The organism is Novosphingobium oxfordense, from assembly GCF_044029435.1.
GTDB lineage: Bacteria > Pseudomonadota > Alphaproteobacteria > Sphingomonadales > Sphingomonadaceae > Novosphingobium.
Window position 1 is genome coordinate 1 of the sequence record NZ_CP147007.1, and the last position, 461,373, is coordinate 461,373.

At 60.5% G+C, this 461,373-nt stretch carries 396 protein-coding genes, 13 pseudogenes and 2 riboswitches (1 of these 411 only partly in view); of the genes and pseudogenes, 172 read left to right on the forward strand and 237 right to left on the reverse strand.

Going from position 1 to position 461,373, the window contains the following annotated elements; all coding sequences use genetic code 11:
* The first annotated feature begins 35 nt into the window (after positions 1–35).
* Positions 36–1,226 carry a Gfo/Idh/MocA family protein gene (locus tag WBP07_RS20030; protein WP_395396185.1) on the forward strand — a complete coding sequence of 397 codons (1,191 nt, stop codon included), beginning with the start codon at positions 36–38 and terminating at the stop codon, positions 1,224–1,226.
* Complete coding sequence (locus WBP07_RS20035; protein ID WP_395396186.1) at positions 1,226–2,068, forward strand: sugar phosphate isomerase/epimerase family protein; 843 nt, start codon at positions 1,226–1,228, stop codon at positions 2,066–2,068. Before WBP07_RS20030 ends, WBP07_RS20035 begins: the two co-directional genes overlap by 1 nt.
* 159 nt (positions 2,069–2,227) lie before the next feature.
* On the opposite strand, the gene WBP07_RS20040 is transcribed toward WBP07_RS20035, so the two are convergent.
* Positions 2,228–2,977, reverse strand: a complete 750-nt coding sequence (locus WBP07_RS20040) for a sulfite exporter TauE/SafE family protein (protein ID WP_395396187.1) — start codon at positions 2,975–2,977, stop codon at positions 2,228–2,230.
* A 97-nt stretch (positions 2,978–3,074) separates the two neighbouring features.
* On the opposite strand from WBP07_RS20040, the gene WBP07_RS20045 reads away from it, so the two are divergent.
* The 5 genes from WBP07_RS20045 (at position 3,075) to WBP07_RS20065 (ending at position 10,086) form a co-directional block, all read left to right on the forward strand.
* Positions 3,075–3,962, forward strand: coding sequence for a LysR family transcriptional regulator (locus WBP07_RS20045; protein ID WP_395396188.1), 888 nt, complete (start codon positions 3,075–3,077; stop codon positions 3,960–3,962).
* A 337-nt stretch (positions 3,963–4,299) separates the two neighbouring features.
* Positions 4,300–5,538: an LLM class flavin-dependent oxidoreductase gene (locus WBP07_RS20050; RefSeq protein ID WP_395396189.1), complete on the forward strand. Its 1,239-nt coding sequence runs from the start codon at positions 4,300–4,302 to the stop codon at positions 5,536–5,538.
* Between the two features lie 3 nt (positions 5,539–5,541).
* Entirely contained in the window at positions 5,542–6,135 is a 594-nt protein-coding gene (locus tag WBP07_RS20055) for an NADPH-dependent FMN reductase (RefSeq protein WP_395396190.1), read from the forward strand.
* A gap of 55 nt (positions 6,136–6,190) precedes the next feature.
* The gene (locus WBP07_RS20060; RefSeq protein WP_395396191.1) at positions 6,191–8,734 is read left to right on the forward strand and encodes a TonB-dependent receptor; all 2,544 of its coding nucleotides are present in this window, start codon (positions 6,191–6,193) and stop codon (positions 8,732–8,734) included.
* Positions 8,735–8,778: 44 nt separating this feature from the next.
* Positions 8,779–10,086: a spinster family MFS transporter gene (locus tag WBP07_RS20065; RefSeq protein WP_395396192.1), complete on the forward strand. Its 1,308-nt coding sequence runs from the start codon at positions 8,779–8,781 to the stop codon at positions 10,084–10,086.
* 16 nt (positions 10,087–10,102) lie between these two features.
* Here the strand turns inward: WBP07_RS20065 and WBP07_RS20070 are convergent, their stop codons facing one another.
* The gene (locus WBP07_RS20070; RefSeq protein ID WP_395396193.1) at positions 10,103–11,023 is read right to left on the reverse strand and encodes a LysR family transcriptional regulator; all 921 of its coding nucleotides are present in this window, start codon (positions 11,021–11,023) and stop codon (positions 10,103–10,105) included.
* 205 nt (positions 11,024–11,228) lie between these two features.
* Between WBP07_RS20070 and WBP07_RS20075 the strand changes: the two genes are divergently transcribed.
* The gene (locus WBP07_RS20075; RefSeq protein ID WP_395396194.1) at positions 11,229–12,218 is read left to right on the forward strand and encodes an amidohydrolase family protein; all 990 of its coding nucleotides are present in this window, start codon (positions 11,229–11,231) and stop codon (positions 12,216–12,218) included.
* Between the two features lie 274 nt (positions 12,219–12,492).
* Here the strand turns inward: WBP07_RS20075 and WBP07_RS20080 are convergent, their stop codons facing one another.
* From WBP07_RS20080 to WBP07_RS20130, 11 genes are all read right to left on the reverse strand, one after another.
* Complete coding sequence (locus tag WBP07_RS20080) at positions 12,493–14,127, reverse strand: family 43 glycosylhydrolase (protein ID WP_395396195.1); 1,635 nt, start codon at positions 14,125–14,127, stop codon at positions 12,493–12,495.
* Between the two features lie 191 nt (positions 14,128–14,318).
* Entirely contained in the window at positions 14,319–14,573 is a 255-nt protein-coding gene (locus tag WBP07_RS20085) for a hypothetical protein (protein WP_395396196.1), read from the reverse strand.
* Positions 14,574–15,219: 646 nt separating this feature from the next.
* On the reverse strand, positions 15,220–15,993 hold the full coding sequence (locus tag WBP07_RS20090; RefSeq protein ID WP_395396197.1) for an energy transducer TonB: 774 nt from the start codon (positions 15,991–15,993) through the stop codon (positions 15,220–15,222).
* Positions 15,994–16,234: 241 nt separating this feature from the next.
* Positions 16,235–18,742, reverse strand: a complete 2,508-nt coding sequence (locus tag WBP07_RS20095; RefSeq protein WP_395396478.1) for a TonB-dependent siderophore receptor — start codon at positions 18,740–18,742, stop codon at positions 16,235–16,237.
* 110 nt (positions 18,743–18,852) lie between these two features.
* On the reverse strand, positions 18,853–19,803 hold the full coding sequence (locus tag WBP07_RS20100) for a FecR family protein (protein ID WP_395396198.1): 951 nt from the start codon (positions 19,801–19,803) through the stop codon (positions 18,853–18,855).
* Between the two features lie 72 nt (positions 19,804–19,875).
* Positions 19,876–20,403, reverse strand: coding sequence for an RNA polymerase sigma factor (locus tag WBP07_RS20105; RefSeq protein ID WP_395396199.1), 528 nt, complete (start codon positions 20,401–20,403; stop codon positions 19,876–19,878).
* A gap of 206 nt (positions 20,404–20,609) precedes the next feature.
* On the reverse strand, positions 20,610–21,311 hold the full coding sequence (locus WBP07_RS20110) for an energy transducer TonB (RefSeq protein WP_395396200.1): 702 nt from the start codon (positions 21,309–21,311) through the stop codon (positions 20,610–20,612).
* Between the two features lie 122 nt (positions 21,312–21,433).
* Positions 21,434–23,737, reverse strand: a complete 2,304-nt coding sequence (locus WBP07_RS20115; RefSeq protein ID WP_395396201.1) for a TonB-dependent siderophore receptor — start codon at positions 23,735–23,737, stop codon at positions 21,434–21,436.
* 391 nt (positions 23,738–24,128) lie between these two features.
* On the reverse strand, positions 24,129–25,328 hold the full coding sequence (locus WBP07_RS20120) for a FecR family protein (RefSeq protein WP_395396202.1): 1,200 nt from the start codon (positions 25,326–25,328) through the stop codon (positions 24,129–24,131).
* Positions 25,273–25,776 carry a sigma-70 family RNA polymerase sigma factor gene (locus tag WBP07_RS20125; protein WP_395396203.1) on the reverse strand — a complete coding sequence of 168 codons (504 nt, stop codon included), beginning with the start codon at positions 25,774–25,776 and terminating at the stop codon, positions 25,273–25,275. Before WBP07_RS20125 ends, WBP07_RS20120 begins: the two co-directional genes overlap by 56 nt.
* Before the next feature lie 278 nt (positions 25,777–26,054).
* Positions 26,055–26,834, reverse strand: a complete 780-nt coding sequence (locus WBP07_RS20130) for a class I SAM-dependent methyltransferase (RefSeq protein WP_395396204.1) — start codon at positions 26,832–26,834, stop codon at positions 26,055–26,057.
* An 87-nt stretch (positions 26,835–26,921) separates the two neighbouring features.
* On the opposite strand from WBP07_RS20130, the gene WBP07_RS20135 reads away from it, so the two are divergent.
* Entirely contained in the window at positions 26,922–27,365 is a 444-nt protein-coding gene (locus tag WBP07_RS20135) for an Rrf2 family transcriptional regulator (RefSeq protein WP_395396205.1), read from the forward strand.
* A 247-nt stretch (positions 27,366–27,612) separates the two neighbouring features.
* Here WBP07_RS20135 and WBP07_RS20140 read toward each other — a convergent pair whose 3' ends face one another.
* Entirely contained in the window at positions 27,613–29,013 is a 1,401-nt protein-coding gene (locus tag WBP07_RS20140; RefSeq protein ID WP_395396206.1) for a DUF1254 domain-containing protein, read from the reverse strand.
* A 759-nt stretch (positions 29,014–29,772) separates the two neighbouring features.
* Here WBP07_RS20140 and WBP07_RS20145 point away from each other — a divergent pair.
* The 3 genes from WBP07_RS20145 to WBP07_RS20155 all read left to right on the forward strand — a co-directional run bounded on the left by WBP07_RS20145 (position 29,773) and on the right by WBP07_RS20155 (position 32,629).
* Positions 29,773–29,994, forward strand: coding sequence for a hypothetical protein (locus WBP07_RS20145; protein ID WP_395396207.1), 222 nt, complete (start codon positions 29,773–29,775; stop codon positions 29,992–29,994).
* A gap of 687 nt (positions 29,995–30,681) precedes the next feature.
* Complete coding sequence (locus WBP07_RS20150; RefSeq protein ID WP_395396208.1) at positions 30,682–31,065, forward strand: hypothetical protein; 384 nt, start codon at positions 30,682–30,684, stop codon at positions 31,063–31,065.
* Between the two features lie 169 nt (positions 31,066–31,234).
* Complete coding sequence (locus tag WBP07_RS20155; protein WP_395396209.1) at positions 31,235–32,629, forward strand: RNB domain-containing ribonuclease; 1,395 nt, start codon at positions 31,235–31,237, stop codon at positions 32,627–32,629.
* 178 nt (positions 32,630–32,807) lie between these two features.
* Here the strand turns inward: WBP07_RS20155 and WBP07_RS20160 are convergent.
* The 4 genes and pseudogenes from WBP07_RS20160 to WBP07_RS20175 all read right to left on the reverse strand — a co-directional run.
* Positions 32,808–33,608: pseudogene (locus WBP07_RS20160) on the reverse strand (hypothetical protein); the annotation flags it as partial.
* A gap of 63 nt (positions 33,609–33,671) precedes the next feature.
* Entirely contained in the window at positions 33,672–35,552 is a 1,881-nt protein-coding gene (htpG, locus tag WBP07_RS20165; protein ID WP_395396210.1) for a molecular chaperone HtpG, read from the reverse strand.
* An 832-nt stretch (positions 35,553–36,384) separates the two neighbouring features.
* A complete protein-coding gene (locus WBP07_RS20170; RefSeq protein WP_395396211.1) occupies positions 36,385–37,227 on the reverse strand; it encodes a hypothetical protein in 843 nt (280 codons plus the stop codon).
* A 461-nt stretch (positions 37,228–37,688) separates the two neighbouring features.
* Positions 37,689–37,907, reverse strand: a complete 219-nt coding sequence (locus tag WBP07_RS20175) for a hypothetical protein (RefSeq protein WP_395396212.1) — start codon at positions 37,905–37,907, stop codon at positions 37,689–37,691.
* 809 nt (positions 37,908–38,716) lie between these two features.
* On the opposite strand from WBP07_RS20175, the gene WBP07_RS20180 reads away from it, so the two are divergent.
* Positions 38,717–38,878 (forward strand): hypothetical protein, encoded by a 162-nt coding sequence (locus WBP07_RS20180; protein WP_395396213.1) that lies wholly within the window; start codon positions 38,717–38,719, stop codon positions 38,876–38,878.
* Between the two features lie 279 nt (positions 38,879–39,157).
* Here WBP07_RS20180 and WBP07_RS20185 read toward each other — a convergent pair whose 3' ends face one another.
* The 3 genes from WBP07_RS20185 to WBP07_RS20195 all read right to left on the reverse strand — a co-directional run bounded on the left by WBP07_RS20185 (position 39,158) and on the right by WBP07_RS20195 (position 42,303).
* Positions 39,158–40,018 carry a YiiG family protein gene (locus WBP07_RS20185; protein ID WP_395396214.1) on the reverse strand — a complete coding sequence of 287 codons (861 nt, stop codon included), beginning with the start codon at positions 40,016–40,018 and terminating at the stop codon, positions 39,158–39,160.
* A 780-nt stretch (positions 40,019–40,798) separates the two neighbouring features.
* On the reverse strand, positions 40,799–42,055 hold the full coding sequence (locus tag WBP07_RS20190; protein ID WP_395396215.1) for a tyrosine-type recombinase/integrase: 1,257 nt from the start codon (positions 42,053–42,055) through the stop codon (positions 40,799–40,801).
* Between the two features lie 71 nt (positions 42,056–42,126).
* A complete protein-coding gene (locus tag WBP07_RS20195) occupies positions 42,127–42,303 on the reverse strand; it encodes a hypothetical protein (protein WP_395396217.1) in 177 nt (58 codons plus the stop codon).
* Positions 42,304–42,346: 43 nt separating this feature from the next.
* Here WBP07_RS20195 and WBP07_RS20200 point away from each other — a divergent pair, with 43 nt between their 5' ends.
* Positions 42,347–43,234, forward strand: a complete 888-nt coding sequence (locus WBP07_RS20200; protein WP_395396218.1) for an NYN domain-containing protein — start codon at positions 42,347–42,349, stop codon at positions 43,232–43,234.
* A 301-nt stretch (positions 43,235–43,535) separates the two neighbouring features.
* On the opposite strand, the gene WBP07_RS20205 is transcribed toward WBP07_RS20200, so the two are convergent.
* The 4 genes from WBP07_RS20205 to WBP07_RS20220 form a co-directional block, all read right to left on the reverse strand.
* Positions 43,536–44,498, reverse strand: coding sequence for a quinone oxidoreductase family protein (locus tag WBP07_RS20205; RefSeq protein ID WP_395396219.1), 963 nt, complete (start codon positions 44,496–44,498; stop codon positions 43,536–43,538).
* Positions 44,499–44,613: 115 nt separating this feature from the next.
* On the reverse strand, positions 44,614–44,757 hold the full coding sequence (locus WBP07_RS20210) for an SDR family oxidoreductase (protein WP_395396479.1): 144 nt from the start codon (positions 44,755–44,757) through the stop codon (positions 44,614–44,616).
* An 88-nt stretch (positions 44,758–44,845) separates the two neighbouring features.
* Complete coding sequence (locus WBP07_RS20215) at positions 44,846–45,316, reverse strand: SDR family NAD(P)-dependent oxidoreductase (RefSeq protein WP_395396220.1); 471 nt, start codon at positions 45,314–45,316, stop codon at positions 44,846–44,848.
* 96 nt (positions 45,317–45,412) lie between these two features.
* Positions 45,413–45,997: a TetR/AcrR family transcriptional regulator gene (locus WBP07_RS20220; RefSeq protein WP_395396221.1), complete on the reverse strand. Its 585-nt coding sequence runs from the start codon at positions 45,995–45,997 to the stop codon at positions 45,413–45,415.
* Positions 45,998–46,269: 272 nt separating this feature from the next.
* Here WBP07_RS20220 and WBP07_RS20225 point away from each other — a divergent pair, with 272 nt between their 5' ends.
* From WBP07_RS20225 to WBP07_RS20250, 6 genes are all read left to right on the forward strand, one after another.
* Positions 46,270–46,890, forward strand: a complete 621-nt coding sequence (locus WBP07_RS20225) for a hypothetical protein (RefSeq protein WP_395396222.1) — start codon at positions 46,270–46,272, stop codon at positions 46,888–46,890.
* Between the two features lie 203 nt (positions 46,891–47,093).
* Entirely contained in the window at positions 47,094–47,273 is a 180-nt protein-coding gene (locus WBP07_RS20230) for a hypothetical protein (RefSeq protein WP_395396223.1), read from the forward strand.
* Between the two features lie 325 nt (positions 47,274–47,598).
* Entirely contained in the window at positions 47,599–49,869 is a 2,271-nt protein-coding gene (locus WBP07_RS20235) for an acyl-CoA dehydrogenase (RefSeq protein ID WP_395396224.1), read from the forward strand.
* Entirely contained in the window at positions 49,866–51,152 is a 1,287-nt protein-coding gene (locus WBP07_RS20240) for an acetyl-CoA C-acetyltransferase (RefSeq protein ID WP_395396225.1), read from the forward strand. Before WBP07_RS20235 ends, WBP07_RS20240 begins: the two co-directional genes overlap by 4 nt.
* 11 nt (positions 51,153–51,163) lie before the next feature.
* Complete coding sequence (locus tag WBP07_RS20245) at positions 51,164–53,266, forward strand: 3-hydroxyacyl-CoA dehydrogenase NAD-binding domain-containing protein (RefSeq protein WP_395396480.1); 2,103 nt, start codon at positions 51,164–51,166, stop codon at positions 53,264–53,266.
* Positions 53,263–55,113, forward strand: coding sequence for an acetyl-CoA hydrolase/transferase C-terminal domain-containing protein (locus tag WBP07_RS20250; protein ID WP_395396226.1), 1,851 nt, complete (start codon positions 53,263–53,265; stop codon positions 55,111–55,113). Before WBP07_RS20245 ends, WBP07_RS20250 begins: the two co-directional genes overlap by 4 nt.
* Before the next feature lie 233 nt (positions 55,114–55,346).
* Here the strand turns inward: WBP07_RS20250 and WBP07_RS20255 are convergent, their stop codons facing one another.
* The 5 genes from WBP07_RS20255 to WBP07_RS20275 form a co-directional block, all read right to left on the reverse strand.
* A complete protein-coding gene (locus WBP07_RS20255) occupies positions 55,347–57,986 on the reverse strand; it encodes an AAA family ATPase (RefSeq protein WP_395396227.1) in 2,640 nt (879 codons plus the stop codon).
* Positions 57,983–59,098, reverse strand: a complete 1,116-nt coding sequence (locus WBP07_RS20260) for an exonuclease SbcCD subunit D (RefSeq protein ID WP_395396228.1) — start codon at positions 59,096–59,098, stop codon at positions 57,983–57,985. The genes WBP07_RS20255 and WBP07_RS20260 overlap by 4 nt, the downstream gene beginning before the upstream one ends.
* A 200-nt stretch (positions 59,099–59,298) precedes the next feature.
* Positions 59,299–59,955, reverse strand: a complete 657-nt coding sequence (locus WBP07_RS20265; RefSeq protein WP_395396229.1) for a trimeric intracellular cation channel family protein — start codon at positions 59,953–59,955, stop codon at positions 59,299–59,301.
* A gap of 14 nt (positions 59,956–59,969) precedes the next feature.
* Positions 59,970–61,256 (reverse strand): amidohydrolase, encoded by a 1,287-nt coding sequence (locus tag WBP07_RS20270; RefSeq protein ID WP_395396481.1) that lies wholly within the window; start codon positions 61,254–61,256, stop codon positions 59,970–59,972.
* An 11-nt stretch (positions 61,257–61,267) separates the two neighbouring features.
* Complete coding sequence (locus tag WBP07_RS20275) at positions 61,268–61,552, reverse strand: hypothetical protein (protein ID WP_395396230.1); 285 nt, start codon at positions 61,550–61,552, stop codon at positions 61,268–61,270.
* A gap of 670 nt (positions 61,553–62,222) precedes the next feature.
* Between WBP07_RS20275 and WBP07_RS20280 the strand changes: the two genes are divergently transcribed.
* Both WBP07_RS20280 and WBP07_RS20285 read left to right on the forward strand, forming a co-directional pair.
* Complete coding sequence (locus tag WBP07_RS20280; protein WP_395396482.1) at positions 62,223–63,560, forward strand: anti-phage deoxyguanosine triphosphatase; 1,338 nt, start codon at positions 62,223–62,225, stop codon at positions 63,558–63,560.
* A gap of 530 nt (positions 63,561–64,090) precedes the next feature.
* Positions 64,091–64,258, forward strand: coding sequence for a DUF1328 domain-containing protein (locus WBP07_RS20285; RefSeq protein WP_207080913.1), 168 nt, complete (start codon positions 64,091–64,093; stop codon positions 64,256–64,258).
* Between the two features lie 110 nt (positions 64,259–64,368).
* On the opposite strand, the gene WBP07_RS20290 is transcribed toward WBP07_RS20285, so the two are convergent.
* The 8 genes from WBP07_RS20290 to WBP07_RS20325 all read right to left on the reverse strand — a co-directional run bounded on the left by WBP07_RS20290 (position 64,369) and on the right by WBP07_RS20325 (position 72,028).
* Positions 64,369–65,253 carry a UTP--glucose-1-phosphate uridylyltransferase gene (locus WBP07_RS20290; protein WP_395396231.1) on the reverse strand — a complete coding sequence of 295 codons (885 nt, stop codon included), beginning with the start codon at positions 65,251–65,253 and terminating at the stop codon, positions 64,369–64,371.
* A 348-nt stretch (positions 65,254–65,601) separates the two neighbouring features.
* Positions 65,602–66,492, reverse strand: coding sequence for a nitroreductase family protein (locus tag WBP07_RS20295; RefSeq protein WP_395396232.1), 891 nt, complete (start codon positions 66,490–66,492; stop codon positions 65,602–65,604).
* A 403-nt stretch (positions 66,493–66,895) separates the two neighbouring features.
* A complete protein-coding gene (locus WBP07_RS20300; RefSeq protein WP_395396233.1) occupies positions 66,896–67,612 on the reverse strand; it encodes a heparin lyase I family protein in 717 nt (238 codons plus the stop codon).
* Between the two features lie 66 nt (positions 67,613–67,678).
* Positions 67,679–68,815 carry a polysaccharide pyruvyl transferase family protein gene (locus WBP07_RS20305; RefSeq protein ID WP_395396234.1) on the reverse strand — a complete coding sequence of 379 codons (1,137 nt, stop codon included), beginning with the start codon at positions 68,813–68,815 and terminating at the stop codon, positions 67,679–67,681.
* Positions 68,812–70,287, reverse strand: coding sequence for an oligosaccharide flippase family protein (locus tag WBP07_RS20310; protein ID WP_395396235.1), 1,476 nt, complete (start codon positions 70,285–70,287; stop codon positions 68,812–68,814). Before WBP07_RS20310 ends, WBP07_RS20305 begins: the two co-directional genes overlap by 4 nt.
* Positions 70,284–70,583 carry a hypothetical protein gene (locus tag WBP07_RS20315; protein ID WP_395396236.1) on the reverse strand — a complete coding sequence of 100 codons (300 nt, stop codon included), beginning with the start codon at positions 70,581–70,583 and terminating at the stop codon, positions 70,284–70,286. The genes WBP07_RS20310 and WBP07_RS20315 overlap by 4 nt, the downstream gene beginning before the upstream one ends.
* A 12-nt stretch (positions 70,584–70,595) precedes the next feature.
* Positions 70,596–71,516 carry a glycosyltransferase family 2 protein gene (locus tag WBP07_RS20320; protein WP_395396237.1) on the reverse strand — a complete coding sequence of 307 codons (921 nt, stop codon included), beginning with the start codon at positions 71,514–71,516 and terminating at the stop codon, positions 70,596–70,598.
* Between the two features lie 284 nt (positions 71,517–71,800).
* Complete coding sequence (locus WBP07_RS20325; protein WP_395396238.1) at positions 71,801–72,028, reverse strand: hypothetical protein; 228 nt, start codon at positions 72,026–72,028, stop codon at positions 71,801–71,803.
* Positions 72,029–72,072: 44 nt separating this feature from the next.
* Between WBP07_RS20325 and WBP07_RS20330 the strand changes: the two genes are divergently transcribed.
* Entirely contained in the window at positions 72,073–72,819 is a 747-nt protein-coding gene (locus tag WBP07_RS20330; RefSeq protein WP_395396239.1) for an HAD-IIB family hydrolase, read from the forward strand.
* 101 nt (positions 72,820–72,920) lie between these two features.
* On the opposite strand, the gene WBP07_RS20335 is transcribed toward WBP07_RS20330, so the two are convergent.
* From WBP07_RS20335 to WBP07_RS20410, 16 genes are all read right to left on the reverse strand, one after another.
* Positions 72,921–73,511: a response regulator transcription factor gene (locus WBP07_RS20335; protein WP_395396240.1), complete on the reverse strand. Its 591-nt coding sequence runs from the start codon at positions 73,509–73,511 to the stop codon at positions 72,921–72,923.
* Positions 73,504–74,607, reverse strand: coding sequence for a UDP-glucose 4-epimerase GalE (gene galE / locus WBP07_RS20340; RefSeq protein WP_395396241.1), 1,104 nt, complete (start codon positions 74,605–74,607; stop codon positions 73,504–73,506). Before galE ends, WBP07_RS20335 begins: the two co-directional genes overlap by 8 nt.
* Before the next feature lie 68 nt (positions 74,608–74,675).
* Positions 74,676–75,188, reverse strand: coding sequence for a hypothetical protein (locus WBP07_RS20345; RefSeq protein ID WP_395396242.1), 513 nt, complete (start codon positions 75,186–75,188; stop codon positions 74,676–74,678).
* Positions 75,185–76,246, reverse strand: coding sequence for a mannose-1-phosphate guanylyltransferase (locus WBP07_RS20350; RefSeq protein WP_395396243.1), 1,062 nt, complete (start codon positions 76,244–76,246; stop codon positions 75,185–75,187). The genes WBP07_RS20345 and WBP07_RS20350 overlap by 4 nt, the downstream gene beginning before the upstream one ends.
* A 205-nt stretch (positions 76,247–76,451) precedes the next feature.
* Complete coding sequence (locus tag WBP07_RS20355) at positions 76,452–78,104, reverse strand: heparinase II/III family protein (RefSeq protein WP_395396244.1); 1,653 nt, start codon at positions 78,102–78,104, stop codon at positions 76,452–76,454.
* A gap of 119 nt (positions 78,105–78,223) precedes the next feature.
* Entirely contained in the window at positions 78,224–79,636 is a 1,413-nt protein-coding gene (locus WBP07_RS20360) for an O-antigen ligase family protein (RefSeq protein ID WP_395396245.1), read from the reverse strand.
* Positions 79,633–80,799, reverse strand: coding sequence for a hypothetical protein (locus WBP07_RS20365; protein WP_395396246.1), 1,167 nt, complete (start codon positions 80,797–80,799; stop codon positions 79,633–79,635). The genes WBP07_RS20360 and WBP07_RS20365 overlap by 4 nt, the downstream gene beginning before the upstream one ends.
* Positions 80,796–83,006, reverse strand: a complete 2,211-nt coding sequence (locus tag WBP07_RS20370; protein ID WP_395396248.1) for a GumC family protein — start codon at positions 83,004–83,006, stop codon at positions 80,796–80,798. Before WBP07_RS20370 ends, WBP07_RS20365 begins: the two co-directional genes overlap by 4 nt.
* A 43-nt stretch (positions 83,007–83,049) precedes the next feature.
* Positions 83,050–83,646 (reverse strand): polysaccharide biosynthesis/export family protein, encoded by a 597-nt coding sequence (locus WBP07_RS20375; RefSeq protein ID WP_395396249.1) that lies wholly within the window; start codon positions 83,644–83,646, stop codon positions 83,050–83,052.
* 116 nt (positions 83,647–83,762) lie between these two features.
* Complete coding sequence (locus WBP07_RS20380; protein WP_395396250.1) at positions 83,763–84,929, reverse strand: acyltransferase family protein; 1,167 nt, start codon at positions 84,927–84,929, stop codon at positions 83,763–83,765.
* Positions 84,926–86,254 (reverse strand): hypothetical protein, encoded by a 1,329-nt coding sequence (locus WBP07_RS20385; protein WP_395396251.1) that lies wholly within the window; start codon positions 86,252–86,254, stop codon positions 84,926–84,928. The genes WBP07_RS20380 and WBP07_RS20385 overlap by 4 nt, the downstream gene beginning before the upstream one ends.
* 70 nt (positions 86,255–86,324) lie before the next feature.
* Entirely contained in the window at positions 86,325–87,683 is a 1,359-nt protein-coding gene (locus WBP07_RS20390) for a glycosyltransferase family 4 protein (protein ID WP_395396252.1), read from the reverse strand.
* A gap of 2 nt (positions 87,684–87,685) precedes the next feature.
* Positions 87,686–88,975: a nucleotide sugar dehydrogenase gene (locus WBP07_RS20395; protein WP_395396253.1), complete on the reverse strand. Its 1,290-nt coding sequence runs from the start codon at positions 88,973–88,975 to the stop codon at positions 87,686–87,688.
* Positions 88,976–89,019: 44 nt separating this feature from the next.
* Complete coding sequence (locus WBP07_RS20400; RefSeq protein WP_395396254.1) at positions 89,020–90,459, reverse strand: exopolysaccharide biosynthesis polyprenyl glycosylphosphotransferase; 1,440 nt, start codon at positions 90,457–90,459, stop codon at positions 89,020–89,022.
* 91 nt (positions 90,460–90,550) lie between these two features.
* Positions 90,551–90,862, reverse strand: coding sequence for a hypothetical protein (locus WBP07_RS20405; protein WP_395396255.1), 312 nt, complete (start codon positions 90,860–90,862; stop codon positions 90,551–90,553).
* Between the two features lie 337 nt (positions 90,863–91,199).
* Positions 91,200–92,426 (reverse strand): EAL domain-containing protein, encoded by a 1,227-nt coding sequence (locus tag WBP07_RS20410; RefSeq protein ID WP_395396256.1) that lies wholly within the window; start codon positions 92,424–92,426, stop codon positions 91,200–91,202.
* 228 nt (positions 92,427–92,654) lie between these two features.
* Here WBP07_RS20410 and WBP07_RS20415 point away from each other — a divergent pair, with 228 nt between their 5' ends.
* Together WBP07_RS20415 and WBP07_RS20420 are read left to right on the forward strand one after the other, a co-directional pair.
* On the forward strand, positions 92,655–93,731 hold the full coding sequence (locus tag WBP07_RS20415; protein WP_395396257.1) for a tyrosine-type recombinase/integrase: 1,077 nt from the start codon (positions 92,655–92,657) through the stop codon (positions 93,729–93,731).
* A 287-nt stretch (positions 93,732–94,018) separates the two neighbouring features.
* Positions 94,019–94,243, forward strand: a complete 225-nt coding sequence (locus tag WBP07_RS20420; protein ID WP_395396258.1) for a hypothetical protein — start codon at positions 94,019–94,021, stop codon at positions 94,241–94,243.
* Positions 94,244–94,547: 304 nt separating this feature from the next.
* On the opposite strand, the pseudogene WBP07_RS20425 reads toward WBP07_RS20420, so the two are convergent.
* A pseudogene (locus WBP07_RS20425) lies at positions 94,548–95,332 on the reverse strand (IS110 family transposase).
* A 24-nt stretch (positions 95,333–95,356) separates the two neighbouring features.
* Positions 95,357–95,488, reverse strand: a complete 132-nt coding sequence (locus tag WBP07_RS20430; protein ID WP_395396259.1) for a hypothetical protein — start codon at positions 95,486–95,488, stop codon at positions 95,357–95,359.
* 477 nt (positions 95,489–95,965) lie between these two features.
* Here WBP07_RS20430 and WBP07_RS20435 point away from each other — a divergent pair, with 477 nt between their 5' ends.
* Positions 95,966–96,178, forward strand: a complete 213-nt coding sequence (locus tag WBP07_RS20435; protein WP_395396260.1) for a hypothetical protein — start codon at positions 95,966–95,968, stop codon at positions 96,176–96,178.
* 262 nt (positions 96,179–96,440) lie between these two features.
* On the opposite strand, the gene WBP07_RS20440 is transcribed toward WBP07_RS20435, so the two are convergent.
* The 3 genes from WBP07_RS20440 to WBP07_RS20450 all read right to left on the reverse strand — a co-directional run bounded on the left by WBP07_RS20440 (position 96,441) and on the right by WBP07_RS20450 (position 99,296).
* Complete coding sequence (locus WBP07_RS20440) at positions 96,441–96,992, reverse strand: MucR family transcriptional regulator (RefSeq protein WP_395396261.1); 552 nt, start codon at positions 96,990–96,992, stop codon at positions 96,441–96,443.
* An 814-nt stretch (positions 96,993–97,806) separates the two neighbouring features.
* Entirely contained in the window at positions 97,807–98,862 is a 1,056-nt protein-coding gene (locus tag WBP07_RS20445) for a sensor histidine kinase (RefSeq protein ID WP_395396262.1), read from the reverse strand.
* 62 nt (positions 98,863–98,924) lie between these two features.
* Complete coding sequence (locus WBP07_RS20450; RefSeq protein WP_395396263.1) at positions 98,925–99,296, reverse strand: response regulator; 372 nt, start codon at positions 99,294–99,296, stop codon at positions 98,925–98,927.
* Between the two features lie 430 nt (positions 99,297–99,726).
* Between WBP07_RS20450 and WBP07_RS20455 the strand changes: the two genes are divergently transcribed.
* Both WBP07_RS20455 and WBP07_RS20460 read left to right on the forward strand, forming a co-directional pair.
* On the forward strand, positions 99,727–100,473 hold the full coding sequence (locus WBP07_RS20455; protein ID WP_395396483.1) for a Crp/Fnr family transcriptional regulator: 747 nt from the start codon (positions 99,727–99,729) through the stop codon (positions 100,471–100,473).
* Positions 100,474–100,501: 28 nt separating this feature from the next.
* Positions 100,502–101,599 carry a sensor histidine kinase gene (locus WBP07_RS20460; protein ID WP_395396264.1) on the forward strand — a complete coding sequence of 366 codons (1,098 nt, stop codon included), beginning with the start codon at positions 100,502–100,504 and terminating at the stop codon, positions 101,597–101,599.
* Between the two features lie 4 nt (positions 101,600–101,603).
* Here the strand turns inward: WBP07_RS20460 and WBP07_RS20465 are convergent, their stop codons facing one another.
* Together WBP07_RS20465 and WBP07_RS20470 are read right to left on the reverse strand one after the other, a co-directional pair.
* On the reverse strand, positions 101,604–102,341 hold the full coding sequence (locus tag WBP07_RS20465; protein WP_395396265.1) for a metallophosphoesterase: 738 nt from the start codon (positions 102,339–102,341) through the stop codon (positions 101,604–101,606).
* Complete coding sequence (locus WBP07_RS20470) at positions 102,325–103,125, reverse strand: hypothetical protein (protein ID WP_395396266.1); 801 nt, start codon at positions 103,123–103,125, stop codon at positions 102,325–102,327. Before WBP07_RS20470 ends, WBP07_RS20465 begins: the two co-directional genes overlap by 17 nt.
* A 678-nt stretch (positions 103,126–103,803) precedes the next feature.
* Between WBP07_RS20470 and WBP07_RS20475 the strand changes: the two genes are divergently transcribed.
* From WBP07_RS20475 to WBP07_RS20490, 4 genes are all read left to right on the forward strand, one after another.
* Positions 103,804–104,022 carry a cold-shock protein gene (locus WBP07_RS20475; protein ID WP_395396484.1) on the forward strand — a complete coding sequence of 73 codons (219 nt, stop codon included), beginning with the start codon at positions 103,804–103,806 and terminating at the stop codon, positions 104,020–104,022.
* A 344-nt stretch (positions 104,023–104,366) separates the two neighbouring features.
* Positions 104,367–104,888, forward strand: a complete 522-nt coding sequence (locus tag WBP07_RS20480; protein WP_395396267.1) for a 2Fe-2S iron-sulfur cluster-binding protein — start codon at positions 104,367–104,369, stop codon at positions 104,886–104,888.
* Positions 104,885–105,871 carry an FAD binding domain-containing protein gene (locus WBP07_RS20485; RefSeq protein ID WP_395396268.1) on the forward strand — a complete coding sequence of 329 codons (987 nt, stop codon included), beginning with the start codon at positions 104,885–104,887 and terminating at the stop codon, positions 105,869–105,871. The genes WBP07_RS20480 and WBP07_RS20485 overlap by 4 nt, the downstream gene beginning before the upstream one ends.
* Positions 105,868–108,201 carry a xanthine dehydrogenase family protein molybdopterin-binding subunit gene (locus WBP07_RS20490; RefSeq protein WP_395396269.1) on the forward strand — a complete coding sequence of 778 codons (2,334 nt, stop codon included), beginning with the start codon at positions 105,868–105,870 and terminating at the stop codon, positions 108,199–108,201. The genes WBP07_RS20485 and WBP07_RS20490 overlap by 4 nt, the downstream gene beginning before the upstream one ends.
* A gap of 606 nt (positions 108,202–108,807) precedes the next feature.
* Here the strand turns inward: WBP07_RS20490 and WBP07_RS20495 are convergent.
* Positions 108,808–109,566, reverse strand: a complete 759-nt coding sequence (locus WBP07_RS20495; protein ID WP_395396270.1) for an SDR family oxidoreductase — start codon at positions 109,564–109,566, stop codon at positions 108,808–108,810.
* Positions 109,567–109,782: 216 nt separating this feature from the next.
* Between WBP07_RS20495 and WBP07_RS20500 the strand changes: the two genes are divergently transcribed.
* From WBP07_RS20500 to WBP07_RS20515, 4 genes are all read left to right on the forward strand, one after another.
* Positions 109,783–110,274: a DUF421 domain-containing protein gene (locus tag WBP07_RS20500; RefSeq protein ID WP_395396271.1), complete on the forward strand. Its 492-nt coding sequence runs from the start codon at positions 109,783–109,785 to the stop codon at positions 110,272–110,274.
* A gap of 28 nt (positions 110,275–110,302) precedes the next feature.
* The gene (locus tag WBP07_RS20505) at positions 110,303–110,563 is read left to right on the forward strand and encodes a hypothetical protein (protein WP_395396272.1); all 261 of its coding nucleotides are present in this window, start codon (positions 110,303–110,305) and stop codon (positions 110,561–110,563) included.
* 81 nt (positions 110,564–110,644) lie between these two features.
* Positions 110,645–110,833, forward strand: a complete 189-nt coding sequence (locus WBP07_RS20510; RefSeq protein ID WP_395396273.1) for a hypothetical protein — start codon at positions 110,645–110,647, stop codon at positions 110,831–110,833.
* Complete coding sequence (locus WBP07_RS20515; protein WP_395396274.1) at positions 110,833–111,444, forward strand: UdgX family uracil-DNA binding protein; 612 nt, start codon at positions 110,833–110,835, stop codon at positions 111,442–111,444. Before WBP07_RS20510 ends, WBP07_RS20515 begins: the two co-directional genes overlap by 1 nt.
* 116 nt (positions 111,445–111,560) lie before the next feature.
* On the opposite strand, the gene WBP07_RS20520 is transcribed toward WBP07_RS20515, so the two are convergent.
* Together WBP07_RS20520 and WBP07_RS20525 are read right to left on the reverse strand one after the other, a co-directional pair.
* Positions 111,561–112,502: a TIGR03557 family F420-dependent LLM class oxidoreductase gene (locus WBP07_RS20520; RefSeq protein WP_395396275.1), complete on the reverse strand. Its 942-nt coding sequence runs from the start codon at positions 112,500–112,502 to the stop codon at positions 111,561–111,563.
* A 99-nt stretch (positions 112,503–112,601) separates the two neighbouring features.
* Positions 112,602–112,745 (reverse strand): DUF2945 domain-containing protein, encoded by a 144-nt coding sequence (locus tag WBP07_RS20525; RefSeq protein WP_395396276.1) that lies wholly within the window; start codon positions 112,743–112,745, stop codon positions 112,602–112,604.
* A gap of 200 nt (positions 112,746–112,945) precedes the next feature.
* Here WBP07_RS20525 and WBP07_RS20530 point away from each other — a divergent pair, with 200 nt between their 5' ends.
* Complete coding sequence (locus tag WBP07_RS20530; RefSeq protein WP_395396277.1) at positions 112,946–113,401, forward strand: pyridoxamine 5'-phosphate oxidase family protein; 456 nt, start codon at positions 112,946–112,948, stop codon at positions 113,399–113,401.
* Positions 113,402–113,601: 200 nt separating this feature from the next.
* Here the strand turns inward: WBP07_RS20530 and WBP07_RS20535 are convergent, their stop codons facing one another.
* The 4 genes from WBP07_RS20535 to WBP07_RS20550 all read right to left on the reverse strand — a co-directional run bounded on the left by WBP07_RS20535 (position 113,602) and on the right by WBP07_RS20550 (position 115,679).
* A complete protein-coding gene (locus tag WBP07_RS20535) occupies positions 113,602–113,805 on the reverse strand; it encodes a hypothetical protein (protein WP_395396278.1) in 204 nt (67 codons plus the stop codon).
* Positions 113,806–113,871: 66 nt separating this feature from the next.
* Positions 113,872–114,177 carry a DUF1488 family protein gene (locus WBP07_RS20540; RefSeq protein ID WP_395396279.1) on the reverse strand — a complete coding sequence of 102 codons (306 nt, stop codon included), beginning with the start codon at positions 114,175–114,177 and terminating at the stop codon, positions 113,872–113,874.
* A 61-nt stretch (positions 114,178–114,238) separates the two neighbouring features.
* On the reverse strand, positions 114,239–115,429 hold the full coding sequence (locus WBP07_RS20545) for a mechanosensitive ion channel family protein (RefSeq protein ID WP_395396280.1): 1,191 nt from the start codon (positions 115,427–115,429) through the stop codon (positions 114,239–114,241).
* 61 nt (positions 115,430–115,490) lie between these two features.
* Positions 115,491–115,679, reverse strand: a complete 189-nt coding sequence (locus WBP07_RS20550) for a helix-hairpin-helix domain-containing protein (protein ID WP_395396485.1) — start codon at positions 115,677–115,679, stop codon at positions 115,491–115,493.
* Between the two features lie 519 nt (positions 115,680–116,198).
* On the opposite strand from WBP07_RS20550, the gene WBP07_RS20555 reads away from it, so the two are divergent.
* The 4 genes from WBP07_RS20555 to treY are packed head-to-tail and all read left to right on the forward strand — an operon-like array spanning position 116,199 to position 123,516.
* Entirely contained in the window at positions 116,199–117,392 is a 1,194-nt protein-coding gene (locus WBP07_RS20555) for a glucose-1-phosphate adenylyltransferase family protein (protein WP_395396281.1), read from the forward strand.
* Positions 117,393–117,396: 4 nt separating this feature from the next.
* Positions 117,397–119,508, forward strand: a complete 2,112-nt coding sequence (gene glgX, locus WBP07_RS20560; RefSeq protein ID WP_395396282.1) for a glycogen debranching protein GlgX — start codon at positions 117,397–117,399, stop codon at positions 119,506–119,508.
* The gene (gene treZ, locus WBP07_RS20565; protein WP_395396283.1) at positions 119,505–121,307 is read left to right on the forward strand and encodes a malto-oligosyltrehalose trehalohydrolase; all 1,803 of its coding nucleotides are present in this window, start codon (positions 119,505–119,507) and stop codon (positions 121,305–121,307) included. The genes glgX and treZ overlap by 4 nt, the downstream gene beginning before the upstream one ends.
* A 4-nt stretch (positions 121,308–121,311) precedes the next feature.
* Positions 121,312–123,516 (forward strand): malto-oligosyltrehalose synthase, encoded by a 2,205-nt coding sequence (gene treY / locus WBP07_RS20570; protein ID WP_395396284.1) that lies wholly within the window; start codon positions 121,312–121,314, stop codon positions 123,514–123,516.
* 130 nt (positions 123,517–123,646) lie between these two features.
* On the opposite strand, the gene WBP07_RS20575 is transcribed toward treY, so the two are convergent.
* Positions 123,647–124,264 (reverse strand): general stress protein, encoded by a 618-nt coding sequence (locus WBP07_RS20575; RefSeq protein ID WP_395396286.1) that lies wholly within the window; start codon positions 124,262–124,264, stop codon positions 123,647–123,649.
* 23 nt (positions 124,265–124,287) lie between these two features.
* Complete coding sequence (locus tag WBP07_RS20580) at positions 124,288–124,581, reverse strand: hypothetical protein (protein WP_395396287.1); 294 nt, start codon at positions 124,579–124,581, stop codon at positions 124,288–124,290.
* A 568-nt stretch (positions 124,582–125,149) separates the two neighbouring features.
* Here WBP07_RS20580 and WBP07_RS20585 point away from each other — a divergent pair.
* On the forward strand, positions 125,150–125,449 hold the full coding sequence (locus WBP07_RS20585; RefSeq protein WP_395396288.1) for a hypothetical protein: 300 nt from the start codon (positions 125,150–125,152) through the stop codon (positions 125,447–125,449).
* 290 nt (positions 125,450–125,739) lie between these two features.
* On the opposite strand, the gene WBP07_RS20590 is transcribed toward WBP07_RS20585, so the two are convergent.
* Together WBP07_RS20590 and WBP07_RS20595 are read right to left on the reverse strand one after the other, a co-directional pair.
* The gene (locus WBP07_RS20590; RefSeq protein WP_395396289.1) at positions 125,740–126,480 is read right to left on the reverse strand and encodes an alpha/beta hydrolase family protein; all 741 of its coding nucleotides are present in this window, start codon (positions 126,478–126,480) and stop codon (positions 125,740–125,742) included.
* On the reverse strand, positions 126,477–127,577 hold the full coding sequence (locus WBP07_RS20595) for a DUF3182 family protein (protein WP_395396290.1): 1,101 nt from the start codon (positions 127,575–127,577) through the stop codon (positions 126,477–126,479). Before WBP07_RS20595 ends, WBP07_RS20590 begins: the two co-directional genes overlap by 4 nt.
* Before the next feature lie 427 nt (positions 127,578–128,004).
* Here WBP07_RS20595 and WBP07_RS20600 point away from each other — a divergent pair, with 427 nt between their 5' ends.
* From WBP07_RS20600 to WBP07_RS20665, 14 genes are all read left to right on the forward strand, one after another.
* A complete protein-coding gene (locus WBP07_RS20600) occupies positions 128,005–128,787 on the forward strand; it encodes a cytochrome c3 family protein (RefSeq protein ID WP_395396291.1) in 783 nt (260 codons plus the stop codon).
* The gene (locus WBP07_RS20605; RefSeq protein ID WP_395396292.1) at positions 128,784–131,627 is read left to right on the forward strand and encodes a Fe-S-cluster-containing hydrogenase; all 2,844 of its coding nucleotides are present in this window, start codon (positions 128,784–128,786) and stop codon (positions 131,625–131,627) included. The genes WBP07_RS20600 and WBP07_RS20605 overlap by 4 nt, the downstream gene beginning before the upstream one ends.
* A complete protein-coding gene (gene nrfD / locus WBP07_RS20610) occupies positions 131,624–132,940 on the forward strand; it encodes an NrfD/PsrC family molybdoenzyme membrane anchor subunit (protein WP_395396293.1) in 1,317 nt (438 codons plus the stop codon). The genes WBP07_RS20605 and nrfD overlap by 4 nt, the downstream gene beginning before the upstream one ends.
* On the forward strand, positions 132,933–133,478 hold the full coding sequence (locus WBP07_RS20615) for a DUF3341 domain-containing protein (RefSeq protein ID WP_395396294.1): 546 nt from the start codon (positions 132,933–132,935) through the stop codon (positions 133,476–133,478). Before nrfD ends, WBP07_RS20615 begins: the two co-directional genes overlap by 8 nt.
* Positions 133,475–133,984: a c-type cytochrome gene (locus WBP07_RS20620; RefSeq protein ID WP_395396295.1), complete on the forward strand. Its 510-nt coding sequence runs from the start codon at positions 133,475–133,477 to the stop codon at positions 133,982–133,984. Before WBP07_RS20615 ends, WBP07_RS20620 begins: the two co-directional genes overlap by 4 nt.
* Positions 133,971–135,038 (forward strand): hypothetical protein, encoded by a 1,068-nt coding sequence (locus WBP07_RS20625; RefSeq protein ID WP_395396296.1) that lies wholly within the window; start codon positions 133,971–133,973, stop codon positions 135,036–135,038. Before WBP07_RS20620 ends, WBP07_RS20625 begins: the two co-directional genes overlap by 14 nt.
* A 6-nt stretch (positions 135,039–135,044) precedes the next feature.
* A complete protein-coding gene (locus WBP07_RS20630; RefSeq protein ID WP_395396297.1) occupies positions 135,045–135,449 on the forward strand; it encodes a hypothetical protein in 405 nt (134 codons plus the stop codon).
* A 152-nt stretch (positions 135,450–135,601) separates the two neighbouring features.
* Positions 135,602–136,249 carry an SCO family protein gene (locus WBP07_RS20635; RefSeq protein WP_395396298.1) on the forward strand — a complete coding sequence of 216 codons (648 nt, stop codon included), beginning with the start codon at positions 135,602–135,604 and terminating at the stop codon, positions 136,247–136,249.
* Entirely contained in the window at positions 136,246–137,199 is a 954-nt protein-coding gene (gene coxB / locus WBP07_RS20640) for a cytochrome c oxidase subunit II (RefSeq protein WP_395396299.1), read from the forward strand. The genes WBP07_RS20635 and coxB overlap by 4 nt, the downstream gene beginning before the upstream one ends.
* Positions 137,196–138,881, forward strand: a complete 1,686-nt coding sequence (locus tag WBP07_RS20645) for a cbb3-type cytochrome c oxidase subunit I (protein WP_395396300.1) — start codon at positions 137,196–137,198, stop codon at positions 138,879–138,881. Before coxB ends, WBP07_RS20645 begins: the two co-directional genes overlap by 4 nt.
* Complete coding sequence (locus tag WBP07_RS20650) at positions 138,874–139,509, forward strand: heme-copper oxidase subunit III (RefSeq protein ID WP_395396301.1); 636 nt, start codon at positions 138,874–138,876, stop codon at positions 139,507–139,509. The genes WBP07_RS20645 and WBP07_RS20650 overlap by 8 nt, the downstream gene beginning before the upstream one ends.
* Before the next feature lie 2 nt (positions 139,510–139,511).
* Positions 139,512–139,775 (forward strand): cytochrome C oxidase subunit IV family protein, encoded by a 264-nt coding sequence (locus WBP07_RS20655; protein WP_395396302.1) that lies wholly within the window; start codon positions 139,512–139,514, stop codon positions 139,773–139,775.
* Between the two features lie 617 nt (positions 139,776–140,392).
* The gene (locus tag WBP07_RS20660; RefSeq protein ID WP_395396303.1) at positions 140,393–140,728 is read left to right on the forward strand and encodes a hypothetical protein; all 336 of its coding nucleotides are present in this window, start codon (positions 140,393–140,395) and stop codon (positions 140,726–140,728) included.
* A gap of 10 nt (positions 140,729–140,738) precedes the next feature.
* A complete protein-coding gene (locus WBP07_RS20665; RefSeq protein WP_395396304.1) occupies positions 140,739–141,329 on the forward strand; it encodes a glutathione binding-like protein in 591 nt (196 codons plus the stop codon).
* A gap of 138 nt (positions 141,330–141,467) precedes the next feature.
* Here the strand turns inward: WBP07_RS20665 and WBP07_RS20670 are convergent, their stop codons facing one another.
* The 4 genes from WBP07_RS20670 to WBP07_RS20685 form a co-directional block, all read right to left on the reverse strand.
* Positions 141,468–141,791 carry a hypothetical protein gene (locus tag WBP07_RS20670; protein WP_395396305.1) on the reverse strand — a complete coding sequence of 108 codons (324 nt, stop codon included), beginning with the start codon at positions 141,789–141,791 and terminating at the stop codon, positions 141,468–141,470.
* A 231-nt stretch (positions 141,792–142,022) separates the two neighbouring features.
* Positions 142,023–143,717: a thiamine pyrophosphate-binding protein gene (locus WBP07_RS20675; RefSeq protein WP_395396306.1), complete on the reverse strand. Its 1,695-nt coding sequence runs from the start codon at positions 143,715–143,717 to the stop codon at positions 142,023–142,025.
* Between the two features lie 335 nt (positions 143,718–144,052).
* Positions 144,053–144,241: a hypothetical protein gene (locus WBP07_RS20680; protein WP_395396307.1), complete on the reverse strand. Its 189-nt coding sequence runs from the start codon at positions 144,239–144,241 to the stop codon at positions 144,053–144,055.
* A 468-nt stretch (positions 144,242–144,709) separates the two neighbouring features.
* On the reverse strand, positions 144,710–145,273 hold the full coding sequence (locus tag WBP07_RS20685; protein WP_395396308.1) for a DUF4142 domain-containing protein: 564 nt from the start codon (positions 145,271–145,273) through the stop codon (positions 144,710–144,712).
* Between the two features lie 136 nt (positions 145,274–145,409).
* Here WBP07_RS20685 and WBP07_RS20690 point away from each other — a divergent pair, with 136 nt between their 5' ends.
* On the forward strand, positions 145,410–145,829 hold the full coding sequence (locus WBP07_RS20690; protein ID WP_395396309.1) for a DUF3597 domain-containing protein: 420 nt from the start codon (positions 145,410–145,412) through the stop codon (positions 145,827–145,829).
* A 569-nt stretch (positions 145,830–146,398) separates the two neighbouring features.
* On the opposite strand, the gene WBP07_RS20695 is transcribed toward WBP07_RS20690, so the two are convergent.
* A complete protein-coding gene (locus WBP07_RS20695) occupies positions 146,399–147,295 on the reverse strand; it encodes an iron-containing redox enzyme family protein (RefSeq protein ID WP_395396310.1) in 897 nt (298 codons plus the stop codon).
* 175 nt (positions 147,296–147,470) lie between these two features.
* Positions 147,471–147,617: a hypothetical protein gene (locus WBP07_RS20700; protein ID WP_395396311.1), complete on the reverse strand. Its 147-nt coding sequence runs from the start codon at positions 147,615–147,617 to the stop codon at positions 147,471–147,473.
* A gap of 128 nt (positions 147,618–147,745) precedes the next feature.
* Between WBP07_RS20700 and WBP07_RS20705 the strand changes: the two genes are divergently transcribed.
* A complete protein-coding gene (locus WBP07_RS20705; protein WP_395396312.1) occupies positions 147,746–148,120 on the forward strand; it encodes a hypothetical protein in 375 nt (124 codons plus the stop codon).
* A 165-nt stretch (positions 148,121–148,285) separates the two neighbouring features.
* On the opposite strand, the gene WBP07_RS20710 is transcribed toward WBP07_RS20705, so the two are convergent.
* On the reverse strand, positions 148,286–149,146 hold the full coding sequence (locus WBP07_RS20710) for a hypothetical protein (RefSeq protein ID WP_395396313.1): 861 nt from the start codon (positions 149,144–149,146) through the stop codon (positions 148,286–148,288).
* A gap of 2,004 nt (positions 149,147–151,150) precedes the next feature.
* Here WBP07_RS20710 and WBP07_RS20715 point away from each other — a divergent pair.
* From WBP07_RS20715 to WBP07_RS20725, 3 genes are all read left to right on the forward strand, one after another.
* On the forward strand, positions 151,151–152,353 hold the full coding sequence (locus WBP07_RS20715) for an ROK family protein (RefSeq protein WP_395396315.1): 1,203 nt from the start codon (positions 151,151–151,153) through the stop codon (positions 152,351–152,353).
* 339 nt (positions 152,354–152,692) lie between these two features.
* Complete coding sequence (locus WBP07_RS20720; RefSeq protein ID WP_395396316.1) at positions 152,693–155,068, forward strand: TonB-dependent receptor; 2,376 nt, start codon at positions 152,693–152,695, stop codon at positions 155,066–155,068.
* A 10-nt stretch (positions 155,069–155,078) separates the two neighbouring features.
* Positions 155,079–156,989 (forward strand): sulfatase-like hydrolase/transferase, encoded by a 1,911-nt coding sequence (locus WBP07_RS20725; RefSeq protein WP_395396317.1) that lies wholly within the window; start codon positions 155,079–155,081, stop codon positions 156,987–156,989.
* A 422-nt stretch (positions 156,990–157,411) separates the two neighbouring features.
* Here the strand turns inward: WBP07_RS20725 and WBP07_RS20730 are convergent, their stop codons facing one another.
* From WBP07_RS20730 to WBP07_RS20745, 4 genes are all read right to left on the reverse strand, one after another.
* Positions 157,412–158,665, reverse strand: a complete 1,254-nt coding sequence (locus WBP07_RS20730; RefSeq protein WP_395396318.1) for an MFS transporter — start codon at positions 158,663–158,665, stop codon at positions 157,412–157,414.
* Positions 158,662–159,240 (reverse strand): MarR family winged helix-turn-helix transcriptional regulator, encoded by a 579-nt coding sequence (locus WBP07_RS20735; RefSeq protein WP_395396319.1) that lies wholly within the window; start codon positions 159,238–159,240, stop codon positions 158,662–158,664. Before WBP07_RS20735 ends, WBP07_RS20730 begins: the two co-directional genes overlap by 4 nt.
* Positions 159,241–159,380: 140 nt before the next feature.
* Positions 159,381–160,340, reverse strand: a complete 960-nt coding sequence (locus tag WBP07_RS20740) for a Dyp-type peroxidase (RefSeq protein WP_395396486.1) — start codon at positions 160,338–160,340, stop codon at positions 159,381–159,383.
* Between the two features lie 515 nt (positions 160,341–160,855).
* Positions 160,856–161,119: a hypothetical protein gene (locus WBP07_RS20745; RefSeq protein WP_395396320.1), complete on the reverse strand. Its 264-nt coding sequence runs from the start codon at positions 161,117–161,119 to the stop codon at positions 160,856–160,858.
* A gap of 456 nt (positions 161,120–161,575) precedes the next feature.
* Here WBP07_RS20745 and WBP07_RS20750 point away from each other — a divergent pair, with 456 nt between their 5' ends.
* The 8 genes from WBP07_RS20750 (at position 161,576) to WBP07_RS20785 (ending at position 170,198) form a co-directional block, all read left to right on the forward strand.
* The gene (locus WBP07_RS20750) at positions 161,576–161,866 is read left to right on the forward strand and encodes a plasmid stabilization protein (RefSeq protein ID WP_395396321.1); all 291 of its coding nucleotides are present in this window, start codon (positions 161,576–161,578) and stop codon (positions 161,864–161,866) included.
* A gap of 899 nt (positions 161,867–162,765) precedes the next feature.
* Positions 162,766–163,659, forward strand: a complete 894-nt coding sequence (locus WBP07_RS20755; RefSeq protein ID WP_395396322.1) for an SDR family oxidoreductase — start codon at positions 162,766–162,768, stop codon at positions 163,657–163,659.
* A 262-nt stretch (positions 163,660–163,921) separates the two neighbouring features.
* Positions 163,922–164,275 (forward strand): hypothetical protein, encoded by a 354-nt coding sequence (locus WBP07_RS20760; RefSeq protein ID WP_395396323.1) that lies wholly within the window; start codon positions 163,922–163,924, stop codon positions 164,273–164,275.
* Positions 164,276–164,293: 18 nt separating this feature from the next.
* On the forward strand, positions 164,294–165,661 hold the full coding sequence (locus WBP07_RS20765; RefSeq protein WP_395396324.1) for an ATP-dependent DNA ligase: 1,368 nt from the start codon (positions 164,294–164,296) through the stop codon (positions 165,659–165,661).
* Between the two features lie 5 nt (positions 165,662–165,666).
* A complete protein-coding gene (locus tag WBP07_RS20770) occupies positions 165,667–166,059 on the forward strand; it encodes a GFA family protein (RefSeq protein WP_395396325.1) in 393 nt (130 codons plus the stop codon).
* A 757-nt stretch (positions 166,060–166,816) separates the two neighbouring features.
* Positions 166,817–166,878, forward strand: a riboswitch (Fluoride riboswitch).
* 58 nt (positions 166,879–166,936) lie between these two features.
* Complete coding sequence (locus WBP07_RS20775) at positions 166,937–167,758, forward strand: universal stress protein (RefSeq protein WP_395396326.1); 822 nt, start codon at positions 166,937–166,939, stop codon at positions 167,756–167,758.
* A 140-nt stretch (positions 167,759–167,898) separates the two neighbouring features.
* A riboswitch (Fluoride riboswitch) is annotated at positions 167,899–167,958 on the forward strand.
* Positions 167,959–168,310: 352 nt separating this feature from the next.
* Positions 168,311–169,597, forward strand: coding sequence for a phosphopyruvate hydratase (gene eno, locus WBP07_RS20780; RefSeq protein WP_395396327.1), 1,287 nt, complete (start codon positions 168,311–168,313; stop codon positions 169,595–169,597).
* A gap of 382 nt (positions 169,598–169,979) precedes the next feature.
* Complete coding sequence (locus WBP07_RS20785; RefSeq protein ID WP_395396328.1) at positions 169,980–170,198, forward strand: hypothetical protein; 219 nt, start codon at positions 169,980–169,982, stop codon at positions 170,196–170,198.
* 333 nt (positions 170,199–170,531) lie between these two features.
* Here WBP07_RS20785 and WBP07_RS20790 read toward each other — a convergent pair whose 3' ends face one another.
* A complete protein-coding gene (locus WBP07_RS20790) occupies positions 170,532–171,842 on the reverse strand; it encodes an alpha/beta hydrolase family protein (protein ID WP_395396329.1) in 1,311 nt (436 codons plus the stop codon).
* A 60-nt stretch (positions 171,843–171,902) separates the two neighbouring features.
* On the opposite strand from WBP07_RS20790, the gene WBP07_RS20795 reads away from it, so the two are divergent.
* On the forward strand, positions 171,903–172,415 hold the full coding sequence (locus WBP07_RS20795) for a MarR family winged helix-turn-helix transcriptional regulator (protein WP_395396330.1): 513 nt from the start codon (positions 171,903–171,905) through the stop codon (positions 172,413–172,415).
* Between the two features lie 383 nt (positions 172,416–172,798).
* Here the strand turns inward: WBP07_RS20795 and WBP07_RS20800 are convergent, their stop codons facing one another.
* Together WBP07_RS20800 and WBP07_RS20805 are read right to left on the reverse strand one after the other, a co-directional pair.
* A complete protein-coding gene (locus WBP07_RS20800; RefSeq protein ID WP_395396331.1) occupies positions 172,799–174,097 on the reverse strand; it encodes an O-acetylhomoserine aminocarboxypropyltransferase/cysteine synthase family protein in 1,299 nt (432 codons plus the stop codon).
* 188 nt (positions 174,098–174,285) lie between these two features.
* Positions 174,286–174,486, reverse strand: a complete 201-nt coding sequence (locus tag WBP07_RS20805; protein WP_395396332.1) for a hypothetical protein — start codon at positions 174,484–174,486, stop codon at positions 174,286–174,288.
* A 1,103-nt stretch (positions 174,487–175,589) separates the two neighbouring features.
* On the opposite strand from WBP07_RS20805, the gene WBP07_RS20810 reads away from it, so the two are divergent.
* Positions 175,590–175,988, forward strand: a complete 399-nt coding sequence (locus WBP07_RS20810; RefSeq protein WP_395396333.1) for a DUF6869 domain-containing protein — start codon at positions 175,590–175,592, stop codon at positions 175,986–175,988.
* Positions 175,989–176,137: 149 nt separating this feature from the next.
* Here WBP07_RS20810 and WBP07_RS20815 read toward each other — a convergent pair whose 3' ends face one another.
* The 7 genes from WBP07_RS20815 to WBP07_RS20845 all read right to left on the reverse strand — a co-directional run bounded on the left by WBP07_RS20815 (position 176,138) and on the right by WBP07_RS20845 (position 181,893).
* Positions 176,138–176,359, reverse strand: coding sequence for a hypothetical protein (locus tag WBP07_RS20815; RefSeq protein ID WP_395396334.1), 222 nt, complete (start codon positions 176,357–176,359; stop codon positions 176,138–176,140).
* Positions 176,360–176,469: 110 nt separating this feature from the next.
* Positions 176,470–176,673, reverse strand: coding sequence for a hypothetical protein (locus WBP07_RS20820; protein WP_395396335.1), 204 nt, complete (start codon positions 176,671–176,673; stop codon positions 176,470–176,472).
* A gap of 494 nt (positions 176,674–177,167) precedes the next feature.
* Positions 177,168–177,737 (reverse strand): type 1 glutamine amidotransferase domain-containing protein, encoded by a 570-nt coding sequence (locus tag WBP07_RS20825; RefSeq protein WP_395396336.1) that lies wholly within the window; start codon positions 177,735–177,737, stop codon positions 177,168–177,170.
* Positions 177,738–178,481: 744 nt separating this feature from the next.
* The gene (locus WBP07_RS20830) at positions 178,482–178,655 is read right to left on the reverse strand and encodes a hypothetical protein (RefSeq protein ID WP_395396337.1); all 174 of its coding nucleotides are present in this window, start codon (positions 178,653–178,655) and stop codon (positions 178,482–178,484) included.
* 33 nt (positions 178,656–178,688) lie between these two features.
* Positions 178,689–179,252: an ankyrin repeat domain-containing protein gene (locus WBP07_RS20835; RefSeq protein WP_395396338.1), complete on the reverse strand. Its 564-nt coding sequence runs from the start codon at positions 179,250–179,252 to the stop codon at positions 178,689–178,691.
* On the reverse strand, positions 179,242–181,401 hold the full coding sequence (locus WBP07_RS20840; protein WP_395396487.1) for a catalase: 2,160 nt from the start codon (positions 181,399–181,401) through the stop codon (positions 179,242–179,244). The genes WBP07_RS20835 and WBP07_RS20840 overlap by 11 nt, the downstream gene beginning before the upstream one ends.
* 288 nt (positions 181,402–181,689) lie before the next feature.
* Entirely contained in the window at positions 181,690–181,893 is a 204-nt protein-coding gene (locus WBP07_RS20845; RefSeq protein ID WP_395396339.1) for a hypothetical protein, read from the reverse strand.
* Between the two features lie 187 nt (positions 181,894–182,080).
* Between WBP07_RS20845 and WBP07_RS20850 the strand changes: the two genes are divergently transcribed.
* Together WBP07_RS20850 and WBP07_RS20855 are read left to right on the forward strand one after the other, a co-directional pair.
* Complete coding sequence (locus tag WBP07_RS20850; protein WP_395396340.1) at positions 182,081–182,557, forward strand: hypothetical protein; 477 nt, start codon at positions 182,081–182,083, stop codon at positions 182,555–182,557.
* A gap of 565 nt (positions 182,558–183,122) precedes the next feature.
* Positions 183,123–184,214 (forward strand): DNA topoisomerase IB, encoded by a 1,092-nt coding sequence (locus WBP07_RS20855; RefSeq protein WP_395396488.1) that lies wholly within the window; start codon positions 183,123–183,125, stop codon positions 184,212–184,214.
* A gap of 375 nt (positions 184,215–184,589) precedes the next feature.
* Here the strand turns inward: WBP07_RS20855 and WBP07_RS20860 are convergent, their stop codons facing one another.
* The 4 genes from WBP07_RS20860 to WBP07_RS20875 form a co-directional block, all read right to left on the reverse strand.
* Positions 184,590–185,507: an NAD(P)H-hydrate dehydratase gene (locus tag WBP07_RS20860; protein WP_395396341.1), complete on the reverse strand. Its 918-nt coding sequence runs from the start codon at positions 185,505–185,507 to the stop codon at positions 184,590–184,592.
* Positions 185,500–186,270 carry a histidine phosphatase family protein gene (locus tag WBP07_RS20865; RefSeq protein WP_395396342.1) on the reverse strand — a complete coding sequence of 257 codons (771 nt, stop codon included), beginning with the start codon at positions 186,268–186,270 and terminating at the stop codon, positions 185,500–185,502. Before WBP07_RS20865 ends, WBP07_RS20860 begins: the two co-directional genes overlap by 8 nt.
* Positions 186,271–186,389: 119 nt before the next feature.
* Positions 186,390–186,530 (reverse strand): hypothetical protein, encoded by a 141-nt coding sequence (locus WBP07_RS20870; RefSeq protein ID WP_395396343.1) that lies wholly within the window; start codon positions 186,528–186,530, stop codon positions 186,390–186,392.
* A 115-nt stretch (positions 186,531–186,645) separates the two neighbouring features.
* On the reverse strand, positions 186,646–188,100 hold the full coding sequence (locus WBP07_RS20875; protein WP_395396344.1) for an HWE histidine kinase domain-containing protein: 1,455 nt from the start codon (positions 188,098–188,100) through the stop codon (positions 186,646–186,648).
* On the opposite strand from WBP07_RS20875, the gene WBP07_RS20880 reads away from it, so the two are divergent.
* Both WBP07_RS20880 and WBP07_RS20885 read left to right on the forward strand, forming a co-directional pair.
* Positions 187,999–188,322: a DUF6968 family protein gene (locus tag WBP07_RS20880; protein ID WP_395391182.1), complete on the forward strand. Its 324-nt coding sequence runs from the start codon at positions 187,999–188,001 to the stop codon at positions 188,320–188,322. The genes WBP07_RS20875 and WBP07_RS20880 overlap by 102 nt on opposite strands.
* A gap of 38 nt (positions 188,323–188,360) precedes the next feature.
* A pseudogene (locus WBP07_RS20885) lies at positions 188,361–189,127 on the forward strand (IS5 family transposase).
* Here the strand turns inward: WBP07_RS20885 and WBP07_RS20890 are convergent.
* The 3 genes from WBP07_RS20890 to WBP07_RS20900 all read right to left on the reverse strand — a co-directional run bounded on the left by WBP07_RS20890 (position 189,086) and on the right by WBP07_RS20900 (position 192,811).
* The gene (locus WBP07_RS20890; RefSeq protein WP_395396345.1) at positions 189,086–190,486 is read right to left on the reverse strand and encodes a PAS domain-containing protein; all 1,401 of its coding nucleotides are present in this window, start codon (positions 190,484–190,486) and stop codon (positions 189,086–189,088) included. The pseudogene WBP07_RS20885 and the gene WBP07_RS20890 sit on opposite strands and share 42 nt — an antisense overlap.
* 672 nt (positions 190,487–191,158) lie before the next feature.
* Complete coding sequence (locus tag WBP07_RS20895) at positions 191,159–191,539, reverse strand: response regulator (protein ID WP_395396346.1); 381 nt, start codon at positions 191,537–191,539, stop codon at positions 191,159–191,161.
* 183 nt (positions 191,540–191,722) lie between these two features.
* On the reverse strand, positions 191,723–192,811 hold the full coding sequence (locus WBP07_RS20900; protein WP_395396347.1) for an HWE histidine kinase domain-containing protein: 1,089 nt from the start codon (positions 192,809–192,811) through the stop codon (positions 191,723–191,725).
* Between the two features lie 303 nt (positions 192,812–193,114).
* On the opposite strand from WBP07_RS20900, the pseudogene WBP07_RS20905 reads away from it, so the two are divergent.
* Positions 193,115–194,072 (forward strand): annotated as a pseudogene (locus tag WBP07_RS20905) (IS30 family transposase).
* 149 nt (positions 194,073–194,221) lie between these two features.
* Entirely contained in the window at positions 194,222–194,845 is a 624-nt protein-coding gene (locus WBP07_RS20910) for a helix-turn-helix domain-containing protein (RefSeq protein WP_395396348.1), read from the forward strand.
* Here WBP07_RS20910 and WBP07_RS20915 read toward each other — a convergent pair.
* Positions 194,825–195,361, reverse strand: coding sequence for a hypothetical protein (locus WBP07_RS20915; RefSeq protein WP_395396349.1), 537 nt, complete (start codon positions 195,359–195,361; stop codon positions 194,825–194,827). The genes WBP07_RS20910 and WBP07_RS20915 overlap by 21 nt on opposite strands.
* Before the next feature lie 406 nt (positions 195,362–195,767).
* Here WBP07_RS20915 and WBP07_RS20920 point away from each other — a divergent pair, with 406 nt between their 5' ends.
* The gene (locus WBP07_RS20920) at positions 195,768–196,319 is read left to right on the forward strand and encodes a TetR/AcrR family transcriptional regulator (RefSeq protein ID WP_395396350.1); all 552 of its coding nucleotides are present in this window, start codon (positions 195,768–195,770) and stop codon (positions 196,317–196,319) included.
* Positions 196,320–196,565: 246 nt separating this feature from the next.
* Positions 196,566–197,153 carry a hypothetical protein gene (locus WBP07_RS20925; protein WP_395396351.1) on the forward strand — a complete coding sequence of 196 codons (588 nt, stop codon included), beginning with the start codon at positions 196,566–196,568 and terminating at the stop codon, positions 197,151–197,153.
* A 162-nt stretch (positions 197,154–197,315) separates the two neighbouring features.
* On the opposite strand, the gene WBP07_RS20930 is transcribed toward WBP07_RS20925, so the two are convergent.
* Positions 197,316–197,843 carry a hypothetical protein gene (locus WBP07_RS20930; RefSeq protein WP_395396353.1) on the reverse strand — a complete coding sequence of 176 codons (528 nt, stop codon included), beginning with the start codon at positions 197,841–197,843 and terminating at the stop codon, positions 197,316–197,318.
* Between the two features lie 481 nt (positions 197,844–198,324).
* The gene (locus tag WBP07_RS20935) at positions 198,325–199,710 is read right to left on the reverse strand and encodes an amidohydrolase family protein (RefSeq protein WP_395396489.1); all 1,386 of its coding nucleotides are present in this window, start codon (positions 199,708–199,710) and stop codon (positions 198,325–198,327) included.
* A 308-nt stretch (positions 199,711–200,018) separates the two neighbouring features.
* Between WBP07_RS20935 and WBP07_RS20940 the strand changes: the two are divergent.
* A pseudogene (locus WBP07_RS20940) lies at positions 200,019–201,145 on the forward strand (IS5 family transposase).
* 219 nt (positions 201,146–201,364) lie between these two features.
* Here the strand turns inward: WBP07_RS20940 and WBP07_RS20945 are convergent.
* Complete coding sequence (locus WBP07_RS20945; protein ID WP_395396354.1) at positions 201,365–202,483, reverse strand: FAD-dependent oxidoreductase; 1,119 nt, start codon at positions 202,481–202,483, stop codon at positions 201,365–201,367.
* Positions 202,484–202,565: 82 nt separating this feature from the next.
* On the opposite strand from WBP07_RS20945, the gene WBP07_RS20950 reads away from it, so the two are divergent.
* Entirely contained in the window at positions 202,566–203,258 is a 693-nt protein-coding gene (locus tag WBP07_RS20950; RefSeq protein WP_395396355.1) for a TetR/AcrR family transcriptional regulator, read from the forward strand.
* 102 nt (positions 203,259–203,360) lie between these two features.
* Here WBP07_RS20950 and WBP07_RS20955 read toward each other — a convergent pair whose 3' ends face one another.
* A complete protein-coding gene (locus WBP07_RS20955) occupies positions 203,361–206,078 on the reverse strand; it encodes a TonB-dependent receptor (RefSeq protein ID WP_395396356.1) in 2,718 nt (905 codons plus the stop codon).
* Positions 206,079–206,276: 198 nt separating this feature from the next.
* Between WBP07_RS20955 and WBP07_RS20960 the strand changes: the two genes are divergently transcribed.
* From WBP07_RS20960 to WBP07_RS20980, 5 genes are read left to right on the forward strand one after another with little or no spacing between them, the layout of a single operon-like run.
* On the forward strand, positions 206,277–208,088 hold the full coding sequence (locus WBP07_RS20960) for an IlvD/Edd family dehydratase (protein WP_395396490.1): 1,812 nt from the start codon (positions 206,277–206,279) through the stop codon (positions 208,086–208,088).
* Complete coding sequence (locus tag WBP07_RS20965) at positions 208,088–208,966, forward strand: SMP-30/gluconolactonase/LRE family protein (protein WP_395396357.1); 879 nt, start codon at positions 208,088–208,090, stop codon at positions 208,964–208,966. Before WBP07_RS20960 ends, WBP07_RS20965 begins: the two co-directional genes overlap by 1 nt.
* Before the next feature lie 19 nt (positions 208,967–208,985).
* Entirely contained in the window at positions 208,986–210,134 is a 1,149-nt protein-coding gene (locus WBP07_RS20970) for an aldose epimerase family protein (protein ID WP_395396358.1), read from the forward strand.
* Positions 210,135–210,149: 15 nt separating this feature from the next.
* Positions 210,150–211,298 (forward strand): cellulase family glycosylhydrolase, encoded by a 1,149-nt coding sequence (locus WBP07_RS20975; RefSeq protein ID WP_395396359.1) that lies wholly within the window; start codon positions 210,150–210,152, stop codon positions 211,296–211,298.
* Between the two features lie 40 nt (positions 211,299–211,338).
* A complete protein-coding gene (locus tag WBP07_RS20980; protein WP_395396360.1) occupies positions 211,339–212,520 on the forward strand; it encodes an SGNH/GDSL hydrolase family protein in 1,182 nt (393 codons plus the stop codon).
* A gap of 46 nt (positions 212,521–212,566) precedes the next feature.
* On the opposite strand, the gene WBP07_RS20985 is transcribed toward WBP07_RS20980, so the two are convergent.
* From WBP07_RS20985 to WBP07_RS21000, 4 genes are read right to left on the reverse strand one after another with little or no spacing between them, the layout of a single operon-like run.
* Complete coding sequence (locus WBP07_RS20985; protein WP_395396361.1) at positions 212,567–213,607, reverse strand: family 43 glycosylhydrolase; 1,041 nt, start codon at positions 213,605–213,607, stop codon at positions 212,567–212,569.
* Positions 213,607–214,239: a 2-dehydro-3-deoxy-6-phosphogalactonate aldolase gene (locus tag WBP07_RS20990; RefSeq protein ID WP_395396362.1), complete on the reverse strand. Its 633-nt coding sequence runs from the start codon at positions 214,237–214,239 to the stop codon at positions 213,607–213,609. The genes WBP07_RS20985 and WBP07_RS20990 overlap by 1 nt, the downstream gene beginning before the upstream one ends.
* Complete coding sequence (locus WBP07_RS20995) at positions 214,236–215,105, reverse strand: 2-dehydro-3-deoxygalactonokinase (RefSeq protein ID WP_395396363.1); 870 nt, start codon at positions 215,103–215,105, stop codon at positions 214,236–214,238. The genes WBP07_RS20990 and WBP07_RS20995 overlap by 4 nt, the downstream gene beginning before the upstream one ends.
* On the reverse strand, positions 215,102–216,682 hold the full coding sequence (locus WBP07_RS21000; RefSeq protein WP_395396364.1) for a sodium/sugar symporter: 1,581 nt from the start codon (positions 216,680–216,682) through the stop codon (positions 215,102–215,104). The genes WBP07_RS20995 and WBP07_RS21000 overlap by 4 nt, the downstream gene beginning before the upstream one ends.
* A 254-nt stretch (positions 216,683–216,936) precedes the next feature.
* On the opposite strand from WBP07_RS21000, the gene WBP07_RS21005 reads away from it, so the two are divergent.
* From WBP07_RS21005 to WBP07_RS21015, 3 genes are all read left to right on the forward strand, one after another.
* Positions 216,937–217,950, forward strand: a complete 1,014-nt coding sequence (locus tag WBP07_RS21005) for a glycosyl hydrolase family 43 (RefSeq protein ID WP_395396491.1) — start codon at positions 216,937–216,939, stop codon at positions 217,948–217,950.
* 206 nt (positions 217,951–218,156) lie between these two features.
* Positions 218,157–218,888, forward strand: a complete 732-nt coding sequence (locus WBP07_RS21010; protein WP_395396365.1) for a FadR/GntR family transcriptional regulator — start codon at positions 218,157–218,159, stop codon at positions 218,886–218,888.
* 54 nt (positions 218,889–218,942) lie between these two features.
* A complete protein-coding gene (locus WBP07_RS21015; protein ID WP_395396366.1) occupies positions 218,943–219,863 on the forward strand; it encodes a Gfo/Idh/MocA family protein in 921 nt (306 codons plus the stop codon).
* Positions 219,864–220,001: 138 nt separating this feature from the next.
* On the opposite strand, the gene WBP07_RS21020 is transcribed toward WBP07_RS21015, so the two are convergent.
* The 3 genes from WBP07_RS21020 to WBP07_RS21030 are packed head-to-tail and all read right to left on the reverse strand — an operon-like array spanning position 220,002 to position 223,271.
* Complete coding sequence (locus tag WBP07_RS21020; RefSeq protein WP_395396367.1) at positions 220,002–220,688, reverse strand: TetR/AcrR family transcriptional regulator; 687 nt, start codon at positions 220,686–220,688, stop codon at positions 220,002–220,004.
* 43 nt (positions 220,689–220,731) lie between these two features.
* Positions 220,732–222,348, reverse strand: a complete 1,617-nt coding sequence (locus WBP07_RS21025; protein WP_395396368.1) for a bifunctional 3-(3-hydroxy-phenyl)propionate/3-hydroxycinnamic acid hydroxylase — start codon at positions 222,346–222,348, stop codon at positions 220,732–220,734.
* 2 nt (positions 222,349–222,350) lie between these two features.
* The gene (locus tag WBP07_RS21030) at positions 222,351–223,271 is read right to left on the reverse strand and encodes a VOC family protein (protein WP_395396369.1); all 921 of its coding nucleotides are present in this window, start codon (positions 223,269–223,271) and stop codon (positions 222,351–222,353) included.
* 214 nt (positions 223,272–223,485) lie between these two features.
* Between WBP07_RS21030 and WBP07_RS21035 the strand changes: the two genes are divergently transcribed.
* Positions 223,486–224,337 carry a fumarylacetoacetate hydrolase family protein gene (locus WBP07_RS21035; protein WP_395396370.1) on the forward strand — a complete coding sequence of 284 codons (852 nt, stop codon included), beginning with the start codon at positions 223,486–223,488 and terminating at the stop codon, positions 224,335–224,337.
* Between the two features lie 816 nt (positions 224,338–225,153).
* Here WBP07_RS21035 and WBP07_RS21040 read toward each other — a convergent pair.
* The 5 genes from WBP07_RS21040 to WBP07_RS21060 all read right to left on the reverse strand — a co-directional run bounded on the left by WBP07_RS21040 (position 225,154) and on the right by WBP07_RS21060 (position 231,011).
* The gene (locus WBP07_RS21040; RefSeq protein WP_395396371.1) at positions 225,154–227,301 is read right to left on the reverse strand and encodes a methyl-accepting chemotaxis protein; all 2,148 of its coding nucleotides are present in this window, start codon (positions 227,299–227,301) and stop codon (positions 225,154–225,156) included.
* A gap of 667 nt (positions 227,302–227,968) precedes the next feature.
* Entirely contained in the window at positions 227,969–228,622 is a 654-nt protein-coding gene (locus tag WBP07_RS21045; protein ID WP_395396373.1) for a response regulator, read from the reverse strand.
* 297 nt (positions 228,623–228,919) lie between these two features.
* On the reverse strand, positions 228,920–229,093 hold the full coding sequence (locus tag WBP07_RS21050; protein WP_395396374.1) for a hypothetical protein: 174 nt from the start codon (positions 229,091–229,093) through the stop codon (positions 228,920–228,922).
* Positions 229,094–229,217: 124 nt separating this feature from the next.
* Positions 229,218–230,297, reverse strand: a complete 1,080-nt coding sequence (locus WBP07_RS21055) for a putative zinc-binding metallopeptidase (RefSeq protein ID WP_395396375.1) — start codon at positions 230,295–230,297, stop codon at positions 229,218–229,220.
* Positions 230,298–230,396: 99 nt separating this feature from the next.
* Positions 230,397–231,011, reverse strand: coding sequence for a class I SAM-dependent methyltransferase (locus tag WBP07_RS21060; protein WP_395396376.1), 615 nt, complete (start codon positions 231,009–231,011; stop codon positions 230,397–230,399).
* Between the two features lie 632 nt (positions 231,012–231,643).
* On the opposite strand from WBP07_RS21060, the gene WBP07_RS21065 reads away from it, so the two are divergent.
* From WBP07_RS21065 to WBP07_RS21085, 5 genes are all read left to right on the forward strand, one after another.
* Entirely contained in the window at positions 231,644–231,880 is a 237-nt protein-coding gene (locus WBP07_RS21065; protein ID WP_395396377.1) for a hypothetical protein, read from the forward strand.
* Between the two features lie 436 nt (positions 231,881–232,316).
* On the forward strand, positions 232,317–232,571 hold the full coding sequence (locus WBP07_RS21070; RefSeq protein ID WP_395396378.1) for a hypothetical protein: 255 nt from the start codon (positions 232,317–232,319) through the stop codon (positions 232,569–232,571).
* 501 nt (positions 232,572–233,072) lie between these two features.
* Positions 233,073–236,204: a DEAD/DEAH box helicase gene (locus tag WBP07_RS21075; protein ID WP_395396379.1), complete on the forward strand. Its 3,132-nt coding sequence runs from the start codon at positions 233,073–233,075 to the stop codon at positions 236,202–236,204.
* Positions 236,205–236,382: 178 nt separating this feature from the next.
* Entirely contained in the window at positions 236,383–236,613 is a 231-nt protein-coding gene (locus WBP07_RS21080; protein WP_395396523.1) for a hypothetical protein, read from the forward strand.
* A 293-nt stretch (positions 236,614–236,906) separates the two neighbouring features.
* A complete protein-coding gene (locus WBP07_RS21085) occupies positions 236,907–237,908 on the forward strand; it encodes a glycosyltransferase (RefSeq protein WP_395396380.1) in 1,002 nt (333 codons plus the stop codon).
* Here the strand turns inward: WBP07_RS21085 and WBP07_RS21090 are convergent.
* The 5 genes from WBP07_RS21090 to WBP07_RS21110 form a co-directional block, all read right to left on the reverse strand.
* Positions 237,822–238,403, reverse strand: a complete 582-nt coding sequence (locus WBP07_RS21090; RefSeq protein WP_395396381.1) for a class I SAM-dependent DNA methyltransferase — start codon at positions 238,401–238,403, stop codon at positions 237,822–237,824. The genes WBP07_RS21085 and WBP07_RS21090 overlap by 87 nt on opposite strands.
* Positions 238,393–239,136: a PIG-L deacetylase family protein gene (locus WBP07_RS21095; RefSeq protein ID WP_395396492.1), complete on the reverse strand. Its 744-nt coding sequence runs from the start codon at positions 239,134–239,136 to the stop codon at positions 238,393–238,395. Before WBP07_RS21095 ends, WBP07_RS21090 begins: the two co-directional genes overlap by 11 nt.
* A complete protein-coding gene (locus WBP07_RS21100) occupies positions 239,136–240,224 on the reverse strand; it encodes an acyl-CoA dehydrogenase family protein (protein ID WP_395396382.1) in 1,089 nt (362 codons plus the stop codon). Before WBP07_RS21100 ends, WBP07_RS21095 begins: the two co-directional genes overlap by 1 nt.
* A gap of 533 nt (positions 240,225–240,757) precedes the next feature.
* Positions 240,758–240,967, reverse strand: a complete 210-nt coding sequence (locus WBP07_RS21105) for a hypothetical protein (RefSeq protein ID WP_395396383.1) — start codon at positions 240,965–240,967, stop codon at positions 240,758–240,760.
* 497 nt (positions 240,968–241,464) lie between these two features.
* On the reverse strand, positions 241,465–242,388 hold the full coding sequence (locus WBP07_RS21110; protein ID WP_395396384.1) for a YihY/virulence factor BrkB family protein: 924 nt from the start codon (positions 242,386–242,388) through the stop codon (positions 241,465–241,467).
* A 1,256-nt stretch (positions 242,389–243,644) separates the two neighbouring features.
* Here WBP07_RS21110 and WBP07_RS21115 point away from each other — a divergent pair.
* From WBP07_RS21115 to WBP07_RS21125, 3 genes are all read left to right on the forward strand, one after another.
* The gene (locus tag WBP07_RS21115) at positions 243,645–244,154 is read left to right on the forward strand and encodes a hemerythrin domain-containing protein (protein WP_395396493.1); all 510 of its coding nucleotides are present in this window, start codon (positions 243,645–243,647) and stop codon (positions 244,152–244,154) included.
* Positions 244,155–244,164: 10 nt separating this feature from the next.
* Positions 244,165–244,353, forward strand: coding sequence for a hypothetical protein (locus WBP07_RS21120; protein ID WP_395396385.1), 189 nt, complete (start codon positions 244,165–244,167; stop codon positions 244,351–244,353).
* A gap of 97 nt (positions 244,354–244,450) precedes the next feature.
* The gene (locus tag WBP07_RS21125) at positions 244,451–245,071 is read left to right on the forward strand and encodes a cysteine hydrolase family protein (RefSeq protein WP_395396386.1); all 621 of its coding nucleotides are present in this window, start codon (positions 244,451–244,453) and stop codon (positions 245,069–245,071) included.
* A gap of 548 nt (positions 245,072–245,619) precedes the next feature.
* Here the strand turns inward: WBP07_RS21125 and WBP07_RS21130 are convergent.
* Positions 245,620–246,417: a hypothetical protein gene (locus WBP07_RS21130; RefSeq protein ID WP_395396387.1), complete on the reverse strand. Its 798-nt coding sequence runs from the start codon at positions 246,415–246,417 to the stop codon at positions 245,620–245,622.
* Between the two features lie 77 nt (positions 246,418–246,494).
* Here WBP07_RS21130 and WBP07_RS21135 point away from each other — a divergent pair, with 77 nt between their 5' ends.
* Entirely contained in the window at positions 246,495–246,737 is a 243-nt protein-coding gene (locus WBP07_RS21135) for a KTSC domain-containing protein (RefSeq protein WP_395396388.1), read from the forward strand.
* Positions 246,738–246,741: 4 nt separating this feature from the next.
* Here the strand turns inward: WBP07_RS21135 and WBP07_RS21140 are convergent, their stop codons facing one another.
* The 10 genes from WBP07_RS21140 to WBP07_RS21185 form a co-directional block, all read right to left on the reverse strand.
* Positions 246,742–247,011 carry a hypothetical protein gene (locus tag WBP07_RS21140; RefSeq protein ID WP_395396390.1) on the reverse strand — a complete coding sequence of 90 codons (270 nt, stop codon included), beginning with the start codon at positions 247,009–247,011 and terminating at the stop codon, positions 246,742–246,744.
* Complete coding sequence (locus tag WBP07_RS21145; RefSeq protein WP_395396391.1) at positions 247,008–247,946, reverse strand: Ku protein; 939 nt, start codon at positions 247,944–247,946, stop codon at positions 247,008–247,010. The genes WBP07_RS21140 and WBP07_RS21145 overlap by 4 nt, the downstream gene beginning before the upstream one ends.
* Before the next feature lie 619 nt (positions 247,947–248,565).
* A complete protein-coding gene (locus WBP07_RS21150; protein WP_395396392.1) occupies positions 248,566–248,829 on the reverse strand; it encodes a DksA/TraR family C4-type zinc finger protein in 264 nt (87 codons plus the stop codon).
* A gap of 181 nt (positions 248,830–249,010) precedes the next feature.
* The gene (locus WBP07_RS21155; protein WP_395396393.1) at positions 249,011–249,901 is read right to left on the reverse strand and encodes an alpha/beta fold hydrolase; all 891 of its coding nucleotides are present in this window, start codon (positions 249,899–249,901) and stop codon (positions 249,011–249,013) included.
* Positions 249,902–250,154: 253 nt separating this feature from the next.
* Positions 250,155–250,922 carry an SDR family oxidoreductase gene (locus tag WBP07_RS21160; RefSeq protein ID WP_395396394.1) on the reverse strand — a complete coding sequence of 256 codons (768 nt, stop codon included), beginning with the start codon at positions 250,920–250,922 and terminating at the stop codon, positions 250,155–250,157.
* Complete coding sequence (locus WBP07_RS21165; RefSeq protein ID WP_395396395.1) at positions 250,919–252,010, reverse strand: catalase family protein; 1,092 nt, start codon at positions 252,008–252,010, stop codon at positions 250,919–250,921. The genes WBP07_RS21160 and WBP07_RS21165 overlap by 4 nt, the downstream gene beginning before the upstream one ends.
* Positions 252,011–252,040: 30 nt before the next feature.
* Positions 252,041–252,643, reverse strand: coding sequence for a flavodoxin family protein (locus tag WBP07_RS21170; protein WP_395396396.1), 603 nt, complete (start codon positions 252,641–252,643; stop codon positions 252,041–252,043).
* Positions 252,640–253,425: an SDR family NAD(P)-dependent oxidoreductase gene (locus WBP07_RS21175; protein ID WP_395396397.1), complete on the reverse strand. Its 786-nt coding sequence runs from the start codon at positions 253,423–253,425 to the stop codon at positions 252,640–252,642. The genes WBP07_RS21170 and WBP07_RS21175 overlap by 4 nt, the downstream gene beginning before the upstream one ends.
* Positions 253,426–253,434: 9 nt before the next feature.
* The gene (locus WBP07_RS21180) at positions 253,435–254,640 is read right to left on the reverse strand and encodes a zinc-dependent alcohol dehydrogenase (RefSeq protein WP_395396398.1); all 1,206 of its coding nucleotides are present in this window, start codon (positions 254,638–254,640) and stop codon (positions 253,435–253,437) included.
* Positions 254,640–255,233, reverse strand: coding sequence for an SRPBCC family protein (locus WBP07_RS21185; RefSeq protein ID WP_395396399.1), 594 nt, complete (start codon positions 255,231–255,233; stop codon positions 254,640–254,642). The genes WBP07_RS21180 and WBP07_RS21185 overlap by 1 nt, the downstream gene beginning before the upstream one ends.
* 376 nt (positions 255,234–255,609) lie before the next feature.
* On the opposite strand from WBP07_RS21185, the gene WBP07_RS21190 reads away from it, so the two are divergent.
* Complete coding sequence (locus WBP07_RS21190) at positions 255,610–256,842, forward strand: Nramp family divalent metal transporter (protein ID WP_395396400.1); 1,233 nt, start codon at positions 255,610–255,612, stop codon at positions 256,840–256,842.
* Between the two features lie 23 nt (positions 256,843–256,865).
* Complete coding sequence (locus WBP07_RS21195) at positions 256,866–257,168, forward strand: hypothetical protein (RefSeq protein ID WP_395396401.1); 303 nt, start codon at positions 256,866–256,868, stop codon at positions 257,166–257,168.
* Between the two features lie 529 nt (positions 257,169–257,697).
* On the opposite strand, the gene WBP07_RS21200 is transcribed toward WBP07_RS21195, so the two are convergent.
* Entirely contained in the window at positions 257,698–257,880 is a 183-nt protein-coding gene (locus tag WBP07_RS21200) for a DUF3606 domain-containing protein (RefSeq protein ID WP_395396402.1), read from the reverse strand.
* Positions 257,881–258,014: 134 nt separating this feature from the next.
* Here WBP07_RS21200 and ligD point away from each other — a divergent pair, with 134 nt between their 5' ends.
* The 4 genes from ligD to WBP07_RS21220 are packed head-to-tail and all read left to right on the forward strand — an operon-like array spanning position 258,015 to position 262,175.
* On the forward strand, positions 258,015–259,898 hold the full coding sequence (gene ligD / locus WBP07_RS21205) for a DNA ligase D (protein ID WP_395396403.1): 1,884 nt from the start codon (positions 258,015–258,017) through the stop codon (positions 259,896–259,898).
* Positions 259,895–260,710, forward strand: coding sequence for an exodeoxyribonuclease III (gene xth / locus WBP07_RS21210; protein ID WP_395396404.1), 816 nt, complete (start codon positions 259,895–259,897; stop codon positions 260,708–260,710). The genes ligD and xth overlap by 4 nt, the downstream gene beginning before the upstream one ends.
* On the forward strand, positions 260,707–261,207 hold the full coding sequence (locus WBP07_RS21215; RefSeq protein ID WP_395396405.1) for a cupin: 501 nt from the start codon (positions 260,707–260,709) through the stop codon (positions 261,205–261,207). The genes xth and WBP07_RS21215 overlap by 4 nt, the downstream gene beginning before the upstream one ends.
* Before the next feature lie 29 nt (positions 261,208–261,236).
* Entirely contained in the window at positions 261,237–262,175 is a 939-nt protein-coding gene (locus WBP07_RS21220; protein WP_395396494.1) for an NAD(P)/FAD-dependent oxidoreductase, read from the forward strand.
* Positions 262,176–262,899: 724 nt separating this feature from the next.
* Here WBP07_RS21220 and WBP07_RS21225 read toward each other — a convergent pair.
* Positions 262,900–263,631, reverse strand: a complete 732-nt coding sequence (locus WBP07_RS21225; protein ID WP_395396406.1) for a Crp/Fnr family transcriptional regulator — start codon at positions 263,629–263,631, stop codon at positions 262,900–262,902.
* A gap of 296 nt (positions 263,632–263,927) precedes the next feature.
* Here WBP07_RS21225 and WBP07_RS21230 point away from each other — a divergent pair, with 296 nt between their 5' ends.
* The 3 genes from WBP07_RS21230 to WBP07_RS21240 all read left to right on the forward strand — a co-directional run bounded on the left by WBP07_RS21230 (position 263,928) and on the right by WBP07_RS21240 (position 269,196).
* Positions 263,928–266,522: an HWE histidine kinase domain-containing protein gene (locus tag WBP07_RS21230; RefSeq protein ID WP_395396407.1), complete on the forward strand. Its 2,595-nt coding sequence runs from the start codon at positions 263,928–263,930 to the stop codon at positions 266,520–266,522.
* A 756-nt stretch (positions 266,523–267,278) separates the two neighbouring features.
* Positions 267,279–268,487, forward strand: a complete 1,209-nt coding sequence (locus WBP07_RS21235) for a MucR family transcriptional regulator (protein WP_395396408.1) — start codon at positions 267,279–267,281, stop codon at positions 268,485–268,487.
* Positions 268,488–268,977: 490 nt separating this feature from the next.
* Positions 268,978–269,196, forward strand: a complete 219-nt coding sequence (locus WBP07_RS21240) for a hypothetical protein (RefSeq protein ID WP_395396409.1) — start codon at positions 268,978–268,980, stop codon at positions 269,194–269,196.
* A gap of 233 nt (positions 269,197–269,429) precedes the next feature.
* On the opposite strand, the gene WBP07_RS21245 is transcribed toward WBP07_RS21240, so the two are convergent.
* Both WBP07_RS21245 and WBP07_RS21250 read right to left on the reverse strand, forming a co-directional pair.
* On the reverse strand, positions 269,430–269,654 hold the full coding sequence (locus WBP07_RS21245; protein WP_395396411.1) for a hypothetical protein: 225 nt from the start codon (positions 269,652–269,654) through the stop codon (positions 269,430–269,432).
* Between the two features lie 299 nt (positions 269,655–269,953).
* On the reverse strand, positions 269,954–270,205 hold the full coding sequence (locus WBP07_RS21250; protein ID WP_395396412.1) for a hypothetical protein: 252 nt from the start codon (positions 270,203–270,205) through the stop codon (positions 269,954–269,956).
* Positions 270,206–270,768: 563 nt separating this feature from the next.
* On the opposite strand from WBP07_RS21250, the gene WBP07_RS21255 reads away from it, so the two are divergent.
* Positions 270,769–271,248: a MucR family transcriptional regulator gene (locus WBP07_RS21255; protein WP_395396413.1), complete on the forward strand. Its 480-nt coding sequence runs from the start codon at positions 270,769–270,771 to the stop codon at positions 271,246–271,248.
* Between the two features lie 1,012 nt (positions 271,249–272,260).
* Positions 272,261–272,821 carry an opacity protein gene (locus WBP07_RS21260; protein ID WP_395396495.1) on the forward strand — a complete coding sequence of 187 codons (561 nt, stop codon included), beginning with the start codon at positions 272,261–272,263 and terminating at the stop codon, positions 272,819–272,821.
* 696 nt (positions 272,822–273,517) lie between these two features.
* Here the strand turns inward: WBP07_RS21260 and WBP07_RS21265 are convergent.
* The 3 genes from WBP07_RS21265 to WBP07_RS21275 form a co-directional block, all read right to left on the reverse strand.
* The gene (locus tag WBP07_RS21265) at positions 273,518–273,922 is read right to left on the reverse strand and encodes a DUF6491 family protein (protein WP_395396414.1); all 405 of its coding nucleotides are present in this window, start codon (positions 273,920–273,922) and stop codon (positions 273,518–273,520) included.
* Positions 273,923–274,415: 493 nt separating this feature from the next.
* Positions 274,416–274,778 carry a hypothetical protein gene (locus WBP07_RS21270; protein ID WP_395396415.1) on the reverse strand — a complete coding sequence of 121 codons (363 nt, stop codon included), beginning with the start codon at positions 274,776–274,778 and terminating at the stop codon, positions 274,416–274,418.
* A 1,625-nt stretch (positions 274,779–276,403) separates the two neighbouring features.
* Positions 276,404–276,643: a BA14K family protein gene (locus tag WBP07_RS21275; RefSeq protein WP_395396416.1), complete on the reverse strand. Its 240-nt coding sequence runs from the start codon at positions 276,641–276,643 to the stop codon at positions 276,404–276,406.
* Positions 276,644–277,750: 1,107 nt separating this feature from the next.
* Between WBP07_RS21275 and WBP07_RS21280 the strand changes: the two genes are divergently transcribed.
* The 3 genes from WBP07_RS21280 to WBP07_RS21290 all read left to right on the forward strand — a co-directional run bounded on the left by WBP07_RS21280 (position 277,751) and on the right by WBP07_RS21290 (position 280,013).
* Positions 277,751–278,098: a DUF2231 domain-containing protein gene (locus WBP07_RS21280; RefSeq protein WP_395396417.1), complete on the forward strand. Its 348-nt coding sequence runs from the start codon at positions 277,751–277,753 to the stop codon at positions 278,096–278,098.
* Positions 278,095–279,393 (forward strand): PQQ-dependent sugar dehydrogenase, encoded by a 1,299-nt coding sequence (locus tag WBP07_RS21285; protein WP_395396418.1) that lies wholly within the window; start codon positions 278,095–278,097, stop codon positions 279,391–279,393. Before WBP07_RS21280 ends, WBP07_RS21285 begins: the two co-directional genes overlap by 4 nt.
* A gap of 314 nt (positions 279,394–279,707) precedes the next feature.
* Positions 279,708–280,013, forward strand: coding sequence for a hypothetical protein (locus tag WBP07_RS21290; protein WP_395396419.1), 306 nt, complete (start codon positions 279,708–279,710; stop codon positions 280,011–280,013).
* Between the two features lie 9 nt (positions 280,014–280,022).
* Here the strand turns inward: WBP07_RS21290 and WBP07_RS21295 are convergent, their stop codons facing one another.
* From WBP07_RS21295 to WBP07_RS21310, 4 genes are all read right to left on the reverse strand, one after another.
* Positions 280,023–280,364 carry a hypothetical protein gene (locus WBP07_RS21295; RefSeq protein ID WP_395396420.1) on the reverse strand — a complete coding sequence of 114 codons (342 nt, stop codon included), beginning with the start codon at positions 280,362–280,364 and terminating at the stop codon, positions 280,023–280,025.
* Between the two features lie 362 nt (positions 280,365–280,726).
* Positions 280,727–281,029, reverse strand: coding sequence for a DUF3325 domain-containing protein (locus tag WBP07_RS21300; RefSeq protein WP_395396421.1), 303 nt, complete (start codon positions 281,027–281,029; stop codon positions 280,727–280,729).
* On the reverse strand, positions 281,026–282,576 hold the full coding sequence (locus tag WBP07_RS21305) for a PepSY-associated TM helix domain-containing protein (protein ID WP_395396422.1): 1,551 nt from the start codon (positions 282,574–282,576) through the stop codon (positions 281,026–281,028). Before WBP07_RS21305 ends, WBP07_RS21300 begins: the two co-directional genes overlap by 4 nt.
* Complete coding sequence (locus WBP07_RS21310) at positions 282,576–284,816, reverse strand: TonB-dependent siderophore receptor (RefSeq protein ID WP_395396423.1); 2,241 nt, start codon at positions 284,814–284,816, stop codon at positions 282,576–282,578. The genes WBP07_RS21305 and WBP07_RS21310 overlap by 1 nt, the downstream gene beginning before the upstream one ends.
* A gap of 165 nt (positions 284,817–284,981) precedes the next feature.
* Here WBP07_RS21310 and WBP07_RS21315 point away from each other — a divergent pair, with 165 nt between their 5' ends.
* The 6 genes from WBP07_RS21315 (at position 284,982) to WBP07_RS21340 (ending at position 291,956) form a co-directional block, all read left to right on the forward strand.
* Complete coding sequence (locus WBP07_RS21315) at positions 284,982–285,260, forward strand: hypothetical protein (RefSeq protein WP_395396424.1); 279 nt, start codon at positions 284,982–284,984, stop codon at positions 285,258–285,260.
* Positions 285,261–285,302: 42 nt separating this feature from the next.
* Entirely contained in the window at positions 285,303–287,417 is a 2,115-nt protein-coding gene (locus WBP07_RS21320) for a TonB-dependent siderophore receptor (RefSeq protein ID WP_395396425.1), read from the forward strand.
* Between the two features lie 253 nt (positions 287,418–287,670).
* Entirely contained in the window at positions 287,671–288,468 is a 798-nt protein-coding gene (locus WBP07_RS21325; protein WP_395396426.1) for a hypothetical protein, read from the forward strand.
* 542 nt (positions 288,469–289,010) lie between these two features.
* Positions 289,011–290,021, forward strand: a complete 1,011-nt coding sequence (locus tag WBP07_RS21330; RefSeq protein WP_395396427.1) for a helix-turn-helix domain-containing protein — start codon at positions 289,011–289,013, stop codon at positions 290,019–290,021.
* Between the two features lie 227 nt (positions 290,022–290,248).
* On the forward strand, positions 290,249–291,256 hold the full coding sequence (locus WBP07_RS21335; RefSeq protein WP_395396428.1) for a sensor histidine kinase: 1,008 nt from the start codon (positions 290,249–290,251) through the stop codon (positions 291,254–291,256).
* Positions 291,257–291,329: 73 nt separating this feature from the next.
* A complete protein-coding gene (locus tag WBP07_RS21340; protein WP_395396429.1) occupies positions 291,330–291,956 on the forward strand; it encodes a response regulator in 627 nt (208 codons plus the stop codon).
* Between the two features lie 144 nt (positions 291,957–292,100).
* Here the strand turns inward: WBP07_RS21340 and WBP07_RS21345 are convergent, their stop codons facing one another.
* Entirely contained in the window at positions 292,101–293,669 is a 1,569-nt protein-coding gene (locus tag WBP07_RS21345; RefSeq protein WP_395396430.1) for an arylsulfatase, read from the reverse strand.
* A 1,829-nt stretch (positions 293,670–295,498) separates the two neighbouring features.
* On the opposite strand from WBP07_RS21345, the gene WBP07_RS21350 reads away from it, so the two are divergent.
* Entirely contained in the window at positions 295,499–295,774 is a 276-nt protein-coding gene (locus WBP07_RS21350; RefSeq protein WP_395396431.1) for an HU family DNA-binding protein, read from the forward strand.
* Between the two features lie 201 nt (positions 295,775–295,975).
* Here WBP07_RS21350 and WBP07_RS21355 read toward each other — a convergent pair whose 3' ends face one another.
* The 4 genes and pseudogenes from WBP07_RS21355 to WBP07_RS21370 all read right to left on the reverse strand — a co-directional run bounded on the left by WBP07_RS21355 (position 295,976) and on the right by WBP07_RS21370 (position 300,646).
* On the reverse strand, positions 295,976–297,484 hold the full coding sequence (locus WBP07_RS21355) for a coniferyl aldehyde dehydrogenase (protein WP_395396432.1): 1,509 nt from the start codon (positions 297,482–297,484) through the stop codon (positions 295,976–295,978).
* A 79-nt stretch (positions 297,485–297,563) separates the two neighbouring features.
* Positions 297,564–298,400 (reverse strand): alpha/beta fold hydrolase, encoded by an 837-nt coding sequence (locus tag WBP07_RS21360; protein ID WP_395396433.1) that lies wholly within the window; start codon positions 298,398–298,400, stop codon positions 297,564–297,566.
* A gap of 63 nt (positions 298,401–298,463) precedes the next feature.
* Positions 298,464–299,380: pseudogene (locus tag WBP07_RS21365) on the reverse strand (acetoacetate decarboxylase).
* Between the two features lie 33 nt (positions 299,381–299,413).
* Positions 299,414–300,646 carry an NADH:flavin oxidoreductase/NADH oxidase family protein gene (locus WBP07_RS21370; protein WP_395396434.1) on the reverse strand — a complete coding sequence of 411 codons (1,233 nt, stop codon included), beginning with the start codon at positions 300,644–300,646 and terminating at the stop codon, positions 299,414–299,416.
* A gap of 79 nt (positions 300,647–300,725) precedes the next feature.
* On the opposite strand from WBP07_RS21370, the gene WBP07_RS21375 reads away from it, so the two are divergent.
* On the forward strand, positions 300,726–301,151 hold the full coding sequence (locus WBP07_RS21375) for a MerR family transcriptional regulator (RefSeq protein ID WP_395396435.1): 426 nt from the start codon (positions 300,726–300,728) through the stop codon (positions 301,149–301,151).
* A gap of 107 nt (positions 301,152–301,258) precedes the next feature.
* On the opposite strand, the gene WBP07_RS21380 is transcribed toward WBP07_RS21375, so the two are convergent.
* The 3 genes and pseudogenes from WBP07_RS21380 to WBP07_RS21390 all read right to left on the reverse strand — a co-directional run bounded on the left by WBP07_RS21380 (position 301,259) and on the right by WBP07_RS21390 (position 303,498).
* Positions 301,259–301,450 carry a hypothetical protein gene (locus tag WBP07_RS21380; protein ID WP_395396436.1) on the reverse strand — a complete coding sequence of 64 codons (192 nt, stop codon included), beginning with the start codon at positions 301,448–301,450 and terminating at the stop codon, positions 301,259–301,261.
* Between the two features lie 76 nt (positions 301,451–301,526).
* A pseudogene (gene groL, locus WBP07_RS21385) lies at positions 301,527–303,145 on the reverse strand (chaperonin GroEL).
* A 55-nt stretch (positions 303,146–303,200) separates the two neighbouring features.
* Positions 303,201–303,498, reverse strand: a pseudogene (locus WBP07_RS21390) (co-chaperone GroES).
* A gap of 258 nt (positions 303,499–303,756) precedes the next feature.
* Here WBP07_RS21390 and WBP07_RS21395 point away from each other — a divergent pair.
* The gene (locus WBP07_RS21395; protein ID WP_395396437.1) at positions 303,757–303,993 is read left to right on the forward strand and encodes a hypothetical protein; all 237 of its coding nucleotides are present in this window, start codon (positions 303,757–303,759) and stop codon (positions 303,991–303,993) included.
* Between the two features lie 447 nt (positions 303,994–304,440).
* On the forward strand, positions 304,441–304,911 hold the full coding sequence (locus WBP07_RS21400) for an Hsp20 family protein (RefSeq protein WP_395396438.1): 471 nt from the start codon (positions 304,441–304,443) through the stop codon (positions 304,909–304,911).
* Positions 304,912–305,374: 463 nt separating this feature from the next.
* On the opposite strand, the gene WBP07_RS21405 is transcribed toward WBP07_RS21400, so the two are convergent.
* Entirely contained in the window at positions 305,375–306,094 is a 720-nt protein-coding gene (locus WBP07_RS21405; RefSeq protein ID WP_395396439.1) for a hypothetical protein, read from the reverse strand.
* A 379-nt stretch (positions 306,095–306,473) separates the two neighbouring features.
* Between WBP07_RS21405 and WBP07_RS21410 the strand changes: the two genes are divergently transcribed.
* The gene (locus WBP07_RS21410; protein ID WP_395396440.1) at positions 306,474–306,608 is read left to right on the forward strand and encodes a hypothetical protein; all 135 of its coding nucleotides are present in this window, start codon (positions 306,474–306,476) and stop codon (positions 306,606–306,608) included.
* A gap of 91 nt (positions 306,609–306,699) precedes the next feature.
* Here WBP07_RS21410 and WBP07_RS21415 read toward each other — a convergent pair whose 3' ends face one another.
* The 10 genes from WBP07_RS21415 to WBP07_RS21460 all read right to left on the reverse strand — a co-directional run bounded on the left by WBP07_RS21415 (position 306,700) and on the right by WBP07_RS21460 (position 315,994).
* Entirely contained in the window at positions 306,700–306,939 is a 240-nt protein-coding gene (locus tag WBP07_RS21415; protein ID WP_395396441.1) for a hypothetical protein, read from the reverse strand.
* A gap of 65 nt (positions 306,940–307,004) precedes the next feature.
* Positions 307,005–307,160 (reverse strand): hypothetical protein, encoded by a 156-nt coding sequence (locus WBP07_RS21420; protein WP_395396442.1) that lies wholly within the window; start codon positions 307,158–307,160, stop codon positions 307,005–307,007.
* 427 nt (positions 307,161–307,587) lie between these two features.
* Positions 307,588–307,950 carry a hypothetical protein gene (locus WBP07_RS21425; RefSeq protein WP_395396443.1) on the reverse strand — a complete coding sequence of 121 codons (363 nt, stop codon included), beginning with the start codon at positions 307,948–307,950 and terminating at the stop codon, positions 307,588–307,590.
* Between the two features lie 318 nt (positions 307,951–308,268).
* The gene (locus WBP07_RS21430; RefSeq protein ID WP_395396444.1) at positions 308,269–309,522 is read right to left on the reverse strand and encodes a DUF2252 domain-containing protein; all 1,254 of its coding nucleotides are present in this window, start codon (positions 309,520–309,522) and stop codon (positions 308,269–308,271) included.
* 15 nt (positions 309,523–309,537) lie between these two features.
* On the reverse strand, positions 309,538–309,750 hold the full coding sequence (locus tag WBP07_RS21435) for a hypothetical protein (RefSeq protein ID WP_395396445.1): 213 nt from the start codon (positions 309,748–309,750) through the stop codon (positions 309,538–309,540).
* 194 nt (positions 309,751–309,944) lie between these two features.
* The gene (locus tag WBP07_RS21440; RefSeq protein WP_395396446.1) at positions 309,945–311,075 is read right to left on the reverse strand and encodes a linear amide C-N hydrolase; all 1,131 of its coding nucleotides are present in this window, start codon (positions 311,073–311,075) and stop codon (positions 309,945–309,947) included.
* A 28-nt stretch (positions 311,076–311,103) separates the two neighbouring features.
* Positions 311,104–312,141, reverse strand: a complete 1,038-nt coding sequence (locus WBP07_RS21445) for a DUF1254 domain-containing protein (protein WP_395396447.1) — start codon at positions 312,139–312,141, stop codon at positions 311,104–311,106.
* A gap of 32 nt (positions 312,142–312,173) precedes the next feature.
* A complete protein-coding gene (locus WBP07_RS21450; RefSeq protein ID WP_395396448.1) occupies positions 312,174–313,643 on the reverse strand; it encodes a DUF1254 domain-containing protein in 1,470 nt (489 codons plus the stop codon).
* Positions 313,644–313,657: 14 nt separating this feature from the next.
* A complete protein-coding gene (locus WBP07_RS21455; protein WP_395396496.1) occupies positions 313,658–315,001 on the reverse strand; it encodes a DUF1254 domain-containing protein in 1,344 nt (447 codons plus the stop codon).
* 189 nt (positions 315,002–315,190) lie between these two features.
* The gene (locus WBP07_RS21460) at positions 315,191–315,994 is read right to left on the reverse strand and encodes a hypothetical protein (protein ID WP_395396497.1); all 804 of its coding nucleotides are present in this window, start codon (positions 315,992–315,994) and stop codon (positions 315,191–315,193) included.
* 303 nt (positions 315,995–316,297) lie between these two features.
* Between WBP07_RS21460 and WBP07_RS21465 the strand changes: the two genes are divergently transcribed.
* The gene (locus WBP07_RS21465; RefSeq protein ID WP_395396449.1) at positions 316,298–317,050 is read left to right on the forward strand and encodes a Crp/Fnr family transcriptional regulator; all 753 of its coding nucleotides are present in this window, start codon (positions 316,298–316,300) and stop codon (positions 317,048–317,050) included.
* Positions 317,047–317,758: pseudogene (locus tag WBP07_RS21470) on the forward strand (IS3 family transposase); the annotation flags it as partial. The gene WBP07_RS21465 and the pseudogene WBP07_RS21470, both read left to right, overlap by 4 nt.
* A 1,550-nt stretch (positions 317,759–319,308) precedes the next feature.
* On the opposite strand, the gene WBP07_RS21475 reads toward WBP07_RS21470, so the two are convergent.
* Both WBP07_RS21475 and WBP07_RS21480 read right to left on the reverse strand, forming a co-directional pair.
* Positions 319,309–320,016, reverse strand: coding sequence for a VC0807 family protein (locus tag WBP07_RS21475; RefSeq protein ID WP_395396450.1), 708 nt, complete (start codon positions 320,014–320,016; stop codon positions 319,309–319,311).
* 38 nt (positions 320,017–320,054) lie between these two features.
* Positions 320,055–321,500 carry a carotenoid oxygenase family protein gene (locus WBP07_RS21480; protein WP_395396451.1) on the reverse strand — a complete coding sequence of 482 codons (1,446 nt, stop codon included), beginning with the start codon at positions 321,498–321,500 and terminating at the stop codon, positions 320,055–320,057.
* Between WBP07_RS21480 and WBP07_RS21485 the strand changes: the two genes are divergently transcribed.
* Positions 321,499–322,101, forward strand: a complete 603-nt coding sequence (locus tag WBP07_RS21485; RefSeq protein ID WP_395396452.1) for a TetR/AcrR family transcriptional regulator — start codon at positions 321,499–321,501, stop codon at positions 322,099–322,101. The genes WBP07_RS21480 and WBP07_RS21485 overlap by 2 nt on opposite strands.
* A 267-nt stretch (positions 322,102–322,368) precedes the next feature.
* On the opposite strand, the gene WBP07_RS21490 is transcribed toward WBP07_RS21485, so the two are convergent.
* From WBP07_RS21490 to WBP07_RS21520, 7 genes and pseudogenes are all read right to left on the reverse strand, one after another.
* Positions 322,369–322,995: a histidine phosphatase family protein gene (locus WBP07_RS21490; RefSeq protein ID WP_395396453.1), complete on the reverse strand. Its 627-nt coding sequence runs from the start codon at positions 322,993–322,995 to the stop codon at positions 322,369–322,371.
* 41 nt (positions 322,996–323,036) lie between these two features.
* On the reverse strand, positions 323,037–324,335 hold the full coding sequence (eno, locus tag WBP07_RS21495; protein WP_395396454.1) for a phosphopyruvate hydratase: 1,299 nt from the start codon (positions 324,333–324,335) through the stop codon (positions 323,037–323,039).
* A gap of 13 nt (positions 324,336–324,348) precedes the next feature.
* Positions 324,349–325,044: pseudogene (locus WBP07_RS21500) on the reverse strand (2,3-bisphosphoglycerate-dependent phosphoglycerate mutase).
* Entirely contained in the window at positions 324,975–325,832 is an 858-nt protein-coding gene (locus WBP07_RS21505) for a universal stress protein (protein WP_395396455.1), read from the reverse strand. The pseudogene WBP07_RS21500 and the gene WBP07_RS21505 overlap by 70 nt, the downstream one beginning before the upstream one ends.
* Positions 325,804–326,199: a fluoride efflux transporter CrcB gene (crcB, locus tag WBP07_RS21510; protein ID WP_395396498.1), complete on the reverse strand. Its 396-nt coding sequence runs from the start codon at positions 326,197–326,199 to the stop codon at positions 325,804–325,806. The genes WBP07_RS21505 and crcB overlap by 29 nt, the downstream gene beginning before the upstream one ends.
* The gene (locus WBP07_RS21515) at positions 326,196–326,963 is read right to left on the reverse strand and encodes a class I SAM-dependent methyltransferase (RefSeq protein ID WP_395396499.1); all 768 of its coding nucleotides are present in this window, start codon (positions 326,961–326,963) and stop codon (positions 326,196–326,198) included. The genes crcB and WBP07_RS21515 overlap by 4 nt, the downstream gene beginning before the upstream one ends.
* On the reverse strand, positions 326,851–327,555 hold the full coding sequence (locus WBP07_RS21520) for a class I SAM-dependent methyltransferase (RefSeq protein WP_395396456.1): 705 nt from the start codon (positions 327,553–327,555) through the stop codon (positions 326,851–326,853). Before WBP07_RS21520 ends, WBP07_RS21515 begins: the two co-directional genes overlap by 113 nt.
* Between WBP07_RS21520 and WBP07_RS21525 the strand changes: the two genes are divergently transcribed.
* Both WBP07_RS21525 and WBP07_RS21530 read left to right on the forward strand, forming a co-directional pair.
* Entirely contained in the window at positions 327,491–327,820 is a 330-nt protein-coding gene (locus WBP07_RS21525; protein WP_395396457.1) for a heavy metal-binding domain-containing protein, read from the forward strand. The two genes, WBP07_RS21520 and WBP07_RS21525, sit on opposite strands and share 65 nt — an antisense overlap.
* A 371-nt stretch (positions 327,821–328,191) precedes the next feature.
* Entirely contained in the window at positions 328,192–328,710 is a 519-nt protein-coding gene (locus WBP07_RS21530; RefSeq protein ID WP_395396458.1) for a lipocalin family protein, read from the forward strand.
* Between the two features lie 101 nt (positions 328,711–328,811).
* Here WBP07_RS21530 and WBP07_RS21535 read toward each other — a convergent pair whose 3' ends face one another.
* A complete protein-coding gene (locus tag WBP07_RS21535; RefSeq protein WP_395396459.1) occupies positions 328,812–329,306 on the reverse strand; it encodes a hypothetical protein in 495 nt (164 codons plus the stop codon).
* A gap of 317 nt (positions 329,307–329,623) precedes the next feature.
* Entirely contained in the window at positions 329,624–330,700 is a 1,077-nt protein-coding gene (locus WBP07_RS21540) for an IS5 family transposase (protein ID WP_395396460.1), read from the reverse strand.
* Positions 330,701–331,101: 401 nt separating this feature from the next.
* Here WBP07_RS21540 and WBP07_RS21545 point away from each other — a divergent pair, with 401 nt between their 5' ends.
* Positions 331,102–331,593 carry a MucR family transcriptional regulator gene (locus WBP07_RS21545; RefSeq protein ID WP_395396461.1) on the forward strand — a complete coding sequence of 164 codons (492 nt, stop codon included), beginning with the start codon at positions 331,102–331,104 and terminating at the stop codon, positions 331,591–331,593.
* Positions 331,594–331,636: 43 nt separating this feature from the next.
* Here the strand turns inward: WBP07_RS21545 and WBP07_RS21550 are convergent, their stop codons facing one another.
* Together WBP07_RS21550 and WBP07_RS21555 are read right to left on the reverse strand one after the other, a co-directional pair.
* Positions 331,637–332,077 (reverse strand): DNA -binding domain-containing protein, encoded by a 441-nt coding sequence (locus tag WBP07_RS21550; RefSeq protein WP_395396462.1) that lies wholly within the window; start codon positions 332,075–332,077, stop codon positions 331,637–331,639.
* A 115-nt stretch (positions 332,078–332,192) separates the two neighbouring features.
* Positions 332,193–332,426, reverse strand: coding sequence for a transcriptional regulator domain-containing protein (locus WBP07_RS21555; RefSeq protein ID WP_395396463.1), 234 nt, complete (start codon positions 332,424–332,426; stop codon positions 332,193–332,195).
* Positions 332,427–332,632: 206 nt separating this feature from the next.
* On the opposite strand from WBP07_RS21555, the gene WBP07_RS21560 reads away from it, so the two are divergent.
* The 6 genes from WBP07_RS21560 to WBP07_RS21585 all read left to right on the forward strand — a co-directional run bounded on the left by WBP07_RS21560 (position 332,633) and on the right by WBP07_RS21585 (position 337,416).
* On the forward strand, positions 332,633–333,406 hold the full coding sequence (locus WBP07_RS21560) for an autoinducer binding domain-containing protein (RefSeq protein WP_395396465.1): 774 nt from the start codon (positions 332,633–332,635) through the stop codon (positions 333,404–333,406).
* A gap of 54 nt (positions 333,407–333,460) precedes the next feature.
* Positions 333,461–334,087 carry an acyl-homoserine-lactone synthase gene (locus tag WBP07_RS21565; protein ID WP_395396466.1) on the forward strand — a complete coding sequence of 209 codons (627 nt, stop codon included), beginning with the start codon at positions 333,461–333,463 and terminating at the stop codon, positions 334,085–334,087.
* 36 nt (positions 334,088–334,123) lie between these two features.
* Positions 334,124–334,723 carry a GntR family transcriptional regulator gene (locus tag WBP07_RS21570; RefSeq protein WP_395396467.1) on the forward strand — a complete coding sequence of 200 codons (600 nt, stop codon included), beginning with the start codon at positions 334,124–334,126 and terminating at the stop codon, positions 334,721–334,723.
* Positions 334,724–334,821: 98 nt separating this feature from the next.
* On the forward strand, positions 334,822–334,941 hold the full coding sequence (locus tag WBP07_RS21575) for a benenodin family lasso peptide (protein ID WP_395396468.1): 120 nt from the start codon (positions 334,822–334,824) through the stop codon (positions 334,939–334,941).
* Positions 334,942–335,008: 67 nt separating this feature from the next.
* Positions 335,009–335,674: a lasso peptide biosynthesis B2 protein gene (locus WBP07_RS21580; RefSeq protein WP_395396469.1), complete on the forward strand. Its 666-nt coding sequence runs from the start codon at positions 335,009–335,011 to the stop codon at positions 335,672–335,674.
* The gene (locus WBP07_RS21585; RefSeq protein ID WP_395396470.1) at positions 335,671–337,416 is read left to right on the forward strand and encodes an asparagine synthase-related protein; all 1,746 of its coding nucleotides are present in this window, start codon (positions 335,671–335,673) and stop codon (positions 337,414–337,416) included. The genes WBP07_RS21580 and WBP07_RS21585 overlap by 4 nt, the downstream gene beginning before the upstream one ends.
* On the opposite strand, the gene WBP07_RS21590 is transcribed toward WBP07_RS21585, so the two are convergent.
* The 7 genes from WBP07_RS21590 to WBP07_RS21620 all read right to left on the reverse strand — a co-directional run bounded on the left by WBP07_RS21590 (position 337,403) and on the right by WBP07_RS21620 (position 348,367).
* Positions 337,403–339,529: an Atxe2 family lasso peptide isopeptidase gene (locus WBP07_RS21590; protein ID WP_395396471.1), complete on the reverse strand. Its 2,127-nt coding sequence runs from the start codon at positions 339,527–339,529 to the stop codon at positions 337,403–337,405. The two genes, WBP07_RS21585 and WBP07_RS21590, sit on opposite strands and share 14 nt — an antisense overlap.
* A 5-nt stretch (positions 339,530–339,534) precedes the next feature.
* Complete coding sequence (locus WBP07_RS21595) at positions 339,535–342,069, reverse strand: TonB-dependent receptor domain-containing protein (RefSeq protein WP_395396472.1); 2,535 nt, start codon at positions 342,067–342,069, stop codon at positions 339,535–339,537.
* Between the two features lie 184 nt (positions 342,070–342,253).
* Positions 342,254–343,162 (reverse strand): HEPN domain-containing protein, encoded by a 909-nt coding sequence (locus WBP07_RS21600; RefSeq protein ID WP_395396473.1) that lies wholly within the window; start codon positions 343,160–343,162, stop codon positions 342,254–342,256.
* A 131-nt stretch (positions 343,163–343,293) separates the two neighbouring features.
* Positions 343,294–344,262 carry a FecR family protein gene (locus WBP07_RS21605; RefSeq protein WP_395396474.1) on the reverse strand — a complete coding sequence of 323 codons (969 nt, stop codon included), beginning with the start codon at positions 344,260–344,262 and terminating at the stop codon, positions 343,294–343,296.
* Positions 344,263–344,281: 19 nt separating this feature from the next.
* Positions 344,282–344,872, reverse strand: a complete 591-nt coding sequence (locus tag WBP07_RS21610; RefSeq protein WP_395396475.1) for an RNA polymerase sigma factor — start codon at positions 344,870–344,872, stop codon at positions 344,282–344,284.
* 1,116 nt (positions 344,873–345,988) lie between these two features.
* A complete protein-coding gene (locus WBP07_RS21615) occupies positions 345,989–347,671 on the reverse strand; it encodes an FAD-dependent oxidoreductase (RefSeq protein WP_395396477.1) in 1,683 nt (560 codons plus the stop codon).
* Positions 347,672–347,755: 84 nt separating this feature from the next.
* On the reverse strand, positions 347,756–348,367 hold the full coding sequence (locus WBP07_RS21620) for a MarR family winged helix-turn-helix transcriptional regulator (protein ID WP_395395929.1): 612 nt from the start codon (positions 348,365–348,367) through the stop codon (positions 347,756–347,758).
* Between WBP07_RS21620 and WBP07_RS21625 the strand changes: the two genes are divergently transcribed.
* On the forward strand, positions 348,366–349,322 hold the full coding sequence (locus WBP07_RS21625; RefSeq protein WP_395395930.1) for an alpha/beta fold hydrolase: 957 nt from the start codon (positions 348,366–348,368) through the stop codon (positions 349,320–349,322). The genes WBP07_RS21620 and WBP07_RS21625 overlap by 2 nt on opposite strands.
* A gap of 78 nt (positions 349,323–349,400) precedes the next feature.
* On the opposite strand, the gene WBP07_RS21630 is transcribed toward WBP07_RS21625, so the two are convergent.
* Positions 349,401–350,360: an LLM class flavin-dependent oxidoreductase gene (locus tag WBP07_RS21630; RefSeq protein WP_395395931.1), complete on the reverse strand. Its 960-nt coding sequence runs from the start codon at positions 350,358–350,360 to the stop codon at positions 349,401–349,403.
* A 234-nt stretch (positions 350,361–350,594) separates the two neighbouring features.
* Between WBP07_RS21630 and WBP07_RS21635 the strand changes: the two genes are divergently transcribed.
* A complete protein-coding gene (locus tag WBP07_RS21635) occupies positions 350,595–351,053 on the forward strand; it encodes a helix-turn-helix domain-containing protein (protein ID WP_395395932.1) in 459 nt (152 codons plus the stop codon).
* On the opposite strand, the gene WBP07_RS21640 is transcribed toward WBP07_RS21635, so the two are convergent.
* From WBP07_RS21640 to WBP07_RS21665, 6 genes are all read right to left on the reverse strand, one after another.
* On the reverse strand, positions 350,987–351,217 hold the full coding sequence (locus tag WBP07_RS21640) for a hypothetical protein (protein WP_395396518.1): 231 nt from the start codon (positions 351,215–351,217) through the stop codon (positions 350,987–350,989). The two genes, WBP07_RS21635 and WBP07_RS21640, sit on opposite strands and share 67 nt — an antisense overlap.
* A gap of 131 nt (positions 351,218–351,348) precedes the next feature.
* Positions 351,349–351,711, reverse strand: coding sequence for a hypothetical protein (locus tag WBP07_RS21645; protein ID WP_395395933.1), 363 nt, complete (start codon positions 351,709–351,711; stop codon positions 351,349–351,351).
* 184 nt (positions 351,712–351,895) lie between these two features.
* A complete protein-coding gene (locus WBP07_RS21650) occupies positions 351,896–353,101 on the reverse strand; it encodes a HupE/UreJ family protein (protein WP_395395934.1) in 1,206 nt (401 codons plus the stop codon).
* On the reverse strand, positions 353,079–354,257 hold the full coding sequence (locus WBP07_RS21655) for a DUF3500 domain-containing protein (RefSeq protein ID WP_395395935.1): 1,179 nt from the start codon (positions 354,255–354,257) through the stop codon (positions 353,079–353,081). Before WBP07_RS21655 ends, WBP07_RS21650 begins: the two co-directional genes overlap by 23 nt.
* A gap of 437 nt (positions 354,258–354,694) precedes the next feature.
* The gene (locus WBP07_RS21660) at positions 354,695–355,099 is read right to left on the reverse strand and encodes a hypothetical protein (protein WP_395395936.1); all 405 of its coding nucleotides are present in this window, start codon (positions 355,097–355,099) and stop codon (positions 354,695–354,697) included.
* 313 nt (positions 355,100–355,412) lie between these two features.
* Positions 355,413–356,057: a TetR/AcrR family transcriptional regulator gene (locus WBP07_RS21665; protein ID WP_395395937.1), complete on the reverse strand. Its 645-nt coding sequence runs from the start codon at positions 356,055–356,057 to the stop codon at positions 355,413–355,415.
* A gap of 360 nt (positions 356,058–356,417) precedes the next feature.
* Between WBP07_RS21665 and WBP07_RS21670 the strand changes: the two genes are divergently transcribed.
* Positions 356,418–357,086 (forward strand): TetR/AcrR family transcriptional regulator, encoded by a 669-nt coding sequence (locus tag WBP07_RS21670; protein ID WP_395395938.1) that lies wholly within the window; start codon positions 356,418–356,420, stop codon positions 357,084–357,086.
* Between the two features lie 144 nt (positions 357,087–357,230).
* Here WBP07_RS21670 and WBP07_RS21675 read toward each other — a convergent pair whose 3' ends face one another.
* The 8 genes from WBP07_RS21675 to WBP07_RS21710 all read right to left on the reverse strand — a co-directional run bounded on the left by WBP07_RS21675 (position 357,231) and on the right by WBP07_RS21710 (position 370,647).
* Entirely contained in the window at positions 357,231–359,498 is a 2,268-nt protein-coding gene (locus tag WBP07_RS21675) for a glycoside hydrolase family 3 N-terminal domain-containing protein (protein WP_395395939.1), read from the reverse strand.
* A 20-nt stretch (positions 359,499–359,518) separates the two neighbouring features.
* Complete coding sequence (locus WBP07_RS21680) at positions 359,519–361,816, reverse strand: glycoside hydrolase family 3 N-terminal domain-containing protein (RefSeq protein WP_395395940.1); 2,298 nt, start codon at positions 361,814–361,816, stop codon at positions 359,519–359,521.
* Between the two features lie 163 nt (positions 361,817–361,979).
* Positions 361,980–364,787: a TonB-dependent receptor domain-containing protein gene (locus WBP07_RS21685; protein ID WP_395395941.1), complete on the reverse strand. Its 2,808-nt coding sequence runs from the start codon at positions 364,785–364,787 to the stop codon at positions 361,980–361,982.
* A gap of 97 nt (positions 364,788–364,884) precedes the next feature.
* On the reverse strand, positions 364,885–365,784 hold the full coding sequence (locus WBP07_RS21690) for an alpha/beta hydrolase (protein WP_395395942.1): 900 nt from the start codon (positions 365,782–365,784) through the stop codon (positions 364,885–364,887).
* A gap of 85 nt (positions 365,785–365,869) precedes the next feature.
* The gene (locus tag WBP07_RS21695) at positions 365,870–366,472 is read right to left on the reverse strand and encodes a TetR/AcrR family transcriptional regulator (protein WP_395395943.1); all 603 of its coding nucleotides are present in this window, start codon (positions 366,470–366,472) and stop codon (positions 365,870–365,872) included.
* Positions 366,473–366,651: 179 nt separating this feature from the next.
* A complete protein-coding gene (locus WBP07_RS21700) occupies positions 366,652–367,677 on the reverse strand; it encodes a family 43 glycosylhydrolase (RefSeq protein WP_395396500.1) in 1,026 nt (341 codons plus the stop codon).
* Positions 367,678–367,873: 196 nt separating this feature from the next.
* Positions 367,874–370,363 carry a sugar-binding domain-containing protein gene (locus WBP07_RS21705; protein ID WP_395395944.1) on the reverse strand — a complete coding sequence of 830 codons (2,490 nt, stop codon included), beginning with the start codon at positions 370,361–370,363 and terminating at the stop codon, positions 367,874–367,876.
* Positions 370,360–370,647, reverse strand: coding sequence for a hypothetical protein (locus tag WBP07_RS21710; RefSeq protein ID WP_395395945.1), 288 nt, complete (start codon positions 370,645–370,647; stop codon positions 370,360–370,362). The genes WBP07_RS21705 and WBP07_RS21710 overlap by 4 nt, the downstream gene beginning before the upstream one ends.
* Before the next feature lie 692 nt (positions 370,648–371,339).
* Between WBP07_RS21710 and WBP07_RS21715 the strand changes: the two genes are divergently transcribed.
* The 3 genes from WBP07_RS21715 to WBP07_RS21725 all read left to right on the forward strand — a co-directional run bounded on the left by WBP07_RS21715 (position 371,340) and on the right by WBP07_RS21725 (position 379,695).
* Positions 371,340–373,799, forward strand: a complete 2,460-nt coding sequence (locus WBP07_RS21715) for a TonB-dependent receptor (protein ID WP_395395946.1) — start codon at positions 371,340–371,342, stop codon at positions 373,797–373,799.
* Positions 373,800–373,966: 167 nt separating this feature from the next.
* A complete protein-coding gene (locus WBP07_RS21720; protein WP_395395947.1) occupies positions 373,967–376,273 on the forward strand; it encodes a glycoside hydrolase family 3 N-terminal domain-containing protein in 2,307 nt (768 codons plus the stop codon).
* A 125-nt stretch (positions 376,274–376,398) separates the two neighbouring features.
* Entirely contained in the window at positions 376,399–379,695 is a 3,297-nt protein-coding gene (locus WBP07_RS21725; protein ID WP_395395948.1) for a glycosyl hydrolase, read from the forward strand.
* A gap of 157 nt (positions 379,696–379,852) precedes the next feature.
* Here the strand turns inward: WBP07_RS21725 and WBP07_RS21730 are convergent, their stop codons facing one another.
* Positions 379,853–380,206, reverse strand: a complete 354-nt coding sequence (locus WBP07_RS21730; protein ID WP_395395949.1) for a hypothetical protein — start codon at positions 380,204–380,206, stop codon at positions 379,853–379,855.
* Positions 380,207–380,377: 171 nt separating this feature from the next.
* Positions 380,378–381,103 carry a TetR/AcrR family transcriptional regulator gene (locus WBP07_RS21735; RefSeq protein ID WP_395395950.1) on the reverse strand — a complete coding sequence of 242 codons (726 nt, stop codon included), beginning with the start codon at positions 381,101–381,103 and terminating at the stop codon, positions 380,378–380,380.
* Positions 381,104–381,156: 53 nt separating this feature from the next.
* On the opposite strand from WBP07_RS21735, the gene WBP07_RS21740 reads away from it, so the two are divergent.
* Genes WBP07_RS21740 through WBP07_RS21750 form a run of 3 tightly spaced genes read left to right on the forward strand, consistent with a single transcriptional unit; the run spans position 381,157 to position 383,742 of the window.
* Entirely contained in the window at positions 381,157–381,408 is a 252-nt protein-coding gene (locus WBP07_RS21740) for a hypothetical protein (protein ID WP_395395951.1), read from the forward strand.
* Positions 381,405–382,631 (forward strand): phytanoyl-CoA dioxygenase family protein, encoded by a 1,227-nt coding sequence (locus WBP07_RS21745; protein ID WP_395395952.1) that lies wholly within the window; start codon positions 381,405–381,407, stop codon positions 382,629–382,631. Before WBP07_RS21740 ends, WBP07_RS21745 begins: the two co-directional genes overlap by 4 nt.
* A 25-nt stretch (positions 382,632–382,656) precedes the next feature.
* Positions 382,657–383,742, forward strand: coding sequence for an alpha/beta hydrolase (locus tag WBP07_RS21750; RefSeq protein ID WP_395395953.1), 1,086 nt, complete (start codon positions 382,657–382,659; stop codon positions 383,740–383,742).
* A 50-nt stretch (positions 383,743–383,792) separates the two neighbouring features.
* On the opposite strand, the gene WBP07_RS21755 is transcribed toward WBP07_RS21750, so the two are convergent.
* From WBP07_RS21755 to WBP07_RS21775, 5 genes are all read right to left on the reverse strand, one after another.
* The gene (locus tag WBP07_RS21755) at positions 383,793–384,548 is read right to left on the reverse strand and encodes a FadR/GntR family transcriptional regulator (RefSeq protein WP_395395954.1); all 756 of its coding nucleotides are present in this window, start codon (positions 384,546–384,548) and stop codon (positions 383,793–383,795) included.
* A 214-nt stretch (positions 384,549–384,762) separates the two neighbouring features.
* Complete coding sequence (locus tag WBP07_RS21760) at positions 384,763–387,540, reverse strand: GH116 family glycosyl-hydrolase (RefSeq protein ID WP_395395955.1); 2,778 nt, start codon at positions 387,538–387,540, stop codon at positions 384,763–384,765.
* An 88-nt stretch (positions 387,541–387,628) separates the two neighbouring features.
* On the reverse strand, positions 387,629–388,423 hold the full coding sequence (locus WBP07_RS21765; RefSeq protein WP_395395956.1) for a sterol desaturase family protein: 795 nt from the start codon (positions 388,421–388,423) through the stop codon (positions 387,629–387,631).
* Positions 388,424–388,826: 403 nt separating this feature from the next.
* Complete coding sequence (locus tag WBP07_RS21770) at positions 388,827–389,597, reverse strand: SDR family NAD(P)-dependent oxidoreductase (protein ID WP_395396501.1); 771 nt, start codon at positions 389,595–389,597, stop codon at positions 388,827–388,829.
* Between the two features lie 14 nt (positions 389,598–389,611).
* A complete protein-coding gene (locus WBP07_RS21775) occupies positions 389,612–390,712 on the reverse strand; it encodes a phosphotriesterase (RefSeq protein ID WP_395395957.1) in 1,101 nt (366 codons plus the stop codon).
* On the opposite strand from WBP07_RS21775, the gene WBP07_RS21780 reads away from it, so the two are divergent.
* Positions 390,711–391,751: a LysR family transcriptional regulator gene (locus tag WBP07_RS21780; RefSeq protein ID WP_395395958.1), complete on the forward strand. Its 1,041-nt coding sequence runs from the start codon at positions 390,711–390,713 to the stop codon at positions 391,749–391,751. The genes WBP07_RS21775 and WBP07_RS21780 overlap by 2 nt on opposite strands.
* A gap of 60 nt (positions 391,752–391,811) precedes the next feature.
* On the opposite strand, the gene WBP07_RS21785 is transcribed toward WBP07_RS21780, so the two are convergent.
* Positions 391,812–392,405 (reverse strand): TetR/AcrR family transcriptional regulator, encoded by a 594-nt coding sequence (locus WBP07_RS21785; RefSeq protein ID WP_395395959.1) that lies wholly within the window; start codon positions 392,403–392,405, stop codon positions 391,812–391,814.
* Between the two features lie 232 nt (positions 392,406–392,637).
* Here WBP07_RS21785 and WBP07_RS21790 point away from each other — a divergent pair, with 232 nt between their 5' ends.
* Positions 392,638–395,070, forward strand: coding sequence for a TonB-dependent receptor (locus WBP07_RS21790; RefSeq protein ID WP_395395960.1), 2,433 nt, complete (start codon positions 392,638–392,640; stop codon positions 395,068–395,070).
* Positions 395,071–395,092: 22 nt separating this feature from the next.
* Positions 395,093–396,505: an SRPBCC family protein gene (locus WBP07_RS21795; protein ID WP_395395961.1), complete on the forward strand. Its 1,413-nt coding sequence runs from the start codon at positions 395,093–395,095 to the stop codon at positions 396,503–396,505.
* A 41-nt stretch (positions 396,506–396,546) separates the two neighbouring features.
* On the opposite strand, the gene WBP07_RS21800 is transcribed toward WBP07_RS21795, so the two are convergent.
* Complete coding sequence (locus WBP07_RS21800) at positions 396,547–396,750, reverse strand: hypothetical protein (protein WP_395395962.1); 204 nt, start codon at positions 396,748–396,750, stop codon at positions 396,547–396,549.
* A 358-nt stretch (positions 396,751–397,108) separates the two neighbouring features.
* Here WBP07_RS21800 and WBP07_RS21805 point away from each other — a divergent pair, with 358 nt between their 5' ends.
* A complete protein-coding gene (locus WBP07_RS21805; RefSeq protein WP_395395963.1) occupies positions 397,109–397,528 on the forward strand; it encodes a heme-binding protein in 420 nt (139 codons plus the stop codon).
* A gap of 121 nt (positions 397,529–397,649) precedes the next feature.
* Here WBP07_RS21805 and WBP07_RS21810 read toward each other — a convergent pair whose 3' ends face one another.
* The 4 genes from WBP07_RS21810 to WBP07_RS21825 all read right to left on the reverse strand — a co-directional run bounded on the left by WBP07_RS21810 (position 397,650) and on the right by WBP07_RS21825 (position 399,438).
* Positions 397,650–398,042 (reverse strand): type II toxin-antitoxin system HicB family antitoxin, encoded by a 393-nt coding sequence (locus tag WBP07_RS21810; protein WP_395396502.1) that lies wholly within the window; start codon positions 398,040–398,042, stop codon positions 397,650–397,652.
* Between the two features lie 330 nt (positions 398,043–398,372).
* Positions 398,373–398,768: a hypothetical protein gene (locus WBP07_RS21815; protein WP_395395964.1), complete on the reverse strand. Its 396-nt coding sequence runs from the start codon at positions 398,766–398,768 to the stop codon at positions 398,373–398,375.
* A gap of 11 nt (positions 398,769–398,779) precedes the next feature.
* Positions 398,780–399,103 (reverse strand): hypothetical protein, encoded by a 324-nt coding sequence (locus WBP07_RS21820; protein ID WP_395395965.1) that lies wholly within the window; start codon positions 399,101–399,103, stop codon positions 398,780–398,782.
* A gap of 23 nt (positions 399,104–399,126) precedes the next feature.
* Entirely contained in the window at positions 399,127–399,438 is a 312-nt protein-coding gene (locus tag WBP07_RS21825) for a hypothetical protein (RefSeq protein ID WP_395395966.1), read from the reverse strand.
* Between the two features lie 350 nt (positions 399,439–399,788).
* On the opposite strand from WBP07_RS21825, the gene WBP07_RS21830 reads away from it, so the two are divergent.
* A complete protein-coding gene (locus WBP07_RS21830) occupies positions 399,789–400,457 on the forward strand; it encodes an SOS response-associated peptidase (protein ID WP_395395967.1) in 669 nt (222 codons plus the stop codon).
* Between the two features lie 89 nt (positions 400,458–400,546).
* On the opposite strand, the gene WBP07_RS21835 is transcribed toward WBP07_RS21830, so the two are convergent.
* From WBP07_RS21835 to WBP07_RS21865, 7 genes are all read right to left on the reverse strand, one after another.
* The gene (locus WBP07_RS21835) at positions 400,547–403,111 is read right to left on the reverse strand and encodes a TonB-dependent receptor (protein WP_395395968.1); all 2,565 of its coding nucleotides are present in this window, start codon (positions 403,109–403,111) and stop codon (positions 400,547–400,549) included.
* 177 nt (positions 403,112–403,288) lie between these two features.
* Positions 403,289–404,035, reverse strand: coding sequence for a glutathione S-transferase family protein (locus WBP07_RS21840; protein ID WP_395395969.1), 747 nt, complete (start codon positions 404,033–404,035; stop codon positions 403,289–403,291).
* A gap of 4 nt (positions 404,036–404,039) precedes the next feature.
* The gene (locus WBP07_RS21845; protein ID WP_395395970.1) at positions 404,040–404,927 is read right to left on the reverse strand and encodes an SDR family NAD(P)-dependent oxidoreductase; all 888 of its coding nucleotides are present in this window, start codon (positions 404,925–404,927) and stop codon (positions 404,040–404,042) included.
* Between the two features lie 106 nt (positions 404,928–405,033).
* Positions 405,034–406,746 (reverse strand): class I adenylate-forming enzyme family protein, encoded by a 1,713-nt coding sequence (locus WBP07_RS21850; protein ID WP_395395971.1) that lies wholly within the window; start codon positions 406,744–406,746, stop codon positions 405,034–405,036.
* A gap of 54 nt (positions 406,747–406,800) precedes the next feature.
* On the reverse strand, positions 406,801–407,955 hold the full coding sequence (locus WBP07_RS21855) for a 12-oxophytodienoate reductase (protein WP_395395972.1): 1,155 nt from the start codon (positions 407,953–407,955) through the stop codon (positions 406,801–406,803).
* 189 nt (positions 407,956–408,144) lie between these two features.
* Positions 408,145–408,729 carry a TetR/AcrR family transcriptional regulator gene (locus WBP07_RS21860; protein WP_395395973.1) on the reverse strand — a complete coding sequence of 195 codons (585 nt, stop codon included), beginning with the start codon at positions 408,727–408,729 and terminating at the stop codon, positions 408,145–408,147.
* Positions 408,730–409,317: 588 nt separating this feature from the next.
* Positions 409,318–409,959, reverse strand: coding sequence for a TetR/AcrR family transcriptional regulator (locus tag WBP07_RS21865; protein ID WP_395395974.1), 642 nt, complete (start codon positions 409,957–409,959; stop codon positions 409,318–409,320).
* A gap of 71 nt (positions 409,960–410,030) precedes the next feature.
* Between WBP07_RS21865 and WBP07_RS21870 the strand changes: the two genes are divergently transcribed.
* The 5 genes and pseudogenes from WBP07_RS21870 (at position 410,031) to WBP07_RS21890 (ending at position 414,908) form a co-directional block, all read left to right on the forward strand.
* Positions 410,031–410,786: an SDR family oxidoreductase gene (locus WBP07_RS21870; protein WP_395395975.1), complete on the forward strand. Its 756-nt coding sequence runs from the start codon at positions 410,031–410,033 to the stop codon at positions 410,784–410,786.
* 20 nt (positions 410,787–410,806) lie between these two features.
* Positions 410,807–411,794 (forward strand): annotated as a pseudogene (locus WBP07_RS21875) (MBL fold metallo-hydrolase).
* Between the two features lie 316 nt (positions 411,795–412,110).
* Positions 412,111–413,115, forward strand: coding sequence for a nucleoid-associated protein (locus WBP07_RS21880; protein ID WP_395395976.1), 1,005 nt, complete (start codon positions 412,111–412,113; stop codon positions 413,113–413,115).
* On the forward strand, positions 413,108–414,289 hold the full coding sequence (locus WBP07_RS21885) for a hypothetical protein (protein ID WP_395395977.1): 1,182 nt from the start codon (positions 413,108–413,110) through the stop codon (positions 414,287–414,289). Before WBP07_RS21880 ends, WBP07_RS21885 begins: the two co-directional genes overlap by 8 nt.
* Positions 414,290–414,356: 67 nt before the next feature.
* Positions 414,357–414,908: a hypothetical protein gene (locus WBP07_RS21890; RefSeq protein WP_395395978.1), complete on the forward strand. Its 552-nt coding sequence runs from the start codon at positions 414,357–414,359 to the stop codon at positions 414,906–414,908.
* Between the two features lie 316 nt (positions 414,909–415,224).
* Here WBP07_RS21890 and WBP07_RS21895 read toward each other — a convergent pair whose 3' ends face one another.
* Positions 415,225–417,732 carry an ATP-dependent nuclease gene (locus tag WBP07_RS21895; protein ID WP_395395979.1) on the reverse strand — a complete coding sequence of 836 codons (2,508 nt, stop codon included), beginning with the start codon at positions 417,730–417,732 and terminating at the stop codon, positions 415,225–415,227.
* Between the two features lie 448 nt (positions 417,733–418,180).
* Here WBP07_RS21895 and WBP07_RS21900 point away from each other — a divergent pair, with 448 nt between their 5' ends.
* From WBP07_RS21900 to WBP07_RS21915, 4 genes are all read left to right on the forward strand, one after another.
* Positions 418,181–420,010, forward strand: a complete 1,830-nt coding sequence (locus WBP07_RS21900; protein WP_395395980.1) for an AAA family ATPase — start codon at positions 418,181–418,183, stop codon at positions 420,008–420,010.
* Positions 420,007–420,651: a 4Fe-4S cluster-binding domain-containing protein gene (locus WBP07_RS21905; protein WP_395395981.1), complete on the forward strand. Its 645-nt coding sequence runs from the start codon at positions 420,007–420,009 to the stop codon at positions 420,649–420,651. Before WBP07_RS21900 ends, WBP07_RS21905 begins: the two co-directional genes overlap by 4 nt.
* Positions 420,652–420,851: 200 nt before the next feature.
* Positions 420,852–426,902, forward strand: coding sequence for an AAA domain-containing protein (locus tag WBP07_RS21910; RefSeq protein WP_395395982.1), 6,051 nt, complete (start codon positions 420,852–420,854; stop codon positions 426,900–426,902).
* Positions 426,899–428,206: a hypothetical protein gene (locus WBP07_RS21915; RefSeq protein WP_395395983.1), complete on the forward strand. Its 1,308-nt coding sequence runs from the start codon at positions 426,899–426,901 to the stop codon at positions 428,204–428,206. Before WBP07_RS21910 ends, WBP07_RS21915 begins: the two co-directional genes overlap by 4 nt.
* 10 nt (positions 428,207–428,216) lie before the next feature.
* On the opposite strand, the gene WBP07_RS21920 is transcribed toward WBP07_RS21915, so the two are convergent.
* Complete coding sequence (locus tag WBP07_RS21920; RefSeq protein ID WP_395395984.1) at positions 428,217–428,807, reverse strand: thermonuclease family protein; 591 nt, start codon at positions 428,805–428,807, stop codon at positions 428,217–428,219.
* Between the two features lie 106 nt (positions 428,808–428,913).
* Here WBP07_RS21920 and istA point away from each other — a divergent pair, with 106 nt between their 5' ends.
* Positions 428,914–430,440, forward strand: a complete 1,527-nt coding sequence (gene istA, locus WBP07_RS21925) for an IS21 family transposase (protein WP_395395985.1) — start codon at positions 428,914–428,916, stop codon at positions 430,438–430,440.
* A gap of 10 nt (positions 430,441–430,450) precedes the next feature.
* The gene (gene istB / locus WBP07_RS21930) at positions 430,451–431,191 is read left to right on the forward strand and encodes an IS21-like element helper ATPase IstB (RefSeq protein WP_395395986.1); all 741 of its coding nucleotides are present in this window, start codon (positions 430,451–430,453) and stop codon (positions 431,189–431,191) included.
* Between the two features lie 57 nt (positions 431,192–431,248).
* Here istB and WBP07_RS21935 read toward each other — a convergent pair whose 3' ends face one another.
* The 4 genes from WBP07_RS21935 to WBP07_RS21950 form a co-directional block, all read right to left on the reverse strand.
* Positions 431,249–431,812 carry an SH3 domain-containing protein gene (locus tag WBP07_RS21935; protein WP_395395987.1) on the reverse strand — a complete coding sequence of 188 codons (564 nt, stop codon included), beginning with the start codon at positions 431,810–431,812 and terminating at the stop codon, positions 431,249–431,251.
* Between the two features lie 15 nt (positions 431,813–431,827).
* On the reverse strand, positions 431,828–432,235 hold the full coding sequence (locus tag WBP07_RS21940; RefSeq protein WP_395395988.1) for a hypothetical protein: 408 nt from the start codon (positions 432,233–432,235) through the stop codon (positions 431,828–431,830).
* A 253-nt stretch (positions 432,236–432,488) separates the two neighbouring features.
* Positions 432,489–432,764, reverse strand: coding sequence for an HU family DNA-binding protein (locus WBP07_RS21945; RefSeq protein ID WP_395395989.1), 276 nt, complete (start codon positions 432,762–432,764; stop codon positions 432,489–432,491).
* Positions 432,765–432,926: 162 nt separating this feature from the next.
* Positions 432,927–434,195, reverse strand: coding sequence for a tyrosine-type recombinase/integrase (locus tag WBP07_RS21950; RefSeq protein WP_395395990.1), 1,269 nt, complete (start codon positions 434,193–434,195; stop codon positions 432,927–432,929).
* Between the two features lie 1,046 nt (positions 434,196–435,241).
* Here WBP07_RS21950 and WBP07_RS21955 point away from each other — a divergent pair.
* Positions 435,242–436,894: pseudogene (locus WBP07_RS21955) on the forward strand (recombinase family protein); the annotation flags it as partial.
* The gene (locus tag WBP07_RS21960; RefSeq protein WP_395396503.1) at positions 436,795–437,139 is read left to right on the forward strand and encodes an IS30 family transposase; all 345 of its coding nucleotides are present in this window, start codon (positions 436,795–436,797) and stop codon (positions 437,137–437,139) included. The pseudogene WBP07_RS21955 and the gene WBP07_RS21960, both read left to right, overlap by 100 nt.
* Positions 437,140–437,290: 151 nt before the next feature.
* Here WBP07_RS21960 and WBP07_RS21965 read toward each other — a convergent pair whose 3' ends face one another.
* The 3 genes from WBP07_RS21965 to dinB form a co-directional block, all read right to left on the reverse strand.
* Positions 437,291–437,692 (reverse strand): hypothetical protein, encoded by a 402-nt coding sequence (locus WBP07_RS21965; protein ID WP_395395991.1) that lies wholly within the window; start codon positions 437,690–437,692, stop codon positions 437,291–437,293.
* Between the two features lie 237 nt (positions 437,693–437,929).
* A complete protein-coding gene (locus tag WBP07_RS21970) occupies positions 437,930–441,193 on the reverse strand; it encodes an error-prone DNA polymerase (protein WP_395395992.1) in 3,264 nt (1,087 codons plus the stop codon).
* Between the two features lie 16 nt (positions 441,194–441,209).
* Positions 441,210–442,289, reverse strand: a complete 1,080-nt coding sequence (gene dinB, locus WBP07_RS21975) for a DNA polymerase IV (protein ID WP_395395993.1) — start codon at positions 442,287–442,289, stop codon at positions 441,210–441,212.
* A 587-nt stretch (positions 442,290–442,876) separates the two neighbouring features.
* Between dinB and WBP07_RS21980 the strand changes: the two genes are divergently transcribed.
* The 4 genes from WBP07_RS21980 to WBP07_RS21995 all read left to right on the forward strand — a co-directional run bounded on the left by WBP07_RS21980 (position 442,877) and on the right by WBP07_RS21995 (position 445,773).
* Entirely contained in the window at positions 442,877–443,008 is a 132-nt protein-coding gene (locus WBP07_RS21980) for a YlcI/YnfO family protein (RefSeq protein WP_395395994.1), read from the forward strand.
* A 266-nt stretch (positions 443,009–443,274) separates the two neighbouring features.
* The gene (locus tag WBP07_RS21985) at positions 443,275–443,439 is read left to right on the forward strand and encodes a hypothetical protein (protein WP_395395995.1); all 165 of its coding nucleotides are present in this window, start codon (positions 443,275–443,277) and stop codon (positions 443,437–443,439) included.
* Positions 443,440–443,584: 145 nt separating this feature from the next.
* Positions 443,585–444,277, forward strand: coding sequence for a transposase (locus tag WBP07_RS21990; RefSeq protein ID WP_395395996.1), 693 nt, complete (start codon positions 443,585–443,587; stop codon positions 444,275–444,277).
* A 377-nt stretch (positions 444,278–444,654) separates the two neighbouring features.
* Positions 444,655–445,773 carry a glycosidase gene (locus WBP07_RS21995; RefSeq protein ID WP_395396504.1) on the forward strand — a complete coding sequence of 373 codons (1,119 nt, stop codon included), beginning with the start codon at positions 444,655–444,657 and terminating at the stop codon, positions 445,771–445,773.
* 392 nt (positions 445,774–446,165) lie between these two features.
* On the opposite strand, the gene WBP07_RS22000 is transcribed toward WBP07_RS21995, so the two are convergent.
* Both WBP07_RS22000 and WBP07_RS22005 read right to left on the reverse strand, forming a co-directional pair.
* Positions 446,166–447,686, reverse strand: a complete 1,521-nt coding sequence (locus tag WBP07_RS22000) for a Y-family DNA polymerase (protein WP_395395997.1) — start codon at positions 447,684–447,686, stop codon at positions 446,166–446,168.
* Positions 447,601–448,362, reverse strand: a complete 762-nt coding sequence (locus WBP07_RS22005) for an ImuA family protein (protein ID WP_395395998.1) — start codon at positions 448,360–448,362, stop codon at positions 447,601–447,603. Before WBP07_RS22005 ends, WBP07_RS22000 begins: the two co-directional genes overlap by 86 nt.
* Before the next feature lie 558 nt (positions 448,363–448,920).
* Here WBP07_RS22005 and WBP07_RS22010 point away from each other — a divergent pair.
* From WBP07_RS22010 to WBP07_RS22025, 4 genes and pseudogenes are all read left to right on the forward strand, one after another.
* Positions 448,921–449,565, forward strand: coding sequence for an SOS response-associated peptidase (locus WBP07_RS22010; RefSeq protein WP_395396505.1), 645 nt, complete (start codon positions 448,921–448,923; stop codon positions 449,563–449,565).
* 92 nt (positions 449,566–449,657) lie between these two features.
* Positions 449,658–450,387 (forward strand): annotated as a pseudogene (locus tag WBP07_RS22015) (DNA polymerase ligase N-terminal domain-containing protein); the annotation flags it as partial.
* Positions 450,388–451,116: 729 nt separating this feature from the next.
* Positions 451,117–451,782, forward strand: coding sequence for a murein L,D-transpeptidase catalytic domain family protein (locus tag WBP07_RS22020; protein ID WP_395396506.1), 666 nt, complete (start codon positions 451,117–451,119; stop codon positions 451,780–451,782).
* Positions 451,783–451,842: 60 nt separating this feature from the next.
* Positions 451,843–453,294, forward strand: coding sequence for a L,D-transpeptidase family protein (locus WBP07_RS22025; RefSeq protein ID WP_395395999.1), 1,452 nt, complete (start codon positions 451,843–451,845; stop codon positions 453,292–453,294).
* 109 nt (positions 453,295–453,403) lie between these two features.
* On the opposite strand, the gene WBP07_RS22030 is transcribed toward WBP07_RS22025, so the two are convergent.
* The 8 genes from WBP07_RS22030 to WBP07_RS22065 all read right to left on the reverse strand — a co-directional run bounded on the left by WBP07_RS22030 (position 453,404) and on the right by WBP07_RS22065 (position 460,204).
* Positions 453,404–453,670: a PA2169 family four-helix-bundle protein gene (locus WBP07_RS22030; protein WP_395396000.1), complete on the reverse strand. Its 267-nt coding sequence runs from the start codon at positions 453,668–453,670 to the stop codon at positions 453,404–453,406.
* Positions 453,604–453,933 carry a hypothetical protein gene (locus WBP07_RS22035; protein ID WP_395396519.1) on the reverse strand — a complete coding sequence of 110 codons (330 nt, stop codon included), beginning with the start codon at positions 453,931–453,933 and terminating at the stop codon, positions 453,604–453,606. The genes WBP07_RS22030 and WBP07_RS22035 overlap by 67 nt, the downstream gene beginning before the upstream one ends.
* Positions 453,934–454,076: 143 nt before the next feature.
* Positions 454,077–454,946, reverse strand: coding sequence for a LytTR family DNA-binding domain-containing protein (locus tag WBP07_RS22040; protein ID WP_395396001.1), 870 nt, complete (start codon positions 454,944–454,946; stop codon positions 454,077–454,079).
* Positions 454,939–455,649 (reverse strand): hypothetical protein, encoded by a 711-nt coding sequence (locus WBP07_RS22045; RefSeq protein WP_395396002.1) that lies wholly within the window; start codon positions 455,647–455,649, stop codon positions 454,939–454,941. Before WBP07_RS22045 ends, WBP07_RS22040 begins: the two co-directional genes overlap by 8 nt.
* Before the next feature lie 67 nt (positions 455,650–455,716).
* Positions 455,717–456,454, reverse strand: a complete 738-nt coding sequence (locus tag WBP07_RS22050; RefSeq protein WP_395396003.1) for a glycoside hydrolase 43 family protein — start codon at positions 456,452–456,454, stop codon at positions 455,717–455,719.
* 164 nt (positions 456,455–456,618) lie between these two features.
* On the reverse strand, positions 456,619–457,374 hold the full coding sequence (locus tag WBP07_RS22055; RefSeq protein WP_395396004.1) for a FadR/GntR family transcriptional regulator: 756 nt from the start codon (positions 457,372–457,374) through the stop codon (positions 456,619–456,621).
* A 53-nt stretch (positions 457,375–457,427) separates the two neighbouring features.
* Positions 457,428–459,860 carry a glycoside hydrolase family 2 TIM barrel-domain containing protein gene (locus WBP07_RS22060; RefSeq protein ID WP_395396006.1) on the reverse strand — a complete coding sequence of 811 codons (2,433 nt, stop codon included), beginning with the start codon at positions 459,858–459,860 and terminating at the stop codon, positions 457,428–457,430.
* A gap of 56 nt (positions 459,861–459,916) precedes the next feature.
* Positions 459,917–460,204, reverse strand: coding sequence for a hypothetical protein (locus WBP07_RS22065; protein ID WP_395396007.1), 288 nt, complete (start codon positions 460,202–460,204; stop codon positions 459,917–459,919).
* A 528-nt stretch (positions 460,205–460,732) separates the two neighbouring features.
* Here WBP07_RS22065 and WBP07_RS22070 point away from each other — a divergent pair.
* On the forward strand, positions 460,733–461,373 hold the beginning of the coding sequence (locus WBP07_RS22070; RefSeq protein ID WP_395396009.1) for a TonB-dependent receptor. The gene runs 1,792 nt beyond the window's last position; 641 of the gene's 2,433 nt are visible here — the first part of the coding sequence; the start codon lies at positions 460,733–460,735; its stop codon lies off the right edge, out of view.

Below are 461,373 nucleotides of genomic sequence, written 5' to 3' on the forward strand. Positions count from 1 at the left end.
GTTTCAGCCATTCGGCGCCAAAGTATGAATGACTGATGGCGGAAATAGCGGTCATTGGTCCCGGCCGCTTGCAGCACGAAATGCCGTCCATTCCCTCGTCAAATGCCATTGATAGTACGTGCTATCAATGGCGGTCTACCGTTAAACGGGAGAGCGAATTGGAAAAGATAAAGGCTGTCGTCGTCGGCACGGGATTTGGTTGTCGTGTCCACGTACCTGCGCTTCGCGCAGCGGGTTTCGAAGTCGCAGCGCTGGTAGGCAGAAATGAGGAGCGCGTTCAACGCAAAGCGGCAGAAAATGCCGTGCCGACATCCTTCACGGATCTGGACGAAGCGATCAGCGCAACAGGTGCTGCGCTAGTTACGATCGCGACCACGCCGAACACGCACGCTACGCTTGCGCATGAGGCTATTGCACTTGGATGTCACGTTTTGTGTGAAAAGCCCTTCGCCTTCAATGCCGATGAGGGCGAGGCACTGCTCCAGGCCGCCGAGCAGGCGGGGGTGATCCATATGGTCTCCCACGAATTCCGCTGGCTGCCGGAGCGCGCGTTGTTTGGACAGGCGATCCGAGAAGGTTTGATCGGTGAGCCGCGTTTCCTGATCGTCGACCAGTTCTTGCCGTTCTGTGCCGACCCCAATGCCAGGTTGCCGCGCTGGTGGTTCGACAAGGAGGCCGGGGGCGGCTGGCTCGGGGCGAGCGGATCGCATCTAATCGACCAGATCCGGGCATGGCTGGGAGATTTCCATTCGCTCAGCGCCAATCTCTTGACCGTTTCGGACCGCGTTGACGTTGCGGAAGACAGCTACTCGATGCGCTTCGTCACGAAGGGCGGCGTGGAGGGTTCCATGCAGCAATCGGCCGGGGCTTGGGGAGAACCTGCGACCCTGTGCCGGTGCGCCGGTTCCAAGGGCACGGTATGGATAGAGGCGGGCAAAGTACTGGTCGCAAATGCCAACGGCACGCGGCAGCTTTCCGTTCCGCCCGAGCTTGAGTTGCCCGCACCGCCGCCGGCCGCAGACCCCAGTTCGGCCAATCGCCTTTCGCATTTCGAGATCGGTCCGTTTACCCGACTGGCTGAAGCGCTGCGGCATGCAATCCTCGGCTCGGCTGGCCGATCGGCGGTCGCCCCGCCGACGTTCCGCGACGGATTGAAGTGCATGCAGATCATGGACGCCATGCACGCATCTGCAGCCGGAGGTGGCTCACTTCAGGTGCTGTCCTGATGGGCGGAAAACTGCGCGGTGGCATCGGGCTGGAATATCTCAGTGTGTTCGGAATGCCGTTGCCGCAATATGTAGCGCTGGCTGCGCGTCTGAAGTGTGATTTCGTATCGGTAAATTATCGCGGGGCCGCGAACAGCTTGGTTGGTCCTGCCGAAGAACCGCTGAAGGATAGCAAATCGACAAGGCGCCAATTGGCGACCGCCTTGGCCGACCACGGTATGCGGCTGGAACTGGTTGAGGGGTTTGCCATCGAGGCCGGCACAGCGGTTGAGGACTATGACTCCGATCTCGATGTCGTTGCGCAACTTGGCGCGCGTTCCCTATGCGTCGTGAGTCTCGACAAGGACAGGGCGCGAACGCATGCGCAATTTGCTCGGCTGGCGGAACTGGCAGCAGAGCGGAGATTGATTGTCACCACGGAAGTCGGTGCCGGTGTGCTCAGGACTATCCAGCAAGCCGAGGCATCGTGGTTGGCCGTGGGGCATCCTAATTTCAAGTTGCTCATCGATACCATGCACTACTTCCGTCGTGGGGGCATGGTGAACGATCTCGAGAGTCTTCCGCCCGAGGCAATCGGCCATGTGCAGATTTGCGATGTTCCGATGCCGGCCAAGATCGAGAGCTATATGGATGAGGCGCTGTTCGAGCGACAATGTCCCGGCGATGGCGACCTGCCGCTCGCAGACTTCCTCAGAAGGATACCAACAGACACAGCCATCGGAATCGAGGCGCCGATCCGATCTGCCTACAATGAACTGGAGTCATCTCTACTCAAATGTCTGATGCGGACCCGTCAATTGGTGGGTCCGTACTTACTCGATCAGGGCCATAGCCTGCGGTGAACGATCGGCTCCAACATGCGCAACTCTCGACCAGATAGACATATTTGGACGTGCTGACACAACCGTCAGTATTAGACAGAAGCGGTCGCATGATGATGACGATAGCTGCCGGTAAACGCACGAGAGCAAGACAGATCAGGGCGATGGAAGGTGGTCGTATCAACGCAGACCACGAAAGGCCATTTCAAAGCCCAACAATAGCAGGAAGATTAGAAAAAGCCGGCGGAATAGCAGCGGACTGATCCGTGTCCGGATCAATCGTCCAGTTGCCATGCCAACGAGCGCGGGAACGACCCCAAGCGTCGAGGTCAGCAGATTCCCGAGCGGGGATGCACCATGCCAGAACAGCCCAATCGCAAGCGCGATCGTCGACACCGTGAACGAAAGACCCAGCGCCTGCACTAGATCATCACGCTGGAGGTCAAGTGACTGGATGTACGGCACGGCAGGTATCACGAACACACCCGTCGCACCCGTGACCAGTCCAGTAACCAGCCCGACCACCGGGGACAGCCACGGCTCCCATCGGGGAGAAACGTTGAGAGGCTTGGCCAGCAGCGTGTACGCCGCATAGATGATCAGGACGATGCCAAGACACACGGTCGTCAATGCGGTAGTCCCTCCTGTCAGCATCATAGAGCCGATCACCGTCCCGATGATGATGGTCAGCATCATCGACCAAAGGCGATGGATGAGCACTCCGAACTTCGGGCCTGCCAAAAGCTGCCAGACGTTGGTGAGGAACGATGGCACCAGCAGCAGCGCGGCGGCGGCTAACGGCGATAGCAGCGATCCCAGCACTCCCATGGCAACTGTGGGCAACCCCATGCCGGTCACTCCCTTGACGATGCCGGCGGCAAAGAACGTCGTGATGATCGCGGCGATTAACAGGAGTGAATGATCAGGCATGCGCCGGAGGTAGCGACCGCTCTGGGAGCCACAATGCGGAAGGGCCGAGTTGTGGCTTCGGCTGGAGCGAAGGCAGGAAACCCATTAAAAGGCCGCCATGCGCTTCGACCTTACTGACCTTCGCCTGTTTCTCGCGGTGGTGGATGCCGGGAGTATCACCCATGGTGCCGCGGAAGTGGGCTTGTCACTGCCAGCGGCTAGTGAACGGCTGCGAGATATGGAGACGGTGGGGGAAGTGACTCTGCTAAATCGCGGCCGCCGCGGCATAGCGCCAACTGAAGCCGGAGAAATGTTGGCGCACCATGCCCGCACGATCCTGCACCAGATGGCGCAGATGCGGGGCGATATCGGCCAATTTGCGAAAGGCCTGCGCGCTTCGGTACGCGTCTTTGCAAACACAGCCGCCATTACGGAATTTTTACCCAAGCGGCTTGCACCCTGGATGGCTGCCCACCCTCAGATCGACATCGACCTGAAGGAGCGCCAAAGCACAGAAATTGCCAGAAGCATCGGCGCAGGCTTCGCCGAAATCGGCGTGCTGTCGAGCGCCGTTGAGATAGGCGATTTGACGTTGCGGCCTTTCGCGATTGACCGCCTTGTTGTCGTTGCGCCCAAGGAACATTCGCTGGCAGAACATGCGCGGGTGCGGTTCGGCGACCTTTTCGGCCATCATTTCATCGGCCTGGCGCGCGGGGCGTTGCGGGACCACATCGACGGGCAGGCATCCCGCGTCGGTGCAAAGTTGAAGATGCGAGCACGACTCCACAGCTTCGATGGCATCTGTCAGATGGCGGGAGCCGGGGTGGGTATCGGGATCGTTCCTGAAGCCGCCGCGCGACGTTGCCGGCGATCGGCGGATATTGCGATCATCCGCCTGAGTGACGACTGGGCCACTCGCCATCTGTCACTGTGTGTACGTGACGAAAGCGACCTCACACCGCCCGCCAAGGCACTGTTCGATCATTTATCACGAGAGAGCGAATAGCTTTCGGCAGCAGGCGACCAACTCAAGCCGTTCAGTGACGGCGGCGTGAATAGCATTTCGGTCATTCGCGAAATCACCCGCCCAAGTTCCAACAGCAACGTCCGGATGCCATTTTTGATCGTGAAGGGCCTTGGTCGGTCCGCAGAGCCGTGGCGGCATGTCCCTTGTGTCGCGATAGTGCCGATCCAGTTTCCACCTTCGGATGATTGGAGCGCGAAATAAACGCGGTCGCGCCACCGGCTTTCAGATGAGTCTGGACGTCGTGGGGTGTAAGCGTGTGCGCCGACCTGCCATTGATGCTCGTTATGACGTGATAATTCTTTGAGATTTCACTCTCTTGATCGCGGCTTTTACGCTTGCCTCAATCTCAGGGAGTGATGCCATGTATATTGCCGTTTTCATGGGGCCTTTTGCTCGCGGACCCCGCGATGACCGGCCGCTTATCAACTATTGTCTCGAAGGAGCGGTGCGCGCTGCGGCGGATGGCTTCAGCCTCGTGACATTCGGCGAGCAGCACTTCAACAATTACGAGCCTTATTGCAACCCGTTGATGATGGGCGCGCGTCTCTCGCCGTTCCTTGGCGAGACCTACTTCGGCACGTCGATGTGCCCGCTGCCGTATCATAACCCGATCATGATGGCTGAGAACATCAACGTTCTCGACCAGCTGCTCGAAGGCAGGCTGATCGTCGGACTTTCGGCGGGCCGGGTCGGTTTCTCGCCCGACTTCGAGAACTTCGGCCTCGATCCGGCGCATCAGCGCGCAATCTACGCGGAAAAGTACGATGCGTTGATGCGGTTGTGGGGCCACCGACCTGACGATGGTCCGCTTCGCTTCGACGGCAAATGGGTAAAGGGTGGCATGCACGGCCGGCTGATGCCGTCCTCCTACCGCGCCCCGCATCCTCATATCATGATCGGAACGAACACCGACGAAACGTGCAGGCGCGCAGGCGTTGAAGGCAACATCCTCTCGTTGGGCCCCTGCACGCTGGAGGACGCGGCGAACAAGTTCAGACTGTTCCGCGATGGCCTCGACGAGGCCGGTTATGAAGACGCGTTCAAGTCGGAGCGGCTGGTCAAATCAATGGTCCATCACCAGGTCGTCGTGGCTTCCAGCGACGATCAGGCCTGGGCGGATGCCGAGACCATGGGCGGCAGGAATCCGATGCTTCGCCGCGATCAGGACGGTCGGTCAATGCGGCAGATGTTCGAGGACGGGGTCGCAGGACGCACCGACTTGAACCCGATGGAAGCGGCGAACAGTCGTTTCGTCCAAGCCTGGTTCATCGTCGGCAGTCCGGATAGCGTCACCGAACAACTTCTGGCCCACAAACGCGCTGGCATCGCGCAGGTGCTGACCCGATTCACCGTGGGCGTCTACAACCCGCCGATGTGGGATGCCTCCTATGGCCTGTTCGTCGAGCAGTGCATGCCCAACCTTGCTCCGGAGCGCTTCAATCCGCCGAGCGAAGTTCGAGCGGCAGTGGCAGCAGGACCATTGCCCATCGGGCCGAGCGGGTCATTCGGCGCGCCGGGTACCGGAATGCCCAATCTTCAGCCGGCACGGAGCTAACCGATGCGCCATGACCGCCCACTTGTCGTCGGAATTGGCGGAACCCTCGCGCACGATAGTTCTACGGCGCGTTTGCTTCGGCATGCCCTCAGCCAGTGCGAAGAGGCTGGTGCAGAAGTGCGGCTGTTCACATCGCACGCACTGGAAATTCCCTTCTACGCCCCGGGTCGCAATCTGGAAAATGCCGCGGCGAGCGAACTCGTCGCGGCCATGCGTGAAGCGGACGCCGTCGTGCTCTCATCGCCAGGTTATCACGGCTCGATCTCCGGTTTGATCAAGAATGCCCTCGACTACACCGAAGAGCTGGCAGGGGATCGCCGTCCTTATTTCGACGGAATACCTGTCGGTCTGATTGCGGCGGGGGCCGGATGGCAGGGCGCCAATGCGACGATCGCCACGCTGAGATCGATCGTGCATGCGCTCAGAGGCTGGCCGACGCCGCTCGGCATCGCAGTCAACTCGCGGCAGCCGCTTTTCGACGCCGACGGCCGTCTGATCGCAACCCAGGTCGACGAGCAACTTGGCGCGATGACCCGGCAGCTCATGGACTTCGTGGCACGGAGCCGAATGCCGAGGTGCGCGCCCATCGACCAGTAAATTCCAGGCGAAGCCGCTCCATCCAAGAGGGCGGCCGTTAAGGGGGAGAATGAACATGAATACTGCGAAGAAGACGTGGGCCGGTGCCTCACCGTTCATCCTGGCGGCAGTGCTGGCCGGGTCTCCGGGCCTTGCAAGAGCGCAAGCGGGCGAAGCAACGCAGCCATCTGGACAGGGCCAAGGTGCAGGCGCTGCGGCGAGTTCCGGCCAGGGGCTTGCCGAGATCATCGTCACGGCGAGCAAGATTTCGACGGACGTGCAGAAGCTTCCTGTGGCCGTTTCGACGGTGGCTGGGGATAGCCTGATGGAGCGCGGGGTCAGCCAGGCACAGGACCTGGTGAAGCTGGTGCCCGGTCTCCAGATCGAAACGAACACCGGCGGTGCCGCGTCAATCTACATCCGCGGCGTCGGTTCCCGCGTGCTGACTGCCAATGCCGATCCGGCCGTGGCCTTCAGCCTCGACGGGGTTTACTTTTCGCGTACCGCCGGCCTCAGCGCCGGACTCTTCGACGTGGCCCGCATCGAGGTCGTGAAGGGCCCCCAAGGCACGCTCTATGGCCGCAATGCCACGGGCGGAGCCGTCAACGTCATCTCCAACCGACCGGTGATCGGCGAGCGGAGCATGGATGCCAATCTCGAATTCGCAAACTATGACAGTGTCCGGGTGGCCGGTGCTGTCAATCTGCCAGCCGGTGATACGCTGGCACTGCGACTTGCCGGGCAGATCGTCCACCGCGACGGCTATCTCAGTGACGGTTACAATGATGATGTCAGCCAGGGCGCTCGTGCGAGCCTGCTTTGGGAGCCTTCAAACACACTCAAGGTCTTTCTCTCGGCCGATTATTCGCATCAGGGCGGGCAGGGCAGCGCATTCACGCCCACGGGCCCCAACAACGCAAGCGGGCTCGACACACGCTTCGTCGATCCTTCCAACCCTTGGCTCGGACCCAGCGATCCGGCGATCAACGCCGCCTTGCAAAAGGCGGGGCCGCCCACAGCCCTCAATTTGCCCTTACCGGGGACTTACTGCGTTGGCCTGCCCTATCCGGTGGGACAAGCGGGTCCCACCGCAGGCACGCCTGCCATTCTGACCTGCTCCTATCCCTACGGTGCCCAGACCGTGGAATCGGACGGCTACCTCAACAATCAGTTCGGCGGCGCCAACCTCACAGTCGATGCAGACCTTGGGTTCGGCTCGCTCACGGCGATTGGTGGATATCGCAAGACCAAGATCGATGCGATCAGTTACGCGACGCTCTCGCGGCAGGAGCAGGACCAGGACGTCGATCAGTACACGGCCGAAGTGCGCCTGGCCTCGCACGCCGACAGCCGGCTGCGCTGGATCGTCGGGGGCTACTATTCCTACGAAAAGCAATTCTCGGCGCTTCGGGTGTTCAACGGGAATCTGGCGCTCTCCAACCCGATCCCGGCGGCCGGCTCGCCCTTGCCGCCAACCGTCTGCAGCGGACCTCTCGATCCAGATGGTCCCGGGCCGCTGCCGGCGGTGCCGGGTGTCTGCCTCGCGCAGGCGTCGATCATCCAGAACTCGATCCTGATCAGCCAACCCGATCTGGTTGACGAAAACTATGCCGCATTCGGTCAGGCGACCTACGAAATCCTGAATGGTCTGCGCGTTACCGGAGGGATCCGCTTTACCCACGAGCGCAAGCAATCGAGTGACGGAACGATCGAATCCTACTATACGGCGCCGGCGGGGCTGGTCACGAGCGCGCCGACGCAGGGCAAGGTGTCATTCAATAACACGAGCTACCGCGCGGGCCTCGAATACGACATCGCGCCTCGGATCATGGTCTATGCGCAGTTCGCGACGGGCTTTCATGCCGGCGGATTCAATCTTGGTGTCGCGGATGGGCCGAACGTCTATCCCTATCAGCCCGAGACGGTGAACAGCTATACTCTCGGCTTCAAGTCGCGGCTTTTCGACAACCGCCTGCAGGTCAACGTCGAGGCGTTCTGGCTCGACTACAACGACTACCAGACCCAGCGCCTGGGGCGCATCAACGACGGATCGGTGGCTTGCAGTCAGCTTGGCATCCTGCCTTCCTGTCCGCTCACGGTCAGGACCGAGAATGCCGCATCGGCCCGCAGCCGGGGAGTCGAGGTAGACATTGCCCTCAAGGTCGGCGACAACGGCCAGTTCGATGCCAACATCCTCTACAACGATGCCTATTTTCGTAGCTTCCTTCTGGCCGATACCTTCACCGGCGCGCTGACCGATTACAGCGGGATCAGCCTTCCAGGCGCGTCGCGATGGACGATTTCGGCGGGATACCGGCAGCGTTTCCCGCTGGCCAATGGCGGGGCGGTGGTCGCCGATGCGCGCACGCAGTTCAAGAATGACACCTGGATGTGGTATATCCACCAGGCTGGGAACTTCCAGAAAGCCTATACGCGCACCGACCTTACGCTGGGCTACGAAGCGCCGGAAGGACGTTGGACGATCAACGCATTCGTGCGCAATGTCGAAGACAAGGCCACTCTCCAGCAGGGAAGCCCGCCTGACGCTACGACCGGGCTCACCCTCAACAGCATCAACCCTCCACGTACCTATGGTGTCACCATGGGCTTCAGGTTCTGATCAAGGCGATGACGATGACCAGTCCGGTATCCTCGGAAACGACCATGCCCCCCCCAACAGCCTGGAGCCCGAAGGGCACCGTGGGTCACCAATTCTATGCCTGGTACGTCCTTGCCGTGCTGGTCCTCGTTCACAGTTTCAATGCGGTCGATCGCGCCCTGATCAGCATTCTGGTCGAGCCGATACGTCTTGAGTTCGGTTTTTCCGACGGTGAGGTTGGCCTGCTATCGGGCGTGGGGTTTGCGATCTTCTACGCCTTGTTCGGCATACCCGTCGCACGCCTCGCCGACCGTTCCAATCGGCGCAACATCCTCGCGGCCGGTCTGGCACTATGGTCCGGAATGACCGCGCTTACCGGCTATGCCACGGGCTTTGCCTCCATGCTTGCAGCGCGGATCGGGGTCGGGGTGGGGGAGGCGACCTGCTATCCCACCGCTTATCCCTTGATCGGCGACTATTTCGCGCCGGTGCGACGGCCCAAGGCTTTTGCCCTGTTCCAGGCCGGGGCCTTCATTGGCATCGTTCTGGGAGCGGTCATTGCAGGCAAGGTGGCTGAAGCGCATGGCTGGCGGGCAGCGTTCCATGTGATCGGTGCGCCCGGCGTGGTGCTGGCATTGCTGGTTCTCTTCACCGTGCGGGAACCGCTGCGGGGGATATCTGAGGGCACGCACGGATTCAGTGCTGGCCTGGGCCTCTGGCCTGCGTTTCAAAGGCTCCTTACAGATCGCGCGTTCCTGCTCGTCGTGCTTGCCGTGACCGCGCTTTCCTCGACCCAGGCAATCGCGGCAAACTGGGGCTCCGCCTTGCTGATGCGCCTCTATCATGTGAGCCAGGGCGACGTCGGGCTGGTCGCCGGACCTGTGGTAGGCCTCGGCGGTGTCGTTGGGACGATTGCAGGCGGCTTCGCGGCCAGCACGCTGACGCGCAAGCGTGGTCTGCTTCGCGCCGGCTTGCTCGTTCCGCTCGCCACGATCGCGCTGGCTCCGCTAGCCCTGGTACTGTTCTGCTTTGGCCCCACGCTCCCGCTGGTGCTGATAGGAGGGGGAATGGGTGCGTTTCTGATCGGCACGCACACCGGGCCCGCGATTGCCGTCGGCATTGGTCTGGTCGCGCCCGAGAACCGCGGCGTTGCCTCCTCGCTGCTGGTCCTAGGGCAAAGCCTGGTGGGCTTCGGTTTCGGGCCGACGCTGGTCGGGTTCCTAAGCGATGCGCTGCAGCCGCATTTCGGGATTGATTCCCTGCGTTACGCGATGTTGGCCGCGCCGGTCTGCGTTGTCCTCGGCTGGATCAGCCTTCTCCTCGCTTATCGGGCGATCGGCCAATTGCCCGCCCTCAAGCCGGCAAGCGACTAAAGCGTTAGCCCGCGCATCACATGCAATGCGCGGGGAGAGGCTCGCGAGCTGCCGGGGGGGCAAGCTCGCGAGCCTTTCGTTTCATGACCTCGACAAGCCAGACGATCAGCGGCTCGCTGTCCCGGTAGGTTTGCCACTGCGCCACGAAGCTGAGCCGCGGAGTGTCGACGGGGCAAGGAACAACCCGAAGCGGCATGGTCTTCGCGCACATTTCGGCGAACCGCCCGAGGGTCGTGATGATGAGGTCGCCGCCCACGATAAGGCGCGGGAGCGTGGAATAGGCAGCTGTCCTAACCGCGATGTCCTGCCGGCCATGGAGATGGTGCAGCGCGGCCCCGATCGGATGGCTGAGCGAGCTGTGCGTATGCTCGATGGCGGCATGGCGCATCGAGAAATACTGGCTTTCCGTCATTGTCTCGCCGATCCGTGAGTTTCCTTCCCAGACCAGGCAGCACAGTTCGTCGCTGAACAGTTCGGCGCTGGGATATTCGGGAAGCGCGAAGGCTTCCGAGACAATCGCCACGTCCAGCGGCTCACGGAACAGCTGGTCTACCGGCTGATAGGAAAAAGGCCGAGACACGAACGAGATCTTCGGTGCCTCGCGCTGTATCGCGCCGAAGACTTCGTTCAGGAAGACGTATTCAACGATGTCGGGTGCGGTGACCGTGACCGTCCGGCGATCCGTCATCGGATCGAAATCGAGTGAGAGGCCCAGCGCATCGCGCGCGGATTGGAGCGTGGCCCGAATGCGTGGGCGCAACGCGATCGCAAGTTCTGTGTAGCGGGTCTCAGTGGTCGAATAGACCACCAGCTCATCCTCGAAATAGGCGCGCAGCTTTTTCAGCGACACGCTCATGGCTGGCTGCGTGACATGCAGCTCGTTTGCAGCCTCGGTGAGCGTTCGGGAGTGGAGAATCGCATCGAGAGCGAAGAACAAATTGAAGTTGAACCGTTTCATGCTGTCCGCCTCTCCGCCCTGCCGGTCTTGCCTGTACCGGCCGCCGTTTCGTTTTCGGCGCGAGCTTACGGGATAATGCGGTTTCCGTCGGATAAATAAATGAAATGCCTCGATAGCCCTTAGTCATTGGCCTCGAAGACCGTGCGATCATAAGCCCGATCCAGATAATTCAAGGAGAGGCTTCGTGCGGATCGACGTTCACGCTCACTACTATCCGGAGCGCTACACAGAGAGGCTGGCGGCGCTCGGGCTGCGGCAGGCCAAGGGTGCCGGGCAGTCGTCCGATCTGTCCAGTCGCCTCCGGGCGATGGACCAGACCCATACGGAAATTCAGATTCTGTCATCGGCGGCCCTCGATACGCAGGTTCGCAATCTGGATGGCGCGGTGGAAGCCGCTCGCCTGATCAATGACCTCTATGCGCAGACCAGCGCCGATACCAATGGCCGGTTCCGGGCTTTCGGCTGGGTCCCTCTTCCCTATGTGGATGAAGCCATCGCTGAGATGCAGCGCTGCCTGGACCAGCTCGGCTTTGCCGGCATCTGCTTTCCAACACTGTTCCAGGAACGGCCACTCGATGATGAGGCATTCGCGCCGTTCTGGGCCGAAATGAACAGGCGCAAGGCAAAGGCGTATATCCATCCGGTAGGGGCACACAGCATGTGCCATCACGGCATGGCGGACTTCGGGCTCCACACCGCAATCGGTTCGATGGCCCAGGTCCAGATGGCGGCGCAGCGCATCGTCTATTCGGGATTGAGCGCCCGCTATCCCGATATCGAGTTCATCTTCGCAGTTTGCGGTGGCTATCTCCCCTATGTCTGGGAGCGGATCAGGAAAAATCTTGAACGCGCCTTGACGATGAGCGCGAAGGGCGCGGTCGGCGGCGGCTTCTTCGGATGGATCAAGCAGACACCGATCACGATCGACGATCCGATGAAACCGTTCCGCCAGTTCTGGTACGACACGAGCGTTCAGGACATTCCCGAAGCGATGAAATGCGTGAAGAGTGCCTATGGCGCCGAGCGGTTGCTACTCGGCTCGGACGAGATTTTCGCGAGCCTCATTGAGGCCGTCCAATATATCGAAACCAACCGTTACCTCACGGCGGAGGAGAAGCGGATGGTGCTCGACGAGAATGCTCAGAGCTTGTTTCATTTCGATTGTCGGCATTGATTCAAATAAGGAGCGTCAGCGCTAATGTTCTTCGGATGGCTGTTTATTAGCCGATAGCAGCCATCCGCGACGCGCGCCGGGAGCGACTGCAAAATCTCACGGGCTTTCGGCGGTTCCCGACCTAAAGCCAAGCCTTAGTTAAGACATCAGCGAACGTCGGGTTCGAGCGAAACCGGTCGATCGCGCTGGCGGGAAGCGGACGATCGGCAAAGCACCCAGTTCGTCCGTCTGCGGCGCAACGCCATCCCATTCCGTTTGGCGCTGAGGTGACCGTCTACCCAAGTGCACGATACTTGAACGCGCGAAAGTTCACTTTGCCCTGACCTGCCGCGAAAAGTGCGGGTCTCAAGCTGAGCAAATTATCGACGGTGTTGGCATTGTATCCCGAGACGAAGCTGCGCACGCCATGGCGGGACCACGTCTTGCCGTCGAGGCTGTAGTGGAAGGTAACGACCTGATCCTGGTTAGTGATCCGCATGTGCATATGCCGGGCGGCGGGCGCGGGTTCGGACCAGTAGGACGCCTTGCCACCGCGATAGGTCGTCATCCGCTTGCCATCGATGCCCATGCCGAGGAACAGGCGGTCGTCGAAGAACAGCAGAAGACCTCCTTGCGCCTCGCCGATGAGTTCAAGTTCAATCTCGATCTCGTAGGCGCGGTCGCCGACCTGCTGCGTAAGCGGCGAACTGTCAGCGGGGCCCGTGCCCTTGCCAGCGAGTGTCAATTGGGCGTTTGTCACGCTGACCCGCTCCGCTTCGTCGGGTGCGCTGGCATAGAGGCTCCACAGGCGACCAAGCGCCGCCTCCTCGAACTGGTCCGAGTGCGCCATGCCATGCGGTTGCTCTGGTCCGGCAGGCTTCGGTAGCGGTTTTGAGAGGTCGCCCCCGGTTGCTTGGAACCAACCGTCCCGCGTCCATCCGATCGGCTCGAGGAGCGTCTGGCGCCCGAGCGTGTGGTATCCGTTCTCGTAGCCGTGATAGACCATGAACCAGCGCCCACCGGGCCCTTCAACGCACGTGGCGTGGCCGCGCGACCACCAGGGTTCGTCCTCGGACCTCGTGCGCACAATAGGGTTGTGCGGGCAATGCTCCCAAGGACCATGGATCGAGCGCGAGCGGGCGACCACGATCATGTGTCCCGTGGCAGGGCCGCTGGTTCCGCCCACTGCGTTGACGAGGTAGAACCAATCGCCACGCCGGAACAGCTTGGGTCCTTCGGGCGACCAGGCCTCGGTGATCCAGTCGTCGGGATAGTGCCAGGCCTCGTAGACCGTCTCAACGGGGCCTGCCGTCGCAAGACCATCGGGAGTAAGACGGACGCGTTTTCCTTCGTTGAAGAAAAGGTATCGGTGCCCGTCCTCGCCGACGACGTGCCCCGGATCGATCAACCCTCCGATGCCCAGATCGATGGGCTCACTCCAGGGGCCTTCCATCGAGCTTGCATGGATGACGTAGATGTTCGCGAAGCTGGCAAGCGTTGGCGACCAGCTTGCCTTCATGAAGGGGATGTAAATGAAGTAGCGATCGCCGTGCTTGGCGATGTCCACTGCGAAGACGGTGCCGATGGGGCGAGCGAGCGCGGGACCCAGTGGACGCCAGTTCACCAGGTCGCGTGAATGCCATATCAGCAGGCCCGGTGCCGCGTCGAAGGACGAGTGCGTCATGTAGTAGTCGTCGCCGTCCTTGAGGACCGACGGGTCGGGATAGTCGCCTGCGAGCACAGGGTTGAGGTATCTGCCATCCCCGAGGTCCGCCTTGCGCTGACCTTCGATACCGGGCTCCCACCGCAGAGCGGGGGACTTGCAGGGCTGGCTTGCGGGCATAGGCGCTGCGGCTCTTGTGCTGCTTGCGCTTGACGCGAGGACGGTGCCTACAAGTGCCAGCTTGATCGCATCGCGACGGGATTCCATGCACCCACTCCGGTTATTAGAATTTATCTTCCAATAACCGGAGTGGGTGCAGACGCAAGTGGTTCGTTGGGATTCCGTTGATCTGCGTTCGATGTCTGAAATCGCATCGGCACATTCCGCCGGCAACTACGACATTCGTAGGAATTGGAGCGAACGTCCGGACTTGCCTGAAGCGGGCGAGCGCAGGGCTCTTATCGTTTACTGCGCATTTCCTCGATCTGCGGTTCGCTCATGGACTGTTGGCGACGGACGAAGAAGGTATCGCCCCACTGGATGCGATGCAGGTTCCAAGTCGGCGGAGGGATGAACGACGCTGCTTGCTCATCCCGGCCGTTTAGCCGGACTTCAACTATCTCGGTGTCAGCCACCTCATCGGGATGATAAAAGATCCACAGGAGCGATGAGCGATCGTTGACCGAAGCGATCGAGCTTTCCAGCTTACTCACCGCGTTGGTCCTTGCAGACAAACTTGATGCCATCGGTTCCGCTTCCATAGTGGATCAAGCCTGCCTCTACGGTGTCGACCATCACACCCGACGACAATGCGCCACCGCCCGAAGTTTCGATGTGGGTAGGTCCCACTGTTCATATCCTTTGGCGAACCTGCGATTGTCGAATCGCAGACGATAACGCCGTCCATCCCATCGGCAACCACGTCATCTCCAACAGCCATTTCTTCGCCCGTCGAGTATCGCAACGACCTATCCTGCGCATCTTCTGCCGTCATGCAGCTTGGTTTGCTTATACGCACAATCCTAAAGCGGGGCTACAACCGGGCGGGTCCGGAACGTCTCATCCCGTGCCGCTTGGCGGCTCTCTTGCCACTCGAGACAGCTATGGGAACGACGGCTTCTGAAGCCGAAGCTCCAGTTGGCGACTCTGCGCTTGAACGGCCGCAATTTCTCCACGGCACGTCGTTCAGGTTCAGCCGCAGTTCGGTGAACCGACGGCAGCTGCCAGGGAACTGGGATTGCGGGCTCGGTCCGCTTATTCGGCGGTCTGAATCGAGGTAGGACGTTACCGGCTGGCCGCAACCAAAATCTGTCGAGCGAATCGTCGACCCTGGGCCGCATGAACGTCGCAAAGTTGGCGTCAGCGCATGAAAAATTCGACAGGCACCACGAGCTCGATGGTCGCGCCTTTCATGTCATCTGGCGGTTTGGGTAGCGGCTGAGCTCGTTTCGGAAGCGAGATCGCTTCATCGTCCAGGGCACGAAATCCGGAAGATCGTTCGATATGGGATGACAGGACTTTGCCATCGCGGTCCATGACGAAGCGAATATAGGGGACACCTTGCTGGCGAAAAACGGCAGCCTGCCGCGGATAGCGCTTTACCTTGTTGAGGGCGCTCTGAACGAGCCCTTGCCAGGTGGGCTTGGCAGTGCTTGGCTGTTCTGCCGGTGCTTCAGTTTTGGCCTCGGGCGCTGTGGCGTCTTCGACGGTCGGTCCAGGATCGACCACGGGGTGAACGACCGGCACCGGTGACGGACTGGCGGTCGGAAGCTGAATTTCGACGGGCGGAAGCTTGGGGCGATCGGGCGCCGGCTCAAGCCGTTCTTTTTTGATTTGTTCCAGCCCCGGCGGTTGTCCGCTCGCGGGTTCAGGCAGCGCAGCAGGCGGCGCCACGTTGAACACGCTGAGGCGGGCAGGTTCTGTGGGGGCGTGGAACACTGTCCAGCTGAACAGAGCGACTCCGGCGATTGCCATGACGATCAAGGCGACTCCGGCCAATCCGAACAGTCGCGTACCCGTCGACAGGGGTTGGTCGGAATAGCGCGTTGCGGGCTGACGGCTCGCAGGAGTTTTCAGAGCGTACATCGGACTGTCCTGCGGCAGTTCACGGAGGAGGGGCATCGAAAGGGTCATGCGTTTGAGTCTCGCCGAAATGCTGCAACGAGTGAGAATGGCACTGCCCCCGAGGCGATTCCGAGCAAGCCGGGCATGAGCGGCTTTGAAGGTACTGATGGCAGAAGGGCAGCGAGCATGATGCTCGCTGCCGATCCCGCGTTATCGTCCAGGTGGACTTCTGTGGGCGGGTGGCACCGGCCCCGGTCAATTGGCGCCATGTTGTCTACAACCTTAAGTTGTTCCGCCTTCATTGGCAGGTTCAGTACCTCGCCCGCAGCGTTACCATGACGTTGCGCGGTTCGCCGTAGTAGCTGCCATATGTGGTGTAGCCGATCGTCTGGTAATACCGCTTGTCGAACAGGTTGTTCACATTGACGGCGACGTTCCAGTTCTCGGTGAGGTCATATCCGACCCTTGTATTCCAGACGGTATATCCAGCTTGCGTGATTTTCGTGCCGCGGTTCAGCGTGTAGATCTTGGACTGCGCGGTTACGCCACCGCCGATGCTGAATTTTTCGTGGGTGTAGTTGGCCCACAGCCGCAGCAAATGGCGCGGAGTTTGGCCGTTGAAGACCGTTCCTTCGTTATCGCTGCTGAGATCCCGGGTAATCTTCGTCTTCGTGAAGGTATATCCAGCCTGCAGTTCCAGGCCAGGCGCTATCTGGCCGTTCAATTCAGCCTCGAAGCCTTCAGCGCGCACATCGCCGGCATTCACGTAGCAATAGCCGTCCGAAGAGCCCGGGCAAGAAGAGGCATAATCGGTCTGCGCGAGGTCGTGACGATCGGTACGGTAGAGATTGATCGCGCCGCCGAGGCGATTGTCGAGCCAGGCACCTTTCACACCCAGTTCGTAGCTGGTTCCCGTCACCGGGCGCAGCGGATTGCCCGATTCCGTCTCATAGTCGCTCTGCGGCGTGAAAATCTCTGCATAGCTGGCGTAGAGCGAGACATTGGTCGTTACGTCGTAGATTGCCGCTGCGAATGGCGTGAACTTGGCGTTGTCCTTCACGTGCCGGTAGGAGTAGACGCCCCAGAAGGCCGCATTCTCGCGCTCATAATCGTACCAGCTAAGCCGGCCGCCCAGCACAATCGTAACCGGGTCGGCAACCTTCAGGCGCAGATTGGCGTACATGCCGAGGTTCTTGCTGGTGCTCACATCCGGCACCGATCCGCCGCGATAGGCATTGGGGGCGTAATAGCTGTCGTCCGGTTCGGCTACATTGTCGATCGGATTGAACGCATCTTGTGTCTCTGTCATGCGGATCAGCGCCCAGCGGTCGTCGTGCTTGGAATGGCTGGCATTCACGCCGACGATCAACTGATGTTCCTGACCGAATGCGCGAAACTTGCCGTCGATGAAAGCGTCGATGCCGTAGTCCTGGTGGTCGTAATCAAACAAGCCCGAATAGAGCGACAGTGGCGCCGTCGTGCTGCCAATTGGAATCGATCCTTCCGCAAAGGCGTATTTGATATCCTGATCGTTCTGGCTGAAAACGGCCGACGCATTGAACGTCCAGTCGTCGCTCAATTTGTGGGTGACATCCGCGAACAGGGTGGTGCGTTCGCTCTTCCAACGGTTCCATTTCATGCCGAGGCACGTGGATCGGTCCAGATGCGCATCGCTGCCGTCCCTGTAACGGGGCAATCCATGGAAGCAGGGCGTGGCGTCCAGTTTCTCATAGGAAATGCCTGCGCCCAGCGTGGTGTCGGGCGACACGTCATAGTCCAGCGCTGCATAGGCAATCCGATCGCCGCGCTGGCCCACATCGTAGAAATAGTCCCGCTCCTGCATCGCGACGAGACCGCGCGCCCGCAGCGTACCCGATGCGTTGAGGGGACCGCTGGCATCCAGTTGCGCGCGGTAATTGTTCCACGATCCGGCTTGGATCGTGCCGGTGAAGGACGGCTCGTAGGCGCCGCGCTTGCGCACGAAGTTCACCGCTCCCGCCGGGTTACCCACGCCCCTGAGCATGCCGGACGTGCCGCGTAGTACCTCAACACGATCGTAGAGCGCCATGTCGGCGTTGAAGCTGTTGGCCTGGACATAATTGCCACCAATATCGAGCGGAACGCCGTCATAGAGATATTGACCGGCCTGTCCGCTCATCTGGAAGCCGCGTGAATAGAAATAGCGACCGCCCATAGGCGATTCCCCGACGGTGATACCGGGCGTCTTTTCCAGAACCTGCTCGATGGTATTGAGGTTGAGGTCGTCCAGAAACTGCCGGGTAACCACCGTTACCGACTGCGGCGTTTCCTTGAGCGTCTGCTCGCCCTTGAACATGCTGGCACCGCGCGCGGCGTAGGATTGCGTGCCCTCCGTGGCGATAGGATCAACGGTAAGGCTGGCGATACCACCAGTTCCGGCTCCTTCGACCCGCACGGGTCCAAGCTGCACCGCATCGGTCGATGCCTGCGGTGCCGGCTCCAGCGCAACAGCCTTCGCGTTCGTGAACCTGAAGGTCAGGCCGCTACCGGCCAAGATGTGGGACAGGGCCTCTGCCGAAGACATGGTCCCGCTTGCCCCCTCGGACCGCACTTCCGGCAAGGTGCCTCCGTAGGCTAGAGTGATTCCCGTCTTTTGCGTGAAGGCCGCTAGCGCTTCGCCGAGAGATTGCGGGGCAATTTCGAACCGGGTGGCATCGGCAGTCTGCGCCATTGCCGCGGGCGTGCCCAACGGGATCACAGCCACCGTCATTGCCGAAATCGCACGTCGCAGCGCTGCCTTGCGCAGGGCTTTCCCCGTGCGACGTTCTTTCAAAATCATCATCGTCGAATCCCCTTGTTTCCTATCGGACCCGTCAGCGCCTTGCGGCGCCCACAAGAAGGAAGACGGGCGGACTCGCCGATTGTCAGATACGCTAATGATAATTATTTTCAGAACGCGGGTCGGACGATCGTGAGCAGGGGCGTCAACTGAGTGATGCGCATGGGCAGGCTGCTTCCCAGCCGGAACAGCGCTTCGTCGACTTCATGCGTGCCGATCATCAGCGTGACGGGCTGCGAGGCCAGTTTCTCATCCATGATCCAGGTCTTGCCCGAACGCCAGCGGTCCAACTCTGCCACCACCTCGCCAAACGGACGGGAGATGAACACGAGTCGTCCCTGTCGCCAAGCCAGAGAGGACGGGTTCGAACGCATTGGCCCGGTTGGTCCTCGCGATCCATAACGACAGCATTGTCCTTCCGGGACATCGACTGCACGTCCCGATGCAGTTACGCGAACGGCATGCTCGGTGACGGTAACCAGAGCACCGTCCTCATCTTTGGCCACGGCGAACGCAGTTCCCAGCGCCGTCGTACTTCCGCCGGCGCTCTCGACGATGAAAGGCTTGGCGGGATCCGCGGCAACTTTGAACCATGCCTCACCATCGTGTAGCTGGACCCGCCGTTCGCGATTGGTGAAGGAAACCGAAATCGCCGAACCGGTCGAAAGCTCGACGGAAGATCCGTCGCCAAGCGCTATCGTACGCCGCTCTCCCACATTGGTTGCGTAATCGGCAAACGGATGTGCGCCGAAAACCAAGCGCCCGGCGACTGCCAACGTCAGGCCCGTCAGGGCAACTCCGCCTGCGCTGCGTAGAACGGTGCGGCGGTTATGTACCGCTTCAGGCCGGGCAAGGCTGGGCAAATGGCCGGAAGCGCCCCAGAGCCGTTGAAGGCGATCATATGCTGCCGCATTCGCAGGATGAGCGCCGCGCCAGGCTTCGAAGGCCGCACGCTGGCTGTCGTCTGATGGGTCCTCGTGGAGCGCGACGAACCAGCGGGTGGCTTCTCTGGTGACCGGATCAAGCCGTTCGAACGGATCGGATCGAAGAGTTCGGTTCACGCATGCACTTCCTGTGGCTCCGTGCGCCATTGCACTGCGCCGTATTCTCTAGACGTTTGAAGATGCCGATTGTCAGGCAGGGCCGTCAAAATCTGAATCTGCCGCGAGTTGGATAGCGATGAGCGCCTTGGTCATATGATCGTGGACCGTTTGACGTGAAATGCCGAGGCGGCGGCCGATTTCGGCGAAGGACAGGCCTTCAAACCGCGACAGGCGGAATACCTGCCGTGGCCGGGCCGGCATGGCCTGAATGATCGCATCCATGCGCCTCAACTCGTCGCGAGTTATGAGCTGATGTTCCGCGCTGGGCTGTGGATCGGCGATCCGTGCGACCGCATCTTCTGGCGCCCACGTTTCGATTCCAAGCGCTTCCCTGCGGCGATGATCGATCATCAAGTTGCGTGCGACCTTTAGAAGGTAACCGCGCAGGTTGGCTATCGTCCCCCCACTAGCGATACCGCTTAATACCTTTGCCCAGCTCTCCTGGGCAATATCTTCAGCCTCAGGTGCCCCCCGCATCATTTTGCGGGTGTGATCAGCGAGCGTGCCATGGAACTCGCGGGCAAACGCGCTTAGATCCTTGGCACTCCGATCGGGCATGGGACTCCGGCCTTCCAAACCTCTGGCGATGTTGCCGATTGAGGAGGCCCGTAACCTAGTTGCGATCCATTCGCAAGAACTGCCCTGTCTCAATGCTCGAACGGCTAAGATTTGGCTGGTCGGTGGGCACTTCCTCCAATAGTTCTTGCTTGTTGGCATGTGCCAGACCGACCGCCGTATCCCACGTCAGGCCCATGTGAATTCCCTCAGCGCATGAAGAACTCGACCGGCACGACGAGTTCGATGTTTTCGCCCTTCACGTCCTCGGGCGGTTTCGGCAGCGGCTGCGCGCGCTTCGGCAGAGCCAGCGCCTCCTGATCGAGCGAGCGAATGCCGGAGGACCGCTCCAGCGAGACGGACAGCACTTTGCCCTGCCGGTCCATCGTGAAGCAGATGTAGGGCACGCCCTGCTGCCGCGCGAAATGCGCATCGCGCGGGTAACGCTTCACTTTGTCCAGCGCGGCGAGCACCATGCCCTGCCAGGTAGGTTTACCGCTCGACATCTGCGGGGCCGGCGGCGCGGGCTTGCTGACGGGCGCGGTGGTCTCCTTGATTGGCGGGCCCGGATCGGGCGGAGTGGGAAGGGCAGGCGGCGCTGCGGCCACGATGTTGGTGCTGGGCAGGACGATCTTCGGCGTTTCGATCGCGGGTTGATCCGGTTGTGGGACAGGCTTGTCCTTCTTGACCTGTTCGGGACCCGGCGGGACCTCCCGAACCGGCTCCGGCGGGGCTGCGGGCGGCGCGACGTTGACGGCCGTGAGCGTCGCCGGCGGCGGCGGGGCGGTGTAGGTCTGCCACGTCAGGAACAGGCCGGCGAGGATTGCAAGGACAATCGCGACCGTGCCGCCCAAGCCGACCAGTCTCGTGCCTATTGGCGTGGACTGATCGGCATAACGCGGGGAGGACACAGCCGCTTCGCATGCCGTAGGTTCAGTGTCTGGGACAACTCCTGCGGAAGGTGAAGCGGGCATCAGGGCTGAGCTCGTTTGAGCAGCACCATAGTTACGACGATCCTCGCAAACGTGCGCCATCAGAACCGATAGCGCGCCGTAAGCATTGCGTTGCGAGGATCGCCGTACACGCTGGTAGGGTAGGCCAGACCCGACTGTCCCGTAAGCGAGCGGTAGTATTTCTTGTCGAACAGATTGTTGACGTTGAGACGGAGATCCAGGTTCGTCGTTGCCTGATAGCTGGCGTTCAGACCGACCAGTGCGTAGGCCTTTTGCTCCTCGTGATAGGCAATGCCCGACGTCGTTCCATTGTTATAGATCGTGCTTTGCCAATAGAACGATCCGCCGATCCGGATCTTGTCCAGGTCTCCCGGAAGACGATAGTTCGTGAGGATCTTGACCAGATGGCGAGGCACGTCGGTATCGAACAGGGTGCCGATTTTCGTTGCATCCGCGTCCTCGCGGTATTTGGCGAGGGTATGAGAGTAGCCAGCGGTAATCTGCCAATCAGGCGTGATGGCCCCGTCGACCTCGAAATCGATGCCTTCCGCCCGCACCAGTCCTGCGGCTTCATAGCAGGTTGCGGTGGGATAGGTGCTGCATTGGGTCTGGTCGCTGATCCGGGCAGCCCGGTTGGCCTGATCCATCCGGAAAAGGGCGAGTGAAAGGTTCAAGGTGTCGCCGAAGTAGGACCCCTTGATGCCGATCTCATAGTTCTTGCCGAGAACCGGTGCGAGCAGTTTATGATCGACATCGTAATAGTTTTGCGGCTTGAAGATGTCGGTATAGCTGACGTAGGCGGAATGATGGCGGTCCAGATCGTAGATGAGGCCGGCATATTTCGTCAGATGATGATGCACTTCGTAGTGGTTCGATGTGTTCCAGCGCGGCTGTGCATCCGAATAATCGTACCAGTCCAGGCGCCCACCGGCGATGAGCTTCAACCCATCGGCCAGATTGAGGCGCGTCGTTGCATAGATATTGGCCTCCTTGATGTCGCTATCGAGCCACGGAAGGATGGTGAGGTCAGGCTTGGCGATTGCGGACGGGTCAAAGTTGTAGAGGTCGATGTTGCTCGCCATCAGCCCACCCTGGTTGGTATTGCCGTCGAATTGCACCCGGCGATATCCGCCGCCCAGAACCAGTTCATGCTCCCTTCCGAGCAATTTGAACGGGCCACTGGCATACAGCCCGTAGCTGCTCTGGTTTTCCTCATGTTCGTTGAGGGCATTCAAAAGGTCATAGGTCCCGCTGGTGACGTTGGAGCGGATATAATGGCCCAGCATGTTGAGCTTCGCCCATACCTTGTAGGCTGAGAGGTTGACCTTCCACCCGTTGTCGAACCGGTGCTCCAGCGACGCGAACAGGGAGGTGCTATCCTTGTCCCAATATTCCCAGTCGCTCGCATACGAAGTCGAACGCGGAAGATCGAGATGGCTGCCGTCCGCTGCGACAGGCATGCCGGTGAATCCATTGCCGTCGAGATCGTCTTCCTGACGTGTGGCGGAGACGCTTAGCGTGGTGCGCGATCCGAAGTCCTTCTCGACGATGCCGTAGATCATATTCCGCTTGCTGTGTTCGCGGTCGCGGAAGCTGTTCTCGTCATTGTAGGTGCCGACGACGCGAGCCCTGAGCGTGCCGTTCTTGTCGAGTGGTCCGGAAAGATCAGCCTCGGCGCCGTAGCGGTTCCAGTTGCCGACATTGCCGGCGATCGAGAATTGCGGTTCCAAGGTCGGACGTTTGCGGACGAGGTTGATCGCCGCCGCAGGATTGCCGGAGCCGATCGTCAGACCCGCCGCTCCGCGCACGATTTCCACGCGATCGTAGATGGCTATGTTCGGATCGACGAGGTCCTGTGAAAGCTGCGAACTGGAAAGTGTGACGGGCAACCCGTCGAACAGGAGGTTGTCGACGCTCAGGCCCCGCGCGTAGAACCGCTGGCGCTGCGGCCCACTCGTCCAGTAGAACAAGCCCGGCACGTTCTGGATGACATCCTTGAGAGCCAGCGCACCCTGATCTTCAATGGCCTGCCGTGTGACCACTGTGACAGATTGCGGGGTTTCGCGGATCGACAATGGCAGCTTCGTCGCGGTCGCCATGCTGGCGGTGGTGTAGGAGTGAGTCCCTTCGGTCGCGGCCGGGTCGCTTGTCACGCTGGTGAAAGCACCAGTGCCGCCGCCTTCTCCCTCAACCCGTACAGGCCCCAACTCGATGGCGCCTTGAGCAGAAGGGGCCGCCGCCAGCGTGACGATCTTCCCTTCGATGCGATAGCTGAGGCCGGTTCCGGCTAGAAGGCGGCTCAGGGCCTCCGGCGCGGCCATGCTTCCCGATACCGCGCTGGAAGTACGGCCGTCCGGCAGGGAAGCCGGTACGCTGATCTGCATGCCGGATTGACGACCGAAAATGGCGAGAGCCGTTGGCAGCGATTGCGCGGGAATGTCAAAACTGCGGGTTCCCGCTGAAGGAGCCTGCGCATGAACTGGCTGGCTCAATGCCACTGCCAAAGTGGAGCCTGCGAGAAGGGCAGCTATCCACAATTTCCGCCCATCGCTCGCCCGTGCTTTACCCCCAATCGTCATTTTCGAGAACGCCCTTCAATCAAGTTACAACCCGAGGGCGGCATCCCAGCATTTTGAAAATGCGAGGCAAATGCATTATACCCTCGCTTTGTATCGACTGCCGAGCACATGAATTTTTCGGAAAAAAATCAAAAATCTTGATTTTCGGCGAAAAGGGCAGGTTTTAGAGCGGCTTGGATTTTGAGCGGTTCGGGCCTCAGCCCTGCGAAAGAACCATGAGCCAGGGTGTTATTTGAGTGACACGACCACCATAGGCCTTCGTGAGAGCGCGCATGGCATCGGCCGGGTGGCGAAGATCGTAGATGCCCGTGACGTGGCGTTGTGCAAAGCGATCGGATCGAATGATGATAAGGCCTTTGTACCAAGGGCGCAGGGCTTCAACGACGTCGCTCATAGGCTGGTCCTGGACGGCGAGTTGCCCATCGCGCCAAGCCCCCATCAGCTCTGGTGACGAGGCATGTTTCGTAATGGTGGAGCCGATCGAGATCGTCTGCCCTGCAGTCAGGCGTTCTGAAACACGCTTGTTCGGCACATCGCCCTCGACCTTCACGATGCCTTCCTCCACGGCAACATGGACCTGATCCTGGACCATTCGGACCTCGAAGGCAGTACCGATGTCGGTCGTGGTCACATCTCCTGCCACCACCTGAAACGGGCGGTCGGCCCCGTGCTTCACATCAAACCACGCTGTGCCACGCAGCAGAGTTATACGGCGGGCCTGCGACGAATAGGCGACCTTGATGGCGGACTTGGGCGCAAGATAAGCGCGAGTGCCATCTTCAAGCGTGAGCGCCCTGACTTCGCCCGTCTCTGCCAATGCATCTGCTTGCCAACGCAAGTTCATTTCCGGCGCAATTACGACCCCCAGAACTGCGGCGGCAGCTGCCGAAAGTGCGATTGCCATGACTGGATGCCGGCGAAGGTGCCTATGGCCTGCGATCGAATGTCGACGGGATGGTCGCCCGGAAGTAATCGAGGAACCATCGCGGTCTCTCAGATGCGACCAGCGCTCGCTATGTCTCGGTTCGGTTTCGCCGATGCCGGTGTAAACCTGTGCCGTTTCCTCCCACGCGGCGGCGTTTAGGCTACTGAAACAGCGCCAGGCTTCAAACTGTGCTCGCAATACGTCATCATCAGGTGCTTCCTGCAATGCGACGATCCAGTCGAGGGCTTCTGTATCCGACTGCTGCGCCATGGCATCATGATCTTCCGTCATCGACGCTGCTCCGACTGGTAGGCCATGGCTTGGTGCCAAGCCGATGGGCGGCGAGCAAGCGCCACAGAATAATGACTGTCTGGCATAGATCTTTTTCGGTTTTTTCTTGAAGGCGGCATCGTCGTTATCGCAGCCGGGAGCGACAATGCGCCACGCCTTCAGTGACGAGTTGGTGGGCAAGCGTGACTGAAATGCCAAGTTCATCGGCAATTTCCCTGAGTTTGGCGCCGCCGAAGCGATGCATTTCCACCGCAATCCGCATCCGCTCCGGTAGCTCAGCCAGGGCCGCGGTCAGACGATCAACCTCAACTCTTGCGAGAGCGGCCTGTTCGGGCGAGGGGGCGTCGGCTGCCACACCTAGTAGCACGGCCTCACCATCTGCTTCATGGGTGTCTATATGCTGGCGCGCACGTCGGATCCAATCCAAGGCGAGATTGCGTACGATGCGGGTGAGATAGCCGCCCGGGCGGTCCAACACTTGTCTCGATGCCATTTCACCAAGGCGGAGATAGGCTTCCTGGACGACATCCTCGGCGTCGGCTTGGTCGCGTGTGATCTTCCGAGCATAGCGGATCAAGTTCCGTCGCTGATGGATGATCTCTTCATAGTCGAGCTTGGAAATCGCCACTTGCATCGCCTTGATTCATGGCGCGAAACGGCACTTCCAGTTCCACTTCTTGCGAGCCAGTCGCAACAATAGCGGGAAGCAAGCGACTTTGCAAATGATCGGCGAGGGTGATTTGGGCATGAATGTAGGTTCGCCATGACGGCGGAACAGGGCGCGTGTATTTCGGCAGGTCGCGACAAACTCGAGCCGTTCCCTGACTGCGCCAGGACGGCTGCTTTTGCCGAAACTCGCCATTCCCGCTTCGAGGCAGGAGATTGCCGCTAGGCAAATGGTCTGGTTCACCGCCGGGCTACCGCGATAAGCGCGGTAGAAGGAATAGGAAGGATCGCGCGATCGCCGGCCATAACCTGCACTTCGGCGACGACCGCGACTTTCTCCGCATCACTCAAACTGGTCCAGTCAGGCGACATACCGAACAGGGTATCGGGTTCGACAAGCAGGGTCATATCCAGCGGATAATCGTAGGTGACCTCTTCAATCCGTGGATCGCTATATCCGGCAAGGACGAGCTCGTGCGCGAAATCAGCCGGATCGCTCAACGCCCCGACTGCCTCCGGCATAGTCATGCCCTCACGATCGGGAAACAGCTTGCGACGGATCTGGCCGAGCAGCAGGAAGGTCGCGGCGCCCCGGTCCTGCCAGGTCGCGATAACGCCCGTCCCGCCGATGCGTGTCACCCTTGCCATCTCGGCAAGGCCCTTGCGCCAGTCCGGAAACATGATGACGCCGAAGATCGAGAACACCGCATCGAAACTGCCATCGTCCAGGGCCAGTGCCTGTCCATCCATCACCCGCGTTTCGACATTGGGCATGTTGGCCGCTGCAATACGCGCCACCATGCCAGGCGAAAAGTCCGTCGCGAGTACCTGCGCTCCGCTTCGTGCCGCCGTGAGCGCCAAGGCGCCAGTACCGGCCGCGACGTCAAGGACGCGGCTGTCCGGTGTCAGCGGAACGCGTGCCAGCGCCGCTTTGGCATAGAGGATGGTGAAAGGGTGCGCCGTCTTCTCATAATGCTGGGCGGCTGTGTCCCAATGGTCGGGGTTCTCGAATTCCGGCATGGCGAACGCTCCACGAATCATGTAACATTAAAAGTATCGTGAAGAGACGCGCTTGCCAATCCCCTCCGGTCCGGGAAAGATCATACCGTGCGTAATGACAGCCGCCTTTCAAGAATGCTCCATGTTCTGCTCCACATGGCACGCCATGATGGCCCGATGACGTCCGAGACCATCGCGCGGATGCTCGGGACGAACGCTGTTGTCGTCCGTCGCACGATGGCGGGCCTGCGCGATGCTGGCTATGTCAGGTCCGAGAAGGGGCATGGCGGCGGCTGGGCGATCGCCGCAGATCTTGAGATGGTTTCGCTACTGGATGTCCACCGGGCGGTAGGTGGTCCCCGCATATTCGCAATCGGCAGCGAGCATAGCAATCCGCACTGCGCAGTCGAAAAAGTTGTCAACGCTGCGGTAGAGGATGCGCTGCGAGACGCCAAAGCGCTACTGGTCGCCCGGCTGGGTGCTGTCAGTCTCGCCGAACTGGCGCGAGGGTTCGAAGTGCGTTGCAGTCAGGCTGATGAGCGTCGCGCCTAGATAATGGCTGACCCTTTGGCTACATAGTGCGGACAGCAGACGACCCAAAATGCGTCGCTCGCGGTAAGACTTTGAACGTCAGCCCCTGCCAGGACCTGCCGTTCGCTCGGCGCGAAGCCGCTTGACAGCAACGCGCAACATTCTGGACCTTCGCGGTCACGCTAGGCATCCTAAAAGCTGCTGTCTGCGAGCCCTGCAGCCCTTCGTAGAAAGCGGACATTTGAGGAAAGCGCGTCCGGTCATCGTATCACGCCTTCATTACGTCCGGGAGTTTCCAGGTCTTGTCGAAAAACGGCTCGAGCGGGCTGTAGAAGCGGAAGATGGGAAACCAGCCGCGATCGGGCAGGGTCTCGATCCAGTTCCTCTCTTGCCCCTCCGGGCAGCGCGGTCCGAACCACACGTCGATCGTGCCATTGTCATTGACCTGCGGCGCGGAATACTTGCTGATCGAGGGGAACGCTTGGCTGGTTTGGAGTTGCGAACGACTCAAAGAGTCGTAAACCAGCACCGACCAGAAATTGGCGATCGGCACGTCCGCCGGTACGCGCAGCCGGTAGTTCTTCGCACCGTCGAGGAAGTCGCCGTCAGCGTCGCGATAGGCCCACAGATATTGCGAGCCCTGGCCGACGTGCTTGTCCATCATCGCCGGGTCGTTGCCCAGGCCCATATAGTAGCAGAAGGCGCGCGAATCGACCTGCAACACCCCATCCTTGAGGAATGTATACGGCACGCCCGCAGGCAACTGCTGCCACTGCCCGCCAGGGTAGTAGAAAGTGGTCAGATCGTGCGAGGCGAAGCAATTGCTTCGCGCGAACGCCGCTGCGGCATGCGCTGCTTCCGCCAACAGCGCACGGTCAGGCGCGAACGGCTTGCCCTTCTCGATCCCGATCGACTGCATATGGAAGCGCTCGAGCGGCGTAAAAATCTCCGCCGGCTCCTCCTGGACGATCTGGTCGAGCGCCTCGAAGAAGGTAATTGTGTCCGAGTGGATCGTGTCGATCGGCTGGCCGGAGCCGTTGAAGAACGCCAGCTCGGGCGGATTGTCCGCCTGCACCAACGGATAGATTCTGAGCCGCTTCATCAGCGCGACGGCCTGGTCAGTCTTATTGTCCACCTTGAAACCGCGAAGGCCGTAGATCACGCTGAAGGTCGGGGAACGCACGGTGAAATAGCCCGGACGATCCTCGGTAGTGTCGCCTGGGGGCAGGAACAGATATTTGCCACCTTCACCCTTGTCCGGCCCGAGCGGCCCGAAATCGACAAGGAAGCGTTGTACCGCATCCATCGCATTGCCGAGCATGCTGGGCGGCGCCTCGAACACCATTGGCCCGTCGTGCAGATTAAGGAATCCGAGGCAATAGACCGTCTCGGTGTTCGCCGTAAGCAGCAGCGTTTTGGCGTCCATCAGAGTTTCCCAGACGATCGTCTGGTCTGATCCTTTCACGCCGAACCGCTCGAACCCGCGCCGCGTCTCCATGACCGCGACTGCGGGGATTTGCGTCAGATACACCTCGATCGCGCGGTTGAATTTGAGCTGGTCGTACAGCGCGTCCGTCGCTGCCTGTGTTGGGTAACCACCCCGGAACTCGAAGTCGCCGAACCGGGTCTTTACCGTCTCGCTGTTGATCCAGCCATGGGACTCAGCCATGCGCGATCTCCTTCGGGTTGTAGCACTATAAGCCGCCAGGAGATCAGAGATATCGGGGTTTTCACCGGGTGAGGGCGCGATGACCCCTTAGTGACGCCGACCATGTGTACAGACGAACTGTCTCTGTTTTGGATGCGCAATTCCGGGAGGTGCCCAAATGAAGCTGACCCATTCCAGCCAGGTGCAAAATCTTTATTGTCTCGGGTTTCCACGGAATTATTGAGGTGTCCTGGTGCCTCGACTCGGGCGCGACGCGTTCTAGTGAATTGATCGGAACAAAAGGTTCCCGTCGGAGGCTTTCCAAGCAGCAGCGGAGCAGCCAGATCGGGGCGTGCAAACAGATATCGAGATCACTGCGCAGGAAACCAAGCGGCTTGAGGCGAGCCTTGCGGTGCGTCGTTCGCCGCAAGAGCGTGTGTGGCGGGTGGGACATTGTGCTGACCGCTCGGGGGCAAGTGCCCAGGCAATTATGGGCACAACGGGCAACAAGCGTCGTTCGCTTCGGCTGGCTCGACCATCCGGTGAACTTGGGCAGCCATTAAGGAACCGAAATCATGTGCTCTAGGTTCGGTACGTCGACTTGAGCGGACGACCGATTATGCTCGAGGTGGCGCCGTGCTGTGAGTCTTTTCTCTCGTCACGGCGATCCAACCGATCACTACTGGAATAAAGCAAGCGAACCCGCTGAGAGACAATTCAACGGTCCCCCATGGCCAAGAACCTAGTCTCCACCGCGGGCCGATTTGCAAAGATAAAAGCATGGGCAGAAGCCACCAGCCGGTGATCGCCGCGTTCCGAAGGCGGTATGATGTCAGTATGAACAATACGAGATATGAGCCAGCCGCCGCTGCCACCGCAAGAAACGATGCAACCGGCGTCATGCTGATCTGGCTGATCACAATTAATGGAAACGCTGCCATCGCTATTAGCATTACGCTGGCGCGGCGATATCGAGATCTGTCAGAATTGCGTTTGAAATAATCGCCCATCAGCATTGCGTAATTCAAATCGAACTCGCTTGCTAGCTCCGGTCGACGGATGGCCGCTTTGTTGGCGGATCCGGAAATGGCCGGTTCCGTATAAAACCCTGCAAAGCTGAGAACTGTACGGTTCCGGCGAGACCGGAAATTGATTGGTGCAGATGGGAGCGATTGGGTTGAGGGCGCGATCTGCGGGTCACACCCTGCCCTGGTTTAGCCTCTCCGACAGGCCGACGTTTGCCGTTCCGCAGCTGATCCTCGAAACTTGCGGTTGATCCGCGCTCTGACACGCTCGCGTTGAAAGGCCGCGAACAGCAGCTAAGCGGCAGCTATGACTGCATCCAACCTCGACTTCTGCCTGTAGTACGCCTTCTCCGGGAATGGGACGGCACTTCGCGGAGAAGGCGGCGGCCGCTTGGCAAGGTCAACGTGCGCGACACGAATAAGCATCCCCATTGCGTCGGCATGTCAGGCTCAGTGGCATCGATGCGCCGCATGCTGCGATCGAGCGACTGCTCGACGACGTGCGATTTGAATATTCGAATCGTGGCGGCTGGTTGAGCAGCCAGTGGAATACATACGCAGACATAACTGCCGGAGCGGCCATGAAACTCCGCTTGACCGCCCCTCGGAAATCTTTCGCACGCTCGCTAGCACTGCTTCCACAAGGACGGCAGCAATTGCAAAAGTGGAAAGCGCCGTCCACGCCGACATCCAAGGTAAGGAGCGATCAGCGAGAGACGCGGACCTTGTGATGATGCCGCCATTCCGTCCAGCAACGACGATGATTGCCGCGATACCGTCGTTCGATCCAATGCCTTGGCCGCTCGTAGTGAGGATGGTCTCGGTAGTGCCGATCGTGTCGTTGCTCGTAGCGATGTCGATCGCCACGCGGATGGGCGTCATTGCAAGTATGAAAGATATTTTGATAATCTTCATTGCGACCTCCGGATGGGAAGCAGTTTTGCATCATACCCCGCTGTTCAGGATAGGTCAGCGTTCAGTGAATGGAGGGCCGGTTTCACGGAGCCGAAATAAATCGTCTCAGGCCATCTTTGTCGCCGAAGCCTGAGCCGAGCAGGGCGCTATCGCCAGGTAGCGGGTTGATGGTGGGAGCGGATGCTACTCGTCGGCAGCAGCCAACGCGGCAGGTTCATTTCTCATGCCGCCGCTTTGCATCAGCGCCGATCGCCGCCATCGACCTGCTTCCCATTTTCGCCTGGCCATACTAAGCCATCACCATGAAAGTACTTGCTGATCCTGAGCGGGTCCTAGTTGATGGGCTTGCAGCCATCCGCAAGCAGTACGCGGTACCGCGTGATTTTCCGGCGCCAGTGGTAGTGGAGGCCGACAATGCGCGAAGCCGACTGCCAACCGAGCACGCAGACTGGACCGATCGTGCGTTCGCCACGCTGGACCCTTGCGCCTCAACGGACCTTGACCAGGCCTTCCTACTCGAGCCGGCCGGAGCCGATCTTGTTCTGCACTACGCACTTGCCGACATCGGCTGGTTCGTGCCTGAGGGCGGAGCACTTGAGTCGGAAGCGTGGAAGAGAGGCGTCACGCTCTACCTGCCCGACGGGAAGGCAAGACTGTACCCCTCGGCCCTGAGCGAAGGCGCCGCGAGCCTGCTGCCCGACGGTCCTCGTCCCGCCATCGTGGCAAGCATACGGTGCAGCCCCGAGGGTGCGGTCGTGCTCGATGGCATGACACGAGCGATCGTTCGAAGCTGTCACAAGCTCGGTTACGAGACAACGAGCGTGGACGAGATTCCCCATCTTGCCGACTTTTCGGAACGCATGCGCAGAAGCGAAGATGCTCGCGCTGCAGCCCGAGTCGATCCGCCTGAACAGGCGGTGGAACGCGATGAACATGGGAACCTCTGTCTGACCTTCCGTCCTTGGCTTGCTTCGGAGATTGCAAACTCCCGGCTTTCACTGGCGGCGAACATGGCGATGGCGGCGGCCCTCCTGAAGGCCGAAACGGGCCTCTTCCGCGAAATGCCACTTCCGGACGAGCGTGCTGTCCACAGTTTGCGAAACACCGCCAACGGACTAGGACTTGTTTGGCCGGCCGCCATGTCTCTGGCGCAGTTCGAGCGATCGATCGACGGTACGACGCGTGCGGGCGCATGCTTTCAGTTGGCAGTGCGACGCTCGACGGGCCGGGCGCAGTATTTGCCGTTTACCGCGGGGCATATCCCTTGGCACGCGGCACTCGGTGCAACCTACACGCACGCGACCGCGCCGATGCGGCGGCTCGCGGATCGTTATGTGCTCGAAGCAGCGCTCGACGTGGCGAATGGCCGGTGCGTGAGCCCGCGTTGCATTCGTGCTTTCGAGGAGTTGCCGGCGATCATGAACACTGCCGACGCGCGCCAGAGCACGGTCGAGAGGGCAGTCATCGATCTGGCCGAAGCCTCTCTTCTGATGGGCCGCGAGGGCGAAACGTTCGAAGCCACGGTGACGCAGTTGGACGAGAAGGGCGCACGCATCCAGTTGCGTGATCTTCCGGTGCTGGCTCGGGTAGACAGTGACAATGCATACGCCGGGCAAAACCTAACCGTCAGACTTGTTGTGGCGGATCCGGAGCGCCGGGAACTGCGCTTCGCGGCAGTCAACGCATCAAGCGGATGAGGATCAGAGGCCAATTCAGCTCCCGTCCAAACCTGTTCTGCCCTAAGCCTTTTTTAACATTATCGGTCGGTAGCTGCCAGCATAACGGATGAGGTAGATGGTTCCCGTTCACGGCATCCAAGTGCCAAGATGGTTTTGTTGTCATGCAATCTGAGCACGGAGCCACCTGCCACGCAGATTAGCACGATCGGCATGGGTTTGGCCAAGAACGTTTTTCCGGTTCACGGTAGCAGCGCGACGGGCGAGGTTGTACTTCACAAGGCGTCGCAATCATAAGCGAGCTGGCCATGCCGATCTTGATGTGGGCGCGCAATGCACGATGGTGCGCGCAACCTGGCCCATCCGGTGCTTCTGCCGCGCGACGACGTACTTGACGGCCGAACGCACCGCTGATCGCCTCACGTGGGCGCGCGCCATCGGGCCGGGGTTCGGCTTTTGCTGGAAATGTGGCTAGTGGACATAGCCTTGGCCCGGAAGGCTTCGTTCTTCTTTGATCCGTAGCCCCCAACAGCTCGGGTGCCCAGGGCGGTGTTGTCCCTACGTATCAGCACCGGCAGCCGCGTCCCACCATGCGCATTTGCCGCGCCGGCATTGCAGGTTCGGATCAAGCCGCAGTTGCGATCGATGCCTATGTGGTTTTTGCAGCTGAAAAATCTGGACGGCGAGATCGATCAGCTTGAACGCGTCGGGGGCCGCGCCTTCCTTCCCTTTGGCCTAGGTGTACTGCCGCTCCAGCGGGCATCGCGATCCTTCCGCCGGACATTCGCGGGCTTGTCTCTCCAGCGTTCGGGATGAGGGTCACCCTGATTACTGCCTTCTCCTCCTCGATATTGCGCTGCTTGGGTGCCGGCACCACGGTGGATCGTTGATCTGCCCGCCATAGCGACATAACCTTGGTCGGTCATCGCCGCATCGAAGCGGGCGAAGAGCCGGCGATCGCCCTGACCTTCACCAGGTTCAGCCATGCCTTCGTCGCATCCGCATCTCAGAGGCGGCCCGCCGGTAAAACAAGGGGGAGCAAAGTCGCTCCCCCTTGCGTGTATTAAAGGGTTTTGGCCATCAGGCGCTCGAGCCGTTCAACGAACGCCCGCGGGTCGGTCGGAGCTTCTCCCTCCGCAATTCGCGCCTCGTCGAGCAGAAGATACGCAATGTCGCGCCGTTCGTCGTCACCGGCACTACTCTGCCCCAGCTTGCCGATCAGCGAGTGGCCGGCGTTGACTTCCAAGACCGGCTTTGCCCTTTCCGGCGCCCGTCCAGCCGAGGCCAGTATTTTTTCGAGTTGAAGATCCATCGCGTTTTCAGGCGCTACGATACAAACTGCGCTAGTGGTAAGGCGATCCGACACACGCACATCGGAAACGTGGTCGCGCAGTGCTTCCTTGGCGAAAGCTACGAAACCCGTCACCTCTTCGCCGACGCTTGCCGGCTCGTTGCCCTCGGACAAGGGAATGAGGCTGAGATCGGCCGCTCCCTGCGTGACGGATTTGAAGGGCTTGCCATCGTAATCGATGCCCGTGGTCGTCCAGAAATTGTCGACTTGGTCGGGTAGCAGGAGCACCTCGATCCCGCGCGCCTTGAAGCCCTCGAGCTGCGGGGAACCGGCGATCCGATCGAGGTCATCGCCCGTGGCATAGTAGATCGCCGTCTGGTTCTCCTTTAGCGAGGAGGCATAATCCTTGAGCGAGCGCCATTCGCCGTTCGACGAGGTCGTTTTGAAGCGGGCGAGGCCAAGCAGGCTCTCGCGCCGCGCATAGTCCTCGTAGAGGCCTTCCTTCAACACCGAGCCGAAGTTTTCCCAGATGGCCGCATAACGCTCGGGCTCGGCGTCGGCGAGCTTTTCAAGTTCGGCAAGGACGCGGTTGCTCACGCCCTTCTGGATCGCGGAAAGGACGGGACTATCCTGGATCATTTCGCGCGACATATTGAGGGGAAGGTCTGCGGAATCTACCAGACCGCGCACGAAGCGCAGATAGCGCGGCAGAATTTCTGCCTCATCGGTGATGAAGACGCGGCGAACATAGAGCTTGATGCGTCCATTGCGGTTGGGATCGAACAGATCGAAGGGCTTGCTTTCAGGGATGAAAGTCAGAACCGAGTACTCGTGCCGTCCTTCGGCTCGGTAATGAAGGGTCAGCGCAGGCTTGTCGAACTGGCCCGCCACGCTACGATAGAAATCGGTGTAGTCTTCCTCTATGATCTCGGACCTCGGCTTCGTCCAGAGAGCAGCGCCATCTGCAATTTGCAGGGCTTCCTCGTCACTCCCGGCTTCCTCGATGAAGATCGGGACCGGCACATGGCCAGACTGGGCTTTGATGATCCGTTCGACGTTGTACCGCTCGGCATAGCCCTTCGCATCTTCCAGCAAGTGCAGTGTCACGCGCGTTCCGCGATCAGGCGCCTGAGAAAGATCGGCTGACGCGATGGTATAGGTTCCACGCCCATCGGAAGACCACACCGCTGCTACTTCCTGCCCAGCGCGGCGGGATACAACGTCGACGGCACCGGCCACCATGAAGGCCGAATAGAAACCCACGCCGAATTGGCCGATGAGTTGCTGGCCACCACCGTCGTTGTCGGCGGAGAGCCGGTCCATGAAGGCCTTGGTTCCTGAGCGGGCAATGGTGCCGAGAGTTTCCCCCATGTCCGCAGCCGTCATGCCGATGCCGTTGTCGGCGATGGTCACTGTCCCGGCCTCCTTGTCGAGCGTCACGGTGATCCTGGGCTGAGGGTCTTCGCCGAAAAGCGCCGGGTTGGCGATTGCCTCATAGCGCAGCTTCTCGCACGCATCGGCGGCATTCGAGATCAGTTCGCGCAGGAACACGTCGCGGTCTGAATAGACCGAGTGGACCATCATGTGCAGAAGCTTGGAAACGTCGGCCTCGAAGGCGCGGGGTTCAGGGGCGATAGCGGAATCTGTCGTCATCGTATCCTTGGCTCGCATGTTTCAGACTTGCTGCGATCAGATGGATGGGACACGCGAACTCTTCAAGACGGCTGGTATTGTGATCGAACCATTTTTGCGCCCAGAAATCCGATTAGTCGGTCGTTATACCGGCCTGGAGGGCCGCACGCTCTTGTCGTGGGCGAAGCCGCTCATGCGTCTCGTCCTCGATGAGCGCTATCGCGCGTTCCCACAAGGTAGACCTCGGTACGAAGACAACCGTCGCGGCAATCGAAACATCTCTCAGCGAGGTTGTCGGCGAATTTGTCCCACCGCTCTACGAACGCTTCGACGGATACCAACTCTCGCCCGATCTTGTTGCGGCACAGATCGCAGAAATCCTTCGATACCGCGATTCTAAGAAGAGGATACTTTGAACGAAGGGCGTTTCTCGCCTCGGCGACGTTCGGCCGAGGAAGTTGAGGCAACTGGAGTAAGCCAAGAACTTGAGGGCAAGCTGGCACATGTTGAGGCTCATAGCATCCCCGCATTAAACGGACTGGCCGGCAAGTCCGTTTGCCCGCATCGATAAGGCTGAGGCGGGCGGTCGTCCATGGGGTCTCAGTATGAGAACAATGCGCACGCCATGGCCTGCCCCGGCTCCTTTTGCCGGCCACCGTAAAGCTGCCGAGCTTACTGCGGACATTCGCTGCGCGAGCGGCCGCAATTTTGTCCACGGCTGTGATCTGTACGTTGGGAACAGCAGCTTGCCCGCCCGACGCACCGGCGGAGGCGTCCCAACTGCGACGGTTAGCGAGAACCCGAAGGAAGGTCCGGAGTTTTCCGAAACCGGCCGCTACAGGCGCAAAAATGCTCAGTGGGACGGCGTAACAGCGGATCGGCTTTGTTTTGCATCGACCGCAGTGCAGGACAGGAGCGTGCTGGCTTGCGGCGCCAGTGTCAAATCCATCACAGGATACGCGTCAATCGGTGCGCGGTCGCTCCAGTTCGGGCGCCAACGGCAATCGCGCCACTCAGCAGGAAGTCGAAGCGTGACGAGGCGGCTACGATCGGCATCGTCGCGCAGGCCTTCTTCGAGATTTGCAGCGAGAATGCGGACCGTGCCGTCCTTGCCGGTCCAGGCCGCGACCGTTCCCGTCTGCTCGCGGTCGATCATCTGCGCGCCGAACTTGCCCGCGCGGGCAAGTTGTCGGTTCAACGTTGCCGCAGTAGCGGCAAACGGCGTGGGGTCGCCGTTCAGCAAGTCTCGCAGCGGACGATTCCAATATTCAAATAGTGGGGCAGGATCCCACAACGATAAGTTCGACTGGCCGGATTGGTCCGATACAAGCCCCGCCATGTCGCCAAAGCTGTAAACGATATTCGAGACTGGCGCGCTGATCCTGGTCATCGGCGGTGGAGCGTCGAACTCGGCGGGCAGGTTCCGGGTGTTGCTCGGCCACGCTGCACCGGCGGTAGCGCGCAGCACGCCGTCCTGGATGCTGGGCTTGTGCGGCACGCTGGTGACGCCCAGCAAGCGGGCAAATGCTGGATCGGTCGCTCCGCTGACAGCGCCGAAGAACGACATCGGCTGGCCGGCGCGCGCCATGCGTTCCATCTCGGCGATCTGCGATGCCGGCATGCCGGTGGTTGCGCCGAACACGAAAAGATCGGATTTCACCTTAGGCAGCCATTCGGTGCGCGTGATCGAGAGCACCGGCAGCGGCCATTTGATGATCGTTCCGACCTGAGCACGGCTGGCGCGCCGGCCTCGATATTATGTCATTCCACACGGACGTCGGCATCAACAATCAACCGGCGGCGAGCGGTTTCGCAGAGCTGACCGCAAGCAGCACACCCGCGGTAGACGCAGTTCCGCAGGTCAACTCGAGTGGGATATCCGCTCCTTCACCGAGCAGCACAAGGAGAACCCAAAATGCTACAGATGAACCAAGTCTTCCGACGAGACCCTCGCCTCGCTCAAGCGCTCCTGCCAGACCGCTGAACGTATCTTATGCGGCGAACTTAGAATCCGTGAATCGCGGAGCCCGAATGCCGCGCATCTGTCATTGGCGGCGATGTTGATCGCGATAAGCCGCGACTCACGGTCGAGAACGACGATATCGGGACGGACGCGGCCGAGTGGCAGAAGCGTTCCGCGCGCCGTTCGATCGTTGGCTAGTGCTTGCCTGCGTCCGCCGCGGCGTTCTGCGAAGTTACCTCGTCGGCGCCGGTCCGGTCGGCCTGGAAGAACCCGAAGCCGACTATGACCGCGAAAACGATGACCACCAGGATCAGTCCTGCGACCAAGGCGTTTCGGTTGGTCTTGTTTCGGGATCCGGCGCGCGCCTCGATTTTGTCGAGGTGCTTCTCTGTACCTTGTTTCTCGGTGTGCATGCACTACTCCTTCGATGTTTCCTAGCGTCCATCTTCGGTTCAAGTTCCCGGAAGGGTGCGAAAAGGGCTCTCCGTTGCCGCCCCACGCGCACCAAGTTCGTGCTATCCGCATTCCGGATGGCTCCGGGGAGAGTATCGGCGTCGAATACGGGGTGTCGTCTTGTAGGGTGTTGGGTCCCTCATGGTCGGTCGGTGAATACCCTCCCGGAACTCCCCTTTGGCATTCCATGCTGCACAATTGGGCCAAGTTCCCGATTCCGAACCTTTGATGAGAGGCGTCGCTTCATGGACGATCTCGAGTATCCTAAAGCGCGCTGGCGGGTGGACTTTCGGGCACTTGCTCAGACTTTCATGCCACCGGTCGCATCAGCAACGGGGAGACGCCTTCGAGGTGTGACTTCATGGCTATGATTGCCGCAGAGCCGCCGTTACACTGGCCAGAATGCACAAGATTGCAGGGGTTGCGTGCCTTGCTTGGCAAACATCTCGAAGACCATGGCGAGGACGATGAAAGTGAGGATCTGGGACCGTGTCTGGAACGGCTGCAATGTAAACCAGCTGAGCGCACCGCAGAGTGCGAAGAGGGCAGGGGGCCGCCGCCGGCAGTGGTTTCCTCAACTTGTGCATCGCAGCAACGGCAGGGCCGCGTAGTTTCGCTGATATGGTCTTCGGCTTTGTTCAATCAGATCACAATTTGACGTCCGCGGGAGGGCTGCGGAGGTAACGCGATCGTACAGATATCGGACCGAGATCGCTCCAGGGGTCGCTAAGCCCGATAGTTCAATACCTCCATCGGCAGTCTGCAACTATTGGACGACTATCCCGGCGACGCTACGGCCGCAAAAATCTACGACGATCTCGACGCCTCGCGGGCACTGCAGGCCTATCTGCTCGGGTTGCCGATGATGAACCAGGCCGGCATGCGCGGCGCGCTCCGCGCGTACGCAAAAGTGCAAAACACGATCATTTGATTATTCATCTTTGGTCGGTGAGATCGTCTCACCGACTAATATTCGCCCTAGTCGCTCGTTCAAGGGTCGATTTGACGTTCCCGAAATTGCCGGTCCGGTATCCTCCGCCCACCGGACTCGTCCGCGATGAAGAGCGGTGGGAAGTCGTCGTAACCCTCTCCCTGTAACGGGAGAGAGGAACGGCCGCTTCGGGGCGTTTTCAGCTCAGTATCCTGGCCGCCGTCACCCGTCATCTCAGGTGAGGCGGCGCAGCTTCGCTGCTAGCTTAACGATCGACCATCAGCACTGCTTGATGTTGATGTTGCTAATCACGTTGTTGTAGTTCCGCAGCAGGGTCTCTCCATCTTGAGCCTGTTGCGGCTTCATCAACATGAATGATGAATTATTTTTGCTCTCCTTCGCATATGTGCTGTCCTCGGTCCGCTGAATGATATTTCGTCCAGCGGCCAGATAGGCGTTTACATGTAGCATGAAGCCAGGGCACCCGTCCTTGTTCGTCTCGCGAATCTTGTTTTCGAACTTTGTACCCGTGATATTGAACTGATCCAGCGATGCCTTGAAAGCGTCCTTCTGATCGCCGAGGCCCTTGCCGTCGAGAACGCCCGATGCATGGTCCATGCTTTCCTTGATATGGTAGACCATACCCATGCGGTAATAATCGAGGGTGTCCTTCTTGGTGGCCTGGAACTCAGCCCTGATCCGAGCCCGGTCCTTGGCATCGATACCCTTCATGTAGGCAGACTGAGCAGTCGCTAGGTTCTCGAGGGTGGCGATTAGTGCAGGTTGGATTTCGCGGCCGTGCGCACCCTTATCGCTAGTGTAGGTCTTCGCCTCGATATAGTTCGCCATATCGCGATAAAGTGGATCGACCTTGCCAAGTGCTACGCTGTAGGCGCGGGCAACGCCATCGAGTTCCACTATATCAGGCTTCATAGTTATCGCCTTGTCCAACTGCTCCTTGATCCTTCCGATTCCAGGCTCAGAAGGGAAGAACAAGTTGGTCATATCCTTCTTTCCATCGAAGACAGGCTCGATCGATTTTCGGTACGTTTCCAATCTTTGCGCGAATGAAACCTGCCCCATATTGGCGGCTTCAACGTAGGCATTATATTTCTGCATTTCGCTCTGATCGGCGGGCATATGCGCCTGATGCGATTTATCGTTTTCTGGCTACCGCAGGCGGAAAGCGCGAGCACACAAGCCGAGAGAGCCAGCGAGCGGATCAGCATTTTCGTAATCACTAAATTACCTCAGGGGAATTGGTACCAAGAGTTGGCGCGAGGTGCCCGCGGCAGTGGGATCGCGGGCGCTTCATGTCTCCAATGCCCTGATCGGCTATGGCATTCAAATCCAATGAGTTGAGCGGATGTCGAGAATGTTAGCTTCGCTTTCAAGTTCACCTTGATTGCCGCGTGGAGTCTTGGGCGGGCTAGGGCGTGCTACCCGACACCGACGCGATCCTTGGCGCCCTTATTCCGTGCGTCGGATATACCGCAACGGAATGGGAAAAGGCCGCTTCACAATCTTCACGCCATGCCCGCTAAGGGGCGGGGACCGACCGGCGAATTCTTTGTACTTCCGAAACGAACTGCTCGGCACATCGGACAGGCAGCTATCTGCCGTCCCCACAACGATCACGCGGCAGTCGCCTATCGGCCAACATCGAACATCGCCGACGAATTCCGGTAGTTCGCACGCGTTATCGCCCCTTCGACCAGACGCCTGCAACTCGCAATCCGAAAAATTGCGCCCGGACGGCCTCCGTTCACAAATCCGGACTGCCAGATTTTGATGGCCGGTTTCACTGCTGAGAATGCTAAGGGCTTGCATGCGGATCAACGCAATAGATCAACGACCCTTCGCTTCCTCAACGAGGTGACGGTTCCGCCGAATTTTCAAACGGACTCAACCGATTGTTCGCTACATTTCCCTGGATTCACGACCCTTACCACTGCCGAGCCTGGCCGCAGAAAGCCTCGCCAACCGGTAATCGGCGACATGATCGGCGGCTTCGTACACCATCGATTCTTCAAGGTGGACGTATGCCATGAAAATTGAAAGCTGGCGATGCGCAGTCAAAGCCATGCCGACTTTAATGGGCACTCCTGAGTTCGCTATATCGGTTGCCGCTCGGTGCCGAATGCCATGCGTACCGACGTACTCTACGCAGGAAACTTGTAGTGCCTTCTTCCAGGCCCGGCGATACGATTGATACTGAATTGGTTGAGCTGGATCGTTCGAATTTGAGACCACAAACGGTGAGCCTCCGGCGCGAGATAATGCGATATCCAACAAATTCCTAGCCTCATTTGAAATGGGTTTCCACATCGGGCCAGTCTTACTGTCCGGCCACTCAATCCTTCTTCGGTCGAAATCAATCCAGGTCCATCGCAGTTGCAGAATTTCGGATGCTCTTGCTGCAAATGCAAACTGGAGCCGCATGGCTAAGCTATAGGCCAACGGCGCGCCGCCTTGCCCCTCCGGCAATTCAAGATAGTCCATCAGGCGTACCATCTCATCCTGTCGAATAAGCCGCGGGCGCTTCTTCTTAATCATGGTCGTGATTCCTTTACAAGGGTTCGTATTTTGTGAACGAAACCCCCACTCCTCAGCCCGATTGAACATAGAATTAAGGATAATTAGCACCACATATGCAACTCCCGGAGTAGAAACGAGATCATCCAGAAAATCTTCGACATCTCTGCGGGTGATAGAAGCGACCTTATGGGATCCAATTTTACGAATAATGTACTTGTCAAGTAAATACCTGTATGATTTTTGCGTATTTTCTTTATTTCGAACAAGCGTCCACTTTGCGTAATAATATTCTGCATATTGCCGGAGCGGCATGCTCGCGCGCAATATAGCCCGAGCTCGCGATGGATCCGCGCCGCTACGCACTTCAGCCAGCCATCTTTGAGCGATCGCTCGAGCCTGCTGTATAGTCAGTTCGCCATACAGCCCGAGTGCAGGCTTCCTCCTCCGCCCATCACATGTACGGTATTGGAGCATGAACGTCTTGCGACCAGCAGGCGTGACCTTGCAAATAAGACCAACTACGGCGGTATCTCGCAGTTCGTACGCTTTGGCTTTTGGCGCTGCAGCGTCCAAGATGCGCTTGGTGAGTTTCAATGTTGGCATTTTGAGGACCTTGAAGCGCTGTACCAGGAGCCACATGGGAACCATGCGACAACAAACTCCAACGAAATTTTTTCAAGATCAGAGTATGGTAGGATAGAAGAAACCCTTTAAAAATAGATGCCTATCTTACTCCAGCGCACTCCAGCAAAGCTGCCGTTCACCGCTCTGGGGCGGAACGGCCGGAAAGTCCCCGATGCGGCATCTGGTGCTGGGGAAAACCCGAACTTTGCTTGTTGTTCGGCGGCCAATTTCTGACGTCGAACGCGGTCAGTCAGGTTTTCCATCCCGACCGCGCGGGCCTTTTCATTCCGAGACGCGACTGCTCAAATGTCTGTGGCGTTCGCGGCATCGCTGCGCGGAAAGGTAACTGACTGGATTTGGGGGGACACGGTGAAATTGGAATATCTAGACCGCAGCACGCCGGATCGCAGGATTGCGTTGCTTATCGATGCCGACAATGTGCCACATGGCAAGATTGCGGAGATGCTTGCAGAACTATCCAAATACGGGACGGCAAACATTCGACGCGCCTACGGGGATTGGGCAAGCGCGGGCCTCAAGAATTGGAAGGATAAGCTGCACGATTTCGCGATTCGACCGGTCCAGCAGTTCAGCTATTCCACCGGCAAGAATGCCACGGACATAGCGCTGGTAATTGACGCCATGGAACTATTGTATACGCAAAAGCTCGATGCCTTTTGCATTGCCTCCAGCGATGCCGATTTCACGCCGCTGGTGATGCAGCTGCGAGGAAACGGGCATGAGGTCTACGGCTTCGGTGAGCGTAAGACACCTTCGCCGTTCGTGAACGCCTGCACTGCGTTTCTTTACCTCGACACATTGGGTGAACCGCTCGTTGCCGCAGCTCCATTGGTGCCGGCCGTAAAGCTTAAGGCCGCCGCCAAACCCGATAGCAATGGAACAGTCTTGCCTCCAAAGGCAGCGGGCAAGGCGCTGTCGCAGGACACCAAGCTTGTTGCCATATTGCGTGGTGCAGTGGAGGCCACCGTCCGCGAGGATGGCTGGGCGCACATGGCGGCGGCGGGGGCAGCTGCACGCAGACAGGCACCGATCGATCCACGCAATTACGGCGTTCGGAACTTCACCGCGCTCTTCGAGGCGACGGGCCTATTTCATATCGTCCGCGTTGAAAATGGGCAGAGTTTTGTCGCAGACAAGCGCAACAAGGAGCGGACGCCGCAACCGAGCGGATAGAAGCTTTGCGCGATGCGTTTGCGTACAAACTGGCGGAGGCGTCTCTTGAAGCTGCTTTTGGACTTCCATCACAAGATCCGCGTTGCCTCTCATTTTCTTCAGCTAAGCTAGAGCTTCTTCGGCAGCTTGATATTCAATCTTCCATAGATGCTGCCGACTACGCTCTCTATCAGGCGCGGCCCCGGAAACGGAGGCTCGCGCCACAACCGGACCTCACGCTAATCCAGGGTAACACGGGATGGCTTCAGCAGGGGCCCACCCCGGAGGCGTCCTTCGCAAGGCGCCCCCGGGCAGGGGACGTTCATGGGATGAGGAGCAGTTTACCTGTGGTAGCCCGGCTCTCCATAGCTTCGTGTGCCAACGCCGCGGCAGAGAGTGGAAACTCCGTTGCCGGAGCAATGACCAGCTTACCTTCGCGGACCCAATCGAACAGGCGTTGTGTCCGTTCGCGGAGGAGTTCGGGGGTCGGGATATGGTCGGAGAACACGGCGTAGCCGATTTTTACGCTGCGCGGCAGACCCATGATGTCCAGGCCTCCCGGGCCGCCCAGAACCGGTCCATACCAACACAGGGTGCCAGAGCGGCGGAGCGAGGCAAGCGAGCCATTGAAGGTCGATGGGCCGGAACCGTCATAAACGACGGTCACGCCCTGTCCATCGGTCAATTCGAGCACCTCTGCAGAGAAATCGCCTTGAGCGTCGACGATTACATGGTCGGAGCCTGCGGCCCTTGCCGCTGCCACTTTCGCCCGACTTGAAACGCGGCCGATCACGGTGCCGCCGCGTAGCTTGATGACCTGCGAGAGGATCTGGCCCAGGCCGCCTGCCGCTGCATGAACAAGCGCGACGTCACCTTCTTGAACGGGATAGAAGTCGGTTGCGAAATGACTGGCTGTCAGGCCCTGCATCATCAGAGAGGCAGCTAGGTTGTCGTCAATGTCGTCCGGAACTGGGACCGCCGAGGTTGCGGGCATCACCACCTTGCTTGCGTAACTGCCCCAAGCGAACACCCACGCGACTCGCTGGCCAATCTCGAGTTCGGTAACGCCTTCGCCGACAGCAGCCACCCGCCCAGCCCCTTCCACGCCGGGAACCAGTGGCAGGGACATTGCGATTGTGCCCCTGCGCGTGCCGATATCCATGAAGTTCACCCCGGCCGCAGACACGTCGACAACGATCTGGCCCGGACCAGGCCGTACGTCCGCGACTTCCTGGAGTTGCAGCACCCCGGTGCTTCCAGTCGCTGCCATCGAAACAACTTTCATTGCTTGATTCCTTTCATTCTAAGTGATCGTTCCAAAAGTCGAAAAGAGCTGGGGCGTGGAGGCGGCACATCGCTTTCACGCGAAGCTTCCAACCTGTTTGCCATCCGGCTTAGGGTCAGAGGGTGGAGCCGCAATCGATCGCGGCGCTCGAACCAGTCATGTAGCCGGTCCAGTCGCTGGCGATGTAGGCAATCAGCCCAGCGATCTCCGAGGGCCTGGCGCCGCGCTTCAGCGGACTCTTGTTGGCAAGAAACTCGATGACACGGTATTGATGTTCGTGTCGGTCGGCCGGGGCTGGATGCTGTTAACGGCGATGGAAGGCCGAGCGAGGTCGAGGACAACAACCTTCACCATAGCCCGGCCGCCGCCTTGGTGGATTGGTAGATGCTGGTACTGGCCATGCCGGAGCGAATCGCGACGTTTCCGGCGACGGTGATTGCGCGGCCGCCGTCGTTGACGTGGGCGGCGGCCGCCTCGATGGCGAGGAACAAACCGCGCAGATTGAGCGTCTGGTCGAATTGGTCGACGGATACTGCATCGCCCGCATTCACCGCGAGCGCGTCGATCCGGTCAAACGTTTCGGTGGCTTGCTCGACCGCAAACAGGATTTGGCAAGGGTCGGAACTGTCCGCTTTGATGGCCATCGCTTCACCGGCGGCGGATGCGACCGCGCTCACCATTTGGTGCGCCTTGTCCTCACGTGACGCGTAGGTGAAGACCACCTTGTAACCATCCTTCGCGAAGCGTGCGACCGTCGCGGCGCCGATGCCGGGCGAACCGCCGAACGCCAACGCGGCTCTCTTCGTATCTTCCCTCACGATACTTCTCCAGTTATTGACTAAGTAGTCCATAATGCGCTATCGAGCGGCACATCCGGGCAATCCCACCTCATTTATGACCCCGGCGGAGGAAGCCTAGTTCGTCTTGAGCCTGTCCACGCTGAAGCGGGCCAGTTTGCGCAAGTCGTCGAGACTTCCGCCCGCCCGCGCTGCGGTCTGCAGGCCGGTCATCGTCATTTGCACAAAACTTGCTGCGTCGCCCGCGTTGATGGTGCTGTCGATCTCACCCAGCCGTTGGCCTTCCTCGACGCGCGCAAGCAGATGTTCGTGAAGTACCGGTGCGATTTTCTCACGGAGCGATGCCAGTTCGGGGTCCGTAGAACCGAACTCGCAGATCGATCCAACGCCCATGCAACCAAGCAATCGGCGGTCGTCGTCCTCATCGATGAGCCCGACGAGAAGCGCTTCGATACCGGCGATGGGGGACGCCGGATCGGTGAGGCGGCGTAGATGCCCGCTGGTTGTTCCGCGCTGATAGGTGCGCAGTGCTTCGACGTAGAGTTGACGCTTGTCGCCGAAGGCGTTGTAGAGGCTCTGGCGCCCAATCCCCATCGCGTCCTTCAGGTCGTCAGTCGACGTCGCCGCGAATCCCTTCGCCCAAAAAACGTCGATCGCCTTTTGGAGGGCTGCATCCCGATCAAATTCGCGTGGTCTAGCCATTGGGAGGCGATAACCATTATGGACCGATGTGTCAATAACGTTTGATGCAAGGGATGGCGAGTATGATTGGCGGGCGGATGCGCTGTCGCGCGAGCAGGCTCAAGCGGAGCAGGCTGTTGATTGCTGGCGTCTCTCCAACTGCAAATCGCGGCGGAGTTGCCGCAGGAGTCCTTCACCAAGAACAAATTCGGCGAGGAGGAGGGCTCAACCCTGATAGAGGGCCTCCTCGCCCCATACCGCGCAGACACCGGCGTTCAAACCGGAGCGATGGAGTGGACGAAGGCAGCACCGCCATCGACGTCTGGAACGTCGAGACCTTCGGCGAATTGTGTGGCGATCTCGATCTCCACGCCGATGTCATACTCGATTACATGATCACTTCGCGCCGCCAATGGTTGGAGCGCCAGGCTTCCGGCCATACCATGCGCTATCCCGAGAATCCCTCTGCTGGCGAGTTCATGTGGGGGACAGAGCACATCGTGCAACTGATGGAAGCGCGCACGATCCGCGCATGGCATTATACACGCCTTATCGATGCGGAGATCGACACGCCTCGGCGGGGCGGCATCTATCCGTCCAGCCTCGACACCCTCCGGTCCGCGCTTCGCGGCCCAGGTCGCGGCTGGCACTTTTACTCAGGAAGTCGCCGATCGCCTGTTCGCCGACAGTTCGTACCAGAGCGACCAGGTTGGCTCTCGCTCACACAAATTCTGGATGGTTTCGCTCCCCGCCGACATCAAAGGCGGCGGCGTCGAATTGCTACTCGAGAGCTGGGGCGCAGAGTCCGCCTGGTTCTGACAGCGGGGCGCGGCACTTCAGGACATGCTGAGACAGATCAGCCGACCACGCGTCCTGGGGTGGTTATGCCGCTCGCCCATTTCCGCCACAGCTAATCCGCGGCCGAGGCGATCTTCGCGGCCTATGGCAGGATGCTCAGTTGCCGGCCGGACAAGCACGCCTTCGACTTTTACACCCATCAGCTGTTCGGTCCCGCGCATTTCCTCGGGATCCACAGCGGAGGCGAACTCAATTTCAGCGTCATGGCTCGGGCTATCCGATTGGCTTCTTCGTCGTGAACCTTCCGATGGGACAAGGAATGAGCGAAGCGGACATTCTGTCCCTCGCGGCGGCCTTCGTGCGCGAGGTCGCTGGCGAACGGGCCGGGATTCGCCGCGCCCGCAGCTATTCGCTCTGCCCCGCGAGGCGAAGCACCGCGTCGATCATGATCTCTCCCCCGCGCAGCCTTTCGCCGGTTTCGCAAGGCTTTCATGGATGATGGCGGCGGCTCCCTCGGCGGCGGCCTTTCGGCGAATGGGCGATGGATCGGCTCAGCAAGGAGGACCAACATCAACGTATTGTCAGTTCAACCCACGATGTTTCACCTTCCTTCCGGATCGGCGATGAAAGCGACTATCAGTCTCCGGAGGGCGAAGACTAATCGTTAATTTGAGCGTGGGCATCGGTTTCGGCTATCCGAAGTCCCGAGCCATTCGAACCGAAGCACCGATCACTAAATGACAGGCAGGCCGCGTAAGCATTCCATGCACGGGAGCAATTCGCGCAGCGCGAGCGTTGTGGACGCAGGAGAAGGAGCCTGTCCGATGTCGCTTGCCGCCGACTTTGCCACCACCGCCCGCCGCGAAATCCTGACGCGCCCGGTCCTCTCGCTCGTGCAGTCCGCGCTTCCTGCCCTCTCCGCCACGGAGAACGAGGCGATCGACGCAGGCAACACCTGGTGGGACGCTGCGCTGTTCACCGGCAATCCGGACTGGGAGCAACTGCTGTCCTTGGCCCCCGCCGCGCTGACCGAAGAAGAACGCGCCTTCATGGACGGCCCGGTCGATACGCTCTGCGCAATGATCGACGACTGGCGGATGACGTGGGAAACCCGCGACCTGCCTCCGGAAGCCTGGGAATTCCTGAAGCGCGAGAAGTTCTTCGGGATCATCATTCCCAAGGAGCACGGCGGCCTCGGCTTCTCGAACTTCGCGCATAGCGAGATCGTGCGCAAGATCGCCACACGCTCTGTCTCGACGGCAGTGACCGCCATGGTGCCCAACTCGCTGGGGCCGGGCGAACTGATCCTGCGCTTCGGCACCAAGGCGCAGCAGGAGCACTGGCTGCCCCGCCTTGCAGACGGACGCGAAGTGCCGGCTTTCGGGCTTACCAGCCCGGAGGCGGGCTCTGACGCCGCCTCGATGATCGACGAAGGCGTGATCTGCCGGGGCGAATGGAACGGCGAAGACGTGCTAGGAATCCGCCTCAACTGGCACAAGCGCTATATCACGCTGGGACCGGTGGCGACGATACTGGGTCTGGCCTTCAAGCTGCGCGATCCCGACCATCTGCTTGGCCATCAGGACGAGATCGGAATTACCGTGGCGCTCGTGCCCACGGACCTTCCAGGCGTTACCATCGGCCGCCGCCATGTACCCTCCATGCAGACCTTCCAGAACGGCCCGAACGAAGGACATGACGTCTTCATCCCGCTGGACAACGTGATCGGCGGACCGGAGCGTGTCGGCCAGGGCTGGAAGATGTTGATGAGCGCGCTGGCTGCCGGGCGCGGGATATCGCTGCCCTCGCTCTCCGCGGCAGCGGGCGCCTTCGCCGCGCATACCACCGGCGCCTATGCCCGTGTTCGGTCACAGTTCAACCTGCCGATCGGCAAGTTTGAAGGCATTCAGGAGCGCCTCGCCCGGATCGCCGGCAATGCCTACCTGCTGGACGGCGCGCGCCGGCTCACTTGCGTCGGGCTGGATCAGGGCAACCACCCGGCGGTGATCTCCTCGATCCTCAAGCTCCACGCGACCGAGCGGATGCGCGTCGTCATCAACGATGCCATGGACGTTCACGGCGGCAAGGCGATCATCGAAGGGCCGCGCAACTACCTCGGCAGCCAGTACCGCGCGATTCCGGTGGGCATCACGGTAGAAGGCGCCAATATCCTCACCCGCAGCCTGATGGTGTTCGGACAGGGTGCGATCCGATCGCACCCCTATCTGCTGGAGGAAATCCGCGCCGTCGGCGATGCCAATCGCGGGCGGGCGCTGGCCAATTTCGACCAGGTGCTGTGGAAGCACATCGGCCATGCACTGAAGACCGCGATCCGCGCCTTCGTGCGCGGCTGGAGCGGCGGCAGGTTCGCCCCTGCGCCCAAGGCGGGCAAGGCGACGCGCTATTACCGGCAGATGAGCCGCTATGCCGCCGCCTTCGCTTTCGTTTCGGACATATCGTTCCTGACGCTCGGCGGTGAGCTCAAGCGGCGCGAACTGCTTTCGGCCCGCTTGGGCGACGTGCTTTCCGAACTCTACCTGCTGTCCGGCGCACTCAAGCGCTGGGAAGACGAGGGTCGGCAGGACGACGACCTGCCGCTCTTGGCCTGGTGCATGGAGAGCGGCTTTGCCACGATCGAGCAGCGTTTTGCCGAGATCATCGCCAATTTCCCGGCACGCCCGGTCGGCTGGATGCTGCGCCTGTTCATCCAGCCCTTTGGCCGCCGCCGCAACGGGCCGTCCGACCGGACGATCCGCCAATGCGCGGACATCCTGCTGGAACCATGCCCGTCACGCGATCGGCTTATCGAAAACGTCTATATCGGCGGGGCTGACGAGGCGGTCGGCCGTCTGACCGAAGCGTTCAAGCAAACCGTCGCCACCCAGCCGGTCCACGACCGGCTCCGCAAGGCGCGTGTCCGCGATCTGGACAAGGCACACGACCAAGGCCTTATCACCGACGAAGAGTTGGAGGCCTTGCGTGCAGCCGACGCGGCGGTGGCGGAAGTGATCGCTGTGGACGACTTCGCGGCGGACGAACTGGACCGCTCCGGCCATGACAGCGCCGCTCCTCGCATCGCCGAGCCTGCCGAATGAGCCGCCCCGTCTATATCGTCGACGGCGCCCGCACGCCGTTCCTGAAGGCGCGCGGCGGACCCGGTCCGTTCACCCCTGTAGATCTGGCCGTGCAATGCGGACGCCCGCTGCTGCTGCGCCAACCTTTCACGCCGACAGCATTCGATCAGGTCATCCTGGGCTGCGTCAATGTGATTGCGGACGAAGCGAACCCGGCGCGCGTTGCTGCCCTGCGCCTTGGCTGCGGAGCGCAGACCACCGCCTTCACCGTGCAGATCAATTGCGGCTCCGGCATGCAAGCGATCGACACGGCCTATCGCTATATCGCCGACGGCGGCAGTGACCTGATCCTGGCCGGCGGAGCTGAGGCATTGAGCCATGCCCCGCTAGTGCTGCGACAAGATGCGGTCGAATGGCTGGCAACGATGCAGGGCAACAAGGCAGGCCCGCTGGGCGCGCTCAAGGCGGCAAGCGGCTTTCGGCCCGACTTCCTGAAGCCCATCGTCGGCCTGGAGCGGGGGCTGACCGATCCAATCACCAATCTTGGCATGGGCCAGACCGCCGAAGTCCTGGCCCATCTCTTCTCGATCTCGCGCGAGGCTGCGGACCGCTATGCGGTGGAGAGCCACAAGCGGCTGGCGCGCGCGCAGGCAGAAGGCTGGCTGAAGGGCGAACTCGAACCCGCCTTCGCGCGTGACGGCAGCGTTCACGATCATGACGACGGCGTGCGGCCCGACAGCGACATGGCCAAACTGGCGAAGCTGAGGCCGGTGTTCGAACCGCCCTTTGGCAAGGTCACTGCCGGAAACAGCTCGCAGATCACCGATGGCGCGTGCTGGACCGTCCTCGCATCCGAAGCGGCGGTGGAGCGCCATGGGCTGAAACCCCGCGCCCGCATCGTCGACAGCCAGTGGTCCGCGCTCGATCCCTCCATAATGGGGCTTGGCCCGGTGCTCGCCGCCACCCAGCTGCTGAAGCGCAACGAACTCTCGCTGGAAAACATCGATCTCTGGGAGTTGAACGAGGCGTTCGCCGCGCAAGTGCTGGCCTGCCTCGCCGCGTGGCAGGACGAGGGCTTCTGCCGTGACGTGCTCGGCCTCGACGCCGCGGCAGGCACGATTGATCCGGAGCGGATCAACGTCGATGGCGGGGCGATCTCGCTCGGCCATCCGGTCGGCGCCAGCGGCGCGCGCATCGCGCTCCATCTGGTGCAGGCGATGGAACGGCTGGGCAGCGGCCGGGGCATCGCCACCGAATGTATCGGCGGCGGCCAGGGCGGCGCCATGCTGATCGAACGCGCATGAAGGAGGCCATGATGAACGATCCCGTCTGGAACTATCTGGCCAACCGCGACCTCTCGCTGGGTCCCGTCCCGCACGATCACGCGCCCGGCGCCGCAGGGCTGACCCATTTGACATTCGCGCGCGATGCCGATGGCGTCGCCTGGGCCGTAATCGACCAGCAGGGCACGGGCACCAATACGCTCTCTCAGGCGGTGCTGGAGGAATTCGCCCAAATCCTTGGCCTTGTCGAAGACCGCGCGCCCAAGGCACTGGTGATCCGCTCTGCCAAGCGCGATGGCTTTCTGGCCGGCGCGGATATCTCGGAATTTCGCGGGATCAGCGATGAGGCAGCCATTCGCGAACGGATCGCAGCAGCCCATGGTGTGGTCGATCGACTTGCGGCGCTGACGATCCCGACGATCGCGGTCATGCACGGCTATGCCATGGGCGGCGGGCTGGAGATCGCCCTCGCCTGCACGCAGCGCATCGCCGTGGAGGGCACCCGTTTCGGCTTCCCCGAAGTGCAGATCGGCCTCCATCCCGGCCTTGGCGGCACGGCCCGCTTCACCCATTTGTGCGACCCGATCGAGGCCATGGGCGCGATGCTGACCGGCAGGTCCATCCACGACCGGCAGGCGAAGCGCATGGGTCTGGTCGACGCCGTAGTGCCCGAACGCCATGTCGAGGCGGCAATTGCGGCGGCCGTCAGCGGCAATCTCGAACAGGCGCGCCAAGGTCTTGTCGAACGGTTGAAGGACAGCGCCCCCGCCCGCCGCCTCGCCGCCCGGCAGATGCGCGTGCAGGCAGAAGCTCAGGCGCCTTCCGCGCATTACCCCGCGCCCTATGCACTGATCGACCTTTGGGAAGAACACGGCGGTGACATGGAGGCGATGAAGCGGGCGGAAATCGCCTCCTTCGCGCGCCTGATGCTTACCGACACCGCGCAAAACCTGATCCGCGTTTTCTTCCTGCGCCAGAAACTGAAGGATCTGGCCGGCAAGGATTCCGCCATCGCGCAGGTCCACGTCATCGGCGCGGGCGCGATGGGCGGCGATATTGCCGCGTGGTGCGCGTGGAAAGGTCTGCGCACCAGCCTGTCCGACGTGAAGGCCGACGCGATCGGGGCCGCCATCGGCCGCGCTGCCGCGCTCTACGAGAAGATCGCCCATGGCGACCGACTGAAGATCCGTGACGCGCTGGACCGGCTGATCCCCGATCCCGAAGGTCATGGCGTCGCCAGTGCGGACCTCGTGATCGAGGCAGCCCCGGAAAAGGCCGATTTGAAGCGTCAGCTCTACGCCGATGCCGAGCCGCGCATGAAGGACAGTGCGATCCTGGCCACCAATACGTCCTCCATCCCCCTTGCAGAACTGCGCGAGGGACTTTTGCGGCCCGAACGGCTGGTGGGGATCCATTTCTTCAACCCCGTCTCGCGGCTCGATCTTGTAGAAGTGGTCTCTCACGACGGCACAGACGCCGATGTCGCCGCTCAGGCCCGCGCCTTCGTCGGCCGGATCGGCAAGCTGCCCGCGGCAGCGAAGAGCGCGCCAGGCTTCATCGTCAACCGCATCCTCACGCCCTATCTGGTCGAAGCGCTGACGCTGATGGACGAAGGTTTGGCCCCTGAAACCATCGACAAGGCGGCGACCGATTTCGGCATGCCCGTCGGCCCGCTGGAACTGGCCGATCAGGTCGGCCTCGATATCGGCCTGGCTGTTGCCGAGATGTTGAAGCGCGAACTCGATTGGCCGATGCCGGATGCTCCGCAATGGCTGAAAGACAAGGTCGAGGCGCGCGAATTGGGCAAGAAGACCGGCAAGGGGATCTACGTCTGGCGCGGCGGTAAGGCCGTGAAAAAGCACGCCGCCGATGCGCCGCCCCCTGACCTTGCGGACCGCCTGATCCTGCCGATGGTCAACACCGCCGTCGCGGTGCTCCGCGAAAGCGTGAACGACGAGCCTGACCTGATCGACGCCGCCATGATTTTCGGCACCGGCTTCGCGCCATTCCGGGGCGGGCCGCTCCACTACGCAAGGGAGCGCGGCGTGAGCGAAGTCATCGCCGCCCTGACCGAACTTGCTCGCAGCCACGGGCCCCGCTTCGAGCCGGATGCGGGGTGGGACGCACTGAAGTGACCGCATTTCTTTCCGATCCGGAAGAGATCGCGGATCGCATCGTTGTCCATACCGGCGGCCGGATCGTGCTGGGCCTGCCGCTGGGACTGGGCAAGTCTCCGCATGTGGCCAACGCCCTGTTCGAGCGCGCGCGGCGCGATCCCTCGATCCGGCTGGACATCTTCACCGCGCTCACGCTGGAACCGCCCGCGCTGACATCCGAACTGGAACGGCGTTTCCTGGAGCCGGTGTTCGAACGGACCATGGGCGGTTATCCCGAATTCGCCTATGCCGCCGCACAGCGCTCCGGGGACATGCCCCCTAATATCGAGGTGAACGAGTTCTTCTTCCAGGCAGGCAGCCGGCTGGACAATGGCATCGCCCAGCGCAGCTATATCTCCGCCAATTACACCCACGCCGCGCGCTGCCTGCTTGATCGCGGCGTGAACGTTATCGCCCAGATCGTCGCCCGGCGCGGCGATCGTTTCAGCCTCAGCTGCAACAGCGACATGACGCTGGACCTGCTGCTGCACCGAAAGGCCGGCAAGGCCGATTTCCTGCTGGTCGGCCAGGTGAACGACGAACTACCGTTCATGCCCGGCCGTGCGGACCTGCCCGCGGACGATTTCGCGATGATCCTCGACAGCCCGGAAACACGCTTTCCCCTGTTCGGGCCGCCAAAGCAACCGGTCAGCGCAGCGCATCACGCCATCGGCGTCCACGTCGCGTCACTGGTGCCGGACGGCGGATCGCTGCAGATCGGCATTGGCGAGATCGGCGACGCCGTGGCCCATTCGCTGCTCCTGCGGCAGCAACGACCCGACCGCTTCCGCAGCGCCGTCGATACTCTGCTGGTGGCGGGGCAGGTCCGTCCGCCCGTGGAAATGAGCAGCTTCGACCAAGGGCTTTACGCGCCCACCGAGATGCTGGTGGATGGCTTCCTGGAACTGATCCGCACCGGAATCGTCAGCCGCGAGGTCGAGGGTGCAGTGCTCCACGGGGGCTTTTTCGTGGGGCCCCGCGCCTTCTACGCGGCGCTGCGCGATATGGACGAGGAGACACGCGCACGAATCCAGATGCGCGAGATTTCCTACATCAATGCGCTCTACGGAGATGAGAGCGCCAAACGCGCCGCGCGCGTCGATGCCCGCTTCGTCAATAGCGCGATGATGGTGACCCTGCTTGGCGCGCCTATCTCCGATGCGCTCGAGGACGGCCGCGTCGTCAGCGGCGTGGGCGGCCAGTACAACTTCGTGGCGCAGGCAATGGAACTGGACGGTGCGCGATCGATCATCACCCTCCCCGCGACCCGCCTGCACAAAGGTGCGGTGCAGTCCAACATCGTCTGGAGCTACGGTCACGAGACGATCCCTCGTCACTTACGCGACATAGTTGTCACCGAATATGGCGTGGCAGACCTTCGCGGGATGAGCGACGAACGCGTCGTCCAACGGTTGATCGCCGTGGCCGACAGCCGATTTCAGAATGAACTGCTCGACGCCGCAAGAAGCGCCGGGAAGGTCGGCCCGAGCTGGTCTATACCGCCGGAGTGGCGCAACAATCTACCTCAGCGGATCGGCGAAGCGCTGCCGGAGGATGATTTTACATCCTTCCCCTTCGGAACCGACTTCACGCCTGTGGAGCAGCGACTTTTGCCAGCCTTGCAGCACCTTGCCCAGCTCGGCCGGAGCCCGGGCCAAATCACCGCCCTCGCGGCCCGCGGCATTGCCGGCTCGCTCACATCACAAGAAGAAGAGGCGTTGAACCGCCTGCAATTGGGTGCGGTTCACGATGTACGTTCGAGAACCATCCGAGCCCTGGTCCTGGGCGCCTTGCGCTTCATCGATCGGACCGAGCAACCTTCGTGACAAAGCGTGGGGGATGGCCAAACCTTACCGATCGTTCCCCAACGTAAAAAGATCGGTCGGGCACGGACCGGTGTCTATGGATCTTGGCCGGGACTGCGAAGCAGTTCCCATATCAATTGCGCAACCATAGGAATGGGTAAGCGTGGTCCAGCAACCTACGCCAGGTCACGCCCGTCGAGGAAATATGCGGCGCGAGCGCAAAAAAGTACGCGAGCCCGACGAAGGTCCTGCAGTCAAAGCCGGAGACGATTGCCATCCACGTGACGGAAAGCCCGTTCTCGGCACGTCAGAAGAATTACCTGCATGCGCTGGGAGGCCTCGGTGATCAGATCGATCATCGCATCGAGGCGTACGTCGTCGGAATAGACAAGCGGGTCGTCAAGAATCAGCGAGACTGGGCGGCCTTCCTCCAATAGCATGTCGGCAAAGGCGAGGCGGGTAAGCATGGCCAGTTGTTCCTGAGTGCCGCGCGACAGGTATTCGCATGCCTCGTCGAGTCCGCCGCGATGGATCGAGGCAAGGCCAAGGTCTTCGGCGAATGCGGGCTGTGCATCCTGCAGAATACGCCCGACATAACGCGCGGCGCGGGCCGCTACCGGGCCGGTGATCGTGCGCGCGGTCTCGGCTTGCGCCTGCGCCAGCGTTTCGCGAAGCAGGCGCAGGGCCTCGGCTTCGTCGGCAGCGCGGGATAGCGAGGCGAGGGCGCTGTCATGCTCGTCGCGCGCGGCGGCGGCATGCTCGGCAAGACCCTTGCCGCCCTCGCTTTCCACCCGCGCCTCCAGACCGGCAATCCGCACGTTCAAATCGGAGCGGGCGTCTTCCGCTGCCTTACGGCGCGCGATGAGGGTCTCGATGCGGCGATGCAGGGCCTCCTCGTCAAACGCCGAAGCATTGGCACGCGCGTTCTCCAACGCGACCGAGGCGCTGGCTGCCCCTTCACGCGCGGCCGCGAGGGCCGTTTCCAACCCGGTAAAGTCAGCATGGAGCGCCAGCCGGGCCAAGTCTTCCGCTGCGTTCGTGCTGTCGTTTGCGGCGGTCTGTTCAGCAATGGCTAGGGGGGTGTCGGCCTTCTCTGCAGCGCGTAGCGTTTCGCTTGCCTGGACGTAGAGGGTTTCGGCGCGAGCGAATGCAGTTTCGGCGACACCGCACTCGGTTTCGGCCTGCGCGATGGAGAGCGTATTGTCCAATTCTGTTGCAGCGGGCCCAAGCGGATGGGCGGCGACGAGGACTTTGAGCGCGTCAGGCCCAGCCGCCAGACTCAGGTCACGATCGGCGGGTGTGGCGGCAAGCAACCGGGCATTGATGGTTTCCATCTGACGCTGGGCCTCGCGGGCCGCCTCGTTGCGGGCGCGGGCCGCAGTCAGACTGTCCAGCGACCACTCGGCAAGAAGCGTGGCGCGGCGCCGGGTGGCGGCCTCCAGAGCGGTTTGCGCGCCAGCCAGTGCCTGCGGCGGACGCAGCACCAGTTCGCCGCCGCCTGGCAGGCCGACACGTGTTTCTCGGGTCAGTGTCCATGCGCCCGGTTCGAGCGGATGGCCGTCGCGGGTGAATCCTTCGAGCGAAGCGACCGGGCCGGTCAGTTCGACATGGGTGCCTTCGGTTTCCAACAAGGCGCGGTGCCGCAGGATTTCACGCTCGGCTGCGTCGAGTTCGTCGAGAACTTGGACGGGCACCGTTTGCGTGGTAGCCGCAGTCAGCCGCTCGCGCTCGGTTTCGAGCGCGAGCACTTTGCCATGGCGAGCATGGGCGGCGAGCAGGCCCTCACGGCGCCGCCATGCGGCATCCTGGGCCTGGGCCTTCGCCAGTGCCGCGCGGGCGAGGTCCCGCGCCCTACGCGCGGCATCGAGAACAGCAGCGGCGGTAGTGACTTCGCTCTGTGCGGAGGCAAGGGTTTCCGCGAGCGCCGCACGCTGGGTCTGCGCGGCGGATTTGCGCGCGTCGGCGCCCGCAAGCCGGTCCTGGGTCTGTGCAAGGCGGTCCGCAAGATCCTGAAGGCCGGCCAGTCGGGTCGACGCGCCTGTCACCTCTAGTTGCCGTTGCGCCAGCAATTGCGCGGTACCGCGTGCCGCTTCCAACCGCTTTTCGAGATCGGTCCGCTCCACTGCATACTGATCGTCGTCGAGGTCTCGGCGAAGCGTCGTCAATTGGCGTCGTGCCTGATCGAGCTCGGAAAATGCAGTTTCGAGCGCCTGTTCGCGCTGCTGGGCTTCGGCAAGCGTCTCAGCCGCGATGGCAAGGCGCTGCTGCGCGGTGCCGAGCCGTCCGGCCTTGGCGACTTGGCCCTTTTCGGTGAAGAATTGGCGGAACTGCGCCTCAATGCGGCCCTGCACCTGCTGGAAGGCCGCACCTCCCAGGATGGTGCCTGCCTCGCCTTGCAGCGTGGCACCGATAATGTCGCGCACTCTGCCGCCCGGCGGCGTGACCGACAGCGCTTCGGCCTGCGCCACCCACAACATACCGAGCGCGCCGGCCAGTTCGCTATCGAACGTGCGCCCCTGCGCCTCGAAGCCCAGCAGGCGCTGGAGGCGTTCTTCCGCTTCGGCATTCTGGCTGCGGCCGCCGGGGCCAGACAGTTCGGCCATGGCGCGGCCGATGAAGCGCTTTTTCAGCCTGTAGTCATCTCCGCCGACTGCGAAATCGAGCTCGACTTCGGGCGCCACTTCGTCCCCCAGCGGCTGGAACGAGGAGATCAGCTGGGTCTTCGATCCGTGCCGCAGGAACAGGCCCGCGCGTACCGCTTCCAGCAGTGTGGATTTGCCCGCCTCGTTGTTCTCGATGACGATGTTGAGGCCATCGGTCAGCCCGGCGATCTCGTGGCGCTGGCGGAATTTGCGGAAGTTTTCGAGGGCGATGCGGCGAATGAACAGGCTCATGCCGCGCTCTCCTGCGCTTTCAGGGTCTCGACGAAGAGGCGCTCCAGCGCCCGCCGTGCATGGTGGGCATCGGCGCCGCCTTCCTCGATTTTCGCACGCAGCATGGCTGCGGCCCGGCCTATCATCCCCTCGGTGGAAAGCGCGGCGAGGTCGTCCTCGGTCGGCCGCGCGACGACATCACCGTCGCGCACGTCGAAAAAGCGCAGGCGGTGGGACAGGTCATCCTCGATCCGCGCAAGCATGGCCACGCGGTCGGTCAACGGAACGATACCGGAGAGTGAGAGGCGCAGCAGCGTGGCGGCGGGCTCGCAGGCGGCCAGCAGGTCGTCGCAGAGTGCTGCGAAGCCGGTCGAGTCTGCGACCGTCCAGTCACGCTGGAGCCATTGGTAGCGTCCGGTGCGCAGAGGCGTGACTGCTGGCAGCGAGCCGGCTGCGAGCTCGACGAGCAGGCAGTGACCGGGCTCGTCGCGGCCGAAGCGGTCGGTCTCGGGTGTGCCGGAATACCAGCAGCGCGCATCGACGCAGAGCAGGCCGTGCCAGTCGCCAAGCGCGAGGTAATCGAGGTTCGAGCGTGCCGCGCGGTCGGGCGCGATCAAGTTCGGCGCGTCGCCTTGGGTGCCGAAATCGCGGATCGAGCCGTGCGCCAGGCCGATGCGCAGAGTGGCGCCGGGGGTTTCCATGCGATCGAAAGTCTCGGTCGGGTCCTCGCGGGTATGCCGGTGGAGGAGGGGCGCGGGGAGGAGCCAGACGCCGTCGGCGATTTCGCGGGGTTCGGGCTGCGCCAGCACGGTGACATTGGCCACGCACCGCTTTCGCACGCGGTCCCAGAGGCCGCCGTTGCGGGCGAAGTCGTGGTTGCCGGGCAGCAGCCACCAGCGGCAGGCATAACGCTCCATGCGGGTCACGGCCTGGACTATGGTACGCTCGTCCGGGCCTTCGGTGTCGAACACGTCCCCGGCAACGAAAACGTGGTCGGCCTCGTGCTCCGCCGCCGTCCGGCCGATCGTATCGATCGCATCGAAGCGCGCTTCGGTCAGTGCGGTGCGGGTCGCCGCGTCGAAACGGCCGAAAGGCTTGCCGAGCTGCCAGTCGGCGGTGTGAATGAAGCGCATCGGCATCGCTTAGCAGGGAAGGAGAGCGGGTTCAAAGTGCGCTCGAGCGAGGATCGAGGTGGGCATCCTTCACTGGGATCGGGCACGTCGGACAATAGCTCTGGAAGCCGGGTGGGCAGAATATCGCAAGCGAACAAAAAGCTCTGACCATCAACCGGAGAAGAGGCCGGTCGCGCCCCGGTGACCCGGCGAATGCCGCCTTAATCTCCCGCCTCCGGACGCCGAATGGCGGCGGACGGTGGCAGTGGCGCGCGCCATCTGCGGTAGATGGCCATGAAGCGCAAGAATAGACACAGGCCAGTGCCGGCCAGCACGGCATAGATGGAGGGAATGCCGACAAGCGTTCCAACCGCAACAACCGAGCCGGCTGCGAGAGCCGCGAGCGCGTAAAGATCTGCACGCAGAACGAAGGGAACGTCGCCGCTCAATACATCTCGGATCATGCCGCCGCCAATGCCGGTCAGCATGCCCATCAGGGCGCTCATAACGGGATTCACGCCGTACTCTATGGCCTTCTGCGTGCCGACAACGGCAAACAGCGCCAACCCAATCGCGTCGAGAAATTGCAAGAGTCGTGTCCGGTTGGCGATGCGCGGATACCAGAAGAACGTGGCCAGGCCGGAGGCCATGGCGATAACGAAATAGTGTATGTCATGCATGGCGGCCGGCGGCGTTGCACCGATCAATACATCGCGCATCATCCCACCGGCAACGGCAACCACGAAGGCAAGGAACAGGATTCCGAAGAGATCGAAGTTCTTGCGGACGCCCACGAGGGCGCCGCTGACTGCAAAGGCAACGGTTCCGAGCCCGTCGAGCAACTCAATCGTCACAGAGAGGAACGGCTGGTCGAGCATCGCTACGGGGTTTGTCATCCGGCTTGGGGCGGCGCGAGCCAAGCAAGAGCGGCGGCTGTCATCGCCTTGAGGCCGATAAGCAGTGTTGGATCGACAGCCGGGGCAAAGTCAGGTGCATGGTTTGCCGGCAAGGCGTCGACAGTGCCGGTGGCTTGCGCTTTCGCATAGACCTGCGGATCGATACCGCCCACCACCCAGAATACCGAAGGGCTATCCCACGCGGTTCCGAAGAGGCCGAAATCTTCGCTTGCGGTCGCGGGAGAGACTTCGGACACAGCCGTTGGCCCGAACGCGGTTTCCAGGGCATGGACAACACGCAGCGTCGCCTGCTCATCGTTCCGGGTGAGCGGGAATTGGCTCAAAATAGAGATGTCGGGCTTGCGAGATGCGCCGGAGGCATCTGCCTCCGCCTCGACGATGCGCTGGATCGCAGCAAGCACCCGCTTGCGAACCTCTTCCTTGAACGTGCGCACGTTCAAGCGAAGCAAGGCATGATCCGGGATTACGTTTTCGCTTCGGCCAGCCTGAAGAGCGCCGACCGTTACGACCGCGCTATCAGTCATGGCTACCTCACGCGAGACGATCGTTTGCAATCGCAGGACGGTGGACGCTGCCATTACTACCGGATCGATCGCTTTTTGCGGCATCGATCCGTGTGCGCCCCGGCCGTACATGGTAACTTCCCAGCTGTCACCTGCGGAAAGCATGGTCCCCACGCGCCAGCCAATCCGTCCGGCGGGCAGGGGCATCACATGTTGCGCCAGCGTTACAGCCGGTTTGGGAAAACGCTTTACGATCCCGTCCTCGATCATGGCGCGGGCACCCTGACCTGTTTCCTCGCCTGGCTGGAAAACGCAAAGCAATGTGCCCGCCCAATCCTGCCGGTTCATGGCGAACTGGTGAGCGACGCCCATCAGCCAGGCAACATGCATGTCGTGCCCGCAGGAATGCGCGATTGCCGTTTCCTGTCCGAAGCGGTCGATCCCCGATCGCTGGCTCGCGTAAGGCAAGCCGGTGCTTTCCTGGATGGGAAGGGCATCCATGTCGGCACGCAGCAGGACAGTCGGCCCTTCGCCGCTGCGCAGTACGCCGACGATGCCTGTACCACCGATGCCTTCAGTGACCTCGAACCCGAGATCGGCCAACCACCTCGCCGCGATGCCGGCGGTGCGCGTTTCCTGCATCGAGAGTTCGGGGTTGGCGTGGAGGTCTTTGTAAATATCCCTCAACTGCTCCAGAAGGGCGGCCGATGGTGAAAGAATTGGGCTTTCCGTGGCAGCGGAGGATGGCTTGATGGTCATGGTGGGGGTGCTCAAGCAGCCTTTTCGGTGCCGGTTGGTCCGGACCCGTGGGCATGAGGGTGGTGAAGCGAGTCTCGAGGCTCGCACCAAAGCAGCAATTCGCCTGCAATCCTCAGTGCCGCCTCGGGGGGCAAGGCGTTCGAACTTTCGATCAACGACAGCAAATGCAGGACATGGGTTCGCAGGGCCGCGTCGTAGAGGCCGGCATCGGCACAGTGGGGACAGGCGCTGCCGTCGCCAAAAAACGGAACAACATCGCGGCGAGGTGTTTCAAGCGGCGAAGGGCTGACGGTCATACGATCGCTCCTTTTTCTTGGTCAGCATTCTAGCGCTAAATGTCATGCCGTGAAACGCGGCAATGGATTGCCCTGCGACCGCCGCGCCGGGCTGTTGGAGACGATGCTCGGACGACCGGTACGCCTGGCTGGTGGTGCGCGACAAGGATCAATCAGGTCAGGAACCGATACCCAAGCGGTATCGTTGGTCCCCCGCGAGAACAACATGTCCGCATCGATAGGGCGAGGGCTGAATACTGGAACCAGTGATGCGGGAAAGCCAATCGGATCCACAAGGATCGTGCGGAATTGACAGGAGTGATCGCACGGTGCTGCGCGCCTGGGTGCACACGGTGGCCGAGCCCACGAGGATACCGGGCAAATTCTGGGACCCACCGAAGATCCCGCTGGACGTTTCCGCCGTGTTCGCGCAGCAACGCGATCGTGTGGAACACAGGGGAATCAGGCACGGGCCCAATTCTCGTGCGAACCGCCCTTTGAGCACCTTGGGCAAGTTGATCCCGCGACGACCCTTACCCGCCGATAACGTGTCACCTCTTGTTTCTTCGGTGGGTGTCCGGGCTGATGCTGCTTTCTGTTCAAAATCAGCGTTTCTGGGGATTTCAACCCTTCTCGTTTTCATATGGCGCGATAGGGTGCCCCGATGAACCAAAACGTCCGCAGAGAAAGCATGAGTTGGTACGAGCGCAGAGAGGGCTGGTCCCCTCAAATGGATGACGCCCGCGAGGACGGAGACATCGACTACGCCCGCATCATCCATTCCGCCTCGTTCCGAAGGCTCCAAGGAAAGACGCAGATTCTCAATCTTGGCGACAGCGATTTCTATCGGACGCGCCTGACGCATTCGCTCGAGGTCGCTCAGATTGGCGGCGGCTTAGTCCGTCAACTGGCAAAATCCTTTCCCGACCACGTAGCGACGCCGCTGCTGCCGGATCGGAGCATGATGCACGCAATCGGCTGTGCCCATGACTTTGGTCACGCGCCTTTTGGCCACGGTGGCGAAGTAGCGCTCAACTATTGCATGCGCGATGCTGGCGGTTTCGAGGGAAATGGACAAACCTTGCGCATCCTTGCCAGGTTGGAGCCGTATTCGGCCGGCGCTGGCGCCAACTTATGCCGGCGCACCATGCTTGGCGTCCTCAAGTACCCGGCCTCGTTCGAGAAAGCACGAAATCCCGATATCGTCCCGCGTCTGCTCGACGGGCCGTCCGCAATCCGTGTGCTCGACCCCAAGGCCTGCAAGCCGCCGAAATGTTATTTCGACAGCGAAGAGGATATTGTCGATTGGGTCCTGGCGCCCCTGTCCAGAAACGATCGCGAAGAGTTTCAATCGGTTGACCGGCAGCCAGGGAAACACGGCAAAGCCATTCATAAGTCGCTCGACTGCGCCATCATGGAGGTCGCCGACGACATCGCATACGGCGTCCACGATCTTGAGGACGCCATTGCGCTGGGGCTGGTTTCAAAGGAATCTTTCTCCGAGGCACTTGATGGCCATTGCGCGTCGTTCCTGGATGCCCTCAAGTCGAAATACCCCCAAGAAAGCGAGAACGATGTGTTCTCGCGCATGGTCGACGGACTGTTCGCTGATCCAGGGACGCGCAAGCGCTACATCAGCAGGCTTGTTCATCATTTCCTGACTGCCGTGGATTTTGTGGAGGTTCGTCGGTTTGCAGAACCTCTCCTGCGTCAACAGGTCAAAATGCGACGGCCTCAACGGGCGTTCCTCGATGCGCTGCAAGGCTTCGTGGTCGATGAAATGATTGCGAGCCCTGCGGTTCAGCATCTCGAATTCAAGGGGCAGTCAATGGTCGTCGCTGTTTTCGAGGCGTTTCAGGCTGATCCTGGGCGCCTGCTTCCACGCGACGATTTACAACAATACAAAGCATCCGGTGGTGACATGAGGGTAATCTGCGACGTGGTTGCGGCGATGACGGATACGCATCTACTTAAGACATATGAGAGATTGTTTAGTCCCAGGATGGGGTCGGTATTCGACCGCCTATAAAACCGAAAGGCGCCCGGCAGGTCGAATTGGCTTTGAAGCTGCACAGGCAGTCGCATTTCGCCGTGCGTCTCACCTGATGCCGCTTGCCCGGCTCCATCTGGGTACCAGAACGATGGCTGTTCACGCGGCTTGGGCGGCTGTCCGGTACGCCGCGGTACCGTGCCCATAGCCCAGAATTGGACTGGGAAAAGAACCCGATTGAGCATCTGGCTTTCTCAGCGTCTGGCGGGTCGATCTGGTGATTGAGTAGGACAGCGTCCATGCCGCGTCCGTCGGCGGCTCGTTTCATGAAAGACAGGGCCTGCGCGTTCCCGGTTCAGCGGGATCGCTGAAGTTACCGACAGGTAGCTACGGCGATATACCCTAATTCCACGGCTCTGGAGGGTGCCGAGGCTGCGAGACGAGCAAGGTCGCTGTCTTTGGCACGCCCGGCCTTTGCAAGATCTCACGGAACATAGACACTGGCAGGAGGTTCTACAACAGAGCTGCTCGAAGAGGTCGGCGCAGCGCTTTTATAAGGGAGAGCCCTCATGTTTCGCTGGGCTATAATTTTTGCTGTCGTCGCATTGATTGCGGCACTTCTAGGCTTTGGCGGCGTAGCAGGTCTTTCTGCCAGCCTCGCAAAGGTCTTCTTGCTCGTGGCGGTTGTAATCCTGGTCCTTGGCTTCTTTTTCGGTCGGGGCAGAAGGGTGCCTTGAAGCTCAGGCAGCTCGGGACAACCTTACAGCTGCAGGCGGTCTTTCATATCTGAAGCCCCAGCCTTTACGGCAGGAGCCTTTCGAAAGCGGGCTCCTGCCGTCTCCTGCCTTCATCGGGCGAGCAGGCGCCTGGCGATCTCGCGCACTTCATCGCCCATGTCGGGACGGTCGAGCGCGATGGCGAGCGTCGCTTCCACGAAGCCCACTTTCGAACCGCAGTCGAAGCGCTGGCCGGCGAAAGTCACCGCATGGAACGGCTGCACGCCGATCAGCTTGGCCATCGAATCGGTAAGCTGAATCTCACCGCCCGCGCCCTTGCCCTGATTGGCAAGCAGATCCATCACCTCAGGCTGAAGGATGTAGCGGCCCGAAACGATCTTGTTGGAGGGCGCATCCTCCACCTTGGGCTTTTCGACCAGCCCCTTGACTTCGGTCAGCGCGCCCTTGCTCTCGCCGGGGGCGATCACGCCGTAGCTGGACACTTCCTCCCGCGGCACTTCCAGCACCGAGACGAGGTTGCCGCCCACTTCGTTATAGGCCTCGACCATCTGCGCCATGCAACCGGGCGAGCCATACATCAGCTCATCCGGCAGGAAGATCGCGAAAGGCTCGTCACCGATCACCGCACGCGCGCACCACACCGCATGGCCAAGGCCCAGCGGTACCTGCTGGCGCACGGTCACCAGATTGCCCGGCTGAATACGCGTCGGCTCCAGCGCGTCGAGCGACTTGCCGCGCGCGCTCATCGTCGCTTCCAGTTCGTAGGCGGTGTCGAAATGTTCTACGATCGCGGTCTTGCCGCGACCCGTGACGAAGACGAATTCCTCGATTCCCGCCTCGCGCGCCTCATCCACCGCATATTGGATCAGCGGGCGGTCAACGACGGGCAGAAGTTCCTTGGGAATCGCCTTGGTGGCGGGAAGAAAGCGGGTTCCGAGACCCGCGACAGGGAATACGGCCTTCCGGATCAATTGGCGACAATTCGCATTTTTCATGAATTTAGTCTAACCTCGCTCACTAATGAGAAACGGCGGTCAAGCGGACTGCCTGGTGAATAGTTTGATCACCGCGTCGAAGACCTGCAGATCGGGATTTGGACCGAACGTCCGACCAAGTGATCAAACGTTCAGAAAATTCGTTGCACGCTAAAGCGAATTCTGGAGCGATCCACCGGCCATCCTATTAAATTGAGAGGGCGCGGCCGCTTGCATCTGACCGTCCGTCAGGCCGAACTAAAAGTATTGTTCAATTAGAGGCCAGTATCCGGGCGTGTCGGATGCTAATAATTGATCATCGAGGGTGATCAGCACTACAGTCCGTCACAAAATCAGCCCAATTTGCCTTCAATGATGGCGGATGACGTCCTCAATTGGCCGGCGCGCCGAAAGGGGCGACGTAGCTCCTTCTTCCCGGTAGCCTATAGCAAGAAACGTTAGAATCTTTTCCTGTTCGGGAATCGCTCCGATACGATGTCCTTTCTTGTCAGTCGCCGGATCAACGCACCAATTGAGACAGCAGGTAGCCAAGCCCTGAGCCTCCAGCGCGAGAAGGAGCGTCATCAGGAACAGTCCACCATCCAGAACCGGCTGCATTCGCTCCGAAGAATCGAAAAAAGAAGCCATGTCAGAGGTAATGACGGCTAACAACGGGACGGTATGACCGAAACCGCTGTTACCGTTCTGCAAGGCCAACATGGCTTTGATGGCTTCTGGATCATCATAGAGATGAAGATGCCAAGGCTGGCGGTTGCACGCGCTTGGGCTTAACTGTGCAACGGTGGCAGCGCGTTCCAAGAGAGTCAAATCAACCGGTCTGGACGCGAAATCGCGCGTACTTCTGCGGCTCTGACTGAGTGCAAGCAATGTCGCATATGCCCCGTCCGGCACCTTAGGCGGTATCAGGGGGGTACGATAAGCGATATCAATCTCGTCACTCACGAGGCCGTCGATTTCGTTCAGCAACCGCTTTTGAACCGTTTCCCGGCCTGGCATGGCGATTATTGCGGCACGATAGCTGCGAAGCACACCTTCTGCTGCCCGATACACGGGGGCAGTGACATCAAGTCCACACTGGCGCCATTCTTTCATTAGGGACACCGTATTCTCTGCGGCGACTTGACCGAAGAAGCGACGACTGGTTCGGGGAAGGCAAAGACCTTTTTCCAGCTTATGGTGCTGAAAAATCAGCTCGGAACTTTGCCGCCAATAATCAGTCCCACTGCGCTCCCAGCTCATATGGCATCGATCCAACGACTTGTCGTAACGATATGCCGATCGTCTGAGGCTAGACCGTAAATGATATCGCCGAAGAACTCTGTATGCCCTTTTGAAAGAGCGATACGCAATTCCGTCGGGATCGAGCCTGTCCTTTACCCACCGCCTCATATATTCCCCTGAAAATCCTCAAATCAATGACCAGGCAAGTTGATTTTGTTTCCAACGCCTATTCCAGTCCCGAAACGGCTCGTCCGGGGCATGTGCTGATCTGCCATCTGCAAACCGGGAGGCCAAAAATTGGCAAGCTATTCGTCGGGTCTCAATAAAACGGGACAACTTCATCGTTTCCTTGGTGATCAATCCTTCCAAGGTGCAAGATTGGAAGAGCGTCGCCGAAGGCGCTGGTGCCCTGCGCTCCCATTCATTTCACAGCCTGGACAGGACACGTCGGGGCCGAAAAATTCGCCACGCGACTACCAAGAGATGCCTTGCGCAATGACACATCAGCGTAGGCAACTCGCATCGTTGCTAGATCTTTCGATCGATAAATCCCAAACTGCCAATATGGCCCACGCGGTCCTTCATATCCTCCGAGGTTTAGTGCGCTCGGGAATAGCTGAATTCCGTCTCGCCAGGCCTGGAATCTTGTTTCCGCGCGATCCGCCTTGAATTCCCAGACCCACCGAACCCAGCGACCCCGTTCAACGGCTCCCACCCACTGGGCTGTCGATTTGCGAACGTCCTGCGTGCGTCCACCGGAAAACGTTATGATGCGTTGCCGTTCTCCAATTATTTGCATTGCCACGAAGGGTTGCGGGTGTCCGGTTTGTCCGCCCGTATTGTGAATTTGGCCGATAACCGCCGGCCGATCGTTTGAGGCTGCACTACCTGGGGCAATATACTGTTGGAAGGAAATAGTATTAGTCTCGCCGAAAGTGAAAGGCCTGATGCTTATTACCTCCGCTCTTTCATACGGCCTTTTTCGTACTCGGTCATAGTGCGCAACGTCGCCGGGGCGAACTGTAAAAATGAGACAGGCACCGTCCTGTTCGCGCCATACGCTTCTCGGCGACCCTGCGGAGACAGCGTACGCGGCCTGATCGATGATAACCGACGGCTGCTCTGCAATATATGCCATGGATGCTCCGTAATTCCTCGCGGTCCGATTTACCTGCCGGCGTGCCCCCTCGCGTCGTCTGGCAAATTAAAGGCCAAGTGCACGATCAAGGAACGCTGCAGAGATCAGTCGCTTTTGCGCAATTTTCTGCCGTATTTCCCGAAAATCGATTGGCTCATGGACCAATTCCGGGATCCGATGTGCCTCGCTCAAAGCGATTAAGCGATGTCCAAGATCCAATTGATCCAACAACGACTCAAATCTATCCGATCCGCGTCCGGTATTGGCGACCGCGATGAACGGCTTTTCGAATATCAAGGAGAATATTGTCCCGTGGTAAGAGTCGGTCATGACGAAGTCCGCATCCCTGAATGATCGCAGCCAGGTTGGTAGATCGGGTGGGCTGGCCTGTTTTAGGACGAGAGAGCGGAGTTGGTACTCGACGGGAAGTTCGTTGGCGATCGCATCGATCACCGGCCGTCTGTCCGGCGCATCAAGGATGTATGTTAAAAATATCTTGTCCTCGCCTTTTTCGCCCGCACCAGAGGCAGCTTTGTAAAACTCTGGATCGATCAATAACGTTGGATCCAAAACATGCTCGCAATGATCCACTCCAAATGATGTCTTGCAAAGCTTGACCCCAGATTCTTCGCGAACCGAAACGGCGTGGAAACGATGCAGCAATTCGGAAACGATCGGTGTTCTGGACTCATGAGGCCATTCGCCGGTTCCGAATGACGCCGCATAGGCGATGCGTCGAATACTTTGCGACGGTACAAAACTGAGGAAGAATTCCTTGTAACCATCGTCTTGGAGATAGTCCATTCGCCATACTTGATCGCTACCTACAATAATCGTGTCAAGATCGTAGCTTTCTACAGCACGTGACAGCGCTCGTTCGGAGCGCAAGATTGGGGTCTGGTTTGGGATGTACCGCCTGATGAAAGGACTGTGAAGATCGCGTGTTTGGCGTGTCTGGCGTATACGTTTGATGTTCTGGAAGGGGATTTTTTCGAGTAATACTAGAGCCGCGCGTTGCCACCAGGCCATCGGGCGTCGCTTATCGAGCAGTGTCACCTCATAGCCTTTCCCTGAGAGGTAGTGGCTCAGGGCAACGGCCTGCATTATTCCACCGTAGTTGATGGATAGAGGTAAAGTCAAAATGCCGACGCGCTTAGGCGCCTTGAGCACCCCACGATGGAATTGATGACGAGTAGAGGTCATGCGATCTGTGTCCTGCACCGGTTTCGGGCAATCTCGAAAAGGAAGGTCTCTGGCCCTGGCGGGGATCCTGACATTTTCCAAAAAGTCAGATGGGAAGCGCAATAGATCGCGCCGCCGACCAGGACCAGAAGTGTTAGCTCCGATATCTGCTGGAGTGCCCCAATTGGATGGGGAAGGCCGAATTTCGTTGAGAGGATTGCGAGCACCATTACGATCGAACTTGCAATACTCCGCCACACGGCAAGGATTTGAGTTGTGATGGAGGCTCCGACTAACTTCTTTGCAAGGTTCATGTTGAATAGAATTATGAGTGCCCCGGTCAGCGAACGGCTAATAACCGCGCCTTCGAACCCATAGAAATAGGCAGCCAATAGCGTCGGTGGCAAGCGCATCAGTAGCGCCGCGCCTTCGCGTATGGTGAGAGTGGCCGGTTGGGCCGTCGCCATCGATGCGGCCTGCACCGGAATCGAAAGCATTTGCAGCGCGACAATCGGCGCGATCCACCAAATCACGATACGTGTATCGCTCCATTGAGGCTGGAGGACCAAGGCGACGAGAAGGTCCGCAACTGCAGCCAGTCCGACGCCAAGAGGAAGGATCAGCATCATTAGCGCTTGCTGGCACTGTATGTAGGCTGCCCGCAATCGCTCGCGGTCGGCGTGAATTCTGGCCATGCCGGCAAACATCGGTCGCAGAATCGGCGCCGCAAGGGAGTTTGTGGCGATGGAGGAGATGTCGCCGCCCATCGTGTAGGTCCCAAGCCGCGAGGTACCAAGTATGTGTCCGATGAAAAACCGGTCTCCTTGCTGGTTTGCGGTGAAGAGGACGCGCGACAGCGTGACCCAACCAGCAAAGCTCAGCAACGACCAAACTCCCTTGAAATCGATCTTAGGCCTGTAGGGAGCCAAAACGTATGACCATGCAGCCGACGCAATCGCTGTAGTTGTTACGCCTGCAATCAGCGCCCAGTACGATTTCGTTGCAAATGCAAGGCTGATAGAAGATAGCGCGCCGCAGAATTTTCCAAACAACAAAACATTTGCGGTTGGTTTATAATTCAATTGGCGAAGTGCGTGCACCAGTGCCGGACTTTCCAGATTCTTTCCGATCGGGACCAAACTCAATACGCATAAAATTGGAATAAGTCGTTCATCAGCGTAGATGTGTGCGATCGGGATGGACAGCAAGGCCATTAACGATGCCACGCCAAGGCCACGGATTATATTGGTTGTAAAGGCGGCGTCGACATCGCGAGATTGCAGTTCGTCGCGCTGCACAAGAATGTCTATCACCGGCATTTCCGTGATTGCGGTTAAGACCAACAGGACGGATGAGGCGATTGCGACGAGGCCGAAGTCCGCGGGCACAAGCAGTCTTGCAAGTGCCAGCAATGCCGCGACATCAAGAACTCGTGATGAGATCTGAAATATTCCCATGATTGCCGCGCTATGCGCGACTTTGCGCCTAGTCATGACAGATCCAGCATTTGATACGTGTCGGAGCCGCACGTTTGAGGGATGGGGGAAAGCGAATACTTACAGGCTGGCAGGTTGATGAATGGCATCCACTCGCACACCTTGTCCGACTCAATAAGCTCGGATCTGCCGCGTCTGATCGCGCGAATTGACCGCGCCACATCCATCACAAATTCCTCTGCTTTCCGGTCAAAGCAGGAGAGTGCTGGCTTCCAATTTTCTGCATTGCCCAACCCCGGAATTAATTCGACAAATCGAGAGGCTGGTTTCGGCGAGAAGTTACGAGCGAACATTGTAGTCTTGCCTCATGAACCCGTGCCGAGAGAAGGGTTTTCCGAAGGATGGTGCGATGGTTCGTTGCGGCCGATTCGGAAATTTTCGAGCATTCGCCTAGCCTGACCGATCACCCATACCGGAGCGATAATGCACAGCAGTAAGGTATTGGCGTAATCCCGGCGGCCTATTCTGGCTGCGCTCAATCGCTTGATCTGCACCGATGCAACCTGGGCTTCGAAGGTCGAGAGGCCGGCACCCTGCCATTTCGCAAGGCAATGCTCGACCAGCTGTTTCGAGTGCCGAACCTTATCTGTCGATATGACCGAAGTAAGCTGCCCCGGTGATTTTCTATACCAGAAATGCAGCTCCCGATGCCGCCAAAAAATGGCGTCATGGCTTAGTAGCTCAAGATAGAAGAGGAGATCCTGAAAATAGATGGCATCCTTGAACCGAACGGCGCGGGTCTTGGCATCTCGCCGGTAACTGAAGCCGCTCGGACACCCGACGGGGTTCCAAGCGACCGAGATACGCGGGATTGCTCCATCACTCAGGACTGGAATGTTCACTCGCGGCCGTGAGACGTCTTGGCCAAAACTCACCCCTGCCACGGAGACGCAGTGGACATCGGGTTGTGCTGCAAAAATACTCATGATCTGCGCGATGTGTTCATCATTCCAGATGTCATCAGCGTCGAGAAAGAAGACAAACTCCCCAGTAGCGAGGTCGAGGGCGGTATTCCTCGCACCTCCCGGACCTTTGGGGTGCATGTTGCGAACGAAATACGTAGAAACATTACTGCGTTTTTCGTCTGGCATCATCGCAACCGAAGGATCGTCGACCACGATTATGTGCTCGATTTCTACGTCCCGCGTTTGTCGCTCGACCGAAGCCCTAGCTTCTCGAAGTGGTTGGTCAAACGCCAATGTCGGCGTCACGATGCTTACTTTCATGGGCGCAACTTTCGACGTTATATTTCATCGTTTCGAACTAAGTTAAGCTAGGGATCCGATGCCCGATCGATATTGCTATGCATTTGGCATAAGAGAGGACCCATCCTATATCCCTTGCAAACTGCTGGAGTCGGCATAGCCGAGAACGCTGCCGCAAACGATGAACGTAAATCAGATCTTGGGCGATTTAAGCTTTGATTTGTGGGGGTGCAAGTCAATAAAATGCGATAAAATAAAGAATTTATATTAGTATTAATTAATTCACTAACAAATATGGATTTGCTTTATATTTGTGGCAGACGGTCTGCGAATATCATATCGGTAATATCCGGCAGCGCCTGCTTCTGAAGCGTTCTTCGTGTCATCAGCCGCCACCGGACGACACGAAAAATGCGGAGAACCAGAATGTTGGAGCGGTTGATCCGATGGAATCGGATCGGAAACTCCTTCAGCGCAACATCAAGGACCATGTCACTTCTCGCGATAGAGTCGTATTCGACCAGCGGGCTCATCAAATTATTGCGGGATGGCCCCGATTTCAGGGATAATTCGGAAAATGAAGAAACTCGTTGCCTTCGATCTCGACGGTACGCTGGCCAAGAGCAAGCAGCCGCTTACCGAAGAGATGGCCGATGCGATGGCCCGGCTGCTGACCGTTGCCGACGTGGCGGTGATTTCCGGCGGGGACTGGCCGCAGTTCGACAAGCAGGTCGCCAGCCGCTTGCCCGCGCATACGGACCGTTCGCGCCTGTGGCTGATGCCTACCAGCGGCGCGAAGCTCTACGTCCACAGCGATGGCGCGTGGAACGCCGTCTATGCGGAACTTTTCACCGACGCGCAGAAGCGCGAGATTCTCGACGCGTTCGACGCCGCGTTGGCCGCCACCGGCTTCACGCCGGAGGAAACCTGGGGCGAGCGGATCGAGGATCGTGGCAGCCAGATCACGTTTTCCGCACTGGGACAGGAAGCCCCGCTGGAGGCCAAGGAAGTCTGGGATCCGGACTTCGCCAAGCGCAAGGTGATCCAGGCCGACCTGATGGCGCGCCTGCCTGGCGTTTCGGTCAATCTGGGCGGCGCCACTTCGGTGGACGTGACGCAGCCGGGCGTCGACAAGGCCTGGGGCCTCCAGCGCCTGTCCGAACGCGGTAATTTCGGGCATGACGATATGCTGTTCATCGGCGATGCCATCTTCCCGGGCGGCAACGACTATCCCGCCAAGGCCATGGGGCTGGATACGATCTGCGTGCGCGATCCGGCGGACACGCTGAACGTGATCGACGCCATCGTCGCCTGCCAGAAGTAAGCGATTTACTCGCTTTCTGGTTGCGACCGATCACTGGGCGATTCGATCGCGAAGGGTGAAGCGCGCCAGCAGATAAAGAGCGCGCTTCACCCCGCAGGGGCTTAGGCCTCTCCTGCATCGATTGCGATGCGAATGGCTTCCGACATATTCTTGGCGCCAAGTTTAAACATCATATTGGCCCGGTGTACCTCCACAGTGCGCGGGCTTATGGAAAGCTCGTTTCCAATCAGTCTGTTGGATTGGCCGCGCGCAATGCGAAGCAGCACTTCGCGCTCGCGCTTGCTGAGACGGTTGATGCGTTCGGCCGCGCGAATGACACGGTGCTGGGCCGGTATGGCCAGAACCGCGCGCTTGCGTGCTGCCTTCAAGGTTGCCTCCAGTTCCGGGGGGGGCGCCGGGATCAGGAGATAATCAACCGCGCCTCGTGAGATCACATTCACAATTTTTCTGACATCGACCTGTTCGGCATAGACAATTAGTGAAATTCTAGGATCGCCGGCAGCGAGAGTAAGCATTCGGTTCAGAATTTCTTCTTCATCATTTGCAATCAGGATGAGTGAGCGAGCCAGTTCCGACTGGCCTCGGAAGTCAGCCCGTTCTACCTCGATGCCTGCTTTGTGAAGAAGCCTCGCCATCGAAATATGCCGTTTCTGATTGCTGTCGATGAGCACGACGGTGAGATCGTCAGGCATGGCGAAAAACTTCCTCCCGTGCTTTCTCGCTTCCCGAGGAGGCCAGTGAGCGCGGTGTCGATCGTCCGGAGAGGTGGCGTTCCCATGCAAGGGCATGCTGCACGATCGTATCAAGGTCGTCATACCTTGGTTTCCACGGAAGCGTAGTCCTGATCTGCTCGATCTGTGCGACCAATACAGCCGGATCGCCAGGTCTCCTGCCTTCGAGTTTTCGGTCTACCGTCAGGCCAGCCAAGCGATCGACGGCATCGAGCACCTCGAGGACCGAGAAGCCGCGCCCATAGCCGCAGTTTAGAACATGGTTCAGCGTCGGGGCCGACACCAGCTTTTCCAGCGCGTGAACGTGCGCGAGGGCAAGATCCGAGACATGAATGTAGTCGCGAATGCCTGTTCCATCGCGGGTATCAAAGTCAGTCCCGAACACGGCGACTTGCTCGCGCTTACCAAGGGCGGCTTCGACGGCCACCTTTATGAGATGGGTCGCACCCAGCGTTGCCTGGCCCGTGCGGCATTGGGGATCGGCTCCAGCAACATTGAAGTAGCGCAGTGCACAATAGTTCATCGGATGAGCCGCCGAGACATCGCGGAGCATCACTTCGGTCATGAGTTTCGACATGCCGTAGGGATTGATCGGCTTGAGGACGGACGTTTCATCCACAAGCGGCGTTTGCGGATTGCCATAGACTGCGGCGGTCGAGGAAAAGAGGAAGTGCGCCACGTTGGTGGTCAGAGCGGTTTCAATCAGCGACCGGCTCTGTGTGGTATTGTTCGCGTAGTATTTGAGCGGATTTTGTACGGATTCCGGAACAATGATCGATCCTGCAAAGTGCATGACGGCCTGAACGTCGTGATCAAGGATTATCTTTGCAACGAGGGGAGAGTCGCCCACATCGCCTTCCACGAAAGAAACATCATCGGGCACTGCCCACCGGAAACCCGTGCTGAGATTGTCGATCACCACAACTGGCCATCCTGCATCCCGCAGTGCAAGGACAGCGTGGCTGCCGATATATCCCGCCCCACCGGTAACCAGAACTGTCCGTCTTTTCGCGGCTCCATCCACGGTTGTCTCGCTTCCTTGAATTGTCATGCTCATGTGTCCTGCGTATCCGCCAAGCGACATCGTGGTTCTGACGGGACAGCGAAGAGCTATCCCGACGTAGCTCAGCCCACTCGATCCAAAATTCTCTCGATGTCCTCGCTCTGGATGAAGTAGCCTTGGCCCCGCCTGCATTTGACCACGCCTTCGAGGCCGGCGCGGGACAGAGAGGTTCGAAGGTCGTGTACGTAGACCCGCAATGCCGGAACGCTGGGTTTGCGCACGCAAATGAGGTCTGCCAGTTCTTCGTCCTTCCGGGGAAGGTCCGGGGTCTCCAGCAATTCGACGAGGAGCCGGGCGCTCCTGCGAAAGCGCATGTCCAGATTGTTGTAGGCGGTGTCGGCCTGCAGTCTTTCCCTCCGAGCCTGCTCAGGCTCAATCCTGTTCAGCAGCTCAACCGCGATGGATCGGATGACCCGCGCGTTCTTGAGGTGCTCTTCGGCTAGCGCCACGAGGTAATTGATCGCGGAGCGATCACCTTGAACGAGCGAGGCTTCGAGATCCGAGGGGGGAATCTGCATCTCGCCAATTTTCCCAGGCACGATCGAGCCCGGCGGGCTTGAGGTCCCCAGCGTCATGCGCGCTGCATTTCTGCGCTCAATTCGCGCACTTCCTGCGAGCGTCCCCGCGCCATGATGAGGATGTCCGCGCCGGTTGCAACGACAATCAGGTCATCGACACCGAGCAATGCGACGCGAGGTCCTTCGCTGTGGACGAGGCACCCCCGGCTGTCGTGCCGCACCGAGGGACCACGCACGCAGTTGTCATCATCGTCCCGTTCGCGCGCTTCATAAAGGGCATCCCAGCTGCCGATATCCGACCAGCCCATGGCAACCGGCACGACGGCAACCTTGTCATGGCGTTCAAGGACGCCATGATCGATCGAAATGGCGGGAGCTGCGGCAAAGGCCTTCGCGTCGGGAAGGATCGTGCCGTCGAACTGCACCCTCGCCAGCGCCATCGCTTCAGCAGCGGCTATGGCCACGGCGGGCTGAAGCAGGCCAAGTGCTGCCAGAAGCGCGTCGGCCCTGAGCAGGAAGATGCCGGCATTCCAGAGGTGACCGCCGGCATCGAGCATGGCCTGTGCGCGATCCGCATCCGGCTTTTCCACGAAGCAGGCAATTCTCTGAATACCTGGTGCAAGAGGCTCACCAGTTCGGATGTAGCCGTATCCGGTGTTCGGGCTTCCCGGCTCGATTCCGAAAGTGCAGAGCCAACCTTCGCGTGCAAGCGGCGCAGCAAGGTCGAGCGCGCGTTGGAAGGCATCCGGGACTTGGATCGCATGATCGCTGGGCAGGACTAGCAGCAAGTCGTCTGGCCGTGCTGAAGCGAGAGCAGCGAGCGCTATGGCAGGCGCTGTATTTCGGGCAAGGGGCTCGAGAATGACGCGCACGCCCTCGATATCGGCGTCCTTCATTTGACGGCGTATCTCGCCGCCAAATTCCGAGCCACCAATTATGAGGGGGGCGGCAAACCGCTCGCGATCGCTCACATAGTGCGCCGTTGTCTGCAGCATCGTGCGCGAAGACAGCAGCCTATGGAATTGCTTGGGGCGCTCCGGCCGGGAAAGCGGCCAAAGTCGTGTGCCCGAGCCTCCACAGAGTATGACCGGCAAAATAGTGTGCGTCTCGATCATTGTGGCAGACTTTCCATTGGTTCGATGCGCTCCCAGGCGAGGATCGGAAGATAGGCAAATTTGGAGCCTGGCCGGCGATCAGCAGGCGGCATCGGCGTGTGGGGTCCGCTTGAGGGGCCCGTCGCATGCAACTGCCGCACGATCCCAATCGGCCAATGCCAGTTCCCAGGCTGGGTGACACGACGGCTTCTGGGTGGAAGCCGGATCATTGCTCGCACCCACTTGCTGGAGCGAAGGTCCGCGCTTCCTTTGTTTCGGGTTGGCCGACAGGCGGAACATGGACCACGCGTAGCGTTGCGTAGCGACCGGCATCGCCTTGTTCGGGGACAAGCGTCAGCACATGCGCGGGTTCGGGAGCCATATAGCGACGGCACCATACGTCTGTGCCCCCCAGCTCGATCTGCCCGTACAGGGCTTCAAGGTGGGCTTCGGCCAGACCCTTGGACAGCCGGATCCCTCCTCCCTTGTCCATCTTCAGGTCCCAGTCGGCAGGTACGAGGAACCGCGATCTGCAGTCATCCGAAGTGCCGGTCCAGTTATCGGTCACGAGAATAGTTCCTGCACTCGGCACCGAGACCGATCGTCGGACCACCCCGCGGCTCGTCACAAGCCGGCCGCCAACCGCTCGCTCGAAGGGCTCATAGTGGGTCATTTCGGCAGCGGCGAGCTGACCAACCTTGAAGCACCCGAAATACTCGACCGGTTCGAACCCGTTAAAGCAGGGGCCATTGTGCGCCTTCGCGGATCTTTCCCATGTCCGACGCGGGCCAGTGGAATATTGCGAGGTGCCGGGATCGACAACGAGCCGTTCGCCCGCGACGTCGACCTCAATCCCCAGGAAGTCGGCGTGCCCATGGCCTGGATTCCACTCGGGCCCGATATCGCCGGCGTCCATCCACACGTCGATCTCGCCCGATGCCACCCGAATGTAACCGGCGTTGGGCAGGATTGATTTTTCCGGGCGAGACTCGGGCTGTTTCAGAACATCGCGGGCACGGGGTGTTTCACCGATCCAACTGTCGTTGAAGAGCGCAATGTCGCCGTCGCGGTGAGACAACAGCAGCCAAGCCCGTTCGGCGGCGGCGCCACGCTCCGTGGCCAGGGCGCGCGTTGACGCGTTCAGGAAATCCGCGGCCGCAAATATCCTGAGGGCCATCACGCTGAGGCCCTGGTACATCGCCGAACGCTCGATCTGCATGCCATCGGGCAGGATCGTCCGCTCGATGATGGTGCGTACTTCACGATCCAGCCTCGTTGCCTGGCGTTTGCGCAGCGGCATGCAGGCCATCCCGTAGAGACAAAGCGCCGCCAGGTTGCGCTCTGTGTGATTGTTGCAGAGGTCGTGCTCGACATTGGCCCGCACGAAGGCGGCGTCCCGGTGAAGAAAGCGCGCGACCCTATCCCGCAATTCTGGGCCGAGCATCCCTCGCGATTGCGCGATTGCAAAACCGCTCAGCGTCGAGAGGATGCGGTGGGAGGCACCGTAAGGCGACCAGATCGTCCGGAACGGGTCTGCAAGATCGAAGCCGGCATCGCGTTCGAAACTTGCAATAAGGGCCAATGCGGTAGCTTCGTCCTCCCGGCGGCCATCCGCAATGAGGCTGTGCAGGATTTCCAACTGACACAGCTTCATGCGCCAAAGATGATGATCGTGTTCGGTTGGCAGGCGATGACGCCAGTCGATTCCGTTCACGCTGCCGAAATCGACGGTCGTGCCCATCAGGTCGAACCTGCCGTGCGCGGCCTCTCGGCAGGCACTTGGCGAGGAGCGGTAATAGAGCGCGATGAAATCGGCAAGATCGACTGGAAGGCTTCGGTTCTCGCTGATTTCAGGCAAGCGATCGGCCGCGCGTTCCATTCGGCGCCGATATATCCCGGCCAATCGGGGGACGAGGGTATCGCGCGTCTTTCGGCGCAATTGATGCGCGAGGACGCTAGCTGGAATGCGGCGTACTGCCGTGAGGAGTTGGTAGGTGTTCATCGCAGTTCCCGGCCGTCTTGCGCGCGGTGCGTTTCTAATGCGTACGGGGTGCTTGAGCTCGCGCGCCCCTTACCGCTTTTCGAGTGACAATTGCTCGGAACTCCGGACGCCGCCGTGCGCCGGGCTGGCGGCAGCATGAAGCCGACCAGCATTGCGGCCATGACCTCGATTGGCAGCATGCGGGCTGGATAATCGACCAGTGAGTGCAGCATGAGCAGCAGCAGGCCGGTCCAGGCGGCTGCGCCAAGTTGCGGGGCCGGACCTGCGGTTTTCCAGAGGACTGGTGCTTTCTTGGCCCACCAGCAGAACCCTGCCACGAAAAGAACGAGGGCGGGCAAGCCGCCTTCCAACATGATCTCGAGCAACTCGTTATGAGCATGGTTCACGTAATGCTGGCCGAGATGCTCGAGAGGTTCGCTCACGCGAAAAACGCTCGCAAACGTCCCGAACCCGCTGCCCGCCGGCCAGTAGAGTGAGATTGCAGACCAGCTGTCCTTCCAGAAGAGGAGGCGCCCCATGTTGCCGTTCCATAGGCGATCGACTGTAATCTGGACGACCTGGTTGGTTTGGAGAAGGACCCAGAGGCTGGCCGTGCTTGCCAGGATTGCCGGAAGTATGACCCGTGATTGCAGCCGCAAGCGTCCTTGGAGTAGCGGCAGCAGGGCGAGTGGGAAAAGGAGCAGAGCCGCTCGGGAACGGGTTGCAAGCGCTCCCGCGAGAAGGCTCGCGATGATGAGCAGGAGGGGGATTGTCGCGGCATGACGCTTCGCGGCGAGACCACAGGCGAGTGCCGCGGCGATCAGCAGGAAGCTCGCCTGATGGTTGCGATTGGCGAATAGGCCAGTCGCATACCCCAGATGGCCTTCCTGATAGAGGGTGCCCCAGTGACCCGCAGTGACGAGTTGGAATAGACCCAGCATCAGGCTTGCAAAGGCGCAGCCGATCGCAGTCAATGCAAGGCTGGAGCGTTGGAGCTGATCCATGTGCAGCACCAGCATGAGCATGGAGCCAGCAGGCAGGAGTGCCGCGAGCGCTCGGCGTGTCGCGGATGGATCGAGGGTCAGCGGGTGAACGCCGCTGCCCGTTCCAATCTGGTCGGCGATCGCGCTTGCGAGCTCGCGTCCGGGTAAGGCGCGCCATAGTGAGGCTGGCAGCGGCACAAGCTGGACGAGAACAAGCACCGCCCAGAGGGACAGCAGAAAGAGCGGAAAATGCCATATGCGCTGGGTCTTGGCCGGAAGCGGCCAAGCGAATGTCAGCGCCGCGGCAAGGATCGCCGTCATTTCGATAAGCAGCTCGGCCAGGCGGTGCGTGCTTCCGCCGCCGCCGAGGCAAAGCGATGCGACAAGCAGGAAAATTGCCGCCACGAGAGGGCGCTCGTTCGCTGCGATGCTTCTGAGCGTTGTCATGAGAGGGGCCCTCCGCTTCCGGCAAGGGGTAAGGCCCAGACTTTCTCAAACCGGGCTTCGCCAACGGTAAGTGCGTCGGCGCGGCGCGCCTCGAGGGACAGTCGCTGGACTGCGCATCCCATTGCCGGTACTTCGAAGTCGGACTGCCAGCCCAAGGCAACGGCCGCGCCACCAGTGGAAATGGTCTTACTGCCCGGAAGGCAGCGAACCGTCCACTTGAGGCCGCCTGCGGCCAGCACTGTTGTGGACGGTGTCGCCACGAAAAGCCGATAGCGACCTGGCTTCAAGACGAGTGCCTGCGCCAGCACAGTGCCGTGTGCCGAGCCGTCGGTGTCGACGACGAGATCTCGCGATGAAGGGGTGCCGGCCTCGACGGTGATCCTGAGCTCGGTGCCCGGCAAGCGACTGGCGTTCCACTCAAAGGGGCTGGGTGCGGGAACGGAGCTGCCTGGATCGAAACGCTCGAACTCCGGATCGAGTACAAGGCCGGGTTTCGTATCGGTAAGGGTGGTCCAGAGCTTGCGCGCCCGGCCAACCTCACCCTGCCTGGCGAGAGCGGCGACATAGGATGAAATCTCTTCAGCGCCGGCTGGCTTGCCTGTTTTCGCAAGCTCGCTCAGCAACGTCTCGTGAACGGCCTGATACTGAGCGGGAATGAAGTCGATCCGCGTAAAGAACTCTTTCCGCCACGGCGGGGAAGACTCAAGACGAACAAGCAGGGCGTTCCTGCCAACCTTGTCGGTCGCCATCGCGTGGAGTGCTGGCATGAGCCGGGGAGCCAGATCTGGTTTGCGCCGCAGCAAGGCGTCGATGTGACGCATCGCCGCGTTTGCATCCCCTTGCCGTACTGCGTCCTCCAGCAGCATCAGTTCGGTCTGGCTGTCGCGCCACCCAAGGCGCCCGGCGAGCGTGAGCAGCGCGTGCGCCGACGTTGCATTTCCATTCTGCCGATCGGCAGAAGCCAGACCGCGAAGCGCGGCCTGATCGTACGGAGTTTGCGCAAGCCTTGCCTGCAGGTCGGCACGCGCAGGTGCGTGTTTGCTGCCTGCAGCAGCAAGCAGATCGTTGTTGATCGCGGCAAGCTGCGACAATCCAGCGAGAGCCAGAACGCCTACGAGCAAGGGGCGGGCGATTACGCCCACGGATGCGACAGTCGCGCTCATCGCCGCCGTAACCATCGACGCGAATGCTGTTTTTCTTCGTTGTAGTTGTAATACTGGTCGTAGCCGTACCCCAAGGTCCGCAGTTCGACGCGGTTGAGCATGATACCCAGCAGTCGGGCCCGGCTGAGTCTCAGGCGCCGCAGGGCCGCAAGGATTGTGGCCCTGCGAGCCTGGCTGGCGTCTACGACGAATACGGTGGCTTCGACATGGGTGGCGATGCTCGGAGCATCGGCAAGGCCTAGCATCGGCGGACCGTCAATTATGACGAGGTCATACTGATCGTCCATCACTGAGATGATCCAGGGCATGGTTTCGGTCCCCAGCAGTTCGGCTGGGTTGGGCACCGAGGCTCCGGCGGGAATGAAGTCGAGGTTCGCGATGGAGGTGGTGCGGACCGTGTCCTCGAGAGAAATCGTACGGCTGAGAAGCTCGACCAGGCCATTCGCATTCTCGAGCGAAAGAAGCTTGTGCATGGACGGTCGGCGCATATCCGCATCGACTAGCAGCACCCGCTTGCCGACACGGGCAAAATCGCGGGCCAAGGCATAGGCGGAGGTCGTCTTGCCTTCGCCTTTGCCGCAGCTGGTGATCAGGAGCGACTGTGGCAGGCCGTCCACGCCGGAAAGCTCGATCGCCGAGCGAACGGTGTGGAATGCTTCCGAAATACTGGAGGTGTGGTTTTCCAGTTCGTCCCGAAGCACGGCGCTGTCTTCCAGCCGGGGCACCATTCCAAGCGCAGTGATGTGCAGTTTGCGCTCGACCTCGCTCATTGATCGCACGGTATCGTCCAGGTTTTCGCGAAGATAGACGACCGCGAGAGCAACGAAGAATGCGCCCAGCAGCGACAGGCCGAGATTGACGGGCACATTGGGAGAGACGGGAGAAGTCGGCGTCGATGCGACATCGACGATCGAGATATTGTTCGAAGAGACGCCCGCAGCCGCGCTGATCTCCTTGAAACGCTGGAGAAGGCCGTCGTAGAGCTCGCGATTGGTGCGGACTTCGCGCCTTAGGATCGTGTACCTGATCGAACGGTCCTGTTCGGACAATGTCGCTCCGGTCAGGCGGGTGACTTCGCCTTGCATTTGCCGTTCTTGGAGTTCCGCGGTCACGAAGCGATTGTGGATCGAGTCCCGGATGTCCCTGGCAAGGCGTGCGACACGTTGGTCGATTGTCGCGATTTCGCTGCGCAGTCGAACAAGCGCGGGATGGCCCTCCTGTCGCCCCTGGCTCTGTTCCGCATAGTCCGCTTCCAGCTGGGAGCGCCGTTCCATCATGGTCTGGATAGCGGAATTGGAGAGAACTTCGGGCAGGCTCATGACGGGCGCTGCCTGGGTCGATACCCAAAGTTGCTGGGCGTCGATCCTGCGCGCGCGCGCCTGGGAAAGCGCTTCGTTGGCTTCGATGAGACTTGTTGCCACAAGAGACGGGGCTGAGCTGGTTCCGGGACTGGTTTCCCGGACTGCGTCGGTGTCGATGATGCCGTTCGTGCGAGCGTAGGCAACCATGCTCTGCTCGGATGCCTCGAGCCTTTCCTTCGCCTGCTCGAGCTGCTCGCGGAGGAACTGGCGTGCGTAGACGGACGTATCGTAGCGGCGGTTGAGATTGCTCGAGATCATGGCATCCGCAAAGGCGTTGGCTACTCTGGATGCCGTCAGTGGATCCGGGCTGTCGAAGGCCACGTGCGCAACGCGCGAGCCTTCCGGCAAGGTTACCGTGAGATTGTCTCGCAGGACCGCGATGACCTGTTCCCGATGCGCCTGGTCGGCGTCGAGCGATCCGATCGGGCCCGTTCGCGGACGCACGCGCATTGTCTCGAGAAAGCGATCTCCGGCGAACAGTCCGAGAGTTTCCGCCACGCGGATCGCCAGGGCCCGACTGCGCAGTATCTCGATTTGGGTCTGGAGGAAGCGATCGGCGTCCTGCACTGCCTGAACCGGCTCGATATCCGGGGCATCGAGAACGCGCGATGCCTGCTGGTCTATCTGCAGGCTGGCTTCGGCCCGGTAAGTCGGGACTGTCAGGAATGTCACTGTTATGCCGAGTAGGAGACCGGCAGTGCAGATCACTGCAACCACCCACTTGTTACGCAGCAGCGCTGCGCGCAGGCCTTCAAGATCGATTTGCGAACCGGAGAAAAGCCAGGAATCCTGGGATGCTCCAGGAGCGCTGGCGAAAGTCTGGGGAGTAACGGACGAATTCAGCATCAGCAGGCATTTCCAGGCTGGTCGCGGGGCACGGGAGGGCGGGTCATCGGTAGGCTCTGAACACGGTTATGAGCGGGGCGGTGGTGAGAATGTCGCGCCAGGCCGACTTCAGCGCGGAGAAGCCAACAACAACGGTGTCTCCGCCAACGAGTTCGGGATCGGGTAGCTCGCCGCGCCGGATCATGCCGATGTCGAATACCGCGCCCATAGGCTTGTCGTTGATGGTGCGTAGGATCACCACTTCGCGCAGCGCAGAGACGCGTGTCGTGCCCTGGGCCATTGCGATCGCGCCGAGCAAGGTCGTCTTGCCCTGGAGAGGATAGATCCCCGGCTTGGTGACGGAACCCTCGACGACGACCTTCTGCGATACCGCGGTAGCGAGATTGACCGTGACATCGGGGTTGCGCAGCATTCGCTCGCTGAGGCGCGCGGCAATCGCCTTGGCCAAGCCATCGGGGGTGAGGCCGCTTGCTTTCACCTGACCGATCAGGGGAAGCGAAATGTTGCCGCCCGTGGTGATCTGCACTTCCTTGAGGCTGAGATCGGGCTCGTTGAGGACGGTCAAGCTGATCACGTCGGCAGGGCCCAGGATATAATCGCTGTCGTTGCTGTCCTTGCTATCCGCGACCGCCGGGATCACCTCATAGGCCGATAGATCACGCGGAAGGTCGGGACGGGCACACCCTGCGAGACACAGGGCCGGCAAGAGACAGAAGATCCCTGCGCGGATAGGGCTTTGTGGCAATGACGGGGATTTCACGGGGTGTAGTCCTGAATTGATGGAACCGATGATCGGGCCAGTGTCGGGAGGGCAGCAGAGGTTGGTTTCATGGCGGAGGCCGGTTCGACTGGATGTCCGCCGAATTTTCTCCTGAGCGCCGCGAGACGCCTGGTCGTGATGGAATAGGCGCCGGCCGAGATGAGGACCGTCGCGAGCATCGAAAGTGCAATTCGCGGAAAGTGGCCCGGGACGAAATGCCCGACGATCGCATAGACCGGGAGATGCCAGAGATAGAGCTCGTAGCTGATCCGACCGAAGTAGCGCACAGGAGATAGTTCCGCGATCCGGCGAACCCAGGCAGTTCGCGCCGGAAACAGGGTCCCCAGCAGGGCCGCGCCGATGGCAGCGCTTTGCGGAGTGTATTTGAGTACAGTCTCGTAATAGGCCGACCAGTGCACCAGTGAGGCGAGCATGGCGCATGAGCCTCCCCAAAGCAGGAGCTGCGCATGCCGCTCGATCCACTCGCGCCGCAACACGCCGGCCTCCAGCAGCAGCGTGGCCATCACGCCCCATCCGATTGCGTCGATCCTCGTGAGAGTGAAATTGTAGTTGATGTCGTCGGCATGTTCGGGGGCAACCGCCCAAACGGCCATCCGCAGGAGGAGGGCTCCGACAAGCACTCCGGACATGGCCTGGATCCGACCCCGAAGTGTACGTACGGACAGGAGCAATAGAGGAAGCGCCAGATAGAAGTGCTCTTCCACCGCGAGGCTCCAAAGGGGTTCGAGCGCTCCGTAGCCCTCCTTCCATGACAGGAGGCGGGCACCGATCTTGTGCAGGTTCCCAAGGTATGAGAACGAGAGGAGCACCTGACTCCACGAAAAGTCGGCAGGAGCGATCGATGCCAGCGCGGGAACAGCAACCAAGCCCATCAGCGCAAGCGGTGGCAGCAGGCGGATAAACCGCCGGATATAGAAGCGGCCGAGCGCGATGCTGCCGCTTGCCTTCTCCTCGGCCAGCATCAAACGCGTGATGAGAAACCCGCTTATGAAGAAGAAGATCGACACGCCGAAGCCGCCCGGCACGTTGGGCGCGATCCGGTAATGCGCGGCTATGACGATCGCGACGGCAAGGAGCCGCAGGCCGTCGAGCCCGCTGATGTAGCCGAAGCGCGCCGCTGTTTGATTGGCCAAGCCGGTCATGCCGTTGACTCCAACTGTTTGAGATCACGGGCTTTGCGAAACCGCTGGTTCAGGGAGAGCCCGATCAGGAGCCAGAATGGAGGATAGGCTGCCGGAAAACTCTGCACCCAGGTCATGAACATCATGGCTAGCGCAAGCGGCGTAAAGAGCAGGCCCGAGCGCGCGACCGTGCGGAAAAGCAGGATCACGAAGAGAAGGCCAGCCAGACCGTACTCGAGGAACAACACCGGAAAATAGGCAAGCGGTGAGCCGCTAAGGCTGAGGGGCACAGCGGCGGCGTAATACCCTACCAGTCCGAATACCTTGCCCAGGTTGTAGGCGAGGTAGATGTCGCCGCCGACCTTGACGAACGACCCGGCGCCATAGCCCATAAGGTTGGAATCGATCATTCCAAGTACGCCCACAACGTTGTGAATGATCCGGTAGGAGAGCGTGGTATTGAGCAGTGCGACCGGCGATCGCAGCGAGAGAATGACGAGATCGAGACCGCGCACGCCGGTTTCCGGTGCCGATCCGATGGTGAGCAGCAAAGCGGCGGCGACCATCACGCCAATGAGCACGCGTGCGACCATCGCGCCATTCGGCCTGCCAGCCTGGGTCAGGTAGTGAACGCCGGCAAGAACAAGGACAGCGAAGAAGCCGGATCCGGACTTGGACAAGGCAACGTTGAAAACAGCAATCGCGATCGGCCAGACTGCCGGGCGATAGCCCTCGTTGATCAGAGCCTTTCGCGTAATCACAGCGAGCAGCACCATGAAGGCCATCGTGAAACCGAAGTCGGTCGCTTCCGGCGCGAGACTGGTGGCGCCGCGCCCACCGGCGACCCCGATTGCCGTCGGGACGAGCGGCCGCGTGATGGCGAGGTAAGCGCCTTTGCTGACGAACCCGAGTAGCGCAAAGCCGGTCCAGAGCGAAAGGCTGATCCGCAGCACGCGCCAGAGTAGAACAGGCGAAACATAGGGGGCTGCGACGAGAATCGACCAGCAGATCAGAAAGCTCGCCGATTTTCTGAGGTAATAGTCGATCCCGACTTCACCGGGCGCATAGATGTAGAGAAGGAACCAGATCGCGAATATCAGCACAAGAATCTGGAACCCGTCGATGCGCAGCGTTGCGGTGAGCAGGCGATGGAGCGTGAAAGCCCAGCACAGCAGTGCAGCCCATGGCTGAACCTGTGAGGGTGCCGCGATGGGGCCAAATACAATGTAGGGCAGGCAGCACATCGTGACCGCCGCAAGCAGCAGCGCCGTTCCGATCGTATCGACCGATGCCGAGGGCCATTGATGCGCATCCCGCCAAGGAAGGGCGGAGGGAAACGCACTCAAGGTCGGCCTCCGAGCCTGATATAGCGGTTTTCCGGGAAGAATCGCTGGTCGCGGTATGTCGATGGCAAGATCATGCCGGGACGGCCTCTGATCGTGACCCGGTGTCAGGAACGCCGGTGTCCGGGAGTCGCCCTCCCGAAGCCGCGTCGATGGTTTCGAAGAATGCTTCCTCGAGCTTTAGGAAATGCGATTCCCACGTCCAGTTATCCTCGACGTAGCGGCGTGCCGTCTTCCCAAGCGAGTCCCTGAGCTCGGCGCTGGAAAGCAGTCCAACGATGCCATCGGCAAAGGAGGCAGCATCGTCAGCCAGACAGAAGGTATCGGTCGGCGCCATGATGCCTTCGTTTGCGACTGAAGTTGCAACGATGGCCTTGCCGCATGCCATGTACTCAATGAGCTTGTTCTGCATGCCGCCGGCGGCCAGCATCGGGTTTATGCAGACGCTGGCCGAGCGTATGTAAACGCCGACGTCTTCCACCGTTCCTGTGACGCAGATGCCGTCCTTGCCGTCGAGTTCCCTGATCTCGGCAACAGGGTCGCGACCCTGAATGACAAGCTCGGCTTCGGGCACGGTGGCGCGGACACGGGGCCAGCACTGTTCGACAAACCACAAAGCAGCCTGGACATTCGGCTGATAGAGCATAGAACCTGAGAAGACGACGCGGCCGGGCACGGTTTCTTCAGGCGTGGCGGCCTGATAGCGCGACAGATCCGTGCCGTGGGCACCGTAGACCCAATTATTGATTTCCGGCTGGCCCTGGGCCTTGCACACGTCCCGGACCTTGGCAACGTCAGCGGGGCCGATGAGTACCGAGCGGGAAAAGCGTTGCCAGACCCTCGCCTCGAAGCGCTCGCACAGCGTCGTTTCCAGTCTGTAGAACAGCCTGCGCAGCGGATTGCGTTCGTTTTCGAATATGCGCCGTGAATTGAGCGACTGCGACAGCTGCATGGCAAGGAACGAGACGGGAGATCCCGGGCGGCGGTTCTCACTGTCATGTGCGAGGCGGCTGGGTACAGCATGAGCGCTTCGGATGTAGTAGCTGTAGACGAGGTCGTACTCGTCCGCATCGATGGCGGCCGCGAGGTCGCGTTGAAGTGCGCCGTTGCGGAACATCGCCACTTGGGCCGGCTCGCCCTTGCAAAGACCGGATGTGAGCCCGGCAAGGATCCTGCCAAGTCCTTGCCGATAGATGCGCAGCGTCCGACACGTCCCGGCGAGCCAGTCACGCTGCACGCGAGAGAGTTCCCCTTGCATATCGAGCGTGTACAGGTCGATGGAGTGCCCGCGCGCTGCGAGAAACGCGATCAGATGGGCAACGGTAAGCTGGTCGCCGCGCATCATCGGAAACGGCAGTCGGCTATAGACGAAGGCTATCCGCAGACGGCGATCGCTGGGCGAGCAGTCCATGTCTTTTGGAAGCTGGCTCACGGTCAGGGCAGCCGGTTGGTGCTGACGTGTTTGCGCGCATTGATCTTGAGATCGGCGATCATGCCGATACTGTCGATGGCAAGATCCCATTCCTCGCTCTCGGCCGCCTCGCGCGGGACAAAGAGGCGGTTGAGTGCCGGCAACTGGCTATAGGCATATCCCAGGTTCTGGCCGATCAGCTTGGATGGTACGAGGGTCGGGTCGTAGACAGACAGCTCGTATCCGGCCTCGAGCAGCTTGCGGGCGAGATCGAGATTGGCGCTTTCGCGAAGATCGTCGCTGTCAGCCTTGAAGGAGAGACCTGCGAGCAGGACCTTCCCGCCGGGCGCCACATTGTCACGCACGTATTGAAACAGGAAGTATTTGTGGTTCTCGTTCGAGCGCAGGACAGCGTCGATCATGACTGTGTGCGCTCCGACATCGGCTGCGATGTACTGGAGCGCCCGTACGTCCTTGGGCAGGCAGGAGCCGCCGAAGGCGCCGCCGGGCCGCATGTAATAGGAGGAGATATTTAGCTTGGTGTCGGCCACGAATATCTCGTGGACCTTGCGTGCGCTGATCCCGAGCTTGAGTGCGGTTCGTCCGATCTCATTGGCGAAGGCCACCTTCACGGCATGCCAGGTGTTATCGACGAACTTGGTGAACTCAGCTTCGCGAAAGCGCGTGACAAATGTCGGCGCCTCGATCCCCTCATAAAGCGCGGTCATGTTTTTGGAAGGATGGCCATCGGCGGTTCCGATCACGATCTTGGGAGGATGGAAGTAATCGTCGATGGCGGTCGCTTCGCGCAGGAATTCGGGATTGTAGACGAGCTCGATTGTCTGCGGGAGCCGATCGCCGAGCTCCGCCTCGAAGATCGGCATGACGAGTGTGTCGAGTGTGCCCGGACGGATGGTCGAGCGATAGACGACCGTCAGCGGGCGAGGGCGATTGCTCGTGACGGCAGCAGCGATCTGGCGGCTGACCTCGGCGATATAATTCATGTTGTGCGCCCCATCGGGGCCGCTCGGCGTGCCGACGCAGATTATTGCCATATCGCATTGGTTGACGAGATCGCCGGCTTTCTGGGTGTAACTGAGAAGGCCCAGTTCGCGGCCTTCGCGAAGCAAGTCGTGAAGGCCGGGTTCTGAGATCGGGCAACCGCCGGCGTTGAGCTCGGCGACTTTGGCTTCGTTGACTTCGACACCACTCACCATGTGGCCGGATCGTGCGAGACAGGCTGCTGCGGTCAGGCCAACGTAACCCATTCCGAAAACGGCAATTTGCATCTGAACTAATTCCTGTGGGAGCACTCGGCGGCTTGATTTGTGCGATCCGCGCTCGGGGAAGGGGAGATTTAGAAGACCGACTTTCCGGTAAGCGCCATCACGGTTCTGAAGACGATCCCGACGTCACTCGTGAGCGACCAGCGTCGGACATACTCGAGGTCGGCGTTCAGCCGATTGGTGAGATCGGCATCCGCAAATGTGGTGCCGCGAAATCCTCGTACCTGCGCAAGCCCTGTCAGACCTGGTTTGACCGCGTGGCGGTGCCAGTAGGCGGGATCGACCTCCCAGTAGAGCTTGTTGCCGGCCCTGGCTCCCAGCGCATGGGGCCGAGGTCCGACAATACTCATGTCGCCGCGCAGGACGTTTATGATCTGCGGCAGTTCGTCGATGCTCGTGGCGCGGATGAAGCGTCCGACGCGTGTCACCCGGTCGTCGTTGCGGCCGTTGGTCAACTGCGAGCCATGCAGGTCCTGGACCTCGGTGCGCATACTCCTGAACTTGTACATCTCGAAGAGCTTGTTGCTTCTGCCGATCCGCGGCTGGCGAAACAGGATCGTGCCGGGACTGTCGAGCTTGACCGCAAGGGCAGTGGCGAGCAGCAGAGGCATCAGGACGACGAGCCCGATCGTGGCGACCCCAACGTCGAACAAACGCTTCGCAAGCCGCTGACTGTGGGTCAGGGGCTCGAAAGCCACCTTCAACGTGCTGCGGCCGGCGAGGTCGCCTGCCCCGACAGGTGCGAGATGGTCCATTTCCTCGACGAGGATCTCAACAGGCACATTGGCACCGCGTAACGCGGCAATCCATGCCATTCGCTTTTCAACGGGACAGGCTACCACTACCCGTTCCGCATCACGCGTAAGCGCCCCGAGGCGGGCGAGCGCCTTCGGATCATTGGCGTCCGCGCGAAGATCGTGGGCGCGGACATCGAAGACGAGACCGGCGAATTTGGGCAGGACCATTGCCTTTTCATCGAGCAGGATGATCGTCCGCCATCGGCCCCGGCTCTGCCACCAGGTCGATGACAACAGACGTCCAAGGCCAAGGCGAGCGAGCCCGACAGTCAAAGCCGTGCAGGCTACCGCTCGGACAAAGGTCAGGGCGGTGTCGGTATCCACAGAGCCAAGGACAGTCGTGAGCGCTTCTACAATGATGATGGCAAAAAGGGCCAACCATGCGCGCTGGGCACTCTTGACCGCATCTGCTGCTAGGGCCGGGGAATAGCTTCCACCGTATAATCCAATAGAGACATAGGTAGCCGAGAGCACGAGCATCAGCGCCTCACGCCGATCTGCACTGCCGTGGGGCCAGACCGCCGACATGAGCACGTATGCAGCCAGAAGAGCTACACCATCGAGCACAAGCACCTGGCACCCGCTCAGCAGGAACCGAAGCGGTTTTCCAACCGACGGCCTGGGCTTGAGCGTTCGAGAACCCTCTAGCGATGGATATTGCTTGTCGGCGCTCGGCGCCAACAGCGACGAGGAATTTGAAAGTGTACTGAGCACATGCCCCCCTTTCGCCAAACCGCGAGGTTTGGCTGAGCCGGTACTTGTTCAAAGGAAGAGGTCCGCCGCCCCGCCAGACGGACGCGGCAGATCAGGAGGCGGGGCTTACCGGTGGGTCGCCGTCTCCGCTCAGCGCTGCAGCAGTGAGGCCGCCGGCTGCGATCAGGCCGGCAAGCGCCCAGATCCAAGTGCCCTCGAAGATGCTTGAGCCGGCGACTGCACCGGCAGCGGCTGCCTCGCCGCCCGTGCCGGCACCAACCGCTGCCGTGCCCGTGCTTTCACTCGATTGTCCTGCAAATCCCCTTGCAAGACGCTTGCCGCTCTGTGGGGCAGGGGGAGCGGCGGCAATGAGTGAGACTGCCGCCAGGATGGCGATGGCATTGCGATGACGAATTATAGCCATGGATTGCTCCATCTTGCTTGAATTGGACTGAGCCTGAAGGTTCGGAACGTCTCTCCCAAAACGTTCCGAACCGGGCACAGATTGGTCGGTGCCTCGCCTCTGGGGTCAAGGCTTGGCTGATCCGCCTTCAGGCAGTCGTACGACGACGAATTCGTAGTGTTGTCTCTTGTTCTTTTCGTCGCCGTTCGTGGTTGATGAAAGGGACGCAACAATGCGGTGTCACGGATCTTCACGTCCGTTTTGCTTCCCCTTCTTCTTCGGTTGCGACCCGAAGGATTGTGTATGCCCGGCATGCTCCGCGTTTGAACTGCGTAGCGATCGACCGGCGAAGTAATGTTCATAGCGCCAGGCTCCCAGCACGCCGGTAGCCTGTCGCAGAACCGCTGGAGCGGGGGTGTCCGCCGGATGCGGGGCCCCACAGGTAGCCTTGTTGCCAATCGGCACCGGCCTCGAGAGCTATCTGCTTCTGCTCGACCGTTTCGACCCCCTCGGCGACGACAGTTGCGCCGGCTGAGCGGGCAAGCCTTGCAAGGCTGAGGAAAATTTCGCGATCGCGGTCCGAGAGCGCTGCGCGGCGCAAGAAGAGACGATCGATCTTCACTACGTCTGGAGAGAGTGCAAACAACTGTCGGATCGATGCATGTCCGGTTCCGAAATCGTCGAGAACAATGCGGCAGCCGAGTTTGCGCATACTGTCCACGAACCGGACTGCCTCGGAAATGCTGGGAAAGGATGCCGTTTCCGTAATTTCGAGAAATAGCCTGACAGCGATATCCTGCTTGAGTGCAAGCGCCGACCGGACGTCGTCCCACCACGGATCGCCGCGAAGGCTGAGGGCGGAAAGGTTGACAGCTGCCTGGATCTCGCTGGAGCGTTCGAGCTCCGTCATGACATGCCTGACCATGTGGAGATCAAGCAACCGGATGAAGCCTGTCCTTTCAAGCGACAGCACGTACCCTGCTATCGACACAGTGCTGCCATTGCCGTCGGGAATTCGGGCAAGGGCCTCGAAAAACTGGGTGGTGCCCAGACTTGCGCTGTGCACACTCTGCCAGAAGGGCCGGACGGCGAACTCGGAGGGCTTCTCGTCATCGCCGCAGCTCCGAAGAACCGCGAGGGCGCGAGAAGCGTTAATCATGTCATCGCGGTATTGCCTGGCCCAGTTCGGCAGCCCTCGTCCGGGACAGACATAGGGGAACTGCCAGCGATGCGAGGAGATGTCGTCCCGCTCTTGGCTCAAAGTCCAAAAGCCTGAGAGCCACACGTGGATTGCACCCGATCCGCACTCGAAGGGAACGAGCGGAATGGTTTCGCAAATCAGGCGCATCCAATTGTCGCAATGGGTAGCTTCCAGGCTACCGCCCGGGATAGATCCCAACATGAGCCGAATGCCCACCACATCGTGCCTGCAAGGCACTATCGAGCCGCCCGAACCTACTATTTCCACCAGATGGTTGGTGACGGCTGCAACGGCGCGGCCCGCCGCCTCTTCGCCGAATGCGCTTACGATGTGGGGATAGTTCGCGATACGAAACAGAAACATTGCTTCGTCGGCGGCAGGCATGCTGCCGGCGCAGGGCGAGCCGACTGGAACTTGCCGGTCAGCATGTTTCCACTCTGCCCTCGTGCTTAAATCCATAGCCCGCCCTCGCATCAGTGCGCCCGGCGGTGGAGCTGCCGAGTCTGAGACTCTTTAGCCAAAAGTGTAACAAAGCATTTGGGGTGTGATTTTGTTAACAATCAGAGGGTTAGGTCGCACTCTGCTAATGGACCGTCGGAGACCCCCAATTCCATGCCATGGACCGTGTACAATGGCTACGGTCAGAGGAAGTATCTGACCAGCTCAGAGATAGACGCATTCATGTCGTCTGCCCGGAAAAGAAGTGTAGAAGTTCAAACCTTCTGTTGCATGATCGCCTTAACCGGTTGTCGTATTTCGGAAGCATTGGAAATGACTAGGGAGTGCATCGATTTTGAGACAAAACACGTAATAATCAGATGCCTTAAGAAGAGAGGTAAACAGATTTTTAGAGCTATTCCCCTGCCGGCGCCCTTCCTTGCCCACTTGAGAAACTGGTTTGGCTCCGACCCTGGTGCCGCTCAGCTACTGTGGCCCTGGTCGAGAATGACGGGCTACAGAAGGGTCTGCGAAGTCATGGAGTGCGCTGGAATCAGAGGAGCGTACGCCAGTCCCAAAGGCCTTCGTCATGGTTTCGGGGTAAGAGCAATCCAGTCCGGAGTGCCACTTACTCTGGTCCAACGGTGGCTGGGGCATGCAGATATCAAGACAACAGCCATTTATACTACCGCGATGGGCCCAGAAGAACGCGAGATTGCGTCGAGGATGTGGCGACACCGCCCTGTCGATAGGAACGACTTCAAAGTAGCGGACATACGGCAAGAAGAACCGTGTCAACAAATAGGGGGCAATGAGGCAAGGGACTATTTTACGGGACCGGGCGAGGAGAGAATAACAGACAGCGAAACGACTTCCAATCTCGTCGCTGCGGATGAGAACGATAAGGTGTCTTTACCACGGCCGACGGGGAGAGGGATTGAAATAACAGTGAAATCGATTGCGCGCCGACTTAGCGCTTGCTTGATGATACACTATTGGCTAAAATGTCGCACGTTTTATCGTTATAAATCAAAGACATATTGTCCTCCTGACGGTGGTGTTCCCAAACGGGGACGGTTAACAGAACGGTCTTTGTTCGAGCCAGTGCAACAACATCCGGTGGTCGAGAGTGAGGGGCAGTCCACCTCAAAGAGGAGGGAAATTGCCGTTCGGGGGCGTGCCGCCACATCCCGGCCACCGGAGCGAGATGCGGTCCGCTGGAAGGCGTTTTTTCTGCCGAGCCGAGCATAGCGGGCATCGGAACCCACCAGTGGCCTGTCGAAGTTGCGATGAGGAGTTGCTGCCGTGCTCATCATTTGTCCGGCGGCACATCTTACCACCAACGCGGCCGATCGCTCGCTCATCTTTAGGGGTAAGCTCTTCGACCTTTGGGACGGTGCGTTCTGGCCAGCCCGGGTTGGCCAGTCACGACTCACAGGCAGCGTTGAACGGCGCGACTTGCCACTCACCCCGGTGCGACAGCGGGAAATGAGCAAGACAACGACCAGGCTCGTACTTTGAATTTTGCGAACTTGCCGATGGCATCGATCCAGCGCATTTGCCGCCCACCGGCACGCGCGCGCGCATGGAAATTGCCGTTCCTGTCTCGGGCTGCGCTTGATCCGGGAGCCGGGGTTAACCGGGTCTTTCAGGACATGCTGGATTCGGAAGATATTGTTGTCGCTCTTGCAGATCCTGCTCGCTCCTGCGGCGCCGGCGGCATTGGCACGGGCAGAGTTTTTGTGCCGGGATCGGCTGAGTAAGATGGGCCGGCCTTTGCTGACGAGGCTGGGGCCAAGGAGCCTACGAAGCAAAAAAGCCAATTCAAATGCCGGGCAGGTGCGGGCATTCGGCCGATGCTGATCGGGCGCGCCAGGTGCAACGACGTCCTACATTGGGTCGGTCATCCGCCGATGGCGGCGGGAATTTGCGGATCTTGCTTGGACTAAACCAAATCCTCACGGAAGACCTGGATCAGGCGGCGCTCCGTGCGATCGACTCAGCTTGAAGACTCGATCCCTGAGGCTGATCCGGTAGCGCCCCGATAACTTAGAGTATCCGTGATAATCAAGCCGGAGATTGCGTCCAGCATCGATCGGCTTTGAGCAGTGCGTTCGCTGCAACGACGAGCTTTCGCATGACGGCGGTGATGGCGATCTTGGCGGGTTTTCCGGCGCCGACGAGTTGCTTGTACTTAGCCTTGAGGTCGGGGTTGTATCGAGCGGCGACGAGGGCCGGCATGTAGAGGGCCTGCCGCACGTTGGCGCGTCCGCCCGGATGAAGCTCTTGCCTTTCCACTGACCGGACTGCCGCGCGGCCGGGGCGAGGCCGCCGAGAGATGCGGCCTGCTTGTTCTCGAGGGTGCCGAGTTCGGGCATGGTGGCGATGAGCTGGTTAGCGGTCAGCGTTCCGATGCCTGCGATGCTGGTCAGGATCTGATGCCGGCGGGCGAGCGCGGCATCGGCGGCGATCAGGTGGGCGATTTCGGCATCGAGCGCTTCGATATGGCGGTCGATCTGCTCAAGTCGCTGCCGACACTGGCGCTTGAGGAAGGCGATGGTGAGGTTCTTCTCGCGATTCTTGAGTGCAGTACGATCGCGCACGAGGCCGTCACGGGCATTGATGAGTTCCGCCATCTGCGCTTGCTGTACGTTTCGGGCTGGTCTGACGGGCGGCTGCAACGTGGCAGCCATGCGGGCCAGCAGCATCGCGTCAATGCGATCGGTTTTGGCCAAGGTGCCAGTGGCCTGGGCAAAGCGTCGGGCGCGTTCAGGGTTGAGTTTCACGCAGGGCCAGTCGGCCAGAGCCGCCTCCAGCGCCCGATGGTAGGTTGCGGTTGCCTTGAAGGCGATCCGCTCGACCTGCCATTGCCGCAGTCAGGCAATCAGCGCCTTGTGGCCCTTCGTTGTGTTCGCGAACTGGCGCTCGGCACCGGCAGGGTGGGGGTGGCAATCGAGGCTCGCTTTGGAGATGTCGATGCCAATCGTCTGTGGTAGATTGTCGCTCATCTTTTCCGCTGTCCCATGCTTGTCATCCGGGCCTCAAAGCCCCGGTATCCGTTCGGGCCTGATGGAAAAGAAAGGGGCGATCCTACTCTAACCCGGTCCCTCAACGACCGGTTTTTTCTCGATCCGTCCCCTTCCGCCCGGACCAGGGTGGCCACCCCGGTCCGGCAATCCAGCATGACCCAAACGGACGCCAATGTCATAGGACAAGGTGTTGTCGCTTGGAAGTTTCTTCTCCGTGAGCCCGTAGCCGAAGCAGACGATCGGCACCAAGTGGCATAGCGCCGGGCCCAATGAATGCGCAGCGATCCTCCGCCGCCCCGCATACTTCAACGATGAGCGTGTCCGAATGCAGTACCGGTCCTCTATAATCCGGATGAGTTGGGGATCGCGAACGTGCCGGATGTGTTCATTTCGTAACGGTCGTGGAAGCTTGGGGGGCGCGCGCGAACACCCGATGCTATGATGAGGGAGGCCTGCATGACGACAAGAAATCGCAAAATGAGATTCGATGGCGGGAAAAATGCGGGGCTGCCCTTTGCGCGGGTTCGCAGCTTCACGCCCTGGTTCCTTCTGGGTGTCAGCGTGCTCGGCGGAGCGTCGGTGCTCCTGCTCTGGGAAACGGTCGAGAGCTTCGATCTTGCTAAAGTCGAGCGCGTAGCTGGTAGTGGGGGTGAGGCGTCCAACCGATAGCTGGCTTGGGCCGCGTCATTGCCGCTGGGGTGCCTCTATAGATCGATGTGCGTGGATGCTTCGGCCCTTCGGCAGCCGCACGCATTCGGCAGGTGCCTATTATTGTTGAATAGCGGGCGCTTTGGGACGAAGAGTCGGGCACTAATTCGTTTTATCTTGCTGCGCATTGACCTGCGCCGAAGGAATCTCGCCTAGCAGTGTCAAACCGACAAGAAGTGCGGGAACGGGGGATTCGGCGTTCCCGCACTTCGGGCTGCGCGAGTTATTCGGCGGGTTTGCCGGATTTCTTGCGCGGCCTGGATTTAACCTTGCTTGGCAGCTTTGCCTTCGTCGTAAGCTCTGAAGTAGGTTCACCCATTGCTGCGGCGGCCGCAACCGCGACACCAACGGGGGTGGCCTTGGCCTGATCAGCCTTCTTCTTCCGCCCGCCCTTGCGGCCAAGACCAATCGATTTGGCAAGTTCGCGGCGCCTTTCGGCATATTCGCTGGAGACCAGCGGGTAGTCTATCGGCAGGTTCCAGCGCAGCCTGTATTCCTCGACAGATAAGTCGTGGTCTGATGCGATATGCCGTCTGATGGTTTTGAACTTGCTGCCGCATTCCAGGCAGACGATGCTGTCGGGCTTTACCGACGACCGGATGGAAACAGCGGGTGTGCGCGGTTCTTCGGTCTGTATCTCTACTTGACCAAGGCTGGCGAGCGAGTTGTAGGCGGATTCGATCAACTGCGGAAGCTGCTCCGCAGGGACCGAATTGTTGCTGACGTGTGCGGAAATGATGTCTGCGGCGAGAGAGAGTAGAGTTTCGTCGAACATGTTTTAATCTTGCACCCGAATATTTTTATTTGGGGCGCCCGTTTCCTCCATCGTTGCGGTGCGCGCAAGTCGAATTCGACGCGGGATCTTCGGCGTCCTTGGTGGTCCAACGTGGAATGCGCTGAAGCATTCGCCAACCTGGCATCCGCGAAATTTCACGAGGGGGACAAGGCATGTGGGCAAGGCTGTGGAAAATGCCCTGACAACCTGCCGCTAACGGCAGGATAAGTCGTGGGCTACGCCGCGCGGAGGGGTTTCCCGGCCCCCGCGCCGTACGGCCGAAAGCCTGCCGTTCAGGCACCGCGCGGATTCACCGGAAACTGCTCAAGGACCTTAAGTGGTCGAAGCTGCGTGGAATTCCGAGCGGACGCGGGACGTTTTCTTCAAAAGCGGCATGGACCGCTATCGGGGTGCGGCGAACGGCAAGCGCCATGAAACCACCGAAGGGTCTGGGTCGTTAAATAAGGAAATAGGATGGTTTCGGCTTTGCGGTTTCTGTTTTTCCAGGGGGCGGTCTTGATAGGGGGCGGCCACGAGCCGGCACTCATTGCGCCATGAGAGGAGAACAACGATGCGACCCGCAAAATCGGACTCCAACGGGCGTCCGTCCATAGTCGAACACGACAGGAACGTGGACCAGGCGGTCGGGATGGCTGGAAGCGCGCTCACCACGATCGTAAAAGGACGGATCAAGCGGATACTGGGCGAATTGGGACCTCGGCCAGACCTTGTGCTGGAGGGTGAGGAGCAGGAAATGCAAGGGCGGGACCGTCTGCAAAAGGCCCAATCGAAGGGGAGCGGAAACGCCCCTTGATCATGGTTTGAACGAGGCAGAGCATTCGGCGTCGGGCGGGCTTGCGAATTGAACGCATTCGGAACGCAACGAGACGTGGCATCCTGTGGTTCCCACCGTGTAGCAATATGTCGCCTGGGCCTGCTGGGCGAAGGCCGACATCAGGTTTCTGCCAAGGTTTGTTCCACTTTCCCGGGCGGGGGCCGTCTCGCCCACCCCATTGTCGATGACGAAAGCTTCCCAGCCTTGCGAATTGCTGCGGAAGCCCGCCCGGATCTGGCCCAGCCGTCCTTCGGGGAAGGCGTATTTCGCGCAGTTCGTCAGCGCTTCGTTGAAAAATAGTCCGATGGCAACTGCGACTTGCTGCGGCAGCAGACGCTCGCTGGCGTCAATGGAGATTGAGACGTGATCGGGCAGCATCGCTGCTGCAGCTCGCGAGACCACGTCGTGGACATATTGCCGCATTGCGATCATGCCGTCGTAACTCTGAGCCAGGGTCAGGTTTTCGTAGGCCTGCGCGAATGTGCGGATGCGGCCAATCGCCTGTTCTAGTGCCAGACTGACCATAGGATCGGCATTCTTCCTGGCCTGGAGGGAAAGCAGGCTGGCCACGAGGGCGAAGTTGTTCTTCGTGCGGTGTTCCAGTTCCGCCATCAGGATCTTGCGGCGCTCGATCTCCACGTCGTAGGCCCGTACGGCTTCGCGCACCGCACGGCGAAACGCTTCGGCAAGCACGAGCACGATGAGAACGCTGAGGGCATTGATAACGATCCGCCCGATATCGGAAGGGTTTTGCAATCTGGTGGACTGCGCAACCGGAACCATAAGCCAGCAGGCCCAGGTGAAACTGATGAGAAGGGCGGTTATTCCGGCGGCCAGCCGCCCGAACAGCACAGCGATCAGCACTGCGGGATAAACGAGGGCGAAAGCACCGATGTTCGGAGCAAAGACGTCCGCCAGCATGCGCAGCGCAATCATTGCAAGGGCGCAAGCCACTCCAAAGGCGAACTCGGCGACAATCGGCGGCATTCTGCCCCGAATGCTCGACGCGACATCGAATTTAGCGAGCCGATGCAATCCTACCCCCTTGTACGGTGCCGGCGAGAAACAGCCGGCAGAGTTCTGAAATCACATTCCGGCTAACAAGGTCGCACGATCCGTTTTTCGACAATCCCGATCAGCGATACGGGGGCGAACGGCTTCTGGCAGCAGGGCACGTCTGCAAACCGATCCGGGATAACCCTTGCGTCATAGCCTGTGAAGAACAGGAATGGCACGTCATCGCGGGCAAGTTCATCGGCGAGCGGGAAGATGCTTTCACCCCGAACGTTGATGTCGAGGATTGCCCCGTCCATTCGGCTGTCCTGAAGCAATGCGTGTCCCCGGGCCACGGTGGCGGCCGGGCCGACCACGGTAAATCCTTCTTCTTCCAGTGCTGCAGCCAACTCGGTGGCAATAATGTATTCGTCTTCGACGACGAGGAGACGGGCACGATTGGATCGACTGCGCATTTCGAAATTCCAATCTCAAACACATTGCGACGCCGAAAGGACCGGCAACGGCCGGATTTCTGGCAAGGGAAGACCTCGCGAATGCGCACCCAAACGTGATGCAGACCCGATAGTAAGCCGATCTGCATTTGGCGTGCCTTGATCTAGGTTATATCTCCATCGATGGCTCATAAAAGGTGGCGCCGACCGCCTGCCTGCAGACGCGTAGCCACTCAAGTTGGCGGCGGCACGTCTGCCGCGAAAGGGGGTGCCTTCGCAGCGGCCGAGCTTTCCGAGGGAGCCGGGAACGGTGCGAAGCGCCGGACGTTTGCTTTTCAATACACTTGCGTGGTGCGAAACGACCGGCCATCCACGCCTGCCATTTCAATCGATTAACGCATGTGAATGTGGGGCACGTCCTGTCCGCGCAATGAGAACGGGTTTGTTACTCATGGGGCCTTGGAATTTCTTGACGTTGCACCTTTCCGCCTTTGTCAGGCTATCCAGCGCCGACAGGGAAATACTCACGAAAGCCTTGAGAAAGCGGGTGCGCGTGCTGCCGCCGCGTCAGGACATTATCAGGGAGGGAGACCGGCCCCGCTTCGTCAATGTGATTCTCGATGGCTGGGCCCAGCGCTACAAGCAACTGGCGGATGGACGCCGGCAAATTCTCTCGTTCTTTATTCCGGGCGACCTTTGCGATGCAAACGTGTTCATTCTGAAGGAGATGGACCATTCGCTCTCGACGGTGACGAGCGTAAATCTGGCCGAAATTTCCCAATATGAATTTCAGGAAATCATCGAGAATTCCCCCCGTATCGCGCAGGCGTTATGGTGGAGCGAGTTGGTTACCGTGGCGATCCAGCGCGAATGGACCACCAGCATCGGTCAACGTACGGCATACGAGCGTATTGCGCACTTGTTCTGCGAAATGTTCGTGCGATTGCGCACGATCGGCCGTACCGACGGGCACTCCTGCGAATTTCCCCTGACCCAATCGGAAATTGCCGATGCCACGGGGCTTACGCAGGTTCACGTCAACCGGACCATCCAGGAACTGCGCCGTGATCAGCTAATCGAACTGCGCAACAGGCGCCTTCTGGTTTTCGATCTCGACCGGCTGATGTCGGTAGCACTTTTCAATCCGAATTACCTTCACCTTGATCATGAAGGAGCGCACATAGACGCAAATGACTGATTTCAGCTGGCTTCCTTCCGACGATCCGATGGCGACGGCCCTGACGAACAAGGACTGGTCGGATACTCCGCTGGGTCCGATCGGTCGCTGGCCGGATCGGCTGAAGGCGGCTGTAGATCTGGTTCTGGGCAGCCAGCAGGCCATGCTGGTGTTGTGGGGCGGCGAATTGGTCCAGATCTACAATGGTGCTTTTAGCGCGTTGATGGGGAACCGGCATCCCAGGGAATTGGGGCTTGCCACGAGGCGCTGCTGGCCGGCGATCTGGGAAATCGGCCGGCCGGTCTATGACGACGTGCTGGCCGGCCATTCGTGCGTATGCCGGGACTGTGAGATTGCCACCCAGGATTCGTCCGAGCTCCTCCTTTATGATCTGAACTATTGCCCCCTGCGGGTTGACCAAGGGGACGTACGGGGGATTCTAGTGACGATCGGGAAGGCGGAATCGTCTTTTGCGCATGAGGCAGCACAGGAGATCGCCAGCCTGCGGGGCCGGATTGAGGAGCAGGTCCGGTGGATTGCCGACATTCAGCGCCAGATGCGCAATATGCTCAGCGGCGTTCGCTCGATCATTCGGCGTACCGCAGCCACTAGCAAGGACCTGGAAGGCATGGAGATGCACCTTCAGGGGCGGATCGGCGCCTTCGCCCGTGCACAGACGACCATTGCGCGAGCGAGGTCGGGCAGGGGGGTGATCCTTGCCGATCTTATCGACGATGAATTGGCTGTACACCTCGGCCGCGAAGGCGAAACCGTGACATTGAAGGGGCCGGATATCGAACTTCTCCCCCGTGCGGCAGAACTGCTCGGTCTGGCTATGCACGAACTGGCCAGCAATGCCGTCAAGTTCGGCGCGCTCTCGCAGTCCGATGGGCGCATCCTGGTCCGCTGGCAACGTGAAGAGAATCGGAGCGGCAGCAGCCTTGTGCTCGAATGGGAGGAGAACGGATGCCGGCTCGATCCTGACGCCATGGGGGAGGCCGGCTTCGGAACCGAAATGCTGCTCCACTCGCTGGCCTACGAACTGGACGCGCGCACCCGCCTGCAGCCGACGCGCACGGGCATGCATTTCAAGTTGGAAATGCCATTGGACGGCATGGAGGCGAACTGCGTGCCGTTCGGGAACTAGGCGTTCATATTTCCAGCACAGCGTAGGGGCGTCCGAAGCGCTCGGCGACTACGAACTGCGCGCAGTTGTAGACCGGAATGCCCCGCATCGTGCGTCCTTCGTAGGTGCCGCGATGGGCGTGGCCATGGACGACGGCTTTCACATTCTCGAAACGGTCGACCGCGTCCGCCAGGCGGGATGAGCCGAGGAACGGGAATATCTCGGGTGGCTCACCGGCCACGGTCTCCACGATCGGGGCATAGTGTAGCACGGCAACGGTGCGTTCGGTGCGCAGCGATCGCAGTCCGTTCTCCAGCTTGCGGGCTTCGCCGATCGATTCGTCCACAAAAGTCTTGATCGCCGCTTCCCCGAATGCGCCGAGTTCGCCGCGTCCGAACCCGCCGACGAAACCCTTGACCCCGGCAAACCCCACGCCCTCGATCTCGACTGCCTGGTCGTCGAGGATCTTGACCCCCGCCTGGTGCAGGATTTGCGTGACGACTTCGGGGCTTCCGCATTCGTAGTCGTGGTTGCCAAGCACGCCGACCATCGGGATCGTGCAGCCCCTGAGGTCTTCCGCCAGGCGCTCGGCCTCGCTTGCCTTGCCGAAATTGGTGAGGTCCCCGCAGAGCGCGAGCACGTCCGCATTGCGGGAGATCTCCTGAAATAGGTCCCGGTAGCGCCGGCTGTCCTCCTCGGTGACGTGAAGGTCGCCGATCGCGGCCAGTCGCAGCGGGCGCTGGGGTTCAGTGGTGGCGTTCATGTTTCTCGTCCAGTCCTTTCCCGACAAGGTCGGCAAACCCCCACTCACTGATGTCGATCAGGTAGTCGCGCGGGGAGAACAGCCTTCCCCGGCAGATGCGAACTTCGGCCGGCGGCAGTTCGGCTTGGGCGCGGATGCGCTCTATCAGAGTTTCGAACAGCCAGCGCGGGATCAGGTCGCGCTCGGTGGGATAGATGAAACGGAAGTTGAGCACGTGGAGAAGGAGCACTTCCCAGTGCAGTTCCATCAGCGACAGCAGTCGGTGCCAATCGATATCCTCGTGCCGTCTCAGGATCGTGTGCGCGACGTCGGCACCGTCATAGCGGTAGCGATCCTGGATGAATGCCTTGGAGACGATGAATTCGGTTGGCGGCGTTATGCGGATCTGGGTTCCGTAGACCTGTGCGGTGAATATCTCGGCAAACCAGGAGTCGGTGATCGGGATCGAAGCGGATGACATGTTGAAGATCACATCGAAGAACGCGTCGCCGGACCAGACCTTGGCGATCCATCTTTCGTCCTCCACCGTGACGCGGTAGCCTTCCGACTTGAAGCGCGCGAGCAGGCGCGGGGCGTCGCCCGGCTTGCAGAAGATATCGATGTCCTTGGTCGGTCGGACGAGGCCGGTGTGGCATGTGAGCGCGTATGTGCCCGAGAGCAGGTAGGGAATGTCCCATCCCGCCAGCAGTTGCAGGCTGCGCGAATAGAATTCGACCGCGTTCGAGGGCGGATCGAAGCTGTGTTCTTCGCGGTTCGGGTCGTCCTGAACGGAGCTTGTTGCCACGGCGCATCCTCTCGCGTGATCAACCTCGGCTGGCCCTGCGGGTTCCCTGCCGTAAGACGCCTGCCTGCAAGCGGTCTGCCTCGGATGGTCCAGCGGCTTTTCATTCTCTCGCGCTGGGCGCGCGCTATCAGGACCATCTGGGGCTCTCGTTTCATGCCGAACAGTGCAAGCAGCGTCCCTTCTGCGTCATGGATATCGATCAAGTCGAGCGCGGCAAATCCGAGAGTATTCCCGGCCCCGGTAGAGTCCGGACTTGATCGTAACTATCCGGAAATGTCCGTAGAGCAGGGAGCCAATCTAGCAGCGCTGCCCGGCGCTCACGAAGCGAAGCCTTGCGGAGCCGAGCATTTCATTCCCCCAGCATCTCGGAAGCGGGTTTTTGTCGATCGCAAAGCGTGTCGGGCCAAATTGTATTGGGGATCGGTGAATGTCCATCCGATTGCATCAAAGTCAGGCCGCACCCACGACCCCGCCCGCCGTTTGGCCATCCGCTAAATCCTGTCGTCTTGCTAACGACAAGTTGGAGCGAATGGGGATCTGCATGCGCTGGATGAGCTGTTGCTGCGAGACCTAAGGGCCGGGAAATCTGGGCAGAGGACTTAACCTATTATATAACGTATTTTATTGACACGTTTTGTGCGACCCGAAAATATGGTTTGGCTAAGCGGGGGCATGGGGATGCAGCGTGGTACAGTCCTGTTTTTCAGTACCGCTGCTGGCTATGGATTTATCGCTCGCGATGATGGCGGCAAGGATTGCTTCGTCCATGTGACGGCAATCAGCGCTTCCGGGCTTCCCGGTCTACTAAAAGGACAGCGCGTCGATTTCGACATTCAGGTCGCCAGAAATGGCAAGCAATCTGCAGTGAACCTGCGCTTAAGTCCCCCGGGCGAGTAACCAGAAGCCACCGAGCGGGCGGGTATCCTTCTGCTTTCCTGAAGCCGGAGGTTTGGCCCGACGAAGCAGGGCCCATGCTTGCAGGCGATCGTGGCGACGAGGATGCCTCCCGTCCGGCGGCATTGCCGATGGTTCCCGACCTGCGCCAGATCCTACCGCGACCACGTTGCCGAAGTTGTTGCGCGCGGGGAACATGGCCCCGCATCCTGCCACAAATCCTTCGACGAACTGCGCGTTCGGTCCGACGACCGGTCGCATGTGCCGGGCACAATATCCGCTGCATCGAGTTGATCTGTTGGTTTGGTAACCTGCTTGAAGGCAACGAACCAGAAAGGTCGAAGGCCATGAGCATGACCGTCAACGGCATCGCCGAAGAATTGCCGGATGATCCGCGCGTTTCGCTTCTCGATTTCCTTCGCGAACATCTCCACCTCACCGGGAGCAAGAAGGGCTGTGACCAAGGCGCGTGCGGGGCCTGTACAGTGCTCGTCGACGGGCAGCGCGTTCTCTCGTGCCTTGCACTGGCGATCCAGTTCGAAGGGAGCGGGGTCACCACAATCGAAGGCTTGGGCCGCCCCGGCCGCCTACATCGACTGCAGCAAGCTTTCGTGGATCATGACGGCTTCCAGTGTGGCTATTGCACGCCGGGCCAGATCTGTTCCGCAGTCGGCATGGCGGGGGAAATCGGGCGCGGAGTGCCGAGTTACGTGACTAGCGATCTGGAGGCCGAGACCATCGAGCTCACCGAGGATGAACTGCGCGAGCGGATGAGCGGCAACTTGTGCCGTTGCGGCGCCTATAACGGGATCGTGGCGGCCGTAGCCGAGACTTACGCGGAACATCCGCTGGCGGAAGCAGCAGAATGACACCGTTCACCTACGCCCGTGCCGCCGATGCGGCAGACGCAGTTCGCTATGGTGCGCAAGCCGGAACCAAGTATCTTGGCGGCGGCACCAATCTCGTGGACCTCATGCGCGAGACAATCGAACGGCCGGAACGCCTGGTCGACGTGACTCGACTGCCGGGTGGGATCGAGGAATTGCCTGATGGAGGCCTGCTGATCGGTGCGGCGGTACGCAACACGGCAGTGGCCGAAAACAAGCTGGTGCGATCTCGCTATCCGCTGCTTGTCCGAGCCATCGTGGCTGGTGCCAGCGCGCAGATCCGCAACATGGCGACCGTGGGCGGCAACATACTCCAGCGTACGCGCTGTGCCTATTTCTACGACGAGGCGGGATCACGCTGCAACAAGCGCCGTCCGGGCGAGGGGTGCGATGCGGTAGAAGGATTCAACCGCAACCACGCTATCCTAGGCGCGTCCCCCGCGTGCGTTGCGGTCCACCCATCCGACATGTGCGTCGCCCTCGCGGCGCTCGATCCCGTCGTTCATCTGCGGAGCGCGGGCGGTGAGCGCCGCCTCGCGTTTACGGAACTGCATCGCCTGCCGGGCGAGCGCCCGGACATCGAGACCATGCTCGAACCGGGCGAACTGATCACCGCGATCGAGTTGCCGCCGCTCCCTTTTGCTGCGCGCTCTAGCTACCGCAAAGTGCGGGACCGTTCGAGCTATGCCTTTGCGCTCGTCTCGGTCGCGGCAGCGCTCTATGTCGAGGGTGGGCAGGTGCGCGAGGTGCGGATCGCGCTGGGCGGCGTGGCACACAAACCGTGGCGCGCGGAGCGAGCCGAGGCGGTTCTGCGCGGCCAGCCGGCAAGCGCTGCGTCGTTCGCTGCTGCGGCGGCTGCAGAACTGGCGGAGGCGCAGCCGCTTCCCGGCAATGCGTTCAAGATCGAGCTCGCGTACCGTACGCTGGTCGCCGTGCTCGGGAGTTTGGCGGGAGGAGTGGCATGAGCATCGCGGACGACGCCAAACAAGCTGTCCAGGGCGCCGTGCAGGGTATCATGGCGAAGGCAGTGGCACTTGCTCCCGATAGCTGGATCCCGGGCGGCGATCCGGACCCCCTGATCCGCGAACGCTATGGACATGTCGGCAAGCCGCTATCGCGCATCGACGGGGCGCTCAAGGTGACTGGACAAGCGACCTTCGCTGCGGAATTTTCCATGGATGACATGGTCTACGCCGCTCTGGTGTTCAGCACGATTGCCAAGGGTCGGATCGCTGCTCTGGACACCGCGCAGGCCGGGCGTGCGCCGGGCGTCGTCGCGGTGATGGACCACCGCAATGCCCCTCGGCTCGCGCCGCCGCCAGTGTTCATGTCCGCCCCCAAGGCGGCTAACGGAGACAGCCTCCCGATCATGCAGGGCGACGAGATCAACTGGAATGGGGAGCCCGTCGCGGTCGTGCTGGCGGAGACGCAGGAACAGGCAAACCATGCAGCCTCGCTCGTCCGGGTCATCTACGAGGAGGCACCGGCACTTATCGCGCTCGACGAAGCGCGAGCCAGGGGCATGAAGCCGGCCGTGTTCATGAACCAACCCCTTCATAATGAGCGCGGCGATGCGGAGGCAGCGCTGGCCCAGGCGGACGTCAAGGTGGACGCCGGCTACTCGACGCCGCGCCACAACCACAACGCTATCGAACTGCACGGCGTCACCGTCGCCTGGCAAGGCGACAGGCTGCGCATCCACGATGCATCGCAACTGGTCGCCCATACGGCCTGGTCGATCGCCAGCATGTTCGACCTGCCGGAGGACAAGGTCATCGTCACCTCGCCGTTCGTGGGCGGAGGGTTCGGCGGCAAGTGCCTGTGGCAGCATCAGGTCCTGGCGGCGATGGCTGCGAAGCAGTGCGGCCGCCCGGTGCGCCTGGTACTCTCACGCGAGGGTGTCTACCGCGTGGTCGGAGGACGCTCGCCGACCGAACAGCGCGTCGCCCTCGGCGCGGATCGGGATGGACGACTCACGGCACTGATCCATACCGGCCTTACGGTGAAGACAGCCGCCAATGCCATGCCGGAGCCTTTCATCCTGCCCACGCGCAGCGCCTACGCCTCCGAGACGCTGAAACTGGACGTGCAGGTGGTGGAACTCGACATGCTGGCCAACACGTTCATGCGCGCTCCGGGGGAAGCGGTCGGCACGTTCGGGCTCGAAAGCGCAATGGATGAGCTTGCCGAGGCGCTGGGCATGGATCCGGTCGAATTGCGCATCCGCAACGAGCCGGAAAAGGACCCAAGCTCGGGCTTGCCGTTCTCCTCGCGCCATATCGTCGAGGCCTGGCGTGCGGGCGCGCGGCGCTTCGGTTGGGATAGGCGCGATCCACGTCCTGGCGCGCGCCGCGAGGGAGAATGGCTGGTCGGCATGGGCTGCGCCACGGCAACTTACCCCTATTACCGCATGCCCGGAGGCGCCGCGCGGATCACTCTATCGCGCGACGGCGGCGCCGTGGTTGATATCGCCGCGCATGAGATGGGCATGGGCACCGCCACCGCACAGACTCAGGTCGCTGCAGAGCGGCTTGGCCTCCCGATCGAGGCGGTCACGTTCAACTATGGCGATTCCACGCTTCCCGGTATCGTGCTCGCCGGCGGCTCGCAGCAGACCGCCGCGATCGGCGCCTCGGTGGGGGCGGCGCATCGCGAACTGGTGAGGGAATTGCTCAAGCTGGCCGGCAACGACTCCCCGCTCGCGGGCCTCAAGCCGGAGCAGGTGATCAGCCGCGACCGCGGCCTGTGCAAGGCCGATGAGCTCGCGTGTCGCGAAAGCTATGCCTCGATCTTGTCACGGGCGCGGCAGGAGAGCGTCAGCGTGGAGGCGCAAGGGCCACCGCCGCTTGAGACTATGCACTGGTCGATGCACAGCCACGCCGCAATGTTCTGCGAAGTGCGGGTGAACGCAGTGACTGGCGAGCCGCGCGTCAGCCGCTTCCTTGGCTCGTTCGACTGCGGCCGCATTCTCAACCCCAAGACCGCCACCAGCCAGTTTCGGGGCGGCATCATCATGGGGCTGGGCCTTGCGCTGATGGAAGAAACTCACTTCGACGAGCGTAAGGGGCGCGTAATGAACCCCAGCCTGTCCGAATACCACGTGCCCGTGCACATGGACGTCCCGGAGATCGAGGTGATCTGGACCGACATTCCCGATCCTCACGCGCCAATGGGGGCTCGCGGGATCGGAGAAATTGGCATCACCGGGACGGGAGCGGCTGTTGCCAATGCAATCTACAACGCCACGGGCAGGCGGGTGCGTGATTTGCCCATTACGCTAGATAAGCTGCTCTAGGGCGTAAACTCATAAATGGCACTATCGAGGTTTGAAGCAAAATGGTTCAGTGCAAGGAAGGAAGGCGCCGGAATATGTCGATATTTCAAGACTTCCTGACGCAGCGATGGACCATTTTGGTCAAATCCCGAAGGGACGCCCAAATGGCTTCCATCTCGAACCGAAGTGACCTTGGACGGGCAACCAGCCCGCCCAGCGGCCTCTTCGGCCCGAGCTGTTCGCCATTTGGACGCCTCGATAGTGCCATTTATGAGTTTACGCCCTAGAGTTTAGAAGTCTTCAAGCAGTGTCGGTACATGTTCAATGCCCTGTCGCTCGCATCGGGGTGGAATTCGCCGCCGTTGCCGTACCTTGGCGTTCATCTTGCCGGCGCCGGAGCTGATCTCATCCAGGGCGTTGCTGGCGGCCGGGCTGGGGTCTTCGTGAAGGCTCCCCTTGGAGCATGACGAGAGGAACTCCTGGCAATCGACAAACAGGCAGGGATGCGTGGGCGGGGTAAGCGGCACAACGGCCTTCGCGCTTGCCAATCAAATCCGCAGCAGCAGGTGCACGTTCCCCGTCTTGCCCTCGCCTCGTCGCGCGGCCGGGGTCATTGGGCGCTGGACCTCACTCGCTTTCCTGTTCGCGCGGCGCGATCGTGATCTGCTGGACGACGGCGCGCCTTGGCTGCGTGAGCAGATAATGCACGGCAACGGCAATATCCTCGGCACGCAGCATGGTTTCCTTCCCGATCATTTCGCGCTGCTTCTCCGCAGGAATGTCCGGATATTGAAAGTCCGCGCCCGTCTTGCCCGGCTCTATCAGGCCCACCTTGATGCCCTGCGGCCCCAGTTCCCGGCGAAGCGCCTCTGCAAAGCCGGCAACCCCGGCCTTCATCCCCGCATAGACGGTGGAACCGGGGCCCAGCACATGGGCGGACATCGAACCGATCAGCACGATGTCGCCCTTGTCGACAAGCATGCGCTGGGCGGCGCTGGCGCTGAGAATATAGGCGGTGAAATCGACCGCGACCGCATATCGGATCTCTTCCATGGTCATGCTGGTCAGCGCGCCTGCAGGGACCGCCGCATTGATGATGACGATGTCCGGATTGCCAAGGTAAGCACGGGCCTGTGCGAAGAAGCTTTCAAGCTGGTCGGGGTCTGCCAGATCCAGACTGACGCCATCGCCTTTTCCGACTTCCTCTATGCGTTGCAGCGCATCGGCCAGATGATCGGGAGAACGCCCGCAGACGAACACCTCCACCCCCTCGCTGGCGAGCAGAACGGCGATGGCCCGGCCGATCCCGGTGGTACCGCCGGTGATGATCGCCTTCCGTCCGCGAAGGGGAGTGACGGCGGTGTGTGGGGCGGAAAGGTCGGTCATGTCGCAAGTTTCCTCGGCTACTGTTGAAACACGGCCTTGCCACTGCAAACCTTGCAGTATGGTTGGTGTTCCATTGGCTCCGCCGAAAAGCCTGTTTGTGCACGATGCCCGGGCGAAGGCCGCGGAAACCGGGACGTCCATCGAGATTTGTGCAAGGGAGGGGCTGGCAAGTTACACAAGGGGGGTGCCGCGCCGGCGTTGTGAAGGGAGACGGTCATGGAATGGCTTGAAATGATAGTCGGTCCCGACGATGGCACTCCGACCATGGCGCAATTCTGCGCGCGCACTGTCCTTCTGTTCTTCTATGGACTGGCGTGCATTCGCATTGCCGGGCGCCGGACATTCTCGAACCTCAGCCCCTTCGACATCGTGGTGGCCATCATTGTCGGATCGAACATCAGCCGCGCGATGACGGGCAGAGTGCCCTTTCTGCCCTCGCTCGGGTCGACACTGCTGTTGGTCGTACTGCACAGGCTCGTGGCGATGGCCACGGTTCGGTGGAATCCCCTCGCCAGCTTCGTGAAGGGGTGCCCCATGGTCCTCATCCGCGACGGCCAGATCGACGAGCGTGCGATGCTGCGGCACGACATCAGCACGGCCGATCTCATGGAGGGCCTGCGTATGGAACAGGTGTGCCGGATCGACGATGTCGCGCTGGCCACTATCGAGCGAGGCGGAAAGATCAGCGTGGTGCCCCGCAAAGCATGAGATCGCGAAACAGGGAAGGCAAACGGCGATGGATAGGGTGCGCGATGCGCTTCAGTACTACGGGGCCGGCGCTGCGGTAGTCGCTTCCCTGATTGTTTCCCTTAACTTGGGCAGGCTGTGGACTGGGCGGGCGATGGTGATCTTCGTATCCAGCTCCCTGGCGCTTATGGCCTGGGGCTTTGTCAATCCGGACAGTGAAGGGATCGGATGGCAGAACCTTGTCCTGCTGGTTATCAACGCGGTCGGAGTTTGGCGCTATCTCGTTGCATCTCCGCGCAAGGATGCCTGAGCTTTCCAGCGTGTGGGAACGCGATGGCATTCCGCCGGTTAGCCTTGGGTAAGGCACCTTGCCGATGGAAGGAGAACCGCCATGACCGCGAATAAGCTGCGCCCGAAGAACCGGGAGGTCGAAAACGAGATGATCCGCCCACCCGCCTCGCCCGGGAAGCCCCCGCGATCGGCGACGGACCCGAAGGGAGAGCAGGACGACAACAGCGCGGGTCGTTCCGGTGATGCTGCCCCTCCCGGCAATATACGTGAGGTCAAGGATGGATCGTGATGCGAACCGCGAGGGCATTCACGGATCGGCATTTCGGTGACCTTGGCGCTCTCTATCGTGCCTTGGCCAAAGAGGACGTTGCTCCTTCGGACGAGTTTTCCGATCGAGTCGTGCCGGGCGAGGGCCCGCTCCATGCCGGCGTTATGCTGATAGGCGAGCAGCCCGGTGATCAGGAGGATCTTAGCGGGCATCCATTCGTGGGACCGGCAGGAAGGCTGCTCGACGAATGCCTGCGGGAAGCGGGGATCGTCCGGGACGATGCATTCGTCACCAATGCCGTGAAGCGCTTCAAGTTCGTCCAGCGCGGCAAGCGGCGGCTGCATCAACGGCCGAAGACCGACGAAATCGTGCATTATCGCTGGTGGCTGGCAGAGGAGATCCGCCTGGTTGATCCGTCCACCGTCGTCACGCTCGGTGCAATCGCGCTGCAGGCCGTTACTGGGAAACGCATGACGCTGGCTTCCCTGCGCGGCAAGCCCCGGGCATGGGAAGGGCGTCGGCTGATCGCCACAATACATCCCAGCTATCTGCTGCGGATTCCTGATGCTGATGCCAAGGCAGCCGAGCGGGAGCGGCTGGTCGAGGACTTGCGAATGGCAGGTCAGGACTGACCATTTTTGACCAGAACCGCAGGGTTGGCTTTTGGCCACCTGTCTGTCGGGAAAGTGCGATCGATGCCTCTGGTGCGCGCGGAGGGCGGTCCGGGTAAATCGGCGCTTGGCGAACTTCACGCAAGTGCGGGTCGAAGGTTTTCCTCGAAAAAGCGGATAAATCCGGCCTGATCCGGGCCGACTCCCGTCAGCACGATGTGGTCGAAGCCCGCGTCGACAGCCTTCCTGATCGCATCGAGATGCTTGCCGGGGTCGGGACCTGCCGGAATGGTGTCGGCGAGGTCAGCGGGGCGGACAAATTTTGTGGCGCTTTCGAAGCCTTCCACAGTGGGGATTTCGCTGTTAACGGACCAGTCGAACGCGGAGAAGCGAAAGCGCTCGTGCGCAAGCCTGCGGCCTTCCTCCTCGCTGGAGGCATAGGCCAGCGCCACTTCGACATATCGAGGGCCGTGCGCAAAGCGTTCGGCGATTTCCGGCGACGGATCCGTCGTCATGATCCCGTCGGCCTTGGCGACCGCAAGATCCAGCGACACGGGTCCGCTGACGCCAAGGATGATGGGCACGGTTTCGCTGGGCAGGTCAAATATCTGCGCATGGTCTACCGTGAACCAGGCGCCGCGGTAATTGTGCGCGCCTTGCGTCCACAGGAGGCGGAATATTTCGACCGCTTCTTCCAGCATGGCATGCCGTTCCGGGATCGAAGGCCAGCGCGTCCCCGTCACGTGTTCGTTCAGGCGTTCCCCTGCGCCCACGGCCAGGGTGAAGCGGTTGTCGCTCATGACCGCGATCGTCGCTGCCGCCTGCGCAACGATGGCCGGGTGATAGCGGATGATCGGGCAGGTGAGGCCGGTGGTGATACCGATGCCGGATGTTGCATGCGCGATGGCGCCCAGCACGCTCCAGGCGAAAGAGCCATGTCCCTGATCCTTCAGCCAGGGATGGTAGTGATCGGAAATCGAAACGAAATCGAAGCCCGCGACCTCTGCGGCGACTGCATTGGCGACAAGCGCCTTGGGGCCATGTTCCTCGCTCATGAGCTTATATCCGAAACGTGCCATTGCCCGTCTCCCGTTCATCGTATGGCGTAATGCTGTTCAGGTCCGATTGAGCGAACCCGGCTTGTGTGCAGCCTGTTTGCCGTCGTCCGTCTCGACAAGTTATTCCACATTGTCCGTCGATGCCGCGACTTTGTGGCCCTTGATCCGCGTCGGTTCGGTCAGCTTTTTGACGATCTTGCCATGGGCCTTGCCGCCATGGCTGCTCCAGCTAACCGCATCGCCCTTCCTCAGTGACTTTGCCATGCCGACCTCTCGCAAAATGCCTGCGTCCTGCTGACGAGAACCGACGTGCGGGCGAATGGTTCTCCGCGATGCGCGGCTGAGGCGTGAAGATGCGCGACTTTGCGACGAGCCGGGTGCCGGCACGGTGTGGAGTGATCGAGCGGGGTGGCCGAAATCGCGCGCTCGAACGTTTCGTCAAGGTATCGATCAAGGAGGATGCCATGACCATGACGCTTGAGCAGATTTCCGAAAAGATGAAGGACATCGATTTCGCGATGCTCGCAACCCACACCAGCGGCGGCGCTATCGCGGCAAGGCCGATGAGCAACAACCGCGAGGTCGACTACGGCGGCCAAGCCTGGTTCTTCGCCGACGATTCCGCCTTGATGGTTTCGGATATTGACGCCGACCCCCACGTGACCCTCAGCTATCAGGGTAAGTCCGGATTGCTGGGTATGCGGCCGTTCTTCCTGGCGGTGGAGGGCCGTGCACTGCTGGTGCGAGACAAGACCCGTTTTGCCGAGCACTGGACCAAGGGGCTGGAGCGCTGGTGGCCGCAGGGCATCGATACGCCCGGGATCGTGCTGATCCAGGTGGTTGGCGAGCGGGCGCATTACTGGGATGGCGAGGATCAGGGCGAGGTCCCGCTTGGCGCTACCTCCGGATCCTTTGGTTGAGGGCGGGGTGATCTGAAGTGGCCGGATCTTCTGCCGTTGGAGGGTAATCCGGACTAATGGTTCCAGCGGGCGGGATGCAATGCTACCGCTTTGGGGGCATCGAGCTCGAGCCATCCGGCCATCGGCGCCTCGTTGCTCTCCCGTGCCGCCCGTCCCTAGGCCAGTGTCAGGCGATGTGGAAATGGCTGCCATCACCGCGATCAGTCGTTCCTGCGATCCCTTACCACGAGTGCCTGCACGCCGCGCCGTCGTCCGCCTCGCCCACTGCTCTGGCCGTCCACTGAGCGGGAGCGCGTATCGGCGTTTGTGCCGACGCGCAGCGTCACCTGGTTGGTATCGGGCAGGGGTAGCAGGGCGGAAAGCAGGCGATCGACGGACCCGGTTCTTCTTCTGGCAGGTTCCATCCCGTAATCAGTTTCTCCCCGCGCCTCCTGATCGTTCCCCCGGGCCGCCCATGCCCGCCTGGTTGGCTAGGAGGCGGTATGATCGCGCTGGAATTTCCGAAAGAATTCCCGCGTGATCACATATTCGTCCTGCATTTTGTCGCTGTGGGCCCACAAGAAGTCGGCCGCCGGAAGCAAAACGCCCTGATGGTCGTCGAATACCCTCAACGCGCTGTCTGGGTTCACGCCATCCTCTAGCCCGCCAAGATCTTCAAGCACTTCCCCTGCGACATAGAATTTGTACTGCGTCGCTTCCCACTGGCCGGGAAATTCGACCGCGCGGCGATCCTGCAGCCACGTTCGGACGGCGCTCGTAAAAGTCAAATTGGGCATGGCACACTCCCTTCTGTGCTTTGGCCGGATGGCGACGTCACTGCTTCGATGCCGGTCTCATTCAACGAACTTCCCGGACAGGCTTTCGCACTTCGCTGTAGCCGGGGCCCGCCTGCAGTCGCGTTGTGTCGGGCCCAGCTTTCTCCCGCACCAAGTTGATCTGCGTGGGATAGGCGAAACTGATATCATGCCCGCGAAAACGCGTCAGGATCGCAGCGGCCACCTTGTCGCGCGCGTCGGCCGGGAAATCGATATCGGCAGATTCGAATTCGACGTCGTAGTTGAGGCCGCTATCACCGAACCCGTTCAGCCCGCCGTGGATAAGGGTGTATCCCTCGCCTTCCACGGCTTCGCGAAGCATGGCTGGCACCAGCAACACGACCTCTGCCGGCGTAGCGTAGCCCAGATGGAAGTCGAATTTGAAGCGATTGTGAAGCCGGCGCGAGGTGTTGAGGATCTCGAAATCAAGCAGATTCTTATTCGCAACGATCCGCTCCTCGCCTGCTGCCCCGCGAATGCGGGTGGATTTCAGGCCGATCTTTTCGACCGTCCCTGAACCTGCTCCGTTGTTGTAAGATATCGCATCTCCGACGCGGAACGGTCCGTCGAACAGGATGGCAAGCGCGGCGAAGAGATCTGCGAAAATGCCCTGAGCAGCCAGGCCAATGGCGATGCCGCCCACGCCCAGGCCAGCGATCAGACCGGTGACGTTAACCCCTAGATTGCTGAGAATAAGGACGAGCGCCACGGCCGCAAGCGCGATCGTGACGAGCAGCCGGATGATGCCGAACGCGCTGGCAAGCGCCTGCCGGTGCTCCGAGTGCTCGACGGTTCGCTGTTCGATTGCGCCGAAGACGATCTCCCTTGCCCAGAACGCTGCCTGGATGACTGTTCCAACGGTGAACAGGGAGACAATCGTGGTTAGCACGAGCGGGGGCGGGTCAGTATAGGCGGCCACCAGGCGGATGGCGACCAGCAGGAGGAAAACACGGCTCGTCCTGGCGATCGCGCGTCCGATGATGCTGTCCCAGTCTGTCCGCGTGGCGCCTCGGCGGCACAGGCGGATACCGGCCGCGCGAATGAGATTGAGCACGAGGTAGATTGCGGCGGCGGCGGCACAGGCGAGCAGGAAGTCGAGCCAGCGGGCGCTGATCCACCCTGCGGTCTGGTGGTACAGGGCGCCCAGCTGTGCGGTGGGGGCGACAACACCTGCAGCCGGTGCGGGAAATAGTGCGGTATAGGATTCGAGCATCGTGATGAGGCCTCGGGGATTGCGGGACGGCGCGCCCTCTATAGATCCGGGGGCCGCGTACTCAGCGGTTTCCGACCGTCAGTTCATCGTCGTAATCGACTTTGCCGGCGAGCCCGGGCACTTCCTCAAGTTGCCGCAGTTCGGTGAAACGGCCCCTTTCCTCGCGATAGCGAACGATTTCGAAGCCGTGCCCCTTGAGGCAGGCGACGGTGTCCAGTTCCTCCGCACTCGCACGGTTTACATCGATCACGTCATTCCTTTTCATCACATGTGACCTTTCTTTCTGTTCAGGGATCAACGTTCGCCGCGTTGTGCGGTTGCCGATCGGGCCGGGGATCGGTCTCAGGCAGCTTCGTCGGATGCCGGTTGGTCAGCCCGCCCCGACGGTTGTCTGAGTGCCGAGCCCGGGGTTGAGTCGCTCGTCCTCCTCGTCGGGATGAAGTTCGGCTTCCAGGGCGCGATCGGAATTGTGATTGGGCACGCCTTTGGACGGCTTCCCGTCGCGGTTGGTTCACCGACTGCCCGGAATGGAAGCGGTGCCCGTGACGTGGCGGGAGTCGTGTGACTTGCATTCGGTCCTGGAATCTCTCCTCGGCCGATATATGTCGGGGATGCACGGACTCGGTCCAACGGGAAAAGGGAACCTGTCCGTGCTGCACGTGCTGCCCGCTTGCGGCCAAAAATCGACATGACTTGGGTTATAACGTTGGAACCCGGGCGGTGGTTGGCGAATTGTGCCGCAGAACCCAAGATCCGACCGAGGGGATACATGGAATCTGCGCAAGTCGTTCCGTCGCCCAGTGGAGTTCTTTCCATCGTTCTGGCTGGCGGTAGAGGAAGCCGTCTTCACGATCTGACCGACTGTGAAGCGAAGCCGGCACTTCCGATCGGTCCCGATCTCAGGCTGATCGATTTTACTCTGGCAAATATCGTCAATTCCGGTCTGCAAAAAGCGATGGTGCTGACCCAGCACGCGCCTTCCACGCTACAGGCTCATCTGGCGCGGTGGGTGTCGGATAGCACGCCGTGCGGGTTCACGGTGCTTGACGGATCGGATCATGGACCCTTCGCCGGAACCGCGCATGCGGTGGCCAGCGTGATGGATCAGATCGAGCGCGAGGCACCCGAACACGTGGTCGTGTTGGCTGGGGATCACCTTTACCAGATGGACTATCGGCCGCTGGTGCAGCGCCACGTCGATCGGGCCGCCTCCGTCACGGTAGGCGTCGTTCACGTACCGGTCCCGCAGGCGAGCGAGTTCGGGATTCTGGCTGCCGACGCTTCCGGTCGCATAACGGCCTTTGTCGAAAAGCCCCGGATCGCGCCTGAAGCAGGGGATCTGCCGGGCCGAGCGCTGGCATCGATGGGCATCTATGTATTCGACTGGAAAGTGCTGCGCCCACTGCTGGCAACGATGGCGAAGGCAGTAACCGATCTGGACTTCGGAAGGCACATCGTTCCCCATCTTGTCGCCGCTGGAAACGCTTTTGCCTACGCCCTGCCGGGACGGGGCGAGGAAGAACCGTTGTGGCAGGATCTGGGGACCCTTGATGCCTATCATGCGGTCCAGATGAAACTGGCGGCGGGGGCTTTGGTTCTCGATCCTAAGTGGCCCGTGGTGAGCCTAGCGGACAATCGTCAGAGCACGTTCGGCGGCGGTTCGCTTCTGCGAGGCGTGGCAGTGTTGCCAGGCGCGCGCATCGGACGATGGGTATCCATCTCCAATGCGATCGTGACAGGAGATGCAGTGATTCCCGACGGCTTCGACCTTAACGAGACCATCGCCGATTTCGGAAACTGGTGCATCGTTTCGCCGGGCGGCATTCGCCTGATATCCGCGCAAGCACTGAAGCATCTCGCCGCTTTGCGGCACAAGTACACGATACTTCCAGAAAGGTCATCGCTCAGGAGCCTGGGGGAAATTCCGGTTCCCGCGGTGGTCCCCGCCCTTCCGGCGGTCTGAGCCGATGACATTCGCATTTAGCAAGCCGGACCGGCAATATCACGAACTAGGCGCGGAATATACAGGAGAAGGCACGCATTTCGCGGTCTTCTCGGAAAACGCCGAGGCCATCGAACTGTGCCTGTTTTCCGAGGATGGGGCCGAGGAACTCGCCCGGCTCGAAATGCCGAGCCGGGAAGGCTCGATCTTTTCCGGCTATATGCCTGGAGTGCGGCCCGGTCAGCTCTACGGCTACCGCGCGCATGGATCGTACGAGCCCATGTGCGGCCATCGGTTCAATGCCAACAAGCTGCTGCTCGATCCCTATGCGCGCGAAATCGCAGGTACGCTGCAATGGGATGATGCGCTTTGGGGCTATGACCTTTCGACTGGCGACGATCTGACCTTCGACAACCGCGATTCCGCGCCGTTCATGATCAAGGGCGTTGTGCAGGACCCGGCTTTCGACTGGGAGGGAGACAAGTCCATCCGCCGGCCCTGGGGCGAAACGCTGGTCTACGAAGCGCACGTTCGCGGGCTTACAATGCTCCACCCCGACGTGCCGGAGGAACTGCGCGGCACCTATGGGGGTATGGTCAGCGAGCCGATCCTCGCGCACCTTTGCAAACTGGGTGTTTCGGCGATCGAACTGCTGCCGTGCCAGTTCTTCCTCGACGACCGCATGCTGCTCGACAAGGGCTTGTCGAACTACTGGGGGTATCAGACGCTGGGCTACTTTGCGCCGGAGCCTCGTTATCTGGGACCCGATCAAAGACACCGGCCCGGTGGCTCGGGGGCGATCCGCCAATTCAAGGACATGGTGAAGCGGTTTCACCGGGCCGGCATCGAAGTGATCATGGATGTGGTCTACAACCACACCGCAGAAGGGTCCGAGCGCGGGCCGACGCTCAGTTTTCGCGGACTCGACAACGCCAGCTACTACGTCCTCTCGCAGGACAATCCGCGCTACAGCTTCGATCAGACCGGCACCGGCAATACCCTCAGCGTCGCGCATCCCATGGTCATCCGCATGGTGCTCGATTCCCTGCGCTACTGGGTCCAGGTGATGCACGTGGACGGGTTTCGCTTCGACCTTGCTTCCACGCTCGGCCGCGAGGCCATGGGTTTCGACCGCGAAGGCGGCTTTTTCGATGCGATTCGGCAGGATCCGATCCTTTCTGGGATCAAACTCATCGCAGAGCCTTGGGACGTGGGCAGCGGTGGTTATCAGGTCGGCGGTTTTCCGTACCCATTCCGCGAATGGAACGACAAGTTCCGCGATACTGCGCGCGGCTTCTGGCGCGGCGATCCGGCGCTCGTAGGCGACCTTGCAAATCATCTGCTCGGATCGCCCGAGCAGTTCAACCATTCCGATCGCGGCGCTACCTCGTCTGTCAACTTCCTTGCGGCACACGACGGCTTCACGCTACTCGATACCGTCTCGTATAACGAGCGGCGCAACGAGGCGAACGGAGAAGGCGGGGCCGACGGGCACGACAACAACCTCTCGCACGACATGGGCGCCGAAGGGCCCACCGACGACATCGGCATCAACGCGGCGCGCGCTCGCCGCCGCCGCGCCATGCTGGCGACGCTGCTGCTCAGCCAGGGCGTGCCGATGATCCTTGCCGGAGACGAATTCGGCAACACCCAGAACGGCAACAACAACGTCTATTGCCAGGACAACGAGACCGCCTGGTTGAACTGGGCGGACAAGGATGATGTCTTGCTGGCGTTCTGCGCGCGCATGGTGGGCTTTCGGCGCGCGCATCCGGTCCTTTCTCAGGACAATTTCCTGAACGGCGATCCCGCCGAGGACGGCCGTATGGAGATCGCCTGGCATCAGCCCGATGGGCGGGAGATGGACGCCGAACTCTGGGGCCAGGCCGAACTGCGCGTGCTGGGGCTGTTCCTCACCTATTCCGCGCAGGAAGCTTTCGTGGAGGGCGAGCGGCCACTGTTCATTGTGCTCAACGCGGGCGACGAGGTGACTTTCACGCTTCCTGAACACAATGGAATAGAAAAATGGCACCGCGTGATGGACACTTCGCGCGAGGAGGCGTTCGAGGCTGAGGAAGTTGAGAGCGGCACTGCGATTGTCCCCGCCGCCAGCGTCAGCGTCTTCGCGCCGCAGTGAGGCAGTCCGGCCCCTCTGCGTCGCCGGCCCGACGCCCGCCCGGAACGAAGTCTCCATCGTGTAAATCGTGGGGCGCTGACCTGCTTGAGGATGGTCGTTGGCGTTTTCGCCTTTGGGCGCCCGATGCAAACGCGGTCTCGGTGAGCTTTCGGGCCGGCCGGAAGGTGCTCGGACGCGAGTCGGAGGGCTGGTGGAACACGCAAGCCGCTGCGAAGACCGGGGAAAGCTACAGGTTCATTGTCGACGGCACGGCCTACCCCGACCCGGCCGCACGGGAGCAGGAGGACAGTGTCCACGGCGCCTCGCTACTGGTCGACCCCAGGGCCTTCGAATGGCGCAGTCCATGGGCTGGCCGTCCTTGGGAGGAGGCGGTGATTTACGAACTGCACGTCGGTACGTTCACCAATGAGGGTACATTTGCCGCGGCCACCGAAGCACTTGCCCGCCTGCGGGAACTGGGCGTGACGATGGTGGAACTGATGCCGGTCGCCCAGTTCGAGGGGCAGCGGGGCTGGGGGTACGACGGCGTGTTGCCGTATGCGCCGCACCGTGCCTATGGGGTGCCCGACGAATTCCGACGCTTCGTGGACAGGGCGCACGCGCTGGGAATGGGTGTACTGCTGGATGTCGTCTACAACCATCTGGGTCCTGCCGGAAATTACCTTTCGGCCTGGTGCCCGTCGTTCTTCCATGGCGACCGCCAATCGCCATGGGGGCAGGGCATCGCCTACGAAACCAGGGCCGTGCGTGACTATTTCCTTGAGAACGCTCTTTATTGGCTGAGCGAGTACAGGCTCGATGGATTGCGGCTCGATGCGGTCCACGCCATTGAGGACACCTCTGCCGTCCACTTCCTCGACGAGCTGGGCGAGCGCGTACGGGCCATCGAATGGGGGCGCCCGATCCACCTCGTGACCGAGGACGAGCGCAATCTGACGCGTCATCTTGCACGAGGGGACACATTCGATGCGACCTGGAACGACGATTGGCACCACGCCATCCACTGCCTGCTGACCGGAGAGAACGAAGCCTACTACGCTACCTTTGCTGTGGATCCGCTCGCGGATATCGAGGTTGCGCTGCGCGACGGATATGTCGAGCAAGGCCAGCATCGTTTAGCGTCCAAGGTCTTGCGGGGCGAGCCTTCTACTGCATTGCCGCGCACTGCTTTCGTGAATTTCCTCGGCAATCACGATCAGATCGGAAACCGTGCGCAAGGCGAGCGACTGCACCAATTGGTTACCGATCACACCGCGCTGCGCGTCGTGACTGCGCTGACCTTGCTGTCGCCCTACGCCCCGATGATTTTCATGGGCGATGAATTCCTGACCGATGCCCCGTTCCTGTTCTTCGCAGATTTCACGGGCGACCTTGCCGAAGCTGTTCGCAAGGGCCGCGCCGAGGAGTTCGCGCAGTTCAAGGCATTCGGCGGCCAAGTGCCCGATCCAATCGCGCCGGAAACCTTCCATGCCTGCAAGGTAGGGGAGCCGCATCGCGCGGAACAGCACGACCATGCGCACTTCGTGGGCGAACTCCTTTCCGTGCGGCGCGCGCACATTGTGCCGATGCTTGAGACGACAAGGAACCCGCAGGTCGCAGTCCGGCGCGAAGGATCCCTGATCGAGGCCATCTGGGATTTTGGTAACGCTGCCCTTTCACTGCGCGTCCGACTGCCTTCGCCGGCGACGGATGCAATATCGGCCGACGACAACACGTTTACACCGCATGACGATCCGCTTGTGGTCGTTACCGGAAAAGGCAGCGCGTTTGCCTTCTCCGCTGCCATCCATCGGGACTGACCACATGGTTGCCACCATCCATAAATTCCCGGAACTTGTCGCCACATACCGCCTGCAGCTTCGTGGCGGAACGGGATTTGCCGAGGCACGCGCAATGCTGCCGTGGCTGACCGAACTGGGTGTGAGCCATCTCTATCTTTCCCCGCTGTTCCGCGCAGCGGCGGGCTCAACGCATGGCTACGACGTTCTCGATCCCAATGAAGTGGATCCAGTGCTTGGCGGGGAGGAAGGCTTCATCGCTCTCTCCAATGCGGCGCTTGAGGCGGGGATCGGCCTTGTGCTCGACATCGTGCCAAACCACATGGCGTTCACACCGGAAAATCCTTTCATTGCCGACATCATGCGCCGCGGTCGTGACAGCAGGTTCGCGCAAGTCTTCGACCTTGACTGGGTTCAGGGCCCCCTGCATTTCCCTGTCCTCGACGGCGATCCGCAGTCCGCGCTCGCGGCCGGAGAGTTGGCATCATCCCCGGATGGCCGGGCATTGCGGGTCCATGGTCTGGACTACCCGCTGCGCGATACCTCACTGGCACGGGCGCTTGCTGCAGGCGAGCAAAGGCTCGACGCATCGGTGCTTTCCACTCTCCTTAAGGAGCAATTCTGGACGATCGGCGACTGGCGGGCCACGGCAGACGCGATCATCCATCGGCGCTTCTTCAACATTACTGGCCTCATCGGCGTAAAACAGGAGGAGGCGGATGTCTTTGCCCTCACCCATCGCTGGATCGTCGATCAAGTGAGGGCGGGCCGCATCCAGGGTCTGAGGATCGATCATATCGACGGACTGGCACGGCCGGCCGCCTACCTTCATCGATTGCGCGAAGCGGTCGGTGAGATTCCCATATGGGTCGAGAAGATCGTCAAGCAGGACGAGGAACTGCCGCACGGGTGGCCGGTCGAGGGGATGAGCGGGTACGAGTTTCTGGATCCGCTGACCCGGTTCCTGACCGAAGATGCTGGGTTGCGGACGATCCGGGCTGCGTGCTCCGATGGTGTTTCCGCCGAGCCGAAAGAGCAGGTGCAGGCGGTGCGACGCGAATTGCTGGAAACTTCCCTGGCGCCGGAACTGCGCCGGGTAGCCGGGGCCGCGCTCACCGCACTCGGCTGCGGCGCGGCCGAAGCGCCAGCCATCGCGCGCGCCATAAGCGACCTCGGTTCCCGCTGGCCGGTCTATCGATCGTACACCTCGGACGGCTATGCGCTTGCCAGCGAGATGGATGACTTTCGTGATGGCGAGGACAGGACGGGATGGCTGCTGGATCTTCTTCACGCCGCCGCGGACGATCCGGCAGCGACCGTTTTTGCAGCTAGATTCGAGCAACTGACCGGCGCACTGACAGCAAAGTCCGAAGAAGATACCGTTTTCTTCCGGGCCGTTTCCTATCTACCCTTCTGCGAGGTGGGTATCGGCCCCGGCCTCGATCCTATCGATGCAGCGGCATTTGAAGCGAGCATGCAAAAGCGCGAAGAGACCAGTCCGCTGGCCCTCAGCACTTTGTCCACGCATGACACCAAGCGCTCTGCGGATGCACGCGCCGCCTTGATCGCGCTCACGTATATGCCGGACCTTGCGCTCGTTTTCATCCAGCGAACTCTGGAAGATGCCCGGGCGTCGGATGTGCCGGCTCGCTGGGGAGTCTACGCGTTGCAGTCGGCGCTTGCCCTGCGCGGGGAACCGGAGGCCGGCGAGCGCCTGGCCGGCCACATTGCCAAGGCCATGCGCGAAGCAAAGGACCTGTCCTGCCATGAGAAGCCCGATGTAGCGGCCGAGGGACGCGTTGGTCAGCTTGCCGAGGCGTTGCGCGGCATGGTGGAGCGGATCGATGCCTGGCCCGATGGTGCGTTGGCACGTTTCGAGCAGATCTACGATCGCATCGTGCTTGCGCAAGTCGCCTTCCAGATCACCGCGCCAGGCATCCCCGATATCTATCAAGGCAACGAAATAGTCGCGGTTAACGTCACCGATCCCGACAACCGTCGCCCGATCGCCGAAATCTCGCACGCTTCGGTTGTTGGGGGATCACTCTCGGATCGCAAACTTCGATTGACGCAGGACTTGCTGAATTCGCGGCGCAGGCATCGAGATATCTTTATCCGTGGGAACTATACGTTGTACGACACCGGGAAATCCTGGGTCGTGAACCGTTCCTTGGATGGTCGGGTTTTCGAAGTGAACATCGAGAAGCCGGACGCTGCGCAGCAGCGTTGAACGCGCGGGGGGGGCCGGTTTTTTGGCGGAATACTGAAAATTGATAAGCAGGGCGGCCGGATCCTCGCAGGGACCCGGCCGCCAGCTTGAACGGCGTCACGATTGATAGTGAAGCTCGTTTATCGGTTCGTCAGTTGCGGGGGATAGTGCCGTAGCGGGCACGATCCCTTTCGATGTCTTCGATCGAGTAGGGGGCCGCCGTCTCGTCGAAGCGGGTCCACCCCTCCTTGCGGTACTCAGCGCCGCGTGCGGCGATATCGACAGCCGGAGCGGAATTCACGGCGGCGTTTGCGCGTTCGACTTCGGCATCGTCAACCTTGGCGCTCAGCAGAACGCCGCCGCGACGTACGCCCTCGGAATAGACATTCGCATCCTCTTCCGAGTGTCCTGCATGCCTGAGCGCGCCTACCAGTCCGCCCGCAGCAGCGCCGCCGAGCGCACCTACGCCGGCACCGACCGCACCTGCGGCCAGCCAGCCTGCTGCGACGATGGGTCCCAGGCCTGGAATGGCGAGCATTCCAAGGCCCGCGAGCAATCCGCCGGCGCCTCCCAGAACGGCACCGGCGGACGTTCCGGTGGTGACTTCGCCGTCACTGTTTACCCCTTCGTGGGCTGAGGCGTGCTTGCCATGGGCATCGTTGGCGATGACGCTGATGTCATCGCGTGGAACGCCAATGCTCTCCAGTTCGTGAATGGCCTGTGCCGCATCGGCATAATTGTCAAAGAGACGCGTAATGGTCTTGGTCATGGAATTTCTCCGAGCAGGCCAGGTCAATGAACGGAAACGTTACCCTTGTAGTCGAGGGCGACGGTGACCGTCTTGCCATCTTTGACGGCCTGGCCTTGCCAGACGCCGTTTTCGTTCTGCGTCAGCTTGCCGATGTGCGTGTAGCCGGCCTTGGCGATGCGTCCGCGCGCCTGGCTCTCGGTAAAGGAGTTATGCCCCTTCGCCGTGGCCTTGGTCGTTGCAACGGTCGGGTCCTTGACAGCGGGATTGTTCGATTGCGCGCCAGCAGAAGACGCAACGAGGATGGCGGCCGAAGCCGCAACAAGAATGAGTTTCATGAGATTTTCTCCTCTCTGGTGCGGTAACGTGCGCCAAGGTGTATAGTTGCCGAACTACACTGCCTTCGTGAGTTTGGTCGCTCCAGAATGTGCGATCAGACGCTTGGCGGTCAAAGCAGAGGGAACGCAGCATTATGATATGCTGTCCCCGCGGCATGCTTCATAGGAGGCGCAAATCCCGGCATTCACCTCGCTTGAACTAATGCGCCCCGGCCTCCAGCGCTGTTCCGGCGGTTCAATGTCCATGAAGGGGCGATTCCGGCCCATCCGATAGCGGGCAGCTTCGATTAGAGAATTGCAATCCCGGTACACTTTTTGCCCAGAACTCCTCTGGCACTATTGAAACTAGTGATTGTTCCGGACCTGCAGGCGTCGAAATTCGATTGGTGGTACAGAGTTAGCGCTGAATGGATACGGAAGAAGTTGAGTTCATCGTTGGTTGGGTTCGCCGCAAGTCATTACGCCTAACTCGCCCAGAAGGTGAAGCGGGGTACGAATGGGTCAGCCGCCATAGGCAAGGCGGAACTTTGTTTCAGCTCGGGCCGTTCATTTGGAAAGGAGAACGAACGTGGATGGTCAAACTTCGATCGGCCCCTTGGAAGCTAAGCCGCCAATTACTGAAGAGGCTGCTCAGACCGGAGCATCGGAATCCGATTTGCAGGCAAAGCAGGCAAAGCAGGCAAAGCAGGCAAAGCAGGCAAAGCAGGCAAAGGGACCGCGTGGCCATACAGCAGTCTCATCGCAATCTGCGGGCGATCCCAACGAAAGGGATCCGAACGAGCGCAGCGACATGATTTCCGAGCGTCGCAATCCAGGCATGCATGGCGGGGGCGGTGATCCAGGCTGGAAGCCCAGTCGACGCCCATGAATTGAGGGTCACGTCGAGCGGAAATGCCACCAGCCGGAGAGGAGCCGCACTCAAGTTGCCCGGTTTGCCACGCGCAGGGTGTCCTCGAGAGTGTTTCCGCCCTCTCATGTTCTTCGATGGTGAATGGCGGCTGATAGGGAAACACCACATCTCTACAAATATGAGCTGCGCTGCTGACAGCATGCGGGACGTCCGCATATCGAGGAACGTACGAAGACGCGGCGTAGGCCACCGGAAAGCAGAGCGCCTGGGCACCGGCAAGAAGGATCCCGGGATGCTGTGGTATCCCCTCAGGGAGCGCGACGGATTTCGCGAACCATTTCCTCAATCCAATTGATCAGCAGGGTGTTGTACTTCTTGCGGTGCGTCTCATCGCGCAAGGCGTGATCGGCGCCCTTCAGCACACGGTAATTGAGTGATCGGCTGCGGCGGAAGGCCGCCATGAACGAACTGATGGTGGCATGCGGCACATAGTCGTCTTGTTCGGATTCCACGATCAGGACGTCGCCGGTGAAACGTTCGCATGCCGCCAGCGCGCGGTCCTGGTGACCGCTGCGGAAATGGTTGCGGTAGCGCTCAATCGTGCCGCGGTCGAGCAGGGCCTTGGGCACTTCCCAGTCGGCATCAGGATAGAGTGCCGGCACCCGCAATGCCAGCCACGCTACTGGTCGCACCGCAGTGAGAAGGGTTGCCAGGTAACCGCCGTAGCTCGTGCCAACCACGGCGATCGCCGAAACGTCCACGGCCTGTTGCGCGACGAGGAAATCGTAGGCGGCGATCACGTCGGCAAGTCCGTCGGAGCGAGTGACGCGGTTGCGGTCCTCGTCGTGGCGCGCATGGCCGCGCAGGTCGAAGGTGAAGCACACGCAGCCCAGTTGGGCGATCTCCTCCGCGCGAAGCAGATCCTGCTCCTGGCTGCCGCCCCAGCCGTGAATGAAGAGCACACCTGGTGTAAGCTTTGCGGGGGTCAGGACGGTTCCGTCCAGTGTCTGTCCTTCGATGTCGAGCGTAACCTGATGCGTTGTCTTCATTCCATCACCATCACATACTTTGTCATCGGGCCGGCGATCGGGTCGATCCCAGCGTAGTAGATGATCGCGCCGACCGGTGCGGCGTTGTCGTCTCCGTGAATTTCCACCGTCGTACAGACCGCCGTGTTACGAGCGGGGTCTGCCTCAAACCGCTCCAGGGCGGCGATCTCGGCAGGGGTCGCGCCGCCGACGCGCCAACTCTGCTCCAGCACGCCAATCCGTCGTTGCCCGCGATGGTCCGTGCCGACAGCCACGTCGTAGTTCCGACGCGAAGCAAACATCTGCGGGAAGGTGCCGAAAATCTTGCGGTCGTAATCGCGGGCCTTCTTGATCGCTTCCCTGAGCTCGGCGGGGAACTCGCGCGAGGCAAGGTCGGCAAGACCGCCGCGAACCGCGTGGAGGCATGTGCCGCCGTAGACGGTCTCGCCTTCTCGATTGACAGTGATGGCCTGGGTTCCCCAGTAGGCAATCGATCTGTCCAAGATCCTGGCTGAGCCGATGCTGTAGGTTTTTACGTCCAGCAGGTTCTCTTCCAGCACCACCCCCTCACGCCGCACGGTTTCGGGATCGAGCAGGCCGAGGGCGGATTCAAGTTCCTCCAACGTTCGCACCACGGTCTGGCCGCGACCGGCAGTCGCCTCCACCTGCTTGACGCGGATCGGGCCCGCTGCGAGCAGGCTGGCGCCCGCGGCTTGCGCATCGGTCAGGTCGAACGCGGAGAAACCCGAGAGGACGGTTCCGGACAGGCGATTACCCAAGTCCCGATCCCAGCCGTGGGGTATCGCCCTCGCCCCGGGAACCAGCCGATGGCCGACAGCTTTGGTGGCGACGAAGCGAAATGGCACGACCCCTCCGAAAAGATCGTTCTCTCCAAGGATACAAAGGGCGCGGGCTTCGTCGACCGTGAGCGTATCGCGCGGAATATGGTAGGATTTCGGATTTCCATCCGCATCAAAACAGGTGATCCGGTCGAGCTCCGCATTTGAAACACCGCTGCACAGGTCAGCGAGTCTGCGGGCCATTTCCAGACGTGACGACCTGTCATGTTCATTGTCGAACTGGCCCGACACCGGGGTTCGGAGATAATCGGCACTCATGAGTATCCGCCAAGCGCTTTCTTCCACCTGATAACGCACAAGTCGGATTGGGGATGCGCACGGAAGGTACCGGACCCGTCAACGCGCTGGCCAGCGAGTTCGCTTCGGCTGCCTGTCGCCTATCCCTAAGCAGATGTGCCTGAGGAGTGGAAAGCCCGATATCCCTGGACATCCAAGTGCCCCGGCCGACGAGAAATACTCTAAGACTTTGTAGGAAATCGATTCATTCACGTCTTGCGAAGCGGCGGTGTGTTGATTTTCACGGTCCGACCGCCAGAAATGATACGAATTCGCCAGTGAACCTGTGCTGGAGCGTTTGAGGAACCCATGCGCCGACTGCTGACCGTCCCAGGCATCGGTGCACTTAACGCAACCGCGCTGGTAGCGGCTCCGCGGCAATCGCATTGCCTTCGATGTGACCACGCCCATGAGCGAACCCTTCGATAGGAGGCGCGGCGCTTGGATCTTACGGCTCGCTTTCCCGTGGGAACCTCAGAGGCCCAAGCCGGTTGCACCCGATGGGAACATACTGGCAGAAGTGATGTGCGCGTTGCAGGTTTTCTCGCCTTCGGCCGATACATGGCTCAGGTTCGGCCTGGTTGGCGTGCTCGTGCTGGTGATCTGCAGTGCACTCGCAGCCGCGGGCTACGCCCATTCCGGATACGCGACACAAGCAGGCTGGTTTCGGGACCAAGAGGTGCCCTTCAGCCATAAGCATCACGTGGGCGAATTGGGCATCGATTGCCGTTACTGTCACTCCAGTGTGGAGGCATCTGCCGACGCGGGCCTTCCCGCGACGCAAGTCTGCATGACCTGTCATTCGCAGGTATGGACCGACGCGCCGATGCTGGCGCCGGTTCGCCGCAGTTTTGCGCTTGATCGCCCGCTGCGCTGGCATCGCGTGGCGCAGCTGCCGGACTACGTCTATTTCGATCATTCGATCCACGTGCAGCGCGGCGTGGCCTGTGTGGAATGCCACGGACGCGTTGACGAGATGTCGCTTACCTATCGCGCCAAGGCGCTGCAGATGCAATTCTGTCTCGATTGCCATCGCAATCCGGCGCCCAGCCTGCGCCCGCCCGAGCAGGTAACGCGGATGGACTGGAGTGGCTGGAATAAGGAGATGGCCACCCGCTACGGCAATGCGGCGCTGGCCCGGTTCCATATCGTGCCAGCCCGGCTCGATAATTGCGGGTTGTGCCACAGATGACCCAGTGGCGCGCTCTCGAGGAATGGCTGCGGACGCCGGACTTGCAGGATCGCATCGCGCGTGAATTTCCCATGCTGGCGCGTTTGCGGCCGGAGATGGACCGGCGGGGGACCTTCCGTTTCCTGGCCGGCGCCATCGCGCTTGCCGGACTCGACGGATGCGAGCGCAAGGCCGACGAGGATGCCTACCCGATGGCCCGCATGCCGGAGGGCAGCGAGCCGGGAAATGTGCGCCATTATGCGAGCGCGGTGGAACTGGATGGAGTGGGTCAGCCGATAATCGGCACTTGCCGGGATGGGCGCCCGATCAAGCTGGAGGGCAATCCCCGCCACCCGGCGAGCGGCGGGGCGACTGATGCCTTCACCCAGGCGGCGTTACTGGGGCTTTACGATCCCTTCCGCAGCGCTGCGCCGCAGAAAGGGCGCGAGACAGCGGACTGGGATGCGGCAGCCCGTGTCCTGCAGGACTTGCGCCAGCGGCTCGACGCAAGGCGAGGGGAGGGTTTCCGACTGCTCACCGGGGCGGTGGGATCACCGACGCTACTGCGCCAGATAGCGGCGATGAAGGCGCGCTGGCCGGCTATGCACTGGCATGTCCATGCGCCCGCTTCGGCGGCGCCAATCCCGCTCACTGTGCCAATTGAGACGGTGTTGTACCTCGACAGGACAGAGGCGCTCGTTTGCCTCGACGCTGATCCGCTGGGCAATGGTCCGCTGCAGACATGGCATGCGCAAGGCTGGGCGGCACGGCGGCGAGCGTTTCAGGACGGGCAAGCCAATGCCGCCCTGATGGTGGCCGAACCCACGCCCACCCTGACCGGAACGATGGGGCAGGAGCGGTTGGTGGCCTCGCACGGCCGCATCGAACCGCTGCTCGCTGCGCTGGAGAGGCGGATCGCAGGCGGCGCAGCCGAAGGGCTCTCTACGCGGGAAATAGGCTGGGTGGATCAGGCCGCAGCCTTGCTTGAAGAGAACCGGGGGCGCGGGTTGGTGCTCGTCGGCGCTCAGCATGGCCAGCGGGCTCAGGCACGGGTCGCAGCGCTCAATGACCTTCTGGGCAACGGCCGTCTATCCGGTGAATGGGGCGCGAGGGAGGGCGATCCCGAGCCCGAGGACTTCGCCTCGCTGGTAATGGCGATGCGCAGCGGCACGGTAGGAGCGCTGCTGTTCCTCGATACGAACCCGGTCTACAGTGCGGCGCCTGATCTGGCGTTCGGGCAGGCTATGGGCAAAGTAGCGCTGCGCGTCCATGCCGGGCTCCATCGCGATGAGACGGCCCGCCATTGCCATTGGCACCTGCCGCTCGCGCATCTTCTCGAAAGCTGGAGCGATGTGCGCTGCGCGGAAGGTTCGGCAAGCGTGGTCCAGCCCCTCGTGCGGCCTTTCCTCGATGTCCGCTCGCGCCATGAGATCCTCGCCATGGTGCTGGGTGCGCAGGGAGCGACGCGTGGACGCGATCTCGTGCGGGAGACATGGGGGGAAGCTGCCGCTGACGATGCAGGCTGGCAGTCGATTTTGCTTGGGGGAATTGTCGAGGAGCGAAGGCGTGGAAAGCCGGCCGCCACCGGTGCTCGCGCAGCGGCTCCCGCTCTCGCGCAGGTTTGCACCTCTCCGCCGGGCTATGACGTGTTGTTCCGCCCCGATCCCACGGTTCACGATGGTAGCCTTGCGGGTAATCCCTGGCTCCAGGAAATGCCCAAGCCCCTCACCAAGCTGACATGGGACAATGCCATCCATGTCTCTCCGGCGATCGCGGAAGCCGAAGGGCTGGAAAACGAGGACCTCGTCGAAGTCCGCATCGGTGATGCGCGGATCGAAGGGCCTGTCTGGATCGTACCGGGGCAGGCCCCGCAAACCATCCTGCTCCATCTCGGTTACGGGCGACGCGCCGGCGGAGAGGTGGCGCTTGGGTGCGGTTTCGATGTTCATGCACTGCAATCCTCTGCCTCTCCCTCGTATCGCGGCGGGGCGCGGCTGCGTAAACTCGGCGGCAAGCAAGCGCTCGCCTGCACGCAGACCCATTGGGCGCTTGGCGGACACGACTGGGTGCGAGAGGTCGACGAGGCCGGCGAGAGCCTGCCCCCCAAGCCGGAGCGGGCGAATTTTTACCTACCGCAGGAGCGCGCGCCCGATGAGCCGGCCTGGGCCATGGCGATCGATCTTGACCTCTGCCTTGGCTGCAATGCCTGCGCCGTCGCATGCGTTGCGGAAAACAACGTGCCGATGGTCGGCAAGGAGCAGGTGGCAAAGGGCCGCGAGATGCACTGGTTGCGGATCGACCGTTACTACGAGGGCACTCCGGAAGCCCCCGAGCACCGGTTCCAGCCCGTGCCCTGCATGCATTGCGAGGATGCCCCTTGCGAAACGGGCTGCCCGGTCAATGCCACGGTACACAGCCCCGACGGGCTCAACCTGCAGGTGTACAATCGCTGTATCGGCACGCGCACCTGCTCAGCTTACTGCCCTTACAAGGTGCGCCGCTTCAACTGGCTGGACTACACGCGCAGCGTGCCCGAGGAACTGAAGGCGCAGCGCAACCCCGAAGTCACTGTGCGTGACCGGGGTGTCATGGAAAAGTGCACCTACTGTATCCAGCGGATCACGCAGGCGCGTATTGAAGCGGACAAGGAAAACCGCCCTTTGCGCGATGGCGATGTGCTCACCGCGTGCCAGCAGGCCTGCCCGACACAGGCCATCGTTTTCGGAGACCTGTCAACGAAGGGGAGCGCCGTCGGCCGCCGAAAGGCGGATGGCCGGAACTATGCGTTGCTCGGTGAGGCGAATACCCGGCCGCGCACGACGTATGGCGCTCGGATAAAAAGCGGGAAGGGCAAGGCATGACCCGCAATGAAATCTTTCGGCGCGTAACGGGGGAAGTTGTCACCATCCCCTTGCGGTTTCCCGCACCGCGCACCTGGTGGATCATGTTCGCGGTCACCGGCACGCTGACATTGCTGCTGTTCGTTTCGGCCGGGATGGTGCTGGTGAACGGGCCGGGCATCTGGGGCAACAACATCCCAGTGGGCTGGGGTTTCCCGATCGCGAACTACATCTGGTGGATCGGCATTGGCCACGCCGGCACGCTAATCTCGGCCATGCTGCTGTTGCTCCAGCAAGGCTGGCGCAATTCGCTCAACCGCTTTGCCGAAGCGATGACCCTGTTCGCCGTCGCCTGTGGTGGTCTCTATCCGATCATCCATCTCGGTCGTCCCTGGTACTTCTACTGGATGGCGCCGTACCCCAACACCATGGACATCTGGCCGCAGTTCCGCAGCCCGCTGACCTGGGATTTTTTCGCGGTCCTCACTTATCTGCTGGTTTCGGCGGCGTTCTGGTACATCGGTATCATTCCCGATCTCGCTTCCGCTCGGGATCGGGCGACGAAGCGTCGCTGGCAGGTGTTCTATGGGTTGCTGGCGCTTGGCTGGCGGGGTGCTGGACGGCACTGGCTGCGCTGGCGGCAGGCCTACATGACAACCGCTGCGATTGCGGTGCCGCTGGTTGTGTCGGTTCACTCCGAGATTTCGATGTTGTTTGCTGCAGGTCCGGTTCCGGGCTGGAACTCGACGATCTTTCCCGCCTACTTCGTTCTCGGGGCGGCTTTCTCGGGATTTGCGGTCGTGACGATGATCGCCATTGTCCTGCGACATATGCTGCGCCTGGAAGACCTTGTGACCGCGCGGCATCTCGACATGCTGGGGCGCATGACGCTCGCGACCGGCCTGATGACCGGATACGGCTATGTCATGGAGGTATTCACGGCCTTATACGGCGGCGGGTACGAGCTTGAGACTTTGCAGGACCGTTATGGCGGGCCATATGCCTGGACCTTCTGGGGCGCGGTCCTGTTCAATTTCGTTCCTCTGCAATTGCTGTGGTGGCGAAAGTGGCGCGTTTCGCCGGCGGCAGCCTTCCTTGTCTGCCTTTGCGTGGCGGTGGGCATGTGGTGCGAGCGGTACATGCTGCTGGTCACTTCGCTCTATCGGGACTGGCTAGATTCCTCGATCAACCTCTTCCATCCCACGTTCTGGGACTGGTCACTCTATGCAGGTTTCATTGGCCTGTTCCTGTCTGCGCTGCTGCTCTTCGTACGCTTTCTGCCGGTGATCTCTGCCTTCGAGATCAAGGAGCGGATCGAGGCAGACGATGGCTGAACGCAACACCCCCTATGCGGTCCTCGGCGAGTTTTCCAAGACGGACGTGCTTCTCGGTGCAGCGCGGACACTGCGAGAAGAAGGATGGCGAATCGAAGTCTTCTCGCCCTTTCCGCTGGAGGGCCTGGCCGAAGCGCTGGACTGGCAGGAGACCCGCGTGCCGCGCTCCTTCCTGATCTGGGGCGTGATCGGGGCAGTGGCGGGCTTCGCAATGCAGGTCGCGGCCACGCGCGATTTTCCGCTCGATATCGGCGGCCGTCCGTTGGTTGCGGTGCCTGCCTTTCTGATGATCACGTTCGAACTCATGATCCTCTTCGCGGTGTTCGGCGGGATAGCCGCGATGTTCTTGGCCAATCGCCTGCCGCGTCTTCATCATCCGCTTTTCGACGCCCAGCGCTTCGGCCTTGCCAGCGATGATCGCTTTTTCCTGGCCGTAATGGTCGGGAAAGGCTGCCCATCCTCCGAAGAAGCCCGAGCGGCTCTGTGGCGCCTCAACGCTGGCGAGGTGACAGAAGTGGGCGAAAGCGAAGTATCATGAAACGGCTCGCGCCTCTTGTCCTTCTGCTGCTCGCCGCGTGCGGGAAGAATATGGTTCAACAGGCGCGCTACGATTCGTACGAGCCCGCAGGCCTGTTTGGCGACGGAATGGCGATGCAGCGTGCGCCTGACGGCACCTTTTCGCGAGAGGACGCTGCCCGGACGGCGAGCGAGCAGCGTCCGGCGATGAACCGCGCACTTGTGGAGCGCGGGCGCGATCGTTTCGCGATTTACTGCGTGCCCTGCCATGGGCGCGACGGTTCGGGCGACGGGATCGTGACGGAGCGTGGGTTTCCGCGTCCGCCGGACCTCCATGAGAAACGGTTAGTGGAGGCGGCGGACAGTCACTTCTATGCCGTCATGACCCAAGGCTACGGTGTCATGCATTCCTTTGCGGACCGCGTGCCGCCGCGTGATCGGTGGGCCATTGCCGCCTATGTTCGCGCGTTGCAGGTCACCGGCCAGAAGCCGGCCCGTAACGAGGAGAGTGCCCATGCGGCTCCCTGAAAAACTGCGTGCCTTTGGCGTACCCGGCGTTGGCCTCATCGGCGTTCTGGGTGCGATTGCCTGCACTCTCGAAGCACCTCGGGCCGGACTGACCGGTTGGCTGGGGGCTGCCGTCATGCTTCAGGGGATTCCGGTGGGAGGGCTGATCCTGCTGGCGATGATGCCGCTGATGAAAGGACAGTGGGAGGCCCAACTGCGCGGCAGCTGCGAGGCCGCGATCGGGCTCTGGACGTTCGCGATCGCAGCCTTCGTGCCCGTGCTGTTGGGGATCGGCGCGATCTATAGCTGGATGAGCGCGGCACCGGAGACGGCGTTCCAGCGCTTCTGGCTGAGCCCGGTCCCGTTTGTCCTGCGTACGGCGGCGTGGTTCGTTGCGCTCGGCGTGATCGCCCGCGCTCTCGTCGGTGGGCGAGCCTCGCGGGGCATCTGCGCGTTGGCGCTGGTCGTGCTGGTGCTGGGAGGATCTTTGATGGCGGTCGACTGGCTGATGTCGCTGGACGTCGATTTTCATTCTTCCGGCTTCGGCCTGCAAGTCCTCGCGCTGCAAACCTGCTCGGCCTACGCGACGATCCTGCTCGTGCGGCTGGTGAGCCGGCCCGAACCAGGTGACCAACGTTTCGGCAGCGTCGGCGGTACGCCTGGGCTGCTTGGCGCGCTCCTCCTCGTGTTCCTGCTGCTCTGGCTCTATTTCCAGTTCATGCCCTATCTCATCACCTGGTCGGGCAACTTGCCGGAGGGGGCCCATTGGTACGCAATACGGTCTACCGGGGCTTGGCCCTGGCTGCTGGCCCTGGCGGGCGCCCTGGGCGGATTGCCCTTGGCGGCCCTGCTATTCTCGCAAGTTCGACGATCACCGCTAGCATTGGCGCTGGCGTCCATCTCTGTTCTGACGGGCAAGGCGATCGAGTTCGCATGGCTGGTGGTCCCCGGGCGCGGGGCGGTCGCCGGGCTATCCTTCGGGTGCTCTGCAATTGCCCTTGGCGCCTTCGCCCTGTTCTACCTCGCGCCCGCAACCGCGCGGTGGCCGCAGTGCCGTCGCTGTGGAAGGGCCTGATCGGCCATGATCCGCGACCTCCATCCGCATACGCGGCCGCAGCGCACCCAAGACCCCGGCGACGTCGACCACCGTGCGCGCGAACTGGGCTTCGAGCCGAGCGACTGGCCGGTCAGTCTCGTTTTCCGGGGCGCACCGACATTGGCGTTGCTGTTGGGCGCGGCGCTATGCGTAGGCTCTCTGGCAATCTCCCTGCTGAGGCCAAACCGCCCGCCGGCAGGCGACCACGGAGCGCCAATTGAAACCCTCGCGCCCCGGCTTCAGGCGCACCCCGCGAGCGATCTGGCGCAGGCCCTTGACCGGCAAGACCGCAACCTCAGGCAAGCTCCAGTGCCTATTGAAAGGGCAATGGATGAAGCCGCCGCGCGGGGTTGGCGCGAGGATCGTCCTACAAAGGGACAGGGCCAGTGAAGCGGGTTCTTATCGTCCTTCTGGGAGCAATGACGCTCGCGTTTCCCGCGTCGGCGGGCGCGCCATTCGATCCATTCGGCCTCGCCCGGATCGACGGAGATCCCGGAGCCAGGGTTCCGCTTGACGGGGTCCTGCGTGATCAGGATGGCCGGATGACCAGTCTGCGGCAGCTTGGGCACAGTTTGCCGCTCGTGGTAGTACCGGTACTGCATGACTGTCCGAACATTTGCGGCGTCACCATGGCGGGCGTGGCCGACGCGGCGCGGGTGCAGCGGCAGTTCGTGGCGGGGCGCGACTTTACGATCGTTGCCTTCGGAATCGATCCGTCCGAGACTGACCAGGATGCCCGCGCCGACCTCGCGCGGCTCGAAAGTCAGACGGTGCAAAAGCGTTCCGCCCCGGTGCCGATGGTGGCGACGACAGGCGGACAAGGCGCTGTACATGCTGTTACCGACGCGCTCGGCTATCGCTACGCCTTCGATCCACGCATCCGCCAATATGCTCACGTGGCCGCCAGCGCCGTGCTGACGCCCGACGGCCGTCTGGTGGGCTGGCTCTACGGCCTTTCGCCCGACGCCGCCGCTCTGGAGAAAGCACTCATCGACGCGCGTGCCGGCCGGAGCGGAGGGCTGGCCCGGCAGCTGATCCTGCTTTGCTATCACTACGACCCCGTGGCCGGGACGTACTCGCTGGCGATCGAACGTCTGATCCGTTGGGCCGGCATCGCCACCGTGCTGGGCATCGCGGCGCTGATCCTGTGGCTCAGGCGCAAACCGGGAAGAGGAGGGCGCGGGGCATGAGCGCTCCAATCCTGCTGTGGCCGCCGATCGCATCGGCCTATGCCGGACGTGTGGACCTCCTGATCGCTTGCTTCGGGGTGCTCGTGGCGCTGCTTTCGGCGCCGGTCTTCATCCTCATGGCGATCTGGGCGGTGCGCTATCGTAAGGGGCGGCGGGCGGACCGTACTCCAGGACAGGATCGCAACGTCTGGCTGGAGGTCAGCTGGTCGGTGATCCCCTTCCTGCTGATCATGGGCTTCTTCTTCTGGTCGACCGCGATGTTCCTCGATGCGCGGACGCCGCCCGCAGATGCGCTAGTGATCAATGTGGTGGCGAAGCAGTGGATGTGGAAGTTCCAGCACGCCAGCGGCGCGCGCGAGATCAACGAGGTGCACGTGCCGCTAGGCCGGGCGGTACGCCTGACGATGACGTCGCAGGATGTGATCCACAGCCTCTACGTTCCGGCACTGCGCATCAAGCAGGACGTACTGCCCGAACGCTATACCCAGCTCTGGTTCAATGCCGACCGGCCGGGCACTTATCCGCTGCGCTGCGCCGAATATTGCGGGACCGACCACAGCGTTATGATCGGTCGCGTGATCGTCCAGCGGGAGGAGGACTACGCCCGCTGGCTTGCGCGTGCCGGAACCGACGGCGGGCTGGCGGGACGGGGGCAGACGCTGTTTCACCGTCTTGGTTGTTCAAGCTGCCACGGCGCGGGCGTCACGGAACGTGCGCCCAGTCTCGCAGGGATCTATGGCCGGACCGTCACGCTCGCCAGCGGGCGAGCTGTCCGCGTGGACGATCAATACCTGCGCGATTCCATCATACTGCCGAACAAGGATGTGACCGCCGGCTATGCGCCGATCATGCCGCCCTATGGCGGTGTCCTCGACGAGGAGCAGGTTCTCGAACTTGTGGCCTATCTCAAGTCGAGCCGGAATGGCGAGCCGGGGGAGCGGGGTTCATGAACGCACGCACGTCGCAGGATGCCATTCCCGACACTGCGGAGGAACGGGCCAGCTACCTCAACGCGGGCCATGGGCTGCGATCCTGGCTGCTGACCACCGATCACAAGCGGATCGCCTTGCTTTATCTCGTCTCGGTCACATTCTTCTTCGCGGTTGGCGGCAGCGCCGCCTCGCTGATAAGGCTCGACCTGCTGACGCCGCAGGCCGATCTCCTGACCAACGACGGCTACAACCGCGCGTTCTCCCTCCACGGCATCGTCATGGTCTGGTTCTTCCTGATCCCCTCGATTCCCAATGTCTTCGGCAATTTCCTGATACCGCTCATGATCGGGGCGCGCGATCTTGCCTTTCCCAGGCTCAATCTTGCGTCATGGTACATCTTCATGGCCGGCGGCCTCATCACGCTCGGCATCGTCGTCATGGGCGGGGTGGATACCGGCTGGACCTTCTACACCCCCTTCAGTTCCACGTATTCGAACGGTTATGTACTGGGGGCGCTGGCCGCGGTCTTCGTCTCGGGCTTTTCCTCGATCCTCACCGGCCTCAATTTCATCGTCACAGTCCACAAGCTGCGCGCGCCCGGGATGACATGGGGGCGGCTACCGCTATTCGTGTGGTCGCATTATGCGACTTCGGTCATCTTCGTGCTGGCAACACCGGTGCTCTCGATCACGCTGGTTCTGGTTGCGCTCGAGCGGATATTCGGGGTGGGGATCTTCGATCCCAAGCTTGGCGGCGATCCGCTGCTGTTTCAACACCTGTTCTGGTTCTACAGCCATCCGGCGGTCTACATCATGGTGCTGCCAGCCATGGGCGTGGTGACCGAACTCATCACCGCCGCCGCGCACAAGCGGGTATTCGGGTACTGGTTCATCGCCGGATCCTCGATTGCGATCGCAGTGATCGGCTTCATGGTCTGGGGCCACCACATGTTCGTCTCGGGCCAGAGCCCTTACGCGAGCACGATCTTTTCGTTCCTGTCGGTGGTCGTGGCGGTGCCTTCCGCGATCAAGGTCTATAATTGGGCGGCGACGCTGCACAAGGGCGAGATCCTTCTGGACGGTCCCTTCCTCTTCGCGATGGGCTTCATCGGCTTGTTCGTGGTAGGCGGCCTTACCGGACTGATGCTGGCGATGCTGGCTATCGACGTCCACGTGCACGACACGATGTTCGTTGTGGCCCATTTTCATTACATCATGGTCGGCGGCACCGTCAGCGCCTTCTTCGGCGCGCTGCATTACTGGTGGCCCAAGATCACGGGTCGCCTTTCCAACGACACCTGGGCGCGCGTGAGTGCGCTAGCCATCTTCGTGGGGTTCAATCTCACCTTCTTTCCGCAGTTCATGCTGGGCTACGAAGGGATGCCGCGCCGCTACCATGTCTATCCGCCGGAGTTCCAGGTGCTGCAGGTTATGTCCTCGCTCGGCGCGTCGGTCCTGGCGGTGGGCTATGTCCTGCCCTTGGTCTACCTGTCGTGGTCGTTGCGCTACGGAAAGCCCGCAGGCCCTAATCCCTGGGGCGCGACAGGCTTGGAGTGGTCGGTTCCCTCGCCACCGCCGAAGCACAACTTCGACCAGATTCCCTGGGTCGATACGGCTCCGTATTGCTACCCGGTCACTCCCGACGGGCCTGCGCCCGAAGGCGGAGACAGCAAACAGAAGGAGAGGATGGAGCATGGCTGAACCCTCGCTTTCCGGATCCCTGCAGGGCCCCTTTTCCAGCCTGGCAAGGCAGCGCGAGGCGGACAGACTGGGGATGCTGCTGTTCCTTGCCAGCGAAATCATGCTCTTCGGAGGAGTCTTCGCCGCGGCCCTGGTCGTCCGCATGGTCCATCCACTGGATTTTGTAGCGTCTTCCGCTGCAATGCATTTCTGGCTTGGCGGGATCAATACCGCGCTGCTGCTGACTTCCAGCCTGCTGGTGGCTTTTGCTGTCTCGCTCTGCCGGGAAGGTCGGGCGTGCGCGGCCGGCTGGGCATTGGCATCGGCGGCCGGGCTGGGGACAGCGTTTCTGGCCCTGAAGGGTTTCGAGTATGTTCTGGAGTGGCGAGACGGACTTGTCCCCGTCTTCCGGGCCGGTGGTCTTCAGGGCAGCGTGCGGACCCTGTTCATGACGCTCTATTTTACCGCTACGGGCCTTCATGCCATCCATGTCACCGTCGGGCTGGCCCTGCTCATCGCAATGATCCGGCCGTTTGGCGCCGCGCTCCGCGATCGGGAAGCGACCACGCTAGGCAATGTCGCACTTTATTGGCATTTCGTCGACGTGGTGTGGATATTTCTCTATCCCACACTCTATCTGGCGCGCTGACGATGGCCGAACTGCCTCGCCTCATCCTCGTATGGCTTGCGCTTTTGACAATGCTTGCTCTCACGATCGGCGGCAGCCTGCTTTCGCTCGGCCCGGTTTTGCCTTTTGTCAGTTACGGGTTGGCCGCGGCGAAGACAGTGCTGGTCTTCTGGTTTTTCATGGAAATGCGCCGTGAACCGGGCCTTGCGCGGCTCGCGGCCATGGCGGGATTTGTCTGGCTGGTGCTTCTTCTGGTATTTGTTGCCGCCGATGTGGCGACACGCTGACGGCGCTTCGCGATTTAGTCTTCGAAACTTATGACCGACGGCAACTCCGAGGCACCTTGGCGTGTTGGTAAGACGCGGGCCTTGGTCTGCGGATTTGTTAGAGGAGCGCCACGATGGATGGCGAGAGAGAGAGTTCGCGCCCCGGCGGTCCGGCGCCCCATGATGGGGGAACACCGCGATTTCTGCCCTTAGTGGTCGTTGGCCTGCTTGCGATGGTCATTGTGGCGGCGCTGATTGTATTCGCCTTGCGCCACGAATGGGCTGCGTCCGGGTCAGACAAGCCGGCCCCGGCTTCGCAGGTCGCACCGGCGGATAAGTGATCGATAACACCAAAACATACCGCTCGCACCGAACGCTATCGGGAGGCCACCGGAGTGACCGTGTCTCACGATGGCATCCAGATGCAAATCAGAACTGCGAAGCAATCCCTGGGCGCCCCGAACCTATGCAGGTTGGAGTGGAGATTACCTGGCAGGTTCGACGTCATCGAAGCGGGTTGCCGACGGAAACAGGCACGCCCCCGCGTCAGGCAGCATCGCCTCGACCAGTCGGCGTTGCCGTTCCAGAAACCGGCGCGAGTGCGAAGCGTTCAGCGATTGAGCATCAGGAGAGCGTCGATGGCGAAATTTCATTTCAGACCCACTCTCAAGATGGCATCGGCTGTCCGACGAGGCTTACGCCTGAGCCAGAAGTTTGAAAGTGAGGGTACGCAGGTGAGCGTTGACAGGGCAGACCAATTGGCAGAGCGTCGCGAGACCTCCGGGGCAGACATGAAGTCCATGCCCAGCTTCGCCGCGCGCCATGTCGTCGACCGGCAAGCGAACATGCACAAGTGGAATTCGGAAAGCGACCCTTCCGCCGGATTCATCGCGTGGCTTCTCTGGGGCGGCGACGCTGGCAGGGCCTGGGCGGAACGTAAGTTGCAGCAACTGGAGAACCGGCACGAAAGCTAGGGAGAGGCTGATGAAGCTTTACTACTCACCGGGCGCCTGCAGCCTTGCCGACCATATCGCACTTGTCGAGGGCGGGTTGCCTTTCGAGCCGATAAAGGTCGATCTCAAGACCAAGACAGTCGAGAAGGGCGGGGATTTCAAGAAGATCAATCCCAAGGGCTACGTGCCGGTTCTTGAGCTGGACGATGGGTCCATACTCACTGAGAACGTCGCGATCCTCAGTTATATCGCAGAGCGGGCCAGCGGGCTCAAGCTTCCAGGCGAAATGGGCAAATTCAGGGTTCTGGAAGCATTGGCCTATATTTCGACGGAATTGCACAAGGGTTTCAAGCCGTTCTTCAGCGGCGCGTCCGATGAAGACAAGGAGCGAGCGAGAGAAGTCCTTACCAAGCGCTTTGCGTTCTTTGACGCCGAGCTCGCCGAGCAGGACTTTGCAGCAGGTGAGAATTTCACGGTGGCAGACTGTTATCTCTTCGTGATGCTGTTCTGGGCCAAGACCAAGGCGAGCTTAGACCTGACGTCCAACCTCTCCGCATATTACGGGCGGCTTTCTGCCCGGGAAGGCGTCCGCAAGGCGTTGGCCGACGAAGGGTTGGGGTGAGCGGGGGTGGCCACCGGCCCCCTTGGAACGACAACTGGCATGTCATCGGTGGACTTTCATGCAAGCGGGACGGGTCGGGAAGGGTGGCAAGCGTGTCGCCGGGTGGCTACTTCGCACCAAGCAGCGTGTGGCCGGTTATCATTGTGACCTCCACGCCATTGCACTGGATGAAGCAATGGTGGGGAACGCCAAGCCGGTGTTTTTGCCAATCTGCCATGCATGATCAACGTGAACTCGTGTGCGAATTGTTTCGCGTGAACCGCAGATCGCACTGAAATGGCGGCTGTCGGAATACGCCATTTCGACGAGTTGCTGGCCCTCTGCCACCTTGCTGCGTCCGCCGGGCGTGAATTCGTGCCGCTTGGCGCCGAGACCAGTGGTATTGCGCGCGACCGCGCCGAGCACCTCTGCGATGCCCTTTCGCAGCGAAGGGGCCGGCGGCACTTGCTCGGTCAGGAGCAAACGCGAAGCCGGGTTTGACTGACCGGCCCAAATAATTGCGAAACATGGCAGTGTCGCCAGTGCGGCCGTATAGGACGGCACGCATCCTACCTGCGGGCAGGACGTGTCAGCTCTTCGCGCGGAACATTTCCCAATGGCGTCCCATGCCCTCCTCACGACGCCCTGCACTCCACGGAAATGCTGCCGGTACCGGCGCCGATAATGGTAGCTTCACAGTTACGGTCCGCCATGTCAGCGGCTGCCCAAGCTGTGCCAGGCTTCGCGCACCTTGGCGATCCCGAAGCGAACCACCTGGGCCGGATCGATATGCGGCATGGTCGGCAGCTCGTTCGGGTCGACGATCGCATGCAGGATGGCAGGACCCGGTGCCGCCAGGAACTCTTTCACGGTCGCATCCAGCAAAGCCGGATCGCGCACGGTGAACCCTCGTGCCCCGCAAGCGCGCGCGAATGCCGCGAAGTCGACATTGGGAAAAGTCGTTCCGCTTGCGGCTGGCAGAGCGGCGACCTCCATCTCGAGATGGACGAGGCCCCATTGCGCATTGTCGTAGACGACGATCTTGACAGGCAGGCGATGTTCGACACTCGTCATGAACTCGCCGAGCAGCATCGTCATTCCACCATCGCCGACATGGGCGATGACCTGGCGGCTGAGGTCGAGCAACTGTGCGCCATTAGCGAGGCCAAGGCCCGTACCGACTGCGGCATTGTTGTATGAGCCGGTTCCCTGCTGCCGGCCGCTCTGGCGCCACCAGTTCGCCGCCCAGAGCGTCACCTCGCCGGTATCGGTCACGATGATCGCATCGGACGCAGCATGGTCGCTGATTGATCGCGCAAGCGCCGGCGCGTGGAGCGTGCCGGGGGTGCGCGCGGGGTCGGCACGCTTGTCGAGCATTGCGTTCCATTCGGCGCGTGCGGTCTGCGCCGTCTGCTGAAATGCGGAGTCGGTCCTTTCGGGCAGCTGTTCGAGCAGCATCTCGAGAGCCGGCCGCACCGATCCGATGATGCCAAGAGCGACCGGCGCGCGCCTGCCGAGCGCGAGCGCGCGTTCATCGATCTGGATCACCTTGCCATGCTTGGGCAGGAATTCCGAGTAGGGATAGTCAGTGCCGAGCATGAGCAGGAGATCGGCATCGTTGATGGCATCGACTCCGGCTTTCGTGCCGATGAGGCCCACGCCACCGATCCAATGCGGATGAGTGAAGGGCAGGATGTCTTTGCCGCGAAACGTGTGCATGAGCGGCGCCTTCAGGCGCTCGGCTAACCGCTCGAGCTGCGATGCGGCTCCATGGCAACCATGGCCGCAGAAAACTGCGACGGTCTTGGCTTCGCCGATCAGGCGCGCGGCCTCGCCGATGTCCGCCGGATCGGGCGCGACCTCGGGACGCGGGCGCAGCGTCGGCAGGCTCGGGACCTCGCCGGAAACCTTCGCCGCAAAAACTTCCGGCGGCACATTGATATGTGCGACGCCGCGTTCCGCATAGGCTGCCGCGATTGCTTCGCGAATGACGGCGGGTGCCTGCTCGGGCGAGGCGATGACCTGGCTGTAGACAGCAACGTCGCGAAAGAGGAGGGCCGGGTCATCCTCCTGAAGGTAATCGGTGCCGCGCTTATCCGCCGGGACGCCGCCGGTGATGGCGAGCACGGGTGCATGATCCTTGCGTGCCTCATAGAGGCCTGCAACCAGATGATTGCCGCCGGGCCCCGTCGTCCCGCAGCAGACGCCGAGACGGCCGGTGAGCTTCGCCTGTCCCGTTGCCGCCAGCGCCCCGCCTTCCTCGTGCCGAACGCCGAACCAGTTGATCCGATCATCGGTGTCGAGGGCGTGGGTTAGAGGATTGAGCGCATCGCCGACCACTCCGAAAACATGGGAAACGCCGACTTGGGCAAGCGTATCGACCAGCAACTCGGCAACCGTTCGCGACATCGGGCACTCCTTCTGAGGTTGTCAGATAACGCTTCGGGACCGCCAAGCGCTCCCGATCATGGCAATCATTGAAAAGGAAACGGGCGGGCACGGCTGTTTGAACGTCGGCCCAGAGCGCGGAAAGCTCTTTGGATCAATTCTGTGAAGGATAGGACGCATTCGAGATATGGCTTCCTGCTGGCAGATATGGGAGGGCTTCCTGCCGCCTAGTCCGGTGGCCCCAATCAGGAAAAGGAAACGCCTGCTTCTGCCGAAAACGACCTCACAATGACCACAAATTAGCGGTCAATGCGAGTGGGCCGAAGTTCTCGTCATGGGGGGCAAGTCCGGATCATTCACCGATCCCGGCAATCCGGCAGACTGCCGAGCGCATCGTTGAAACACTCACCGATATCCGGCCGCACGAGCATGGCACTCTGCTGATCGACGGCGCAAAATGGGGCGTCGGCGGCGACACGCAGTCGAGCGAATTCGGCAAGCCCATGCCCCAACCGCCTGGAACCCAACCGCTTCACGTTACGCATCAGTGCTTTCGATGGTGCAGGAACCGCGCCGGACAAGCCGAAGCCTGCCGCCGATACGGTGAGCGAATGATGCCTTCGGTTTTCCGATCGGAGCCGGCATCGTGACGCCGAAAGGCTGAAGGCAACTCAGCTGGTTAGTGCCGGTCCTAAATCCGTGATCCAGCAGTAGGTCCGGAAATGACGGGTTGACGTAGTATTGGCAGGTTTTGGGGTAGTCAGGCTGCGAAGCTATGCCCTTCGTAGCAGGAAGCGGTGAAAACCGCTGATGGGGAGAAAATTTTCGGCCTGCGGATGCAGCGCTGCACGTGCCTGCGGGCGCGCGCAATGACCGCTCGTTAGAATATTTTCCAGAGGTCTGTGTCGGCACAGGCGTAACCGCGCCCCAGGAAGCGCACGGTATCCACAGCCAGTTCAAGCTCGGTGGACCGCGCGCGATCGTCCTGGGGGACGCGATTGCTATTTCAGAGATTAAAGTCCCTTTGCCATATTGAGATGGGCGGTCACGATCGGAACAAGCTTTGTCGCGAACGCTTTTAGGGAGGGCACGTCGCCACTAGCCGAGTAAGCTTTGAGGGCATCGAGCGTCGCCTGATGGCCACTGCGCTGCGCATCGGCATAGGCCTTGTCAAACTCCGCGCCCGACTTCGAAGCGAGACCGTCGAGAGTTTGCTGCTGCGCCGGGGTCAGCGTTGGCGAAGGGACGATCGCCGGTGAGGCAGCGGCGGCAGCAGAAATCAGCTTGGCCGTGGAATCGGTGTGCGCCTTGATCATTTCCTCGGCAAAATGCTTCACATTCGCGGACTTCGCCTGGGTTGCGGCAAGCTTCGAGCTTTCGATCTCGAACTTGTCACTCGCTGCGGCGGCATCAGCGAACGCTTGACCGGGGGTGGCCTGCGGTGAGGCGACCGGCTGGGTTATGCTGACGTCGTTCACGGTAGTCGAGTTTTCGGTAACAGGCTTTTCGGCCTTTTTACCGCAACCACCAAGGCCCAATGCGGCGATCGAGACAACAAGCAAGAAAGAATGTTTCATAAGGTTGCTCCCAGACGGAACCATACGGACTTTCGTCTGATTAACCGCTTGGGCCCCATAGTGTTCCAGACGGTGCGATATACAGTCCGTCATTTTCGAAATGGGTGCGCGTGGAAAAACACAGCAGGAGTGAGCGATGAGTGTTTTCGGAAACATAATGGGCAAGATCTTTGGTCGTCACAACGGCAACACCGCACCGGCTCAGTCGCCGGCGTCGCCTAGTGCTCAATCGTCCGGCTCTCCGGCGCAACCAACTCCGGCTGCGCCCGACCCCGCAGCGGCGACAGAGGCGCCTCAGGTTGATGTCGAGGCGGTTTTGGAGGCTATGGCCGCAACGAAGAATGATCACGGCGGCAACTACAAGACTTCCATCGTCGATCTTCTGAAACTTCTCGATCTCGATTCCAGCCTCTCTGCGCGCAAGGATCTAGCGCAGGAACTGGGCGTTCATGCGGGCGACGACGGCTCGGCCCAGCAAAACATCGCCCTTCACCGCGCCGTTATGGACAAGCTCGCCGAAAATGGCGGGATTGTGCCCGACAGCTTGCGACAGTAGCACAGCATTTCCGCTTCGAGCGCCCCCGTTGCGTGAAGCGCCCTGTCGATGTGTGGAAGTGATGAGACTTGACCATCGGGCAGGGCGTTGTCGGGGGAGGCACGGCTCTGCCATAGCCGATTGCGAAATTAACGTAGCTTTGCTGCGCGGCCTGGAGCGACTGGATAACGTGCTTGTCCTGGGAACCGAGGATGGTTCGTCCTCGAGGATCGGATCAGCCCTTCTAGCGACGGAAATAATCGTTCGCCGGAATGACGGCCTACACTCTTGCATTTTGGCCCGTTGCCGTTCCCGAAGCGTTGCCCCGAAGCCGAGCCGGTTCGTCACCTGTAAGCCGTGACTGTTCTCTCGGCCCGTTGCCCTCTGGCGGCTCGGAGGAGGATAATCGGGCCGCAGGGGGAGAACGCGCCTTACGGACGCATCGGTGCTGAGCCATAATTGGATTAGAGCGACAGAGCGCTGGTCGGCCAGCGCTTTGTCAACTGATCTGCCTATGGGATGCTGCGATGAAAGGCGAAGCGTCCGTGCAACAGTAAATGGGTCTGCCGACCTGGCGGATCGTGCGAGGATCAGTTCCAGAGGTGAGCGCGGTAGCGTTCGAAGCACCGCGCTCCACACCTGAGGCGCATAAGCGCGCCCTCGGCGATGGCTGTGGCTAGCTCGGGATTTTGCCTGACCAATGGTCGCAAAGCTTCGCGATTCCAGTCTGCGCTATGTTTGACGTCGAGGACGGCGTGAAGATCGAAATATCGTCGCTCGCTATCGCTGAGCCCGATGCGTCGGAGGCCCTGCGCGACCATCGCCGACCGACCGGGCGCCGTCAGTTCGATGACGCCGAGGCCACCGATCGAATGCCATGCATAGCTGCGATTTGTCGCCATCGCGGTCATCGCATTTGCGAGGGCGAGACTTTCCCAAACCGTGGTATCGATCTTTGGGTCAACGCTCAGCGTTTCGACGAGACGCGCGAGCATCGGTCCATGCATTCCCTTGGCATTGCCGCGGCCCATTTCGTCCCAATAATTGCGCGCGAGTTCGAGTTTGGCAGGGATGGGCAGCTTAACCTGTGTGTAGGCGACGAGGTCGTCGAAGCCCGCTTCGCCGGCGGCCTCCTGCTCGAAAAACCAGCGTATCTCATCGCGCGTCGCCTCCTCGGCGAGCCAAGGAAAGAGCGCGTCCCCCTGGCCAGGGCCGGTCGTACTAAGCTCTTCGAACCATGCGATGAAGCCGTCGGCATCCGTCGGCGCGCGCGCGGCGTCTTCGCGTACCGCGGAACGAAGTTCCTCGAGAAAGGCGATCTCGAGGCGATGCATGCGCGTGTCGCGGTCCTCGGCCGCGCGCCAGTTGGCGGGAGGCAGGCTGGGGGCGAGACGTTCATGATTCCAATGAGCAAGGGATTGCTGGAATCGGTCGTTGAGGAATTGCGAAGCGCCGGCCACGGCGCGCGAATTGAAGAGAGTAGCCATGCTGCAAACAACAACGAGAAGCGTACCCAGTTCCTGATCGCTCGACCGCGAGCGGGAAAGTGAAGCTTGTCACGTTCGCCTGCTTGCCACTGGAAGGGCTGGCGTGTTTAGGGCGCCAGTGATCGAGTTCAGGTCGCTCTGGTCAATGCCGGTAAGATCCAAAATGCACCTAATTTCAACTGCGGTTCCAGGTGGCATCTTTTCCGTTGAAACCATGCACGGTGGCAATACGCGCGTAAAACCGCTCGCCGCCCCCATAATGGAGAGCCTGAGAGGCTTTGCGCAGCAACGGCTTGTATCCACTTGATTTTTGCACGAACATTCACACCCAAGAAGGCTCGTTTCGGGCTGCTTTGAAATCACGTATTTGGCGTTCGGCGAATAAGTACCCGCCTTGATGATCGTGATAGAAATCGAAAGTGATGGTGGCGACATCTTGGGTCTCGATGCATGTCCAACAAAATGGTGCGTGTTGTCGTTACGCGGTTGGTAGGCATTGAGCAGCCTTGCGCGGCTATGCAAAACCTCGTTGTCTCCACTTCTGCCGGAATACAGCGTTGGTTCGCCGCAAGACTGAAAACAGGGGGCGCCCCAGTCCCCGGCCAGCGCCTCACCATCGTTGCATCGGTGTTCACGGCTCATCGCGACCGACTACCTCTGGTGTTTGTCAGCGAGGTTGACACCCGCGTTGCAGCAAGGATGGGCAAGGTTGAAATTCAAGCAATGACATCGGCCATGTCGGCACAGGAAATCGTCGTCTCCGCCAAGTTCTCCAGCCTCGCCGCAACTCGCCCCTCGAGGCGCGAATTTTGGGCTCGTGAATAGATGGGTGCTTGCGGCACAACCTGTAAATATTCAGGATTTCCCGCTCGGAAGGGAGGACACAGCTTACTCTCACCACCCGCTATCGGATCGCAACTCCAATAAATGCCTACTGCGACCTATGGGGACGTGTTTTTCTGAATGATTTTCACAAGGCAGTACTAAACGTCATTCGTCGGCGCTCGGAGTTATCGACCTAAAGGTGATGACCTCCGTGAGCCTAGGGTGGGCCAGCGGCCACCATCTCATGTAGAGAAGGAGCCCACCGACAAAGATGCCGATCGTGCCGGCCGTCAGTTGGCCGGTGGTCAAATTGACGCCTAGCAAGGAGGCGAAGCCCAGGATGCATGCCATGACAATGGACGCGGCAAGCCAGGACGCACGGTTCGGAGAGAGCATCGGCGACCAATTCTCGGGGTCGATGCCTGCGCGCACGAAGACGTCGGGGTCGAACCGAAGGTCCGGATATTTCGCAAGGCGGCGAAGCAGCGCCACGCGCACCTCGTGCGCGTTGCGAAACCGTAGACACCCCAGGACATCGCTGCGCAACTGCAGCGGCAGGAAACGCTGGACCAACGCGCCGTTCGCATCACGATACCAGAATGTCATCCGCGCATTGGGGGCCACGCGGTAGGCTTCCGCCGCGATACCGATGTCGTATGTCCGCTCCGGATTGCGCTCGATGCACCCCCACTCGATCCGCTGTCCGTTGGCGGGATGGTCAAGGTATGGGCCGTTTCCAAATTCGACTCCGTCGCTCGACACCCGAAACCATGCCCCGGGTTTCAACGCTGCCCAAACCAGCGCTATGGCGAGGCCAGCCGAAAGCGATGCTGCCAAAAGAATCAAGATAACAACAAATCCGGGACTGTTGACGCTGGAGATTTTTGCAAATCCGGCGACCGGCAGCCATATTGCAAATAAGATGCATGGAAGTGAGGCGCTGCAGCAGAACAAACGCGTCCCCACTATATCCGGAATACCATCTATCGTTTCGAAGCTAGCTTCATCGATGGCTATGGTAATCACGCAGAACCCCTTGCTTGCTGATACGGCAGGGGAGCTAGATTTTTATCCATGCCGCAGTGCCTGCCATAGAGTCTAGATAGCTGACAATATCCAGTTTTTCCAAACGAGGAGTGTTCACTGGCGGTTTGCATTATGAGGGTTTGGCTGGCTGGCGGGTGGCGCGCCGCTTGACCGCGCCAATGTGGGGAATTCCCAGTATGAAAGGCCTCATGATGGAACGAACCCGATACGGACTAATGGAGAGCTTCTTTTGAACCGAAGCATCGCCCATTCATGGAACCCGCCGGGTAGGCCACTATAATACAATGGAGCGTGCAATGACGATCAATATCTGACGCCGATCTCGCTCGCGCTCGGCGCGCCGGCGGCCCATGCTCATGCAATATGGATCGAGCGCGATCATTTGAAAGAAATCGCGCGCGGGCCGTGCGGAGCCATGCGCCAATGCCGTTCAAGAGCGCCCCGGTCGCCACGGACGGCAACAGCATCGTCCAGATGCGCGATGGCAAGCCTGTTGGCGATGCCAGCCTCGCTACGATCCCGCCAGAGAAGGAGTCGAAAGCGTTGAAGACCGATGCGCAAGCATGTTCGATGTGCCCCCACGCGAAATGGGCCGAGCTCGGCCTGCTAGCCTTGTCGCCAATTGACCGAGAGGCAGCGATCGTTTTCAGGGCATCATCGGAAACGTGCGCGTCTGCGCAACGCGAAGACCCCCAGGAAGATTGCCCGCGGAAAGGCAGGACATGGACGCGTAGATCATACCTTTAGGTGGTTGCCAAACCGCTACTGTCCTGCATAGTGACTTCCTTCCTTGAAGGGAGGAGGGGGCTGGGAGGTGCGACCCGAACTCAGCAACGGCGGCTGGCTTTTTTCCGACCCCTAAGCTGCCGCCGCCCCTTACTTCGCGACCGCTTCCAACAGCGGGTGAACGTGTTTCCCACACCGGTTAATCAAGTCATTTCGATGCGGCGCCCTGCGGCGCTGCGTTTGCCATCGCCTGCGGGCACTGCCCGAGTATCGGTCGGCTTTACCAATCCTTGCCGAATTGTTCGAGAAGTGCGTTCGAAGGAGAGCCAGTTTGCTATCATCCATTTCGGATTCGCACGCCCTTTCGGACTTCGATATATGGCACCCGCCGGTGCCCGAAAACGGGCCCAGCTTCCGCTCGGCCAACCATGCCGTGAGACGGTGAGCGCCGTCCGACCCGCGAGTTCGCAATCAGTTCTGCAGTGTGACGCACAATTTTGCTTACAGCTTGGAGCGATTAGCAGGCACTCCAGCTTCAGGAAGGCACTTTGCTCAAAAGAAGAGCCCTCGCATGGTACGCCACAGCTCTCTCTCTGTGGGCATAGACAGCAGCAATGGAGCGTCTGCGCCGAAGCGCCTCCTGGGCTTTGCGAGCTTCCTTTCGCGCGCGGCATAACAGGCGTTCAACGGAAGATTTCATAACCGACTCCAGTCCCGATTCAGCTTCACGCTATCGGGTCTGGCTTCAGGCACAAATGGGCTTCGGTGAGGTGCACGGTTCGTGCGCCTACCCGCTTTCTCGCCAGTCAAGGCTTCTGAAAAAGACCATGAGGCGAATTTCGCGTTCATCGCCCGCGGCCCTGCCGGCTCGATCACGCAAATCCCGATTTGTCTTTGAAACGTTACGATCTCCCAGCGGATGGTGTCGTACGCGCGGACTGACGTCATTGGCGACGCCGGGTAGAACGGCACGATGCGATTCCATTTTTGTCAATGTATTGGGCTGGGGTTGCATCATCGAGCTTGTTGTGAAGCCATGGACTAAGATCGCCTTGCGGCATCACCGTGAAATCGACCGCAGGGACTTGCGCCTGACAACCTACATCAGTTGTTCCAAGGTCTTGTGATTGACCTTTGTTCCTCAAGGGTATTCATCTGCAGGTCGCATCAACCCCGCGACGTACGGCGTGACATTTGACAGCACTTCCCTCTTGGTCGCATTTGCATAGTAGTTGCCGCACGACCAGGATCAGCCATTTGCGAAAGAGTTACGAAGCCCGGAACCGTCTGCGGTTGCTGAAGCTGATACGCAGGCACGGCGGGATATCGCGAACCGAACTCGCCGAATTGTCGGGGTTGACCAAAAGCACGGTAACCGCGCTCGTGGCGGAAATGACGGCAGGCGGGATCGTCCGCGAAGCGGCAGTACCGACTGTCGGCAGGGGGCGACCCCGGGTCCAGCTGGAAATCGACGAGCGCCGCGCGCACGCGGTTGCTCTGTTCCCCCTCGAGAATGGAACTGTCTCGATCGACGTTATCGATCTGAAAGGGCGGCGTGTCTTCTCCAGTCTGGCGCAAATCCGCGATTTCGACATGATCGATGATCTTCCGCGCCAATTGTCCGAGCCGATCGAGGCCGCCATCGCCGGCAGTTTAGTTCCCCGATCTGCTATCGGTGGCATCGGCATCGTCCTGCCGGGGCTGGTGGACCGGATCGGCGGTGTCGTTCACTGGCTGCCGTCCGCTGCCCCTCATGCCGAACTGCCGCTAGGCCGCCGCTTGTCGGACCGGCTGGGTGTTCCGGTATCGCTGGAGAACAGAGCCACGATCCTTGCCCGTGCGGAACACTGGTTCGGGGACAGCGGCGGGCAGGATGACTTCACGCTGATCGCTCTCATGGAGCTGGGGATGGGCGGCGCCCGCTATGTCGAAGGTGAATTGCTGACCGGCGTTCATGGTATGAACAGCGAGTTCGGCCATGTGAAAGTCGCCTTCGAGAACGGACGTTCCTGTCACTGCGGCGGCTCGGGCTGCCTCACCACGTACGCCAGTGCTTTCGGCGTCTTGACCGAGCTAGTGGGGGGGGCGGCCCTTCAAACATTCGACAAGGCCTCGATCAGGACGCTCTTCGATGAAGCCGTCGCCAAAGCGCTGTCAGGTGATGAACGCGCGCGCGCGGAATTCGAGCGGGCAGGGCGAGCACTGGCAGTGGCGGTAGCGAGCCACATCAATGAGCAGGACCCAGGGCGGGTCGTGGTTGTCACGGCTCATCCCGACCACGCTGCGCTGATGGCGGTTTCGTTTCAAGAAACGGTGGCCGCCCAGACGCTTCCCGCCCTTCGCGAACGCACGGAAGTCGACCTCAGGCCGATACAGCACGATGATTTGTGGAAGGGATCGGCGAGCCTGGCCCTGGAACGTATTTATGCTGGGCGATCGGTCGCCGAGGCCGGTTTTTAAGCCTGATAGATTTAGTTCGTTGACTGAATTAAATCGTGCGAATAGGTTGAGAATGTCAGGCAAATCCTCTCCGTCGCGCTTCCACGGCCGCGGTGAGCGGGCTGGCAGCATCCGAGGCGACAGCGTCAGGATCGCACTATCCGACACGACAGGAGGGAAGATGGGGCAATCCGCTCGAGGGGCACGGCTGTCCGCCGCCAATCCATAGGACACTGACCATTCCGGCAGAGCTCTTGCTCTGCCGCGTTATCGGGCATCTGCAGCGCCTGCACGCACGCCTCCGGTGGTGCGAACGGCGAAGCCATGCTCGATCCAGACACACCTTTCAGGATCACAAGCGTGCAACAATATTCGAACACAATCGCCCCGCGCCGCAATTGGCTGCCTGTCGCTCTGCTGCTGACTTCCGCGCTGGCGCCGATCGCCGCACATGCGCAGGAAACTGCGCCGAAGGATCAGCCGGGCGAAATCGTCGTCACTGCCCAAAAGCGCACCGAGCGCCTGCAGGACGTGCCGCTCGCCGTCACCGCGCTGTCGGGAGATACCCTTGCCTCGCGGCAGATCAACGATACGAGCGCGCTTGCCAATGCCGTCCCCTCGCTGACCTATACGCAGAACAACAACGTCTCCAATTCCACGTTCCGCATTCGCGGTATCGGCACTTCGCTGTACAACCAGGGGTCGGAATCCTCGGTCTCCACAGTGATCGACGGGGTTGTGCTGGCCCGGCAGGCGCAGGGTTTTGCCGACCTTGCCGATATCGAGCGGGTAGAGGTTCTGCGCGGCCCCCAGGGAACCCTGTTCGGCAAGAACGCGACCGGCGGCGTCATCAGCGTGGTCACCGCCCGGCCGACCCATGAATGGACCGCCCGTGCCGAAGCGACCGTCGCTGAGCAGGATGAATACCGCGTCAAAGGCACGATCTCCGGCCCGCTCGGCGATACGCTGCGCGCACGGGTGAGCGGCTTCTACAACGATGTCGGCGGCCACATCGACAATGTGGCGAATGGCAAGGACAAGAACGGCTTCACCAGTTGGGGCCTGCGCGGCAAGCTGGAGTGGGATGCGACCGAACGGCTGAACCTCCTGCTGTCGGCGGACTATCGCAAGACTGATGCCGATTGCTGCCAGCCGCAGTACCTGCAAGTCAGCACGCCGCTGCTGGCATCGCTGATCGCGCCGCTCGTGGCCGGCAGGCACAACCGTCAGGTCAATATCGACAGCCCTTCGTTCAACGACACCCGCCAGTGGATCGTCTCGCTCGAAGGCAATCTGGAACTGGGCGACCACACGCTGACCTCGATCACCGCCTGGCAGAAGTTCGATTTCGACAACAATGTCGATGTCGACGGCCTGCCTTATGACGGCCCGCTGTTGCTGCCTTATGGCCAAAGCAAGTACCTGCTGAACGGCGGCCCCGCCGGCGTGCGGCAGTTCTCGCAGGAACTGCGCCTGACCTCGCCCGAACATCAACCGCTGACGTATGTGCTAGGCCTCTATTACCTTGATCTCGATGTTACGCGCGGGTTCCGCCGCCGCCTTCAGTCCTGCGCGGGCGGGACCACCGTGATCGGCGCGGTCTGCCCCAACGTCGTGACCTCCTCCACCTGGCACGAAGCTTCGGGCGAAACGAGGCAGTGGGCGGCATTCGGTCAGGCCGAGTGGCATGTGATCGACCGCCTTTCGCTGATCGGCGGATGGCGGCTCCAGCGCGAGACCGTCAGCTATGTCGGCAATCGCCCGGGTACCGCGCTGGTTGCGGGCGACACCCCGCTGATGGGGGCTTCCGCAGGCAGCGGCTCCACCGCCGACACCGACCTTTCCGGCAAGCTGGGCCTGCAATACCGCTTCTCGCCCGACGCGCAGGCCTATGTGACGTGGACGCGCGGATACAAAGGCGCGGCGTACGATCTGGAAGTCAGCGCCGATTTTGCCAATCAGCGTGCGGTCCGTCCCGAGACGGTGAGGGCTTGGGAAGCGGGCCTCAAGCTCGACCTGCTCGATCGCAAGCTGTCCGTGAATACGGCACTGTTTTATGCGGACTATACCGATCTGCAGGTGCAGGCCGCCGTCACCGATCCGCTAACCAACATCACGACGTCGGTCCCGACCAATGCCGGCAGTGCCAGGACCAAGGGTGTCGAAATCGAATTCACCGCCCGCCCAGTTCGCGGGCTGAGCGTTCAGGCCGGCGGCACGTATCTCGACGCCAAGGTCGATGTCGATGGGCTCAGTTGCCCGCTCTACGACCAGGCCGCCGCGCAAGTGGCGAGCGGCAGCCCGGTCAACCAGTGCTACCGCACGGCGGCGGGCGCAGCGCCGCTGCTCAATGTGCGCGGGGGGCGCATTCCCAACGCGCCGAAGTGGCGCGGAACCGCATCCCTGCGCTATGAAAGCGACATTGCCGGTAGCGATCTGGCCGCCTTCGCGCAGCTATCCGGCAACGCCCAATCGAAGATCCAGTTCGCGTTGGAGCAGGACCGCGATCTGGTTCAGGGCGCTTACGCCACGTTCGACTTCAGCCTTGGCCTGCGCCGGCAGGACGGGCGCTATGGCGTCACGCTGTTCGTGCGAAATCTTACCGATCGGCATTTCGTGACCGGCATGGGCCGGGCCTCGGTCCTTACCAATGCTGCCAACCCCTACAATCTCACCGGGTTCATTCCGAAGGATGCCGATCGCTACTTCGGCGCAACCTTCACGTTCCAGTATTGAGGAGAAGGTCATGAGCCGGATTACCCGCAGAAACCTGCTTTCGACCGGTGCGGCGGCCGCAGCCGCCGGTCTCGCCGCCAAAGTGCAGGCCATCCCCGCAGGAAAGGACCGCCCCAACATCCTCTGGCTGGTGAGCGAGGACAACAATCCCTTCATCGGCGCCTATGGAGACCGACTGGCCCACACGCCGACGCTGGACCGACTGGCGCGCGAGGGCATCCTCTATCGCAACGTCTATTCCAATGCCCCGGTCTGCGCGCCGTCGCGGTTCGGCATCATCACCGGCGTGCATCCCGAAAGCGCCGGGCCCGCCCACAACATGCGTGCCGTGGCGAAGCTCCCGCCCCTGCTGGCAGGCTTTCCCGAATATTTGCGCGAGGCGGGTTACTACTGCACCAACAACGCCAAGACCGACTACAACTGCGACCTCAAGCCGGAGAAGATCTGGAACGCATCGAGCAAGCAGGCACACTGGCAGGGCCGCCCGGAGGGTGCGCCGTTCTTCGCCGTCTTCAACACCGAGACGACGCATGAATCGCGTATCTTCCAGACGCTCGATGGTCAGGTGAAACCGGAGGATATCCGCGTTCCCGCCTATCTGCCTGACACGCCCGGCATCCGGCAGGACTTCGCGACTTATTACAATCTCATGGAGAAGATGGACGGAGAGATCGCGGCACGTCTTGCGGAGCTGGACGCGGCGGGTCTCTCCGAAGACACCATCGTCTTCTACTATTCCGACAACGGCGGTGTCCTGCCTCGCAGCAAGCGCTATTGCTACGACGAGGGCCTGCGCTGCGCGATGATCGTGCGGATCCCGGAAAAGTGGCGCCATCTCGCCCCCGGCGCACCGGGCCGCGAGGTGCAGGCGCCGGTGACTTTCATCGACCTTGCGCCGACCGTGTTGTCACTGGCCGGGATCGCCAAGCCGGCGCACATGCAGGGATCGGCCTTCCTTGGCCGCTATGCGGGGAAACCCAAGACTTACGCCTTCGGCATGCGAAACCGCATGGACGAACGCTATGACATGGCCCGCACGGTGACCGACGGTCGCTATCGCTACATCCGCAACTATTCGCCCCATCGTCCCTGGGGGCAGCATGGCCAGTTTCAGTGGATCGCCAAGGGCTATCAGGACTGGGAAACCGCGCATCTGGCAGGCACGCTGAACCCGGCGCAGGACCTTTATTGGCAGCGCAAGCCGTTCGAACAGTTCTTCGATCTGGAAAGCGACCGCGATCAGGTAACGAACCTGATCGACAATCCGGTGCATCATGCACGCATCGAAGCCATGCGTGGCGCGCTCGACGCACACATGCTGGACGTCAACGATAACGGATTCATCCCTGAAGGTTCGGCCATCGAAGGCTATGCCGAAAGCCGGCATGCAAATGTGTATCCCCTCAAACGGATCATGGACGTTGCGGCTCTTGCGGCCGAGGGCCGGCCCTCCACTCTTGCGGCCCTGCTGAAGCACCTTCGGGACGAGAATGCAGAAATCCGCTATTGGGCGGCGCAGGGATTACTGATCCGTGGGGAGGGCGCTCGCTCTGCCTTGAGTGCCATTGTCGAGATCATGCGCGCAGATTCTTCAGCCCATGTGCGGATTGCGCTCGCCGAACTTGCCGCAGCGTTAACTGCCGATCTGGAACCTGTTGCGCTGTTGACTGACATGCTTGCAACCTCGCCCAACCCTAGAATTCGCCTGCAGGCTATCAACGCGCTTACCTATATCGGCGAGAAGGCTCGTCCTGCACGCGCTGCCATCGAACGGGCGGCGAATGAGGATGACGAGTACCTCAAAGCGGCAGGGCGTTATCTGGGCTTCGTGCTGGACGGAACCTACACGCCGTCTTCGCCGGTGCTGGACATCAAGGCGTTCATGGAGCGCATGCGATCGGCTCCGGGAGCAGTGGGATGAAAAATGCCACAAAGGGGTGCCCTGGAGGACGGACACGCTTGCCGAAATTTCGGCGGGGGACCTCCTCCATTGGCCCCGCGATTATCGCCGCGAGTCTTCTACAATTGCAAATCCTTCAGGAGATTGCTTTCTCTATGAGCTTGTAATCGGCCCGCACTTGGCACTGCGCTAGTTGCCCTCAACCTCTAGGAAAAGTTCTGTGGGTTGGCTCCGGTCGCAGAGCTCGCGATGCGCCGACTTTCGAGCAGGACGAACCCGCGCTAAATCCAACCGGGGGGACGGGTAGCGCGCCGCCCTCGCGGCTGGCCTGTCCGTCGAGCCACGTGCTTCAGATGGCGACCGACGTATCATTTTGAGCCGGTTCTTGGGGGCGGACGCCGTCATGGTCCGGGATTTGCCAAGGCGCCGTTCCTCGGGAAGCTCTATTCGCCCCCGGTTTTCGATCCGGCAATTCTGCCGCGATCGCTGTGCCGCAGGACATAGGCTGCACCTAGGATCGCCGCGATAAACGCAGAGCTCGCACCGACTCCGAGCGCCCAACGCGGCCCCGCTTGGTCGGCAATATAACCCACGACAGGTGCGCCGATCGGGGTTGCACCCAATGCGACGCCGATCCGCAATGCCATGACGCGCCCCCGCATGGATGGCTCCGTTGACAGCTGGATCAGGGGATTTGTGGCATTGACGAATACGAGATAAGCCACACCAATCACTGCAAGCATCCCCGCGAAGCTCCAATAATTCGGTGCCACGCTTGCGAACGTAAAGCCCGCCCCTAGCAGTGTAGCGCTCCACACCAGTGTCATGAGCGTAGGGCGACCCGAGCGGACGGCGCATAGGACGCCCAACAGCGAACCGGCGGCCATGATCGAGGAAAGCATTCCAAAGCCTTGGGCATCGGCGTGAAAGACTTTTACGGCCATCGTCGAGATGAAGATGGGAAAGTTAAGTGCGAATGTCCCAATCAGGAAAAGCATCGCGAGAATGACGATCAGATCCTGGCGCCCACTGACATAGGTTAGCCCCGCCCTGAAGCTGCCGGGCGTACGCGCATTCGGGGTGCTGGCATGATGCAGCTCGTTTTTCCTCAAAAGCAGCAGTGACGTTACCACGGCCAGGAAAGACGAACCGTTAAGAACGAAAGCCCATCCCAAGCCTACCACCGATATCAGCAGGCCCGACACGGCTGGTCCTACAAGGCTTCCGAAATTGAACGAAAAGGTGTTAAGAGTGACCGCATTGTGCAGATCGTCATCGCCCACCAACTGAGAGACGAAGATTTGCCTCACTGGTGCATCGAACGCCGCAGCACAGCCGAACAGGAAGGCAAACATATATACCTGCCACAGGCGGATGACACCCGTCCAGGTCAGCGCCCCGAGCACGATAGCCAACACACCCATGCTCGCCTGCGTCGCGATAAGGAGCTTTCGCTGATCAGAATGATCTGCTGCTGAGCCCGTCCATGGCAGCAGCAGAAGTTGCGGCGCAAATTGAAGCGCCATGACGATGCCGACCGCTGAAGCACTGTGCCGCGTCAGCATTACCAGAACCAACCAGTCCTGCGCAGTTCGTTGTACGCCGGTCCCGATGTTCGACACCAGTGCTCCGGCCGCCCAGAGTCGATAATTCGAATGCCGAAATGATGTGAACGCCCCCGCCACTCCCATTTTCATTCCGAGGCTTGCGGATTATTCGCGCCGGGCTGCACAATGAAATCCTCGCCACTCGCAACGATGCGAAGGATGAGAGGCATGGCTTCAGCGAGAGTCGCCAGCTCTTCAGGCGTGAGCCTGGTCTGGATGGCGTTTGACAGCCAATCCTGCCGACTGGCGCGGCCCTTGGTCAGCCACGCCCGGCAGTCGTCCGTCAGCACCAGCAAGGTCTGGCGGCCATCCGACGGATCGGATGAACCCGAGATCAGGCCGGCCCTCTCCAGCGCCGCCACAACCGTACCCATCGATTGCGATCGCATGCCTCCGGCGCGAGCCAAAGCGGAGACCGTAGCCGCGCCATGATTTTCAAGGTGGTGCAAGACGGCAACCTGCGAGGGCTTCAGGTCGCCTGCATCGGAATTATCGTGAAGGCGCCGCTTTAGCTGCCGAGCGAAAAGCCGAAGCTCTTGTGCGAGCGTGTCGGCAGACAAGAATTCGCTTCTGTTTCCACTTGAGAACATGATGCCATGTACGGCATGGCCAGCTACCTGTGAAGGTATCTTCCTAAATTGCCGAAATAAAAGGTTGGCAGACATCACATCGCGCAATTCCCCATGTTGATCCCGCTTGGGCAAGTCTGAGCTCGGAGCTTGCCCAGGAATGCGCCGAAGGCATGGGGCCGGCCGGCGCCCGGCGTATGCCCGTAAGAGGCCTGCGAGGCGCTTTGAACTTGAAGTCAGCCTTCACAGAGTTGGGTCAGTACGCGGCGTGACGGGACAAAGAACGTCGTGCCGGTCTTCGGTGTCGAGAAATCCAGCAGGCGGTCGTAGCTGCCGGGCGGATCGCCAACGAACATTCGCTCAAGCATTTTCTCGATTACCCATAGGCGACGCGAATAGCCAATGAAGTAAGTGCCGAACTCGCCGCGCGCCGGGCTGCCGAAGGGCATGTTGTCACGCAGAATGTCGTGCTCGACGCCATATTCGTCAACGATCGTCGCCAGCGATTTGTGCGACTTGCGCGGGGCTTCATCGTCGTCGATCTCGACATTGTCGACGATGGTGCGGCCGATGATAGCTTGCTGCTCAATGGGGCCAATGGCGCCCCATGCCGCCAGATCGTGCAGATATTTCTGCACCACGACGTAGCTTCCCCCGGTGAAATCGGGATCTTCGTCGCCGACCAGCGCCGCTTCGGAGATGTCGCTTCCGGCAGGATTGGCAGTACCGTCGACGAAGCCGAGCAGATCCCGCGCGTCGAAGTAGCGAAAGCCTGAAACCGCATCGACGATGCTGACGGCTTCGCCGAGTGCAGACAGCAGCAGCCGTTCGAACTCGAAGCAGAGGTCAACGCGCTCTGCCCGAATGTGGAACAGGATGTCCCCCGGCGTCGCCGGCGCGTGGTGGACCGGTCCTTCGACCGGCTTGAACGGATGCAGTTCGGCGGGCAGTGCATCGTTCGTCAAACGGCGCCACAAGTCGTGTCCGAACCCGACGACGCAGGACAGGCGTCCGGACAGGTCGCGGAAGCCGACTGTCTTGATAAGGTCGTCGATGGAAGCTACCGTCTCGCGCACCTTGGCGATCGCGGCGTTATCGTTGTGCGCGGTGACGACGAGGAAGACCGCCGATTGGGACAGTGGCGCCTCCACGCTCTGTGCGTCGATCGGCACGCGTTCCCATGTCTGCCCGCTCATTGCTCGCCCCTCACTTTTTGTGGTGTCCTTCCTTTCTTCAATAGCAGGCAAAAGGCGAACGTCACGCTGCCTTGTCGTGTACGAATGGCCTCGCGCCTTGAGAACGGGCCGTTTCTCGGCTCTTGACGCGGCGTCATGGCTCTGGCGTTCGGTTGGCGAACTCGGCCTTCTGCATGAGGCGGAAAAAATCCGGCAATCTCCCGGCACTTTGTATCGCAGAGGAGGCCAGTTTTGGATCATCGGCAGGATAGGGCGACTTGAAACTTGGAGCTGCCGTTCGACGTCGCCTTTCAGCCAGCGCGATGTCCAGCCTCGGGTGATCGGGGCGCCCGGATCGCTCGGGCAAGATTCCTGCTTGTTGGAGGACATCGGCGGCGTGGAAACGGCCGGCATTCAAAATTGCCTACCTGCGGGCAGGGTCTCGCAGGCGGGCCCAAAAGCCTGCCAGCTGTCCGAATTTGCAGTTGTACACGCCTCGCCGTCTTCGCTCAGGCGGTCGCATGCCGTTTGATGTGCTAACCGTCTACTTCGGGGGCGTAAGTTGCCGGGAACTCGGGAAAGGGAGTTTCTCCTCCCTCTGTACCATAGCCTTCGGTGGTGTGGCCTTTGACCACATCGACGAGCATGACCGGGCCCGAGTTGGTCCAAGAGTGCCCTATCCTGTCGACCTTGTACCAACCGTCTCTCAATTGAATGAGTTCGCCGGCAGAGGGGGCTCGAAGGAACGGCGTATTGGTTGCAATCTGCTTGCCTGCAAGAAAGATGTTCACATTGTCCATCGGCTGCTCTCCAGTGAGCTGACAATTCTCCCGCGTGACGCTGCCTTGCAAACTCATTCGAACCCGCAGCGTTCCCGTAAGGACCAAAAGCTGTAGGCTTGGGTGGGACGTTTTCATCGGGTTCGCTGGCGCGCCAGGCTTGAGACGCGCTTCACGTCCCCTACCAGATGCCGACAAGATCAGAGGGAAATTTCACGATGCGGTGGGCAAGGAATGACTCACACCCTAATCCTACGGAATGCCGACGGGGAGCCTGGGCCTTACCCGCCAATATCCGGCGTTCTACATGGAAGGGAGGCTGCAAAGCTGCGGTCAGAGCCTTTTTGTGAATTGAAGGGATCTCACCGAGGCCGCCCTCCGCTGGCGGGAAGAAATGGCCCGCAAAACTGGAACGATGAAGCGACAGATCGGTTTTCGGTAATGACGCGGAGGGTGGATGCTATAAGGAGGCTGACGATGCCGCGAGGCGACAAGTCGAGTTATACCGATAAGCAGAAGCGCCAGGCCGAACATATCGAAGAAGGTTACGAAGACCGGGGCGTTAGTCACAAGGAGGCCGAAAGCCGCGCCTGGGCGACAGTCAACAAGGAATCGGGCGGCGGCAAAAAGTCTGGCTCCGGCCGCGGCGAGAAGGAAAATCACGCCTCTTCGCGCAAAGGCGGACAAAAGAGTGCCTCAGGCCAGAGCCATGCGAAGCGCTCTGCTGCTGCGAAAAAGGGTTGGGAAACCCGGCGAAAGCACGGCTGATGTCGATTCACAAGATGCTCCAACTCCATCCCGATGGAGGAGCCAGCTTTAATGAACTGCTTGCGACAGCAGCGCGTCATGCCATGTTCTGCGCGCAAATGTGCGCTAGCTGCGCGGACGCCTGCGTTGCCGAACCAATGGATATGGCGCAATGCATCCGGGCCTGTACTGATTGTTCCGATGTCTGCGCGGCATGCGAACGGCTTGCGGTGCGTCGCACCGGTGAGAATGTCCTGGCGCTCCGGCTCATGCTCGAGACTTGCGCGCGAATTTGCGAACTCTGTGCTGGGGAATGCGAGCGCCACGATCATGGTCACTGCAAGCTTTGCGCTGAAATGTGCCGCGAGTGCGCCGCTGACTGCCGGGCGGCGCTGCCAACCCTTGGCTGAACCGTGGCTACCGGCTGGAAAGTCGGTTTCCGTGCTAGCCGGCATCTGCTGGTGCGCCTCGTCTCGATAACAGCTGCTATCGGCGGGCGGACTTGTTCAGTCAGATCAAGTCGACCTTGCTATGCTTGGCATCATAGCGGCGAGGAAATGTGAGAGGTGATCGCAAATGAGCGGAGGCTGGGCGATATCCGCGGGCTGCCTCGCCGGGTTTCGACAACCATGATCCTCGCCACCGGTTCGAGTAATTATCTCTCATCGCAAGGCGGGCAACGCAGGGGTCACGCCACTTTGTAATTGCGTTCCTCGCATCGCCTTTTTCCGGTGCGGTGCGCGTCTGGTTGTAGTGACGCGCTTTCAGATTGTGCAAGACCTCAGCATTCAGCTCAAATGAGACTGTCCTGCATGATCGAACTTTCGACTTCGGCTTGGAACCGGATCGCCTCTTTCTTCTTAAGTTCCTGTATCCACCGGCTCTCAAGGGCCGTGCAGATAAATCAGACAGGAGCTCCCATGGCTGACCGACTTGCGCTGCAAGACCCCCGAACACAGTATCCGAAACCGCCTTTTCCCGAGCAGCCACAGGGCGCGCCCGGTATTGCCGGTGAAATGGATCCCAAGCCCGATCACGGTGAAGAAAGCTATGTCGGCACGGGGAAGCTCAAAGGCCGCAGGGCTTTGATTACCGGCGGCGACTCGGGCATCGGACGTGCTGCGGCAATCGCCTACGCGCGCGAAGGTGCTGACGTTGCGATCTCCTATCTTGCCTCTGAGGAGACCGACGCACAGGAAGTCGTTGCCCTGATCGAGGCAGAAGGCCGCAAAGCTATCGCGCTACCCGGCGACATCACCGACGAAGCATGGAGCAGGCAACTGGTCGAAGAGGCGGTCAGCGGACTGGGGGGTCTTGATATCCTCGTCGTCAATGCCGGTCGGCAGCAGTTTCGCGAAGATATCGGCGCAGTCAGTTCGGAGGATTTCGACAGGACGCTCAAGACCAACCTCTATGCGCTTCACTGGATCGCGCAGGCCGCAGTGCCTCATCTGCCTGCAGGCGCGTCCGTTATCACCACAGCTTCGGTGCAGGCTTACGAGCCTTCCGATATCCTGCTGGATTACGCCACGACCAAGGCGGGCATCGTCGCTTATACCAAGGCGCTTGCCAAACAGCTTATTAAAAAGGGCGTCCGTGCGAACGTAGTGGCACCCGGTCCGTTCTGGACGGTGCTTCAGCCAAGTGGTGGGCAGCCTCAGGAGAAGGTCAAGGAGTTCGGCCAACAAAGTCAGTTTGGACGTCCGGGTCAGCCTGTGGAGATAGCCCCGGTCTACGTGCTCCTCGCCTCGCAGGAAGGTAGTTACATCACTGGCGAGGTCTACGGAGTTACTGGCGGGGCTGGCGTCGCCTGATGCCAAGTATCCGTCTCCGCAATCCGCAATCCGTGGGACAGGGCTTGAATTCCAGCCGGATCCCAGCGTGTCCGGCAAGGAACCGTGCGGGGCATATTTGATGAGTGGGCCCCAGGTCTGATCGGCAATCACGATTGCATCAGGCTTGCGGAGGCGCGTAATCGCGCCGGGCTGACCCGCCTTCATTCGTGGCCGGCGGGAACGCTCCTGCCTGCGGAGGGGTTTGGCTTGTATGATCGATTGGCCCTCTCCACCACCACAAATGGCAGACGTGCCAAAGCACGGCGGTCACATGAGCCGCTATCCGGTTACACCCGATGGTCGCTATTTCATCGTGGGGGGGCGCCTTTGGCGCATGTCCGATCCGCGCCTTACGGCGGCGGCGCGCAAAGCATTGGTCAGCGAGCTTATGGCCGCACGACGGGCGGTAAATACCGCGCGCCGAAAGGCAGATCGCAGTGCGGAGGACGCAGCTCACGCCAACGTGGACAGGGCAAAGCGAGCGCTGGGCGAGCGGGGGCCGGCGTGGTGGAATGATGGCGCGCCTGACCTCAATCGCCGCATGGCGCACACCACTCCCTATGCGCGGTGGTATGCTGGCCTCGCCGATGCCTGATTGTGGAGTCACATCATCGTGATCGAGCGCTCTACGTATTTGCAGCGCGATACCGTCAGGCCTCTCGTAAAGCCGCCGGTCGTCCCGATGGAGGCCCTTCTGGTAGGAGACCTTCCGCAACCACCAGGCTGGTGTTATGAACCCAAGTGGGACGGGTTCCGGGCGCTCATCGAGCGCAAAGGCGAAAGTATCGAAATCTGGTCAAAGTCCGGCAAGCCGCTGGGGCGCTACTTCCCGGAAGTGGTGGATGCCATTTCCACGATCCGAAACGAGCGACTGCTTCTCGACGGCGAGCTGGTCGTTCCGATGGGCAATCACCTTTCATTTGCGGCATTACAGGCGCGCCTTCATCCAGCAGCCTCGCGCATAGCCCGGCTTTCCCGAGAGACGCCGGCGCAGGTCATCCTCTTCGATTGCCTTGGTAAGGACGACGAGGACATGCGCGCAGCGCCGTTCAGTGAACGCCGCGCTGCCCTCGAAGCGCTCCATTCAAACCTTGGTCGAAGCGATGTCATATTGTCGCCACTGACGACCATCCCTGGCGAGGCTCAACGATGGCTCGCGGCGAGCGGAGGTGCGCTCGACGGGGTCATAGCCAAGCAAAGTGATCTGCCTTACCTCCCGGGCCAGCGAGCAATGCGCAAAGTCAAGCAGCGCCGCACTGCCGACTGCGTTGTGGGGGGCTATCGCAAAGACGCGAAAGGACGCGTCGCCTCACTTCTTCTCGGTCTCTACGTTGTTCAAGGAAGGCTCGATCTTGTCGGTTTCACGTCAGCTTTCCGGGCGACTGAGAGAGTTGCGCTGGCAACGAAGGTCAAGGCGCATGAAGGCGGCCCCGGCTTCACTGGGCGTGCACCAGGCGGGCCAAGCCGCTGGAACCCGGACAAGAGCGGCCATTATGTCGCGCTGAAGCACGAACTGGTCGCGGAGGTTGTTTACGATCAGGTAACCTCCGGTCGGTTCCGTCATGGCACCAAGCTGCTTCGTTGGCGTCCCGACAAGGCGCCCTGCCAATGTACCGGCGATCAATTGATCCGCGAAGTGAAGCCCGCCGAACTGATTGAACTGGGTCGCCGGCGGCTGACCATCAACGGAAGTGGGGAACCGAGCCTTCGTGCCAGCCGTTTCAGGAACGAAGAGCGAACGAGGGATGAGCACATGGCTGAAGAATTACGCAATCCTAAACTTGACGAACATCCCCGATCGAACACCGAAAAAGATCCGGCCGACTGGGTCTCGGGCGATGATCCCATGACGGGCGCGCAGGCTTCATACCTCACTACTCTGTGCGAAGAGGCGGGCGAAGACTTGCCGCCCCGGGACCTTACCAAGGCGGAGGCTTCCCAGCGGATCGACGCACTGCGGGCCAAGCTTGGTCGCGACTGACGGAGATGGATCAGGTAACTGGCGGATGCCTGTGCGGATTGGTCCGCATAACGGCGGTCGGCAAGCCGTACCGCGTGGGGATTTGCCACTGCCTCGACTGCCGCAAGCATCATGGGGCACTGTTCTTTGCCGCCGCTATCTTCCCACAGGGGGCCGTCAGCGTCGCCGGCACGACCAGCAACTACAACGGCCGGCATTTCTGCCCTCGTTGCGGATCATCGGTATTCGCGCGGTACCGCGATGAGGTGGAGGTACATCTCGGCGCTCTCGATGCACCGGACCGATTTGCCCCATCATACGAGAACTGGACGGTTCGCCGCGAAGCCTGGTTGCCCGCTTTTCCCCTCGATCACAGCTATGCACGCGATCGTGAAAGTCGCGGCAGATCCGATCGCTGAACGCTTGCCGGCGCCCCCGGGACAGCGTCCCCTCACTCCTTTCCATGTCGGGTGCCGGCCTTGCGGCAGACGACGCGGTTTTGTCGTTGACAATAGTACCCGTAACCATCGCAGTCCGCGCCCGCCCGAACGCGGCGATGCTCTCCAGATTGCGGGCGGCATCAACCTGCCTTGCAGCAACGCCTGTACAATCTCTTTTCGGACCATGGAATTCAAGCGGAGAACTGCCTAGTGCCCCGCCGCTCCGGTAATCTCAGGGGGCCGGTGAGGAAAGGTAGCCGGGCGGTGTTTTCGCAGGCGAAGGGTGAATGCATCATGGAATGCCATCGCGTAATCACAAGCATTACGGCTGTACCGATCACCGCCGCGTGATGAAACTTGGTGTCGAAGTCAGCAATCCAGGAAGATGTGTGTCAAACTGACCGACCCGTGCGATGTGCGGGAACGCTCTGCGCGGGCCACTGAGATCTGCTCTCCATCCAGGTCCTCGTATACATATACGTGTGACATTGACCATCGACCCAAGGGGGGTGACAGCGAAGACACAACTGCGCGGGAACTGGCGGCAGAAACCGAGTGATTTCGTCGGAGGCGTAGTGATTTGCCTTCTACGCAAATCCGCGGGCGCTGCCGACGAAGACAACGGCCTGTCTCATTCTTGCAGCCCTCGGCCCCGCTGCGCAGCGATGCGTAAAATGAGCTGCGATCCAGTACGCCTTGCGTAGCGGATAGGTTGCAATCAGGCCGGGTTTGTATATTTTGAAGCGGGGATGGAGTTCCCCTTGAACCGCCGAAAAGGCTGATAACTCCTACTGAGTACCTTTGGGGTGCGGGTAGGAAGAAGTGCCCGCTCCTGCATCACAAGAGGAGAGGGCCTGTGACCACCAAACTGCTTGCCGTCATAGCAGAGGCTGCGACTGCGCCAGCTTGTCTTGACGCTGCTGAAGCTGCCGGTCACGCGATCCGTGACGCTTCGATTGAAGCGCTTCATGTGGTGGTCGATCCGGCCAATCTGATCACCGCGCCAGAAGAAATTGCAATCCAGAGCTTACGCGATCGATACGAAGGGACGGCGAGGGAACGAGAGGCTGAAACACATGCGGCCTATCAGTCATGGATAAACGATCATCCCGATGCCGATATACCGCTGCGTTGGAAGGAGCGTTTCGGTTCCGAAGAGCAAAACCTCGAAAGCGAGGCACGGATATTCGATGTGCTCGTACTGGCCCGGCCGACGAATATGGACGGAGGCGACGCCCTGCATGCAGCATTTCGCAGGGTGCGCCATCCCTTCTTCCTTGTCCCTTCGAAATGGCGGTTCAACTACCGGCAAAGCTTTGCAGAACACATCGTAGTGGCATGGAATGAAACAGGGCCGTGCCGCAAAGCCTTGGTAGGTGCTCTGCCCTGGTTGCGCGTCGCGAGAAAAGTCACGCTGCTTCGGATTGCGAAAAGTCCGGAACTCGCTGGATCCGCCGAAGATCTGCTCGACCTGCATGGCATCCACTATGGTGTCCATCTTGTTCAACGGGACAGCCATAGTCTAGGTGACCAGATCGTGAGCGAGGCACGCTGTCTCGGTGCGGATCTGCTTGTGATGGGCGCTTATCGCCGCAACGAGTTTATAGAATGGCTCTTGGGTGGGACGACGCGCCATGCCCTTGCTTGTTGTGATCTTCCGTTGTTTCTCGCACATTGAGAACCGGGCTCGCTCGATACGCCAGCTGCGGGCGTTCTTGCCATCGACGATCAGGAAACTCCGCGTTGCCGTTATCCAATGGAGCGATGACCGCTTGAGATGGTTGACCTCGAAGGGCTCCCCGAGCGGGGCCACGTACATCGTTGAATGGGGATGGAGTCCCCTATAACCGCCCAACGGTTGATGACCCCTACCGCGATAGCGCGGCGGAGTGTGTCGTGGCCGTGCGGGCTGCCCCTGCAGCCTGAGAGCGGCGCACGCCGTGCGATCTACCGCGACGCGGAGGCAGGCTGATGATTCATGTGCGGGCTTTCTTAAGATGTCCGGCCGTCGCCAGATGGAGCGAAGGTTCGATGGCATCGTCTCGGTCGGCGTATTCGAGCACGGTGGGGGCGCGAGCCATTCGACTGCGCGCTGTGGATGGCGCTCGACGGCCTCACCGCAGCGCAAGTCGCGAACTTCAACCTTCTTGCGGGCCTACGATCCACTACACATCGAGCGAGACGACAGCCATCGTCGGCCGCTCGGTTCTTGCCTGACCGGAGGTAGCTCATGTCCACTAGTACTCGCATCGCCAATCTCCACGCCCGCGAAATCCTCGACTCGCGCGGCAACCCCACGCTTGCCGTCACGCTCGTCCTCGAGAGCGGCTTGGAAGCGGGCGCCGCCGTTCCCTCCGGCGCATCAACCGGCACCAATGAGGCGGTCGAACTGCGCGATGGCGATCTTGCCCGCTACGGCGGAAAAGGCGTTCTGGCAGCCATCAGGGGGGTCGAAGGCCCAATCGCCTCCGTCCTTCGGGGGCATGATGTTTGCGATCAGGTCGCGCTCGATCACGCGATGATCGCCCTCGATGGAACGCCGAACAAGGGCCGCCTCGGTGCCAACGCAATTCTCGGGGTCTCGATGGCGGCGGCGCGTGCGGCTTCGGTCGTGGAGGGTGTGCCGCTCTACCAGCAACTCGGCGGGGAGGAGGCCTGCCTGCTTCCAATGCCGTCGATGAATGTCCTCAACGGGGGCAAGCACGCCGACAGCGGCCTCGATTTTCAGGAGTTCATGATTGTGCCCCTTGGCGCGCCGACCTTTGCCGAGGCGCTTCGCTACGGGGCGGAAACCTACGCGGCGATCCGGTCGATCTTGCACAAAGGGGGCTTCAAGACGGCCGTGGGCGATGAAGGGGGATTCGCCCCTGCACTAGAAAACAATGAGGCGGCCTGCGAGCTGATAGTCGAAGCGATAGAGGCGGCGGGCTACAGGCCCGGCGAGGACATAGCGATCGCGCTCGATCCCGCCGCGTCATCCTTTGGCGAAGGCGGGATCTACAATCTCGCGCGGGCGGGCCAGGGCCGCCTTGATCGCACCGCCATGCTCGCGCTCTATGGCCGCTGGATCAACAGCTATCCGATCGTCTCTATCGAGGACGGCTTTGCGGAGGATGATTGGCAAGGCTTTACCGAGCTGACAGCCGCGCAGGGCCAGCGCATTCAGGTGATGGGCGACGATATCACCGTCACCAATCCGAACTTCATTCAAAATGCGATCGACCTCAAGGCGATGAATGCGGTCCTGATCAAGCTCAACCAGATCGGAACGGTCACCGAGACGGTCGAGGCGGTCGCCCTGTGCCGCAAGGTCGGGTGGCGGACAATGGTCTCGCACCGTTCGGGCGAAACCAATGACGACTTCATTGCCGACTTTGCGGTGGCCTGTCGGGCGGGGCAGATGAAGTGCGGCGCGCCGTGCCGAGGCGAACGCCTCGCAAAATATAACCGGGTGCTCGACATTGAACGTGCGCTGGGCAAGCGCGCAATTTTCACCAACCCCTTCGCCAACGCATGAAAGGAGAGCAAAGGGAAAACCATGAAACTCGTTCTGTTCCCGCGCGGCCAAGAGTATTGCGCAGCCGCCCTTGCGGGGCAGAACGGAAGGGCCGCTGACCGATTTCGGCCGAGGAGGCCGCAACCACGACGGTCCGGATGCCGCGGCAACCGGAGCGGGAAAGCCAACCCGGCAAAGCAAATATCTGGCAGATACCATTCCTGTCCCGGCTTTTAATCGGCCCCTCAGGCGGTGAGGATTGCTTTGCGTGAAGTAGGAGCGGTGTATCGGCGCATACCATGGAATTCTCCAATCGCCGACAGATCGCGGATAAAGATGCGGACAGCGCCGCACGCGTGCCATATGAGTTAGCACCATGGGTGCATACTAAGGGAGTAAGGCCATGATTCGCAAGATGATCGCTGCTGTAGCAATCGTAGGTATGCTGGGCGCGACGCCCGCTCTCGCGGCGAACAGTTGCCGCGATGCCAAGGGCAAATTCGTCAAGTGCCCGAACTCAGCCGCCGCGAAGAGCGGGTCTGCCTCGATTGCCAAAGGAAAAGATGGCAAGTGCCGTTACACCGCAGGTCCCAACAAGGGCAAGTTCGCCAAGTGCCCGTGAGATGACGCGGTGCAGGCATGGTGCTCGGCACCATGCCTGCAGATCCGCGCTCTTATGCGTCCTCACATCCGGTCGCGTGCGATCGTGATCGAGCCCTGTTTGAGGAAAGTCTTAGGCGCGTCGCAGCTTCAGCGCTGATCTCATAGCCAAACCAAGCCAAATCCTTCGAGCGTCTTTGGACGCTGCGTGGCTCACTGTGTCGTCGGCGTTCGCTCACCGACAACCTGACGTGTTTTGCCCTGCCGACGACAGTTGGATGGCGATAGTGCAAGGGCTTTGGGCTCTTCCTGCGCTGCGGACACCGGCTTGAGCCTTCGTTTTTGATAGCGATCTCTATTCGTCTGCTGTCCGAGGCGGATTCACGAGTCTTGCACCATAGTTTCGGCGGACGCGGCCTGTCATAACGAAGTCCCGCATCATCCCGAAGTAGCCGTCAGGAGCGCGGGTGGACAGCCGCGTACCGTCGGGGGCGAGCTCGTATCTGTACATGCCGTGATCTGTGCCGGGAAAAACCGCAGTGGTAATAGGGCGCCCGGATTGAGCTAGCGCGGACAGGCGATGTTCGGTTTCGTTACTGGGCGCAGTTTCATCGTCTTGCGCCAACAACCACAATTGCGGTACGGTCAGGTTGCGCAGTACCGGCAGAGGATCGTAGTAGATTGAAATGTTCGGGGCCAGTGACGGGCCTTCGCGGCGCAATTGTCCTTCCGGCATGTCGAGGATAATGCCAACAGCGCTTCCGCGCACATCGTGGAACCAGGCTTCGCTGCCGTAGCGCGCGCGAACTTTCGACAGTTGGTCGTAACCCGATTGGAAGTTGCTATCGATCAGCGTCTCCACAGTCCGGGAAATTTCCATGGCTTTGGAAACTTCCTCCGGACCGTAGCCGCGGCGGGTCAATTGCGCAGTGATTAACTCATGCTCCGCGTCTGCGACGGATACCGCAAGGCCGAAGCTGACGATGACGAAGTCGACAGGTTCTATCCGCGCAGCCAATGGCGCCACCCATCCACCCTGGCTTGCGCCTTGATAGCCGACGCGGGAGATGCGATCGCCGCCTAACTTCCTCGCGGCGTGCAGCGCGGCAATCGCATCAGTCGCCAGAGTTGCATAGTCTTGCGTATATTGTCCGCTCGAGGCACCGGTACCGCGCTTGTCATATACGAAAGCGCCGATCCCCGAAGCAGGAAACATCCTTTGCATGGAGTACGACTGAAGCGCCGAAGAATGTTCCGCTCCATGTACAAGGATAACAAGCGGTACCCGCTGTTTACCTTTGGGCATCACTAGGCGTCCGGCCAACACTGCACCATTTACCTCGAACGTGGTGTCGGTCACATCGAAGGCAATGCGATTGCCGCGGCGCCTATTGAAGATCATCTGATGGCGCGCGCAATCGAAGGACAACTCATTTCCGTCGGGCCGTCCGGTCCAGCCCAATGTGCTCTTCCAGCGGGCATTGTGCATTTCAGTCAACTCGCCGGTCGTACCGTCCGGTCGCCGCCATCGGAGATGATCGCCCTCGCCGGCCGCGATATCGACAATCGTGCCATCTGAAAGGAGGTAGCTGCCAACCGCACAATTTTCCGCTGGAGGTGCAGCGCCCGTGAGGATGAGCAGGATGGGCAGGATCAAGGATTTCATCGCCGTTTCCCCGAAACAAAGCTGGCAGCCGGCTGCTTTTTATGTAAAGCTTTACGCATTATGTCAAACAGCGATCTTGAACCTGCGCCAGCTGAGGATTTCATTCGCCAGCAGGGACCGGCCTATCTCGCCCATCTCCTGCGGCGCCTCGCAGACGAACTCATCCGCGGCGGCAGCCAATGGTATCCCGAAGTCGGCGTAACAGCACCGCCCAGAACGACCTCCACCTTGCTGGCACTAGACGAGCGAGGGGCGCTGGGCGTGACCGAGCTTGCCTCGTTGTTAAGTCAATCTCATCCGCTGATCATCGATTGGTGCCGGCAGCTAACGGCGCTTGGCTTTATCGAAACACAGGCAAACTCCCGGGATCGACGGCGTTCGATTATCGCTCTTACCGATGCCGGGCACAGCGAAGTACAGCGGCTACGAAAGGCGCTTGTGATCATGGAACGTGCATCCTGTGTGCTTATGGAAGAACAAGGATCTGATGTTTTCCAAAATCTCTGGCGCATGGAGGACGGGCTCCGGCAGACGAGGTTTGTAGACAGGTTACGCCAAGCCGCGCAGGCTTAGCCGCGGTAGGACAAGGGGCTCAGCTGCACTGCGCCGCACGATACGATCCTCGCATCGATTCATCGAGAGGCTTGCCCGATCAAATCTTCCCTGGGATGGCGTTTCGTGGTCGCGCACAGGTTACGAGGAAATGCCCAACATAAGCCTTTGTAGAAAAGCCTGTTCGCAGGGACGGTTCGTGTCCGGCCCGTGTCCCGCATAGCGGATTCGTATACTCCGCTCGCTGTGTTGTGGTCTCGACCGGCAGATCGCTGTCCCCCCGTCGCTCCTTTGAGACAACGGATGCGCGACGGGGAGATGGCCATCCAGTCACCGAGAATGTCCTCCTTTGAAGAGGAATTCCCGGCGCCGATCGGTCAACGATCTTGTTCGGAGCGGGTCGCTTATGCGGCGGCCTTGTCCAAGGCCTGTTCCAGATCGTTCAAAATATCGTCGATGTGCTCCAGCCCGATCGATAGCCGTATATAGCCCGGGGAAACGCCCGTGGCTGTCTGTTCTTCGGCGCAGAGCTGTGAATGCGTGGTGGATGCCGGATGGATCGCCAAGCTGCGGGCATCGCCGATGTTGGCGACATGATAGAAGAGTTCGAGCGCATCGATGAAACGTCGTCCAGCGTCGGCCCCGCCAGCGAGTTCGAAGCCGAGCAGCCCCCCAAACCCTCCCGTCAGGACTGCGGCTGCACGTTCCGCTTGCTGTCCGGTTTGAAGTGAGGGGTGAATGACGCTCAGGACATCGCTGCGTGCTTGCAGGAATGAAGCCACTTTCACAGCATTCTCGCAATGACGTACAATGCGCAGCGGCAGGGTTTCCAATCCCTGAAGAATCTGGAATGCATTGAAGGGCGAAAGCGCAGCGCCTAGATCGCGCAGCAGAACCGTCCTGGCACGCAAAACATAGGCGATCGGCCCCAGCGGCTTGGCCGCCTCGCTCCAGATTGTGCCGTGATAACTGGGATCGGGTGTATTGAGCAGCGGCTGACGTTGCGGAAATGCGCTCCAGTCGAAATTGCCGCCCTCGACGATCATACCGCCGATTGAGGTCCCGTGCCCGCCGATGTACTTTGTCGTCGAATAGACGACTATCGCGGCACCGTGGTCGAAGGGACGGGCGATCAGGGGGGCGGCGGTGTTGTCCACGATCAGAGGAATGCCCATCGGCCGCCCGAGTGCTGCGATATCTCCGATCGGACATACAATCAGTTTGGGATTGGGGAGGGTCTCCACGTACCAGGCTCGGGTTCGCTCGTCGCTGGCATTGGCAAACGCCTGCGGATCGGCTGGATCCACAAAGCGAACTTCGATCCCCATGTCTCTCAGGGTATTGGCGAAGAGGTTCCATGTTCCGCCATAGAGGTCGGTTCCGCTCACGATATTATCACCCGCGCGCGCCAGATTTTGCACGGCAAAGGCCGAGGCAGCTTGCCCTGACGCCACTGCAAGCGCCGCTGCGCCGCCTTCCAGCGCAGCGATGCGTTGCTCGAGGATGTCCGTTGTTGGGTTGCCGAGGCGGGTATAGATATTGCCCAGTTCCCTCAACGCAAACAGATTGGCGGCATGATCGGCATCGCGGAACTGGTAAGAGGTCGTCTGGTAGATTGGCGGTGCTACCGCGCCCGTGGCAGGATCGGCACGCCAGCCAGCGTGCAGGGCAAGGGTTTCCGGGCGAAGCCTGCGTTCCGTCATTCGTTCATCCTCTTTTTGGTTCTCAAACATCACATGTATGTCGTGCCTACTGGCGGGCGTTTCGGCAGAGCCGTCTCGACATTTTCGTTGCCCTCTTTTCCTGCGTACTCAAGGCTAATCGAGAGTGGCTGTAATCCGGAAGATTCGCGGCAACAACGAGCAAGGAGAACCGCTCTTGGCCGAGGGAGCTATGCGGCTGCCTGAAGCGAGCCACCATCGTCGTCGGCGAGATCACGAAGCCAGAGGGCGATCTGGTCATGCAAGGCGCGATAAATGAATTGCATGCGATGGATTTCGGGTAGCGTCGCTTGATTGGTGTCGGCCACGACAATAGCCAGCTCCAAGCGTTCACTCTCCCTCATAAGATAGCTGAGGAAATTTTCTGCCATCGGTGATCCTCGTGATCATCATGCGAAGGGTGTTCTGGAAATGATTCTGCAGCAGACTGGTTGCGAGGCATCCGATCTCCTGTGATGGGAGAAACTGGTAGGGACGTTCGAAGCGCGGCAAGCCAAAATCACTTATATTACTTGTCTATTTTCGCTCAATACTCGACAAGATCGAATAATGGTAATTTAGGAAGAGGCTTATCGTCTTCTTTCATCCCATTCCGCCTTGTAGTAGGTCTTTCTTTGCCGTTCGCGCTATCCTAGTCATGACAGTAATTTCAAGCGGCTCGGATACATCCTTGTACGGCCCGCTTTCGGTCATTGATTTTGCAGAAACGCCTGATTGCCCGGAATTGATACACTTTTCGCCGTTTTTTCCTTGAAATAGCCGCATTTGTGCTCTTAGCCGCCAGCAGCGGACCACTACATCGAGCCCGCGGGTCGCAAGAAAAGAGAGGTTCGCACCCGCATCGGTGCGGACCTCTCGATCTCACTTTCAATGTACCGCAAGTTGCCCATTGGCGATCAAACTCGAGAGGTCGAGGTATCGTTCGGCAGGATGATTTGCTTGCCAGCTAGCCGGCCCCTCGGCCGGCGCGGTGGTTACCTTGACGGTAATTGCGACGGGCGAGAGCAGCGGGAAGAGGAGGGGTCGCCAAGAGGCGGCCCCTCCCCTGTCGCCCGACATCACCCAGGGCAGATGTAGCCGAGCTACGACCCGTGATACAAACAGTGCTGGCCCAGCAGAGTTCCTGGGTGGCCAACAGGGCAACGTGATGCCGCGCCTTCGGAACGGCCAACTGTCCATCGGTGCAACTTACAATGGTTAGTTTAGGGTCTTGGCCATTCAGCGCTCGGATCGTAGCAACGTGAAGAAAAGCACCCGATATACGTAATGCCACTTCGAATTATTCTAGAATCCGGATCATTTTCGATAGGATAGCTGGCAGCGCAATTGACGCCATTCGGGACGGAAGTGCGCACACGAACTTCCCGCAGAAGGAAGCTCCACATCAAAATGCCATATTGCGCAATATTCATTTCGGGAACGTTTTTGGACATGGTAATTTGTGAAAATTGCATTTATTTGGTAATCTCGGTCGATGGACCCGAAGAAGCTGGCATCGGATTGGATTACTTTTCTCCCGCACATGCCGGACGTCTCGGATGACGTCCGAGATCGGGCCTGGGCGATATATGATTTAACGGAAGATGATCCTGCCGTAGCGTGGGATGCGATCAAGCATGTCGTTGCTAGATATACGTTGCAAGAACTTCTTGCGGCTGAGAAAAATGAAGCTCAGCGAATCGTCGAATGTACTGCCTCAGGTCCGATAGAAAAACTGTTGATCGCTCACGGCCCGCGTTTCATCGGCGCCATGGAAACGGAGGCCCGGCGTGATCTCCGGATGGCGTGGGCTCTCGGCGGTGTATGGCGCAATTCCATAAATGAGGAAGTCTGGCTGCGAGGGCGGCGGGCTGCAGGTGCCAATCAACGTTAGCGCGCGGCAATACTGTGCCTTTAATGTCGCGCTCCGCAACGGCGAGACATTGATGGACCTACTCCGACACATCGAGCCTCGGATTGCAGGCGAGCGCCATTCGTATAGTGGCCTACTCTAAAATCGACGAGTGTATCGCCGTTGATTGGCTAAATTGGCACACAATGCACGGACGGGCTATGAGGCGGAACCATTCCAGATGGCCGGCGGATGGTGCAGATTCTCGTAGTGCCTTTCAAAAGTTCGGCATTTCGGCGTCCGGCTTCCCGGCGGGCAATAACCAGCGCCGCATTGAGATCGTCGGCTTTGAATTCGAGTCGCTTGGCAACCCCTTGCCCGTCATCGGAGAACCTCAGTGCGTAGATATTCATCTATCTCCTCCATCAGCGAGGGCAAGTCCGAATGGCCTGCGAAATGAATTGTATTATGAGCTTTTGAGAGCGGACCGGTAATCCCCCGGTCCGCTTTTGACGCGGATGTCCTACTGTCGGTCGATTCGCCAAACCTCACCCAGCGTTTGTCTGATCGCGCAAAGTTTGCGTGATCCCTGCCAGAGTTCAGCCCGACGGCGCGGCTTTTCCTGCGCGGCAAAAGTCAGGGCCGCCCCTGGATCGCTGGCTTCGAACCGGACATCCTTAGCCGGGCCGTTGCCGTCTTCCGGAAACTTGAGCGTGTACATCGACATGGCATTCTCCAATGGCGCAAGCTCTTCGAGTAAACCCACAAGCATTCTTGAATCCATGTATGGAATGATCCAGCGTCTCTGCGACGGAACGCGCGTTCCGGACGATAATCTGTAGCTGTAAGCCGCGATTGCCCGGATCTGGTCAGGATCGATGGAGTGCGTGCTAGATATGACTCCGCCTCGTGTTCTGCGATTCGGGAGGGGCGGCCAACCAAGCGGAAGTCCATTGGAGGTGTTACAGAAAAAGTCCGATGGGTTGTTCGAGTCGGACTAATTCCGACGCGTTGAAACTGCCGCTGCGCCAGTAACTTGCGTCCAGGGGAGGATCGGCGTCACCAACTGTTCTGCCGCTCGAGACAGTGCTCGGTCGTACCGAGGATCCTGCCGAACAGAAGCGAGCCCGCTTCCCGACACCCTCTAGGCATCACAACGAGCCCGGCATTTGCGTCGGACTAGAAACGGCCACACAATTGCCGCTGCCTCTCGACTTCGCATCAGGTCTTGGCCCCTCGCGGGAGATGCCGCCCCTCAGCGAATTCTTCGATGAGTTTTTCGCAAAATGCCGGTAGATCGTCCGGCTTCCGGCTAGTGACCAAGCCCTCATCAACAGTGACTTCCTCATCGACCCACTTGCCACCGGCATTTTCGATGTCCGTCCGTACGGTAGGAAAGGATGTCACGGTTCGGCCACTCAGGACGCCCGCTTCTACCAAAAGCCAAGGAGCGTGACAGATCGCTCCAACAGGTTTACCGGCGTCGAAGAAGGCGCGTACGAAGGCTACCGCTTCCTGGCTGCCGCGAAGTTTGTCCGCGCCTACGCTACCGCCCGGTATAACCAAGCCGTCGAACCGGTCCGCAGATACCTCGGCGAAGCACTTATCGACGGAGTAGCGGCCGCCGGGATCAAGGTCATTGTTGTTGGTTTCCGCAGTTCCGCTTTCCAAGCCGATGACGGTGACATTTGCGCCCGCTTGCTCCAGCGCTTTCTTGGGTTCAACGAACTCCGATTCTTCCGTGCCACGTGGCGCAATGAGAAGGGCGATCGATAGATTGTCGAGGGACATGAGATCTCCATTTGGATGGGCACCGTCGTCCGATGCCAAAAAAGCGTGCCGGCGGCGCACCAAACCTTGTCTCAACGTCTTTCGGCTATCTTTAGATCCCTTCAGTGCACAGTCGCGGGACATGGAAAGTCCGTGGGCGTTGCATTTTCCTGTCCAATACCCTGGCAACTTGGAGGCCCCGGTCTTTCGATCCCTTGAACGGTATGCCCACCACGTTCGACAGCAACCCCGAGATCTGCAGATCGATGTCGGCAGTGTCCCCGCGTTGGCATAGAGGGGGCCGACCGACCATTTCTCCCGCATTCGGATTAGCAATAGACTTGCCAAGAGAACAGTTTGCATCGTTGCAACTGACAATGCGATGGATTTTCAGCTGGAGAAAACACTCCGTCAGAGGGGAGGCAGCCGTCCGAACGGCGCTAACACGGGATGTAAATGCGGGTCACGTGCCTCCGTGTTGGGCTGGGCAGGCACCGACAGCGGGCGAGCGGACGCGATCCTGTATTCTGGCCTGTATTCGGGCCGATCTTCGGGGATGGATTGCTCGCCCCACGAGCGTTCTCCACATGGCTGCAGCACCTTATAGCCGACGGTCAGGGACGACGCCGGCCTCCTTTCACGATGCTTCATTTGCGGAGCAAACCTTGGGTGCGTCGCCGGCAGGTTCTTGCTGGCCCCAGCCGATTAGCATTCGCGCCGCCGCTCGGGCAGCTCGGAATGTGCAAGGTATGGCAGACGTGTGGCCTAATTTAGTCCATTGCGTTCCTTGACGCCCGTCTGCTCTTCCTTCTCGAGCTTGTCGGCATGCCAGATATTGCGGCCGGCAAAGACCACAATGATGACGGCAAGCACGATTGCGACGACCATGATGCCGGCGCGGCCCAGACGTCGCGAGCTCGGCTTATCTTCATTCTTCATATTGGGGAAACCTTCATGCTTTCCATCTTGTCGCTAGGCATTCCTTGTCCCGCGTGTTGAAAGGCGCGCCAGCTTGTGCGCCATTACGGCATTCCCCTGCTGATAGGCGACAGACAGCGCGTCATTTCCTGCAACGTCGCTCAACTCGATATCGGCGCCGTGGGAAATCAATAAGTCGACAAAATCCTCCCGGCCGAACAACGATGCCATCATAAGTGCCGTCTGGCCGGCGAAGTTTGGGACGTCGGGTTGGGCCCCTCTTTCAAGCAACATCTCGGCAGTGCCCAGATGGCCCTTGAACGTTGCTCCCATGAGCGCGGTGTTTCCTCGGAAACAATCCGTCTGATCGACAGCGGCGCCGCTCTCGAGCAATGCCTCTGCCGTTTCATGATGTCCGTGATAAGTTGCCAGGATCAGCGACGTGTGTCCCTTCCCGTTGTAGGCGTCCACGCGGGCTCCGGCTTGAACCAGGGCCAGGATCAGATCGGTACGTCCCAGGCGTGCGGTTTCGAACAGAAGTTCCTGAAGGCGTTCAGGCGGGGGGAGAGGGGGCAGCCGGCTTTCGCCAGCTGCCAGTTCTTGGGTCTCATTTCGCATCTAGATCAACCCTCAGCTCTCGAGGCCAATGACGCAGCGCGGCGATCGTATCGACAAACGCGGCGGCATCTCTTGCGGACTCCAGCCGCACGCAGCCTTCGTCAAGGTTTCCGGCTATGCCGCCTTTCGAGAGGATTGGCTCTGCACCTGCTGACAGGCCGATGAATTTACCGTGCCCGAAAGCATCGCGCACGAAGTCCTGCGCGGTAGCATCATCGCCGAGGAGGATGCCCCCTTCTTCCGAGACGATAATCGCAACCGCATCGAACAGGACTGAAGGGCCGCCGTCGATTTTCTGTTTGGCCGCAACCCGCGTGCCGTCAGAAAGCGCCACCCCGCCAACTTTTGCCGCGACGATCTCATAGACCGCCCCGACCTTGTCGACGGCCTTTACCAACGCATCGAAAAGTGATGCGTCAGCTTCGTCGCTCAGGAGAATGCCAAGTTTGCGGCCCTTAAAGGAAGATGGACCGTTTTTAATGATCGACAGAGCGTCAGACGGCGCGAGTTCGGTCTTGGTCGGCATGGCGGCCTGGGCGGGGTCGGGAAGCGTCGCAAGACCCAGCCCGTCGGCGACCTTCGACGCCAGTGCCTCGTCGATGTTGCGCAAGTGCGACACCAGGCGCGCACGAATGTCGGGTCTTTCGACCTTGGAAAGCTCGAAGACCAGGGCATCGGCAATATGCTTCTGCTCTACCGGCAGCTGGCTGATGAAGAACTGCCTCGCCTGGCTGTAATGGTCGGCAAAGCTTTCGGGCCGGATGCGCAACTTGGCGCCTTCGGCCTCACTGGCGAAGCTGGAATAGCCGCGCGCAGGGTCGGCGCGGGGGCCTCCAACAGTCGGCCCCCACGAGTTGGGCTCATAGTTCACTCGGCCGACGGGATTGACCATGGCCATGTGGCCGTCCTGCTGGAAATGGGCAATCGGGCACTTGGGCGCGTTTATAGGAATATGCGTGAAGTTGGGGCTTCCGAGCCGCTTCAGTTGGGTATCGAGGTAGGAGAAATTGCGCCCTTGCAGCAGCGGATCGTTGGTGAAATCGATACCGGGAACGACGTTTTGCGTGCAGAACGCAACCTGCTCCGTTTCTGCGAAGAAGTTGTCGACGAGGCGATCGAGCACCAGTCGCCCGATCGTTCGGACGGGAAGGACTTCCTCGGGGATAATCTTGGTCGCATCGAGCACGTCGAACTCGAAACTGTCCGCGAAGGCCTGGTCGAAAAGCTGGACACCCAGCTCCCATTCCGGAAAGTCGCCTCCATTGATTGCATCCCATAGATCGCGCCGGTGGAAGTCAGGGTCGGCGCCATTGATCTTCACGGCTTCGTTCCAGACCACTGATTGCAGCCCCTGTTTCGGCTTCCAGTGGAACTTCACGAAGGTAGATTTATCGTCATCGGAGACTAGACGGAAGGTGTGCACGCCGAAGCCTTCCATCGTACGGAACGAGCGTGGGATGGCTCGGTCGGACATGATCCACATGACCATGTGCATCGATTCCGGCGTAAGGCTGATGAAGTCCCAGAAATTGTCGTGAGCCGTCTGAGCCTGCGGGAAGCCCCGATCAGGTTCGGGTTTGGCGGCATGGATGAGATCGGGAAACTTGATGGCATCCTGGATGAAGAAGACCGGAATATTGTTGCCGACAAGATCCCAGTTGCCCTCGCGGGTATAGAGCTTGACGGCAAACCCGCGTACGTCGCGGGCCAAATCGGAAGATCCCTTTGAGCCAGCCACGGTCGAGAAGCGAACAAAGGCGGGCGTTCGTTCTCCCACGCGCTGAAAGATGTCGGCCCTGGTTATATCGGCGAGGCTGTCAGTAAGTTCGAAATAGCCATGAACCCCGTATCCGCGCGCATGTACGACGCGCTCGGGGATACGTTCATGATCGAAGTGGAAAATTTTCTCGCGGAAGTGGAAGTCTTCGACGAGCGTAGGGCCTCGCGGGCCCTGTTTCAGACTGTTTTGATCATCCGCGATAGGTACGCCCTGCTGCGAAGTGAGAATAGCGCCGCCTTCTCTCGGGGTCTGCTGCGTCTCACCACCGACGCCTTGCGGCTCCAAGTAGGTTGTTGCGATTTGCGCATCGTTTGGGATCGGCGAAGCCTTCGCTGGCGTCTCGCCAGGGAGCGGCTTGCCTTGTGCGATGTCGTTCGGCTTGCGGGACGACGTCCCGGCGGCAGGCTTCTTGGCCAAGGCTTTCCTCCTGTCTCGCGGCAATCGCAATCCCTCTTGGGTTCCGCATCCGCATCGTCAGGGAAACAGAAAAAGGCCGGCGTAGTTTCCCGGATAATTCATTTTTCGCGAAAGCTATTTGGCCAGAAGGTTTATGATCTAAGTTATTTTGCGCCAAGGTACTTAATTAAAGTGCTAAAATTGGGCTTTGTCCCCGCAAACAATGAATGACGGGCCAGCGCAGCCGCCAGCCCGTCATTTTTATGCGACGGCCTGCAGAGTGCAGCGATCATCCTCACGGAGATCTCGTGTCCAAAGCGCGATCTGTTCACCGGTAGCGCGGTGCAAGGCCCTCAGTCGCTCTATGTCTTTTGGAGACAGGCCGCCGCTGGTTTGAGCCTGTGTAATCGCTGCTTCCAGGCGGGCCTGCTCTCGGCGGAAATAGGTGCGGAGTTCCTCGAACATGTTTAGCCTCCGCGCTCGTCCAGAGTACGCATAGCCGACATGATATCTTCAAGAGGAACTGGGTCCGACACCCCCGGTGGTCGCCTCAAGTCCGGCCTTTCCTCAACTGCGTGGGCATCCGAGGCCCACGATGCAAGAATCGCCCGTTTGACTTCAGGCTCGAGTTGCGGGTGCTTCATGAACTCGAATGGGTGACGAAATTTGGAGAGGGACATTTCTTGCCTCCTTTCTTCCAACTCTCCTCCTGCAGGGAAAGGCCCTGCGGGCCCAATATCGTCAAGATTGGTCCGAAGATCAAGAATCCATTGAAGCGTCTGATCGCTCAGGAAGCGGTGGAGCATCCTTTCCTCCGCAGTGGAACAAGTCTTCGCCTTGGGTGTTGGGCGGCTGGGAAACATGGAGCGATTTGATGCCCAAATATACGTTCGAAACGCCGGATGGCGAGGAAGTTGAAATTAACTCCATAAACGTGGTCGATCTGGTCGAGGGGAGAGACGATCAAGTTACGGTCTTGGAGCTACAGGACGGCAATGAAATTGCTGTTTTGGCAACACGCGAAGAGGTTGTAAGTTATCTTGATCTAGATCCTTTACAATACCTGAGCGGAGAATATTCCGTCGATGAAATTCCAGAAGATTTTGATGAAAGTGACTATGAAGATTAGTATTTCTTCGGCTGAGAAGGGCTCAGGATCGATCTTACATTCCGGTCTCAGGTACGGAATTCGCGGATTGAGGCGATCGGGGAACGTCGACTCGGGCAAGGGAGGGTAGACGAGAATACAGGGGCCGCCAGCGGGGGATCAGGGGCTGGCGGCCCCCTTGCATAATAGAATGCCAGGCAACGGAGGTCGTTCCCCGCTGCGCGGAAATTGTTTGGTCGGCCACATGCTGTCAACGCTGCCAGTGCTGCTGCTTCCGGACCGGCCTCGTTTTTCACGCCCCTTTCCTGGCTCTGCACTCGTTGGGAAGATCACTTTGAGCGCTCCATTGATGCGTCGAAAATGGCATCGCATGTTCGGCCCGGGTCACGCTCCGGCGTAGGTCTCTTGCAACGGAACGCTTGTCCTCAAAACATGATGCGGCCTATGACCTTCCAATGGCCCGTTCCCTGATGTCCGGACGACCTGGTCACCCATCACCGCAGTACGTTTCGCTGGGGTGGGGGAACGCAATCGTCCGGCAGGCGATTTTGCAGCATAGCAGTGCGAGAAGGTGGCCCTGGGCAGCATGAATGGAGGCGCGATTGGGGACGCGCAGCAGGCGGCGGCGACCGCCGGACTGGTCTATGTAACGGACAATGGCCCCGGGATCCGGCGCGAGGCATGGCGAGGCAAGTTCCGTTATCGCAGCGGCAAGGGCGAACTCGTGCGCAATGAGAAGACGCTTGCCCGTATCGCCGCGCTGGCAATCCCGCCTGCCTATTCGGACGTTTGGATCTTTCCAGAACCCAACGGCCATATTCAAGCGACCGGACGCGACGCCAAGGGGCGCAAGCAATACCGTTATCATGCCATGTTTCGAGAAGTGAGAGACAGTACAAAATACGAGCACATGCTCGATTTCGCCAAAGCTCTCCCGATCGTGCGCCAAAGGATCGAGGCAGATCTCCGCAGGCGAGGGCTGCCGCGCGAGAGAGTGCTGGCGGCCGTGGTTCATCTGCTGGAGACCACCATGATTCGCATCGGAAATTCTGACTATGCCAAGCTGAGCAGGAGTTATGGCCTCACCACGCTGCAAGATCGCCATGTAGCGGTGGAGGGAGCCCAACCTCGTTTCAACTTCAAGGGCAAAAGCGGCAAGCAGTGGAAGCTCAGACTGGAGAATCGCCGGATTGCGAAAATTGTCAAAGCGAGTCAGGATCTTCCCGGCCAGCACCTTTTCCAATACATTGGCGAAGACGGCGAAAACTGTGAGGTTACCTCCAGCGATATCAACGCCTATCTCAAGGAAATCTCTGGCTCGGACATTCCCGCCAAGGACTTCAGGACATGGAACGGCACTGTCCTGGCCGCTCTGGCGCTCGCGGAATATGAGAAAGTCGACAGCCAGGCGGCCGCCAAACGCAACGTGCGTGCAGCAATAGAGGCGGTAGCATCTCGTCTTGGCAACACACCGGCGGTGTGCTGCAAATGTTATATCCATCCCGAGGTTTTCGAGAGCTGTCTGACCGACGAACTTGCGCTGGATGCCAAGGATGCAGTCGAACGCGAGTTGCGCGACGAGGTCTCGAGATTACGGCCCGAGGAAGCGGTCGTACTTGCTTTTCTCCAGCGGCGGCTCACCGACAATGCGAAGGCGAGGGCCTGCTCGAGTTGTTAACTGGAATCGCAGTGATTTACCGCGTTTTAATCCGACGCTAGTTCGGGCCTGCGGCATCAAGGTCGATGAGCATCGCCAGCTTTGCTCCCGTTAGAGCTGAACTTCCGAAGCCCGCTCGTACGTTGACGCATACAGCCTGTTTTGCGACCTTCATGATCGCAGGGAAATTCCGGTGCTTCGCAGACATTGTCGGTGCGAAGGGGGCCGTTCCTGAAAACGAATGAACCTCAAAATCCCGCGAGGCAGGCGGGCGAAAGCAAAGTCACGCTCCCGCATACCAAAAAAGGTGATCCGGCCCTGCTAAGAGAAGCTTGCCGGGCAGCAGCGAACAGACTTCGAGGGAGGACGCAGCAGGACAAAGACAGTCGTTCTTGCTCAGGCCTCACCTGCAGATTGCATCACGCGAGGCAGGGTAATCAGGAGGTCGCGGGCGAGGAAACCCAAGCGCCCAATTCCCTCGGCACAAATGCGTCCCGCCTCGCCGTGCAGCCATACAGACCACAGCGCGGCCTCGAGGGGAGGGCATCCCCTTGCGAGAAGGCCGCCTGCAATTCCTGCCAAGACGTCGCCCGAACCGCCCGTCGCGAGGCCGGCGTTGCCGCCTGAATACAGGAAATGCGTGCCAGCGGGTTCAGCCACAAGCGTTGTACTGCCTTTCAATACCACGACCGCATAGAATCGCCGTGCGGCCTCGCGGGCTGCCGCGAGCCTGTCCCGCGCGATGTCCTGTGACTCGCACTCGAGCATGGCTGCCATCTCACCGATGTGCGGCGTGATGACGGAGGGCGACGAGCGGGAGCGCAAGACGTCGGCATGGCGTCCGAGCGTCATCAAAGCCGATGCGTCGATTACAAGAGCATCGCTGCCTTTCCCCTTGCCGCGCATACCATCGAGAACTGAGTCCAGCAGCCGAGATGCGTGGTTTCCGCACGCCATTGCAGGGCCGACGACTACGCAATCGCAGCGCGCCAGATGGCCTTCCAGAAGTTCCCGATCGGCGTTGACCTCGCCATCTGGGCTTTCCGGGAGCGCGAGAAATCCTGCTTCGGGGAAGAGGGCGCCGAGCGATTGGACCGCTGACGCGACAGTGCCTATACGCACCTTGCCGGCACCTGATCGCAGCGCGGCTTCTCCTGTGAGCCTGATTCCTCCCGGGACTTGAAGGGAGCCTCCAAGCACCAACACATGCCCGCGAGTGTTTTTGTCAACATCGTGCGCCGGCCTCGGCAAAGGATGTCCGCGCAGCCACGCCGTGTCGAGCGGTGTGCTTGATCCGCTGTTATGGTCAACCACGTGCCGCGACAATCTGATCGGGCTCGTTTGTGGCTGGCGTGCCCTCCCTTTCGAGCGGGGCAACTATATTGTAATGCTGCAGTGCAAGCCGTCCGGATTGCGAATTGAGTTCGTACTGTGTGACACTGCAGTTGGCCACATCGCCTTGCGCATCGATCTCGAGGATTTCCGCCTCGGTCAGGTTTTCCAGAACATATCGCATGCAAAGGACTACGACTTGGTGCGCAATGATCATCACCCGTTCGCCTGCGTAATGAAGCGAGACCGTATCCAGGAGAGCGCGTAGACGGAAGATTACATCTACCCAGCTTTCTCCGCCCGGCGGGCGGTGATAGAACTTGCCAAGTACCTTGCGGAAGTGAGCTTGTTCGGGCTGCAACTCGCGAATTCCGGCGCTGGTCAACCCGTCAAGGATGCCGAACTCTTTCTCACGCAGCCGCTCATCGAGGCAAATTCGCAAATCGGAATGACATCCACCCGCCTCTCGGAAAATTTCAGCGGTTTGAAGCGCGCGCAGATAAGGGCTGGATAAGATGACCTGAGGTCGCTGGCCTTCCTCACCTTGCGCAAACCAGTGACCAAGCGCGCGTGCCTGATCGATGCCAAGCGAAGAAAGGGGAACATCTACATCTCGGTGGTCCAGAGCGATCCTTGCCGTGCCATTGGCATGCGCCGTATCGCGCGCGACATTGCCAGCGCTCTGCCCATGACGGATGAGCCACAGTACGCTAGGCCAGCGCGGCGTGTTTCCGGTGCTCCTCATGGGAGCTAAACGGAACCGGTGAAGGCAAGTTCCGACTTGGGCCTCCTCAAAATTGACTTGGGTCGCGTTTGCCCACGGTGGCATCCGACATTCCTGTTTCGGGTCCTCGGAGGCTATTTCTATTCCTGGATCGATGCGGCAAGCTCGCTGACGATTTGGCCGATTTCTACCGGCTTTTGCAGGCGCACAATGCCCGCAAGTTCATCAGGTGGCGCTTCCTGATTGCACCCTGTGATAAAAACGAACGGCAAGCCCGCCATTCTGAGTTCATGCGCCAACTCGAACGACGTACGCGCGCGCCTGCGCCTTGAAGCGCCCGCGCCGTGTCGTTGCCTAAGTGGTAATCATCTTGGACCAACATGATTCTCTGCCCGGTCAGATCCGCTTGGCCCCTCTATCGATCGTTCCGCCGAAGACACTGGCCCGTTGTGGTGCGTTCGTCCCCAATACGCTCGGACGGTTCGTGAGGGGAAACTCGAGGTGACATTGGGCGCCGCCCCGATCGATCCGGACGTTGCCGCGGCCGCTTAGCTCGTAAGGGATGCGTCCTTCAATAAGTTCCCTACCAAAGCCCACACGGTGCGGTTCAGCTGATGGCGTTTGACCGGGGGCGCCGTCTTCATTCCAGTCAAACGCCAACCATGGCTGCTCGCCCAAATCAAAGACTTCCCATCGGACTCGAACGAGACCGTCCCGGGCTGCCAACGCGCCATATTTCCTCGCATTTGCGGCAAGCTCGTGAATGACAAGCGCCATTGTCTCGGCTGCCTTAGGCGACAGTTCTACGGCGGGCCCCATTGCATCGACCTTTTTCTCGTGAATTGCCAAGGCATTCAACTCGTCATGCACAATGCTTCTCAAGTCGACGCTGATATTCGCAGCGCGCGTGAGGAGAGCCTGAACTCTCGAAAATGCGTCGATCCTGCCCTTCATTAACTCGGCATACTCTTGAACCGAGGCCGCACCGCCTATTGTCCGGTCTACTATTGAACGGATGATTGCCATCACATTTCGAACGCGGTGCTGAAGTTCAGCAAGCAGATTTTCTTGATGCTCGATCGCCAATTTCGCGTCGGTCACGTCCTCCGCTATCCCACCAATCCGGTCGACACGGCCTTGAGGGTCGCAAAGTGGGAAATCGGTATTTCTTATCCACCGAAACGCGCCGTCATTAACGCGCCTAATACGAAACTCGTGAACGACTGCTTTGCCGGCCTGCGCTTCGTGCAGACTCTCGAAGGCGATAGCTCGGTCTTCCGGGACGATCGACGATGCCCAGGTTTCGGCGCGATCCAGAAATGTCTGCTTATCGACGCCATAGATCCTTTCGATTCCAGAACTCGCATATTCCATCTTGAGGGTGATGGCATCGCGAATCCAAAGGGCGCCGGAAGCCGCCGTAGCAAACTGATGGAAGCGCTCCTCGCTCCTCAGGCGATTTTCGTTCTCATGATGACGCGATATGATCATAGCTGCGGTCTGACCGATCATCGCAGCCAGGTCCTGGTCGGCCTTTTCCGGCACCCGTCGTTCCGGAAAATAAAGTGTGACGCAGCCAACCAAGCGTTCCGAACGTGTCGTTAAAGGGAGCGACCAGCATTCACGGTAACCGTAGGTTTCGGCGAGCCAAATCCAAGGCCGCCGCTTCTCCTCATCTAGGCCGTGAACCCATAAAAGTTGCCGCCTTCTCAGCCCTATGCCACACCTTCCCGCGATGGAGGAGGGCAGATGATTGAAGCGCCATTTGTGGAGCGCAGGTTCGAGCTTGATGGCGGTGAATTGGTCGTCTGCTTTTTCACGCCATCGAAGGCACCTGGAGGCGAGTTCCAATGCCGTTATGTCATAGGATGGCCGGAACGAGAGGTTCGCCGGTATGCGTGCGGCCTGGATGGGCTCCAAGCCCTCATGCTGGCCATGCGCATCGTCCATACCGAACTTATCGAGAGTGATGCGTATAAGGCCGGACGCCTTACTTGGTGCGATCAGGCCGATCTCGACCTTCCACCTACTTGGGGCGAGGGATCGCTATATGACCCGCCTCCACATCCATAAACCTTTCAATCCCGCTTAGATTCTGATTCAGGGACGGCATGAGCCGATATGACCTGACCGACTTTGAGTGGCGCGTGATCGAGCCGCTGTTGCCAAATAAGCCGAGGGGCGTGCCGCGTGTCGACGACCGGCGCGTTCTGAACGGAATATTCTGGGTGCTGCGATCAGGCGCTCCATGGCGTGATCTGCCGGAACGCTATGGCCCGCGCACCACCTGCTACAACCGCTTTGCGCGATGGCGGAAGGCTGGCGTCTGGGATCGAATGATGGACGCCATCACCGCCGCGCACGATGGCGACATCCAGATGATCGACAGCACTTCCGTTCGCGCCCACCAGCAGGCAGCGACGGCAAAAAGGGGGATCGAGATCATTGTCTCGGTCGCTCCCGAGGCGGGCTCACGACCAAAATCCATGCGGTCGTCGACGGGCAAGGCCTCCCGATCCGGCTGAGCCTGACCGCAGGGCAAAGCCATGACGGCCAAGCCGCTGACGATCTGCTCGATCATGTTGGTGCCGGAACAATCATTCTGGCGGACAAGGCCTACGATGCCGATCGCATCCGGGTGTCTCTCCGCGAGAAAGGGGCGTTCGCCAACATCCCGCCAAAGTCCAACCGCCGATCAAAACCGTACTTCAGCACATGGCTCTACCGTCAGCGCAATCTCGTCGAACGGTTCTTCTCCAAGCTGAAGCACTTCCGCCGTGTTGCCACCCGCTACGAAAAGCTGGCCGAAAACTTCCTGGCCATGGTCCAGCTCGCCTCAATGCGGCTGTGGCTCCGTGCTTATGAGTCTACGACCTAAAATGTCCCGCGGCACTCGGCGTGTAGTAGTTGCGACAGCCAGACCGTAGGCCAACTTGCTTGGAGCTAATCTGAAGGCTTTCACTGCTTCAGCGTAGGCCTCGCCCATTCCGATGACATGTTCCAGTTCTTCCCCAGCTTCATTCGCAACGCAAAATGCGCAGCGGCGACCATCGCCGGCTTGAACCATGGTGCGCGACAGAACCTTCAGGGAATCCTCCAGCGACCCGCCATCCATGGCCACCTGAAAAAACTCCTTTTGCGCCGCGAGCCAATCTTCAGTGCATCGCAAGCTTGCTTCGCTGGCGCGCAAGGCAGCTTGTGCCCAGACGCGCTCCAGTGCATTCCGGGTGCGTTCGGCGACCTCCTCGACCAGCCGAACGTCGCCATCAGTCCATCGTCGGGGACCGATCGTCTGAACGCTGATGCCGCCCGCCTGGCGGAAATTCTTGCAGATGGGCACGGCAATGAGCGCGCGAAGGCCTGCGCCGGCGTACTGCTCGCCCTCCTTTAAGGACGCATCAGTTGCGGCATGAAGGTCGTTGATCTTAACCGATATGCCATTTTCAAGATCGGTAAACAGATTGCCACCATAGTCTGCATCGCCTCCCGGAATGACAGCTACCCGGGAGATGCCGGGACGGGCGCGCCACTCGTTGTCGACAACGTATGCGTAGCCGGAACCGACCGTTTCAACGCGATAGTATATGGCGCGATCTACCTGGAGTTTCTCCCCGAGCAACTCTATCGCGATGCGTTGTACTTGGACCGGATCCCCGATGGGTCGTAGGGCGTTACTGAGCTCCAACAGGAAGGCGTTATGCTCCTCCTCTACGCGAAGCCTCTCCTGCGCCAGCTTTGCTTCTGTCACATCCTGGCGAGTGCCGACGATACGGATGGCCGTTCCGGCGTCATCGCGCTCGATTTCCGCACGCGCATGTATCCATCGAACCTCTCCGTCGGAGGGAAGGATGATGCGATACTGGCTGTCGTATATAGATGCTTTGCTTTCGAGCGCGGCGAACAGCCGTTGTTCGGCGATGAGGCGATCGTCCGGATGCAACCGGGCAAACCACTGGCCGTGCACTTGGGTCAATGTGTCCGATGGCAAGACATGGAGCTTCAGATGGTCGGCTAATCTCCCTGGTCGGCTCTTGTCAGTGAGGTTGACGTCTATACCGCCGACACCGCCTATCCGGTGCATGAGCGCGGAGAGGCCTTCGTGTTGGCGCGGGGACATCACAGCTTCGCCGAGCGAATAGGCGTTCGATCTGCTTTCTGACAGCTTTGCTTCCGCGAGTGAGGCCCGGGTTTCGGATGCAGTCAGGCGGGCCTCGAGTTCAACAAGACGTTGCTTCAACTCACTAACGGATTCTTGCTTTGGCATTCTTCGACAACGCCAGACGCGATTGAAATATCCAGTCGCACTCTCGTTGGGATGCGATCAGCGCCGCTAGCTTCCGGGGGATCGCGCATAGTCCATCAACACGATGGTTCTAACCCGCTAGGGCCTAGAAGCGGCCATGAAGCGGCCATTATGAGTGCTTCCGGGCAGCAAAAAGAACGCGATACCCTTGGCATCGCAGTGTTTCCTGTTCTGCTGCAGTATCGCCGTTGTCGGCGAACTGTGCTCACCGTCGGACTTGCGGATCTTTGGCGGTCTGCAGCTGGTCAGGGAACGGCGAGCCCGGCCGCTTTCCAGCGATGCCTGGGATCGCGGGACGCTAAACGCAAGGCGGCGATCTATCGCCTTAAAGGACGATTCTCACGCTGCGCCCGCGAAGCAGATGGACGAAACGAGGGCTGTTCGATCCGGTGTCCTGGTCAAAGAAGAAAACCGTGTTCGCATTTGTCGAAATCTTCGAGGATGTGTCCCCACCGGCGGCGGCGCCAAGAGGACCGCGTCGTCTGCCTCTGCGTTGTCCGTCATCCAACGAGATCCCAATGAACGAGCATCACGACGTGGCTCCCTGAACCGCGATGAGCGCCAGGAGCGGTTACGATGATACATTCCGATAGGCCCCTTGAGTTATCAGGTCAGAAGGCTTTCCACCATTCCTGCCAAATCGTCATAACAATAGGGCTTACTGAGAAAGAGGCCGCGCTCGGGCAATTTGATTTCGTCTCGCGAGCTCCGGCCGGACGTCACGATTAATTCGACCAGAGGCCAACGGTTTCGGATCAAGAATGCCAAGTGCAAACCGTCCATGCCGGCACCGAGATCGATGTCCGCAAATATAAGGCTTATGTCGTTACGGGCTTTCAGAAGGACCAAGGCCTCGCTTGCATTCGTGGCTTCCAGCGCCGCGAAACCAGCATCTTCAATTATCCCCGCTGCCATCATCCGAATGAGTGGTTCATCCTCGACAACGAGAACTACCCGCAACGGATTTGAAGGTTGTTGTGAAAGCACTTTTAAATCCGTTGCTCAACATGTCAGACGGAGCAATTTAATGCTCAGTTCATGAATATACACGATAATTATCGTAAATTCGTAGACGTCTATTTAATTTATGTCATGTAATATCCCGTTCTATACCATATAGGAAATGCAGTATCCTGACGCGGCTCCAATGAAAGCGGTAGGTAAATATTATCACGTCTTATCGTTACTATGTTGTATCGGTGCTACAATGTCGTACGCGAGGCCGAGTTCAGAAAAATCGAGTAAGGCAGACCCTTGAAATGCAGTACCTACATGCTGCTCAATAAGGTACGAGCCGAACCCTCTGCGTTTTGGCTGTGATACCGGTGGTCCGCCTTCCTCGCGCCACATAAACACGAATTCACTTCCGCCGTTGCCGTCGCGCAGCTGCCAGTGGCATCTTACGGTGCCTTGGGGGACCGATAGGGCACCATATTTTATGGCGTTGGTTGCCAACTCGTTGACTGCCAAAGCGAGAGCAAGCGCCTGCTGTTCATTCAGGCGCAAAGGCGGGCCATGCCACGTTATGCGCTCTAGTTCCACATGTACGGTGAGTGTTTCGACGAGGACATCTTCGACCAATGCATCATTTCGCTGCGCCTTTGCGAGGATGGCATGCGCCTTGCCCATTGAGCGGAGGCGCTCCGAGAGCGTCGTTCTTGCCTCTGTCAGGGTTTCCGATGATCGGAGAGTACGGTCTGCCACGGCGCCTATTACAGCCATCAAATTGCTGATACGATGGGCCAATTCCTCATTCAAAACCTGCGCCTGACGTTCAGCCTGGATCCGTTTCGTCGTCTCGATGACGGTGTCCATGATTCCGACTACCCGGCCGTGTTCGTCGCGAATGGGGCTGTAGGAAAATGTAAAATAGGCTTGTTCGGGTCCCCCCGAACGGTCCACAACCAACGGGAAATCCTCGACGAACGTTGCTGTTCCCGTCAACGCGCGCTCTGCGATCGGACCGATCTGCGGCCAAGCTTCGTGCCACACTTCTGAAAAGGGCCGACCTAGCGCTTCGAACTTATCGCCCAGGATCGGTAGAAACGCATCATTGTAGATGGTGATGAGTTCGGGACCCCAGGCAATGCACTTGGGAAATCCGGAAGCCAGCATCAGCCCCACGGTCACTCGCAAGGTGGCGGACCACTCGTCAATGCGGCCCAATGAGGTGGATGACCAATCAAAAGCCCGGATAGCTTGGGCTTGCCGCCCATTTCGAGGCAGGAATGCAAATCGATCGTCGATAAATATTCCCATCTTCGGTTTTTTGGAAAAGCAGTATGCGTTCTACCTTATCTGGTTGCAGGCTCGCAAGTGGTGGATCGCTGGCTCCAGGCATTGATCGCACCGGGTGAGCGTCACTAGAATTTAACATAATCTCTATTATCAATCCAATCCTTTGTAAGCCGGTGGGTTCTAGATTGAAGTGCGAATTCCGAGGATTTCAGGGCTTTGTGCCCTCTCGGAGGAAAGTCTATGCCGGGCAGCTATCGCCATCTACGTTACGATGAGCGCGAAGCTTTGGCGAAAATGAGGGATGCCGCAGTTCCAGTTTGAGAGATTGCAGCTCGGCTCGGACGGCATCGATCTACTATTTACCGCGAGCTGCGCCGCAATTTCATGCACGATGAGGAAGCGTGGTTTCGTGGCTATTTCCCCAACGTCGCGCACAAAAGAGCCCGCCGTCGCCGGACTGCTGGTCGTAAGCTTGAACGCAACATGGAGTTAGCCGCAGATGTCGTCCAAGGCCTTCGGCGGCGTTGGTCTCCAGAGCAAATTGCTGGACGGATGCGCCTGACCGCCCAGCAACCGCGCGTCAGCCATGAGAATCTACCAATACGTCTATGGGACGGAAGGTCGACGCCTCGGGTTATCCAGATTGTTGCCGTGGGCGCGTCGTCGTCGTCGCCCGCGTGGTGGCCGCAAGCCTCGAGGTGTGCAAATCCCGCTGGTGAACGGTATCAAGCACCGTCCCCCCGAGATCGCGCTGCGCGACGCATTTGGCCATTGGGAAGGCGATCTCGTTGCTTTCCGCCAGATCTACGGCAAGGCCAACCTCACCTCCCTGGTCGAGCGAACGAGCCGGTTTGCGGTGCTTTGGCGAAATCTGGATAGGGGCTCAGTTGCGATCATGGGAGGGATTTGTGCCCAACTTGGCCCCCTTCCCTCTACGCTTCGCCAAACCATCACTTTTGATCGAGGCACGGAGTTTGCAGCCTTCAGGAGGCTCCGGACTGAGCTCGGAATGGAGAGCTATTTCTGTGATCCGAAGGCCCCTTGGCAGAAGGGCGGCGTTGAGAACTTCAATGGCCGTCTGCGACGATACCTGCCATCAGATACGGACATTGCGGCGATGGACGAGATGGCGATCCAGGCGGTCTGTCACCAGCTGAACAACACTCCGCGGAAATGCCTGTCCTATCGGACGCCCCAGGAAGTTTTGACGGAACAGATCGGGCTATGGGCGCCGGGGTCGGATGTTCCTTGGGTGGGGCTCGCCCCACCCAAGGAACAATGATACTCAGCGCCAAGGAATGTCGCGCTTCAACTGGAACTCGCAGCCCCAGATAGAAATGACACCCCTCCGCTAGATAGAAATGACACTGTGTGGTGCCTTCTGCGGAATGTCGGTGGCATGGTTTTCCTGCTGGTCAGGAGAACGCAGCTATGACGGTGCTGGCGATGAGCCATGGCGAACTTTCGCGATTTGATACGCTGATGCGCGTCGAGCGTGGCGAGCTTCGGGTTGCCGATGCCGCGTCGGTACTCGGCCTGAAGCGCCGCCAGATTTTCCGGTTGCTCGGTCGATCGCGCGCTGACGGTCCTGAAGCGCTGGTTTCCTGGGAGCGCGGCCGCACCAGCAACCGGGATCTCGGCGATGATTTCCGTGACCGAGTGCTTAGCCTCGTGCACGAGCATTATCATGATTTCGAACCGACCCTGATTAGCGAGTATCTCGCCGAACCGCTCGGCATCACTCTTTCGCACGGGACCCTGCGGAAGTGGATGATAAAGGCGGGAATGAGGAAGGATCGCGAGGCGCGCCGGCCACGACCATATCAGCCGCGCAACCGGCGGGATTGTCGCGGCGAGCTGATCCAGTTCGATGGTTTGAAGCACTGGTGGTTCGAGGATCGCGGGCCTCAATGCACCCTTCTCGTCTATCGCCTTTCTCCCTGGTACATGGTGCGGCATAACCAGCGTTTCACCAACGCGCCCTTCGATGCGCGCGACCTGCACCGTCCGCCACTGCGGCAGACTTCTAGCTTATTATCTCCGTATATTTTGTAAAAACTCCTCGACATATAGTGCCATCATCTCCGATAAGACCAGATGGATGCCCGAGATAGTAATTGGAGTGTGCTTTTTCGGCATTTTGGTGGTGTGACGCAAGAAAAGCCGAGCTGTCCGCTGGGTCATGGGCACATGCAACCTGCCATTGCTGTCGCGCCGAACATAGATATTCCACATCGTCCCAAGCGCATCGCGATAACGACTGCGGTATATCTCCTTGAGCTGCCGGACATCTTCTTTCCGTCGGCAGGCACCGTATGATCGTATTGATAATTGAAGATTGCGTTGGAAGACCCATTTTGCGCGCCAGCGGTCCACGTAGCTCGGTTGACTGTTTCTCCCCGCGATTTCAAGACACCAGTTGAGGAAAAAGGCACACTCAAGGTCAAGGGCTGCCCCCGGTTCGACCAGGTTGGCGCTGTAAAGCTCGTGAACCCGCTCGCGAAGCATCTCAAACCGCTGAGGGAACGCAGCTCCTGCATGTTTGGAAGCAGTGGTGACGGGAAATCGCATTACGAAGAAACTCGGGCCTGCCCACGACCGACGGCTGCGGGACAAAAGTCGGAATCGATGCGTTTGGGTGCTGGCCGGTTTAGCATTGCTCTGCATGAGCTATACGGCCCCTGGCCGCTGTAGGCAGCCAATACGGAACGCCTCGCTGTCCCGCCTCCAGCGGAATAGTATCTTTTATTCCGGCAATCGAGAATGCTCTGGGCTTGTGGGCAAGCCCGGGAGGGGATTTCGATCATTTGACGGATTGCGCTCCTTGCTCGACTCAGGATAAAATCATTACTCGATGATTTATGGGTCGTGAAGGGTATCGTCAATGGCAATCCAAGGAAGCGAGAGTCGGCGGGAAACCCGCGGACGAGGACGCCCGCGGCGAAGCGAGGGGCCCGATCGCAGCGAAGTGGAACGCTTGGCGCTCAAGGCTTTTGCAACGAGCGGATATGATGGTTCCAGTCTTCGGAGCATCGCTGCAGAGGCCGGAGTGGATCCGGCCCTCATCTCTCGCCGTTATGGCTCGAAAATGGGACTGTGGCGCGCGGTGGTGGACGGACTTGCCGAGAATCTCGATATGGTTCACGCTGAAATTCAAACAGGACTGAAGCCGGGCGAACCACTTTCAGCACGCGTGATTGCCGGCATGCGACGTTTCATTACCCTTAACTGGGCAGTACCGGAACTGGCGCTGATCTTTATCGACGAGATCGCAACGCCCGGCGAACGGCGCGATTACATTGTGACCCGCATCTGGCGCCCCTACTTCCACGCAATCCGCCCGATTTTGACGGAAGCATCCGCGCTGACGGGAGGGGAAGGAAAAAATGCCAATTTCACCGCACTTTCAGTGCTGGGTATAATCGTCATGCCTCAATTGTTGGCCAGCCTTCTCGAAGCGGATATTGGTATATCCTACGAGGAAGCGCCTGAGGCGGTACTCGACGTGTTGCTTCGTCTGTTGACTTGAAATTTTGCTGGCCCTCACCTCACAAAACTACAAGCGCGAATGGTCCCGGAAAGGGATGGCGGACAAAGCGCGGACCAACCTAGTCTGGCCGGCCGAGGCGTTCTCGTTGTGAAGCCGGCAGGCATTTGTTCATGGCGGATCTGAAGGTTGTCTCGCAATCTCTCCGCCCAGTTGGGAGGAGATGTAAGTAGCGTTTAATTGCAGCGGTGTGCGAAATCACCGCGAAGATCTCGGATATGGTCCCTTATGCGGAAGCCATTCCTGGATCCGCTGCCCATCGCGCTCGACATCTGCGATTCGATTGTTAGAAATACGAAGAGCGTCACTGTCCAGGAAGCGTTCGACAAACAAACCATGCTATTCGCAATACCTGCTGCGATCGTCGCGGCTCACATCGAAAATAATCGCACCGTTCAATCGCTGTTCGGGTCATACGGGCTGGCTGCTCAATCGGAGTTTATTCCAGCATCGACCGGCTCACAAGGTTATGCAAAAAAAGGAAGCCTGGTGCGAGGAGAACGACTTAGTGCCACAGACATGAAATCGGTCGGCACCGGCCCTTTCTGTACAGCCCGAAACAGGCAGGGGGCGGCAGTATTCCATTCGACGGGTACCGCCGTGCTGCGCTACCACGGTCGTCTCAGGCATTTTAAAGATACGTATCTTGGCGAAGAACGGATTTACACGAACGACGGGCGCAAGCCCTTGATTCTCGAGTTTGTGCGAACCAGACATCTTCATGATGGATATCATTCGACGACTTATGCAGGTTACATGAACCTATACGATGGCAAATGGCAGACTGTTGCAGTCACCATTCTTTGCGAGGGATAACAGACAATTCACGTTGCCAGCGGAGTGCGGATCCCCCTTCTTCCGGCACGACTGGGATGGACCAGGGCACCGTTCTTCCGAAAAACTCGCCTTCTGCCAATTTGCCGATCTCATGATCTTGGTTGATCGATGCCGAAGTATTGGGCGCCTGCATACGATAGGCTAGCGAGCCAGAGCGGTGGCTGCGGCATCGGTGAGTGTATAAACCGCTTCGCGTTGTGCCCCCCGATTGTCATGATCGACCCGGAAGCCCTGATAATGGCGCCGCAACAAACCGGCACGAACCAAGTCCGAAACCGCCCGACTGACATTGCTGCGCCCCGACCGTAAGACCCTGTTGCGAACCGCGTCCATGAGGACACGGTCGTTCTCGATAGGATCCGTCGATAGCCTTCCTTCTCTTGTCAGATCTTTGCGAACCGCTTCTACGACTGCCTTGCGACGCCCATCGCGTTGGGCAAGCGGCATCATGGCATCGCAAAGCCAATCGCGGATTGGCAGTCGCTGGCTGTTCTCGATGACATATGGGCCGGCGCTCAGCCCCGGTCCTGCTGCCTTTGCGATCAGGTTTAGAATGAGAAAGGCGTAGCGCGGGCGATTGGAAAAGTCGGCTATACGCTCGATCAACCAGGGAAGATCGTTGCTCGGTGAAGGCATAGCGCTCGCAAAGAGATCATTCTGCTGGAACATATGCAGAATCTAGCACCTCGGCGTGCAATGTGAATCCCCCACCCCGCTGCAAGGCTAAATTTATTCATTCGTGACACTTTACCAGCGCCATTGGTAAAGTGTCACTGCGGGCGACTGCTGTAATACATGCCGTGGCCATGCACAGGACGATAGGCTGTCAGGATCGGCGCTGCCATCAGTAGCGGGGGCAGCGCGCTCACCATTTCCGCACCGGAATTTCAAAACCCGCTTTGCAGCATCGTCATCTAGCAGGCCGCGGAAAAACCCGTCTTCAGGCGTCGGATGTGAGATTGTATGGCAGCAATGAGAACGTGACGTCGATCTCGCGGTTGCCGTCACACCTTTCCGAAACGCTGCGTTGAGCGGATTGCGGACATAGCCATATGCGCTACTTTCCGGAAAATGGCTCCTACCGAAGTGCTTCCATCTTTTGGACGTGCGGCTTTCCAAAGACAGATACAGCAAACTGTCAAAGCCGATGTCAGTGCGGCAGCGTGTTTTTGTAGACCTTCCCGTCCTTCATGATGATGACGAAGTTCTTCGCGGGATCGGCGACGAGGTTGAGATTCTCGAGCGGATTGCCGTCGACGAGGAGCAGGTCGGCATAGGCGCCGGGCGCGACCACGCCGAGCGCGCCGGGATAGGGATTGCGCAGGCCCGACATGCGCAGCAGTTCGGCATTAGTCGAGGTCGCCATGATCAGTGCCTCCGCCGGCGTGTACCAGCGCATCAGATCGACCAGCATATGACCCTGCTTGCTGGCTCCCGCTACGGAAAACAGGATGTCGGTGCCCCATGCGGTCTTGATGTGATATTTGCGTACGAGCGTGTAGACAGTGTTGGTACCCTCAACGACCTGCGCGAACTGGGCCTGCTGGTCAGGCCCCAACATCGCCACCATGCTCATATCGAGAAGGGGCTGGGTGCTCAGCCAGACGCCCTTGTCGGCGATCATCTTCGCGGTGGCCTCGTCCATCAGATGGCCATGCTCGATGCATTTGACGCCTGCCTGGATCGCGCGCTGGATCGCCGCAGGCGTATAGGCGTGGACGCAGACATAGGTTCCCCAATTGTCGGCCGCTTCGACCGCGGCGCGAAGCTCCTCGAGCGTGAAGGTGGAGACGTCGAGCGGGCTGTGCGGCGAGGCGACGCCGCCGCCTGCGGTCAACTTGACCTGGGTCGCACCCTGCATGAGCTGCTCGCGCGCGCGTAACCGCACCTCGTCGGGGCTGTCGGCGAGCGCGAACCCGCCCACCTCCTCGCCGTGCGTCATCTGGCCCATCGCCCGGGGCAAATCGTTGGAAGTGCGGAAATCGCCATGGCCGCCGGTGATCGTGATCATCGCGCCCGAGGGATAGATGCGCGGCCCGGGCAACAGGCCCTCGTCGATCGCGCGCTTGAGCGAGAAGGACGGGCCACCGAGATCGCGGACCGTAGTGAAGCCGCGCAGCAAGGTCGCCTCCGCCTCGGCGCCGGCAAGCAGGTTGATATAGCCGGGGTCGCTGGTCATAAGCATCGGCGGCGTCGGGCGTACGAACATCGTATGCCAGTGATCGTCGATCAGCCCTGGCATCAGCACGCGCCCGCCGCCGTCGAATACGCGGGTGTTCGCATCGGGCGTGATCGGGCTGGTCGAGATGCGCTCGATCTTGTTGCCGCGCACGAGCACGCTCGAGGGGGGCGAGAGACTGGTGCTCTTGCCGTCGAAGACGCGGACATTCTGGAACAGCGTCGCCGCAGGCTCGGGCGACGCGGCTTGCTGTGCGCGACCGGGGACGAAGGCGATGACGAGGGCGGCGATCGCCGCGAGCAGCAGCAATGCCACGCGCAGGATCCGCAATGCCGGAAGGGTGGATGACGAACGCATACGATCGATTGAGATCATGACGGAGCTCCTTGCCAGCGCTCGCCTGGTGAGGCGGGCGTTGCGGTGTCGGCCCCGGTTCGCGCGTCGAACGGAAATTGCTGTGTCGGGACAGGCCGGATGTCCCAGTTCGACCGGTCTATCGAAGTCTGGGACATCGCAGTATCGGGGGCTGCCCCTAGGTAGGTGGGGGCGGGCCCGTAGAAGCCCCGCGCGGAAACCCGAGCTTTTTAACAGGTCGCGGAAACGGAGGTTCCCTTGAGGCCCTTGAGATGATTCAAGTGCCTTGGCTGAGGTTTGAAGGATTTGAGATGCGCGGCGGCGATCACCGGAGCGAAGGGCTGTTTTCCTACGTGAGCTGCGAGGCCGGGTTCCGGCGAAACATCCACTTCGGGCGATCCGTGCGATCGTCGACGAAGCTCTCGAGGTGATGTCTGCTGATTTCGATGCGGTGTATTCGCGCATAGGCCGGCCATCGATCCCGCCCGAGAAGTTGCTGCGCGCATTGCTCTTGCAAGCTTTCTATACGATCCGCTCGGAACGCCAGCTCATGGAGCAGATGGATTATAACCTGCTTTTCCGCTGGTTCGTCGGCCTGGCGATGGATGCGCCGATCTGGGATGTGACGGTCTTCACCAAGAACCGGGAGAGGCTGCTGGCCGGCGACATCGCCGCCAGGTTCCTGTCCGCGATCGTAGGGCAGTCTCGTGTGAAGGCGCTCGTGTCAGACGACCACTTCTCGGTGGATGGCACCTTGATCGACGCGTGGGCCAGCATGAAGCGCTTCAAGCCCAAGGACAGCGAGGCTTCGGGCGGTGACGACGACGACAGTGCATCGGGCGCCGGCCAGAGCGGACAGGCCAAAGCCAAGGGGCGGAATGCCGAGCGCGATTTCCATGGCGAAAAGCGGACCAACGCAAGTCATGCCTCCACCACCGATCCTGATGCCCGCCTGTTCAAGAAGGCGCGCGGCCAAGCCGCGAGGCTGTGTCACATGGCCCATGTCCTCATGGAGAACCGGCATGGCCTCGTCGTCGATGCGATGCTCACTCATGCCACAGGCACTGCCGAGCGGGAGGCTGCGCTGACCATGCTTGGCCGTATGAAGGGGTGCCATCGCATCACGCTGGCGGCGGATAAGGCCTAAGATACCGGCCACTTCGTTGCCGCCCTAGGGAACGTCGGCGTTACGCCACACGTGGCCCAAAACAATACCAACAGGCAATCTGCCATCGATGCACGCACCACCCGGCACCCCGGTTACGCCGTTTCGTTGCAGATCAGGAAGAGGATCGAAGAGGTCTTTGGCTGGGCCAAAACCAGCGGAAACCTGCGCAAGACACGGCACCGAGGGCAGGATCGCGTCGGTTGGAATTTCACGCTGACCGCTGCGGCTTACAATCTCGTCAGGCTGCCCAAGTTGCTGGCGACAGCATAGCTACGTCCGCAATCCGCTCAACGCGGCGTTTCGGAACGGTGCGACGGCCACCGCGAGATCGACGTCACGTTCTCATTGCTGCCACACAATCTCACATCCGACGATCAACCTGCCTGAAGACGGGTTTTTCCGCGAGCTGCTAAAGCGTTGTCAGGGATCCGAGTGCCGACCGGGCCCGCGACGTGATCGCGAAGCGGCCGGCGGCCATGGCGGGGGATTTTACCCCCCGCCGAAGAAATCCAGGAGGCTGTAAGGCGCGCGAGAATCGAGGCAGAGGCTCAAGGTCTCGTGCGAAGCGGCGGCAGCGGCATGACTGCGTACGAACATGTTTTCCTCATATTTGCGCAAGCCAGCCTCTATGTCATTCGAATGCGAGACGATGGCTGCCGCAAGCTCGGCACCATCGAGCATTGCAAGGTTCGCTCCCTCTCCGGCCGGCGGCGCCAGGTGGGCCGCATCGCCAAGCAGTGTGACGCCGGACACACGCGGCCAACGGTGATCCACTGGCAGAGCGTGCAACATCCGCAGGACCGGCGGAGCACTGCTATCAGTGATCAGAGACGTAAGCGCAGGAGACCATCCATCGAACTCTTGGGCGATGGACGCCCTGGCTGCCTTCCCGTCGGTAAAGTCGATCTTTGCGAACCATTCCTTTGGTCGAGTCAACGCGACATAGGCATGCACCATTTTCCCCGGTTCGCGATGAGCAAAGATACCTTGTCCGGGAGCCAATGCGAACAACGCTCCCGGACCCACCGCCTGAGAGGCTAGCGGGTGATTGGCATCGACGTCGTGCAAGTAGGTTTCGACGAAGGCCGTGCCCAGAAATTGCGGAACTGCGCCGGATACCAGCGGCCGAACCTTTGACCAGGCGCCATCTGCCCCGATCAGCAGATCGCTGAACACGCACGAGCCGTCCAAGAATTCAAGCCTGTATCTTCCTTCCCCGACCGGCGTAACGCTGCCAAGGCGTTTGCCCCACTGGACAGTGCCTGCTGGAACGCTTTCGAGGAGAATTCTGCGCAGTTCGGAACGAGGAACTTCAGGCCGACCGCGGGAACCGTCATCGTCTTCTTCAAATAACAGCGTGCCATTCCGATCCAGGATGCGCGATGCCTGGCCGCCCTCGACAATGATCTCGCGGAATGCTGCTGTCAGCCCGGCATCTTCCAGAGCCGTCTGGCCGTCATGCTCGTGGATGTCGAGCAGTCCGCCTTGCCCGCGCGCCTGAGGGCTTGAATCGGCCTCGTAGACCGTCGAGCAAATGCCATGGAGCGACAATATCCGTGCAAGGACCAACCCACCAAGGCCGGCTCCGATGATCGTCACAGATTTCATTGGGTTCCTACCGACATGAAAATGGAACGGCGTTCCATGAATTACCATTGGAACTTCATTCCAAACCTGTCAATGGCCAGTCATGAAAAGCACCGGGATGGGCAGTAAGCGGCGCAGAGACGCCCTAACGCACGAGCGGATCGTCACCACAGCGATCGCGATACTGGATGCTCAAGGCGAACAAGCGCTGACGTTCCGGGCGTTGGCGGAGAGGCTCGAAACTGGAAGTGGGGCGATCTATTGGCACGTTCGCGACAAGCAGACACTGTTGGCGGATGCGGCTGACCTGATAATTGCCGCTGCCTGGAACGAAGTTGATACAGCCCCTCACCCGCAAACTGCCATACGCAGGATTGCACTGGGCGTGTTCGACGCCATTCTCGCGCGTCCCTGGCTGGGCGGGCAATTGGCGGCCAATCCCTGGCAATACGCGGTGCTGCGGATATTGGAAGCTATCGGCAGGCAAATACAAGCTTTGGGCGTCCCTCACGAAGCACAATTCAACACGGCAACCGCTCTGATCAGTTTTATCCTCGGCCTTGCCGGGCAATTTGCGGCGGGTGTCCGTCTTTGTACGGAGCCGGGCGACCGGACCATGTTCCTAAAGAACGTTGCAGCGCAATGGAACGAACTGGCTCCGGACCTTCACCCTTTCGTCACAGGTCTCGCTTCAGAATTGCCGCAGCACGATGATCGCGAGCAATTTTTGGCCGGCGTCAATCTCATTTTATCGGGAATCGAAGCACAGGTGCCGAACCATTCGGAAAGCATGTAAATGGCATGCCCCGATGATGCCAAAAAAAGGGGCGGAGCAGCCTTCGCCGCCCCGCCCGATTCTCCCCGGGAGTAATGGAGGAGGGGATACCCCGGAAAGAGATTAGTACTTTACGCGCACGCTCGCACCATAGAACGTATCATCGATGCGAATGTCATGCGGGAATGACGGGCTGTCGAAGTAACTGTGGTACTTTCCGCCATTCACATTCACGCCATCAACGCTGACTGTGATATTCGGAGTCACGTCATATCCGACCGAAAAATCAAGACGACCGTTGGATTTGACCTTGTTGAACTGGCTTGTATCGCCCGGCCCAGTAAGAGTTCCGGCCCCGAACAACGTTTCATTATAACCCGAGCGCCAAGTATAGACGATTCGTGCGGTGATGCCATACTTTTCGTAGAGCGCGCCGGCAGTGTAGCTATACTTCGAAACGCCCAGAAGCTCCTTGCCTTCCAAGGGATCGCCAGGGGTCGTAACCTTGCTATCGGCTAGGGTGAAAGTCCCCATGGCGCCAAGGCCATCAAAACCTTCCGGCAGGAAGTCGAAGAACATCTGACCAGCCACTTCGATGCCCTTGAGATTCGACGATCCTACATTTCGGGGCTGGGTAAGCTGATACGTGTATCCATCGATGACCTGGATCGACGTGGACGGTGCCACACGATCCTTCAGCTTGCGGTAGTAGCCTGCAACGGTGACATAGCTCGAACGGCCAAAGTAGTACTCTGCAGTCAGATCGAAGTTGTTCGACTGCTGCGCCTTGAGATCCGGATTGCCGCCTGAACCGGCGAGAATGACGTTTGGATTGCCGCCCGGTGCTGCCAGCGAGAGGCCCGGATTAAGATCGCCGAAGGTCGGCTGCGCTACCGTCTTCGCATAAGTGGCGCGGAACTGGAGCGATTGCGTAGCGCGGAAACGCATGCTTGCGTTCGGCAGGACGTAGACGTCGCTCGTGTCACGGGATACCGGTTCGAACACATCCGCTCCGCCCGGACCTGCGCCGATAACGCGGGAAGTGCCGTCGATTGTCCGGTTGGTGCGAACCACACGCACTCCGACGAGGCCGTCGATCGAAGCCGTGTCACCGACGTCGATCTGGTATTTGCCCTGCATGTACGCCGCGAAGGTGTTTTCCTTTGCATCGTAATTGCGGGTGGGATCCCAGGCCGGGTCGCCGGCGGGAGCGCCGTAGAGCGCACGCAGTTCGTCGGTGTTGTTGAGCAGGTAGTCCGGGTTCGGGGTATACCAGTGCGATCCATTGTTGATGTACGGAATCGAGTCGGGCGAACGCACCAGGAAGTCGGACGGCAGCCCAGCCACCGATGAAACCAGTGTGCCGCGGTCTGGTCCCGGGAATGCGGGCCCACCGGCGACGGCACGGAACGTGCCGGAACGGTCCGAATAGCGTGCTCCAATCTGCACTTCGCGCAGCACATTGCTGTCGATGTCGAAGGTGGAGTCCAGCTTGAACGCGTACTGACGGCTGTTGGACTTGTTGAGGTCCTGGTACAGCGTGTTGGCAAATACGAAGCCATCCGGCGTGCTGAGGGGATCGCCCTGCATAACGGTTGTGCCGTGGCCATTGTCGTTCACCAGCACATCCATCGAATTGTTGTGCTTGGCGATATCGACGATGATCGCGCGGTTGGCGTTCTTCGACTGAATGTAGCTACCGTCGAAGACGAGATGAACGGTGTCCGAATTCCACTTCAGGCCGCCGCCGAGGACGTACTGGTCGGTGCTCTGCTTCTTGGCCTGGGTACTGGTCAGCGCATCGACGCCATTAAACGTCGCCGACTTACCGATGCACAGGTTCTCGACGTTCGAACCGGGCAGGAAACCTGCGTCGTTGACGCTCGCTGTGAAGCAATCGTCTGTGGCAACGGCATTGGTTATCGAGTTGCCGGCAAATACGTCGCCGAAGATAAAGTTGGTGGCGAAGGTCGAGCGATAGCCTGTGTAGAGGCCGTCGAGGTAGACCTCGAGTTCCGGCGTCACTTTCCACTCGAACGCGGCATTCACCTGAGGGCGGGTATTATAACCGGTGTCGGTCGTGCCGCCTACGCAGGTCGGGAGAACCAGATTGGGAGCTCCCGGCGGACCGTGGTTAGTCGACCGGGGATCGCAGTTGAAGGAGACCGGCCGGCTGAAGTTGTTTCGTGTGTACGAGACGTCGACGAGCAACCCCATTTCGCCATCACCGGCATCCCAGCGATCGGAGACAAGCAGTCCACCGGTGTAACTGGTCTTGTCGGAAACCGTTCCGGTATAGACACGGCCGTTGGCGGCGACCGTCAAGCCCTTGCCGAAGTTGAACGGCTTTTGCAGCTTCATGTCGATGACGCCGGCAACGCCGCCCTCGATCAGATTGGCCGAATTCGACTTGTAGACATCGATCCCGGCGATCGCCTCTGCGGGCAGGTCCTGGAACGAAAAGCCGCGTCCCACGCCGGTGAAGATTTCCCGGCCGTCAAGAGTGGTGAGAATATCACCCAGGCCGCGGATGATCGGCGACTGGATCTCGTTGTTGAAGCCGTTCTGCACCTGCACGCCAGCCACGCGCTGCAGCGCGGAAGCAACCGAGGTGTCGGGAAGCTTGCCGATGTCTTCCGCGACGATCGAATCGACAACGTTGTCCGAATTTTTCTTGATGTTGCGCGCTGCCTCGAGGCTGGCGCGTTGGCCGGAAACGATGATCTCGCTGGTGGCATCCTCAGCCGACGGCGAAACGCTGTCCTGCGCATAAGCGGGCGCGCAAGCGGCAAACGCCAGTGCGGACGACGACAGGACAAGCGAACGGGTGATGCGGTTCATTTTCCCTCCCTCTCAATAATCGGCCATTTCAGCAGGCCTTGGCGCTCTCCTTAGTCGCCGATTCTTGATCGGACAAGACATATTTGTACGATAAATAGGTTGCAGCCAAATTCGACCGGTGTTAGCCGATGCCAACAACGCTCCCGCAACACCTAAGCGTGCGGCGAACACGGACGGGCGACATTAGGGGAGGCGAATATTTCCGCTCACGACGGCACCACCAATTCGACTTCGGGCTTGCGCTCTCGCGCGTGGTTCGACGATCCCAATCATCCGGACATGACCGCGCTCTATCTAGAGCGTTATTTGAACTACGGCCTCTCCATTGAAGAGATGCAATCCGGACGTCCGATCATCGGCATTGCTCAGTCTGGCAGCGACCTTGTGCCGTGCAACCGCCACCACCTGGTCTTGGCGGAACGCATTAAGGCGGGCATTCGCGACGCCGGTGGCATCCCAATCGAGTTTCCCAGCCACCCGTTGCAGGAAACCGGCAAGCGGCCTACCGCCGGGCTGGACCGCAACCTGGCGTACATCAGCCTCGTCGAACTGCTCTACGGCTATCCGTTGGACGGGGTTGTACTGACCATCGGGTGCGACAAGACGACCCCTTCCGCGCTGATGGCGGCGGCGACCGTGAACATTCCCGCGATCGCGTTGTCGGTCGGCCCGATGCTGAACGGCTGGCACGAAGGCAAGCGCACCGGCGCCGGCACCATCGTCTGGAAAGCGCGCGAGATGCTGGCCAAGGGTGAACTGGACTACCAGGGCTTCCTGAAGCTGGTTGCCTCCGGTTCGCCCTCCACCGGTTATTGCAACACGATGGGCACGGCGACGACGATGAACTCGCTGGCCGAGGCGCTGGGTATGTCTCTGCCCGGTTCGGCGGCGATCCCGGCACCCTATCGCGATCGTCAGGAATGTGCGTGGGAGACCGGCCGCGCGATCGTGGAAATGGTGGCGGCAGACCGCAAGCCGTCAGATATCCTGACGCGATCGGCTTTCCTCAACGCCGTCCGCGTGAATTCCGCGATCGGTGGTTCGACCAATGCGCCGATCCACCTCAACGCCATCGCCCGCCACATCGGGGTCGAACTGACCCTGGAAGATTGGGAAAAGAATGGGTCGAACGTCCCACTACTGGTCAACCTTCAGCCGGCCGGTGAATATCTGGGCGAGGACTATTACCGTGCCGGCGGCGTGCCCGCGGTCATGGCCGAACTCGACAAGGCCGGCCTAATCGATGGCAGCGCCCTCACTGCCAATGGCAAGACGGTGGCCGAGAACCTGGTCGGTGCCCGGATCGTCGACGAAGACGTGATCCGTCCCTTCTCGCGCCCGCTGAAGGAAGCGGCGGGCCTGACCGTCCTCAGCGGCAACCTGTTCGAAGGCGCGGTGATGAAGCTGTCGGTGATTTCCGACGAGTTCCGCAGCCGATATCTTTCCAACCCGGAGGAGCCGGACGTGTTCGTTGGCTCTGTCGTCGTATTTGACGGGCCGGAGGACTACCACCAGCGGATCGATAACGCAGACCTTGGCATCGACGAGAATACGATCCTCGTCATTCGCGGCGCCGGCCCGGTCGGCTATCCCGGTGGCGCCGAAGTGGTGAACATGCGCCCACCCGCCGCGCTGATCCGCGCCGGTGTGCATGCCCTGCCCTGCATCGGCGATGGGCGCCAGTCCGGCACGTCGGGCAGTCCGTCGATTCTCAACGCCTCGCCCGAGGCGGCGGTCGGCGGCGGCCTTGCCCTACTGCGCACCGGCGATCGGGTGCGGATCGACCTTGCCGGTCGCAGAGCCGACATGCTGGTCGATGCGGCCGAGATCGACCGCCGGCGTGAGGACCTGGCCGAGATCGAACGCGCCGTCACGCCCGAATCGCAGACGCCGTGGCAGGAAATCCAACGCGGCCTGGTGGGTCAGTTTGCGACCGGCGCCATCCTCGAAGGCTCCGAAAAGTACCAGCGCATCGCCCAGACGCGCGGGTTGCCGCGCGACAGCCACTGATGGCTTCCGTCCGCATCATTCCCCGCGACCGGGCGGATGTTCTTGGCGAAGGACTGTTCTGGTCCGTCCGCGACGGTGCGCTGCTGTGGACCGACATTCTCGGCCGCCGCATCAACCGGCTTTCGCCTGCCACCGGGCAGGTGGAAAGCTGGGAGACGCCGGACGTTGTCGGCTGGATCGTCGGCACGCAGGACGGCGGCTTCCTGGCCGGGATCGGCCGATCGATCGCGCGGGTCTCGTTCGATCCGTTCGTATGCGAAATGCTGGTCGAGATTCCCGAGCAGCCGGCCGGCAACCGCGTCAATGATGCGGCAGCCGATCCGCAGGGTCGGCTGTGGCTGGGGACGATGCCGTTCTCTTGCGACGTGCCCACTGGCGCATTCCACCGCTTCGCCAACGGGACGATCGGACGGGCCGATGCGACGCCCTACACGATTCCCAACGGACCGGCGATTTCGCCGGACGGCCGCTTCCTGCTGCATACCGACAGCGCGATGGGCGTGATCTTCCGTTACGCGCTGGAAGACGGCGTGCTGGGCGAGCGCGAGCCGTTCATCACCTTTCCGGACAGCGACTCCGCGAACGGGGGTTCCGATAGCTGGGGATCGCCCGATGGCATGACATTCGATGCCGAGGGCCATCTCTGGGTCGCATGCTGGGGCGCCTCCCGCGTCACCCGGTTCGCGCCGGACGGCACGCCGGTGCGGCGGATCGAACTGCCGGCCAGCCAGATCAGCAATTGCGTGTTCGGCGGCCCTGACCTTGACTGCATGTTTGTGACCAGCGCAGCCGACGGGGTCGATGAAGAACATGCCGGCGCGCTGTTCGAGATCGATCCAGGTTGCCGGGGGCTGCCCCCCTTCCTGTATCAAGACTGAAGTTTCGAGAGGAGAGACGATGCTCAGGACCCTAGCCACCGCCGCCCTGCTGGGCGCGGTGTCGACATCCGCGCTGGCCGCGGAAGCAAAGCGCGAAACCTTTGGCACGATGCCGGACGGGACCGCCGTGGAGGCGGTGACCCTCAGCAATGCCAAGGGCATGTCCGTCCGCGTGATGACGCTGGGCGCCTCGATCCAGTCGGTGATGATGCCCGGCCGCGACGGCAAGACCGTGGACATCGCAGTAGGCTACGACAGCCTGGACGGTTACGTGAAGGACGGCCAGTTCTTCGGCGCCACGGTGGGCCGTGTCGCCAACCGCATTGCCAAGGGCAAGTTCACGTTGGACGGCAAGGACTATTCGGTTCCCATCAACAATGGCCCAAACTCGCTCCACGGCGGCACCAAGGGCTTCGACAAGGTGGTTTGGACCCTCCGCGACATAAAGCAGGGCAAGAGGGGCAACCAGAAAGGTGGGGGTGCGGCCAGCGTCACCATGCGCTATGTCAGCCCTGACGGCGACATGGGCTATCCTGGCACACTGACCACCGAGGCGACCTATACGCTCGACGAACAGAACAACCTGACGATTACCTACACGGCCACCACCGACAAGCCGACCGTGGTGAATATCTCCAACCACGCCTACTGGAACCTCGCCGGTCCGGGGCAGACCGCGATGAATCACGTGCTGACCATCCCGGCAGACCGTTTCACGCCCACCGACGAGACCTCGATCCCCACCGGCCAGCACGCGAGCGTGGCCGGTACCGTGTTCGACTTCCGCCAGCCAACGCCAGTGGGTGCGCGCGTGCGCGAAGGTAAGGACGCCCAGATCCGTTATGGTCGCGGTTATGACCATAATTGGGTTATCGGAAATGCCGTCAGCCCCGACCCGCATCTGATGGCCCGCGTATCCGATCCCGTCTCTGGCCGAGGTTTCGAGCTCTGGTCCAACCAGCCGGGCCTGCAGTTCTATTCGGGCAATTTCATGGACGGAACGATCGTCGGAAAGTCCGGCCAGATCTATCGTCAGGGCGACTCGCTGGTGTTCGAGCCCCAGCTGTTCCCCGATACTCCGAACCAGCCGCAGTTTCCGCCGGTCCGCCTCAATCCGGGCAAAACCTACCGGAATGTCATGACCTACAAGTTCTTCATCGCAGAATAAGAGGGGAGAAATCCTGTGAAAGCTTCCGCAACCAGCCTTCTGGTTTCCGCCATCCTGGGCGCCGCCACCCTGACCGCCATGCCTGCCGAGGCGCGCCCGCAGTGGACGCCTGCCGAAGCGAAGGCGTGGTACGCTAAGCAGCCCTGGTTGGTCGGCTCCAACTATGCACCTGCCAATTCGATCAACCAGCTGGAAATGTGGCAGGCCGGAACCTGGGACCCCAAGCGGATCGACTACGAACTGGGCCTCGCCGAGAACATCGGCATGAATACCATGCGCGTGTTCCTTCACGACCAGTTGTGGCAGCAGGATCCCGAGGGCTTCAAGAAGCGCATCGACGAATTCCTGACAATCGCCGCCAAGCACAAGATCAAGCCGCTGTTCGTGCTTTTCGACAGCTGCTGGGATCCGAACCCTGCGCTGGGCCCGCAGCGTCCGCCGATCCCCGGCGTCCACAATTCGGGCTGGGTGCAGGCCCCTGGCCTGCCGGCTATGCGCGATCCGTCGCAGGAGCCGCGCCTGAAGGCTTACGTGCAGGGCGTGATCGGCGCTTTCGCCAAAGATGACCGCATCCTCGGCTGGGATCTCTGGAACGAACCTGACAACGGCGCCGATCAGTACAAGGGCCAGGAAGGCAAGGAACCGCTGGTCCGCGCGCTGCTGGCAAAGACCTATGATTGGGCCCGTGCGGTCGACCCCAGCCAACCTTTGACGTCGGGCGTGTGGCAACACGATGACTGGGCGACGGACGCCAAGCTGTCGCCAATGGAAAAATTGCAGCTCAGCCAGTCGGACGTGATTTCCTTCCACGACTACAACTGGCCCGAGACGTTCCAGGGCCGCGTGAACCAGCTCAAAGTCTATGGTCGCCCGATCCTTTGCACCGAGTTCATGGCGCGGGGCAACGGATCGACCTTCGACGGCTCGTTGCCGATCGGCAAGCGCGAGAACGTGGCAATGATCAACTGGGGCTTCGTCGACGGCAAGACGCAGACCCGTCTGCCCTGGGATTCGTGGAGAAAGCCCTACACGATGGACGAGCCGACGATCTGGTTCCACGAGGTGTTTCGCAGCGACGGCACCCCTTATCGCCAGGCCGAAGTCGACCTGATCCGTTCGCTGGCAAAGGCGCCCAAGGGCGTGGTGCCGACTGCCAAGAAGTAGGCCTCGACAAACAACCATCTACTCAGACAAGAGGAGCGACATGCATAACATCCGGTTTTCCGTCGCCTTCTCTGCCGCGCTCTGCGGTCTGATCCTGACCGCTCCTGCCCATGCCGCTTCGGCCTGGGCGGGAGCCTGGGGCTATGCCCCGGCCGACAGCGGTGCCGGCGATGCCGAACAGCCGGCCGGCACTTATCGCTACCGCGTGCGCCTGACCCAGGCCGGCGACGCACTGCAACTGACATTCAGCAATGCCGAAGGCGCGGTACCGCTTGCCGTCTCGACGGTAAGCGTGGCCAGCCCTTCAGGCGCGGCAGGTACCGATGTGGCTGCGGCTTCCATCCACGGCATGAGTTTTTCCGGCAAGCCCGGCTTCGCGCTCGCCAAAGGCCAGACTTTGCTCAGCGACCCGCTGGTGGCGCCCTTCCGCGTCGGGCAGGACCTGATTGTCAGCGTCACCTTCGCGACGCCGACGCGCCCCGGTCAGACCAACCTGGGCCTTGAAATGGCCTTTGCGCCGGTCGGGACGAGCCCGGTTTTCACGCCGATCAAGGTGCGCCCCTATCTCTCGCTCGTTTCGGTGCGCACGCCGCGCGCACCATGCAATATCGTCGCGTTCGGTGATTCCATCACCGACGGCTTCCTCAGCGCCTCACCGCAGACCCGGGGCTGGCCGGGCCGTCTCGCCGAGCGCTTGGCCACGCTCCCCCCAGCACAGCGGTGCGGCGTGGTGAATATGGGCATCAGCGGCAATCGCGTTCTGAAGCCGGGCCGCTCCACGTCCGCGCTAGACCGGTTCTGGCGAGATGTCGCCAGCGTACCCAGCGTCACCCACGTGATTTTTCTGGAAGGCATCAACGACATTGGTAACGGTGCCGAACAGGGCCCGGATGCGCTAACCGCCGACCAACTGATCCAGGGCTACCGCCAGTTTGTCGCCCGCGCCCATGCATTGGGCATCAAGGTGATAGGCGGCACCATGACGCCTGCGCTTCATGCCGGTTACATGTCTCCCGCAAAGGAAAGGACGCGACAGGCGGTCAACACGGCAATCCGGGGCGGAACTATCTTCGACGGTGTCGTCGATTTCGAGGCGGCGGTGCGTAACCCGGCCGCGCCCGCAGACCTTCGTCCGGAATTCGACCCGGGCGACCATTTACATCCTAACGACGCAGGGCTGCGGGCGATGGGCGACGCGGTGAACCTCTCGCTGCTGAGATAATGCGCACCGGATTACGCCCACGATTGGGGTAATCCGGCCACGAGTATCAGGGGCGGGGTGCTTCCACCGGATCGCCGGCGCGCGAGGGCACCGGGAACACCGGCATGCCGTCCTTGCTCCATTCCATGCGTTGCACCCGGGGTGAGCGCGCTGCCGTGCACTTGCGGTCCGCACCGTCGTTCGCGTGATAGACGATCCAGGTTTTCTTGCCGTCCTCGGTAGTGAAGAAGCCATTGTGCCCAGTGGCATAGACGTTGTTCTGCGGCGCCTTGGCCAACACGGGGCGCGGCGACTTGGTCCAGCTTTCGGGCAAGAGCGGATCACTTCCCGGCTTCGCGTGGAGCAGGCCCAGCGCATAATCGTCCGACCAGCAGGCGCTGGCCGAGTAGGACAGGAACAGGTCGCCGTCGGGACCGGCCAGAAATTCCGGCCCTTCCAGAATCTGGCGTCCGCCCTGTCGCTCGAACGCGAGGTCGGGCCGGGCTATCACGGTTTCACCGGGGCCCAGCGTCCAGGGGTTCGTCATCGGCGCGATGGCCAGCACGCTGTCCGGACCGTCATAGGCCGAATAAACGAAGTAGCGCTTGCCGCCATGCTCGAACACGGTGCCGTCCAGCCCGGTCAGGCGCGTGTTGATGCGACCACGATCGGTCCATTCACCCTTCAGCGGGTCGGCGTTGGCATTTTCCAGCACGAATACGCCGCGATGGGCATCGTCGTCATGCCCTGCCTGAGCGGCGGTATAGTAGACGTACCACTTGCCATCGATACGATGCATCTCGGGCGCCCAGATGGAGATCGCATTGAGACCGGTCGCCGGCGGCGTCCAGATCACATGCTCGGGTGCCTGGGCCAGTTTGCCCAGATCGTCGGTTTGGCGGATCGCGATACGATCGCCCTTGGTGCCGAGGAAATAGAAGGTAGAGCCGTAATGAACGATCCACGGATCGGGCCCGCTCCCCAGCAACGGGTTGGTCAAGGTGGCCGGCGCGTTTGCAGCCGTTGTCGTGCCGACCGTCGCGCAGCCGGCTAGTGCCAGCGCCACCGCTACCGGGGCAAACGTTGGGGAAATCATCTTGGGAATCATCAGCGCACCTCCATCTCTGCCCATGCCTTCGCAAATGCGCGGGCGTTCGCGGCAATTTCCTCGGCCGTTGAGCCGGCACGGTAGAGCGCGGAACCCAGGCCGAAGCCGTCCGCACCCGCCTGGCGCCACGGCACCATGTTGTCCGGCGCGATGCCGCCGACCGCCAGCAGCGGCACGTCCCTGGGCAGCACCGCGCGCTGCGCCTTGACCACGGCCGGGGTGGCCGCCTCGGCCGGGAACAACTTCAGCCCGCTAGCCCCGGCAGCGAGGGCGGCGAAAGCCTCGGTCGGCGTGAAATAGCCGGGCAGCGAGATCATGTTGCGGCGCGCGCTTTCGGCAATGACGGCGATGTCGGTATTGGGCGAGACGATCATCGCGCCGCCCGCATCCTGCACTTGCGCCACTTGCGCGGTGGTCAGCACCGTGCCGGCGCCGACGATCGCCGCATCGCCGACGCGGCGCGCCAGTTTCTCGATGCTCGCCAGAGGATCGGGGGAATTGAGCGGAACTTCGATCAGGCGAAAACCCGCTTCGACGAGTGCGTCGGCAGCGGCTTCCACCTCTTCGGGGCGTATGCCGCGCAGGATGGCGACGAGCGGGAGTTGCGCGAGAGCAGTGGCTAGATCGATCATGGCTTGGTATCCCAGATACGGGTGATGCCGGCGACGAAGGAGGCATGGCTGTCGACGATGACGGCCTCTCCTTGGGCTAGGGCGATGGCGGTGGAATAGAGGCGGGCGAGCAGGCCGTCGGCCAGCAAGTGAACCGTCTGCCCAGGCGCGAACCGGGCGCGGCAGTCGGACCCGATCAGCAATCCGCTGACATAGGCCGCCGCCGCGCCGGCGGGGCGCTTGCCGAGCACCGAAGCGGCACGCACGCCGAACAGAGCAGCCAGCAGATCGCGGTCGGCGCTGGCCTCCACGCCCGCGCGAAAGTCGTCGTCAGCGTCAACCTCGCCCGCCATCTCGCTGCCGATCAGGGCATGGGCCTTGAGCAGAGCGAACATCTCACCGGTCATGGCCGTGGCGAAGTCGACCAGCGCACCGCGGCGCATCGTTGCCCACTTGGCATGGGTACCAGGTTGGCACAGCAGCGCGTCGGCAGGCGCCAGACCGGCGGCGACCGCGCCGAGCAGTTGCACTTCCTCGCCGCGCATTACGTCCGGCCGGCGTTCACCCTCGCGGCATACGCCAGGCACGATGGCAACGCCGTCCGCCGGCGAGACCAGCCGGGCGGCCAGATCGGCGATTGAGGCCGGCGCGGGAACATAGCCCGCGTCCTTCCACCCTCGGTTGGACCCGACCATGCCTGCCAGCAGCATCGGCAATCCATCGTAGCGCGTCCGCAAGGCCGCCGCGAGTTCGGCAAATCGGCCCGGCTGCACGGAGAGGATGCCCAGGTCATCCCGTTCGGTGGCGACGACCCGGCCATTCTCGATCCGGTAGGCACGTCGGTTGGTGGTTCCCCAGTCAACCGCGATGAAGGACGCGCCGCTCACCAGAACACCGCGTAGAGCACGCAAAGCACCAGCACGACCGCAATGGCACCGGCATTGAACCCGGCTGAGGTGGCATAGCGCACGTCTCCGGTGGAGATCGTGTCCCGATCACGCCGCGCGGGCGTGGCGAGCGAGACGACAACGGCCAGTGCCAGCGCCGCCAAGAAGACCAGACCCATGCGGTCCATGAAGGGAATGCCCGGCATCCACACCTTAAAGGCCCAAGACAGCACCACCGAAACAATTGCAGCCGCGATCGCTCCCGGTTCGTTCGCACGGCGCCAGAAGAGACCGAGCACAAAGATCACGGTGATGCCCGGAGTGAAGAAACCGGTGAACTCCTGGATGAATTGGAATGCCTGCGCGCTCGATCCTACCAGGGGGCGCGCGGTCAGGATGGCCAGCACAATCGCCACGGCGGCGGCTACGCGGCCCACCAGCACCAGTATGCGCTCCTGCGCATCGCCGCCCTGTCCGGTCGTGCGGAACTTGCTCCACACGTCGAGCGTGAAGATCGTTGCGATCGAATTGATCTTGGATGCGGTAGAAGCGACGATCGCCGCCACCAGCGCGGCGAACACGAGGCCGAGCAGACCCGGCGGCAGCATCCGCATCATCGTGGGATAGGCTTCGTCCGGCTTGCCAAGGTCGGGCGCCAGCACCACGGCGGCGATGCCCGGCAACACGATTATGATCGGCATGATGAGCTTCAGGAACGCCGCGAACAGCATGCCGCGCTGCGCCTCGTCTATCGATTTTGCCGCGAGCGCGCGCTGTATGATGTACTGGTTAAAGCCCCAGTAGGACAAATTGGCGATCCACATGCCGCCGATCAGCACCGACAGGCCCGGCAGGTCCATGTAGTGCGGATTGCTCTTGTCCAGGATCATTTCGAAATGATCGGGTGCACGCGCCATCAGACGAGAGAAGCCGGCGAGGATGCCATGGCCTTCGCCAATCTTGCCCAGCGTCAGCACCGCAATCACGAGTCCCCCCATGACCAGCAGCGTGACCTGCACGATGTCGGTCAGTGCTACCGCCTTCAAGCCGCCGCGTAACTGGTAGAGAAGCGCGAAGACCCCCAGCGCGATCAATGCCGCGTTCTGGTCCACGCCGGCCACCTTGGTAACCGCGACGGAGCCCAGCCAGATGATGCTGGTCAGGTTTACGAAGACGTAGAGCACCAGCCAGAACACCGCCATCAGTGTGCGGATGCCGGGACCGTAGCGCCGTTCCAAGAACTGCGGCATCGTGTAGATTCCGTTGCGCAGGAAGATCGGCAGGAAGAACTTGCCGACGATCAGCAGCGTGGCCGCCGCCATCCACTCGTAAGAGGCGATGGCAAGGCCGATCGCATAGCCAGATCCGGACATGCCTACGATCTGCTCTGCGGAAATGTTCGCAGCGATCAGGGAAGCCCCGATCGCCCACCATGGCAGATTCTTGGAGGCCAGGAAGTAGTCGGTCGAATTTTTCGGGCCGCCCCCCCCTTTTTCGCGGCTTACCCATTGAGCAAGGCCGAATATTCCGATCGCGTAGATCACGACCACGGCAATGTCGATCGTCGCCAGTCCCATCTCGTCTCCCCGGTCCCGGCTGAAGGTCGCCGGGCGGCATCGATCCGAATCGCACTCGATCCGGCCTCGGCCATTGGCCTTCCTTCATAAAACACCTATTTATAATATCAATCTTGACAATGACCTTTGAAATCGATCTGGTTACGGCAACAAGGTACCAAGGGAGACGGAAATTGGTTCGGGGCAAATCGCGCTTCGCCGCTACGGCAACGTTCGTAGCGGCATCAGCCGCCTTTATGTTTTTGCTGACTGAGATGCCTGCAGCCGCGCAGGACGGGGCCGCCAAGCAGGCGCCGCGCGCTGAGGTTGTGCCCGGCGCGCCGGAAACACCCTACGTCGATCCAGACAAGGCGTATCTTTTCGCTCACATGACCAAGGAGCACTACGGAGTGCTCTATTATTCGGTTAGCCGGGACGGGTTGCACTGGCAGCAGATCAACGGCGGCAAGCCCGTGTCAGGTGATTACCACGGCCATGCTTCAATCGCACGCGGTGGCGACGGTCGCTATTACCTCGTCGGCAACAAGAGTGACGACGATCCGTTCATCCGCTTCTGGGTCTCCGACGATCTCGTGACCTGGAAGCCTTACGGCACCTATCGCCCCGAACTGCAGAACATTCCCGGCTTGCCACACGCGCTGCAGCGGATAGGCGCGCCGAAGCTCTTCTTCGACAAGCGGTCGAACCAGTTTATGTTGACCTGGCACACCGCGACGGTTCCGGGTGTTCCGGAGGATCCGGAGCGATACTGGGCCAGCCAGCGCACACTGTATGTTCTCTCGCCCGACCTCAAGCGCTTCGAGAAGGCGCCGCGTCGCCTGTTCGATTGGGACATGGCCACGATCGACACCTTTATCCAGCCCGAGGCGGACGGCAGCGCCTATTGCGCGGTTATCAAGGACGAACGCTATCCCAGCTACAACTGGACGACCGGCAAGACCGTGCGCATTGCCTGTGCAAAGGATCTCCTGGGTCCATACCCGCCGCCGGGGCCGCCGATCAGCCCCAATTTCCGCGAAGCGCCCACGGTAATTCGCGCGCCGAACGGTGAGGACTGGCTGATGTATTACGAGCAATATGCCGGCACAAGCTACGGTCTGTCCAAGGCGCCGCGCCTGTCCGGTCCCTGGTTCCAGGTCTCGGGCAATTCGGGAGTGCCCGAATGGAACCGCTTCGAAATGCCGGCCGGCCTTCGCCATGGTTCGATGATTGAAATCAGCAAGCTTCAGTACGATGTGCTGATAAAGGCGTTCTCTGAAGGTAAATGACAAAAAATTCAGGGAAAAATGCGCGGGCTTTGTCCGGTAGGAAGCCCGCGCCTTCCCGCTGGCGCCCTATCGGCGAAGCCTTGTCCCCGTATAGGACTTATCATACGAATTGACATGTTACTGGAAAAACCGTTTGTCTGGGCTGTGCGGCATCACAATCGCCCTTCCGCAGGCTGGAGGGGCAGCATAAGGTTAAGGACAGCGTTTTGGGACCTTCCCATCTCATCATCGACGAGCCGGTATCGCAACTTGGCCGCAACCTGACTTACGGCTTGCTGGACAGCATCGGCCGCTCGATCGTCACTGGTCAGTTCGACCACGCCGATTTCCCGACGGAAGCCGAATTGGCGAAACAGCACGGCGTAAGCCGTTCAGTAACGCGCGAAGCCGTCAAGATGCTTACGGCGAAGGGACTGCTCAGTGCCCGGCCACGTCAGGGGACTACGGTGCAACCCACCTCGTCCTGGAATCTGTTCGATACCGATGTGCTGCGCTGGATGCTCGAGCGCAAGTTGTCGGTGGATTTGCTGCGCCAATTCAATGAGTTGCGAGTTGCGGTGGAACCGGAAGCCGCCGCATTGGCAGCACGAGTGGCTGATAGTGAGGATATTCGGCGGATAGACGAAGGACTTCAACGAATGCAGGCGGCGGAGCGAGGTCTCGACGAACCTCTTGATGCGGACATAGCATTCCACGTAGCGGTGCTTCGGGCTTCCAAAAACCCCTTCTATATTCAACTCCGCGATGTCGTGAGCACGGCTCTGCGAACATCAATAAGATTCACTAATCGTATCAAGGGCCGCACGGCGGATGTCGCCGAGCACGCAAAGGTGCTTGATGCCATTGCTTCCCAAAACCCCGAAACGGCACGAATTGCGATGCGGCGAATCATCGGCGACGTGCTCGACCTGATCGAAGACCGTCCAACGGAATCGTAGGGTCCCTCACGGACGGGGAATTCCTACTCGAGACTACCATTACAAGGAATTGACGTGGAGCCACTCAAATTGGGCCTCGCGGGGATCGGGAAGATCGCGCGAGACCAGCATTTGCCTGCCATTGCCGGTGAAGACCGGTTCATTCTGCGCGCAACCGCCAGCCGTCATGCACAGCTCGATGGCATCGCGGGCTATCGCGAAGTGGGTGAAATGGTTGCAGCTTGCTCCCTTGACGCGGTCTCGCTCTGTACGCCGCCGGATGGTCGCTACGAGCAGGCACTTGCGGCAATAGAAGCCGGTCTCCATGTCATGTTGGAAAAGCCCCCCGCTGTGACGCTTTCTCACATTGCCGCACTGGAACAAGCGGCACGAAACGCCGAAGTGACACTTTTTGCAACCTGGCACTCAAGAGAAGCTTCCGGCGTTGCACCTGCAAGGGCATGGCTTGCCGACAAGGTCGTCGAGGCGGTACGGATCGAATGGCGCGAAGACATCCGCCTTTGGCATCCGGGGCAGGAATGGATACTTGATGCTGGCGGTTTCGGTGTCTTCGATCCCGGAATTAACGCCTTATCCATTGCAACCGCCATTTTGCCCGGAGAGCTTCTGCTTGAAACGGCGACGATGGATGTTCCGGCAGGACGAGGCTCTCCGATCCGCGCGCAGATGCAGATGCGCTGCGGAACCGCGCGCGTTGAGGCCGATTTCGATTTCCTGCAAACCGGACCTCAAATCTGGTCGATAGAGGTGGATACCAATGCAGGTACCCTAGTCCTCACAATGGGTGGAAGTGTGCTCCACATTCCAGGCCGTCCGCCGCAAACAGAAGCCGATCAGGAATACCCGCGGCTCTACGCGAGGTTCGCGGAACTCATCTCGGCAGGCGAAAGTGAGATAGACGTTCGTCCGTTACGGTTAGTTTCGGATGCCTTCATGATTGCCGACAGGCGGGAGATCGAAGCCTTTGCCTTCTAGCGAGGAAGAGTTCCGAAGTCGTCGGTTGGATCGCGATGTTCGGGCGGGGCGCGCGATCGACGCTGGCTGGTCCCACGACCCACCGTAAATCGGCCGAACAATTCGCGCGGTTCGCCACAAGGGACGATATTTCGCGGATTACGCTTTCCACCAGCTCAGGTATTGGGGAGCTTCCAGTTCAAGCCGCACGGCCATGGCCTGCGATATTGCGAAGGCGTTTTCGGAGGGTTGTCCCAGTCCCCGTAAAATGAGCGCACTTATCCGGACAACATAATCTTTGCCGAGGCCGCTTCTCACGATACGGCGTATGGCTTCGATCTTGGTACCCAGAAGAACGTCCATGCCCTCGGCCCAGTCTTCGAGGTCATATAAACCTTCGGCGATGCCCAGCTTCAAATCTGCAACCATGTGACGGATCATCTGGTTGTTTGGATCAGGCAGTTCTACATAGGCCACAAATCCGCCCCAGTGCGGATCGATCATGGCTCGCCGAAGAAATAACTGCACACCCGTTGCCAGACGTTCTCGCGGATCTACCAGCACGTCATAAACCCGGACGATGTCCCGGGCCATTTCATCTGCAAGGCAGGCTCCGAGTTCGGATATCGCTTCTTCCAGCGAGCCAAAGTGCTTGTAAAAGGTTCCGCGAGAGACTTCCGCAAAGCGTATGACATCGTCAATCACCTTGCTGCCGGAAGCGCGATCGTCCGAGCATACCGCCAAAACCGATCGCAGGAGATGCTCGCGCATACGTTCGCGCTTCTCGCGCGCAACCCGCACCCGGTGATTTTCGGCCGTTGTCAAAGAGGATGATGGGATAACCATGCAAGCCTCATGACGAAGCTTGCATGCTGCATCAAGGCCAAGTTCACTCCGCCGGGACGTTGCGCGGATCACTCGTTCCTTCGTCGCGAGCGGCGGGTACGGCAAATCCGAGGGCGTTGATGAGATTGTCAATGTCTCTGTCCTCCCTCGCGCCACCGAAGATATAGAAATCCGGCCTTACGATCATCGCGGCAAGTCCGTGCTCGTCCATGAACTCTACGATGCGCCCATCGAGGTCGGCAACCGCACATGGATTGTCCTGCTCCCCCGACAAAGCATAGGTTGCCAGTTGCAGGCGCTTGATCGTGGCCGTTGCGACGGGGGAGCGATTATCCAACATTGCAAGCTCGCGGACAAACAGCTTGAATCCGCCCTCGAGCAGTGCATCGAGCCGTCCTCGCTTGCCCTGCCGCTCCAATTCCACATGCGGACCTAGCAGACCGGCGGCTGGGCCTCGAGCGCCGGCGGCATTCTTGAGAATTATGCCCTGCGTAAGGCTCGGAAACGGCGGTGGCTGAGGAGCCGACCCTGTGAGGAAAGCCAGATCCCTTGCTGTCGCCTTGTCCTCGTCCGGCTGACAGATCAGTTGTCCAAGATACATCGACAGATCGATCACGTCCGAGACATGCGGCAACCGCTCTGACTGGTAGGTATCCAGCAAGCGCTCGGGGGCGCGGCCCTCGAGCACCATTGCGAGCTTCCACGCTAGATTCCAGTTATCGCGCAGGCCTGCACACATCCCCTGCCCCATGAACGGTGGCATTACATGCGCTGCGTCGCCGGCGATCAGCAAGCGGCCATCGCGCCATTTGTCGGCGAGCAGCGACCTGAAAGTATATACCTTGTGCCGCACCATGGTCGCCTGTTCCGGACGGACCCATTGCTCGAGCAGTTGCCAGGCAAAAGCCTCATTCTCGATGTCACCAACGGTTTCATGCGGGAGGCGCATGAATTCCCACCGTCGGTAATATCGGCCTTGGCTAATTCCGGCAGGGACGATCGTGGTGGGACGCGCTGGATTACACCACTGCGCAGCGGAGGGAATATCAAGTTCCACGCCCTCATGCGGCAGGATGTCGATCACAAGCCAATCCGCCTCAAAGCCACGATCGGTCTGCACGGTACCCAGAGCCTTACGAACCGTACTGTTCGCACCATCGCAACCGATCAGATAGCGCGATTGTATCTGCCGGTGTTCGCCCGTTGTGCGGTTCACGACGCGCAGTGTTGCACAATCGGCACTCTGGCTTACTTCCACGGCCTCCCATCCGAGGTTGACTTGAACGTTCGGCAATGCTCTCACGTGCCTGTCGAACATCGCTTCGAGCGTCGGCTGGTGAATGAAGTTGACTTCCGGCCCGCCGGAAATCGACGGAGCCCCCCAATCGATGGAAAGAAGTTCATTCCACTCAGCGTTGAACCAACGATAGGCTGTGGCGGGATGCGAAACGGAGGGAAGTTCCTCCCCCATCCCTATTGCACTGAGCATTCGGTACATTTCGTGATCGAGGCATACTGCTCGGGGAAGGCTGTATCGTTCGGTCCATCGTTCATAGATGGTGACCTTGAAGCCTCTTTGTCCAAGCATAATGGCGAGGACGGCCGAAACGGGCCCGTAGCCTACAATGGAAATGTCGCAGGAAGCAGTTTCGAGCCTCACGTTCAGTCTCCTGTCCGCAGCGAATGCCGCTCATAATTCGTTACGAAATCTTCAGGAACCTGTGGCCCCCAGAGATAAAAACTGTTTTCGGCAGACGGATATCCGGGCCGCCACTCAGTCTCAGCCGGGATATAGTCGATGTCGAAGCTGTATTCGGCATAAGATCCCCACGGATCTCGGACATAATGGAAGTAGTTCGACCCGAGTACGTGACGCCCCAGGCCCCAGCCACGGTCGAAACCTGCTGCTGCCATCTGACCAGCGCCCAGACCAACTTCGTCGAGCGTCGCCACGTCCCACGCGCTGTGATGGTAGCCAATGCCGATTGCACACTGGGCGAAAGCTATGAGATGGTGATCACTTCCATGTGCGCCGTGCATGAAAGCGACGGGGCCCGGAAAATCCGAGATGCGTAGACCCAGTGCCTCTTGATAGAACGCAACGCTTGTCGTGATGTCGGGAGTGAAGAACAGGGCATGCGACATTCGCGATGGTCGCACCCGAGGGGTCTGCCCTTTCATGGCAGCACCGCGCTCGCCCGCCGGACACGAGGTGAAGCAGGTTTGCGCCTTAGCATCGGGCATGACCTTGCCAGCGGCGCGAACCTCGATTGCTGTTCCCACCGGATCGCGAAAACGCAAACCGGTAAGCTTCTCACCCGTCCGCAATTCCGCAACGAGAACCTTCATCGTTTCCAGACGGCCCGCGATGGGCTCGAGATCGTCTGGATATGCTCCAAAGACAATTTGCTCGAGACGTTTTTGCGGCCCGCAATTTATCTTCAGCCACATATGTGCGTCGTTGAAGGTGCGAATTTCCACGGCACCATCGAGGCACCGAGTGTCCAATCCGAATGCCTGGAAGAAGGCATCGGCCTGCAGAAGATCGGGCACTGACAATTCGATGTGATCAAGCGAGTGCACACCGAGTCTCTCTGTTCGGCGTGCTTCACGCGTACACGGCTTAGCCTGCATGGCATCCCTCTCGTCGGGTTGAGTCGGCGGTTACCCGCCCTGTTGTGCTTCCGTTGGTGCTCGCTTGGATTTTCATAGTCAACACATTTGTCGTTATGACAGATATGGACATTATGAATTGTTGACGGTAGGTTTGGCGCCAACGCCATTTTAGGAGAGGCCAATGAAGATTGCGCGATTTGATGCAGGCCAAGGCCCCCGCATCGGTATTGTCGTGGAAGAGAAGGTCCTGGATATCCAGGTCGCAGGCAGCGGTTTTGCGACTGTCGAAGATATCATCGCGGGAGGCGAAGATGCGCTTTGTTCGCTACGTTCGCTCAAACGCATCGTCGAAGCCGAACACGATCTCGGGAGCGTCAAGCTCCTAGCGCCCATTCCCAAGCCCGGCAAATATCTGGCGATCGGGATGAACTACCAGAAGCATCTTGAAGAATCGGAGCGGATCGGCGCGGGCTCGCCCAAGAATCAACTTTGGTTCAACAAACAGACTACCTGCATCAACGATCCGTTTGGAGATATCGATCCCGGCGTCACTGAGCAGTTGGACTATGAAGTGGAACTGGGAGTGGTCATCGGCAAGCGCGCGAAGGGAGTTAGCGCACAAAACGCACTGGACTGCGTATTCGGCTATTTCGTTGCCAACGATGTGTCAGCACGCGATTGGCAGTTTCATACGCCCACTTTCACGATGGGCAAGTCGTTCGACACGCAGGGTCCAATCGGCCCCTGGATTGTCACTGCCGACGAAATCCCCAATCCACAAGCACTTGGACTGTCCTGTTATGTCAATGGAGAACTACGTCAATCGTCCAACACAGCGCTGATGATCTATCCGATCGACAAGCAAATCGAGTATCTTTCGACCGCTTTTACGCTCGAGCCCGGCGATCTGATTGCAACGGGCACGCCGGAAGGCGTTGGCGTCGGCATGGTGCCGCCGGTCTTTCTGAGGCGCGGCGATATCGTGCGTTGTGAAGTGGAAGGTGTTGGAATGATAGAGAACCGCGTACTCTGATCGGGCCGTCGGCGCGTTTCGTCTTTCCGCAATGGTAAACTATCGGCTAGCGCCATAGTCTACCGGTGCAATTCGAACAGTCGCCGCGATTCTTGGTCGCATCGCGACCCGAAAACTTAAATCCGTCCCTGGCGGCACCCTGAAAATCAAGCAATCTCACTGGAATGGCTCGCACGGAATTGACCGGGCGAACCGACATCCTAGTATTGTCTGGCGGCTGCTGAAATCTTGCCTGCCATTTTCGAGTCTCCCTTTGGGGAGCGGAGACCCGGCCCCGGCAGGTGGGAGGTGGCCGCGGGGACCATCGCGGAGGATGCCGCCGCTGCTCCGGATGGTCCCCTTTCCTTCGCTGGCATGTAACGATCTCTGCTCCGGCTCATTTGTGGCACAGCGAAGGAGCATAAGAGCTTTGCCCAACACTTCCCGCCATCCATTGTCATGATACCCTTGACGGCTGCGTATCGAATCCAGCCCGGCAGAGGGCTGGATTGAGGTCATGGGATGCGAATTGTGCGGATGAAGATATCTCGCAGTTCACGGTTTCGTATTCCGCTAGGAATCTGATTATCGTCGGGAATACACTCGACTGTACAGTCCCTGGCGGGTCCCGCGAGTTTGTCCGGACACTGCCGCGCCGCGGGTGAAGTCAATGACGGAGCGTGCTGTCCGTAGTATGCGCGCGGCTGGGATATTGGCGCATACCGGACTCCTCGCCTCGACTTCGCACGCGTATGAGGCCGACCTCTGGGCAAAAACGCATACGGCAAGTTCCCGAGCGGCCAGGTCCGCCTCGGGAATTTGCCGTCGCGTACAAAATCAGGCCACCGAGGAGAGCCGCGCCGAACCGCGATACTCGCCGGTGTCGAAACGCGCCGCCTGATCGTTCAGCGAGGTCGCCTCGGTCGTCAGGTTGCGTGCAGCGGCAGAGGTTTCCTCCACCATCGCCGCGTTCTGCTGGGTCGAGTGGTCCATGGTCGAAACCGCCACGCTGATCTGGCTGATCGCGGTGGACTGCGCCTGGTTGTCCTCCGCCATCTGGCCCAGCAGCTTGTGCACTTCGCCGACGCCGCCCGAGATGTGCTCGAACGCGCCATCCACGCGCTGCACTGCGTCCACGGCAGTGACGATGTCGGTCTGCGTCACGGTCAGCTGATCGCGCGCGCGCTTGGCCTCTTCCTCGGCCCGCATGGCGAGTGCCGAGACAAGGTCCGCCACCACCGCGAAACCGCGACCGGCATCACCCGCACGGCCGGCCTCGACAGCCGCGTTCATGGCAAGCACGCGGGTCTGGAAGGCGATCTTGTCCACGCCCTCGATCACCTGGTCGATGCCCTTGGCGCTCTCTCCCACACGCACCATCGCCTCGACGGCTTCGTGCGCAATTCCTCGCCCGTTGGAAACAGTGGTCAGCGCTTCGTCGGCGCGAGTAACGGTCTGTGCCGAAGCCGTGGCCGATGCCTTCAGGCGCTGGTCGATCTGCACTAGTGCGGCCGAAGTTTCTTCCAGGCTGGCGGCGTTGGCTTCGGTACGACGGGCAAGGTCTTCCGATGCCTGCGCGATTTCCATCGAGCCCGAGCGGATGCCCCCGGCGCTGAGCGCGACGGCACCGATCATGCGGCGCAGTTCGCCCAGCGCGGCGTTGAAGTTATCCTTCAGCGCGGCATAGCCGGCCGGGAACGGCACCTTGATCTCGGCGGTAAGATCGCCGCGCGTCAGGGCATCGAGCCCTGCGCCCACGGCGCTGGTGACGATCTTCTGCTCTTCGGCGGCGCGATGGTCGGCCTCGGCCCGGTCGGCAGCAGCCTGACGGAACACGTCGGCAGCGCGCGCCATGGTGCCGATCTCGTCCTCACGGTCGAGTTCGGGGATCGTGCAGTTCTCGCCCTTCGCCAGACGGTCCACGGCATCGCTCAGCTTGGCCATCGGGCGGCCGATGATGCCGCCGGCAGCGAAGAACAGGCTGGCCAGCACGGCACCGACGATGACCAGACCACCGACAACCAGCTGCCAGCCGATCGAGCGCGCCGGCGCCGAAACGGTGGCTTCGGGAACGTCGAGCACCAGGGCCCAGGTGGCATTGAGCTTGTCCAGCGCGATGGGCAGGATCACGCGGCGCGTCGCCACGCCGCCGATTTCCAGATTGGGCAGAACCTTCGTCTCACCCGTGGAAAGCGCCGCCTTCACATCGTCAAGGCCGGGCTCGGCATAAGCCTTGCCCAGCACCGCAGCTTCGGGGTTCGCCACCCAGGTCGCCGCGGAGGACAGCAGCATGACATGGCCGGTGCCGAACGGCTTCAGTGCGCCAAGACGCTCCGAAATCGTGCCCAGTTCCATATCCACGCCGACCACGCCGATCACCTTGTCGCCCGAACGGACCGGCTGGGTGATGGAGGTCATCAGCACCTGCTTGCCGTTGAGGTCATAGGCATAGGGATCGACCAGCGCGCCCTTGCCGCTGTCGAACGCCTGGCGGAAGTACGGCTTGTCGAACGCGCCTGCCTCATTGTTGGGCTGCATGGTCAGCGCGCCGTTGCTCTTCACCCAGTAGGGCGAGAAATTGCCGTTGGGCGCAGAGCCTGGAAGGTTGCCCTTGCCGGCCTCCGGGCCGTCCCACTGGCCGGGGGTGATCATCACCCAGCTGCCCAGTGCGGCCTTCGATTCCAGCAGATCGGTCTTCAGCACCGTCACGGCAATGCCGCGATCGCGCGTGCCGCTGGCGTGCATCTTGCCAAGGGCCGAGCTCATGGCGCGGGCGGTGGCTTCGAACGTGGCGAAGTCGGCCTTCACCTGATTGCCTTCGGCCTTGGCCTGGGCAACGGCGGCATCGTCGGACAGCTTGCCTACGGCATTGCCCGTCTCGAAGACGACGGCGGAAAAGCCGAGCAGGAGCAGCAAGGCGATCGCCAGTCCGGCGACCGTCATCAGCTTGCCCGCTATGTGCATGCGGCGGAACAGTTCAGTCATTGTCTGGTTCCTTGCGGAAACGAGGAGATGAAGGGCGGCACCGGAGCGAGCAGCGCCTGATTGCTGACCGCTATAGGATTGACGGCCTTCTAGAAAACAGCCGGCCTTATCGGGCCTTTTACTGCTGTCCGAATGCATGTGGGATCGCTCGAAAGATCGCCCGGCCGAACGCAGGATTCGACAAAGCCATTGGACCAATCGAGACCGCAAGCCGCTGCCGGATTGCGCGAAGCGGCAGAGCCGAAAAACGAAGGGCAAGCTGACGCCGAAGAGGACTACGCGACCAAGGTTCCAGGGCGCGCGCACAAGAGGCAACAACGAATGCAATCAGGGCATGCCCCGAAGCAACGGCACGATACATGAAAGTCCTTTTCGGGACATAATGAGGGATCATTCATTATAGGATAAAAACCGGAGGAATGGTCGCCCCTGTCGATGCCAATGCCGCAGAGAATGTGCCGATGAATCCGTCCGAAAGCGAGGTATCGGCCGGCAAGCTCGCGCTGCCGATCCCCTCGCTCCCCCCTGGCTAGCAGATTCGCCAGTCCGATCGAAGCAGTCTGGCAGGAAGGTGCACCTGAGTTATCGATAAACCGCGACAATCGCCTGGGCCGGGTCACCCCAGATCAAGAAGGCGGGAGACCGGCTTGACCGACATTCGAATGGTTCAGGGTACCACAATATTATGCCGGACCGCATATAGGACCAATTCCGCCGTAGAGCCCAAGCGAAGTTTCTGCATGGCCGAAGCGCGATGAGCTTCGACGGTTTTTGCACCGATCCCCAAAATAGACGCGACTTCCTTGTTGTGTTTCCCCTCCGCCACGAGTTGGATAATTTCACGCTCCCGTGCCGTAAGGACGCCGGTTGAAGAACCGATTGTTCGATCATTCCCAATGTAATGCCTAAGGAGTGTCTCGGTAATTGTAACCGAGAAATAGGGTGCGTGCTTCGTCAGCGCCCGTACACCATTTACCAGATCAGCACAGCTATCCGACTTGAGGACGTAGCCACGGGCTCCCGCCCGCAAGGAATCGATGAGGATATTTTCTCGATCATGCATGGAGTAAATGAGAATTTCCGTGTCGGGAAGTGCGCTCTTGATTGCACGGACTAGCTCCAGGCCATTCATTGAAGGCAGTGAATAGTCTATTATGGCTATATCGGGTGCGAGTTCGAGCGCCAATTTGAGAGCTTCTCGGCCATCGTGCGCTTCTGCGACGACAGCGAAGCCGGCGTCGGCCTCAAGCAGGGCGCGAACGCCGTGTACCAAACCGGGATGATCATCTACAATCAGTATTCTACTGATTTGAGGATGCATGATTTTTCCCCATCGATTCCCTCAGCCTGATGAAACGGACAGGCTGACATTATTATGCGATTCGAAATCGATTCAATCAGGCATTTTCTGGTCGCTGGAAACGTACTGCCCGCACGACACTGTGAAACAGGATCAAATTCTTGTCCGCGTTTGTGGTATTTAAGTCGCATACTCTTTTCGAATTGCGATATCTGGCGCGTGGGCTGAGAAAATAGGCGCCATCACTTCGTGAGCTCGCAAGGCTGCCGGGTGCAGCCGCTGGGAACAAGAGCGCTTCCGGCTTCGCGATGCTCGCTCCTATTGGGGCTGACAATCCGGCTGCCGAAGCGATCGTTTTTGCGGCAGCGTTGGCTGGTCATTCGCTGCTGTTTTGCGGTCACGGGTGCGGATGAACGAGATTTTTGGCCCGTGGTCAGCCTCCACTGCCGCCTCCTTTGCCGATCCCCCTTTTGCAAAACGCTGCAGCTTCATCCGGTTCGGAACGTTCGCGCTCGCCGCGAAGCACCTTTCCGTTTTCCTGTGTTCGCCCGGGCAATCTGGCCGAACACTTCTATAACGATTTTCGGGTAGGGGGCTGCCCGAAATGGAAACATCCTCATCTGGGCATGAGAGATTTTTTGACCAATCGCGAGATATAATCGAGTTTGGCAACGATCGGCTCCGACAGCCGGAAAGGATAAAGATCCGGCTGCCCCATGGCCCGATTCATCGCATTCGTGCTGAATGCCAGAGGCCCCATCCTGTCGGCTAACTGTGCTGCATCGGCAATGTAAGGATCGAACGGATCAGAATGAGCGATCCTGTCCCACTCTGCAAACGACGCAAGCGAAAGCCCGAAGCCATGCGCGGTCGCAAGAACGTCGACTATGTGGAGAAAATGCGCGAAAGTCTCCGCAAAATCCTCCCAAGGATGTGAAGTGGCATAAAAGGTAACGAAGTGCTCGGTCCAGATCTTGGTGCCGCTATCGGCATAGTGAGCGCGCAGGCTCCCTTCGTAGTCGACTGTCTCGTCACCAAAAACCGTTCGAAAGGCTGACAATTCCGAAGCATCGTTGGCAACGAGGCGAAACCAGTAGTAATGGCCAACTTCATGGCGAAAATGCCCGAGCAGAGTGCGATACGGCTCTCCCATCGCACGTCGCATTCGCTCGCGTTCAACGTCGTCCGCCTCAACGAGATTGAGTGTGATAACGCCGCCATTATGGCCGGTGAATATTTCCGGCTGCCCCGTCTCTTCTCCGGCCCGATCGTACAGGAAGTCGAATGCGAGTCCGGGCGGGCCCGGGGTCGCGCCTGACATAGACTCAAGCGGCAGGCGCAGCTTCAGGAGCGTGTGGAACAGCCGGCGTTTTGCCGCTTCGATCTTTGCCCACCGGACAGGCACGCACGGCTCGGACAAATCCGGAATAGTGCGATTATGCCGGCAGGCGCGGCAGAGACCCTCAGGCTCGCCGCTAGCGACCAGCCAGTTGCAGATCAGAAAATCATTATTGTTTCTGCAGACCACGACATCCGCGATGTCGCCGCTACCATCTCTCCAAACGGTAGCCTGATCCGCAAGGAAACGGAATCCATCGATCTCTGGGTCATATCCCAGTGTCGCGGAACAATCCGGGCACAACCGTGCCTCGAAGTGGAGCAGCCGACGACAGTTCGGACATGAAAATGCGCGCATTTGAAAAACACCTCGATATTCGTGGCCCGATGAATTTTTTGGAAGCGGCTTGAAGCTGACGCCAAAGTCCCCTCATGGGCCGCGGTAAAATCAAGGCACTCACTGCTTCAAACCGCAGACCATCGCGCGCGGGTTGCTAGCCCAGTAAATGTGACAGGGAGGAACATTCCACCACTCGTATTCGGCCCGCACGGTCAGGAAGTGGCTTCTTAGCAAAGGCTTCAGCCTCGTCCTCATCTGGTAGGCAGCAAAGGTTCCGCGATGGGAGAGCACGCCGGCACTGGCCCGTATGATCGCTCTGGCCCGAGAAGCATCCAATGTGGAAAAAGGGAGTCCTGAGAGTATGCAGTCGGCAACCGAGGCGCCCTCGGAGCGAAGTATTTGCGCAAGGTCTTCTGCAGATCCTTGTATTACTTTCAGGCGTGGATCTCGTATCGACCTTCGCAGGTGTTTCACAAAATCGGTTCCCGGCTCAATTGCGATCAGAGTCGCTGCGGGCTGCAGCCTGGCCAGCGCTGAGCGGGTGAAGGACCCGGTGCCGGGTCCGAATTCGACAAGAACTCCAATCTTGCGCCAATTAAGGGGCGCGAGCACTTTCTCCACCATCCGACCCGTTGCCGGCAGGGCCGAGCCCACCTTTAACGGATTGCGCAGGAATTCGCCCACTGCAACGTGGACTGCCCCTCTTCCCGATGGATTGGCGTGATGCGACATGGCGTTCCCGGAAAACGATCTTCGATCTCAACGGATCGTGCCGTCGTGCGGTTCCCCCCCCCGGCTAAGGAACAGCCTGTTCGCCGCGACATGCATCGAGGGCAGCCTGTCCGCAGCGCGGTCACTAGCCCGACGCCGCCTGGCCGGCTCGGTGCAGAGGAATTGATCGCGTAGAAAAGACCGAAGCTCAAGTCATGGAATTCACGGATATCGAGGGTCCTCAAGGCGTGAAGGAATTGGCGTCCCCGGGCTGCCTGCGGTCGCAGCATCCTCAAGGTATGTCGCCATTTCCGGAACGTCGGTGTCCGCTAGTCGATAGAGGAGAGCGGTATTCAAACGGTGGTCGCAAGGTAGGAATGCTTCCCGGGGCGGCCGTACTTGACCCGCGTAGCTTCTAACCTGTTGGTCGAAAGGGGCCGTAACAGGCTACGATTCCTGGGAATCGCGCCAGCGCTGGGAATCGCGCAAGTACGACATGGTCGAAACTGAAGCCTGGTCATGCGCAATAGGGTCCCGACCGGCTGCTTGCGCGCGTCTAGAAAAACCGGACCGGCGCTAATATCCCTCGTAATTCGCAACTGATCCCGGTCCCGAACGTTGGCTCTGAGAAAGCCAATGCTGAGGATGGATACATGGTCGAGGAACGCACCACACGCACTACGACGGTGATCGAAGGTCGGCGAAGTTCAGGCGCCGGCATGATCATTGCGATTGCTGTGCTCATTGCCGTTATTGCTGCCATCTATTTTGGGGGCCAACTTACAGGCAGCGAGACCCGGAAGGACTCTGCGGTGGAGAATGCTGCCAACAGTGTCAGCAAGGCTGCGGATCAGGCTGGCGACGCGGCCAAGGATGCGACGCAGAACTGAGTAGCGGTAACTGTGCTTGCAGGGTTCGACAGCGCGAATTTTTCCGGCGATCGCAAATCTCCGATGTCGCCGGGCCGAACATCACAGATGATGCGCGATCGACGCCGTTTGCCGAAGAAACAATCCTGCGAGATTGCAGCCAGCTTGCTGGCCGCTTCCTGCCTGGGGCTTCGCGTCACCATATCCGATCCCGGCTCTGCATTCGAAGATTTACGCTCTCGTGATCGCGGATATCAGCCAAGCGATGCGTTCGGATGCGACCGGCATCTCGTCGAACGGCGCTTCTGGTCACTTGGTTCGAGCGTTGCGGGCTCCCATGTTTGCAGACTTGCGAAAGGACTGGCGAGCTCGAAAGAGTGCCATCGTCCGGCCATGATACCTTCGGGGAGGAACCAACCTGAACGGTGATGCGTAAAGCCTGCGAAGGAGATTCGAAATGGATGTGGCTCATACCACATTGGCAGAGCGGATCGCTCGCGCTCTTGCCGGATTGGATCATAGTGCGAACGCTGACGGCGTCGAAGATTCAGCGTCAACAAGCGTCGACGAGACATGGCGCGCCTATCTCGAACAGGCAGACGCGGTTCTTCGTACCGTGCGCGAGCCATCCGAAAACATGGCCCGCGCCGGCGATCCTAGGGTCTGGGCAAAGATGATCGAGGCGGCGATCGAGGAGAGCGAGGCTGTCTGACGCGACGCCCTGGAGTTGGCGTTGCAGTTCTCGCCGGAACCTCGGCTCGGCGGGGCAGCCTGCCTATTTCCATGCTCTAGCTTCTGCGCACCGCTCCTCGGCCGCAGCAATCGTGTCGCAGACGTGAATGCCAGCTCGCTCGAATGATCGCTTGCCCGCTTCCTATCGGGCTCTCAAACCTTCGGCCACCACAACTTGCCGCTAGCGACCAACCTGATGGGCATCTGGAACCGGCATGCAACACAACGCGCCTCCAAGGCCTCAGGCAGGTTCGCCGCCCAGACGAGACGGTGTTTGCCTAGCCACCATCCGATGACCCTGAGCCTGCCCATAACTGAGGGATCCGACAAACAAACTCCGGGATGCGAAGCAGCGGCAGTTTGTGTCAACCTGCGACAGCCTGTCCGTACCTCGTTTACGCGTCTGGTGCGAGAGTCGTGACCCTCTGTGGGATGCTGATGGGCCGTCGGCTCTACCCAAAAGAGCGAAGGACGCCGCGCAATGACCAATCCATCCGGCCTTGGGGAGATCGTTCTCATCCTCCTCGACGGGCTATTAACTGGAGATCTTCTCTATCTCGCCGATGATGACCAGGAAGCCGAGGCGGTGGCAGCTGCACTCACTGCGCTTTGTTCGGAATGCCATATCGTGTTCGTCCCCTCGAGCGACACGCTACCCGGCGACCGGTCGAGCGCCTCCCCTGCCAACATCGGACGAAGAGTTGCCGCCTTGCGCGAGCTTCGCCGGCTTGCAAAGGACAACAAGCGCCCTTTTCTCGCAACGATCACCAGCGGCGAGGCGGCGGCGCGGCTGTATGCCGATCCCGCTGCCTTCGACGCGGCGCCTCCCCGTCTCTACCATGGCCACCGGATTGATGCGGAAGGCTTCGCAGCCGAGATGGAAGCGCTCGGCTACGTAACCGACGACCGCGTCGACGAGCCGGGCGAGGTCGCGGTCCGGGGCAATGTCATAGACATTTTTCCAGCTGACGCCGGCCTGCCCGCGCGCATAGACATCGCCGGGGGGCGCATTGCGGGAATTCGCCGTTACGATCCGGCAACGCAGCTCACCGAGGAACCGTGCGGGACGCTCGAGATCGGCCGCGCAGCGGAACCTGCATCAACCGGCAACGCGACCATTCTCGCGCATCTTCGGGCAGGACGCATCTATTTTTCCCCCCATGCCGACAAACGCCGACGCCGGTTCATCCGGCTTGCCCGAGAGGCCGCAGCCGACGGCGCGGCGATCGACGCCGCGAGCGAAGACCTCTGGGAACAGGACGTCGCCCGCTGGACCCTGGCCGACGACGGCGTAAGGCAGGCAAAGCCCGTCGAACGCTTTGCCCAGGCTCGCTCGCCGATACGGGCACTGGAGCGTTTCGCCGCGCCGTTGCTCGACAAGGGAACGCGCATGCTGCTGGTCGGCGCAGAGCGCGATGTTCGTTTCCTGCGAACCAAACTAGCCAATGCCTTCAACACCGAGATCGAAGAAATCGGCTCGGCATGGGCATTGACCGAGAAGCCCCCCGGTACCATCGCCACGCTTATCGCGCCCATCGATCGAGGCGGGGTCAGCGACGAGCTCATACTGGTAGCGGCCGCCGATCTGCTCGGAAGCCGCGCGCTCCTAGATAATGCCAAGGAAAGCTCGGCGGCATTGCTTTCAAGAGCGGCAGGCGACATTCGTCCAGGCGACCTCGTCGTACATGAGGACCACGGAATGGGTCGGGTCGTCGGGCTCGAGCTGGCGCCTGGCGAGAGCGCCGCAGAAATGATCGCGCTCGAATATGCCGGCGGCGGCCGTCGTCTGGTACCCGTGCAGGAGGCCGGACTCCTATGGCGCTACGGTGGTGACGGCGAGGCCGTGAAACTCGACAAGCTCGACGGCTCCAGCTGGGAAAAACGACGCTTGGCCATCGACGAGGCGATCGCGGAAAGCGCAAGCCAACTCCTTGAGTTTGCGCGTGAACGAAGCGAACTGACGGCCCCCCTGCTCAAACCCGAGCCCGCCGCCTATGAACGTTTTGCGGGCACTTTCCCGTTCAATGAGACGGCGGATCAAAGCCGCGCCATCCAGGCGGTGCGCGAAGACCTCGCGAGCGGCCGGCCGATGGACCGGCTCGTGGTCGGTGATGTCGGCTATGGGAAGACGGAAGTCGCACTGCGCGCCGCGGCGCTTGCAGCCCTCGCTGGATATCAAGTGATCCTCGCGGCACCGACGACGGTGCTGGTGCGGCAACATCTACAGACCTTCGAGCGGCGCTTCGCCGAAACGGGTCTGAAAGTGGTCGGCCTCTCTCGCCTGTCGAGCGCCGCCGAAAAGAAGAAGGCCAAAGCGCAGCTCGCCGACGGTTCGGCAAGGATCGTCATCGGTACGGCCGCAGTGATGGGGAAGGACGTGCACTATGCAAGGCTCGGTCTTGTCATCATCGACGAAGAGCAGCGTTTTGGTGCCGCCGACAAAGCCAAGCTGCGTCGGCATGCCAATATTCACCTTCTTGCGATGAGCGCCACGCCGATCCCGCGAACGCTGCACCGCGCGATGATCGGACTTCAGCAGATTTCGGTCATCGCAACGCCCCCGGCACGCCGCCAGCCCATCAGGACGAGCATAGCGTCCGCTGACGATACCATGATGAGGACCGCGCTACTGCGTGAAAGGTCGCGTGGCGGCCAGAGCTTTGTAGTCGCGCCCCGGATCGAGGATCTAGCGCCGCTCTCCGAGCGTCTGGCTCGTATCGTTCCCGATCTGACTACCATCGAGGCGCACGGCAAGATGCCCGCGGACGAGATCGATGAAGCAATGGTCGGTTTTGGAGACGGCCGTGGGGATATTCTCCTGGCCACGAACATCATCGAGGCGGGGCTGGACGTACCGCGTGCCAATACGATGATCGTATGGCAGGCCGACCGCTTCGGTCTGGGACAGCTCCACCAGCTGCGAGGCCGTGTCGGGCGTGGTAATCGTCGCGGCCAGGTCATGCTCTTCACCAATGGGGACGAGATCGCCCAGCGCGCAATGAAGCGTCTACGCTCGCTCACGACTTACGACCGGCTTGGTGCCGGCTTCGAGATCAGTGCGGCCGATCTGGACCAGCGCGGAGCTGGCGACCCGCTCGCCGAGACACAATCTGGTCACATGAAGCTCATCGGCGTCGAGCTGTACCAGCATCTCTTCGAAGCGGCGCTCAAGCAGGCACGGGGCGAGGATCCGGGCCTATGGTTGCCCGAGCTGAATCTGGGAGACGCAGGCAGGTTTCCTGAAGGATGGATCCCCGAACCGGATATTCGCCTGGGACTGTACGTGCGGCTGGCGCGGATCTCTGATGATAGGGAGCTCGATTCTTTTGAGGAAGAACTCGCCGATCGCTTCGGACCCCTGCCAGCCCCGGCCGCAAGGCTTATCACGTGCGCCCGCATCGCGATCCTAGCCCGGGTAGCGGAGATGGAGCGGATAGACGCCGGACCCGCCGCGATCGCCCTCACACCGCGCCCGGGCAAGAAAAGTGCGGCGCACCGGTTCGGGCTCGCTCAGAAAAACGGTCGCTGGCTGCTGAAGGAGCAGACCGATGATGAAAATCGGCTGGCACGGGTGACGAGCCTGCTTGAGACCTTGGTCCTGCCAGGCGACTGACGCACATCCCTATGCGCGCCCCGCCTCCCATAGCAAAACCATTGAAGCGGATCTGCGGCAAGCAGCGAAATCTCCGGCCTCATGCGGACGCTCGGCAGTCCTCTGTAAGGAGGCGCCGTGTTCTCGCAGCGCGCTGCCAAACTGCCTCAGCGCGACAAGGTTTGGAACCAATCATCTCATGCGGGCATTTTCTCAATGGCAGCGGCAGGACCGCAGACCAGAGGAGAAGATCATGAGCATCGAAGGTAAAGCCAAGGAAGCGGCCGGGTTCGTAAAGGAAGAAATGAACGAGCACGGCAAATCGCCTGAAAGCCAGAAGAAGGCTCAGGAAGGCCGGGATTTGCGGAACGAAGGGCGCGCCGAGGATGGCAAGGCGCCAAAGACGGGCAAGCCTGGAACCGGCGGCTGAACATCGCATCACCCCCGCTTCGGCGGGGGTTTTTTATCCATAACATGCCAATGCAGGGCGGTTTTCGAATTCATCTGATTGCCGATAATTCATGCAAGGTAAGTTTACCGGATGAAATCAATACTGAATTAAGACTGGAAAACGTTTCAGCATTTGCAGTTTTATCGGTCGTTCTCCGCATGTCACCTAGGCAGCGGGACGCGAAAAAACCTTCACGACACATGCGAAGGTGTAAAACCGTGAAATGCGGTTCATATCCTGGAACCAGCGGAGCCAACGCGGCTTCATCTTGTATGCCCCAATCGCTTCCCAGTTGGCGCAAGGTTGCAGTGGCTATCCCCGCTAAAGACGAGGAGACGCACCTGCCGCAATGCCTTGCGGCCCTGGACCAAGCAGCGCAGAGGTACGCGGGGAATGTCATCTTGCACGTCCTTGCCAACAACTGCTCGGATAGGACGAACGCAGTACTTCGTCACACCAAGCTCTCTCACGCCGAACTGCGCTGGAGCGAGGTTTCGCTGCTGGAGCATACCCGACATGCGGGATGGGCCCGGCGACTGGCGCTAGACGAAGCGGCAGCGCTGTTGGCCGACCCTAAAGACGTGCTGGAGTCGACCGACGCAGACAGCACAGTTGCTCGAGACTGGATCACACGTACCCTTGCCCATATCGACAGCGGCGTCCAAGCAGTGGCGGGCCGCGCCTTTACGCGCCCATCGGAGCGACGACAGCTTGGCACCGCGGCCCTGCAGCGGCTTAATCTGCTGCAACGCTACCAGATTGCGTTGGACTGGCTGCGGGCGGATGAGCTGGCCGATCGGGACGATCCTTGGCCTCGGCATTTTTATGAAGGCGGCGCAAGCATCGCGCTAACGCTCGAAACCTACCGGCGCATCGGCGGCGCACCTACGCCCCCGGTGGCGGAAGATCGGGCTCTCTTCAATGCCGTCCGCGAGGCAGGCGGGCGCGTGCGTCACCCGATCGATGTGCAGGTTTTCACTTCCAGCCGGACCCATGGGCGCGCGCGAGGCGGCATGGCCGATGCGGTCGCGCAGTGGATCACCCAACCGGAAAGCGATCCGCTGCACGAGACATATGGCATGCCGGTAGCGCTGTTCCCGGCGAACGCGCGCGCACATGACCGCCTGAACTTTCTGACGCTCCCCGCCGAATTGGCGCGCGTGCAGGCGATGATCCGCGCCCGCCGATCAGGAACGAGGCCACAGGTCGAGCCTATAGCTGTCGCATCGATCCTCGACCTGCACGGCAACGTGATCTGCCAGGAGCCGGCGTAATTCGCTAACGGCCTCGTCGCCCGATTTTGGATAATCGGTCTGACCGGTCCAGTGCACGAGCAACAGATAACCTTCTGAGCAGACCGAAGATTTCAGGTACCGCGCGAGGCGGGCCAGATCGGCATCATCCCAATAGTAGACTACTTCGGAAAGTAGAACGAGATCGAAAGGGCCCGCAGGCGCATCGACCGGCATAATGCGCTGCTCGAACGTCACGCCGCGAAGGCCCGCGCATCTCTGCCGGGCCTTCGCCAGAGCCGTAGGGGATACGTCGACGGCCTGCAGGCGTTTGCAGCGCGGCGCCAGCAGCTGCGTGAAGACCCCGTTGGCGCAGCCCACTTCGAGGGCTGCGGCAAATCGCTCGCAGGGCAGCACCTGCAACGTATGAGAATACTTCGCCTGCTCGTACGGGCTGCTTTCGAAATTCCAGGGATCGGGGTTATCCCGAAACAGGCCCTCAAACCAGGACGGCTCGACAGAATGCTCACGCCGCACGGCGGTTTTCCATCAATAGGCCGTGGGTAAGATCGACGAGGCGGCGCATGGGGCGTGACAGCACGAACCGCTCGCTGGCACCGGCAATCCTGCCGCCGAGTTGACTGCGATGGCGCTCCAGCGCCCGGCGCTGCATTCCGCGATGCTGCCACACCGGAACAGCGGTGACGCGCATCCGGCCGAGCCGTCTATCCGGATCGGGCAGCGTCCAACCCCATACGAGATAGTATTTCGGCACGATCCGCAAACGCCGAGCGACCTCGCAAATGAGGCGGGCCGCCGCCGCATGATCGCAGTGCGGCTCTTGCGCCCAGGTGGTCAGCACTTGGCGGATACCTTCGGCGCGGCATAACGCGACCAGCCGTCTCGCCGCCGCTTCAAACTGCGGCGTTTCCTTGGCAGGGGGAAATCCGTCGCGCCACCCCAGGGACATCGCCCGCCCCGGTGTTCCCAGCGTGCGCATTGCCGCGCTCGCCTCGCGCGCACGCAGCGCGGCAATGCGTTTCGCGGTCCACCCGGGTGCGGCTACATGGCTGCCGGCTCCGTCGGTGAGGAACACAGTCCTAACCTTGCAGCCGGATGCCGCCAGCGCGGCAATCAGCCCACCTGCACCCAGCGTCTCATCGTCGGGATGGGGGGCCAGGACGAGCCATCCGCCGCGGTGTGCGGCCTCTTTCGGCGTGATCCGGCGCGCGCGCAGAAAGAGGCGTGCCCAGCTTCGCCTCCCAGGCATCACCACCAAGGATCGTCTCCCCAGCAGTCGCCTTCCAGCCAAGCCGCGACAGCTCGGTCGCGCGCTTGGTCGGGAACGGGTTGGCGAAGGTAAAGGCCAAGATCCCTTGTGATCCTGTCGACGCGGCTGCCTGCGAAGAACGCCGCCGTGCCGATCGACCGCGAAGCACCTTCCATCACACCAAGCGCCGCGTCCTCGACGATCCCCCGCGTCATAAGCACGAGGGGAACCGCTTCGGGCTCTCCCGCCTCCGCGACTCGCGCCGCGCGCGAGACCCATAATGCTGCCGACCGGGTGGAGACCACGCAGTTGCCGAAGCGTGCCCGCTGGACCGGGTCGTTGCCTTTGCCGGAAACTTTGAGATGTTCGCGCCAATGGCGCAGCAAAGCCTCCACAGCGCCCAACTGGACAGTCGCAAATCGCCAGGCTCCAGCCGAGAAGCGTGGCTCTCGTTCGTAATCGCCCTTCTCCCCTATCAGGGCGTCGGCATCAATTTCCATCCTGTCGAAATCGAACAGACCGCTTTGGGAACCCCGCATGCCACGCACGCACCACCCGCGATTGTCGGCCCGGTCGACATGGCCTGCGACATCAACCAGAACCAATCGCCTGCGTCCATCCGGTGTTCGAGCGGTGATGAGAGCCCGATCGACATGTCCGGCGCCCGAGGCAAATCTTTTCGCTCCCGTCAGGCACCACCTCCGGCCGCGCGTTTCCAGCCGTGTGCCGTCGGCATAATCGGTATTCCAGACTGCGAACAGGGCGCCTTGCGCGAGATCGGCGATGAGTGAAGCTTTCTGGGAATGCGATCCGTAGGCGTGGATCAGTTGAACCGCGTTGACGTGCCCTTCGTACAATCGGCCGAGGCTAAGGTCGGCACCGCCGATGAGACGCAGCGCATTGAACAGGTCAACGACCCGGGCCTCGCCCTGCAAAGCCACGAAAGCCGAGAGATACCCTGCTTCCCCGAGCAATTTTATCCGCCAGGCCGGAAATTCCTCTTCATCGTTGCACCGATCCCATTCCCGGACGAGCTTGCGCAGCTTTGCCAATCCCGGACGGCATGAGAAAAGTGGTGCATCCAGCACAAGCCTGTCTCCCGATGAAGTCCAGATCGCGGTAAATGCAACGAGCGCCTGCCCGATCCGGTTCGCCGCGCGAAATCCATGCCCTGCAAAATGCAGCCCGCGGCTAAAAGTTTCTCTCCAGCGGATCTTCTGGGCGCAGTTCCCGCGCAGAGCGCTGGCCAGGCAATTGGCCTCACACCCTTCCTTTGGCTCCGATCTTTGTCGAGGGGGCCGCCGATGGGTGAGGTCGCCTTATCGTGCCATCTCCTCCCTTCGTGCGCCGCACATCGGGCGTCGGTGCGGCAGATCCGAACGGGTTCTCGGCAAACTCGCATTGGCGAGCCGCCGGCTTGTCGCGGATCGGCGGATAAGCGGGTGCCGGAATATGACGAGGGGCCGAGGGGGCGGTGGTGCGGGGGGCGGTCATAACACATGCCTCAATGAGATGGGTAACGCAGACAAAACGAGGTCAGGATACTCGCTGTTCCCGACAGGCCACCCTGAGGTCACGCCCGGGAGATCCGGGTAGCGTCCCTGTATTCGATAATCACCAGTTAACGCTCCATCGGGGTAAGCTTCGGCCGATCAAGTTTGAGGCCAGCGCCCATCGGTGCGGTGGCAAACACCAATTCGGAGAACCGCTCGGTCAGCATCGACTGGCCGAGCAGGGAGAGACGCAGCCGGAAATGCGGCGTTTGGACGATGGTCGCCCTAAATCCCATGCAGACGATCGGCAGCGACAGCTTCGTGAGGGCTGAAGCCACGTCGCACTAGCGCTGAGAGTTTCCCTCGCTGGCCAAGACAAGGATATAAGGCTCAAGGCACGTGCAAAGCGCAAACTTCCGCAATCGCACGACTGTCCGGTGTCATCGTTCAGGCCAGGCTTGGGGCGGACACGGCTCGCAGGATCCCGCGCGAGCGATCTCAGTTGAGCGGATGTCCAGAGCGCCTAGCCAGCGGCATACCTGTGTAACGTCGCGCTCGTCCCGGTTGTCGTCAACCAACTCGATCAATGCCCCTTCAAACGCTGCGTTTTCAGTGGGAAGACCATTGCCCTGACCGTTTTGACATATGCGTCGCCGCGGTATTCTCCTGCGCTGTTGCGATATCCGGCCGCTCGGCGAATATATCAGTCCGCTCGATCCTGTATTCCTGAACGAGATGCTCGGCAGTCCATTCAACTTCTCGACCGCCGGGAAAACTGCTTGTTGGTGGTTGCCCGGTTTGCCTCCAAGGGTGCCTCTCAGCAGCGCGGAGAGGATCACAAGGTTTCAGAGCCGTTGCCTGGGCCTTCCAAATCCGCCGTGGAGGCGCTTGTCTGTCGCTCCAGTTCCGAATTGAGTTCGGCACCAAGCACCAACACGTAGGATGAAAGATAGAGCCAGGTGAGCAGCACAATCACCGCTGCAAGAGAGCCGTAGGTTGCGCCATAATTCGCAAAGTTGGCGACATAAACGCCGAAGCCAGCTGTCATCGCCAACCAGAGGAATCCTGCTCCCACAGAGCCCGGCGTCAGCCACGACCATCGAGCCTTATGCTGCGATGGCGCGAAACGGTAGAGGGTGGCGGCGCCGCCCGCTCCTGCCAGAACCAGGACGACGTAGGACACGACCTTGCCAGCGATCAGGGCCGGCCATGGGAGCCATGGCAGCAGATCCTCCAGATGGCCCAGGCTTGCAATAGCGATCACGGCGAGAATACCAAGCGCAACCGCCCCTACAGTAATGGCGAAAGCGAGCAGATTTACCCAAATGAAGCTGCGCCGCTCTTCTATCTCATACGCAATATTGAGTGGGATGATTATACTGAGAGCACCGTTGCGCGCGCCGAAGAGAGCAAGAGCAAGAGCAAACGCAAGTCCCAGCCCCTTCTTCTCGCTCGATGTGCGCTCGATATCGAGCAGTTGGTCACCGATCACACCGGCGGCATCCCTGGGCAAGAAGCCGCTCATACTCGTGACGTGACGTATTATATCCTGGGGGTCGGCGATCAGCCCGTAGGAGAGAACCGCCGCGCCAAGCAAAGGGACCAGCGCGAGAAACCCATAAAAGGCAACTCCGGCAGCGACGAGGCTCACATTGTCCTTGCTCGTCTCCTTCCACGTTCTGATGAAAACCGCTTTCCAGTCGGACCACGACAGGCGCCACGGCGAAGTTACGTGCGATCGTATTTCTCGCGCGATCATCGGATGCCTACCGCGATGCGCATAGAAGGGGAACGTGCCAAGTTCAGCGGTTGTCTCCTGCTGCTGCCGGCGGTGATCCGGCTCCTGATGGCGGTAACGCCGCCTCCCGCTGCGGCGTTCCGACCCTCGTGCCGGCTCGGCGGCATTATCCGCGAGTATCGCACCAGCCCTTGGCTATACCGAGGCTGCGAACGGCGAGCCGTCCGGGGTTTCCTGCGGCAGATTTCAAAAGCGCGAACCCTGGTAGGCGCAGCGTGCGGTCAGGCCTCCTCTGTTCAGCCAATTTGGGGAAACTTGAACTGAGACCGCGCGTTTCCGACATACAGACAGCTGGCGAGAGGTCGGCATCCTACAAGGAGACGATACGGTGGAAAGGTACGTTCAGCGGCGGCCGCCGTCCATGACCCATGAGATGAAGGACCACCTTGGAGAAGTGGAGGCTGATCAACGTGCGCCATTGCTCGCGCGTCAGGCTGGGGCCGTCCGAGGGAAGCGGGAGGACCACTTTCCGCTCAGAGGGATAAGGGACGCTCTGCAGGCGTCCGGGGCGTTCCAAAGATCCGTATTGGGTTACCTCGATCACCGAACCTGGGTCCGGCGCGTCCGCGCAGATGGCCAACACCTTATCGATCTGCTGACCGAACTCGGGTTCAAACCGACGCAGGGCGAATCCCCTTGCAAAAATCGTGAGATCTGACGCGCCGACGCCCGAGCTCCCCAAAAACGCGGAGGCCAGCGAAAATCGACGCCAATGCCGACAGCTGGCGGGCGCCGATCATCCTTCTCGCCGGTCCTGGTCGAGCGAAGGCGCCGCCTGCACCTCCACGGCTGTTTCGCCCATCATTGCGCTTCATGATGCCAACCGCCATTCCAGCCTTCTGCCGTGGCTGCCTCGACTATTGCGAACCGCACTCGCGACTGCCCGGATAAACGAACACCAGGCTTTCGTTTTACCGGCTGGGCCTGTAATCTGCGAAAACCGCAATCGTCGGGCAATCCACACACGCGCCGTTAAGGGATCGCGCTCCTCATTCTCCATCCGGCGTCGAGCGCGCGTCAATGAATTCTACAGGCTGAAAGCAAGCTGGCCCGAGCCGCCGACCGGCGCGGTTCGGTTTCAAGGACGATGCGTGTTTCAGGCTGGATGTGCCCGAGGGCGGCACAATGGCGGCGGAGCGGGTTTCATGCCCATGGGAAATCGGGAACGAGGCGCCCCGCTCGCGATTTACGAAACAGGAACCAACAAGGAGGACCCCATGACAGAATCCTTTACCGACGCCATTGCCCTCTTGAAAGCAGACCATCGCAAGGTTGAGAACCTGTTTGAGAAATTCGAGGCGGCCAGCTCTTCTTCCCAAAAGCAAAAATTGGCGAAGGAGATCTGTCTCGAATTGAAAATCCACACGATGATTGAGGAAGAGATCTTTTATCCCGCCTATCGAGGCAAGATCGAGGACGATACTCTTGATGAGGCCTACGTCGAGCACGACGGTGCAAAGGTTCTGATCAACGACATCGAGGCGGCTTCGCCGCAGGACGATTTCTTCGACGCTAAGATCAAAGTCCTCTCGGAAGAAATCAAGCATCACGTGCATGAAGAGGAAATGCCTTCCGAAGGCATGTTCGCGCAGTGCCGCAAGGCCGATGTCGATCTTGTGGAACTGCGCGATCGGATGCTCGCCCGAAAGAGTGAGCTTCTTTCGCAGGCGAAGGCATCCGGTCTGCCCCCCGCCCAGCCAAGAACGATCAATCTGATTCCCGCCTGAGGAGATGATCATGACCCAGTCGAGCGAAGAAACTGATACCGGGCGCGGTCCGCTAGGGGATGCGAGGCCCGACGCGTTCGACGCGCACCACCAGCGCGAGGGCCCGCAAAAGCCCGAAGCTCTGGAGGATCGTCCGGGCGTCGGCAAGGTGAGGCCTGAGGATTATCCGGAAGATCAGCGGGCCAAGACGCCCGGCTGACCGCGCGCTGCGGAGCGGCTGCGCACGCGGGCGCGGCGCTCCTCAGCGATCCTGGTCGGCGGTTTCATGAGGATGAATGCAGATACGGGAAGTCATCATGCCTCTCACACCCACCCCCCGAACGCCGGAGCATGATCAGGATGGTTGGCACCGGGCAGCGTTGCTGATCCTCGACACGATCAACTGCTTCGACTTCGAGGGCGGCGAGCAGCTCGAAGCCCGCGCAATCGGGGCGGCCCAGGCCATCGTGCGGCTTCGCGACGAAATGAGAGCCCGCGACTGGCCGATCGTTTATGTCAACGACAACTTTGGCCATTGGCATTCCGACAGTTCTGCGCTCGTCGCTGCCGCTGTCCGAGGTGGCTCGCGATTGGCCCGAATACTGCAACCGTCGGCAACCGACTATTTCATCATCAAGCCTCAATTTTCTGGCTTTTATGCCACGAACCTCCCCGTTCTGCTTCCCAAGCTTGGGGTCCGCCGGTTGATCCTCACCGGGGTAGCGACCGACATTTGCGTCCTGTTCACCGCTGCCGATGCGCATATGCGCGATTATCAACTGTGGGTACCGTGTGATGCCGTCGCGGCCGAAAGCGATGAACGCTCCAACTGGGCGCTGAACATCATGGCCAAGGCGATGGGCGCGAACATCGATTCCACGACCGAACTTTCGCTCGATTGTTGGCGAGAACGATCCGAGGCCCACTGCGGCTCGTGACGCGCAGGCAGAATGGCTCGATTTTCCTTGCAGGGGATAGATCCTCCCAGACTTGGCTTCTCGGATATCGGGTGCCAGCGGATTTTCGGATGAGAGCGTTGATACCTGGGGGTCCGCACGGACGGACTACTTGCACCAAGCGCGGCACATCAGGATTGAGTTCCCCCTCGCCGGGGCAAGCATGCGACTGGTATGTTGCTTTACCTGAAAGGCGGCAATCGGCAGACTGCAAGCCTTAATCGGATAGCTAATCACTGCACCTTTCCGGCGAACTCCAACTGCCGGCGATCGCTCGATCCGGAGTCTGAGTTTCGAAACGCTTCGAAAGCAACTCGCCGGCGGTCATAGTCCTCAGGAGAAACTGCCTTCATCGATCGGCCTAGGTGGTTGGCGATGCTTCTTCCCGGGTGACAACGGCGGTGCGAGCATCCCCGTTTGCCGCATGAATCGATAACTGGTCTGCTCGAACCCGCAGGCTCGCAGGAATCCGTGGGCATTGCGGATCTCGATATCGCTCAGGACCTCGATGGAGTTGCAGTCCCGCTCAGTCAGCGCCCTCGCAGCTTCATCGAGCGCCGTCCACCGATCCCGCGGCGCCGGTTCCCCTCGTCGACAAGAAGCAGCGATATTCGGCCAATGGTCCCACGTTGCAAGGTTGGAACGAGGCTCCAGGCAACGCATCCGACGATCTCGCCACGTTGCGCGATCCGCAGGTCCCCTACTCCGCCAAGGAAGGTGCTGACTGCCCCCGCCTTGTCGGAAATCTCAAGGCGGGAGCGCGTTAGCAGGTCGGCTATCCCGCCGGCATCGGATGGTTTTGAAGCGCGAATGATCAGAGGTTCTTCCGTCTTGCCGGTGACCGCTCCTTTGCGAGCGACTTCCAACACCCTTTGGCGCTTGGCTTTCGTACGATTGCCCTTCGCTGTCCGTGCTTGTGCAAGCCGCGCGGAAGATTCCGGCTCATTTTCCTTTCCGATTGCTTGAGGAGAATTGGAAAGTTTCGGGTCAGGTGCAACGCCACTGCGCTTACCTACGCGCGCCGTCCGTGCCGGAACCACTTCAGGCGAGTGCGACGATCCGGGAACACCTGTTGCCCGATCTGACGTGCTTGCCGCAGAGCGTTGCCAAGTGCTTGCGGTGCCAGCGCGCAGATAAGCCTCGATATCCTGACCGCTCGCCTCGAGCCCTTCGGCTCCGAACCCGAAGAGCTTCTTGCCCTGGCTGTCGGTAAGACCGAATTTGCCCAAATCTGCGGTCCCAGCCTTTCGGCGTCGTGACTTGATCAACCTGAAGCCGCGATTGAGGGCCATCTCCCGCAATTCGTCGTCCGATAATTGCCCGGTCATCCGAAAAAGCCAATCTTCCCGTCGACGTCTTGCACCTAGGTCCGGAACGCTTGGGGCGCAAAAGCGCTTCATCCTTCATGCGCACCCACCATTTTCGCCAATCATCGACGATCGAGCGGATTGCCTATGACGAGGAGCGCCGTGAACTCTGGATTACGTTCCATGAGGCCGGTCGCTACGTCTATACGGAAGTCCCGCCCGAGGCGTTCGAGGCATTCTCCCGGGCACAGTCCGCCGGAAAATTCTTCAATGCTTCTATCAAGGATCGTTATGGCTTCCAAAGAGATCCCGGGCGCCGCCGTTTCGGTCCGGTAGAATGAGATGTCAACGTTCTGCAAAGACGCGATAGACCGCCATCAGATGCCTGGATGCAGCGGCTCGTGCTCGCGGCGACTTTACAGTCTCTTCGTTGGTCTCGTGCAGCATCGTCAGCATACCCAGCAACTCTTCGCGCGACGTTCCCCGTTCGCGCATTTCCATCCCGATCATCGTCACGAGATTGCTCCACAACGTGATGATGCCCTCGGCAAAAGCGTCCGCGTCGTCGTCACCTTTCAAGAGGCCGTCACTCTTCCCAGATGCTTCCCGGCTCATGCGCGCTTTCGGGCTGTTGCCTTCGCCCCCGACTTCGCAGGCGCCTTCTTTGCCGATGGCGACTTGGTTTCGGATCCACCTGCCGATTTTCCGGCGGACTTGGTACGCGGGGACGTCTTTCCAGCCGATGCGCTCGCTTTGGCGGCGCCGCCGCCTGTTCCCAACGACTTCTTCAGGGCTGCCATCAGGTCGACGACATTGCTGCCGCGCGAGTCCGCCTCTCCTTCGGCCTCGATGTTGAGCGTCTTGCCCTTTTTCTTGCGCTCTATGAGGTCCTTGAGCGCATCGACGTAGCGGTCATGGAACTCGGAGGCGTCGAACCTACCGGTTTTCTTGTCGATCAGCGTGGTCGCAAGGTCGAGCAGTTCCTCGTCGGGGTCTTCGTCGCCGATGTCGCGAAAATAGCTGGCTGCCTTGTTCACCTCGTCGGCATAGCGCAATGTCTCCATCACCATGCCCCGGCCGCAGGCCTTGATGCTCACGACATACTCGCGGCCGCGCATTGCGAGTTGCCCAAGTCCGATCTTTTGCGTGCGACGCAACGCTTCTCGCAGGACGATGAATGCTTCCTCGGCAAGATCGTCGGCGGGAACCACGTAGTAGGGCTTTTCGAAATAGATCATATCGATGTCCTGGACATCGACGAACTGCGTGAGTTCGAGCGTCTTCTTGCTCTCGAGCTTGACCCCTTCGATCTCGTCCTCGTCGAGCAGGACATATTCGTCCTTCGCATACTCGAAGCCCTTGACAATGTCATCGACATTGACGGGACCGATCCCTGGAACGACCTTTTCGTACTTTATCCTCTTCCCGGACGGTTCGTGGATCTGATTGAAGGCGATCGTCGCGCCGCTCTTCGTCGCCGAATAGATTTCGACCGGAATGGACACGAGGGCGAGACGAATCTGGCCTCTCCAATAGGGTCGCGCAGCCATGGGCATCTCCTCAGGTCATGTCGATAATTCGCGCGCAGCCGCCGCGTTCCCCGGCCCCGCAAAATCTCGGCAGGCTGCGCACCGAGGTTCTGTTCAAATCTGTGCAACCAGGGCCTGCGATTCCGGAGCCGGCCGGCAGGTCTGGTCCCAAGGCTCGATTTGCGTGGTAACGCGGTAGGCCATCGGATGCTTTCCAACTCGGCTACGCTTTTCGCCCAGAGATGTCCGGCCGGGCAGGCGGGAAGACAGAGTCTGCATCGCCGCGCTTCGAAAGCGCGGCGTTCAAATCCTCGTTTGATCCGGGTACCGGTAGCGCAGGAGCGCAGATCGACCAGCACAGTCCTGCCCCATGCCCAAACGATCATGGTGAGCCAGTAACCGCGCCCGGATCAAAGCGGATAGGAGTGCCTGCTCGAAGCGCTCGGGTGAAGACCCACCGTGCTCAACCGAAGGCGCCTCACCGACATGAATCTACAAGGAATGGGCGGGCCCTGTCCCGCTTGCCAGGTCTTATGATCTCAAGTCGATGGGAACGAGCGGCTCAACCCGAAGATTGCCGGGCAGGTCAGGTTGCTCTGCGGCGCGCACCATACTTGGACCTTGCCCATGCTCCTGAATTTCACCGCAGTTGGCTGTCTTTGCTGCCCCGGCGATTAATCGTCGAAAAGACAGGGCGTTTTTCGCGGCCGGACTGGCAGGTCACGCAAGTACGCACGCCGGGCAATGCCCGGCGCCGACCTTCGGGAATGGGCTCGCTGCAAATCTCGCACTCAGCGAGCCCCTCACCGTGCGGCATCGAGGCGCGCGCCGCTGCTACCGCGTCCTTGAGACTGTCCTCGATCTGATCCTGTACGGCGCCATCCGGTGCCCAGCCATTTGCCATTTCCGTTCTCCTCGATCCAGAAAGTGGTAATGCAACGGAGCCATTTCATTGCCGACATGTTTTGTCCCACGGCTATGCGCGTTCGTTTTCTCATCGTCGTAGCATCGCCGGTCAGCAACTTTTCCGGCGGCACGCGCAATGGGAGCCGGGGACACTCCTCGCGCGTGCACGCGAATTCCGGTCATCCCGCAACAAGGCTGCTATCGAGAAATTCCATCAGAAGCGCAGCCACGGCAGAGGGGTTTTCCCGCTGCGGGAAGTGTCCCACTCCAGGCAGCCCCACCATCTCGAACGGACCGTCGAACTTCTCGGGTATCTTTTCGAAGCTCTCCCGAGTAGTGACGCCGTCTGCATCGCCTTTGATGGACAGCGTTGGAAGACTCAGGGTCTTCGTCGCCTTGATGGCATCCTCGAGCCATACGCTTCGGGGGTCAGGAGCCGCATTGTCCCAGCGCGCCCGATAGCTGTGCAGTGTGATCTCGACCCAATCGGGGTTGTCGAACGATTTCGCAACTCGCCTGAACGTCGCTTCCTCGAACCATCCGTCGGGCGCCCAGTTGATCCAATGGATATGGGCGAAGCCATGTGGATCTGCGCGAACCGCCTCGGCGCCCCGTTCCGTTGCCATGAACCAGTGGTACCAATAACGCTGCGCCTGCTCGAAGGGGGGCGTCGGCATTCCGCCAAGGCGCGGCGGCGTTGCCAGCATCGCCATGCGCTCCAGGCGGTCCGGCCAGCCGACAGCGAGTGCCTCGGCTATGTTCGATCCCCAATCGTGCCCGGCGACAGCGAACCTGGCGATCCCCAATCCATCAAGCAGCGCGATGACGTCCATCGCCAGAATTGCCGAATTGCCGGTGCGCGGCGCTTGAGAATTGCGAAATCTCGACGATCCAAATCCCCGCAGGGTCGGAACGATCAGCCGCCGCCCCGTCCCTGCAAGCGCATCGATCACCTCTTCCCAGGTCGAGGCGTCGTCGGGCCAGCCATGCAGGAGGACCGCGACCTCCCCGCCGGCCGGGTTGATGTCTTCGTACTGGATCGAAATATCCTCGATATCGAATGCCGCCATTCCCGGAAAATCCCTTCAAGATCGCGAGCGCAAGCGATGTCGCAACAATCCCACGCCAAGGCCGAAGATACCCGCGACCAAAGCCCGCCGGAGGTGGGGGCGGAGCGCGAGAAACGTGTAGGGATCAAACCGCATACCCGCCTCGTCCGGCGACCGGGCCTGGCTGATCTTTCCCGGCCTCCAGAAGCCCGCATCCCTTTTTCGCGCCAGCTTGGTCGAATGGAGTTTGGGCACAACCATCGGCGCCAGTTTCTCAAACGTCGCGGGAAAGTGCGAAGCGAAGTGCCTGCAGCCGCCCGACGCCGCCGACCGTTATTTCCCGACGCACGTGCTCGGCGCAATGCAGCACGGGGTCTGCCACCAACTGCGGATCGTAGGCCGGCGGCGGCACGAGCGGCTCTCCTTCAAGCCTGCTCATCGCATGCACGCCGATCGGGGTAGCCATGCCGGCCGGTTTGATGAGCATCACCGCAATCGGCACCCGTTCCGCCATCAACTCGATGCGCAGCGACTGGACGTAGGCCTTCACGGCGTGCTTGGAGGCCGTGTATGCTCCCAGGATCGGCGAAGGCATGTCGGACGCGATGGAAGCGATTGTGATGAGGGCGCCCCCATGCTTGCGCATCCGCGAGGCCGCCGCGCTGCATCCATGCACAACCCCGAAGTAATTGGTAGAAAACAGCCGCACATGTTCATCGTCGGGCGTATCGAGAAGCGTGGCATAAATCGCCACACCGGCATCGTTGACCCAAGTATCGATCCTGCCGTAAACTTCCATAGCCTTGTCGGCCGCGGCCTCGACGGCTGCGGCGTCGCCCACATCGGCCACGGCAAATTCAGCTATGCCACCCTTCTCGCGAATTCGATGCGTGATGCCCTCCAGACCTTCCTGATCGCGAGCGATCAAAAGTACTTTTGCCCCCGCGCGCGCGGCGGCTTCCGCCACTAGGAGACCGATCCCCGAGCTAGCTCCCGTGACGACCATTACCTGCTCGGCGAGAGGCTTGAGTTTCGGTTTCAAGCGGGCAGGTCCGTCGTGGCCGGCTCGTGGATCGGGCAACCGTTGAGACGGCTGCGCAGGTCGACCGATGCGGCGTAAGCGACTTTTCTCGCCCGCATGACAGCCCCCAGCGGGCGATGTTCCTCGATCCCGTGCCAAGGATTGAAAGACATCTCTTCGTCGAGCATGCGCGCGCGCCGCAGGGTCCAGCTCGGTTGCGAGGGTACGCGTAATACGGCAACAGGCGGATAGGGGTTCTCTTCCTCCGGCCACTGGGCTGAGGCATCCTCGATCGGGTCCGTGGCGAGATCTCGGCAAAGCTGCACCCGCAGTTCCCACTCGCCGCCGGCGGCCGCCAGCGTTTGCGCAATTTCCTCCCTCAGGGCATCGGGACGGCCGGCAATGTCAACATCCTTGCCTTCGAGAGCCTTGAACGTGGCCGAACGGGGAACGAGGCTCAGTTTGGCTATATAGGCGCCGTAGCGGACCGGTGCCTGACTGAAGAAGCTCTCTCCGAGTGGATGGGTGTTGGGATGGCCGCCCAGTTGCTCCAGGGTTTGGCTTTCACCCCCCATCGCATTCACACCTTTTTCGACAGTTCGGAACACCGCCGAGACCGCCTTTTTGAGACCTTCGACCTTATCGGTCGTCGCTGCCAGAAGCTTGAGGTTGGCGAGAAACTTTCTGGGATCGGACGAGGGAAATGCTTTGCCACTTGCCAGCAGGAAATCCTGCGTGGAAGCACCTTCGCTTCCGGCAAGCCGGTCCCCTTCGACGCCGATCAGCTTGATGCCAATCCCGCGCAGCAGCGAAATCGAATCCGGCAGTATGTCGCCCGCGCCAGCCGATATGCGGATGAGCACCGGGTAAGTCCGCGGCGAACCAAACACACCCTGGGCCAGTTCGGCTGGCAGTCCGTCGATTACATCCAGTTCGCACTGCAGAAGTGCATGGTTTTTGGCATGCACGCCGCGGAGCGCCAGCCCACTGTCGGCATAGGTGGTCTCGATGATCTTGCGAAACGTCTCGGCCAGTTCCTGCTGCACGGCCTGCTCGCCGGGCTCGATGGTTTCGACCTCGGGAGAATAAGGAACGGGAGCGCCTGTCATGGATAGCCTTTCGTATTGCACGGCATGGCGTCATCCCGGGTAGTTTTCCGCCTTCAGCAAGGCGGCGAGATGAGCGGCGTTCGAAGCGAGCATCCTCGCTGTCTTCGCGACCATCTCCGGTGTCTCGTCGAGGTCCTTGAAATCGGTCGAGCCCATGGCCTCTCCGACCCAGTAGCAGACGCCGATTGCCGGGATCGTCCAACCCACATCATTGAGGGCCTGGAATATTTGGGCCGAGGCGCCGTGGGCGCCGTCCTCGTTGCCCACGATAACTGCGACGGCGATCTTGCCGTAGCTCGGCATCCGCCCGTTTTCGTCGGTTTCTGACAGGAAGGCGTCCATGCGCTCCATTACGCGCTTGGCGATGCTACCTGCCTGCCCCATCCAGATCGGCGTCCCAAGGAGCAGGATATCTGCCGCGAGGATTTTCTCGCGGACGTGAGGCCAATCGTCGCCATCGCCTTCGTCTGAAGTAACGCCCGGTTTGATGTTGAGCGATGCGATGCGGATCGTCTGCTCAACCTGCGCGCCCTTGTCCTCGAAAGCCGATTTGACGACCGCGATCATCGCATCGGTCGAACTCTCCCCGCTTGCCTTGAGCGTGCAATTGATCGGCTGAACCACCACGCTCATTGCGATGCCCCCGAACCGGGTTCGGCCATCTTGCGGTGCTGCTCGGCCATCATGGATTGCGGCACTACGCCTGCCGCGGCGACCTGCAGCTTGTTGGCCCAGCCCGAAACGATGTGGCCTTTCCCAGCCATCAAAGCTTCCCAGCCATCCTTGGCGACCTTGGCCGGATCTGCCTTTCCGTCGTCCTGGCCGACGCTGGTATCGCCGAGCCCCGCACGCTTGAAGAACTCCGTTTCGGTAACGCCCGGCATCAGCGTCGTCAGCGTCACGCCGTCGCTGTCCTTGATCTCGTTGCGCACCGCCTCGGTGAAATTGTCCACGAAGGCCTTGGTGCCGTTGTAGACCGCATTGAAGGAACCCGGTATGAAACCGGCGATCGATCCCGTAACCAGAATCTTGCCGCTGTTTCGTGCAAGCATTGGCTTGAGCGCTTGCTGGATGAGATAGATCGTGCCGGTAATGTTGGTATCTATGACGCTGCGCCAAGCCTCCAGATTCTGGTCGACGAACGCATGGCCTAGCCCGTGGCCTGCATTGGCGCAGACGACGTCGATTTGGCGTCCGATCGCCCGCGCCAGGAGTTCGTCGACGCCGTCCAGGGTCGAAAGGTCTACCTCGACCGTTTCAATCGCAACGCCCATACCTTCAAGTTCCCGCTCCGCCTGCGTGAAGGGTGTATCGGCACCCAACAGAAGGTCATAGCCATCCTTGGCGGCGAGCTTGGCGAGTTCCAATCCGATGCCACTCGAGGCGCCGGTAACGATTGCAAATTTGCCTGCCATGTAAAGCTCCTATGCTGATGCTGCACCAGAGTGTGCGGGCTGCAGGCCGGGCTTGAGCACGACCTTGGTCACCTCATTCTGCTTGTCGTGAAACATCTTGTAGCCATTCGGTGCCTGCTCGAGCGGCAGGGTGTGGCTGATCAGGAAAGTCGTATCGATCTTGCCTTCCAGGATCGCAGTCAGCAGCCCGGGCATGTAATGCTGGACGTGCGTCTGCCCGGTTTTGAGGGTCAGCCCCTTCTCCATGAAGGCGCCGAGCGGAAACTTGTCGACGAAGCCGCCGTAGACCGCCGGCATCGACACTCGCCCGCCTTTGCGACAGGCAAGGATTGCCTGACGGATCGAATGGGTACGGTCGGTGCCCAGGAAGGTCGATGCCTTGATCTGGTCCAGGACGTTGTCGACAAAGAAGCCGTGCGCCTCAAGGCCGACCGCGTCAATCACGGCGTCCGGGCCGATCCCGCCGGTCATTTCCATCAAGGCTTCGTAGGTTTTCGTTTCCTCGAAGTTGATAGTCTCCGCTCCAAACCTCCTGGCAAGTTCGAGACGATGGGGGAAATGGTCGATGGCGATAACGCGCTCCGCGCCCATCAGGAAGGCCGACTGGACAGAGAACAGGCCGACCGGACCGCAGCCCCAGACGGCAACCGTGTCGCCAGGCTCGATCTGCGCATTCTCCGCGGCCATCCATCCGGTGGGCAGGATATCGGAAAGAAACAGAACTTTCTCGTCCGGGACGCCGTCGGGGATGACGATCGGCCCGACATCCGAGAACGGGACGCGCACATATTCGGCCTGGCCGCCCGAATAACCGCCGGTCATGTGACTGTATCCAAACAGGCCGGACATCGGTTGGCCGTAGAGTTCTTGCGCAATGTCCTGATTATCCGCCGGATTGCCGTTGTCGCAGGCCGAGTACTGGTGCTTGCCGCAGTGGAAACAACTGCCACAGGCGATCGTAAAGGGGACCACGACGCGGTCGCCTTTGCGGAGCGTCGACCGAGGGCCGACTTCCACGACCTCGCCCATGAACTCGTGACCCAGAATGTCGCCAGCCTGCATCGTCGGAATGTAGCCATCGTACAGATGCAGATCCGAGCCGCAGATCGCGGTCGCAGTGATCTTGATGATCGCATCGCGCGGATTGAGGATTTCGGGATCGTCGACGGTTTCGACGCGGACATCATGCTTACCGTGCCAGGTGAGCGCGCGCATCAGGTGTTCTCCTCAGCAAGTTGCTTGCGCGTCCGCGCAGCCGTGGCGATCTCGCCTGTTTCCATGAGTTGTTTGAATCGCCTGAGATCGCGGCGAGCCTGAATTGCCGGCTCACGCTGGAATATCTTGGCGATGACCTTGCCCACCACTCCCGCAGGCGGATCGTAGAGAATAGTGGCCGTCACCTGGGTACCACGGCCGCCGGGCGCATCTTTGAATTCGATGCGGCCGGCGTTCGGAACATCGGCACCCTCGGCCGAACTCCAGGCGATCAGTTCTCCGTCACGGTCCTCGGTGACGATCGCATCCCACTCGACGGTCTTGCCGGCAGGCGCCCGCACCACCCAATGACTGTGGGTGTCGTCGATCACCTCTACCCGTTCGACATTGTCCATGAATGTCGACAGTTGTGCGAAATCCCTCCAATAAGCGTATAGCTCACGTCGGTCGCGACTGATGGTCACAGTGCGTCCAACCAGTTGACTCCCCTGGGCCTCGGCGATTGTGTGTGCGACCTCACCGGCGGCATTGGATGACTTGGAAGTAGCCAAGGGTGCGTCATCGCGCGCAGCACGTCCATGCGTGTCGGTCACAGCGGTTCTCCTGATAATGAACCACTGTAACCTTATCTGTCGGATCGCGTTCCCACTGTAACTGCGATAACGAGAGTCTTTGCGACGAGTTGCGTTCCCTCACGATGGATGGAGGATTCAGCAACAGGTGGCCACAGAAAACTATAAATCCAGTAATAATTATTATCTTATGTTACAATGTTTTCGCTTGCGGACTTTATAATGTATGTCATCGGCACCCCCGCGCCATGCAATGAGTCCGATCCATCTATAGCAATCCGCGCACATAAGGGCATTTTCATGAAACCCTGAGCAGGATCGCGGCTTTCCTGTGCGTACGGGTGCGCATGTCAAAAAAGAATGGAAGCGGGAGCACAGTGTGAAATTCCTTGGACAAATGCAGCGCCTTGGCCCGGGCCTCGTAACCGGTGCCGCCGACGATGATCCCAGCGGCATCGCAACCTATTCCCAGACCGGCGCCCAATTTGGAACCGGCCTCATGTGGACGCTGGTCCTGTGCTATCCACTCATGGTGGCGGTTCAACTGGCGAGCGCAAGGGTTGGCCGTGTTACCGGCAAAGGTTTGGCTACAAGCATCAAGAAAATCATGCCACGCTGGCTGATAATTGCGCTTGTCGCGCTCCTGTTTGTCGCCAATACCATCAATGTCGGTGCTGATCTTGCAGCGATGGGTGAAGCAACAGCCTTAGTGGTTCCCTTTAGCAAGCATATCTACACGGCAGCCTTCGCGATTGTCTCGCTTCTGCTTCAGCTTCATGTTCCCTATCATCGCTATTCATCCTGGTTGAAATGGCTCACGCTCGTTCTTTTGACCTATGTTGCCTTGTTATTCATGGTGAAGATTGATTGGAGCGAGACTCTGTCCGGTCTTTTTATTCCAAGGATCGATGGAAGAGAGGGTATCACCACAGTGGTCGCAATATTTGGAACGACCATCAGCCCCTATCTTTTCTTCTGGCAGGCTGCCCAGGAAGTGGAGGAGCTCGACCAGAACGAGGAACGCGAACCCCTCACCCGGAACGGGGAACAGGCGCCCGATGCCTTCAATCGCATTCGCTGGGATACGTTTGCTGGCATGGCCGTGTCCAACATTGTTGCGCTTGCGATCATCCTTGGTACGGCCGCGACGCTCCATCACGCCGGCAAGACTGACATCCAGAGTGCGGCCGATGCGGCAAACGCGCTCAAGCCGGTTGCCGGCAACTTGGCTTTCCTCATCTTTTGTCTGGGCATTGTCGGAACCGGCCTGCTTGCCGTTCCGGTTCTTGCGGGATCGTCCGCGTATGCCGTCTGCGAAATCGGCGGATGGTCGGCGAGCTTGGAAGCGAAGCCGAAGCACGCCAAAGTCTTCTATCTCGTGATCGCTTTGGGTGTCGTGCTCAGCATTGCCATCGACTGGTCGCCGGTCAGTCCGATGAAAGCTCTCTTCTGGAGCGCTGTTTTGAACGGGATCGCCGCTGTTCCCGTGCTCGTGGGACTGATGATCGTCGTCGCCCGAAAGGAAATCATGCAGCAGTTCGTCGGCTCTCTCTCGCTGCGGGCGTTCGGATGGCTCGCCACCGTTGTCATGGCAGCGGCGGTTGCTGCAATGGCGGCAACATCGTTCTGAGTTTTCCGGTTAGGAGGCACGACATGGCCGAAGTCCTACGGGAGGTACTGCAATACTACGGCGCCGGGGCAGCCGTAGTGGCATCGATGATCGTATCGCTCAACGTCGGCTCGCAGTGGACCGGGCGGGCAATGTTGATCTACGTGTCGAGTTCGATCTGCCTGATAGCCTGGGGTTTCCTCAACCCAGACAGCGAAGGGATCGGCTGGCAAAACGTTATCCTGCTCGCGATCAATCTGGTCGGCGTATGGCGCTACGTACTGACGCCTCCCGCCGACCGGAAGCGGTCCGCGGTTCATGCTGCGAATAGTGATCGCCCTACATAAGACCGGTGCCTTTGGGATATTCGCGGGACAAATCTTCGCAGTCCCGACCGGGATATCGCCCCCCGCCTGATAGGTTGCGTTGCACGTTGCGCACCTTCTTTTGTGCGGTTTCTGAACGCCGCTACCAAGCAGATCGCCTGCCGGCCCCTCTCCCTCTTTCGCGTTTGACCGCGGGAAAACCCGACCGGGTACCGCGTCTTGGCGAACGCATCGTCGCCGAGGGCGTGGCTGTCCAGGCAGTGAGAGAGGCTGCTCGCATTACCGTTATCTTGCAGAGGGATCGATGCACCGCCTTCGGCCTGCGAGCGATTGCAAGGGTTTGGGCCAAGATGCGGTGTGCTCAAGATACATTATGGGCTGGTCGGGATGTCCGCTTCGCCATCTCCTCGACACTGCAACACCCCTCGATCAGCCCGGGCAGCAGGCGCCCCGAACAGGGCGCGCAACGCGGAAAAGCTCATCTGCGAATGAGCAGATGCACAATCCAGGTGACGCACGCTGGCCATGTCGACCAGCGCTGCATCCAGCATCACCTGCGCCCCCTCAGATGTGCTTCGACCGCCGAAGCGCTGTTCCTGACCGCCTTGACGGCATCGGCAAGGGCATCAGCGTCGACTCCGAATTTCTCGGTCCAGTAGGCAACCTCGTAATCCTCGCCAAGGGCAATCCGCGAGGCGTCCTGAGGTGCGCGAAGTCTCTTGTTATCCGACATCCTGCTCTCCTGAAAAGCGTTGGCGACTGCTCCGGCAACGTGCAGGTGCCGCCGAGGTTGCCACGCTTTGACCATTCGCAGCCGGACTCGTCCCCGCAAGCTGGAACGAGACGGCCGATTGCGAATTTCTCCCCATGATGGCGAAACGTGCGACAGCATCCACGGCAGCAGCAGCCGCCCCGTCCCGGCGCGGACGCGGCACCTCCATGCCTCCGCCATTCCAGGCTGTGCAACTCGCAAAACTGGTCGACGCCGTCCCACCGGGAAGCTCTTGGCTCCACGAAATGAAATACGATGGGTACCGCGTTCTTCTCGCGGTCGGCGGGGGGAAGGCGCGCGCTTATACGCGGTCCGGACTCGACTGGTCCGATCGGTTTGCCGCAGTCATTGAGGCGGCTAGGAACCTCAATGTCCGTTCGGCCTTAATCGACGGTGAAGCCGTGGTTCTCGATGCGGGCGGCAAATCAAGCTTTCAGGCTCTGCAGAATGCTCTCAAGTCAGCACCGGGCACGATCGACTATTTCGCATTTGACCTGCTGGAGCTGAACGGCGAGGACCTCACCCAGCTTGCGCTCACCGACCGCAAGGCAATGCTCGCCAAAATACTCCCCCAGGCCAGCGGGCGATTGCGCTATTCGGAACACATTGTTGGAGGCGGCGAGAAGCTGCTCAACCGCTTTTGCGAGGCGGGTCTCGAGGGCGTGATCTCTAAACGCGTTGATGGACGGTACGTCGGTTCGCGCAGCGGCGGTTGGTTGAAAACCAAATGCATAAGGCGGCAGGAGTTCGTGATCGTCGGCTGGACTCCTTCCGACAAGTCGCGGCTCCTCCGCGCGCTTGTCCTCGGCATCAACGAAGATGGCGCGCTTCGCTATGCCGGGAAAGTCGGCACCGGGTTCGGCGTCGACGAAATCCAGCGACTGATGGGGCTCATGCGAACGCTCGAGAGCAAGACGCCCACCGTCAAGGCGCCTCGCGCGGAAGTTCGAGAGGTTCATTGGCTCGAACCCCGGCTTGTTGCGGAAATAGCCTTCACCGAGATGACAAATGAGGGGACGCTTCGCCATCCTAGCTATCTTGGCCTTCGGGAAGACAAGAAAGCGGAAGCGGTTGTTCTCGAGGCGGAGGCACCCCTCGCCCTGGCGACGGCTTCGGCTACAGGCGTCGCCATCAGCAATCGTGACCGCGTGATTTACCCTGAAAACAACCGGACCAAGGGCGAGCTGGCCGATTACTACGCGGCGGTCGCGCCCATTATGTTGCCCTGGGTTGGCTCGCGGCCTGTGAGCCTCGTGCGTTGCCCGCAAGGTCGGGCAAAGAAGTGCTTTTTCCAGAAACATGACGCCGGCAGCTTCGGTGAAGCCGTGCGTCATGTCGGGATAACGGAAAAGGACGGACACGAGGAGCCTTACCTCTATATCGACACCCCCGAGGGCCTGCTGACCTGCGTGCAGATGGGCACGATCGAATTCCATGGCTGGGGTGCGAGGATCGAGGATGTCGAAAAGGCGGACCGGCTCGTCTTCGATCTCGATCCGGATGTGGGGCTAGATTTCGAGAACGTGCGCAGTGCTGCATTTCACTTCCGCGACATTTTGAAGTCGGTCGGGCTCGAAACTTTCCCGATGCTCACCGGCGGCAAGGGCGTTCACGTGATCGCCCCGCTCATCCCCCGCGCCGAATGGGACGAAGTGAAGGATTTCGCACATCGGCTGGCGCAGGCTGTCGCCCTCAGTGATCCTGCGAATTTCACAGCCGCGCTTCCCAAGGCTCAAAGAAAGGGACGGATCTTCGTCGATTATCTGCGCAATCAGCGCGGCGCAACCGCGGTTATGCCGTACTCCGCAAGGTCGCGGGAAAACGCGCCCGTAGCGGCACCGATCAGCTGGAAGGAAATGGAAACGATCGACAAGCCGTCGCACTTCACGATCAACGATGCCAAGCAGCTGCTAAGGCGAGCTTCCTCCAGGGCGCTCGCCGGATGGGGCCGCGCCGCCCAGGGACTTCCCGACCTGTGAGGATTGCCACCTACAACGTCAACGGCATAAATGGGCGACTGCCGGTGCTGCTGCGCTGGCTCTACGAGTACGAACCCGATATCGTATGCCTGCAGGAACTGAAGGCTCCACAGGAGAACTTCCCCGAAGCGGCCATCGCGGGGGCGGGTTACTGCTCGATCTGGCACGGCCAAAGCCGCTGGAACGGCGTCGCCATCCTCAGCAAAATTGGAGAAATCCACGAGACCCGGCGCGGCCTGCCCGGCGATCCGAATGACGAGCAGAGCCGATATATCGAAGCGGCGGTCAATGGCATTCTCGTGGGGGGACTTTACCTTCCGAACGGCAATCCTCGGCCCGGGCCGAAATTCGATTTCAAGCTCAGGTGGTTCGAGCGGCTCCATGGTCACTTGGCCGGCTTGGTATCGCTCGATGCGCCCGTGGTTATTGCAGGTGATTTCAACGTCATGCCGACGGATGCGGACGTCTATGCGCCCGAACGCTGGCGCGACGATGCATTGTTCGCCCCCGAGGTTCGCGCCGCTTATGGAGAGCTGCTGGCCCAAGGCTGGACCGATGCGCTCCGCCATTTTCATCCGCACGAGACCATCTACACTTTCTGGAAATACTGGCGCGGCGCCTTCGAGCGCGATGCCGGCCTCAGGATCGACCACATCCTCCTCAATGCGGCTGCGGCCCGCCGTCTGGTAAGTGCAGAAGTCGATCGCCCGGTGCGTGGTTGGGAAAAAACGAGCGATCATGCTCCCGTCGCGATTGAGCTCTGCGAAAGCGCATCCGAACCGAAGCCGCGCAGGAAGAAAGGCGGGCCATGATGCCCGAAGCACATCTCCTGGACCCAAACGACTGGATTCCCAACAACCAGCGGCTGCCCGTGCTGATCTACCGCGACGTCGAGGGCGGCGATTGCGAGACGGTCGCGAAAGCCTTTGAAAGGCGCTTTCGCGAGCATGGCTGGCCGCCCAGATGGCGCGATACGATCTTCGATTATCATCACTACCATTCGACGGCACATGAGGCCCTGGGCATCGCATCGGGAAGCGGAACATTGATGATCGGAGGTCCGGGAACACTTATGATTCATGTCGTAGGCGGAGACTGCCTGGTCCTTCCCGCCGGAACCGGACATTGCCTTATCTCGGCCAGCCGCGACTTCCTGGTGGTAGGTGCCTATCCTTGTGGCCAGGACTGGGATATCTGCAGGGAATCGCCGTCGAAGGCAGCGCTGGATCGGATCAGAACGATGCCGCCAGCGGATCGAAACCCTCTCGATGGGCAACCGTTCAAAGGCGGGTCTCGATGGAACGGCTGACCGGCGGACGGTTTGGGAACACGTCAAAGATGGATGACTGGGCGCCAAGAAGGCCCGCTGATCCTGTCGACTGTCTGGTCGTGGGCGGTGGGCCCGCCGGGCTGACTGCCGCGATCTATCTTGCGAGATTCCGTCTTTCCGTTCTTGTCATCGATGCCGGATCGAGCCGCGCGGCCATGATACCAAGAACACACAACCTTGCCGGCTATCCTGGCGGTATTCCGGGCGCCGAACTTCTGAACCGAATGCGCAAGCAGGCGATCGATTTTGGCGCGATAGTAATCGAGGGCAGCGTTGACTGTCTCACCCGCAGGTCGGAGCTACTTCTTGCGCGTGTGAGCGGGCGTTCGCTTTGCGCTCGAAGCGTCCTCGTGGCGACGGGCGTCGTCAACGAGGCACCCGATATGGCAAGCGAGATTCACGATGAAGGGCTTGCTCGGGGCCTGCTGCGATACTGCCCGATCTGCGATGGCTACGAAGCATCCGATCGGCGGATCGGGGTGATCGGCACCGGTACACATGGCTTTAACGAAGCGATTTTCCTGCGGATGTATTCCAGAGACATCACCCTCATTGCGAACGAAGGGCGTCATTCGTTGAGCGAAGAAGAGCGCAGCGTCCTCGGGGGTGCCGGGATCGTGTGCCGGGATGGGCCATGCGGCGCCCTTCACATCGTGGGGGGGCGAATTGTCGCGCCTATCCCCGGAGAAAATCTCACATTCGAATGCCTCTACCCCGCCTTGGGTTCGACGATCAATTCAGGCCTTGCCCTAGCAATGGGCGCGCAAGCGACGGAGGAAGGATGCCTTGTCGTCGATCGTCACCAGCGAACCAGTATAGCTGGCCTGTATGCGGCGGGTGACGTCGCAAAAGGGCTTGATCAGATCAGCCACGCGATGGGTGAAGCCAGCGTCGCTGCGACGACGATCCGCAATGACCTGGCCAAATCGCGGAGACTGTTCCGCTAGCTCAATGACCCACAGCTCCCTCACCGCGACCGGACCACGAAAGCGCAAGGGGATTGTCTGCGCAAACCCTTATTATGATTTCGTGCATCCCCCAAGGTCCAGGGTTCGGGCCGTGAGCCTGTGGAACACAGGCCCCGAATGCTGTCACAGAAAAATGGGAAAGGCACGGCTTCGAACCAGCGCATTGAACGAAGCTCGCTTCAGGTTTTTCGCGGTCCCGAGGGATCGATATCGGTGGCTCTTTGGCGCTGCGACAGCGTTTTGACATTTCCCCGCGCCGATCTTGAAGACAATTCCGATGTCGGCGCTTTTAGAAACGGTCCCAGTTTGATGGAAAGCCGCTCCTCCGCCTCCACACGATGCCGTGCTAAAGCTTGACAGAGCGGGCCATCGTCATCGGCTCGGTGCCAGAAACCGCAAATATCAGCCAATGTCTCGCGTAGTAATCTTGCCGCTTCTCGGTCGGCCGCTGTGATTCCATGCATCGCCAAATGCTGTTCCTTAAGTTCATTGCTCCTGCCTAACGGCGGACGGTGCGCCTCAGTTCCGTCGGCGCAGAAACTGGATTTTTCTTAATGGGAGGCTCCATGACGAAGCGCGGTCTTCAGCCCGGTCTCTTGCAATCGACAATGTGCCATCAGCGAGCCAGCGCAGCGGCGCTGTGGGATTTGTTGACAACAGGAAAGCGTACGGCAGGCTTGGACTTCCGTTCCGCCCGAGACGTTTAGTCTGGCGGATAAATCCCATGCATGACTGTATCAAAATGATCCTCGATCATCGTTGTGCAATCGCAAGCGGCTCGCTGTAAACGCAGTTCATCCTTGATGATGAACACCCCTCGCTTCGTCTCGATCATCCCGGCATCCCGTAATCGGGTTATTACGCGCGTTACAAAGGAGCGCCCGACGCCAAGCATCTCAGCGAGTTGCTCGTGGGTCATATGGAAACGATGCCCTTGCGTACGGCTGGCGGCCGCCAAAAGCCACTTTGCGCTTCGCTGCGAAATGGTATGGGTCGCATTGCAGGCCGCTGTCTGGAAGACCTGAGCGAGAAGGCAATCGGAATAGCGGGAGAACCAATGGCGAAGCGCCAGAGAGTCCAGTTTTGCCTGCTCCAGCGCAGCAGTCTTGATGCGGAGAAAACGCCCGCCGTAGCGTACTTGCGCTGTGGCGAACGCGGGTACGTGCCCATTGGAAACTATGCCCCCTATCGCTCCCTCCCGTCCGATGAGAGCGACGTCGACGGCCGTCGCTTCCTTTGTCATGACACAGAAAGCGGCCATCGCCGAACCACACGGGAACCAAGTGTCGATCACTTCGTCGCCCGCGTGCTGAAGGACATGCTGCGCATTGAGATCGAAGACGTGCATATGCGGAGCCAGCCTAAGGCGATCGGCGTCACTCAAGGTCGCCAGCAGCGTATTATTTGCCAACTCTTCAGGTGCAGGCACCGACATATTTTCTCCTCAGGCAGCCCCTCGGTTGCACCGTTTCGGTGCACTAGTGGACAGACGCTTCGCTTGCACAATGTTACCAGCGCGCATAACTCACCACGTGCGCGGTGCGAGGCCTCACACGGCGATTCCAATGCGCAGAAGGGTCGTCGTGCTGTCTCGGAACCTCGACCTCCAGATCGCGCCAGTCAAAAACATTGTGATGCGAATTGTCTTGGGCAACGTGCGCCGCAGATTTTCGTTGCCTCCTCTAGCAGAAACAAGCCGCCGGGTCCGGTAAGGCGCAGGGATATATCGAAATGGCTTTGCCCACCACGTTCAAGGTCGATCTGACCAACTGCGATCGCGAACCAATCCAAATCCCCGGGAGCATCCAACCCCATGGGGCAATGCTGGTTGTCTCGCCACTGGATTATAGGGTACTCTTCGCTTCAGCTAACGCCAACGAACTGCTCGGCATTACCGGGGCCATCGAGCCGGGCGCAGACCTGATTGAACTGATCGGTGCGGACGCTGCCCATACAATCCGGAACGCGAGTGCCAAATCCGGCGGCGGCGAGATCGCCGGTGTTGAGCTTGGGATGAGATTGACCCACGCCAAAGCTCTGGTCGACATGATCGTACACCGTTACAAGGATCGAGTGCTCATTGAGTTCGAGCCTTCGCCTGACGGCGGAGAGAGCGCCAAAGACGCCCTTGATCTTACCCAGACACTGGTTCGCAGGATCGGTACGGAAACAGAAATCGGAACCTTGGCAAAATCGGGTGCTCGCCTTGTCCGGGCCATGCTTGGTTACGACCGCGTAATGGTCTACCAATTTCTCCATAACGGCGCAGGGAGGGTCATCGCCGAGTCCAAACGCGCCGATCTACAGAGCTTTATGGGGCAGCATTTTCCGGCTTCGGATATTCCCTTCCAGGCGCGCCGTCTTTATGAGCTTAATGCGATCCGAATGATCGCAAATGCCAACTATGCTCCGGTCCCGCTGAATCCACCGATCAAGGCAGGAGAGCAGCCCGTCGACATGTCGTTTGCTCAGTTGCGATCCGTATCGCCCATCCACTGCGAATATCTTCGAAAGATGGGGGTACATGCCTCCCTCTCGATCTCCATCATTATCGATGGCGCGCTATGGGGCCTGATTTCCTGTCATCACGACAGCCCGCGCATTGTGCCGATCCCTTTGCGGATTGGCGCCGAACTTTTCGGCCACTATTTTTCGCTGCAGGTGTCGGTCGCCGAACGACGTGCACACATCATCGCGTCTGGTATTGCGCGGGAGCGGCTCGACAAAATCCTGGCCGGCCTTGCTGCGGATGAAACCTTGATGGAAGGCTTGCGTGAGAATCTTCCGGCTTTCAATGCACTTTTCGATTGCGACGGTGTCGGGATTTGGGCGGAAGACCGCTGGTCAAGCTCTGGTACTGCGCCGGAAGAGCGGACGGCCTTGGACCTCGTCCGATATCTCGCGGGCGAGCGCGAGGCCCATCCGCGATCGGCGCCGTCCAAGCTGGGACTGTGGCACACTCAGGATCTCAACGAGAGCACCGGGTCGCCGGAATTCGGGCAGGCTGTCGCGGGGGTTCTCGCAATTCCGCTGACTTCCACGCCGCGTGACTACTTACTTATCTTTCGTAGCGAGGAGGCCCATGAAATTGAGTGGGCCGGCGAGCCAACGAAACTCACCGTCAGCACGATGGATGGGGATCGCCTCACTCCACGCGGCAGTTTCGAGACTTGGCGCGAGGAAGTGCGCGGCAAGTGCAGGCCTTGGACCGAAACCGATCTTGCTGCGGCCGATGCCGTGCGGACGTATCTGCGAGACGTCTTTCTCAAGCAAAATGAGATCACGGCCGATGCGCGCAGCCGGCTGGAACATCGTCGGCGCGTCCTCAACGATGAGCTGAATCACCGCGTTAAAAATATCATCACCCTGATCAAATCGATTGCCGTCCAGACAGGTGCGCACGCCGAGACTGTTGCCGACTTCACGGCATCGTTCGAAGGGCGTTTGCGCGCGCTGGCGTTCGCACACGACCAATCGCTCAGTGCCTCGGTAGGCGGTGACCTCGGCACGCTGATCGAGGCTGAGGCGGGGTTGCACCGCTATGGCTCCGGCCCAGACCGTGTGGTGACTGAAGGCGACAAAATCCAGCTGAACGACCGCGCTTTCGGTGTTCTCGCGCTGGTCGTGCATGAATTGATGACGAATGCCGTGAAATACGGGGCCCTGTCGGCGGATGAGGGGCAGTTGAAGATAAGTTGGACCTTAGCCGAAGAAGGTTGTGTGATCCGGTGGACGGAAACGGGCGGGCCCGCAACGTCGCCTCCCTCCCGCCGGGGCTTTGGATCGAAACTGATACAAACGACGATGGTCTACGATCTGGGCGGGGCGGTCGAAATTGATTTTCCTGTTACCGGTCTAACCGCGAAGCTAACGATCCCTGTCAAGCACGCTGCTATCGCCAAAGAGGGTCCCGCCCTTCCCGCTGCCGACGCGGAGAACCTCGGACCCGTAGCATCGCTCGCGGGCCTTTCCGTGCTTCTTGTCGAGGATCAGTCACTGATTGCGCTTGATACCGAGGAGTTGCTTCGCAGGTTGGGGGCACAGGAAGTGCGGCTCTCTCCAGATGCGCTGCATGCAGTGCGAAGCCTGAGTTCCTACAAACCGGACGTGGCAGTGCTGGATTTCAATCTTGGCGAAACCACGTCGGAGGAAGTGGCGGATCACCTTGTTGCCATGGGCATCCCGTTCGTGTTCGCTACAGGATACGGAGACAGCGTCATGATTCCAGAACATCTTCGGGATGTGCCTATCGTCCGAAAACCCGCGAGTGCAAAGGGTGTGTTATCGCAATTGTACGAAGCACAAAGACTGCTTGCGGGCGATTAGATTAGGCATGTAGCCGCCTCTCGAGAGCGGCTTGCTGTCTGGCGTGCTCATTGGCCATCCCGACGAGCTGCCGCTTGGACGAGGCATCGCATACCAGCCGAGCCATCCTGCGGCATCTTTCGGCCTGTTCGCGATGGTAGCTAATCTTATCCATTCTTTATCAATTCAAATCCCGGAAATCAGTTCCCCGACAGCCCTTGCCGGCGCAAGTCGACAATCCGGTAAGGAGCTCGCTCGCTCATACCACGAGCCTTGCGAGGGCAAATGCCCGGCCTGCCGGCAGAAATCGTGACACCCAGAGGAACGCGAATGATGGTATCGTCCAGGTATCGGGGCATCCGCCCGAGCAGTATTGCCCCTTGAGACATTCGCCAGACCTGCGATCGCATGGATGTCAGATAGTGAGGAACGATAAGCACGGCAACGTTCATCACCAGAAACCTGCTGTCCCAAGATGCCAGGCAGTGCGATGCCATGCCTCTTCCCTGCCTTGATGCAGGGGGCTACTCTTGTCGAAGCCGCCGCAAACTCCGGCATGTAGGGCACAGACTACACTGATCGCGCGCGCATAAATGGTGTATTCACCCGGAGGCACTACGTTGCGTGAGCGAGTGGAAGCCGGATACCGCTCACGCACACCAGACTGCAGTGTAGCAATATCCGAAATTGTCTGAAATTGCGCGACAACCTCTTTACTTGGCCGAAAATTGCGAAGACAAGGGCTTCTCTCAGAAAAGCCCAAAAGAGGGATCTTCCATGCCCGAGAACGAGCAATCAGAGCTCGCCCGCCTGACAGTTGAACTGTTGAGCGCCTTCGTCTCAAAAAATGCGGTCTCCAGTGACGATCTGCCCGCTCTGATCGAATCCACCCGCACAGCGCTTGCAGGCAAAGCCTCTGCTCAACTGGAAAAAACGGAATTCGCGCCGGCGGTATCCCTCGAGGAAAGCCTGGCCTCCCACGATCACATCCTCAGCATGATCGATGGGAAGCCTTACAGGACACTTAAGCGGCATCTTGCCAATAACGGCCTCACCCCGGAAGAGTATCGCGCGCGGTACAACCTTCCGGCTAGCTATCCCATGGTCTCGCCGAGCTATTCCGAGCAGCGCCGGGCATTTGCAAAGGCATCGGGACTTGGCGGTAGCCAGGCTGCGGCGAATAAGGCGCCCGCTACCCCCGATGCCCCGCAGACCGAGGCCGCCCCATCTGCGAAGTCCGGCAAGCCGACAGCCAAAAAAGCAACCGCCTCGACGGCGCCGGTAGCCAGGAGCAACACGAAGGCTTCAACCAGGCCCTCCAGCAAAGCATCTCGGCTGCCGCAGGCCACCGTTCTAGCAGCGGCACCAGCCGCGAAGGCTGCGGCTGCCAAGTCGAAAGCCTCCGCAAAAAGTGAAGCGCAGCCTGCTGGCAAGCAGGGGCACAAGCTGGCCGTCGCCCCGGTTGCCAACTTGACCGTCGCGCAGGAGGCGAAACCCCAAGCGAGTAAGATCGTCGAGGCGAAGAGCCAGAACACGACATCTGCAAAGCCAGCCAGTAAACCGTCCCGCCGCATGGCGCGCGCACCTGCACCGAGCGTCGCGGCTAAGGACGCTGTTGCGCCCCCGGCCGCAACGACTGTTCAGGTGCCCGTTAAGGCCCGTACCGCAAAGGCCAGTAAAAAAACGGTAGGCATACCTGCTTCCACCCCTGCAAGTTCCGAACTCGCCCAAGCCGCCGTAAAGGCGCCAACCGCCCAAAAGCCTGCGGCAACGAAGGCTCCCAAGGCAGCCAAGCCCAATGGGCCAAAGCCAGAGGCAACTACCAAGGCTAAGAACAATTCTCCTGAACCTAAGAAAGGCCGGGCGAAGCTTGGAATCAAAGTACCGGGTGCCGAGAGGTCGGTGCCTTCCTCTACGCCGGCAACGACCGGATCGGCCGTGCCTGAGGCGGCTGCAAAGCAGAATCCTGCAGGCACACAAACCTGACGATCAAGGCCGGCCAGCATTCAGCCGCCGGCCTGAAGCCTCGACGGGGGCGGTTTCCTCGATTGGATACCGCCCCAATCGTGCTGCCAATGCAGTTCCTGTAGCGCGCTAGAGCATCCTGAAACTTTCTGTCCGGCTCCGCGGATGATCTCTCCCGAACGCGAACGCCGGTGTCTTTCGAGCACGGGCACCTGAAGTTTAGCGTGAATTCGTGGGCCACTCGATTTTAGCAAAAACGGTCTGACACACTGGGGGCTGCCGGACTCGCCCTTCCCTCGCCCCTCGTCTTCCAGAACCGTTGCGCCGAGGATCTTCGCTCGGCAGCGGCGAGAGGGTGCGATGCTCACGTCAGGTGGTAGCGGGCCGAAGCCATCTTCGGTCAATCACCCACAATAGTCGGCTTGCCGGCCTCGAATTTGACCCAGCACAATGTTATCGGGCCGTGTCGCCGCCAAGCCGGAATCTGCCCTGGCGCGCTGGAGGAACCTGAATGAAAATCTACACGCTAAAGTTCCCGGATGACGGGAATGCTGGCGCATTACGGCTCGATTTCGGTGCCGAAGACGCCGCCGATGCGCTGGTCACCGCTCATCGTAAAGCATCAATGAGAATCAACGGAGGCGCCGAACTCTGGCAAGGTGCACGCAAGCTATGCACCATTCGGTGGGGGCCGAGCGATGATCGCTCCGCCAGATTTCAGACGGCCTGACAGATATTTTGCGACTTAACCGAGCGGAAGCCATCAAGCGACGAAATCCGGTGAACGGAAGGGGGACAACCGTCACAAAGTTCGCAATGGTCAATGCGCCTATGCTCCCGATATCAACTGCCCAGCGCGGATCCCTGCCGGGTGAGCGGATCGGGACTGGCTACCCGGGCTCGCGAAATGGGGGCTCCTCGGCCGTCATACTTATCTTCCATCCCATGTTATCGGGGATAGTTTCAGCGCCGTGCGATGACAGAACGCGTCTCTCCGCAAAGGCTGCAAACGTCCTTGCTCCGCTGGAATCCGTTGGCACCGGCCAACTCGTGAGTAGCCTGCTCGGCATGATCGAAAGAAGACAGCCCCAAAGTCTGGGAGATGCAGTCGTCACAGACAGGTTGGGGTGAAAGGCGCGAAACGAGTTTTTCGATGGCGTGGAATGCGTCGGTCTGAAGTGCAGTCATGGCCTTGTTCCTTGGGACATATTCCGTGCCATCGGCATTGGCCCAGGGCAATCAACTTTTGGTATCAGCCGGGAGGCCGCGCCTTTCAGAAGATGGCCCCCCGGCGCAGATGTTCCAACTCTATCCGTAAGTTGATCGGGGGCAGATTGTTCCGGCTCACTTCGACCACGAAATCAGCGACGGCGGGTTTTCCCGTCCTCCTGAGCGTCGCGGCTGAATTTCCCTGCGCCTTCTGTCGACGAGGCCGATCAAGGCAGGTTTCCGCGATTTTCCCGCGCCGTAACACGGTACGGCCCACCTTAGTGGAGCGAGGCAGCCACCAGCCGGTCTGCGAAAAGCCGCATGTCTACCGTGACGTCTGTCGAAAGACGGGATCGCTGCGAGAGACTTTCTATCACATCGGCAAGCCGGCGCAATTCGCGTGCAGCCGCAATCGCATCGTCGTTCGCTAGCCGAACAGTTCCAGCATCGCCGCCGGTGCAGGTCGCTATCAGGCGCATCGACGTTCCGGCCATATCCACTGCGGTGGCGAGCAACATGTCCAGGGTCATGGGGTCCTCATGTAGTTCGATCAGGAGACGCATCCGCGATCCCCCCATAGGCGATTCTCGTCTTCAGGAATCGTGAGATCGATCACACCCATAATGGATCCGCATGGTCTCGATGCGGATGAGGTCTGAAATACAGGCGACGCGGCGGCCCCTCGTATCTGCGAATGCGCTTTCCCGCGTTGAGCGAGACATCCTGAGCAAAGCGCAGCTGATATGGACGGCACGGCAGCGCGGGGCCAGTCGACATCATCCCAAGTGCGCGGGAAGCCGGGTTGCCAGGTAGAGGGTTGTCAAAATTGCCCTCAAAACGTTGCGTGCGCAAACGGAACGGCAAACAGCCCGAAAGGGGCAGCTGCGCGTCGGCGCCGCTTGTCAGGGCGAGCAAATTTAGCGGCGGCAATGCAAACATGCCCTAGTGCCGATTCTGGTACTGCGTGCGCTGTGAATGCATCGCATGCTGCCGGCTGGCGTCTGTCTGCGTCCGGACGGAGCTTGCACTGATACGCTATCGATGCTTGTCTATTGCCGTGCGATTCACTTTTTGATGCGGATAGCAAGTTAATATGATGAAAGAAGTCCTGCTTGAACTGACGAGTGACATTGTCACCGCACATGTGACGAACAATTCGGTCTCCCACGACGAGTTACCCCAACTGATCGAGACGGTTTACGGTTCGCTTGCCGATCTAGGAAAAGAGCCAGTGGCGGTTGAGGAGGAGCGGATACCCGCCACCTCGATACGGTCATCGGTCAAATCGGACGTGATCATTTGTCTTGAATGCGGTGCGAAACAAAAAACTCTGAAGCGCCATCTCAAGGCGCAGCACGACCTCACGCCTGAGGAATATCGTTCACGCTGGAAGCTGCCGTCGGACTACCCGATGGTAACGCCCGACTATGCCGCGAGGCGGTCGGAAATGGCAAAAGAGATCGGTCTGGGACAGAGAGGCGGCCGCAGGAAAGCGGTTCGAACCGCTGCCGACGAAGCGGGCAGGTCCGGTGGCGTCAGAACCATGTCCAGGACTGACATCGAGGCAGACTGAACACTCGGATCCCGCGGGTTGCCAATTCGCGCCAGACGCGGTTGGCAAACTTGCCATGGAGAGGGAGTGCCCCTCGATCGGCATTCGGCGGCGATATAGGAATGCCTGTTGCGAAGTTCTAAACCATACCGGACAGGCAACCTTGCTGTGCGGAGTGCCCGTCTATGGCGAAGCACAGGCAGATTACCTGATTACCTCTGCCATTCGCGCGATTGGTCGAAGCGATGATCCGGAAGCCGTCGCGCGCGACATTTGTAGTGAATGACGACCGAGCAACCGCAATCCAGCGGTCAAATCGATGCGGATTGTGCGGAACCCCTCGCTCCTTGCGTGCAGCACCACACGTTTTGGGTCAATGTCGGGGGCACGAACGCACGCGAAGGCACCAACGCAAACGGGGTTATTTGTGGCAGCCCGGTTACGTCGCCACCCCGGGAGCCTTAAGCGTTGCACTTATACAGCAAAAAAACCATTGTCTTCGCGCTGATCGGCATTCTCGGTATCGCGCGCGATTATCTTGAGAGCAAGGGCGTGGACGCAAAACGCATCACTGTCATTGCTCCGGGCGAGGCGCGCGCAATCACACCCGAACCGCAATCTGGACGCAGCGACGATCCGGAGAGACGCGCTAATACAAACACTATGGATCTAGAAAAAAAGCCCCGACGACGAGAGCCGCGGGGCGGAGGTGGATCGCATGCCTAGCTTCTCCGTGAGGGCAGAGAAGCTGCGATACCTGCTAAGCGCACCTACCAAAGACAGGTTCCAGACAGGAAGGAATTAAATTTCAGCGTGCCGAGCGTGACAGCGCCTCAGGAGCTGCCTCGAACAATGAAATAGCCTAGAACTAACTGGAGGTTTCGTTCTTTTATCAGGGGCACGGCGTTTATTAAGCGTGGTGCAGAAATGTCACTATTCTGACGAACTCGACAGGGGTGGCGAAACCACGGGGACAGTTTGAGGTTCAAGTGCATGCACACCGGTAAACCGGCGTCGTATTTTGGAGCTCAACATGAAGAAGTACCTACTCGCCATGGCTTTGACCGTGGCGCTACCCACTGTCGCCTTCGCTCAAGAGGCTGGGGAAGCGACCGCGCCCGATGGGAGCGAAGCGTTTGGTATTGAACCTTACGTCGGCATTCTGGGCGGTTACCACGAATTCTCGCGCAACAGCGAGTTCGGCTCGCCGCGCGGTGGCCGCATGAACGGCGGTCTGGTCAGCGGTGTGGTCGGGGTCAATGTTCCGCTTGGCCCAGTCTTCGTCGGTGTCGAGGGTAATGGCACCAAAGGTTTCGGCGACATCGACTGGGAATATGGCGTGAAGGGACGGATCGGCGGACGAGCCGGTGAAAGCGGCCTGATTTATGCTTCGGCTGGCTACCAGTGGGTGAACGGCAGGCGTGCCTACGGTAACGAGAAGGACTGGATTTACGGTGTCGGCGTCGAAGTTGGACCGAAGGATATCGGTCTTGGGGGCGTGACCGGCAAGAGCGGCATTCGACTGCGCCTCTCGGCTGAAACATACGATTTCGACAGCATCCGCCCGATGGCCGGCATTATCGCCCACTTCTGAAGCAAGCGAAAGGTACCGCAGGAAAATTCTGCGAGGCCTTTCGAAGTACAAGCCTGGTACGACGTCAAAAGCCACCGAGGACGCCGTGCCAGGCTTGTGTTTGCCAAACCCTTTTCGCGGTTGAAAAGAATCGTCTCCCTGATGCTGCGAAAACGAAATTCCACAGTTTAGCACACAAACGATCAGTCAACATCCTGACTTTACCGCACCAGCCGAAATAGGATAGAACGGAGCACTTACTTACTCCCACCACGCTTCTATGCTTTCTGCATAGTGGCGCTTTCAGCTTATGTGGCTTGATCCATCTCTGCGGCTACCAAAGGCTTTCTAGACTACCTTGCCCCACCTCGGGCTCGATGACGTTTGCCGAAATCCAATCCGTTGGATCACGCCGCTAGACTATTGTAGGAGGCAGACGAAGTAAGCGGCGACGGCGGACAGGCGTTGTTTTCATTCTAAGTCCTTTCTCGACAAAAGATGCTCTCTGATAAGCAAAGCCGATTCTGTTGCAAAGACCAGTAATGAATAGTCCCCCCACTGCAACCGTATAGACACCCGCGTTTTCCAAGTAGAGGTGCCTGCACAGGCGTACGGTATGATGCCAGCGATCACGGTGCAAATAGCTGTGATCGGTGTCGCTCAGTCAACCTGACGGAAAGGTGGGGCCAACGGTTGTACGAAACGAATTCGGTTGGGTTATGGTCGCTCGCGGCTAGGCATTGCCGCCACTTCTTCAGGTGTCAACACGGTGATAGCCCGTACGGGACAGCGCTGCTGTCCGCGACCACCCGATCGCCGCGTTACAATTGACGTTCCCAATCCGGCGCCAGAACAGATTGACGAGGTTCCTGTCGTCACCAATCCGAGCCGCTCGCTCCAATTGATATCCGGACAGATACCCATGAGGTCCAGACGATAGACGTCGCGACCAGCACGTACGTTGACCGTCGTGGAATTTACCGCTCTGAAATTGCGTACATCGTTCGCCCAGAAGCATTGTCGTGGCTGCCGCACTGCGGACGCGGTATCATGTTCGTCCGCAGCGCATCCTGTCATGGTGAGAAATGCGACCATTACCGCTGAAACTGTGACTTTTGTCATGGTTCTTCTCCTTCGCCTTCTGACGAAATGTCGCGCGCCGGTTCGGCACGGCGCCGTGCATGCATTCGTCGCCCTCCGCTGTTGACGTCCAGTCCCTGTGACTGCGGGTTATCTCTTCCGCACCGCGCCCCTGCATTCGCAAAAGGTGTCGCTACCGAGCGACTTTACGGATGGCCCGCTCAAGCATTGCATATCGGATCGGCGCGGCGGCTTAACTCGGACAAGCGCAGCGATACGGACGCCTCCACATCGCTCTTGTGCGTGATATAGACGCGGGGGAGAGCATGGCAGCATCCCAGGCGGGCCGGCGTCGCTCTGTATTCCGTAAGCCTCCGCCCCCCCCCCCCCGGGGGTGCATCAGAACTGCTGAGCGAACCGAAGCAGGCATCGAAGCCGCGGCCGCATGGTTAGGGCGGGACAGCGCTGCGAGAAGTTGAGCCTGCCCCAGTCCCTCAGGCAGTCACGAAAACTGGCGTAGCCAGGCGCCGGGCGATCAACGTTGTATATGCAGGTTCTGGGGATTGAAGCGCTGCATCTCGAAAACGTTAGCCGATCGGCGAAACACTACAGCACCGCGCGCGAAGTCCACCGCGACGACGGTAAGCGCCTCGCCGGGCTTGCGGGCTCCGGCCGCGTAATAATTGTTCAGCAGCATTGTACCGACTACTCCCGTTACCGTGTTCCCCTTAACTGCGCGCTGTTCGACAGCGGCCCGCGTGGGTGCGTCGAGCTGCGCGAGGACAGCGCGGTCGAAAGCGGATCTTGCGGGTGGCTGCGCCATCGTGGGCGACGGCAACCCGGCTAAACTGAGAGCCATCGGCATGATGACAGCGTACTTTGCGAAATTGAACGGCATAGCCTTCTCTCTTTCGTTAAGTTGCTTGGTGCGAGTAAATGTCAGCGCTCTCGGTTCCAGCCTTCCTGCGGTGCACGCACCTGCGCGCGTTCCAAAGCTGCACGCGGCATCACTGCTGACGACATTGGTGCCGGCGATGGGAAATGTTTGCCCACGACTCGAGCGTCGGCGGGTCTGACTCCACGCCTCCCGGTCATCTGTCTGCATTGCACTTACTTCATCTAGCCGGCTTCGCGCCGAGAAACGCAAAAAAATGCGGCGCCGAACTCTTAAAGTGATGCGTGTGCCAATTGCAGCGTCAAGATCTCATCGAATTCCGCCTCACGTGTCGATAGCGCAGGAAGAAAATTACGGCTTACCTTCGAGAGAAAGCCATCCGGAGAAATCCAGACGCACGCCACAGGGCAATTACATTAATTTCAATCTCGTTTCCCAGAGGAAACAGTTTGTAACTATATTAGCTAATTGTCAATATTGAGGCGAATCACGAAGCCGTAAGGGAATTTATCACCATTAAACAATTGGACAAAGGCTTTTGGGCGAGCAAGCGATGCCCATCGCGATTCTCGAAACGCGCACATTGGACGTAAAGCCAGCATGTCCTATTTAGCGAGACAGAAGAAGATGAGCTGGTTGGCGGCGAAAAATTCTTCAGTCTATTCGAACGTTCTCCCGAACTCCGATTGGGCTGCTGGCCTTTTCCTGCGTGTCCGGTGAACGATAATCATGGTGGTTGACGAATCGGTCGCGCATTTTCCTGGGTCGATGGCAGGCAAAACTCGCGAGTATTTACCTTTGGATAGCAACTAATAATAAAGTAAAACGCGCTCCTTTCAGTGCGGCGCTCATCACGCCTACAGCGATGCTGTCGGAACCAGTCGAAAACTGCACCTGCTGCCGCTCTTTGGTTAGGTCGATTTTACAATCTGCCGATGCACCAGTCGGCGCTCAGTCATGGGTTTCCTCGCAGCAGCCGATGATTTCGCCTCCTAGAGACGTAAACTCTGGCGGCGCCGTCACGGTCTGTCGCCCCTCCCGATCGCGCGCGGATACGCACGCTAAAACGCCTCGCACAAGGACAAAGGAAACTATCCGTTCGCTGCATCGCTTCAATAGGAAGGCAGCCCAGGAGAGCAGCAATGCTGACATAATCGGCGCAAGCTAACTCGTAAAAACGGCAGCGATTACGCGCGCTGCTCCCTCCGCTGTCGCCGTAATCATAGCGCTCCGGACAAAAAAATGGACTCAGCCGCATGACAGAGATCACGATCATGAGCGCCGACCGCGAATGGGCAACTGCAATCAGGGCGGCTCTTATTCTGGCCGATCCCAAAATATCAGGCTACCGATAGATATCGTCCCCCCCATAGTCTCACAGATGCGCCATGAGGCGCGGATTGCTGCACTTGAGGAAGCTGCGAAGGTTGCAGATAAAGAGGCCTATAGCCATCGAAACAATACCGAAAGCCCGCGTCCTGACCCAGACGACGCGGGTGCCGGGCTGCGGATCGCCCAAGGTATTCGGGCGCTGGTACGGAACAGATGATGTGCGGCGGCAGCGATGCTCGTGACCAGACCTCGGTGAACGGGGGGGCAGAGCCTTTCGGCCTGACCCCCCGTATACGTCAGCGGCAGGTCCGCCAATGGCCGTCATGCGTCCGGTACTTGTTCGTGTGAGGGTTATAGCTCCTATACCGGTGCGCACAGCTCTTCGCATGTGCCGACATATGCGTGGAATGCGGCGGGTTGTGATGGGGAGCGGGCATCGGGTGCGTCCGGTGGGGCGGACCGTTCGGCCCGGGTTGGGCTTGTGCCACCCCTACCACTGCGAGCGAAGCCGCTGCGACTGCAATCAATAAACGCATTCCTCTCTCCTTTTTGGTATTCGCAACCTCGTACTGCCTTCAACGACGAAAGTGCGAATTCGCTCCCGATCGTGCGGCGTGAGGGGCCGGGGGCCCGGGGGGGCGGGAGTTCGGGGAGTTCGTTAGCAGTAAGCGGCACGCTAGATAGCCCGGTGCCAGACAACCTTGCGGCAAACCTGCACAGGTGGACGGGATGGTTCGTGTGCGGGAAGCTTTTCGCGCCATCTCAACGATTTTCTGACCAGGTCGGGGAACAAATCAGCCTCGCGGGAGATTTAGTCGGTACTGTCCCCAAGGCAGTCCGGTGTCGGCTACCCCACCCCCGACCGCACCGAATTAGAGGCCGCCCCGTCCCAGGGGCGGCCTCTTTTCAGCGGCCTTGCCGCTCTTTGATCTTCGTGTCTTATCCTTGAACCATTGCCTCCGGACCGTTGCTCGGATCGCTCCTTAGTTATCACCTCCGGCTGCGACATGGGCACAACAAGCAAGATTGTCTGGCTCAGGAGAATTTGCTCGATCTGGAGCATTTCCAATCCCCGCGCGATATCGGAACGGGCCGATCTCCTGCATATTGACCTAGCTGGCAATGAGGGTGCCGTCGGCTGTATGGGGGATGGCTCCAACCGTCAGCTGGCTCCCGCATGTACTGGAAGTGGCGAAGCTCTACGTTTCAGCCGTGGAGCGCGGCCGAACCGGTAGGTGCTATCATGCCGTGGCTGAAGAAGGGTTTCCACTCGCGCCATCGCAGAAGCGGTTGCCCTGGAAATCGACCTACTTATGGTTTCGCTAAAGCCCAAGAACACCGCCGTCCATTTCGGCTGGTTCGCGATGTTCGCCAGCCTCGCATAACGGCTTCGAACTGCTGACCCGTAAGTTGACGCGGATCGCCCCCGTCTGACGCCTTGATTGTCTCTCCCTCTCATGTGCCGCGCGAAGCCACGCAGCACAATCGGCGATTTCCAGCCAAACTCTCTCGCAACTCTTCCCATTCCAAAGCATTATCCTTCCACCAGACCAACCCTGGAGGAACGCAACGTGCCTCGTGCTGTCCTGCGCGGTGTCCCAGTGGCACTACATCCCCTTCATGCTCTGCTTCTCGCGTTTCCTGTGGCTCTCTTTCCCGCAGCATTCCTGACCGACGTTGCCTATTTCAACAGTGCCGAGATGCAGTGGTCGAACTTCGCCGCATGGCTCATCGCGGGCGGAGTACTCTTCTGCGGATTGGCATGCGTCTGGAGCCTTGCTCGCGTCGCCCTCCGTCGCCCGGGAAGCGGCTGGCTCACTGTAACTCTGATACTCCTCTTCGGCGTGGGCCTGATCAACTCCTTTCAGCACAGCCATGATGGATGGACCTCGGTCGGCATAATGGGTCTCGTGCTGTCGGCGATTTCCGCAATTCTGGCCCTCGCTGCCGGCTGGATTGGCTACAGCGCGCCAAGGGAGGCACGCCTATGATTTCGCTTCGCCTAGCCTTTGCCGGGCTGGCTGCACCGCTCGTCCTGGTCGGCTGCAGCAAGGCACCGGACTTGGATCAGACTGGCCCGCACCCCAAGTTGCCTGCTCAGGATGAGACACTCGTTCCACCGATGAAGATCGCGCGGCCTATTGGCTGGAACGGCGCCACGCCCTCTGTGCCACGAGGCTTTACAATAACGCCCATCGCCACTGGCCTCAAGGTGCCGCGCCAGACCCTCGTTCTGCCCAACGGAGACATCCTTGTAGCGGAAGGTCTTGGCGGGAAGGAGGCGAAACTCCGGCCCAAGGATCTCATCGCCGGTTACATCAAGAGCCTGGGCAAGAGCGGCGTCAAGGGCGGCGACCGCATTACGCTTTTGCGCGATAGCGACAGGGATGGAAAGTACGAGGTCCAGACCGAATTCATAGGCGGGCTCAATGCACCTTACGGCATGGTGCTGGTTGGATCCGACCTGTATGTGGCCAATCAGGACGCATTGCTGCGCTTTCCTTATGTCGATGGTGCGACACGAGTCGCCAGTCCAGGGCAACTCGTCACGAAGCTGCCCGCCAACCCCAACCATCACTGGACGAAAGCTTTGACTGCCAGTGCTGATGGCTCATTCCTCTATGTCGGCATCGGATCCAACAGTAATATCGGCGAGCGAGGTCTCGCCGTCGAAGAGGAACGTGCGCAAATCTGGGAAATCGATCCATCAACGGGTGCGCACCGGACTTATGCGTCCGGGATCCGCAATCCCACTGCCCTTGCAATCAATCCCGCAACGAAAGCCCTCTGGACCGTTGCCAACGAACGCGATGAGCTGGGCGCGGATCTGGTACCGGATTACCTTACTTCAGTAACCCCAGGAGCGTTCTATGGCTGGCCCTACAGCTACTACGGCCAGCACGCCGACCCGCGTGTCCACCCGCAGAAACCCGACATGGTGCGCAGGGCCATCGCGCCCGACTATGCGCTGGGATCGCATGTAGCAACGCTGGGTCTCGCTTTCACTGAGGGCGGTGGCTTCGGTCCCAACTACGCCGAAGGTGCATTCGTGGGGGAACACGGTAGCTGGAACCGTCCGGATCCCGCCGGATACAAGGTCGTGTGGATACCATTCGCCAATGGACGTCCATCCGGCAAGCCCAGGGATTTTGCCACGGGCTTCATCGGGACCGATGGAAAGGCCCGCGGGCGCCCAGTCGGCGTGACTTACGATAGTGTCCGCCACGCCGTACTCGTGGCGGACGATCTGTCCAACACAATATGGCGGATCGCACCGGCCCGGTGAAACGGCGGTAGCGCCGCTGACGGCCTCCTCAACTGTCTCCAGGCACGGCTGGCGACTGGCGCGCGCGCTGAATGGTAAGGCCAGCGGGATCAGATCGAGCGCTTCGCGCATTTCATCAACTCCTCAAGACAGGATGGCCGTCATGATCCGCTCCCTTCTCATCGGCCTTGTCGCCGGACAGCGCGGTATTGCTCCGCTCGCTTCGATTGCACTGGCCACACGGCGGGGAGCGGTACCGACAGTGCTTCCTCTCCAAGGCCTGCTTAATAGAGCCCCTCTTCGCCACAGGCGCAGCCGCGCTGGCTCCGGCAGAAATGGCGGGCGACAAGATGAAATCGGCACCCGATCGGATTGAGCCTCCAGGCCTTGCAGTGCGTGCAGTGACCGCAGCCTATGCCGGCGCTGTCCTCGCCCCGCGTGGAGAGCGGTTCCCGGCTGCACTCGCCGCCGCAGGCACAGCGCTGATCTCCTCCTACGTAGGTTGGCGCCTGCGCTGCGCGGCCATGCGACGCTACGGGCAGACCGCAACCGGCTTTGTCGAGGACGTGATTGTTCTGGGGACCGGAATTGTCACAGCGAACCCGGATCTGCTCGTGTTGCGCTCCCCGCGCCGAATTTGACCGCAGATCTTAGCCGGCGATCGAGATCCGGAAGGCACCCGGCGTCGTCATGCGCGACGACGCGTTGCAAACAGTCGACGGATCGACGGGGCTGTGCAGCCGTCCGCAGCGTTCACGCAACAGGCCGCATATCACGTCGCCGAGATCGGTTTGGCCATTGTCGCATTCGCCCTTGAGCAACTGGAACCAGGTGCACTCGCCAGTGCCTTTTCCGATGGCGCCGTCGCGGCGCCGATCGAGGCCAACAGCATCGTTGGTATGCTGTGGGAAAGACTGCTCAGCGAGACCATCCAAAGCGCCGCAATTGCCAGGCCCCAGTCTGCGATTTCCGGTCGCGACGCGAGCAGCCATTCATCGCTTGTCTAGCGAACGTTGGCGTTGGGCATCGGCACGAGAAAATCCACCTTTAACCAAAGTTGGGGCCGCTACTATCTAAGCCGATGCTACGAGGAAAATGCTGAACAAACAGAATAAACCGGAAGCGAGCCCCAGACAGAGCCAGGCTCGAGCGAGTTTGGGAGCGTGAAAGACCGTGATTGCAATACCTGCGAAGAGGGCAAAAGATACTATAGTCGCACCAAGCGTCGCCTCCACAGGATCGCCACCCAGAACGATAATCAGGCGCGAAAGCGCGATCGTTGCCAGTGCGGTCACGACGTATGCGCCGAGAGTGCCGGCAATTATGCGGGAAATCACGGAGGATCGGTTCATCGCTATCCCTTCCAAAGATCGACGATCCGCATCCGAGTACAGTTGGCAGCGACTAAGAAGGCTGCCGAAACCGACCAGGATCCGACGCCCAGGATCAGCCCATAACCCCGACCGTGGCCAGCACAGGCCAAACCCATATTTACGGCGAGAAGTCGCGTGCCTGTCCGTCGGATTGCCCTGCCCTTGGCTGGTGGCAGCTTACGGCCAAGCCAATCCTGACGATGCCGCGACATCGCCAACAGAAGTCCGGTGAACCCGCCCGGCACTGTGAAAAAGGCCAGAGTGTCCACTACGAGCACGTTCATCGCAGGGCCTCGGCGGGTTCCACAAGCCGTCGCACGGGCCGTTTGGGTTTATGGCTCGCGACCTTCCGGGCAGCCAAAGCGAAGAACGCACCCAGACACAGCGCGACCAGGTCAAAAGCCATGAAAACGCGGTCTCCAGCAAGAACGCTAGCTACTAAACCCCGTTCGGTCATCACGGCATTGACCAGGGGCACGGCCAGCCACAGCACCGCGCCCGTTCCCAGAGCCTCGGTCCATCCGGCGCGCGTCGGCCTGGCGATACCCCAAACGAAGACGGCACCCCAGACCACGAACAGCGCATTGATCTCCCAATCGGCACGATGCTCCAATCCCTCCGGTAAGAGACGATTGGCCAGGAAATAGGCGGCAATGCCCGTCGGCGCACCAACGATCACGCCGAGGTTCAGGCGCTCGGTTAAAGCGAACCCAAAATGCGGCCGCTCCGGGTCGGATAAGCGATGGCGTCGCTTGACGGTCCATAACACCATGCCGGTCGCGATCATCACGGTCCCTGCAGCACCCGACAGGAAATATAGCCACCGCAGCACCGGCTTGGCGAAGTCGCCTCTGTGAAGCGCAATCATCACCCGCTGCGTAGCACTTGCCGCGCCATCGTGTTCGGGCATGGGCGGAAGAAAAACGCCGTTCGCCGCGTTCAGTTCGATCGTTTGGCTGCGCCCGTCGATTGGCTCGGCGGCCGGGTACAAAGTGGCATGTGCGGCGGCATTCCCTGGCAGGTCGACGGCGATATAGCTGGTGCCAGTCGGTGTCATTCCGGCACGCCCCACAATTTCCGAAAGCGGTAAAACCGGGGTCTTCGCGCCACTAGACTTGATCTCTGCCCGTGCCGGATACGCCGCCTCGAAATAGGCGTCGAGACTCTTGAAATTTGCGCTGACCGCCCAGGGCATGAGCGTGAAGACCAAGGTCACCAGCCCCGTGTACGTGATCATCAGGTGAAACGGCAGCGCCAGCACAGCGCTGACGTTGTGGGCATCGAGCCAACTGCGCTGTCCCTTGTTGAACCGCAGCATGAAGAAGTCAGCGAAAATCTTCTTGTGCGTCACGATGCCGGAGATGATCGCCACTAGCATCGCGAGCGCGGCAATGCTCACGATCATGCGCGCCCAGCTTACTGGCATCGCATGAAGGTCAAAATGGAACCGATAGAGAAAATACCCGCCCTCCGTGTCGCGCACCTGCAGTTCGCGGCCCGTCGCCGGATCGAACCGAACTTCATGCCGATCGCGCCATGACTGACCCGGCATAAGCCACGAAGCCAACAGGGCATCGCCGCCACGCTTGCCGGGAATCGTGACGTTCCAACTTTCGGCGCCGGCGCCGCGCACGGCAAGCGCGCGGCCGGCGGCGTCAAGGGCTTCGGCACTGACCGGCGCGGCGTGCACTTCGGGACGCATCCATGAACTGATTTCGCGCTCGAAATAGGCGCTCGTTCCGAACAGGAAGATGACGAAGACGATCCAGGCGGGGATGAGCCCCGCCCAGGTGTGTAGCCAGGCCATCGATTGCCGGAACGACTGCGCCATCAGAACTTTCCGCGCAGCGAGACGAGGAAATTGCGCGGATCCCCATAGAAGTTCCCGTAGCCCGGGCTGCCGATGGTGACGTAGTAGGTCTTGTCGAACACGTTGTTGAGGTTGGCGCTGACCGAAAACTGCTCGCTTACCTCATACTCGGCACGAAGCGACCAGACGGCATAGCCCGGCGTCCGGAACTGATACAGGTAGTAAGGCCCATCATAGAGGCCGGACGCCGGGTTCAGTTCCTGCGCATAGCCCGAACGGAAATTGCTGCTCTGCGCGGTCACGCCGCCGCCGACGCTGAGGCCCTTCAGCGATCCCTCGCGGAATTTGTAGTCGGTGAAGAGCTTGAACAGGTGCTTGGGCGTGATTTCGGCGAACGAGGCGTCGTTGTCGCGCTTGTTCTCGTTATCATTGTAGGTGTAGCCGAGCGAGAGCTGCCAGCCGGGCAGGATTTCGCCGTTGACCTCGGCCTCGAAGCCCTGGCTCCTGAGCGAACCGTCGCGGACATAGCAACAGTTGTCGGTGGAACTGGCAGGCGGATTGCTGGGATCGACGGCGAACGCCCCCTTCTTGCGCACGCGGTAGACTGCCAGCGATCCGGTCAACTTTCCACCCATCAGCTCGCCCTTCAGCCCGGCTTCGTAATTGGTGCCGGTCACCGGGGCAAGCGGTGTACCCGGACGCGGCCCGGACAGATAGTTGGCCTGCGACTGGTAGATCTCGGAATAGCTTGCATAGAGGCTGACCGCCTTGGTCAGATCCAACACCGTCGCCACGTAAGGTACGAACTTGGTCTTCTGGTCGATCAGCGAAGTGACTTCGCCAGTCGCAATATTGCTACGCTCGGTACGGTCCTTCACCACCAGACGCCCGCCACCGATCAGCGAAAGCGCCGCGATCGGCCGGATGCGCAGCGATCCATAAAAGCCGAGGCGTTCGATGTCGGTGCGGCCCTGATAACCGCCCTGGTCCCATGCCGGCGGGAATGCGATTTGCGGCGGATAGACGGGATCGAAAACGTCGCCCGGACCATAGTAGGTCCAGAGGCTGCGGTTGTCGGTCTTGTTGCGCGTGTAATCCACGCCAAGCACCACTTCCTGCTTCTGCCCGAATGCCTGAAAGCTTCCGGTCGTATTGAAGTCCAGTGTCAGTTCGCGGGCCTTGGCCGCCGATTGATAGTACCACCAGTCGATCCCCGAATGATCGATGGGATCGACCGCGTTCTCCATTTCTGCGGCATTGGTCTCGTCATTGGAACGGCTGTAATTCGCATTCAGGCGCACCGTCCACTTATTGCCAATGGCCTGCTCGATCCGGCCATAGGCGATGTCGATATCCCGTTCGATCCAGTTCCACGGAGCGCCCGTATTGGTGCTGCGCGGGAAGTCGATATCTTCGCCGCTGCGATAGCGCGGCAGGCTGACATTGAAGGCCTCGTGCCGATCGTGCTGATGCGTGTAGCCGGCAAGCAGCAGCGTGCTCGGCGCCGGATTGTATTCGATCGAGCCGTGCGCCAGCCAGCGATCGTCCGACTTGTAGTCCTGGAACGAATTGCTCATGTCGTAGACGCCGATCGCGCGTGCCCGCAGGTTGCCATCCTTGGTGAGCGCGCCCGTTACGTCCGCATCGATGCGGGCATGGTCCCAGCTTCCGAACGTCATCGCGGCGCGGGCCTGCGGGTCTGCCAGCGCACGCTTTCGTGTGAAGTTGATGACGCCGCCGGCTTCGCCCGCGCCGAACAGGCCGTCGGCCCCCCGGACCAACGCGATCGAGTCAAAGATTGCAGTATCGAGGTCGCCGGTGGTGGTGGATGTCTGGCTGCTGGCGCCGCCGTCCAGTCGGTAATTGGTGATGGTAAGGCCGCGCGAGGTATATGTGGACGAAAGCCACGCCCGGTCCACCGTCACGCCGGTCATCTGCTGCATGACGTCCTCGACCGTCAGCAGGTTCTGATCCTCGATGCGCGCACGCGTCATGACGGTGACCGACTGCGGGATTTCGCGAAGCGTCTGCGCCGCCTTGCCGACGTTGATCGCCGCCGGCGCGTAGCTGTCGCGCCCCTCGGTCAGAACAGGGTCGTTGGAGGCCCGCTCACCGGTGACGGTAATGCTATCGGCGGGATCCTCCTCGGGCCCCGGCGCTGCAAATGCGATCTGCGGAATTGCACAGCTTGCCGCCAATGCCGCGATCAAGGTGGCGACGCTGACAGACGCTCCTGCACGGCTTGAGTTCGTATCCCTCATTATTACCCCTGCACTGAATTCGCGATCACGGAATTACGGAGATGGCCCGAACACGTTCGCGACTATTGCGCGGCGCCGCTTAATGAGATTGCGATAGATTCGCAATAGCATCATCGTCGCAATTTATGCCAGGCTTTCGTCCGGAGCCTCCTCAGAATTGAGCACATGCCGGTCTCAGCAAAGGTCTGGGGCCGCCTGTCGCTGCCACAAATTGGCGAAATTCGATGGCTCTTCGCCATCGCCGCCCTTGTCCCACACGATCTGGCAAGATCCTTGTGTGGTGAATGCGACACAAGCACGGAAATTTTGTCAGACGCGGAAATGGGTTCGATTTGGGCCGCGAGCACGCACCCTGCCTTCGAATTCGGTACGCATTGCGGCTGTGAACACCCGCGCTCGGGCGATCTGGAAAAACTCGCCCGCATAGTTGTTGATTCGCATTAGCATTAAATCTATCAGCAGTTCAGAAGCGGGGAGAAATTCAGAGTGTTCGGTCGATTGCTATTCACAGCCGCGTTCCCGGCCATCGCAGCATGTCCAGCTTATGCTTCGGATGCTCCTGCTCCCACTGACCAGGCGCCCTCCCGCACAGATATCGTCGTCACCGGCGCAAGGTCCAGGCAGGTAGACCTGAACGAAAGTTCCTCCGCGACCGGTCTCGACCTGTCGCTCCGAGAGACCCCGCAATCGGTAACCGTGGTCGATCGCCAGCGGATCGACGATTTCGCGCTTACGAACTTAAACGACCTGCTGGAACAATCCGTGGGCGTCATCGTCCTGCGCAACGAGACCGATCGCACCGAATACAACTCGCGTGGCTTCGAGATCACCAATTTCCAGGTCGACGGCATCGGACTGCCTCTATTGGGAGCGGTAGACGGCGATCTCGATACGATCTTGTACGAACGTGTCGAAATTGTGCGCGGTGCGAACGCCATCATGACCGGCGTGGGCAACCCATCCGCCACCGTGAACTATCTGCGCAAGCGCCCGACCACGACGTTCCAGGCAAACGCATCGGCCTACGCGGGCTCGTTCGACATGTGGCGGCTGGAAGGCGATGTATCCGGCCCGATCAACGCAAGCGGCTCATTGCGGGCGCGTGTCATCGGCGCGCACGAGAAACGCAATTCCTACTTGGACTACAATCAGGTCAACCGCACGGTTGTGGGCGGTTCTGTCGCGCTGGATATCACGCCGTCGCTTACCGCTACGGCCGGATACACACGGCAGGAAAACAAGGCCGACGGCATCCTGTGGGGCGCCCTGCCGCTCATCTACAGCGACGGTACCCGAATAGCCTATCCCCGTTCGGCAACCACTTCTGCCCCCTGGACATACGCCAATGTCCTGAACGAAAGCGCGTTCGGCGAACTGACGTACAAGGTCGGCGGCGATTGGTCGGTGCGCGGCGTTTTCACTTACAACCACGTCGATTCCAAGGCGAAGCGGCTATACGCTTCCGGCACGCCCGACCCGGAAACCGGTCTCGGCATCGTTGGCAGCAGCGGCATCTATCCCAGCCACAACAAGCAATATCTGATCGATGGCTATGCCTCGGGCAGCGTCGGGTTGTTCGGTCGCAGCCACCAACTGGCCTTTGGCGTGTCGAATGGCTGGCTGCGCAGCAAGGAATATGAAGCCTATTCCGATACCGAAATCGATTTTGGCGATATTCGCCAGCTCAGTTCCTTCGTGCCCCCGGAACCGGACTATCCCGAAATCACGCTTCAGGGGCACGAACGCAATCGCCTGACACGGGTATATGGCGCGATCCATCTGAATTTCACGGACCGGTTGAAAGGCGTCGCCGGCGCGTCCGCGGTATGGCTGAAGACGACCGGTGATTCCTACGGATCCGACCTGGCGCGGGACGATCACAAGGTCAGTCCCTATGCCGGGCTGCTGTTCGACATTACCCGCAACCTTACGCTCTATGCGAGCTATACCGATATCTATGCCCCTCAGAGCCAGGTGGACATCGGCAACCGCCGTCTAGCCCCGGCAAAGGGCACTTCTCTGGAGGCCGGCATCAAGGGCAGTTGGCTGGACAACCGCCTCTCCGCGACAGCCGCCATCTTCAAGGCGAAGCAGCGCGGGCTTGCAAGCTATCTTGGCACGTTCGATGGAAGCGATGGCCCGCTCGGGCTCGACTATTACGAAGCCTTGGATACTACCTCGAAGGGTTTCGAGGTTGAGGTTTCCGGCCGCGTTACCGATCATTGGCAACTGAGCGGTGGCTTCACCCACCTTAAGATCGAAGACGACCAAGGCCTGCGCACGCAGAACCAGATCCCGCGCGACAGCATAAAGTTGGCTGCAACCTATGAAGTGCCGGAATGGCGCGATCTCAAGCTCGGGGCCCAGTTCCGCTATCAGAGCGCGATAAGTGGGACCGATGATAGCGCTGGCCTGCCCATTTCCCAGAAAGGTTATGCCGTTGTGGACGTTCTGGCCGGCATCAAGGTGGTCGATCGCGTTCAGGCCAGCGTAAACGTGCGCAACCTCACCAACGCGAAATATCTGAACTCGCTGGCGTGGGGGCAGGCCTTCTATGCCACCCCCCGCAGCGTCATTGGTACAATAAGGTTCGACTATTGATTGAGTCCAGGAGCCTGAAAAATCTCATCACAGCGAGCAGCCAGAGGTTGGGGTCGAGCAATCAAACGGCTAATTTGCAACCCACTGCCTCGCCGGGTTCCGGTCTCCATTGCCAAGCGGGTGGCGGGAACAACGGCCTGTAGGGCTGGGAAATGCCTCCTCGAGGCGCAAGCTATTTTCCCTCGAAAAGAGCAATTCGACGGGATGGCAAGCTAAAAGGTTTCGTTTTTCGTCAAATCAAGCCATTGACCGCATGGGCGTTTTCACCGGACTGCGGATCAAACGCTCCTGCATCGCCGGACCACCTCCAGTGCTCAAGCGAGCCACATCGTTCGCGGAAAGTGCAGGATGGAGAAATATCGCGCCAGGTACAAGTTGCCGGCAGACTATCCGCTGGTTACAGCACTATTCCGAGCAGCGTCGCAACTTCGCCAAGGCCAGCGGCTTCGGGGGCCGGGCCTCGGCCGAAGTGCCATCCAAGACAGCGGTGCCGAAGGCAGCGGCAGCGGCCAAGATTGCGGCCGATTCAAAGGCCGCAAGTAGCCCGAAAACCGCAGCAGCCGGAGCGAAAGCTGTCACTGCCAACGAAAAGAATACCAAGCAGGCAACCTCCAAAACGGGCACCAATGCCGGCAAGTCGGCCTCAAAGAATGCCCCCCTCACCAAGGTCAAGACCGCGACGGGCGACGCAGCAAACAAGCCTGGCGCTGCCAACGCCACGGTTGAGACATCTCCCGCTGTGTCGCGTGCGGCTAAGCCCTCAATTGCAGCCTCGGTCAAGAGCAAAGCGCCTGTACAGCGCGGCACAGTTTCCAAGCCGGGTAAAAAAGAAAAGGCACAGTCGGCCACCACAACAGCATTAAGGGGGGACAAGTCCCTTGGCACCAAGGTGCCCGCGGCGGTAAGCGACGTCAAAACGGCTCAGCAAGCCAAGGTTGCCACAGTCATGAAGAAAACGCCTGCCACGGCAGGCAAGGCCATCGCAGCTCAGAAGCCCGCTGGCGATGCCAATACCAGGAGCAGAGCGACCAAAGACAGCATCTCGAGCTGATCCGCCGAGCAGGGACCAGCGGCAATGCCGGGTCGGGCTTCGTAAATCCCAAACTCACAAATGCGGCGGGCCATCAGCCCCGCCGTTTTCACATCCCCGAACTGCGCACTCGATCGGCTTAAATGAGAGAAAGCCCGCTCGGTACATGCGTTGAGGCAAGCCCAGTTCGACCTGCACAAGCGCGCGTTTGTATAAACCGCATCTGGAAGTAAATACGACTGACGGCTTATGGCTGCACATGGGCCAAGGGACGCCGCCGCTCGTCCCCGCTGCGAGGCCGATATCCACCGAATTGAAAATGGCTCCGCCAATCCGTCCCTATCGACTGCCGGCAAGTAGCGCGAGACAAACGAAAGGTGTTATGAGGTCCTTTGCAAGCCTCTGTCCGTTGCCTTATGGTAGCCAACAGCGCATATGCCACGCTATAGTAAAGCTTCGAAACATGCGAAACCGTTAGCCCACCTTTGCTTCCTGACGGCATAGGGCATGCAGATCGCTGTTGGTGGACCGCCAAGCTTCGGGCATAATCTCGCTGCTTGGGCATGCTTGACAATGGACCATTGATTATGGCCTCAAAAAAAGCTGATCTCAAACCGCGCCGATCGGTGCAAGGCCCCCTAGGTGCTTGGCAGCGGCTTGCTGTAAACGGCATTGAAGAGTTCGCTGAGGCAGTCGCGGGGGCAAATCTCGAAACAGCACAACTCGCTCGCGGACGTATGATCGGAAGCTTGGCATACCTGCAAGATAAAGGCGTGACATATAGCAGCGGTATGGTCGGGAGACGGTTAGCACTGCGTGGTTGCCTTTCCGAGTCAATGGTCACAATCGGCATCGGCGTCAGGCTTGGCTCGGGATCAAGGCAATGGCTTAACGAAGTTCGAACGGGCGAGTTTGCGGTGTTCCTGCCCGGTGCATCACACGACGCGCTTTATGGCGACGGATCCACTTACTTTTGCGCAACTTTGAATACCGATCACCTCGAAGAGATTGCCGCCGAAATGGGACTGGTGCTCGACAGGCGGCAACTCGGGGAAACTGGGGTCAGTCAACACCCCCTACCCGTCGCGGTACTCAAAACGGCAACCCCTCTGGTGGGATCGCTCCACGGCGCAAGTCTGGGGAACGCAGACGATCCATCTGTCGTTGGACGTTACCTGCTCAGACAAACGATCAAAATAATGTCTCGCCCACCTCGGCATATGACCGGCCGACAATCTCCCGCGGGTCACGCGAAAATTGTCGCACGGGCACACGACTATATTCTCGCTCATATTGACAGGCCCATCGTAACGGAGACGCTCTGCCGATCGATCGGCGTATCACCGAGCACTCTTAACCGGGCATTCCACGAAATACTGTGCGAAACACCACATTCATATGTTCGCAAATTGCGTTTAAATCGAATCAGAAATGATATTGTATCTGATGCGGAAGCGATATGCACAATCACGATCGCCGCAAATCGATGGGGTATTTCCGAGATGGGACGCCTTTCAAGATGGTATAGATATTTATTCGATGAACTTCCATCCGGAACAATTAAGAATAAGTAAACGAAGTCATCTTGCTGTCGACATGATTTTGACAGAATCTGCATAGATTGCTGCCACCCTTAGGTATTATCCTCCTCGGGAGAAAATCCTAAGGAAAGCTGCCCAGTGCATCTGAAAGGCAGGGGTAGGAGGATGGCGGCATGAAACAGTTGTCCCTTGGTACCGCTCCGACGTCATATCCCGTGGACTGCCTAATAGCGACATCAAATCGTAGCTGGACAACTGCGTTGATCGAGGAAATCTCGCAAATCACTGGCTATGATACGGTTTTCCTGGTTCAAGATCAGACAATAATTTGGGCGAAATCTTCCGGCAATTCGAATCTTTTTGAGGAAGCGCCAAAAGGCGAGCTTGCCGGATTAGGGCTTCAGAAAGCGATATCTGCACTGCCAATCAGCCCTAACCATAGGACCGAAGTGAGCGAACAATTTTTAAGGCACTCACACACGCATAATCGCAAAACCTACAACACCACCCCACCCCGGAATAGTCAATTGGAAGTCCTCGTGACGTCCCTTGGCCTCGACATCCTGATCGGATGGCTCAACCTGCGTAAAGATTCGCCTGGCGCGGGCCCTAGTTATCGGACTACAGCCTCCATAACGGCAGACCAACTCCGTATCGAAGACATTGAGCGCCGTCGCTTCGCCCGCGATTTGCACGATGGAGCCTGCCAGGACTTGGCCCTGTCGCAGCTCTACGTCGAGCAATTACGTAAAGCAAAGTTTCCGGCCGAAATCACAAAATCTATCGAAAGCCTTGGTTCTTCACTGAAAAAGGCTCATGACAGCATTAGCGCTCTGGCGCACCGGCAGATCGAGCTTCGGCCACGGCCTGCTGAAAGCGTAATCGACTTGGTGATGTCTCTCAGATCGCGGTTCGCGCATGATTTCGACGTTGAGCTGGATCTGGACGAATTGCCCAGTGACATAAAATTGTCAGCGCGACATGTCGAAGAGATTATACTTATCCTTCAAGAAGCACTTACAAACGTCAGCAGACATGCACGCGCCGATTCCGTCGTACTGAGAGCAAAGCTGCACTGTGGACGCCTAAGTATGCAGATCGAGGATGACGGTGTCGGCATTCCGAGGCTGATTGCCTCAGGCCACAGAAAAGATGCTCAGGGGGTAGGACTTATCAGCATGCGAAGTCGCGCCCGAAGTATTGGCGGAACACTATCGATAGATGGAAGCGGCTCGGGAACGTTGCTCTCTTTGGAATTACCGGTGTGAGGCATCTCGGTACCGGAAGCCAATCGCATATAAGAAGGACGAGCTCGTGCTCCTACGCAACTGCCAAAAAACCATGCTGATCGCCGACGATCACGAAGCCTTGCGAGAAGGTATCAGGCGCGTTGCCGAAAAAGCACGCTTTGAAGTGGTTGGCGAGGCCTCGGATGGCCAGTCCGCGGTCCGACTGGCACATGAACGAAAGCCTTCCGTTGCTATCCTGGATTATTCCTTGGCCCATATGAACGCAGCTGAGACAACTCGCTCGATTAAGTCGGCTTCCCCCCGGACTAATATTATAATTTTTTCAAATATCTTATGCGATAATGAAATCATTAAGTCCCTGCGTTCGGGAGCGACCGGATTGGTATTGAAGTCTGATGCAATACATCATCTTTTTAAGGCAATACATTCGGTCTTTCGAGGTGTGCCATACTTCTCACCGCAGCTTCCCCACGCATTGCTGGAAAGCAAGTCGGGCTATATTAAGGATAGATTCCAGGTTTCGTTCCTGACAGAGCGGGAAATCGAAGTGGTTCGCCTAATCGCAAACGGTGGGAGCAATAAAGACGTGGCCCAAGCGCTGGGCGTGGCCTGCAAGACCATTGAAACTCACCGAGCCTCAGTGATGCGTAAACTGAATTTGGCGACCGTCGCAGACCTGGTGAGATATGCAATCAGAAACAACATAATAGCGTTGTGAGTTTTCCAGGCTCGACTGCGCTTGTTTACCAACCTGCTTAAGCCTGAACCGGCCATGCCGGCGCAGATGTCGATGCTTGACAATAAGGAATACGGCATGGTCTACTCTTGCCCATGTAGACCGTGCCGCAAACCTCGCCAGTTTTTAGTTGCCCGTGGGCAGCCCGATACGGAACCCTTCGGTGGCAAGCTGATCCTTGATATGCTTGAAGCGCTCATATTGGGTGAGCGTTATTGGCCCTGAGTAGCCCTCGCTCTGCACCTTGCGGGGCGGATATTTGATGTAGGTTTGCATGAGTTCCTTGATCGCTGCGTTGATAGTCACGAGCGTCCAAGTGTGCTCAGTATAGTTATTCATGAATATATCGTAGCGTTCCTGCGGATCCTGCCAAAGATCGAACACTTGCGGCACCGTTGCCACGTATGCAGTCGGCCCCTTCCAACCGAGATTGGTATCCACTGCCAAGCCACCCGTCGAGGCACCGTTATCGCCGCGGACATTGAAGCAAGCCTTGTAGTTGCCTACGCGAGCTGCACCGGGGGTAAGTTCATCCTCAGTGAAGTAGAACCAGTTTTTGCGTTCCGACTTGCCCGTGCCGAAGAGTACCGGCGACATGTCGTAGCTGTCGAAGATGATCGGTTCGCCTTCCCTGTCCGTTTCCGGCAGCTCGATGCCCGCCAATGACGCGAAAGTCGCCATATAGTCGAGACCGCCGACAATGTCCGAGTTCTTCACGCCGCCCTTGATACCGGGCCCCATGGCGAGGGAAGGGACGCGATTGCCGCCTTCGCGGACGGTGCCCTTGGTACCGCGAAAAGGCGTGTAGCCCGCGTCAGGATAGACATCCTGCCAAGCGCCATTGTCGGTGGTCCAGAAGATGTAGGTATTGTCCTCCAGGCCAAGTTCGCGAACCCTCTCGAGGATGGCTCCGATGCGTGCATCGTTTTCGCAGACGGAATCCGCGAACTTCGATTTCGAGAGGGATTTACCCTGGAAATCGGGATGCGGCATGTTCGGCTGGTGGACCTTCATGAAGTTGACATGCATGAAGAACGGCTCGTCCGTATCCTTGGCACGTTCCAGGTATTCGAGCGAGGCTCTCTCGACATATTCGTCATAAAAGGGAATGCCGACGACGCCATTTTCCGGCGTGTTCACGTATTGCCCGTTGACCTTGAATTCCTCCTTTGGCTTCTCGCCGGCCTTGCCTGACAATGCGCCCTGCGTCACCTTCTCAAACATCGCGCGCAGTTCCGGATCCATGTCCGGAAACCATGTCGGGTCCGCATAAGTATAGGCATTGAGGTGATAAAGCCCGCAGTATTTCATCTCATCGTAGCCGTGGGCGCTGGGCAAAGCGTAGTCCGATTCGCCAAGATGCCACTTGCCCGCGAAGAATGTCTTGTAGCCGCCCGTTTTGAGAACCGAGGCGAGCGTCCATTCGGCGGCGGGCAGGCCGCCTCCCTGCCCCTGGAACGCGACGGTTGTCATGCCGCTGCGGTTAGGGATGCGCCCTGTCAGCACTGCGGCGCGCCCCGGCGTGCAACTGGGCTGCGCGTAGAAGGACAGGAACTGCACGCCGTCAGCGGCCATCCGATCGAGGTTAGGAGTAGGCATGCCACGGTTCTCGCCGCCGCCATAACAACCGGCATCTCCGTAGCCAAAATCATCGGAGAGGATGAGAATGATATTGGGTTTGCGTGCTTCCGGCATAACGGACTCCTGCTGATACGGCAGATCGGTGCAACGACCCGCCAGGAAGATCAGAACATGGTACGAAGGTCGGCATGTTCGCCTATCGGCATTTGCCCTGAGAGGTCGCAGGGACGTCCCCGATATGCGTGAATTCCTGAGAGGCCCTAGAATATTCATGCCTGCAGCGACACGCCGCGCTGATGATATACGCCTCGACGCCGGCACGATTGAGCAAGTGACACAGCAGCGATGAGCAGCGCAGAGGCGCCCTACAGGGCCTCCCTCTAGAGATTAGTCCGGCGAAAGAGGGCATGCTCATGCGGACAGGGAGAATGATCGTGTCAGATCGCCATTACACGATCCGTCAAAACCGTCAGGCACTCGTTAATCCCATCCTGCGTTTTCGATCTTGGCGGTGGCAGCAGACGGATCCCGAGGCGCCCGGTCTTATGATAGAGACCAAGCCGAGCTGGCCATTGCCGGACCCGGGAACTGACAGACAAGCTGCCGACTTCAGCTGCCCGCAAGCGTGGACCTCGAAAGCCGATGCCCAGTGGACGCGCACAACGCACCGCAAACCAGGCACTCCCGCCCGAAACAAGGGCATTCCTCGGCGTGCAAACGAGCGATTGCCAATGCTGCTTGCGGCGTCTCCGAGAGAATCAGGAAATCCTCGCCGGCAAAGAGCCTGTCAATCGTGTAAAACCAGGCCTTGGCGTAAACCCGGTTACGGGACAGTTCTTATTTGCAATCCAGGAACTCCCCCCTATCCGCGTCCGAAGATTGATTGGATTGGCCATCAATCCATCCGTTCGCGAAGCAGGCGCGCCTAGGCTTCCTCGTGGATGCAGTCATCGTGTGGGTGTCTGCCGGAGCCGACTGCAGTAGTGTCCTGGACGAAATCGTGAGGTGAAGGGGGCGGATGCCTGCTTTCTCCAGTACGGTTGCGATAATCAATTCGCGTCATTCTTCGAAACACCCGCGAGTGCGCAAAGTGAACCACTGTCCACGTTGGAGCGCACGACATGCCCTGCCCCTGCCGATAGCGGCGCGAAACCCGCGCGTTCGGATGCACGTTGGATGTTGTGTGTGTGTTCGGTATGGCCAGTCCCTCCTCCTGATCAAGCACGAGCCCCGCCCGTGCGCCCCGCTTTCGCCCCAACGCGCCCCAAAATACGAAATCCTTACGCTTTCCAGCGCCGACTACAGACGGCCGCCGGGATCAAAGATCGCAGGGAAATCCCTACCGCTTCCTTACCATCTCCCGGTCCTTCAACGTAGCCTGCGGCGTAAAGGCGGCAGGCAACGACGGCCATTTGAGGTTCGCTGCTGGCGGGCATCAGGCCAAGCAATTCGCCGCGTCCATTGCGAAGCTCGAGCGTGTCGGGATGTCTCTTCCGATCGGCTCAGACCGCGCCGGCCAACGCGCCCGATCCAGCAAGGCCAGCGTTGCAGGCCGCCAGGAATGGCGACGCCGTATAGACATCGGGTATTATGAAAGATCTTCCAAAAGAGAAGCAATGGAGCGCTCGTCCAAGAGCGTTAGCACAAAGATATCTCGCCAGTGCATTGACTGGAGAGACCTCCTAGTCGCAGCGGCATTCTGGAGCCGCGCCGGAACTGAAGGCGCATGCGGGCTAAAAATCTCTGAGAGCCCGCGCCTACGTCAAATCAAGATACTCCCGGCACTACAAGATCGATGAAAACGAGCTGCAGCGGTTGGCGGCACATATCGAGGAACGAGGCGAGGCAGTTCACAGATTCTGCCTGGAAAAGATAGCCGAACTCCGTGCCAAGCTTTAGAGAATGGAAGAAGTTTGTAACATTGTAGTTGGAGATACCCGCAAATGAACAACGCCGACCTCGCAGACAAGCTCGCCGCTGAAACCGGAGTCACGAAGGCTGATGCCAAGAAGGCAATAGATGCCGTGTTGGGCACGATCGCCAATGCCGCCGTTGCCGGCGAAGAAATCTCGCTGAACGGCTTTGGCAAGTTCAAGGTGAAGAACTCCCCTCCACGCGAGGGCCGCAATCCCTCGACCGGTGAAAACATTCAGATCGCCGCCTCCAGGAAGCTCACGTTTGCTCCGGCGAAGGCCATCAAGGATAGGCTGAACGGCTGACGAAAAGGGGCGCCGCCGATCGCGTGATCGCGGCGCCCCCTTGCTTGTTTCAAAGCATGCCGCCGCGCTCTCCTTCAAGCAACAGCAGATACGAACTGTCAGACACTATACCGAAAAACGACAAAATTATGGTGAACGCGTAACGGATCTTGGGCATCATAACGAATCCGACCATTAAATGGCCTACATTGAGTCTGCCGTTCATTCCTGGGGCGCTCGCCATCCCTTAGGGTCAAAACCGGTACCGCAACCGGACACGCCAAATGCTGCTTGCGATTGCTGGCCGCTGCGAGGGGGCCTGAGTATGGCTGCGAGGGTCGCGTCGGCGAACCGCCCGAAAGGTGCTCTCAGCAGATCTGGCAGATTCCATCGGCCTTGAACAAAGATGCCCTTGCCATGGCTCATCGACCGGAAACCTTCGATACCGTGATAAGCCCCCATGCCGCTCGGTCCGATCCCGCCGAACGGCAGGTCATCCTGGGCGACATGGAGGAGCGTATTGTTAATGCCGACATTGCCCGACGTTGTGCTTGCCAGCAGCTTTGCGCGATCCGCGTCATCAGGCCCGAAGACGTAAAGCGCCAAGGGCCGGGGGCGGCCGTTCACATAGTCGACCGCCTCGTCGATCGAACGATATGTCCGCACGGCGAGGATCGGACCGAATATTTCCTCCTGCATGATGGCGCTGTCGTCGCCTGCGCCGACAACAAGAGTCGGCGCGATCGTCCTACAGCGCCCCGATGCGGTTTCGGGCTTGTATCCCACCTCGATGACCCGCGCGCCATCCTGCCTTGCTGCATCGACGAGTCCAGTCAGACGATCATAGTGGCGAGCACTCACGATTGAACTGTAATCCCTGGAGGTCGGTCCGCCGGGGTAGGTCTGCGTAACCATCGCGTCATACAGGCTGACAAAGCGGTCGAGGTCGTCCTCATGAATAAGCGCATAGTCAGGCGCGACACAGGTCTGGCCAGCATTCGATAGCTTGCCGAAAACGATCCTTGCGACACTACGCTCGTCCACGCTTCCGTGCGCCACGATGACCGGGCTCTTGCCGCCCAACTCGAGCGTTACCGGCACCAGATTGTTGCTAGCGGCCTTCATCACTTTGCGCCCGACCCTAGTGCTTCCAGTAAAGAAGAGATGATCGAACGGCAGACCACTAAATTCCGCACCGACCTCCGGCCCCCCCAGCACCAATGCAACCTCGTCCGTCGAGAATATGTCCGCCAGCATGTCCTGGATGACCTCGCTGGTGCGGGGGGTCAGTTCAGACGGCTTCAGCATCGCCCTGTTCCCAGCCGCAAGCGCGGTAGCGAGCGGAATGATAGTCAGCGAGAAAGGGTAGTTCCACGGCGCCATCACTCCGATCACGCCCTTCGGCTGGTATTCGACATAAGCGCGACCCGCGCGAAAAGGCAGTGCGACATGCCGTCGCTCTGACGTCATGAAACGCTTCAGGTTTCGCCTGAGGTAATCGATCGACTGGATGACGCCCATCACTTCCATGATATCCGTCTCGTGCTGCGATCGATGGCCGAAATCTGCGCTGATGGCAGTCCGAATATCTTTGCGATGCACAAGAACGGCCGTGCGCAGGCGGCTCAGTTTCGCGCTCCGCTCCGCCGAGTTCGGCGCTCCGTACCGGAGGAAGGCGTGGCGCTGCCGCTCCAAGAGCGTTGCCATCTCGGAGCTGGCCGCGTCATGCAACGGAGTAACCGTCGGGACACGTCTTTCAGAAGCTCCGCCGTTTGCGCCAAGGTTGGCGGCAAAATGCCGCGGTGGAAGATTAGCCACGGATGAACCCGAGTATATCGGCGTTGACCTCTTCAGCATGCGTGGTGTGCATGCCGTGGGGGGCTCCCGGATAAACTTTGAGAATGCTGCCTGCAATCAGTTCATGCTGCTTCAGCCCTGCGTTCTCGTAAGGTACAACCTGATCGTTATCGCCTTGGATGATCAGCGCCGGCACAGTGATGGCCTGCAGATCGACGGTCTGGTCGGTCTCGGAGAAGGCCTTGATACCTTCATAATGCGCATTCGCGCCGCCCATCATCCCCTGTCGCCACCAGTTGCGGATCGTCGCTTCCGATGATTTGGCCAGCCCGCGATCGAAGCCGTAGAATGGGCCGGAGGGTACATCGATATAGAACTGGGAGCGGTCGGCGGCGAGCTGCTTGCGGAAATCGTCGAACGTCCCTATCGGCACACCATCCGGATTGGCATCCGTCTTGACCATCAATGGTGGCACCGAGGCGATCAGGACCACCTTGGCGACGCGGCCCTGGAGTTGCCCGTGCTGCGCGACGTAGCGGGCAACCTGGCCACCTCCGGTCGAATGACCGACATGGACTACGTTTCGGAGGTCGAGCGCCTCGACCACTGCAGATGCATCGGCTGCATAATGGTCCATATCGTGTCCTTCGCTTATCTGCGTCGAGCGGCCATGCCCGCGCCGGTCATGGGCTACCACGCGAAAACCCTCGCCGAGGAAGAACAGCATCTGCGCGTCCCAGTCGTCTGCGCTTAGCGGCCAGCCATGATGGAAGTGGATCGGCTGAGCGTCTCTCGGCCCCCAATCCTTGTAAAAGATCTCGGCCCCGTCGCCGGTAGTCACAAATGGCATTTCACGTCTCCTGTTGTGGTTAATTAGCTTCACAAACCTATCAACCGGGGATGCGATTGATCGTCAGATCGCATAACCGGATGTTTTGAACGACACCGGCATGTTGAGGACAACCTGCGCATCGCGCACGACATCGAGCCGGAGCATCGCCGATGCACCCAGGCCATTGAGCAAATCGCTCATCGGCCCGCCGTGGCGTGTCAGCGCGACATCACGCGGGAAGCTCGCTTGCGCATAGGAGGCAATGTATTCGTCTGCACCGTGGTCGTGTGCCACTGCCCGTCGAGCTGATGCACCATGGTATTGCTGCCCAAGCGCGACTGCGTGGGAACTTCGGCGAAGCGGGGCAACCGGCCAGTCAGGACCAGATCTGGTGTGCCATCCTTCGCGGCGATTTCCGCGCGAATGGCGCCGTCGAGGTCTAACGTGATTCCGGTCAGCCACTTGGGAAGCTGATAGCCATAGACCCCGCGCACCCGTGCGATCTCGGTCGTCACGGGCAGCGCCAGCACATGAGCATGAAACGCACGCCGCCGCACCTGCCGGAACAGTTCGGCTGAATGCGGTAGCCGCGACCCTGGCGACGGCACGACGACCGCGACAGATACCTCGTCATAAGAATCGTTGTCGCAAACCGCGTAAGAGAAGAAGGTCAGCGCGACGAGGCCTTGGCCCGGCCATGCCCGCAACGGCTGGAGGGATATCGGGAGTGCGGCGCGCAGCCGGGCGATCGGCGCTGCCATAAGCAACTGCACGCTGCTGCTGCGATAGTAGAAATTCGGCGCCCAGACAGGGCCAACCCGCGAATCTACCTTCTGTTTCGGCATGCGGCGGAACCAGTCTATATTGCCCGCTGCGGGATCGCGCGCGATCTCGTCCAGGTCGGGGTTCGATCGGAACCGATCATAATAGCCGCCTTTCGGGACCAGCACCTTCTGGCCTGCAAATTCGACTTCGATGGATTCGACCGTCATCACCATCTCCACGTCATAAGATTAAACCATGGTTGAGGGTCAAGCCGCGCGATTTGCGATCCATCGACGGTATTGCTTAGCGGCGCGCTTTGCCTCGATCTGCGCAGTGATAAGCGCCCAGAGGGGTGGCACCTTGGCATTCGTCCGACGACCACGGCTTAGCCGAGCGAGTTGGTAGCGAACCGCAGACATATGCGCCGATGAGGCGAGAGGCTTGTTCTTCCAGGTAATTGGCTTAAGCGCAGGAGCCTCGTCGCTGCCTTGCAGCCATCTGTTCGGCAAGTCGGGACGGATCGCAATGGCGGTGGCAATACCAGCCATTGCGATGCCGCTGTCGATAACCGCCTGGGCGACTGCGCGCCGCCGAATGCCGCCAGTCACCATCAAGGGCATCTCTGCGACGTCAGCGATGTCGCGGGCGAACTCGAGAAAATAGGCTTCGCGCGCGAGCGTGCGTTCGTCCCGCGAACTGCCCATCATCGCCGGGGCCTCATAGCTACCTCCGGAAAGTTCGACCAGGTCGACGCCGAGCGGTGTGAGCATTTGGACGACTGAGCGCGCGTCCTCAGGCGAGAACCCGCCCCGCTGAAAGTCGGCGGAGTTGAGCTTCACCGCCACAGCAAAGCCGGGCGAAACAGCCCTCCGAACCGCGCGTACAACATCGAGCAGCAGCCGCGCCCGATTCTGGATGCTTCCTCCCCACTGATCGGTCCTGTGATTGGCCAGCGGCGAGAGAAACTGGCTAAGCAAATAGCCATGCGCGGCGTGAATCTCGACCCCGGTAAAGCCGGCGCGCTCGGCCAACACCGAAGTGGTGGCAAAGCGGTGTACGACGTCGGCGATGTCGCCGGCATTCATCGCGCGCGGCAGCGGAAACATGCCGGACTGTTTGCCGAGATCGAGCGCGATGGCCGAAGGAGCGACGGTCTGCTGCGCCAGCCCGGCGGGCATCTGGCGCCCCGGATGGTTGATCTGCATCCAGACCTGCGAGCCGCATTCGCGGGAAGCCTCGGCCCAGGTGCGGAAACGGTCGAGATGCTGGCCACTATCCAGCACAACCCCTCCTGGCCCGGTCATTGCGTGTGCGTCGATCATGACATTACCGGTGATGATGAGACCGGCGCCTCCTCTCCCCCACGCGCGATAGAGGCGGATCAGCGCGTCGGAGGGCGTGTGGTCGGCATCCGCCATATTTTCTTCCATCGCCGCCTTGGCGATTCGGTTGGGAATGAGCGTGCCATTGGGCAGCTTAAGGTGTGAAAAGAGGGACATTGCCAAGTCTCCTGATTAGGCTTGGCAGCTCCATAACCTTTGAGTTAAGTTTAAGGTCAAGGATATTCTGGAGCAGGATATGAAAATCGGCGAACTGGCGGCACTCAGCGGGCTCTCTCAGTCACGCATCCGCTTTTACGAGAAGATTGGCTTACTCAGGACAGTCGATCGGCGCTCGAACGGCTATCGCGTCTATCCAAAGGACGCGCTCGTCGTTCTGGAAGTAATCGCGACGGCGCAGGCTGCAGGGTTCAGCCTCGACCAAATACGCACGTTGATGCCGGGCGACCTCGAAAAGTGGGATCATGACTTGCTGATGAGCACGCTCCACACCAAGGTAGCGGAAATCGGCCGACTGCAGGAGCGGCTAGCGCGCACAAAGGCGCGCCTGGAAGGTCTGATCGAGGAAATCGAAGCGCGGCCGGACGACATCGATTGTGCTGCCAACGCACGGCGCGTCCTGTCGGGATTGTTCGACGAGGAAGACGCTGCCGCTACCAGCTAGAGCAACTCGGCCACCTTTCTCGCGTGCGCTTTTACCGAGAAAGATCCTGGGCGATTAGGATTTAGTTATCGGGTGGACACGAATGACGTGCGCAGCGGCGCTCGCATCTAGGAAATACAAATCCGCGCGCGTTCCGCTTGCCGAGGGGAGCGGAACCTCACTCTGATATCGTCCTCGGATATGCGTTCGATGGAACAGGCCGGCCTGAGCAAGCCAAGAGCAACGCCGCGCGCGAACCGCGCCAGTTCAGTGCTGGTCAGCGAATAGAGCGTTGCATCTTCGGGATTGATACGTTTCATCCTCTCGTCTCCGCTTGGCGCGGACAAACGCAAATGAGGGGCGGAGCCGACTCAGGCCGGTCTCGCCCGTATGCGTTCAGAAATCCATCGCCGGCATCGGTGGGGTCTTCTCCTCCTTTGGCGCATCTGCGACAAGTGTTTCGGTGGTAATGAGCAGAGACGCCACCGAGGCAGCATCCTGAAGTGCGTCCGCACCACCTTGGCGGGGTCGATTACACCCGACTGGACCAGATCCTCGTAGACGCCGGTTGCGGCGTTGAAGCCCCAGTCATAGCCGCCGCTTTCCAACAGTTTGCCAACGATATAGGCGCCGTCCTCGCCGGCATTGTCCGCGATCTAACGAACCGGAGCGCGAAGCGCGCGCCGCACAATGTCTATGCCCGATTGCTGATCGTCGTTGGCGACCTTCACCCCCTCGAGCGCTTTGACGGAGCGCAGGAGGGCGAACGCCCCGCCCGGCAGAATGCCTTCGTCCATTGCCGCTCGCGTTGCATGGAACGCGTCGTCGACGCGATCTTTCCGCTCCTTCACTTCGATTTCCGTAGCCCCGCCAACGCGGATCACGGCGACGCCGCCAGCAAGTTTCGCAACGCGCTCCTGCAGCTTCTCGCGGTCATAATCGCTGGTCGTAGTTTCGATCTGCGCTCGGATTTGCGCGACGCGGCCCCCGATGTCCGATCTCGTGCCCACGCCGTCGACAATGGTGGTATTATCCTTGTCGATAATGACTTTCTTGGCGCGACCCAGCATCGATACCGTGACACCCTCCAGCCTGATGCCGAGGTCCTCGCTGACGACGTTGCCGCCGGTGAGAATGGCAATGTCCTCGAGCATCGCTTTGCGGCGATCACCGAAACCCGGCGCCTTGACCGCTGCGACCTTCAGGCCGCCGCGCAGCTTGTTGACAACAAGCCCTGCGAGGGCTTCGCCTTCCACGTCGTCAGCGATAATGAGCAGCGGCCGCCCCGACTGGATAACCTGTTCAAGCAACGGCAAGAGCGCCGGGAGGTTCGAAACCTTCTTCTCATGGATGAGGATATAGGGATCGCCGAGTTCGACTTTCAACTTCTCCGGATTAGTAACGAAGTAGGGAGAGAGATAACCGCGGTCGAACTGCATCCCTTCGACTGTCTCGAGCTCTGTCGCCAGACTCTTGGCCTCTTCGACTGTGATCACGCCCTCGGGTCCGGCCTTTTCCATCGCTTCGGCAAGGATACGTCCGACCTCTTCATCGCCATTGGCAGAGATGGTCGCGACCTGCGCAATTTCGCTGTTGGCGCTCACTTTTCGGGCATGGGCCCCAAGGTCTTTGACTACCGCCTTCACGGCGATGTCGATACCGCGTTTGACGCCCATCGGGTTCATATCGGCAGAGACAGCCTTCGAGCCTTCGCGCACGATCGTCTGCGCGAGTACGGTGGCAGTCGTCGTCGCATCTCCCGACTTGTCATTCTGCTTATTGGCAACCTCGCGCAGCATCTGCGCGCCCATGTTCTCGAACTTGTCGGCAAGTTCGATTTCCTTGGCGACCGTCACCCCATCCTTGGTGATACGAGGAGCACCGAAGCTTTTCTCGACAACGACATTGCGGCCTTTGGGCCCCAATGTCACTTTCACTGGATTCGCAAGCGTATCCACGCCTCGCAGCATACGATCACGCGCGTCCGACGCAAATTTCACTTCCTTGGCAACCATCCTGGCCAATCCTTTCCTGAATTCCTTCCTGAATGTAAAAGGGTGACAGCCAGTGTCAGGCCGCCTGCTTGAGCTCACAGGGCGTCACTATCACGCCGAGTATGTCGCTCTCTTTCACGATGAGCAAATCCTCGCCGTTGATTTTGACTTCCATTCCCGACCATTTGCCGAATAGCACTCGGTCACCGGTGTTACCGAAAACACGAGGGGCTGGCCGGTACCGCCGGGTGCGCCGGGCCCAATAGCGACGACTTCACCTTTCTGCGGCTTTTCTTTGGCGGAGTCGGGAATGATAATCCGTTGGCCTCGATGCGGCGGACGACCACATGATCGTGCAAGGGGCGGAAATGCATGGCAAAACCTCCAACTGCAAAACATGAATGTGATAGGCCTGCCCTATTCGGCTAGGGCAGGCGCCGGCAAATTATGAAACTCAGATTTGAGGTTCAAGTGGCTTCGTAAAAATTTTTGGCACTTCTGCCATGGAAGTGCCAACTGGCTCCCGGCGGCGCCATGTTCCATCTTGACACGACTCTCTCGCCGCCCGAAATTCAATGCTGCGGTCTCGTTGGCCGCACAGAAAGGAGCGACTTAAGGAAGGAGGCGTTGCCATGTCGCAACCATTTTCCCGTTTTCTTCACCCCTTTGATACTTCATCTCATCCTACCCTGGAGCCCGAGGTGAAACGCGCCATCCTTGCGTCATGGGCTTCGGAGCGGTCCGCGATTTGCGGCCAGCCAGTTCCCAGAAAGCCGGCAGACGCCAAGCGGGCAGTCTCGATCGAAGAAATCCTTGCCGCCATGCCGGCCGTGGACCGACCACCGGATGCGGGATCCCTCTTGCAATGACAGCACACGGTCTCGTTGTGAGACTGCAGGGCCGGGTTTAACGACTGCGCAATTCCCTTACTTTCGCCAGGCCGCGCCTTCGCTCCTGCAGGTTTTCGCTTGGCCGGAGTACGATCTCGCCCCCTAATTCCCCGCCTTATTCGATTTTAGGTGACGGGAATCCGCGCGCGACTTCATTCGGTTCGGATTGCGCACGATCGCCGGATTCGTCCCGCTCGGCGGAAGCTGGGAGTGCATAAGATCTCACTGGAATAAGGCCGCGAGCAATGCGTCAAATGTAAACGGACGGAGACGATTCTAAATTGCCCCCGCTTGACCCCATACTTGAACTATCTAGATCACTGATGCCGGGCGCCACGTTCGGGCCCGGCGGGACATGGAGGGCGCCGGCTCTTGTGTTACCGGCGCAGCTCATGCCCAGATCGCTCAAACAGAGGATTTGGTAAGATGAGAACCAACTTTGATTTTGCGCCTTACCGGCGTTCCACGGTCGGCTTCGATCGGCTCTTCAATCTTCTCGAAACGAGCGCGCGTGAAGAGGACGGCTATCCTCCCTTCGACATCATCAAGGAAGGTGAGGACAGCTATCGCATCACCCTGGCACTGGCAGGATTCGCGCCCCCGGACGTCGAAGTGGTGGCGCAACAAAACCTGCTGATCGTGTCAGGCAGCCGACCCGAAGAAGATGGGCGAGGCGAGTATCTCCATCGGGGAATTGCCGCGCGTGCATTTGAACGGCGCTTCCAGCTTGCCGATTTCATGGAAGCAGGAAACGCCAGTTTCGAGCATGGCCTGCTCTCTATCGAGTTGAAGCGAGTGGTACCCGAGGCGATGAAACCGCGTCGCATCGAGATACGCCAGAGCGAGGCCAAAACCCGTCTTGGCGATGCGAAGCATGAGGTCGGCGCGACCGTTTGATCTTTCCTCGCCAGCCTGCCGGCGGTGCTCGTTGTCCCTACCGCCGGCAGGCCCCCGCCAAACCAGCCTGGAAAAAGAGGTGATGGTTATAGTGTTGGGTGATGGTTATAGTGTTGGTGGAGCCTATCCGCGAGCAATACGACACCGATCACTCACGCCGAATGCGGGGAAACAGAAAGGCATTTTCCCTCACGTCCAATGCTCGCCGTTGGGGCTGGAAAGATTCTACTGGGAAAGCCTGCGAGGCTCTCGCAGCGTGTATTCGCCGTGTTCATCGTATGGTGTTCTGGCGCAATTCTAACTGGGGGACATTGGCAGGCAAAAATCATATTGGAGGTGACCCATGCAGGCTTTCGTCTTGCCGAAAGGATGCTGGGCGATCTGCCGGTAGATCGGCGCCGTATCTGTCGCGCACTCACGGCCCGCTCGCTCACTTCAACCACGTATTCAGGTTCGCATAGTCTCAAACCTGGTCGGGGGTTGAACCTCTAACTCGCCCGCCATGAAGCCAACATATCCGGGCGGCCATGAGCGCAAAACCGATCAGAAGAATGATATCCGCCAGGAGCAACGACGCCGAAATGTTGAATGCCTTGACTAGGGCCAGCGCCGGGATCAGCGCTCCGGGACCGGAGATCCGGTCGGCGAGTGCGTCCACCTGAAGGAGAAACGGTAGCGGGAGCAGATAAGTCAAGCCGACGCGCCACCAGCGTCCCCGTACCGCCGCAGCGCGCCATGCGATCACCATAGGAGGCAAGGCCGTCACGAACGACAGCGCCGCGATGATCCATCCGTTATCAAAACCGAGCTTGCGCGCCACGTCCAGTTCGTCGCCGCCGCCCATCAGCGGTGGTACCCAGCGGAGATGGTAGTAACTGGCGAAGATGCAGCCAAATGCAAACAGGGATGCGCGGCGGCGGAGACGGAGCGCAGCACCATAGGCAATGGCGAAGCTGATTGCGGGACCAAACAGTTCAGTCGTAAGATCAGGCACGCGCGCACAGCCATCTGCGGCCATGTAAGTTGAAAAGTCGACTGTTCCCGCTTTGCCGCAGACGATTGCGCCAAACAGATGATGGCCCAGTTCATGCGCCTGGTAACAAAGGCCCAGCAGGCAAAGGAAGGCGCCGATCGTTGCTGGCCTCACCGGTATTTCCAACTTCGCGCAATCGTTTGGTTTCATAGCGGCACCCCTCGCGTTTTTGTGATGCTGGTCATTTATGTAAGGATTTACATATTGGTCAAGAGCGCTGAGTGAGCAACGGGGGCAAGATGGAGACGCCGCATTTCGCTTTCGGGCGTCACTGGCTTCACTGTAACCGTTTCGTTCGCGAGAAGTGGCGTGCTTCTGGGCTGCCGCCGCCATCTCGGTCAGGCGAGATCGACTGAAACGGCGGCGTCGCGAAATGCGCCGTACTCTACGAGCCGGCGCACTTTACGCTTTTGCACAGCCAGAAACGCTCTTGGCTCAAGACATTCGCGTAGCCAAGTACGGGAGCATGCCCGGCACCATCATGTCCCTCACGTAGAGGATTGCCGCTATCCGCCTCTCATGCGGATCGATGGCACCGACTTCGTCAGATCCTCATGAGACGACACTCGCCGGCCAGGGCCGCGTCAAGGCTAATGCCTATGCCTATGCTGTCGAATTCGCCCGTGACTTCGGCACAAGAGAGAAGCTGCTGTGCAATGGCTGAAATGCCCGTCATGAATTGCGTCAAGCCGAGACTCGGCCCACCACACAACGAACAGGTATTGAGTTCGCGAGGAACCGCCCTCGGGCAGCTGTTAGATCGCTTCTTCTGACGCCGTCTCCACAAGGGGCATCACATACCATTGTCCCGCGATCGTCCGGAAGAAAAGCATGGGACGGTGCCCATCGATCTGTTGAAATCGATAGCGATCATGATCCCCCTTGGTCTTTACCCACGTACGCGCCCACTCGGTTGCTTTAAACTCACTAGCGAACTCGTCGCTTTGGGCGACCGGCAGACTGTGGTTATCGTCCCGAAACAGGGTATATCGCATCGAAAAACTCCTTGTTCAAAGATCTGAAAGCCGGTTGATCGTCAATTAGGTGGCGGGGACCTTCACTATTCGGTCTGATCTCGGGGATACAATGTCGAGTAGAGTGCGCGCAGTACCCGGTCGGTCATCACGGCATTGCTCGCAGCCTTGGGCAGTTCACGGGTCGCGAAACGCTGCAGGCGCTCAAGATCCCTACGCGGGATCGCAATCTCCATGGGCATTCGGGCAAGATTGGGGGATCGACACCCTGTACTGCGCGCCCGACGCCAGGAAGCGTTCGAGTAACGCTTCCGGTCAGCACAGCTCCACCCGAGCGCTTCGCTTTGTCCGGGCTTATCGACGGCAGCGCGATGGCAAATTCCATGAAGTCCTCCACGGGTGATGTGACACATTCGAGCTTCCCGCCATCGCCCCGTTTCACCGGTCCTTTGATCAACGCATCGAAAGGACCCCATCGACCTCGATCTGTATCGCCGGATGGCTCAACTGCTCATGGGCGATCCGGACTGAACGAGTGCGCTCGCACATGATCCACAAAGTCGAGATCTCGCATGGTAAGCGGGCTTGGTCGTCTTTCCCTCACCGAACGTACGCATAGCGGCGAACAACTCGTCGATCTTCGCAAGCGCTTGGTACCATGGGCCTTATTCAAGGCCGGCTTGCTCCGGACCGCCGCTCGGTCGGCAGCCATGAGGCAAAGATGGCGCGCTTGATCACCCGGTTAAGGTCGGAATGGTCCACGCCTCGAAGGGATGAAGAACGGAAAAATGGTTGCGGCATTGTCAGTCTCCTTTCCTCCTGTTGCTCCCGACTTTCCGTGCGCACTTTGGCTTCCGTGATCGAGATTTTGTTAAGGGCGCGAGTCGCGTCAAGCAGGAATTTTGCTCTGCAAATCAGGGCGCCGCGCGACGTGGATCGGGCGGAGATGCTGGCGGATTTGTTGGACGATGGTGCCGTGGCTTTCACGCTGCTCGAACGGGCACGCGCCATGTTCCAGGTCATGACGAGCATGCCAAGCCGACTTCACCACCAGATCACAAGCTAGACAAGGATTTCACACACTGGGCAATTGAAGACGAAGTTCCCCGATGCCTTATGACAATCCCAGTATCGAGCCGATCGCAGCCACCAGTATGGTGGCACCCGAACTCACGCGGCAACCTTCAGAAAAGGCCCCCGTTCGAGCAGTCGGAAAAAACGAGCGATGGACGCGAAGACGCTGATGACATCCGCAATAGCGGCTAGCGTCAAGGGCCACTTCCGTTGGTGCCTACGGATTGCGCTTGGATGCCAAAGTATGCCGGGCACTTGAGATCGGCGCGTAAAATATCAGCCATTGACACTGGCTGCGATACGGCCAGACTTTACCGCTAGCGCAACGCTATCGTAGTCGCGATCTGTCTGTTGAATATAGGACTGGGCAAACTGGCAAAGTGCTTCGTCAAGCGCTTCGCTACTGCCACAATAGCCAGCTATTAGAGCGGGATCGCCAGACTTCGCATGCGCTTGTGCGAGCGCCCACCCGCACAGTCCACAGTAGGACGATAGGCCCGCTAGGCTGGAATGATCCCCTTCGGCAAAGCGCGCCCCGCCCTTCATGTCTGCGAGTTGTCGTACATAGAACCAACGATCAGCGACTACCTGCCCCCAGCCAAGAAAAATATCGGGCGAACCCTGTGTTAGGCGCTGACCGATCACGACCCGCTGACCTTGATTCTCCATTGAAAGCTGAGTCTTCGCAAACGGCGCGAGGACTGACGCTGAGGCTTCCTTTACCTGCAGGAAGAGCGGATCATAGCCATTCAAACCTTCCAACAGGATGACCCAGCAACTGGTCCCGACGCTGCCGACGCCTACCGTCTTGCGAGCGACATCAACGATGCGATAACGCTCCAGAAGGAAACGTCGCTCCTCTGGCAGCGATGCAATATAGGTCCGGAGCATTTCATTTAGCGCCGCCTGGATCGGCATTACGCCATCCACTGTGTCCTCGCGCACGATCAAAGGCCATTCTTCGACAATGCGCCGCTGGCCACCGACTTCTTCGGTTAGCCTATCCAGTGCACGCATGTGACCGCGCGTCCTCGCTCGGCTCAACGCCTCCTCCGCTGAGCGCCGCACGCCAGCCGGCGCAGCAGCCAGGATGCTTCGCTCGTCGATGCTATCATACCAGACTTGCAGGAAGCCCATCTCGGCGTATCGGCGGATATCACGGCGATAAGAAGAACTCGCGGCCCGGACAGCCGCATCACGATCCCCTCGACGGCCACCTAGTCCGCGCGCCAATAAGGCGGCGCTGCTCACTAGCCGTTTCAGATCCCACTCCCAAGGTGCTGGGTGGACTTCATCGAAATCGTTGATGGCAAAGACCAGATTACGCTCAGCCGAAGCAAATAAGCCAAAATTACTGGTGTGCATGTCCCCGCACGCCATCACATCGATTCCAGTGCGCGAAGTGAACGACAGATCCCGCGCCATGACAACCGCAGCGCCGCGCAGAAAGCTGAACGGCGATGCGAGCATGCGGCCATAGCGTACTGGCACCAATTCCCTGATCCTCGTCGCATTTTGTTGCTCCAGCAAGTCGACCGGGTCTGGTCATACAGGATCGGCCACGTAGCGGGCGTGGGCGGTACGCGGAACTTCGCGCCGCAACGCCTTTCCAGTCGCGAGGCGCTCGCTGAGGGAAGGACGCAGCGTGGTAAAATCACGGAAGTGTCGGCCCTGCATCGGATGAAGCATCGTGCCGGCAGCGTCATCTTCGCTGAATTGTCCGACGGCGCCGCTTTCGGTCGCGTTGTTTGTGATCATAGTTGGCCCTTCTGTGATTTCACAGCGCGGGCGGAACCGATGAACGCCTCAGGGAGCCACCGGCTCTGTCTGCGCTTTACTAAATTGCCATGACTCCCGCAGTCACGCGAGCGCTGGCCATATTCAGCTATACTCGCTTGCAGGGTCCAGAAATGCACTATTCGCACGAGCGGCGATCTGTCGAACCCGAGCAGCTACGAAGTGTGCCCCAAAATAGATTCCGTGGCCGGAGCGAAGGTGAACATTTCCGCAGGCTTAAACTTATCGGTGACATCGAATGCGAGATCGTTGTTATTAACCGAAATCTTCTTCACGGGCGCGGCCTCAGAGAACTCAAGTCCGGCGAGTCTGACCCAGAACACGGCAGGGCTATAGATTCGGTCAAAATAAAGCACCCGTTGGTTTAGGTTGATGATCAGCCGGAAGATGGACCGCGACACTTGGTCGAAGAGGAATGCCTTTCGCTCTGGAGTTGGTAGGCCCACCGGTGCCCCGACTGTTCGCATCACACTCATGAGCGTCGCGATCGCGTCGCGCTCATCCTTCGGATCGGGCAGATTCTTGGCGTAATACGCGCCTCGGGCCAAGCGATCCGCCGGTTCGAGCGTGCCGGGAAGAGGTTTGTTGCCACCAAAGCCAGCATATTGTGAAAGAATTGCGAGTTGCTTGTCGTAGCTTGGCTGGTTGGTCAGCATGATATATTTGCGATCACGATAGATCTTCATCTGTCCATCAATCATCTCGAAGATTGCCGAATCGCCCGTGGCATCTTCGATGGAGACATGGAACAGACCTGGCGTGCCGTCGGGGTCCACCGCCATCCGAAGTTGGAAAGGCGGCCTTTGCATGGCGTCGGCCGCCTCCTGCACAGATGTGCAGTTATCCAGAATCCACTGCATCCATAGGCTGATGGAAAGGCCCGGCTCCTTCGCGTTTCGCGGCGCTACCTTGGTGTCATCGAGCCAGAGGACGTGGGACGAGAGACCGCGCTCGTTCACGCCCGACATCGAAAGCCGGTCGTACATGGTGATTACCAGGCTTCCGTACCTGCTCTTCCACTTATACGAATTGCTGTCGGCAGCTCCCCCGTCGCGCTCCATCCCCCTCGGCAATACCCACAGATCGACCGGGCAATCGGTGTACCAGTCTTCATTCCGGCCGACGTAAGTGCCGAGGCTGTTGTGCCAAAGGATGCGAGAACAGGCTTCCGCCCGCTGCCAATAGAGGATCATCGAAAAGAAGCCGGAGCCGCAGGCAGCGCCGCCGATCAACATGGATTTGAGGAGCGTTCGTCTGCTGCGGCTTTCCACGGTTGCCACTTTCATAGACATACCTCGTCTCCTTGTTTGTCACCTATTGAACAACCCGAGCCTCGGGGAAATGCCATGATCCGTCGATAATCTCGGCACGTGGCCGGTAGAGCCGGACGATGTAGTTCCAGCCTTTCATGATCGGTAGGCAATTGGGTACTTTCCCGTCACAGCCACCGAACTGGATTCGGATCGAGCCATCGTCGCTCTTCTTCGCCGTAATATTGTTAAATGAGTAAGCATTGTACGGGTTCTGCACGAAATACCCCTTTTCATTGTAGAGAGAAACGGACCAGAAGCCGTCGACCGGGACATCCTTGACGACGAGTTGATGAATGGTCTGGCCATCATTCTTCGCCGGAGTGCCAATGAGATAGGTCGCATCCTTATCGGGATTGCCGGCCCAGCCCATGGCCGCGCCAATAAGGAAGCGCACGGGGTCGACGTCGCTCTTCGAGCCATACATATGCCGCTGATCGGAAAGGGTCGAGGCGAGCACCAGCAGCGCGTCGCGCACCTTGTCCTGACTGGCCTTGTCCCAATTAGGCACTTCGAATTTGCCCGGTCCTCCGGGCTGGACAGTCTTGATCGCGTCCTGCAACGCGTGCACTTGTCCGACGTCTTGAGGATTGCTGGGATCCATAAACGTACGCACGAAGATGATGACGTAGCGGGTACCGATATCGTTCCGCGTTAATGCGTAGGAACCGGGCTTGTAGGCGACGAGGTGTGTGTATTGATCTTGGTCGATTACCTGCATAGACATGAACCGCTTGCCGGCATCTGGCAGGGTGACTGTGACAGGGCCAGCATCGAGATCAAACACGGCGCCTGAATAGATCGTGTCGCGATTGGAGCGGACGACAAGTTGCTTGTCATCGACCGCCGCCAAATCGCGATTGTGGTCGAATTTGCCGAATCCTCCACGTTTAACAATGTTTCCGAAATAGAGATCGGATTCAGCGCGGACGAAGTTCTCGGCAGTGACGGGAACGACGCTGCTCGCTGGAGACTGTTGGGCGTGCGCGCTGCCGGTGGAACACACGGCGAAGGCGAGAGCGATAAAGGCTACTGCTTTCATGAGCCAGCTCCTGTCCTACACGAGATATTTGTTCAGTTGGCCTTCTCGAGTGGCGGCGCCTTCCACCTCCCATCGAGCGCCTCAGGCTTGGGCAGGTAGAGGCGCATCGTCGCCTCAAACGGACCTTTGGGTGCGGGTAGCCAGTTCGCTTCCTTGTCCTTGCCTGGCGGTTCATTCTGCAAATAAAGTGTCAGCCCGCCATCAGCGTCCTTTTTCAACTCCGGCAGCCGCGTGGAATTTATCGAATAGCGGTTGATCGGATTCCTGACGAGAAGGATGGACGGCAGCTCGTACATGGTGACTGACCAGAAAGCTCCGACCGGCGGCAACTGTCCTGGCGCGAACCGCAAGGTGTACCGGTTGTTGCCGTCGAGGGGCTTGCCATCGCGATCCACGAAATAGGACGGGTAGATGCTCTCTTCCTTTGGGTTGCCGTATATACCGAGAGCGGCCCCCATCATGCGATAAAAGTAATTGTTCTTCAGATACTCACGGGTGCCGAAGACATCGCCTGTGGTGAGCTTGCCAGTATCGACCAATGTCTTTTTCGCTTGCTCATAATCAGCCCACGCATCGGCCATACCCGCTAGCAAAGCCTCTTTCATCTCGGGCGCAAGCGAAGCGACATCCAAAGGCTTGTACGTGCCGACACCGATCCGTCCAAACCGCGCCCTGAGGTCCGTTTCGGAAGGGTGCGCGGGAGCAAATTGAAGCAGGAAATTGAGCAGTGTGAAGAATTCGAGCGAGGTCCTCTCTGCCTCGGGCGTGAGTGGCTGAGGGAAAGCGACTGACGGCGCCGGTTTCGGAGCAGGTTGACCGAGATAGGCTGAAAGCGGCTGCACCTTATACCCGTCCTGAACCCGCTTCACATTTTCCAGATCCGCAGGCCCTTTCAATTGCGTCCTGAACTGGAAAAAGGCGAACTCCGTTTCGGAATGAAGGACGTGCTTGACGCCGAGCGGCGTTTCGCCTTTCCAGTTAGGGCCCGCCAGCAGAAAGCGTCCCGCCGAGTTTCCTGTCGCGCGCGTGCCGATGTATCCCAGAATGTAGGTGTACATGTCGACGAACTGCACCGAATAGTACCGATCTTTCTCAACCTCCGGCACGGTTATGACTAGCGGGTCGGTCCGAAGGTCCGCCCCTACGAACGAGAACGGCACGTCGGTGTTGACGGCTTGAACGGCCCTATCGTCGGGTGAATAGAGTTTGAGGACGTTTTTCAGCGCGTTCCATGGCGCCTTGTATTCCGGATTGGTCTTGTCGATGAAATAGGCATACTGAACGCGGTAGCTGTCTACCATAGGAAAGCCGTAGATAGTTGCCTCTTCCGCAATTGCTCGCGCCTCGGACGGCGTAGTCGCCTGAGCGAGAGAAGCACTTCGAATTCCGGAGACGGCCGTCACGATTAACGCCGTGCCGGCGAGCAACACGATGCGCCGATTCAAGTCGCCCCAGGTAGGGCCATATTTTTGCATAATCGCTACCTTTTCCGCATCACCCATTTCTGTCACACGCGTCAATCCACGCGCTCGAAGTCGGGCATCCTGAATGTCTTGTCATAGAGCGGCTCCTCCGGACCATAGAACCGGAACGCCGGCAGCGGTCGTTTCCCCCCGGTGGGTATCCAGTTTGCCTCTAATCCAGCGGGGGCTACGGGCCCGACATAGATTGTCACACTGCCGTCTGCGTTCTTCTTCATCTTGTCGACGCCGTACGAGTCGAGCGTGGTGCGCATCGACTGCGTGTAGATGAAGCCCATGGTTGCACGGTCATACATGGACAGCGCCCAGAATTGCTTGACGGGCATCTTCGCTGGGACGGTGACCCTGTAGGTCCTTCCCGCCTCCAACGGATGACCCTCATTATCCGCCATTGCCATCAGATAGTAGACTGCCGGTCGGTCAGAGATCTGAGCGGGCACGAGCGTGCACCAGAAGAAGGCTAGCGCCCGACCGTCGATGTCAACTTGATCGGGGTATTCGTACGAGAAGCCGCGATTCCTGTCCGGCAGCAACAGGGGAACATATTGTCGGTTTGACCAAAAGTAGTAGCTGCGCGGCAAATGGTCGAATCGATCCTGTAGGTAATACCACGCGTCAATGGCCGCCTGTCGCATCGCGCGCTTGGTGACGTCGTCGGGATTATATGGCTTTCCGCGCTCTATTCCAAGCGAAGCGAGGAGGCCCATCATGACTTTGTCTTGCGATGCTACCGGCTCGTAGGTGAACGTATCGTAGAGGTATTTGAAGTAAGTCTCGTCATAGGGTGGAAATGTTGGGTACCGCTCGTTGACAGGGTCCAGAAATCGTTGCGTCGGAGGACTGGCAGCTTGCGAAAGGTAATACATCCGCAAGCGCTTTGTGTAGGCGTAGGCCTCCGCAGCAGTCTTGCCGGGCGCCCGCACGGTGCGGAACGCAAACATGATGCGATAATTGGGGGACTTCACGTGGATGTACCCCGGCGGCACGGCGCCACTGAAATCCGGCCCCGTAAACAGAATCTTGGCTCCCTTGCCGCCGTCCACGCCGGATGGTCCGACGTCCGCAATCGCCATTTGCCAAGCGTCGACAACCTGCCCGTACAAACTGCCATCGGGTCCGGCTGCCGGGATTTCCAGCACCACGGGACCGGGTTTCAGATCGGTATAGGCAACGATGTAATTAGTCGAACTATTGGGAGTGATCGTCTCAAACTTTGGCGTTGCCGGTGCGGAAAGCGCCAGAATGTCATTGTCCCGAGCCCCCAATGCCAAGGTTGCGGCCCGTCCGTGTTGAATCCCGACACGAGGCAATGACCACAGAAGAGTCTCGAACGCCCGCTGGTATTTGATCTGGTAGTCAAAATCGCCGTTGGAGCGCATGCTTGCGGGTGCCGGCTGTCCTCCCAGCGGTTCCTGAGTGACCTGCGCTGCCACATGACCAGTGGACAAAATGGCCAAGACGAGCACTCCAAGCGTCTCAGTGAGCGTTGCACTAGCTTTGGACACTACACGCTCCTCTCTAAAATATCCGGGTATTCCCTCCGGCCTGATCGCACACCACGGCTTCTATCAACTCGGAAAGAGGAAGGTGACACTGAGGCGTGCGCCCAAGCCTTCTGGCCCGTTATCGGGACTGGAAATCCAATATCGTATGCCGCCGCCGATAGAGACGGGTTGCTTGCCGAATTTCAGCAGTTTACTGACCGTGAGATTGGCGGGAACCGCCCATTCATCAGCCTTCCAGTTGTAGGAGCTCTCCAGATTGACGCCGAAAGTCCATGCGTTGTGGGTCGTGTAGGACAGGAACGGCTGGAGAAACGTGCTGCTGATGCCGGCCCGCACGTCATCTCCTGCAATCGACCAAACATGATTTGCCAGCATCCCATACGTCCACGACCCGCTTTGCTTGAGCGCAATCCCGGTCGGACCGGCGCCCCATCTCCCGCCGCCAAGGAACTTGTCCGTAGCGGTCGGCAAAAGAATGACCGGGCCCGCACCCCAGATAATACCGCCAGCCCGCCCTGCCTTTGGGGTAAAGAAAAAGCTTTGCGTTGTGTCGCCGAGGCCTAACTGGCTTCCACTTCCGGCCACCACGTCGCTTTGGCTGATGATTGGCAGGATAGTCCGCGAGATCATGTTCCAGTTGGAATTGAAAGAGATCGGAACGACGGGCTGGAAGTTGACCTGGAATTTTTCGCCGTCGTTGTCGGGCCCTATCTTGCCATCATAATTTGACTGAAATGGCAGGCTGACGAGCGAGCTGATCGGATTGGAAAGTTTTTGGGCAAGGCTCGCTTCTTGCGCGCTCTGCTCCTGCGCGTCCGCCGAGACACTGATAGTTGCACCAATGATCGCAATGGCCCCGCAGCGCAGCCGCCGATTGAGATCACGATGTCTTTTTCCACCCCCCAGAAATGCCGGTAGCTTCACCACAAATATTCCCTCCATCATAAGAGAGGATTAGATGCACCCAACGGCCAATTCACTATAATGACTGGATCTCAATATCCGATTTCATATCGCATATTCTTAAATTTATGGTCGCATCATCGGGAATATCCCTAGGTCCAACCCTTGAATTTCCGGTAATTTATCTGTCGGCGGCTAGGCAAAATGTTGTAATTTCGTCGTATAGTCACCCATGTTTGGGTACTTTTAAGATTCGATCGAAGCACTATGCCGATTGTGGACACAATAGCTCACCTGACCGCACGAGACTGTCCCGTTTTTGACATTTTCCTTTTTTTCGAAAAAATCATGCCCATGCTGTGCGATGAATATCATTCTGACTTGCTAGCGGGTTGGTGGTTTGCGGGGCTGACGGAGGGCCTACGACAGGCTCTTCTAGGCCATCTCCGCGTCAAGCGCCTGACCCAAGGCGAACATATTTACGAGGTGGGCGGACCGCCTAACGGCTTGCATTGCGTTTTAGATGGCGAGGTGCGGCTGTTTGCCTATCCTCGATCCTCGCGTCCTTTTATTACCCGCATCCTTCGCCAAGGCGACTGGTTTGGCTCGCTGTCTACTTGTGACATGGGGCCGCAACCCAATGACGCCGTGGCGTTCGAGACGGTGACCATTGCTTCACTGAGCGTATCCGATATCGACGCAATCGCCATCGACCATCCTGCGATCTGGCGCCAGATCGCCTTGATGAATGGCCGTGAACACCGCTTCTCCGCAGAGTTTGTCATGGCAATGATGGGCCAGTCGATGTCCGATCGTCTTTCAGTTTTGCTCAAACTGGGCTCCATCGTGGAGGACGATGGAGTCCGGGTAATCAAAATTACGCAGGAAGATCTGGCCGCTGTGGCGGGCTTCTCACGGCAGCGAATCAACGCTTTGCTGCAGAAGCTCGAAAAGGAGGGACGAATTGAGCGCGGCTATGGCTCCATTCGCATTCTGGATGAAAGCCTGATTGCACCTTGAAGCACAAGCCGGGACAGATCGCCAGCAAGCTGCATGAAACGGAGATTGAGCTGGCATAGGACGGGACGGTGGCGGACGCGTGCTGCGGGGATCAACGTCACCGAGCAGAGCCCATATCGCAGGCGCAAGGAGTATGGCGGCCTGAAGATGGATCAGGCGCGGCGGTGAGACCTTGTGAAGGAGAACGCAAGGCTTCGTCGGGCCGTTTCGTATTTGACGCTCGACAAGCTGATCCTGCAATAGGGCGTACGGAGAAACTACTGAGCCCCGCGAAGGCGCCGGCGCTGTATCGAACATATCAGGGTAATGATGATTGTTTCCGAGCGTCGGGTGTGCCGCATGCTCGGACAACATCGATCAACGCAGCGCAAGGTGCCAAGCGGGGCAGATGAGGAAGCAGCCCTGACCGGGGACATCATCACCTTGGCCAGGCAGCATGGTCGTTATGGCTATCGCCGGGTGACGGCCTTGCTACGGGACGCGGGCTGGCACGTGAACCGTAGGCGTGCAGAGCGTATCTGGCGACGGCAGGGCCTCAAGGTGCCGCACAAACAGGCTAAGCGCTGTCGCCTCTGGCTCAGCGACGGATCTAGCACCCATTTGCTCCCCGAGTATCCCGCCCATGTCTGGTCCTACGACTACGTCGAAGGATGCACGCACGGCAGACGTAAGTTCCGCATCCTGTCGAATATAGGCGATGCCGGACAGGCGATAGCACCTGATTACGTGCCAGATCTCACTTACCGCTTGCTTCTTTTGGGGCGTCCACATTAAGCCTCCGCTCCGATGCTGGCAGCGTTCACGCTGAACCGGACGTTTTCGCATATTTACATCGAAAGCTGGATCGGACAGCAGTGAAATGGCTCAGTGGCCGCGATCCTCTGAAAGTTGCTTGCTACAAAGACCAGAAGGCTGCCAATGCTCGGTCAAGGTCGTCGGCGCCATGCTGGCATCGTGCAGGATTAGTGCGAATCCCTTTCTTTGCTCACGGCCGATTGCCATGAGCAGCATCGGAGGGCCGCTCCGGATGGTCAGACTGTTGCCATCGCCGCGCCCGAATTGAACACCCTCAGGAGTTTCGAGGCAGGTGTCGCCACTCACTGCATAGAATGCTTCGGGTCCAGAATGAACGTGCAACGGAGCGGTCATGCCTGGATTGAAAACCGATCGCAGATACTCTGCAGCGTAAGTCGCCGCGGGTTTCACTGCGAGTGGGCCAACAATCGCGGAATGGTTGCTGCCTCGTGCTCGCCACCCTCTACTTTCAAGAGTGAAAAGCCACGTTGAGCCAAAAGCTTCGACAACCACGCTGGTCTTGGCGGCTGCTTGAGCAGCTGCATCTCTCGATGGAAACTGGTCCAGGTGCCAATATACGGGACTTTGCGGCAGCGCAGCTATAGCCTGATGCGCGAGCAGGCACGCGGGCCCGACTCTTTCCGTCGTGTCACATGACCGCGCCGTCGCCTGCGATCTCGCAGCTGTGGGTAAAACGACTGCGAAGGCTATAACCAAGCTGCCCAAGATTTTCCGCACTGCGCAAATCTCCGCATAGGAACAAACTTAGTGATGCCATTTGCGCGACGGTTCAATAGCCTTCAATGCATCTGCTCATGGAGCTTTGGCGTCCAAAATGAAAAGAGAACAATCCGCTGCCATTCCATATCGTCGCAATGGCAGGCTTCCGCTTGAAATTCTTCCTGTTAGGTCGAAGGTGGCGGCTCTTCGAGCAGTCAAAAATGAAGAAAGCAGTTGCGTTCCGGTTCCGAGCCGAGATCGGAAGCTTGGTCGACATGGGGCGGTTCCGGGTTGGATCAGGATGGGCTGAGATTCGATATGTCACGCCACTATGACAAGCGTGCCGCTGGCGCCCAGCAGTCCCTATCATCTGAACGGGTCTGCTCAGCACGAGTGGAACGCAGCATCGCCGAGATGGTGCGTCCGCCTTGGTCGATCAGGTGCCGAAGCCTGCGGTGGCACCCTAGGGACACGAACGTGCCACTAAAGGTCGCGGTTAAGCGCCCTCGGTCACTGCGGACAACCTTTCATGACGCCCGAACGTTCGCTGCGAGATTTTCCGAGGGTCTGCACACGGGCGACACGGCGGCATCGGGTCCTGCAAGGATATGCCGCTTCTGTGAGCACGATGCTGGAAGGCCCGGCGGCAACAGGGTTCAAGCACAGCTGCCACGCTCGCCAGATTCGAGACGCCCAACAAGACCGTTGCTTCGCGCGAGGGAGTGGCGACTGCGGCTATTTCGTCAGGTAAGTGCTTTCTGGTGGCAATCGTCACCATCCTTGGTCGTGCTGGCAACTGTTGCGACGCGAACCGCATCGGCGTGCTGAGTCCGATAACGACGGTAAAGGATCGTCCACAGCATCATGCCCCCTACCGCGACATAGCCGATAATCGGTCCGACCACGAGGTACTGCTCGATCGTGAGCAGATAGATCAGAGCTACCGAAACGGCAAAGTCCGCCAGCAGGCCGATCCCCCAGACCAACGTCATCACCATCACCGTGTGCCGCACCGGCGCATCATTACCCTTGGCATCGAATTCTGCCAGCGCCTGCTCCGATTGGCGCGCCATTGTCGCGCGGGCAAGCGGATAGATCAGCGGTTTGCCGATGGCCGCCGAGCCCAGGAAGGCAAGCGCGATTACGAGCGTCACCAATTTCTCGCGCAGCTGCAGCATCTGCGCCGATCCGCCGCCAAAATAGGCAAGCGTCGAAAGGGCGATGCCGGCCACTGCAAGCACCGAAAGCGCATCGACCCGGCGGCTGCGCAGAAAGCTGCCGATGCCCCATAGCAGCGGCGGTATCGAGGACACCAGCAAGGCATGGAGCTCGCCCCAAGGGCCCTGGGTCTGATGGTATATCGCCAGCGGAGCCGCGATATTGACCGCGCAATCGAGCGCGAAAGCAGGCCCACGGCGCCGGATCCAATCCGAAATTCTTGTGCGGTTCATGACACTCTGCTCAATTGCTTTGGGAGGACGGGCGGCGCTCACTGCCCAGCGCCTTCGCCAATCCAGTTACCGTGAAATCCTGGCGGTATCCGATGCGGAAGATGAATGCTGGCAACCGGCGGCTCGGCGAAACGGCGCGCATCGAGAATGACGAGGTCCGTCGTCTCTTTGGGCAGATCGACGACCAGGCCGATGAGCCAGCCGTGTCCTTCAGGCACCTCAGCACTCTCCGGAACGAAGACGAATTCCCCGGGGAAACGGCCCGGCCCGAAGTCATGAACCGCATGTTCGCCGGTCAAGACATCGTACGCGAGAATGCGGGTGGCGCCAATGAACTGCCTGTTCGGGATTTCGGGAGTTGCGATACTCCAGACGAAGCGGTGGGGCAGGCCAAAGAAACGCTCATCGATGCGTGGAAAATCCTGGGCCGCGGTGTCCAGCGTCTGAACGTTGACGGCTCGGCTGACCGGATCGACCGTCCAACGCTCCAATCCGCGGCAGCGCGAACTTGGCCCTGCGCCATAGCCATCGAACATGCTCTCGTAAGCGCACAGGTCTATGACGGCTTCACCACCGGGCGCGTCATATGCGTTGGCGACGTGAAAGGCGTAGCCAGGGGCCACCGGACACCAGATGATATCGTCCTGGGTGCCGCTGCGAGGCATAAGTCCCACTCGGGCCTGATGATTGGGGTTCCAACGGTAAGGGAAGCCATGACCTTCGATCAGCGTTTTCATGGAGAAGGTTACCGGCAGGTCGAGGATCACCACAAAGCGTTCCGTAATCGCGCAGTCGTGGATCATTGGCCCGTGCTGCACCGAAACGGGCTCTTCGCGAATGACTGTGCCGGCATCACTGATCACGACATGGCGGATCATGCCCGGCTCGCGGCCATCATAGCAGATCGCATGGTTCTCGCCCGTGCGGGGATCGCGATGCGGATGAGCGGCGAAGCTTCCTTTCAAGGATCCGTCGAAGGGATTGTAGGTCTGGTCGCCCAGATCCGTGTCGAGTTCGACGGGAAAACTGCCGCCCTCCACCAGCGCAAACGTGCGCCTGGCGATCTCGACCACATTCGTGTTCACTGTATCGAACCGGTGCCTGGGTCCCGGAGCAGGTGTCGTTCCCAGCGCCTCGGCGACGGCGTTGGAGCGGATCCAGCGATTGCGATACCACAGAGGCTTGCCGTGCTCGATGGCAAGACCATGGACCATGCCGTCGCCGATGAACCAGTGATAGGACGCCGGATCGGGTTCGACGGGATTGGGTCCGATGCGCAGGTAGCGACCGTTCAGACCCGAAGGGACCGTGCCCGTCACCGCAAGTTCGTGCAGTGTGAGTTCCTCCTTCATCGGCGCGTGAATGCCGGTCAGGAATGGATTGCCGTCAACCGGCGCAGCCAAGCGCTTCCGGTTGAAGGCTGCGAGGGTTTCCACCCCTTTGGCGACGGTGTCGCGTATCAAGGTCTCGATAGGGCTTCCCATGACCACCTCCAATGTTTACGCTGTTACTATGAGTAGGAATAGTAACAGTGTCAACATCGATAAAAAGCCCTACCATCATGGTGATCTGCGCCAAAGCCTGATCTCGGAAGGGTTGCGGATGCTCAGCGAACGCGATGCTGATTCGCTCTCCCTTCGCGAACTGGCGCGTTCGGTCGGCGTGAGCGCCACATCGGTCTACCGACACTTCCCGGACAAGGAAGCGCTGATGACGGCTCTGGCGCTAGAGGGCCTCGCACAACTGGGCGCGGCTCAGCGGGCTGCCTCGGACGCGGTCGGTGGCGGCGCTGCCGGTTTCAAGGAAACAGGCCGTGCCTATGTCCGCTTCGCGCTGGCCAATCCGGCGCTGTTCCGCCTTATCTTTGCCTCACCAGCGCTTCTGGTCGGCGGCGTGAAGAGCGACATTGGCTCCGAGGCGCATAATTTATTGCAGGCGAACGCTGCCGCTACTGTACGGCGCGGCGGCGGCGACCAGGAGGTTCGCGCGGTGCAGTCCTGGGCGCTTGTCCATGGTCTCGCAATGCTCATGCTCGACGGACAAGTGGCAGTCGACGATGAGCTTATAGAGAAGGCCATCTGCTGAAGGCAGCAACGAAGCGCTGCGCCCACCCTGGAAACATACGTTGCTTTCACCGGGGGCAAATATCTGTCCTTAAGAAGCCGATCGAGCGTTGTTGCTTCACATGCTTTCGGCAGCTTCCGCAGTGCTATCGACCGCCTTCCGCCCCGTTCTGAAGTATCCGGCCGGAAGGTTCCGATAGCACCTTGCCGACTGTCCTCTTGCCAAAAGACTTGGTGGCGTCGGCAAACGACATGAAGCGTTCTCTCACGCCGTCCGCCCCCTTCTCACTCAGGCCGGGTCCGTTTCTGACAGGCCGAGCAGATGCCCATACTCGTTGATGCGATGAACCGAAATCCGCCGATCTATGTCGATTTCGTTGATGCAGCACGGATATTGTTCGAGGCGCCAGTAGCCCGAAAGCGGCAGGTCCAGCAATTGCAGCAGCAAGGCCCGATTCACGCTGTCATGGCCGACCGCCACCACCGTTTGATCGCGGTGCGCTTCGAGCATCAGGCGCAGGGCATCGGCCGCGCGCAGCGCAAGCTCCTGAAGCGTATCGCCACCGGGAATACGGACGAGTTGCGGCGCGCTAAACCAGAGATCATAGAGGGTCTGCCATCCATCCTGCACTTCCTCATGGGTTTTCCAGCCCCACTCGCCATAGTCGAAATCCACCAGTTCGGGGATGGTCCGGGGAGCCAAGCCGTAGTGACCGGCGATGGCCTGTGCCGTGTCCGACGATCGGCTCATGGGACTGGTATAGACGGCATCGACCTTCCATTCGCTTGCAATCCTGGCCGCCGAGGCGACGGCCTGCTTGCGGCCGAGGTCAGTGAGCGGCACTTCCTGGCGGCCCCGGAAGCGCGGCGGCGCGATGCCCTCGACATGGCCGTGACGGACGAGAATGAGTTTCATGGACGTTCCTTTCCTGGATTTGGCCTTTCGCGCTTCGACCTTCAGGCTTTGGCGAAGGGGTTGGTGAAGGGGTTGGTGAAGAATGCGCGCTTGCCCAGCATCCGTTCGATCTCGAGCAGCCGGTTATATTTGGCGAGACGTTCGCCGCGGCACGGCGCGCCGGACTTCATCTGCCCCGCGCCCACCGCCACCGCGAAGTCGGCAATGAAATCGTCGTTGGTTTCTCCGGAGCGGTGCGACACCATCGTGCCCCAACCCGCCTTGTGGCAGAGGTTCACCGCATCGACCGTCTCAGTGACGGTGCCGATCTGATTGAGCTTGATGAGGACCGCGTTCATCGCCTTGCGGTCGATTGCTTCCTGGATGAAGTGCGGATTGGTGACAGTGATATCGTCGCCCATCACCTGAATGCGCTGCCCCTGCGCGGTCGTCTGTTCGACAAAGCCTTGCCAGTCGTCCTCCGCAAAGCCGTCCTCGATCGAGACAATCGGATAGGCGTCGATCCAGCGGCCATAGAGGGCGAGCATCGCGGTGCGATCAAGGCGAGCCTGGCCCGCGCGCGCCAGATCATAGACCCCGCCTCTGCCGAAGGATGATGCGGCAGGATCGAGCGCGATAGCTATATCCTGTCCTGGCCTGTAGCCTGCGGCCTCAACGCCCGCGACTATCAGCTCGCAGGCCTCCTCGTTGTTTTCGAGCGCCGGGGCAAAGCCGCCTTCATCCCCTACGGCGGTCTTGAGGCCCCGCTTGTGCAGGATGGACCGGATCGCCGCATAGGTTTCTGCGCCATAGCGCAGGGCTTCGGCAAAGCTAGGCGCGCCGACCGGAACAATCATGAACTCCTGAAAATCAAGGCCGCTGTCGGCGTGCTTTCCGCCGTTGAGGACATTCATCGACGGCATCGGAAGCAGGCAGGCCCCCTCCCCGCCGAGTTGCTGGTAGAGCGGCACGCCTTCCACGATCGACGCCGCGCGCGCCGCTGCCATCGAGACGCCGAGAATGGCGTTCGCGCCGAGGCGGGCCTTGTTCGGCGTCCCATCGAGGGCAATCATGGCCCGATCAAGCGCCGCCTGATCGCAAACGTCATGCCCCTGAAGGGCCGAGGCGATTGGACCTTCGACCCGACCGATAGCTTGCAGAACGCCCTTGCCGCCATAGCGGGCAGGATCGCCGTCGCGCAGCTCGACCGCCTCATTGGCGCCGGTGGACGCGCCGGATGGAACGGCAGCGCTGGCTTCCGCGCCGCTTTCGAGGACGAGCGTGACGGCAAGCGTCGGATTGCCGCGCGAGTCGAGGATTTCGCGGCCATAGAGATTGGCGATACGGGTGCTGGGGGACATTGGCTAACTCCGGTCAGGCAAGAACCGAGCGGCCGACGATGGCTGTCGTCTCGCTCAATGTGTAGTGGATGGTAGCGCCGGTCAGGAGGTGGAAGCTCTCGACTTGCGCCGGGGTGAGGCCGTCGAGCGCCATGCACAGCGCGCGCAGCGTATTGCCGTGCGAGACGACAAGGGTGGTGCCGCCCGCCATCGCGGCGGGCAAGATGGTATTGACATAGGCGGCCAACACGCGAGCGGCGGTATCGCGCAGGCTTTCGCCCTGGGGCGGGGTTTCGGCATAGGAGCGCCGCCAAAGCCGCACTTGTTCAGCACCGAACTCGTCGGCGGCTTCATCCTTGTTCCGCCCCGTCAGCGCGCCATAGTCGCGCTCATGAAGCGCGGATATGACCGAAACGGAGGTTTCGCGGTTTTCAAGCACGCGCTGCATAATCTCGACCGTTTCGCTCGCGCGGATCGTCGGCGAGCAGAAGATCCGCGCCGGAATCAGTCACGCAAGCCCAAGCCGGTGCGCGACCTGCGCCGCCTCGTCGTGGCCGCGCGCCGACAGGGGCGGATCGCTCAGCCCCGTGAACACAGTGGCCGCATTGGTTTCGCTCTCTCCGTGCCGCATGACGACGAGGTTGACGGCGCCCCTCCCCATCAATGCACCAGAAACAGCGGCAGTTCGGCAGCCGCGAGCATATGCCGGGTCGTTCCGCCCAGCAGCCATTCAACAAGCAGGCCGTGGCGATAGGCCCCGGCCACGAGCAGATCGGCACCGATAGACTTAGCCTCATGGACAATCTGCGCGCCGCGATCATCACTTTCAGGGGGGATGATCCGCATATCAACGTCGATGCCTGCGGTACGGACCCGATCGGCCAGCGCCAGCGCAGGATCGTCCTCGCTTCCGATCCGCAGCGCCGTCACCGTCTCAGCCGCCTGCAACCACGGCAGCGCCGCGTCGATCGCATCGGCGGCTATGGGTGTGTCGCTCAATGCGACGGCAATGTGAGCAAAGCGCTCGGATCGCGCCTTCCAGTTCGCCGGGAGAAGCAGCAAGGGCTTGCCGGCTTCGCGGATCGCGGCGTGGCGGGCATCGCCGCTGTCCATATCATGCCCCTGCACGAGGACGAGCAGATCGGCATTCTGGGCGGCCCGAACGATCATCTCCTCCTCCGCGCCGACGGGAGCCTCCCAGGTTATGCGCGGGGTTCGCTCGTCGGCGCCGACATTCCAACACAGAAATTCCGCCTCGACTGCCTTGGCCTTGTCACGGGCGGTTCCTTCGGTCCTTTCGCGAAGGCGTTGAAACTGCACTTCCTCGCTCGGCGCAACGAGCCGATCGGGATCGCCCACGACATGCAGGCCCGCGATATGAGAATAGGGGTCGATCCTGGCCGCCATGACGGCGGCATCGAGACAGGGGCGAACGCTTTTGGCGTCGGTGATGACGGCGAGGATTCTCACGCTGGGATACTCATGGGGGTTAACTCCTGAACAGGCGGGCAAAGGCATCGGGCAGCGAGAAGCCCAGCCAGACGGCGAGAATGCAGATCGTGACGGACAAGAGGACATTGGCGAGGGCGCGCCCTGGCTCGCCGGTCTGGATGAGAGCCAGCGTTTGCAGGCTGAAGGAAGAAAAGGTGGTGTAGCCGCCGCAAAGCCCCACCAGCATGAAATTGCGGATTTCAGGGGGCACCGGAAGCCGCCCGCCCGTTTCGGTCAGCGCGGCGAACAGTCCGATGACGAACGACCCGCTGATGTTGATGAAGATCGTTCCCCATGGCAGCGCCTCGCCGAAACGGGCGGTGAAAATCAGGTTGATCCAGTAGCGGGCAATGGTGCCGATGGCCCCACCCGCCGCGATCCAGGCATAGGTCAGCATCTATCAGCCGCCTCCGTTCCGACCATTCGTGTCTCCCTGTGGTTGGCGCGGGTTGTGGTTGCGCGCTTGTCCCGATCGCCGATCAGGTGTGTCTCCGCTGGCCCGATATAATCGCGCGTGATCGGCAGGCTTTCGATTTCGCGGGCGATCTGAAGCTGAAAGACCATCATCCCGTCAAAGCGGAAACCCATCTCGCAGGATGCCAGATAGAACTCCCACATACGATAGAAGCGCGCATCGTAGATCGCTTCGATCGTCTCCCGGTGGACGGCGACCCTCAGCCGCCACTGGCGCAGCGTTTCGGCATAGTGAAGTCGCAGGACTTCCATGTCGGTCAGCCACAATCCGGTGGCTTCGAGCGCGGACAGCGCCTCGCTCGCGGCGGGGATATAACCGCCTGGAAAGATATGCTCGCGCATCCAGCGGTTGTAGCCGGGGCCTTCATCCTTGCGCCCGATCGAGTGAACCAGCGCCACCCCTTCATCAGCAAGTAAGCGGTCGATTCCTGCGAAATACTCCCCGAAATGCTCGCGCCCCACATGCTCGCACATGCCGACCGAGACGATCCGGTCGAACCGGCCCTCCATCTGGCGATAGTCGATCAGTTCAAAGCGGACCCGATCGGCAAGGCCCGCGGCCGATGCGCGTTCACGCGCCACGCGGAGCTGTTCGACCGAAAGCGTGATGCCGGTCACATGCACGTCCGCCATTTGCGCGAGCGACAAGGCCATCCCGCCCCACCCGCACCCAATGTCGAGTATCCGCGAGCCGGGCCGCAGATCGAGCTTCGCTGCGATATGCGCTTTTTTTTGCGGTCTGCGCCTCTTCCAGCGTCATGCCGGGATCGGAAAAATAGGCGCAGCTATATTGGAGATCGGCGTCGAGAAAGAGCCGGTAGAAGCCTTCCGACAGATCATAATGATGGGCGACATTGCGGCGCGAGCGGCCCGGCGAGTTGGTCCGAGTTAGCGCACGCGCCAGCCATTCCCGGCTCCATGCGAGCGGCCCAGGCCAGGGCTTGCGGCTCATGTTGCGCCCGATCAGATCCATGAACCCGTCGAGCGCCCCCTGTTCAATGGTGAGCGCGCCGTCCATCCAGGCTTGCCCAAGCTGATATTCGGGATCGAGCGCGATGAGGTTCGCGGTCCAGCGGTCCTTGACGCGAATGGCTATGTCGAGCCGGGGAAGGTCGATGGGAATGGCGCCGACGCTGAAAGGCTGTTCGTTGCCGATCGCGACCGTTAGGCGGCCGACCGAGATCATGTCGTCAAGATACCGATACCGCTCAATGTTTGCGTCGAGACGACTTTTAGGTGCGACCAATACGTCCACCGGCATGGCCTTCAAGGTCAACAGCGGCGAAAGCACGGCTCGCTCTATCCTCGTCACCAAGGCGGCCGCCATGGGCGCCAACTGCATCATCGGGGTCGATGTCGACTACGGTACGACTGCGAACAACGCAGCGACCGTCAATATGCAGGGGACCGCAGTCACTATCCGCAATCTCGAGGCGATCCTCGATGACGATGTGATGGAAAGGTTCGGCAAGTTCGAAGCATCGCTTGCCCGTGCCCAGGAAATCTCGCGCTGGCTCGCGGGCGAATTCGGGGAGGAGTAGTGGCGCCGCTGCCGGCCTGCACGTTTCTCGCGCCGGGCGCCACCTATTAGAAATTGCCGTAATCCTTTGAGATATCATCCCTATTTGGAGTTGCAGCGCGGCACAGCTCGTCCATGGTGCCCTTCTCCCGTAAAGGGAGAAGGGGGCTGGAAGGTGCGATCCGACCCAGCAACGGCGGCAGGCTCATTCGACCCCCGAGCCGCCGCCGTCCCTTACCTCTCCAGTATCGTCACACCCAATTGGCCCCGCCCTCGATCGAAAACTGCTCGAACCGCAATTGCAGCCGCCGCGTCAACCGCTGCACCACCCAGGCGCGATCGGAGGTGGAACCATCGCGCACATTCGCCGGTTGGGCTGGCGGAGGTAATCGCATGTCAGATCCCAACACCCAAGTCCGTGCCGTCGCCGAACTGGATCTCGATCGTTATCTCGGCACCTGGTTCGAAATCTGCCGCCTTCCGCTCAAATACGAGCCAGCAAAGGCGAACGACATCACCGCTACCTATTCGCTGAACGAGGACGGAACGGTCCGTGTCGAGAACCGGCTGCGCGACGAGGACGGAAAACCCGACCGGGCAATCGGCCAGGCGCAGGCGGCCGATGCCAGCAACGCCAAGCTCAAGGTGAGCTTCCTGCCCGAATACCTGAGGTGGATACCCTTCACAAAGGGAGACTACTGGGTGCTTGCGATCACGCCCGATTACGAGACCGCGCTTGTCGGCACTCCCGACCGCCATCATCTCTGGGTTCTGGCAAGGACACCTAACCCGCATCCCGAAACGGTCGAAGGCATGCTCGGCACAGCAAGGGCGATGGGCTTCGACTTGTCCAAGTTGATCTGGACCAAACAGAGCGGTGAAGCAGTCCCCGCCAGCGCCTTCATCGACTAAGTCAGTGCCTGACAGACATCCGTGACTTGCCCGACGAAAGCCGTACAGACCTGCACGAACCGGACTAATCGGGGCGGCGAGCAACGCCGCCCCTCGCAAGATCAGAAATGCGCGAGCAAACCTGCAGCGAAATAATGGCTGCCGGCGTTGCCCTTGAGATCGATGCGCGGCGCGATCGGCACCGCCACGGTGCCGTAAGGGCGCACCTCACTGCTCATGTAGCGCGCGCCGACGCCGAAAGTGAATGCGGCCGGGATCGTGTAGGTCGCCTCGATGCGGCCATAGAATTTGGCGGCGAGGTTGTTGCACTTGCTATCGCTTGCGTATTGGCCGTTCGAACTGTCGCGGCAGCGCTCATTGCCCCCGTTATAGTCTTCGTAGTAGCGATCGTTGTCGCCCTTGTAGAGGAAGGCGCCCGCAGCCGGGGTCAGGCGCAGACCTGCAAAGACAGGAATCTTGTAACCCGCGCCGAGCTCGCCGCCCCACTGCCCCTCTGAACGCGCACCGTTGGCTTCAAGGACAACGTCCGAGGCAAAGGCCGGTGTAGCCGAGACAAGCGCAATCATGGCCGCAATTGCAGCCGAAGTCTTCTTCATTGTTCCCCCCTGGGTGTTTGGAAGGACGCGCAAGTACCAGAGAAGTGCTCGATTTCAATAGCGCACGTAAATTAACCGAACGCTCGTAACTAATGACGAATTCGTGAGGACGGACGGTGCGTTCGTTGACAGTTCAAGCTGCATTGGTGCTCATTGGTTCCGCCAGCGGGCGAAGCGACTGGACACCCTGATTTACTCGGCTTGGGTATCGGTCTGAGGGTATCAGACGCAGTCTTGGGCATGGCGCGCGCGGCTACGGGGTGTTTTCTGCCAACCGGGGGCGCTCTGTGGAGGCATCAGCGCGGTGCCGGCGTGCATCATGCCGAGTTCGGCCGACATTCCCAGTAGAGGAAGCGTTTGAAGTTGAACGCGATGTTGGCGAGACCGATCTTTGCCTTGGCACGCTCTATGCCGATGGTACGGATGAACAGGCCCATTCGGTGCTTCTGGGTGGCGAAGACATGCTCGACGGCGGAGCGGACCCTGGACCGGGCGGCATTGGCGCGCTGGCGCTGCCCGGGGAGCGGCTTGCCCGGCGCTCTGCGGAAGTGGATCTTCGAGATGAGCCCGGCGCGCAGAATGGCGCGTTCATTTTTCTGGCTGCGATAGGCCGTGTCTGCCCAGATTGCGCTGCCGGTGTTGGCCGGATCAATCAATTCCGGCAATTCCCGGCCGTCGTAACGGGCGGCGTCACAGGCCGACCAGGTACGAATGAAGCCATGGCGCTGGTCGATGCCGATATGCGACTTGTACCCGAACATGGGCGTGGCGATTTCCGCCAGGAATTTTCCATCCGCACCCTTCTTGCGCCGCCCCCGCTTGAGCGTCCAGCGCGCATCACGGTCTTTCTGTGCGAGCCTCGCCGGCTTCGCCGCCCAGGCCTGGGGAATGCCACCCTCCCTGACAACGGCGCGCTCTTCGTCTGTCATGCGCTGGCGCGGAGCCGAGATGATGCTGGCATCCACGATCTGCCCACCCATGGCCAGATAACCCAGCGACTTGAGGTGAGCGTCGAACCGGGCGAACAAAGTCTCGATCGCATTCGCCCGGACCAGAGCTTCGCGAAAACGCCAGATCGTCGTCTCATCCGGTGTGTTATCGCCATCGTCGAGCCCCAGGAAGCGACCGAAGCTGCGGCGGTCCAGGATCTGGAACTCGGCTTGCGCGTCCGACAATCCGTAGAGTGTCTGCAGGATCAGCGTCTTGAACATCATGACTGCGTCAAGCGGCGGGCGACCGCCCCTGCTACCATCAGAACGCTGCAAGGCCGCATCCAGCGCGGGCCGGAATATCTCGAAGTCGATCAGACCGGCCAGCTTCTCCAGCGGATCGCCCGCCGCGGACAAGGCTGCATACCGCTCGTCGAGATCGAAAAAGCCACGCTGTGCCGACACTTCACGCCTCCATCGCTCAGCTCGATGGAATCACAATCCCGCACACACCGCTACAGGTAAATCAAGGTGTCCGACTGCGACGAACACGTATACATGCCAGGGGATCAAGTTGGACGCCTCAGCGAGGGAAACACCCATCTCAACGAATAAAGCCAGAACACGGATAGCGCGGCCGGCAATTCTCCATTCCCCGCATACCCTGTGCGCACGCCCTCCCTTCCGCAGTCAAGGCCCGTGCTCTTAGAAATGGTCAAAGCCCGACCGAGCAAAACTATCCGTAATTACTAGCCAGGAATTGTCGGAGACCGCGCCGCAAGCAGGTTTCAACTTGCGCTTTCAATAATTTAATGCTTGGGAACCTGTGGGCGCGATAGACCTTAAAAAGCGGGTAGCAAATCGACATGATGAAAGAGGCTCTCCTCGAATTGACCGGCGATATCGTCGCCGCGCACGTAACGAACAACGTCGTTTCGACTGACCAGCTCCCGCAGCTCATTGCCACGGTTTACAACTCGCTCGACAAGCTCGGTGAGCCGGTCGAGCCGTTTGAGGAAGTGCGGGTACCGGCAATCGCGGTCCGGTCGTCGGTCAAACCCGACGTGGTCATCTGCCTCGAATGCGGTGCCAGGCAGAAGACCTTGAAGCGTCACCTCATGGCGCAGCATGGCCTGACACCCGAGGAATACCGGGCGCGCTGGAAACTCGCGGCCGATTACCCGATGGTCGCGCCTGAATACGCGGCCAAGCGCTCGCAAATGGCACAGAGCATCGGACTTGGCAGCAAGGGTGGCCGAAAGAAGGCCCAAGCAGCCGAAAACACCAGCGCCAACCCCAAAATCGAGACGGCGACCGCGCCCAAGGCCAAGCGCAAGCTTGGCATCGAAGCGGGCTAAAGGCCTGCGGAAATCAGGCAGCCGCATCGAGGCCGACAAGCCGTCATGAAACCTCCTTGCCCAACAGCGAGCAATATTTCCCCGCCGCCATCGCCCGCGCTTCGCGGATGAGGCGGCGGATCCGCGATTTCAAGGAATCCGAACCACAGTCGCCGTCTTGCATAGCGCGCTCGGTCCCGTAAAACGCCTCGACGATCTGCGTAGTGCTTGCGCCATCCACCAGCGCATCGTGCACTCTGAGAGCATCGACAAAACGCCCCATCTTCGGATCAGGCGGGAACAGCGACATCACAAATCGCCTGTGGCTACACAGGGCCAACAATTGCCGAAGCGGCAGGATCCGTGGACGCAGAGCGGCGACGCCCGACAACCTGTAACGAAGTACGACGGGCCCACCCCGCAGCGATCCGCTGGCTACATCGAGCCTTATCCGGCACCGCCCTTCCGCCAGTACAGCATGCTCGCGCCCGTCGCCCCCTATCACGAGATCAAGCCAGGAGCGGAACCAGTGCGGGTCGACGGCATCGGGATCGCCGAGGGACGCGGCAAATGCCTCGACCTCGAGTGTGCTGGAATCGAGCTCGGCACTCCAGATAAGCTTAGCCCCGCAGGCGCCGACTGCGGGGTTCTCGGCGAAAGTGAAGTCCCCATTTTCGGGTCACCTCCCCGTCTTCTCCGCCCCGCGTCACCTCGCTCGCACAGGAATACCACGCGGCGTAGGCCGGATCGCGGCGAAGCCACTCCCACATGAGGGCAGCGCGATCGAGCTTGGCAAGAGCACGATAGCACGAAATATCGCGCCAGTCCGCGGCTCTCCCCCTGCCGACCGTCATGGGATCACGACGCTCGCCAGCCGGGATTGTGACGTTTGTGTGACGCAAATCACATCGCGTCGCCCCCGCGCTTCGATAGGTTGCCTGCCACGTAGAAACGCGGATTGTGGAGGGAATGAGGGCCCGAAGCGATTTCGCCCGTAAGCGGAAAGGACGGCTCGACGCATCCTGGCGGCTTGAGACGCCGCGAAGAGCCGGGTCAGAGCATGGGCGTCAAAGCTGCATACGAAAAGTTCAAGGAACTGGTTCGGGCAACCAAAGATCTCGCCGACCTTGATCTTGCCCTCAACAAGATCACCCAAGCGGTCGGCTGCGACTACTATGCGATCGGTCATCACATCGATTGGGGCACCGGCAAGCCGCAGGCCTTCCGCCTGCTGAACTATCCCGCAGAGTGGATCGACTTCTACGACCGCAACGGTTTCGTCGGCCGGGATTTCGTGCACCGCGCATCCGGAAGAACGCAGAACCCGTTCCTTTGGCGGGAGGCTCACGAACTCGTGGAATTCGGTGCCTACGACGAGCGCTTCCTCGATCTGGCTAGACAGCACGGCCTCTACGACGGATTCACGGTCCCCTCGAATGTCCCTGGAGAATTTCTCGGATCGTGTACTTTCGCGACGGCACCGGGCCGGCCGCTCGACGAGGACGGCCTCATTCTCGCCAGGCTCGTCGCGCCGGAAGTCTTCGCGGCAGCGCGCCGGCTGGTCGGCCTCGCCAAAGCCATGGAATGCATCGAGTCTGCGCTGCTCACCAAGCGCCAGCGTGAGTGCCTGATCTGGATGATGGCCGGCAAGAGCGATTGGGACACCGGGAAAATCCTCGGTATCAGCGAAGCGACAGTTCGGCGCCATGTCAACGACGCCTGCAAAAAGCTCGGAGCGCTGAACAGACCATTGCTGGCTTTCCTCGCGTGTCGGAACGGAGTGATCAGTTTCCCCGAAGTGCCGGCCGGCTCCTATACACGGAACCGTGAATAGCCCGGCGCCGAATTCCGAGCGCACATTTGCGAACCTTTTCAATGGAGGTTCGCCATGATCCACTGCCTGTCCAACACCCCTGCCGCAAACGAGCACCTCGTGCTTCGAAACATGTTCGAAGCACGAAAGCGCGTCTTTATCGACCTGTTGCGCTGGGAACTGCCACCCCTTGCCGGTCGGTTCGAACTCGACCAGTTCGACAACGAGGCGGCGATGTACATCGTTCTATCCGACAAGCATGGCGCTCACCGCGCCTCTGCTCGCCTGCTGCCGACGAACCGACCGCATATCCTCGATACGCTGTTTCCCGCGCTATGCGACGAGGCTATTCCGCGCGGCCCGACGACGATGGAAATTACACGGTTCTGCCTTGAACGTCGTTCTACTGCGGCCGAGAGGCGCGAAGCGAAAAACGAACTTGTGCACGCGCTTGTCGCCTTCGCACTCGCCAACGGCATCGAGCGATACACCGGCGTGGCCGACCTCTCCTGGCTGCGCCAGATCCTCACGTTCGGCTGGAGATGCCGTCCCCTTGGCGTGCCCAAAGTCGTGGACGGCAAGACCCTCGGCGCCATGCTCATCGAGATCGAGGAGGATACGCCAACCCTGCTCGAACGCGGGGGCGTCTGCGCACCTGCCCCGGCGCGCGCACGATGTGGTGAGACCAATCATGTTCACTGAGCCTTTTTCCCACCAGGCAGGCCGGAGGCTGCTCTCATGAACGCCGGCACCACTGCTGAACGGGTGTACGATCGGCTGAAGCGGGCCCTCGCCAACGGCACTTTCACGCCGGGAGCCCGGCTGGAGCCGGCGAGGCTGGCCCTGGAATTCGCCAGCAGCGCAACGCCGATCCGCGATGCCCTGCACCGGCTCGCAGGAGAGCGGCTTGTCGAGACGCGCTCCAGCGAGGGCTTTCATGTCCCCGCCGTCAACGAGATCGGCCTGCGCGATCTCTACCGCTGGAACGACGAACTCGTGCGTATGGCGCTTCGCATGAGCCGCGGATCCCCCACGCCCACCGGCAACCATACCGAACCGATGGATGCAGCCGACCTGTTCTCGTACATCGCGGCGCGTTCGCGCAGCGCCGAGATCGTCATGCAGGTCGCTTCGGCCAATTCCCGACTTGCCTACATCCGCCAGATCGAATCGGCGGTCATCGAGAACGGCGTCGACGAGATTCGGGCTATCGCCGCTTCGCTAGAGCAAAGCCCAGGGTCCACCAAATTGCTCATACAAGAGTATCACAAGGAGAGATTGACGATCGTTCCAAAATTAATAATCACGGCGTTTCAAAACATCGACAATCACAAATAACATTCGTTCTATATTTTCAATATAAATTTCATATATTCTTATCGACGCCATAAAATCCTCGCTGCCGCAATGTCGCGGCGATTAACGAGGAAACTGTCATGGAACGAAATGACGACGTGATCGAGCTGGGCACTGCCAGCATCGAAACCCAGGGCCTCGGGGGCCAGAATCCCGATTTCGGCATCGGTGATCCGCTTGTGGGCCTCGCCGAAGACTGAGCGAACGGGGATGCGCGATAGCCTCGCGCATCCCTTTCCTCGTTCCTCCCACTATCGGAACACCGTCATGGTCTATGCACTGCCAGGCGGACTGTCCTTCTGCTTAGCCGGGGACAGGCTCGTTTTCCTCGATCTGCCGTCGGATCGGTATTTCTGTCTCTCGCCTCCCATCGAGGCAGATTTTCGAGCCCTGATCGAAGGGCGGACGCAGAGCGGATCGATTCCGAAACGCCTGCAAGCCGGGAACCTGCTGATCGCCGAGGAAATGGTGAACGATATTGCCCACTGCCTCGCCCCTGCGGTCACCGGCGAATTGCGGGGTGATCCGCAGAACCTAATGTTCCATGATCGCCTTGCAGCGATCGGATGGATATTGCGAAGCCGGACGGAACTCAAAGTACGCGGGCTCGCGGTCACGATCCAACATCTGATCAATCGAAAGGCAGTCATTGGAAAAGCACTCCCAATCTCGGATGCTGCGCGAGAGCGGAACCTCTCCCGCGTCGCCGCATCCTTCCGAATGGCCTCTGGGATAATCGGCGCGCACGGACAGTGCCTGCCCCGGTCTCTCGCCATTGCGCACCGGCTGCTTTCCCTTCGCATAAGCCCGATGCTGATCCTCGGCGTCAGGCTCACCCCTTTCGCAGCGCACGCCTGGGTTCAGGTGGACGGCATGTTAATGAACGAATGTCGTGAAAGGACGGACGTGTTCACGCCGATCCTCGTCGTATGAAGAACGACCGGTTCCTTGCCGGGATCGACCTTTCCGAAACCGACCGCGCCGAGCTGCTGGCTGCTGCAAGCCAAAACGAGCTCACGGTTGCATACCAGACACCGGAGGTGATCGTCGCGTGCAACGATCCGGCCGCAACCCTTTGGCTGGATGACGACGGCATCGTCATCGGAGCGGTTTATCAGTCCGGCGACCATGGCCGTCTGACGACCCTATCCGAAGACACACGCCGCGCGATCCTGAAATCCGCCGGAACCCGGTTGTTCGAGGCTTTCTGGGGCGCCTACGTCGCTATCCTTTGTACTCCGAACGGCACATCCCTGGTTCGCGCGCCTTTCGGCCGCCTGCCCTGCCTTTTTAGGCGCACGGGCCACGGCGCCATCGCCGCGTCCGACATCGACCTCATCCGGTCCGCAAGCGGCGCCCCTTTTACCCTCGATTTCGAAGAGATCGCACGACAGCTGGTCCTTGGCGATGTCCGCCTTGCGACGACTTCGCTCGCCGGGATCGAGGAACTCCGGGGCGGATCCCGTCTGCTTATCGAGCCTGCCGGGATCCGCCTTGAGGACATATGGTCGCCCTGGTCCTTCCCCGTCGCCAGACGCAGCATCGACGATGCCGAGGACGCCGCGCGCCGGCTTCGTCATTTGTGTACAGTCTCTGTCACCACACAAACCTCGGAGCTTTCCAATCCGCTCCTGATGCTTTCCGGCGGCCTTGATTCCTCGATCCTTGCTGCGAGCCTCGCGGCAGCAGGCCGTGACTTCTCCTGTCTGAACATAAGGACGAGGGATCATGCCGGCGACGAAAGCGACTTTGCGCGCCGGGTCGCCCGGCATGTGGATCGCCGTCTCGAGGAACGGGCAGCGGAAGGCACCGAGTACGACTTCGCGCACTTGGGCGCCACGCGCACACCACGTGCGGTCGCCAGAGGATATCAGCAACTTGTGTTCGAAACCGCTGCGAACGTGGCCGGAGAGATAGGATGCGACGGAATCGTCGACGGCGGAGGCGGCGACAATGTGTTCTGCTCGCTGCGCTCCGCCGCATTCGCCGCCGATTGCCTTCTCGATCCGGGCGGCATTCATCGTTTTCGGCAGGTGCGCGACGACATCGCCGAACTCGCCGGAGCGTCGCGCTGGCGGGTGGGCTGGAAGGCGCGGCGGCGCTCATGGCAGGGTGTGCGGCCTTACAGAATGCCATCGGACACGCGCCTGCTCACGCCCGACGCACAGGCGCTCGCCTCCAAAGTCGCCATCCATCCGTGGTTGCCGCCCCCCGAGTTCGCACTACCCGGCCGCGGCGCGCACATCGCGATCCTGATCGCGGCTCAGGGCTACGCGGAAGATGGGCCGCATGGCACCAAACTGAACTGTATCGCTCCCCTGGTTTGCCAGCCGCTGATCGAGCTCTGCCTCGCCATTCCGAGCTGGCACTGGTTTGCGCGCGGCAACAATCGTGCCGCGGCGCGCATGGCCTTCGAAACCCTCCTGCCCCAGGAAATCGTCTGGCGGCGAGGGAAGGGTAATCCCGAAAGCTTCCTGTTTGCACTGCTTGAGCGAAACAGAGGCACCATGACGGAGCACCTTCTGGACGGCATTCTGGCGAGCGCGGGCGTGATTGACACGAACGCGCTCGCCAAGGCGCTCAGGGACAACGAGCGCCTTACGGGAACCACCTACGGCAGGATCCTTCAGTTGGTGGATGCGGAAAGCTGGGCGCGCGGGATCACGGCAAGTTAGCCACTTTCGCCTTGTCTCGCAGATCGCGAAGCCTGTCCCACCGTGCATATTGATCCTGCTTCGCCGGGTCGGGATCGCGTGTCCCCCGAAGCCAATAGTCGAACCAGTCGATGCCGCGCTGATAGACTGCAAGGCGGTGGGCAGGCTGCCACTTGTCGTGATACTCGTCCGGATAGACGAACATCTCGGCTGGCTTGCCGGCTTCCCGAAGCGCCCCGAATGCTGGGAGAGCTAGGAGCGTTTCGCGGTCGGCGAGCTGCATGAGAATGGGGGTGTCGATCTTGCGCGCGTTTACCGAAAGCGAGACCGGGCGCCAATAGTCGCGATCGTTATCGACCGAAGGCGGCAGCCCGATCTTGATGTTGTGCTCGCCCCACGCGAAGCCGCCAAGCACCATCGAGCTGAGCATGTCGTCGCAGCAAGTGCTCATGGCTGCCGCCGCAAAGCGCCGCGAATTGACAAGCGCGAACTCGATCGTCGAGGCACCGTCACTGAGTCCGGTTATGCCAATGCGCCCGGGATCGACGAAACCCGTCGCGATAGCCGTGTCGATACCGCGATCCACCGACGAGAAAAGGCTGCGCCGTTCGGCCCATCCCTTGAACTGGACCGTCAGAGCCTCGTCCCAGTCGGACACCCCCGGAGTGATCGATGAAACGTTGGGTGGCCGCTCGAAGCTCAGGACAGCGAAGCCTTTGGCGGCGAGCGGGAAGACCGGATAGTCGTCACCCGTCCCGCCCCGCAAAAAACCCTGGCTGTGGTACTGCGTGATGACCAGAGGCAGACGCGACTTCCCATCGTATCCCGGCGGGAGCACAAGATCGCCCCAAGCCTCCAGACCACGATCGTTGGTCCAGCGCAATCGCCGGACCTTGCCCAGCCTGAATTGGTTGAATTCCGGATTGGGATCGAAGATCGTCCGGCTACGTCCCGACGCAAGGTCGATGGCGACAACGCGTCTGGGTGTGATCGAGTTCTCGCGGCCGCATACGAGTTGCTCCCCCGCGCGAATGCAACCGGTGAGGGCATCGAACGTGCGAACGATGAGGGACAGCTTGTCGCTTCCCGGGGCCCATCGGTAGAGTGCCCATTCCTCCCGGTTCCATCCCTGCCTTCGCAGGAAAACAAGCGAATTGCCGGCCGCATCCCACCACGCCTGAACAATCCGGCCGGTGCACTCCGCGCGAGCGCACGCCTTTTCCCTGTTACCGGCAAGCCTGACCCAGAGACGCTGGTCAGCGTTCGGATTGGCATTCAAGCGTTTCGTCAACGCCTCCGCGCCGTCAGCGGAGTGGGTTCCCAGTTCATAGAACGTCCCCGTAGGAGGCGCCGGGACGACGCGCAGGCGTTCATCCTCGGTTGCTGCCCTCGCCGCTCCCGTCGCAAGATCGACAGTGAACGCCTTGAGAGGAATGTCCTCGACCCAGGCCCGCGGATCCAGGGATTCGTTGGGGAGTACGCTCGAGTCGTAGAGCCACCCGGAGCGACCAGCCTCCTCCGTCCGGCGGCTAGACTCGAGCTCTCCTGGTCTCGCGAGGTAAGTTACTTGCGACCCGTCGGGCGACCAGGAGAAATCTTCGATATCCGTCTCGGCACGTGTGGCGGCGCCGCCTCCGCTGCCGTCCACGTTGACCCGATAAACCTGCACGACGCCGCCGACGTTCTTGAGGTAGGCGATGCTCTTGCCGTCGGGCGACCAAGCCGGTGTTATCAGCGCGGAGATACCGGACTTGATGAAAAGGCCGCGATAAACGCCTCTCGAGAAGGGAAGCGCACCGCCGATATCCAGGACACGCGCCCTCCCCTTTCCCTCAACAGATTTGCCATCCAGCGGCGCGACCACAAGCGCGCTGCAGATCGTATTGTCGGTAGGCTCCGCGCGTGTGACCACGAAAGCTATGAGGCGCCCGTCCGGCGAAAACGCGAAAGGACTGACCTTACCGGAGACGACGTCCGGGAAACCAATGTCCCGCAGTCGGACCAGATCCGCCGGAGTTATATCGCGGCGCTCCTGCGCGGCTGCCATGCCCTGCTCTGGCAACACGTCGTCACAGGCAGCAATGGCAGGCTGCGCTCCCATGCTCAGGGCCGCAATCGCGAGCAGGCTGACCATCGTCCTTACCATTTCTTGGTCACCGACAGGCTGACGACGCGGCCGAACGGCGTGTAGTTGGTGCTGTCGTAGGCTGTGTCGGTGTACGACGTCGTGGCGATCGTATCCGGCTTGTCATTGAACGCGTTCTGCAGCGAGAAAATCACATCGATGCCGCCAAGCAGGCCGCCTTGCTCATCCGTCCGGTACCGCACCGTGAAGTCGACCGGCATCATGCTTCCGACTTTCACCGGGACTGCCGTACGCTTGTCCTCGACCGAACCGATATAGTTCATCGCGGCAGTGAGGGTCACACCGCCCTTGGCCCAGCCGAGCTCTCCCCGCCCCCGGAAATGAGGCGGATTGAACAGTGTGCCCGCCAGCTGCGTGAATGCCTGTCCCGATTGCAGTTGCTGCTCGCTGTGGAGATAGCTGCCGTTGAGCGCGGCGCTCAGACGTCCATTTGCGAGGTCGAAGCTGTAACGGCCAAGCACGTCGATGCCATAGATGTTCTGCCGCCCGGCGTTGATGTTCGAATTGTCGACGATCGCGACCACGCCGCCGGGATCATAGGCTGTGGTCGTCAGGTTGGTGAACGACACCATCCGATCGATCACCGAATTCTGTGTGGCTTCGTCGGGATCGAGAGTGACGTAGTCCGCGTAAGCCGGATTGGTCAGGGCCTGACGGGGGTAGGCCATCGGCGTGACAATGCGGTCCCGGTAGTGGATGTTGAAATAGCTGACCTCGAGTTCGGCACCTGCCAGCGCCGATGGATGGAATGCCATCGTCGCCGACCAGTTGGTCGATCGCTCCGGCTTCAACTCTGGATTGCCGCCGACGACATAGATGACCGTGCCCGTCGTGCCCCCAAACGTGGTCGCGTTGTAGAGGTAGCCAGGCATCGGCATGTATTGTTCATAAAAGGTCGGCGCGCGGAACGACTTGCCCCAGCTTGCCTTGAGCGTGACATCGGAAACCGGCGCGTAGATGAGCCCGAGCTTGGGCGTCGTCACCGACCCCACATTCGAATAGTGCTCGTAGCGCGCCGCCATGCTGAGATCGAGGCTCTTGCCGAGCGCAGATTCCTGGTCCGGTGAGATCACCGGCACGCTGAGCTCGCCGAAGGCGTAGAGGCTGTCCCTCGTCCGATCGACAAATTCCGTGAGGCCGCGATAGGTCTGCCGATTGAACATGTCGCGGCGGAACCCGCCGCCAATTGCAATCTTTGCCACCCCGGCTGGAAGGTCGATGAGCTTGCCGTTGCCGCTCAGTTCCACGTTCGCGGTCTCGTTGCGATAAAAGCCGTAACCGGCATTCGTCGCCACCGCGCCGTAAGTGGTGTCAACGCTGTAATAGACCTTGTTCCAGCCATAGCTGCCAGCCAGCGAAACCTGCCAGTTGGCGGGTAGGTCGAGGGTCAGCGACGGTGCGACCGCCCAGGATTCGGTCCGTTGGAACGAGTCGTACCGACTTACCGACAGATCGCCCGCAGCGTTCAGCGGCAGCGTCTGTTCTCGCCGCCGCTTGTTGTAAATGCCATCGAGATCGAGTGTCAGGCCCGGCGCCAGCTCCTGCCGGAGGGTAACAGCGGCGTTGTGATGGCGCATGGAGGGGTAGACCTCGACCCCCGGCGTGCGATTCTGGAGATAAGACCGCTGGCTCGACCAGATACCGGAATTGCTTCCATATTCGGCAGAAACGAGAGCACTGCCGGAGGACCACACCTTACCAAGCGTTGCGCCGTACTGCTGCTGGAAATAGCCTCCGTCGGTCGAGCTGCCGATCCGCGCCGTCGTTTCAAGCCCGTCGAATTTCCGGCGAAGAATGATATTGGCGACACCCGCTACGGCATCCGACCCGAACAGAGCCGAGGAGCCGTCGGGAACGACATCGATGCGCTCGATCGCACCGAAGGGAATGGCGGAAACATCGACGCTCTGAATCGCCGCGTCGAAGCTGAGGCGGCGACCGTCGAGCAGCGTCAGCGTGGCGTCGCTGCCGAGCCCGCGCAAGTTGATCGATGAGCCGCCTCCCATGTCGACGCTCTTGCCGCCCGTGACATTGGCTCCGACCCCGGGATTCTGGCCGCCCGAAAAGTTCTGCGGGATGGCGCGGATGACATCGGCTGCGCTGGCCTGACCCGCATTCCGCATCTCTTCGCGGCCGTAGGTGAGCCGGGTCGAGGCGACCGGTGCGCCTCGAATGCGCGAGCCGGTCACGACGATGCCGCCCTCATCGGCATCACCCTGCGTCCGTTTGCTGACGACAACCCCGCCAGCGGAAGGGCTGAATTTCAATCCGGTGCCGGACAGCGCCGCCGCGACCGCCTCTTCGAAAGTCAGATAGCCATCGACCGGAGCCGCCATCCGGTCCCGGACCAATGCGTCATCGGCACCGACATTGCGGCCGAATATCCTCCCGATGTCGCGCAGCGACGCGGAAACCGGCTGCGCCGGGAGGTGCACGGCAATCCTGGTCTCATCCTTGGCTGAAGCCGGCGCACAGATCATCGTCGCGGCGGCAGCCAAGCTGCAGCACGCCAGTAGTTGGTATCGCACTTATGAACCTCCGTCCCCGAGGCCCGCTCTCAGCGGGACCTTTCGGAGACGGATCGACGTCTTTGAAAAAACACCCTACGCTGCGCGCAAATATTTTTCCCGACTGCCTAACAGGGCGCAAATCTACGCTTTTCACCGTCGCGGCAGCAAGCCCGCCCGCCGCGACATCTGTTATGAGGGCCTGCTACTTGCCGCCCGACTTACCCAGGCGGCTCTCGCAAATCGCTTTTACTTGCGCCTCGAGCAGTTCGATCCGCTCGACGAGCCACTCGAGCTCGATATCCCGGATGACATAGTGCGGAGAATATCTGCCTTTGACGTAGGCCTGATAGAGCAGCTCCCAACACCGGTTCCCGAACTTGGTGTCGCGGGGCCAGATCGGGATCAGATCGCGGGCGATGTCTTCTGCCCGACCGCGCAAATACTTCAGGTTATGCGACTTGGGGCTGTAGAGCTTCAGTACCAAAAGCACGGTATGGTAGAAGTTCTCCGTCGCCTGATGGAGCAGGAAAGCGGATTGGTTGTTCCAGCCTTGCTGCACACCCATTTTACCGAATGCAAGGAAGCGGCTGGCGCTCTCAAACCACTGATTGAAGTGGTTCTCGGCCTCAATATGGGCCAATCCGGTATCCAGCGGCTTGGGTAATTCAAACTGCTGGGCTTCTAGTTCGTAGAGAACGACGCCCTCGCGCACGACGTCGACAAAGAACGGCCTGCCGCGCGATAACTGGAAGTTCGCGTCCGCCATCGAATGCACGGTCAGGCCAACCGGCGCCGAGATAACGTGCGTGATGTCGTAGGCGCGGTTCAGGTGGTCTTTTGCCTTGCCCCAGTACTCCGCCTCGTCTGCCAGGCGCTCGTCGTTGACGACGACGAGGATATCATAGTCCGAAAAATAACCGCCGACCTGATCGGCGACCCAGTCGCCGCGCGCATAAGAGCCGTAGAGGATCACTTTCATGATCCGTCCCTGCTTTTTCCATCCTTGCATTGCGAGCGCCAGGACATCCGCGAACTCGGCAAAAACGATCTCCACCACGCGCTTGAGGTCCGCACGCTTCTCTTCGGGCAGGTGATCGAGATCGGTCTTCATAATCCGCTGATTCTAGACGAGTTGAGGGGCAAGACAACACTTTCATTACCCTCCGGCCGATGTCGTGCCTGGCACTCCCCCTGGCATGCCGGCCATGCCAAGCTGGGCGAAATTGTCCGCATTCAAATTCACTATTGCGAGCGCGGCCCATTTACGAGCGCAAAGCTGCCATCCTCGCGCGCCTCCACTCCAAGCCCGAAAGTCGCGCCCAACTGCCGCGCGAAGGCTTCGGGATCCGACCGCCTGAACGCCCCGGTCACTTTCATCACCCTGCCGGACTGCACTTCATAGAGAACAGGCACCGGAGTGGTTCGATTGAATTCTGCGACGGCTGCACCGATTTCCACACCGTCAAGAATCAGCATGTCGTTTGGCCATTGGCTTTGGGCGGCAGCTATCTTTGAGGGCTCGCCGACTGATCCCCGCTCGATTGTCGTTGCCTGCCCCGCAGCCAGTTCAAGCCGTTTGCGCCCTTGGTTCGCGCCGGCTTCGCGCACTTCCACCGCTCCCTGCAACAGAGCGACGCGTACACTGGCCTGGGTCAGTTCGACATCGAACAGGGTGCCATGGGCGATAATCCTCCCCGCTCCGGCCTCGACGATGAATGGACGGATCTCGTGGGCAACCGAAAAGCGGGCCCTGCCGACCAGTAGTCGCAACCGGCGCTGGCTTCGATCGAACGAAACCTGCATTCGCGATCCTCGGTCCAAGATCACCGTCGATCCGTCTGGCAACGATATCCGTCTGGGCGCCTGCTCCAGCGATGCGACTTCCATTCGGGAGAGCAATTGAGGGCTGCCGGAACCACGTTCCGCAACGATGAGGACGAGTGCCCCTGCCAACATCAACCCGATGGTCGCGGCCGCGTATTTGCGAAACGCAGTTTGGAAGACCCACGGCCGAGCGGCGCCCAGATTTCGGTTCCTGACCGTTGCCGTGCTGGCGAGGAACATGACGGTGTCGAACGACCTCACCCGTTCCTCGTAGGCTTCGGCATGAGCGGGAACTGCATACCATGCTTCGAACTGCGGCCGAGCCTCGCTAGCACCGGGTCCGCGCATTCGAGTGAACCAGTCATCTGCGTCTTGCTCCAGGCTCATTCGGTCCCCATGGACTTTTTTATCCTCCGTCATTGCTCAAACGGCGGGTTACGTGCCCGATCGCACGGCTCATGTGCTTTTCAACGGTCTTGACGCTGAGCCCGGTACGGGTCGCAATTTCTCCATAGGTAAAACCATCGAAGCGGTGCGCGAGGAAGATTTCTCGGGTTCGGGGCGCAAGCTCCGCCATGATTTCCTCCAGCCTAACCAACATGTCGCGGGCCTCGGAAGCCGAGACGCCATCGACACCCGTGATCGGCACGTCATCGGAGCAAACATGTAGGTTAGTACAGCGACGTCGGCCGTAGCGCGCCTCGCTGCGGATCAGGTTGATCGTCGCCTGCCGCAAATAGGCATCGGGAAATTCGACAGCCAATGGATTGCCGTCTCGCCTGACTGCCAGGCGGGCGAAAAGTTGCTGCACAATATCGGGAGCGTGTTCTCGCTGGATATGCCGAGTGGCAAACCGCACCAGCTTGTCACGGTGCGACCTGTAAAGTCGGTCCAGCCAATCCCCTTTGCAGATCGGAACGCGATCTTCCGGAGGCAGCGGATCACCTTCGTCAAGAAATCGAACAGGCGAAGGGTCGTCGTCGATCTTCAGGCACATGCTGGCACCCCTCCTACCTGAAGAAGGGCGTGAACTACGCGCATGGCGTGCGCGCTCATCTTGCCCATGACCATGGGCTATTCTCCTGACGGAGACCGCTCGGCGAATGCCGAGCGGGACCAACCACTTGGAATCGATTACCGGCGTCTTTAGCCCGGAGGCCTGGACATTCACGCCAGCGGCCCGGATGCGTACACCGAGCGATTTTTCCTGAAAGGCGGTTGGTTCACCTTCACGCCGAATAGCGGCGTGCCAAGAGAATACGGATCAACGCACGCAAAGCAAGTGGCCGTTTCCACAAAGATGAGACGCAAAGAAGACCGGGCGTGAGGGTTACCGATGGCTTGAGCCATGGGCCGAGGCCTTTAGTCATGATCAACCTGGACATGCGCTTCAGCCACCCGGACAGTTCCAGATCGCCGACCACGACAAAAGCGACAACTGTTGTCGCGTCTAGTGGAAGCCGAACCATTGGTTCCGTCGCGTTAAACATCGACTGCCGCCACAATCCCGTTGCTTATGACAAAGCATTGGACCGAAGTCCCATTAAAATATGTTCAGATCGGCTCCTGCCGACAAGAGTTGCCTCGCATTGAAATCAACGCCGTATTTTAAAAAGCCCATTCCCCACGACAATAGGCCCGCAACTGCGATCTAACGATCCCCGCATGCCGACTAAGGTTTTGGGCCGGTCTGCGCGGCTGCGAAGATTTCGGCTAATACCATCGCGGCTGCTTCTGTCACACAATTCGGCTATCCCATGGCCCGCTTCATGCAGCTTCAGACGGTGTCGTCAAAGACAGAATCTAGGCGACAACACAATAACCCTCGTGGCGAGGAAAATAGCACGAGGCATCAAATCTCGGAACGAGAAGCATCGCTCCGGCCCCGACGCCTGAGATTTAACATACTTTGTGTTATCATCCCGGATGGCTGTAGGCGGCTGCATTCAAGATTGAAGTGCGAATTCCGAGGATTTTTGAGCTGTACGGCCAGTCCAAGGAGCTATCTCAGGGATAGCTATCGCTAACTTCGTTACGATGAGCATGTCGCCGCTTTCGCGGCGGCCGCAAGCTTTCACGAATTGATAGGATCGCTGACCCGGCCGAATAGCCTTTAATCCAAACCCGCCGCATGCTTAGCGGCAATGAAACCAAAGACCAGCGAGGGTCCAATGCTAGCCCCTGCCCCGGGATATACATTGCCCATCACCGACGCCGTCGTCACACCGGTCGCATAAAGTCCTGCGAATGTGCCCCCATTGGCCTTAATCACGCGTCCCATCTCATCCGTCACGATCCCTCCGAAAGTGCCGACGTCTCCCGGTACGACCGGCACTGCGTAGAACGGGCCGCGATCTATGGTTCCGAGAGAGCTGGCGTCCGAATACGGGTCCCCGACAAAGCCGCAATTGTCGTAAGCCCGCTCCCCACGTTGGAAATCCTCATCAACGCCCCGTTCGACGAAAGCATTCCACCGAGCGACCGTTGCGGCCAGCGTGGCCGGGTTAATATCGAGGCGGCGTCCCAGCTCCTCGATCGTATTTGCGCGGTGGAGATATCCTGCTTCGATCCAGCCTTTGGGAATAGTCCTGTCAATGAAGTTGTCGGCGACCTTGTAGCGTTCAACGTATTGCCGATCGAAGATCGCCCAGCTGGGAACCGCTGGTGTTACCCGGCTGCGCTTGAGCATGGTTTCGCAATAAAGCTCATAGCTGCCACCTTCGTTCATGTAGCGGACCCCGGTTCCATCGACGAGGATCGCATGCGGCTTTCCCGTCATCGCCTGGGCGCCAGGCATGACATAGGCCTTCTCACTGCCCGGAGCCGGTGTCATCTGGTAGCCCACCATCTGGTCCATTTGGGCTAGGGTGCCTCCAATCCGAACAAGTTCGCTGTGCATGTCACCCGTGTCCCCTTCGCAAGCCTGCGACCATACCGTTCGCGTTCCAGGAATGAATTTGTCTCGCATCTCCTGATTGCAAGCGAAACCACCAGCGTTGACGAGAACGCCCAGGCGGGCGGCGATCCGCCATGGTTTGCCATCTCGAACCGTCACAATCCCGGTGACGGTTCCTTCGTCGACGATGAGTTCGTTCACCGGCGTCTTAAGGCGCAGATCAGCACCGGCTTTCGCAGTTTCTTTCAGGAGACGGCCCTGCAGGGCGGCGCCTGCCGTGGTGTATTTTCGTCCGAGGAGCATATCGCGCGCCGTTCGCACGATGATGCGCCTCATAAGCCTGCCTGCAGCCTTGTTGGTCCTGGGGTGCCCCTTTGTCTCCATCCCTTCAACAAGGGTCACGTGATACTCAGCAAATCCTCGCCGCAACAACCGCCGCAACGACCCAAGCTCTTTCAGATCAAAGGGCTTTGCCACGACGGTGCGAGAGTTTTTGCACCCACCGGGAAGCTCATCGTAGTAATCCGGCCAAGCAGAGCCACCGCGTTGCAGCTCAATGCCCTGCCCGACCAGGAAGTCGATCGCACGAGGCGCCTGGGTGACATAGGCGAGGCGCTTTGCGGGTGAGGTTCCTGGAGCGGGATTGCCGTCCAATTCCTGCAGGGCATCAAGATATGTCGTTGCGGCCTCTATGCTGTCTTCGTCACCGTCCGCCAACATGAAGCGATTGGCCGGAATCCACATAACGCCGCCCGACTTCGCCGTGGTACCTCCAAAGACATCGGTCTTTTCGAGGATCACAACCGACTTGCCCGAGTCTCGCATGACGAGGGCAGAACTGAAGGCGCCCGCGCCGCTGCCGACAACAACCCAGTCGAAGTGTTCGTCAAACTGACTCATAATGCCTTCCTCGCCGCTTCGTGCGAATTTTACGCGGGAAAGGATCGCTCCGCCAAGGCACCGGTGATGTAGGGCTTAAGTATTCTATCGATTTGTAGGTAGGTAGTCGCGGTCAACGAGGTCGTGGAGTTTCCCCAGGATCGACGCCAAGGCAGCCTGCTCCTCTTGAGGTAATGCTCGAAACCGACGGGCAAATGCCGCTTCGTCGGAAACGGCATGGGTCGTCTCGTCCGACATTGCTTCGCCCGCTTCCGTCAGTATCACTTCCAGCGCACGGCGATCCCCTTCCTGCCCTCTGCGGCGGACGAGCCCAAGGTGCTCCAACCGTGCAATCCGCGCCGAGAGCGCCGCTGCAGACACATGGAGCTTTGCTGCAAGATCGGTTGATCGCAGGACATCGGGCGCGGCGATCCTGATGGTTCCCAGGAGCGCGAGATCGGCGGCGGAGAGCCCGGTAGACCGGACGATACGGTCGATGTCCGTGGTCAGCATCTGCGCCAAGCCAAGAACATGCCACAGGGGCCCGATGAAGCCTGGGTCGAAATCCACCCCCTTCCTTTCGTAGAAGCTCTGTGCCCTGCGCGCATCGCGATCTGGCACTTGTCGCCGTGTTGATGTCACCTGGCTGCCCCTCTTCTGCAGTACAAAGACTGTCCTTATATGGAGATCGTAGCGAAACGGGGAAGACAGGCACATGTTTGTCGAGATCGGCGGAATTCCGCAGTGGATCGAGTTCGAGGGAGAACGCGACGAAAATCCCGTCCTGCTGATTGTCCATGGCGGTCCAGGTGCATCATCCTTGTTTACTCGCGGTGGCTGGGGCCCGTGGAAACGCCACTTTACCCTAGCGTATTGGGACCAACGCGGCGCAGGAAGGACGTACGTCGAAAATGGGCCGGAACATTGTCGGCCGATGAGTTTCGCGCAAATCGTCTCCGACGGCCTGGAAGTCGTCGATTTCATTCGGAGCCAAATTGGTCCGCGGCAGATCTTCGTTCTCGGTCACAGCTGGGGATCGGCCGTAGGCATCCACATGGTGAAACGCAGGCCGGATCTCTTCGGTGCATTCGTCGGGACGGGCCAACTGGTCAATTTCCGCGAGAATGAGAAGCTCAACCGCGCCAATCTTTTGCGGTGGGCGCGCGAGCAAGGGGATGCGGCCGCTCTGTCTACGCTCGCCGAGATCGGAGAGCCACCGTACGTCAGACTGCAGGATCTGGCGACCGTTCGTGGCCTTGGGGACAAGCTCGTCGGAGGGGCCGGCGACGCTGTGGCGCCCAAGCCTCCGGTCCGACCTGCCAATGTCACGCCGGAGGACCGGGAGGCTGTCGCACGGGGATTTCAATACTCGTGCGGTGCACTGATCGACGACCTGTGGGCGATCGACCTTCCTGCGCTTGGACTGGATTTTGAGGTACCGATCTTCGTGTTCATGGGGACCCATGATCCGCAGACACCGTACGAACTTGCCGAAGATTACTTTGGTCGGCTGAAATCACCCGCCAAAGGTTTCGTCCGGTTCGAAGGCTGCCACCACTTTGTCCACATCAACCAACCGGATGACTTCCTGCGCGAACTGCTCGCCCACCTCCAGCCTTTACTATCTGACAATGCAGGAGAGACGGACCGCCGAAACGCGACCGAATTCTAATATGGTCAGCCATTTTCCGTCGATCGCCGGGCTCCGTCAAACCCGCGCCACAGAGAATTGACTTCAGATACGAAGCCGTCATTGCAGATCCGTAAGAGGCAAGGCCTTGCCTACGAACAGCTCCAGGCTTTTCCAGCCAATCGCCGGAGGCAATCCGCCCGTCAGCGGAAGTAAGGCGATAGGACCACGAGAAGCCAGCTCCGCGCATTCAGGGGGCGTCACGACCTGAACCACTCCCGACGCTCGCACCGCCTCCATGGTCAGGAGCCCATGCATCGGAGAGTGGGAATCGTCCGCACTCCCGCTGATCCGGGCATACTCGCGCATCTGGTGCAATATGTAGGGGCCGATATCATTCCACCCCTGCTCGACGTCTTCCGCCACATGTACCCCGATCGCTGTCGTCATGATTGGTCCGACCGACCTGCCAAGGTCGCGGCAAGCATCGTGATAGACTGGAAGCAATTCCTCGTTCATCGGCCAGAAGCCGAGCCCGAAGCGTGCGGCACGCAGGGCCGACGCGCGGACTCCGCCACCTACCAGCAGCTTGGGTTGCCCCGGCGGAAGAGGCCGTACGAAGACTTCACGATCGCCGTCCATGAACCGCTCGCCGGCAAGTGCGCGCACCAGAATTTCCAGGCCATGATCCAGAAGCTCGCCGCGGTCCCCGAATGAACGCCGGAAGGCTGCGAACTCATGTCGCGCGCAACCCGCCACGAGGATCGTATGTAACCTCCCTTGGCAGATTAGGTCGGTCACTGCGATCTGTTCGGCGATTTTCACTGGATCGTGAAGCGGCAGGACGATGGCGCCAAGAGTGATCGCAATCCGCTCGGTGCGGCCGCCCGCCGCAGCGGCCAAGAGCGAAGGCACCGGGATATAGCCGTCTTCTGATGCATGATGTTCGGACAGGGTCACATTTTCGATGCCGTTCTCGTCGGCATAGGCAATCATGTCGAGGGCCTCTGCGTAGAGTTCTGCATGGGACGTGCCGAACGGTGCCGACCTCATGTCGAAGCTCAGCGATGATGCAAACATGGATCCTCCCGACCAACCGTCAGGGACGACCTGGACCGAACGGGTGGGGGCATTCAAGAGCGGGTTGTTTAAGGCCTTAACGGCCGCCCGCCTTTTGCAGACAGTGTGTGATTGCCTCCGCGGGCCTAGAAAAATCCTGCCTTTTGCAACCGTGCTACCGAATGGCGAGCAACTGGCGGTGGATTCAACGGATCACCGCAACACCTTTAATCTGAGAGGATGAGGAGGTGAGCGATGGTGGTTTCACGGATCTGGTTCACGTCAGCACAGAAGGTCGAGCTGTGGGAGCGGTGGAAGCGGGGAGAAAGCATTTCATCTATTCCACGGGCGCTGGAGCGGCGTAACAAGTCGGGCGTTCAACGGATCGTAGCCCTGCATGGCGGGATAGCTCCGCTACCACGTTGTAGAGCTGCTTCAGCGTTGAGGCTCAGTGAACGTGAGGAGATATCCCGCGGGATCGCGGCAGGGGGCTCGATCCGATTGATAGCGGGTTCGCTCGGACGATCTCCTTCAACGGTTTGCCGGGAAATCGGGCGTAATGGCGGTTTGCAGACCTATCGCGCGGCGCGTGCGGATGAATTGGCCTGGGATCGCGCCCTGCGGCCGAAGCGCTGTTGGACGGCCGGCTACGTTGGCGCGTGGCGCAAAAGTTGGCGCTGTAATGGTCGCCACAGCAAATTGCGGGTTGGCTGAAGCGACAATATCCGGACAATCCAGATATGCGGATATCCCACGAAGCGATCCATCGCAGCCTCTTCATCCAGTCTGGCGGGGTGCTCAAGAAGGAATTGACCGCGCATTTGCGCACCAGGCGCCAGATGCGCCAGGCCAAAGGGGCGAAGGGCAGGCATGGTCACGGCAAGATCCTTAACATAGTCTCCTTTCGCGAGTGGCCTGCTGAAGCCGGGGATCGCGCTGTGCCGGGGCACTGGGAAGGAGATCTGCTCGTAGGCGCGGGCGACACGCGCATTGCTACTCTGCACGCCCCTCAACGCTCGCTCAGCCCCGCCCTTCGCCGCAGTTCGAGCACGCGCAAGACCCGCCTCCACTCTTCAAGGACATCCTTCTTCACCGGCCGGGCGACCAGGCGCGCAATCCGCCTAAGCACAAAGCCCCTCGCCCCCGCCTTGATCATGATCCCGCGAACCTCATCCTCACTCCACGGCGCCCATTCGCCTGCGACAGTCAAGAGATTGGGCGCGAAGGCGGGCAGGACCTCATCGACCAGGATTCCCTCAAGCTCCCCGTTATGGTAAGGCGAAGCAGCTAGGAAATCGGCTATCCGGTAGGCCGCATCGACAGCGTCAGGAGCCCAATGACGCCGGACCCACGCGACGCGGCGGTCCATCATCTAGGGCCGAACCCACGCGACTTCTGCGATCCCGACCTGAGGCTGGGATCAGGAATGAGTTCTGCCCCGCCTACCGAGGGGATCAAGATCAAACCTCGGGATTTCAATTGATCGAGTTGCTCAGCAAGCCTGCATTGCATCACCGCCTGCTCCACCCGCGAGCACCTCTAGGGGGCAAGTAGCCTTATTCACCCAGCATCCGGCTGACGGCCCACCATAGCGCTGCGAGCAATGCGGCGCTGGCGACTAACCGGCGAACGAGCAGCTCGGCGCCCCTCCCTCGCAGCAAGAGCAGCAAAGGCATGACGACTGCCACAATACAGAGTTGCGCCAGTTCGATGCCCACATTGAAGCCCAGCGTCGCCATCACCGTCTGTGATGTGGAAAGATCAAGCTCACGGATCGCCGTCGCGAATGCCATGCCGTGAACCAACCCGAAACCTGCAGCGATCCAGACCTCTCTGCGCGGATAGATCGGCAACAGCGCATGCGCGGCCGACACCGCGACAGAAAGCGCGATCAGCACTTCCACGCCCTGCCCTGCCGCAGGCAGAAGCCCCAGCGAGGTTGCCAGCAGCGATAGAGTGTGCCCACCCGTGAAGGCCGTGACGCGCCACACCGTGTTTGCCAGGACCCGGCGATTGTTCCGCTCGGCAATCCAGCTGCCGTTGCGGGCAAATAGCGGCGCCGTCAGCAGCAGAGTGACAAGGAAGGCTATGTGGTCCGCCCCTTCCGCAATGTGCTCCATACCCAGCCCGAACATCGAGAGCAGCGCAGCAAGGCTGGTCCGGCCAGCTCCTCCGACCGTGATCGATCGTTGATCGCCTTCCAGCTTTCCCAAGACCCGGGGGTGGCCGGGCAATACGCCGCCCTGCCAGTCTTGATCCACCGATACGATCGCCGCATCCGGGATGACGTCCCTGATAATGACATCGTAGCCGAGCCTTGCGCTTCGTGGATCTTCGCCTGCCGGAACGCGACCTTCGACATCTACGATCCAATTGCGTGCATTCGCTGCAGGTTGCTGAACGGAAAGCACCTTGAGCTTCCAGGCATGCCCGCCGCCGCCCACCAGGCGCATATTGTCGAGCACATAGGTCTCGACCGCCCTTCTGTCCGGAACCGGATAAGTCACGAAACCCCGGCCTGGATCGGCCATCCTTCCAGTGGAGATCAGGGCCATGGCAAGCCGGTCGAAGGGCAAGGTCAACCGTAACAGCCACCGGCCTTCGTGCATGCGGACCGCCACGCCGGAATCAGGCATCGCGTGTGCTGATGCCGGCGAGGACGAGAATGCTGCAAGGAGGATCGCCCAGATGAGAACTTGCAGCCACCGGTATCGATGGCCGCTCTGTTCCGGTTGCGGCTTAGAAACTGAAATTGCCGCCATAGTCGTAAGTCTTGTCCCGCCAGACGGTGTGGTAATGGGTGGCACTGAACACGACACCGCTCTGGACCGAAAACTCAATCCAGATGCGCGGGCCGTCGATCCGCATGTAGGATCCCTGGGTGGCCAGGTCGGAATAGTTGGACCACGAGATATAGGTGCTCCCCAGCGCCGTGCCGGCGACATAGGCATCGTATTGGCCGGTACCGTTGGCATCGCTCGCATACGTCGCGATTGCCGCTTTCACGAGTTCCTGCTGGCTGGAATCGAGGGCCGAGACGGCAATGCCCGACTGGGTCGAAGGATATTTGCCGTCGGCCTGCGGGCCAACCACGAGATCGCTGACAGAGGTGGACAGCTTTGCTGCCGCCAGTTGGCTGGTGCTGAAGGAATCCAGTACCGCCTTCATAGCATCGTGCTCAGACGCCATCGGCGTGAGGGTCGAGCCTCCCGACGTGTAGCTCTTGGGTTCCACACCAACAAAATTGGGCGTCAGGCTGACCGGTGCGTTGGATGCGTCGAGGGCATAGAAGAACGTGTAATGGTGGCCGGTGAACTCGAGGATCCAAGGCGAACCGGTGGATGGCGTGCCAAGAAACGAGATGTAGAAGAGATCCTCGCCATAATCGCTGCCGCCGCCATTATTCTTGAGGTACTCGTCGGCAGCGCGCAGATTCGCCATCGTCGTCTGGCCCTGGGTCGACAGAACCCCGGCCAGCAGCGCTTCCGCCGCCTCCTTTTGGGTGTCGGTCAGGGCTGACAGAGCGATGCCATGGCGGGCCACGAACGTTGTCGGCAGGTTCGACCAGTAGTTCGTCGCGTTCGTCTGGCTCAGGGTATAGATGCTGGATGTCTGCTGCGCGGTGCTGAGCGTGGCGAGGTAATTCGCTGCAAGGCAGGTGACGTAGGCTCCCTGCCCGCTCGTCGCCGAGCAGGTCGAGGTCGTGTAGGTGCCGGAACTTGTTGACGAGCTGGTGGAAGTACCCGAACTCGAGGTCGTCGAGGACGATGTCGTAGTTGAACTCGAAGTGCTCGTTGTCGAGCCAGAGGAAGAATCGTCGCCGCCGCAAGAGCTCAGAATCAAACCCGCGCATGCTAGGCTGGTTACCATGAACGCGCGGCGCGCGTTTCTCACTCGGCCATAAACGGTCGCTTCCATCAATCCCTCCAACCCACCCGGCGTATCGTCGGGCTAAACAGTCGCCTTTCGTCGACTTACGGTTGATCGATTGCGGTCAAATTTCTCGCAAATTGCACAGCCCGCTTTCCAATGCCTGCAAGCATACACCTCGTGACGAAGCGTAAAAGCCGCACGCGCACGGCATCCGGAAAGCTTCTGGCCAACTGTAGACGGGGCTTATTTTGCAGGGCTTCTCCACCTCGATCTTCACAGACGATCGAGGTAGGGGCTGGGCACTAGGAAAACGGCGAAGGATGCCGCCCATGTTCTAGGAAATGACCTTCTCTTCTTGCAACAAACAAAGGAAGGCAGGGTTGAGGCGGTCACTCACCGTCTTCTGAACGCGGCCAGATCGCCCGCACGATGGCACTATCGCCGGATATTCTGCCGTAAGGGATGGAAACGCGGCGCGATCGTTACTTTTGCATCCACAGATCCAGGCTCTCGGCAGACCTTGCGATGCAAAGGACACCGACTGCGCAGAGGAACGCGAATGGCACAACGCCGACGAAACCATGGAAGCATTGGACGAGATCGCCGCCCCTCCAGTACCACGCCAATGCAAGGGGTATGCTGGTGAGCCCCACCCCCAAAAAAATGACGGAACGGCGCGGCAATTTGGTCGCATTGGGAACCCACGACCACAACAAGATCGACGGGCGGACCATGGCGTAGGCGCCCATCAGATAAAGCCCCCATTTCCAGGCCCGGGCAGGAAAATTTGCGTCAAAATACGTTCCAAAGGGCCCCATATAGCCAATGAGCGCGGCGAAGATCGCCATTCCGCAGAGTTCTATCAGGATGACGCGCATCTGCCTCACGCAGCTTTGCTCCCGTCCGAGCTCGGTCGGCCCGACCGGCTTAGCTGACCGGCGCCCGCGATCGATCCGCTATCCTGTGCAGACATCGACGATACTTGCTTGGGCGAGGACCTGTTCGGGTTGACTGGCAAGAATGAGCTCTCCGCTCCACCCCATTCCTCTGGGACGGGAACACGTTCGAAGAGCTGTGCTCACGGTCAAAAGAAGCCCCGCATCAGCCCGATTGCGGGCTGGTATCCCTTGAAGCTCGCGGCAAGTCAATATCGATACACTCTGTTCCTTTATGCTGCAGCGATATGCGGCGCTATTGAGGTCACCAACTGTCGGCGCCGCGAATGATGCGGTCAACGAGGGAGCTCGCCACCGCTCTTGCTTCATCTTCCTCAAACGGATCGGAGTCCGGACGCATTGCAATCGTTCCGCCGGTGACCGCCATAACGAGGTCTGCGGCGCCTCCCGGATCTCGCATCTGGTAGCCGCGCGCACCGCCACACTCGCGTATCGACGCCGCGATCAGGCCATGTAGATTTCGATACCCTTCCTGCTGGTGCCCTATGAACCCCGTGCTGGCCGAACCCGAAAGTGCCCCTGCCAACTTTGTGATCGCCCGCACTTCGGGCTTGGTGGCCCAAATCAACATCGCGGATACATAGCTCACCAGCTGTTCAACGAGATCGCTGGAGAGGGCTGGGTCGCGAACCGTATTGACCTCAGACCATGAAGCAATCTTGGTGTCGATCACGGCTTGAAGGAGGTCCGCCTTGTCGGAGTACCGCTTGTAGAGCGTTGTTCGTGGCACTCCCAACCTCGTCGCGACCGCGTCCATCGAGGTCCCCTCGTATCCCAGTTCCAGGAACAGGCTGGTAGCTTCGGCGATAATGGCCTGGGTGATCTTGAGGGATCCATCGGCAGGCGGACGTCCCTTTCGCCTTGGGGCTCGCTGATCCGCCTTCTCCATTGCCACTTGTCCCACTTCGTATCGCACCTTCGTCCCGCCCATAATCCTGAGATATGGTACCGCGCCTGTCGTAACCGATTTGAAGGCTCGCACAACCGCCGTTCCCGGTGGTTTGACATGACTGAGACTAATATTATTGTACGCTCAGTAGCGTTCATGCCAAACGCCATATCCACCATCCAGGGATATCTCGGTCTGCAGGTGAACGAAGAGGACCGTCTTCGCCCGGGTTAAACTGCCAGCCCTCTTTCAGCGATCCCCCAAAGCCCCTGCAAGGGGATGGCCGGCAGGTCATCTCACAACCCAAAAAGCTGGCCCGGTTGCGACGGCCGACCGCAAAGTGCGATGAAGGATCTATCCATGAAGGATGCTCAACTGGCGGCAACGGAGAAGCCGCAAAGGACGTCGAGACCTACAGGGAAAGGTCGACCCAGCAGGGAGCAGTCAGCCGCACTCACGGCATTGATCCTTCACGTCGCCGCTGAGAAATTTCTCGCAGAAGGCTTCGCGCGCGTTTCGATGGAAGCCATCGCGGCTACCGTCCGGGTCCCCAAAACGACACTTTACAAGCGTTACCCGGACAAGATTGCACTATTGGATGCAATTTTGCGGGACCGCGTATCGGCATGGTCTCGCATAACCACGCCGCTCACCCGGAACGTGGGTAAGGATTTTCGCACGCGGATCATCCACCATGTCGCCATTATTCTCGAGTGGATGACCAAGACCGAAGTCCGTGCTTTCACCGATCTCATGCGCAGTGCCGCGGGGCGCGCGCCAGGCGAAGTCAGCACAGACTTTTTCGGATTCATCGACATGGTCGCAATAATCTCGAAGGAAATCGAGCTCCACGGTCCGAGTTCCGGCATCAGAGCAAAAGACCCCGAAGCCGCCTCCCGGGCCATCATGTGCATGATTTCAGGCTGGATCCAGATACATGGAATCGCGGGCCCGCTCGCTCCCAAGGCCGCAAAGGCTGCCGCGGAGCAAATAATGGATCTTCTCCTACGCGGCAGCGAGGCCTGGTGAGCCCATACCGTTTGCAGAAAAGGCGGTGCGGACCCACAAGGGCCACTCCATATCGGACTTCAAGGCCAGCAAGACTGCCCCTGCTGAAAGACACCGGGGCGTTTTTGACCCGATGGCTTCCTGCTAGAGCCCGATGGTTTCCTGCTAGAGTTTGAACGATCCCGAGACGCCGTCCGCTTCAGCCGAGGGCGCCACCCAGACCTTGAACGTTCCTGCCTCGAAACGCCGTGTGTGATCGGCATCCATGATTTCAAGATCGGCCTTGCGAAGCTGGAATGAAACACGCTGGCTTCCTCCGGCCGCGAGCTCGATCTTGCGATAGGCCTTCAGTTCCCGGACAGGCTGGGTTAGCGAAGCGGTGACGATCTGAACGTAGAGCTGAACAACCTCGGTTGCCGCTCGGGCGCCACGGTTTGATATGAGCGCTCCAACCGTCACGCCATCATTCGCCGAAATCACAGCTATGTCCTCATAAGCGATATCGCCATAGGTCAACCCGTGACCAAAGGGGTAGAGGGCCGTGTTCGACAAACCGATGAAGCGGGTCGTGAAGGGTGTGTAGCGCTTGCTCTCGGCGGGACGCCCGGTCGGCTTGTGCGCATAATAATATGGCAACTGACCAGGATCGCGCGGAAAGCTGACCGGCAGTCGACCCGACGGGCTCGCTTTGCCGAAGAGAATATCCGCGATCGCATGCCCGGTCTGGGCACCCAGGAACCAGGTCACGAGGATTGCGGAGGCCTCGGCGACGGCGCCTTCGAGGACCAGCGCGCGGCCGTTCTTCAGCAGGACCACGATCGGCTTGCCGGTGGCCGCTACGGCTTCGGCGAGGCGTTGCTGCGGTTCCGGAATGACGATCTGGCCGCGCGACGATGCTTCCCCGCTCATGCGTTGATGTTCGCCCAGCGCGAGCACCACGACGTCTGCCTCCTTGGCCGCGGCGACAGCTGCTTCGATCCCGCCATCGAGCGGAATCGTCGTCGACGAGCCCTGAGTGACGGTGAGGAGCGTCGGATCCGACATGGCCGCGCGCATGCCCGTCGCGAGATCAACACATTCCTGGTCGGTTCCGAAGACCGTCCAGGGCCCGACGAGGTCATGCGGACCTTCGGAAAAGGGCCCGATCAGCGCGATCTTCTTTCCCGACCGAGGAAGCGGCAGAACTGTCCCCTCGTTCTTGAGCATGACAATCGACTTGCTGGCCGCTTCGCGCGCAAGCGCGACATGCGCTGGCGTACCTGTTACCTTTTTCGCTCGCTGCAGATCGAGCCGCCGGAACGGGTCGTCGAACAGCCCGAGGCGTTCTTTGACGGTCAGAACCCGCGCGACAGCCTGATCGAGCCGGTCTGTCGGAACCTCACCTTTCGCGACCAGATCGGGCAGATGCTTGAGATATATACCCGATGCCATGCTGAGGTCGACACCGGCCATAATGGCGAGCCGGGCGGCGTCTCTCTCGTCGCGGGCAATACCGTGCTTGATGAGTTCGAGGTCGCCATTGAAATCGGAAACAACCAACCCCTCAAAACCCCATTCCTTGCGGAGTACTCCGTCAAGCAGCCAGCGATTGGCATGGCAGGGAACGCCGTTGATCTCGTTGAACGCCGCCATGGTTGAAAGTGCGCCAGCATCGAACGCAGCCTTGAATGGAGGCAGATACGTTTCGCGCAGTCGGAGCTCGGACATGTCGACCGCATTGTAGTCCAGTCCGCTTTCACCTGCACCGTAGGCGGCAAAATGCTTGGGACAGGCAAGGATAGCGTCCGCGTCTCGCAGCGAACGACCTTGGAAGCCCCTCACTCTGGCAGCAGCAATGTCGGATCCAAGAAGGACATCCTCACCGCTTCCCTCAACGCTGCGGCCCCACCGGGCATCGCGGGCGATGTCGACCATAGGGGCGAACGTCCAGTCGAGACCGTCCGCGCTGGCCTCGATGGCTGCAGCACGCGCCGTTCGTTCGCACAACGATGGCTCGAAGCTTGCTGCTTCCCCAAGCGGGACAGGAAAGATCGTACGATAGCCATGGATGACGTCGGCCCCGAAAATGAGCGGTATGCCCAGCCGGGATGCCAGCGCCGCCGTTTGCATCGCCCGCGAGGTTTCGATGCTGCGGCCATTGAAGATCCCGCCGACCAGTCCCCCACGGACCTGCTCGCGTTGGTTGTCGACCTGCATTTGAGCCTGCGCCGGGTTGTGCGCTGCAACGGCCGCTCCGGCATAGGCTGCGAAAGCCAACGTGAGCTGACCGGCCTTCTCCTCGAGGGTCATGCGCGCGATCAACGATCGCACGCGCTCGGAGGGCAGCGAGACGGGCTTTGTGAGCCCAAACGCCCGTCCCGGACTGGACATCCAGACGGCGACCATGCTGCTGCCCAGCAGGAAGGCACGACGCTGCAAGGTGCACGAGTTCATTCAACTGGTCTCCGTATCTCTTATTTCGTGGAAGTTACCGCGAAGCTGGCTCCGAACCTGGAGGTCGAGTCCGTGCCTACCGCGACATCGAAAGTGCTCGCGTCTATCGTCCAGTCACGCTTGCCGGCATTCCAGTACCGCAGCTCCGCTGGTCCGACCCGGAACGCAATTGTCCGCCTTTCGCCGGGCCCAAGAGTGACCCTGGTAAAACCTTTGAGCTCGCGAACCGGGCGTGCCGAAGTCCCGGAACGCTGATGCAGATAGAGTTGCACCACCTCATCGGCGGTGCGCTTCCCCGTATTCGTCACATCGGTGGTGACCGTGACGCTCTCGCCCGCGGCGATGGCGGAGCGATCGACCTTGATGTTGGAGTAGGCAAAAGTCGAATAGCTGAGGCCAAAACCAAACGGGTAGACGGGCCGGTTTGTCTCGTTCGAATAGCGCCGATCAGCCAGTGTCGGCTCGTGCGAGGCCAGATGCGCGTAGATCAGGGGGACCTGGCCCACGTTACGCGGCCAGGTGAACGGGAGCTTCCCTCCAGGGACGGCCTCTCCGAATAGAAGATTCGCCGTGGCCTCTCCGCCGCGTGAGCCGGGATACCACATATCGAGGACTGCCGAAGCCTCGGAGCCCTTCAGGTCAAGCGGCCTACCGTTAATCAGAACGACTACGACGGGCTTGCCCGTCGCCACAACGGCTCCAAGGAGTTCCAACTGGCGGCCGGGGAAATCGAGATTGGACTGGGAGGCCATTTCGCCAACCATGTTTTGCGGTTCACCCAGCACCACAACGGCAACCTCGGAGGCCTCAGCGGCTGCGACTGCTTCGTCTATCCCGCTGTCATCATCGGCAGGTTCAGGGCGCTTGATCGTCTTGTCCATGCTGTCGATGAATGAGCGGTTGATCCGCTTGGGGATCTTGACGCCCGGTGCGAACCTGACCGCCACAGTCGGTCCCGCCTTCGTTCGTATGCCCTCAAGGATGCTCTGCGATGCCGGCGCGTTGGCTGCGAACACCCAAGGCCCGTTCGTGTCAGCCGGAGAATCCGCAAGGCCGCCGATGACAGCGATCGAATGAAGGGATTTGCGGTCGAGCGGCAGGAGGCCACCATCGTTCTTGAGGAGAACGGCCGACCGCTCTGCGGCCACACGTGCAGCGGCAAGACTCGCCTGGTTCCGCAGGACGGACGCTGCCTTCTTCACGTCCACGAAAGGCCTTTCGAACAAGCCGAGCCTGATCTTCGCTTCGAGAACCCGCTCCACCGCCTCGTCAAGTCGCGCCATATCGATACGGCCTTCCGCAACTGCGGAGGGCAGGTTCGCAAAGGCTGCCTCGCCGAACGTCATCTCCATGTCGACGCCGGCCTCGAGCCCCATGGCGGCAGCCTGCTTTGTATCGGTGGCCATCCCGTGGACCGCGAGATTTAGAACCGAGTTGCCGTCGCTCACCACCCAGCCTTTGAAGCCCCAGGTCTTGCGCAGAACATCTGTCAGCAACCATCGGTTTCCCGTCGCGGGAATGCCGTTCAACCCCATGTATGCGCTCATGAGGCTGCCCGCTCCGGCGTCGATGGCGGACTTGAACGGAGGAAAATAGACGTTCCACAGCGCGCTGTCGGACAGGTCCGCCTCATCGTAATCGCGACCGCCAAGAGCCGCGCCGTATCCGGCAAAATGCTTTGGGGTGGCGATGACCTTGTCGGCGCCTCCGTTTCGCACGCCCTGAAATCCATGGACTTGCGCGGCAGCTATGGCGCTTGCGAGGAATGGGTCTTCGCCTGCACCCTCCACCATCCGGCCCCATCGCGGATCGCGCGCGATGTCCACCATCGGGGCAAAAGTCCATTGAATACCGACCGCCCTCGCCTCGGCTGCTGCGAAGGCCTGATTGCGCTCGATCATGACCGGATCCCAGGACGCGGCTTGCGCGATCGGGACCGGAAATATGGTAGAAAGGCCGTGCACCACGTCGAAACCGAAGATCAGCGGGATCTTGAGCCGGCTCTGGCTGAGCGCGATGCGCTGAAGGCGGTTGGCCTCCTCTGGATTGCTGACGAAGAGAAACGAACCCGCACCGGTTGCGGCCCGCCTTTCGGCCAGTTCGCGACCGTTGCCTTCCGCCGAGAAATTGTAAGTGACGATCTGCGCCGCCTTTTCCTCAGGCGTCATGCGTGCAAGGAGCGCCCGCGCCTTCGCCTTGACGAGCTCCTCTGCCGGCGCCGCATCACGCGTTTGCGCGGCAATGGGATTGGAAACCTGAACCACGCCTACCGCGCCGAGCAGCAGCATTGTTCGCATCAATATCTTGCCGCGCATCATCAAGATCTCCCGAGACTGGATCCGCGGCACGCCAGGGGAGGTAGTGCGCCGGCGATAAACAAGAATGGATGCCGCCCACCGGTGACGGCGCGCAGCATCCATTTCCCCGACCCGGCGATCGCTACCGACACCCCGGAAGCAATCGCGCAGAACGGTCGGACGCTTAGAATTTCTTCGAAATGCCGAGCTGAACCATGCGGCCAAGCGTGAAGAAGTTCGTGTAACCATTGTCGCCCAGGTTCTTGTAAACCGGGGGATCCTGGTCGAAGACATTGTTGACGTTAAGCGTCAGGCTCAAATCCTTCAGCCAGACGCTGTCGGCCGGTACGTCGTACTTGAAGAACAGGTTGACGGTGTTGAAGTCGCCGACCTTGTCTTGCGGCAGGTTTGTCGAACGTATTACCTTGAACCCGCTCGAATGATTGAGCGTTGCCTGCGCGCGGAAATGACCGATGTCCGCACCCAGCGTGGCCTGCAATTGCAAACGAGAAATGTTGTGGCCTGGATCGAGCTCGTCGACAACGTCGGCGCCCGGCCCAATGCGGGACTTTCGGCTAAGCTGATAGTTGCCCGAAACAGCGGCATCGACTCCGCCAAAACCGGTCGCCTTGCGATAGTTCGCAGAGAAATCGAGACCGCTTACCTTGAGGTCGCCGTAGTTACCCGAGCGGAAGTCGACGAGCTCATAGATGGCGCATGTCGAAGCCGGTGTGCTGCCGCTGCAGCGCGATGCGATGATCGGCGCGATAACCGAATTTCCATCTGGCGAGAGCGCGGCGAATGCCTGGAGCTGCGCAACAGTCAGACCGTCGGGATTGCTTACCACGTTGTTCGGGAAGTCGGTAAAGATCCCCGAGTTTGGCGTCGGGATCTGCAGGCGATCCTTGAAGTCCACGTGGTAGTAGCTGAGGCTTGCATGCAAGCCTTCGATGAACGGCGGATCGATATCGAAGCCGAACGAGTAAGTCTGCGCAGTCTGCGGCTTGAGGTTCGCAAGCGATCCCTGGACCGCGATCGTTCCGGTAACCGACGGGGTGTCGCCCGGCCGAATGAACGCGTTGATCGGATAGTAACTCGTGGTGTTTCGCAGGGATCCCAGTTGATCGACCGGTGCCGGTGCATTGAACGAGGTGCTGAAATTACCCCGCAGTGCGACCCAGGAAACGGGCTTGTACGTCAAGCCGAACTTAGGGTTGGTTGTCCCCCCGAAATCGCTGAAGTGGTCGTAGCGGACCGATGCCGCCAGCGTCAGGGCATAGATGCCGCCCATCCGGTTGCCTGCACCGACGACAGGCACCTGGAGCTCGCCGAAGAGCGAGTTTACGTCGCGACTGTAGGGTGTGTAGGCCTGCGAGGCGATTGCGCCGACCAGCCCGTCGGTCGGGCTGGTGCGCTGTTTGAAGGCGTCGTGCAGGAACTCGTAGCCGACGGCAAGCTTAACATCGCCGCCAGGCAGCGTCAGGAGTGTGCCATCGAGGATTGAGCGCGCATTGAACACTTCATCTTGAGCCTGCCCCGCCTGCTCACCGTTCGCCACTTGGCGAATGAGGTCCTGATTGGGCGTTGCGGCGGGGTCGTAGAAATTGATGGCGTGCTGCGGATCGGTCGCCGAACCTGCTGCCGTCAACAGTGACTGAACCAGCTGCTGCGTATGGAATTCGCTGTTGCTCCGGCTGTAGTTCAAGAGCGTGCGAAGTTGCCAGTTATCATTGAGGCTAGCCGCGAACTCGATGTTCGCACCCCATTCCTGGAACTCACTCGACGAGCGCGCGCTGTTGGTACCAAGCAGCGGTGCGAGCGTGAAGAAGACCTGCTGTGTCGCGGTCGATCCCGCCGAGACAGGCATGTAGAAGGCCTGCCGCGTCGTGGCCGATTGTCCGAGCTGAGGAATGGCGGACTGACCGCCCGTTACAGTCGCGTACCCGCGGAACGGCGAGAACGAGGTGGACTTGCGCTCGCCATAGAAGGCCTTGGCATCAACCGTGAGCCAGTCGCTGAGATCCTGATGAAGACCGGCAACCGCGCCGTGGCGCGTTGCCTTTGGCACGAAACTGCCGTCGTCGCTTTCGTCACAAGTATTCGAGGTATTCGCGGCAAGGCCGGGAAGCGCGTAGTTGGTGGTGATGTAACGGATGCCGCCGGTAGCGAGGTAGTTCATGATGTCGAACTGGCTCAGCTGGACGTTACCGGGATTGCAGGAAAGACCAGTGGCCTTGCCCGTATTCCAGTCGATCTTGCGGATGTAGTCGCGATCGCGGCCGAACAGTGAATCGTTGTGCTGGTAGGAATAGGCCAGATAGACCGAGCCCGTCCCCCAATCCTTCCCGACAATGCCGTTCGCCGACACCTGTTGGTAGTTGTCCGCAAAGCCGTAGCGAGCATCAACCTGGAGGCCATCAAAGCGCTTGCGAGTGATGAAGTTGATCACGCCGCCGACCGCGTCGGCACCATAGGTAGCCGAGCCGCCGTCAGTCACGATTTCGACACGCTCGATTGCGGCGGCCGGAATGAGGTCGGGATCGACCGCATTCTGCGTCACGCCGACGGGGGCGATGCGGTGCCCGTCGAGAAGCACCAGCGTCGAGTTCGACGAAGCCGTCGGGATATTGAGATTGCGAAGGTTAGGCCGGACGACCTGGAGCTGGTTCGCGGCGATGGTCAGCTGCTGGTTCGGATCGGTATTGAACAGGTTGGTAACCTGCGGAACGGTCGCCAAAAGCTCATTCGAAGTGGTCGCGCCGCTCGATTGAACCTTGTCCTGCCCAACGCTGATGATGGTCGACCCGACAGGGGCCGCACCGCGCAAGATCGTGCCTGTGACAATGATTTCTTCAACGGTCGGATTCTCGAGCCCGCCGCCCGAAGTCGCCGTGTCAGAGCTCTGTGCGTAAGCCATGGCCGGCGCGAGCGCGAGCGCCGCAACTCCGGCTAGCGCGCTGATGCGCACTTGATTTGAAACGGAATTCCTCATTTTCCCCTCTCCCTGTTTCCCATTCCCTCGGGTTTCAAAAATTCGATTGAACGCGCCTTGAAAGTCACCCGCCTCCAGCGCCTTGCGCCGCTCTTCCTCAGTGAGCTGCGCTCCGCGACAACAAGCCCTGCATGCGCAGCCAGGACGCAAATTCATCCATCAGCATCGTCGTCGTCGTGCCTGGAATGCCCGCTCCGAAGCCATGGCCACCGCGCTGGTAGGCATGAAGTTCGACCGGACGCTTTGCCTCCTTCCAGGCTTCGGCGATCGGGAAGCCCATGCTTTTGAACAGCGGGTCGTCGAAGGCGATTGCGTCAAACATCGGCGGCGCTTGTGTCGGCACTTCGACCCGCGCCTGAGGCCCATAGATGTAGCCGATGAAATCAGGGCCCTTGCCCGGCGTTGCCGTCAGCACCGCGTTGAGCGTTGTCATAGCCCCCGCGGAGAAGCCGATCATTCCGACCCGGCCTGCGTCCACCTTCCACGTCTTGGCGCGCGAGCGCACGAGATCGAGCGCGGCCAATGCATCCGCCGTCGCATCGGGATTTTGCAGGGTCGGCATCCGTGAAGGATCGGCGAGGCCGTCCTTCATCTTGTGCGCCATGAAAATGGCCGCGTCGCGCTCGCCGACAGGTGTCGGGATCAGTCGGTATTTCAGCACGAAGGCGGCCACGCCATGCGCGGCGAGGAAGCGGGCGATAGCCCAACCCTCCTTTTCCATCGACAACGCCATGAAAGCCCCGCCAGGCGCAATGATGACCGCCGTACCGTTCGCTTCGCCCTCTTTGGGAAGTATGGCGGTCAAGGTCGGATGGGAGACATTGCGCACGTTCCCATTTGCCGCCCAGATTTCCGCCGAGGCGCCTGCACCGTCCTTCGGATAAAGCGGGACCGCTGCCGCCTCGTAGGGCTTCGCAAAATCGGGCATTTGCGCCAGCGCCGGCGTCGCGGCACCAAGCGACAAGAGACAGGTGATAGTCGACAGAAACCTGCTCATACGTCCTCCCTCACATTTCATTGGGGCGCACCAAAACCTCGCGCGAGATCGCACGATGGAACGACGGCATTCACACTGGGATCGCTTACGGCGTCATGAGCGCTCTCAACGCGCGCCTGGATTCTTCAACGAGATCGAAGGCCTGGTCCTCGCGAAGCCATTCCTCTTCAAGACCGGAAATAAGCGAGATTATTGCGCGCGCTGTTGAGGTTGGGACACTGACGATGCCCTCGAGAGCTTCGGCCAGCAGGGTCTGCTTCGAGGCTTCCCTCGAGTGGAAGTAACGGTGGGCGGGATGTTCCCGGTTGATCGCCTCCGCGCGCAGCACGACCTGAAGGCGGGTGGCTTCAGCCTGCTTGGCGTTATTGCACACAATTGCCACCAGAGCTTCGAGCAAGCGTTCACGCCGATCGTCCGCCTGGGCCAACGCGTCCGATCTTGCACCTACGAGTGCAAGGGCCGCACGCTCGTTGGCCGCATCCCTGTCTTCCAGAAGTGATAGCAAGAGCTGCTCCTTGGATCCGACGTAATGGAGCAGGCCGGCCTTCGTCACCCCGCATCGATCGGCGAGTTCCTGAAGGCCAAAACCATAGTAGCCCTTTTCCCCGACGATCCGCATGGCCTCGTTGAGTATCTCACGATGCCGCGCGCGTGAGCGCTCGGAATTCAGGACTGCTGCTCTCCCCACTCTATTATTGCCCTCTTGTTACTAACCGGTCGGTAAGTGGAGTCGCGATGCTGGTCAAGATTGCGTTCGGATAACAAGTACTCCGACAAATTTTTGATCGCACCCACGATAGAAACCGGCGCATCAAGCCGCATTCTTGCGCCGCCGGCACCCGAGGAAACCGCAGCGCTGCGCACGATTCAGGCAAAATCGTCCAGCGACCACTCGTCATGCCATTCGATGACGGGACGCTCCCCGTCGAAACGGATCGGCAACCACACGTAACGCGCGATCGAGGTGTTGGTTTTTTCGGTATTCATCATGCTCATGAGCGCAGTCCGTTCCCCTGCACTCAGCTTTGCAGTGCGATCACGCATGACTTTTGTCAGGCCCGAATCCATGTCCTTGGACATACTTCCGTCGTCGAACGCCGGCCCGGCCAGGTTCGGCAGCCATCGATCGCCAAGAGCGATGTAGAGATCCTTCTTGGCAGGGTGCCGAAAGATGCTGCTGATCTGGGAATTGAAGGAAGTGCGCGAGCGGTCGGACGGATGGAGATCGCCCAGGGTTGTCCAAGGTCCGTGGAAGGTATCGGCCATTGCGATTTCGGAAGGGTTGGGAAAATACCCGGTCGTTCCCGACGTCGCGAGATATTGCTTTCCCTTCCTCCGAAACCAAGCGGGGGCCTCCCGCACCGAAGGCGGACCGGCATGTGGCATGTGGGTCGAATAGTAACCAGTAAAGTCGGTGTAATCGCGCGTCAGATCAGCGCAGATCATCTCCGAATGGACACGCTCAAAGTACATGTACGCCTTGTCGTCGTCGGGGCTGGTGACAAGATCGAAGTCTCCCGCACTCATTCCTACCGGGAGAATGCCTTGCGCGACGATGCGGTAGGGACCCGTGATCGCATCGGCCACAAGCACGGCACGGGTCTGGTAGGGATTTTCCATAACCTTGATCCAGCACACGAACTTCCCGCTGGCCCGATTGAACAGGATATGCGGGCGGTCCATTGCCTTCGACGGATTGAGCGGCGATTTCGGATCGTCGGTCACCGGCGGGATGATCACCCCGCAATCGTCCCAGTTGTAGAGGTCCGAAGACGAATAACACCGCACGCCCCAATGCCAGATCCCGTTGGTGCCAGTCGTCTTTTCCTTGTTTTCGCCGTACCAGTAGAAGAGGTTGCCCACCTTCAGGATAGATCCGCCATGGGCCTGGATCGGCCGGCCAGAGGTATCGAGCCATTCTTGTCCGGGCCGGAACGAGTTGCGACGGGTAACCGCCGGCGCTGCAAGCGCAGAAGCGGCGCCGGCAGGGACAGCGAGGGTCGCGGCAAGACCACCGCCATAGGCAAGCAACTGGCGGCGATCGATCATGGCGTTTCCCGTAATTTCCGTGTTCATCGATTGAGGTCCTTCAGCCCAGCTCGAAGCGGGCGGTTGCAGGGCGAAGACCGGAGGAACTGACACTTACCTGCACGGCGCCGCCGGTCGTGCCGCGAACGATCGCAAGGGCCCGTCCACGAAATGCTGCCGCTTCGATGGACTTCAGCGATCCGGTTGCATGTGGGTTGGCACTTCCAAAGGCGGCAAGTTCGCCAGCCCCCTCTATCGCAAGCGAAAGCGGAGGCTCGGCTTCCGGCAGAACCCTGCCTGCGCTGTCGACAACGTCGATCCGAAGATATGCGAGCGCCTCGCGGCCCTTCCGATGCGAGGCGGCTTCAAGTGTGACGGCAAGCGCCGCTGCGTCTCCCACCGTCTCGAGCGACGTGCGCCCCACGACTTTGCCTTGTTTCCACGCGATCGCCTCCAGCCTACCGGGAGCATAAGGCACCATGATCTCGGCGGTCATCTTGTCGGTGGCTGCGATCATTTTCTCGCCAACGGGCTTGCCGTCGAGCAGAAGCTGAACCTTATCACCAGGCGTATAAAGGCGAACGGTCAGGGGCACGCCTTCCTGGCCACGCCAGGTCCAGCTTGCCAGTTCATCGGGCCAACCCCAGTTTGCGACCCATGCGACGCTGCCCTCAGGGACCGGTCGCTGCACTGTCATGGCCAACGGCGAGCGTCCCCAGGCGACATCGCGCGCGAGCGATGCCGCCTTCTGGCAGCCGATGAGATCGAGATCGCCGCACCAAGCGTTCACCCACGGCCATTTAGCAAGATAGAACGGAAAACCGCCCTTTTTCAGGAACGCCGTCGCGCCAAGTCCCGCTTCGCCGATGTAGTCCATCGCGGTCCATAGGAATTCACCCAGGAAATAGGGAGCACGCTCCATCAGGCCGGCGTAGTCGAAAACCTCGCGGGCAAAGGTCTCCGATCCGTAGACTACTCGCTCAGGATGGGAGCCATGTTCGCGCTCGATGTCAGCGAGGCGATAGTTGTAGCCCGGGACATCGATGAAGATGGTCGAGGCGTTGTCGACCTTTCCGGCGCGACCAGGTCGGGCGGCATCTGCGCCAGCCACCATTTCCTGCCCCAGCACGCCGTTGAGGCCAGCCGTGACCGGCCGGCTGCTGTCCAAGTGCTTCACCGCGTTAGCCAGCTTCCATTCCCAGGCCACGCCTTCCTCGGTGGCGCGGAAAGGAATCTCGTTTCCGATGCTCCACATGATGACGGACGGGCTGTTCCGAGCGGAAAGCACCATCGCACGAACAACCTCCTCCCAGTGCTGCGCGAAACGGGTCGAGAAGTCCTGCGGCTCTTTGTGCTCATGCCAGGCGTCAAACGCCTCTTCTATCAGCAACATGCCAAGCCGGTCGCAAGTCTCGCGCAAGCTCCTGGAAGCCGTATTGTGCGAACTGCGGATCGCGTTGAACCCGCGCGCCTTGAGCAAGCGGACACGGCGTTCATCAGCATCGCGAAAAGCGCAAGCGCCAAGCAGACCGTTGTCATGATGGACACATCCGCCCCGCAGGTTGGTGACGGTACCATTGATCGCCATACCGCGCTGCGGATCGAACGTGACGATCCGAATCCCGAAGGGCTGAACCACTTGGTCGAGGACCGTATCGCCGCGGCGCAACTCGGTTTCGAGCTGATAGAGATTGGGATCGTCAGGAGACCACAAGCGGGCGCCGCGTAATTCGAGAGATTGCGAAACCTTTCTTGTGACCGGTGAGCGCGATTCGGCCGCTATCTGTCCATCGGCATCCCGAAGACGGGTCACGAGTTGCAGACCCGGCGCCGTGCCCTCGATCGACGTCACAACATCGACATGTGCCTTCCCGGCGGCAAAGCTGCGGGTCGATGCGGCGATTCCCCACCGCGCCAGATGGCAATCGGCAGGCATCACCTCCAGAGTGACCGGGCGGTAAATCCCGGAGCCTGCATACCAACGTGTGTTGCGCCCTTCGTTGGTCACCCGCACCGCAAGCACGTTATCGCCCTGGCGGTTAAGGTAAGGACTGAGATCCAGATTGAAGGGCATGTAGCCCGAGACCGATCCGCCCAGCGCGTGACCGTTCAAATAGACTTGGCTTTCCAGATAGATGCCATCGAATGCGATCTCGATCCGAGCATTCTGCGGGTATTCCTCGACCCTGAAATGCTTGCGATACCACCCCTCCCCTCCGACCGTGTACCCTGTGGCCGTGTCGCCCAGCGCCCGCTTGTCGAACGGACCGATCTGGGCTGGAGGCTGTCCGCCCGGAATATCCTCGACACTCCAATCGTGCGGCAAATCGACCCGGCGCCATGCGGTGTCATCGAATGCCGGCATTTCGAATCCGGAACCGCCACCGCGCTGGAACAACCACGAGGCATCGAACGGGATATCGCGCAATATCCACTTGTCCGGAATGACCGCGCGCGCAGGCGCTGCCGCCACACCAACGATCGGAACAAGCGCCCCGGCACCTGCTATCGCAAGAGCCTGACGCCGATCGGCGGAGATGCCGAAGCTCATGGGAATTCTCCAAGGGCTTTGAGTTGGGGATCGATGCGATCGAGCGAGGCTTGATCAACCACCCCGAAGATGGTGAGCGATTCGAGCGAGAAGTTGCCAAGGTGTGGCTTGATCATGTCGCTGGAAACCCGTCGGTCGAAGCCGGGGATTTCCTTGCCGACGATGGCCCAAGCCGGAGCTATGGACTGGAGCACGGCAATGGGCGTGTCGCGTACGCTCAACACGCGGGCCAAACGCCGAGGCGCGACATAGGAACGTGCCGGCGGATAAACGGGAGCTTCCAATTTCCATGTCCTTTCCAGCGCCGGCTGGCGGCGCAGTGGTGATTTGATTTGGACGAGTCACGCGGCCGAACTTGAGACTGGCTCCGTCCGACTGCATCGGCAAAAACCCGCCAGAACAGTCACTTCAGTTGTTCGCAGAATACCTGTGCAAGCGCTTCCAATGTGGCCATTTCCGCGGCTCTTGCGCCCCGCCCCCCCCTATCATCTCGCTCCCCCTGGCCTTCCATCGCCACCGCGATGCGACCACGTGAAAATTCCGGCTTGTTATAAACGATACTACGTGTAGTTTTATGGCCATGACGCGTCGTGTCAAGCGACGCTCACATCGGGATGAGGATCGATGAAGCCAACAGCACAGGCTTCCTCGGCAGCGGGTTTCGCTCGCTTCCGAGGGCGAAGAAACGCGTCGCACGAAGGGCTTCGCCTTCCCGGCTTCACGCCCATTGAGATCGGCGCTTAAGGGCGGACGTTGTGGCTCGAGCCGAAGCGTGCCGGCAATCTGCACTCACTTCGAGACAAATTCCCGAGGCTGTAGCCAAAATACCCGAAGCGTGATTTCCAAAACAATATAATATTAAAAATATCATTCCCGCCAAAGCAAAGCACCAAATTATCAATTTAACGATCGATATATTTACGACATTTGCTGGCCATATTCTCAGAATAGCGAAACCGGGTGTGACGATATTAAAATGAGGGAGGGAGTTATGCTAAAAAGAGGTTACCAGATTCTGCTCGCAGGCTCGAGCTTGATATCAATTGCATCGCCTGCATTGGCACAGTCCGCCGATCCGACCGCTTCTGCGACCGCGGAAGCTCCCACTGATATCATCGTCGTGCAGGCACGCCGACGCGACGAAGACGTCCAGGACGTCCCTTCGGTCGTCAACACCATCACAGCCGACCAGATCGCGAAGCTCAATCTCCGGGATTTCAAGGAAATCCAATCGCTGGTTCCGGGCCTTGAGCTGGACACCGAGTCCAATGGCGTCGGTGGCAGCGCGAAGCTTCGCGGTGTCAACTTTGATGTAAACGCCAGCGGCTTCAATTCGACCGTCGAATTCTACATGAACGACGCGCCGATTGTGGCAGGCCTCGTCCTCCAGCAAATGTTCGACATCGGGCAGACCGAAGTCCTGCGCGGCCCGCAAGGAACGCTGCGCGGACGCGCTTCGCCTTCTGGTTCGATCACCGTCACCACGCGCAAACCGGACCTCTATTCCGTCGGCGGCACCGTTGAAATGACGGCCAACGACATTGGCACGATCAACGGCAGAGCGGCCCTGAACGTCCCGATCATCGAGGGCATTGCCGCGATCCGCGTGGCAGGCGTCTGGGACGAGAACGAGGACAACCGAGTTCGCACGATCGATTCAAGCTATGGCGGGCGCGATCCTTTCGCCCGCACCCGCGCAGGGCGTATCAGCGGACTCGTTCAACCGACTGACTGGCTCAAGCTCGAAGGCGTTTACCAGCACATGGAGCGCAACGCAGTCGGCTATGATCAGGTCGTCTCGTACAGCGAGGTCAATCCCAATGCCGACCCAAGTCCGGTCCTGATCACGGCGGCCGATCGCCGCTCCGACCAGGTCGAGCCACGACGGATCAGCCAAGTCTACAATATCTATAACTGGCGTGCGGAAGCAAACCTGGTCGGGCAGACGCTCATCTACCAAGGCCAGCACTATACGCAGAATGTCCACGCGCACACGTCGCTCGACTCGGCTGTGGTGTTCCCGGGCGATGACATCTTCCAGGATACGCACACCTATACGAAGTCGACATCGCACGAAGTCCGCCTCCAGAACCAGGAACGACTGTTCGGCATGGTTGACTACGTGGTTGGCTTCTTCGACCAGAAGAACGACGCGCCAACCGACCTGATCCGCAAGACGGCGGTCGCTCTGCCGGCGGTATTCGGCGGCGGGCTGGCAACCGCCGTGGAAACTCCGATCGCCGTTCGCGGCGGCACCCATGAGCAATCCGAGTTCGGCAACCTTACGCTGCACTTGACGGAAGGCACCGAGCTCTCCGGTGGCGTACGCCATATCAGTTATAACGACGACAATGAGCTGACGGTCGCTGACACGCTCGTCAAACAGACGAGCCAGGATCGCAGCACATGGATCTACAGTGCATCGATCAAGCAGAACATCACGCCGGGTGTGATGGTCTATGCCAGCACCGGAAGCTCGTGGCGCCCTGGTATCAGCGTGATCGGCGACTTCAACATAGCGCCTTCGGCACTTGAATCGAGCTACATCACTTTGCCGCCCGAAAAATCGAAGTCCTACGAAATCGGCTTCAAGAGCACCCTGATGGGCGGGCGCATGCGCTTCAACCTCACCGGGTACCACCAGAAGTTCAACAACTACCCGTATCGCGTGTCGAACGGCGTCTACTACGTCAATACAGCGGCCGATTTCGACAGTGCCGGAAACTTTGCCGGTGTTCACCAGGAAGTCGGCCAGTTCAACTTCGTCAGTGCCGTGCCTGTAGAAGTCAATGGTGTCGAAGGCGAGCTCTCCTTCGACGTGACAGACCGCTGGAACGTCGGATTGGTCGCGAGCTATTCGCTCGGCAAGATCAAGAACGGTACCGTCCCGTGCAACGATCTCAACGGCGATGGCGTCCCCGACGTCGTCACCTCTGCGCCTTCGCTCGCAGAGCTGCAGGCAGCGGTCGGCGCGAACAACCTCGCCAGCTGCAAGGTTACCCAGCGCTCCTCGTTCCAGCCGCCATTCTCGGCAACGCTCCTCAGCGAGTACCGTCAGCCGATTTCCAACAAGATGGACGGTTACCTGCGCGGCCTGCTTGTCTTCAACGGGAAGTCGCAGAGTGATCCCACCAACATCTACGACGACGTGAGCGCCTATGCCCTCGTCAACCTATTCGCCGGGATTCGCGATCCGAAGGGCGCTTGGGAAGTCTCGCTCTATGCCAAGAACATTTTTGAAGTGAACAAGATCCTGTCGAGCGGAAGCCCCCTGTCGACCAGCTACCAGCAACTGGGCTTCGGCGGCTTCAGCGCAACGGGGCCGGTCTTCACCGGTCCGACTGCGGCCACGGCAACAAGCACGTACACCGGCATCTCCATGACGCCGCCGCGCGAGTTCGGGATCAGCGTCCGTTACGCGTTCGGTTCGCACTAGGCTGAGCAAACCGAACTCTCCTGCCTGGGCGGGTGGCCTCGTGCCACCCGCCTCTTCTTGTCTTCGGGCACGCAGAGGCACCCCCGGCCCCATCTGATCATCCATTCACCAATGCCGGACTTTCTGCCCCAACTGCTCGGGCACGTCTGCGAGAGGAACCTCACACAATGCACCGGACCACTGCCAGGATCGCCGCTTGCCTCCTTGCTGGATCAAGTTTGGCGACCGGCTTGCCTGTTGCGGCGAAATCCCCGGCGACCAACCCGGCGCCCATGTCCCAAGCTGAAATCGACACCCGCGTCGAGGCGCTCCTCGCGAAGATGACGCCGGAGGAAAAGGCCGGCCAACTCAGCCAGTTCTTCTATTTTGCCCAGATCCCGGCGCTTGCAAAGCGTGTCGACGACCAGATTGCCGCCGGCCACGCTGGCTCGATCCTCTTCACGACCGATCCCAAGCTGCTCAACCGCGCGCAAAAGATCGCTGTCGAGCAAACCCGGTTGAAGATCCCCCTGCTCGTCGGCTTCGACGTGATCCACGGACTTCACACGATCTTCCCCGTTCCGCTGGCCATGGCCGCTTCCTGGGACCCTGCACTCGTCGAGAAATCGCAAGGCGTCGCCGCTGCGGAATCAAGGGCGGTAGGGGTGCATTGGACCTTTGCGCCCAACGTCGACATCACACTCGATCCCCGTTGGGGCCGAATTGTCGAGGGCGCGGGTGAGGACGTCTATCTCGGTTCGGCCATGGCTGCCGCGCAAGTACACGGATTCCAGGGTCCGTTCATCGGGGCGCCCGGGCATATCATTGCAGGTCCGAAGCACTTTGCCGGTTACGGTGCCTCCATGGGCGGGCGCGATTACGACGAGTCCGAGATTTCCGAAAACCAGCTTCACAACCTTTATTTGCCGCCATTCAAGGCTGCGATCGATGCCGGAGCCGGAAACATCATGGCCGCCTACATGGCGCTCAACGGCGTTCCCGCAGCAGGGAACCACCGCCTGCTCACCGATGTCCTTCGCAAGGATTGGGGGTTCAAGGGGTGGGTCGTCAGCGACGCGGGCGGTGTCAACTCGCTGATCGCCCAAGGCTTCGCAACGGATGGGGCCGACGCCGCGCTCAAGGCGCTCAAGGCAGGCAACAACATGGAGATGATCCCGCCTGGTCTTCCGGCCCGGATGTCCACGCTCCCGGCAGCTGTCGAAGCGGGCAAGCTCAGCACATCGGATCTCGATGCCATGGTACGCCCAGTCCTTGCAGCCAAGTTCCGCATGGGTCTTTTCGAGAATCCCTACGTCGACGAAACCGTTGCCGCCAAGGTTCTCGACGACCCGGCGCACGCAGCTGAAGCCCGGCGCGCGGCCGAGCGCTCGGCGGTACTACTGCGCAACGAAGGAGGCGTGCTACCGCTTGATGCGAAGAAAATCCGATCGATTGCCGTTCTTGGTCCGCTTGCAGATTCCAGTCGGGACATGCTTGGTCCCTGGATCTTCACGATCAACAATCCCAGCGCCGAGAGTGTCCTGACCGGCCTGCAAAAGAAACTCGGACCGAATGTGACGGTTCGCTACTCCCCAGGCGTCAACATTCCGGATCGCGTTAATCCATCCCCCTTCGACATGATGGACGCCAAAGGACCGAAGGCCGCACCGATCGACGAGACCGCGGAAATCGCGAAATCCGTCGAATTGGCCCGTCAGTCCGACGTTGCCATCCTCGTACTCGGCGAACGGCAGAACATGAATGGCGAGAAGGCCTCTCGCTCCAGCTTCGATCTGCCGGGTCGGCAGCGCGAATTGCTCGATGCCGTTGCGGCCACGGGCAAACCGGTTGTCGTACTGCTCATGAGCGCCCGCCCGCTTTCCATCCAGGACAGCAAGGCAAATGCAATCCTCGATATCTGGTATCCCGGAAGCCAGGGCGCGGCCGCCGTTTCCAATCTTCTGTTCGGCGATGCCGTTCCTGGAGGAAAGCTGCCGATCAGCTGGATTCGCAGCGCGTCGCAGGCGCCGATGACTTACGCACGCATGCCCTCGCACAATCCTGAGGATGCCTATAAGCGTTACCAGGACACGACGAACGAACCGGCGTGGCCGTTCGGGTACGGCCTCAGCTATACCACATTCGCCTATTCGAATTTGAAGGTGGGGACTCCCAAGGTCGCCCGCGGAGCTCCCGTCAAGGTCTCGTTCGATCTTGCGAACACGGGCGCGCGCGCCGGAGACGAGGTCCCGCAGCTTTACATCCATCAACGGCTCGGAACCTCCTCCAGACCCGTCCGCCAGCTCAAGGGGTTTCAGCGTGTAACGCTGAAACCGGGCGAGAAGCGCACAATCACCTTCACGCTGACGCCCGACGATCTTCGCTATTGGAGCGATGCGAGCCAGACCTGGGTTCAGGATGCCTCGGTTTTTGACGTGTGGGTAGGCAGCGACTCGAAGGCCTCCCTCGGCTCCACTTTCGAAGTGGCAGACTGATCCCGGCGAATTCCGACAACTGGGGGTTTCGCGCGCTCAAGCGGCGGAGCCCCCGCGCATTCCAGAATGAAGAACCCCTTGAGGGCGTCCCGGAGGACACAATGAATCGAGCCAGGCTTCGGCCCTTGTTCCTTCTCGCGACCGCTCTGACCAGCGTTGCCGCGACGGATGCCGTTTACGCCGACGCGGCAATCCAGCCGACATCGGCCTCCTCACTCGAACAGCAGTTCCAGGACCCGCCGCAATCGGCGCGCCCACGCGTGTGGTGGCACTGGATGAATGGCAACATCACCGAAGACGGCATCCGCAAAGACCTCGAATGGATGAACCGGATTGGACTTGGCGGTGTCCAGAGTTTCGATGCCAATCAGGACACACCGCAGGTCGTGGAAAACCGTCTGCCGTACATGACGCCTGACTGGCAAAAGGCGTTTCGAGTTGCCGCTACGAGTGCCGAGGCGCTCAACCTGGAGTTGGGAATTGCCTCGTCGCCCGGTTGGTCGGAAACCGGGGGCCCCTGGGTCCCTGCCGAGGACGCCATGAAGAAGCTGTCGTGGAGCGACACCATCGTGGCTAGCGGCAAGCCTTCGGTCATCCACCTTCCGGCAGCCCGGGACACGACGGGGCCCTACCGAGATCTCGCCGCCGAGTTTGCTGCCGCCCCCACCCACTACCGCGACATTGCCGTCTTTGCCTATCGTATCGGTACCGAGCCCGCTCAACGCGCCGGGACCTATCGCGGCCCGGACGGTGCTCCTCTCGATGCGCAGGCGCTGAGCGATGCCCGCCTCTCGACGTTCGCAACCATCAAGCCGGGGACGAAAGACAAGCCGGCAATTGTGAACATCGATTTCGATAGTACCCAGACATTTCGGTCAATGACTTTATTTGTGCCAGGAATTGCGCCGAACCCGCGTGGTCCCGGTCTGCTACCTCGCCTTGAGAAAAGCATGGACGGCGTGAACTGGAGCAAAGTCATCGACGTTCCCGTCAGCGACGCGCCAAGCACTGTCAGTTTCGCCCCGGTCAACGCTGCTCATTTCCGCGTGGTGTTCGCCCGCGGCGAGGGAGGTCACAGCGCGTTGAGCAGCGGCATCCCCGGCGAACTTGAAATCCGCGAACTCAGCCTCTCGCCGGAAAGCCGGGTCAACATGTTCGAGGCCAAGGCGGGCTTTGCAACAGTGAACGACTTTTATGCGCTCGATGACGGCGTGAATGTGGACGCGGTCGGGCTCCGTCCCAAGGACATGATCGATCTCACCGCACGTGTTCGGCCCGATGGCACCATCGACTGGACACCGCCGTCAGGTACCTGGCGCATTGTCCGTCTTGGCTGGTCGCTCATCGGCAAGACGAACCACCCCGCCAGCCCCGAGGCGACCGGCCTCGAAGTGGACAAGATGGATGCAGGCGCGGTCGAGCGATACCTTGATCGCTATTTTGCAAATTACCGCGGTGCAACGGGTCCGGATCTCTTTGGCTCACGCGGCGTTCGGGCGATGGTTAACGACTCGACCGAGGTTGGCCCGTTCAACTGGACGCCGGACATGCCAGCGCAATTCCGGCGCTTGCGCGGTTATGATCTCGCACCCTGGCTTCCGGTGCTGACCGGCGCAATTGTCAGATCCCGGCAGGAGAGCGACGCCTTCCTGTACGACTTCCGCAGGACGATAGCCGAACTTCATGCCGAAGCGCATTACCGAACGATTGCCAGCATCGCCCATCGAAACGGGTTGAAGGTCTACGGTGAGGCGCTCGAGAACGCCCGAAGCACACTGGGCGACGATATGCAGATGCGCAGCTATGCCGACTTTCCGATGGCGGCGATGTGGTATGTTCCGCGCAGCGCGACGATGCCCGGCGCGTTTGTTGCCGACGTAAAGGGCGCAGCCTCTGTGGCTCACGTCTATGGGCAGAACATCGCCGCTGCTGAATCGCTCACGTCGATCATGATGCCATGGGCAACCGGGCCGAATGAGCTCAAGCCGATCATCGACTACGAGTTTGCACTCGGCATCAACCGGCCGGTCATTCACACATCCGTCCATCAGCCGGTAGACGACAAGGTGCCGGGCCTGTCGCTAGGAATGTTCGGTCAATATTTTACCCGGCACGAGAGCTGGGCCGAACTCGCGAGGCCGTGGATCGACTATATCGCGCGCAGCGCCCTGATGCTGCAACAAGGCCGCGCCGCGGCCGACATCGCCTATTTCTACGGAGAAGAGGGTCCTCTCACCAGCCTCTACGCCAGCGGCCTTCCAGGTGAGATTCCTCGCCAATTCGCCTACGATTTCCTCAATGCCGATGCCTTGCTCCGATTGGTAAGCGTGGACGGCTCCGACCTCACAACGAGTGGAGGAGCACGCTACAAGGTTCTGGTTCTGGGCGGCTCAAGCCGGATGATGACGCTGCCCGTCCTGAGGCGTATCGCACAACTCGCAGAACAGGGCGCGACGATCGTGGGAGATCCGCCGCAGGCCTCGCCCAGCCTGGCCGATGACGGGGAGGCATTCTCGGCACTGCGTCATCGCCTGTGGTCCGGTGCCGGGGTCACGCCGATTGGCCTCGGCCGGGTTATCGCCGGAAAGGACATTGCCGGCGCTCTCAAACTCACCGGGACGCAGCCCGATTTCGATTATGCCGCCGCGCCCGACAGCGAGGTACTCTTCAACCATCGCAAACTGCCCGATGGCGAGATCTATTTCCTGTCTAATCGCAAGGATCGGCCCGAGCGGCTGGAAGCCAGCTTCCGGGTGAGCGGCAAGCTACCCCAACTCTGGCGTGCGACCACCGGTAAGGTCGAGCCGCTCTCGTTCCGGACGGAAAACGGGCGAACGCTTGTCACGCTCGACCTCTCGCCGGAAGACGCGGTCTTTGTTGTGTTCCGTAAGCCAGCCTCGGAGCTCTCGCTCGACGCGCCTGCGGCGCATCCCGTCGCGGTCGCAACCCTCGAACACGGTTGGAGCGTCGCCTTCCAACCCGGTCGGGGTGCTCCGGCTAGCGCCGCGATGGATCCCCTCGGTTCGCTGAGCGACAACGCCAACACCGGTATTCGCTATTTCTCCGGGGTCGCGACTTACACGCTTGAATTTTCCGCGCCGAAGACCGTGGCGAGATCGGGTCGCAGCTGGATTGATCTGGGCGACATTCGCGACGTTGCGGAAGTTCGCATCAATGGCAAGCTGGTGGGCGGCGTTTGGCATGCCCCGTACCGCCTGGAAACGACGGGCTACCTGCGCTCAGGACGGAACACTCTTGAGGTCAAGGTTGCCAACCTTTGGGTGAATCGTCTGATCGGCGACCGGCAACCCGATGCGACGAAGATCACCTGGACCGCGTTTCCAGCCTATAGCAAGACTTCGAAACTGCGCCCTTCAGGGCTGCTTGGGCCGGTCACCCTGCTGTCGGACAAGCAGGAATAGCCCCATGGAAAAGGCGTTTCGGCCGAAACCGAAACGCCTTCGTAGCGGGCTTGAGAGGTCCCCCCACTTATGGCGAGCAATCGGGGCGCGCTGCAGCTGCGGCGCACCCGACGCTTACCGAAAGCTCGCCCATTTCACGCTCATGCCGCGAAGGCCATCACTTCGGCTTCGCAGCGTCAAGGTCTGCCTGAATCTTCGCCAGCTTCTCGTTCGTAAGCTGGTCGCCGGCATACTGCTGCAGCTGCGACAGCGTCATCGCGCGGCCCATGTCGATCTGCGGGCTGTTGACGATTTCAGGAATGTTCTTCGCCAGGATCGCTTGCGAGACGGGATCGTCGAGCAAGGTTCCAAGATCGGTATCCTGGACCGTGTACGCTGCCTGGGTCTTGGCGGTTTGGGTTTTGGCGGCAGGTGTCGCAGTCGCTGCTGGAGCGGCTGCAGGGGCGGCCGAAGCGGCCGCCGGGACAAACGCGATTGCGGCAAGCAAGGCTGCCGAGAAAATCGAACGCATTGATGATCCTTTCCCGAACATTTTGGTCAGGACCCGCCTGAGGCGACCGCGAAGAAACCGCCTACAGAAAATGCCCTGCTGTTCGGTGCCGATTATCGCCTTCGCCCTTGGACGAGTCAATAACGATACGCCTCGTATCTTTATCCCGGAAACCAATCGCTACGGCGTAATTCACCAAGCCTGTGCGCCGCGGATGAGGTGATCGACAATATCTGCAGCGAGGCCGGTGGCTTCGAGTTCGCCGAGCTGGTCGGGGTCTGTCCGCATCGCGACCGTGCCCGCGACGATCGCCATCAGCATATCGGCAGCCCGGGCCGGGTTCTTTGCACTGATCCCTTGCGCGGGCCCGAGTTCGCGAACCACGTCTTCGATTAGACCATGAATTGTGCGATAGCCGCCCAGATTGGGGCCGGCAAAACCGGTATCAGGCGAACCTGGCAGATTTGCAGACAGCCGGGTAATCGCGCGGACTTCCGGGTGCGTTGCCCACCGCAACAACGTCGTTGCGTAGACGTTCAGTTGCTCGTCGAGCTCACGAGAGGGGCTTGGCTCACGAAACGCGTTGAGCGATGACCATTGCTCCACGCGCTCGTCGATTACCGCCCGCAGCAGATCAGCTTTGTCGCTGTAGCGCTTGTACAGCGTCGTCTTCGGAATGCCGAGGTGGTTCGCCAACGCCTCCATCGAGGTCGCTTCGTAACCCAGAGTGAGAAACATGGTCGTGGCGTGGGCGAGGATGTCCGCGGTGATCTGGGCCGAATGGGCTAGCGAGGGCCTACCGCGCTTGCGAGGCTCAGCCCCTGTTGCCTTTGCGGTCCGTTTGACCGCCTTTTTGCCCATCGCAACCATGCCGCTCCACCAGAAACTGTCCGCCCCTCGTATACGAAACGCGAACATGCACAACCAAGGCCCGCGTGCGTTGACAAGCGCCGCCGAGCATTTACGATACCATGCGTATCATTTTTAAGAAATTCCCGGGTGACGTACCCCTCCACGTCCGCGGCGAAAGTCGGCAACTCATTCTCCAGGTCGCGCAAACCACCGATGGTGCAAACCCATGGCGATTTCGGATCGACCGGAGATCGATCATTCCAAAGCGCCAAAGGGAAGCGATGAGTTTGGAACAAGCGATCCAGATCACTGAAACGACAGCGAAGGTGGAGAGACCAAGCCTGTCACGTGCCAAGAAGTTCACGAAATGACGTATCCTCTCGACCGCCGGACCCGCCGCGATTCTGATCGCCGTTTCATCGGGATATCGGATTTCTTTACGAGCGAGTTTCCCCGGCTCAACGAGCAGAACGGCACTGTAGTGCGGGCCGGCATCATCCAGTACGGCGCTGCCGCGCTGACCATCGAGGTGGAGGGCCAGGTATGGACGCTTCGACTGGAAGACGGAAATTTGAAGGCATTTTCCGGCGCTGACGAACACGCATTGCGCATTTCATTGACCGCCGACCAGTTTTCGGACCTGGCGCAGAACCAGATGTCCCTGAACGGATTTCTTGTCGCGAGAAGCCTGCGTTTCTCAGGCCGAGGTCTGGATCAGGTTTCGATCTGGGACTCGCTCTGGATCGGCTTGCTCGAGGGATGGCCTTCGTCCGGCGATCTGTCGTTCCTGGATGAGGCAGGGAACCCGCTCGACCTACAGCGTTCGTTCGGGCCTGATGAGCCTGCCCATGAAATCGCGCACTTCCTGCGAGAAACCGGCTACGTCCATCTGGCTGGCTGGCTCGATCCGGCGGACATGGCGCAGATTAGCAACGAGATCGACTGCGCTCTGCCCCATTACACCGAGGGCGACGGCAAGTCCTGGTGGGCCAGCACCGCCGACGGCAAGCGGCACTGCGTGCGTTTGCAGGAATTCATCGAACATTCGCCGACAACCCACCGCATCATGACCAGTCCGAGATGGGCTCTCCTTCGTGAGGTGCTGGCGGGCAGCGATCGTTTGCTCGAGGTACCGATCGAAGGCCGCGTCATCGAAGCGCTCATCAAGCCGGTCGGTGTCATCGCCGGACCATCGGATCTTACCTACCACAGGGACTGCCATCTGGGCCGTCACGCTTACGTTTGTTCGCGCATGACAGTGGGTATTTCCCTTTCAGCCTCCGGTCCCGAGAACGGACAGCTTCGCGTTGTCGCAGGATCGCACCGGGTGGCGCTACCGGTCGAAGTCGCAAAAAATCGCCCCCCCTTTCCCGTTGTGTCTCTGCGTACTGCACCGGGCGATCTTACTGTCCATTTGTCCTGCACCCTTCATGAAGCAACTCCCCCGGTCATCGCGGAACGACGGGTGATGTATACCGAAATGCCACTCCGGCCCTTTGAGGGCGGCCCCGGCATCGACACTTCGGTAGGAGAGCTACGCGCACAGATTGACGACATCCATCGGCATAAGACACGGGCAGCAAACGACACCTGACGATGAATTTTTTGGGGGACAGAGTATGTCCAGATTTGAGGTCGCCTTTTGCGTACTCGTCTTGTGCGGGGCTTCGGCGCAGGTGCAGGCACAGACGGCACCTGCGTCCAAAGTCGCAAATCCGATCGAGAACGACGGCACCGTCAAGGTTCCTCCGTTCAGACTGCCCCCTTCGGTCTATGCCTCTCCGGCCGCAAACGCTGCGCTGCCCCGCAGTCCAGAAGATTTTGGGCCGATGCTCGAGCGCCTCGTGAAATCGGGATCGATTGCACAAATTCGCGCCTCAATGCGAACCAGGGCAGAAACTGAAGTATCCGGCCTTGCATCCGCTTATCGGGTTCACGTCGAAGCAGGTGAAGTGGGAGGTGTTCACGGCTATTGGGCGCGCCCCGACCAGCCGGCCAAGGGCAAGGCGGCGCGAATACTCATCAATCTGCCTGGCGGCGCGTTCATCATGGGCGACGCGGCGTCGACGGGAATGAAGGAATCTATTCCCGTTGCGGGCCTAACTGGCATCCCAGTATTCTCCGTCGACTACCGCCAAGCGCCCGAGGCCAAATTTCCTGCGGCCAGCGAGGATGTTGCGGCCATCTACCGCGCCGTGCTGGCGGAGTACAAAGCCCCCTCAATCGGAATCTTTGGCTGCTCGGCGGGCGGATTGCTGACGGCGCAGGCATTGGCGTGGTTTCAGAAGGAAAAGCTGCCCACCCCGGGCGCAGCGGGTATCTTTTGCGCCTCTGCTGACGCCCGCTGGGGGGGCGACAGCTGGAGTTGGCAAATGCCAATCCAGGGCATCGACCGCGAACCGAGCCTGGATGAGCGCTTCTATTACGGTGGACACGATCTTTCAGACCCGTTGATGTCGCCGATCATGTCCGATGAGGTGCTCTCGCACTTTCCCCCGACACTCATCATCACCGCGACCCGCGCAGGCGAATTGAGTTCGGCCGTCAATACCCACCGCGTGCTGATCCGAAACGGTGTCGCGGCATCGCTACATGCCTGGGACGGGCTCGGACATGCATTCTTCCTCAATCCGGAACTTCCGGAATCGAAGGAAGCCTTCAGGGTCATGGCGGATTTCTTTACGGCCCATCTCAAAGGGCGGTGAGGCGGCATTTCGCGCCACCCCCTGCCCTGCGCGATGCAGCCTGGCATGGCTTAAATCGGGTCGGCGGCGAGCACGGCGCGTGTGTCCTCAAGCGCCATGCTGACCAATCCCCGCATGGTTTGAGATGCGAGATTGGCATCCCCAGCCGCAACGGCATCGTAGACCTTCACATGGTCGGGAATGGCATTGCGCGGAAGCGAGGCGCTCCTGTGCTTGAAATGGGTCGTCCACCCGACCGCGGCGCAGATGCTCGCCGAGAGAACTGATATCGCGGTGTTATGCGTCGCGAACAGCAGCGCCTTATGAAAGTCGCGGTCTGCGCTTTGGCCCGCCGGACTTCCCAAAGAATGCCGCTTCATGCCTTCAAGTGCCTCGGCGAGCGTGTGCAAGTCCTCTTTCGTCCTGCGCTTTGCGGCCAGTCCCGCCGCCGCTGGCTCGATTGTTGCCCGCAGCTCGAATATATCCTTCACGAATTCGCGATCCGGCCGTCCAGCAAACGCCCAAGACAGAACATCCGGATCGAGCACATTCCACCGTTCCCGGGGCAACACCCTGGTACCGGTCTTGGTACGGCTTTCAACCAGCCCCTTGGAAGCGAGCACTTGCATCGCTTCGCGATAGGCGCCTCGTGAGATTTGCAGCTCCTGGGAAAAGGCGACTTCGCCGCTGAGCGTAGATCCGGGGGCAAATTCGCCGCTCACAATCGCCATGCCGAGCTTGTGCAGGACCGAACCATAGAGGCGGCGACCCGGCCAACGGTTCGGCCGTTCTTCTTCCGACGCTAGGTTAGGTGGCGCTTCGGCCATGGGCTCTCCCCGTTCTCGGCTCAAAACCGCCGACTGAATTCCAACCGGGTTCCAGCCCGCAACCCTGGCCAGGAAGGCAACATCCGGTCGCCCGATAAAGCAACAGGTCGTATCGTTATTCAAATAGAGGCCTAAGTCAATCGATCGCCCGATAGTCGGACAGCGCTCTTCGCCTGGGCGTAGTATTTCGCAGGCGCGGTCCCTTTTTCCGTGATCAGTGCGGCTGTCGGATCTGGATTTCGCTCATGGCATCGTACAGCGACCAGATCGACCGGGTTCGGGTATAGCCGGGGAACCGGGTCACCTCGACATCATCAACGAACCAGCTTTCCGGCGAGTTGAATGCCAAACCGCTTTGCGGATCTCCGTAAATCCGGATCGCGCAACCCTCAGCAAGTTGAAGCGCCTTTTCGACGATGTCACGGTCACCAAGTCGTTTGCCTATCCGCACCGCAGCGGCGGCGGCGGACCACGCAACGCCCGGAATCACTTCGTTGATTTCGGTCGTCTTGAGGGAGCTTGGATAGATTGCAAAATCCGGCTGAAGAATGATCGGGCCACCCATAAGTCGACCCTGGGGATCGCGAAAACGGATGAACTGGTCGAGAGTATTGTGAAGATGGATCCGGGCGCGATCGAGATCGATGATGTCGGGCAGACCCAGCTCCATCGCCACAAGCTGACCGGCGAACGATTCCAGCCAGATTGAATCGGGGGGAGGGACAGGCTTGAACCGGTTCCAGATCCGGCCCGTCCGATCCCCGATCCCACCGCTGCCATCGCAGTATCGGTAGCGACCGGTCTGCGGATTCCAGAATATCCTCTCGAACTCCTCGCGGGCGGCTACGAGCTCGCTTTCCAGCGTGCGTTGTCGGCTATGCGTCGCTTCGGCGATGCCGAGCCGAGCTGCTCGGCCAGTGAGTACTGACATGACCTGTAGCGAGAGGAGATAGAGGCCGCAGTTGTAGATGCCATGCCCGTTGACCACGGCCTGGTCCATCGTGTTGGGGGGATTATTGGACGGCGGATCCGTGGGAAGATGCGATCCCTCCGGCCGGAAGAATTGGGCATATTCCAGCGCTTTGAGCATCGTCGTATAGCCATAGCGCAAGAGATCGTCGTCATTGTAGAATCGAATCAGCGCATACGTTCGATAAATCAGCTTGTGCGGACAGTCCCGGAACGGATCGCCTCCGTGCGGATCAAACAGCTCGCCAAGGTCCTTGCTCGATTTCGGCGGCACGCCTCGTACAGGCGCCATGGTTGCCGGCATGTTTTGGAACGACGCGGTTTGCGAAATGTAAGGTCCATTCCCCTTGAATGCCTGTTGGATGACGCGTCCAATTCCAATCGGATTCTGGTGCACCATCTGAAGCAACGGCCGTACCCTCCCCAGTTCCATGCTCCGAAAGAGCTTTGCGAACCCGAGGTAGCCGGCGCTATCCATATCCACTTCGTTGGTGATTGCCCCCCCACCCCCGCTGTCTGTATGGAAGTAGAGATGCGTACCGGGAATGGCTGAACCTAGACGCGGAAGTGTCCCCTGTTCCGCGCTCATCGGCATGGTCGTTCGCACAAGACCCGATTCCCAGAACGAGCCGTTGAACACCATATGATAGAGTTCGTTCAGTGCGGACATGCGCAGCCAGGATGGAACCGCACTGTTCTCGGCGATCGGACGCCACCACTGCTCGACGTCGGCTAGCGATTGCGAATAGCGAGCGAGCTCGCGGCGCGCGATCTCAAAGCCTTGGCCACCACGATAGGAACCCGCGATATAGTCATTTGTCTGCGTCGACTTCCCACCGAGAAATCCAGTGTAGCGCCGCATCCACACGGCTTCTGCACCGCCTTCGCCTCTATGCCAGACCTGGGGGAAATCCCACGAAAGAGCAAAACGTGCGACCTGCGACTGACCTGGCTCAAGCGTGAGACTGAGCGCAAGCGCGCCCGCGGAAGCCGAACCATCGAGCGTGCCATTGGGTAAGGGCCCGGTTGCTTTACCCTTCGCCAGCGCTGCGTAGATGTCGCTCCCGTCGCCATCGGCGTTCCACGACGTGCAGTAACTGACGGCTTGCCCCTTCCCGACCTGCGCAGCGATTGTCCATTCCGAACGAGCCGCGTCGGGCGTGTTTTCTACCGCATCGGATCCCAGGGTCACACCCGCGACGCCGGATCCGGTATCGAATGCGTACTTCGAATAATGGCCGTTCCTGATGGAACCTGACGCGAATGCTGGTGCATTCGGGAATGTGAGCATAACCGTAAGGTCGATCGGCTCTGATGTCGGGTTGCTCAGGTCAAGTTCGAAGAAGGCGACTGGCATCGAGGACCGTTCGTCTTCATTGGACACGATCGGCGACCAGACTTTCATGGTCGCCTTGGTTGCCAATCCCTCATAGGTTAGCCAGGCGAACGGAAAGAGGACGGCGTAGGAACCTTGACCAGCCTCAAGGGTGTTCCAGGCTGGTAGGACTGTTCCAAGTCGGCGCTCGGGAGCAATGCTCTCATGAGGCACAGCCAGTGTCCGCACCGCAGCCCCTGGCCTCCCGCCCCCCTCTTCGCGAATATGAAACGCGGCCTGAGAAAGCGTGCGTTGCTCCCAGAAATTTTCCGTTGGCATTCCGCCCATGTTCCAGGGACCGAAAGTGCCGCATTGGTTTATCATGAACGAGCCGGCACCGATCCCACCGACCGGAAGTCCGAGCCCTGGCACCGCAAGACCTGCGCCGGCATCGCGCAAACCCGGCGTCGGTTTGCCCGTACGGCATTGCTGATCGCCAAGCTGCGGGCAGTACCCCTTCGCGACATCACCGAGAGGCCGCACGTAAGCAGCTTCTGGAATTCCGCCCTCGATGCGATGTGCACCGTCGGGCATCGAGCCGTCGGCTACCCGCGATACGCACCCACCGAGCAAGCCGAGGTTCACGAAAGGAACCGAGCTTGCCACCGACATGAGGTGGGAGACAAATACACGCCGATCCATCTTCATTCACCTGCTCGCCGGCGTCGGGCCAGCATGTCGTTCGGGGGGCGCCGGCAACAGGCGCAACCGAAATCTACGGTCGATCGGGATCGCGTTAGGAAAGTCCTACCGGCTCCGCGGTCGAATTTGCATCCGACGTCGGCGTGGCCGGTTTGCGCGCTTTGGGGTTCTCGAAATCTTGCTCGTACTTCTTTCGGACCGTACCGCACAGATAATCCCATACCTGGGTGTAGCCGCCGAAATTGTAGTTGAAGTACTTGTGGTGCTGATCGTGGAAGGTCGTGGTGATGAACCATTTGGTTGCCCAGCTTCGGTTCCACCAGCGCGGCAGGAATTCGTAGCCGGAATGAACGTAGAGACCCATGATGATATTGGTCGGGGCGATCAGCGCCATGGTCTGCGGATGCACCGTGAAAACTGAAAGAAACAGCGGCACGAAACCACCGTTTATGATCGATTCCAGCGGACTGACAGAAATGGTCGTAAGCAGGTTGGGAGACGTCGATTTGTGGTGGATCTTGTGGATCCACGTGTAATAGGGCTCCTTGTGCATCCAGCGATGCAGCCAATAGAAGTAAGTATCGAATAGGCAGAAGTACAAAGCGTATTCAAACGCGACCTGCCACCACGCCGCAGGCCCTACGGAAAATCTGATCACGCCGTGGCTCGAAAGCCACTGCGTAGCAGGCCCTATGGTAAACGCCGCGACCGCTAGATTGACTGCACCGAAGAGGCCCTCGTTGCGAAAGGTTCGCCATTTGAAGCCTCGCGGCTGGATTTTGCGCGCCTTGAAAAAGCCGGTGGCAATGCCTGTGGCAATTCCCGCAACGACGAACAGCACGAACCACGCCTTCAGCATGGCGTCGCCGTCACTCAGATATTCGGACATTCTCGCATCGTCTCCCTCGGGATTCCTCGGTCCCGTCCAGCCGATCAATGCAGCCGGCCTATCAGCGCCCGCGGCCGACCAACATAAAGATACGAGGCGTATCTATTATCGATCAGCTTGCAATGCAAGGCCAGCGGAGCCCCAGGTGCGATGCTCAAAAATCACTCCTGCCTGGCATGTAGCAGGTAACGGTCGCTCGCGCTTTGTCCGGGCCGGATCGCGGCCGTTTGGAGACACCATGTGCTGGGGGCGCCCTTTGATTTCGATCCAGCGGATAAATCAATATGGCATTACTACCTCGGCGGTTCGCGTTTCGCAGGGGCGGTAATTGGGGCCTTGAAGACGCGAACATTGCGGTCCGACAGCAAACCGGTTCATTCCTTCGTTCCAAGCACTTTCCAGATTAATGCAAACAGGGAAAGCCCATGATAGATCTTGAACCGGCGCGCGCAGTCATCGCGGGAGCGCGTGCAAAAGGGCGCGAAATGGGCCTTGCTCCTTTGACAGTCATCGTACTGGATTCTTGCTCGGCCATGCCGGGCGCGATTTCGAGGTTTTCCAGTGCCCGCTCTGTGAAGGTGAACCCCTGCCATAGGGATAGAGCGGTCACACCGTGGGGCTTCAACTCGACGGCCATGTCACGCATCATCCGGTCGGTCGCGGATTTGGTCGTGCCGAAGGCTACATCATAAGTATATGTCACGCCGACATAGCCCGAGATGCCAACGATTAGACCAGAGCCCTGCGGCACCATGATCTTCGCGGCATGCCACGCAGCAACATAGGCAGCGTTGATTCCCGTCTCGAAGATGTCGAGCAGATCGAGCGGCTTTTCCCAGAAGCCGATCCTGTCGGTCATCGCCGGCGGAATCGCCATTAGGTTGTTGACCAGTACGTCGAGCCGACCGCTGTCTGTCTGCACCTGCTCGAATAGCGCGGCGGTCTGGGCATGGTCTGTGTGATCGACCTGAATGGCGATGCCCGTACCGCCACGCGCGGATACTTCTGCTGCGGTCTCGCCAATCGTGCCCGGCAGCAGCGCATTACCGGAATTGACGGTTCGCCCGGTCACGTAAACGGTAGCCCCCTGCTCACCGAGCGCGAGCGCGATACCCTTGCCAACCCCGCGACTTGCGCCTGTGACAATAGCAATCTTGCCTTCCAGCCTACTCATCATTTTCTCTCCGGTCAGGCCGCTGGGACGCGGATGGGAGGCGCGGATCGCTTCGGCATCTGGTTGGTAAAATAGCGAAGTGGATTGTCAGTCAGGACGCTGTCCAGGACCGCCTGAGCCACCCCGAGCGCTCGCAGCCGTGGCTCTATCACCCGCGAATAGTGCATAGGGTTGGTGTGAAGTCCCTCGTCCGGGATCACCTGTCCCCGCTGACAAAATGCGCAGTCGTGCGAAACGAGGACATGTTCGGCATAGCCATCTTGGAGCAAGCAGTGCATGCCAGCGAGGCGGACCTCGTCACGCTGGATGATTTCCAGCCCAAAGCGGTCGAAACCAATATAGGCTCCGCTATCAACGATCCGGCGATGATAGGCCTGATCGGGCGATCCACAGCTATGGCCGACGATGACCCGATGCGGCGCGATGCCGAGCGCCTTGATCTTACCGAGCAGAATGTCGCCGCCGAATCCGTCTGTATGGGCCAGGATCGGCGCGCCGGTTTCCAACGCGGCTATCGCAGCGGCCTTGATCAATCGATCTTCGAATACTGATGTCGGATCGGTGCCGATGGCCAGCTTGATCACCGCCGGCCGCAGCCGCGAGGGGCCGACGCCCTCGGTCAATTCGCTTATGTAGAGGTCGGCGAGAATCTCCGCACCGGCCGGATCAGCCATTACCTTGTAGCGCCAGTAGGCGCCGCCGAGATGCTCGTTGTAGATACCGGTCGAAAACAGGATGTTGAAACCCGTCCGCGCGGATACTTCGCCGTACAGCTCCACGTCACGGCCAATATCCATGGGACAGGGGTCGAGCAGACTGGCGAACCCACCATCCTGCAGTTCAGCGATCCTGTCGACACAAATACGCGCGAGGTCCTCCGTGCGGCGCGCTCGCGCGCCGGTGTCGCTCTCCCAACCCGCCATTGCCATGACGAGGTGCTCGTGCATCAGTGTCTTGCCAAGTGCATCGGCGGCAATCGATCCATTGGCTGGTTGTAACGTCTGCATTTTAACCCCCGGAGCCCCCCGATTGCCGGCGCCTCCCCTTCGCCACCTCGCTGCCACGGTCCGAAACGTGTGAGAAGGCGCGAAACTTGCGCCAGTGGTGCACGTCATGCACCATGCAGATGAGGCAGAAGACGCTATGACGAATTGTTCCGAGGATCTTACGGCGGTGGGGCCGGAACGAAGCCTGCCTCCGTTCGCGCCGCTCCGAGCTTATGATGCCGTCGTCCGTTTCGGCGGAATTCGCCGCGCCGCGCAGCATCTGGGTCTCCATCATTCTGTGGTGAGCCGCCATCTCTCTCAACTGGAAGCTTGGCTCGGTGTCCCGCTGCTGCGTTGGTCTGGAAGGCGGTTCACCGTTACCTCCGCAGGGGCACGTTTTCACACCCGTGTTTCAGGCGCGATTGCCGAAATCGCAGCGGCAACGAGCGAGGCGCGCGACAAGGAAGCAGCACGGCCCATCCGCATCTGGTGCTCCCACGGGCTGTCGATCGAATGGCTTGCTGCCCAAATTGCCGAGTTCGAGCGATTGAACTCGAAAATCGATCTGGTCCTCCGGCCGAGCGATGAACCGGCCAATCTCCTCCTTCACGAAGCCGACGTGAACATTTTCATGTATCACGACGAGGAAATGCAGACTGGGCTCGCCCCCGGTCTCAAGGCGCAGCTTCTCGTTCGACCTCAGGCGATTGTCGCTGCGAGTCCAGCTTTGGCGGAGCAGCTGTCATGGGTGACATCGGCTGCCGACCTACTGGCAGCGCCGCTCCTCCATGGTCGGCACACGGACGACTGGCGCAGGTGGTTCGAAAGCAACGGCGTTACAACGCCCGGTCACTTGCCGGGTGAACTTTGCTGGCATCCGCATATGTCACTCGAGGCGGCACGGCTCGGGCGCGGTGTACTGCTGTCGAACCGCTTTTTTGTTGAACGCTGCCTTACGCTCGGGGATCTTGGTGAACTGAGATTGCCAGGTGCCGGCAATCGACCCTTTGGCGGTTATCTATTCATCGCACGAGAGGATCGCTGGACTGCTCCGTATTTGGTAACGCTTCGCCGCTTTCTGGTCGAACGCATGCAGGTTATGGCCGATCTCTCCACAAGCCCAACTGCACCCCGCTCATTCGGCGGAAGAGGCCTAACAAGCCCTTGAAGGCCGCCCCGTCCAGAAGCGTTCAGCTACATCCCTCGAGAGTAGCGAACTGGGGGACAGTCAATCCGCTGAAAGCAATGCATGCACAGCAAGGCGGAATGCAGCCATCAAGCGATCTGGACGGGCATCAGGATCGGCGGTGATCCGGCTCGTCATGCCGTGAGCAAGCATGATCAACGCCTCAAGTCTGTCCTCCACCTCATCCTTGGAGATGGGGCCCGCAAACGGCAGCAGACTCCGCCGCATGATGTCGCGAAAGCGCCGGTCGATCTCTACCACGACGTCGGACACTCCCCGGTTACGGCCAGCCTCGGACATGATTTCCAGCGTCAGCGGCGCCCGAATCGGGTCGATCCACCATGAAAACTGCGAGATCCAGTCGTCGATGGTGGGCTTGCCGCTATCCAGTTCGGCCAGCAATTCTTCAAAACCAGAAAACCGCCGCTGACACAGAGCAATGATGATCGCGTCTTTTCCGTCGAAGTAGCGATAGATATGCCCAGGGCTCATCCCCGCCGTTTCGGCAATCCGGACCATGCTGGCGCCATGGAAGCCTTCGACACGAAAGCACTGTTCCGCCGCGTCGAGCACCTGATCGCGCCGCTGTTCAGTCCGCTCCTGTTGGCGCGCAAGAGCTTCAGCGTGACGAACCATAGATCCCTGACATTCTGCCCTGACACCGGGGTGGCTGAAACCAGCGTCATATCCCAACTATCGGTCCCGCCAAAGTCGCGAGCCACGCTTTCTCTCTAGATCATTTTTAAAGAATGGTCATTCATTCTTTTTGTGATACGCTCATGCCTGTGGTCGGGAAGATCGCATCGCGACTCCGGCCTCGAACGACAAAGCTCCGCATCAAACGCGAAGAGCAGGGAGAAGGATGGGGATGATGAACGCGAAGGCACTTTTGCTCGCGACCGTGGCGGGCAGCCTGTTCTCGCAAAGCGCGCATGCGGACCAGTTGAACGAGAGCGCGCCTCAAGCAAACCATGGGCAAGCTGAACATGCCGAGGCCGCCCCCGGCGAAATCATCGTCACGGCCCGCAAGCGCGACGAGCGCGCGATGGACGTCCCGGTAGCGATCTCCGCGCTCTCGGGAGAAGCTTTGGAACGCTATGCAACCAATTCGCTCACCGCAATCAGCGAGCGGATGCCGCAGCTGATCATCGGCGAATCCACCAACCAGACCGGCGGCTCGATCAACTTGCGCGGGATCGGGGCGGGTATCGCCAATCCCTCGACCGAACAGGCTGTTACCCTCAATCTCGATGGAATTCCGATCAGCTACGGTAACGCTGTCCGATTGGGCCAGTACGACCTGCAACGTGTGGAAGTCCTGAAAGGGCCGCAAGCACTGTTCTACGGCAAGAACAGCCCCGGCGGCATCATCTCGCTGATCTCCGCCGATCCCGGAAAGACCTTCGAGGCCCGCCTACGCACCGGCTATGAGTTCGAAGCCGACCAGCGCTTTGTCGAGGGCATCGTTTCCGGCCCCCTCAGCGATCAGGTCGGCGCCCGCATTGTCGCCTACTATTCAAAGGAGGATGGCTGGTTCCGCAACATCGGCGAGCCCGTAGCTGGACGGACGCCCGGTGCCGCCGCCACCAGCAACAATGCCGAAGAGCTGTTCCTGCGCGGCACCCTCACCTTCCGCTCCACGGATGACCGTTTCCATCTCAAGGCCAAGGTCAACTATGGCCAGCGCGACCGCGACGGCATCGGCCCGGCGGCCGCCGGCCAACCCGTCTACTGCCCTTATGGCGCTGCCCAGGTCGGCGGCGGTATCACCACCGACTGCAAGCTCGATCGCTACTTCACCGATGTCGCGCTGCCAGCCAATGTCGCCGCGCTGCATCCTTCATTCGGCGACGGCACGCCCTATTCGAAATCACGCCAGTTCCTGAGTTCCATAACCGGCGACCTCGATCTCAGCGATGCGCTCACCCTGAGCCTGGTGACCGGATACTATCGCCTTCAGGAAAAATCCCTCGATTCCTTCACATCCGTCAACGATCCGACAACGGGTGCTTCGAACGACCTCGTTGCCAAGGCGTTCAGCGAGGAAGTCAGGCTGGCGTCGAGCTACGATGGCCCGGTCAATTTCCTGGTGGGCGCCTTCTACCAGGATGCCCGCTTTACCGTAGACCAGGCCTTCTACACCTTCACCGCCGCCCCGGCCCTCATCGCAGCCACTGCCTACGATCAGAAAACGCTCGCCTATTCGGTGTTCGGGCAAGTGCGCGTGGACATCACCGACCAGATCGAACTCGCGGCCGGTGCACGCCAATCGTGGGAGGACAAGTCTCTCAAGGGCACCGTCAACACCACGCCCTTCACGATCCTCAATCCCGATCGAAACTACAACGATTTCTCGCCTGAAGTGACGCTCAGCTACAAGCCGGTGCGCGATCTCACGCTCTATGCTGCCTATCGCGAAGGTTTCACCTCAGGCGGCTTCAACACCCTGCCGACACCGCTGCGTTCCCCGGCATTTCCCTCGCTTCCCGCCCGTGACCTTTCGTTCGATCAAATGACAGCAAACGGCGGCGAGACCGGCATCAAGGGCTTCGTCGCCGGACGCCAGATCGGCTTCGACCTCATCGGATACTGGTACAAATACAAGGGCCTGCAACTCTCCCGATGGGATCCGATTGCTTTCAGCCAGACGGTCCAGAACGCGGGCGCCGCGCGTGTACGAGGCGTGGAATTCAGCGCAACGGTTCGCCCCGGCGCGCTGCGCGGCCTCGAATGGCGCGGTGCCGCCGCCTTCAACCACGCTCGGTATACCGATTTCATCGGCGGTTGTTATGGCGGCCAATCCATTGCTGAGGGTTGCAATCTCGATCCGCGCTACCCCGCCCTCGATCCTTCCACATACGGCACGGCGGCCAATCCCTACACCGCGCAGGACCAGACCGGCCAACGCCTCGCGCGCGCGCCGAAATGGGCTCTCAGCACGGGCGTGACCTACGATCACGACATCGGGGCGAACATGAACGGGACGGCCTCGTTCGATGCGCTCTACACCGATGCCTATACCTACCAGACCGAGGCCAATCCCAAGGCGGTTCAGTCGGCGTATTGGCTGCTCAACGGCAGCATCGGGCTTTACGGCGGCAACGACCGCGCATGGGTGGTCAGCCTGATCGGGCGGAACCTGACCAACAAGCTCTATACCGCCACCGGCGGAACGCTTGCCTTCACTGGCACCGGCACGGGAACCGCATCGACACGGGCGGCAGACCTGCTTGGCGTGCCCGGATCGCCCCGCTCGGTGCTGCTCCAGCTGACCTTGCGCAGCAGCCTGTTTGGCCACTGAAAGCCACGATGAGGAGGATGTCATGAACCAGCGGATAGACCCGACAGACCTGCAAACCTCTCTGACCGAGGCAGACTTAGCCGAGCCCTTGACCTACGGCACCGAGGCCTTTCTTTCGCGCGATTATGCTTTGGCGGAAAAGGACCTTCTCTGGCCGAAAGTCTGGCAGCAGGCGGGACGCATCGAGGACATACCGGAGACGGGGGACTTCATCACGTATGAGGTGGGCGACGACAGCATCATCATCGCCCGTATCGCCGCAATTCCCGGCCCGGACAGTTTTCGGGCCTATCACAATGTCTGTCCCCACCGCGGACGGCGCCTGATCGACATTCCCGCCGGCCAGCATTCCGCCAAGGGCCACCGCCGGAGCATCACCTGCGGTTTCCATGGCTGGAGCTTCGACCTCGATGGGCAAAACACCTTTATCCTCGACAAGCAGGACTGGAAGGGCTGCCTCGACGATCCGGCCCGTACAGAGCTCTCGCCGGTCCGGGTGGACATCTGGGGTGGCTGGCTGTTCGTCAACATGGATGCCGAGGCCCCTTCCCTGCGGGAATATCTCGAGCCCGCGGCCAGCATGCTCGATCCCTTCGAACTGGAACGCATGCGTTACAAATGGCGCCAATGGGTGGTTTTCGACTGCAACTGGAAGACCGCGCTCGAAGCCTTCATGGAGCCTTACCATGTCGCCGGTACGCATACGCAGATGCTCGAACATGGCGACTACTATTCCTACAGCGCGGCCCATGGCCTCCACGGCGTCAGCGGTTTCGACCAGCGCGATGCCGACGTTCAAGTAAGCGAAGGCAGCACGATCACCCGTGCCGGTAAGGCAGGCGTCGATCCGCGCATTTCGACCTATGAACTGCAGAACGAAATCTACAGCACGCTCAACCACGCCAGCACGACCGCGACACTGGTCACCGCCGCAAGCCGGCTGGTCGACGAACTGCCCGAAGGCACCCCCACCGATGCGGTGGTTGCCCATTGGCTCGCGTCAGCCAAGTCCGACGATGCCGCGCGCGGGGTGGACTGGCCGCAAATCACTCCGGCTCAGATGGGAGAGGCCGGACTGGCCTGGAACATCTTCCCCAACATGGCGGTGCTCCAGGGCATCACATTTGCGCTGTGTTACCGCGCACGACCTTATGGCGACGATCCCGACAAATGCCTGTTCGAGGCTTATGCGATCGAACGGTTTCCGGAGAACGAACACCCCCTGACCGAGTGGGTCAGGGCCGATCCAACCGAAGAGAACTGGGGCCTCGTCCTCAGCCAGGACTTCTCCAATATGGCGGCGGTCCAGAAGGGCATGAAATCACGCGGGTTTCGCGGAACTCTGCCCAACCCGCACCAGGAGCAGAAGGTCACGAATTTCCATCGCAACCTGGCGCAGTTCATGGGACGCGGGCAGCCTCGACGATTACGCTAATCTGAGACGTGAGATAGCAGCGGTTCGCGCGAAGGCCACGTTCAGTCGCTCGAACGACCGGCAAGATGTCGCCAGTGGGCAAGCACGCTTTGGCGGGTACCGCCGGTCGTTTCGATCTCCCTCCCCTTGCAGGTCCCCTTCGCCACAAATACTGTTCGAGCGACCTCGCAGATAGTGACATCAAATGTCTCGCCGGACACGACCACCTGGCAGGTGGCTGCTTCAGCATGCGGGATCTGGGCCATTAACTTCGCTCCTTTTCTGGTGACGTCCTGCCAACGAGGAACCATGAGCTAAGTGACCAACGCGTCGTGAGAAAGGCTACAAAGCTCCGGCGCGTTGCATATAGCTCGGGATATCGCCCAAGAGATGACCCGCCGCTACTCGTGACATACGATTTAGAGAAGAGTGAGGTCTGCCTCCGAGCATGGCCCTGAGACCTCCCGCAGATAAAGCAAGGGCTCGTCACAGTCTCTGCACCATGCGGTTCGCGGGGGCGGTAATTGTGCTCCTCAAGCCGCAAGGATTGCGATCCGGCATCCAAACCGCGCATTCCCATTCATTCGAGCCAACTCCCGATATCGGGCACCCAAGGAAACGCCAATGATTGACCTGGATTCGGCCCGCGCCGTCATCGCGGGAACACGCGCGAAAGGGCGTGAGATGGGACTTGCTCCCTTGACTGTCGTCGTTCTGGACGCTGGAGGGCACCTCGTAGCCATGGAACGCGAGGACGGCGCGGCGTACGGGCGGCCCGAGATTGCTCAAGGCAAAGCCGCCGGCGCCCTCGCAATGGGGATCCCGAGCCGTCGCCTAGGAGAGATGGCCGAACAACGCCCGCAGTTTGTCGCTGCCCTCAGCAACGCTTGGCATGGCAATCTCATTCCAGCAGCGGGCGGCGTGCTCATTAGGTCTTCGACCGGCACTCTCATCGGCGCGGTAGGCGTGACCGGAGACCTCTCTGATAAAGACGAAGAAGCTGCCATCGCAGGGATCGGCGCCGCAGGGCTGACGATAGGCTGAAGCCGGTCATCGAATGCTGCGGTGGCCATACAAAGCGAGCACCGGAATTTAGGCAGGCATATGCGCGTCCCTTCGTTTACGGCAATGAGAGAGCGGGTGCACGCGCACTAACCGCAACGTTTCAGCGCGTGCCCAGGATCTCGTTGCGAGCAGCCTGGGCGAGAAAGGCACTCCGGGTTAAACGCCGCTCTGCCGCAGCCTTGTCGATGGCCTCAAGGATACCGCGTTCGATGGACAGGTTTACGCGAACCACTCGGTGATCGTTGCGGATGTACGGCACGCCAATCAGCGTGCCGCCGGCCATGATCTCCTCCGCTGCCACAGCGCGAACGTGGTCAAGCTGGCTCGGCTCCACAACCGGCTGATCGTCGAGCCAGAGTTCCAATGCATGGCTGGCATTGGGCAGCACATCCTCTTCGTTGTCCGCTGCCGAAAAGCATCCCGGAAAATCGGGGAAGGTGACGCCATAAGCGCTGTCTTCCCCCTTGTGCATGATCGCGTAAAAGTACTTCATCTTGAACCTGTCTGCCGCATTCCAGGCGGCACGGGAACGCTGGTGGCTGATCAAGGCCGGCTCATCCCATTCGCCATCGGCGTTACCGTACAACAGAAATGCGCAAATAAATACACACTCTGCGCCCTAGCCGATGAATCCGTGAAACGGGATGGTCATCCCCTCGGCCCATGGTGACCTGACCCGGAATCCCCTCCCAGCGTGCCATTTCGTGCTGGCCCTGATGCCCCTTTGGCCGACGGCAGAGGGATTGGAAATCGCCGCTCGGCGCCCGACAATGCTTTGGCCCGAGCAGGAAGCCGACGCGGGGAAAATCGTGAAGCTCGGCACTCATAGGGCAAGCCAATCCAGTTCGGCGTCGTCGAGTGCCTCCCAATCATCGCCGCTTGCCCTCGCTCCCTGCAGCCACCGTCGCGCCGCTTCAACATCGCCGTCACGCGGGAACGCCCGGTCGGCCGCTGCTGCAGTCGCAAGGCCACCTACGAAGCCGCCACGATCCGCCTGGCGCACCAACCACCCGCAAAACGAGCCTCGCTGGGCCGGATGACTACTGGGCATGCCTGGTTCGCCGGCCGTGCTCGGCGGGTTCAACCTGCTGTCCTTCGGCGCCGGCGTAAACGCGCGATAGTCCTTCGGCTTGGTGAAATCCTGCCAGTCGCCCTTGCCATCGCAAATCCGGCCTACCTCGCGCCTGAGATCATCCAGCACCTTCGCTCGATCGTCCATTGGGTGCTCCTTCATCGCACGCGCCTCATTTCTTCCTTCCATCGTCGCTCATCCGGCCACGGCAGTTCAAAATCGCCTTTCGTTGGCGACGCCGATTCCAGCTTCACGGGACGGATCTTCTTGCGGAAATTCGAGCGGCACACGCGGCACCAGAATCGATTTCGCGCCGGCCCGAAGCGATCGTTCCATCCCCGCCGCTGGAAATGCCACCACAGGCAATGCGCCTCGAAATGGGATGCGTGACCGCATCCGCAAACCGCCCTCACCGACCGTTGCAAACTCGCCGCTTCGAAAATGCTGGTCGGCTCCATCACGCCGTCCTTGGACCAGCGCATGACACGGCAACCTCATGATGAACTCAGCCCCGGCTCTCCGAAATCTCTACGTTCGCGTTCGTTGTGGGCCCGAACAAGTCGGGTTGCTGCAGGTCGGTCATTTCTGACTCAACGAGATCATCCGTACCTTCGAGCTTTGCCTGCAAGCGATGTAGAACCGCCGGCAGGAAATCCCGCAACGTCACGAGATCCGCATGCGATGCGTCCTGCCGATCTGCGGATTGAAAGTAGTGACGACCCAGCGTCAGAAGGTCGCTGTCGGATAGCGCAACGCTGCGCGGGTGTGGTGCCATGGTCGTGAGCCTTTCGCGAATCGAGGGAACGAAGCATATCATGTTCCCTATATGTTCTCACTAGAAACATCCAAGGGCCATCGATTACCAGGCCTTGGCGAGCTGGGCATTTTGACGTTACGCCCGGCGGACTCGGCGACCTTTTGCGGGCGGGTTTCTGGCTGGCTGAAACATTGTCCCGCCGCGATTTGCCCCGCATTCCGCTGGTTCAGTTGTCAGGCGTCATGGTCACTGCAGCTGCCTATTTTCGTCCGATGGGTCATGTTCACATGATCTGCGGTTGATCTCCAACGCTGCGGTTGGCTGACGGAACCGTCAGCAGCTATGGAATGCCGACCATTTCATTCGGGCACTAAGATTGACTCCGCCGGTGCCCGGCTCATCATTCCAGCATGTGCAACCTCTATCGCCTGACCACGCCTGCGAGCGCCATTGCCGCGCTATTCGGAACCGAGGCGGCGGCGGGCGCCAACGTCGTTGAAGTGGTCGCCCCAACCGATCCCGGTCTCGTCATCGCCAACAACGAGGTTCGGGCCATGGCGTGGGGATTTCCTCGCAACGAACTCAGCACGGTGACAGGTCAGCCCCTCAAACCCCATGCAATCTACAACGTGCGCACGGAAAACATCGGCTCGCGCTTCTGGCGTGGCAGCTTCGCCCGGCGCCGCTGCCTCATTCCGGTCAATGCCTGGGCTGAAGCCGAAGGCAAGCAGGGCCGGATGACCCGCACCTGGTTCTCGGTCCCCGGCGAAGAGGTTTTTGCGCTCGCGGGGATCTGGCGGCGAAGCGACGAATGGGGACACGTCTTCTCGATGATGATGGTGCCCGGCCACGAGGCGATGGCCGACCTCAACGACCGCATGCCGGTAATCTTGCGCCCCGAAGATTGGCGGACCTGGACGCAAGGCTCGCCCACGACTGCGCACGCCTTGTGTCAGACGTGGAGCGAGGATCTGATGCGGCAGGCTTCCCAAGAGTCCTGGTCCGATCGTACGAGGTCCGATCGCACGAAGAAAGAAACCCCACAACCCAAAGACCAACAGTTGTCGCTTCCGCTCTGATCAGCCGACAAACCACGCCGCAAAGGGCAGCGCATTTGACGCGTTCTCCACTCGGGTGATTTCACGTAATTGGAACACGCTAATATCCTTCAGCCGAATGGTCGCAGTGTCAGTCTGATCCACAATTCGCGACCTGGATCCATATAACACAGCATCTCATCGACGCCCGCCGGCCCGGCAGCGTTGCCGCCGGTGATCTGACCGCCAAGCAGGCCATTTTGGAAGTTCGACGGTGAACAATTGCTCGCCGTATATTGTTTCGTCAGATTCTTGCCAATCAACGCCACTTCCCAACGGTTGTCCGGCCCCTGCAAGGTCAGGCCTGCGTCAACTTTCGCATAACCACTCTGATAAAAGTCTTCGCGCTTACCGGGACCAGTGAGGAATTTCGAGGTCAGATAATTGTTATTGGAAACGATCAACTTCCAGTTGCCGATCGGTATCTCGTAGTCGAAGCCGACGTTCCCGCTCCAATCAGGTGCACGCAAAAACGGGGAGCCGGACAGGTCCTGGGCGAAATAGAAGCCCTTCAAACCGTTGACCGTCACCGCGCCTGCACCGGGGGATGCTTGATCAGGCGACGGTACAAATTCCTGGTCGCAGCCGTTGGCAATTGTCTGGCCGCCGTAGCAAGGAACGTTGTTGAGCGTCTTGAACCGGGCGTGCGTGTAATTTACTGCCGCATTGAGCGTCAATCCTTCCAGGGCAGCGGGGCGAAAATGAGCTTCTGCCTCAGCACCGTAGCTGCGGCCGCTACCGGCATTGACCGTCCGAATGACCGGTATCGATCCAACCGTGGGTTCAATGCCGCCAACTTGCAGGCCAGTGTACTTGTAGTCGAAACCTGCAAGTGTGAAGCTCAGTTGGTTGTTGAAAGTACGGCCCTTGATCCCGCCTTCGAAGCCGGTGACTTTTTCATCACCGAAAGAATTGTCTAACCAGCCATCAGCGTTAAGTGTCTGAGGAGTCGCGATGCTGAAAGAGCCCGACTTGTAAGCCACCTTGTAAGAGGCAAAGATGTTGAGATCCTGCGTCGGCTTGTACGTGATCGTCACTTCCGGGGATGATCGGGTCGAATTCACGCGAGGCGTCTTTACCGGGACGATGTAGGGGGTGGTGGGCGTCACTGGCAGTCCAGCGCCGAGATTCGTGAGTGAATAGTAAAGCAACGGGTCCTGTTCCCGCTTTTCGTTGGTTACGCGCACGCCGCCCGCCAGTTCGATCTCCGGTGTTATCTTGTACCGCACCTGACCGAAGGCGGAGTACGTTTCGATGTCAAACCGGTTGAGCCCATCCTGCAGCGGAATACCGCTTGCGGCCGCCGGAACGAAAAAATTGTTGGCGTATAGTGTCACCCGATCGGAAACCTTGCCGTCCTGGTAAAAACCACCAAGGGTGAAGTTAAACGGGCCGGAAAAGTTGCTGTTGAAACGCACTTCTTCAGTGAAGTCGCTTCGCCGGAAACGCGGGTTCGTCACGGCAAGAAGCGGACCGGAAAATCCTGACAGTGACGGATTCAGGGCGCTGTCCGAGTGCAAGTTGTAATAGCCTGTCACAGAAGTCGCGGTGACATCGTCGGTCAGGTTGTAATTCAGCTCCAATACACCGTAGCGCTGCGTGCTTTCGATATAGGAAGTTTCGTTGTCTTTGCCCAAGCCAACAAAGTTCGCCGGATTCATGCCCACGATGTAGCCGACGCGATCGAGCTTGCAGTTGTCGTTGGGGTTGATGAACGGTGCGTTGCCGTAGGCCGGTACCCCGCCAACTCCATCGGGACAGGACTTCAGCTGGCCATTTTCGGCATTGTAGCTCTTGTCGTGGACAAGGTTGACCTTGAGCTTGGCGTTGAATCTCCAACTCGGATCCCAGATCAATGTGCCGCGAACCTGATAGCTGTCGCCGCGACCGGTTCGGCTGAAGCGCGGGGACAGGCCGCCCAGCGCCGATACCGGGAGCGACACGCCCGGCGCCGGTGAGAACGTCGCCGTCGATGGTATGACCGCATCGTTGTAATAGTAACCGTCCGTTTTCGAATAGACGCCGGCGATGCGGGCCTTCAGAGTATCACTCAAAGGCCCCGAGACGACACCTTCAAAACGCATGGCATGCGCCTCGGCCTCGTAGCCGGCAGAGCCTTTGACTTCGAGCTGGTCGGTCGGATCGGCGGTGTGGATCGCGATCACGCCGCCGGGACTGCTCTTGCCATAGAACAGCGATTGCGGCCCCTTCAGCACTTCCACCTGGCCAACGTCGAACATGCCGCTGGTGAAAGCAAGGCCTTGTCCAAGCGAAAGGCCATCGATGTTGAGCGACACCGACTGGTCGATTCCGGGATCGAACGAACTGGTCCCCACACCGCGCAAGGTAACCTGCTGGCCGATCGACAGCACCGCCGTTCCGATCATCAGGCCGGGGGTGAGTTTGGTGAGATCCTTGAGATCGAGGGTCTGCTGGCGGGCGAGCGTCTCGGATGACACGACCTGTTCGATCACCGGAACGTCGAGCTGGGTTTCCTGGCGTTTGCGCGCCGTAACGATGATATCACCCGGTGCGACGCTGACGGTGCCTCTGCCCTGCTCATCGGGCTGTTTGACAGGCTGCTCATCGGCAAAGGCCGGATTGGCAGTGGCGAGTGCGACGACGATGGCCGTCATGCTAGAGAACATCGTGCGCGTTCTAGACATAGCCTTCTCCCCAATATTATTGCCGCTTGGCCGCGGCATTTGATTTTTTCTGCAACTACTCAATTATTACCGCATGTTTCTTAACATCTAAAATACTGTAATGCGATCAAACGACAAACAACCCTTTGATCGCTACGACGATTTGCGTCAGCTCATCCTCTTTACTGAAGTAAAGTCTTGCACTGGCACTTCATCAGTGCGGCCAAAGAACCTGTCGAGATCACTGCTAGTTGCAGCGGTCATGGTCGTCGCGGAGGGGCCGGCAAATTCCCGCACAATCCTCGCCTTGGCGCGAAGGACGGCAGGGCGGTCGGCGATTGCCTCCCGCCAGCGCTTCATCGCCGGATAGCTGTCGATCGCGAGGCCATGTCGTTCGAGGTATTCCGCCCAAGGGAATGTGGCGATGTCGGCGATCGAATAGGCGTCGCCGGCAATCCATTTGCGGTCCGCAACCCTGTCCTCGAGGAGTTGGTAGAGCCGCTTGGCCATCGCTGCGTAGCGGCCCAAAGCATAAGGCTCGGCGCCTTCGGGGAGCAAACGGAAATGGGTATACTGGCCAAGCATCGGTCCGATTCCGGCCATCTGCACCATCAGCCACTGGAGCACTTCGTAACGATCTGGAGATTGCGCCGGAAGGAATTTCCCGTGTTTCTCGGCCAGCCAGATCAGGATTGCACCGGATTCAGCGAGCGGCTTGCCAAGCGCCGGATCTTCTATGACCGGAACTTTGCCCAAGGGATTGAGCTTGCGGAACTCGGGCGTGAATTGCTCGCCCTTGAACAGCGCGACATGCTGGAGGACATAGGGCAATTCCAGCTCTTCCAGCATGATCGCCACTTTGACGACATTGGGGCTCATCACGCCGTGGAGGATGATCGGTTCCTGTTCGTTCATCTGATCAACCTCGAGAAAAGAGCCGGCCGATGGAGCCGCCAAGCGGAGCGGGCATGAACCCGTCGTCTGGCCAATCGATCCAACCACCACCCGCGCTCGTGCCGCCGTCGATATGCAATGTCGTCCCGGTGATGGAGCGCGAGAGGTCGCTCACCAGGAACAGCAAACCGTTGGCGAGATCCTCGACCGTCGGATCGCGTTTCATCGGGACATAGATCTTTGACGCTTCAGCAAGGGTTTCGGGCCCAAGCTTCTCGATCCTCGCAAAATCTTCCGGGTACAACGACCCATTCGACGTCTTTGCCGGCGAGGTGTCCGGCGCGATAAGGTTGACGCGGATCTGGTCCGCACCCAATTCCACCGCAAGCGCCTTGCTGAAGTTCGTGGTTGCCGCCTTGGCTCCGGCATAAACCGCAAAGGTTGCAGCGCCCCGATGCGCCTCGATCGTTGTAAAATTGACTATGCTGCCACCGCCGCTCCTGCGCAGCAGCGGTATCGCGCGCCGACAACTGTCGAGGATATATCCGTAATTCATGCGAATATCTCGCGCGTTGTCTTCGTGCGTGGAGTCTTCGAACCGCGAGCGTTTGCAGTGCGTGGGCACGTTGACCACGATATCGATCTGACCGAAGTCCTGCTCGACGCGATCGTAGAACGCGTCGAGCGCTGCCGGATCGGCGACGTCGGCATGATAGGCCAGAATTCGTACACCCAGCGCTTCAACCTCGGGCACGATCGAGGCCACCTCGTCCTCGTGATTGTCGCAGGCGGCGATATGGACGCCGGCTTTGGCCAGGGCCAGTGTATAGGCCCGCCCCTGGATTTCTCCGCAGCCGCCGACGACCACGGCAACTTTACCCTTCAGTGCGGCATGCGCTTCGAGGAGCCCCATTTTCCTGATCCTCTCGTGTTGTTCGTGATCGCCTGTCAGGCAAGCAGCCCGACTTGCGCCGATGCGTCGACCAATGGGACGCCTTCCTGATTGGTCATGCGGATCTTCAATTCGATGACGGGCACTCCCGACTGAGCCTGCTAGACGCCAGCTTTCGTAACTCGGACGACCTGATTTTGGCGCTGCCGGTGAGGACCAGTTCCTCCTCATGCAAGAAAAGGATCTCCCGTGGTATTTTGTAGCTCGCCAGGGATTTCTTGGCGAAATTCCGAACCGTTGCAGCGTCGAGGACGATACCCTCCTCCGGGACGATGCAGCCGATCACGATTTCCCCCAAGGTGTCGTGCGGAACGCCAATCGTCCGGGCTACTTTGACGCCGGGACATTTCTCCAGCACCGCGTCGATCTCGAGCGGCGAAACGTTGGCGCCTCCGGTCTTGATGATGTCGGAAAGGCGGCCTTCCCATTGGAGGCGCCCCAACTCGTCGAGGTAGCCGCCGTCACCTGTGCGGAAGAATCCGTCGGCATCGAAGGTCTGGGCAGGGTCGATGCCAAGATAACCAAGCATCAATGTCGGTCCCTTGACCGCAATCTCTCCCCGGCTTCCGCGCGGCAAGGTCTTTCCGGTCTCGGGGTCGACGATCTTCATCGCATTGCCCGCCAATACCTCCCCCCAACTGCGGCCGCGGATATTTTCGGGCGAGGAATTTGGATAACAGGTCGTGACTGTGAAAGTTTCGGTGCTGCCATAGTTGCAGACCGGTTCCGACCATGTGCTGTGAATTTTCGGATGCTCGCCAAGTGGCAGAGCGAAATCTACATATTTCATGGCAGAGAGGTCGACCGTTCCCCAGTTCGGCGCCTCCTGCATTTGCTTGGCCTGGTGGGGCCAGACGACAGGATAGTTGACGCGCTCCTTCTCAAGCAGTTCGAGCGAGGCGACTGGGTCGAATGCCGATTGCAGGACGAGGCAGCCGCCCGACGAAAGCGTGGCCCCCAGCACGGTTGCGAAATTTCCCGACCAGAAGAAGCCATTCGGCGCCCAACTTCTGACATCTTCGGCAAAGCCGAACATCCGCGGCCAACGCCAGAAGTGGATGCACATGCCGCGATGGGTATTGAGGATGCCTTTCGGTAGCGCCGTGGAGCCCGACGAATAGAGGATGGCGCCCAGTTCATGCGGCTGAACCGCAGCAGCCGCTTCATCGATCACTGCCGCCGGTATTGATGCCGCGCTCGCGAGAAGTTCGTCCCACGCTTCGATCGCACCGCTTGGCAAAGTGGACCCCACCATGAACAGACGGCGCAGGAATGGATATTTCTGCGAAACCAGCTTGCCGGGAGCGCTCTGCCTGAGGGCTGGCTCCAATTCGGCCAGCATTTCGCAGAAGTCTTTCTTAAGGACCTTCCCCTCGAACAAAAGGATCGACACGGCCGAACTGCGCAGCAGGTAGTCAAGCTCCGTGGACGTCGAAAAGGTGCCGAGCGTCACGGCAACACCGCCAGCAAGAGCCACGCCGAAGACGCTGGCGAGCCATTCCGGACGATTGGTCATCATGATGCCCACACGGCTGTCCTTGCCGACGCCATGCGCGCGAAGCCCGCGGGCGACCTGCATTGCGCGGTCCCAAAGATCGGCATAGGACCAGCGTATCTCGTCGCCATCCTCGTGCATGACGAGTGCCTCGCGCTCTGCGAAGCGCGTAGTGACCTCGCGAAGATAGCCGCCCAAGGTCAAAGCACCGAGACCAGGCTCTTCGGACAGCGCACGCCCATAGACAATCGGACAAAGCGCAGATCCGCCGGTTGCCTTGGCCATCGTACCCTCTCCCTGACAATTTCTGGGCCAAGTCACGCCGGCCCGTTATCGCCGCTATTTCACGTGCGCCATCAGCGGGTCTGCCATCAGGCTCGTCGCGAAAGGCTTGAGGTGGTCGAACGCGCCGGCCCGCACGAGTTGGGGCCAATCGGGTTCGGCGATCATTGCTCGGCCGACCGCCACGAGATCAAAATCACCGCGATCGAACCTGCGCATCAAGTCGTCCAGTCGCTCGAGGTTGAGCGGCGCGACTGTGTCGGCGCTCAGGCTGGCGAGGAAATCCATGTCGAGCCCGATCGAACCGATGGTACAACTGGGCACGCCCGTCACTTTCTTGACCCAGCCAGCCAGGTTCAGATCGCTGTCGTCAGCGAAGGTCGGCTCCCAAAAGCGGCGCTGCGAACAGTCGAACAGATCGACGCCCGCATCGACCAGCGGCTCGAGCAGGTCTTCCAGCTCCTGCGGCGTTTCGGCAAGGCGGGCATTGAAATCGGCCATCTTCCAGAACGACATCCGCATGATGATCGGCATGCCGGGTTCGAGTTGGGCCCGGCAGGCTCGGATCACTTCTGCGGCAAATTGGCCGCGAGCGTTCGGGCTCCCGCCGTAGCGGTCGGTGCGATGGTTCAGTTCCTTCCAAAGAAACTGGTCGATGATATAGCCGTGGGCGCCATGCAGTTCGATGCCATCGAACCCGAGCTCTACTGCCTTCGCGGCGCTGCGAGCATAAGCTGCGATCACTTCGTTGATCTGCGCATGGGTCATGCCTTCGGCGACCTTCTGGCCGGGTGCAATATAGCCTGAAGGGCTGACCTGACCGAGTTCCGGACGGTAAACTATACCCTTGCCGGCGAGCAAATCCGGACCGCTGGGGATCAGCCCGACATGCCATAGCTCCGGCACGCAGAGACCACCTTCGCGGTGGACCTTGGTGGCCACATTGCGCCAAGCGTCCCACGAGTCTTCACCACGGATCCGGCCCAGCATCGGATTGTCGCCCGAGGCGGGATGGTCAATGTAGGCCCCCTCGGTGATAACCAGGCTCGCGCCGCCCTGAGCGCGCCGGGCGTAGTATTCAGCAGAGTCGTCGCCGGGGATGCCATTCTTGCAGACTTCGAGCCCCATCGGCGGAAAGACGAAACGATTGGGCAGGATGAACTTGCCGAGCGGAAACGGCGTGAACAGCCCCTCGAAATCCACTGGCCCCATGCCCCTCTTCCTCATGGCGCGGAACTTGGGCCCGCTGCCCGAATCTCTCCTATCGGAATTTAAGCACTCGCTCAATATTTATATGACAGCAATCATGCGATCGGATAATTTAAGCGCGCTTTGTGCACGGCACGGCGCCCCGGCGTGCTGGCGGCCGAAGCGTCGAGCGGCAACCATTTCGGCTTCCCATTACGGGTTAGATGCCGGTTCAAGCTTGTTGAGCAGGTCTTCGACGAACGTGTGAACGGCTTCATGGGCCAGCGACGTTCCCAAGGCTTCTTCCGTTCCGAGCGTTCGGCTCAGGGCCGCAATGAAAAAGGCCACGACTTCCGGTGCCGGCGCGCCTTTAATGTCGGCACGCTCCAATGCGCCTGCGATGATCATGCTATGGATATTTCTGGTCGTTTCATTCGCTCGCCGGACTTCGTTACCAATGGCCTCGGAATGGCGCGCCAGAGCGATAAATTCAATGGTCAGGTGCGCATCAGCCTGCTGGAGAGACTCCTTCCAAAGGCTGCGCAGCGGGCTCGTCGATGTGAGTGAACGGACTTGGCGAGCCAGAAAATCCTCCTCCGCGCGGCGGAACAAGGCGAGCATAAGATTGTCCATCGTACCGAAATGATAATGGACGAGCTGCGACTTCAGGCCGGCCACTTCGGCCACTCGCCGCGAACTGACGGCGGCATACCCCTCGTTGCACATTATCTGCTGAGTAGCGTCCAGGATGGCCTTCTTGGTTCCGGCGCTTTCGTCACTCTTTCGCTTCCTGGTCATCTCTACTTCGCTGCTCCCATCGAACTGCAATAGCCTCGTGATAGGAAATAAGCGACTGCTTAAAACTTCATGGCCAGTCGCCGCGCTTCTAGGTGGAGATCGAGGCGATGCTCACCGCCTCGAGTTGGAAACTGGATACATACGCCCGTTGGCTGCCTCGCCTCCCGCATTATCGACCACCTACATTAAGAGACATCCACGACCGACGATCAGATGCTTCAATTGAGCGCGATCATCGAGATCCGCACGTGGCATTTGAACCTACGACCTTCAGGTCATGGCGGTATTCGCGTGCATGAGCCGAAATCGTGAGGAAACCGACTGCCATCAGAGAAGCGAGCCGACAGGTCTGGAGCAACATAGGAAACGGGCCCATCGCTATGGGCTGGGCTCCAGACAAACGTTTCATTACTTTTGCTCCGCTTCCGTGTCGTACAGCGCCGAGGCCCATGGGATTGAGCAACCTGCGAGAATCATTTTCGAATGCACAAAGTTCCGGAAATGAGGCATTTTCGAGCAATGAGCATCCACCGCCCCATTCCGGACCTTAAATGGCAAATTGACTGCGCCGATAAGCGAAAAGTCGGCTTATCCTTTCACGCTCCGACTGGCGAAGACAAGATAAGCGTGGCAGGCCTCGGGGAGTTCGCGCCGCAATCGCGCGAAATTCTCCTCTGAAGGGTCCGCCTCCATGACGACCCTGACTGACCCGCCCAGCACCGCCGCGAGCATGAAAGCCACGGACTGCCGGTCGGCGAATTGCGCATCGCAGGCGCTGGCGAGCAACGCATCGATCGACGCCGTCATGGTCTGCGCCGCCCCGCTCATTAGTTCCGACAAGTCAAATTCGGCAGAGATGCCGTATATCGCGCGCGAAGCGACCATGTCCGCCATCTTCGCGTCCAGCCAGGCCGTGGCAACGCCATGCGCGATCGTCCTGAGGTCTCCGCCCATCAATTGGGTAGTAGCGTCCCTCATAGCCGTTTCGATCAGGTTGAATTGACGCTCGACGAGCGCGAAGAGCAGAGCCTGCTTGTGAGGGTAATATTGGTACATCGTCCCCACAGAAACGCCGGCGCGCTCGGCAACCCGCGTCGTGGTCAAACGTCCGACACCCCCTGTAAGCAAAACCTGAATAGTCGCGCAGTGAATGGCCTCGATCGTCACGGCAGATCGCGTCTGCTGCGGCGTCTTGCGCGGTTTCAGAAGTGCAGGCGTTGGGCGGCTCATATGCGAATACTAAAGCTGAAGGATCTTTCATATCTAAGGGAGACGAACGATCCCCTGCAAGGAGTTTTACTATGAAGACCGTCCTCATCACCGGTTGTTCGACCGGCTTCGGTCGCGAGACTGCCGTTCATTTCCTCGACCAGGGCTGGCGCGTCGTGGCGACCATGCGCAACCCGGCCGCCAGTACACTCCCGATGTCGGACCGGCTGCACGTCCTTCCGCTCGACGTTGCCGATGCAGGCAGCGTTGCGGCTGCGATAGGGCAGGCCGGAGCGATCGACGTGCTGGTAAACAATGCCGGTATCGGATGGCTGAACGCAGTCGAGGGATCGCCCCTCGAGACGGTGCGCGAGGTGTTCGAAACCAACCTGTTCGGGGCAATCGCCATGATGCAGGCCGTCCTTCCCGGAATGCGGGAGCGGCGTTCGGGCGTGATCGTCAACGTCAGTTCCAGTTCGCTCTACAAACCCTTGCCTCTGCTGTCGGTCTATCGCGCAAGCAAGGCGGCCATGAATGCACTCAGCGAATCGGCGGCACACGAACTGGCGCCCTTCGGCATCCGCGTTCGCGTCGTCATGCCCGGCATGGCGCCGTCAACCAGCTTCAACAGCACCGCCCGGAGCAATGTAAGTGTTTCCGGCGGGTTCCCTGAACCCTATGCGGACTATGCACAGCAGACACTGGCCGCGATGATGGCAGCGGCCAATGGCCCGGTTACGGTGGCAGCGGACGTTGCGGACGCGATCTTCCGTGCGGCGACCGACACGGACTGTCCCGCAGTGCTGCCGGCCGGGGCGGACGCCATCGCCTGGGCCAAAGGAGAGTGATCCCTGTGAAGCGACGGCCCATGTCATCCCCGAACCGTTATTACTCCGGCCCCGTCTCAGCCCACTTCGACGGGCGTCGTTTCACGAACCTCGAAGGAGAGCCGGAAACAGACCGGTCGCTGCGCGATATCTTGCGTTGGTATCGCAGCGCCCCCCGGACCAGATGGCCGAAATCCATGCCGGTGTCGCCCATCGTTCCGGCGGAACGGGTAGAGGGATTGTCCATCACCATGGTTGGCCATGCCTCCCTGTTGATCCAGACGGGCAGGCTCAACATCCTGACCGATCCGGTATGGTCCCACCGTGCCAGCCCGATCGCCTTTGCCGGGCCGCGCCGCGTGACCGCGCCGGTTATCAGGATGACCGACCTCCCGCCCATCGACGTGATCCTGCTGTCCCATAATCATTACGATCATCTCGACGTTGCGACCCTCCGGGATATTCAGGAACGGCATGCCCCAAGGATCATCACCCCGTTGGGCAATGACAGCATAATTCGTCGCCACATTCCCGAAGCACGCGTCGAAACGGGGGGACTGGTTCGACAGCTTCGACATCGCCCCAGGTGCCGAAGCGCATATCGTGCCGGCCTTGCACTGGTCATCCCGCGGCACCCGCGATCGCCGCATGGCCCTGTGGGGCGGCTTCATGCTGAAGCTCTTCGGCAGGACCGTCTATTTCGCCGGCGACACGGGCTATGGCACAGGTGCGATCTTTAGCGACTTGCAGGCGCGCTTCGGGCCGGTCGATGTCGCGATCCTCCCGATCGGTGCCTATGCACCGCGCTGGTTCATGGCAGCCCAGCATACCGATCCGGACGATGCCATCCAGATCATGCTGGACTTGGAAGCACGAGCAGCTGTCGGTATGCACTGGGGGACATTCAAGCTGACGGACGAACCTTGGGATGAACCCGCCCGCCAAGTAACGGCGGGCCTGCGTACACGCGGCATCGATGCCGCGAAATTCATCGCCATGCGCCCTGCTGAAACAGCCGAATTCAAATAGCGACATGCCGGGACGCGTGGACACCGTCGACCCTTTGCAGTCGCTCAGCCAAGATTTTTCTTTTCCCAAGTACGGACGGTCCGGTTAAGCTTGACGGTCAACCAATCGATCATGACGGCGAAGTTGAGATGCCCGTCAATGCCGCATGCACCCCGAATACCTGAATTTTCTTCCAAGATTAAGGGGGGATATCACCAGCCGATGCTGTGCGGTCTTGCTTATCGCCAGCTCGTGTTCCAAAGTTTCGCGGCACAACCGGACGTCCCAAGAGATTGATCACGTCCGTCAGATTTCTAGGACGTCGGGGGGATTATTGGTGACCGAGATTATCGCGCTTGCGATTCATGACTTGAATCGTGACGACGCTGGCTATTCCGTCGTTCTATCCGAAAACCTGCTTGAAGTGACCGACACGACGCTTCGTGTCATCTCCACGATCTATGATCTATACAACAGCCGGACGTCTAAGTCCCACGGTCGTTTCACCCCCGCAGAAGGGTCGCCGACCGAGGGACAGATCCGCGCCTATGTCGAGTCCAAGGAGAAGGACTTCCTCGACCTCACCGCTAGGATGATGGATAATTTGGCACGGGAAGCGGGCAAGAAATCGGCTTCGGTCGGCGGGCACGTGTTTTTCGCTCACTTCCGCCGCGATGGTTCAGACTTCCTGCTCGTCACGGTGGTCACAGATAAGCTGAGCGCGGCCCTGACCAAAAATCATGGAATGGAGGACGTCGAGCACCTCGATCTCGATGGCTTTCGCTTCGCCGGCCGCATCAATTTGACCGCTTGGGCGGACGAGCAGGATCGCTATCTCAGCTTTCTGAAGGGGAAGGGCTCGATATCCGACTATTTCCGTGATTTCCTTGGCTGCGATTCAGCCGTTTTGGAACGCAAGGATACTCAGAGGCTTGTAGAGGCGCTGAAGGAATTCACGGTTAGCGAGAAGATGGTCGACACGGAGGCGACGGCGTTCCTGTCGGACGCCCTCGATTATCTGGGCAAGGCTAACAAGGCGAAGGAGCCTGTAGATTTCGAGGCCATGGCAAATCGCCTAATGCCTAAAGACCCGACCAGACTGTCGAAATTCCTAGCCCATACGGATCGCCAGCTCAACGAAGGGTACGTGCCGAATGCGAGCGCCCTGAAAGCCCTTGTGAAAGTGACCGCCAAAACGAAGATGTGGTCGGTCGAATTTACGCGTGAAGCGATCGACGAGAGAATCGTCGTATTCGACAAGGACAAGAAATCCCTTACCTTGATGGATGTGCCGATCGAGCTGATCAATCAGATGCGCGCCGAAGGGATGATCAGTGACTGACGTTACGTTTGCCGATCTCGTCGAGATATACCGCGCGACGCGGTTCGACGATGAGAACGGCGACGTCCTGACCATCAAAAACGATCACATGGTGGTGGTTTTGACCTCCATCATGGACATCGACGCACACTATAACGATGCCCAGATTTCCGTTGAGAATGGCCATGATCTGATCGTTGGGTCAGAAGTTTCTGTAACGATCGGGCGGCCCAATGTGGCGAAGATGGGCCTTTTGGTGCCCACCTTCGACGATCTGTTCAAGGCACCAGGTGCGGTGCTCGCGGAACCCGAACGGTACTACATCAAGAAGGAGCATTATGCGTCGGGCGACAGCCCTGTCCCCCCGAAGCTGCTTGCGTACCGTGCTGTCCTGAACGTGCTCACCATCCTTCGGGATAGCGCTTCGCTGGTCGATGAAACGATGCGTCAGCTCATCTTCATCGGCAAAGAAAAGGTCGTCGTCCCGATCCAATTCGGTTCGGTGGATCTTCGCGGTGACGTCGTCGGTCAGGGCGATCGGCTGACGAAGCTGTTCGCGGACGAACTGCACCTGGATGAGAAGCGAACGATCCTGCAAACCACCATCATCGAAATGGTGCGTTCGCTGCGAGAGAAGGACAGGTTCGGTTTCCTTATCCGCAATCTCGACCGCCTCGCCAATGAGGTAGAGAAGGGATACCGGCTCTTCACGTCGAGCTTCTCGTATTCGAAGATCCGCAACGAGGTTGAAACCGCGCGGCTGGATTTCGTCGGCAAAATCCACAAGACAATTGTTGATATCCAAGGTCAGCTGCTCGGCATTCCCGTAGCGACGATCGTTGTGGTGTCTCAGCTCAAAAAGGTCCCGCCGTCGTGCGGTCTTGAGTTTTGGACGAACCTTGGTGTGCTTATCGGTGCGATCGTCTTCGCGATGATGCTGGGGATCGCCGGACTGAACCAATGGAAGACGCTCAACGTCATCGCGACAGAGGTGAAGCGACAAAGCACCCGTCTCATCGACGATTTTGCTTCGATCGCGGATCAGTTCTCTGATGTGTTCGATGATCTCCATGCCCGCATCAAATGGCACCGTGCCGCCCTCCTTGTCGTCGGCGGTGTCCTGTCGCTCGGCGTGGTCATAACGACAGTTGCAGTCTGGAGGCTGCTGCCGGTTAACGCGTGGCAATGCTTCTGAATGCATTGCAGCATGGACTTCCCGCTATGACTTTCGCTGCGAAATACGATAAATTGCCGAGGAACGCATGAGCAAATTTCGGGTGGCCCTTACCGATAGCGAAGAGGCTTTGGTCGCCGGAATCGATTTTGGCGACGGCTATAGCAACCGTTCTGATCGTCACGAGGCCTACCTCGCCAACCGCGAGCCGATCGTCGATCTTCTCAAATCCTTGGGCGAACGAGGCGGACTGCCGGATCACCGTGTGAGATATTGGACTGACCCCGAGTATCATCACGGGCGCCGAAAAGAGTCCCGCGAGCAGATGTTCGCGCGCAATGGCAGCGTTGGCGCAGAAGCCTACATCCACCCAGGGTTCGTAAAGCATCTGCGTTACATGCTATTCGGTGCGAAGCTGCCTGATGAGGTGATGAAGGCATTCGAGGACGAGGCCGGTGACCCAGATATGGTTTCGTTTGGCGATGCGCTGGATCTCGGCAAGTTTGCCCGGGCGCTGGTCCGCCGTCACGAATTGGAGCCGCGCCAAGCCTGTGACGAGTTTTTCAGGCTGTCGCTCGACCTCGGTATCAGCGCTGATTCCGCGTTGCGAATCCGGAAAATCGTTGAGGAGACGCGCTAAAAGTTTCGGCTAGTTCGACATCCAATGAAGGGCAAGCCTTGCGTGCGGGAACGTTTTTCCCGGAATAAATCGAAAGAGCGAAGATGTCGCTGCGTTCTCGGGTCAGGGCTGCAGGGCCATCGCCCTTCCGCCATGAAAGGTGCAGGTCCGACCCTAGTCGGACGCTCAATGACAGATTGTTGATCCTCAGCAGCGGAAGTTCCGCTTTCAGCCTCTGCTATAATTTATTCGGTCGAGCGAATAGTCCCCTGTGGCGGGATCCGCATGCGGTTGTAGCCGCCAAGACGGAAGGCGGCTGACTCCCGCCCCCCCTTTGTCAGGCAACCGAAGACGAAGTGTTGACCGGATCGGTTGCCCGCGACTTGCTGCTACGGGCATTGCTCCGCGCCTTGGCGGACTGCCGCGCCTTGCCGTTGGCTCGCTCTACCGGCTGTTGCTGCGTGCTCACAGTTGCGGTCTGCTTATCAGCTGACAGTTGCGCGCGCCAAGCATGCTTCAGCCCGGCGAGTTGCTCCAAGAACGACATATAGGCATCGACACGCGCGGCTGGATCCTCGTGCAGATGATGGTCACGGCGGATAGGAACCATAGCGTTACGTATCGCTTCCGCTTCGGGAGAATCATCCAGCTGCGCTTCAATCTGGCGGAGCGCGATCATCGCCTGTTCGCGCGTCGCATGATTGGGATGATCAACCCTGAATAAGGCAACCCGCTCGGAGACCAAGGTCTCGAGCTTCTTGTTCGCTGCGTCATCGCTGGCGCGCCGGACCGCTTCGTTGACCGCACGAAAGACAACCCGCATGCGATCGAGAAACTGGTCGACATGCGCGCGCAACCTAGCCTCGGGTTGATTGCATACTTCGACAAGGGCTTTCGCAAATGCGATCTTGTCGATCCTGCCTTTATGGCGCTTCACCTCCCGATTGATGGCATCCAGCATCGAACCGCCGTTCATCAATTCTACCTCGATGGCCGAGAGGGGGATGCTCGGCGGCGCACCTTCCCGAAATTTGGTCACCTCCTCGATCACCTGCTCCATCGCCCGATGCGCAAGAGCAATCGGCACGAGATCCTCGATCACAGGCGCTGCGGGCCAACCTTCGACATTCTCGCCCAATTGCGCAAGATCGAGAATATTCTCAGGCTTGATGAGCTTTCTCAGTCGCTGGTCTTTAATGAAATCCGCCTTCGCTGATACCCCTTCCTCATCGCCATCGAGCAAGGCCACCACAGGCGGCTTGTCCGCACCCTGTCCACGAATTCGAAACACGGTATAACCGATTTCCTCCGCCGATCCGCTTGGCACGATGACCATCCGGTTGAGGTCGAGAGTGTCGTCCTCGATGCCTGGCGATTTCAGGCGTGTCAGATTGGCCGCGCCCGCCAGGATGATCTGATCCGCGGCCCCTTCGACCAACAGATTGACCGAACCCACGAATGCACTTTCACCGACGAAGGCGCCAAAAGCCGATCGCAAAGGTTCGTAATGATTGCGACTGACGCTCGGCACCACACGGGTGCCGTCGAAGCCACTCCCCTTCTCTAGGACACGGATGCGCTCGGAATGGTTCTTGTCAAGCAAGAACGGCGAGTGGGTGACATAGACGACCTGGATTGGCTCGATGCCGGGTTCAGGCTCTGCCAGATCGCGAAACACTCGCATCAGATCTTGCTGCGCCTCGGCAGACAGATAGGTATCGGGCTCATCCATCAACAGGATAGACTCCCGCCCCGATGCAGGGCGATGGATTTGCGTCTGGATCAGATAAGACAGGAAATAGCGCAGCCCGCTGCTTCGCTCGGAGAAGGTGTAGACTGTACCAGTGCGATCGCTGATGACGAAGACCAATTCACGATCGCGTGTCGAGACCTTGAGGCTGAAATCCCTGTCTTGCACCCAGTACCGCCGAAAATTGAGCTTGCGATCGAGCTGCTGGTTGGCGGATTCCAGCAATCCGCCAACATAGCCGTCATGCTGCTGGTCGATGCCATGCGCGAGTTCCGCCAAGCTGTTCGGATCGATATCGCCCAAGGTTAGAAGCAGACTGCGGCCAAGCTCCAACGATTTTAGGGTTCTCTCGCCGACATGCTCAGCCATGGGCACTGACAAATCCGCGAATGCACTCACGACCTGTCCAGCATTTTGCTGTACGGCGGCGGCACCTCCGTTGATCAGCGGACGGAGAACACCGATCGCGCCGATCAGATTTTCGATCATCGAGCGCGAGTAGGTCGCCGCCGGCGCATCGCCACCCTTCTCAAGGAAGGAAAACGGCACGGAGTTGGGAAGAGCGACTTCGGAGTCGATCTCAAACGGACGGGGCACCAATTGCTCGATCTGCCGGGTCTGCTCCTCGGTCAGCTCATGCTTTTCGAAACTGTCGCCGCGGGGGATCCACACCGTCAATGTCGCTGGCTCTTCGCGGAACATCAAAAAGCGACCAAACGCGGTATCTGTGACGTCGAGGACTTGGGCGATCTCGTTGGCTTCGTCCAGGGAGACGCTATCCCATCCAACCCCTACATGCGGCCAGCAGCGCTGCCCCTTCGCTACGCCAAAGAAAGGCGAATAGCGACATAGGTCACGCTGCTCGATCTCATCGCCAGTGATCGCTTTCTTGATGACACCGAGCAAATGGCTTTTGCCGGATTCGTTCGCGCCAACGACAGTGGTGATGCGCCGATCCAGTTCAACTGTCACATAAGGATAAAATCGCTCCCGGAAGACTTCCCATGGCTGTTGCTGAACACGAGCATCGAGTTTGCGTGCATGGTCGAAGTTGAAGGATTTGTAGAACCGCGCATAAGCTGTCTTGAGTTTCAAAGGAATCCCTCCCCAAGTGGCACTCATCATTTCGTAGCGAGCCGGGCCAGCCAAGCAATAGCGGAAACAAAAAAGGAACAAATTTGGAGGCGTGAGATGCCAGCTGTTTGTCAGGGTAGGTTGACCTGACCGTTAGCTGACGCACGAGTGGATGTGGTGAGAGTTTGCGGCACCGATCCCAAAACCGGCACCGTCTTCGAATAGCTTCGCACTATCCAGAACCCATTGCTCTGTTGCAAACCTGTAAGAGGCGGGCGGTCAGCAGTCGAGAACGCCGTTAGTTTGCAGTAAGATGAGGGACCACGTGAGGTCGTTACGCGGGATGGAATTCTGATAATTCCATGTCTCGCCGAGTCAGGCAACTGCAAATTGACCTCGCAATGCTGAGCCGATACTCTTGTAGTCGGGCGATGGATTGCAGTGTGGTTTACTTGGGGGCTTTGACTAAGTGTCGGAAAATGATCTGAGGCCGCGATGGGGGCGCGATCTGACTCGGTTCCTCCCTTTGAAGAGCCAATTCGTCCTCACCGGCAATGTACGGGATCTGCATGTCAGGCTCGTGGATGGAAGAGTTACGGCCGCGCCTCTAGTCGATGTCCTGGCGGCGAGCCTTTCCGATGCAGGCTACAGCGATGTAATACGCTACGATCCAGTCTACGGTTTCAGCGCCCTGGCTGGCCCGTCGCTGTCGGACGGCGAAATCGATGCCCCGTTGCTCCGTCTGGGTCTGACGCCTGCGGGAGGACGGGCGGCGGGTGGACCCGACCTCCTTGCGGCGACGCTGGACCGTGCGGTCGCACTCGACGGTCCGCCTGTCGCGTTGGTCGTCGACTTCGCATCGCGACTGATCGTCCGCACCGATTCCCTCTCCGCCTCCGAACAGCAGCTGTTCACACGCGCGCTGGTGCTCAGTCAGATGGCGGCCGCGAGGCCAGTCGGACCGGATCGGTCGCCGCTCTACAACTGCGTGATCTGGATAGTCGAGAAGGAGGGCGACCTTCCCGACTGGCTGATCATCGACAATCCGCGGCTGAGGCACATCCCCATATCCCCGCCCGACCGCGCCGCGCGGCGCGCGGTGGCTCCCTCATTGGTAAGAGGCATGCCGGGCGGAAGGGAGTCCAATCCGGAGACCCTCGATCAGGCCTGCGATGACCTCGTCGACGCCACGGAGGGGATGCTGCTGGTCGATCTCAACGCCGTAGCCCAGCTGGCCAGGAGAGAAGGCGTTGCGATCGGGGACGTGAGCGAGGCCGTCCGTCGCTACAAGGTCGGCGTCACAGAGGACGCCTGGCGGAAGATCGAGCGCGGCCGGATTTCCGGCGGTGGCGACGCGATCAGGCGTCGCGTTGTCGGACAGGACCATGCGGTCGTCCACATGCTGGACATAGTGAAGCGAGCGGCGACCGGCATTGGCGGAAGTCGGCGCGGAGGACGACCGCGGGGTGTGGCCTTCCTTGCGGGCCCGACCGGCGTCGGCAAGACGGAGCTCGCGAAGACGGTGACGGAGCTGCTCTTCGGCGATGAGAGCGCCTATATCCGGTTCGACATGTCGGAGTTCAGCGCGGAGCATGCGGATCAGCGCCTGATCGGCGCACCGCCCGGCTACGTCGGCTACGACGTTGGCGGGGAGCTTACCAACGCGGTGCGGGAAAGACCGTTCAGCGTCGTGCTGTTCGACGAGATCGAAAAGGCCCACCCTCGGATTCTCGACAAATTCCTGCAGATCCTCGACGATGGCGTGCTGACCTCGGGACGTGGCGATCGGGTATATTTCTCCGAGGCCCTCATCATCTTCACGTCGAACCTCGGCATTTACACGACCGCGCCGGACGGAAGCCGCCGTGCGAACGTCCATGCCGACCATCCGTTCGAGCAGGTCCAGTCCCTCGTGCGCGGCGAGATCGAAAATCATTTCAAGCTCGTCCTGAACCGCCCGGAAATCCTCAACCGCATCGGCGAGAACATCATCGTCTTCGACTTCATCCGGCAGGACGTCGCATCCAGGATATTCGACGGCATGGTCTCGGCCGTGCTGCTCGACGCGGCAGCCTCTAGCTTCGAGGTGACGTTGTCGCCGGAAGCCAGGGCTACGCTGCTGGACCTTTGCACATCAGACCTTGCGAACGGCGGCCGCGGGATCCGTAACAAGATCGAGGCGCACCTTACAAATCCGCTCGCCAGAGCGCTGTTCGAGCAGGACGGGACGGGACGCTTCGTGGTCCGCGGAATAGAAAGCGGGGCTGTCACGTCGCTTCTCCTGGATCGTGCGGAATGAAGGTCAGCATCTCTCGATTGCATTTCCCGATCACGGCGCTGGGGCCAGGACGCCGGGTCGGCTTGTGGATGCAGGGCTGCTCGATCAGATGCGCCGGCTGCATTTCGGTGGACACCTGGCAAGACGGTGAGGGAATTGTGCCCATCGAGGACGTCATAGCGAAGCTGACGGAGCATGCATCCGAAGCCGACGGGCTCACCGTCTCCGGCGGCGAACCGTTCGATCAGCCTGACGCGCTTCTAAAGCTCCTTGCGCACTGGCGTCAGGTCTCCAAGTCCTCGACCCTGGTATTCACCGGTCGCGAACGGGAGGACATCGACCCCTGGCTTGCCGGAAATCCGGGGCTGGTGGACGCCGTGATGACGGGGCCGTTCCGTTCGGATCTTCCGCAGACCATGGCATTGCGCGGCAGCGACAACCAGAAGCTGCATATCCTCACGCCAAGGGGGGAGGCGCTCACGGCATATGAGCGATCCGCCGCCCCATCGGATCGGCGCCTCGACGTCATGTTCGACCAGCAGGGCGAGGCCTGGATAGCGGGCATCCCCACCCGCGGCGACATGGGGCGCCTGCGTCGCGTTTTGGCGGCCGCCGGGCATCGGGCGGTGACCTCCGATGCAACTGGAGCATTCTCGGCATGATCAGGTTCTGTCCCAACTGCTCCACCGAGCGCTCGGCCGAGGAGCTGTTCTGCGAGGGCGACCTGAATGGCGCGCCGTGCGATTGGCCACTCTCGAGCGTCCCTCTGCGGCAGCCCGGCTTGCGTCCTGTCACCGTCGCGCCAGCGCCGACTGCGTGCGCCCGTTGCGAGAATGGGCACGAAGCGGAGACGGGAGACCTCATGTGCGCCGTCTGCGGCGCGGACGTGCTCGACGAGACCGCCCCTGGGCAGGTCGTCGCCGGTGCTGAGCAGACGGAACCGGCGGAAGGGCCACCGGACGTGGCGGTCACGGAAACCGAGACGACCATCGGCGAGTGGCGCCTCCTCCGGAGGCTGCCTACTACGAGCCATGTCCATGAACGCTACGAGGCGCTGAGGGACTCGGACGGGCGCGGCGCCGTGCTCATCCTCTACTCGGAAGGGAGCGAGCCGGATCCTGAGGTCTACGAGGCGCTGCGGACGATGGACCGGGACCATGTCCCGGAGGTGCTGGAGACCGGGCGGTTCGGCGACCGGGCCTATGAGGTCTCCGAGGACCTCCGGGGTGGCACGCTTGCCGACCTCGGCCTGCTACAGGGCGATGCCGCCACCCTTTCCCGGATTCTCGAGGAGGTAGGAGGCGCTCTCTCGGCTTTGGCAGAGGGAGGCTTGAGACATCGGGATCTCAGGCCCGGCGCCATCGTGGTGCGCGAGCGCGACCCGCTCGACCTCGTCATCACGGACTTCGGCTCCGCACGGCTGTCCGAATACGACCTCGATATCGTGTCACCACTGGAGATAACCCGCTACACCGCGCCGGAGGCGGTGGCGGGTGGAGTGGCGGCCGCCAGCGACTGGTGGAGCCTGGGCATGATCCTGCTCGAGCAGGTCACGCGGGGCGCCTGTTTCGCCGGCGCGGACGACCAGTCTTTCCTCATCAGTGTGTTGACGAACGGCGCGCCGATCCCGGATGGCCTCTCACCAGAGGTCGACCGGCTCCTCCGCGGCCTTCTCGCCGCCGACCGGCATTCGCGCTGGTGCTGGCCGGAGGTCCGTCGATGGCTTGACGGGGACATGCCGGAAGCACCGGAGCGGCTCGGCGTTGCCGGGGACGATCACGCCCGTCGATCAATCGAACTGGGCGGCCGGCGTCAAACCGGCCCGGGTCACTTCGCCCTTTCGGCGGCGGAGTCGGAAAACTGGGCTGAGGCGCGGAGCCTCCTGATACGCGGCGAGCTCGCCACATGGATGGAGGAGGCCGGCCTGCATGCCGACCTCAGGGCGGACATCCGGGAAATCGCCTCGATGGAGGACGTCTCAGAGGATCTGCGCCTCTCCCTCGCGCTCAAGACCCTCAACCCTGCGATGCCGCTGGTGGTGAGCGGTGAGATCGTCACGCCCGGCTGGCTCATGGATCATCCGGACGAGGGATATGATCTGATAGCCGGCCCCGTGCCTGATCGGCTCGAGCGAGACGATTCCGAACTGTGGCTCTGCCGGCTCAAGCGCCGGGAGACCAAGGTGCGCGACCGCGCCGCCCAGCTCGACGTTGAACTGGACGAGACCCAGTTGCGGGTTCTTGTCCTGTCCACGTCGAAGAGCCGCCTCGCTTCGGTCTGGGAGGAACGCCGACGCATCCTTCCCGACACGGACCACCCGGGGCTGCTCGCCATCATCGAGCGGCGGATCACCGAGGAGGAGGACCTGATACTTCTCCTCAGCTCGGCCACCTCGCAGTTCCGTTCGACCGACGCCATAGTGGACGAGGCCGAGAGCGCCGCACGCCGTGCTGGCCTCGAGACCTTCGACCGGGGAGCGGCGGAGCAGCGGCTGATCGGCTCGCGCCGGGATCTCCACTCCGACATCGAGCTCCGGCTCGAGGGCTTCGCCAGATGCGGCCTGGACCGGATCGACGAGTGGGCCGATCAGTTCAGGCTGGAGAAGCGCCTGCCTCTCGCCCGGGCCTTGGCTCTGCTGGCCGTGCCCGACGACAGGTGGACCCGGCCCCCGCGGCAGGCCTACATCGCTACGCTCCTCGACTTCTTCGCACGCCGGATCACCGGCGCGATCATGCGGGGGCCGTTGACCCGGATGGTCATCAGCAAGACGGTCGCACGTCTCGACCTGATGGAGCTCGACAGCCCCCGACGTCGAGCGTCCGATCTGCTCGATCATATCATGCTCCGGAATGATCAGACCATCGAGGTGGACCCCGCTCCGTTTGCCGACGACCCGCGGATCGAGCGGCGTCTGCGCACCCTCCACAGCCATGCCACCCTCTACAGGCGCGACACGGGCATCGACGGCCTCTATCTGGGCTTCCCGTTCCTCGCCTTGCAGGAGGCGAAGTCGTCGACGCGAACGAGGATCGCGCCGGTTCTCCTCTGGCCGATCAAGCTGAACCCGGAAGTCGGATCGCGCGGGCGGGTTAAGCTCGGCTTTGATCGTGACCGCGAGGAGGTCCGCCTCAATCCGGCGTTTGAGACGCTGCTCGGGGTCGAGACCGCCGAGCGGTGGCAGGAGGCGGCGAATGAGGTTCTGGCGCGCTCCTCGGTCAACGCGGCCGAGGTCGTCGACGCCTTCCGCGAATTCGCAAACGTCCAGGGGCGTGACGTGGTCAGCGTCCCATCGAAGGACCTGCGGCTGAAGGTCGGCGAGGATCGGCTCGTCTGCGCCGGCGCGCTTTTCCATCTGGGCTTCATGGGGCAAGCCGTGATGGAGGACCTGCGCCAACTGAAGTTTCTGGCACCGTCCGGCTCTGGCCTCGAGACGGCCTTCCGCATCGGTGGGGAGCCCGAACGGCCCGAGCCCGTGGCCGTCCCCGAAAGCGAGCGCTACTTCACAGCAGACAGTGACCCCTCCCAGGAGGCGGCGGTCCTTGAAGCGCGCAACGGCCGCGGCCTGCTGGTCGAGGGTCCTCCCGGCACGGGTAAGAGCCAGACGATCGTCAACATGGTGGGTGACGCCATCGGCACCGGGCGCAGCCTGCTCGTCGTCTGCCAGAAGCAGGCCGCGCTCGAGGTCGTCTACAAGCGCCTCGAGGCGGCGGGACTCGGCGACCGCATCGTCATGGTCAACGACGTCAACAAGGACCGGGAGCCGGTTATCCGCGCAGTTCGCGAGCAGCTGGAGGATGTGCTTCGTCGCCCGCAGGGGGCCAGTGGATGGCGTCAGCTACGGCAGCAGACGGCCGCTCGCATCGAGACGCTCGAGCGCGAACTGGATGGGCAGCACCGCGCCCTGCATGCGGTCGACGATCGGACGGGGGTATCCTATCGTCTGATCCTTGGGGATCTCGTCGGCCTGTCCGGCGAAGGAGCGACCCCTCCTCTTCCATCGCTGCGTCGACTGGTTGGGCAGCTGGATCCCGGCCAGCTCGCCACGTTGCAGGAGACATGCGCGCCGGTGGCGAGGCTCTGGCTGCCGGCCCGGTTCGAGGGCAGCGCGCTTGCCGACACGCTTCAGTTCAGTGTCGACGAGGGGAGTCTCGAGACCTTCAGCAAGGACATCGGGAACCTCTCGCGGCTCGAGCGCGAGCGAGACTCGGTGGTCGAACGCACCCCGAACGCCTTCGCCATCGTCGATCCGAAACAGTATCGCGACTGGTCGAGCGCCCATGGCGCCTCTTTGCGGGAGCTGGAGGAGGTGGACCGCGTCCGGTTGGCGCGCTGGCTGGAGCGGCTTTCCGGCGCTGCGGATCGCCCGTCGGCGACGACGCCCATTCAGATCGAACTCGCCGGGATAGAGGCCGAGCTGCTCCGTCTACCCGTCGATGCCGCACCGGAAGCCGAGATAGAGTTGGCGAGAGCCATGGCCGACGAGGAGCTGTCAGATTGGCTCGCCCTCTCCGACCGGCTTCTGAAGCGGCCGACCCTACTCGAGCGCCTCTCTCCGTCCCGCTGGACGGCGGCGATGCGTCGAAGCCGCCTCCTCAAGGAGCACGGCTTGGCCGACGCGGTGTCCTTCGGCGAGGCGCTGCATCGCGAACGGCGGCTTCGTCCCATAAGGCATCGCCTTGTCGAGGCCGTCTCGGACATCGGCGAGCCCTCCGGTCATCTCCAACCGCTCCGCACGGACAAGCTGCTGGATGCAAGCCGGCAGGCTCTGTCGCAACTATCGGCTGCGGAGACGCTCGTCAGTCGGTTGGAAGCCTACCCCGAACGCGCCGTGGCGTTCGCCATGGCGAGAGCCACGAGCCGGCAGGCGGTGGACGATCTCATCGAGGGGATCGACCAGGGGCTAGCGCGGCACGCGGCGCGAACCTCCTCCCACGAGGCCCTTAAGCGGGTCTCTCCCTGGATGAAGGAGGGTTGGCTTTCCGCGGTCGCGACCGTGATCGATGCGAATGCGTCCAATGTTCCGAGGCTGCTGCCCATTGAGGCGGAACTGCCCCACGTCGCCCCGTTCCAACGCTTCCGGGCGCGAGTGCCACATCTGGGCGACGAGGCCATGGCGGTTTTCGGCGAGCTGTCACGTATCCGCGACCGTCTCGAGCCACTCTCAGAGACCGAGCTGGAGCAGACCGTTCGGCGTGTCATCGGCATTGAATCGCGCCTCGCGTGGAAGTCGCGGCTCGAGGAGCAGCACCCGGCGCTTCTCCTGGAGGCCGCCGAACTGGAGATGAAGACCGTGGCGCTGGCGGCGGCGGATCGCGAGATGCGCGGCTTGAACGCCCGCCTGCTCATGGAGGGGATCGACCTGACGCGCGTGCGGCCGCTGCGGGAGTGGGAGGACATAACCCGGCTCCGGGGTGCGCGATCGAAGCGCCTGCGCGAGTTCGTGGACAAGGGAGCGGACCTCGGGCTGATGCGCTTACGGCCGGTGTGGCTCGTGAACCCCGACGTGGCGAGCCGTCTGCTCCCCCTCAAGAAGGCCATGTTCGACACCGTCATCTTCGACGAGGCTTCCCAGATGCCGATCGAATACTCGCTGCCGACGCTGTTCCGAAGCCGGAACATGATCGTGAGCGGGGACGAGAAGCAGATGCCGCCCACGGCGTTCTTCTCCAGCCGTGTCGAGAGTGACGAGGCCGAGGTCTACCAGGGGGAGGACAGCGCGGAGGGGCTCGACGACGAACAGCGCGATGCCGCGACCGAGACCTGGAATCGCCGGGAGATAAAGGACTGTCCCGACCTGCTGCAGCTCGGAAAGGTCGCGCTTCCTCCGACAACCCTTCAAATCCACTACCGGTCCGCCTACCGCGAACTGATCCAGTTCTCGAACGCCTCCTTCTACGGGAACAAGCTGAGCGTGCCGGCCCGGCATCCGGCTGATGAGATCCGAAGGATCCGCCCCATCGAGATGATCAGGGCGGACGGCGTATACGAGGGCCAGACGAACCGGACCGAAGCAGAGAGCGTGGCCGACGCGCTCGCACGCATATGGAGGTCGGGCAACATGGGATCGCCTACGGTCGGCGTCGTGACCTTCAACCGAAAGCAGGCCGACCTGATCGAGGAGGTTCTCGAGGAGCGTGCCGAGGATGATCTCGAGTTCCGCATCGCGCTCACCCGCGAGCGTGATCGCGTCGAGGGGGGCGAGGACGTCAGCTTCTTCGTGAAGAACGTGGAGAACGTCCAGGGCGACGAGCGGGACGTGATCGTGTTCTCCTCGACCTTCGGGCGAAATTCGCAGGGCACGTTCCGGCGCTTCTTCGGCGTGCTGGGACAGACCGGCGGCCAGCGCCGTCTCAACGTGGCGGTGACGCGCGCGAAGAGGAAGGTCGTGCTCGTCACATCGATGCCCATCGATCAGATATCCGACCTACTCTCGACCAGGCGCCAGGCGGTCAGTCCGCGCGATTACCTGCAGGCCTATTTCGAGTATGCGCGGTGCATGTCGGACGGGGACTTGGGTGCAGCGGACGCATTGCTCGGACGTCTCACCACGGAACCCCGCAGAACCCAGTTCCGGGACAATAGCCTGCGGGACGGCCTCGAAGACGCGGTTGCCGCGGAGATCCGCCTTCTCGGCTGGGAGCCAAGACCGGTGAGCGACGAGGGCGCGTTCGGGCTCGATTTCGCCATAGAGGATCCGAGGACCGGCCTGTATGGCATAGGAATCGAGTGCGATGCGCCGCGGCACGGACTGCTGGAGACGGCGCGGTCTCGCGAGATATGGAGGCCGGCGGTGCTGCGCCGCTCCATTCCCGTCATCCACCGCGTCTCCTCCCACCGATGGTTCCATGAACCCGACCGCGAGAGGGCCCGCTTGAAGGCTGCGGTGGAATCCGCGCTGGGGAGCGCGCTGTGAGCGGCCCGAAGGTCGTCAAGATCGTGACGCGGGAGGAGATCCTTGCGATCTGCCATGGCCATCTCGCGCGCGTCGACGCCGCCCTGGCAGAATGGGAGCGCATATGCGGTCGGAACGACTGCGCGGACGACCAGGCGATCGCACATGCGCGCGGCCGCCGCGAGGCGCTTGTCGCGCTGATCACCGCGGACAGGTTCATGGACTTGCAGAAGCAGGCGCCGCTCGAGGAGGCCTTCCTCAACGCCGACTGCCAACGTCGGCTGGCGGATGCCGTGTCAGCGAAATCCCTCGCCCGAAAGAAGACCCGGCGGCAGAAGGAGGCTGCGACAGCGCTGCTGAAGGCGCTCAAATCCGCCGGGATCTTCGTGGAGGGAAGTCTGGAAGAGGCGCTCCGGCGGGGTGACCCGGCGGCTGCATCGCAGGCGGTCCTACTTCTGGGCTCTGGAAAGGTCGGTGTGGAAGGAGACGCGACGCTCGCGGCCAAGCTCCGCGACGGCTCGTCAAGCCGATCGTTCGAGGAGTGGGTGCGCACGCATTCTGCGGAAGCGGGTGATCCGGCCGCCGAACGCATCGAGACCAGGATCGCGGAGATCCTCCAGATAGAGGACTGCCCAGACGAGGGGACATGGCGGGCGAGGCTGGCAGAGGCCGGTGTCGCGCCATCCTTCCGAGGCCGCCTCATCCTCGATTCCCTCGAGGTTGAGACAGGAAGGGCCCTCACAGGTGCGCGGCTTAGGGCGGACGCACGCAGGCGGCTGGCGTCCGCTCTCGCCGTGGCGCGCGCTGCTGGCGCCTCGATCGAAACGGACTGCGCGTCCGACGCGCCCGTGGAGCGGATCGAGGAGGCCATCGCCGCAATCGAGGCAGCCGTCGAGACGCGACGTGAGGCGGAGGCCGTGCAGGCGCGACGCGCCGCCGTCCTGGAGGGCCTGAGCGGTCTCGGATATGAGATAAGCGAGGGCATGGAGACGATGTGGGCGTCCGAGGGGCGACTCGTGGTGAGAAGCGCGACGCGTCCAGACTATGGCGTCGAACTAAGCGGCGAAGCCCGGTTTCAGATGAAGCCCGTAGCCTTCGATGGGCCGGCGGGTGGCCCCGATGCCACGCGCGATCGCGATGCCGAGGTTATCTGGTGCGGCGACGCAGGAGCACTTCAGCAGAGCCTGGCGGCGGCCGGAGATAACCTCGTCATCGAGAAGTCGCTTCCAGTGGGAGCCGTGCCTCTCAAGCGGATCGCTACGTCCGGCGCGGCTTCAGAGGAGGTTCGGGCTGCACCGGTTAGGCGTGAGCGGACACTTAAATAGACGATCGCCGTCAGCACCAGGGGCGACGACGCCCATCCCACCTTCGCGCGAGCCCCTCCGCGACAAGCGCCTCGCCGAGGGACCTCCCTCCAAGCGAGATGACGCGCAACTTCCTTCCGTAGCGGTCGGTTGCGCGACCGACCGCTCTCATTTCGAAGGGGCCCGCGTTAAGAAGCTCCACAAGGCGAAGCGTGGCATTCCGGCCCAGCCTGGCCTCGCGGGGGCATCGGGACGGCTGCGTCTCGGGGGCGTCTATATCGGCGATCCGGATCTTCGCGCCGTCGATCCAGACCGTATCGCCATCCACGACGCAGTCGCGCCTTTCGCGCGAGCGGCAGATGGCGAAGCGCTTCACCGGTCCGAGGGCACGGACCGGACCGGCCGCGGACGGTTGTGGGAAGCCGGCGAGAAGAGCCAGCGCGACGAGTGCCGATACAGCTGCGCCCACCTTCACATCGGAGTTGAGGTTCGTGACGGGATCGAGACGCGCATGGGTGGATGCCCGTCCCATCACACGCCGTAGCGTGCGGATTCCGGGGTCATCCCGGCCACCATTCCGATTTGATCCCGGCCGGGATTCCGAGATGATGCCGGCCACCATTCCGAGCAATTCCCGGCCACCCGGGAGGGAGTGAGAAGCCCGATCGTTGGGTCCATCTTATCGGCGCAGCAGCCGGAGGATGGAGATGCCGACGAGGAGGCCGAAGATGCGCCATGTGCGCGAAGTAATGAGAATGCATCGGGAGGCTTGTGTCCCGATGCGCGAGATCGCCCGACTGACTGGCCTTGCTCGATCAACAGTGCGCGACATGATCGTGCGCTTCGACCGCTCGGGATTGGCGTGGCCGGTTCCGGCCGAGATCGGCGACATAGATCTGGAGGGCCGCTTGTATGGCCCCTCCGGCGTCAAACCTGGGCGACGTAAGCTGCCCGAGCCGGACTGGCCGTTGGTCGCGCGCGAGCTGAAGCGCAAACACGTGACGCTGCAGGTGCTCTGGGAGGAGTACCGCGCCGAACATCCAGACGGATATCGCTACAGCCGGTTCTGCGACCTATTCCGTCGGTGGGAAGGCCGCCTACCGCTGGTCATGCGCCAAAGCCATGCCGGCGGGGAGAAGCTGTTCCTCGACTACGCTGGCGACACGGTTCCGGTCGTGGTGGACCGCAGGACTGGGGAAGTCCGCGGTGCCCACATCTTCGTCGCTGTAATGGGCGGATCGAGCCTGTCGTTTGCGCTGGCGACATGGACCGAGCAGTTCCCTGACTGGATCGCGGGCAACAATGCCGCCTTCGCCTTCTTCCGCGGCGTTCCCCAGTTGCTGGTGCCCGACAATGCCAAGGTGGCGGTGATCAAGGCCTGTCACTTCGATCCTCAGGTGAACCGCAGTTACACAGACATGGCCCGGCATTACGGTACAGCGATCCTGCCGACCCGGCCGCGCAAGCCGCGGGACAAGGCCAAGGTCGAGGCTTGCGTCGGTATCGTCGAACGCTGGTTGCTTGGCCGCTTACGTAACCAGATCTTCTACAGCCTCGCCGAAGTGAATGCAGCGATCGCCGAATGCCTTGCCGATCTCAATGATCGGCGGGTGTTGCGCCAGTTCGGCAAGACGCGCCGCCAGCTCTTCGACGAAGTCGATGTTCCGAACCTCAAGCCGCTGCCGGCAGAGCCGTGGGTTCATGCCGAATGGCGCCGCTGCCGCGTCGGGCTCGATTATCATATCGCGATTGAGCGGCATCACTACTCGGTCCCGCACCGCTTCGCGCGCCGCGAGGTCGAAGCCCGGTTCACTGCCAGTACGGTCGAAATCTTCCTGGGAGGCGAGCGTATCGCCGTGCACATGCGCGGCAGCGGGAATGGCCGGCACACCACCGTCCCCGAGCACATGCCCTCCAGTCATCGGCGCTACGGCGAATGGACGCCGGCGAAGATCCGCGAAGAGGCGGGTCGGATCGGACCGATGCTGTCCTTGCTGGTGGAGAAGGTCATCGAGGCAAAGCCCCATCCGGAACAGGGCTACCGGTCATGCTTGGGCATCATCGGGCTCGAGAGGCGCTTCGGCGCCCAACGGCTTGAGGCCGCGGCGCTGCGCGCGCTGGAAATCCAGGCGCGCAATTACCCGTCGGTCAAATCGATCCTCGAGAAGGGCCTCGATCAGGTCCCGGTTCCCCAATCCCCCGAGCAAGAGCCGATCATCCACTCCAACATCCGCGGCTCGAGCTATTACAACTGAAGGAGCAAGAATGCTGAAGCATCCCACTCTGGACCTCCTGGGCCAGCTCGGCCTCGCCGGCATGGCCAAGGCCTTCGCCGAGATGGAAAGCAACGATGATGCAGCCAGTCTCAGTCACGCAGAATGGCTGGCGCTGCTGCTCGACCATGAGGCCACCTACCGAAATGACAGACGCCTCGCTCTGCGCTTGCGACATGCCAAGCTGCGGCACCGCGCCGTGCCTGAGGATGTTGATTACCGAACGCGCCGCAGCCTTGATCGCCGGCTCTTCGAAACGCTGCTGGCCGGGGAATGGATCTCCAGGCACGAGAACTTGGCCATCATCGGCCCGACTGGCATCGGCAAAAGTTGGTTGGCCTGTGCAATCGGCCACAAGGCCTGCCGCGATAACCGTTCGGTTCTGTACACCCGGTTGCCCCGGCTGATCGACGAACTGACGCTGGCCAAGGGAGACGGCCGTATCGCCGCCCGGATGAAAAGCCTTGCCCGGGTGGAGCTACTGATCCTGGATGATTGGGGTCTTCAGCCGCTCGACGGCAATGCCCGGCATCATCTCCTCGAAATTCTCGAGGACCGCTACGGTCAACGCTCCACGCTCGTCACCAGCCAGCTTCCCGTGGCCCGCTGGCATCAGACCATAAACGATCCGACATACGCCGACGCCATCCTGGACCGCCTCGTTCACAATGCACACCGCCTCGAACTCGAGGGAGATTCCATGCGCCGGCCTGCGACCCAAACCGCCGCTTGACCACCGTCAATCCCTAATGCCATCAAGCGAAACGATCTGGCTTCTACCCGGCCGGGATCAAATCGGAATGGTGGCCGGGATCAGATTGGAACAGGCGACCGGGATCATCGGAATCCGCACGTAGCGCTTGTTGCCGCCGCTGGTGATGCAGTATCGTCCTCCCCTAGGGCCGACGCAGACGCTGCCGCCTCCACACGGGCAGCTGCCACCGCCCTGCAGCCCGTTTGAGCGGGACCGGGTCCGGCTGGACGAAGGCCGCGCTTTCGGCGTCGCCGAGGATTTGCCCATGAGCTTCGCCGGAGCGCTACGGCGACTAATCGTGTCTCCAGAGAGGTCTCTTCCGCCAATTGAGGACGAAGTCCAGCCAGACACGTCGCGCGCGATCAGGTCGCTGCGGACCCAGCATGCCGGTAGGCTCAGTGGATCCACATAGCTCCAACCGTCCGACGCGGAAATGACAGCGAACTCCTCGCCCCGACGCAGGGTGCCGAGAACGGGTGAGGTCGCGCGCGGAGCCGCCCGGCAGTTGGTGTTGTCGCTCCTGACGGTCTCGGCTTGCGCCGTGGCACCAAGCAGGAAGGAGGTTATGATGAGCCCCCAGCGGAACAGTCCCACTCGCATGTAGACCTCTTTTCGTTACACTGTTTCGGAGAGCGCCGCCTGCACCTGAGCAGCGATCGCAGGCAGACTGCGGAGTTCCTCAATGAGGCGATCCAGTCGATTCCGGCTCGAGATCAGACTATGGTGCGAGTGCAGCGTGATGCCCCTGCCAGGCCATGATGCGACATGGATGCCGATATGCATCTTCCCTGTCGCGCGCATGTCGGCACCGTCCGGAGCGACTGCGGCAAGCTGCTCGAACTTCCCCCATGCGTCGTCAAGCGCCGCGACGTAGGCGTCGATTTCGCCACCCGACATGTTCCAGAACGTCCCGTTGTGACGCCGGTCGATCCCAGGAAAATAGACGCGCGTTCCGTATGAAGTTGGGGTGACGACGAGCGTCCCGCCCAACTGCACCAGCTTGCGTTCCCAGGACCATGACATGTGCAACGCCTCCCCTCCCCGTGACGCTAGGGACGGTTGGACAGCTTAGCAAGCCGCGGCGGGCGGGTAGGTGCTCGTTTATCATTTCGGCAAGCAGCGCCCTTGTGCCCGCTAACAGTCACTTGAGCCTGACAAACGGCACCTTACCTCGATCTGTCGCTTGGAAGCGGACTGACCGCAAAGTCCCAGATGCGGCTGTTCGGCAAAAAACTCTGCGTCATGGACGCAGTGCCGTTCTCGATCTCGCGACGCCTCAGCCGTTCAGCTTGTCCTTGATCGCCTTCGCGGGCGCGAAGGTCAGCTTCTTCGAAGCAGCTATCTGGATGGTTTCGCCGGTCGAAGGGTTACGACCTTCGCGCGCCGGCGAATCCTTGACCTTGAACTTGCCGAAACCGTTCAGCGAAATCTCTTCGCCAGCCGCTGCTGCGTCGGCAATCGACGCGAAAACCGTATCGACGGCCTTCTTCGCATCAGCCTTGGTTACGCCGGTCTCGGTGGCAAGCTTTTCGGCGATGTCGGCATTGTTCATGGGGTATTCTCCTACGGTTTTGGTAGATCGTGATGGAAGAAAATTAGAACCGGTCGAAACGGCCAGCAACGCCGCCCCGGCAAACCCCTGTGCACAGCTGCGCGCGATCCATCGGTAAAGTGTGCACAATCCTACGGGTGGTCTCCGGCACTACGACCCGCGTCAAACCAAGAACTTCATGAGCCGCCCCGCCGCACCTGCCTCGGCGGCCAGGTTGCGGTTGTACGCCAGCGGCATGCGCGGGCTCTTCCAGCGCAGCGCATCCATGATGCCGGCTAGGTCCTCGCCCACGGCAAACAAATCCTGGTTGAGCCCGACCCGCTTCGAATGCGCCGAAGTCCCCTGGAGCAGCCGCGCCACATCGTGCACGGTCAGATCCGGCAGCGCCCCGCGCTCGAAAGCGCGCCGGACGATCGCGCGATAGATCGGTCCGATCGAGCCCGGATGCAGCGGCTTGGCGCCCACGTCGTACGCGACGCGTGCTAGCACCGCGGGTTTGGACAGGGTCTTGCGCAAATCCCAGGCCTCCCGGCCCGAAATCGTTTCAATCCGGCGGCCTTTGACGGCCGGGCGCGCCTTGCAGCGCCGCACCTGCACGCGCCGGAACAGCGGTCCCGCCGTAATCTCGCCGGCTTCGCACCACGCGGCGATCGCGGCGACGCTGCGCGGGCTCAGGAACGCCGTAGCCCCCTCGCCTTGCTGATCGCCTTTATGCTTGTGGATCTTGAGCAGCCGCGCCTCAGGGTCCATCGCCTCGACCAGGTGCTCGACCGCCACCGCGCATAGCTCGGAGACGCGCAGCCCGGTGTCGTAGGCCGTCGACAGCAGCGCCCGGTCGCGCAGCCCCGTAAGATCGTCAGCGCAGCTGTCGAGCAGCGCGCGGATATTGAGACCGCGCGGCGGGTCGGCTGCAACATCGCGCACAGGCCCCTTGAAGCGCAGCGGCCGTGCCTGCTTCTGGGCCACGCCCTTGGCCTTGCGGATCGCCGCGAGCCGCAACATGACCAACGGCGCTGCGGTCGGGTTGGCGATGCGGAGCAGCTTATGCACCCGTGCGATCGAGGCCTTGTAACGCGACAGCGAGGCGGGCTTCGCCCCCTCCCCGGCGCGGGCGTCGAGATAATCTGCCACCACCGCAGGCGTCGCCGGCAGCGCGATGCGATGGGTCTTGCGGCACCACAGGTCGAACGCCTCGAGGTCGGACCGGAGCGCGCGGATCGTATGCGGCGAGGACGCCGCCTGGAACGCGGCGATCAGCGCTTCGTCGATGAGGAGGCTCTCGCCGGCGCGCATGTTGACGACCGCCCAGGCCAGCTCGCCGAGCCCGCGGCGGACCGCAACGGCATTTCCCGCGGAAATCGGCGGTTTCGGGTCGGTGGGCTCACGCGGATCCATGTCGCAGAACGTACCTTCCCGATCGAACGGCGTCAAATCCGCTCATGTGATAACTGCAATTATCACGAGTACACAACTGACGTTATCCTAGAGAGATACCGACAACTCGAGCCTCTTGATTTGCATATTAACCGGTTACTCAGACCTCACTCCATTAAATCTGGGCGAGCGATTTTCTCTAAAATGTAAAACTACAGCCTATTGCCTAGTGATTGCATGGACGACTGCCCGCGGGACACTTTGACTCTGTATCACCGCTTATCAACCGCGCTGCTGCACGTCGGGTAGGGAGCCCTCGTTGCGTACAAATATCGCCAGCGACCTGAGCTCGCAGCGCACGGCATGCGCGAACTCTTCCAACGCAACTCATCAAAACGACAACCAAGCTCCTCACCTCAGGCGAAAAGTCATTGGTTGATCCGGCCCGCATGAACGCCCGATTTCCTGCTTGAGCGGATCTCAACATCACGCTCGACCAGGTAGCGGAAAAAAATTTCTGCATACGGGCAACACGATCGTGGACGCCCTGGCACTGTGATGGACGACGCACAGGATTTGCCCCATTTTGGAGCCCCTTGAAGTACAGTTGCAGACCCCCATTGCTGTCTGATCGTCCCGTCCGACAGCAGGTTCGTCATGTCCAATTCGCGCACATGCCCCGATACGATCGCCCTTGTCAGGGCGTCTCCCGACGGCCGCCCTGCCTTACGGGCGATCTTGTCTCTAGACGTTGGAGTCCCCCGGCATTCGGAGAATTTGGCCGAAGGCCGGCCCTTACAGGCGTACGCAAACACTCATTCAGCTTCCAGGCTGCAAGCATGCCGAGTGGCGCGTTGAACCCGCCCGAGGCTGCCGCGGATGGCGATGCCGTCCTCCAACCTGCCGAAGGGCGCCAAACCCGAACCCAGGACGCGCTGGTTTGCCTTGCACGCCTGCTTGGACGTCAGATCGCCCGCGAGCTGAGCGCAACGCCACCACCACCTCCAAGCCAGGAGAATCCCGAGATCACTAAAGCGTAGGGGGAAAGGCCGCCACAGGCGTCATGCGAGCATGACGGCCTTTCGCTGTCGGGAGATTTTTTCATGATCCGCACTGCCCTCTATGCCCGTTACTCCACCGATCGGCAAAGCCCGTCATCAATTGAAGACCAACTGCGCATTTGCCGAGAACAAGCTGCCCGCGAAGGCTGGAGAGTGGTCGCGAGCTATAAAGACGCCGCCATTTCAGGCTCAAGCGTAACGCTGCGCCCAGGCATTCAGCAGTTGCTCGAGGATGCCAGGACAGGAAAGTTCGATCTTCTGCTGGCGGAAGCGCTTGATCGTGTCTCCCGTGACCAGGCCGACATCGCGACGCTCTACAAACATCTGCAGTTTGCCGGCGTAACCATCGTCACGCTCGCCGAAGGGGAAATCTCCGAACTCCATGTCGGTCTCAAGGGCACGATGAACGCGCTGTTCTTGAAAGACCTTGCGAAGAAAACCCATCGCGGCCTGCGCGGCCGGGTCGAGAAGGGAAAGTCTGGGGGCGGTCTGTCCTATGGCTACGATCTGGTGAGGCGCCTTGACGCCGGTGGCGAACCAATCCGCGGCGACCGCACGATCAACTTAGCTGAAGCCGAAGTCATCCGCCGCATCTTCCGTGACTATGCGAACGGCATCAGCCCTTTGGCCATAGCCAAGCGGCTCAATGCGGAAGGGATACCCGGCCCGTACGGCAAGCTCTGGGGGGACACGACATTGCGGGGACACACCAAGCGCGGCACCGGCATCCTTAACAACGAACTCTACGTTGGCCGGCTCATCTGGAATCGTCAGCGCTATCTCAAGAATCCTCAGACGGGTCGACGCGTCTCCCGCCTCAATCCTGAATCCGAGTGGATTACAACAGAAGTGCCCGAGCTGCGAATTCTCGATGACGACTTGTGGCAAGCCGTGAAGGCGCGCCAAACCTCGCAGCGAATTGACTACGAAAGCGCAAACGTAGGGGCCGAACTCCAGCTGAAGCGCCGCCCAAAGTCGCTATTATCTGGCCTGCTGGTCTGCGGCACTTGCAATGGTCCAGTCGCACTGCGTGGGCAGGATCGCTTCGGGTGCTCGGCGCATTTACGTCGACGTTCGTGCACCAACGTTCGTACCATCAAACGCGAAATGCTGGAGGCGCGCGTGCTCGAAGGTCTGCGTCACCGGTTGATGGCCCCTGAAATCGTGGCTGAAGCCGTCCATGCCTATGTCGAGGAGACCAACCGCCTGAACCAACAGCAGCGCGCAGCAGGAGCTGCTGACAAGGCGGAACTTAAAAAGGTCGAGAAGGCCATCGAGCGCCTGGTGAACATGGCAGCTGACGGTGATGCAACGCGGGGTCTGATCGACAAGCTATTGGCGCTGGAAGCCCAGGAAGATGCCATACGGGCGCGGATGAGCGATGCGCCTTATGTTGCCCCGGATATCCATCCCAACATCGCCAAGTTCTACCACAAGAAAGTTGAGCGCCTATCCGAGGCGCTTCATCATCCCTCTGAACGAGACGAGGCCGCATACGCCATTCGCGGTCTGATCGAGCGCGTCACGCTGTTTCCCGGAGCTAATCCGGGCGAGATGAGTGCCACGCTTCACGGTGAGTTCGGGGCTATTATGGAATGGGCATCGCAGCACGAAACTGCCGGAAACAACCGCGGATCCGGATCTGTTGCTGCACTAATGTCGGTATCGGTGGTTGCGGGGGAGGGATTTGTACCCAACTTGGCCCCCTTCCCTCTACGTTTCGCCAAACCATCACTTTTGATCGAGGCACGGAGTTTGCAGCCTTCAGGAGGCTCCGGACTGAGCTCGGAATGGAGAGCTATTTCTGTGATCCGAAGGCCCCTTGGCAGAAGGGCGGCGTTGAGAACTTCAATGGCCGTCTGCGACGATACCTGCCATCTGATACGGACATTGCGGCGCGATGGACGAGATGGCGATCCAGGCGGTCTGTCACCAGCTGAACAACACTCCGCGGAAATGCCTGTCCTATCGGACGCCCCAGGAAGTTTGGACGGAACAGATCGGGCTATGGGCGCCGGGGTCGGATGTTCCTTGGGTGGGGCTCGCCCCACCCAAGGAACAATGATACTCAGCGCCAAGGAATGTCGCGCTTCAACTGGAACTCGCAGTGCAATTTAGAAATGTCCCACCCCGCACGAGTGGTTCCGAGAGAAGGAGACGCCTGCGGGGCCTCAGCCCCTTTTCCTCGAGCTTTTCGCGCATCCGGGTCTCGATAACGATGTGGGCCGGCTCATCGTCGATATGGGCCGGGAGGATAACGTCGGTAAGGCGCGCGGAGGGATAAGTGGCGACAAGCAGCTGCGCGAGATCGCCGCGGGGCGCTGCGATCGGGGTCGGGACCGGCACCCGGCTTGCAGGCACCTGCTGCCCGGCCACGGCCCATTGGCGTAGCTGTTCGGCGAGCGGTTTGTGGCCCTTCTGATCCTCGGCCGCAGAAAGTTGCATCGCCAAATCGAAAAATCGATCTGCGTCGCCTTCCGCGTGGCTCTTCACCAGACCTATGAGTTACTGCGCCGATGCCCTGCCTTTTTCCGAACCTTCGTACCGAGCCGCGGCCGATACGCCCCCACTTCCAATCGAGCTATGGAAATTTGCGATTTTTCTCCAATGAATTTCGACAAAACATGGTGTTTGAGCGATTTCAACCAGATAAGCGGCGAAGGTTTCCAATTTCGTTCAAAAATCGGAATAATTCGGACTTTTTTGGACTTTCTCGGAATTTGTTCACGTTCAGCGAAAATTCCTTCCCTTCCCGAACGTGTCGATGTGCAGGTCGGGTATAAAGATGTTCCTCGGCTCGGGATGCTTTGATACGGGACCACGCGGATCGGGCCCGCCGCCATTCCTCGCGCCATCCCCGCGACCGAACGGCAATGGAAAAGCTTCTCCGCGGCTGCCCACGCTCGACAGCATTGGTGTCAGGTCCGTCAGCTTCTTCGCGATGACGTGAATGACCTCGCCCTCGCGCTGGACCTGCCCCTCTATGCCCAGCATGCGCGCACCCATCACGATCCGCCGGCTCGCCTCGAACATTCGCGGCCAGACGATGAGATTGGCAATGCCGGTCTCGTCCTCGATGGTGATGAACAGCACGCCCTTGGCGGAGCCCGGCCGCTGACGAACAAGCACCAGGCCTGCCAGTGAGATGTATCGCCCATCGCGCATAGCCTCGAGCGACGCGCACGGCAGCACCTTTCGAGCGGCCAGTTCCTCGCGCAGAAAGGCAACCGGGTGCCGGCGCAAGGTGAGACCGACATTACCATAGTCCTCGACCACCTCCCTGCCCTCGGTCATGGCCTTGAGCGCAATAGGCTGTTCGACGATCTCATGGATAAACCCTGCCTCGCGCGCTTCCGTTGCAGCAAAGAGCGGCAGTTGCTCGTCGCGCAGCGCCTTGATTGCCCAGAGCGCCTCGCGCCGCGCCAACCGCAAGGCCGGCCGGAACGCATCCGCCTCGGCGAGACGGTCGAGCGCGCCCACCCCCACGCCGGCCCGGCGCCAAACCTCCTCGACGCTGAGGTACGGCTGATCCGCGCGCGCTGCGACAATGCGCGCCGCGTCAGCCTCCTTCATGCCTTTCACCATCCGCATGCCGAGCCTTACCGCGAAGCAGTCGTCTCTCATGGGGTCTCCGGCGGGCTCGAGCGTGCAGTCCCAGCGCGAGGCATTGACGCAGACAGGACGCACCTCGACGCCATGCGCGCGGGCATCGGCCACGATCTGCGCCGGCGCATAGAAGCCCATCGGCTGTGAATTGAGCAGGCTCGCGCAGAACACGTCGGGATGCCAACACTTGAGCCAGCAGGAAGCGTAGGCGATAAGCGCGAAACTCGCCGCATGGCTTTCCGGAAAGCCGTAACTGCCAAAACCCTCGAGCTGTCCGAAGGTCTTCTCGGCGAACTCGGCGGTATAGCCGCGCGCGGTCATGCCATCGACGAGCTTGTCCTTGAACTTCGAGACCCCGCCGGTGAACTTGAAGGTCGCCATGGCGCGGCGCAACTGGTCGGCCTCGGTCGGCGTGAAGCCGGCGCACTCGATGGCAACGCGCATCGCCTGCTCCTGGAACAGTGGCACGCCCAGCGTCTTGCCGAGTACTCTCTCCAGCTCGGGCTTGGGATACTCAACCGGCTCCTTGCCGGCCCGGCGGCGGAGGTAGGGATGGACCATGTCACCCTGGATCGGGCCGGGGCGCACGATCGCGACCTCGATCACGAGATCGTAGAACGTACGCGGCTTGATGTGCGGGAGCATCGCCATCTGCGCCCGGCTTTCGATCTGGAACGCGCCGAGCGTATCGGCGCTACGGATCATGGCGTAAGTGCGTGGATCCTCGGGCGGGATCCCTGCGAGATCCATGTCGATGCCCTTGTGCTCTGCGAGGAAGTTGAAGCCGCGCTTCATGGCGGTCAGCATGCCGAGAGCAAGGCAATCGACCTTCATGAACTTCAGGACATCGATATCGTCCTTGTCCCACTCGATGACCTGGCGGCCCTCCATCGCCGCCGGCTCGATCGGCACGAGTTCGTCGAGCCGGTCATGGGTAAGGACAAAGCCGCCGGGATGCTGCGAGAGATGGCGGGGCGTGCCGATCAGTTCGCGTGCAAGCTCGATGGCAAGCCGAAGCCGCCGGTCCTCGAGATTGAGATTGAGGTCGGCAACGTGGCGATCCTCGACGCCGTCCTCGCTCCAGCCCCATAGCTGCCCCGAGAGCGACTTGATGAGGTCCTCCGACAAGCCCAGCACCTTGCCGACATCGCGGATGGCGCCTTTGGCGCGGTAGCGGATCACGGTCGAGCAAAGCGCGGCATGATTGCGCCCGTACGTCTCGAAGACCCACTGCATGACGATCTCGCGCCGCTCGTGTTCGAAGTCGACGTCGATGTCCGGCGGTTCCCTTCGCTCCTGGCTGATGAAGCGCTCGAAGAGGAGGTCGGAGCGCTCGGGATCGATCGAGGTGATGCCGAGCACATAGCAGACAGCACTGTTGGCCGCCGATCCCCGCCCCTGACAGAGGATTTCGCGGCTGCGCGCAAAGCGCACGATCGCATTGACCGTCAGGAAGTAGGGCGCATAGCCAAGCTCGCCGATCAGGGCGAGTTCGTGCCGCAAGAGACGGGCCACCTTGCCAGGCAATCCATCGGGATAGCGCACCTCTGCCGCTTCCCAGGCCAGCTTCTCGAGAACCTGGTGCGAAGTGAGCCCGGGAATGCTGGTTTCTTCAGGATACTGATAGCGCAGTTCATCGAGCGAGAAGCGGCAGCGCTCGGCGATTTCCAGCCCGCGCGCCAGAGCTTCGGGATAGCGGGCATGCAGCCGGTGCATTTCCGCGGCCGGCACCAGGTAGCGGTCGGCATGCGCCTCGCGCCGCACGCCGAGTTCGTCGATCGTGCAGCGATGGCGGATGCACGTCATGACCTCCTGCAGCACGCGGCGATGGGGATGGTGGTAGAGCACATCGCCAGTGACCACTGTCGGCACCTTGTGGCGCACTGCAAGGTTCGAGAGATTGTGGAGGCGCAACTGGTCGCCGGGCCGGCGATGAAGCGTCAGCGCGAGATAGCAGCGGCCCGCAAAGATCCGCTCGAAGCGCACAATCACAGCGGCTGCCTCTTCGACGTCGCCGGGAAGCAGGATGGCGATCAGGCTTTCCGCGTAGTCGGCGACATCGTCCCAGCCGATGAGGCACTTGCCCTTGCCCCCGCGCTTCTTGCCGCGGCTCAGAAGCCGGCACAGGTTCGCGTACCCCGTCCGGTCGATCGGATAGACCAGGAGGGACTGGCCTTCGGTGAGATCGAGCCGGCAACCGACGATCAGCCGGACGCCGGTTGTCCTTGATGCATCGTAAGCCCGCACGATCCCGGCAAGACTGTTGCGATCCGTGATCGCCAGTGCCTCCAGCCCGCAGGCCTCGGCCTGCGCGAAGAGTTCCTCGCAGCTTGAAGCCCCGCGCAGGAACGAGAAATGCGAGGCACATTGGAGTTCGGCGTAGCGCACGGGTCACCGGTTCGCGTCAGGCGAACAGCGGCAGGGCTTGGGTTTTGCCGCCCTGCTGTGGCTCAAAGCCAGACACCGTCACACCGACGAGGCGCACGCCCTTCTCGGTCGGCAGGACCGAGCGGATCAGCGCCAGGCTCGCCTCGCGCAGCTTCTCGGCGCTGCGCACGGCCATAGGCAACGTGCGGCTGCGGGTGATCTGCTGGAAATCGGCGTACTTGACCTTGACCGTCACGGTGCGTCCGAACGACTGCGCCCGTTCGCACCAGGTCCATACGTCATCGGCCTGGCCTAGCACGCCTGCCTCGATCTGCGCATTGTCGACAAGATCGCGATCGAAAGTCGTCTCGGAGCCTGAGGACTTACGCTCGCGATCCGGATTGACCGGGCGATGGTCGATCCCGCGCGCGATCTCGAAATACCACTCAGCCGAGCTTCCGAAATGCCTCTGGAGGAAAGGCAGCGATTTTGCGCGCAAGTCCGCGCCGGTCTCGATCCCGAGCGCCTGCATCTTCTTCGCGGTGACGGGACCCACGCCGTAGAAGCGCTTGACCGGCAGCGTCTCCACCCACGCCGCACCCATGTCCGGCGTGACCGCAAACTGGCCATTGGGTTTGCGCTGGTCCGAGGCGAGCTTGGCGAGGAACTTGTTGTAGGAAATCCCGGCCGAGGCGGTGAGCCCGGTCTCTTCCAGGATTCGCGCGCGGATCTCCTTTGCCGTGAGCCAAGCGGTCGGCAGGCCCCGGCGATTGGCGGTGACGTCGAGATAGGCCTCGTCGAGCGAGAGCGGCTGAATGAGGTCGGTATAGTCCGCGAAGATCGCATGGATCTGCCGCGACACCTCCTTGTAGACGTCGAAGCGCGGCGGCACGAAGATCAGGTGCGGGCAGCGGCGCAGCGCGGTCACCGAGGGCAAGGCGGAGCGAACCTCGAAGGCCCGCGCTTCGTAACTTGCCGCGGCTACAACACCGCGCGCGGCGGGATATCCGACCGCCACGGGTTTGCCGCGGAGTTCGGGATTGTCCCGCTGTTCGACCGACGCGAAGAACGCGTCCATGTCGACATGAATGATCTTCCTTTGTGCGGAATCGGCCATGCGCCGACCTTACTTCAAAAAGAACATTATGGGAACACGAGAGCGCCTCGAGGTTCTCCGGCAAACGGGGTTGATGCGCCGCCGTTGCCGTTGATGTTGGACCGACCGAAAGCGGCTCATCAAACTAGCGCGACGGAGGTCGGGCCTTCATCAACTTAGCGCCACGCTTAAATTGGTCGGAGGCAAGATACAGTTCGTCGTGGGCCGCCCGCCATTCTCGCCGAGCCTTACGGAACCGGCGGGCGGCGAGCAGGAGGCGCTTTCGCGCCTCCCGTTGCTCCTCAGTTCGCCCGATTGGTGTCGGCATATTCCCATCCCCGCCGCCACCGCTTGGCGCTCACAGCGTCATGGCCGAGATAGGGGTTTGCTTCATGTGCGCTGCCTCGGCCCCAAGCAAAGTATCCTGCCATGTATTCGACCGAGGGGTTTCCGATCACGGGGCGTGTCGGTGGGCGGTTGGCGATCATTGCCTTGCCTGCATAACTGATATGACTTGCATAAGTGATATGAGTAATAATTTCGTGACGGGGAAAGTGATATGCGATAGTACGCGCCGAATGGGACGCCCGGCACTTTGGTCACAGAACATGCAAGCCCGCTTCCCGGCGGGCACTTTCGAACGAATCGGTCAGGTTCTGCGCGAGGATGAAGATCGGACGGACTTCGTTCGCGCGGCTGTCGAGAGAGAGCTTCAGCGCCGGGAGAAGAGCGCGGAGTGAACTGGCTGCGCATTCCCGGCATCGAGGCCGGAGATCTTGAGATTGTTCAGGATGATGCTGGTCGAATGACGGAAGTCATCGTTCCATGCCGACCAGCACCACCTACCCGGTCTGCTGTCTCGCCCAAAAGCTGGTGAAGAACGGCAGCAAGGAAGTCTGCTATCGGGATCGCAGGATCGAGCCCGCGCCTACGTGCGCTCATTGTGAGGCGGCAGCGGGTCAAATGCCATAGCTGCGGTGCGATCCACTACCAGGACGTGCCTGGCATGGACGATAAGCAATACATCAACGAGCGGCTCCGGGATGACATTCAGTTGTCCGCAGCCAAGCGCCCCTTCCGCGATGTTGTGGCGACGCACTGCGTGGAGGAGCTTGGTCCGCAGGGTCTTCCGGCGTTACGCAGACGACAAGCTGTTGGATTACCGCTTTGACGCGCTGTGCGTTCTGCGGATCGAAATCACCTGTTCGGCAAAGCGCGAGGCGTAGTCATCGACATCGAGAGCGGCAGGCTGCTCGACATGTAGAGGGTTGCACGCAGTCGAATGTTCGACGCGGCATGATGACCCACATGGACCAGTGGAGAGCGTCGAGGCGTGGTGCCAAGATATGGCCCCTGCCTACAAGGGCGTGGCGCGCGACCTGTTCCCGAAGGCCCAGATCGTGGTCGATAAGTTCCACGTTCTGATGCGCGCCGGGGTGATATGGCAGAAAATCCGTCTGCGGGAAACGGCGAGCCTTCCGGCCGAGCTACGCAAGAAAATGCCCGGCATCATCCGCATGTTCGACAAGCGCTGGGACACCCTCAAGCCAGTCTCCCAGGATACGGTTGCGCAGGTTCTGGAACAAAGCCCGGCGATGCAGGCCGCCTACACGATCAAGGAAAGCTTCCACTTCTTTTATGAAAAGCAGACCCGGTTGGAGGCCGAACAGAGCTATCGGAACTGGATCGACACCGTTCGCCAGTTCGATCAGCATTCCGAATGGAAGCCGCTGATGAAGATGGTGCAGGTTCACCGGGACGAAATCTTCGGCTACTTCGAGCACCGCTATACCAGCGGCAAGCTGGAGCGCATGAACCGGTCGATCGCCGACCTGAACCGCGCTGCCAATGGCCTCGACTTCCCCAGCCTCCGCGCCAAGGCCTTGCTTCGATATGGCAGGCTGGTCGAACCGGAGGCATATACGCGTCTCTTCATGGACGCTGGACCCGATGATGAAGGTGGTCGCAGGCCTTTCATGGAAGAGGCTTTCAGCGACATCTTCGCCTAACCATCAACCCGAAATGCCGGATGACCCGCCTCGAGCTTCTGCGTTCGCGGCAGGAACAGGAAAGGGGTGGCACCGCGCGCCCAATGACGCCGCCTGCGCGACGAGGCGAGAACTCCGACCGGAACGCGCGCCCGCCGAGTGGATTTGACTGGCATGCAAATTGTCCGATTGTCGGAATATGAGTGTTTGCGTCCGTAATGAGCCGATCTGGTGACTGGGCTTTCGTCACGATGTCTGGCTCCGCGAGGATGAGCGGAACGATCGCCGTGCCGCCGAGGAGATTGACGATGACAAATCCCCCAGCGGTTCAATCTCATTCCCATGATCACTCGAAGAATGCAGCTTGGCCTGCCGACCGGCTCATCCTGACCCCCGGCATGATTGATCTGACCCGTTCGCCACTCGCTGGCCAGCTCGATGCCGAAACTTATGTTTTGGGCGCGTTCAATCCCGCGCTGACCAGGCTTCCCAATGGAAATCTGCTGATGATGGTGCGCATCGCCGAAGCCCTTCGCGAACCGATATTTGGCGGCAAGGTCCATGCGATAAGGTTGGGGGACTGTGAGGCCGGCGGCAACGCCGACAGACAGTACGTCCTCGATGGGTGGCCCATCGAATTGGCCGACACAGCGGATCCCCGCACATTCAAGCTGCATGGCGGCGGCTGGCGCATTATGGCTCTCACTTCGCTGTCTTGGCTGCTCCCCGTCGTGATCTCACCCGATGGCCTCGAAATAGTGACCATCCATTATGAGCGCGCAATTGCGCCGGCCGGCTCCTGGCAATGCTACGGTGTCGAGGACCCGAGAATCAGCAAAGTCGGCGATGATTACTGGATGACGACCTGTTCGATCAGCCCCGAACGCCAATCAACGACACTCTATCACTCCACGAACGCACTCGATTGGACCTTCGACGGTGTCGTCCTCGATCACCAGAACAAGGACATGCTCATATTCGAGGGCCTGATCGGCGACAAGTACTGGGCGCAAACGCGGCCGCTCGGCGATCTCTATTTCGCCTATCCGCCGGGCAGCGAGTGGCGGGCTGGTCCCTCGATCAATCTCGCCAGCTCTCCTGATTGCCGCCATTGGCGCCCTTACCTGAAGCCGGGTATCCGGCCGCATGCCGCCACTGTTGCAACAGCGAGGATGGGGGGCGGCGCGCCGCCTATCCTGACTGAAATTGCGGGTCGGCGCGGCTGGTTATCGCTCTGGCATGGAGTGGAGCCGAGAGAAGTCGTCGGCATTTACAGGACCTATTGGTCTCTGCTCGATCCTGAAGACCCATCGATCGTACTCGCCACCAGCGACACTCCCTTACTCGAAGCCAATCCCGAGCTGACCGGGCCCCTTGAAGAACTCATGTACATGCACGGCGTCGTCTTCACGACGGGCATCGTCGAGGCAGACGATCACTTCATCGTTGCTTCTGGTGAAGCGGACCTTGCCTGCAGGATCACGCATGTTCCCAAGTCAGCGTTTGCAAGCATGTGAAACGGATAACGCCCTCTCATCGGCCGCTTATCAGACACGCACGCGGCAGCGCCCATCCCTTGACCAATTGAAGTGCTGTCCGGGCTATGGCTCGCCATACGGACGGGCCCGCTCGTGATTTCAGTATCGCCCGGATGATCCCAAAAGTGGCGCGGCTTCGAACTTTCCGAGAAGCTTAACAAGCGGAATTCGCAACCTCGAACTGCATGCCTCTGATTTCATGAAATGCAACCAGATGGAGCAACACCGGTTGCATTCCTTGCATTTGTGAGACGGCCGCCGCGGGCGCATATGGCCGGTGCCTTTCAGGCATCCTCTCCCAAAGACTTCCCAAGCCGGCCCATGTGGCCGGCTTTTTTTGGCTTTGCGCCTGCTTGAAGGGCCTTGGTACTTCAGCCAAACACCCCATGCAGGAACCAGCTCTGGGCGCCCGTCACCGGATCCATGCCGTCTCCCTGCCGGAACACCCAGTAGCGGGCTCCCATCTCGTCCTCGACCAGGAAGTAGTCGCGCACGCTCAGCCATTCCGCTTCGCTCAGATGCCATTCGCCATAGATGCGCTCCGGGCCGTCGGCGCGCGTCACGCGCCGTCTGACGCCGCGCCACACGAAATGGACCGGGGGGTGGTCGGGCAGAAGCGCCATCGTCTCTATCATCTCGGGGCGCGCGAAGAGGCGTGCCGGGCGCGGCCAACGCTGCGGCCAGCGCAGCAGGGTCGGATCAGCCATAGGCGCGATCCGTTCAACCGAGCGCTCGGGGATATGGCTTTCGCGCGCGGCCAGCCGGAAGAGCCGTTCCTCGCCGACCCGGTTGCCGAGCACATCGACGAGCGCCGACACTTCGGGAACAGCTCTCTCTCCCAGCGTCGAGATCGTGCGAAGACCAAGCGGCTCGACGACAGGGGCAGCGAGCACCATGCGCTCGACCCCGAAGCCCGGATCGATGGTCTGGATTTTGTCGCAGAGAAGGCGCGCCAATTGCTTCTTCTCGCGGCTTGGCTTTGCGAGTCCCGCTCGGATCGCCTGCACTGCATTGTCGACGCGGTGGAAACGTAGGTCGAGCCGGCGTGCGCCAAGCCCGGCTTCCTCCAGCTCCAGAGCCAGCGCGTCGACCAGCTTTAGGGTATAGCGCTCGAGCGTCTCGGGGGCCGCGATCGGCTCGGCAAAACGCCGCTCAACCTCGATGCGCTCGGGCGCTTCGACCGGTTCGAAGGGCTCGGAAAGCCGACCATAGGCCTGATCGAGCCGCTTGCCCGGTTCCGATCCGAACCGCAGGGCGAGAGACGCTCGCGGCATCGCCTCCAGTTCGGCAATGGTCTCGATGCCAAGCGTCGCCAGCTTGTGGACCTTGTCTGCATCCAGGCGAAGAGCTGCGAGCGGCAGGTATGAGATGGCATCTGCCAGTTCGAGCGGATCGACGACGCGCAGCGGCGCGCTTCCGAAGCGGGCGAGCGCATGGGCTGCCCCATAAGTGGGGGCGCAGACCGCCCTTCCGGCCGTCTCGACTTCGGCGAGCCGCCGCAGCACATCCCCGAGCAGACCCTCGGCGCCGCCATGAGGATGGGTGGCCCCAGTGATATCGAGCATCAATCCGTCCGGCGGATCGAGCGCGATCATCGGCGAGTACCGGCGCAGCGACCAGACGGCGAGCTTTTCCAGGGCTTCCGCATCGGCCTTGGGGTCGGCATCCATCATGACGAGATCGGGCACGAGCGCCTGAGCCTGGCTGACGGCCATGCCGGCATGGAGGCCCAAGGCGCGCGCAGGCGCACCGACCGCCGTCAGAACCCGACGGCGCCCTTCCATGCCGGTAAGAACGAGCAGCGCGTCAGGAGGCGGCGCGTGCGGGCCAAGCCTGCGACGCAGCCGATCGATCGGCCAGGTCGGCAGGTAAAGCGAGACGACCTGTCGCATCGCAGGATTCCACAAGGAAGTCGGCGCTCTCGCCAGCCCGGCACCGGATAAGCTCGACGAACCAGCGCGGCCGGGCAACGCCCTTAACCGGCAAGGGTTCGGATGGAACAGCGGTAATCCGCCACCGCGTTGCCGCCGCGGTCGGCTGTCCGAAGTCGGCGGCGTCTTCGCGCCGACGCCAACGGCGAAGGGCAATGCCGATCGAACCGCTGGTTTCGGCCGCAAGCAGCAATCGGCGGGACACCGACATCGAGAGGCGCGACACTTCGGCGACCACACCGCCAAGTCCGCCATGGCGCAGCCCTTCCTCGAAACAGGCCAGCAGCGAGATTTCGTCCTGAGCTTCGACGTAGATCACCCGGTCGGGATCGAGCCCCGCCTGCGCAATCGCCGGTGCGAACAGATCGGCCTTGGTCATGCACCAGAGGATCTTCCCTTCGGCCCGCGCCATGATCCCTGCTGCGAACAAAGCCGCCGCCGCACCATCGGTGACGCCCTGCGCGCCGCCGGCGATTTCATGAAGCGAGCCGAGCGTCAGGCCCCCACCCGGGAGCCGCTCGTCGATTGCGCCAAGTCCGAATGGCAGCACTTCACGGCGCAGCCTTTCACCGCCCTCGATCTCTGCGATCCGGGCGCGCAGTTCGTCCAGACGAGGGCCTGCCCCTCCCGATGTCATGAAGGGCCTCCTTCGGCTCAAAACGGAAATTATGTTCCCATTTTGTTCCAATCGAAGTTGGAGTCAACGGGCTCAACGGGCCTGGTCTGGTGCTTTCCCATTAAAACGACTGATTTCCCGAGCGAATTTTTGTGGTCCAGCCACGACAGCCTTTCCTCAACCCGGCCACAAACATGCGAATCGATCCGGCGATGATCCACGGTTCAATCCCAAAGACATGCCTCTGTGCAGAACTGAACGCGCTCTCGCGATGAAGCGTAACGATGGCCTTAGCTGCCGCGCCATATCGGGACTGGCGTAACTTTGCGGATGTCACAGTCCCACAAACGAATAGATATGTCACTGTGGGTGCCGAGGAGCATCTGCAAACAATTGCTTGCAGAAGATGAGTTCCAAGTACGGCGCCGACGAGGCGACCCAGACTGAGCCCCGCGCCGCCTTTGCGCTGCGGGGCTCGTTTCCCTGGCCATCCTGGACTCGATCGGAACCACCTTCCCCTTCTGGAATTTGCGGTACTCCACAAGCGTCCCTAAATGGTAACCAAAGGAGGCTGGCCCCATCTGCAATCTCTATCGCATGACCAAGCCTGCCGACGCGATCGCGGCGCTTTTCGACGCCATGCCGGCCGTGGGAGCGAACTATGTCGAGGTCATCGCCCCCACCGACCCAGGACTCGTTGTCGCGCGCCGCAATATTCAAGCCATGGCCTGGGGGTTCCCGCGCAGCGACAGCCGCAAGGTCACCGGCGAGCCTCTCAAACCAAGGGCGGTCGTCAACACGCGCAGCGACAAGATCGGCTCACCGTTCTGGCGCACCAGCTTCCAGAGGCGACGGTGCCTCATCCCGGTCACGGCTTGGGCCGAGCCTGCCGGCCAAAAGAGCCGGATGACCCGAACCTGGTTCTCCCTACCTGGCGAGGAGGTCTTCGCCATCGCCGGCATCTGGTGCAATTCGCCTGAATGGGGGCATGTTTACTCGATGCTGACGGTGCCCGGCCACGAGCAGATGGAGCCGCTCAACGATCGCATGCCAGTAATCCTGCGCTGCGAGGAGTGGCAGATCTGGACCGACGGCACGCCGACGGCGGCTCATGAGCTATGCCGAATCTGGGAGGGCCTTTTAGAGGTGGAGCCGACCGACGAACCTTGGTCGGACCGGACGGTGCCCCAAGAGCCGAACACCCAGCTTTCGCTACCGCTGTAGGCAGCGTTGACCGGGGATCGTACGCACCGCCGCGAACCGAATTGGATTGGCGTGCGGTCCAGTGAGGGGAGGCGTCACCAGCCGCTTCGTAAAAGCGGGATTTCGCGCGTACCGGGGAACCCTCCGGTGCCCCCGAGCCGACGTCAGGTAATGGCTTCGTTGTCCAGAAGCATGCCGCGACTCGCCTGCATTACGACTTCCGCCTCGAGCTGGACGGCACGCTCGTCAGCTGGGCAGTGACCCGAGGGCCAAGCGCCAACCCTGATGACAAACGCTTGGCAGTTCGGACCGAAGACCACCCGCTCGACTATGCCCGGTTCGAAGGGACTATCCCCAAGGGGGAGTATGGTGGTGGTACCGTAATGCTTTGGGACAATGGAACTTGGGAGCCGGTCCCGGGCAAGGATCCCATCAAAACCCTTATCGAAGGGCATCTGCATTTCACCCTCCATGGCCCGCGCATGAAGGGCGAGTGGATCATGTTTCGCCTAAGCCACGCGGAAAGGAGAAGGGCGAAAACTGGTCCTACGTAAGGTCGAGGACGAGTTTGCCGGTGGCTCGGACGACCTCATCGGCATTCATCTCGCGAGCGTCGACAGCTTCTGCGAGGCGGGGTTGGAAGGGGTCGTATCGAAACGCCTCGACGCTCGATATAGCGGTTCGCGGAGCGGTAGCTGGGTCAAGTCCAAGTGCATACGTCGGCAGGAGTTCGTCATTGTAGGCTGGACGCCTTCTGACAAGCAGCGGAGGTTTCGCTCGCTTCTTTTGGGCGTAAACGAGGATGGAAAGCTGCGCTATGCTGGCAACCTGAGCGGGTCTGGCCGGATGCTGGCGGCGTCCTTTGGCACCGTGCAGTCATTCTCCCGTGCCTGGTCAGATGTCGTGGATCCGGAGCTGCGATTGGGCGTTATCCGATGATCATGCAACAATATAAGGGACGTTCCGGTGCGAACCAGGGAGAAGTTAGCAGACGTAGTCGCCGGTCAGCCGGGGCGACTACAGCGTAAGCAGTTCGTTCGGTCGCTGAAGGAAACTGCGGTTCGAGCAGTAGTGACGGCATCTGTTACCTTCGCCGTAGGCTGGGTTCTCAAGCGCATGTTCGAAAATTCGGTTGCCGATGCGGCGAAGGAGGGTGCGGCTCAGGGCGCTCAGCAAGACATGGTGGAACAAAGTTCCGGTGTTCCGACGCAAGCTCGCGCACCCATAGCTGGAGGGACTAACGAGGCGACAACGTGACAATGCGCCCCCTGGCTTTCTAAGGTATGCCTGACATTTTGCCACTTGGCACCCACTCGCGGCCTATTTGCGAGACCTTTCTGAGATTTGCACCGTGAGCATAGTGTTTGCGCAGCATATGAGATTTGAGTTGCGGAGATTTGTTCCAGAACGGCTGTGCCATTTTCACCTGCCCGCCGCATCTTCAGGGCGATTCATCGCTTAAGTGCAGAAGTGCTCCAACAAAAATCGCCAAAAGCTATTTAATTACAGGCCGGTATATCCATTATTGGAGGCATGCCTAAGCAGACCTTCCAACCCGACCGGCGCGCCGCGATGATTTCAGGTGCGGGCATTGTTCTCGCCGCCCTTGCAGGGCCGGCCGCCAAGCCATTTTTAGGATCGTCGCCTCCGCGCCGCCCAACCGCTGTCCCAGCTGCCCCGCGAAATGCCCCAAGCATGCCTCAGACGGCTTTAGATGCCGCTCGCTTTTCCGTAAACCCGGCGCTGCTGCGCCGGGCTCTATCTGCGCTCGACCGGCACTCCGGTTCGGTCAAAGCGCGCGACCGGATGGCCATCGTCGATTTCAGCGCGCCCTCTTCCAATCCCCGGCTGCACTTCCTCGATGTCGTCAGCGGCAAGGCATCGCGACTACTGGTCGCGCATGGTTCGGGCTCCGATCCGGGGCATACCGGGTTCCTCGAGCGGTTCTCCAACGCGTTTGGCTCCAATGCCTCGAGTGAGGGGGCGTTCCTAACGGACGATTACTATACCGGTAAGCACGGTCGGTCGCAGCGTCTGGTGGGGCTGGACCCGACGAACAACAATGCGCTCAGCCGCGCCATCGTAATCCATAGCGCTTGGTATGCGAACGACGACATGATCCCGGTTCATGGCAAGCTGGGCCGCAGTCAGGGGTGCTTCGCGGTTGGCGAGGATAAGCTGAGCGACGTGTTCAGTTTCCTTGGCGAAGGACGGATGGTCTTTGCTGCCCGCGCCTAGGACAGCATGAAACCCTTGGGATTTCCATAAGTTGTCATACGGTCTTACCAGGAGATTCGTGTGCATAGAAGTGTGATCGCTTGCTCGTTGCTGGCCCTGACGGTCGCGCTGCCCGGGTGCCACTCGAAGCCCGACAATGCTTCCCAGAACACCGTGGCGCCGCCGATCAGCATCGACCAGGTGCACTGGAACGACGGGGCGGTCCGCCAGTTGCGTGACGCGATCGGACGTCGCGCCGCGCATGGCCTCGATCGGGTACAATTCGCCTTGGACGGTCAGCCTGGAAATGCCGAAGGCGACCGCGCGCTGACGCAAAGTGCGCTGCGCTATGCTTCGGCGCTGGCCCGCGGGTCGTCCGATCCGGCCAAGCTTTACGACGTCTACACCGTCGCCCGCCCCAACCCGAACCTGCTGAAAGGCCTCGGCGCAGCTCTAAAGAACGGGAAGCTGGGCCAATGGTTTGAGGGCCTGGCGCCTCAGGACGACGGTTACCTCGCCCTGTCCAAGTCCTATCTCGCGCTGCGCAATCAGGGCAACGCGCCCGTCTCCGTGATCCCCGACAAGGGCGAGCCGCTGAAGCCCGGGGACACCGACGCACGCGTTCCCGCGATCGCGCGCCAGCTCGTCTCCTCCGACTACCTGGACCGCTCTGCTGCGCAGGGCACCCGCTACAATCCCGCGATGGTCCGCGCGGTGCAGCGCATGCAGGCCGACTACGGGATAAAGCCCGATGGCGTCATCGGTGCCGACGCGCTCGAAATTCTCAACCTTTCGGATGCGGACCGGGCCCGCGCGATTGCCGTGGCGATGGAGCGGCTACGCTGGCTTGACCGCAATCCTGCCCCCAAGCGCATCGACGTGAACATCGCCGCTGGACGGCTGCTCTACTGGCGCGACGGCAAGGTCGCCGACAGTCGCAAGGTGGTCGTCGGCGAGCCTGAAAACGAGACACCGCAGCTGGGATCGCCGATTTATCGCCTCGTCGCCAATCCAACCTGGACAGTGCCGCGCTCGATCCAGAACAAGGAGATCGCGGGCAAGGGCAGCGCCTACCTTCGGCGCAACAATATGGCTTGGAAGGACGGCTGGGTCGTCCAGCAGCCTGGACCTAAAAATTCGCTGGGTTTGGTGAAGTTCGACATGAAGAACGAGCACCAGATCTATCTGCACGACACTCCCGCCAAGCAATTGTTCCAGGAAATTCAGCGCCAGCGCAGTCACGGCTGCGTGCGCGTGGACGATGCGCTGGGCTTTGCCGAGATGCTCGCGAAGGACGAGGGCGTCCTCGAGGAGTGGCACCGAGCTCGTGCGACTGGCAAAGAGACATTCGTCAAGCTGCCGCGCGAGATTCCGGTGAGGCTGCTTTACCAGACCGTGGTGCTCGGCGAAGATGGTGAGCCCGTCATTCGCTCCGACCCCTATGGCTGGAATGACCCCGTGGCCGCCGCACTGGGCTTTTCGTCCGGCCGAGCCTACCGCCTGCGCACTTCGGGATCCGACGTAGGGCCATAAGCCATTACCGACGAAGGATCGCCCGCATGGGTGCTGGCGATATCGAACCGACCGGTAGCCTAAGTCCATGATTGTTAAGGCCGCCCGTAAACGGGCGGCCTTAAACTCATTATACGATGCTCTGCTTCAGCGCGCTCATTTTATCATGGCCTTCTCTGACCGATACGAACGCCTTTTCTACAGCCGAACGCGAAGACGGCTCCAACTCATTGTCGCGAAGCGCGTCTTCGAACTTGGCTTTGATGTGGTCTTCACCACGCTCAACTTCCTGAATGATCGCTTTGTCGTCTTTGCCAGTGATTGGCTGCTTCAGGTCCATAAAGGTCCGGTGAGCAGCCCCCAGAAAGCTGCTGTCGTCCTCAGGGGTTCCACCCAATCGGCGAACTTCGGCCTGAAGGTCGGTCGCCGCCGCGCTGCGGTCCCCTCGAACTCCGCGAACATCGTAGCGAACTGAGTGCTTTCAGCATCCTTGGCAGCGTCCTCATAGCCCTTCATGCTGTCGAGGGTCGTTTTGATCTGGCCATTGAGCGTCGAGATCGTGCTATCCGCGGTCCTAATGATTATCCTTGCAGGGAGTTGCTTGAACCAGCCGGGAAACTTGATCCCTTCAAAGTGGAAAAATTTGGTCGCCCGGATCATGCTTCGGTGGACTGCGCTTTGGCTGGACGGCTGGTTTGTCCGAAGCGGGTTCGTGCACTGGTCGTCGCCTGCCGGAAAAGCAGACCGTCAGCATCTGGGGATTTAAAAAATGGATGCTAAACGGCAACGACAGGACATCAACCCTAAGTCTCCGCTGTGAGAAAACCGCTGCGCTCGAGTTTCGATACGGCATCTCTCGCAACAGCCGCGCGGGCGCCATTGCGGAGGACGATCGTACGATTTCGGCCGTCAGCCTCGATCGAGGCAATTCCATCGGCAGCCACCCACCAGCAGCGGTGAACTTGCGCTCCTGAGTAATCGTCGAGCTCCGCGATGGCATTACGAAGCCGCATTAGAATCAGCTCGCTTCCGTCTCGACCGTGCACCCGAACGTAATGGTCCTCGCTTTGCAGAGCAGAAATCGGCCCGACGAAGTTCGCACCGAGCCGATCATGGAGACGCGGTTCGGACCTCTCTTTCATCTCCCTGTCCTCGACAGCAATATCCCCTCGTTCCAGCGGGTTCGCATCGTTCGGGCGGGAAGGCGTGCCGACGAGTTCGGCCATAACGGAGCCTCGCCGCAGCAATGCGTCTAGTTTCCTCGCCGAAGTCGCCACGACAAGTACAGCTACCGCGCACAAGAATGCGAACGGCAGGATCCCGGTGAAGCCATGAAGGCTATGGAAAAACTCGCTTGCGCCCCAATGCCACAATGACGCGAGCGGAACGCTGGAGAGCACCACGCCCCAGAAAACCAGCCATTTTTGGGGCAGGTTGGTTGCCTGGGCAATCGCGGACCAAAGCAGGATCGTCGGACGCACAATGACGTATGCGCCCATCAAATGTAGCCACCACTTCCATGCGCGCGCTGGAAAATCGGCTTCAAGATAGGTTCCAAACGGCCCGAGAAACCCGACGAGCGCTGCAAACAGCACCATTGCCCAGAGCTCGAGGAGGACGATCCGAGCCAGCCTCACGCCGGCAAACTCCGGCCGGGTACCTTCATTACTCAACCCCGCCTTGCTCGGCGTGGAACCAATCGAAATCCGCCGCTCCGCCTGCCGCGAGGACGTTGAAGGAGAACAGTCCGGGCCGGGTACCCTTCCACCAACCATACCATGCGAGCTTGATGGGCCCGCCGACGCCGACGAAACTGCGGCCGTCATCGAAGCTGTAGCGATAGCTGGCGGTGCCATCGTTAGTCACATTCGCCGTGAGCACGACGCTCCGAGCCGAACCGGGCACATCAGCAATCGCTGTCTCCTTGCCAGCGAGTGAAAGCACGATTTTGTTCGCGTCGCCCTGCCGCGCCACGCCAAGCCAGGACGGCTGCGCGTTGAAAAGTGTCAAACCCGCCCTTTGACCATTTGCCATGCGGCTGACGTCGAGCCGGGTCGAATAGCGCGGCGCCGGCCCCTCCATGACCTGCGTCAGCGTGTTTCGCGCGGTGACGATCTGAGGCGCATGGGCAGCCGTTAGCCTCAGGTAACCGAGCCGTGCGGTCAAGCTCCAGGCGCTGTCGTCAGGATTGTGATTCCATTCCCATTGGATGGAGAGGCGCCGCGATCCAAATTCGTCCGAACTTTGCAGGCGGTGCGCGCTGCCTGATTTACTGGTTTTCGGCATTGGCCAGCGGGCAACCGGTAGTCCCGCAGCCTGCCCGGCGATCAGTGCGCCAATGATCGGCCATTCGTCCTGCCAGGTCAGCGGCTGCAAGTGCACGATCCGGCCGAAGGCTCCCGTGAGGTTGAAGTGGAGAAACCAGCCCTTGCCGTCCGGCGTCTCAACCCAGCCCCCCCTGGTGCGGTCCTTTAAGCTTCAGATCACCGCCGGGGAGCAGGACGTCGCGCCATTCATAGGGTCCGTCCAAGCGGCGCGACCGACCCACAGCCTGCGGACCGGTGCCGACACCGCCGATCGGGGCGAAGATGTAATACCAGCCATTGCGCTTGTAGAGCTTGGGTCCCTCCAGGACCGGCAGCCTCTTCTTGTCCTCGACGATCAACTTGCCTTCATCGAGAACGCCGGTGCCGTCGGCGCGCATTCGGTGAAGAAAGAGGGGCCCCGCGCCGACTTTGCTATGCACGAGCCACGCGGTCCCATCCTCGTCCCAGAACGGGCAGGGATCTTCGTACCCAGCGCCGGAGAGGACCGCGGTCGGCGCGCTCCAAGGGCCTTCCGGTTGGCGTGCCGTCGCCATGAAGATGCCTTCGTCCGGGGTTGCCCAATAGACGAAGAAGCGGCCGCCGTGCTCGCGGATCGAGGGCGCCCAAGGGCCGCCGCCATACTTCGTGCCGGCCGTATCGCGCGGGTTCCCGTCGGTGATCTTGAACGTGCCTGAAAGATTGTAGGCCGGCGTATCCGGAAGCCGGGCGAGGACGTGCGAGACCAATGTCCAGTGGACGAGATCGTAGGAACGAAGCACCGGTAGCCCCGGCGACATATGGAAGCTTGAAGCCACCAGATAGTACGCATCACCGCTGCGAATGACATCGGGGTCGGAGTAGTCGGCGTACAGCACCGGGTTTTCATACGTGGCCGGCGAAGCGCCGATTGCTTGGGCGGAAGTTTCCCCACCGGCAATCACTAACCCCGTCAGCAAACCAAGGGCTATTGCTAGGCGGAGAGGATGGCGACGGTACGATCGGCAGTGGTGCCGCAAAGCGCCGGCAATCGAATGTACGCTCATAAAGCTTCCACTGCGTTTCGTGTGTCTTCCAGCGCCTGCTCTATCAGTCGGTTCATGCCTTCCGACGCGCGCCTGGCATCTCGGGCAGCGATGGCCTCGCAGACCTCGACATGTTCGGGGATGGCGTTTCGCGGGAATGTCCGGGCCTGCTGCTTGAACTGGGTCGTCCACCTGACGGCCGCTCCAACGCTGGCGGTCAGGACCATCAGCGCGCCATTGCCGGTGGCTTTCAGGATCGTCTGGTGAAAGTCGCGGTCCGCGTGACGACCGGGCTCACTCGCCAGGCTATGGCCGCGCATGGCATCGATCGAACGCCGCAGCGCCTGGACGTCTTCGCGCGACCGGCGCTGAGCAGCGAGACCGGCCGCGGCGGGCTCGATCAGAGCGCGAAGCTCGAAAATATCGCGAATGAACCCAAAATCGGGCTTCCCGGTAAAAGCCCATTCGAGAACATCCGGATCGAGGACATTCCAGCATTCGCGCGGTAGGACGCGTGTGCCGGCCTTCGGCCGGCTTTCGATCAGTCCCTTGGCGGCCAGCACGCGGATCGCCTCGCGATAGGCGCTGCGGGACACATCGAGTTCCTGCGCGAAGGCGACCTCGCCGTAGAGTATCGTACCTGACGGATAGCGCCCCGACACGATGTCTCGGCCAATCCTCTGGATGACCGACCCATTGAGTCGGCGGCCGGGACTTCTGACGTTTGGGGCGCCGGAAATTTCCGCGTCGCCGCTTCGTGCGATGGCATTCATGGCGTGGTTTTCTCCCCCTCGCGATTTTCGGAAGCTTCCTGCGCTTGCCGAGCCTATTCGAAGGTGATCCTCGTGTTGGCGACGCGAAGTCCCGGTGAATTGGCCACGACACGAAGCGTACCCTTTCCTCGGCCCCGCAGGATCGCGAGGGCGCTCCCGCGAAATGTCTGGGCATGGTTGGCTTTCAGCGAGCCGACGGCCTGCGGATTTGCACTACCGAAGGCTGCCAGCTCGCCGGAACCTTCCAGAGAAAGAGCGACCGGGCGCATGTCGTCGGGCAAAACCCGGCCCTTGGCATCGACCACTTCGATCTTGAGATAGGCCAGCGCATCGCGGCCATGGCGACCCGACCGTGGCTCGACCGACAAGCGCAGCGATGCTGCCTCGCCAGTGGTTTCCAAGTGCGTGCGGCCAATGACTTTGCCGTTCTTCCAAGCGACCGCCTCGAGCGTTCCGGCCGCGTAGGATACCGGCAGCTCGGCAGTCATCTTGTCACCGGCTGCCATGGCTTTCTCACCGACCACCTGGCCGTTGAGGATCACCTGGACTTTGTCGCCCGCCGTGTAGACGCGCACCTTGAGAGGTTTGCCTTCATGGTCGTCCCAGTTCCAGCTCGCCAGTTCGTCGGGCCAGCCCCAGTTCGCGGTCCAGGGGAACGTTCCCTCGGGCGCGGGCCGCTGCACGGTCATGGCAACCGGAGTGAGGCCCCAGGCAACATCGCGGGCCAGCGACGCGGCTTTCTGGCATCCGATGAGGTCGAGATCGCCGCACCAAGAATTTACCCACGGCCATGCCGCGAAATAGTAAGGGAGACTGCCGTTCTTCAGGAAAGCCGTCGCGCCGAGACCTGCTTCGCCGACGTAGTCCATCGCGGTCCACAGGAACTCACCCAGGAAATAGGGCGCCCGGTCCATCAGCGCCGCGTAATCGAAAACCTCGCGAGCGAAAGTCTCGGACGCGTAGACGACGCGTTCGGGATGCCCCGAATGCTCACGCTCGATGTCATCGAGCCGGTAATTGTACCCGGGAACGTCGAGGAAAATCGTCGAGGCGTTGTCCACCTTTCCGGCAAAGCCGGGACGCGCGGTATCGGGTCCAGCGATCATCTCCTGACCGAGAACACCGTTTAGTCCCGCAGTCACCGGCCGTGTCGGATCGAGAGCCTTCACCGCGTTCGCGAGCTTCCACTCCCATTGGACGCCTTCATCGCTGGCGCGGAAGGGGATTTCGTTGCCGATGCTCCACATGATCACCGAGGCGCTGTTGCGGGCCGGCAGAACCATGCTCCGGATCACTTCTTCCCAGTGCTCCCGGAAATGGATCGAGAAATCCTGCGGCTCCTTGTGCTCATGCCATGCGTCGAAGGCCTCCTCGATCATCAGCATGCCCAGACGATCGCAGGTTTCCCGGAGGCTGCGCGAGGCAGGATTGTGCGAACTGCGGATCGCGTTGAAGCCTCGTTGCTTGAGCAGGCGGATTCGCCGTTCGTCGGCATCACGGAACGCGCATGCACCCAGCAGTCCGTTGTCATGATGGACGCAGCCGCCCCTCAGCTTCATGACCTCGCCGTTGATCGCCATGCCGCGCGCGGGATCGAAGGTCACGATGCGGACGCCAAACGGCTGCTCGAGCTTGTCGACGATCTTGTCGCCGCGGCGCAGCTCGGTCTCGAGGCGGTATAGGTTCGGATGTTCGGGCGACCACAGCTGAGGGCCCTGAACATTGAGCGTCTGGCGCACTTCGCCAGCAGCAGGTGCGCGCCCTTGGGCAGCCGTTCGACCTTCGGCGTCGATCAGCCGGGTCACGATCTCGTATCCCGCGGCCTCGCCATCGAGCGAGGTTGTCAGATCGATCTCGGCTCGCCCGTCACTGAACCAGCGGGTCCAGGCTGCGACGCCCCAGCGCGCGATCCGGCACTGGCTTGGCAGCACATCGAGCGTCACCTGACGATAGATGCCCGAGCCCGCATACCAGCGGGTATTGCGTCCTTCGTTGCGAACCCGAACCGCCACGACGTTGTCGCCCTTGCGATCGAGATAGGGCGTGAGATCGACGGCAAACGGGATGTAGCCATGGACGTTCGACGTGACGGGATGCCCGTTCAGGTAAACGTCGCTTTCGAGATAGATCCCGTCGAAAGCCAGTTCGATCCGAGCGTCCTCTGGGTAGCCGGCAACGCTGAAGCGCTTGCGATACCAACCCTCGCCGCCGACCGTGAAGCCGGTCGCGCCCTTGCCGACGGCGGTCTTGTCGAATGGGCCGATCTGTGCCGGCTCGGCTCCGCCGGGTACATCCTCGACACCCCAGTCGTGCGGCAGGTCGACAGTGCGCCAGGCGCTGTCATCGAAACCCGCCTGCTCGAAACCATCGCCGCTGCCGCGATGGAACTTCCAGCCATCATCGAACGGGATATCTCGTAGGGGCCAGTTCGCGTGCGGGGATGGCATCGGCGACTTCGCGGCGGCCGCGCCAGCAATGGGTATCATGGCACCTGCTCCTGCAAGAATGAGCGCCTGGCGCCGGTCCGTTTCAAAATCGAGGCTCACTGCACCTCTCCCAGCTTGGCCAGTTCGGCATCGATCCGTGCCAATGGCTCCCGCTGCACGACCCCGAACACGAGCAGCGATTCGAGCGAGAAGTTGCCGAGGTGCGGCTTGATCATCTCGTTGCCGATCCGCCGATCCATACCGGGAATTTCCTTGTTCACGATCGCCCAGGCAGCGGGGGTCGCCTGGAGGATGGCAATCGGCGTGTCGCGCGAGCTGAGTACGCGGGCAAGCCTGCGCGGAGGATCGTAGGACTTCGCCGGCAGGTAGAGAGGAGCGTCCAAGTTCATAATCCTTCCAACGAATCGAATTGAGGTGTCGGGCGGATCATCGAGCGGACGATCCGCAAGGCGCGGCTAAGCGCGTTGGTCTGTTGGCCAGAGGACCAATCGGTCTTGGGAGAACAGCCAGCAGGACAGCGATGCGCGCATGCGGTCGCGATAAATCCGCGGCGATCCATCAGCCTTCCCCTCTCCATGTCCCATTTTCGTCCATCGCCCCACCGATGCGGTCCAAGCGATTTTCCGGCTTGTCAGTAATACAACACTATGTTGTTTTAAGTGGCAAGGGCGACGTGTCAAGCGACGCTCGAATCGGGATGAGGACCCATGGAGCCATCGCTGAGGGCTGCCACGGTCGCATGCGGAAATGGTCCGTTTGCGTCGGTGGAGAAGCACGCGCCGAAAACTGAAACGGCCACCACCGGAACGACGGGAGCACCCCGGCGAAGGCAAAAATTCATCGGGAACCCGAGCGTGGAAACGCCGTCCTTCCGGGCGCGCGGCAATTCAAAATCAAAACAGGGAGAGAATATGATCAAGATTGGATGCCACCTGCTGCTGGCGTCATCGAGCCTGATGGCCATGGCAGCGCCGGCGCTGGCGCAGTCGACAGCGCCCGAGGCGGAAACCCCCGGTGATGTGATCATCGTCCAGGCCCGCCGCCGCGATGAAGACGTTCAGGACGTTCCCGGCGTGATCAACACGGTGACCGCCGAGGAAGTCGCAAGGCTGAACCTTCGCGATTTCCGGGAAGTCCAGACGCTGGTCCCAGGCCTGGAACTGAGCACGGAATCGAACGGCGTGGGCGGCAGCGCGAAGCTGCGCGGCGTCAACTTCGACGTCAATGCGAGCGGCTTCAACTCGACCGTCGAATTCTACATGAACGATGCCCCGATCGTCGCCGGCCTGGTGCTCCAGCAGATGTTCGACATTGGCCAGATCGAAGTCCAGCGCGGTCCGCAAGGTACGCTGCGCGGCCGCGCCTCGCCGTCGGGCTCGATCACCGTGACCACGCGAAAGCCCGATCTCTACACCTTCGGCGGCACCGTCGAGGGCGCTGCCAACAATATCGGCACGATCAACACCAAGGCTGCCTTCAACCTGCCGATCATCGAAGGCATCGCCGCCATTCGCGTCGCCGGTGTCTACGATGAAAACGAGGACAACCGCGT

What these genes read in the sequence shown, in the direction of transcription:
- WBP07_RS20030 (WP_395396185.1), top strand. Translation starts at nt 36, where the DNA reads ATGGCGGAAATAGCGGTCATTGGTCCCGGCCGCTTGCAGCACGAAATG.
- WBP07_RS20035 (WP_395396186.1), top strand. Translation starts at nt 1,226, where the DNA reads ATGGGCGGAAAACTGCGCGGTGGCATCGGGCTGGAATATCTCAGTGTG.
- WBP07_RS20040 (WP_395396187.1), bottom strand. Translation starts at nt 2,977, where the DNA reads ATGCCTGATCATTCACTCCTGTTAATCGCCGCGATCATCACGACGTTC.
- WBP07_RS20045 (WP_395396188.1), top strand. Translation starts at nt 3,075, where the DNA reads ATGCGCTTCGACCTTACTGACCTTCGCCTGTTTCTCGCGGTGGTGGAT.
- WBP07_RS20055 (WP_395396190.1), top strand. Translation starts at nt 5,542, where the DNA reads ATGCGCCATGACCGCCCACTTGTCGTCGGAATTGGCGGAACCCTCGCG.
- WBP07_RS20060 (WP_395396191.1), top strand. Translation starts at nt 6,191, where the DNA reads ATGAATACTGCGAAGAAGACGTGGGCCGGTGCCTCACCGTTCATCCTG.
- WBP07_RS20065 (WP_395396192.1), top strand. Translation starts at nt 8,779, where the DNA reads ATGCCCCCCCCAACAGCCTGGAGCCCGAAGGGCACCGTGGGTCACCAA.
- WBP07_RS20080 (WP_395396195.1), bottom strand. Translation starts at nt 14,127, where the DNA reads ATGGAATCCCGTCGCGATGCGATCAAGCTGGCACTTGTAGGCACCGTC.
- WBP07_RS20090 (WP_395396197.1), bottom strand. Translation starts at nt 15,993, where the DNA reads ATGACCCTTTCGATGCCCCTCCTCCGTGAACTGCCGCAGGACAGTCCG.
- WBP07_RS20095 (WP_395396478.1), bottom strand. Translation starts at nt 18,742, where the DNA reads ATGATTTTGAAAGAACGTCGCACGGGGAAAGCCCTGCGCAAGGCAGCG.
- WBP07_RS20105 (WP_395396199.1), bottom strand. Translation starts at nt 20,403, where the DNA reads ATGCCCGATCGGAGTGCCAAGGATCTAAGCGCGTTTGCCCGCGAGTTC.
- WBP07_RS20115 (WP_395396201.1), bottom strand. Translation starts at nt 23,737, where the DNA reads ATGCAGATCAGCGTACCGGCTTCCCTGCCGGACGGCCGTACTTCCAGC.
- WBP07_RS20130 (WP_395396204.1), bottom strand. Translation starts at nt 26,834, where the DNA reads ATGCCGGAATTCGAGAACCCCGACCATTGGGACACAGCCGCCCAGCAT.
- WBP07_RS20140 (WP_395396206.1), bottom strand. Translation starts at nt 29,013, where the DNA reads ATGGCTGAGTCCCATGGCTGGATCAACAGCGAGACGGTAAAGACCCGG.
- WBP07_RS20145 (WP_395396207.1), top strand. Translation starts at nt 29,773, where the DNA reads ATGGGCAGAAGCCACCAGCCGGTGATCGCCGCGTTCCGAAGGCGGTAT.
- WBP07_RS20155 (WP_395396209.1), top strand. Translation starts at nt 31,235, where the DNA reads ATGAAAGTACTTGCTGATCCTGAGCGGGTCCTAGTTGATGGGCTTGCA.
- htpG (WP_395396210.1), bottom strand. Translation starts at nt 35,552, where the DNA reads ATGACGACAGATTCCGCTATCGCCCCTGAACCCCGCGCCTTCGAGGCC.
- WBP07_RS20175 (WP_395396212.1), bottom strand. Translation starts at nt 37,907, where the DNA reads ATGCACACCGAGAAACAAGGTACAGAGAAGCACCTCGACAAAATCGAG.
- WBP07_RS20185 (WP_395396214.1), bottom strand. Translation starts at nt 40,018, where the DNA reads ATGCCCGCCGATCAGAGCGAAATGCAGAAATATAATGCCTACGTTGAA.
- WBP07_RS20190 (WP_395396215.1), bottom strand. Translation starts at nt 42,055, where the DNA reads ATGTGGCTCCTGGTACAGCGCTTCAAGGTCCTCAAAATGCCAACATTG.
- WBP07_RS20195 (WP_395396217.1), bottom strand. Translation starts at nt 42,303, where the DNA reads ATGGAAAACCTGACTGACCGCGTTCGACGTCAGAAATTGGCCGCCGAA.
- WBP07_RS20200 (WP_395396218.1), top strand. Translation starts at nt 42,347, where the DNA reads ATGTCTGTGGCGTTCGCGGCATCGCTGCGCGGAAAGGTAACTGACTGG.
- WBP07_RS20205 (WP_395396219.1), bottom strand. Translation starts at nt 44,498, where the DNA reads ATGAAAGTTGTTTCGATGGCAGCGACTGGAAGCACCGGGGTGCTGCAA.
- WBP07_RS20220 (WP_395396221.1), bottom strand. Translation starts at nt 45,997, where the DNA reads ATGGCTAGACCACGCGAATTTGATCGGGATGCAGCCCTCCAAAAGGCG.
- WBP07_RS20230 (WP_395396223.1), top strand. Translation starts at nt 47,094, where the DNA reads ATGAGCGAAGCGGACATTCTGTCCCTCGCGGCGGCCTTCGTGCGCGAG.
- WBP07_RS20235 (WP_395396224.1), top strand. Translation starts at nt 47,599, where the DNA reads ATGTCGCTTGCCGCCGACTTTGCCACCACCGCCCGCCGCGAAATCCTG.
- WBP07_RS20240 (WP_395396225.1), top strand. Translation starts at nt 49,866, where the DNA reads ATGAGCCGCCCCGTCTATATCGTCGACGGCGCCCGCACGCCGTTCCTG.
- WBP07_RS20245 (WP_395396480.1), top strand. Translation starts at nt 51,164, where the DNA reads ATGAACGATCCCGTCTGGAACTATCTGGCCAACCGCGACCTCTCGCTG.
- WBP07_RS20255 (WP_395396227.1), bottom strand. Translation starts at nt 57,986, where the DNA reads ATGAGCCTGTTCATTCGCCGCATCGCCCTCGAAAACTTCCGCAAATTC.
- WBP07_RS20260 (WP_395396228.1), bottom strand. Translation starts at nt 59,098, where the DNA reads ATGCGCTTCATTCACACCGCCGACTGGCAGCTCGGCAAGCCTTTCGGC.
- WBP07_RS20265 (WP_395396229.1), bottom strand. Translation starts at nt 59,955, where the DNA reads ATGCTCGACCAGCCGTTCCTCTCTGTGACGATTGAGTTGCTCGACGGG.
- WBP07_RS20270 (WP_395396481.1), bottom strand. Translation starts at nt 61,256, where the DNA reads ATGACCATCAAGCCATCCTCCGCTGCCACGGAAAGCCCAATTCTTTCA.
- WBP07_RS20275 (WP_395396230.1), bottom strand. Translation starts at nt 61,552, where the DNA reads ATGACCGTCAGCCCTTCGCCGCTTGAAACACCTCGCCGCGATGTTGTT.
- WBP07_RS20280 (WP_395396482.1), top strand. Translation starts at nt 62,223, where the DNA reads ATGAGTTGGTACGAGCGCAGAGAGGGCTGGTCCCCTCAAATGGATGAC.
- WBP07_RS20285 (WP_207080913.1), top strand. Translation starts at nt 64,091, where the DNA reads ATGTTTCGCTGGGCTATAATTTTTGCTGTCGTCGCATTGATTGCGGCA.
- WBP07_RS20290 (WP_395396231.1), bottom strand. Translation starts at nt 65,253, where the DNA reads ATGAAAAATGCGAATTGTCGCCAATTGATCCGGAAGGCCGTATTCCCT.
- WBP07_RS20295 (WP_395396232.1), bottom strand. Translation starts at nt 66,492, where the DNA reads ATGAGCTGGGAGCGCAGTGGGACTGATTATTGGCGGCAAAGTTCCGAG.
- WBP07_RS20300 (WP_395396233.1), bottom strand. Translation starts at nt 67,612, where the DNA reads ATGGCATATATTGCAGAGCAGCCGTCGGTTATCATCGATCAGGCCGCG.
- WBP07_RS20305 (WP_395396234.1), bottom strand. Translation starts at nt 68,815, where the DNA reads ATGACCTCTACTCGTCATCAATTCCATCGTGGGGTGCTCAAGGCGCCT.
- WBP07_RS20310 (WP_395396235.1), bottom strand. Translation starts at nt 70,287, where the DNA reads ATGACTAGGCGCAAAGTCGCGCATAGCGCGGCAATCATGGGAATATTT.
- WBP07_RS20315 (WP_395396236.1), bottom strand. Translation starts at nt 70,583, where the DNA reads ATGTTCGCTCGTAACTTCTCGCCGAAACCAGCCTCTCGATTTGTCGAA.
- WBP07_RS20320 (WP_395396237.1), bottom strand. Translation starts at nt 71,516, where the DNA reads ATGAAAGTAAGCATCGTGACGCCGACATTGGCGTTTGACCAACCACTT.
- WBP07_RS20325 (WP_395396238.1), bottom strand. Translation starts at nt 72,028, where the DNA reads ATGAGCCCGCTGGTCGAATACGACTCTATCGCGAGAAGTGACATGGTC.
- WBP07_RS20330 (WP_395396239.1), top strand. Translation starts at nt 72,073, where the DNA reads ATGAAGAAACTCGTTGCCTTCGATCTCGACGGTACGCTGGCCAAGAGC.
- WBP07_RS20335 (WP_395396240.1), bottom strand. Translation starts at nt 73,511, where the DNA reads ATGCCTGACGATCTCACCGTCGTGCTCATCGACAGCAATCAGAAACGG.
- galE (WP_395396241.1), bottom strand. Translation starts at nt 74,607, where the DNA reads ATGAGCATGACAATTCAAGGAAGCGAGACAACCGTGGATGGAGCCGCG.
- WBP07_RS20345 (WP_395396242.1), bottom strand. Translation starts at nt 75,188, where the DNA reads ATGACGCTGGGGACCTCAAGCCCGCCGGGCTCGATCGTGCCTGGGAAA.
- WBP07_RS20350 (WP_395396243.1), bottom strand. Translation starts at nt 76,246, where the DNA reads ATGATCGAGACGCACACTATTTTGCCGGTCATACTCTGTGGAGGCTCG.
- WBP07_RS20355 (WP_395396244.1), bottom strand. Translation starts at nt 78,104, where the DNA reads ATGGAACGCGCGGCCGATCGCTTGCCTGAAATCAGCGAGAACCGAAGC.
- WBP07_RS20360 (WP_395396245.1), bottom strand. Translation starts at nt 79,636, where the DNA reads ATGACAACGCTCAGAAGCATCGCAGCGAACGAGCGCCCTCTCGTGGCG.
- WBP07_RS20365 (WP_395396246.1), bottom strand. Translation starts at nt 80,799, where the DNA reads ATGAGCGCGACTGTCGCATCCGTGGGCGTAATCGCCCGCCCCTTGCTC.
- WBP07_RS20370 (WP_395396248.1), bottom strand. Translation starts at nt 83,006, where the DNA reads ATGCTGAATTCGTCCGTTACTCCCCAGACTTTCGCCAGCGCTCCTGGA.
- WBP07_RS20380 (WP_395396250.1), bottom strand. Translation starts at nt 84,929, where the DNA reads ATGACCGGCTTGGCCAATCAAACAGCGGCGCGCTTCGGCTACATCAGC.
- WBP07_RS20405 (WP_395396255.1), bottom strand. Translation starts at nt 90,862, where the DNA reads ATGGCTATAATTCGTCATCGCAATGCCATCGCCATCCTGGCGGCAGTC.
- WBP07_RS20410 (WP_395396256.1), bottom strand. Translation starts at nt 92,426, where the DNA reads ATGCCTGCCGCCGACGAAGCAATGTTTCTGTTTCGTATCGCGAACTAT.
- WBP07_RS20415 (WP_395396257.1), top strand. Translation starts at nt 92,655, where the DNA reads ATGCCATGGACCGTGTACAATGGCTACGGTCAGAGGAAGTATCTGACC.
- WBP07_RS20420 (WP_395396258.1), top strand. Translation starts at nt 94,019, where the DNA reads ATGGCATCGATCCAGCGCATTTGCCGCCCACCGGCACGCGCGCGCGCA.
- WBP07_RS20430 (WP_395396259.1), bottom strand. Translation starts at nt 95,488, where the DNA reads ATGAGCGACAATCTACCACAGACGATTGGCATCGACATCTCCAAAGCG.
- WBP07_RS20435 (WP_395396260.1), top strand. Translation starts at nt 95,966, where the DNA reads ATGACGACAAGAAATCGCAAAATGAGATTCGATGGCGGGAAAAATGCG.
- WBP07_RS20440 (WP_395396261.1), bottom strand. Translation starts at nt 96,992, where the DNA reads ATGTTCGACGAAACTCTACTCTCTCTCGCCGCAGACATCATTTCCGCA.
- WBP07_RS20450 (WP_395396263.1), bottom strand. Translation starts at nt 99,296, where the DNA reads ATGCGCAGTCGATCCAATCGTGCCCGTCTCCTCGTCGTCGAAGACGAA.
- WBP07_RS20455 (WP_395396483.1), top strand. Translation starts at nt 99,727, where the DNA reads ATGGGGCCTTGGAATTTCTTGACGTTGCACCTTTCCGCCTTTGTCAGG.
- WBP07_RS20460 (WP_395396264.1), top strand. Translation starts at nt 100,502, where the DNA reads ATGGCGACGGCCCTGACGAACAAGGACTGGTCGGATACTCCGCTGGGT.
- WBP07_RS20465 (WP_395396265.1), bottom strand. Translation starts at nt 102,341, where the DNA reads ATGAACGCCACCACTGAACCCCAGCGCCCGCTGCGACTGGCCGCGATC.
- WBP07_RS20475 (WP_395396484.1), top strand. Translation starts at nt 103,804, where the DNA reads ATGCAGCGTGGTACAGTCCTGTTTTTCAGTACCGCTGCTGGCTATGGA.
- WBP07_RS20480 (WP_395396267.1), top strand. Translation starts at nt 104,367, where the DNA reads ATGAGCATGACCGTCAACGGCATCGCCGAAGAATTGCCGGATGATCCG.
- WBP07_RS20485 (WP_395396268.1), top strand. Translation starts at nt 104,885, where the DNA reads ATGACACCGTTCACCTACGCCCGTGCCGCCGATGCGGCAGACGCAGTT.
- WBP07_RS20490 (WP_395396269.1), top strand. Translation starts at nt 105,868, where the DNA reads ATGAGCATCGCGGACGACGCCAAACAAGCTGTCCAGGGCGCCGTGCAG.
- WBP07_RS20495 (WP_395396270.1), bottom strand. Translation starts at nt 109,566, where the DNA reads ATGACCGACCTTTCCGCCCCACACACCGCCGTCACTCCCCTTCGCGGA.
- WBP07_RS20500 (WP_395396271.1), top strand. Translation starts at nt 109,783, where the DNA reads ATGGAATGGCTTGAAATGATAGTCGGTCCCGACGATGGCACTCCGACC.
- WBP07_RS20505 (WP_395396272.1), top strand. Translation starts at nt 110,303, where the DNA reads ATGGATAGGGTGCGCGATGCGCTTCAGTACTACGGGGCCGGCGCTGCG.
- WBP07_RS20510 (WP_395396273.1), top strand. Translation starts at nt 110,645, where the DNA reads ATGACCGCGAATAAGCTGCGCCCGAAGAACCGGGAGGTCGAAAACGAG.
- WBP07_RS20515 (WP_395396274.1), top strand. Translation starts at nt 110,833, where the DNA reads ATGCGAACCGCGAGGGCATTCACGGATCGGCATTTCGGTGACCTTGGC.
- WBP07_RS20520 (WP_395396275.1), bottom strand. Translation starts at nt 112,502, where the DNA reads ATGGCACGTTTCGGATATAAGCTCATGAGCGAGGAACATGGCCCCAAG.
- WBP07_RS20525 (WP_395396276.1), bottom strand. Translation starts at nt 112,745, where the DNA reads ATGGCAAAGTCACTGAGGAAGGGCGATGCGGTTAGCTGGAGCAGCCAT.
- WBP07_RS20530 (WP_395396277.1), top strand. Translation starts at nt 112,946, where the DNA reads ATGACCATGACGCTTGAGCAGATTTCCGAAAAGATGAAGGACATCGAT.
- WBP07_RS20535 (WP_395396278.1), bottom strand. Translation starts at nt 113,805, where the DNA reads ATGGAACCTGCCAGAAGAAGAACCGGGTCCGTCGATCGCCTGCTTTCC.
- WBP07_RS20540 (WP_395396279.1), bottom strand. Translation starts at nt 114,177, where the DNA reads ATGCCCAATTTGACTTTTACGAGCGCCGTCCGAACGTGGCTGCAGGAT.
- WBP07_RS20545 (WP_395396280.1), bottom strand. Translation starts at nt 115,429, where the DNA reads ATGCTCGAATCCTATACCGCACTATTTCCCGCACCGGCTGCAGGTGTT.
- WBP07_RS20555 (WP_395396281.1), top strand. Translation starts at nt 116,199, where the DNA reads ATGGAATCTGCGCAAGTCGTTCCGTCGCCCAGTGGAGTTCTTTCCATC.
- glgX (WP_395396282.1), top strand. Translation starts at nt 117,397, where the DNA reads ATGACATTCGCATTTAGCAAGCCGGACCGGCAATATCACGAACTAGGC.
- treY (WP_395396284.1), top strand. Translation starts at nt 121,312, where the DNA reads ATGGTTGCCACCATCCATAAATTCCCGGAACTTGTCGCCACATACCGC.
- WBP07_RS20575 (WP_395396286.1), bottom strand. Translation starts at nt 124,264, where the DNA reads ATGACCAAGACCATTACGCGTCTCTTTGACAATTATGCCGATGCGGCA.
- WBP07_RS20580 (WP_395396287.1), bottom strand. Translation starts at nt 124,581, where the DNA reads ATGAAACTCATTCTTGTTGCGGCTTCGGCCGCCATCCTCGTTGCGTCT.
- WBP07_RS20590 (WP_395396289.1), bottom strand. Translation starts at nt 126,480, where the DNA reads ATGAAGACAACGCATCAGGTTACGCTCGACATCGAAGGACAGACACTG.
- WBP07_RS20595 (WP_395396290.1), bottom strand. Translation starts at nt 127,577, where the DNA reads ATGAGTGCCGATTATCTCCGAACCCCGGTGTCGGGCCAGTTCGACAAT.
- WBP07_RS20600 (WP_395396291.1), top strand. Translation starts at nt 128,005, where the DNA reads ATGAGCGAACCCTTCGATAGGAGGCGCGGCGCTTGGATCTTACGGCTC.
- WBP07_RS20605 (WP_395396292.1), top strand. Translation starts at nt 128,784, where the DNA reads ATGACCCAGTGGCGCGCTCTCGAGGAATGGCTGCGGACGCCGGACTTG.
- nrfD (WP_395396293.1), top strand. Translation starts at nt 131,624, where the DNA reads ATGACCCGCAATGAAATCTTTCGGCGCGTAACGGGGGAAGTTGTCACC.
- WBP07_RS20615 (WP_395396294.1), top strand. Translation starts at nt 132,933, where the DNA reads ATGGCTGAACGCAACACCCCCTATGCGGTCCTCGGCGAGTTTTCCAAG.
- WBP07_RS20620 (WP_395396295.1), top strand. Translation starts at nt 133,475, where the DNA reads ATGAAACGGCTCGCGCCTCTTGTCCTTCTGCTGCTCGCCGCGTGCGGG.
- WBP07_RS20625 (WP_395396296.1), top strand. Translation starts at nt 133,971, where the DNA reads ATGCGGCTCCCTGAAAAACTGCGTGCCTTTGGCGTACCCGGCGTTGGC.
- WBP07_RS20630 (WP_395396297.1), top strand. Translation starts at nt 135,045, where the DNA reads ATGATCCGCGACCTCCATCCGCATACGCGGCCGCAGCGCACCCAAGAC.
- WBP07_RS20635 (WP_395396298.1), top strand. Translation starts at nt 135,602, where the DNA reads ATGACCAGTCTGCGGCAGCTTGGGCACAGTTTGCCGCTCGTGGTAGTA.
- coxB (WP_395396299.1), top strand. Translation starts at nt 136,246, where the DNA reads ATGAGCGCTCCAATCCTGCTGTGGCCGCCGATCGCATCGGCCTATGCC.
- WBP07_RS20645 (WP_395396300.1), top strand. Translation starts at nt 137,196, where the DNA reads ATGAACGCACGCACGTCGCAGGATGCCATTCCCGACACTGCGGAGGAA.
- WBP07_RS20650 (WP_395396301.1), top strand. Translation starts at nt 138,874, where the DNA reads ATGGCTGAACCCTCGCTTTCCGGATCCCTGCAGGGCCCCTTTTCCAGC.
- WBP07_RS20655 (WP_395396302.1), top strand. Translation starts at nt 139,512, where the DNA reads ATGGCCGAACTGCCTCGCCTCATCCTCGTATGGCTTGCGCTTTTGACA.
- WBP07_RS20660 (WP_395396303.1), top strand. Translation starts at nt 140,393, where the DNA reads ATGGCGAAATTTCATTTCAGACCCACTCTCAAGATGGCATCGGCTGTC.
- WBP07_RS20665 (WP_395396304.1), top strand. Translation starts at nt 140,739, where the DNA reads ATGAAGCTTTACTACTCACCGGGCGCCTGCAGCCTTGCCGACCATATC.
- WBP07_RS20675 (WP_395396306.1), bottom strand. Translation starts at nt 143,717, where the DNA reads ATGTCGCGAACGGTTGCCGAGTTGCTGGTCGATACGCTTGCCCAAGTC.
- WBP07_RS20680 (WP_395396307.1), bottom strand. Translation starts at nt 144,241, where the DNA reads ATGCGTAACGTGAAGCGGTTGGGTTCCAGGCGGTTGGGGCATGGGCTT.
- WBP07_RS20685 (WP_395396308.1), bottom strand. Translation starts at nt 145,273, where the DNA reads ATGAAACATTCTTTCTTGCTTGTTGTCTCGATCGCCGCATTGGGCCTT.
- WBP07_RS20690 (WP_395396309.1), top strand. Translation starts at nt 145,410, where the DNA reads ATGAGTGTTTTCGGAAACATAATGGGCAAGATCTTTGGTCGTCACAAC.
- WBP07_RS20695 (WP_395396310.1), bottom strand. Translation starts at nt 147,295, where the DNA reads ATGGCTACTCTCTTCAATTCGCGCGCCGTGGCCGGCGCTTCGCAATTC.
- WBP07_RS20700 (WP_395396311.1), bottom strand. Translation starts at nt 147,617, where the DNA reads ATGTTCGTGCAAAAATCAAGTGGATACAAGCCGTTGCTGCGCAAAGCC.
- WBP07_RS20705 (WP_395396312.1), top strand. Translation starts at nt 147,746, where the DNA reads ATGTCCAACAAAATGGTGCGTGTTGTCGTTACGCGGTTGGTAGGCATT.
- WBP07_RS20725 (WP_395396317.1), top strand. Translation starts at nt 155,079, where the DNA reads ATGAGCCGGATTACCCGCAGAAACCTGCTTTCGACCGGTGCGGCGGCC.
- WBP07_RS20730 (WP_395396318.1), bottom strand. Translation starts at nt 158,665, where the DNA reads ATGAAAATGGGAGTGGCGGGGGCGTTCACATCATTTCGGCATTCGAAT.
- WBP07_RS20735 (WP_395396319.1), bottom strand. Translation starts at nt 159,240, where the DNA reads ATGTCTGCCAACCTTTTATTTCGGCAATTTAGGAAGATACCTTCACAG.
- WBP07_RS20740 (WP_395396486.1), bottom strand. Translation starts at nt 160,340, where the DNA reads ATGAGCGGGCAGACATGGGAACGCGTGCCGATCGACGCACAGAGCGTG.
- WBP07_RS20745 (WP_395396320.1), bottom strand. Translation starts at nt 161,119, where the DNA reads ATGGACAATGTGAACATCTTTCTTGCAGGCAAGCAGATTGCAACCAAT.
- WBP07_RS20750 (WP_395396321.1), top strand. Translation starts at nt 161,576, where the DNA reads ATGCCGCGAGGCGACAAGTCGAGTTATACCGATAAGCAGAAGCGCCAG.
- WBP07_RS20755 (WP_395396322.1), top strand. Translation starts at nt 162,766, where the DNA reads ATGGCTGACCGACTTGCGCTGCAAGACCCCCGAACACAGTATCCGAAA.
- WBP07_RS20760 (WP_395396323.1), top strand. Translation starts at nt 163,922, where the DNA reads ATGGCAGACGTGCCAAAGCACGGCGGTCACATGAGCCGCTATCCGGTT.
- WBP07_RS20770 (WP_395396325.1), top strand. Translation starts at nt 165,667, where the DNA reads ATGGATCAGGTAACTGGCGGATGCCTGTGCGGATTGGTCCGCATAACG.
- eno (WP_395396327.1), top strand. Translation starts at nt 168,311, where the DNA reads ATGTCCACTAGTACTCGCATCGCCAATCTCCACGCCCGCGAAATCCTC.
- WBP07_RS20785 (WP_395396328.1), top strand. Translation starts at nt 169,980, where the DNA reads ATGATTCGCAAGATGATCGCTGCTGTAGCAATCGTAGGTATGCTGGGC.
- WBP07_RS20790 (WP_395396329.1), bottom strand. Translation starts at nt 171,842, where the DNA reads ATGAAATCCTTGATCCTGCCCATCCTGCTCATCCTCACGGGCGCTGCA.
- WBP07_RS20795 (WP_395396330.1), top strand. Translation starts at nt 171,903, where the DNA reads ATGTCAAACAGCGATCTTGAACCTGCGCCAGCTGAGGATTTCATTCGC.
- WBP07_RS20800 (WP_395396331.1), bottom strand. Translation starts at nt 174,097, where the DNA reads ATGACGGAACGCAGGCTTCGCCCGGAAACCCTTGCCCTGCACGCTGGC.
- WBP07_RS20805 (WP_395396332.1), bottom strand. Translation starts at nt 174,486, where the DNA reads ATGGCAGAAAATTTCCTCAGCTATCTTATGAGGGAGAGTGAACGCTTG.
- WBP07_RS20810 (WP_395396333.1), top strand. Translation starts at nt 175,590, where the DNA reads ATGGACCCGAAGAAGCTGGCATCGGATTGGATTACTTTTCTCCCGCAC.
- WBP07_RS20815 (WP_395396334.1), bottom strand. Translation starts at nt 176,359, where the DNA reads ATGAATATCTACGCACTGAGGTTCTCCGATGACGGGCAAGGGGTTGCC.
- WBP07_RS20820 (WP_395396335.1), bottom strand. Translation starts at nt 176,673, where the DNA reads ATGTCGATGTACACGCTCAAGTTTCCGGAAGACGGCAACGGCCCGGCT.
- WBP07_RS20825 (WP_395396336.1), bottom strand. Translation starts at nt 177,737, where the DNA reads ATGTCCCTCGACAATCTATCGATCGCCCTTCTCATTGCGCCACGTGGC.
- WBP07_RS20830 (WP_395396337.1), bottom strand. Translation starts at nt 178,655, where the DNA reads ATGAAGAATGAAGATAAGCCGAGCTCGCGACGTCTGGGCCGCGCCGGC.
- WBP07_RS20835 (WP_395396338.1), bottom strand. Translation starts at nt 179,252, where the DNA reads ATGCGAAATGAGACCCAAGAACTGGCAGCTGGCGAAAGCCGGCTGCCC.
- WBP07_RS20845 (WP_395396339.1), bottom strand. Translation starts at nt 181,893, where the DNA reads ATGTTCGAGGAACTCCGCACCTATTTCCGCCGAGAGCAGGCCCGCCTG.
- WBP07_RS20850 (WP_395396340.1), top strand. Translation starts at nt 182,081, where the DNA reads ATGGGTGACGAAATTTGGAGAGGGACATTTCTTGCCTCCTTTCTTCCA.
- WBP07_RS20855 (WP_395396488.1), top strand. Translation starts at nt 183,123, where the DNA reads ATGAATGGAGGCGCGATTGGGGACGCGCAGCAGGCGGCGGCGACCGCC.
- WBP07_RS20865 (WP_395396342.1), bottom strand. Translation starts at nt 186,270, where the DNA reads ATGAGGAGCACCGGAAACACGCCGCGCTGGCCTAGCGTACTGTGGCTC.
- WBP07_RS20870 (WP_395396343.1), bottom strand. Translation starts at nt 186,530, where the DNA reads ATGGCGGGCTTGCCGTTCGTTTTTATCACAGGGTGCAATCAGGAAGCG.
- WBP07_RS20880 (WP_395391182.1), top strand. Translation starts at nt 187,999, where the DNA reads ATGATTGAAGCGCCATTTGTGGAGCGCAGGTTCGAGCTTGATGGCGGT.
- WBP07_RS20900 (WP_395396347.1), bottom strand. Translation starts at nt 192,811, where the DNA reads ATGGGAATATTTATCGACGATCGATTTGCATTCCTGCCTCGAAATGGG.
- WBP07_RS20910 (WP_395396348.1), top strand. Translation starts at nt 194,222, where the DNA reads ATGACGGTGCTGGCGATGAGCCATGGCGAACTTTCGCGATTTGATACG.
- WBP07_RS20915 (WP_395396349.1), bottom strand. Translation starts at nt 195,361, where the DNA reads ATGCGATTTCCCGTCACCACTGCTTCCAAACATGCAGGAGCTGCGTTC.
- WBP07_RS20925 (WP_395396351.1), top strand. Translation starts at nt 196,566, where the DNA reads ATGCGGAAGCCATTCCTGGATCCGCTGCCCATCGCGCTCGACATCTGC.
- WBP07_RS20930 (WP_395396353.1), bottom strand. Translation starts at nt 197,843, where the DNA reads ATGTTCCAGCAGAATGATCTCTTTGCGAGCGCTATGCCTTCACCGAGC.
- WBP07_RS20935 (WP_395396489.1), bottom strand. Translation starts at nt 199,710, where the DNA reads ATGCGTTCGTCATCCACCCTTCCGGCATTGCGGATCCTGCGCGTGGCA.
- WBP07_RS20945 (WP_395396354.1), bottom strand. Translation starts at nt 202,483, where the DNA reads ATGAAATCTGTGACGATCATCGGAGCCGGCCTTGGTGGGTTGGTCCTT.
- WBP07_RS20950 (WP_395396355.1), top strand. Translation starts at nt 202,566, where the DNA reads ATGAAAAGCACCGGGATGGGCAGTAAGCGGCGCAGAGACGCCCTAACG.
- WBP07_RS20955 (WP_395396356.1), bottom strand. Translation starts at nt 206,078, where the DNA reads ATGAACCGCATCACCCGTTCGCTTGTCCTGTCGTCGTCCGCACTGGCG.
- WBP07_RS20965 (WP_395396357.1), top strand. Translation starts at nt 208,088, where the DNA reads ATGGCTTCCGTCCGCATCATTCCCCGCGACCGGGCGGATGTTCTTGGC.
- WBP07_RS20970 (WP_395396358.1), top strand. Translation starts at nt 208,986, where the DNA reads ATGCTCAGGACCCTAGCCACCGCCGCCCTGCTGGGCGCGGTGTCGACA.
- WBP07_RS20980 (WP_395396360.1), top strand. Translation starts at nt 211,339, where the DNA reads ATGCATAACATCCGGTTTTCCGTCGCCTTCTCTGCCGCGCTCTGCGGT.
- WBP07_RS20985 (WP_395396361.1), bottom strand. Translation starts at nt 213,607, where the DNA reads ATGATTCCCAAGATGATTTCCCCAACGTTTGCCCCGGTAGCGGTGGCG.
- WBP07_RS20990 (WP_395396362.1), bottom strand. Translation starts at nt 214,239, where the DNA reads ATGATCGATCTAGCCACTGCTCTCGCGCAACTCCCGCTCGTCGCCATC.
- WBP07_RS21000 (WP_395396364.1), bottom strand. Translation starts at nt 216,682, where the DNA reads ATGGGACTGGCGACGATCGACATTGCCGTGGTCGTGATCTACGCGATC.
- WBP07_RS21005 (WP_395396491.1), top strand. Translation starts at nt 216,937, where the DNA reads ATGCCTGCAGCCGCGCAGGACGGGGCCGCCAAGCAGGCGCCGCGCGCT.
- WBP07_RS21020 (WP_395396367.1), bottom strand. Translation starts at nt 220,688, where the DNA reads ATGGTTATCCCATCATCCTCTTTGACAACGGCCGAAAATCACCGGGTG.
- WBP07_RS21035 (WP_395396370.1), top strand. Translation starts at nt 223,486, where the DNA reads ATGAAGATTGCGCGATTTGATGCAGGCCAAGGCCCCCGCATCGGTATT.
- WBP07_RS21040 (WP_395396371.1), bottom strand. Translation starts at nt 227,301, where the DNA reads ATGACTGAACTGTTCCGCCGCATGCACATAGCGGGCAAGCTGATGACG.
- WBP07_RS21045 (WP_395396373.1), bottom strand. Translation starts at nt 228,622, where the DNA reads ATGCATCCTCAAATCAGTAGAATACTGATTGTAGATGATCATCCCGGT.
- WBP07_RS21050 (WP_395396374.1), bottom strand. Translation starts at nt 229,093, where the DNA reads ATGAAGCTGCAGCGTTTTGCAAAAGGGGGATCGGCAAAGGAGGCGGCA.
- WBP07_RS21055 (WP_395396375.1), bottom strand. Translation starts at nt 230,297, where the DNA reads ATGCGCGCATTTTCATGTCCGAACTGTCGTCGGCTGCTCCACTTCGAG.
- WBP07_RS21060 (WP_395396376.1), bottom strand. Translation starts at nt 231,011, where the DNA reads ATGTCGCATCACGCCAATCCATCGGGAAGAGGGGCAGTCCACGTTGCA.
- WBP07_RS21065 (WP_395396377.1), top strand. Translation starts at nt 231,644, where the DNA reads ATGGTCGAGGAACGCACCACACGCACTACGACGGTGATCGAAGGTCGG.
- WBP07_RS21070 (WP_395396378.1), top strand. Translation starts at nt 232,317, where the DNA reads ATGGATGTGGCTCATACCACATTGGCAGAGCGGATCGCTCGCGCTCTT.
- WBP07_RS21075 (WP_395396379.1), top strand. Translation starts at nt 233,073, where the DNA reads ATGACCAATCCATCCGGCCTTGGGGAGATCGTTCTCATCCTCCTCGAC.
- WBP07_RS21080 (WP_395396523.1), top strand. Translation starts at nt 236,383, where the DNA reads ATGCGGGCATTTTCTCAATGGCAGCGGCAGGACCGCAGACCAGAGGAG.
- WBP07_RS21085 (WP_395396380.1), top strand. Translation starts at nt 236,907, where the DNA reads ATGCCCCAATCGCTTCCCAGTTGGCGCAAGGTTGCAGTGGCTATCCCC.
- WBP07_RS21095 (WP_395396492.1), bottom strand. Translation starts at nt 239,136, where the DNA reads ATGCCTGGGAGGCGAAGCTGGGCACGCCTCTTTCTGCGCGCGCGCCGG.
- WBP07_RS21110 (WP_395396384.1), bottom strand. Translation starts at nt 242,388, where the DNA reads ATGATCGCGCGAGAAATACGATCGCACGTAACTTCGCCGTGGCGCCTG.
- WBP07_RS21115 (WP_395396493.1), top strand. Translation starts at nt 243,645, where the DNA reads ATGACAGAATCCTTTACCGACGCCATTGCCCTCTTGAAAGCAGACCAT.
- WBP07_RS21120 (WP_395396385.1), top strand. Translation starts at nt 244,165, where the DNA reads ATGACCCAGTCGAGCGAAGAAACTGATACCGGGCGCGGTCCGCTAGGG.
- WBP07_RS21125 (WP_395396386.1), top strand. Translation starts at nt 244,451, where the DNA reads ATGCCTCTCACACCCACCCCCCGAACGCCGGAGCATGATCAGGATGGT.
- WBP07_RS21130 (WP_395396387.1), bottom strand. Translation starts at nt 246,417, where the DNA reads ATGACCGGGCAATTATCGGACGACGAATTGCGGGAGATGGCCCTCAAT.
- WBP07_RS21135 (WP_395396388.1), top strand. Translation starts at nt 246,495, where the DNA reads ATGCGCACCCACCATTTTCGCCAATCATCGACGATCGAGCGGATTGCC.
- WBP07_RS21140 (WP_395396390.1), bottom strand. Translation starts at nt 247,011, where the DNA reads ATGAGCCGGGAAGCATCTGGGAAGAGTGACGGCCTCTTGAAAGGTGAC.
- WBP07_RS21145 (WP_395396391.1), bottom strand. Translation starts at nt 247,946, where the DNA reads ATGGCTGCGCGACCCTATTGGAGAGGCCAGATTCGTCTCGCCCTCGTG.
- WBP07_RS21150 (WP_395396392.1), bottom strand. Translation starts at nt 248,829, where the DNA reads ATGGCAAATGGCTGGGCACCGGATGGCGCCGTACAGGATCAGATCGAG.
- WBP07_RS21155 (WP_395396393.1), bottom strand. Translation starts at nt 249,901, where the DNA reads ATGGCGGCATTCGATATCGAGGATATTTCGATCCAGTACGAAGACATC.
- WBP07_RS21165 (WP_395396395.1), bottom strand. Translation starts at nt 252,010, where the DNA reads ATGACAGGCGCTCCCGTTCCTTATTCTCCCGAGGTCGAAACCATCGAG.
- WBP07_RS21170 (WP_395396396.1), bottom strand. Translation starts at nt 252,643, where the DNA reads ATGAGCGTGGTGGTTCAGCCGATCAATTGCACGCTCAAGGCAAGCGGG.
- WBP07_RS21175 (WP_395396397.1), bottom strand. Translation starts at nt 253,425, where the DNA reads ATGGCAGGCAAATTTGCAATCGTTACCGGCGCCTCGAGTGGCATCGGA.
- WBP07_RS21180 (WP_395396398.1), bottom strand. Translation starts at nt 254,640, where the DNA reads ATGCGCGCGCTCACCTGGCACGGTAAGCATGATGTCCGCGTCGAAACC.
- WBP07_RS21190 (WP_395396400.1), top strand. Translation starts at nt 255,610, where the DNA reads ATGCAGCGCCTTGGCCCGGGCCTCGTAACCGGTGCCGCCGACGATGAT.
- WBP07_RS21195 (WP_395396401.1), top strand. Translation starts at nt 256,866, where the DNA reads ATGGCCGAAGTCCTACGGGAGGTACTGCAATACTACGGCGCCGGGGCA.
- WBP07_RS21200 (WP_395396402.1), bottom strand. Translation starts at nt 257,880, where the DNA reads ATGTCGGATAACAAGAGACTTCGCGCACCTCAGGACGCCTCGCGGATT.
- ligD (WP_395396403.1), top strand. Translation starts at nt 258,015, where the DNA reads ATGATGGCGAAACGTGCGACAGCATCCACGGCAGCAGCAGCCGCCCCG.
- WBP07_RS21215 (WP_395396405.1), top strand. Translation starts at nt 260,707, where the DNA reads ATGATGCCCGAAGCACATCTCCTGGACCCAAACGACTGGATTCCCAAC.
- WBP07_RS21220 (WP_395396494.1), top strand. Translation starts at nt 261,237, where the DNA reads ATGGATGACTGGGCGCCAAGAAGGCCCGCTGATCCTGTCGACTGTCTG.
- WBP07_RS21225 (WP_395396406.1), bottom strand. Translation starts at nt 263,631, where the DNA reads ATGTCGGTGCCTGCACCTGAAGAGTTGGCAAATAATACGCTGCTGGCG.
- WBP07_RS21230 (WP_395396407.1), top strand. Translation starts at nt 263,928, where the DNA reads ATGGCTTTGCCCACCACGTTCAAGGTCGATCTGACCAACTGCGATCGC.
- WBP07_RS21235 (WP_395396408.1), top strand. Translation starts at nt 267,279, where the DNA reads ATGCCCGAGAACGAGCAATCAGAGCTCGCCCGCCTGACAGTTGAACTG.
- WBP07_RS21240 (WP_395396409.1), top strand. Translation starts at nt 268,978, where the DNA reads ATGAAAATCTACACGCTAAAGTTCCCGGATGACGGGAATGCTGGCGCA.
- WBP07_RS21245 (WP_395396411.1), bottom strand. Translation starts at nt 269,654, where the DNA reads ATGACTGCACTTCAGACCGACGCATTCCACGCCATCGAAAAACTCGTT.
- WBP07_RS21250 (WP_395396412.1), bottom strand. Translation starts at nt 270,205, where the DNA reads ATGACCCTGGACATGTTGCTCGCCACCGCAGTGGATATGGCCGGAACG.
- WBP07_RS21255 (WP_395396413.1), top strand. Translation starts at nt 270,769, where the DNA reads ATGATGAAAGAAGTCCTGCTTGAACTGACGAGTGACATTGTCACCGCA.
- WBP07_RS21260 (WP_395396495.1), top strand. Translation starts at nt 272,261, where the DNA reads ATGAAGAAGTACCTACTCGCCATGGCTTTGACCGTGGCGCTACCCACT.
- WBP07_RS21265 (WP_395396414.1), bottom strand. Translation starts at nt 273,922, where the DNA reads ATGACAAAAGTCACAGTTTCAGCGGTAATGGTCGCATTTCTCACCATG.
- WBP07_RS21270 (WP_395396415.1), bottom strand. Translation starts at nt 274,778, where the DNA reads ATGCCGTTCAATTTCGCAAAGTACGCTGTCATCATGCCGATGGCTCTC.
- WBP07_RS21275 (WP_395396416.1), bottom strand. Translation starts at nt 276,643, where the DNA reads ATGCGTTTATTGATTGCAGTCGCAGCGGCTTCGCTCGCAGTGGTAGGG.
- WBP07_RS21285 (WP_395396418.1), top strand. Translation starts at nt 278,095, where the DNA reads ATGATTTCGCTTCGCCTAGCCTTTGCCGGGCTGGCTGCACCGCTCGTC.
- WBP07_RS21290 (WP_395396419.1), top strand. Translation starts at nt 279,708, where the DNA reads ATGGCGGGCGACAAGATGAAATCGGCACCCGATCGGATTGAGCCTCCA.
- WBP07_RS21295 (WP_395396420.1), bottom strand. Translation starts at nt 280,364, where the DNA reads ATGGCTGCTCGCGTCGCGACCGGAAATCGCAGACTGGGGCCTGGCAAT.
- WBP07_RS21300 (WP_395396421.1), bottom strand. Translation starts at nt 281,029, where the DNA reads ATGAACGTGCTCGTAGTGGACACTCTGGCCTTTTTCACAGTGCCGGGC.
- WBP07_RS21305 (WP_395396422.1), bottom strand. Translation starts at nt 282,576, where the DNA reads ATGGCGCAGTCGTTCCGGCAATCGATGGCCTGGCTACACACCTGGGCG.
- WBP07_RS21310 (WP_395396423.1), bottom strand. Translation starts at nt 284,816, where the DNA reads ATGAGGGATACGAACTCAAGCCGTGCAGGAGCGTCTGTCAGCGTCGCC.
- WBP07_RS21315 (WP_395396424.1), top strand. Translation starts at nt 284,982, where the DNA reads ATGCCGGTCTCAGCAAAGGTCTGGGGCCGCCTGTCGCTGCCACAAATT.
- WBP07_RS21325 (WP_395396426.1), top strand. Translation starts at nt 287,671, where the DNA reads ATGGGCGTTTTCACCGGACTGCGGATCAAACGCTCCTGCATCGCCGGA.
- WBP07_RS21330 (WP_395396427.1), top strand. Translation starts at nt 289,011, where the DNA reads ATGCTTGACAATGGACCATTGATTATGGCCTCAAAAAAAGCTGATCTC.
- WBP07_RS21340 (WP_395396429.1), top strand. Translation starts at nt 291,330, where the DNA reads ATGCTGATCGCCGACGATCACGAAGCCTTGCGAGAAGGTATCAGGCGC.
- WBP07_RS21345 (WP_395396430.1), bottom strand. Translation starts at nt 293,669, where the DNA reads ATGCCGGAAGCACGCAAACCCAATATCATTCTCATCCTCTCCGATGAT.
- WBP07_RS21350 (WP_395396431.1), top strand. Translation starts at nt 295,499, where the DNA reads ATGAACAACGCCGACCTCGCAGACAAGCTCGCCGCTGAAACCGGAGTC.
- WBP07_RS21360 (WP_395396433.1), bottom strand. Translation starts at nt 298,400, where the DNA reads ATGCCATTTGTGACTACCGGCGACGGGGCCGAGATCTTTTACAAGGAT.
- WBP07_RS21370 (WP_395396434.1), bottom strand. Translation starts at nt 300,646, where the DNA reads ATGTCCCTCTTTTCACACCTTAAGCTGCCCAATGGCACGCTCATTCCC.
- WBP07_RS21375 (WP_395396435.1), top strand. Translation starts at nt 300,726, where the DNA reads ATGAAAATCGGCGAACTGGCGGCACTCAGCGGGCTCTCTCAGTCACGC.
- WBP07_RS21380 (WP_395396436.1), bottom strand. Translation starts at nt 301,450, where the DNA reads ATGAAACGTATCAATCCCGAAGATGCAACGCTCTATTCGCTGACCAGC.
- WBP07_RS21395 (WP_395396437.1), top strand. Translation starts at nt 303,757, where the DNA reads ATGTCGCAACCATTTTCCCGTTTTCTTCACCCCTTTGATACTTCATCT.
- WBP07_RS21400 (WP_395396438.1), top strand. Translation starts at nt 304,441, where the DNA reads ATGAGAACCAACTTTGATTTTGCGCCTTACCGGCGTTCCACGGTCGGC.
- WBP07_RS21405 (WP_395396439.1), bottom strand. Translation starts at nt 306,094, where the DNA reads ATGAAACCAAACGATTGCGCGAAGTTGGAAATACCGGTGAGGCCAGCA.
- WBP07_RS21410 (WP_395396440.1), top strand. Translation starts at nt 306,474, where the DNA reads ATGGCACCGACTTCGTCAGATCCTCATGAGACGACACTCGCCGGCCAG.
- WBP07_RS21415 (WP_395396441.1), bottom strand. Translation starts at nt 306,939, where the DNA reads ATGCGATATACCCTGTTTCGGGACGATAACCACAGTCTGCCGGTCGCC.
- WBP07_RS21420 (WP_395396442.1), bottom strand. Translation starts at nt 307,160, where the DNA reads ATGCCCATGGAGATTGCGATCCCGCGTAGGGATCTTGAGCGCCTGCAG.
- WBP07_RS21425 (WP_395396443.1), bottom strand. Translation starts at nt 307,950, where the DNA reads ATGCTCGTCATGACCTGGAACATGGCGCGTGCCCGTTCGAGCAGCGTG.
- WBP07_RS21435 (WP_395396445.1), bottom strand. Translation starts at nt 309,750, where the DNA reads ATGATCACAAACAACGCGACCGAAAGCGGCGCCGTCGGACAATTCAGC.
- WBP07_RS21440 (WP_395396446.1), bottom strand. Translation starts at nt 311,075, where the DNA reads ATGAAAGTGGCAACCGTGGAAAGCCGCAGCAGACGAACGCTCCTCAAA.
- WBP07_RS21445 (WP_395396447.1), bottom strand. Translation starts at nt 312,141, where the DNA reads ATGAAAGCAGTAGCCTTTATCGCTCTCGCCTTCGCCGTGTGTTCCACC.
- WBP07_RS21450 (WP_395396448.1), bottom strand. Translation starts at nt 313,643, where the DNA reads ATGGGTGATGCGGAAAAGGTAGCGATTATGCAAAAATATGGCCCTACC.
- WBP07_RS21455 (WP_395396496.1), bottom strand. Translation starts at nt 315,001, where the DNA reads ATGCGCTCCAACGGCGATTTTGACTACCAGATCAAATACCAGCGGGCG.
- WBP07_RS21465 (WP_395396449.1), top strand. Translation starts at nt 316,298, where the DNA reads ATGCCGATTGTGGACACAATAGCTCACCTGACCGCACGAGACTGTCCC.
- WBP07_RS21475 (WP_395396450.1), bottom strand. Translation starts at nt 320,016, where the DNA reads ATGAACCGCACAAGAATTTCGGATTGGATCCGGCGCCGTGGGCCTGCT.
- WBP07_RS21485 (WP_395396452.1), top strand. Translation starts at nt 321,499, where the DNA reads ATGACCACCTCCAATGTTTACGCTGTTACTATGAGTAGGAATAGTAAC.
- WBP07_RS21480 (WP_395396451.1), bottom strand. Translation starts at nt 321,500, where the DNA reads ATGGGAAGCCCTATCGAGACCTTGATACGCGACACCGTCGCCAAAGGG.
- WBP07_RS21490 (WP_395396453.1), bottom strand. Translation starts at nt 322,995, where the DNA reads ATGAAACTCATTCTCGTCCGTCACGGCCATGTCGAGGGCATCGCGCCG.
- eno (WP_395396454.1), bottom strand. Translation starts at nt 324,335, where the DNA reads ATGTCCCCCAGCACCCGTATCGCCAATCTCTATGGCCGCGAAATCCTC.
- WBP07_RS21505 (WP_395396455.1), bottom strand. Translation starts at nt 325,832, where the DNA reads ATGCCTTTGCCCGCCTGTTCAGGAGTTAACCCCCATGAGTATCCCAGC.
- WBP07_RS21525 (WP_395396457.1), top strand. Translation starts at nt 327,491, where the DNA reads ATGTTTGCGTCGAGACGACTTTTAGGTGCGACCAATACGTCCACCGGC.
- WBP07_RS21530 (WP_395396458.1), top strand. Translation starts at nt 328,192, where the DNA reads ATGTCAGATCCCAACACCCAAGTCCGTGCCGTCGCCGAACTGGATCTC.
- WBP07_RS21535 (WP_395396459.1), bottom strand. Translation starts at nt 329,306, where the DNA reads ATGAAGAAGACTTCGGCTGCAATTGCGGCCATGATTGCGCTTGTCTCG.
- WBP07_RS21545 (WP_395396461.1), top strand. Translation starts at nt 331,102, where the DNA reads ATGATGAAAGAGGCTCTCCTCGAATTGACCGGCGATATCGTCGCCGCG.
- WBP07_RS21555 (WP_395396463.1), bottom strand. Translation starts at nt 332,426, where the DNA reads ATGACGGTCGGCAGGGGGAGAGCCGCGGACTGGCGCGATATTTCGTGC.
- WBP07_RS21560 (WP_395396465.1), top strand. Translation starts at nt 332,633, where the DNA reads ATGGGCGTCAAAGCTGCATACGAAAAGTTCAAGGAACTGGTTCGGGCA.
- WBP07_RS21565 (WP_395396466.1), top strand. Translation starts at nt 333,461, where the DNA reads ATGATCCACTGCCTGTCCAACACCCCTGCCGCAAACGAGCACCTCGTG.
- WBP07_RS21570 (WP_395396467.1), top strand. Translation starts at nt 334,124, where the DNA reads ATGAACGCCGGCACCACTGCTGAACGGGTGTACGATCGGCTGAAGCGG.
- WBP07_RS21575 (WP_395396468.1), top strand. Translation starts at nt 334,822, where the DNA reads ATGGAACGAAATGACGACGTGATCGAGCTGGGCACTGCCAGCATCGAA.
- WBP07_RS21580 (WP_395396469.1), top strand. Translation starts at nt 335,009, where the DNA reads ATGGTCTATGCACTGCCAGGCGGACTGTCCTTCTGCTTAGCCGGGGAC.
- WBP07_RS21585 (WP_395396470.1), top strand. Translation starts at nt 335,671, where the DNA reads ATGAAGAACGACCGGTTCCTTGCCGGGATCGACCTTTCCGAAACCGAC.
- WBP07_RS21590 (WP_395396471.1), bottom strand. Translation starts at nt 339,529, where the DNA reads ATGGTCAGCCTGCTCGCGATTGCGGCCCTGAGCATGGGAGCGCAGCCT.
- WBP07_RS21600 (WP_395396473.1), bottom strand. Translation starts at nt 343,162, where the DNA reads ATGAAGACCGATCTCGATCACCTGCCCGAAGAGAAGCGTGCGGACCTC.
- WBP07_RS21605 (WP_395396474.1), bottom strand. Translation starts at nt 344,262, where the DNA reads ATGAGCCTGGAGCAAGACGCAGATGACTGGTTCACTCGAATGCGCGGA.
- WBP07_RS21610 (WP_395396475.1), bottom strand. Translation starts at nt 344,872, where the DNA reads ATGTGCCTGAAGATCGACGACGACCCTTCGCCTGTTCGATTTCTTGAC.
- WBP07_RS21615 (WP_395396477.1), bottom strand. Translation starts at nt 347,671, where the DNA reads ATGAGTCAGTTTGACGAACACTTCGACTGGGTTGTTGTCGGCAGCGGC.
- WBP07_RS21625 (WP_395395930.1), top strand. Translation starts at nt 348,366, where the DNA reads ATGTTTGTCGAGATCGGCGGAATTCCGCAGTGGATCGAGTTCGAGGGA.
- WBP07_RS21620 (WP_395395929.1), bottom strand. Translation starts at nt 348,367, where the DNA reads ATGTGCCTGTCTTCCCCGTTTCGCTACGATCTCCATATAAGGACAGTC.
- WBP07_RS21630 (WP_395395931.1), bottom strand. Translation starts at nt 350,360, where the DNA reads ATGTTTGCATCATCGCTGAGCTTCGACATGAGGTCGGCACCGTTCGGC.
- WBP07_RS21635 (WP_395395932.1), top strand. Translation starts at nt 350,595, where the DNA reads ATGGTGGTTTCACGGATCTGGTTCACGTCAGCACAGAAGGTCGAGCTG.
- WBP07_RS21645 (WP_395395933.1), bottom strand. Translation starts at nt 351,711, where the DNA reads ATGATGGACCGCCGCGTCGCGTGGGTCCGGCGTCATTGGGCTCCTGAC.
- WBP07_RS21650 (WP_395395934.1), bottom strand. Translation starts at nt 353,101, where the DNA reads ATGGCGGCAATTTCAGTTTCTAAGCCGCAACCGGAACAGAGCGGCCAT.
- WBP07_RS21655 (WP_395395935.1), bottom strand. Translation starts at nt 354,257, where the DNA reads ATGGAAGCGACCGTTTATGGCCGAGTGAGAAACGCGCGCCGCGCGTTC.
- WBP07_RS21665 (WP_395395937.1), bottom strand. Translation starts at nt 356,057, where the DNA reads ATGGAGAAGGCGGATCAGCGAGCCCCAAGGCGAAAGGGACGTCCGCCT.
- WBP07_RS21670 (WP_395395938.1), top strand. Translation starts at nt 356,418, where the DNA reads ATGAAGGATGCTCAACTGGCGGCAACGGAGAAGCCGCAAAGGACGTCG.
- WBP07_RS21675 (WP_395395939.1), bottom strand. Translation starts at nt 359,498, where the DNA reads ATGAACTCGTGCACCTTGCAGCGTCGTGCCTTCCTGCTGGGCAGCAGC.
- WBP07_RS21680 (WP_395395940.1), bottom strand. Translation starts at nt 361,816, where the DNA reads ATGATGCGCGGCAAGATATTGATGCGAACAATGCTGCTGCTCGGCGCG.
- WBP07_RS21685 (WP_395395941.1), bottom strand. Translation starts at nt 364,787, where the DNA reads ATGAGGAATTCCGTTTCAAATCAAGTGCGCATCAGCGCGCTAGCCGGA.
- WBP07_RS21690 (WP_395395942.1), bottom strand. Translation starts at nt 365,784, where the DNA reads ATGAGCAGGTTTCTGTCGACTATCACCTGTCTCTTGTCGCTTGGTGCC.
- WBP07_RS21705 (WP_395395944.1), bottom strand. Translation starts at nt 370,363, where the DNA reads ATGAGCTTCGGCATCTCCGCCGATCGGCGTCAGGCTCTTGCGATAGCA.
- WBP07_RS21715 (WP_395395946.1), top strand. Translation starts at nt 371,340, where the DNA reads ATGAGGGAGGGAGTTATGCTAAAAAGAGGTTACCAGATTCTGCTCGCA.
- WBP07_RS21720 (WP_395395947.1), top strand. Translation starts at nt 373,967, where the DNA reads ATGCACCGGACCACTGCCAGGATCGCCGCTTGCCTCCTTGCTGGATCA.
- WBP07_RS21730 (WP_395395949.1), bottom strand. Translation starts at nt 380,206, where the DNA reads ATGCGTTCGATTTTCTCGGCAGCCTTGCTTGCCGCAATCGCGTTTGTC.
- WBP07_RS21735 (WP_395395950.1), bottom strand. Translation starts at nt 381,103, where the DNA reads ATGTTCGCGTTTCGTATACGAGGGGCGGACAGTTTCTGGTGGAGCGGC.
- WBP07_RS21740 (WP_395395951.1), top strand. Translation starts at nt 381,157, where the DNA reads ATGCGTATCATTTTTAAGAAATTCCCGGGTGACGTACCCCTCCACGTC.
- WBP07_RS21745 (WP_395395952.1), top strand. Translation starts at nt 381,405, where the DNA reads ATGACGTATCCTCTCGACCGCCGGACCCGCCGCGATTCTGATCGCCGT.
- WBP07_RS21750 (WP_395395953.1), top strand. Translation starts at nt 382,657, where the DNA reads ATGTCCAGATTTGAGGTCGCCTTTTGCGTACTCGTCTTGTGCGGGGCT.
- WBP07_RS21755 (WP_395395954.1), bottom strand. Translation starts at nt 384,548, where the DNA reads ATGGCCGAAGCGCCACCTAACCTAGCGTCGGAAGAAGAACGGCCGAAC.
- WBP07_RS21760 (WP_395395955.1), bottom strand. Translation starts at nt 387,540, where the DNA reads ATGAAGATGGATCGGCGTGTATTTGTCTCCCACCTCATGTCGGTGGCA.
- WBP07_RS21765 (WP_395395956.1), bottom strand. Translation starts at nt 388,423, where the DNA reads ATGTCCGAATATCTGAGTGACGGCGACGCCATGCTGAAGGCGTGGTTC.
- WBP07_RS21770 (WP_395396501.1), bottom strand. Translation starts at nt 389,597, where the DNA reads ATGAGTAGGCTGGAAGGCAAGATTGCTATTGTCACAGGCGCAAGTCGC.
- WBP07_RS21780 (WP_395395958.1), top strand. Translation starts at nt 390,711, where the DNA reads ATGCACCATGCAGATGAGGCAGAAGACGCTATGACGAATTGTTCCGAG.
- WBP07_RS21775 (WP_395395957.1), bottom strand. Translation starts at nt 390,712, where the DNA reads ATGACGTGCACCACTGGCGCAAGTTTCGCGCCTTCTCACACGTTTCGG.
- WBP07_RS21785 (WP_395395959.1), bottom strand. Translation starts at nt 392,405, where the DNA reads ATGGTTCGTCACGCTGAAGCTCTTGCGCGCCAACAGGAGCGGACTGAA.
- WBP07_RS21790 (WP_395395960.1), top strand. Translation starts at nt 392,638, where the DNA reads ATGATGAACGCGAAGGCACTTTTGCTCGCGACCGTGGCGGGCAGCCTG.
- WBP07_RS21795 (WP_395395961.1), top strand. Translation starts at nt 395,093, where the DNA reads ATGAACCAGCGGATAGACCCGACAGACCTGCAAACCTCTCTGACCGAG.
- WBP07_RS21800 (WP_395395962.1), bottom strand. Translation starts at nt 396,750, where the DNA reads ATGGCCCAGATCCCGCATGCTGAAGCAGCCACCTGCCAGGTGGTCGTG.
- WBP07_RS21805 (WP_395395963.1), top strand. Translation starts at nt 397,109, where the DNA reads ATGATTGACCTGGATTCGGCCCGCGCCGTCATCGCGGGAACACGCGCG.
- WBP07_RS21810 (WP_395396502.1), bottom strand. Translation starts at nt 398,042, where the DNA reads ATGAAGTACTTTTACGCGATCATGCACAAGGGGGAAGACAGCGCTTAT.
- WBP07_RS21815 (WP_395395964.1), bottom strand. Translation starts at nt 398,768, where the DNA reads ATGGACGATCGAGCGAAGGTGCTGGATGATCTCAGGCGCGAGGTAGGC.
- WBP07_RS21820 (WP_395395965.1), bottom strand. Translation starts at nt 399,103, where the DNA reads ATGCGCTGGTCCAAGGACGGCGTGATGGAGCCGACCAGCATTTTCGAA.
- WBP07_RS21825 (WP_395395966.1), bottom strand. Translation starts at nt 399,438, where the DNA reads ATGATATGCTTCGTTCCCTCGATTCGCGAAAGGCTCACGACCATGGCA.
- WBP07_RS21830 (WP_395395967.1), top strand. Translation starts at nt 399,789, where the DNA reads ATGTGCAACCTCTATCGCCTGACCACGCCTGCGAGCGCCATTGCCGCG.
- WBP07_RS21835 (WP_395395968.1), bottom strand. Translation starts at nt 403,111, where the DNA reads ATGACGGCCATCGTCGTCGCACTCGCCACTGCCAATCCGGCCTTTGCC.
- WBP07_RS21840 (WP_395395969.1), bottom strand. Translation starts at nt 404,035, where the DNA reads ATGAACGAACAGGAACCGATCATCCTCCACGGCGTGATGAGCCCCAAT.
- WBP07_RS21845 (WP_395395970.1), bottom strand. Translation starts at nt 404,927, where the DNA reads ATGGGGCTCCTCGAAGCGCATGCCGCACTGAAGGGTAAAGTTGCCGTG.
- WBP07_RS21850 (WP_395395971.1), bottom strand. Translation starts at nt 406,746, where the DNA reads ATGGCCAAGGCAACCGGCGGATCTGCGCTTTGTCCGATTGTCTATGGG.
- WBP07_RS21855 (WP_395395972.1), bottom strand. Translation starts at nt 407,955, where the DNA reads ATGGGGCCAGTGGATTTCGAGGGGCTGTTCACGCCGTTTCCGCTCGGC.
- WBP07_RS21860 (WP_395395973.1), bottom strand. Translation starts at nt 408,729, where the DNA reads ATGACCAGGAAGCGAAAGAGTGACGAAAGCGCCGGAACCAAGAAGGCC.
- WBP07_RS21865 (WP_395395974.1), bottom strand. Translation starts at nt 409,959, where the DNA reads ATGAGCCGCCCAACGCCTGCACTTCTGAAACCGCGCAAGACGCCGCAG.
- WBP07_RS21870 (WP_395395975.1), top strand. Translation starts at nt 410,031, where the DNA reads ATGAAGACCGTCCTCATCACCGGTTGTTCGACCGGCTTCGGTCGCGAG.
- WBP07_RS21890 (WP_395395978.1), top strand. Translation starts at nt 414,357, where the DNA reads ATGAGCAAATTTCGGGTGGCCCTTACCGATAGCGAAGAGGCTTTGGTC.
- WBP07_RS21905 (WP_395395981.1), top strand. Translation starts at nt 420,007, where the DNA reads ATGAAGGTCAGCATCTCTCGATTGCATTTCCCGATCACGGCGCTGGGG.
- WBP07_RS21910 (WP_395395982.1), top strand. Translation starts at nt 420,852, where the DNA reads ATGTGCGCCGTCTGCGGCGCGGACGTGCTCGACGAGACCGCCCCTGGG.
- WBP07_RS21920 (WP_395395984.1), bottom strand. Translation starts at nt 428,807, where the DNA reads ATGGTGGCCGGCATCATCTCGGAATCCCGGCCGGGATCAAATCGGAAT.
- istA (WP_395395985.1), top strand. Translation starts at nt 428,914, where the DNA reads ATGCGCCATGTGCGCGAAGTAATGAGAATGCATCGGGAGGCTTGTGTC.
- istB (WP_395395986.1), top strand. Translation starts at nt 430,451, where the DNA reads ATGCTGAAGCATCCCACTCTGGACCTCCTGGGCCAGCTCGGCCTCGCC.
- WBP07_RS21935 (WP_395395987.1), bottom strand. Translation starts at nt 431,812, where the DNA reads ATGCGAGTGGGACTGTTCCGCTGGGGGCTCATCATAACCTCCTTCCTG.
- WBP07_RS21940 (WP_395395988.1), bottom strand. Translation starts at nt 432,235, where the DNA reads ATGTCATGGTCCTGGGAACGCAAGCTGGTGCAGTTGGGCGGGACGCTC.
- WBP07_RS21945 (WP_395395989.1), bottom strand. Translation starts at nt 432,764, where the DNA reads ATGAACAATGCCGACATCGCCGAAAAGCTTGCCACCGAGACCGGCGTA.
- WBP07_RS21960 (WP_395396503.1), top strand. Translation starts at nt 436,795, where the DNA reads ATGGGCATCGCAGCACGAAACTGCCGGAAACAACCGCGGATCCGGATC.
- dinB (WP_395395993.1), bottom strand. Translation starts at nt 442,289, where the DNA reads ATGGCCGATTCCGCACAAAGGAAGATCATTCATGTCGACATGGACGCG.
- WBP07_RS21980 (WP_395395994.1), top strand. Translation starts at nt 442,877, where the DNA reads ATGCAAGCCCGCTTCCCGGCGGGCACTTTCGAACGAATCGGTCAGGTT.
- WBP07_RS21985 (WP_395395995.1), top strand. Translation starts at nt 443,275, where the DNA reads ATGGACGATAAGCAATACATCAACGAGCGGCTCCGGGATGACATTCAG.
- WBP07_RS21995 (WP_395396504.1), top strand. Translation starts at nt 444,655, where the DNA reads ATGATTGATCTGACCCGTTCGCCACTCGCTGGCCAGCTCGATGCCGAA.
- WBP07_RS22000 (WP_395395997.1), bottom strand. Translation starts at nt 447,686, where the DNA reads ATGCGACAGGTCGTCTCGCTTTACCTGCCGACCTGGCCGATCGATCGG.
- WBP07_RS22005 (WP_395395998.1), bottom strand. Translation starts at nt 448,362, where the DNA reads ATGACATCGGGAGGGGCAGGCCCTCGTCTGGACGAACTGCGCGCCCGG.
- WBP07_RS22020 (WP_395396506.1), top strand. Translation starts at nt 451,117, where the DNA reads ATGATTTCAGGTGCGGGCATTGTTCTCGCCGCCCTTGCAGGGCCGGCC.
- WBP07_RS22035 (WP_395396519.1), bottom strand. Translation starts at nt 453,933, where the DNA reads ATGATCCGGGCGACCAAATTTTTCCACTTTGAAGGGATCAAGTTTCCC.
- WBP07_RS22055 (WP_395396004.1), bottom strand. Translation starts at nt 457,374, where the DNA reads ATGAATGCCATCGCACGAAGCGGCGACGCGGAAATTTCCGGCGCCCCA.
- WBP07_RS22060 (WP_395396006.1), bottom strand. Translation starts at nt 459,860, where the DNA reads ATGATACCCATTGCTGGCGCGGCCGCCGCGAAGTCGCCGATGCCATCC.